Origin of the sequence: Arthrobacter sp. Leaf69, from assembly GCF_001422645.1 — a bacterium.
In the GTDB taxonomy this organism is placed as follows: domain Bacteria; phylum Actinomycetota; class Actinomycetes; order Actinomycetales; family Micrococcaceae; genus Arthrobacter.
This window is the reverse complement of the sequence record NZ_LMLR01000011.1, coordinates 1-391,616: the sequence shown is the minus strand read 5'-3', so window position 1 is coordinate 391,616 and position 391,616 is coordinate 1. Positions and strand designations below refer to the sequence as shown.

Below are 391,616 nucleotides of genomic sequence, written 5' to 3'. Positions count from 1 at the left end.
TTGCCGCGGAAGAAGTGGTTGAAGCCCACCTCGTACAGGGTCGCGGCCCCGGCGTAGGTGGAGATGTGCCCGCCGACGCCGATATCGGCCCGCTGCGCCCGGTGCACCATGACCGCGGCGTTCCACCGCAGCCACGCCCGGTACTTCCGCTCGATCTCCTCGTCCCCGGGGAACTCGGCCTCCTGGTCCACCGGGATGGTGTTGACGTAGTCCGTGGTGGTGACCATCGGAACACCCACGGACTGCGCGCCGGCCCGCTGAAGCAGGCTGCGCATTATGTACTGGGCACGCTCGGTGCCCTGATCCTGAATCAACGCATCCAGGGACTCCAGCCACTCGGCGGTCTCTTCCGGATCACGATCAGGCAGCTGGTTAGTCAACCCGCTGAGGATATGGGAGGTCTCTTCTCCTGCAGCCACGTCCAACCTCTCTTTGAGCGCATTCATCGGCGCCCTCAGCTCCGGCAGGGTATCTGCTTGGCGTGAACGCGACGTGTGCGACGTATCGGTTACAACTGCCCGGTCATGTGCGCCGGGCTAGGTCCAATCACGACCATGCCCGCCTTCGTCAGCGGGGCGTCCGCCCTCGCGGGCGTAGTCGTCATCAGCCACTCTAGCTCTGACAGCTCGGGGATGCGTAGCTGTCGCATGGGGGTCCCGTCGCATTTGACCGGCATACTGGTTGTGTGACGACGTGCCGCCTTGCGGTGCCCGGATCGCCGTGTGTGACGCAGAATATGGCGGATCGCGGGGCCAACAGCTTGAAGCGCAGGCGCAAAGGGTGTTGGCTTGGAGTAATGGAAATCACTAGAGCTATTGAAAACACCAAGCATAGGAGCAACACGTGAGCGAGGCCGACGCCGCCACTTCGGTAAATGTGGCGGAAAAACTGGGTTTCAAAACCGGGGACCTGATTCAGGAATTCGGTTATGACGACGACGTCGACTTCGATTTGCGCGACGACATCGAGGATCTCACCGGCTCGGAACTCTTCGATGAAGACGACCACGAAGTCGTCGATGCCGTCATTTTCTGGTGGCGGTCCGGAGACGGAGACCTCGTGGACACCCTCGTCGACTCGCTGACCACACTGACCGAGGGCGGCGTCGTCTGGGTGCTGACCCCGAAGTCCGGCCGGGTTGGCTATGTCTCACCGGCCGATATCCAGGATGCTGCGCCCACCGCGGGCCTGCACTACACCACGTCTGCCGGCGTCTCCAAGGACTGGAGCGCCACCCGTCTGGTCACCCGGAAGAACAAGTGACCCCAGCGGGAGCGGTTGGCATCCTGGGGGGCCAGCCGGTTGAAACACGGGCCGTGCCCGCCCTCGGCGAGGCCGCTCCCGACTTCGAACTGCTCAACCAGTTCGGCGAACCCGTGAGGCTCTCGGAGCTCCGGGGCCAGAACGTCGTCGTCGTGTTCTTCCCGTTCGCCTTCTCCGGCATCTGCACGGGGGAACTCTGCGAAATCCGGGACAACCTGACGCTGTTCGAGGACGCCGACGCCGTCGTGCTGGGGATCTCGGTGGACAGCAAGTTCGCCCAGCGTGCGTACGCGGAGAAGGAAGGCTATGCCTTCGATCTGCTGGCCGACTTCTGGCCGCATGGAGCCGTGGCCGAGCAATACGGGGTGTTCGACCCCGCCACCGGGATGGCAAAGCGTGGAACCTTCATCATCGACGCCGCCGGAATCGTGCGCTACCTGGTGGTGAACCCCCGCGGCCAGGCCCGGGACTTCACCGAGTACCGCACCGCCCTGGCGGGACTCGGCAGGAACTGAGACGGTGAGGACGCGGCGGCCTGGGACCGGCATGACTGGGTTTGCCAGCCTGCCCCCGGTGCCCGCCGGCGAACCCGCCCGTGACGAACTCGAAGTCCTGCAGGACATCCACGGCATCCTGGCGGGGGAACGCTTCGCGCTGCTGACCGGAGCCGGCCTGAGCACGGATTCCGGCATCCCGGACTACCGCGGACCGGGCGCCCCGCCGCGGGCACCCATGACCTACCAGGAATTCATCGGCGCAGCCGACAACCGGCGCCGCTACTGGGCGCGCAACCACATCGGCTGGTCCCACCTGCGCCGTGCCGACCCCAACGACGGCCACACCGCCGTCGCCCGGCTGGAACACCGCGGCCTGCTCACCGGGCTCATCACCCAGAACGTGGACCGGCTGCATGAGGACGCCGGCAGCATCAACGTCGTGGACCTGCACGGCCGGTTTGACCAGGTGGTCTGCCTCTCCTGTCACCGCCGGTACAGCCGGACGCTGCTGGCCGGCGTCCTGGAAGAACTCAACCCGGGCTTTCTGGACCGGGCGCTGGCCGCCGGCGTCGTCGAAATGGCTCCGGACGCCGACGCCACCGTGGAGGACGCCGCCCTGATCGAGAGTTTCGTCGTCGCGCACTGCCCGGCCTGCGGCGGCACGCTCAAACCCGATTTTGTCTACTTTGGCGAAAACGTCCCCAAAGACCGGGTGGAACGTTCGTACGCCATGGTGGATGAGGCCGGAGCGCTGCTGGTGGCAGGTTCCTCGCTGACAGTCATGAGCGGCCTGCGGTTTGCCCGGCACGCGGCCAAACACGGAAAACCGGTGGTGATCATCAACCGCGGCCAGACCCGCGGGGACGAACTCGCCACCATCAAGCTCGACGCCGGCGTCAGCGAGGCGCTCACCTGGCTCGCAGCCGAGCTACCGCCACTTAATAAATAGCCTGCGGTATCCGTCCTCGGGCTATTTGACACTACGCGGTGAATATCGCCAGCGACGGATTATTCCACCCGGAGGGCCTCGCTGTGCCAGCTGAATATCAGTGGCGAATTTCGGGTTTCGCGGTCCGACAAATCGCCCGGTCTGACACAATCTTGTGATGTCGTTCATGGCGATGGGAGGATCATCGGTTTCGCATTCGCTGGGCCGGCCGTCGACCCGGAAGCGCGCGAAGTGCCGCGGGAACTTCAGGTGTACAACCTGTACGTTACTGCAGCCCATCACGGAACGGGTGCAGGCCAGGCGCTCCTCGATGCCGTGATAGGTGCCCGGCCGGCCATGCTGTGGGTTGCGAAGGCCAACCCCCGCGCTGTGGCGTTCTATCGACGCAACGGATTCGAGTTTGATGGCACCGAACAGCGCGATGCGGCTGCCCCGACAATCACTGACGCCCGCATGGTCCGATAAGCCCCCTTCAGATGTGGCAGCAGGCGCAGGCGCAGGCTCAGGCGTGGAAACCGACTATGGGCCGCCGGGACGCTGGGCTCGATTGGCGCACAGCACGGTTCGTCCGGTACAGTAACTGTTCGTTGGTTGAAGCGCGGAAGCGTGGAAACAGCGGTTTGGGTCTTTAGCTCAGCTGGTAGAGCGCCACGTTTACACCGTGGATGTCATCGGTTCGATCCCGGTAGGACCCACCAAGGATAAACCCCGTCAGTGCTGGCCGCAGAGCCGCACGGCGGGGTTTTTTGTGTGCCCGGCAGGCCTTCCCGGGGCGCGGACGCGGCGCGGGTAATAACGTCAGACCCTCGCCCTACCGTGGCTGGCATGGAACACGTCATGGTGAAATCGGATCCGGATGGAAGACCCCGCGCGGTGGTGCGCGGCGGCCGCGAATGGCTTGTCGGCGCGGAGCCGGTCCGCTGGTTCGAGCGGGTGAGCTGGTGGGAGGCCGAGCGTCGGATGCCCAAGGGATTGAGCCGCGTCGACGTCGAGGTCTGGCGGATCCAGGCGAGGCTGGGCCGCAACCCGGGTTCCGCCCTCACGACGATGGAAATTATCCGTGACGGACTGGGCGGCGGCTGGCGGCTCCGGGAGGCCATCGCGGACGCGGCGTAAGGGTGGCAGCGCGGGCGGCGAGGCCCGGAGGCGCCGGAGGAATGGAAAAGCCTTCCACCGCGACTATTGGGGGATGCCGCGGTGGAAGGCTTGGTATGAATATACCGTGAATATTTGGAAATGAAAAACACGCGGCGGCGATTCTGACCAGCGAAAATGCCTATTCGATGGCGTAATTGACGGCCATGCGACGGCGTAGATTCGACCGCTCAGTCATGGCAGGCGGGGTCCACTGCGGACTGGCCCGGGTCCGACACATGCCGCATCGCCCCGGGGCCGCGACCTAGGATGTCTTCATGAACGCCACGAGTACCCGCCGGATTGCCCGGGTCCGCCCCCACGCTCCCATGTCGGAAGCCGAGCACTTCTTTGTCGCCAACAATGCCGCGGACTTCGACGGCGAAGCAGGCAGAGTGTGGACGGTGATCACCTCGCCTTTCCCGGACTCCCCGGCGAATGCCGGCAGCGTGCCCCGCGAGGGCTGGGAAAACGGCGCCACGGTGGCCGAGGGTTCCTTCACCTTCCTGGCACCCAGTACCCCTGCCAATGTCCTGGGCATGGCACATAACACCGGCCGCGCAGGCCGCGAACTGCCGCCCCAGGCCTTCCACAAGGCCGCAACCAGCGTGGTGGGTCCGGGGGACGCCATAGAACTCCGCCCGGGCGTGGGCCACGTCGACCCGGAAGCGGAACTCACGATCGTGGTCGGGCGCAAGGCCCGGGGGCTGACCCTGGACACTGCATTGACCGCTGTTCTCGGGTTCACGATCGGAAACGACGTTTCGGCCAGGGACCTGCAGAAGGCGGACGAGCTGTGGATCAGCGCCAAGAGCCAGGACACGTTCACTCCGGCGGGGCCGTGGATCGTCACGGGACTTGATGCCTCCGACCTGGCCATCCGGATTACGCACAACGGCACCGAGCTTAGGCCGGCCAGCTCCGCTGATCTCGGCTGGGGAGTCGAGGAAATCCTGGTCTACGTGACCTCCTTTATGACACTTCACCCCGGCGACCTGGTGCTCACGGGATTCCCCGCCGAGTGCGCACGCCTCGTGCCCGGCGACACCGTCACCTGCCGTGTCGAGGGGATCGGGGAGCTCACGAACCCGGTCGTGGCCGTGGCATGATGTCGGGTGCCGCGCGGGCGTTGCCGGCCTGACCGGGCCCCGCAACCGCACGCGACGACGGCCACCAGTGTGAGCGCTTTGCGGTCCCTGACATTATGATGGTTACTGTTCAGCTGAATGAACAGCATCCGAATGCTCCTGCGACTCCCGCGCGATACCTGAAGGAGAATCATGGCCGATTCCCGAGTTCCCCGAACCTCCGATGGACTGGGGAGCGCGTCGCCGGCGCCGGCCGTCACCCGCGCCGCCGCGGTGCTTGAAGCCCTGGCAGCCTCTGCGACCGGACGCCTCACACTGAGTGATCTTTCGCGGGAACTGGGAATTCCGAAATCCTCAACATCGAACCTCATGCTGGCACTCGAAGAGGCCCGGCTCATCAATCGTCAAGGTGCCGAGTTCACCCTGGGACGCAAATTGGTCGAGCTCGGCGCGGCCTACCTCAGCCGCCTCGATGAGGTCCAGGAGTTCTACCGGTTTTGCGAACAGGCTCCCACCTTGTCCGGCGAAACCGTCCGAATCGCCATGCTGGACGGTAGCAATGTCATCTACCTGGCCCGCTATGAGGGCCATCCCGCGGTGCGCCTCACGTCCAACATCGGCGACAAAATGCCTGTGTCCCTCTGCGCCGTAGGCAAGGCGCTGCTAGCGCGGCTGCACGACCACGATATTGCCGAGATGTTCCCGGACGATGCCGAACTGCCGGTCCTGACGCCAAAATCGCTGCGAACCGGCGCCGAACTCAAAGCCCAGCTCGAGGTCATCCGGGAACAGGGCTACGCGTTCGAGGATGAGGAATCCACGACCGGAGTCGTCTGTCTGGCCGTGTCTGTTCCCACGCGCGGTGCACACGGACCCAGCCTGGGGTTGTCGGTCACTGCGCTGAAGGCCACCTATTCGGAAGAGCAGGGCGCGCTGATGGTCAAGGAACTGAAGGAGCTGGCCCGGTCCCTGGGCAATCCGATGGGGTAAGGCCGGCCACCTGATCCGCCAGCGGGTCGTTGACGAAAATAAATCCGATTACACATTGGCTACGTGACCACCATGTTGTACGCTGTTCAACATGGTGATCACCCCCTCGGGGGTTGTTCCTATCCCACCAGGCCAACGGGGGTCTGGAGTGTTCTTGAGGGAGTGCTTGTGACAACTAGTACCAATACACCGCGTGCTGAAGCGGACGGCGCCGTCGTCGATCCGGATCAGCTGCGAAGGGCAACTCTTGCCAGCTCCGTGGGCTCGGCTCTGGAGTACTACGACTTCTACATTTATGGCCTGGCTTCGGCCCTGATCTTCGGCCCGCTGTTCTTCAAGCCGCTCGGCGAAGACGGCGCCCTGATCGCCTCGTTCGCCACGTATGGCGTCGGTTTCGCGGCCCGGCCCTTCGGCGGAATGATCTTCGGCTACATCGGCGACAGGTTCGGCCGCAAGATGGTCCTCATCCTCACGATCGGCCTGATGGGTACGGCCAGTTTCGCCATCGGCCTGCTGCCCACTTTTGAGCAGGCCGGAATGGTGGGCGCCGTACTCCTGGTCACCCTGCGCATCCTTCAGGGCCTGGGCGCCGGCGCGGAGCAGGCCGGGGCCACCACGCTGATTTCCGAAGTCGCACCGCGCCACCGTCGGGGCTTCTTTGCTGCGCTCCCGTTCGTCGGCATCCAGCTGGGCACCCTGCTGGGCGCCGGGACGTTTGCCCTGATTGCCATGTCGGATAAGGCAACCCTGGAGGGCTGGCTGTGGCGGCTTCCGTTCCTGTCCAGCGTGATCCTGATTGCGCTTGCCATCTTCATCCGGCTGCGGCTGAAGGAAACGCCCGTCTTCCAGGAACTCGAGAAGCACAAGAATGTGGCCAAGAACCCCCTCGGCCAGCTGTGGAAGCACTCCAAGAAAAACACCCTGATCGGGATTGGCCTGCGGATGGGCGAGAACGGCAACTCCTCGATCTACTCCGCGCTGCTGATCGCTTTCCTGGCGGCAAAGGACGGAGTCTTCCCCGGCGACAAGTTCATCGGACCGGTGGGCCTGCTCATTGCCGCTGCCTTCGCCGCCGTCATGGTGGTGACGTTCGGCGCGTTGTCGGACAGGTTCGGCCGGGTTCCGGTTTACCGTTACGGCGCGCTCTTCCAGGCCCTCATCGCGCTGCCGGCGTTCTATCTGGTGAGCCTGGGCAATGTGACGCTTGTCTGGATTGTCATGGTGGTGGGCATTGCCCTCGGCGTTCAGTCCATGCTCGGTCCGCAGTGCCCGCTGCTGCCTGAGCTGTTTGGTTCGCGGTACCGGTTCACCGGCGTGGCCATGAGCCGCGAACTCTCTGCCGTGATGGCCGGCGGGCTGGTTCCGCTGGTGGGTGCCGCCCTCCTGGCGGTCACGGATCACTCCTGGCTGGTGCTCGCCATCTATTCGCTGGTGCTTGCCCTGATCTCATTTGTCACGACGTTCTTCACCCCCGAGACGGTGGGACGCGACCTCCTCCTGACGGAGGACGCCAGCTAGCCGCAATTGGTTCGTTGCCCGCTGCGGCGGGCCCAAGGCCGTGGCCCCTCCGCAGAGGAGGGGCCACGGCCTTCCTGCGTCCCGGGGGTGCGTCATGGGGAAGTGCTGGCGACGCGCGGAATACCTGGCGACGCGCGACTACCGCGGCGTCAGGCAAGCTGCGAGTCGCGGGCCACGTAGCGCGCCGCGGGGAGCGTGCCGCGTCGCCACGCCCGGCGCGCCAGGCAAGCTGCGAGTCGCGGGCCACGTAGCGCGCCGCGGGGAGCGTGCCGCGTCGCCACGCACGCCGCGCCGGGCAAGCTGCGAGTCGCACGCTGAACCACAAAGGGCGGCCCCTCCGTTTCCGGAGGGGCCGCCCTGAAATGTGCTGAGGAATCCGCAGAGTCGGGTGCGGGACCTGATAACGGGCCTAGTAGAAGTGGACCGTGTCCACAACGTGGGGGAGCTCGCCGCCGTCGAGGAACGTCCGCAGGTTGCTGCAGAAGCGTTCGGCGATCAGCCGGTTCTCTGCGGCGCTGAGGGCTGAGGTGTGCGGGGACACCATCACCTTGGGGTGGTTCCACAGCGGGCTGTCCTGGGGGAGCGGCTCCACGGCAAACACGTCGAGGCACGCATAGGACACCTGGCCGTTACCGAGCGCCTCCAGCAGCGCGTCCTCGTCCACCACGATGCCGCGGCCCACGTTCACAAAGACCGTTCCAGGTTTCATGGCGGCGAAGACGTCGCGGCTGAAGAGTTTCTCGGTGGACGGCGTACCGGGAAGGGTGTTCACGACGGCGTCCGCCGTGGCCAGCAGGCCGGCGAGCCCCGCGTTGTCCGTGACATCCTGTATGCCGTCGAGGGGTTCGATCGTCCTCTTGGTGCCGCTGACGGTCATGCCGAGCGCGCGGGCGATCCGTGCAGTCTCAAGACCGATCTCACCCAGCCCGGTGACCACGAGGTGTGAGCCGTTGACCAGACGGGTGGGAGTCCGCAGTTCCGGCCAATTCCTGGCCGCCTGGTCCTGTGCCAGCTCCGCGCTGCGCTTGAACCCGTTGAGGATTCCGAGGGCGGCGAACTCGGCGAGCGGCAGCGCGTGCACGCCGGCCGAGGTGGTCACCTTGAACTTCTGCAGCGTCCCGGCGTCCAGCCCGGATGCCTTCACGGCACCGCCGGCCCCGGCCGCCATGGCGTGGATCCACTCCAGGCGGGCATTGCTGCCGGCGATCCTGGCGAGGCCAGCGGGGCTTTCGTTGGGGAAGCCGTACAGCACTTGGGCCTTGTTGAGCATGTCCCAGTAGCGCTCTTCCTGCTCCGGCGTCCGGCGGAACCCGGGATCGCCCGAGTGGTCGGCGGGAAAGCGCTCCGGCGGCAGGACGTCCGGTTCGTAGAGGACGGTAACGGAAGGATCTACGGCGCGGATGCGCTCCACAAGCTCAGCTTCGAGCGGGACGGCGATCGCGACGGTGGTTTGAGTCGTCATAGTGTTCATCATACTGAATGGCGGCTAGGATATTGAACAGATTACTGAAATTCACAGAAGCGTCACAACGAAGAGACCAGTCACAACGAAGTGGGGCAGCATGGATAAACACCGTAAGGAAGCGGGCTTTGTGGGCCTGGGCCTGATGGGGGCGCCAATGGCGGCAAACCTCCTGAAAGCAGGCTGGACCGTCAGCGGCTGGAACCGTTCGACGTCGGCGCTGGAGGCGTTCGAGTCCCTCGGCGGCGCACGCGTCGCCGCAGTGGAAGACCTCCGCGACGCGCCCGTCATCATTTTTATGCTCCCGGACCTTTCCTACATCGAAGACGCCGCCGCGGCCCTCCTTGCCGCCTGGTCCGTGAAACGCCCGGCCGCCGGAACCTTCGTGGTGGTCATGAGCAGCGTTTCGCCGGCCGCGGTGCAGGAGTTCGGCGCCCGGGTGGCCCGGGCGAGCGGGGGGAACGCCGTCGTCGTCGACGCTCCCGTCAGCGGCGGCACCAAAGGCGCCGTGGAAGGGACCCTGGCCATCATGGCGGGCGCGAGCGAAGAGGACTTCCAGAGTCTCCTTCCGCTGTTCAGCGCCATGGGCAGCACCGTCCGGCGGCTGGGGCCCCTGGGATCCGGATCGCTCGCCAAGGCCTGCAACCAGCTCATTGTAGGAACCACGACGGCGGCGCTCGCCGAGGCCGCGGAACTCGCCGAACGCTCCGGTATGGACGTCGATGCCCTGTACGGCGTGCTCGGGGGCGGCCTGGCCGGCAGCAGGGTCCTTGAGGTCGTGGGACCGCGGCTTGCCGCTAAGGAGTACGAGCCGACCGGCCCGGCCAAGTTCATGCACAAGGACCTGTCCTTTGTGCTCGAAAGCGCCGCTACGGTCGGTGCCGCGGTGCCGATGGCCTCCGCCGGCGTCGGACTCTACGCGGAACTGTTGCGCCAGGGGCAGGGAGACCGGGACCTGGCCGTCGTCAGGCAGACGATCTCCAATCTCAGCGACGTCGCCAGCGGCGACTGAGCAGTCAACACAGCCGCCAACACCCAGTAAGGATCAGCAAACCAATGAGTGGACTTTTTGACCTGACCGGCCGGACCGCGCTGGTCACCGGCTCCAGCCGGGGGATCGGCAACGCCCTGGCCCGGGCACTGGCGGACGCCGGGGCCACGGTGGTGCTCAACGGCATCAACGCCGAACGGCTGAAGGCCGCCGAAACCGCCATGGCCGCGGAGTACCCGCCAGGCCGGATCCACAGCTGCGCCTTCGACGTCACCAGCGACCTTGAGGCGGCCCGGGGCGTCGCCTGGGTCGAGGAGAACGTGGGTCCGCTGGAAATTCTGGTCAACAACGCCGGCATCCAGCACCGCGTGCCTATGCTGGAGCTGGACGTCGCCGACTGGGAGCGGGTGATTTCCACCGACCTGACCAGCGCCTTCCTGGTGGGGCGGGAGGCGGCGCGGCACATGATTCCGCGCGGCCGCGGCAAGATCATCAACATCTGCTCGGTCCAGACGGACCTCGCCCGGCCCACCATTGCCCCCTATATTGCGGCCAAGGGCGGACTCCGGAACCTCACCCGGGCGATGACGGCCGAGTGGGCCGGCGCGGGCCTGCAGATCAACGGCATCGCACCGGGCTACATCCACACCGAAATGACGCAGAACCTCGTGGACGACGAGCAGTTCAACGCCTGGATCCTGGGCCGGACGCCGGCGCACCGTTGGGGGACCGTGCAGGACCTGGCCGGTCCGGCGGTCTGGCTCGCGTCCGACGGCTCGAATTTCGTCAACGGCCAGACGATCTTCATCGACGGCGGCATGACGGTGGTGGTCTGATGGGCGCCGTTCTGACGGGCACCGTGACGGCACTGCCGGCCACCGCGGCCGCCGTCGTGGCCCACGCTGCCGGCGACCTCCGGATCGAGGACATCCCGGTCCCCGCACCGAAGCCTGACGAAGCGGTCATCGAGGTGGCCTTCGGCGGCATCTGCGGCTCCGACCTGCATTACTGGCTGCACGGGGCCGCGGGCGAGTCCGTCCTCAAAGCGCCGATGATCCTCGGGCACGAAATTGTCGGAACGGTCCTCCTGGCGGCCGGCGACGGGAGCGGTCCGGCGGCCGGCAGCCGGGTCGCCGTGCACCCCGCGACGCCGGGACCGGGTGCCGCGCCGTATCCGGAAGACCGTCCCAACCTTTCACCGGGCTGCACCTACCTCGGCAGCGCCGCGCGCTTCCCGCATACCGACGGCGCGTTCAGCCGCTACGCCGCCCTGCCCGCCCGGATGCTCCGCACCCTGCCGGCCGGCCTTGAGCTCAGGACAGCCGCGCTGGTGGAACCTGCCAGCGTCGCCTGGCATGCCGTCTCGCGCGCCGGGGACGTGACCGGCAAGACCGCCCTTGTGATCGGCAGCGGTCCCATCGGCGCACTGGCCGTGGCTGTCCTCAAACGCGCGGGTGCGCGGCGGATCGTGGCCGTGGACATGCACACCCGGCCGCTGGAAATAGCCAGTGCGGTGGGCGCCGACGAGGTCCTCAAGGGCGACGACGCAGCGTCCATCGAGGCCGTCGCGGCGGACATTGTCATTGAATCCTCCGGCAGCCACCACGGCCTGGCCTCCGCGATAAAGGGAGCTGTGCGCGGCGGCAAAGTGGTGATGGTGGGGCTCCTGCCCTCCGGGCCGCAGCCGGTCCTGATCTCCCTGGCCATTACCCGCGAGCTGGAGCTGCTGGGTTCCTTCCGCTTCAACGACGAAATCGATGACGTCATTGATGCGCTCGCCGACGGATCGCTGCTGGTGGATCCGGTGGTCACCCACACCTTCGCGCTGGACAACGCACTGGAAGCGTTCGACGTTGCCAGGAACGCGGCGGTTTCCGGGAAAGTGCTGCTCGATTTCGCGCCGGAAGCGAAGGGCTGAACAGTGGCTGCGGGTCCGTGCGGCGGGCGCCGCAGTACAGCTAGGGCCGTGTGACCGGGACGAAGACCCGCGGCTGGTCCTTCCATTCAGGTTCCATCTCCGCGATGGTCTGCCGCATGATCCGGTCCGAGGCCTCCCGGGCGCCGGCCGGGTTTCCGGCGGCAATCGCCTCGGCCACGTCCACGTGCCACTGCAGCGCCGTGTCGCGCGGGCGGTCCGGCATCAGGCCGTGCACGGTGCGCCCGGTCAGCGTCTCCGCCACCTGGCCCACCATGTTGGCGAACATTTCGTTCCCGGACCCGGTCAGGAGCAGGGAGTGGAAGTGGATGTCCAGCTCCAGGAACCTCGGCACGTCACCGGCCCGGCCGGCGTCGCGCATCGCGTGCGAGACCTCCACAAGCTCGCGGCGGATCTCTTCCGGGGCGTTGGTGGCGGCCAGCTCGGCAGCCACGGGTTCGACGGCGGTGCGCAGCTCGGCGAGGGAGCGCAGCTGTGCGCCGCGGCCTTCGCCGGCGAGGCGCCAGCGGATCACCTGGGAATCGAAGGGGTTCCAGCGGTTGGCCGGCAGCACGCGGATGCCCACGCGCTTGGTCGTTTCGACCAGGCCGAGCGACTGCAGGACGCGCACGGCCTCGCGCACCACCGAACGGGAAACCTGGAGTTCTTCTTCGAGGTGCTCGGCCAGCATGATGTGGCCGGCCGGGAGCTCGCCCGCGACGATGCGGGTGCCGAGGTGCTCAATGGCGCGGTGGTGGAGGCTGGTTGACATAGTCGTAAGCATAGTGCGGCGGACGCTGTTCCAGCCGACGTTTCGGCACGGACGGGCGCGGACGGCGCCGGAAATCATAGACTGTTTGTGACGCGCCATATTCCGCCACGTGGGCACTGCTTTCCCGTAGCCCGCGGAAATACATATGGTTTATTGACAGCCACTGATCCCCAAGAAGATAGTGCCGCCTCACGCGCGGGACGAACTGCACTCGTTGCACAGAATGAATTGGAGTTTTGATGTCAGCACACATCGGTGTCACCGGCCTTGCGGTGATGGGGGCCAACCTCGCCCGCAACCTGGCCCGGAACGGCTTCACCGTTGCCCTGCACAACCGGTCCGTCGAGAAGACCGACGCCCTGCTGGCCAAGCACGGCCAGGACGGCGACTTTGTCCGCACGGAAACCCTGCAGGAACTCGTTGACTCGCTGGAGAAGCCGCGCCGCGTGCTCATCATGGTCAAAGCCGGCCAGCCGGTCGACTCCGTGATTGAGCAGCTTGAGCCGCTCCTGGAACCGGGTGACATCATTATCGACGCCGGCAACTCCCACTACGAGGACACCCGCCGCCGCGAAGCAGCCCTGGCCAAGAAGGACCTGCACTTCGTCGGCATCGGCGTCTCCGGCGGCGAGGAAGGCGCGCTCAACGGCCCCTCGATCATGCCCGGCGGCTCCAAGGAGTCCTACGACGCCCTCGGCCCGCTACTGGAAAAGATCGCCGCCCACGTCGACGGCAAGCCCTGCTGCGCCTGGATCGGCACCGACGGCGCCGGTCACTTCGTCAAGATGGTCCACAACGGCATCGAATACGCCGACATGCAGGTCATCGGGGAAGCGTTCGACCTGCTGCGCTCCGGCGCGGGCATCGAACCGGCCGACCAGGCCAAGATCTTCGAAGAGTGGAACAAGGGAGACCTTGCCTCCTTCCTGATCGAAATCTCCGCCGAGGTCCTCGGCCACGTGGACGCGAAGACCGGCAAGCCGTTCGTCGACGTCGTCGTGGACGCCGCCGGCCAGAAGGGTACCGGCCGCTGGACGGTCATCTCCGCGCTGGAACTGGGCTCCCCGACGTCGGGCATCGCCGAATCGGTCTTCGCCCGCGCTCTGTCCTCCCAGACGGAGCAGCGCAAGCTGGCCCAGGAACTGCTGGCTGGCGCGGAAGCCGACGTCGAGGTTCCCGAGGGCTTCGTCGAGGACGTCCGCCAGGCGCTGTACGCCTCCAAGCTGGTCTCCTACGCTCAGGGGCTGGACATGCTCACCTCCGCGGCGAAGGAATACGGCTGGGACCTGAAGCTGGACGAGATCGCTTCGCTGTGGCGCGGCGGCTGCATCATCCGGGCCGAACTGCTCAAGGAGATCACCAAGGCGTACGCCGCGGAGGAGAAGCCGGCCAACCTGCTCTTCGCCCCGGCTTTCACCAAGGCGATCGCCGACGTCCTCCCGGCCTGGCGCCGGGTGGTCTCGACCGCCGTGCAGCTGGGCATCCCGGTGCCGGTGTTCTCCTCCTCGCTGGCCTACTACGACGGCCTGCGCCGCAAGCGCCTCCCGGCCGCCGTGATCCAGGGACAGCGCGACCTCTTCGGCGCGCACACCTACGGCCGTGTCGACGCCGAAGGAACCTTCCACACCCTGTGGGGCGAGGACAAGTCTGAAATCGAGGCAGTGGACACCCACTAGTTCCGTACCTGACGCCACGGCCGGTGCTCCCGTTACTCTGGGAGCACCGGCCGTACGCGTTTTCCCGGAAACCCGTCCCTGGCCCCGTCCCGTCACCGTCCCAGGAGTGCAGCAGATGAGCCAGCCCGTAGCGTTTGTCACCGGTGCCTCCACCGGCATCGGTTTTGAGACCGCGTGGAAACTCGCCGCCCGGGGATTCACCGTGTATGCCGGGGCGCGCCGCGTCGAGAAAATGGAGCCGCTCAAGGCCCACGGCGTAACGGTCATGGCGCTGGATGTCACCAACGAGGAATCCATGGCCGCAGCCGTCGAGCAGGTCATTGCCACTCACGGCCGGGTGGACGTCCTGGTGAACAACGCCGGCTACGGCTCCTACGGATCGCTGGAGGAAGTGGAAATCGCCGAGGGGCGCCGGCAGTTCGACGTCAACCTCTTCGGGCTCGCGCGGATGACCCAGCTGGTGCTCCCCGGCATGCGGACCGCCGGGCGGGGGAGGATCATCAATGTGTCCTCGATCGGCGGCAAGATGTACGAGCCGCTGGGCGCCTGGTACCACGCCACAAAGTTCGCCGTCGAGGGCCTGAGCGATTCACTGCGGATCGAACTCAAGCCCCATGGCATCGACGTGTGCATCATCGAGCCGTCGGGAACCGAATCGGAGTGGGGCGCCATCTCCGGCGACAGCCTGCTGGCCACGTCCGGCCACGGGCCCTACATGGACCAGGCGAAGGTGGTGGCGGCGGCGCTGGCTTCCACCGTGGGTTCCACCATGTCCACACCGCCGGAGGTCATTTCCGACGCCATCGTCCACGCCGCGACGTCGCCACGGCCCAAGACCCGCTATCCGGTGGGCAAGGGCGCGCGGGCGATCCTGCTGCTGCGGCGGTTGCTGCCGGACCGGGCGTTCGACGTCGTGATCTGGAAAATCTACCAGCGGTTTCCCGCGTAGCCTTCCCGTTTCCAGTTTCCAGCTGCTCCGGCGGGGACGCGTCAGTTAGATCCGGTACTCGATCAGGTATTCGGCGGGGTCGACGGCGGGCTTGGTCTCGCGCTGCGCGTCCCGGTGCCGCCACGTGGCCGGCACGCCGGTGAGGATCGATTCGGCCGGGGCGTCCTTGACCACCACGGCGTTGGCGCCCACGGCGCTGTCCCGGCCGATGGTGATGGGGCCCAGGATCTTGGCTCCGGCGCCGATCACGACGCGGTCCTCGATGGTGGGGTGCCGCTTGACCTTGGCCAGGGAGCGGCCGCCGAGGGTCACGCCGTGGTAGATCATGACGTCCTCGCCGATTTCGGCGGTTTCGCCGATGACGACCCCCATGCCGTGGTCGATGAAGAACCGGCGGCCGATCGTGGCGCCGGGATGGATCTCGATTCCGGTGAGGAACCTGGCCAGCTGGGAAATCAGCCGTGCCGGAAAGCGCAGCGCCGGATTCTGCCAGAGCCGGTGCGTCACGCGGTGGAACCAGATCGCGTGCAGGCCGGAGTAGGCGAAGAAGTTCTCAAAAGAACCTCGAGCCGCCGGGTCGTGGGACCGGGCGGCGTCGAGGTCTTCCTTCAGTCTTGCGAAGAAGCTCACAAAGACCTTTCTACGAAATCTTGGGACAAGGCCGGCCTTAGCCGCGGATGTCGTCGTACAGCACGGTGGAGATGTAACGCTCACCGAAGTCGCAGACAACAGCAACAATAAGCTTACCGGCGTTCTCCGGGCGCTTGGCCAGCTCCAGGGCAGCCCAGACGATCGCGCCGGAGGAGATGCCGCCGAGGATGCCTTCCTTGACGCCGAGCTCGCGGGCCACACGGACGGAGTCCTCCAGGGTGGCGTCCAGGACCTCGTCGTAGACGTTGGTGTCCAGGATTTCCGGGACAAAGTTGGCGCCGATGCCCTGGATCTTGTGCGGGCCCGGGGCGCCGCCATTGAGAATGGCGGAGTCCTTCGGCTCGACGGCGATGATCTGAACGTCGGGCTTGCGCTCCTTGAGCACCTGTCCGACGCCGGTGACGGTTCCGCCGGTGCCGACGCCGGCGACGAAGATGTCCACCTTGCCGTCCGTGTCGGACCAGATTTCCTCGGCCGTGGTCTGGCGGTGCACCTCGGGGTTGGCCTCGTTGGCGAACTGCTGGGCCCAGATGGAGTTCTCCGTGTTGGCGACGATCTCCTGGGCCTTCTCAACGGCGCCGCGCATGCCCTCGGAGCCGGGCGTGAGCACAATTTCGGCGCCGTAGGCGCGGAGCATGACCCGGCGTTCGGTGGACATGGTTTCCGGCATGGTGAGGATGACCTTGTAGCCGCGGGCAGCACCGACCATGGCCAGGGCGATGCCGGTGTTGCCGGAGGTGCCTTCGACGATGGTGCCGCCGGGCAGGAGGGCACCGGACTTCTCCGCGGCGTCGACGATCGCGACGCCGATCCGGTCCTTGACGCTGTTGGCCGGGTTGTAGAACTCCAGCTTGACCGCCACCGTGGCGTCAAGTCCTTCGGTCAGCCGGTTGAGCCGGACCAGCGGAGTGCCGCCGATCAGCTTCGTAACATCGTCATAGATCCGTGCCATGGGTGTCTGCGCCTGTCTGTTGAAGAAGGGGAATACTGAGGTCAGCCTAACGAGGGCCTGCAGGGCCTAGCTAAGCATTAAGCCATGCAGAGTAATATTTCCTGGCCTTGGCCAGCTTCGGATTGATGATCACCTGACAGTAACCTTGCTCCGGGAACTTGGCGAAGTAGTCCTGGTGGATTTCCTCCGCCCGGTGGAACACGGGCAGCCGGCTGACTTCCGTGACGATCGGATGCGCCCAGAGCTGCTGGTTCCGTTCGATGGCTTCCTCGAAAATGATCTTCTCCTCGGTTGTCTCGTAGAACATCGAGGAGCGGTACTGGGTGCCGACGTCGTAGCCCTGACGGTTGAGCGTCGTGGGGTCGTGGAGGGCGAAGAACATGTCCAGGATGACCTCCGCCGGGATGACGTCCTCATCGAACGTTACGGCCACGACTTCGGCATGGCCGGTGGTTCCGGAGCAGACGGCGTAGTAGTCGGGGTCGCGGTGATGGCCTCCGGTGTAGCCCGAAACGACCGCGCTGACACCCTTGGTTTTCTGGTAGACGGCGTCGAGGCACCAGAAGCAGCCTCCGCCGAGGACAAAAGTTCTCATGCTCTCTTCAATGGTTCAAGGGCTCCGATGATTCCCGGCGTCTGCGGGGCCGGCCGGCCGATAGGGTAAAAATGTGGGTATGGAACCTGAAAACACCGACGTTTCAGCCGGCCCTGCCGACGGAAGCACTGCTGCCGGCAACGGATCCGGGGAAACGCCCGGGGCGCCCACCCTTGGCATGATCCTGCTGGCCGTGGAAGAGCTCTGGCCGGAGTCCCTCGCGGAGGACTGGGACGAGGTGGGCCTCGTGGCCGGCCACCCCTCCGCCGCGGTCAACAGGATCCTCTTCGCCGTCGATCCGACCCTTGAGGTGATCGAGGAAGCCATTGAATTTGGCGCCGAACTTCTTATCACCCACCATCCTCTGCTGCTCAAGGGCGTCACCTCGGTCGCGGCGACCACTGCCAAGGGCCGGGCCGTGCACCGCCTGATCGAGTCGGGGACCGGGCTGTTGACGGTGCACACCAACGGTGATTCCGCCGTCGGCGGCGTCTCGGATGTCCTGGCCGATGCGCTGGGACTGCAGAACGTGGCCCCGCTGACCCCGGCGGCCAACGGCCTGCCGGAGGAAGGCATCGGGCGCGTCGGGGACCTTGAGGAAGTCCTGACCCTGGGCGACTTCGCCGCGCGCGTCTTCGGGATCCTTCCCTCGGTGGCCGGGGGAGTGCGTGTCTCCGGGGACCGGGACGGCTTGGTCCGCCGCGTGGCGGTGTGCGGCGGCGCCGGCGATTCCCTCCTCGGCGAGGTCCGGGCGAGCAACGCCGACGTGTACCTGACCGCCGATCTCCGGCACCATCCGGCGTCGGAAGCCCGTGAGGCGGCCGTCAATGACAGGCCGTACCTGATCGACGTTTCGCACTTCGCCAGCGAGTGGCTGTGGCTGCCGGCCGCGGCGGATGCGCTGGGTAACGTGCTGAGCGACCAGGGCCATGACGTCGAGATCCGGGTCAGCAGCACCAACAGCGATCCGTGGGACTTCATTCTGACTCCGGGCTAGGCCTGGCGTGCGAGGGGCCCCGGGTGAGCGTAGCGAGGCCGGGGAGTACGCTAGGCGCTAGAGTCTAGGGAGCGCCGATTAGGTGCCCGGCTCCGGCCGGCAGGGAACAAGCGGAGGTAAATAGTGGCCAAGGCAGCACCGGCGGAACAGTTGAAGTTGCTCGAATTGCAGGGACTTGATGCGAAGCTCAAATCCCTGTCCAACCGCCGCCGAAGCCTTGAAAGCGACTCCCGGATCACCGATCTTGAAGCAGCCCTCAGCGTGGCCAACGGCGAACTCGGCTCCGCGAAGGTGGCCGTCCACGACGCCGAACTCGAGCTTAAGCGGGCCGAGGCGGACGTGGAGCAGGTGGCCTCCCGGATCGAACGCGACGAGGCGAAGCTCAACAGCGGCACCGGCCTGTCCAAGGACCTCGTGGCCCTGCAGCGCGACCTCGTGTCCCTGAACAAGCGCCGCTCCGACCTTGAAGACGTGGAGCTGGAGGTCCTTGAGCGGCTCGATTCCCTGCGCCTGCGCCAGGCCGCCCAGCAGCAGATCGTCGACGACATCCAGGGTTCCTTCGGCTCCATCCGTGCCGAGCTGGACGAACAGCTCGCCGAGGTCGCCGCCGAGGCCACGGTGGTGCGCGGCAAGCGTGCCGAATTCGCCGAGGGCCTCGACGCGGGCATGCTCGCCGTCTACGAGAAGACCCTGGCCAAGCGCGGCGTCGGTGCGGCGCGGCTGTTCCACGGCACGTCCGAGGGATCCGGCATGCAGCTCAGCCCGGGCGACCTCGCCGAAATAAAGGCCGCGGCCGAGGACGACATCGTCTTCTGCCCGGACTCCGGCTGCATCCTGGTCCGCTCCTCCGAGTGGGCGTAGCCACCCGACTGACTGGCAGTTGGGGCCGTTTTGGGGGCTCAAAACGGCCCCTGATGCGAGCTAGTTGGGCAGGATGATGTTCAGGGCGTGCGGCTTCCGGGCCGTGCCCTCGACCAGCTCCGCGGTCCACTTTTCGGCCGCAGCTTGTCTCAGCTGCGCCGGTGTCCGCGGCGCCCTGCCCCGCCGGGTCAGCAGGTGCCGGGCGAGCTCGCCTCGAGTGTGCTTGGCGAAGTGACTGACCACCTTACGCACGCCGTCCACCTCGGTGAAGACGTTCACGGCCACGGTCAGCTGGGGCGGGGGAGCCCACGCCGCGGCGTAGGTGCTGGAACGGCAGTCCACCAGCAGTTCACCGTCCACGACCCCGGCGAGGGCCGCCGTGAGCTGCGGTTTCCAAAACGACGCCAGCCGTCCGACATCGGGCAGTGCGGTGGACATCGACAGCCGGTAAGCAGGCACGCTGTCCCCGAAGCGGATGGCACCCCAGAGCGCGGAAATGACCATGACTGATTCATCCGCCTTGCGCTTCTGCGCGGCCGTCAGCGAGTCATAGCCCAGCGCGTCATACAGCACGCCGGAGTAGACCTGATGGGCCGGGGCGGCCGGCTCGGCGTGCAGCCGCGTGTTGCGTTCGACGTCGGCGCGCAGCGAGGCGCCCACGCCCAGGAGCGCGAGGGCATCTTCGTGGGCGCTAACCGTTCCGAGGCCGTCCAGCACCTTGGCCCGGTACGTGTTCAGTTCGGGAAAGCTCAGGGAGGTCCAGTCGACGGCGTTGCCGGCCGTCGCGGGGGTCTTGCCTTCGGAGGGCGGCAGCAGAATCAGCACTGGCCAATCTTAGCCGTCCGATCCCGGTGGCGGCCCGCCGTCCGGCACTGCGCCTGCTCGGACTGGCCGGCCCGGAAGCCGCGGGGTCAGCCGAGGTTGCGGCCCAGGAAGGACAACACGCCGGGCAGGACGGAACGCCAGTAGGTGTCGTCGTGGCCGCCGGGCTGGAAACCACCCTCGACGGCACCCGGCAGACCGGCACGGTAGTCACGAACCGTGGCGGCAAGGTCGTCTCCCGTGCCGCAATCGATCCGTTTGGGCAGTGCCGCGAGGCCGGAGCGGAGCGCGAACACGTCGTGTGCCGCGAAGTCGGCCGGGCCGTCGAAGGCGTTGTTCAAGCGAGGATCGTACGCTTTCCAGACCGCCGGACTCATGGCCGCGACGGCCCGGACCCCGGGCAGCCTGCCCTGGGAGGCGAGCAGGAGGGACCCGAAACCTCCCATCGAGAGGCCGACGAGGCCGATCCTGCCGAGGTCGTAGCCCCGCCGTCCGAGGAACGGCGCAAATTCCTTCACCAGCATTGACTGGGTGTCGGTGCCGTTCGCGCGCGGATGCCACCAGTTGTCCCCGCCGTCCACGGCCGCGATCGCGAAGGGCGCGCCGCCGGCGTCGAGGTGCCGCCGCAGGGCCTCGTCGGCAGCCAGGCTCTCCAGCAGGACGGAGTGGTCACCGCCGAGTCCGTGCAGAAAGATCGCCACGGGCAGTTCGGGCTGAGCGTTGCCGGGCGGCATATCGGGCGCGGCCAGGGACCAGCGCGTGGCGACCCCGGGCCGGTAGGCGGAGACGAAGGAGCCGGCGCTGGTCCGGACGGTCAGCGGGGCGGCGGCCGTCGGTGCGGTAGCGGCGGGAAGGGATGTCTCGACCGGTGTGAGGCCTTCCGTGCACGCTGTGAGCGCGGACGCACCAAAGCCAATAGCTGCCAGCTCAAGCAGCCTGCGCCGGGTCAGGGCGGACTGGTCCATGCATCGATCCTAGGCCCGGCCGCGGGCTACGCGGCCCTAAATGGTGGCGCCGGTGACTCCGCCGGTGGCGTCGCCGGCGTTCCCGCAATCCCTGTCTTGGCCGCGTGGTCCTCGCGTGCCAGAAATGCTGCCAGTTCGGCGATGGTGCTCATCAAGGGCGCGGGGAAGACGACCGTTGAGTTCTTGTCGACCCCGATCTCCACGAGGGACTGAAGATTCCGCAACTGCAGGGCGACGGGGTGGGCCATCATCGTGTCTGATGCCGCGCCCAGCGCCACGGCAGCGATCGCCTCTCCTTCGGCCGCGATGATCTTGGCCCGCTTCTCCCGCTCGGCCTCCGCCTGCCGGGCCATCGCCCGCTTCATACTGTCCGGGAGCTGGATGTCCTTGAGTTCAACGAGTGTCACTTCGACGCCCCATTCCAGGGTGAGGGCGTCCAAAATTTCCCGGATGTCGCTGTTGATCCGCTCGGTCTCGGACAGCGTCTGGTCCAGGCTGTGCCGGCCCACCACCTTCCGCAGGGTGGTCTGGGCGATCTGGTTGATGGCCGCCGCGACGTCTTCGATCGCTACGACGGACTTCACGGCGTCGACCACCCGGTAATACGCCACTGCCGAGATGTCGACGCTGACGTTGTCCTGGGTGATGATCCCTTGTGACTGGATCGGCATTGTCACGATCCGCAGGCTCACCAGCTGAAGCCGGTCCACCACCGGGATGATAAACCGCAGGCCGGGCATCCGGACCGCGACCACCCGGCCCAGCCGGAACAGGACGCCTTGTTCATACTGACGGACAATTTTGATCGACATCCTGGCGAGGATGAGCACCAGGATGATGGCGAGGACCCAGATGATGATGGCTGTCCAGTTCACTTCAATCGTTTCCTTGACTAGCAGGAATACTCCTCCAATTCTCCCACCGGCGGCCCCAAAATACGCTGGTGGGAGGGCTCCGCCGGGGGAGACCGTAGAATGGACGGCGGATGGGTTGACCAGGCGGCCGCGCGCCACGGAAGTGGCTCGAGGAACGTCCGGGCTCCGCAGGGCAGGGTGGTGGGTAACGCCCACTCGGGGTAACCCGCAGGCCAGTGCCACAGAGAGCAGACCGCCTGCATGCGGCGTGTGCTTGCACGGGCCGCAGGGCAGGTAAGGGTGAAACGGTGGTGTAAGAGACCACCAGCTTCCCGGGTGACCGGGAAGGCTAGGTAAACCCCACCCGGAGCAAGGCCAGACAGGACACGTTTGAGGGCTGCCCGCCCGAGTGTCCGGGTAGGCTGCTGGAGGGCGTCGGCAACGGCGTTCGTAGATGGATGGCCGCTACTCCTGTGCTGGTAACGGCACGGGAACACAGAACCCGGCGTATCGGTCAACCCATCCACCCACATCGCCGCGGCTCTGCCTCGCGCCCCGATCCTGCCCGGTCTGGCCCCGTGTGAGTCATTTCACGCGTCACCGGGCACCGGACCCCGCCGGCCCGCCCGTAGAATGGATGGTGAACGTAGAAGTTCTGCCGCCGGGTCTGCGTTCGCAGCCGGTGGCTTTTCTTTGCTCGACAGGCGCCCGGGGTGGACCGAATCCCCGGCGCCGAGGTGCCGGAGAACCTCCGGCCGCCGACTTCCGCATACGACGTCGTATGTGGTGGATTCTAGGAAGGTATTTCTGTGAGCCAGACGTCAGATTCTTGTCTTGATACGTGGATGGGCCGGGAGGCGCTCGCCGAGGCCATGATTCCGGTGATCGGCCGGCTGTACCGGGAAAACAACGTGGTCACCTCCATCCACGGCCGCAGCCTGATCAACAAGTCCACCATGAACATCCTCAAGGCCCATCGCTTCGCGCGCCGGATGAGCAAGGAAGAACTGCGCCTCGAAGAGACCGCCCCGCTGCTGGATGCCCTGACCAAGCTGGAGCTCGGCGCCGCAGCCATCGACATTGCCCGCCTCACCGAGAAGTACCGGGCCGAGGGCAACGGCGCCACCCTGGACGAGTTCCTCCGTGCCGAACTCGCCGACGTCGTGGGCAAGCGCGGCGGCGATGACCGCACCAGCACCGACGTCGTCCTCTACGGCTTCGGCCGCATCGGCCGGCTCCTGGCCCGCCTCCTGATCGAAAAGGCCGGCGGAGGCCACGGCCTGCGCCTGCGCGCCATCGTGGTGCGCCGCGGTTCGGACAACGACCTCGCCAAGCGCGCCAGCCTCCTGCGACGCGACTCGGTCCACGGCTCCTTCGAAGGCACCATCAAGGTGGACCTCGAAAACGACACCATCACCGCCAACGGTGTCCAGATCCAGGTCATCTACTCGGACAACCCCGCCACGGTCGACTACACCGCCTACGGCATCCACGACGCCCTGGTGGTCGACAACACGGGACGCTGGCGCGACGCCGAGGGCCTGTCCCAGCACCTGCAGAGCAAGGGCGTCTCCCGGGTCCTGCTCACGGCGCCGGGCAAGGGCGAGCTGAAGAACATCGTTCACGGCATCAACCACGGCACCATCGCCGACTCGGACACAATCGTGTCAGCGGCCTCCTGCACCACCAACGCCATCACCCCCGTGCTGAAGGCCATCAACGACCGGTACGGCGTGGTGCACGGCCACGTGGAGACGGTCCACTCGTTCACGAACGACCAGAACCTGATCGACAACTTCCACAAGGGCGACCGCCGCGGACGCTCCGCCGCGCTGAACATGGTCATCACCGAGACCGGCGCCGCCAAGGCTGTCGCCAAGGCGCTGCCCGAACTGCTGGGCAAGCTCACCGGCAGCTCCATCCGCGTCCCCACCCCCGACGTGTCGCTGGCCATCCTGAACCTGAGCCTGGAAAACGGCACCACCAAGGACGAAGTCAACGATTACCTGCGGGAAATGTCGCTGCACTCGGACCTCCGCAAGCAGATCGACTACATCGATTCTCCCGAAGTGGTCTCCACCGACTTTGTCGGCTCGCGCCGCGCGGGCATCGTCGACGGCCTCGCCACGATCTCCAACGACAAGAACCTGGTTCTCTACGTCTGGTACGACAACGAATTCGGCTACAGCTGCCAGGTGGTCCGCGTGATGGAGGAAATGGCCGGCGTGAACCCGCCGTCATTCCCCGCCAAGGACGCTGCCGCCACCTTGGAAGCGGCCGGCCTGCCCGTCGAGGTCGACGCCTGAGATCCCACGCCTGAATTCTGTGCCGTTCTGCCTTTCCCGGCCGATCCTCTGGAATCGGCCGGGAAAGAGCACCACAATGGTGCAATGGAACAGAACTCGGCAGTGGAGCACGAAACCACCCTGGAACACGCATTGGACGTCGCCCGCGCGAACGCCAAGGAAGCCAAACGGCTCCTCGACGACGCCCGCGCCAAGTATGCGGCCGGTGACGTCGACGAGGCGCGGGTCCAGCAGCTCGAATCGCTGATGGCCCTCGCCAACGAAGACCTGGTACGCGTGACCAGGGAGAACTGACAGGGCACCCGTCCTCCACACTGTGGACAACCCCCGGGGCGCCGGGGGAGCGGCCTAGGCTTCGGGGGTGAAGAGACTTCACCCCGCCCGGAAGCCGGCATGACGCTCACCTGGGCGGAGTTCCGGAGGGAACGACGCCGGTCCCGCCAGGCGTGGGCCCTGCTTGCCGCTGCGGCACTCGCCGTCGTCGCGGGACTCGGCTGGTTCTTCACCGTCGGGCAGTTTGCCGCCGTCGAGCCGCCGGCGGGAGGACCCAGCGAAGCTCCCGTCCTGGCAACCGGCTGGATGGACGCGGTCCCTTCCGTGCGCCCTGTTACGCGGGGTCCCGCGGCGGCGCTGCTGGACACACTTCCCGTCAAAGGCCGGGCCGCCAAGGACAATTACGACCGCAGCGCGTACGGACAGGCCTGGCTGGACGTGGACCGCAACGGCTGCGACACCCGCAACGACATCCTCCGCCGGGACCTTTCCGGCGCCGAATTCACCGAGGAATCCCAGTGCCGGGTGGCTGGCGGGACCTTCCGGGAACCCTACACCGGCCGCCAGCTCACCTTCCGACGGGGATCCGGGAGCAGCAAAGCAGTGCAGATCGATCACGTCGTGGCGCTGGGGGATGCCTGGCAAAAGGGTGCCCAGCTGCTGACACCCGCGCAACGCGAGCACCTGGCGAACGATCCGCTGAACCTGATCGCTGTCGACGGCCCCGCGAACCAGGACAAAAGCGCGTCCGACGCCGCCACCTGGCTGCCGCCCAACAAGAACTTCCGCTGCCACTATGTCGCCCGGCAGATCTCCGTCAAAGCCGCCTACCGTCTGTGGGTCACTCCGGCGGAGAAGGACGCCATGAAAAGGGTCCTCGCCTCCTGCCCCGGGCAGCAGACGGTTGTTCCCGAGACTCAGTAAACTACCCGGCGGCGAGTCCCGCCTCCAGCCGCTCCACATCCTCCCGGTGGCAGAGTTCGGTGGCCTGCGTCGTCACCGTGGCGCTTCCGGCGGCGACGGCGGCCCGGAGCGCCGCCGCGAGGGTGCGGCCCTGCGCCAGGCGGAGGACGAAGGCGGCCAGGAAGCTGTCGCCCGCACCGACGGTGCTTCGCACCTCCACCTCCGGCACGGCCAGCCGAAGGATCCCGGACTTCGAGGCCAGCACGGCACCTTCCGCACCCAGGGTCAGGGCGACATGCTCCGCGGACCCGTCCGCGACGAGCCCCGCGGCGGCCTCAACCTGGCTCTCACCGCTCTCCAGCGTTGTGCCAAAGTGCAGCCCCAACTCCCGCCGGCTCGGCTTCACCAGGAACACCCCCTCAGCGAGGGCTTCGGCCAGCGCCGGGCCGGAGGCGTCCACAATGCAGCGGGCCTCATGCCGGCGCGCCAGCCGCGCCACCTGGGCATAGAAATCATCCGGGACCCCCGGCGGCAGGCTGCCGCTGGCCACGACGTACCCACCCACGGGAATCGAATCCGCCACGAGCGCCAGGCACAGCCGCCACTCGGGTTCACTCAGTTCGGGGCCCTGAAGCACAAAGCGGAACTGCTTGCCCGTCGTCGTCTCGTCCACCGTGAAGTCCTCGCGCGTACTGCCTTGGATGGGCACCGCCAGGGTGGGGATGCGTTCGGCCTCGATGAGGCGGCGGTAAGCCTCTCCGGTGGGTCCGCCGGCGGTGTAGACCGCCAGTGTCCGCCCGCCCAGGCGCTGCACCACCCGGGACACGTTCACGCCCCCGCCGCCCGGATCAAGGCGGCTGGCGCCGCAGCGCAGTTTGTGGCCGCTGGTAACGCGCTCCGTTGCAGTGCTTACGTCCAGCGCGGGATTGACGGTAAGCGTGAGAATGGGCTGCATCATGCTCCGTCCGGGGGCTTCCATGGCCCCAGCATAGGAGCACGGGCCCGGGGCTGTCCCGGGTCCGCCGTCCCCTTGTGGGCAGTCAACCGCTCGGCGAGAATGGGCGCGGCAGGAAAAGCGGCAGAAGGTCCGCCACGCCGCGATGAAATGGGACGGGCGCCATGGCACAGAACATAGACGGCTCCGACACAGCCGGCTCCGACACGGCCGCCTCCGGCAAGGACGGCGCTGGCAAGAAAAAGGACGGCACCGGCAAGAAAAACGCAGCCCGGAAAGGCGGGTCGGGCCGCAAGTCCTCGAGGCCCGCGCGGCTGCCCCTCGGCGTGTACGAGGAAGAGCTCTTCCGGCTCCAGGCCGAGCTCGTCGCGCTCCAGGAATGGGTCCGCAGCTCGGGCGCGCGGGTGCTGGTGATCTTCGAAGGGCGCGACGCCGCAGGCAAGGGCAGTGCCATCAAACGGGTCACCCAGTACCTGAATCCGCGCGTGGCCCGCATCGTGGCACTGCCGGCCCCGACGGAGCGGCAGCGGGGCGAATGGTATTTCCAGCGCTACGTGGCGCACCTCCCCGCCGCGGGGGAGATCGTCCTGATGGACCGTTCCTGGTACAACCGGGCCGGCGTCGAACACGTGATGGGATTCTGCACGCCCGCCGAACACAAACGCTTTATGGCGCAGTGCCCGGTCTTTGAACGCCTCCTGGTCCAGGACGGCATCCTCGTGTTCAAGTACTGGTTCTCGATCAGCCACGCGGAACAGGAACGGCGCTTCAAGTCACGGCTGGATGATCCGATGCGGCAGTGGAAACTCTCGCCGATGGACCGGGAGTCGATCCTCCGCTGGGAAGACTACTCCCGGGCCAAGGATGACATGTTCATGCAGACAGACACCGCCGAATCGCCTTGGTACGTGGTCGAGGCGGAGGACAAACGCCGGGCCAGGATCAACATGATCGCCCACCTGCTCTCCAGCATCGACTACACGGAAGTCCGGATGGAGCCGGTGACGTTGCCGGAACGGCCCAAGGCCGTCAACTACACGCGCCCACCCCGGGAGTTGTTCCGCTACGTTCCGGATCACGCCGCCATGCTGCAGAGGCCGGACGAGGGATAACCGCGCAGCGGGAAATCCGTGAGGCGGCATTTCCACGCTCCACGGCCGTTTCGTCGGACCGGGAAGGTAGGGTACCGGCATGGACATCATCCTGGTACCCGGTTTCTGGTTGGACGCCTCATCGTGGGAGGAGGTGACCCCGCCGCTGGTTGCGGCCGGACATCACGTCCACCCGCTGACGCTGCCCGGGCTGGAATCGGCAGACGCGCCGCGGGCCGGCATCGGCTTGCGGACGCATATCGACGCCGTGGTGGCGATAATCGACGCCTTCGATGACCCCGTGGTCCTGGTGGGCCACTCGGGCGGTGGCGCCATCATCCACGGCGCCGTCGACGCCCGCCCGGACAGGGTGGTCCGGGCGATCTACGTGGACAGCGGGCCGCTGGGAGACGGCGGCGTCATCAACGACGACCTGCCGGACGACGGCGACGCGGTGCCGCTTCCGCCGTGGGAGTTGTTCGAGGACGAAGACCTCACCGACCTCGACGAGGAGCTGCGGTCCATGTTCCGGGCCCGTGCCATCCCGCAGCCCAAGGGCGTGGCCCAGGACCAGCAGCGGCTGAACGACGAGCGCCGCTACGACGTCCCGGCGACCGTCATCGCCTGCGAGTTCCCGTCGTCAATGCTCATTGAAATGATCGCCGGCGGCCACCCGTACGTTGCGGAACTCGGGCGCGTTCGCGACGTCGACTACGTGGACCTGCCCACCGGGCACTGGCCGCAGTTCACCAAGCCGGCCGAGCTGGGCGCGGCGATCCTTGCCGCCGTCGACCGCAGCTAATTCCGCGGCGGAAATTCCCCACTTTTGGGACCCGCCGCCGGCGTGTCCTGCCAAACCGCCGGGGATTTCCGGCGCCTCGGCATCAAAGGCGGGGAAATTCGCCGCATGCCGGCCACGTCGACGCCGAACATGGGGGACCGCCCAGAACCTAGTGCCCGAACGGGTCTGGATCCACGCCGGGCATCCAGGTCAGCCCGGGGACACCCCAGCCGCTTTTCTTGGCCAGCTTCATGGCCTTGCGGGCGTACCGGTCAAGGAGGCGGTTGACGTAGAGTTTGCCGTCTAGGTGGTCATATTCGTGCTGGAGGACCCGGGCGAACCAGCCCGTCGCCTCAAAATCGACCGGGTTGCCGTCCCCGTCGAAGCCCTGCACCCGGGCCCACTCCGCGCGCTTGAGCGGGTACTGCCCGCCCGGGAAGGACAGGCAGCCCTCCTCTTCCTCATCCGGATCCGGCAGCGCGCCGGAGACCTTGGAAAGGGTCAGGACCGGGTTGACGACGACCCCGGACGGCGGGGTGCCGTCGTCGTTGTCGAACTTGTAGACGAAGAGCCGTTTGCCGACCCCCACCTGGGGCGCGGCGAGACCGACGCCATTGGCGGCGTCGTTGGTCTCGAACATGTCGGCGATCAGGGTCCGGAGCTCGTCGTCGAAGACTTCAACCTCGGCGGCCCGGCGGTGCAGCACGGGTTCGCCCCAGATCGTGATGGGCAGGACGGTCATGGCAGGAAAGTTCCTCTGTTGCTGTTGCTGTTGCTGTTGCTGTTGCTGTTGCTGTGTGGGTCAGTCGGCGATGGTGCGGCCGACGACGTCGCGCATGATTTCGTTGGTGCCGCCGAAGATGGTCAGCAGCCGGGCGGCCAGGAAGGCCTGCGCCACGGGGTATTCCAGGATGTAGCCGTACCCGCCGTGCAACTGGAGGCAGCGGTCGGTGACGGACTTCGCGCGTTCGGACGCCCACAGCTTCGCGCGGGCGGCGGAGGCGGCGTCGAGCTCTCCGGCGTTGAAGGCCTGGATGGCCTGGTCCACGTACGTTTCGGTGACCTCGACCTCGGTGAGGATGTCCGCCAGTTCGAACCGGGTGTTCTGGAAGTCGATGATCCGCTCACCGAAGGCGTTGCGGTCCTTGGTGTACGCCACGGTCGCCTCGTAGACGGCGCGGACGACGGCGGAGCTTGCCACCGCGATCGCGAGCCGGCCCTGGGGGAGCTGCTCGGCGGCGTACTGCAGGCCCTTGCCCTCCTCACCAACGAGGTCCGCGTGCGGTACACGGACGTTGTCGAAGAACAGTTCGGCCGTATCGGAGGCCTTGAGTCCCATCTTGTCCAGCTGCTTGCCCGTGTTGTAGCCCTCGCCCCTGCCGACCATGAACAGGGAGAAGGAGTCGTGCTTTCCGCGGCCGGTGCTGCCGTCAGTGCGCGCCAGGACCAGGGACGCGTCCCCGGAGATGCCGTTGCCGATGAAGGTCTTCTGGCCGCTGATCAGCCAGTCGTCGCCGTCGCGCACTGCCTTGGTGCGGATGCCGCGCAGGTCCGAACCCGCTCCGGGCTCGGTCCATGCGATGGAGGTGACCTTCTCGCCGGAGACCATGCCGGGGAGCCAGCGGCTCTTGAGGTCGTCGGAGCCGTAGGCCAGCAGGTGGGGGAGGACCATGTCATCGTGCAGGTGGAAGGCCAGGCCCACGGCGAGGTGGTTGCTCTTGGCGAACTCCTCATCCAGCACGGCGCGGAAGCGGTAGTCCACCATGCCCATGCCGCCGAACTCTTCCGGAACGGCCAGGCCCAGCAGTCCCTGCTCGCCGGCGGACGTCCACAGTTCCCGGGACATCATGTGGTCCTCGTCCCACCGGGCGTAATGCGGGGCGACGGCACGTGTGTTGAACTCAGCGGCCATCTCACGGAACATCTCGTGGTCTTCTTCAAAAAGCGTGCGCTTCATGGCGTCTCGTTCCCTTCACGGTTCCATGGACAGACAACAAAGGCCGCACCGGATATCCGGTACGGCCTTCGTCTAAGGTCGAACAATCACTGCCGTCCTTCATGAGGGTGAGCGACGGGGGTTGAACCCGCGACCTCCTGGACCACAACCAGGCGCTCTGCCAACTGAGCTACGCCCACCATGTGCCCCGCCATGCCTTCCGGTGAACCGGCTGACTGAAAAGGCAACGACAAATAGCTTACCTGCTCTTCGGGGCCGCTTTTGCCACTTTCCGGGTTTTCGCCAAAATTTTCTGCAAAAGGTGGCGCAGATTACATCCGGAGGCGGGCCAGAAGTCGCAGCCGCTACTGCGCCGGAGTCCCGGAGGACGCCTCGACCGGCGCCGTTTCATCCGCCGTGCCCATCACCTTCTTGGCGATGCGCTGCGCCGTGGCGCTATCCGGACCTGGGGCGGGGACGAAAACGGCCTCGCGGTAATACCGCAGCTCGTCAATGGAATCCTGGATGTCGCCGAGGGCACGGTGACCGCCGAGCTTGGCCGGGGACTGGAAGTAGGCCCGCGCGTACCAGCGCCGGGAAAGTTCCTTGATGGTGCTCACGTCGATGACCCGGTAGTGCAGGTGCTCCACCAGTTCGGGCATGTCACGGACCAGGAAGACGCGGTCGGTGCCCACGGAGTTGCCGCCCAGCGGCGCCTTCTTGGGATCCGGTACCCACTTCTTGATGTAGTCCAGAACGATTGCCTGGGCCTCGGCCATGGTCTTGCCGTGGGGGAGTTCCGCCAGCAGCCCGGAACGGGTGTGCATGTCGCGGACGAAGTCGTTCATCTGCGCCAGGGCCGCGTCGTCGGGCTTGATGACGACGTCGACGCCGTCACCGAGGATATTGAGCTCCGAGTCCGTCACCAGCGCGGCCACCTCGATCAGGGCGTCGTTAACGGTGTCGAGGCCGGTCATTTCGCAGTCGATCCAGACGATGCGTTCATTAGAAATAGGCACCCGCCCAGCCTACCGTTTCGTCGCCCCCGGGCGGTCCGATGCTAGGATTCCCGGTACGCGGGTCGCGAAGTTTTTCGCCCTCGCGGCGTGCCCCGGGCCGTATTTGCGGCTGGCTGCGGGCAGAGATGAGCCCCACAACAGATTGGACGATCCTGAGATGACGGCGCCTGTGCCTGCGGCAGGAAAAACGGCTGCCGGCACGTCCCCGGACGCGGAAGTCGCTGACGTGGACAATGCCCGTTCCCCGCTGCTCGCCGGGTTCGTCGGCTCGCTCTTTATGGCGATCGGTTCGCTGGGCGTCGGCTGGCTGGCCCCGGCCTCGGAGCTCCGCCGCGTTCCACTGTTCATCTGGATGCGTACGGAAGCCGTCGGCGTCGGCCTGTGCATCGTGCTGCTGGCCGTCGGCGGGATGCTCCTGGTGCGGGCCTGGCTGAGGCTCGGCCAGCGCGTGCGGGTCTGGGGAACGGCGGCCCGCAAGGCCACGCTGCAGGCGGTTGTCCTGTGGGGGCTGCCCCTGATGTTCTCGGTGCCGCTGTTCAGCCGTGACGTCTACGCCTATATCGGGCAGGGCAGGCTGATGGTAGAGGGGTTCAACCCCTACGAAAACGGCATTTCGGCGCTGTCGAACTACTTCCAGCTCGGGGCCGACAAGATGTGGACCGAGGCACCCGTGCCGTACGGCCAGCTGTTCCTCTGGATCGAGCAGTTCGTGGTCTGGTCCACCAACGTGCACCCGGAAGCCAGCATCATGCTGTTCCGCCTTGCCGCGCTGGTCGGGATTGTGCTGTGCATCATCTACGTTCCGAAGCTCGCCGAGTTGCATGGGGTCAACCCGCACCGCGCCTTGTGGCTCACCGCCGCTAACCCGCTGTTCCTCACCAACTTCATCGCCAGCGTCCACAACGACGCCCTGATGATCGGCCTGGCCCTGGCCGGGCTGTATTACTGCGCCACCCGGCGGGTCATCTTCGGCCTGGTCCTGGTGACCCTGTCCATCTCGGTCAAGCCCATCACCATCGTCTTCCTGCCGTTCATCGGCCTGCTGTGGGCAGGAAGGGGCGCCAGCTGGCCGCGGAAGTTTGTCTTCTGGGGACTCACTGCCGGCATCAGCCTGGCCCTGCTGTACGCCATGAGCATGGTCAACGGCTTCGGATTCGGCTGGATCAACGGGCTCTCCGCCCCGGGCAGCATCTGGATCTGGTACGCGCCGGTGGGACTGCTGGGGCTGGTGGTCGCGTCCATCTTCAACGCCTTCGGACTCGACGGGTGGGGGCTGGCCAAGTGGGTATACGACGCCGGCAAACTGCTGGCGGTCGGTATTATCGCCTGGCTGATTTTCCGCGGCGACTACGACCGGCTGATCCGCCGCCTCACACTGGCGTTCGCCGCCGTCGTGGTCCTCGCCCCGATGATCCAGTCCTGGTACGTCGTCTGGCTCATTCCGCTCTTCGCCGTCACGGGCATCCGGGACGACTGGCAGGTCAAGGCGCTGTACTTCATCGTGTCGTTCTTTATGGTCTACGCGATCTCGGACCAGCTGGAAGTCTTCCCGTACCTGCAGACCGCGGATCTGGGCCTTGCCCTGGCCCTGGCCCGCAACGCCGCGGCGGTCATTGCCCTGCTCTTCGCCCTGTACCTGATCTTCCTGGACCCAAAAACCAAGCTGCTCTTCAGCAAGTCCGAGGAACCGGTCACCACCCGCCCGGTCATCTGAGTTTCCCCGTTCAACTGATTCTGCGCCGTCACGTGATCTTGCGCAGGGCCTCCCGGCGGGACAGCGGGCTCAGCGCCCCGCCGTGCCGTGCGACGAAGTCCCGGACCCAGTCCGGATCCGTGGCGGCGAAGTCACGCAGGGCCCAGCCGATCGCCTTCCTGATGAAAAACTCCGGGTCGGCCAGGTTGGGTTCGATGACGGCCGCCAGCAGGGCAGGATCCGTCTCCGATTTTGCTCCCAGCTGCGCCGTGATGGAGGCCCGCCGGATCCATAGGTCCGCGTCCGTGCTCCAGCGGCGAAGCACGCTGGACATGTCCTCCCGGTGGGTCTGCAGCAGCCCGCAAAGCCGGTGCGAGACGCCGTCCACCAGATCCCACCACGCGCCGCTGCGGATGATTTCCTCGTAGACCGGCAGCATGCTCCACTCACCGGCGGCCAGCCGCAGCCCCGTGAGGTCGATGGCAGCATAACGTTCCTCCCGCCAGCCGGCGTCCCGCCACAGCGCCAGCACGGTGGACTGCAATTCCGGCAGGGAACCGGGTGGCAACTCCCGGGCGGCGGCCTTGACGATCCGCCGGACTTCCGGCACCCGGACGCCCAGCGAGGGCATCTCGGACTTCAGGTAGGCCTGCGCGCCCGCCGCCCGGGCCGGGTCGGCGGCACGGTGCAGCCGCGTTCGGATCGCGGACATCAGTTCAGCGTTGGCCATGGGGCAACTTTAGCCACGCACGGGCTGGCCCTAGAGTTGGACGCATGTCGATGATCAAGAGCCCCGCCGAGATTGCCCTGATGCGCGAGGCCGGCAGGGTGGTGGCCAACACGCTGGAACGCGTCCGGGAGGCCGCCGCCGTCGGCGTGTCCCTGAAAGAACTGGACCAGCTGGCCGCCGCGACCATTGCCGCCGCAGGGGCCACTCCGGCCTTCCTGAACTACAAACCGCGGTGGGCGTCAGTGCCGTTTCCCGGGGTGATCTGCACGTCGGTCAACGACGCCGTGGTGCACGGCATCCCCAACGACTACCGGCTCCAGGACGGTGACCTGCTCAGCGTGGACTGCGGTGCGTTTCTTGAGGGCTGGTGCGGGGACGCAGCGATCAGCTTCATCGTGGGTGCATCGGACCCGGTGGACCAGGCGCTGATCGAAGCCACCGAGGCGGCCCTCGCCCGCGGGATCGAGGCGGCCCGGATCGGGAACAAGATGGGGGACCTGGGCTATGCGATCGGCGGGGCATCGCGCCGCGCCGGCTACGGGCTGCTGGCGGACCACGGCGGGCACGGGATCGGCACGACCATGCACGCCGAGCCGCACGTTCCCAACGACGGCCGGCCCGGCCGCGGCATCAAGCTGACCGAGGGCTTGGTCATCGCGATCGAGCCGATGCTGATCCTGGGCGGCAAGGACGACTACTTCCACGACGACGACGAATGGACCCTTCGCTCGGCCAACGGCCGTCGTGCCGCGCACAGCGAGCACACCGTGGCCATCACGAAGGACGGGCCGGTCATTCTGACCCTGCCCTGACGGGAAGGTCGACCTGGCCGGAAACGGAAAGTCGCGTTCTCACCTTTGATTCGCGGTGAGGTGCCGGGAGTACGGAGGGACGCGTGGCTCCGGCCCTACGGCTGCGCGTGTTTCGGCAGGGTCAGGATTTCGGCTCCGTCGCTGGTGATGGCGATCGTGTGCTCGCTGTGGGCTGTTCGGCAGCCTGTTGCACTTCGGAGCGTCCACCCGTCGGCATCGGTGATCAGTTCGGCGGTGTCGGCCATGACCCACGGTTCCAGCGCGAGCAGCAGCCCGGGGCGCAGTTTGTAGCCACGGCCGGGCCGTCCGGTGTTTGCGACGTGCGGATCCTGGTGCATCGTGGATCCGATGCCATGACCTCCGAACTCGGTATTGATCGGATACCCGGCCCCGCTGAGGACCGAGCCGATGGCGTGGGAGATGTCGCCGATGCGGGCTCCGGGCACGGCGGCCGCAATCCCAGCGCTCAATGCGCGTTCGGTTGCCCTGATCATCGCGACGCTTTCCGGAGGCTGTGAGTCGCCCACGAGGAAGCTGATGGCGGCGTCGGCAGCAACTCCGCCCTTGGAGACGGCGAGGTCGAGTGTCAGCAGGTCGCCGTCGGCAAGTCTGTAGTCGTGGGGCAGTCCGTGGAGGACGGCGTCGTTGACGGCCGTGCAGATGTAGTGTCCGAACGGCCCGCGTCCGAACGATGGCTCGTAGTCGACGTAGCAGGACAGGGCTCCGGCCTCGGTGATCATGGCACGGGCCCACCGGTCGATGTCCAGGAGGTTCGTGCCTACTGCGCTGCGGCTCTTCAGCGTCTGCAGGATATGCGCGACCAGGGCACCGGCCTCTCGTGCCCGGGCCAGTTCCGTGGAGTTCAGGATCTCGATCATGTGGCGCCTTTCTCACGCAACCAATAACTATCCCGGCCATATTATCCCGGTACTAGAATCGGAGCCATGGTCAGATTGCCCCTCACACCCGAAGAGGTCGAGCGCGGACAACGCCTCGGCGCCCTGCTGCGTCGCGCCAGGGGAGAGCGCTCGATGCTTGAGACCGCGCTCGAGGCGCGTGTCTCACCGGAGACCCTCCGGAAGATCGAGACAGGCCGTGTTGCGACCCCTGCCTTCCCGACCATCGCGGCGATCGCCGATGTCCTCGGTCTCTCCCTCGACGCGGTATGGGCCGAGATCAACCCGCCGGGACGCGGTAGCGCACCGACCAACTCCGGCCACCGGCCGCGGGAGCGTTTGGCCTCGTAAGAGGCCGCGGCTAATCGGCCGCGGCTATCCGGCTGGTGGCGCCGCCCGGGCGTGACGCCGCCAGCCGGACGACGGCGCGTCCGGGCACCGCCTCGCTGGCCACCTCGAAGCCGGCCGCCAGGAAGAGGCCCACGGTGCCGTGATAGAGGTCGGCCGGGCCGGCTTTGGGCCTTTGCGCGGGATCGACGGGGTACCCCTCCACCACTTCGGCGCCGTGGGCGAAGGCGTGCCCGACCGCGGCCCTGAGCAGTGCCTGCGCCACACCGGTGCGGCGGTGGCCGGGGGAGACCACGGAGCACGTGACCGACCACACGTTGTTCCCATGGTCGCGGGCCACTTCCGGACCCGCCGCTGTCAGGACTCTCGAGCGCAGGATCCGCGGGCAGCAACCGCGGGGTTCCACCGCGCACCAGCCCACGGGGTTCCCGTCGCGGAAAGCCAGCACCCCCGGAGCCGGGGCGCCGCCGTCGAACTTGTCCCGCAACTGGTTTTTCCGCTGCTCCGGCGTGGACGCCGACCACTGCGGTCCGGTGAGGGCGAAGAAACGGCACCAGCAGCGCGACGGCTCGCCTCGGCTGCCGAAGAGACGCTCGACGTCGGGCCAGCCCGCCGGCGCGGTGGCAATAGCGGATGGCCCGCTGGTTTCTGCGTTCATGGAATGAGGCTAGCGCCTGCGGATTTCAGCGGGTCTGCGTGCCTTGGGTTGGCTGTCGGCTTGCGCGCGTGCGGTGCGCCGCGAGCCGGAGTTGGATGATGCGGGCGGCTCCGGCGATGGCAACCAGGACGCCGCCCCCGACCGCGGCAATGAACAGCGCAATTCCGAGCGGGACCGAGCCTTCGAGGCCAAAGAACTTCACCAGCACGTATTCCTGGTTCTGCAGGATGAACGCGATGAGCAGGATCAGCACCACGAGTGCGCTCGCGACGGCGGCCCAGACCATTCCAGCGCGGGTCACCTGGCGCGGTTCAGGGGCCGGGGCGGGCGTCTCTGTCCGCGGAGTTTCTTCGCGCGGCGTCTCGGCGCTTGGGGCCGGCATTGCGGCACCAGAGGCCCCGGACACCACATCGGTCCCTCCGGCCGGGCTATCGGCGAGCTGCCCCGCCCCGGCGGACCCTTGCGGGGCGTCAGCCTGCTCGGGGTACGGGGCGGTCAAGTCGTCGTTGGGATCTTGGGGATCGAATTCGCGGGGAGTCTGGGTCATAGCGGCCGTACCTTTCGGTTGCGGGCAGGGCGGGCAGGGTTCCCTGCTGTCCTGCCTGTCAACTCAATCCTAAGCGTGCTGACCGCTAACAGAGGGAGGAGGGGCGAGTGTGCGCAGGAGAGCCGTGCGGGCGCGGCTGAAATATGCGAAGACCGGCAAGGCGAGGGCTGTTGGCACCGGGCGGACGACGGTATAGCGTCGCAGCCAAGGATGCCTGGTGAAGGAGGGCCGGCCGTGAGTATCGTCGACAACGCCGTGTACGTAGACGGTTACCGGACTGCGGACCCGGAAAGCCTGGACGAGACGTACTTCATCCTGCGGCAGCGCCAGGGTATGGCCTGGATAGGGCTCTACCGGCCGGATGCCGAAGAGCTGCGGTCCGTGGCCGGGGAATTCGATCTCAACCACTTGGCTGTGGACGATGCGCTCGCCGGCCACCAGCGGGCCAAGCTGGAACACTACGGTGACACGCTCTTCCTTGTCCTGCGCCCCGCCCGGTACCTCGACGACGTGGAAAAGGTGGAGTTCGGCGAGATCCATGTCTTCCGCGGGGCGGACTTCGTGGTCACAGTGCGCCGGGCCGAATCGCCGGATTTGGCGCGGGTCCGCCACCGGATGGAGTCCCAGCCTGCGTTCCTGGCACTTGGTCCGGACGCCGTGCTCTACGCGATCCTGGACCAGGTGGTGGACGAGTATGAGCCGGTTGCTGCCGGCCTGGAGAACGACGTGGATGAAATTGAGGACGATCTCTTCGCCGCGGACCCGGGGGTGTCCCGCCGGATCTACGAACTCTCCCGCCAGGTCATCATGTTCCAGCGGGCGACGGCTCCGCTTGTGGGGATCCTGCAGTCACTGATGGCCGCCACGGAGGACCACCAGCCCGAGCCGGAGTTGCAGGACCACTACCGGGACGTCCTGGACCATGTGCTGCGGCTGAGTGAACGCATCACGGCCTTCCGTGCCCTGTTGCAAAATGCGCTCGCAGTCAATGCGGCGCTGGTGGCCCAGCGGCAGAACGACGAAATGCGGTTGCTGACGGAGTCGAGCTACGCCCAGAACGAGCAGGTCAAGCGGATCTCCTCGTGGGCGGCCATTCTGTTCGCGCCGACACTGATTGGGACCATCTATGGAATGAATTTCCGTAGCATGCCGGAACTGGACTGGGTCTTCGGCTACCCGATGGCTCTGGGGCTGATGATCGGCATGGGCGTGGCGCTGTACTGGACGTTCAAGCGCAACAAGTGGATCTAGCGTGCTCCTCACGTGGGCGAACGCCTGCGGAGATCACGGCCCTGGCCTGCGGGAAGTTCCGGCAGGCCAGAGCCGCACTCTGGTGCCCCAGGAGGGAATCGAACCCCCGACCGGCGGATTAGAAGGCCGCTGCTCTATCCCCTGAGCTACTGGGGCATGCCGACGTACTGCCCGGCTGCTGCCGGGGGACGCCTCAAAAAGCTTACCGTGCCCTGCGCCCGTCCGCTGTCAGGTCCGCCCGGAGGGCATGCCGCCCCCGTGCCGGGCCGCGCGATGTCCGGAATCTCTGCAACGTATTGCGCCGCGCTCGCCGGTTCGCCGGAAATGGCCGCTTTGGGTGGGTGTATGGCGGCCGTTTGTGGCGAATGGGTGAGGGGCGGCGGCGTGCCAGTCGTGTTTGCCGACGACGGGGCGGCTCCTGTGTTCCTAGCCAGGACTTGGTGCCTGCGGCGCTTTCGCGCACCGGCATTGTGCCGCGACTTCCGTGCCGTCCCGCTTGGGTTTTCCACATGGCGTAGGCGGGCTCTCGCGGAGTTCTGTCCCCGGCGCGAAGCTGAAGGAGCCTGCTAAGGCACGACATTTCGAGACAGGACATGAGAATGAGTGACAACATCACAGTCCGTGGCTTCGTTGCCACGGAGATCAAGAGTTCGACTACACCGGGCGGGGTAGCGACGGCGTCGTTCCGGCTGGGCTCAACCGACCGGCGCTACGATCGCGCCACGGGCGCGTGGATCGACGGGAACACCAACTGGTTCACCGTCCAGGGCTATCGGCAGTTGGCCGGCAACATCGGCTGCAGCATCAAGAAGGGACAGCGGGTCATCGTCATGGGACGGCTCAAGATGAGGAGCTGGGAGAATGACGGCCGGATTTACCACGTGGCCGAAATCGCCGCCGAGTCCGTCGGCCACGACCTCATGTGGGGCTCTGCCAACTTCATCCGCACGGCCACCAACGGTCCCCAGGACGCCGCCGGGCATTCCGGTTCGTCCCCGGCTTTCCCGGACGGCGGCCGTGAGGGGAGCGATGAGGATGACCAGGCCCGTGCGGGGCACCACGGCGACAACGACACCAACAACGACGACGACGCCGACGACAACGACGCGTCCGGATCCCACACCGTATTCATCAATGACGCCAGCGGCGAGGCGGAAGAACTCGACCAGGAGACGGGTGAACTGAAAGGGGCTGCCGCCTGAAAGGGAATCGGCTGCGTGGCGGTAGAACCGGGGCGAAGGAGGCGTGGGGCCACGGCAGGGCTGCTTTCGGGACAGGACTGCCGACGTGACAGAATTGCCGGATGAAGCAAGCCGGGACGTTCAGCCACACGGCGACGTTGGCCCCTGGCGGGAGCGGGCTTCCGGCGCTGGTCCTGGCACTGGGGCTGGTGCTGACTTCGGCGGTCGCGTGTTCGGCACCGTCGGAGGCGGTTGCCGCGGGCACTACGTCTTCAAGTGTCGACGGGACGGTTGAGGGCGGCGCTGGGGGATCCGGGGCGCGACCCAGTTCCGGCGCCGCACTCGATGCAGCTCTCGGCGCAACGCCTGGCGCCGTCCCCGGTGCCACCGAGGACGCGGCCACGTCCGACACGAAAGCCCGGGTTGAGGCCGCACTCAACAGGGTGACCGCCGCCGACCGGAGGCTGGACACGGAGCAGGTCCGCTCAGCCCTGATAGACGCCGGGTTCCCTTCAGGCAGTGTGGAGGTCACCGCCAGCCGGACCCCCACGGGCCTGGACGCGGACGCCGTCGAAGTGGCTGTCAGCGCTGGACAGGACTGCATCGTTGGGCAACTTCGCGACGGCAGCGTGACGTCCGCAGTCCTTCCGCCACTCGCCGACGGACGCTGCCTCGTGGGTGCGGCGGGCTGAGCGCGGCGCCGTCGCGGGTGGGCAGAGGGACCGCATGAATGTGAGTTATCCCGGCTGAACCACTAGATTTGTAGGCATGGCGGAATTTATCTACACAATGACCAAGGCCCGTAAGGCTGTTGGCGAAAAACTTATCCTCGATGACGTAAGCATGTCCTTCTTCCCGGGGGCCAAGATTGGCGTCGTCGGACCGAATGGTGCAGGTAAGTCCACCATTCTCAAGATCATGGCCGGACTGGACACGCCCTCGAACGGCGAGGCCAGGCTCAGCCCCGGCTACACGGTGGGTATCCTGCTGCAGGAACCGCCGCTGAACGAGGACAAAACCGTCCTGGGCAACGTCCAGGAAGGCGTCGGCGAGATCTTCGGCAAGATCCAGCGCTTCAACGAAATCTCGGAAGAGATGGCCAACCCCGACGCTGACTACGATGCCCTCCTCGAGGAGATGGGCCAGTTGCAGGAAGCGATCGACGCCGCCGATGCCTGGGACCTCGACTCCCAGCTGGAGCAGGCCATGGACGCCCTCCGCTGCCCGCCGCCGGAAGCCGACGTCACCCTGCTTTCCGGTGGTGAGCGCCGCCGCGTCGCCCTCTGCAAACTCCTGCTGCAGAAGCCGGACCTGCTGCTCCTCGACGAGCCCACTAACCACCTCGATGCCGAGAGTGTCCTCTGGCTCGAACAGCACCTCTCCAGCTACCCGGGCGCCGTCCTCGCCGTCACCCACGACCGGTACTTCCTCGACCACGTGGCCGAATGGATCGCCGAAGTGGACCGCGGCCACCTCTACCCGTACGAGGGCAACTACTCCACGTACCTCGAGAAGAAGCGCGCCCGCCTGGAAGTCCAGGGCAAGAAGGACGCCAAGCAGGCCAAGCGCCTCACCGAGGAACTCGAGTGGGTCCGCTCCAACGCCAAGGGACGCCAGACCAAGTCGAAGGCCCGCCTGGCCCGCTACGAGGAAATGGCTGCCGAAGCCGACCGCACCCGCAAGCTGGACTTCGAAGAGATCCAGATTCCGCCGGGACCGCGCCTGGGTGGCCTCGTCCTGGAGGCCAAGAACCTCCAGAAGGGCTTCGAGGACCGCACGTTGATCGACGGGCTGTCCTTCAGCCTGCCGCGCAACGGCATCGTCGGTGTCATCGGCCCCAACGGCGTCGGCAAGTCCACGCTGTTCAAGACGATCGTCGGGCTCGAACCCCTCGACGGCGGTGAGCTGAAGATCGGCGATTCGGTCAAGATCTCTTACGCGGACCAGAGCCGCGGCGGCATCGACCCGAACAAGACCCTGTGGGAGGTCGTCTCCGACGGCCTCGACTACATCCAGGTCGGCCACGTCGAAATGCCGTCCCGCGCCTACGTCGCCGCCTTCGGCTTCAAGGGCCCGGACCAGCAGAAGAAGGCCGGGGTGCTCTCCGGTGGTGAGCGCAACCGCCTGAACCTGGCACTGACCCTCAAACAGGGCGGAAACCTGCTGCTCCTCGACGAGCCGACTAACGACCTCGACGTCGAAACCCTCAGCAGCCTCGAAAACGCCCTGCTCGAATTCCCGGGCTGCGCCGTTGTCGTCTCGCACGACCGCTGGTTCCTGGACCGGGTGGCCACGCACATCCTCGCCTACGAAGGTGACGAGGAGAACCCCTCCAAGTGGTACTGGTTCGAGGGCAACTTCGAATCCTACGAGGAGAACAAGATCGAGCGCCTGGGCCCGGATGCGGCCAAGCCGCACCGCGTGACCCACCGCCGCCTCACCCGCGACTAAACCCGCGGCGCACCAAGCGAAAAACAAAAGGCTGGCCCCCCACCGGGGGAGCCAGCCTTTCGCATGCCACCGTCACCTGCCGCCGGCCGACAATGGCCACCGGCGGACCGCAGCCACCCGAATGCCGGCCACCGGCCTACGCGGGCCGCCGGTACGCGAGGCGCCGCGGTTCAGCCGCGGTCGGCCTTGCGCATCTGGTGCTGCAGGACCTTGGACTGGACTGCGCCCTTGACCTTGTTCTTGAGGTCCGTGGGAATCCGGATCATGCCTTCCTGCGCCACCGTGGCCACGTGCACGCCGTCGCGGCTGAAGATCTTGCCGGTGGCCAGGCCGCGGGCTCCCTGGGCGCTGGGGGACTCCTGCACGTAGAGCAGCCATTCGTCCACGCGGAGGGGACGGTGCCACCACATGGCGTGGTCCAGGCTGGCCACCGACATCCCCGGGGTAATCCAGCTCATCCCGTGCTTGCGGAGGATGGACTCCAGGATGGTGTAGTCGCTCGCGTAGGCCAGGGCCGCGCGGTGCAGCTCCGGATCATCCGGCATCGGCCCGAACGTCTTCATCCAGACCGCGTTGCGCGGTTCCTTGTCGCCCTTCGCCGAGACGTACAGGGCCGGGTCAACGTGCCGGATATCGAACGGCCGCTCATAGGCCCAGTGGCGGGCCACCGGGTGGTCGTACTTGCCCAGAAGGTCAGCCGTGCTGGGCAGCGACTCCGGCCCGGGGATACCGGCCGGCATCTCGGTCTGGTGCTCAATTCCCTCGTCCTCATCCTGGAACGAGGCGATCATGGACAGGATGGGCATGCCCTCCTGGTACGCGTGCACGCGCCGCGCCGAGAATGAGCGGCCGTCCCGGAGCCGCTGGACGCCGAAGGTGATGGGCTTGTTGGCGTCTCCCGGACGCAGGAAGTATCCGTGCATGGAGTGCACGCCGCGCCCCTCAGGAACGGTCCGGCTCCCGGCAATCAGCGACTGCGCCAGCACCTGGCCGCCGAACACGCGGTGCCGGGGCTGCTGCTGGGAAGGACCCATAAAGATGTCCTCGTCCGTCCGGGCACCCTCCAGTTCACCGAGGTTCAGCAATTGGAGGAGCGAGGAGGTGGGGTCCTGGGTCGGCGGACCCTGCAATCCGGCTTCGGCTTCAGTCATGGTTCGACTCTAGACGTCCCTCCGGCGCCGTCCCAAAGAGGCACAGCCGGTAGAGTCGATATTGTGTCTGATGTCCTCACCCAGCCCCTGCAGTTCACCGATCCCCGCGACCTCGCCGATCTGCGCACTTTCGCGACCCGCGCCAAATCGATTGACGACGGCGCGATCCGCCTCCAGGCGTCCGGCCCGGTGCTCGCCGCCTACGTTTGCGTGCTGCGGCCGCGGCTGCTGGGGGAGTCGACGCCGACGATCCTCGGGCTGCGGACCATGGCCCTGGCGCAGCCGGCGGACACCGATGTCACCGTCCCGATCTCGGCGGTGCTTGACCGGCTGGCACGTGCAGGGGAGGGCGACGTCGAACTGCCGCTGCCTCCGGTAACCGTTACAGAATCGTGGGCTGGTGTCGGAGCGCCCCGCAGCGGCTGGGAAGCCGTCGCCACTTTGCAGGATTCGGCGCTGCGCCAGTCTGCCGAGGCCGGCATCACCGAGATCGCCGCCATCATCCCGGACAAACCCGGCGCATTGATCGTCAACAACGCCCGGGCCACAGTCTGGGGCCGGGAATTGCCCGGTGCCGCCGGGCTCCCGCTGGGTGCCGCGTTCGCGGCCCTCACGCTCGGCTTCCTGGCCGACGGCGAGCAGCAGCTTTTCCGGGCGGGACGCTGGTTCCGGCTCAGCGGACCCCGCGGGCATGTCCTGGCCCGCACCGGTTCAGGACTCAAGCTTCCGCTTTAGGGGACGTACGGCGGTTACCGCGCAAACCACTTGCCGTCCAATACCCTGCTGGGTATCCTTAAACCCAGAAAGACCCCGGAGGCATTCCCCCAAGTGCCTCCGGGGTATTTCCATGTTGGTCCTCAGGCGCCGGACGGGCTGTTCACCATGGACAGGGCCGCCCGCTCCATGTAGTCCCAGAGCGTCCCCTCGTAGAGGGGCGGGAGGTCCAGGGAATCCACCGCGGTGCGCATGTGGTCCAGCCACCGGTCCTTCGCTTCGGGGGTGACCCGGAACGGCATGTGGCGCATCCTGAGCCGGGGGTGCCCGCGCTCCTCGCCGTACGTCGTCGGGCCGCCCCAGTACTGCTCAAGGAACATCAGGAAGCGCCGCTTCGCGGGTCCCAGGTCCTCCTCCGGATACATCGGCCGCAGCAGCGGATCAGCCGCCACACCGTCGTAAAACACGTCGATGAGCTTCACGAAGGTCTCGTGGCCGCCCACGGCGTCGTAGAAGTTGTCCGTGTAGCCGGGCTGGCTGAAGGGATCGTTTTGCAGCAGCTGCTTGGGCTGGCGGGGTTCGCCGGCGCTGGGTATCGTCATGGCCCTATTCTCCGGCTTTCTGCTGGGGGGCGTTGTCCGCCTCGCCCTCCGGCGGTGTGACGGGCGGGATGTAGTTGCCCTGGGAGCGGTTGCCCACCCGCAGGATTTCACCGTTGCGCAGGTACCAGATAGTGCCGTCCTCCGACCGGACCCGGGTGATCCTCAGGTTCATGGCCTCCACCGTGCCCACCACCTCGGAGGTCTCGATGATGTCGCCGATGCCGTACTGGTCCTCGATGGTGATGAAGACGCCGGCGAGGAAGTCACGGATGAGCTGCTGGGCGCCGAAGCCGATGGCGATACCGAGGATTCCGACGCTGGTCAGGATGGGAGCGACGTCCACGTTCAGGTTCTTGAGCACGTACACGCTGGTGAGGACCGAGATGAGGACGCCCACGACGCTCCGGAGCAACGCTCCGATGGTGTGGGCCCGCTGGACCCGGCGTTCGTGCTCCAGCGCGCGGAGCGCGGGCGCCGCCCAGCGGAAGTACGGTTTTTTGAAGAAGGTGGATCCTGCGGCGATGCGCTTGGTGATGACGGAGATCATGAAGGACGCCACCAACCACACGGTGATGCCGACCCCCAGGCTGATGAGGACACCCGCCACGTTGATTTCCGACATGGCCGACATGTCCGGCGGGGTGATGGGTTCGGTGGTCATGCTGAACATCGGCGGGGGTACTCCTAGTGGCTGTGTTTCTGCTGCCGGCCGGTAGCGCCGGGCTTCGCGTCCTGAGGGCCGGCCGGCGTTCGCCGGGCGCATAACACTCTGGTCTCATTCAACATTAGCGCCGTACCGTGGCCCCATGCGCATCCTGGTACTTGGGGGCACGGCCTTCCTCTCAGCAGAAATAGCCCGGCAGGCAGTGGCCGCCGGTCACGACGTCACCTGCCTGGCGCGCGGAACAGTGTCCGTCCCGCCCGACGGCGCCGCCTGGCTGAGGGCCGACCGCTCGGAGGGGGCCGCCGCGTATTCGGCCGCCACGGAGGCGTCCGACGGCGGGTGGGACGCCGTCGTCGACGTGTCCCGGGACCCGGACCAGGCGCGGGAGGCGCTGGAGGCGCTGGCGCGCTCCGCCGGGCACTGGACCTTCGTCTCCAGCTGCTCCGTCTACGCGGACCATTCCGTGGCCGGCGCGGCCGAAGACGCCGGTGTTTTGGCGCCGCTCCCGCCCGGCACGGAGCTCACCGCCGGGAACTACGGCGAGGCCAAGGCGGCGATCGAGCACTGGACCACGGAGCTCGCCGGGGACAGGGCCCACCTCTGCCGGGCCGGACTCATCGGCGGCCCGGGCGACGGCTCGGACCGCTACGGATACTGGCCGGCCCGCTTCGCCCGGGACGCCGGTCCCGTCCTGGTCCCGGACATCCCCGCGGACGCCACCCAGGTCATTGACGTCCGTGACCTCGCGGCCTGGATTCTCACCGCTGCCGAAAGCGGGACCACCGGGGCGCTGAACGCGGTCGGTGAGCCGGTGCAGTTCGCTGCGTACCTCGAGGAATCCCGGCAGCTCGCCGGGGGCGACGCCGGGATGGTTGCCGCTCCGTCGGACTGGCTGGCGTCCCGCGGTGCGAACTACTGGGCGGGCCCGGACTCGCTGCCCTTATGGCTGCCGCCGGGCCACGAGGGATTCGCGACCCGCAGCAACGCAGCCGCCCGTGCAGCCGGGCTGCGCACCCGGCCGTGGACGGACACGCTGCGGGACATGCTGACGGACGAGCGCCGCCGCGGGCTCGGCCGTGAACGCAAAGCCGGGATGAGCCCGGAAACGGAACGCCGGATCCTGTCCGAGTACCAAGCCGCCAACGCCCAATAGGGGCTTCCCGGTTCCGGCCGAGGGCACGGCTGGGCCCTTCAGGCCGGCTGGTCCGTTCAGCCCGCCTGGCCGGCGACCACGGCGCTCGGCTCGTGCAGCACCGGGAAGTTGACGCTCCGGGCGATGAAGCAGACCTGGTTGGCCCCGGCGTGGAGTTCCTCCAGGAGTTCCTCCGTCGCCGGAGCCGCCAGGGTCACCCGGGGCTTGAGCGTCACCGATTCAAACTGTCCGCTGCCGTCCCGGTTGGTCCGCATCAGTCCCTCGGCCCGGTCCTCGTACGCCGTCACCACCACCCCGTGCTTCACGGCGACGTGCAGGAAGGACAGCATGTGGCACTGCGACAGGGCCGCGAGCAGCAGCTGTTCCGGGTTGTAGCGGGTCCGGTCCCCGTGGAAGGTGGGGTCCGCGGAGCCGTGCAGCACGGGCAGCCCGGGGATCTCGACGTCGTGGTCGCGGGAATAGCCGCGGTACGACGCCGTCCCCTCGCCCAGGTTCCCGGTCCAGCGGACGGTCAGCGCGTAGCGGTGTTCATCGAGGCTCATGGGTCCAGCCTAGAACGAAGGAACCCCGGCGCCCTATGAGAGCGCCGGGGTTCCGGGGTTGCGGGGGCAGATGCCTACCCGGCGTCGGCCTGGCGGGCGCGCAAGGCGCGCGCCACGCCGTCGCGGTTCTCCAGCATCATCCGCCGCAGGGCGGCGCTGTCCTCCGGCAGCGCGGCAAGGAACTCATCGGTCCGGTCGACGGTGGCCTGCGTGGTCAGCTGCGCCGGGTAGAGCCCGACGACGATCTGCTGCGCCAGCGCGTGCGTGCGCTCCTTGACGATGCCCGGGACGGCGTCGAAGTACTTCCCGGCGTAGGGCTCCAGCAGGGACGTGTCGAGCACCCGGGTGAAGCCGCTGACGGCCGAGCCCTGGAGAGCGTTGGACAGCTCGCCCTTGACCACAATCGAGTCCCAGGCCGCGGCCTTGGCCTCGGGTGTCGGAATGGCCGCCGTGGCGAGGGCCGCCGCGTTCTGCCCGGTGGCGGTGTTGTCGTGCTCGAGTTCGGCATCGATCGCGTCCTGCCCGGCCCGGCCGCCGACAACGAGGGAGGTGATCAGTTCCCAGCGCAGGTCCTGGTCCATGGTGAGGCCCTCCAGTGTCAGGCTGCCCTCCAGCAGCCCGGACACGGTGTCCAGCTGGGACGCGCTGCGGGCCAGCAGGGCATAGGACTTGACGAACTGCAGCTGCGCGTCGGAGCCGGCCGGGACGCCCGAGGCGAGGTCCCAGAGCCGGTCGGCGGCCGCGATTGCGGTGGCTTCCTTGTGTTCCGCGGCCACGTAGAAGTTCAGCGCGGTGGCCAGCTGGCGCAGCTGGACCAGGATCACTGACGAATCGGATTCTTCGGCGATGTTGGCCAGGATCAGTTCCACGTAGCCGCGGGCGGGGGTTTCGCCGTCGCGGGCCGCATCCCAGGCCGAGCCCCACACGAGGGTGCGGGGGAGGCTCTGGCTGAAGTCCTTGAGGTGAGCCGTGGCGGTGGCCAGCGACTTCGGGTCGAGCCGGACCTTGGCGTAGGCGAGATCGTCGTCGTTGAGCAGGATCAGGTCCGGCTGGGCCAGTCCGGCCAGCGCCGGCACCTCGGTGCGCGCGCCATCGACGTCGAGTTCCTCGCGGTGGACGCGTTCCAGCTTCCCGGCGCCGTTGAGGTTGTAGAAGCCGACGGCGAGCCGGTGCGGGCGCAGGGTGGGCTGGGCCTCGGTGGCGGACTGCAGGATCGCGAAGGAGGAGATGGTGCCGTCCCCGCCGACGGACAGCTCGGGCTTGAGCGTGTTGACCCCGGCGGTCTCCAGCCAGAGCCGGCCCCACTGGTCCAGGTCGCGGCCGCTGGACTTTTCGAGTTCGGCCATGAGGTCGCTGAGCTCGGTGTTCTGCCAGGCATGCTTGCTGAAGTACTCGCGGACGCCGGCCATAAACTCCTCCGGACCCACCCAGGCGACCAGCTGGCGCAGCACCGAGGCGCCCTTGGCGTAAGTGATGCCGTCGAAGTTGACCTCAACGTCCTCTAGGTCGTTGATCTCGGCGAAGATCGGGTGTGTTGTGGGGAGCTGGTCCTGCCGGTAGGCCCAGGACTTCTCCACCGAGGCGAAGGTGGTCCAGGCGTGGTCGAACCGGGTGTTTTCCACGGCGGCCAGGTGGGACATGTACTCGGCGAAGGACTCATTGAGCCAGAGGTCGTTCCACCAGCGCATCGTCACGAGGTCCCCGAACCACATGTGGGCGAGTTCGTGGAGCACGGTAATGGCACGGCGTTCCACCTGGGCGTCTGTGACCTTGCTGCGGAAGACGTAGCCTTCCAGGATGGTGACGGCGCCGGCGTTCTCCATGGCCCCGGCGTTGAACTCCGGGACGAAGAGCTGGTCGTACTTCTCGAACGGGTACGGGCAGCCGAACTGTGCCTCGAAGAACTCGAAGCCCTGGCGGGTGAGCTCGAAGATGTTGTCCGCGTCCAGGTACTGCATCAGCGATTTGCGGGCGAAGACGCCCAGCGGCGTGACCTTTCCGTCGGCGGAGACCACTTCGCTGCGGACGGACTGGTACGGCCCGGCGATCAGGGCCGTGACGTAGGAGGAGAGCCGCGGCGTGGGGGTGAATTCCCAGACGGAGCGGGCGCCGCCGTCCGTGCCGGGGATGGTCTCCACCGGCGCCGGGGTGGGGGAGTTGGAGATGACATCCCAGTGTGAGGGGGCGATGACTGTGAACGTGAAGCTGGCCTTGAGGTCGGGCTGTTCAAACACAGCGAACATCCGGCGGGAATCCGGAACCTCGAACTGGGTGTAGAGGTATACCTCGTGGTCCACCGGGTCCACGAAGCGGTGCAGCCCTTCGCCCGTGTTCATGTACGGGGCTTCGGCGACGACCAGCAGCTCGTTGTCCGCCGCGAGATCCGGCAGCTGGATGCGGACGCCGTCGGAGACCTCGGCCGGGTCGAGTTCGCGGCCGTTCAGGGTCACGCTCTGCACGGCGTCGGTGACCGCGTCGATGAAGGTCGAGGACCCCGGCTTGGCCGTGAACTTCACGGCGGTGGTGGTGCCGAAGACTTTCTCCCCGCGGGTCAGGTCGAGTTCGACCTCGTAGGAGTCGACGGCGATAAGTTCGGCGCGGTCGCGTGCCTCGGCGCGCGTCAGGTTCATTCCGGGCAAAGTGGGGCCTCCAGGGATGCTTAGGGGTGGGAACTCGATACTGTGAAATCATTCTTTCACTTCTGCGGCTCTTGGCAAGTTGCCTGCGTCACACCCGGTTACCGAACGTGGAATCGCCGGGAGTAGCGTTAGGGATATGGGAAAGCTTCGAGACTCCGTCGATGCCAGGGCGCTGCGTTTCGCTGTGGGGTTCCCCCTGATGCTCGCAGCCGCGTTTGTGGTGTGCGCTTTCCTCGTCCGCCCGGATCTGCCCGAGCCGCTGGCGGTGCGCTGGGCCGGGGGAACCGCCGTGGACTTCGCGCCCTTCGGGGCCGTCGTCGGGGCCGGTGCGGCCATGATCGTGCTGATCGGCTGGGCGGTGCTGGTCCAGGCCGTCCCGCTGTCCCGCCCGGCCATTATGCGCCGGATCATGATGGGTACCGGCCTGTTCGTGAGCCTCTTCATCGTCACAGTCCTTGCCGCCGTGCTGGTCGGGCAACTGGGGCTGGAGGAGGCAGACCAGGCGCAGGTGGACGTCGCCGTGCTCGCCATGGGCAGCGGCGCCGCCGTGGGCCTGGGCTTTGTGATGGGCTTCGTCTTCAAAGCCGACGAGCGCTGGTCCACGGATGACGACCGCGCCATGGAAGCGGCGCTGGCCCGCGAACTGGATCCGGACCTGGCCCGTGATTACGTGAGCCTGTGGGTCCACGCCCGCAGCTCGGTCTTTGTGATGCTCGGAATCGCAACCGTGCTTCCTGCCGCCCTCCTCACGATCGCCGTGCCCTGGCTGGCTGCCCTGCTGGTAGCCCTTGCCCTGCTGGCTGCCGCGTGCCTGTTCGCCCGGATCAGGGTGGACCGGAGCGGCCTGCGGGTTTTCGCCGCGGGTTTCGTCAGGGTGATGGACGTGCCGGCCGCTGCCATTGAGGCGGCGACGCCGAAAGAGGTCAAAGCGGCTGACTATGGCGGCTGGGGCTACCGGAGCCGCGGCACGGCGACGGCCCTGCTGGTCAGCAGCGGGCCCGCCGTCGTCGTCGACCGCTCTGACGGGCGGACCCTGACCGTCAGCGGCGGCAGTGCCACGACGGCGGACAACGTGGCGCAGGTGCTCTCGCGGGTGGCAGCACGGGCCCGCCGGACCGGCGGCTCCGCAGATATGTGAAGTCCGCGACGCCGGCGGCCCTCCCTGCCGGCCCGGGCCCTAGTAGGCTGGAAGCAGCCCCCAACCCGCACCAGCAGCCCACGTGACCGCACGGGCCTGCCCGATTGAACGGATCCGCCGTGACCCCCTCCGACCTCCCGCGCGTGCACATCGCCACCGACCACGCCGGCATGGAACTCAGCGCCCACCTCGTCAGCCACCTCACCGCCCAGGGCTACGAGGTAGTCGACCACGGACCCAAGGCCTATGACGCGCTGGATGACTACCCCTCCTTCTGCATCAACGCCGCCCTCGCTGTTGTGGCGGACCAGGAAGCCGGCACCAGCGCCCTCGGCATCGTGCTGGGCGGCTCCGGCAACGGCGAGCAGATTGCCGCCAACAAGGTCAAGGGAGTCCGCGCCGCGCTGGCCTGGAACCTCTCCACCGCGAAGCTGGCGCGTGAGCACAACGATGCCAATGTGGTGGCCGTCGGCGGCCGCCAGCACAGCGTCGCGGAAGCCACCGACATCATCGAGGCCTTCCTGGCCGAACCCTTCAGCAACGACGAGCGCCACGTCCGCCGCATTGGCAAGATCGCCACCTACGAGCGCACCGGCGAGGTCGTCGACTAGTGCCGGAAGGGCATTCCGTCCACCGGCTGGCCCGCCAGTTCGGGGACGTTTTTGTCGGGGAGCGGCTCGCGGTCTCCAGTCCGCAGGGCCGGTTCACCCAGGGCGCGGCGCTGCTGGACGGCCACACGCTCACCGGCTCCGTGGCGCACGGGAAGCACCTCTTCCTGGAGTTCGAGCACGGGCTCATCCTGCACGTCCATCTGGGGCTCTACGGCGCTTGGGACTTCGGCGGCGACGACCACTTCCGCGGCGCGTCCAGTATCGGCGCGCCCCGCAAGGTGGGGGAGCGGGAGCTCTACGACGACGGCGGCGGGCCGGCAGCGTACGCGGGCCCGCCCGCTCCGGTCGGGGCCGTCCGCGTCCGGCTCGCCGGCACCCACGGCTGGGCCGACCTCCGGGGCGCCACCACGTGCGCGGCGATCACGGAGGCCGAGGCGGCCGCCGTGCTGGCACGGCTCGGCCCCGATCCGCTGCGGAACCTTCCCGGCGACCGGGACGCCTTTGCCGCCGCGATCCTGGCCAGGCGGACGCCGCTCGCTGCCTTGCTGATGGACCAGAAAGTGATAGCCGGGATCGGCAATGTCTACCGCGCCGAGCTGCTCTTCCGGCAGGGCCTGCACCCGTGGCTGCCCGGGGCCGGACTCCCCGCGGACACGGCGCGGCGGCTCTGGGACGACACCGTTGGCATGATGTCCGACGGCGTCCGCGACGGCCGGATCATCACCACACCCCCGCGCTACTGGAGCGGGGTAGGCGGGGATGCGTCCGGCGGCGCATCTCCGGTTGGCCTGCCCGCATCTTTGCCCGTTCCGGAGCAGTCACACTTCGTTTACCGCCGGCACGGCCTCGACTGCCGTGACTGCGGAACCCCGGTGGCCCTGACCGAACTCGGCGCCCGCAAGCTCTACTGGTGCCCGGCCTGCCAGGCGCCGTGAGCCTGCCCGTGGGGCCAGCCGCGTCGATTGCTCCATAACTGCCCTTCTGACCCGCCAGAAGGGCAGTTATGGAGCAGTCGATGGCTTGGACACGAAAAAAGCCCCTCCGCGGAGGGGCTTTTTCGTCATATTTCTGAGGGGACGACGGGAATCGAACCCGCGTAATCAGTTTGGAAGACTGAGGCTTTACCATTAAGCTACGTCCCCGGGAATTTGCAGGAACTTTCCTGCGAAACTTCCGGGCGGCTGTTGAAGCCGGATACAACTAAACCCAATTCAGGGCCCCGCTGTCAAATGTGCAAACCGGCACAATATGACCGTAGACTGTTCTGTGCACTTACGGGGTGTAGCTCAGCTTGGCTAGAGCACCTGCTTTGGGAGCAGGAAGTCGCAGGTTCAAATCCTGTCACCCCGACTCTGCAGGTACTGCCAGACCTTGGCGGTGCAGAACCCCACCCCCTAAAACCAGGAGTACTTAGACTGTGAAGAGCGCTGTCGAGAACCTCACCCCCACGCGGGTCAAGCTCAATGTTGAGGTCCCCTTTGAGGAATTGAAGCCCAGCATCGCAGAGGCATACAAGACTGTTGCTTCGCAGATCCAGGTCCCCGGTTTCCGCAAGGGCAAGGTCCCCTCCAAGCTCATTGACCAGCGCGTTGGCCGCGGCTACGTGCTGGAGACGGCCATCAACGAAGGCCTCAACGGCTGGTACCAGGCGGCCGTCCAGGAAACCGGCATCCGCCCGCTGAGCCGTCCCGAGGTCGAAATCACCGAGGTTCCGGACCCGTCCGCCACCGACGGTGAACTCAAGTTCCACGCCGAGGTTGACGTGCGCCCCGAGATCGAGCTGCCCGACTACGCCGGCATCAAGGTAGAGGTCGCCGCCGCTGAGTCCACCGACGCCGACGTCGACAAGGCCCTGGACGAACTCCGCGGCCGCTTCGGCACGCTGAAGTCCATCGACCGCCCGGCGGCCGACAAAGACTTCCTGACCATCGACATCACCGCCTCCATCGACGGCGCCGAAGTTGATTCCGCCACGGGCCTGTCCTACCAGGTCGGCGCCGGCACCATGCTCGAGGGCCTCGACGAGGCCGTCACCGGCCTCAGCGCCGACGAGGACGCCATCTTCGACACCACCCTCGTGGGCGGCGAGCACGCCGGCGAGGCCGCGCAGGTCAAGGTCGTCGTCAAGTCCGTCAAGGAGCGCGAGCTCCCCGAGGCCGACGATGACTTCGCCCAGCTGGCCTCCGAGTTCGACACGCTGGCTGAACTCCGCGAGGACCTCGCCAAGCAGGCTGCAGAATCCAAGGTTGTTGAGCAGGGCGTTGAAGCCCGCGACAAGGTCCTCGACAAGCTCGTTGAGCTCGTAGAGGTTCCCGTGCCGGAATCCGTCGTCGAAGAGCAGCTGGAGCAACACTTCAACGCCGAGAACGCCCACGGCGAAGGCGAGCACGACACCGAGGAGCACCGCGCCGAGGTCAAGGCCAACACCGAGCGTGCCTTCCAGAACGAGATCATCCTTGACGCCATCGCGGAAAAGGAAGAAGTCAATGTCAGCCAGAACGAGCTGATCGACTACATCGTCACCACCGCCAGCCAGTACGGCATGGACCCGAACCAGTTCGCCCAGATCATCGATCAGAGCGGCCAGGTTCCCATGATGGTTTCCGAGGTCCGCCGCCGCAAGGCGCTGGCCGTGGTCCTGGGCCAGGCCGAGGTCACCGACTCCGAGGGCAACACGGTTGACCTCAGCGACTTCGTCCGCCCCGGCGGCGAGGAAGCTCCCGCTGAGGCAGGTGCCGAGGCCGACGTCGAGGAAGTCGCCTCCGAGGAAGCGGCTGCCGAAGAAGCAGCCACCGCAAAGAACGATGACCCGGCAGCAGTGAAGTTCTAACACTTCCTGTTCCCGCGGTTCCTGCCCGCACCCCCGGATCCATGATCCGGGGGTGCGGCTTTTTAAGCCCGCGATGAACCCTCCCGGGCAATCGTGCGCCGTCAGCGAACAGCCCCGTGCCTGAGCACAAAGCGGGCGGGAAAACCGTTAGTGTCCATGTAGGAAAGTTCAGTGATGTCGTCCAGTGGCGTCACCGTCGCCAGCGAGAGGTAAGTACATATGTCACAGCAAGCAGGGGCACCCCGGATGGCTACTGTCGATCCGGCCGCCCAGGATAACTACATTTACAACCGCCTGCTGAAAGAGCGCATCATCTGGCTCGGCTCCGAGGTCCGCGACGAGAACGCCAACGCGATCTGCTCGCAGCTGCTGCTGCTCTCGGCCGAGAACCCCGAGAAGGATATCTACCTCTACATCAACTCACCGGGCGGCTCCGTCACCGCCGGCATGGCCATCTACGACACCATGCAGTTCATCCCGAACGACGTCGTCACCGTCGCCACCGGCCTCGCCGCCTCGATGGGACAGTTCCTGCTCTCCTCCGGCACCAAGGGCAAGCGTTACGCCACCCCGAACGCCCGCATCCTGATGCACCAGCCCTCGGGCGGCATCGGCGGCACGGCCTCGGACATCAAGATCCAGGCCGAGCTCATCCTGCACATGAAGAAGGTCATGGCCGAACTGACGGCCGACCAGACCGGGCAGACGGTGGACACCATCCTCAAGGACAACGACCGCGACAAGTGGTTCACGGCCAAGGAAGCCCTTGAGTACGGCTTCTTCGACAAGATCGCGGCCCACGCGGGATCGGTCGCCGGCGGCGGCGGAACCAACGCCAACGGCGGTAACGCGGCCGCCGACGCAGCCACCGAGAACTGACCGGCACAGCAATGAATTCAGGAGCAATGAACATGAACTACAACTTCGGTTCGACTGCCGGCAACCTGCCGAGCAGCCGCTACGTGCTGCCGCAGTTCGAGGAGCGCACCCCCTACGGCTTCAAGCGCCAGGACCCGTACACCAAGCTGTTCGAGGACCGCATCATCTTCCTCGGCGTCCAGGTGGACGACGCGTCGGCCGACGACGTCATGGCCCAGCTGCTGGTGCTCGAGTCCACCGACCCGGACCGCGACATCACGCTCTACATCAACTCCCCGGGCGGCTCCTTCACCGCCATGACGGCGATCTACGACACCATGACGTACATCCGCCCGGAGATCCAGACCGTTTGCCTCGGCCAGGCCGCCAGTGCCGCCGCCGTGCTCCTCGCGGCCGGAACGCCCGGCAAGCGCCTGGCCCTGCCGAACGCCCGCGTGCTGATCCACCAGCCCTCCCTGTCCGGAGGCCAGGGCGGGCAGGCCTCGGACCTGGAGATCCAGGCCGCCGAGGTCATGCGGATGCGTTCATGGCTCGAAGACACGCTTGCCAAGCACTCCGGCCGGACGCCGGAGCAGGTCAACAACGACATCGAACGCGACAAGATCCTCACCGCGGCCGAGGCCATGCAGTACGGCCTGATCGACCAGGTGCTGGATTCCCGCAAGATCAAGCCGCAGGCCATTGCCAAGTAGCGCAACAAGTACGTAACAAGAAGTTCCCGACGCCGGTGCGGCCCGCCTTAAGTGGCCGCACCGGTGTTGGCTTTCCACCCAACACGCCTAAAGTGACCTAGAGTGGAACATGTCACAGGCCGCAGCAAGATACTAAAGGGGTTCACATATGGCTCGGATTGGCGAGAGCACGGATCTGCTGAAGTGTTCTTTCTGCGGAAAGAGCCAGAAGCAGGTCCGGAAGCTCATTGCCGGGCCCGGCGTCTACATCTGCGACGAGTGCATTGAACTCTGCAACGAGATCATTGAAGAAGAACTCGCGGAAGTCGCTGACCTGGGCAGTTTCGAACTGCCCAAGCCCCGCGAGATTTTTGACTTCCTGCAGGAGTACGTCATCGGCCAGGAGCCGGCCAAACGCTCGCTCGCCGTCGCCGTGTACAACCACTACAAGCGCATCCAGGCCGGCCACGCCCCCAAGAGCGGCAGCCTGGCCGAGGGCGTGCACCACGACGACGTCGAGATCGCCAAGTCCAACATCCTGCTGATTGGCCCCACCGGCTGCGGCAAGACGTACCTCGCGCAGACCCTGGCCCGCCGCCTCAACGTCCCCTTCGCCGTCGCCGACGCCACCGCACTGACCGAAGCCGGCTACGTCGGCGAGGACGTCGAGAACATCCTGCTCAAGCTCATCCAGGCCGCCGACTACGACGTCAAAAAGGCCGAACAGGGCATCATCTACATCGATGAGATCGACAAGATCTCGCGCAAGAGCGAGAATCCCTCCATTACCCGGGATGTCTCGGGCGAGGGAGTTCAGCAGGCCCTGCTGAAGATCCTCGAAGGCACCGTCGCCTCGGTGCCGCCGCAGGGCGGCCGCAAGCACCCGCATCAGGAATTCATCCAGATCGACACCACCAACGTGCTCTTCATCGTGGCCGGCGCCTTCGCCGGACTCGAAGAGATCATCGGTTCGCGGTCCGGACGCAAGGGCATCGGGTTCGGCGCCCCCCTCAACGAGGTCAAAAACAACGCGGACTCCTACGGCGAGGTTATGCCCGAGGACCTGCTGAAGTTCGGGCTCATCCCCGAATTCATCGGCCGCCTCCCGGTCATCACCACCGTTTCCAACCTGGACCGGTCCGCGCTCATCCAGATCCTCTCCACGCCCAAGAACGCCCTCGTGAAGCAGTACCAGAAGATGTTCCAGCTCGACGGCGTCGAGCTGGTGTTCGAGGACGAGGCGCTGAACACCATCGCCGACCAGGCACTCGAACGCGGCACGGGCGCCCGCGGTCTCCGCGCCATCATGGAGGAAGTCCTCCTCCCCGTGATGTTCGACCTGCCCAGCCGGGACGATATCGCCACCGTGGTCATCACCGAAGACGTCGTCGCGAACAAGGCGGCGCCCACGATGATCCCCCACGACGTCAAGCGCCGCAAATCCGCCTGAACCGGAATAAATAGGCCGCACGGGCCGCTGACATCTTTGGCGTGCCCGGTCATTGAGCCAGCGGTGCACCTGTTCCCCCCGCAGACTTCCCCTAGGAGATCACCTGTGCCTGAAACCCTGAACACTCCAGCAACAACCAACAAAGCCGACTTCTGGTTTGATCCGATGTGCCCCTTTGCCTGGGTGACCTCGCGGTGGATCAACGAGGTGGAGGAAGTCCGCGACATCAGCACTGAATGGCACGTCATGAGCCTCTCGGTGCTGAATGAGGGCCGCGAGGAGCTCCCCGAGCAGTACCGGGAGTTCATGAAGAAGGCGTGGGCTCCAGTTCGCGTCATCACTGCCGCCGCTGAACAGCATGGTGCGCAGTACATCAAGCCGCTCTATGACTCCATGGGCACCAAGATTCACAACGAAGGCAACAAGGACATCGACGAGGTCATCGCCAAATCGCTCGCCGAGGCAGGACTGCCGGCCGAGCTTGCGGCGGCCGGCCAAAGCGACAAATTCGATGCGCAGCTCCGCACCAGCCACGAGGCAGGCATCTCCCTGGTCGGGCAGGACGTGGGCACGCCGGTCGTCGCTTTCAACGGAACGGCCTTTTTTGGCCCGGTCCTGACCCGCATCCCGCGTGGCGAGGAAGCCGGACAGATCTGGGACGCCACCGTGACCCTGGCGTCGTTCCCGTACTTCTTCGAGATCAAGCGCAGCCGTACCGAAAGCCCGGTCTTCAACTAGGCCCGTAGACACCGCGCCGGGCAGCTGCCCGGCCTGCAAAGAGCCCCGGAAGAATTACTCTGATGTAGTTCTTCCGGGGCTCTTGTGCATCCCAAACCCGGGGATCACAATAGAACTTACCCACTTCGAAAGAAGCGGGACGCAGAAACCAAAGATTCAGTGACACTCATCCGACGCAGCCTTCGGCAAAGTCAGATGATGGCTACCAGTGACGAGGTAGGAAGACCTGGAAATCCGAGGATTCTGCCAGATTGTCTAAGACGTCACGTGACAATCGAAAAGTCGAAGCCCCACCAACGGCAAAACGCTGATGGGGCTTCCCCTTTGCCCGAATACGGGCGGGCAGGATTGTCCCGGCTAGGCCTCCCCGGGCGGCGCCAGGACGACGTCGCTCACGGTCAGTTCGCCCTCGCCGCCCACCAGGGCCAGCTCGCGCGCGTTGGCTGCAGCCTTGAGGTCGGCCAAGCCGGCCTTCAGCTGCGTAATGAGGGACTCCGAGGCCGTGATGGTCGCGGACAGCACCTCGGTGCGCTGCTTGACCTTGGCCTCGGACTTGGCTTTGCGGATACCGCTGAGCGCGGTCCCCACGGTGGCCAGCAGGGTGGTGTCGCCGTCGATCTCGATGGCGGACGGCCAGGCCGCGCGGTGCACGGAACCGGTGCGCCACCAGCTCCAGACTTCCTCCGTGGCGAAGGGCAGGAACGGGGCGAACAGTCGCAGCAGCGTGTCCAGGCTTGTTGCCAGCGCCGCGAGGACGGACGCCTGCTCGGCCTCTCCCGCCGCACCGTAAGCGCGGTCCTTGATGAGCTCCACATAGTCATCGGTGAAGTGCCAGAAGAAGCTCTCCGTGATCTGCAGGGCCCGCGCGTAATCGTAGTTCTCGAACGCCTTCGTGGCCTGCTGGACCACATCGGCCAGCTGGGACAGCACGGCCCGGTCCAGGGGGTTGCCGAGCACGGACAGGTCCGAGGACACCACAGAGTCCTCGGTGGCGCCCAGATTCAGCACGAACTTGGAGGCGTTGAGCAGCTTGATGGCCAGCCGCCGTCCGATCTTCATCTGGGCGATCTCGTAGGCTGTATCCGCGCCGAGCTTGGCCGAGGCCGCCCAGTAGCGGACGGCGTCCGAGCCGTATTCCTCGAGCACGTCGGTCGGGACGATCACATTGCCCTTGGACTTGGACATCTTCTTGCGGTCTGGGTCCAGGATCCAGCCGGAGATGGCCGCGTGCTTCCACGGCGCGGAGCCCTGCAGGGCGTCGGCGCGCACGGCGGAGGAGAACAGCCAGGTCCGGATGATGTCGTGGCCCTGCGGGCGCACGTCGAAGGGGTAGACCTTGGCGAAGAGCGCCTCGTCGGTGCTCCAGCCGCCCACGATCTGCGGGGTCAGCGAGGAAGTTGCCCAGGTGTCCAGCACATCGGCGTCGCCGGTGAAGCCGCCCGGCACATCGCGCTGGGCTTCCTCATAGCCGGGGGCGGCGTCGGCGGCCGGGTCCACCGGCAGCTGCGCGGCGGACGGGGCGATCGGAGCGGCGAAGTCCGGGTTGCCGTCGGCGTCCAGCGGGTACCAGACGGGCACCGGCACGCCGAAGAAACGCTGGCGCGAAACGAGCCAGTCGCCGTTCAGCCCGGAGATCCAGTTCTCGTAGCGTGAGCGCATGAATGCCGGGTGGAAATCGATCTCGTGGCCGCGGGCGATGAGCCGTTCGCGGCGTTCCGCGTCCCGGCCGCCGTTGCGGATGTACCACTGGCGCGAGGTCACCACCTCGAGGGGCTTATCGCCCTTTTCGAAGAAGTTGACCGGGTGCATGATTTTCTTCGGCTCGCCGTCGAGGAGCTCCGCGGCGGTAAGGAGCTCCACCACCGTTTCCTTGGCGCTGAAGACCGTCTTGCCGGCGATGGCAGCGAAGGCCTCGCGGCCTTCGGCGGTGGTGACCCACTCCGGGGTGTCGCCGATGATGCGGCCGTCGCGGCCCACAATCGCGCGGGTGGGGAGCTGCAGTTCCCGCCACCAGGTGACGTCGGTGAGGTCACCGAAGGTGCAGACCATGGCGATGCCGGAGCCCTTGTCCGCCTTCGCGAGCGGGTGGGCCTTGACCTCCACCTCGACGCCGAACAGGGGGGAGGTGACCTTCTTGCCGAACAGCGGCTGGTACCGTTCGTCGTCGGGATTCGCCACGAGCGCGGCGCAGGCGGCCAGCAGCTCGGGGCGGGTGGTCTCGATGTAGATCTTGTCGCCGTCTTCGGTGAAGAACGGGTAGCGGTAGTAGGCGCCCGCGACTTCCCGGTCCTCGAGCTCGGCCTGGGCCACCGCGGTGCGGAAGGTGACATCCCACAGCGTGGGAGCCTCGGCCATGTACGCGTCGCCGGCGGCGAGGTTGGCCAGGAAGGCGCGCTGGGAGATGGCGCGGGACTTGTCATCGATGGTGCGGTAGGTCAGGTCCCAGTCCACGGACAGACCGAGGGTCTGGAAGAGGTTCTCGAAGACCTTTTCGTCTTCGACGGCGAGTTCCTCGCACAGTTCGATGAAGTTCCGGCGCGAGACGACGTCGAAGTCGCGCTGGTTCTTGGCGGGCTCCGCCGGGGGCCGGTAGCCGGCGTCGTACGCGGTGGTGGGGTCGCAGCGCACACCATAGTAGTTCTGCACACGGCGCTCGGTGGGCAGGCCGTTGTCGTCCCAGCCCATGGGGTAGAAGACGTTTTTGCCGGTCATGCGCTGGTAGCGGGCCAGGACGTCCGTCTGCGTATAGGAGAACATGTGCCCCACGTGCAGCGAACCCGACGCCGTGGGCGGGGGAGTGTCGATCGAGTAGACCTGCGCCCGGGTGGTGTCCGGGTTGAACTTGTAGGTCCCTTCGTCAAGCCAGCGCCGGGTGAGGGCGTCTTCCAGCCCCTCCAAGGCGGGCTTGTCCGGAACGTTGATGGGGGCGGTGGTGGGCGTGTCTGTACCCTGCGTGTCTTCAGCCATGGGTCAATTCTTTCACGGTCCGCCGCGGGCAGGCGCAGTGGCCCGCCGCAGAGCCGTTAGTGTGGTGCCATGACTGAGGGAATCCAGAACAAAGCAGCAGTTGTCACCGGCGCCAGCACCGGGATCGGCGAGGCCACCGTGCGTGCGCTCCGGACTGAGGGCTGGACCGTGTACGCGGTCGCCCGCCGCGCGGACCGGCTTGAGGCGCTCGCCGCGGAAACCGGCGCCGTCGCGCTGCCGGCCGACGTGACTGACGACGCCGACGTCGCCCGGCTGGTCGACGAGGTAACGCGGGCCGGCGGCATCGACACACTCATTAACGTCGCCGGCGGTGCCCGTGGCGCGGACAGAGTGGCCGAGGCCAAGACCGAGGACTGGGAATGGATGTTCGAGGTCAACGTCCTGGGCACCATGAAACTCACCCGGGCATTCCTGCCCATGCTGCGCGCCTGCGGTGAAGGCACCGTCCTGAACCTGACCTCGACGGCGGGACTGTCCGCCTATGAGGGCGGCGGCGGCTACAACGCGGCGAAGTTCGCCCAGCACGCGCTCACCGGGGCGCTGCGCCTTGAAGAGGCCGAGCACAACCTTCGCGTGATCGAGGTGGCCCCCGGCCTGGTCCAGACGGAGGAGTTCGCGCTGAACCGCCTCGGCGGCAACTCCGACGCCGCCGCGAAGGTGTACGCCGGCGTCGAGAAGCCCCTGACCGCCGCGGACGTCGCCGACGTCGTCCGGTATGCCGTCATGGCTCCGCACCACGTCAACCTCGACCAGATCGTGATCCGCCCGGTGGCGCAGGCCGCCAACTACAAGCTCATCCGCAAGGGCTGACGGGACCGGCGGCGATGCGGGGACGCGGTGCAGGCATTGCGTCCCCGCGACAGTTGTTAGACTTCTCGTAACAGCTTCGACCCGGCCATCACCGGTGAGCTTCCGGAAGAACGCCCCGGCGCAACGTCAGCACGTGCCAGGGCCGGTAGAACCGGACGGGTAAGCCCGTCACAGCAGTAATGAGCGGCCGACGCCGGTGCTTCCCCACGGGGAGAGGATCCGGCGACGGTAAGTGAGGTGGTACCGCGGTGCCGGTGGTGTCTAAAGACAACGCAGGAGCCGTCCTCGCATCCTGAATGAATCCATTTGTTCACTAGCTCAACCCAGGATGTCGAGATGACTTATTACCCGAAGGCCTCCGCCGCACCGTCCGGCGCCGGCGCCCGCACCTCTGATTCCAACGCTGCCTCCAACGCAGCAGGCGTATCCGCCTCCGTGAAGTTCCCGGAAATCGAAGAACGCATCCTCAAGTACTGGGAAGCGGACGGCACCTTCCAGGCCAGCATCGACCAGCGCGATGCTGGCAAAGATGGGTCCAACGAATTCGTCTTCTACGACGGCCCGCCCTTCGCCAACGGCCTGCCGCACTACGGCCACCTGCTGACCGGCTACGCCAAAGACCTTGTGGGCCGCTACCAGACCCAGCGAGGCCGCCGGGTGGAGCGCCGCTTCGGCTGGGACACCCACGGGCTGCCCGCCGAGCTGGAGGCCATGAAGCAGCTGGGCATGACGGACAAGACCCAGATCGAGGCCATGGGCATCGACAAATTCAACGACGCCTGCCGCGCGTCGGTGATGAAGTACGCCGACGAATGGAAGAGCTACGTCACCCGCCAGGCGCGCTGGGTCGACTTCGAGAACGACTACAAGACGCTCAACGTCGAGTACATGGAGTCCGTGCTGTGGGCCTTCAAGCAGCTGCACGAAAAGGGCCTGACCTACAACGGCTACCGCGTGCTGCCGTACTGCTGGAAGGACGAGACGCCGCTGTCCAACCATGAACTGCGCATGGACGACGACGTCTACAAGAACCGCCAGGACCAGACCGTCACGGTGACGTTCCCGATCACGGCAGGGGAGTCGGAGCTGTCCCGGCAGCTCGCCGGCGTGCAGGCACTCGCCTGGACCACGACGCCCTGGACGCTGCCCACCAACCTGGCGCTCGCCGTCGGGCCCGCCATCACCTACGTCGTCCTGCCGGCTGGCCCGCACGGGATCAAGGCCGCCTCGGCCGAGGCCCCGGTCACGGGCAGCTTCCTGCTCGCCGCCGAGCTGCTGGGCGCCTACGCCAAGGACCTTGGCTATGGCGACGGTGCCGAGGGCGTTGCCGCCGCCGAGGCCGCCGTCACGTCCAGCCACACCGGCGCCGAGCTCGACGGCCTGAGCTACGAGCCGCTGTGGGACTACTTCAGCGACGCCGAGAAGTTCGGCACGGAGAACGCCTGGCGTTTCCTCGTGGCCGACTACGTCACCACCACCGACGGCACCGGCATCGTTCACCAGGCGCCCGCCTACGGTGAAGATGACCAGAAGGTCTGTGAAGAGGCCGGCATCCCGGTGGTCCTCTCCGTGGACGAAGGCGCGAAGTTCCTGCCGCTGTTCGGCCACGGCGACCTCGCCGAGATCGCCGGACTCCAGGTCTTCGACGCGAACAAGCCCATCACCCAGGTGCTCCGCGCCCAGGGCCGCCTGGTCCGCCAGGCCAGCTACGAGCACAGCTACCCGCACTGCTGGCGCTGCCGGAACCCGCTCATCTACCGTGCCGTGTCCTCCTGGTACGTCGAGGTGACCAAGTTCAAGGACCGCATGTCCGAGCTCAACCAGGACATCAACTGGATCCCGGGCAACGTCAAGGACGGCCAGTTCGGCAAGTGGCTCGCCAACGCCCGGGACTGGTCCATCAGCCGCAACCGCTACTGGGGCAGCCCCATCCCGGTGTGGCAGTCCAGCGACCCGGACTACCCGCGCACGGACGTCTACGGCTCGCTCGCCGAGATCGAGGCCGACTTCGGCCGGCTGCCGCTGAACAAGGCCGGCCAGGTAGACCTGCACCGGCCGTTCATCGACGAGCTCACCCGCCCGAACCCGGACGACCCCCGCACCCCGGAGGAGGGCCAGTCCGTGATGCGCCGCGTCGAGGACGTCCTGGACGTCTGGTTCGACTCCGGCTCCATGCCCTACGGCCAGGTCCACTACCCGTTCCAGAACGAGGAATGGTTCGACACCCACAACCCGGCGGACTTCATCGTCGAGTACATCGGCCAGACCCGCGGCTGGTTCTACATGCTGCACATCCTCTCCACCGCGCTGTTCGACCGTCCGGCCTTCCGCAACGTCATCAGCCACGGAATCGTGCTGGGCTCGGACGGGCAGAAGATGTCCAAGAGCCTCCGCAACTACCCGGATGTCTCCGAGGTCCTGGACCGCGACGGTTCCGACGCGATGCGCTGGTTCCTGATGTCCAGCCCGATCCTGCGCGGCGGCAACCTCGTGGTCACCGAGCAGGGCATCCGCGACGGCGTCCGCCAGGTCATCCTGCCGCTGTGGAACGTGTACAGCTTCTTCACGCTCTACACGAACGCGGCTGACGGAGCGCGGGGGTACGACGCAAAGCTCCGCTACGACGGCTATGCCGACACCCTGGACCAGTACCTGATGGCCAACACCGGGGACCTCGTCCGGAACATGACTACGCAGCTGGACGCCTACGACATCTCCGGGGCCTGCGACGAACTGCGCAGCTACCTGGACATGCTCACCAACTGGTACGTCCGCCGCAGCCGCCAGCGGTTCTTCGACGAGAACGTCGACGCCTTCGACGCGCTCTACACCGCCCTGGAAGCGGTCTGCCGGGTCTCCGCGTCCCTGCTGCCGCTCATCTCGGAAGAGATCTGGCGCGGCCTCACCGGCGGGCGCTCCGTGCACCTGGCCGACTGGCCGGACGCGGACCTGTTCCCCGCCAACCCGGAACTTGTTGAGGCCATGGACCGGATCCAGCAGATCTGCTCCACCGGCTCCTCGCTGCGCAAAGCCGCCAACCTGCGCGTGCGCTTGCCGCTGCAGGAACTCACCGTCGTGGCGCCCGGCGCGGACGCGCTGGACGGCTTCGCCGCCGTCGTCCGCGATGAACTGAACCTGCGCTCCGTCCGCCTGCTCGACGCCGGCAACGCCTCCCCGGAGGAGTTCGGCATCGAACAGAAGCTTGTGGTGAACGCCCGGGCCGCGGGTCCGCGTCTCGGCAAGAACGTCCAGCAGGCCATCAAGGGCTCCAAGTCCGGCGACTGGTCCGTCAGCGAAGCCGGTGTGGTGACCGCAGGCGGCCTCGAGCTGGAACCGCAGGAGTACACCTTGGAAACCGTCGTGGCAGAAGCCGCGGAAGGCGAGGGAGCTGGACCTGCCACAAGGGCGGCCGCCGTGCTGCCCGGCGGCGGCTTCGTGGTCCTCAACACCGAGGTCACCCCGGAACTGGAAGCCGAAGGTGCCGCCCGCGACATGGTCCGCGCCATCCAGCAGGCCCGCAAGGACGCCGGGCTCAACGTCAGCGACCGGATCCACACCACCGTCACCGCCCGGCAGGACGTTGTGGATGCCCTGCTGGCCAACGCCGGGCTCGTCCAGACCGAAACCCTGACGGTCCGGCTGGACACGGTGGCGGCCGACGTCAAGGAACCCCAGGTCAGCGTCGTCAAGACCGCTGCAGAAAAAGTAGAGGCCTAATCCATGACCGATGAATTCTCCGTAGAAAGCGTCTACGCCGAGCTGCTGGGCCGGGCGCCGGAAAACAAGATGGAGCCCCGGCTGGCCCCGCTGCACCGGGCCATGGACATCCTGGGGGAGCCGAACAAGGCGTTCCCGATCATCCACGTCACCGGCACCAACGGCAAAACCTCCACCGCACGGATGATCGAGGCCGGGCTGCGGGCCCACGGGCTGAGCACGGGCCGGTACACCAGCCCGCACCTGTCCAAAGTCACCGAACGGATCAGCATCGACGGCGAACCGGTACCGGACGAGACTTTCGTCCGGATCTGGGACGAAATCCGCCCGTACCTGGCGATCGTGGACAGCGAACTCGAGGCCCAGGGCCAGCCCCGCTTGACCTACTTCGAGTGCCTCACCATCCTGGGCTTCGCGGTCTTCGCGGACCAGCCGGTCAACGTCGCCGTCATCGAAGTGGGCCTGGGCGGCATCACCGACGCGACCAACGTCGGCGACGGCCAGGTCTTTGTGGTCACGCCGATCTCGCTGGACCACACGGACCTCCTCGGTGACACCACCGAGGACATCGCGCACGAAAAGGCCGGCATCATCAAGCCCGGCGGCTTCCTGGTCAGTGCCGCGCAGCCCCGTGACGCGGCCCAGGTGCTGCTGGAAAAGGCCAAGGAAACGAACGTGCCGTTCCGCTTCGAGGGCGTCGAGTTCGGCGTCGAGTCCCGCACCGTCGCCGTCGGCGGGCAGATGGTCACCATCCAGGGCATCGCCGGCCGCTACGAGGACCTCCTGGTGCCGCTGCACGGCGCCCACCAGGCCGAGAACGCCGCCGTCGCGATCGCCGCGCTGGAGGCCTTCTTCGGCGCCGAAAAGGCGCTCGACGCCGAGGTGGTCCAGGAGGCCTTCGCCTCCGTCACCTCGCCCGGCCGGCTCGAGGTGGTGCGCACGGCGCCGACCATCATCGTGGACGCCGCGCACAACCCCGAAGGCATCCGAGTGTCCGCCGAGGCCATCCACGAGGCGTTCAGCTTCACCAAACTCGTGGTTGTGGTCGGTGTCCTGCGGGAGAAGGACGCCGAGGAGATCCTCCGCCAGCTCAAGGAATCCCTGGGCGACCTGGCCGCCGAGTACTGCTTCACCCAGTCCAACTCGCCGCGCGCCGTGCCGGCCGAAGACCTCGCGGAACTCGCCGTCGAGCTGGGCTTCGGCGAGGACAACATCCACGTGGCCGAGAAGCTCGACGACGCCCTCGAATGGGCGGTGGAACGCGCCGAATCCAACGACGACCTCGCCGGCGGCGTCCTCGTCACGGGCTCCATCACGCTCGTCGCGGACGCCCGGATCCTGCTCGGAAAGGCGGATGCGTAAGCCATGGCGAAACTCACCAAGGCCCAGCGCGAATGGCGTCCGGGCATGCCCAAGAAGCGCCGTTCCACCAAGGTCATGTTCGCCTCGACGGTGCTGCTGCTGGAGGCCTTTGTGGTGGTCTTTGGCACCCTCACCGTCTTCGGGCTGCGGCGGGACGAGTTCCCGCCGGTCCTGATCTTCTCGGTCGGGATCGGACTGGCGCTCGTCTACGTCTTCACGTGTGCGGTGCTCTCCAAACCGTGGGGCGTGGCTTTGGGCTGGATCCTGCAGATCGTGTTGATCCTGACCGGCCTCCTGGAACCGGCGATGTTCCTGGTGGGCGGCCTCTTCGCCGTGGCCTGGTGGTACGGGATCCGCACCGGCATCCGGATCGACCGGGAGGCCTCGCAGCGGGAACGCGAGCAGGCCGCCTGGGACGCCGCGCACCCCGAAGACCAGAGCAACTAGACTTATTTCCGAATCCCACCCCAAACACATTGGAGCAGCTGTGAGCATTGAGCGCACCCTCGTCCTGATCAAGCCCGACGGCGTCACCCGCAACCTGACCGGCAGCATCATCGCCCGCATCGAAGCCAAGGGCTACACCCTGGCCGAGCTCAAGAAGGTCGACGCGAGCCGCGAACTGCTGGAGCAGCACTACGAGGAGCACGTGGGCAAGCCGTTCTACGAGCCGTTGGTCGAGTTCATGCTCAGCGGCCCCGTTGTCGCCGCGATCTTCGAGGGCCACCGCGTCATCGAGGGCTTCCGCTCCCTCGCCGGCACCACGGACCCGACGACGGCGGCGCCCGGCACCATCCGCGGTGACTTCGGCCGCGACTGGGGCCTGAAGGTGCAGCAGAACCTGGTCCACGGCTCGGACTCCGTGGATTCCGCGGAACGCGAGATCAAGATCTGGTTCCAGAACTAAACGGTTCCCGCCGTGTGAGAGTCACCGAGGTGACAGTTAAGGCCCATGTTCAACGTGAACATGGGCCTTAACTGTCACCTCGCGGCGGTTAACCGGGGTCCATCTCCTCAGTAGCCGGACGTCCCGATGAAAACCTGGATGAAGGCGAAGAAGATGGTGGCGATGACGGCGACATAGAGCAGCGCCGTGATGATCCAGCCGGAGTCGCCCAGGACCCTCGTAGGGCCCGCGGGCAGCCGGATCACACCGTGGCTCACATTGCGGACCGTGACCCAGACGAACAGCGGAATCATCGCGGCCCAGACCACCATGCAGAACGGGCACAGGATGTGGATGGAGTACAGCGCCTGGGACCAGAGCCACACCACAAACGCGAAGCCCAGTGTCACCCCGGCCTGCAGTCCCAGCCAGTACCAGCGGGCGAACCTGGCACCCGCAAGCATCCCCATCGCAGTGGTGATGATGACGGCGAACGCCACGATGCCGATGAACATGTTGGGGAATCCGAACACCGAACTCTGCGGTGTCTGCATGACCTGGCCGCAGGAGATCCAGGGATTTACATCGCAGACCGTGACGTGGCCGGGATCCTTGAGGACCTCAAGCTTCTCCAGCACCAGAATTCCGGAGGCGAGCCAGCCGACGACGCCGGTGATAAGCAGGAGCCACGCGAACGGCCGGTCGCGGGTCATCGGAGGCAACGGCCGTTCCGCAGCGGACGGGCTGGTGTCTTGCTGCTGCGCGGCTGCCTCGCCGGTGGCGCTGGAGATGCTGGGCATGAAAGTCCTTCGGGTCGGTGCAACTGGTCCGATTCTATCGCCGGTGACTGGACGAAGCCGGGGAAGGCCCATGCCTTCCCCGGGGATTCGTTTCCACAGTGCGGTCCGGATGCCTTGGTTACGCCTGCTTTGACGGCTCCTGTGAGACAATGATCGTGGCTGGAACCCGATCCACATCCGGGTCCCGGTCCGGCGACTTTGTTCCCAAGACCGCCAATGATGAGCAGGGAGCTACGGATCCTCTGATCCAGGCTGTCCCGCAATGCCATTGGACGGCACCTGGTTGTGGCGTGTAGATCAACGGGTTTCAGAACAATTCCGCCGGCCCTCCAGGGCTGCCGCACCCCACTGCCGGTGCGAACCTGAGGGTATCCAATTGACTTCTGTCAATGCCTGCGGGTGCTGACAAATATTTGCCCCAACGGGTGCCGGATGTGGCGGCACGTCAGGGGCAGGAGCATCGCCATATATGGATAATGACCAGGTTGTCACGGGTAACGGAGATTCTCTCGTTGCCGAAGAAGCAGTAGAAACGGCAGAGGCTGCTGTAGCCACACCGCCGAAGCGGCCGGTCCGGACCCGCCGCAAGGCCCTGCCGAAGAAGGAAGCCGCAGCGGAGGCCGCGCCGGACGCTGCAGTGCCCGCGCCGGATGCAGCTGTCGCCGCAGAGGCTCCCGCTCCCGAGGCCAAAGCCAAGGCGCCTGCGCGCCGCACCCGGGCCCGCAAGGTCGCCGAGCCGGCCGAACCCCTGCCGGCCTTCGCTGAGGACACCGCGGCCGAGGCGCCGGCCGCTGAGGCGCCGGCAGTAGCCGCCGCCGAAGCGCCCGTTGAGAAGCCGGTCCGCCGCCGCGCGAGCCGCGCCAAGGCCGCCGCCCCTGTAGCGGAGACCCCTGTAGCGGAGACGGTTGTCCCTGAAGTCGCTGTCGCTGAGGCTCCGGCTGTCGAAACCCCGGACGCGACCCTGGCAGCGGAAGCCGCCGCGCAGACTCCGGAAGCAGCAGCCGCTGCCTCTGTAGCAACAGAAGCCACAGACACACCTGCCGAAGCGCCCTCCGCCGCCGCCTCGCTGTTCCTGGAGCCGGGAGCGGTCACCTCGATGATCTTCCAGGCGCCGGACCTGAACGCCGTCGTGCGCCCGGCGCCGGCCGCCGCCGTCGCAGAGGCTGAGGAAGAAGAGACCGAGGAGGGCGACGGCGAGGACGCCGGAAGCCGCCGTCGCCGGCGCAGCCGCGGACGCCGCGGACGCAGCAGCCGTGGGTCCGACAGCGAGTCCGGTGCCGATTCCGATTCGGCTGAAGGCGACAAAGACGAAGCAGAAGAGGCAGAAGAAGGCTCCGAGGGGACGCTCGAAGACGGCGTGACCTCGCGCCGCCGTCGCCGTCGCCGCCGCGGCGACCAGGACCTCGAACTGACCGGCGGGGAAGACAACGATCCGCCCAACACCGTGACCCGGGTCCGCGCGCCCCGTGCGGCCGCCGAGGCCCCGGTCAACAACCGCGTCACGTCCCTCAAGGGTTCCACCCGGCTGGAGGCGAAGAAGCAGCGCCGCCGCGAGTCCCGCGATACCGGCCGCCGCCGCACCGTCATCACCGAGGCCGAGTTCCTGGCCCGGCGCGAATCCGTGGACCGCCAGATGATCGTCCGCCAGCGCGACGACAGAATCCAGATCGGCGTCCTCGAGGACGGCGTCCTGGCCGAGCACTTCGTGTCGAAGACCCAGCAGGATTCCCTGATCGGCAACGTGTACCTGGGCAAGGTCCAGAACGTGCTGCCGTCGATGGAAGCCGCCTTCGTCGACATCGGACGCGGCCGCAACGCCGTGCTCTACGCCGGTGAAGTCAACTGGGAATCCGTGAACCTCGAGGGCAAGCAGCGCCGGATTGAAAACGCGCTGAAGTCCGGCGACTCCGTACTGGTCCAGGTCACCAAGGATCCGGTGGGCCACAAGGGCGCCCGGCTCACCAGCCAGATCTCCCTGCCCGGCCGCTACCTCGTGTATGTTCCCGGCGGTTCCATGACCGGCATCTCCCGCAAGTTGCCCGACGTCGAACGCAACCGCCTCAAGCGGATCCTCAAGGACCGCCTGCCGGAAGATGCGGGCGTCATTGTCCGCACCGCCGCCGAGGGCGCGTCCGAGGAAGAACTCACGCATGACATCAACCGCCTCCGCGCCCAGTGGGAAGGGATCGAGGGTCAGTCGACCTCGACGAAGATCCTCGCGCCCGAGCTGCTCTACGGCGAACCCGATCTGACCATCAAGGTGGTCCGTGACGTCTTCAACGAGGACTTCTCCAAGCTGATCGTCTCCGGCGAGGAAGCCTGGGACACCATCGAGGCCTACGTCACCTACGTGGCCCCCGACCTCGTGGGCCGGCTGGAGAAGTGGACCAAGGACACGGACATCTTCGCGGCCTGGCGCATCGACGAACAGATCCACAAGGCCCTGGACCGCAAGGTCTTCCTGCCCTCTGGCGGCTCCCTCGTGATCGACCGCACCGAAGCCATGACCGTGGTGGACGTCAACACCGGCAAGTTCACCGGCAGCGGCGGCAACCTTGAGGAAACCGTCACCAAGAACAACCTTGAAGCGGCCGAGGAAGTCGTCCGGCAGCTGCGCCTGCGCGACATCGGCGGCATTATCGTCATCGACTTCATCGACATGGTGCTCGAGTCCAACCGCGACCTGGTGCTGCGCCGCATGGTGGAGTGCCTCGGCCGGGACCGGACCAAACACCAGGTGGCTGAGGTGACCTCGCTGGGCCTCGTGCAGATGACGCGCAAGCGCATGGGCACCGGTCTGCTGGAAGTCTTCGGTGAACAGTGCGAAACCTGCGCTGGCCGCGGCATCGTTACCCATGACGAGCCGGTGGAACACCGCCGCGCCAACGTGGTGGCCGCCGAGCACCACATCCCGCGGACCGAGCAGCAGCCGGCCGCGCGGACCGAACGCAAGAGCCGCCGCCGCGGCCGGGGGGGCCAGGGCACGGACGTGCAGTCCGCCCCGGCAGTTGCACACGCCGAACCCACGGAAGCTGAGCGCCACGCCAAGGCCGAGGCAACCCGGGCCGCGTTGGCGAACATCGCAGCAGCGGCGCACGCCGCCCACCTGCACGACGACGAGGCGGGCACCGCTGCCGACGCCGGGGCCCGCGAGGCAGCCGTCGAAGCCGCTGTCGAGGCAGCTGTGGACCTGGCAGCATCCGAGGAAGCAGCCGGACGCCCCGCCGCCGTGCTGACGTTCGGCGGCGAGCAGGTCGCCCTGCCCTTCGTGGAGCACGCGGACGAGGCCAGTTCGCCTGCATTAACGCTGGACCTGCTGACCGAGGCCTTCGCCCACCTGGGTGAAACCGAGGAAGCGAAGGCACCGGCAACACGTGAACCGGCAACACGTGAACCGGCAGGCCGGGCCGCGCCCGCCGCTCCGGCGCGCACCGGCGGAACCGGACCGGGGCGCGCCGCCCAGGCGCCGGGTTCGCAGACCGAGGCGGAAGCCGGGGCAGGCACGTCCCGGGCCCGCCGTGGCCGCCGCAACCGGAGCGCCAGCCGCGCCCAGGGTGCAGCGAACGAGACCTCGGTGGAACAGCGCCAGGAATCCCCGCAGGCGGCAGCCGTTTCGGTGCACGAGGCGAAGGTCCCGGCAGCGACGACGCCGGCGGCCAAACCGGCCGCCAGTGAACCGATCATCCTCGGTGTCGGCGTTCCGGCCTCGGAGCTCTAGGAATCGGGCTCTAGCACCGGAACACTTCAGCAAGGCCGCGGGTGCGGTCCGGCCGGCGTAGCAATACGCCTGGTTCGGGCCGTGCCCGCGACTTCGTTAAGGCATGCGGCTAGGCTGGATCCCTGACACGGGGTGCCGCGCATCGAGCCGGCTGAGATCCAGACCCGTTGAACCTGTCCGGCTAGTACCGGCGAAGGGATGTCTCTCGTGACCACCGCCTCATCGCTTCTTCCGCCTGTCCCTGCTCTTGCGGCGCCCCGGATCCCGCGGGTGCTGGCCATCGCCGGCTCCGACCCCTCCGGCGGCGCGGGGATCCAGGCCGACCTCAAGAGCATCGCCGCACACGGCGGCTACGGCATGGCGGCCATCACCGCCCTGACCGCCCAGAACACCCGCGGCGTCAGCGCGGTCCACGTCCCGCCGGCGGCCTTCCTGACCGCCCAGCTGGAAGCCCTCAGCCAGGACATCACCATCGACGCCGTCAAAATCGGGATGCTGGGGGACGCGTCCGTGATTGACGCAGTCCGCAGCTGGCTGGAGAAGACCCGCCCCGGCGTCGTGGTCCTGGATCCCGTGATGGTGGCGACGAGCGGCGACCGGCTGCTGCAGGAGGCGGATGAGGCGGCGCTTCAGGCGCTGCTGCCGTTCGCGGACCTGATCACACCCAACCTCGCCGAACTCGCGGTCCTGCTCGGAGAATCTGCCGCCGCGGACTGGGCCGCTGCGCTGGACCAGGGCAAGCGGCTCGCCGCCAGGACCGGCACGACGGTCCTGGTGAAGGGCGGCCACCTCGACGCCGGCAACGGCGGCAGCGGCGCCGACGCCAACGCTGGTGACGGGTGCCCCGATGCTCTGGTCAACACCGTTGGGCTCCTGGCGCAGGACGTCATCGTGGTGCCGGGGGAGCGGGTACACACCCGCAACAGCCACGGCACCGGGTGTTCGCTGTCCTCGGCGATCGCCACCGTGCAAGCCAGAAATACCGTTCAAGCGAGAAGTACTGCCCAACCCGGGAGTGCAGGGCAAGCGAGTAAGACTTTGCAGGCAGGGCCGGGGGACTGGGAGGCCGCGCTCCGCGAGGTCAAGCCCTGGCTGCGGGAGGCGCTGCGCGCCTCGGAGGCTCTCGACGTCGGAACCGGGAACGGACCGGTCCATCACTTCCACCACGTCCAGCGGCACACCCAGGACCATGGCACCATCGTGAGGGAACCGGCCGAGGGTGAGTTCGCCGTCGCGCTCCGCGAAGTGGCCGCCCCCGACCTTGAGGCGATTTACGGACTGGAGTTCATCAAGGCCCTGGCCGACGGGTCCCTGCCGGAGAAGGACTTCGCCTACTACCTCGGCCAGGACGCGCTTTACCTCAACGGCTATTCCCGTGTGCTGGCGCGCGCCGCCGCGATCTCACCCACTGAGGCGGAGCAGCTCTTCTGGGCCCGCTCCGCGCAGAACTGCCTCGAAGTGGAATCGGAGCTGCACCGGACCTGGCTGAGTACCCGCCCGGCCCAGGTAACGCCCGGACCCGTCACCAAGTCGTATGTGGACCACCTGCTGGCCGCCTCGGTGTCCGGCAGCTACGGGGTCCTGGTAGCCGCCGTGCTGCCGTGCTTCTGGCTCTATGCCGAGGTCGGGGAGTCCCTGCACGCCCAGTTCCTCGCCGCGGGAGCACCGGAGGCACATCCCTACGCCGTGTGGCTGGCCACCTACGCGGACGAGGACTTTGCCTCCGCCACCCGGCAGGCCATCGCGTACACCGACGCCGCGGCGCGGTCGGCCTCGGCGGGCGAGAGGCACGCCATGGCTCTGGCTTTCCGGCAGTCCGCCCGCTACGAGGTCGAATTCTTCGACGCGCCGCGGCTGCACGCCTGACCGTGGTGACCGGGAGGAGCCTGTACGATAGGTGGGCACGGTTCCGGAAGTCGTTGCGGCAGGCTCTGTCCATACAGAGTGGCGCCTATCACGTACCTCACTCCGGAACCAGCCTCATTTGCGGCCGAAGGCAAAATTAGCGTAGTCTAGACCTTCGGTGCTTACGCCAACACTTGGGTTATGACCTTGAGGACTCTCCGCTCGATTTCGGGTGCGATTGTCCACGGGATAGCTCATGGGTTCCCTTGGGGAATCCACCGGCGTAGAGGCACAGCGTGAGCCGGACCAAACACATTGGACCCAGGTTCCGCACGCAAATCTAGTAATAAACGTCGAGAGAAGTGAGTTCCCCAGTGGTGTACGCGATTGTCCGCGCAGGCGGCCGCCAAGAGAAGGTTTCCGTTGGAGACTTCGTTACCCTGAACCGCGTCCCCGGTGGAGCCGGCAGCACCTTTGAGTTGCCCGCACTGCTCCTGGTAGACGGTGACAAGGTTACGTCTGCAGCTTCGGACCTGGCCAAGGTAAAGGTTACGGCTGAGATCCTTGAGGACCTTCGTGGTCCCAAGATCGTCATCCAGAAGTTCAAGAACAAGACCGGCTACAAGAAGCGCCAGGGTCACCGTCAGGAATTGACCAAGGTCAAGATCACCGGTATCAAGTAACTAATCGTTACTGTTCAGGTTTTCAGCAGATTCCCCAGAATTTTAAGGCAGGCATTTCCAAATGGCACATAAAAAAGGCGCGAGCTCCACTCGCAACGGTCGTGACTCGAACGCCCAGTACCTCGGCGTCAAGCGCTTCGGCGGCCAGGTAGTTTCCGCAGGCGAGATCATCGTCCGCCAGCGTGGCACCCACTTCCACCCGGGCGCCGGCGTAGGCCGTGGCGGCGACGACACCCTGTTCGCTCTGACCCCCGGCGCTGTCGAGTTCGGCACCCGCCGTGGTCGTCGCGTTGTGAACATTGTGGCTGCTGCAGCTGCAGAGTAACAACAAGTCTTAAATCGGTGGGGCGGGCCATTAGGTCCGCTCCACCGGTGTTTTAACCGCATTACAATCATCTTGGGCGTCTTCGGACCCCGAGGAACAGCACTGAGGAGATCCACGTGGCTAGCTTTGTAGACCGGGTAGTACTGCACGTATCCGGCGGTACCGGCGGCCACGGTTGTGTCTCCGTCCACCGCGAGAAGTTCAAGCCGCTGGGCGGCCCCGACGGCGGCAACGGCGGCAACGGCGGCGACGTCATCCTGCGCGTGGACCCCCAGACCACCACTCTGCTGGACTACCACCACGCCCCTCACCGGCACGCCACCAACGGCGGCCCCGGAATGGGCGACTGGCGGGCCGGCAAACACGGCGAAACCCTGATCCTTCCGGTCCCGATTGGCACCGTGGTCAAGTCCAAGTCCGGCGAAGTCCTCGCGGACCTCGTGAGCGAAGGCGCAGAATACGTTGCCGCAGCCGGCGGCATCGGCGGACTCGGCAACGCCTCGCTGTCCTCGCAGAAGCGCCGCGCCCCCGGCTTCGCGCTGCTCGGCATCGAAGGCGAATCCAGCGACGTTGTCCTGGAACTGAAATCCATCGCCGACATCGCCCTGGTGGGCTACCCGTCCGCCGGCAAATCCAGCCTGATTGCGGCCATGTCCGCCGCGCGGCCCAAGATCGCCGACTACCCCTTCACCACCCTGATCCCGAACCTGGGTGTGGTCCAGGCGGGCGAGGTGCGCTTCACCATCGCCGACGTCCCGGGCCTCATCGAAGGCGCCAGCGAAGGCAAGGGCCTCGGCCACCACTTCCTGCGCCACGTTGAGCGCTGCGCCGCGCTCGTCCACGTCCTGGACTGCGGCACCCTCGAATCTGACCGGGACCCGCTCTCCGACCTCGCGGTCATCGAAGCGGAGCTGGAAAAGTACGCGGTGGACATGAGCTACGCGGGTTCCGACGGCGAAGTGGTTCCGCTGAACCACCGCCCCCGCCTGGTCGCCCTCAACAAGGTGGACCTGCCCGACGGCAAGGACATGGCCGAATTCGTCCGCCCCGAGCTCGAATCCCGCGGCTACAAGGTCTTCGAGATCTCGGCCACCAGCCACGAAGGCCTCCGCCAGCTCGGCTTTGCCATGGCCGAAATCGTGCAGGCCGCCCGCGACGCCGTCGCCGCGGCCCCGCCGAAGGTGCAGGCCCCGGTCCTCAAGCCCCGCGCCGTCAACGAATCCGGCTTCAAGATCCGCCGCGAAGAGAAGAACCTTGAGCCGCTCTTCCGCGTCCTCGGCGACAAGCCCGTGCGCTGGGTCAAGCAGACGGACTTCACCAACGAGGAAGCCATCGGCTACCTCGCCGACCGCCTGGCCAAGCTCGGCGTCGAAAACGAGCTCTTCAAGCAGGGCGCCAAGCCCGGCGACATGGTGGTCATCGGCGAGGACGACGGCGTCGTCTTCGACTGGGAGCCCACCATGATGGCCGGCGCCGAACTGCTGGCCGCGCCCCGCGGCACCGACGTGCGCTTCGCCGACATCGGCGACCGCCCCACCCGCGGACAGAAGCGCGACGAGCAGATCGAACGCCGCGAGGCCAAGGCCGCCGCCCGCGCCGAACTCGAAGCCGAGCGCAAGGCCGGCATCTGGACCGAGTCCGTCAGCGGACGCCGGGCCGCCAAGCCGCTCAAGGAGAGTGGACTGGGCGCAACCGATGACGAGTAAAGCCGTCACTGACCGGGCCGGGGCGCTCACCCCGCGCCAGGCGTCGGACGCCGCCGCATCGGACGCATCCGCGCCCGACCGCTCCGTGCTGTCCGGGGCGCGCCGGATCGTGGTCAAGGTCGGATCCTCGTCACTGACGTCCATCAGGGGCGGCATTTCGGAAGAGGCCCTGACCGAGCTCGCCGACGCCCTGGCACACAAACGCAACGCCGGCACCGAGATCATCCTGGTGTCCTCCGGTGCGATCGCCGCCGGGCTGGCCCCGCTCGGGCTCGCGAAGCGCCCGCGCGACCTCGCCACCCAGCAGGCCGCCGCGAGTGTGGGCCAAGGCCTGCTGATGGCCCGCTACACACACGCCTTCGGCGCCCACGGGGTCACCGTCAGCCAGGTGCTGCTCACCGCCGAAGACTTCATGCGGCGCAGCCAGCACACCAACGCCTTGCGTGCCCTTGACCGGCTGCTGAACCTCGGCGTCGTGCCTGTGGTCAACGAAAACGACACCGTCGCCACCCACGAGATCAGGTTCGGCGACAACGACCGGCTCGCGGCCCTCGTGGCCCACCTGGTCCGCGCTGACGCGCTCGTGCTGCTCTCCGACGTCGACTCCCTCTACGACGGCCCTCCCGCGCACGGCGCACAACGGATCCCGCATGTGGCGGGTCCGCAGGACCTCGACGGCGTGACCATCGGGCGGACCGGCAAAGCCGGGACCGGCACCGGCGGAATGGTCACCAAGGTCGAGGCGGCCACCATCGCCGCCGGTTCGGGCATCCCCGCACTGGTCACCTCCACCGGCAACGCCGCGGCCGCGCTGGCGGGCAAGGACGTGGGAACCTGGTTCTCCGTCAACGGCTCCCGCAAACCCGTCCGCCTCCTCTGGCTGGCGCACCTCGCGTCCGTGGAAGGCACCCTCGTGCTCGACGACGGCGCCGTCAGGGCCGTGCGCGACCGCCGCACCTCGCTGCTGCCGGCCGGTATTTCCGCCGTGCACGGACACTTCGAGGCCGGCGACGCCGTCGAGATGGTCTCGCAGGACGGCACGGTGATCGCCCGTGGCCTGGTGAATTACGGCGCTGCGGAACTCCCGCAGATGCTGGGCCGCTCCACAAAGGAACTCGGCAGCAGCCTCGGCCGCGGATATGACCGGGTTGTTGTTCATGTTGACGATCTGGTGCTGGTCTAACCTCCCTGCTCGCCTAAACTGGAACCATGACTGAGGCCCTGACCCCCCGCTCTGCCCTGCTCGCCGAGAAGCTGTTCGCCGAAGGTCTGCTCCCCGCGGACGGCCCGGCGGAAGGCAGCACGGAGCCCCGCGCGGCAACCTCGCCGGATGTCCCCGGCGCCCGCGAAGAAATCGACGTCGAGGCAGCCGTCCACGCCATCGCCGACCGCTCGCGCCACGCCGGCCGCAGGATGGCCCGCGCCAACCGGGCCTGGAAGGACCGCGGACTCCGCGCCATCGCCGCCGCGCTGCTGGAGCGGAAGGCCGGAATCCTCGCCGCCAACGCCAAGGACGTTGCGGCCGGCAAAGCCAACGGCACGTCCGCGGCGATGCTGGACCGTCTCACCCTCACGGAGGCCCGCATCCAGGGCCTCGCCGCCGCGCTGGAAAACCTCGCCAACCTGCCGGATCCCGTGGGCAACGTGGTCCGTGGCCAGACCCTGCCCAACGGGCTGCGGCTGCGCCAGGTCAACGTGCCCATGGGTGTCGTTGCTGCCATTTACGAGGCCCGGCCCAACGTCACCGTGGATATCGCCGGGCTGGGACTGAAGAGCGGCAATGCCGTCATCCTGCGCGGCGGCACCGCCGCCGCCGCCACCAACGCCGCCCTGGTGACGGTGCTGCGGGACGCCCTCGATTCGGTGGGCCTTCCCGCCGACGCCGTGCAGAGCGTCGACCAGTACGGCCGCGAAGGCGCCAACGCCCTGATGCGCGCCCGCGGACGGGTCGACGTCCTGATTCCCCGCGGCGGCCGCGAACTGATCCAGTCCGTCGTGACCAACGCCAAGGTTCCCGTGATCGAGACCGGCGAAGGCAACGTGCACATCTTCCTGGACGCCTCCGCGAACGAGGAAATGGCCGTGGAGATCCTGGTGAACGCCAAGACCCAGCGGCCCAGTGTCTGCAACACCGTGGAAACCCTGCTGGTCCACTCCGGCTCAACCGTGCTGCCCGCCGTCGCGGCCGCCCTGCGCGCCAAGGGCGTCACGCTTCACACCGACGAACGGATCCGGGCCGCGCTGCCGGCGTCAGTCGACTCCGTCCCCGCCACCGATGAGGACTGGGCCACGGAATACATGGACCTGGACCTCGCCGTAGCGATGGTGGACAGCCTGGACGAGGCCGTCAAGCACATCCGCACGTGGTCCACCGGCCACACCGAAGCGATCCTCACCAATGACCTCGGCAACGCCGAGCGCTTCATCGCCGAGGTCGATTCCGCCGCCGTGATCGTGAACGCCTCCACCCGCTTCACCGACGGCGGCGAACTGGGACTCGGTGCCGAGGTGGGCATTTCCACCCAGAAGCTGCACGCCCGAGGCCCGATGGGACTGACGGAACTGACCACCACCAAGTGGATCGTCCAGGGTGAGGGCCAGATCAGGGCCTAGCAACGCTGTAACATGGAACAGAAGTCCGGAACGGCGGGGGTATCCGCCGTCGTCAAATTTTGAACTCACTAGGGGAGAACATGCTGTCGCAGCAGATCGCCACCATCATCGCCGCCGCAGGCGAATCAGGCCACGAGGAACTGGCGCCGCTGATTGCACCGCCGTTCGTCATCGGCGGCGTCATGTTTGCGGTCCTGATGATCATGCTCTTTATCACGCTGTCCTACTCCAACCTGGGTAGGCGCCACGAAGTTGTCGAGGAGCACGCGGATCCGCACCGCCAGCACCCGAACAAGCACGATCACGGCCAAGGGCACTAATATTTCCGCCACCGTGAAGCAGCGCGGCGCCAAGCGCCGCCTGCGTCTGGGTGTGATGGGTGGCACGTTTGACCCGATCCATCACGGCCACCTTGTCGCGGCCAGCGAGGTCGCGGCCAAGTTCGACTTGGACGAAGTGGTCTTCGTGCCCACGGGGCAGCCGTGGCAGAAGATGAACAAGTTGGTCAGCGAGGCCGAGCACCGCTACCTCATGACCGTGATCGCCACGGCCTCAAACCCCCGCTTCACCGTCAGCAGGGTTGACGTGGACCGGCCGGGGCCGACCTACACGATCGATACCCTCCGGGACCTGCACACGCTGCGCCCCGACGCGGACCTGTTCTTCATCACCGGAGCCGACGCCCTGGCCCAGATCCTGTCGTGGAAGGATATCGACGAACTGTGGTCTCTGGCGCACTTCGTCGGCGTCACCCGGCCCGGCCACGTCCTGGACGGGATGGGCCGCAAGGACGTCAGCCTTCTCGAGGTTCCCGCCATGGCGATCTCCTCGACCGACTGCCGCACCCGGGTGGCCGCCGGGAACCCCGTCTGGTACCTCGTGCCCGACGGCGTGGTCCAGTACATCGCCAAGTACGGACTGTACGGGGGAGATCCGGAGACCGGAGACACCTCCGCCGGCAATGGCGCCGCACGCTATGACCGAAGCACCGAGATAGCCCAACCCGCCAGCACCGAATGAGTTTGCAATGAGTCAGGAACAGCCACCAATCCGCAGCCGTCGCGAACTGCGACAGGCCAGAGATGAACGCCTGGAAGCGAACCAGGAGGCCGGCACCCCGGGTGCCGCCGCGGTTCCCCCTGCCTCAAATGTTCCAGCCTCGAAGGAGCCCGCGCCGACGGCTCCTGATTCCGGAGACCCGCGGCCAGCCGACGTTGTAGACCCCGGAGAGCCCACCGAGGCCGAGATCACCGGCCGCCGCCGCATTCCGGGCCCCGCCGACACAGTACGCAGCACCACCGGCTCCGAACGGTCCTCCCAGGTCCGCGCCCGGGACCGGGCCACGCTGCGCACCATCAAGGAACTGGCCGAAAAAGAAGGCAACCTTGCCGGGGGCGGACCGCCCACCCGGCGCCAGCTGCGGCTGATGCAACTGGCGGCGGAAACAGCCCCGGCCACTTCCGCCAACATGATTGTGCCGGCTTCTCCGCGCACGCGGTCCACGCCGGTTGTTACCCAGCCCGGGGCAGCCGGGGGAGCCCGTCCCGGTGTTGAGTCCGTTCCCGCCGGCGGTGGCCCCGACGGCGGCGCCGGACCCACCGGCGGTCAGGGTCCCGAGGGAATGACCGTGGAGCAGGCCCTGGCCGCACGCGAACTTCTGGCCCAGCAGGCCCAGAACCAGCTGGCCAAAATGGAGCACATCAACGCCACGGACCCCGACGCCGTCGATCCGGCCGTTCTGGCGGAGCAGATCGCCCTCGCCGAGCGGGCCGCCGTGCTGAACCGCCGCGCCGCCGCCAAACAGAAACTGGCCGAGCAGAACAACAAGCCGGAGCCCGTGCGGAACGATCCCACCACGGCCAACAACCTGGCCATGGTCACACCCCTGGAGTTTGTCCAGGTCCCCGGCGTGGAGCGGCCCGTCATGAAGCGCCCTGCCACGACGCATGTTCCCGTCGCCACCAACCCGGGACCCCGGGTCGAGCAGCCCCGGAAGTCCGGCAACCGCCGTCCGGCGTCGTCCCGCCAGCAGACTGCGACATCCGCAAGCAGCCGCGGCGGGGTGCTGGCCCGCGCCGAGGCGGCCGCCAAGGCCGCCTCCGCGCCCCAGGCCACGTCGACGCCGGCGGGAAATCCGGCCGCGGTCCAGCCGGAGGAGGACTTCACCGGCAGGATGCCCGTCGCCGCGAATGCCGCCAACGGGCTCGAACCCCTGGACGCCGCTACCGCCGGCCTCGGCCGGGCGCGCCGGCTCCGCCTCGTGCAACTGGTCGTGCTGATTCTCGGCGTGATGGCCCTGATCGCCGGCATCACCCTCATTGTTACCGGCCTATCCGGCTAGGCAACTACCGTTCCAGGCTCTGCTGTCCTGGCAGCCGGCCGCTCCACTCATTTTCACAACACAAGCTTTTCGCCCAACAACTTTTCACCCAACAAGGAGTCCCGTGACTGCAACAGAATCATCCATCGCCACAGCCCGCCACGCCGCCCGAGCCGCCGCGGAGAAACTGGCCGAGGACATCATCGCAATGGACGTCAGCGAACGGCTGGCCCTGGCCGACATCTTCCTGATTGCCTCGGCACCGTCCGAGCGCCAGGTCAACGCCATTGTGGACGGCATCGAAGACGAACTTTCCAAGTTCGAGCTCAAGCCGATCCGCCGTGAAGGACGTTCCGGCGGCCGCTGGGTCCTGCTGGACTACGGCGACATTGTCATTCACGTCCAGCACGAGGAAGACCGTGTGTTCTACGCCTTGGAGCGTCTCTGGAAGGACTGCCCGGTCGTGGACCTGCAGCTCGGGGACGACGCGTCCGCGAAGGCAGCAGCAGCATCCGAATCGGAGTAGCAGCAGGGCGGGAAAATCGGAATATGCCCGATTTGGAATTTTCCGAAAGGCTGTTCTAAGATATTTGAGTTGCTTCGGAGAGATCCGGACAAAGAGCCGGAGCCGAAAGCGCAAGCTGACGGAGTCGGAGCAACGAAAATTCGGGGCTGTGGCGCAGCTGGTAGCGCACCTGCATGGCATGCAGGGGGTCAGGGGTTCGAGTCCCCTCAGCTCCACCGGATAACCCGCCGGAATCGAAAGATTCCGGCGGGTTTTTTTGTGCGGATTTGCGGGCTATTGAGGTGAGCGGCCAATCTCAAACACACATTTTGCCGCCAACCTGGGTGTGCGTGCAGGTTTTGCGGGCATGTGCCGACGCGCGGGCAGATCAGGGCGGATCGGCGTCGCGCATTCGCCCTGAGCTGCCCGCGCACTGGCGACGGCGCCGGTGACTGCCGGCAGCTACCTTCGTTCCGGGCCAGCGTTGCGTCGACCCGGAAAATGCTGCCAGCAGCGTCCTCCACCCCGACCCAGCGTTGCCTCGACCCGGAAAGTGACGCTCTGCCGGAACATTTGCCACGGGAGGGCGTGCCGATTCGCGTGAACCGGAAATGTGGTTTAAGATAAACAGGTTGCTTCAGGGAAAACAGTCCTTAGTCGGAAAGTTTCCCCAGCAAGTTCGGGGCTGTGGCGCAGCTGGTAGCGCACCTGCATGGCATGCAGGGGGTCAGGGGTTCGAGTCCCCTCAGCTCCACCGAAGAGGTCCTGCTCATTGAGCAGGGCCTCCTTTGTTTTGCCGGGTTCGTGACTATCCGGTGCCCGTGTTTTGTTGGTGCCAGTTTTCGTCGGGCGGGCTGCCCGTCGACCTGGTCACTTGCCGGTTTGGCGGGCTTTCCGGGACTGCCGCCACTCCTTCCAGGCGCCCGTGGACCACAGGGCCCACACCACCAAGAGCGGCTGGAACAGCAGCCGGATTCCGCGGCTCTGGTCCGAATTGAGGCCGAACGAATCGGTGCCCGTGGCGAACTGCGAAATGTTGCCCGGGAAGACTGCCACAAAGAACGCCGCAACAACCCAGCCCAGCGCCGTCCGCCTCCGCCTGAGCAGCAACAGGGCCGCGCCCAGGGCGATCTCCACGAGTCCGGAAGCGACCACGATGAAGTCCCGGTCCAGCGGCAGCCACGGCGGCACCTGCGCGTAAAACGCCTCCCGGCTCCAGCCCAGATGGCTGACGCCGGCCAGGATGAGGAACCCGCCCAGCAGCAGCCGGCCGGCGGTACGCCAGCCCGGGACCAGCCTGGCATCACCGTTACGGGACCGGGCAGGACCGGTTGGTTGGGCCGGACCGGTTTCCTGGGCCGGACCTTCGGATTGATCTGGACTGTCGGCCATAAGGCGCCGCCTTCACGTGGGGTGAGAGCAGCTTAGCAATGCGGCCCCGCTGCCCCTCCGCCCTCCCGCTCGACTAACATTGGGGGCGTGAATGAGACGTTGCCCCCGTGCCCCGAATGCTCCAGCGAGTACACCTACGAGATGGGGGCGCTCCTGGTCTGTCCGGAGTGCGCGCATGAGTGGTCGGCCGCCGTCGAGCAGGAGCCCGGTGACCAGGAAGCGAAGCCGATCAAGGACGCCGTCGGCAATATCCTCGCCGACGGGGACACCGTCACGGTGGTCAAAGACCTCAAGATCAAGGGCAGTTCCACTGTCATCAAGGTGGGCACCAAGGTCCGCGGGATCCGGCTGGTGAACGGCGTCGGCGACCACGACATTGACTGCAAGGTGGACGGCGTCGGTCCCATGCAGCTGAAATCCAGCGTGGTCAAGAAGATCTGACCAGCATGTCCGCAGGGATGGACGGCCGGGTCCGGTCCGCCGACGTCGTGGTGATCGGCGCGGGCCAGGCCGGGCTCTCCGCCGCTTACCACCTGCACCGCCGGGGCTTTCTCCCGGCCGGAACCGCACTGGAGGCCCGGAATCCTGCCGGGCCGGTGAGGAGCTACATCGTCCTCGACGCCGAGGACGGCCCCGGCGGGGCGTGGCGCCACCGCTGGAAGAGCCTCCTCATGGCCACCGTGAACGGCATCAGCGACCTGCCCGGTATCCCGCAGCCGGCCGTCGACCCGGAAGAAGCCAGCTCGAGCTTCCTGGCCCGCTACTTCGGGGGCTACGAACAGCAACTGGGGCTGGCCATCGAACGGCCGGTCAAAGTCCGGTCCGTCGCGGCGGAGGACCACGACGCCGGCGGGCGGCTAAGGATCGCCACGTCAGGCGGCGACTGGTCGGCCCGCGCCGTCATCAACGCGACCGGCACCTGGTCCAGGCCGTTCTGGCCGATCTACCCGGGCCGGGCGTCCTTCCGCGGACGGCAGCTGCACGTTGCGGACTACGTCTCGGCGGAGGAGTTCCGCGGCCGGCATGTGGTGGTGGTGGGCGGGGGCATCTCCGCCGTCGGGCTGCTGGACGAGATTTCCCAGGTCACCACCACCAGCTGGTTCACCCGCCGGGAGCCGGTCTGGCGGGACGCCGCGTTCGACCGGCAGGCCGGGCACGACGCCGTCGCCCTCGTCGAGGAGCGCGTGCGGCAGGGTCTGCCGCCGCAAAGCGTCGTCGCCGTCACGGGCTTGATCTGGACTCCTGCCCTGCGCGCGGCTGCCGCCCGGGGTGTGTTGGAGCGCCACCCCATGTTCGCCGGCATCGAGCCCGGGGGAGTGCGGATGGCGGACGGGAGCTTCCTGGCCGCCGATGTCATCCTCTGGGCCACCGGATTCCGGGCCGAGCTTGAGCACCTCGCCCCGCTGCACCTGCGCGGCCCCGGCGGCGGGATCGCCATGGACGGCACCCGGGTGGCCGCCGAACCGCGGGTCCATCTGATCGGCTATGGGCCGTCCTCATCCACGATCGGCGCCAACCGGGCCGGGCGGGCCGCAGTGGCGGGCATCCTGCGTTTATTCGAGGAGCAGGATAAGTTTGCAGGGAACTTCAACCTCCGGGCCTGAACACCCCGACTCACACCTGACTCACAAAAGGCGGCAGCTCGCGCGTGGCGGACAACACTCTTGATTCCCTCTTCTCCCGGATGGGCAGGTTCCCGGACGTGGAGGCGCCCAACCTGCAGGCCTGGGACGCCACGGACAAACTCCTTCTGGACACCGCCGTGGACGTGCTCGCTGCCGGAGCCCTCCACCCCGGCAGCCGGCTCGCCGTTGTGGGGGACCGGTACGGGGCGCTGACCCTCGGCGCCCTCACGCTCGGCGCCTTCAACCCCGACGCCGCCAACCCCGACGCTAACTCTGACGCCGCCAACCCCGACGCCGCCGGCAGCGGGGCCCGTCCCGTCCGCGTGCATCAGGACCTCATCACCGGTGAGCGGGCCCTCCGGCACAACGCCGCGAAGCTGGGCATCACCGGCGGCTTTGAACAGCACCCGCTGGGGCCAGGGCTCCTGTCGGGGGCCAAGGTGGTGCTCCTCCAGCTGCCCAAATCCCTCGCGGAACTGGACGAGATTGCCGACGCCGTCGCCCGCCACGCCGACCCCGGCGTCGTACTCCTGGCCGGCGGCCGGGTCAAGCACATGAGCCTGGGCATGAACGCCGTGCTGGAGCGTCACTTCAGCGAGGTCCAGCCCCAGCACGCCCGGCAGAAATCCCGCATCCTGCTGGCCCGCGGACCTAAGCCCACCACGGGCGCCCCGCCGTTCCCCGTCACCGAAGTCAACACCGAGCTGGGACTGACCGTGTGTGCGCGGGGCGCCGTGTTCGCCGGCACCGGCCTGGATATCGGCACCCGGTTCCTGCTGGAGTTCCTGCCCCGGATGCCGCAGGCACGGCACGCCATCGATCTGGGCTGCGGCACCGGAATCCTCGCCGCCATGTACGCCCGCAGCAACCCCGGCTCCCGGGTCACGGCCACCGACCAGTCCGCCGCCGCCGTCGACTCGGCCAGGGCGACGGCGGAAGCCAACGGCCTCGCCGGTCAGATTGTGGCACTCCAGGACGACGCCATGGGTTCGCTGCCGGATGCCAGCGCCGATTTGATCCTGCTCAACCCGCCGTTCCACGTCGGAGCGGCGGTTCATGCCGGGGCCGGCGTCAAGCTGATCGAGGCTGCCGGGCGGGTCCTCGCACCGGGCGGGGAGCTTTGGACGGTGTTCAACAGCCATCTCCACTACCAGCCCGCGCTGCAGCGGCTGATCGGTCCCACCCGGGAAGTTGGCCGGAATCCGAAATTCACGGTGACCGCCAGCACCCGAAAATCTTCCGGTGTATGAAGCGGGCGTGTGGGCGGTCACACCCGCGTAACGTACGATTCTGAAATAAGCAGTGCGTGGCCAAAGACGTTTAGGGGTTATCAGTGACTGAGATCCGCCAGCCCTCACCGAGGCGCGGAACCAACTTGCCCCGCATGGGGGACTTTAACCTCACGGTAATCCTCGATGCCATCCGGCGTTCCCCGGCCGGTCTCAGCCGGGTGGAGCTGGCCCAGATCGTCGGGCTGTCCCCGCAGACGATTTCCAATATCTCCCGCCGGCTGCTGGACCAGGACCTGATCTACGAGGCAGGCAAGGAAGGCACCGGACCGGGCAAGCCCCGGACCATGCTCAGGCTCAAGTCGTCCGGCATGTACGCCGTGGGAGTCCACCTGGACCCGGCAGTGACCACGTTCGTGGTGCTGGACCTGGTGGGGGCCGTGGTGAAGCATTCGCGGATCAAGACCCCCGGCGGCAACCACCCCGGGGCCGTCATTGACACCATCGCCGCCGAAATCAAGCTGCTCATTGCGGATTCCGGCGTTGACCCATCCAAGATCGCCGGCCTGGGCATCGCCTCGCCCGGTCCGATCGACCTTGAGGAGGGCACGGTTGTGGACCCTCCGCTCCTGCTGGGCTGGGACCGGGTGCCGCTCCGCGACGCCCTGTCCGCGGCCACCGGGCTGTCCACCATCGTGGACAAGGACGTGACCAGTGCCGCCGTGGCCGAGACCTGGGCCGGCGGCCCCAGCGGCGCCGGCAGCTTCGTCTTTATGTATATGGGCACCGGAATCGGCTGCGGGATCGTACTGAACGACGAGGTGGTGCGCGGCACCTCGGGAAACGCCGGCGAGATCGGGCACATCATCGTCGACCCCGACGGGGCGCCCTGCGACTGCGGGATGCGCGGCTGCGTCAAGTCCACCAGCATTCCCCAGGTGCTGGTGGCCCGCGCCGTCGAAGCCGGGGTCCTGGACGGCCCCCTCGAAGCCGTGACCGGCCCCGCCATCCAGGAGAGCTTCGCCGCGCTGTGCGCCGCCGCCGCGGCCGGCGACCCCAAGGCGGAGGAGATCATCGACCACTCCGCCGTCCTGGTGGCCCGTGCCGTCTCGACCATCACCAATGCTCTGGACGTGGACCGTGTGGTGTTCGGCGGGCCCTTCTGGACCTGCCTTTCGCAGCGCTATCTGGAACGTGTCCCGGCGCTGGTCCGGGAAGGCAGCGCCACCCGGAAGATCCACGAGATCGAGGTGGTCGGCACCGGCGTCGGCGAGGATGTCGGCGCGATCGGCGCCGCCTGCCTCGTGCTGGAGCACACGCTGGCACCCCGCTCGCAGCGCCTCCTGCTGGAGGGCTAGGGCCGCCGGAGGCTAACGCCTGCCAGGGCCAGGGGCAATGGCGTCAGTCGATGTCCTCGACGACGGTGCCGAAGGGGATCGATTCGTCCACGTGTGCCTGGTGGCCGGTGGGGCCGTGGTTGTAGGACACCTTGACTCCGTGTGCCTTGTCCGCCGCCGACTGCATCAGAATGGGCCGGACCGTGTTAATGAAACTCTCGCTCTTGCCGGCGAGGTACTCCTGGTAGCTGGCTGGAAGCTGGATCATGGCAAAAGAATAGTCCTGCGCGGGCACAAAGGGGAGGGCTTCCCGTCCCCGGAATTCCGGGTTCCAAGCGGGCAGTGCCCCTACGCGGAACCGGCCTTGCGGCGAACAATATTCTGTCCGAACATGAAATATGCCGTAAAGGTGCGTCTTAATTCGGGAACCGACTTGATCCGCTTCCCGGGCGGCCCGTAGAGTCTTATCCAAGTTACCTCAGTAACGTGTCAGCGATCCTCCGCTCACGGCCAGCCCCACGGCGGCCCAGGAGGGTGTGGGTGCCCCCATGTGGGCCTGACATTTGCTCACGGACAACTTCGTATCAGGCGTAACAGTCGCGGCTGCGTCCTGCCGGAGTTTGCTCCGTGTTCCCCAAACTCAACTCACCGACAGCACCCGTATTCCGGGCCAAGCCGTCAGTGCTCACAGCCAAGGACGCAAATGTCTCCCCCTAGCCTTATTGACACCCACCCAAACCTGGCCGGCACGGCCCCCGTCGCCTTGTCCTATGAGCTCTTCCCGCCGCGGTCGCCCGCGGCGGCGGAATCGCTCTGGACCACCATCGGCGAACTGGAAAGCACGGACCCGGACTACGTCTCCGTGACCTACGGCGCCAGCGGCTCCAACCGGGACACCGCCGTCGAGCTCATCAACCGCCTCGTCCAGGAAACCACCCTGCGGCCGCTGGCACACCTGACCTGCGTGGGGAACTCGCCGCAGGAGCTCGCCGAGATCATCGGCGAACTGCTCGACGTCGGCGTGCGCGGCATCCTGGCCCTGCGCGGTGACCAGCCCAAGGACGGCGGCGTTCCGCCCGAGGGGTCCCTGCGCTACGCCCAGGACCTGATCGAGCTCATCCGCCGCGTCGAACAGCGCCGCTCCGCGCTGCTCTGCGCCGGCAAGGTGGCCGTCGGCGTCGCCGCGTACCCCACCCGGCACCCGGAGTCCCCGAGTGAGGCGCACGACGTCGAGGTGCTGCTGGCCAAGCAGCGCTCCGGCGCCGACTTCGCCATCACCCAGGTCTTCTTCCACACCGAGCAGTACGCGGACCTCCTGACCCGGGCCCGCCGTGCCGGCGTCACCATCCCGATCATCCCGGGCGTTATGCCGCTGACCAGCATCCGCCGGCTCACTCGCCTCGGCGAGCTGACCGGCGTCGAACCGGCCCCGGAACTGATCGACCGGCTGGCCGCCGCCGATACCGACGCCGAACGCACCCGGATCGGGGTCGGCGCCACCGTGGACCTGGCCAACGCGGCACTGGACGCCGGAGCCCCCGGTCTGCACCTCTACACCTTCAACGAACACTCGGCTGCGCTCGACGTGCTGGACAAACTCGCCCTGGCCCGTCCTCAACGAGGCAACCGGCACGGTGGCAACCGGCACAGTAGCCACCGCCCCACGGCCGGCCGCCGCCAGCTCGCCAGCTAACCTCACCACCAACATTTAGGACTTCCCATGACTGAAAAGAACACGCTCAACCCCACTCCGTTCCCGGCTGCCTCGATCCTGGGCTACCCGCGCATCGGCCGCCGCCGCGAACTCAAGAAGGCCGTGGAGGCCTACTGGGCCGGCAAGATCGACGCCACCGCCCTGGACGCCGCCGCCAAAGAGATCCAGCTCGGCACCGCCAAGCGCCTCCAGGGCCTGGGCCTCACCGAAGCCGCCGCCGTTCCCGGCACCTTCTCGTACTACGACCAGGTGCTCGACGCCGCCGCCCACCTCGGCGCCGTGCCGGCACGCTTCGGCAACCTCCTGGACGCCGACGGCCAGCTCGACATCGACGGCTACTTCACTCTGGCCCGTGGCAACAAGGACCAGCAGCCGCTGGAAATGACCAAGTGGTTCGACACCAACTACCACTACCTCGTCCCGGAAATCGGCCCGGAGACCACCTTCGCGCTGACTTCCAACCGGATCGTCGAGGAATTCGAATACGCCCTCGCCAACGGCGTCGAGACCCGCCCGTACATCGTTGGCCCGGTCACCTTCCTCCTGCTGAGCAAGGCCTCCGATGACGCCCCTGCCGGCTTCAGCCCGCTGTCCCGCCTCGAGGACGTCCTCCCCGTCTACACCGCACTGCTGGAGAAGCTTGCCGCCGCTGGCGCCGGCTGGGTCCAGCTCGACGAGCCCGCCCTCGTGGTGGACCAGGACACCCCGGCCGGGGAAATCCAGGCCGCCGTCGCCCGCTCCTACGAGGTCCTCGCCGCCGCCGCTAAGCGCCCGCAGCTGTTCGTCTCCACCCCGTACGGCGCGCTCAACGGCCAGCTGGGCACCCTCGCCGCCACCGGCATCGACGCCCTGCACCTGGACGTTTTCAAGGGCGAGGTTCCCTCCGCCGCCGGTCTGGCCGCACTGGGTAACACGACCCTGGTTGCCGGCGTCGTGGACGGCCACAACATCTGGCGCAATGACCTCGCCGCCTCCGCGGCCAAGATCGCCGAGCTGAAGAAATCCGTGGCCAAGCTCGCCATCAGCACCTCCACCTCCACCCAGCACGTCCCGCACGACGTCGACGAGGAGGTCCAGCTCTCCGCTCAGCTGCGCAGCTGGCTCGCGTTCGCCGACCAGAAGGCCGCCGAGGTTGTCACCCTCGCGGGCCTGCTGACCGACGAGGCAGCAGTCCAGCCCGCCATCGACGAGGCCACCCGCATCATCGCCTCCCGCGCCGCCGCCGACGGCGTCCGCCGGGCCGACGTCCGGAACCGCACCGCCGCCCTGACCGGCGCCGACTTCAGCCGCTCCGACTACGGGGTCCGCGAGGCCGCACAGACCGAGGCCCTGCACCTGCCGCCGCTGCCCACCACCACCATCGGCTCCTTCCCGCAGACCGGCGAGATCCGCACTGCCCGGGCCCGCGCCAACAAGGGCGAACTCGGCACTGAACAGTACGAGCAGCTCATGAAGGACGAGATCAAGCGCGTCGTGGAGCTGCAGGAAGAGCTCGGCTTCGACGTCCTGGTCCACGGCGAGCCGGAGCGCAATGACATGGTCCAGTACTTCGCCGAGAACCTCGAAGGCTTCGACGTCACGGTGCACGGCTGGGTCCAGTCCTACGGATCCCGCTGCACCCGCCCGTCCATCCTGTGGGGCGACGTCACCCGCAGCGCCCCGATCACGGTGGAGTGGGCCCGGTACGCGCAGTCCCTGACCACTAAGCCGATGAAGGGCATGCTCACCGGACCGGTCACGATCCTCGCTTGGTCCTTCGTCCGCGATGACCAGCCGCTGGGCGAGACCGCCAACCAGGTGGCCCTGGCCCTCCGCGACGAAATCGCCGACCTCGAAGCCGCCGGCATCCAGGTCATCCAGGTGGACGAGCCCGCCCTGCGCGAGCTCCTGCCGCTGCGCAAGGCCGACCAGGCCGCGTACCTGGACTGGTCCGTGAAGTCCTTCCGGCTCGCCACCGCCGGCGCTGCGGACGCCACCCAGGTCCACACGCACCTGTGCTACTCGGAGTTCGGCGCCATCATCGACGCGATCGACGGCCTCGACGCCGACGTCACCTCGATCGAGGCCGCCCGCTCCCGCATGGAGGTAGTCCACGACCTGGAATCCCACGGCTTCGGCCGCGGCGTGGGCCCGGGCGTCTACGACATCCACTCGCCGCGCGTCCCGGGCGAGCAGGAAGTCACCGAACTGCTCAGCACCGCCGTCAAGCACGTCCCGTCCCGCCAGCTCTGGGTCAACCCGGACTGCGGCCTGAAGACCCGCGGCTACGCCGAGACCGAAGAGTCCCTGCGCAACCTCGTCACGGCTACCAGGACGGTCCGCGCCGAATTGCTGGAAGCCGCCAAGTAGCAAGAACCGGCGGCCGGGGGGAGCGGAAATCCTCTGAGTGGTTGAGCCTGTCGAAACCCCGGTGTCGACAGGCTCAACCACTGGGGCGGGTGGGGACATGTCCTCAGACGTCCGCGCCTGCCCGCTCTTTCAATCGCCAGGCGCTGATAAGCAGCCAAACGGTCCAGACCACGGTGAGGAATATCCCGAACAGCGTCGGCACCGCGTTCGCGGTTGCGAATCCTTCGGCTCCAATGATCCATCCTTGCGCCAGATACGACACGCCGGATAGCCCCATAAGGATGCCGATTGTGCGGGAGACCCGGCGTGTGGCCACGATGACCACGCTGGAAATAATCAGGGCGCTTCCGAACAGGAAGCTGTGGTAACTGCGCATTCCCCACTCCAGCCAGCGGATTCCTTCCGCGCTGACAAAGCGCATTGCCTTCTCCGGCCCTGCAGCGGACGCCCAGGCATTCACGGCGTGCTTCAGGGCGACGCCGTCCACGGCCTGGAGCGCGCCATAGAGCGCAATGGAAACAGCCGCCGAGAGGGCGCCGAAACGGGCTGTCAGGGCCAGTGCACCGTGCGGCACATTCAGGGCGCCCAGCAGGGCAATCATTCCGCCGGCGAACAGGGCCATGCCTACGAACTGGCCCAGGTGCACCGCGGTCCAGATGTCGCTATGGGCATACTCGGTGAAGGAGGCAACGTGGTCGTTGGCGCTGGCCGCATCGGCATGAAACAAGCCGGCCAGCAGTGAAATCACGACGCCGCCAAAGATCAGCATCGCGGCAGTACGCAAATACCCTCTGTCCACCGTGCGCGATCCGGATCCCTCAAGGGGCACCGAACGCGTGGTGCCGCTGTCTCCTGTTTGGATATCGTCCATGGTGGCCGCCTTTGGTCGGCGCAGAGAAATAAGCCGGGGTCAGGATTCCCAGAGGATCTCGTCGTCCACGACGCCGTCCTCGTCCGCGGAGGCCACCAGCACCTCGTCGGTGAAGTGCGAGCCGAGGGTGAAGTCCAGGACGAAATAGCGTTCCGGCTGGCCGGGGAAGATGCCCACGTGGCCCAGCTTCAGCGCCTTGAGGAACACGGCGTCTGTGAGCTGGCTCTTATCCTCGACGCCGAACACGGTCCTCAGGTGCTCGTCCTTGATCGCGTTGCAGTGGAAGTGCCGGTACTCCTGGGGGCTGGTGCCGTCCTGCTCCAGTTCCTCGGCGATCATTTCCCGGACCTGGTCCACGAGTTCGGGCAGGAAGCGCAGCCGGTAGTCAACTTTGTGCATCGCCGCTTCGTCGAAGTGGTCATGCGCATTGACATTCAGGTCAAGCTCCACGATCTGGCCCGCCAGTTCATGCTTGGCGGTGAGGTTGTGGTCCCTCCCGTGGTTGAGCTCGACCTCTCCGAAGTGCTTGCTCGCTACCTTGTTCATATCTTCAACATAGTCCTCAAAACCGGCCCGTTCCAGCATTCGCAAGGTTTTATCCGGTACCGCACCCGGCCGGGCGCCCGCTGCCGGTACATTGGGCGGATGCAAACCGTTGCCCCCGCCGTAGCCCGCGCCCGTGAACTTTACGACAGCGGAGTGACCCGTCCCTTGGCCTGGCGGCTGGAGCAGCTCGGCAGCCTCCGCCGGATGCTGGCCGAGCGCCGCACCGAGTTCGCCGAAGCGCTGGGCGCCGACCTGGGCAAGCACGCCACCGAGTCCCTGCTGACGGAAATCGGCTTTGTCACGGCCGAAGCCGCGCACCTGGAAAAGAACCTTGAGGCCTGGCTGCGGCCGCGTCCGGTCGCAGTGCCGCTCGCCGTCCAGCCGGCCAAGGCGTGGACCGAGCTGACCCCGCTGGGAGTAGTGCTGGTGATCGGCCCATGGAACTATCCGCTGCAGTTGCTGCTCGCCCCGCTGGCCGGTGCCCTCGCAGCCGGCAACACCGTGGTGCTCAAGCCGAGCGAACACGCCCCCGCCACCTCGGCAGCCCTGGCGCGGTGGATTCCGGAGTACCTGGCCGGCGCGGCCGAGGTGGTCCAGGGCGGCATCCCGGAAACCACCGCACTGCTGGGCATGCCCGTTGACCACATCTTCTTCACCGGCGGGGAAACCGCTGCCAAGGCGGTGCTGCGCGCGGCGGCGGAGAACCTGACGCCGGTGACCCTGGAACTGGGCGGCAAATCCCCGGCCTACGTGGACGCCTCCACCGACCTGGCCAGGGCCGCCAAGCGGCTCGCATGGGGCCGGTTCATGAACGCCGGCCAGACCTGCGTGGCGCCCGACTACATCCTGGCCACCGAAGCCGTGCTGGTGCCGCTGGAGCGCGAGCTGGTCAAGGCGATCGGCGCGCTCTTCGGTCCGGACTCCGCCCGCAGCGGGTCCTACGGCAGGATCGTCAACGACCGCCACTTCGAACGGATTGCCGCCCTCGCCGACGGCAGCACTGTGGTCCACGGCGGCGAACGGGACGCCGCGAGCCGCCACTTCGCCCCGACCCTGCTCCGGCCCGCCCCCGGGGACACGGTCATGGGGGAGGAGATCTTCGGGCCGCTGCTGCCGCTGGTGCCGGTCGCCGGCCGAGATGAGGCCATCCGGATGATCAACGACGGCGCCAAGCCGCTGGCGTTGTACGTGTTCAGCAACGACGCCGGCACGCGCCGGGCCTTCTCGGAACGCACCTCCTCGGGGGCGCTGTGCTTCGACGTCCCGGCCGCGCATCTGATGGTCCCGGGCCTGCCCTTCGGCGGGGTCGGCGGCAGCGGCATGGGCGCCTACCACGGGGAGCACTCGCTGCGGACGTTCTCGCACGAACGGGCCACCCTGGCCAAGCCGCAACGGCCGGACACTCTGGAACTGATCTACCCGCCCTACAGCCCCGCCAAACACCGGATCATCAGCGCCCTCGCCGGGATGGGCACGGGACTGCGCAAGCGGCTCCGTAGGCGGTGAGCCACCGCTGCCTCAGCCCTTGCGGGCGATTGCCTGTTTAAGGGTGGAGGAGTTGAAGGTGTCGGCCAGCAGTTCGACGAACAGCTGGACCTGCGCCGTCTGTTTTTCATTGATCAGCAGGGCAAAGACGTTGCGTGCCAGCCGGATTTCGGGAACATCCAGCACCACCACGCCGGCCGGCCGGTGCAGCAGGGCCAGCTCGGGAACCAGTGCGGCGCCCAGCCCCGCCGCCGCCATCTCGAGGCTGGCATGGAAGTCATCGCTGTAGGCGACCACCCGCGGGTGGAGGTTGCAGCTGGCGAAGAGCCGCTCGATCACGGTGGCGTCACTGGTGCCGGGGTGGTGCACAATCCACGGCATGTCGGAGAGGTGGTCCGCCGCCACCTTCGACTCCGTGCCGATGCCCCAGGCCGCCGGCAGCACGACCCGGAAGTCGTCGTCGCCGATCCATTGCCGGTTGACGGTGTGCGGCCACGCGAGCCCTGACTGCCCCACCTGGTACACGAGGGCGACGTCGAGCTCGCCGCCGGTGCGCAGGCCCTGGATCGTCTGGGCGGGCTCCGCCACGGACACCCGCAGGTCAATCCCGAGTTTCTTCCAGGCCGGGTTTTCCAGGAGCCGCGGCAGCACATAGGTGGCCAGGCTGGGGAAGATGCCCAGCCGGAGTTCCTGCCGGGCGGGATCCCCGGTGCGGGAGGCCGCCGCCATCAGCGCCTCGATGTCCGTGAGGACCTTGGCCGCGTGCCGGGTCATGACCAGGGCCGCCTCGGTGGGCTGGATGCTGCGGGCCGAACGCTGGAAAAGTTCGACGCCGGTGTCCCGTTCCAGCGCCGACATCTGCTGGGAAACCGCCGACGCCGTGTAGCCGAGCCGCGTGGCGGCCGCCGCGAAAGACCCGAGCCTCGTCACTTCGACGAGGGTCCGCAGATGGACGGGGTTGATCAATGGTTTGCCCTTCGCGTGTTCCGGTGAGGCGGGACCGCAATCCCGCTTCATTCTGGCACATTGGACGGAAGCGAATTGCTGAAAAGTCGCACACATCCGTCAGCCCCCCGGCGACGAATTGCCCATAAGACGATTCACCAGGACGATTCCGGCAAAGCCAACAGGAGCAGATCAGTGTCAGATGCAGCAGGAATTCCCCCGGGCCGGCGAGTAGCCGTGATTGGCAGCGGCGTGGCGGGCCTGACCGCCGCGTACGTGCTGAACCGGCAGGACACCGTGACCCTCTTCGAAGCCGACGCACGGCTCGGCGGACACGCCCACACCCACGACGTAAGGCAGGCCGGCGGTCCCAGCCTCGGGATCGACACGGGCTTCATCGTCCACAATGAACGGACCTACCCCACACTGCTGCGGCTCTTCGCCGAACTGGGCATTGAAACCCAGGACTCGGAAATGAGCATGTCCGTCCGCTGCGACGGCTGCGGGCTGGAGTACGCCGGAGCCCGGGCCAAGGGCCGGGGAATCCTTCCGCGGCCCTCCACCGTGCTGCGCGGCCGCTACCTGCTGATGCTGCTCGAGGTGATGCGTTTCTACCGCAGGGCCCGCGCCCTGCTCGCCGCGGACACCCCAGCCGGGGAACAGGAGCTCACCCTGGGGGAGTTCCTGGCCCGGGAAAAGTTCAGCAGCTACTTCATCTCGCACTTCATGACCCCCGTGGTGAGCGCGGTCTGGTCCTGCGATCCCACCACCGCGCTGGCTTACCCGGCACGCTACCTCTTCACCTTCCTGGGCCACCACGGCCTGCTCGGGGTCTCCGGTTCACCGCAGTGGCGCACCGTCACCGGCGGCTCGCGCACCTACGTGGACAGGGTCGCCGCCACCTTGCCGGATATCCGCCTCTCCAGCCCTGTCACCGGAGTGCGCCGCCACGAGCACGGTGTGGAGCTGACCACGACGACCCGCACGGGAACAGTGACCACCGAGAACTTTGATGCCGTGGTCATCGCCACACATCCGGCCCAGGCCCTGGACATGCTCACCGACGCCTCGCCCGCCGAGCGCGAGGCCCTGGCCGGCATGCCGTACTCGGTCAACCACACGGTCTTCCACCGCGACGCCGCCGTCTTGCCGTCCAGCGACAACGCCAAGGCCTCCTGGAACTACCGGCTGCCGTCCTGCGATGCCCGGCCGGACAAGGTCCTGGTCAGCTACGACATGACCCGGCTGCAGCGGCTGGCCCCCGTGGACATGGGGCGCTACATCGTCAGCCTGGGCGAATCGGAGCTGATTGCGGACGACACCGTGATCGAGCGCATGGTCTACGCGCACCCGCAGTACACCCCGGATTCCTTGAGGGCCCAGCAGGGGATCCTGGCGTTGGGCGATGACCGGCTGGCCTTCGCCGGCGCTTACCACGGCTGGGGGTTCCACGAAGACGGCGCCCTCTCCGGCGTTAAAGCCGCGGAGCGGCTCGGCCGCACGTGGGACGACCCCGCCGTCGCGCTGAACGAGGAATACCGCGCCGTCGCCGTCGATCCTGACCTGCAGACCGTCCCCGCGGAGGGCTCATGAACGCATCGGCCGCTATCTACCGCACGTCCATCGCGCACGTGCGCCGCACCCCGCTGCATAACGCCTTCACCTACCGCAGCTACAGCTGGTACGTCGACGTCGATGCCCTCCCCAGGCTCCCGCGCTGGCTGGCCCCGCTGGCCGGCTTCTCCGTGGCGGACCACCTGGGCGACCCGGACGGGACGCTGCGAGGCAACGTCGAGCGCTACCTTGCCACCCAGGGCATCACGCTCGACGGCGGCCGGATCACCATGCTGGCCAGCGCCCGTGTCTTCGGACACGTCTTCAACCCGCTAAGCCTGTTCTGGTGCCACGACCCTGCGGGCGGGCTGCGCTGCGTGATCGCCGAGGTCCACAACACCTACGGGGAGCGGCACTGCTACCTGCTGGAGACCGACGACGCCGGCCGGGCCACCGTCCCGAAAGCGTTCTACGTCTCCCCGTTCAACGACGTCGAAGGCCGGTACCGGATGAAGCTTCCGGAACCGGGGGAGCGGCTCGCCGTCTCGATCGTCCTGGAGCGGGAAGGGCAGAAGCCCTTCGTCGCCACTGTTGACGGCGTCCGCCGCGAATCCACCGTGCCCAACATCTTGGCCGCGGCGCTCGCCGTCCCGCTGGCGCCGCTGCGGGTCGCAGCGCAGATCCGCTGGCAGGGAATCAAACTTTGGGCACGTCAGTTGCCCGTCATCAAAAGACCACACCACCCCTCACAGGAGGCAGTCCAGTGACCATGACCGAAGCGACCGGACCCCACACGGCGCAGACGAACCCGGCGCACACGAACGCTCAGACGAACCCAGGCGTGCCCTACATGGTGCCGCAGCCCCCCGCAGCCATTGACGCCGCGGTCTGGCCCAGCGTTGCCACCGTCCCCTCGAGCCTCAAGGCCCGGCTGGCGGGCCGGGCCGCGGACGCCATCTTCCGCGCCGCCGTGCGCCGCCTTCCGCTGGAGGTGCGCTACCCCGACGGCACCGTCCTGGGCAAGGCCGCGTCCGGCCAGACCGAACCGGGCCAGGTCTTCCCGGTCATGACCATGAACCGCCCGGAGGCCTTCGCAGCCCGGCTCGGCGACGGCGGCCTGATCGGCCTGGGGGAGTCCTACATGGCCGGGGACTGGGACGCCGATGACCTGACAGCGGTGATGGAAGTCTTCGCCGCACGGGTGGGGACCCTGGTGCCTGAGCCGCTGCAGAAACTGCGCGGACTCTACCTCCCGCGCACCCCGCGCACGGAACGGAACACGGAGCAGAACACCCGCTCCAACATCTCCCGTCACTACGACCTGTCCAACGAACTCTTCGCGACGTTCCTGGACAGCACCATGACGTACTCCAGCGCTCTCTTCCCGGAGAACGGTGATGCGCTGCGCAACGTTGCCTGGGACGGCCTGGCCGCCGCACAGCAGGCGAAGATCGACCGGCTGCTGGACAGGGCCGGAGTCACCAAGGGGACGCGCGTGCTGGAGATCGGCACCGGCTGGGGCGAACTGGCCCTCCGCGCCGCGGCGCGCGGCGCCACGGTCTACTCCGTGACCCTGTCCAGCGAGCAGCAGGAGCTGGCCAGGCAACGCGTCGCCGAGGCAGGCTACGCCGACGCCGTCACGATCGAGCTCAAGGACTACCGCGCGGTGGAGGGCGAGTTCGACGCCGTCGTTTCGGTGGAAATGATTGAGGCGGTCGGCTATGAGTACTGGGCCACGTACTTCCAGACGATCGAGCGGGTCCTGGCCCCCGGCGGGAAGGTGGCCATCCAGGCGATCACCATCGGACACGACCGGCTGATCGCCACCCGGACCAGCTACACCTGGGTGCACAAGTACATCTTCCCCGGCGGCGTCATCCCGTCGGTCCGGGCCATCGAGGAGATCACCGAGAAGCAGACAGGGCTCAGGGTCCGTGAGCGCCTCGCCATGGGCGAGCACTACGCCCAGACCCTGCGGCTCTGGGAGGAGCGCTTTATGGCCCGCGCGGACGACGTCCGGGCCCTCGGTTTTGACGAGGTTTTCCAGCGGATGTGGCTGTTCTACCTCTGCTACTCCCGCGCCGGCTTCGAGACCGGCTACCTCGACGTGCAGCAGATCGTGCTGGACAAGGCCGCAGGCAGGTAGCCGGCTAGGGGTAGCCGCTCAGCCGGTGAAGGATTTGCCCAGGACTCCCGCGAACATCCCGGGTTCCTGCGCCACTCCGCTGCAGCTGCTGGAAGCGTTGCTGCCCGGTTCGCGCGGGCTCGAGGAACTGCACGCAGTGTCCCTGTTAGACGACCACATGGACATTCGCCCGATGCCCCGTTCCAGGCCGAAGCTGTTCAGGCCCTCCGCGTCCGCGAGGGTGAACACCTGGCCCTTCACGTCGTTCTCGCCGATCATGGGCGTGAGCCCCATCCTGTTCCACAGGGCCGCATCGTCGAGCGGTTTACCGGCGGTCCTGTACAGCGCATCGAGTGTCTGATGCGTGGCCTCGGCGGCGCTCTTGGCCGCGTCGAGCATGGTTCGGCCCGGTGCCAGCGGCTCGAAGTTCATCACCATGATATTGATGCCGGCGAGTTCCACTCCGGCATCCAGCATGGATGTTACGGACGTCCCGCCGTCCGGGGTGAGCCCGTCCGTCGAAACCGGAAGGGTCAGCCACACCTTCAGCGGGTCACCGGCCGGACGGTTTGCCTGAATCCGCGCGACCGCCTCGGCGCGCCGCTTAGATGCGGAGTGGTCAGCCAAGCCTTCGCCTTCGACGTCGAAATCCAGGGTATCGAGGCCGTACTTTGTGATGACCGCCGTGTAAGCCTTAACCAGCGCATCGACGTCGGTGCAGGCTACAGCCAGCTCCGTGGCGAGCTGCCCCCCGAAAGCTATCGCGACGTCATTGCCGGCGGCGCGGAAGGACTTGATTTGTCCTTCGAGGTCAAGTCTGGCGCCGGCCTGATCGAGAGTGTAATAGCCGTCCCAGGATGGTTCGCACGGCTGCGTCGGATGGGCTCCGATGAACGACAGGACCGCTGTGATGGTGCCTTGCGCGGGCAGGTCCTGGAGCCGGAGGTTCGGGGTCAGTGTCACGTCAAGGTAGCCGCCGAACCACTGCGGAACCGCCGGGGCCTTGCTCATGCCGTCCTCCCGTCCGTAGTTCCCCGGATCCGCGGGAGCGCAGGTCCCCACGGCCATCACGACGACGGCGGCCGCCAGTAGCCTGCTCCAGCTGCGGGACATTGGCGACTGTCGTGATCGCATGCATGCTCTCCATTGTTCACCAGCCGGGACGGCCGCCAGGGCTCAGGCGGTTCCTTGGCCGGAAGGCCTGTGGTCATGAAGCGGCCAATCGGTCGGAGGTGGCCGGGGCGAGGGCGGCCAGCTTCCCGGGGCCGGCCGGCATCAGGACGCTGTTGGTGCGTTCGGGCCGGTACCAGCCGACTGCGGTGCCGCGCAGTGCCAGGATTGCGGATCCGAACAACACGTAGGCGCGGAGAGGTTCGTAAATGAGCCTGTAGATGGGAACCACCAGGAGGTGCGTGGGGCTCTCACCGACCATCACGATCGCCACAATCGAAATGAGCATGTGCGTTGCGACGACGAACAACGAGAACAGCGCGACGGCCTGCCATTCCCCGCGGGCGAGGCTGGTCACCGCGACTGCGACCGTCAGGGGCATAAAAACCAGCGGGACAAGTACCGAAATCAGTGCGTACGGCATGGTGAGCAGACCGAGGGCGCCGAACCGGGGATTGAACAGCATGTGCCGGTGCTTGTACAGGGTCTGGATGTTGCCATAGGTCCAGCGGAGCCGCTGCTTGAACAATCCCCGGACAGTCATGGGCGCCTCGGTCCACGCGACGGCTTTGTTCTCCTGGACGATGCTGTACCCGAGTTGCTGCAGGGAAAGGGTCAGGTCCGCGTCCTCTGCGAGCGTGTCATGGGAGTAGCCGCCTCCCTTGACGAGGGCGTCCCTCCGCCAGGCCGCGCAGGCGCCGGGAACAATGGAGATTGCTCCCATGAGGCCCTCCGCCATTCGGGTGACACAGATGCCGGAAAGGTATTCCAGGCCTTGCCAGGCCGTCAGGATATTGCGGCGGTTTCCGACTTTCACGAGCCCGGCAACCGCGCCGACTATCTTCCCGTTCCGAGGTTCCAGGAAATGGCGGGCGAACATCTTGATCGTCTGCGGTTCAAACAGCGTGTCACCGTCGAGGGTGATCACGATTTCGCCGCGCGACTGGTTTATTCCATGGTTACTCGCGGCTGATTTTCCGCCATTGGGTTGGTCGATGACACGCAGTTGTGGCCATGTCTTGGCGTATTCGGAAAGAACCGCGAGGGTGCCGTCGGTGGAGCCGTCGTTGATGGCGACGACTTCCATACGCGGGTAGTCGCTGGCTCTGAGGGCGTCGAGCGTTTTGGCGACAACGAGTTCCTCGTTGAAGACCGGCAGGACGACGCTGACGAATGGCCATTCTTCCTCTTCGACGTCCGGCCAGACGCGCCTATTCTGCCGGTGATTGTTGATCACCGCGAGGACAACGTAAAGGAATGTCAGGATAGTCAGCGAGCCGATGCCGAACCAGAACAACCATGTGAGCAGCACGTTCGGTGTGACCAAATACGTGGTCATCGCGGCCAGGGTCGCGTTGTCTTCCACGGCACCCTGGACGTCGCCCCGGGGGATGAATTCGGGTGGCAGTATGGGTGCGACCGTGGTGAAAGTGTAACCCTGCGCTTTTGCCTGGGGGATAAACGTTTTCAGCATTTCGAGGGTCGCGCTGCGGTCGCCGCCGCCATCGTGAACCAGGACAATATGCCCTTGCCCGTCAAGTTTCTGCGCCTTGATCGGAACTCCTGGCGCGTAGGACCAGTCACGCGTATCAAAGTCCATATTGATGTGGAGGAACCCCAGCTGCTGGGACTGCAGGAGGGCCAAGGAGTTGTTTCCCGGGTCGCCGGTCGGAATCCGGAACAGTCGGGTTGCGTAATTATCCGAGGCACGCATCACCCGGTCCGCCCCGATGATCTGCTGGCGGTTGAACAGGTCGTCGTGGGCCCAGAAATCGATGTGGGACATCGTGTGATTGCCCACCATATGACCTTCCTGCGTCATGCGGCGGAAGATATCCGGGTATTTGACCACGTTGTCGCCCACCGTAAAGAACGTCGCCGGCACACCTTCACGGGACAGCAGGTCCAGAATTTCCGGTGTGTTTCGGGGATCGGGCCCGTCATCAAAGGTCAACATCAAGGTGTGGTCTGCCGGTTTCCCGAAGGTCTCCATGGCGTAGGGGCTGTCGCCGATCAGCTCAATTTCCTCCGCTGTGGCCTCCCGCCAGATGGTGCTGCTGAAGGGGTCCTTCAGCAGCACTTTGCCGTTAACCCGCTCAATGAGGGCGATCCGGTCGAAAGCAAAGCCCCCTTCAGGGCCGATCCGGGGAATATTCTGCAGGTCCGCAGTGGACAAGAGCTTGCGCGGATACTCCACGGACTGGTTCTCCTGGCCCTTCCACACTGGTGCGCTGGCGGCAGGCAGAATCGAGACGACCGAGAGGACTATCAACAGCACGCTGGCCACCAGCGCTACAAGTATTTTGCGCCAACGCTTTCCACTCGGGTCAAAGAAGACCGGGGGACTTACGGGAAGGGGGGCAGGTTTAGTCATGAATTTCCTCGCCAGGGAATCGTGCTTCTAATGGCCTGACCTGAATCAGGGTGTGAGCGCCAAGGCTCGTTTTGGGGCTCGAAGCCCGAAACGGCGATCAATTCGCAGGAGGAGAATCGGCGCTCATCTGACCCCGCCCCTTACTTCGTCCGAGCCGCCGTTCTCCGGCGTACTCCATGTCTTCGAGGTTAGGAGCGCCGGATAGGGTCGCACACGCGTAAGAAACACCTGCGTTTTCCGGGCGCTTCTACTTGCTTCGCGGGCGGACTACGTCGCCCTGATGACTTGGGTGCGAGTATGGGCGGCCCGGCCCGGCCCATTTGGCGGCACCGGTTGACGGTTATGGACGTTCGGCATTCAGCTGTTTTGCGAACGTTGAAGCGCCGTGCCAAAAAGGCGCCGGGGCCCTTCGTTTGTACTTTCTTTGGCAGTGCCCGAAAGGGCGCGAATTCCCCGTTTTCGGGCCGTAATTCGGCCGGGCTTTTCGCCGCGGGGCAGCTTCGCCTGAGGGAATCTGTAAGACGTCCTACTTGCGGCTATCGCGACAGCGGCGGGCAAGGTAGCGTTCGACGTACTTGGCAGGGCTTTGTGGAGGCAGAGGCAGAATGCGCAGAGGAGTCGGAGTGGCCGCAGGCTTGGTGGCGGTTGCCTTGGCGGCTGCCGCATGCCAGGGCCCGGGCCCGTCGCCGTCACCGTCGTCCCAGCGACCGTCGCCGCCGCCGTCGTCTCAGCGACCGTCGCCGCCGCCGATACCTGCTCCGTCGCAGGCGGTCCGGACGGCAGCTCCCGACACGTTCATCACGGCTTACACGTGGTATGACAACACCCCGCCGGGCTCTCCGAACATCAGCCACCCGGTGCTGCACAAGAAGGCCGGCGGGACCGGAACCTATGCGGATCCGGTGACTATCGCCGTCGGGCATTCCTTGGAGACGGGGAAGGACGTCCTTGATGTCCCCGCCGGTACCCGGATCTATCTTCCTGACGTGCGGCGCTATTTCATCGTCGAGGACACGTGCGGGGACGGCCCGGTCCCGGAGGAAGGGCCGTGCCACGCCGGCGCGGACGAACACGGTGACACGTCGACCTGGCTCGACATCTGGATCGGCGGCGAAGGCGAAAGCGAGGCGTTTGCCGATGACTGCACGGAGCAGGTAACCGGTGTGCGTGCCGCGGTCTTCCACCCTGCCGACAATTTCGTCGTAGCCTCCGGCGAAGGCGTAATCCACGACGGCACGTGTGACAGCGGCTACGGCAATCAACTGATCACCACGACGCCGGCCCGGTAGCAGGCGCCGGGATGTGATGCGGAAACCCTGAAATCCCGCGATGGGGAGACGGCGCGCCGTCGATTAGCCAGTCTGTGCCCGTCGAGGTAACGTTTAGGTCACCGGTTGGCACACACGCCAAAATGGAGCGTCCCGAACGCTGTTGCGTGTGATAAGTCCCCAGGTCGGGGCGCCTTGCGTTCCTTATGCCGGTACCAACTCCGGGCAGGACTTCCCCCTTGGGGTCTGCCCTTTTCCGCACTCGCACGAAGAGGCTTTATTTTCCATGCGCAGAAATAGTCTGCTGGCCGCCGGCCTGCTCTCGGTCCTACTCGCCACGTCGGCGTGTGGCGCCGGAACCGGCACGCCAAACTCATCCGCACAGTCTTCAGCGTCGGCCGGTGCCTTTGAAGCTAACGCCAGCACCGGGCCCGATTCCGCATCCGGCGAAGTCGGCACCTCCCAGCGTGCCGCGGCCGAGAAGGCCAAACTTGCCGCCGCGGCTGCCAAGAAGACCAAGGCTGACGAAAAGGCCAAGGCTGCCGCCGTCCAGAAGGCCAAGGCAGCCGCTGCCGCAGCAGCCCGGAAGGATGCCGCGAAGGCGCCGGCAGCACCCCCGGTGCCGGCGGCCGACGCCGTGCCCGCCGTACCTGTCGCGGTTCCTGCCGCTCCGAAGCCCGCGCCGGCACCCGCCGTGCCGGCGTCGTCCTCCGAACGGATCGTCACCACCGCGTTCACCACGGCGTACACCTGGCACGACAACACGCCGGCGGGCTCGGCCACCATCAGCCACCCGATCCTGCACAAGACTGCGGGCGGCACGGGCACTTACAACGACCCGATCACCATCGCCGTCGGGCATTCCCTCGCCACCGGCAAGGACGTGCTGGATTTCCCGGCCGGCACGCGGATCTACCTCCCGGACGTGCGCCGCTACTTCATCGTTGAGGACACCTGCGGCGACGGCGACGAGCCCCAGGGCGGCCCGTGCCACCAGGGCGTCAACGTGCACGGCACCAACTCCACCATCTGGATCGACATGTGGATCGGCGGCCAGAGCCTCAGTGCCCAGGGCGCCGACAACTGCGCCAGCAAGGTGACGGACGTCCACACTGCCGTCTTCAACCCGGCCAGCAACTACGCAGTGGCACCGGGCGCAGGCGTCGCCCATGACGGCAAGTGTGACGCCGGGTATGGCAGCACCCTCGTAAAGAAGTAAGCACAGGGGACTGGCTTCCGGCTGCTGTCGGACGCCTTGCGGGGGCCGGCGGATCTTCGCCGGCCCCCGCCTTCGTGTGCTGGAGTTGGCCGAGGCCCAAAGACCCTGTTCAACCGGCCCGGACGCGGCAGAATTGAGCGGACTGGTCGCACCCAATAGGGGAGGGCGCCATGTTCCGGTCCGGCAGAGCAGTTTCCGCAGCGTTTTGCGTCGCCGTCCTGCTGGCCGCCTGCACGCCGTCCGGCACCCCGGCACCAAGTTCCGGGACAGCCTCGCCCACTTCCTCGCCCGGCTCCTCGGAACCGGCTCTCACTCCGGCGGCGGGGGCAGCGCCCGGGGAGTCGGACGAGCCCGAGTGGAATACCTTCACGACGCCGGACGGCAGGCTGATGTTCGACTACCCGCCCGACTGGAGCGTCGAGGACCGGGCCCGTGAGGCGGCGCCCGGCGGGATCTTTGTGGACGTCGTCGACGCGGCCGGGAAATCAATGGCAACGTTGCGGACCAACATTGCCGCCAAGGCCGAATGCACCCAGAAGTATCCGTACGCCTTGATGGACTCGGAGTCGTTGCCGGCCCTGGCTCAGAAAGGGGCGGCGCCGCGCTTTGTCTTCGAGGGCCGCGACGACCACGGATCATACCCCTCGAAGCCGGCCCCCCTGTCCTATGGGATTACCTCCGCGCCGTTGCCCTCCGGGCGCACCGCCTGCCCGATCTTCCAGTTCTTCACGTGGCCGCCCGGGGTGGCGTCGTTCAGCGGTGTCTACAACGCCGTCGCCACGGCCCGGGGTGTCACGCCCGACGTGAACACTCCGGAGGCCTACACGGCAACGGAGGAGTACGACCAAATACGGCAGACGATCACGTCGCTCCGCCCTGCGAAGTGAGGCAGCTGCGTACTGGGCGCCGGGCCGGTACCAATCCTGTGCCGTTGACCACTACATGTAGTGCCTAGTACCACCTTGGCTCCCCGTGGCAGCAGACCGCGACACGCCGTCCAGCGTGCGACACGCGGAGCGGTTAATTGTGGCTAAGTACTCCACAGGGTGTGGATTTCGTCCTTGAAAATGGCTGAAACCCGGACATTTTGAAGCCCCCGGGCTGTGGATTAAAAGTGGGCGGAATGACATACTTGTAATACATCATCTTGGGGTCCGCGCGGGACTCTTGCACTACATGTAGTATCGACATACAGTTCGAGCGAAGCGGTTGCAGACCGCCAGGCGAGGCCAGTAACGGATAAGAATTCCTGTTCCGGGCGGGCCCACCGGACACGAACCAAAGACTTCAACAAAGGGGACAGGGACATGACCGTTACGGTTTACACGAAGCCGGCTTGCGTGCAGTGCAACGCGACCTACCGCGCACTGGACAAGAAGGGCATCACCTACCAGAGCGTCGACATCTCGCAGGACGCGGATGCCCTCGAACGCCTGAAGGCCCTGGGCTACATGCAGGCCCCGGTTGTCGTCACGGACCAGGACCACTGGTCCGGCTTCCGCCCCGACAAGATCGAAGAACTGGCGCAGGCTTCCGCCGTCGCCGTAGCCTGAACCGCTTCGACAGAAAACGCACGTCAGATGAGGTGACTTCCATGGCACTGGCAACCGCCGTTACGACGCCGACCGGCGCCCGGTCGCCGGCGGGGGACGACGCCAGAACCACCGGCAGCCACCTCATCTACTTCTCCTCAACCTCCGAGAACACCGCACGCTTCATCAGGAAGCTGGGCATCGACGCCGCCCGGATTCCCCTCCACGCGAGGGAACCCGCGCTCGTGGCAACCGAACCCTATGTGCTGGTGCTTCCCACCTACGGAGGTACCGGGGGAGAGGGATCCGTTCCGAAGCAGGTCATCCGTTTCCTGAACGATCCGCGCAACCGGCAGCAGCTCCGGGGGGTGATCGGGGCGGGCAATACGAACTTTGGGGACAACTACTGCATGGCCGGCGACATCATCGCCGCGAAATGCCAGGTCCCGCACCTACATCGATTCGAACTCATGGGGACGCCGGAAGACGTCAGCCGAGTACAACAAGGATTGGAAGAATTTTGGACACGACTGTCGCAGACACAGAAGTAACCGGGTCCGGCTCCGCCGCGAAGCCCGCCGTCGAGAAGCACACCGTCCCCGGTGAGAAGCCGGCCATGCCGGCCGCCTACCAGGGCCTGGGCTACCACGAGCTCAACGCCATGCTGAACCTCTACGGTCCCAACGGCGAGATCCAGTTCGAGGCCGACCGCGAGGCCGCACACCAGTACTTCCTGCAGCATGTGAACAACAACACCGTGTTCTTCCACGACCTCGAGGAAAAGCTCGACTACCTCGTCAAGAACGAGTACTACGAGCGCGAGACCCTCGACCAGTACACGATGAACTTCATCCGCGAGCTCTACAACCGCGCCTACAAGAAGAAGTTCCGCTTCGAGACGTTCCTCGGCGCGTTCAAGTTCTACACCTCCTACACGCTGAAGACGTTCGACGGAAAGCGCTTCCTGGAGCGCTACGAGGACCGCGTCTGCATGGTGGCCCTGCACCTGGCCCGCGGCGACGAGAAGCTCGCCACGCAGATGGTGGACGAAATCATCGAGGGCCGCTTCCAGCCTGCCACCCCGACGTTCCTGAACGCCGGCAAGCGCCAGCGCGGCGAGCTGGTCTCCTGCTTCCTGCTCCGCATCGAAGACAACATGGAGTCGATCGGCCGGTCCATCAACTCGGCCCTGCAGCTGTCCAAGCGCGGCGGCGGTGTGGCGTTCGCGCTGACCAACATCCGCGAGGTCGGCGCGCCGATCAAGCAGATCGAGAACCAGTCCTCCGGCGTCATCCCCGTGATGAAGCTCCTCGAGGACAGCTTCTCCTACGCCAACCAGCTCGGTGCCCGCCAGGGTGCCGGCGCGGTGTACCTGCACGCGCACCACCCGGACATCTACCGCTTCCTGGACACCAAGCGCGAGAACGCGGACGAGAAAATCCGCATCAAGACCCTCTCGCTGGGCGTCGTCATCCCGGACATCACGTTCGAGCTGGCCAAGAAGGACGAGGACATGTACCTGTTCTCGCCGTACGACGTCGAAAAGGTCTACGGCATGCCGTTCTCCGACGTCTCGGTCACCGAGAAGTACTACGAGATGGTGGACGATTCCCGGATCAAGAAGACCAAGATCAAGGCGCGCGAGTTCTTCCAGACTCTCGCCGAGATCCAGTTCGAATCCGGCTACCCGTACATCATGTTCGAGGACACCGTGAACCGGGAAAACCCGATCGACGGCAAGATCATCATGTCCAACCTGTGCTCCGAGATCCTCCAGGTCTCCCAGCCCACCACGTACCACGATGACCTGTCCTACGACCAGACCGGCAAGGACATCTCCTGCAACCTGGGTTCGCTGAACATCGCCAAGACCATGGACTCGCCCGACTTCGGCCTGACCATCGAGACGGCCATCCGGTCCCTCTCGGCTGTCTCGGACATGTCCAACATCACCTCGGTGCCCTCGATCGCCCGCGGCAACGACCAGAGCCACGCGATCGGCCTCGGCCAGATGAACCTACACGGCTACCTGGCCCGCGAGCGGGTGCACTACGGCTCCGAAGAGGGCCTGGACTTCACCAACATCTACTTCTACTCGGTGGTGTTCCACGCGGTCCGCGCGTCCAACCTGCTGGCCATCCAGACCGGCCAGACGTTCGGCGGCTTCGAGAAGTCCAAGTACGCCTCCGGCGAGTTCTTCGACAAGTACACGGACCAGGAATGGGTCCCGCAGACCGCCAAGGTCGCGGAGCTGTTCAAGAACATCCACATCCCCACGCAGGATGACTGGCGCGAGCTGAAGGCCTCCGTCATGGAGCACGGCATCTACAACCAGAACCTGCAGGCTGTGCCGCCGACCGGCTCGATCTCCTACATCAACAACTCCACCTCCTCGATCCACCCGGTGGCGTCCAAGATCGAGATCCGCAAGGAAGGCAAGCTGGGCCGCGTGTACTACCCGGCGCCGTACCTGACGAACGACAATCTGGAGTACTACCAGGACGCGTACGAGATCGGCTACGAGAAGGTCATCGACACCTACGCTGCGGCCACGCAGCACGTGGACCAGGGCCTGTCCCTGACGCTGTTCTTCAAGGACACCGCCACCACGCGCGACATCAACAAGGCCCAGATCTACGCCTGGAAGAAGGGCATCAAGACCATCTACTACATCCGTCTCCGCCAGCTCGCGCTGGAAGGGACCGAGGTCGAGGGTTGCGTCAGCTGCATGTTGTAGCCGATATCGGTTGATTTTGCTGAAGTACGACGGCGGGCGCCCGCCCGCCGTCGTACGCTTTAACTAGAGAACTAACCCAACATTGAGGGGATGACATGACCGAAAAGGTCAAGCTGCTTAGCCACGTTGAAGCCATTAACTGGAACCGCATCCAGGACGAGAAGGACGTGGATGTCTGGAACCGCCTGGTCAACAACTTCTGGCTGCCGGAGAAGGTACCGCTGTCCAACGACGTCCAGTCGTGGGCGACGCTGACCCCGGACGAGCAGCAGCTCACCATGCGCGTGTTCACGGGCCTGACCCTGCTGGACACCATCCAGGGCACCGTCGGCGCCGTATCGCTGATTCCGGACGCGCTCACCCCGCATGAGGAGGCTGTCTACACGAACATTGCGTTCATGGAGTCCGTGCACGCCAAGAGCTACTCCTCCATCTTCTCCACGCTGGCCTCCACCAAGGAGATCGACGAGGCGTTCCGCTGGTCCACCGAGAACGAGAACCTTCAGAAGAAGGCCCAGATCGTCATGGACTACTACCAGGGCGACGATCCCCTGAAGCGCAAGGTGGCCTCCACTCTGCTGGAGAGCTTCCTGTTCTACTCGGGCTTCTACCTGCCGATGTACTGGTCCTCGCGGGCCAAGCTGACGAATACGGCCGACCTCATCCGCCTCATCATCCGCGACGAGGCCGTGCACGGCTACTACATCGGCTACAAGTTCCAGAAGGGCCTGGAAGGCCTGTCCGAGGAGCGCAAGCAGGAAATCAAGGACTACACCTTCGAGCTGCTCTTCGAGCTGTACGAAAACGAAGTCCAGTACACGCACGACCTCTACGACTCCGTCGGCCTGGCCGAGGACGTCAAGAAGTTCCTGCACTACAACGCCAACAAGGCGCTGATGAACCTGGGCTACGAGGCCATGTTCCCGGCCTCCGTCACCGACGTGAACCCGGCCATCCTCTCGGCCCTGTCGCCGAACGCGGACGAGAACCACGACTTCTTCTCGGGCTCGGGTTCGTCCTATGTGATTGGCAAGGCTGTTAATACTGAGGACGACGACTGGGACTTCTAGTCCCATTGTGACGGACTGTTGCCATCACCACGAGTCAGGTCCCGCACGTTTCTCGTGCGGGACCTTTCTCGTCTGCGGGTTTAAGGGAATGTACGCATACCAGTCCAACGGCATGCTGCGGGCTCACTCGGGAGGTCTAGGCGAACGGTCGGGCAAGCTCGGCGTCGCCACGGGCGACGGCCCCTACGGGCCCTGGGTCAGAACAGCGGGACGTCGGTAAGTCTCGATAGTTGATCCAGGAGCTGGTCCTGGAAGCCGGGGTCCAGGGATTCAGGGGAGGGTGTACGCAGTTTCCGATGGTGCCAGTACCCGCCGCTGGTGAGGGCGGCCGGATCGTGGCTGGTGGCCAGCCACGTCTGGGTAAGATGCCCCAGTTCCAGGTCGTCGGGCGCCCCGGGGCCGCCCATTCTGGTGGGAACCCAGCCGGGGTCGACGGCGTTGCTCAGCACCGAGGGCCAGCGTCGGGCAACAGCGAGAGCCAGCGCGGTGACGTACAGCTTGCTCTCGGCGTAGGCTTGCCCGGCGTCCCACCGCCGCTCGGCCCAATCGATGTCCGCCAGTGAGGCCCTGCCGCTTCGGTGGAGGCCGCTGCTGAGGAAGATCAGGCGGTCCGGCCTGTCGATCAGCGCGGTGAGGAGGTACGGGGCCAGAGTATTCACGGCCAGCGTCCGGGCGTGCCCCTCCGCCGTGGTGCGACGTGTTGGTTCCAGATAAGTGCCGGCGTTGTGGATGATGGCGTCCATCCGGCCGATGCTGTTTACCTGCTCGGCCAGCGACCGAGTTTCTGCGGCGCTGCTGAGATCGCCGACCACGACGCCGGCCGCCTGGGCTGCCATCTTGCCGAGAGCGCCGGCGCGTTCGGGTGTTCGCGCGTGCAGGACGACGTCGTGACCGTCGTCGAGAAGGGTACGTGCGGCGGCGAGTCCCAGCCCGGAGGCGGAACCGGTAATGAATATTCGTGCCACGACGTCTGCCTCACTCGGTTCGTTGGGGTCGGCTGGGCATGGCACCACGATAGCCCACGAGATGTCCGGGGATCCGGTCCAGGACCGGCGCCCCGGTCTCCAGGCATCGATCCTGATCGCCGCGGCAAGCGCGGCGCCCGTGGACGCTGCGGCACGTGGGGACGGGGAAACACACTCAGATAAAGGCCGTCCGGGCTATCATCGGTAAAATTCATCGTTCGGAAGAGTGGAGCAATAAAATGCAACTCGGCGCCTTTTCGATCAGCCTCGCCGTGAAAGACATCGCGGCGTCCGCGGCGTTCTACAAGAATCTTGGATTTACGGACCACGGCGGCGACATTACCCAGAACTGGATAATTCTGAAGAACGGCGAAGCTGTTATCGGCCTCTTCCAGGGGATGTTTGAGAAGAACATGCTTACGTTCAATCCTGGCTGGAATCAGAACGCGGAGGCGCTCGACTCATTCACTGATGTGCGCGAACTCCAGCGGGAACTGAAAGCCAAGGGCACGGATTTCCTTTCGGAGGCAGACGAGGGAACGACGGGGCCGTCGAGCTTTATCGTTCTGGACCCCGATGGCAACCCGGTTCTCGTAGATCAGCACGTCTGACATAGGACGCCACGGCGGGCCCCTATGGCTTCAAACGCCGATTTGTTTCAAACGTCTTATGCTGTGACGGCAACTGTTATGAGCGCGACGAAAACCCAGGGGGACCAATGTCTACAAGTCAGTACGGATCACAATTCGCCTATCAGCACCCGGATCAGCAACCCGTGACGATGGGGCAGTTGCGGTGGTACATGGAGGGCATGCGGCACGCCCGGCTGGCCACATTGTTCGGCATCCTGGCGATATTCGCTCTGGGGGCCTTGTTTGGGCCGTTGGCGATAGTCCAGTCGAAGAAGGCTGAGGCTTTTGGTGTGCCGGCGCCCGAGGGTCGGGTGCTTGGCTGGGTGGGGATCGCCTTGTTCATCGTGTGGGTGGTGTTTTTCATCATGTACATGGCACTGATTTTCACCATCATCGGGACCCTCCCGGAGTCGGGCAGAACAGACGCATAGCAGCCAGGACGTCATATCCTGCCGCGCCGCGCCGCGCCCCGCCTGGTCCCGTCAGCTGGCAGGGATCACCAGGCCCTTGAACTTGGTCTGCAGGAAATCCTTCATGTCCTGCGAGGTCAGGATCTTGTACAGCTTCTGCACCCGCGGATCATCCTTCATCTCGGCCTTTACGGCCAGGACGTTGTAGTACGCGCTGTCCTTGCCCTCGACCAGCAGCTGCTTGTCAGCGCTCAGCCCGGCGGGAAGGGCGAAAGCCAGCGTCACGATGGCGGCGTCCTTGTCGTTGAGGGCCTGCGGCAGGCTGGCGTTCTCGATCTCCGTGAACTCGAGGTTCTTCGGGTTCGCGGTGACGTCCTTGAGCGTTATCGGGTTCTCTTTGACTTCGATCAGGCCCTTGGACGCCAGCAGCTTCAGGGCGCGAGACTCATTGGTGGGGTCGTTCGGGATGGCCACCGATGCGCCATCGGGAAGCTCCTCCAGACTGGCCACGTCATTGGAGTAGAGGGCCATCGGCGGCAGGTAGACCTTGCCCACGCTGACCAGATCCTTGCCGGCGGCTTTGTTGTATGTCTCCATGAACGTGGTGTTCTGGAACAGGTTGGCGTCAATGTCGCCGTCGCTCACGGCCGGGTTGGGCGTGTTGTAGTCGCTGAATTCCTTGTAATCAACGGTGAGGCCTTCCTTGGCGGCGAGCTCCCGCTGGACATGCTTGAGCATGTCCCCGGCCGGCACCGCCAGGGCGCCCACCTTGATGGTCTCGGCCGGAGCGCTTGACGGGCTCGCGCCGCAGGCGGAGAGGGCGAGGATGGCGGCCAAGCCGGTGGCGGCGACCTTCAGGACATGTGAACGGAACATGGGAACTCTTTCGCGGGAGGGAATGTGTGGGGAGGAAGATTTGCCGGGCGGGGCTACCGGTGGGACAGGCGCCGCGCCGCGAAGTTGCCGAGGGACTGGAACACCTGGACCAACAGGACCAGGAGGATGACGACGCCGAACATGTACTCGGGGCTGTAGCGCTGGTAGCCGTAGCGGAAGGCCACGTCGCCCAGGCCGCCGCCGCCCACCGCGCCCACCATGGCCGAGTAACCGATGAGCCCGACAACCGTGGTGGAAAGGCCAAGGGCCAGCGCCGGGACCGCCTCGGCCACCATGACCTTGGTCAGGATGGTCCACCGGGTGGCGCCCAGCGACTGGGCGGCCTCGACGAGCCCCACCGGCACTTCGCGGATGCCGATCTCCACCAGCCGGGCGAAGAAGGGGATGCCGGCGATGGTCAGCGGAACGATGGCCGCGGTGGGCCCGATAAAGGACCCCGTCAGCAGGCGGGTGAACGGAATGAGCAGGATCATCAGGATAATGAACGGGACGGACCTTCCGATGTTCACCACCACGTCCAGAACCCGGTTGACGAAGAACCCCAGCGCCCGGCTGCCGAAGAGCTTGGACAGCAGGCCGCCGGCCTCGGTGGCCACCAGCAGGACGCCAGTGGCCAGGCCGAAAATGACGGTGAAAAGCAGGCTCAGGCCCACCGTGTAGAACGTCTCACCCGTCCCCTTGAGGATGGTGTCGAGGAGGTCGGCCCAGAAGTACGGGTCATTGCGGTCGATCACTTGATTACCTCCACGAAGAGTCCCTGGGAACGCAGATCTTCGACGGCGCCGGCCACGGTCAGCTCGTCGCCGGGCAGCTCCAGCCGGGTGCGTCCCGTCTGGCGTCCGTGGATGGTTTCCACGGCGGCGCCCAGGATGCCGACGTCGATACCGTGCTTGCGCGCCAGCTGGGCGATGACGGGCCGGTCCGTCGTGACGCCGTTGAACGTGATTTCGACGACTGCGCTTGAGGTCTCCGGGATCTCGCCCAGGGGGAACAGCGCCTGCCCCAACAGGGACTTCTCCGTGGTCAGCAGCTGATCCACGGGCCCCTGCTCCAGGATCCGCCCGCCGCTCATGACGGCGGCGGAGTCGCAAATCCGCTTGACCACGTCCATCTCGTGCGTGATGAGCAGCACCGTCAGTCCCAGGTCCTTGCTGAGCTCGCGGATGAGGTCGAGGATCTGGCGGGTCGTTTCGGGGTCCAGCGCCGACGTCGCCTCGTCACTGAGCAGGACGGACGGGCTGGACGCCAGGGCGCGGGCTATGCCGACGCGCTGTTTCTGTCCGCCGGACAGTTGTGCGGGATAGGCCTGGGCCTTCCCGTGCAGGCCCACGAGCTCGAGGATCTCCAGTGCCCGGGCCCGCCTGGCCGGGCGGCCCGCGCCGGTGATCTCCAAGGAGAGCTCAACATTTGCCTGCACGGTCCTGCTGCTGAGCAGGTTGAAGTGCTGGAAGATCATGCCGATGTTGTGACGTGCCGCGCGAAGCTCCGCGCCGGAGAGGGTGGTCATCTCCCGGCCGTCGACAAGGACGCTGCCCGAATCCGGACGTTCCAGGGAGTTGATGGTGCGGATCAGTGTGCTCTTGCCGGCGCCGCTTTGGCCAACGACTCCGAAAATCTCGCCACGGCTGACGGACAGCGAGACGTCATCAAGCGCCCGGACCGCCGCCGCCCCGGAGCCATAGGTCTTTGAGACCCGGCTTACGGAAATCATGGTGCTCCCTGTGGTGGCTGGAATCATCGCGGAAGCGCTCCCGCGAAATTGTGCACGGGCAGCGCCCGCACACAAGCCACAAATTCTGCCAACAAGAAGTTTCCGCCGCCTAATCCGAATTTCCTGCCGTGAAACATTTCTCCACATACCCAAAGTTCTGTAATGCGAGAGATTTGCGAGGGGAATAGGCCTCCGGCCCCTGCGCTTCCGCGACAACCTGCCGCCACGTCCGCATCCGTGGAACAATGAGAGCCTGGTCACGTCCGCAAGCGGCCAGCGCCGGCCCGGCGCGTCGCGGCGGTTCCCGTAGATGCCCGTGTTGAGTCTCGCGTCGCCGCGTAGTAGCGTGACAAAATCTGTCAACACGAATCACGCCAATTCGGGAGCGACCATGGCACATGTGACACGTCGACTCATTGCCGTCACTGCGGCACTGACAATCAGCTTGACGGGCGGCGCCGTCGCCAGCCCCGCGTTCGCCGATCCAAGGGAAACCGTCAAGGACGCGACGGCCACCGGGTACGGCGGTGCTGTGAGCACCGTGGACCCAGAGGCTTCCGCCGCGGCGATCGAAGTCCTCCGCAAAGGCGGCAACGCGGCGGACGCGGCTGTCGCCGCCGCCGCCACCCTTGGTGTGACCGAGCCCTACAGCGCCGGGATCGGCGGTGGCGGCTACTTCGTGTTCTACGATGCGGATACGGGGGAGGTGGGCACCATCGACGGCCGCGAGACTGCCCCGGCCGCCATCCCGAAGGACGCGTTTATCGACAAAAGGACCGGTCAGCCTTACCCCTTCACTCCCGAACTTGTCACGAGCGGCGTCGCCGTCGGCGTCCCGGGAACGCCGGCCACGTGGGAGCGGGCCCTCGACCGGTGGGGCTCGATGAGCCTCCGCGATGCCCTCAAGCCGGCGATCAGGGTGGCCACCCGCGGCTTTGTGGTGGACAAGACCTTCCGCCAGCAGACCCTCGACAACAAGCTCCGCTTCGGGGCGTTCACCTCCACAAGCAGCCTCTTCCTGCCCGGCGGCGACGCCCCCGCAGTCGGCAGTGTCTTCAAGAACCATGACCTCGCCGAGACGTACCGGCTCCTCGCGCGCAAGGGCACCGACGGTTTCTACACCGGCCCGCTCGCGGCCGAGATCGCGGCCACGGTCCAGGCTCCGCCCAAGACGGCCCGGACAAAGCTGCCCGTCCCGGCCGGGCACCTGACAACCAATGATCTCGCCGCCTACCGCGCCCTGGACCAGGAGCCCACGAAGGTGGACTACCAAGGCCTGGAGGTCTACGGCATGGCGCCGTCCAGCAGCGGCGGCACCACCACCGGCGAGGCATTGAACATCCTGGACACGTTCGACCTGTCAGGGATGTCCCGGGCCGGCGCCCTGCACCACTACCTCGAAGCGAGCGCGCTGGCTTTCGCCGACCGCGGCAAATACGTCGGCGACCCGGCCTTCGGAGACGTCCCGGCCGAAGAACTCACGGACCCGGTCTTCGGTAAGGAACGCGCCTGCCGGATTAACCCGCTGAAGGCAGCCACGAAGCCCGTCGCGCCGGGGGACGTGTCCGCGTACGACGGCGTGTGCCCGGCCACCGCCGCGGCGCCGGCCGACGAGAAGGACACCGAGAACATCTCGACGACCAACCTGACGGTCGCGGACCGGTGGGGGAACGTGGTCGACTACACGCTCACGATCGAGCAGACCGGCGGGTCCGGCATTGTGGTCCCCGGCCGCGGCTTCCTGCTCAACAACGAGCTCACCGACTTCTCCACCGTGTACAACGAGGCCGACCCCAACCGGATCGAGCCGGGGAAGCGCCCCCGCTCGTCCATGGCGCCGACCATAATCCTTAAGGACGGCGAGCCGTTCCTCGCCCTCGGCTCGCCCGGCGGATCGACCATCATCACTACCGTCCTGCAGACGATCATGAACCGGGTGGACCTGGGCATGGGCATCTCCGCGGCTATTGCGGCACCCCGTGCCTCGCAACGGAACACGGCCAGTGTCACCGCCGAGCCGGCCTTCATCGACGTCTACGGAAAACAGCTCACAGGGTACGGCCATACGCTCACGCCGGCGGGAGACGCGTTCACCTCGGCCGCGGAGATCGGCGCAGCGACCGCCATCGAATTCCTGCCGGACGGACGCATGGTCGCAGCGGCAGAGCCCGTGCGGCGCGGGGGCGGCTCGGCGATGGTGCTCAGGCCGTCACGGTAGGGCCCGCCCCGCAGCCTCAGGGTCAGGAAGCTTTGCTACTACCGGGAGGCGGGCCCGGCGTCGATCGCGGCGGCAACCAACCGATCGAAACTGTCGGTCCCGCTCTCCGGGGGGACCACAGTGATGACCGCAAGCCACTTCTCCGGGGAGACTTTCTCCGGCGTCGCGATCCGGTCCACCTGCAGGTTGAGTCCGGGCACCCCGTCGACGAGGAGCGGGCGCGGCTCGCCGCTTTTGACCATGCGCTCAAACTCCTTGCGGGACAGCCGGTCGCCCGGGGTGTTGGTCACCTCGGCGACTGTGTCGTTCACCCTCTTGGTCAGCCCTCGCATGAAGTTCCTCCGGCGCTGGACCGCAGGAGCCGTGAAGACCGTCGCAAAGAAGGCCGTGAACAGCACAAGAGCGCCGAAACTTCGGAGGCCGGGCAAAATGGTCATCAGGATCAGGCACAGGATCAAGCCGAAGACGCTGAACTTGATGAACTTGCTCGCCGGACTTTCACCTGGTTTCTTGGACCACCGCACCACGGCGACGGCGTTCTCCCGGGGCTGATCGACCAGTGACTTTCCCATGACTAGTACCCCTTCAATTCCATCAGCGCTTCGGCCAGGATGATTGCCTCGCGTGCTTCCCTGAGATCGATCAGCAGGCCAGTATCCGGCAGGGCCGAGACCGCAACGGTTGACCCGGCGAGGGATGAAAAGATGGTGCTCAGCTTTTCGCGGTCCTGGGACAGCAGCCGGGACGACTGCAGCTTCTTCCTGCTGAGCTCCAGCTCCAGCAATGACCTGTGGATGGCCTCGCGCCGGTCCTGCATCCCCGCGAGCTTGTCCTGCACGTGCCGGAGCCGGCCGCGAAGCATCGATTCCATCTTCACGGCCACGTCGTGGAGTTCACCCAGCGCGGTGTATGACTGGGGTGACCCCGCGTGCCCGGCGAGCTGTTCGCTGACGTAATGGCGCCGTTCTTCCCAAGTCCGGACACCGGATTCGTAGGGTCCCAACAGCAGCGACACGGCTGTGAACCCCTTGTCCAACGACGCCGCCCGCGCGTTCAGGCTCGTCGTTGCGGCGTCCAACCTCGACAGGAATGCATCGTAATTGTCAGATGGCTGGGCGCTCATGGCACGAGAATAGAGGTTCCGCGCCCCGTGGCATATAGCGCGGACCGGAATCCGGCCGTCAGCATCCGGCGGGGCATGGCTGTTGGGTCATCCACCCGGGCGGCTGGGTGAACGGCTGCCGGGTTACCCATCCGGGCGGCGGCGGTGATTGCTGCCTGGTCATCGACGCGGGCGGCGGTGGGAAAGGGGCGGCGGGATAGTAACCTGCGACCTGCAGCATGTAGCTCGCCCACTGCGGGCCGGCGAGCATGTAACCGTCGATTCCTTTGTAGAAATTTCCATTGATCGTGACGTTCTGGCCGGGCCGCTTCTGCCCTTCCAAGGCGTCTCCGAAGAAGGACGCGGTGGCAATCCCGGAGGTGTAGCCGACCACCCACGTGGCGCCGTTGTTGTTCGAGGTTCCGGTCTTCGCCGCCACCGGGAACGTGGTGTGGACTTTGGGTTTGATGTAGACGCCGGACCCGCGTTTCAGAACGTCCTGGAGGACGGAGTTCACGCCGCGCGCCACCTCAGGCTTGACGGCGCGGTGGCAGTTCGTGGTCTCGGCCGGAAACACCTGTCCCGTTGCGTCGGTCACTTTGGCGATGGCCATTGGGGTGCAGTACTTGCCGTCGTTGGCGAAGGTTGCAAAAGCATTGGCCAAGTGGAGCGGCGCGACCCCAATGGCACCGAGCAGATTGCCCAGCTGGTGCATGTTGATCCGGGCGTTATCCAACCCGCTGTGGAGCCCCACGGCGTCCACCATCTTCTGGATGTTGCAGAAATCCAGTTGGGCGGCCGACGCGAAGGTTGCCGTGTTGATGGAGTTGTAGAGCCCGTAGTTAATGGGCATTGGCCGGTAGTATCCCGCGTCGTTGTTCTGGAGGTCGTCCGTGGCGTCGAGTCCGGCCAGCCGCTGAGCCGTGCTATAGGCGCCGAGTACCTTTCCGCAGCTGGATTTCCAGCGGAAACCGAGCGGATACGTGCGCCGGGAAGCGTCCACCCGGGCGGTCAGGGGCTTACCGGCGTTGAGCCATTCCGCGAACGTGAACGGTTTCATGGTGGACCCGGGCTGGAACCCGCCGGCACCGTTCAAGTCATTGCCGTCCGCGTCCTTGGAATCGACGTTGAAATTGAGCTGTGTATCGAATTTTCCTGGCTGGGGGAGGAAGACGGTGTTCTGCGCCATCGCGAGGATCCTGCCCGACCCCGGAGCTATGGAGACCAGCGACGCACCCCACTTGTCGGTGTTGGCCCCGGCCGTGGCGTCCACCTGCACCTGGGCTGCCCTCTGCAGCCTGCTGTCAAGGGTGGTGGTGATGGTCAGGCCGCCGCGGTACAGCTTCTTCTGGCGGCTGGTGAGGTCAACGCCGTAGGCCGGGTTGTTGAGGATGAGGTGTGAAACGTAATCGCAGAAGTAGGGTGCAATGTTCGCCCCGGCGCAACCCTGGTTCCCCGGGGTGATCTTCAGGTCCACCCCGGTGGCGACGGCTGCGTCATATTCAGCCTGCAGGATCTTCCCTTGGCTGAGCATTCTGGCCAGGACCTCATCACGTCGCCGGAGGGAGTTTTCCGGATGGATGGCGGGGTCGTAGAAACTGGGGCTGTTCACCAGGCCGGCGAGCAGGGCAGCCTGTGGAAGGGTGAGATCCTTGGCAGTGGTGCTGAAGAAGTAGCGGGAAGCTGCTTCAATGCCGTAGGCGTCCCGGTTGAAGAACACGATGTTGAGGTAGCCCTCCAGAATCTGATCCTTGCTGTATTTCTTCTCGAGTTCGATGGCGAGCTTCATCTCCCTCAGCTTGTCCCCGACAGTTTTCTGCCCGCTGCGGATGACCTCATCCCCCCGGTCCGAGGACACGAGGGACTCAGTGACAACATTGGCGACGTACTGCTGTGTCAGCGTGGATGCGCCCTGCCTGCCGTCACCCCTCAGGTTGCTCGACAGCGCCCGAAGAATTCCCTGCGGGTCCACACCGGCGTGCTCGTAAAAGCGCCGGTCCTCGACGGCGACGATGGCGTCTTTGATATATGGGGACATCTGGTCCAGGCCGACTCTCACACGGTTTTCCGCGTAGAAAGTGGCGATCAGTTTGCCGTCCGCGGTCAGCACTTTGGTGGACTGCGACGGCGGATCAACCGTCAGGGCCGAAGGGAGCTGGTTGAAAAACGTGATCGAATTACGGCCGGCAACGCCAGCTGCAGCAATACCGGGAACCACCAGGCCGGCGACCAGGACGCCGCAGATGACGCTGACTGTGAAGTATCCGAGGAGTCCCAGGAAGGCCGCGCCGAGACGGGAAAAGGTTCGTTTGCCCAACGTTTGTTTTCCCGGCGTTGGCCTGCTCTGCGTTAGTCTTCTTAGCGCCATTTCCCCCACCAATCCCGCCAGAAAGTGTGTCCAAAATCCTGTAAATCGCTCCGGGCCAGCCCGACCGCCCCGGCTCACCGCCGTCGAAGGCTTTCCGGCCGGCCCGGCTCTTCCGAACGGTCCGGTTAACCCCGGGTCGTCATAGAGTCAATGGCGACGGTGATCGCCAGGATGAGCGGGACGTCCTCGCCCGCCGTGATGTCGACGCCGTAGGAATCACGGACGCGGAACCACTTCCGGGAAACAGTGGCGACAGTGTCGCCGTCGCGCTCGATCTTGTATTCGTGGTCGACAAGGTTGCCGTGTGCCTTCATGTCTGCGCCGCCCTTCACATCGATGGCGAAGCGGTCCCGGATCCCTATCAGCGCCTTCTGGACCGTCGCGGCGGTGTCCCCGCCCCGCTCGATGGCGACCTTGTCCCGGATCGAGAGTTTGCGTTCCTGGATGCGGGCCACCTCGGCTCCCGAAACATCCTCCAGAACGAATGTGTCCCTGAAGTGAAGTGCCTTGCCATTGACCTTGTAGGCGCGTTGGCCCTGTCCGTTTTCAATCCAAAAGTCATCCCCGATCGACATCAGTTTTTCGCGCATCACAAAACGCTCACCTGCGGGTTCTTTATCCCGGTGTCGTAGTAGTCCCATACCCCCAACCTAGGACCGCCTTCCCGGCTGGCGACTCACCCAAAACGGATGACCCCCGGGCCGTCCCGGCGCAAGAACCTGCGGGCTCTGGGATGACTCCTTGACACTGGGTTTGAAGCGCGCAGAAACTGAAAAGTCCAGGCTGCTCAGCGAAGCTAGGGAATGGATAGACAATGACCAGTACAGGCTCTTTCGTGATTGTGGTTGGTTTTGACGGTTCCGAGAATTCTCACAATGCACTGACGTGGGCCCTTGACGAGGCCAAACTGCGCGGGGGGCAGGTTCGCCTGATCACGGCCTGGAGCAAACCGCCGCTCGCGTGGTTTCCGGCGGTACTGGAAACGGCCGCCGGAGAAATCGTGGCGGAGGATTCCCCCGAACAGATCGCACAGACGCTCCAGGCTGATGCCCTGAAGACCGCTGAAGATGAAGGAGTGGCAGCCACCGGCCAGGTCGTGCACAGCGATTCGCCGGCGTCAGCACTCATGGACGCCGCCAAGGACGCCGATCTGGTGGTCGTTGGTTCGCGCGGGCACGGCGGATTTCCCGGTCTGCACGTTGGCTCAGTCGCCACCCAGATCATCACCCACGCACCTTGCCCCGTCCTCATTGTCCGGCCGAAGGACGATTAGGGCGTGAGTTGCCAGCGGGCGTCATGGCCGAGGCTCGCTGCTTGGCGAGGGGCTCTCCGGCGAGCGTTGTAAGCGCGAGAATGAGGGCCTACTATGTGCCCACAACCCCATTGCGGGGACCACCTCCGGGACTTCCCCTCCAAAGTGCCTTGCTCATTCCTGCGGGAGCCCGAGTCCTGGACATCACGGGACAGGAAGAACCATGGCCAAGTATTTGTTCGAAGCGAACTACGTGGGCGAGGGCATCAAAGGCCTCATGCGTGAAGGAGGCACGAAGCGCCGGGACGCGCTCGTCGAAGCCCTCAAATCCGTGGGAGGATCCCTCGAATGCTTCTACTACGCTTTCGGCGAGACGGACGTGCTGGGGGTCTTCGAGGTCCCGGAGCCGGCCGACGCCGCAGCCCTTTCACTCATGATCAATTCGACGGGCTCCGTGAACGTGCACCTGAAGCCGCTCATGACACCGGGAGACCTTGATGACGCAGCAAAGAAGACACCGTCCTACCGGGCGCCCGGGCAGTAGAGGGTACGCAGCCGACACCCTGACCGGCGCAGTTCTTTCTAATAATCAACGCGGTGCATAGAGCGGCACGGGCGTCCACGCTCCGCAGTGCGGCCACGCCTCACTTCCCCCGTGGGTTCAGGCTGCATGGGCTCTGCTGAGACGCGCGCGTTTGTCGGACTTCAAGCGATGCAGGAGCTCGCGGCGCTCGCGGTAGCGGAGCTTAGCCTGCTGGCGGGAAACGGCTGCGGGGGTATCCGTCCCGGGCAGTGGGGGTGCGGTGGAGTGGTAGGTGTGGCCGGTGGGGGTCCGGATCTCGAGGGTGTGTCTGGGGCCGGGCCGGGGTGTGGCGGTCCATCCGGGGTTTTCTTTGGTGTGGTTGCAGGCTTCGCAGAGTCCGGCGCCGTTGGCCTGGGTGGTGGGTCCGCCGCGGTGCCAGGGGATGATGTGGTCGAAGTGGCGGATCGGGGCGTCGCAGTGCGGGGTGCGGCAGGTATCGTCCCGGGTCTGGATGAAGCGGCGGAGTCCGGGCGGGAAGAGCCGGGCGCGGGAGTCCATGGAGGTGAGTTCACCGGTGCCCGGGGCGGTGTAGAGCCGCCGCAGCCACACGGTGAAGGCTTTGTCCCCGTCCGTGTCCCTGGCCGTATCCGTTGTCGAATTCGTGTCCTCGGTTCGAGCGCCGCCCTCGCCTGTTCCCTCAGTTCTCTCCGTGCCGCCCTCGCCTGTGCCCGGACCGCCGATGCCTGTTCGCGCGGGGCCCTGTGGTTTCTGGCGTGAGCGGGTGGCTTGTCCTTCATTTTGGAGGAGGTCGCGGGCCCAGGCTGCGGGGACGATGCCGTAGCCGGGGAGGCGGGCGGGTTCGCTGTCGCCTTGGAGGAGGGTGCGGTCGGTCATGACGAGTTGGAGTTCGATGCCGCTGATCCCGCCGGAGGTGCCGGTGGTGCGTTCGACGAGGGTATCGGTCATGAGCTGGCCGCGGGTGCGGGAGTCCCCGGCGTTGTGGAGGGTGTCGGCGTGCCGGGTCAGGGCGGCGTACATCGCGACGCCCTGGGCGGCGGGGAGCAGGGCGGTGAGGTAGCACATGGTGTCCGGGGCGGGGCGGAGACTGACGTGCCGTTCGGTGGCGGCGTGGCTGGCCCGCTGCGTGACGGTTCGCGGGTCCCGGCGGTAGGCCGCGGCCCGGGCCGCGGCGATGATGCGCCGGTCCCCGGCGCCGTCGAACGTCCCGGTGTCGGCGGCGAGCTCCTCGTCGACGGCGGCCCGGTCCTCCGCGGTCAGGCCCGCGGTCTCCCGGACCAGGAGGGTGGCGTGCCATTCGTTGAGCTGCCCGGCCTCCAACGCAGCGAGGGCGTGGGGCATTTCGGTGACGAGGGCTTTGGCCAGGCCGAGGAGCCGGCCGCCCTTTGCCGGGGATTCGCGCCGGGCCAGGGCAATCTGCGCGCCGACCCCGGCCCCGAGCTCGGCCGCCGGCATCCCGGCGTCGGCCTGTTCACGGCGCTGCAACAGATCGAACGCGACGGACAAACGTGCCTGCCGGGCAGCCAGGGCAGACTTTTGGTCTTCCAAGGCCCGGATTTCAGCAATCAATTGCGCACCGTTCAGCTCAGCCACATCGCCGCTCAGCGCCAGGGCCACCTCCGCGACCGTCACGCCTTCTGGCTTAACTGCGCCAGCCGAATCAATTTCTCCAGCCGGCTGAAATGCGCCGGGCCCCTGCTTGCCGTCCATGATCAAACTCTACTTTTGGGCTCTGACATTAGATGCTCTGACATTTGACGGCGAACCGGTGCGGACGGAGAGACAATCCGCCGGAAAGGCTCCGCGCCCCGGTTGCCCAGCCGCCGGTTCTGCAGCATCCGATTGTCGAGCCACGTCGGGCCGCTGCTTGCCGTCCATGAATACACGCTATCGGGCACCTGCGACAGTAATGATGCCCCCTTCATGCGGGAGAATGGCTGCATGAGCGAAGCCGGCGAATTCATCGACCTTGCGCTCCAGCGCGAGTCGTCGTGGAGCCGCGCGGAGGAATCCGAGGCGAGGCACGGTGGTGGCCACCGCTACTACGGCGCGTCCGTCGGAGCCGTGCGCGGCACCGTCCGCGATGCGTTGCGCCGCCATCCGGAACTGACCCACGATGACATCACCGCTCTCAGTTCCGAGTTGTGGGACGTGCCGGTCTTCGAACGCCGCCTCGCCGCCGCCGTTCTCCTGCAGTCCAGCGTCCGCCTGCTGACCAACACGGACCTGACCCGGATCGAGGGCTTCGTGCGCAGCGCACGGATGGCCGCCCTGGTGGATCCGCTCGCGGTCGACGTCGTCGGCCCCCTGGTCGCAGGACTCGACACAATCGGCAGGGTGCGCGCGGGCAGCGTCCTGGACCGCTGGGTGCGGGATCCCGACGGCTGGCTCCGCCGCGCCGCCCTGTTGTCCCCGCTGCGCGAGCTCCGCGCCGGTGCGGGCGACTGGCCCCGGTTCGTGCGCCACGCCCGCTCGGTGCTGGCGGAGCCGCGCCGGCCGGACCTGCTGGAGGACGACGACGGCGCGGTCGCCGCGGAAGCGGTGGACCTTGTGCTCACCGACATGGCCAAGCGGCGACCCGAGCTGGACGTATTACCGTGAGCATGCCGGAATGCAAGGCCCGGAGTTAGCGGAAGCGGTCCACGCGGCGGCGACCTTACCCGGACGCCGCCGCCGTGCAACTGCTACTGTTCGGCGTTCGCCCGTTCGATCAGCCGCATGACGCTTGTGAGCGTAGCGGCGTAGCTGGGATCTGTGGCATACCCGGCAGCAGCCACAGCGTTGGCAAAGGCGTACGGGTCGGCGGTGTGCTCGAAGGCCCGGCTGTAGCGGGCGTTTCGGCGCAGGAAATCGCCGTGATCGGCGAATGACTCCTCCGCCGAGGCGTACGCCCGGAACCAGTCCAAGACGATGTAGACGTACCGGCCGTTTGACGGCGTTACCGAGATGACCTTGGGAAATTTCCCGTTGGGGTGGCTGAGCACCTCACGTGTCTGCAGGAGTTGCCGCTGCGGTTCCGGGACCGAGGCCTTGGCCTTGATACCGAAGAAGTTGAACCTCGGTGCCTTCGTGCCCCAGCCCGATTCCAAGGCGGCCTGCCCCAGGGTCACGAGCCACGGCACACCGCTGGTGGCCTGCGAGCGCTGCGCGTGCGGGCCGTAGCGGCCCACGAAGTCCACAACGTGCGCGGGCACTGCCGAGACCTTCTTTGGCGGGCTCGGTGGCGGCTTGGGCTGCGGTGGTGCATCTAATCCGCTGATCCCGGGAACCGCGCCGGAAAATAGGGGACTGGGGTTGCGGGCCCCTTCCCAGCTGAGGTCAACATGGATGTGGTCGATGTGCTTGTTGGCCCCGGGGTAGGGCCGCCAGCCTTCGTTCCGACGTGCCCAGCTCCACTGGTTGTGGTTCCAGATCAGGTAGGCCACCTGGAGCTCGACGGCGTTGCTCTTCAGCCAGGCGACATAGGCGTCCGCCTGGGCCTTCTCGAGAGGGCGGTCCACCATCCCGTGCAGGTCCACGGACCGGCCCTCGCCGTGCAGCGACGGCGTGCCTGCCTCCGTTTTACGGCAGTTGTAGGTTCCGGCGTGGCGTCCTGTGAGCCGGCGCCACTGGTCCGCCATGGCCCGTGCCCCGGGCTGCTCGCCCGTGGCGCATTTCGTGAAACTGCCGCGCACTACGCGGCCGGCGGCCCGGTCAGACTTCAGCGGCGCGGGCGCGGGGGCCGGTGCCGGACCCCTATTCCGGTTCCTCCGGTATTCGTTGATCTCGGCGACGGCGGCCTTCCCCGCAGCACCCGGGAGATAGGTCCAGGAGGTCCAGGTCCCTCGCACGTCAATATGGGCGAAACCGGCGCCGATACCGACTCCAATGCCGTCACCCAGGGCGTCGACGGCGGCTTTGGCGATCGCCATGCCCGTCATTCCCGCCACCGTGATGTCCGCGGCCTGCCCGCTGCAGTGCCGGCTGAGTGTCGGCTTCTTCGGGGGATTGCTGCGCCGGTAGACGGCGACGTTGCGGTCCCAGGACCGGTAGCCGGAGGTGATGCGCACCGGCCTGCCAACCCGGTCCCGGAGCTTCTGCAAGGCCGCGACCAGGAGCGGAGAAATCCGCGCCTTGTCTGCATACTGGCCGCCGCTGTAGACCAACTCCCCGACGGTGAAGTTGGGCGAGAGCTTCAGGCCCCGGACCGCGGGGCCCGTCTCATAGAGTGGCAACCCGGTGCCGTTGGGATCCCAGTGCTCCTCGCCCTGGCCGGTCTTCCCGGAGGCGAGGCTCAGCGCCTGCCCGGACGGGAACGTCTCATGCTCTCCTATGTCCTCAGCCTCGGCTTCCGCCGCCGCCAGTTCCCACTCACCTGCCTCGGCCTCGCCGGACTCGCCGGCGAAGTCCTCGCTTTCCTCGTCCTCGAATGCCTCACCCGCTTCGGCATCTTCGCTTTCGTCGTGTTCGGATTCGGCCTTGTCCGTCTCGGAGAACGCCGAAGGATCCTCGAAACGGAACCCGCTCTCGCCGAAGTGGAGTTGGCCGGCGTCGGGCTCGCCGCGCTGGTCTTCAGCGGCACTGCCCTCAGCGGACATGACCTCCGATGCCATGTCTTCCCTTGCCGTGTCTTCCCTTGCCGTGGCGTTGGCCAGATCTGCCGCGGGGTCTGCCAGTAACCGCCAGCCGAAGCGGCGGGGGATGTCGTTGTGGGCGGTCCGGGTGGCTTCCACCCGGAATGCCGGCGAGGACCCCAGGGCCTGCAGGGCTTTAGCCACGCGCAGGCTGTTGCGGGCCGTTGGTTCACCGCCACGGTAGATGACCCGCAGCGCCCCCGAGCCGGCCTGGTGGCGCCGGCTCGCCCACTTGATCAGGGCGGCGGGGTCCGAGTAGAGGGCATCGAACGTGAAGACCTCGTCCGGGTCGGTGTGCTTGAGGATGGCCATGAGCGCCGCACCGCCGCCGGAGTGGGCCGTGAGGATCAGTTTGCCCTGGCTGACGCTGGCGCCGGTGCGGGCATTAAAGGCCTCCAGGGCGGCGGTTATCAGCTTCTTGAGCCCGTTCGGCTTGACCAGCTCCGGGAACGAGTAGCCCGCACCGCTGTTGCCGCCGAAGTAGTGACCGCGTGGCAGTACGGCCAAGGTGGGCCGGGTGCGGTCGCGTGCCGAGGGATCGGCCGGATCGGTGAAGTCCAGTCCGCTGGCTGGCTCCTTGTCCCGGACGAGGGTCATCTTCTCCCGGCGGCCGGAATAGCCGTGGAGATGGACCACAACATCCACCGGTCCGGTGCGGGGCATGCTGTTCCATTTCAGCACCAGATCCGGGGGAGTGCCGCGATGAGGGCGCAGCAAGGGCAGCCTGTCCATGGTTAGTCGGCCGGCATCGATGTCCGCGCCCCCGTCCGGAGCGGAGCCCTCGAGTTCGCCGGGGGCAGACTCCTCGGCCAGCCATTCAAGTTCGGCCAGATCCGCCTGCACCTGCCACGTGAGGTTCTCCTGTTCCTGCTCCGGGTGGTTCCACGTCAGGGCGTTGTAGGTATCCTCCGCCACGTAGTCCTCCCGCCAGGCTTCGCTGGGGTCCGGTGTTGCGGCCAACCCCTCATCCATTGCTTCCGTAGCTGCCGGACTATCGTGGAAAGAGAAGACGTCCTCCTTTACCGGCCAGGTGGGATGTTCCTGTTCGGTCTCCCCGTCACCGTTCAGCGAGAAGACCTGGGTAGCCAAGTAGTCCTCCATGACATCTTCCTTACCGTGTTAGACCCGGGCCGACTTGCCGTTGGGCGAGGGCGCGGTGAAAACCGGGGCCGCCGCCGTCGGAGTCGGTTCCGGGAGGCGTAGCGGCTGGGTGGGGCGCTTGGCGTCGGGGCTGACCGAGACAACCGTTGGATCCTTGATCCGGGTGCCGGTAGCCGACTGCCACAGGTCAATAATCCGGATCATGGCGTCCGCAACGACGGGGTTGGGGACCAGATTCGAGTGGTAGAGCATCTCGGCGTTGGTTTCCGAGCTGAAGGCCCCGTTTTCGATGAACCACATGAGCGGGGACAGCAGCCCGGCGAGTTCGAACAGTTCCCGGGTCTCCCGTGGCGGAGTTATCCCCACGCGCGCCCCGATGGCCGCCAACCGGTCCGCGGGGTTGCCGTTGGCGTCGGCTTCCGCCTTGAGGTCCTTCACCACGGAAGTGTCATATTCCACTGTGAGATGGAACCAGCTGAGCATGGTGACGTACGCGAACTCCTCCTGGGCCAGCATGCCGCCGCGGCGCCGCATAGTAAGCATCTCGGCGATCGATTGGCACAGATACGCGATGAAGCTGCGGTCAGTGGCGTTGGGTCCACCCTGGTTCCGGTCGTTGAGGATGCCTTGCCAGACCTGCCGCAGCAGCTCCTCCCAGAGATCGAAGAAGCGCGTGTTCGAGCCGGCACCGACGTCGCGCTTCCACGGCTGGCCCTCCAACGGGGCGCCAAGCGGCGGGTGGGACAGGTCCCGGCCAAACATGCGCCAATACGCGTTGCGCCGGTTGACCCGCGCATCCGGCCGCAGCTGGCTGGAGACTCCGAGGATATGGAAGGCCGGGGGATCCCGGAAGAAAAGTTCCTCGGTGTGCCTCGCCCACAGCAGCGTGGGAAGGCTGGGGGGCGCGAGAGTCTCACCCACCTTGTAACGGCGGACCACTTCGCCCAGGATCTCGACTATGCCGGTATTTTCCAGCAGGAAAGCATAGATGAGGTGGTCCCAGGGGAGCGGCGTCGTTGTCCCCAACGGAGTGGGCTCCTGGTATCCGGGCGGGATGACAGTACCGGGGCTGATGCCGGAGGGCAGCGAGGTCAGCAGCCCGGGCGGCATTTTCAGCCCGTCCACCACAGCCTGGCTTCCCGTGGTCGTGCTGGGGAGCGTGGGCGGGGCGGGAAGGAAACTGGCCAACCCGTTGACGGCGAAGGCTTCTTCCAGCCACCGGCTCAGCTGGATGGGATTGTGGGCAAACACCATTTCGGGGTTGGGAACGGCGGCGGGGGTTGTCAGCGTAGGATCAACCACCAGTCGGGCGAGGGTGCGGAACATTGTGGGGCCTCCAAAGGTTTCTGGTGGTCAGCGCCGAAACGGGATGCCCAGCGCGATCGGAGTTTCCTGGTCGTCAAGCAGTTCGACGAAGTGGACCTGGTCTGTATCGAGGCCCAGATATCCGTCGCCGACCTCGCTGGCGGGAGCCTGGGCCAGCCCGCCGTCGAGGAACTTGACCACCACGGTTTCGGTGGAGCTCGGCAAAGGTGCCACGAATTTAAGCAGGTAAGGGGGCGTGCGTTCTCCGGGGTTGTCCAGGATTTCCGGCGACGGAATCAGGGTGTCCTTCTGCTGGACGCCGGTGCGTTTCCGGCTGACCAAAACGCTGGAGAGCGCATTGAACTGCAGCGCCAGCAGCAACTGCTCCGGTTCCGCGTCGATCACGCGGGGTCCGCGGCGGTCCCTTTTCCTGGGTTCGGTCTTCCGGTCGATTTCCTGCCTCAGCACCTCGTCGGACGCCTGCCGCGAGCTGCGCTCGGCGAGCAACTCCTGCACCAGGGCAATGTCCGTCTCCTTCAACCGCAGTTGCTGGGCCAACAGCACGTTCTGTTCATTCAGGACTTCCCTGATCGATCCCGCCATTTCCTTACTGAAGTCGCGGGCGGCATCCCGGATCGCCTGGGCTGTTGCTTCCTGGGCGGTGGTGTCCCGGGCAGCGGTCTTGGCGGGGCCCCGGGCCGTAACTTTGGCGTCGGCCGGCTTCGCCTGCCCCGGTGATGCCGCCGCGCCGGTGTCCTTCTGTTCCATTTCGATGTCACTTTCCTTCCGGTGCTGCTCTCAGGGGTCTCAGGCGGCGACGGCGGCCGGGCCGCCCATGCGTCGGAGCCAAAGTTCGACGGCGTCGTCGTCGGTCGCCTTGGCGTCGCCGTTCAGCACCGACAAGGCAAGGACGCGCATGGCCTCCAGCCGCGCGAGGTAGCTGGAGGTGTATAGGGAGGCTCCGGCCCGCTCTGCCAGCCGGGCCAGTTCTGCCGGAGCCACGCTCAACGGATGGGCGAGCGCCGTAATCGGGACGCCGCCGAAGGCCCGCATCGGAGCGCGTGTGCAAACGTCCGCCAGGGCCGGCAGCTGGGCCAGGCTCGCCCGGCCGATTTCCTGGACCTCGCGGGAGGCAAATTCGAGCGGGTGGCGGTTGATCCAGGCCCGGGCCAGGTCGTCCCACGGGCCGGGGCCGAACCAGGACCGGCAAAGGCCCGCATTGAAGAGCACCCTGACCCAGCCAAACGGATGGGGGTCGCCAAACGGCATCCGGAATACCTTCCGGCTGGGGCCGTCCACCACTGTGGCCAGCGCCGGCAGCGGTGCGTAGCCGAGCAGAACAAATGCGTAGACGTCCGCGGCTACCTCGCTGGCCCAGTTCCGCCAGCTCTCGGCCGTGACGACGGAAACCGGCGCGAGGCGGCTGTAAAGTGCGGTTCCCAGTTCCTCGGTCCAGCCGGTCAGGTGGGCCACCTGGTGGCCCGTTTCGTGGACCAGCGAGGTGGGACGCCACAGGTTGTGCCGGGTGATCTTGATCGCGGCCACCGGGGATAGCGAGGCATCCCAGAGCCGGGCGCCGGACCGCAGGATGGAGGCGCCGATGCCCTTGTCCAGGTAGGTAAGGACCGGGGGAGTAGGGATCCCGAGGGGACGCAGGACCCGGTCCATGCTGTCCACCGCAATCGCATCGAGGCCCCGCAGCACTGCGCCGATCCGGGGATTGGTGCGGGTGTTGACTGCATCACCGTAAAAATCCAGCACCGTTTCCACCTGTTCGTAGCGCTGCCGCAGTTTCAGCAGGCCGGTGCGGACCGCCCGCAGCTCGGCGGCTGTGCGGGCGGCGGCCAGGGCCGCGCTCAGGTGGTCAGCCTCCGCCACCACCGACGTGGAAATGGACCGAAGGCTGGAACGGACGCTGAGGCCGAGGTAGCTTTCCAGCGACAGCCAGGCCGCGGGCGCGGCCAGCACCTCCAGGTCCGTCAGGGCGATGCTGGCCCGGCGCCAGTGGCGGACTTCCGTGCCCAGTGCCGACTGCTCTGTCACGAAATCATTGGCCACTGTACTTCCACCCCGAATGCACACTTACCTCCGGCACCTGGAGTTCGCCGCCCAGCTTTTCCCTGGTCAGTTCCGAAAACGTGATCGAGATGGTTACCCCGCCCGGCGGCTCGGCCACCGCCGCCGCGAGCTGCGCGGCGCGTTGGGTCAGAAACTTGGACAACCCCGCTGCCACCGCCTTCATCAAGCGATCCACCGGGGCTGCCGCCTCGGCAGCGTCCTTGACCAGCCCGTGCCGCACCATCCGGGCCACCAGTACCGCGGGCAGCGTCGTTGCATAGATCGCGTGCAGGGCGCCGAGCACCGAGGGCAGATCCCGCCTGGCGGACGGTGACGAGGGCTGAAGCATGGCCAGCATCTGCTGGGCCTGACGTTCCGAGATCCTCAGCTGGACCCGCAGGCGCCGCCTGGAGGGTTCGAGCAGCACCAACAGCCGCCGGGCCAGCCGCAGCTTGGCCTTGCCGCGCGCCAAGGCAACAGCCCGTATCCGGAAGTAGCGCCTGCCAACTTTTGGCCGCTGCCTGCCGATGGCCGGAACCGGCCCGGCACGTCGGCCGAGGGCAGGCTCGCCGAGGAGCATCCCGGCGATATCCGGGGTGAGCAGCTGAAACTCCGTGGCGTCCGCCGCTTCAGCCTCGTCCGTTCCTTCATCCTGGGTCAGATGGCCGAACTGGGTTCCCGGGATGGCCTCAAAGAGGTCCACCTCGGCTTCGAGCGGCCACCGGCGCACGCCACGGTCGAGAAGATGGCCTTCGAGGGTGCCGCCGTCGGACCAGAGGATGGCACGGGCGGCCTGGCGGCTGATCCGCACGGGGAAGACCCGGGTGTACTTGCGGTAACGGTACCGGGGCCGTGCTGACCGCGGCATCAGCAGCCAGACGCCGCCTTCGCCGGCGGTCTCGCGCTCCGGCAGGTCGTGGTGCAGGATCTTGTCCGGCAGGTAGGCGGCGGCTGATTCCACGAACGACTCCTGCACAGCGGCTGCGAGCTGCAGTTGGTCCTCAAAAACGCTCTCGGGGAGTTCCATCAGCTTCAGGACGGTTCCCTCCACGGTGGACGCCACGGCTTCACCGGACAGGAGCCGTTCCGACTCGGCCTGCGTCTCAAAGCCGAAGACCTTGAGGCCCAGGTCGGCGACCGGCGTCGCGATCATCCTGGCGGGTCCGGCGCCGATCAGCCCCTTGGTGAGGCCCGCGATGATGCCTGCCACGAAGTTGACCACCCGCTGCCGGCCGATGATGGATATGCCCAGTTTGATGAGAGGCTGCACGGCCATGACCGCGGGCAGGAACTGTTCGATTTCGGCTTCCGGGCTGCTGCCCTCGGGCAGTTCCGCGAGCCGCGCGGCAAACTTGGCGCGGGCCGTGTCCAAGGCGGCCACAGCATCCGCGGACTCGTATTCGCGCGGCTCGAAGAAGCTCTCACCGAGTTCTTCTTCGGCTTCGGGGGCGTAGAGCAACGAAGCGACTTCAAGTTCAAAAAGCTCCGCGAGCCCCTCGGCGGACGCCGGGTCCTCGGCTTCGGCTTCTGCGACCCCCAGTTTGGCTGCCAATTGGCGGGCGAACGGCCGGATGCTGGCCGGCAGACGGTTCATGGCGGAACTGATGACACGCTTGAGCAGCGGCCTTACCAGGCCTTTGAGCTTGTTCAGCAGGAGACCAATGGGAAGGACTTTTCCGACGGCCGCGATGCCCTTTTTGACTAGCCCGACGGCGCCGCGGGCCAGCTTCTTTCCGGCCCGGATGATGCCGCCGATGAAACCTTCGTAGCCGGAGAGCCCGTACTGCGATTCGTTGCTGGCGGCCTCGAGGAGCTGTTCAAACTCCTGGGCCGGCAAACCGTAAACATCCGCTGCCACGAGCCGTTCGGCGAATCCGTCCATTGCCCGTTCGGCCTCCGCGGCAATCGGCTCCACCCAGTCCTCCAGCGAGGCCCGGGTGTCCGCCTCCGCCGGAAGTGAAGACCAGTTCCGCTGATCCGCCAACTGGTGGGCCGCGGCTTCGTTGATGAGCCGGTCCAGGGCGTCCACAAAGTCTTCGTCTTCGAGTTCGGTGTAGAACGCTGCCGCCTCATCGACTTCCGGGGCTAAGGCCTCCGTCATGAATCGGGCCGGGAAGGGCGTGCTCAAGACCGCCTCGGGGGCTTCCGCCCGGGCAAAGGCCGGGGCCGGGGGAGGTTCGGCCAATGACAGGCCAGAGAACAGGGTCTCGCCGGTGAAACCGGACTGTGCGTCCATGACACCCTCCTTACAGGATAATGTTTTCAGCGTCTGTCACAGCTGTGTTTTTCACCGTCAATCTTCTGTCTCCATTCCCGTCGTCGGCTCATCTTCCAGCTCAGCAATAAGTGCTTCGAGCAACATAACGAGTTCAACGGTCCCGAAAACCACCCATTCCCGCTGGCTGCCGTTCGCGGTCCGTACCCGAATCATCACCCCTTGTGGGTTCCGCCAGACGCGCAGTAATATCACGGAACAATCAGCACTCATGACGGAAATGATCCGCCCGGGTTCCTTATTAGCCGTCAACGTTGCGTAGCAATGTCGACGATCGCCGCGTATGCCGCGGCCGGTCTCTGAATACTTTCTGCGTTATATGTCACGTGGGGTTTTGTCATGACGTCTGCAACAAGCCCATCTTCCGTCGCAGATTCGACATCGGAGGTTCACCCGGCCCTGTTCCTCTTGAACGGCTTTTCCCTATTCCTCGCCCATAGTCAGCTTCATCTGCCCATTCACGCCCAGCGGGTTTTGGCTTTTCTCGCAATTGCCCGGCAGGACGACGTGAAATGTTCCAGACAGGCCGTCATTGGGAAATTGTGGGAGGATTCCACCGTGGATCACGGCCACGGGAGCCTCCGCACAGCCCTGTGGAGAATCCGGGCGGTGCACGGGTCCTTGATCTCAGCAGGCCGGAATGAGCTTGCCCTGGGCCGTGACGTGACTACTGATCTCCAGCAGTGCCGGGCACAGGCCGCCCGGCTGCTGGCACCCGGCGGGGAATTGTCGGTGGAAGATACCAACAGCTCCCCGCTGACCGGCGATCTGCTGCCGGCGTGGGATGAAGACTGGCTCCTGATTGAGCGGGAACGGCTTCGTCAGGTCCAGCTGCATGCATTGGAGGCGCTGGCCGTCCGGCTGCGAAATCTGGGGCGGTATCCGGAAGCGATCGATGCGGCTCTCCGGGCCAAGGCCATTGAACCGCTCCGTGAATCCGTGCACGCCGTTCTCATCGACATCTGCCTTGATGAAGGAAACGTGGCCGCTGCCCACGGGTACCTGCGGCAGTACAGTTCCGTCCTGTGGACCGAGCTGGGATTGCGTCCCTCGCCGCGGCTGCTGGAGCGGGTCCGTGACGCGTCCAGGCTTCCGCGCTTGTGAGGGCTTCTGTCAGGTTCCCGGCCGGCGTTCCACCACTGCGTAGGCCTTCTCGTCGAAGAACTCCCAATCCGTGACCACCATAAAACCGAGGGCGTCCACCCGGTCGTTCAGGACGTGCACGTCGAAGCCGCCGTCGCGTGGCTCGGCGTCCCACGTGGACACGTGGACTTCCCCGTCCTCCAGTACCAGCAGTTCCGTATTGACGTTGAAGTCCTCCTGCGGCTCACCACTGAGCTGGCAGATGGCGACACAGTGCCTGGTGACGTCGGGGCTGTTCATTTCGGGGCCTCCGCTGTGGGGAACGGTGATGCCATCATCCTATTCCTGAAGCAGCCTCCGACGTGGGGAAAGACCGGGGGCAAGTGTGCCCGCAACCCCCTCCGCCGTTACCTCAATGTGACATGCCGTGATCATTCCGTTACCGTTGTTAGGTGCCTGTTGTTTCCGAGACGGGCTCTCCCCAGCCGATTGCCTAACTCTGCCGCGGCCCGGGGATAACTAGAAGCAACGTCCGGCAGAGACGGGGAAACCACATTTGACCCGCTGTTCTCCAGGGGTCTTGGGGTGAAGCCGCACGGCCCGTCATGATCGGGCCCGAGTGCGGCCGGGTGCCTCCCATCCGAATCCGACAGCTCACCTCGCAGGCATTGGGAGAGGCTCCTTTAATGACTTTTAGCAATACCCGTGCGCCCAAGCACGCCGATCTTCGCAGCAAACGCCGTACCGCCGGAACCTTCGGCCGCCAGGCAGCAGTCCTCGTCGCCGCATCCGGAATGGTGCTCAGCGGCGCCATGGCCGCCAATGCAGCCGATGCTCCGGCGGAGCGCGACTCCTCCCCGGCGTCGTCCGTTGACGTCAAGGGCAAAGTCGTAGCACCGGTCATGGCGGACTCCGCCGTCAAGATCACCTTTGAGCGCCCCGCCGTTGAGACGGCGCCGGCCCCCGTGGTCGAGGCACCCAAGCCCGCGGCCGCTCCGAAGGCACCGGTGGCACCCGCCCCGGCTCCCGCTCCCGCTCCGGCCGCCAAGGCGACGGTCAAGGTCCAGTCGGCACCGGCCCCCGCCGCTGCCGCCCCGGCAGCCGGCGGAGTCAACGCCACCCTGCTGTCCATGGCTTACGGCCAGATCGGTATCACGCAGGACTGCACCGCCATGGTGGAGAAGGCCCTGAACGCAGCCGGCATTCCGGTGGGAGACATCGGACCCACAGCCTTCCTGAAATACGGCAAGGTTGTCTCCACCCCGCAGCCCGGCGACATCATCGTCCAGTCCGGCCACGTTGCCATCTACGCCGGCAACGGCCAGGCCATCAGCGGCGGCATGAACGGCGTCAACGCCACCATGGCGCACCCGCTGTCCTGGCTGACCGCCACCGGTCCCGTGACGTTCGTCCGCGCCGGCTAACAGCAGCACCACAACTAGCAGCACGGAGAAAGCCGGTCGATCGGTTGCCTTGGGGGCAACGGATCACCGGCTTTCTGCGCGCCCGTTGTCCGGCTCCGGTGCGTACCGCAGCAGCACGACGCCATTGCCGAAGGTGCGGCTCCCCAGCAGCCGCAGCGGCGTCATGGCTTCTGTCGTCTGGAACAGCGGCTTGCCTTGTCCGATCACTACCGGGTGGACATAGATCCGGTACTCGTCGATCAAGCCGAGCCGCCGGAAGGCCGCCGAGAGGTTGGCGCCGCCAAGCGCGAGGTCACCGCCGTGCTGCCCCTTCAGTTTCACAACGTCCTCGACGACGACGTCGCGCACCACCTCGGTATTCCATCCGGCCTCCGCGAGGGTCCTGGAGTAGACGATCTTGGGCATGTCCCGCCAGATCCGGGCGAACTCGATCTCGGGGGCCGTGCTCGAGGGGTCCTGGTCCGCAGTCGGCCAATACCCGGCCATTAGCTCATAGGTGACGCGGCCGTCCAGGAAGGCCCCCATATTCCGGAGCTCTTCATTGAAGTGGCTGTGCAGTTCGTCATCGACCCGATGCCAGCTCAGATCCCGGTCCGGACCCTCCATGAATCCGTCCAGGGATACCTGCATCATCAAAATGACCTTGCGCATGGCGGCTCCTATACTGGGCTGAGGGGCTGCGATCCAGCGTACGCCGCTACGGGCGGCCCTGACAGGGGCCGGGAAAGCCCGACGCCGGGAGGCACCATGTCCGCTGGACCGGCGCTTCTGCGGACCGGACTCTTGCGCTCCGGCCGGGGCGGGGGCACAATGCAGGAAATTTGAAGCCGCGCCGCGGTACGTTACGAAGAAGGACGAGTATGCCTGTGAACCCGCGTGTGGCGTCAGCCGAGGTTGCGCTCCCGCCGACGTGCAGGGGTTGAGTCCGATGGATTCTTCTGAACCTAGCCGGCACTCCAGCAGCGGCCGACATGCACCGGAGCCGGCCCAGGGGACCCACGGGATCCGGCGTTTTGGCGGGATCCGCCCGCAGTTCCTCATCGTGCTGGTGACCGTCCTCGGCCTGATCCTGGCGGCGGGTGTGTATGCCACCATCCAGGCCAGCTCGCCAGTCGATGCCGGCGCTCCGCCGGCAGCGTCCGTTTCCGCCTCTGCCCGTGCCGCGGGAGCGGCGTCGGCAGTATCGCCGTCAGCCACCGCTCCGACGCCGACGCCGACGCCGACGCCGACGCCCACCGTCGTACCTCCCAGCATCGGACCTGCTCTGGACGCGCAAATCACTGCGGTCATCAAGGCCAACAGCGCCTACGGGCTCGGTGTGGCCCTCATCGATATGGCCGATGGAAAGGTGCACACCTACGGGGCGACGGACAAGTTTGTGGCTGCCAGTACCGGGAAGATCCTCGCCGCAGCGGCCTACTACCATATGGTGGAAACCGGCCAGGCGTCGCTGGCGGCCCCGATGGGGGCGTCCACCGCTGGCCAACAGATCCGGCAGATGGTCCAGCAAAGCAATAACGACTCCTGGGCATTGATTCTCGCTGCCATCGGCCACCAGGGACTGACAGACTATGCCGCGTCACTGGGCATCCCGTATGACCGGACCGTGAACGCGCTGACTCCGGCAGAGATGGCGAGGACCCTGTCAGAGCTGTACAGCGGCCGGTTGCTTAATGCCGGACACACGGCTCAGTTGCTGTCCTACATGCAGAACACCAACTACGAAGTGCTGATCCCGGCCGCCGTGCCGCCCGGGGTCGCCGTCTTCCACAAGTACGGTCTGCTGTTCGGCAATCTCCACGACGCCAGCATTCTGGTCAAGGGGAAACGGGCGTTCGTGTTTGTGGTCTACACGCTGGGCCAGGACATGTCGGACATGGCTGCACGGACCCGCGTCATCCACCAACTCACCGGCACAGTTACCGCCGGACTCTTTTAGCTGTGCTCGTTTAACTGAGCTCCGTTCCGCAACAGGACACACAATCGTAGGTTGGAAAGGGAGGTGAATGCCATGAAAGCATCACAGGGAGACCGCATCATCATCCGTGGCACCACGGTCGAGTCATCGGACCGGCACGGGGAAATACTGGAGGTCAAGGGGGCTGACGGAGCCCCGCCGTATCACGTCCGGTTCGACGACGGCCACGAGACCATCCTGTTCCCCGGCGGCGACTTCGTCGTCGAACACGGCAAGGCCGACTGACGCTACTAGAAACCGGATGAGCTGCCGGAGCCGGAGAAGCTGCCGCCGCTGCCGCCGTATCCTGTGGTGCTGCCGCCTCCGCCCCGGGCACTGCTGACACTGTGGACACCGGTGGTAAATCCCGAGTTGAAGGTAGGCACGGAGAAAAAGTAGTACGCGGGATACACGGTCCCCAGGATGCTGGGTTCGTAGGCCCGCCCGTACTTCGCTTTCCTCCCGGCCTGCGCGCTCTCCATATCCCTGCGCATCAGGGCGGCTTCCTTCTCGTTCCTGGCGAAACCATCGATGACGGTGTCGGCGTGGTTCTTGAGCAGCTCTGACAGGTGCGTGCGCGCGTCGCGCAGCCGGTCCAGTGCGGTCTCCGGCGTGATCGCGCCGTCGGCGAGTTCCGCGGTCCACCGTTCGATGTCCCGGTGGCTTTGGTCCCGGAAGGAGCGCAGGGCTGCCGCAGTGGCGGAGTCGCCCTCAGCATGGTGCTTGCTCAGCATCTGTTCGATCGCAGCCAGGTCAGCGCGGTAGGGAGCCAGTTGCCGGTCCCAGGCGGGAGCCCAGGCGGAGGCCCGGTTCAGCAGGGCGTTGGTGTCCGCGATGACGTCGTCAAGGGCGTCCAGCTCGGCAGCGGCGTCGGCGTAGCTCCGGACCAGCTTCAGGTTCGGCCGCCTGCTGAGGCCCCTGGGCGTGAGGGCATGGACCTGGTTGGCCAGGCCGGTGGCGGTGTTGTACTTCGCCATAAAGGTCCGGTGCTTCTCCAGCACGGTGCTGCCGTAGCGGGAGGCTTCCGGGATGGTGCCCGCGTTGAGCTCCGTGACCTGGAGATCCATGCTGACGTTGGAGTAGCTGGCGTCGCCGCGGGCCAGTTCCCTGCGGCAGCTGACCCTGGTCCGCCAACGCACGATCAGCCAGGTGGCGGCGCCCGCGACGGCGGCTGCCACGGCGGTCCACGCAGCGACGAGGAAGGCCGTGGACCGGTACCACGGCTGGTTGATCAGTTCGGCGCCCCGCTGGATACCGGCGATGGTGCCCTCCGTCCACTGGGCATCGCGAAGCAGTTCCTTGGAAGCGTTCTGGATGTCCTCGCGCTGTTCGAGTGAGACCTTACGGTCCTCACCCATGTAGGTCCCCACCTGCCGGCCCACCGGGTCCAGGGCGAAGATGAAGAGTCCGTCCGCCCATTTCTGCCCGTCCCCGCTGATCCACTCCGGATGCTCGGCCCGGGCAAACCGAAGGACTTCTTCATTGAGGTTGGCCGAGGCCGAGCCGTTGTACGTGTAAACGGCCACCTTGGTGGGCTGGTAGAACTCGATCGCCTGTACGGCCGGCAGGAGTGTGTTTTCGTCCAGGACCCCCGCCCGGTCCTCCACGACAATGCCGACCGGCGTGACGGCCAGCGCCGCCGGCGCCGTGCCCACCAAGCCGATCACTGCCAGCAGGAGGACACCGAGGACTTTCCGCACGATTCCCATTTCCTGAGCGTAGTGCCTGCCGCGGGCCGCGTCGACGCTGCTGCCCCTGCGGTCCCGGCGCGGTGCCCGGGCCCGAAGGGCAGCAGCGTCGCGGCCGGCTCGCTGCGCTCACGGGTGTCCGAAGGCAGCGAAACAGCAGGTCAGGGCGGAATGGGGCCAAACGGCACAGTGACGGCCGACGCTCCCTGCCCCATACTGACGGCATGAGTCCCGTGGCGAACGACCCCGAGCCCAACCAACCCCCGCAGGACGGTCCAGCGCCGAACGAGCCCGCGCCGAACGCACCCGCGCCGAACGCACCCGCGCCGAACGAACCAGCGCCGAACGAACCAGCGCCGAACGAACCAGCGCCGAACGAACCAGCGCCGAACGACTCAACGCCCGCGGCACGCCACCGGCCGGACCGGACCCTGCTCGCGATTGTCGCCGCCATCGCCGTGCTGGTAGTCGTCGCCCTGATCGTCGTGTTCACCCGGGGGGAGCCGGCGCCCGTGGACGAGTCCACGCCCGCCGGCGTAGTCCAGCGGTACTCCGCCGCCGTGATCGCCGGGGACGAAGCGGCCGCGGCCGCCTACCTCACCGACGCCGCCAAGAACCGCTGCAACAACCTGGAATCGGCGCCCGCGGACAACCTCCGCGTCACCCTCGTCTCAACCACTGAACGCCCCGCATCCGCGGACGTCAAGGTGCTGATCACGGTCTCCGAGGCCGGCGGGCCGTTCGGGAGCGCCGAGTACCAGATCGAGGACGTCTTTGACCTCGTCAAGACGGGGGACAATTGGCTCATCAACAGCGCCCCCTGGCAACTGACGGTGTGCCCGGATCCGGCGGTGAAGCGATGACCGCTGAATCCGTCGTGGGCTCGGCCCAGCGGACCGTCCGCCGCCTCATCACTTACCTGCTGCTCTTCGCCCTCGTGGTGATCGCCGCCGTCGGACTCAGCGGGCTGCTGGCCCGGCTCCTGGCTGGGGGTACCGAGTTGGCCACCGGGGATGTGGCCGGGCTGGCGCGCTCGTTGGCGTTCGCCCTGATCGGCGGACCCCTCGCGGCGCTGCTCTGGTGGGCCGTCTGGCGGCGCCTGGACGACGAAACAGAACGGGCGTCCATCGGCTGGGGCCTGTATGTGACGGGCATGTACGTGCTTGCCTTGGTGCTGGCGACGAGCAACCTGCTGAGTACGCTGACCACGCTGATCGGCGGCCAGTCGCTGCAATGGCGACTGTCCCTGGCCACCGGGCTGGTGTGGGCCGCCGTCTGGGTCTGGCACCGGTGGATGTGGCGGCATCCCCGCAGGCGGCCGCTGGATCTGCTGGACGTTCCCACCGTGCTGGGGAGCTACATCGGGCTGGTGATAGGGGTCAGCGGGGCCGTCACCGCCCTGTCCACCCTGCTGGACGCCGCCCTGCGGGGGGCGCTGGCCGCCGCGACGGTGGGTAAGCCCTGGTGGGTGTCGGCGCTGCAGTCCCTCGTTTGGGCAGTGGGCGGCGGGCTGGTCTGGTGGTGGCACTGGAAGCACGACGGCGGCCGGCGGTTGCGCGGCGATCTCGCCAGCGTCGGCCTCATCGCCGTCGGGGTCCTCGGCGCCGGCGTGCTGACCCTTGGCGGTGCGGGCGTCGCCGTGTTCGTCCTGCTGCGGCTCGCCTTCGACCGCACTGAACCGATGGACCAACTGCTTGAGCCGCTGGCGCCGGCGATCGCCGCCGCAGCGATCGGGTCACTGGTCTGGGTGTACCACCGCGGGCTGGCTCGGGAAAGTTCGGAAGCCATCCGGCAGGGGAGCCGGCTGGTGACGTCCGGCGTCGCCCTGGTGGCCGCGGCCTCCGGGATCGGCGTGATCGTGAACGCAGCCCTCGCCATGGCGGCCTCCCCGCTTGCGGGCTCCAGCGCACGCACCCTCTTGCTCGGCGGCATCAGCTCTCTCCTGGTTGGCGGGGTGGTGTGGTGGCTCAGCTGGAAGCCCCTGCAGAAGCGCACCGCGGCGACGTCCGGTCCTGCCGGCGGTTCCGGCAACTGGCAGAACGCGCGCCGGATATACCTGATTGTGGTGTTCGGTCTGAGCGCTGTGGTCGCCGTCGTCACCCTGCTGGTCATCGGCTACCGGATGTTCGGGTACTTCCTGGGCGACGTCTCGGGCGGCAGCGTGGTGGACAGGATCCGGGCCCCGCTCGGGTTGCTGGTCGCCACCGGCCTCGTCGCGGGATATCACTTCGCGGTGTGGCGCCGCGAGCGTGCCGTCACCGGGGCAGCCCAGCCCGCCCGGAAGCAGACTGTCGGTCACGTCGTCCTGGTCACCGGCACCGATCCGGCACCGCTGCACCGGGTCATCGAGGACACCACCGGAGCCAGGGTGACGGTGTGGCGGCGGGCCGACGTCGGGCCGGGTCCAAATGCCGGTCCCGACGCCGGCAGGCTGGCCGCGGAACTGGCCGGGAAGCTCCAGGGCGTGACCGGCAGGCAGGTGCTGGTGACAGTCGGGCCGGACGGCAGGATCGATGTGATTCCGTTCCGGGGTTGAGCGGGCGGAATCCTTGTCCTACTCCAGGTCGAAGGTCCTCTTGTAGCTCCTCACGGCGTTGGTGACCGTGGGGAAGAAGTGGTCCGGACCAAACCTGCTGCTGACGCCGAACTGGATCAGGCGGTCCTTGATGGGTCCTTTCATCTCGGCGAACACCAGGCTGATCCCGCGTTTCGCCAGTTCATCATCGAGGGCCACAAGGTCATCCAGTGCAGTGGTGTCCAGGCCGGTGATCGCCTCGGACGCCACGATCACCCACCGCACCGGTTGCGAAGCGTCGGCCACGAGCGAACGGATGTGTTCGGTGAAGACTGCCCCGTTGGCGAAGAAGAGCGGGGCGTCGAAGCGTGCGATCACAAGTCCGGGGACGCGCTGCCCTTCGGGGTGCCGGCCAAGGTCGTGGTAGCCGGGGATGTCGCCCACGCTGCCCAGTTCGGTGCGGTAGGGGTCCACTGCGCGGAGCACAAAGGCGATCAGCGACAGGCCGATAGCAACCACGATGCCTTCGAGCACACCCACAAACGCTACGCCCAGGAAGGTGGCCACCAGCAGGGCGGCCTCGGTCCGGCTCATCTTGAGGAGCCGGCGGAGCGTCGTCACATCGAGGATCGACGCCGCGGCAACCATCACGACGCCGGCCAGGACACTGGAGGGCAGGAAGGTGGTGACGCCGGGCGCCGCGACCATAAACAGCACCACCAGGGCGGCGGCAATAGCTCCGCTCAGCGGGCTCTTGGCGCCCGCCTCGAGGGCGATCGGGGTCCGCGAGGTGCTGCCGGAAATCGGAAAGCCGCCAAAGAAGCCGCTGGCCACGTTCGCCGCGCCGAGCGCACCCATCTCCTGGTTCCCGTCCACCTGGACACCGCTCCGGGCAGCGAAGCTCTTGGAGAGGACCGACGTGTCGGCAAAGGCAATCAGGGCGATGCCGGCCGCCGGACCCAGCAGTGAGATGACGTCGTCCACGCTGATTCCGCCGAGGGCGGGCGCGGGCAGGCCGGGGGGCAGGGCTCCGACGGTGGGGAGCGCCCCCGTCAGGTCCAGGACGGCCGTCAGCGCCGAGGCCGCCACGACGGCGATCAGCACGCCGGGGAGCCTCCACGGCAAGAAGCGGCACCCAACGATGACGGCGATGGTTCCGGCACCAAACAGCAAAGCGAGGGGATTGATGGCACCCTGGGCGACAGCCTGCGCGGTGCCGGCGGCGCTGTTGACCAGTGAGCCGGCGGGGGTTGGAATGCCGAGCAGCTTGGGCAGTTGGCTCAGCATGATGACCAGGGCGATTCCGTTGAGGTAGCCCACCCGGATGGGCTTGGACAGCAGCCCGGTGACGAAGCCCAGTCTGAAGACCCTGCCGGCCAGGAGAAGGCCGCCGATCACCAGCGCCAGCACGCCGGCGAGGGCCACAGCGCGGTCCGGATCCGTGCCGGCAAGAGGCAGGATGGCGGCAGCGATCATGGGCGCCAGGCTGGAGTCCGGGCCGATAATCAGGACACGGGAGGGGCCGAACACGGCGTAGGCGAGCAGGGGGATGACGGAGGCGTAAAGTCCCGTGACCGCCGGAAGCCCCGCGGCCTCGGCATACGCCATACCCGCCGGAATGAGGAAAGCGCTCAGGGCCGCCCCCGAGGCAAGATCGGATTTCAGCCAGGGACGCTCATAGTCCCGCACCATCCTTAGGCCCGGCGGGAGGGGTGGTGTCCAGGCTCGGCGCATGGTGGCCCGTGGCTACGCGGCTGGGGACTCGGCGTCGTCGGCCGCGGGAGCGTCCTGGCCGTACTCCGCTGAAATGAGGATGGGAAGGTGGTCCGAGGCCCCACGTGGCAGGGTCTCAACACTCTCGATGTTGAGGCCCTGCGAGGTGGCGAAGTCAAAGTGGCCCTTGAACACCTTGTACCGCGTGTAGGTCCGGCGGTCGCTGAGCGTCAGGTCGTAGCCCGCGTCCTTCATCTGGGCCGTCAGGTTCTTGGTGAAGAACGGGTAGTTGAAGTCGCCCACCATCAGCGACATCAGGCCGCCGCCCATGCTCATCAGCTCCGCGTGCGCGGCGTGGATCTGGTTCCGCCGGAGCGAGTTGGAGGCCGTCAGCGGGGCCGCGTGGAACGACGCGATGACGAGGTCGTGGTCCGTCTCGTTATCGATCACCCGGGTGCCGATGAGCCGCTCGTGCGCGGGGGAGAGGACGCGGTCATGCAGCGACTTCTTCAAGGCGAAGGTCTTTGTTTCGAACGCCCTGAAACGGTCCATCCGGTAGTAGATCGCCAGGCCCAGCCGGTTGCCCTTGGTGGCGTCTGCAAGGTGCAGATCACCAATAGTGTCCGGCAGGTCGTTGGTGTCGCACTCCTGCAGACACAAGGCATCAATCTCAAAATCGCGGGCCAGATCAACCAGCTCACCGCTGGCATGGTGCTTACGCAGGTTGTAGCTGATGACTCGAATCAGGGGAACACCTCTTCGGTGGATAGTCGCGGACAGTCTGATTCCGAGTCTACCCAGTCCGGCCGGACGCGAGGGAACAGCGGCCCCTGGTCCGGGCGGCGCCACGCGTTTGACGCTGCGGATTGTGTCTGGCGACGCGGATTGCGCTTGACGCTGCGGATTGTGTCTGGCGACGCGGATTGCGCCTGGCGCTGCGGAGCGGCCCTGCCGCTACCCGAATTCCGGTAACGACAGGGTTCCTGCGTGTCGCGTGGCGGTTCGCGTAGCGCAGCGGGACCATGGCGGGAATATGAGTCGCGGCTATCGCAAACCCGGGCCCGTCGCGGGCGCGCAGGCGATAGTGTGTTCTGGGATTACCAGCCACGCGAAAGGGCAGACAGTGACGACTGCGGAACTACCGGTGCTTGCCGACGGCGATTTCTACTACGAGGTGCTGGGCGGAGGGCGTTTCCGCTCCACGATCCACGCCCAGGGGGCCTGGAACGAGCACGAACAGCACATGGCACCTGCCTCCGGCATCATGGCGGACTGCCTGGAGCGGCACGAACCGCGGGACGACATGCGGATGGCACGCCTGAGCTATGAGATCCTCGGGCTGATCCCCGGCGGCGAGTTCGAGGTCATCACCACTACGCTCCGCCCGGGCCGGACCATCGAGCTGGTGCAGGCCGAACTGGTCGCGGAGGGGCGCGTCGCCATCCGTGCTACGGCCTGGCGGATGATCATGTCCGACACGGGCGCGATCGCGGCGTTCGAGGACCCGCGGATTCCCGCGCCGCAGGTATGCGAACCGTATGACGCCGCGAGCATCTGGCCGGGCGGCTACATCGCTTCGCTGGAAATGAGGATTGCCGACGGGCACCGCGCGGGTTCAGGGACGGTCTGGCTGCACACGGAACACCCGCTAACGGACCGGAAGGACAGCAGCGACCTGTCCCGTCTGATCGGACTGGTGGACACCGCCAACGGGATCGCCGCCCGGGTTCCGCCGGGCAAGGGCAGCTACGCGTTCCCCAATCTGGACCTTCAAGTGCACATGTACCGCCGCCCCGAAGGGGAATGGCTGGGGCTGGACAACGAGGTCTCTTTCGGCACGGACGGAATCGGCCTGACCTCGACTGTGCTGCATGACCTCCAGGGCCCCTTCGGCCGCGCCGAGCAGATCCTGACGCTTCGGAAGTCTTAGGTCATGACTCCTAAGTGAAGTGCGCATGACCCAGGAGGGTCATGCGCACTAGGGGGAGCCGGGATCCGGCTCCGTATGTCCGTCGCGGCGGTCAGCCGAGTTGGTCAGTCGCGACGGTCGCGACGGTCGTCCCGCCGGTCGCCGCGGTCGTCCCGACGGTCCTCACGGCGGTCGCCACGACGGTTAATCCCGTGGGCGACGACAATTGCTCCGCCAACGGCGGCGGCGGTCCGGCGCCTGCGTCGTGCTGCGAGTGGCATGTCAGCTTCCTTCCTTAAGTGCTTCGGGCGTCTGGGTTTCGTCTTCGGCTTGGGCGTCCGCTTCGAAAGCGGCGATGACGGCCTGGGTCGGGATCCGGCCGCTGGCCACGAGCTGGCCCCCGGCCTTGCGGATGGCCGAGCCGAAGGGGGCTGCCCACAGGTTCTCCCAGACGAGCACCGCGGCGGAGTGGCCGGGCTCAATGGTGGCGGCCAGGTCCATGACGTCCTGCTCCGAGAGCACCATGGCCAGTTCGGCCTCGGCCATGCGCACCTCGCCGAGCTGGCCCTCCTCGAGGTCGGAGATCTCTGCCGTCTCGAGCGTGCCGTCCTCGGTCTTCCTCAGGAACACCATGTCGAGCACCCTAACGAGCTCACGCTTGACCAGGTCATCCAGGAAAGGGGCGATCTGGCCGTTGCCGAAGTTCGGCCCCGGGAACTCCACGACGATCCAGTCCACGGGCCCTAGTTCATCCAATGTCTCAGCCATGCTGAAGCCTCCGTTCTTGTTGGGTACAAGGCGATCCGATGGACCGCAGCAGCTCCAGTCTGTGCCTCCGGTGAGGTGCGGCGCCTCATCCGCGCCGGGTGACCTCGCCTCCCGTTTCGGCATTGAGGACAGTAGGGGCCGAGGCAGGAGAATGGTTCCTGACTTGCGGGCTACGGCCCTGTGTGAAGGACGGTGCCGCCCAGTTTCTTCTCAAGGCGTTTCGGGTCGGCGGTTACTACGGTCCAGTTCTTGCCGACATTGATCGAACGTTGCCCAACAGGCCTCCAGAACTCCAGCTGCGACTCCAGAGTCACCTCGGTGGAGTAGACAGCCAGGGACAAGTCCTCGCTGCAGCTTCCCGAGGAGGTGGAGAATTTGGAAGGGGGCCTGTCCAAGACCAGCTCCGGGCACAGCAGGCCAGCGGATTCAACAGCTTTCTTCAGGTCGCCAATCGTGCCGTATGTTCCACCATCCGCCGGCGGCGTGACATCGGCAGAAGAACATGACCCCAGGCCGAGGGCGATGATGGCCACGGCAGCGCCGCCAGTAAATCGGTACTTCATATCTGCTCCCCCATCAGAAAGCTTTTCCATATAAGAAGCGCCCCTCAGACATGAGCCGTCTGGGGGCGGGATCCCTTGTGGCGCGGTCCCTAGTGGAAGACCAGCCAGCCGACCACTGTGGCCAGGCCCGTCAGCACGGCGCCCCAGGCGATGTCCGCGACCACGATGATGAGCGGCCAGTTCTTCAGGGTCGCCGCGTTGGTGAGGTCATAGGTGGCGTAGGCGAAGGTGCCCAGTGCGGCGCCGTAACCGAGCGCCGTGAGCCAGCTGCCGCCGTCGAGCGCGGGCTGGAGGGCGAAGAAGACGATTCCTGCGATGTACAGGACGTAGAAGGCGACGGCGTACCCTAGATTGGGCTTGTCCGCCATGAGGTGCCCCAGATGGTTCCGGTAGAACTTGCTCATCGACTTGAGCCAGACAGAATCGATGACGGCGAACGCGGCGGCTACGACGAGGAATTGCAAGATGACCATAAGGGAGCATAACAACATGCCGGAGGCCGCGGTGGCACCACGGACGCTGACGATTTTCCGGCAGGAGTCCTCCCTGGGCGCCGCCGGGGATCTGGACCTCGCGTTGGAACTCCTGCGGAAAGTCAAGACCGGCGAAGTGGGCCCGATGCTCCGGTTCTACCGGCCGGCACCCACCGTGGCCTTCGGCCAGCGGGACACGCACCTGCAGGGCTTCGACGCCGCGGCGCAGGCCTGCCGCGAACTGGGCTTCGAACCGCTGGTCCGCAAGGCCGGCGGCCGCGCTGCCGCGTACCACGAGGGGACCCTGGTGATCGATCATCTGGAGCCGGACCGGGACGCGATCGCCGGGGCCAAGGGGCGCTTTTCCTTCTTCGGCGAGCTGCTGGCCCACGCCCTCCGGAGCGCCGGAGTGGACGCCGCCGTGGGGGAGATCCCCGGCGAGTACTGCCCCGGCGAATTCAGCGTCCACGGCCAGGACCCGGCGCTTCCGCAGCACCAGCTCAAGCTGATCGGGACGGCGCAGCGGGTGGTGGCCGGCGGCTGGCTGTTCAGCTCGGTCATCGTGGTGGAGAACTCTGCCCCGATCCGCGCGGTGCTCGAGGCCAGCTACGCCGCCCTGGGCCTGGACTGGGATCCGGCCACGGCGGGCGCCGTCAACGACCTCGTCCCGCACCTGGACATGGACGCCATCGAGGCGGCGGTGACCGCCACTTACGCCCGCTACGCCGCCCTGGAGTACGGCGACTTCGGCAGCCTGCTCGGCTAAGACCGGCAACGAGGAAGGCCGGGCACCCCGAGGTGCCCGGCCTTGCTCACTGGCTCGGTTGTGACCGCTGCAGCCTAGTGGCCCCGGGCGATCCATTCCTCGAGCTGCGGGGCCTCGGCGCCGACAGTCGTCGGATCGCCGTGACCGGTGCGCACCACGGTGTCCGCCGGGAGCGTCAGCAGACGGCTCCTGATGGACTCGATGATGGTGGGGAAGTCGCTGTAGGACCGGCCCGTGGCGCCGGGGCCGCCCTGGAACAGGGTGTCGCCGCTGAAGACGGTGCCCTCGCTGGGCAGCGAGAAGCACATGGAGCCGGGGGAATGCCCCGGTGTGTGCAGCGCCTGGAGCCGGGCGCCGGCGGCGTCGAACGTGTCGCCGTCCTCGATCGCGTGGTCCGGTTCGGTTCCCGGGAACACGCGCTCCCACAGCATCCAGTCCTCGCGGTTGAGGTACACCGGAGCGTCGACGCGCTTCCGGAATTCGCCGACGGCGGCGATGTGGTCATCGTGGCCGTGGGTCAGCAGGATGGCGGTGACGGTCCGTCCGGCAACGGCCGCCTCGATCGCGTCGGCGTCGTGGGCAGGGTCGATCACGAGGCATTCCGCGTCATTGCCCACGATCCAGACGTTGTTGTCGACGTCCCAAGTGCCGCCGTCGAGCGAGAACGTGCCCGAGGTGACCAGCCGGTCGATCCGGAGCCCGTCTGCGCGGCCGCTCACAGTTCCACCACCGAGCGGAGCACCGAGCCGGAGTGCATTTTGTCGAAGGCTTCCTCGATCTGGTCGATCGTGATGCGCTCCGTGACGAACGCGTCCAGGTCCAGCTTGCCCTGCCGGTAGAGGTCGATCAGCATGGGGAAGTCGCGCGAGGGGAGGCAGTCGCCGTACCAGGAGGACTTGAGCGAACCGCCGCGGCCGAAGACGTCCAGCAGCGGCAGGTCCAGGGTCATCTCGGGGCTGGGGACACCGACCAGAACCACCGTGCCAGCGAGGTCGCGGGCGTAGAACGCCTGTTTGTACGTCTCGGGACGGCCGACGGCGTCGATCACCACGTCGGCGCCGAAGCCGCCGGTCAGTTCGCGGATCGCCTCCACGGGGTCGACGGCGGAGGAGTCCACGGTGTGGGTGGCGCCGAGGTCCTTGGCGCGGTCGAGCTTCTTCGAGTCGATGTCGACGGCGATCACGGTGGTGGCGCCGGCGAGCGCTGCGCCGGCGACGGCTGCCACGCCCACACCGCCGCAGCCGATGACCGCGACCGAATCGCCGCGTTTGACGTTTCCGGTGTTGATGGCGGCGCCGATGCCTGCCATTACGCCGCAGCCGAGCAGCCCGACGGCGGCCGGGTCAGCCTCGGCGTCGACCTTGGTGCACTGACCTGCGGCGACGAGGGTCTTCTCGGCGAAGGCGCCGATGCCGAGCGCCGCGCTGAGTTCGGTGCCGTCCTCGAGCGTCATCTTCTGGGTGGCGTTGTGCGTGTTGAAGCAGTACTGCGGCTGGCCCTTGGCACAGGCACGGCACTCGCCGCAGACGGCGCGCCAGTTCAGCACGACGCGGTCGCCGGGGGCGACTTCGGTGACGTCCGGGCCAACGGCGCTGACGACGCCGGTGGCCTCGTGGCCGAGCAGGAACGGGAAGTCGTCGTTGATGGCGCCCTGCTTGTAGTGCAGGTCGGTGTGGCAGACGCCGCAGGTGAGGATGTCCACGAGGGCCTCGCCGGGTCCGGGATCCGGGACCAGGATGGCCTCCAAGGTGACGGGTGCGTTCTTGGAACGGACTACTGCGCCTTTGACTTTATGGACCATGGAAATAGCTCCTCTGCTCTTGTCGCGGTTCTCATCGCAAGACTCTATGCCGCGAGACTTTGGTCGTGGGACTTGTGTCGCAAACTTTGTCGTGCAACGTCTGGTGGACAGTCACTGTCCGGTGCACAAATCAATTTCTGGTGCACAGTCAGTTTCTGCTGCACAACTGGAAGCGGCGCGGCCCCCTTGGGAGGCCGCGCCGTCGTCGTTATCGGTTCACAAAACGGCCTTAGGCCGCGAGGCGGCTCTTGACCTCTGCCGCAGAGGGGTTGGTGGCCGCCGTGCCGTCCGGGAACAGCACGGTGGGGACGGTGCGGTTGCCGCCGTTGAGCTTCTCCACGAGATCTGCGGTGCCGTCAACTTCTTCGATGTTGATCTCGGTGTACCCGATGCCCTGGGCGTCCAGCTGCTTCTTCAGGCGGTTGCAGTAGCCGCACCAGGTGGTCGAAAACATGGTGATGGTGCCGGATTCGGGGGTGAAGTCCACGAAGTTCTCCTCAAAGCTGGTTGACGGCGCGCGGTGGCAGCGCCGTTGCCGACAAACGCCGCCGGCACAATTAATACGTCACTCCCAATAACCGTAACCCGGGGACCGGTATTCCCGCAGAATGCGCTAGCCGCTGCGGATGACAGGGCTTGGACGCGGTGGCATGCTGGTGCCATGTGTGGACGCTACGTGATGGCCCGGGCCGTCGGAGACCTGCTGGCCGAGTTCGACGCCGGGCTTGAGGAGGAGATTGCGATCCCGCCGTCGTGGAATGTGGCCCCGACGGCGGACGTGCCGATCCTGCTGGAACGGCTGGTGGAGGGTCAACCGGTCCGGCAGCTGCACATCGCCCGCTGGGGGCTGGTGCCGTCCTGGGCCAAGGACCCGGGGATCGGCTCGAAGATGATCAACGCCCGCAGCGAGAGTGTGCTGGAAAAGCCGGCCTTCCGGAAGGCCACCCGCGCCCGCCGCTGCGCCGTCCCCGCCGACGGCTACTACGAATGGAAGGGCGAGGGGCGCGGCAAGCAGCCCTATTACGTGCACCCGCGGGACGGGCGCCCGATTGTGTTCGCGGGGCTCTACGAATGGTGGAAGGACCCGTCCCGGGCGGAGGATGACCCGGGGCGCTGGCTGCTGTCGACGTCGATCATGACCACCGACTCGCCGCCGGAGGGCTACGCCGGCGGAATGCTGGCCGAACTCACGGCCCTGCACGACCGGGTGCCGCTGCCGATGGACCGGGAGACGATGCAGGCGTGGCTGGATCCGCAGGCCGACGATGCCGCCGGACTGGTGGACCTGGTCCGGGCCGGCGCGCACGACGTCGCGGAGGGCTGGACGATCGACGCCGTCGGCACCGCCGTCGGGAACGTCAAGAATGACTCCCCAGAACTGATCGAGCCGGTGGGGAGCTTGTTCTAGCCGGCCGGTGTGGCGGTAGCTGGTGGGGCTGGGGTGCTAAGGGCAAAACTGTAGAGAGCTGCAGAGCGAATCCGTGCTTTACAGCTCTCCGCACACCGGCTCGAATAGCGTGCCGCCGTGTACTCCAAGTCACATTAGCGTCGTCGACGAACCCCTCAACAGGGCCTTTATGCCCTTGGCCCAGCGTTGCAGTCAGCCTAGTTGCGGTGTTGGATCCGGCCGGAACCAACCGGGAAGTGGAATCCTGACTTGATGACTAGCGTTTTGATCCGTGAGGCCGTCCCCGGCGACGCCACGGACTTTGCCTCCTCCCAGGTTCTGGCCTGGCGTGCGGCCTACGCGGGCATTCTTGACGCCGGCTACCTTGCCGGCATGGACGTCGAACGGCTGACGCAGGGTTGGACCAGGATTCTCGGGGCTCCCAATCACGACGTCCGTCGTCTTACGCTGACCGCCAGCGGCATCGCAGTGGGCTGGTCCGGATTCGGGATGCCGCGTGATGACGTTCCCGAGGGCACCGGGGAACTTCACGCATTGAATCTGCATCCGGACTATTGGTCCCGGGGCTTGGGGTCTGTTCTGTTCCTGGCGTCCGTGGAGGGGCTTCGCTCCATGGGGTACCGCCGCGCGTATCTCTGGGTCGCGGACGGCAACAGCCTCGCCATCCGCTTCTACGAAAGGCATGGCTGGTGCCAGGACGGCACGACCAAAGAGGATGCTCGCTTTGACCCGCCGTTGTTGGAGCGCAGGTTGTCTGTGTCCCTTGGTTAGGAACGTCAGAGCGTCACTTTCCCGCCGCCGTCGACCGTCCAGTTGGGGTTGAAGGCAACCTCCCAGCGGTAGCCGTCGGGGTCGGCAAAATAGCCGGTGTAGCCGCCCCAGGGCTGGGTCTTCGGTTCGGCGATGATGGCAGCGCCGGCCGCTTCGGCCTCCGCCATCACCCAGTCGACCTCCGCCGTGCTGCCCAGGTTGTGGCTCAGTGTGATGGTGGGAATGCCGGCCGGGGGATCGGTGGCGGCTTCGGCCTGCATCTGCCCGGCGTCCCAGAGCGAGAGGAGCAGGCCGTGATTGGCCTGGATGAACAGGACCTCGCCCCGGACTTCCCGGTGGACGGGCCAGCCCAGGCCATCTACATAGAAGCTGCGGGAGGCGTCAACACTGCGGACACCCAGTGAAATTAAATCGACTCGTGGCTGCATCATTCGATACTGTCATGCACATGTCCACAAATCACCAAGATGAAAAAGCTGCCAAGGCCGACCGGGAGCAGCTCGCCGCTGTGCGGGTGGCCGTGGACGAGGTGGATGAGCAGATCGTGTCGCTGATCGGCCGCCGCGAGCGCCTGATCCGGATCGCCGGAACCCTCAAGGCCGATAGCGCCGAGGTGCGCGCCCCCGGGCGTGTGGAGCGGGTCATCGAACACGTCCGCGCCACAGCGGAACAGAAGGACATCGACGTCGAACTCGTTGAGAAGACCTACCGGGCCATGATCGACGCTTTCATCACGCTTGAGCTGGAAGTCTACAAAGCCAGCTCCTAGGGCGCGGCGGCTTAGAGGGCTTCCTCCACCGGGACGTTCGCCTGGTACTCGCGGCCGTCACAGTCGCTGAAGGCCGTCATGAGGTGCCCTTTGGTCAGGCCCATGATGGTGCTGATGGGAAAGTAGCCGGTAATGGTGCTGCCGGAGTGCTCCACACCTTTGAGGTCGAAGTTCTCCTCCGTGCCGTCATGGCTGAAGCAGTAGAAGGACACGGCCTCCCCGTTCATGAACTCGATTCCCATTCGTCGTTGGTGGGAATGATCCGGGGTTGCTGCAACGAGTCCCACCACGTAGGCGCCCTGGCCGGGGATGTTTCCGTCTATATCGAACTTCGCCACCAAGGATGTGTCCTCAGCGGCGATGCTTACGTTCTTCAGAAGTGCGTTATGGGAGCTCATGGATCAATCCTGCTACCTGTGCCTGCGTCCGTCCACCCCTGATCTAGGTTTTGCCCCGGCACCGTCGTAGACTGGAACTATTCGAATACATGTTCGAATGGATGCTGGCTGCTATTGCCAGATTGTTCTGCCAGATTGTTCTGACAGATGGTTCTTACACATGGTGTGGTCCGGGAGGCGCGATGGGCATGTTCAGCGAGTCGGTGGACGTCGTGTGCGCGCCCTCCGGCCAGCCCCTGGAGCTTAATTGGGCGGGCCGCCACTACACCGTCTGCGCCGAACCAGTCCGCTGGTATGAGCGGCGCCAATGGTGGGCGGAAGAGCGGCGGGCGCCGCTGGGGAGCGGCCCCGGCCTCGTGGACCACGAAATCTGGCGGGTCCAGGTGCGCCGGGCAGATTCCCCCGACCAGGAAAGCCTCACCCTTGACCTGACCCGGCACGTGGGCAGCGGACGCTGGCGCCTGCTGCGGATCCATGACGCCCTGCTGCCGTCCCGGAAGCCCGAATCGGCATGAGCTTCACCCATCTCCATGTCTCCACGGCCTTCAGCGCCCACTACGGGGTCTCCTGGCCGGAGGAACTGGCCGCCGCTGCGGCCGCGGACGGGGCGACGGCGCTCGCCTGCACGGACCGCGACGGCCTCTACGGGACGGTCAAGCACCTGAAGGCCTGCATGGCGGCCGGGCTGGACCCGGTCGTCGGAGTGGACCTGGCGGTCTTTGACGACGACGGCGACCTCCGCACCCAGGTGGGCGGACGCGTCGTCGTGCTGGCCCACGGGCACAACAGCGGCGCCGGCTACCGTGCGCTGTGCCGGCTGATCTCCGATGCGCATGCCCGCACCACGGGCAAGGCCGGGGGAGCGGTGCCCGTCGCCGTCACCCGGGCCGAGCTGGCCTCCCGCACCCTGCACCCGGAAACACTCAAGCCGGTGTTGACCGTGCTGATCGGACCCGGCTCCGACGTCGGACGTGCCATGGGAGGGCGGCGCTACCTGCGCCCCCGCACCCTGTTTAAACGCTGGCTCGACGCCATGCCGCCAGGAACCGTCGCCGCCGAGGTGGTCAGCCAGCTCAGCCCGCCCGGGGAGCCGCTCAGCACCGCCCATGCGGTGCGGATGCTCAAGCTTGCCGCCGAGCACAGTGTTCCCGCCGTGCTGAGCAACGCCGTACGGTATGTGGCTGAGGACGGAGCGGCCACCGCGGATGTGCTGGATTCCGCCCGCACCCTGAAGTCGCTGCCCGAACTCTCCGCTGCCCCGCTGCTGCAGCCCAACGGGCAGGCCTGGCTCAAATCCGCGGCGCAGATGCTCCAGCTCGGCAAGGAGATCATGCACGCCGCCGGGTACGGCGCCGCTGACCTGAAAAACCTGTTGGCACAGACCGAGGCGCTCGCGGACCGCTGCCGGATGGACCCGGTGACGGACATGGGATGGAAGCAGCCCGTGGTGCCGGAAGCCTCGGTGATTGGCATCGCCGGGGACGCGCTCGCGGAGCTCACACAGCGCTGCGAGGCCGGCATCGGCAGGCGGTTCCCGGGGATCACGGGCAAACCCGCCGAGGAACTGCGCTCGCGGCTGGAACACGAACTGAGGATTATCGACAGCCTGGGCTTCGCCGCGTACTTCCTGACCGTGGCCGAGGTTTCCCGGATGATCCAGGCCATGGGAGTCCGGGCGGCGGCCCGCGGTTCGGGGGCATCCAGCCTGGTCAACTACCTGATCGACGTCAGCCAGGTGAACCCGCTGCAGCACGACCTCATCTTCGAGCGCTTCCTCTCCCGGGACCGCGCCACCCTGCCGGACATCGACATCGACGTCGAAAGCGCCGAACGGCACAACGTGTACCGGAAGATTTTTGAGCGCTTCGGCTCCGAGCGCGTCACGCTGATGAGCATGCAGAACGGCTACCGCGCTCGCGGTGCCGTGCGCGACGCCGGCCTCGCCCTGGGCATGGAGGAAGGGGAGATCGGTGACATCGCCAAACAGCTGTGGCGGTTCTCGGCCCGGAACTTCCGCGAAGCCCTCGAGGAGAAACCCGAGCTGAAGGAATTCGCCGGCCGGGTGGGGCAGCGCGACTTCAGCGGGAACCAGCAGCTGGACCTGTTGGTGGACCTCACCGAACGGCTGGACCGGCTGCCGCGCCATATCTCCATGCACCCCTGCGGGGTCATCCTGGGGGACGCCACCCTTCTGGACCGTACGCCCGTGCAGCCCAGCGGACTGGGCCTGCCCATGAGCCAGTTCGACAAACACGACATGGACCCCATGGGCATGCTGAAACTCGATGTCCTGGGCGTCCGGATGCAAAGCGCCATGGCCTTCGCCGTCCGGGAGGTCATCCGCCTGCATCCTTCCAAAGCCGAGGTGGTGGCCGCAGGCGCCCACCCGGCAGGGCCGGACGGGACAGGCCCGGACTACATCGCCGAGGACGGCAGCATCGACCTCAACGCCGTCCCGCTCGACGACGAACCCACCTATGAGCTGATCCGCAGCACCCACACCCTGGGCTGCTTCCAGATCGAATCCCCCGGGCAGCGGGAGCTCATCGGCAAACTCGCGCCCCGGGAGTTCAACGACCTCATCATTGACATCTCCCTGTTCCGCCCGGGCCCGATGAAATCGGACATGGTCCGGCCCTTCCTGGAGCACCGCCACGGCTTCGCCCCCGAGGTCTATCCGCACCCGGACCTCAAACCCGTCCTCAAGGAGACGCACGGCGTTACTGTGTTCCATGAACAGATCCTGAAGACCTTCGACGTCATGACCGGCTGCGGGCTGGCGCGGGCGGACGAATTCCGCCGCGCTCTCGGCAACGACGGGCTGGAAGGCCGGGTGGAGGAGTTTTTCCGGAAGGAGGCACGTGCCCGGGGGTACAGCCCCGAAGTGGTGGACAAGGTCTGGGGGACACTCAAGGCCTTCGGCAGCTTCGGGTTCTGCAAAGCCCACGGCGCCGCCTTTGCAGTGCCCACCTACCAGTCGGCCTGGCTCAAGACCCACCACCCGGAGGCCTTCCTCGCCGGGCTGTGGGAACACGATCCGGGCATGTATCCCAAGCGGCTCCTCGTCGCCGAGGCGCGGCGGCTGGGAATCCCCATCCTGCCCCTGGACATCAACCGGAGCCAGGCCGAGTACCGGGTGGAACGCGTGGCCGCCGGCCCGGACCGTGGCAAGCTGGGCATCCGGCTGAGCCTGAACGGCATCTACGGGCTCTCGGGAACCGAGCTGAAAAGGATCGTGGCAGGACAGCCCTACGACTCGCTCGCGGACCTGCGGGCCAGGTCCCGGCTGAGCAAACCCAGCATCCAGCGGCTGGCCCAGCTGGGGGCATTTGACTCCCTGCACCGGGCCTCCGGCGGGGCCGCCAACCGCGCGGACCTGGTCCATCACCTGCAGACCCTGCAGAGCCGGCCGCACCGGAAAGGTATCGACGTGATCGACGGGCAGCTGTCGCTGCCGCTGGGCGACGTCGAACTGAAGAACCTCAAGGCTGTGCTGCCCGCACCCACTCTGGTGGATACCGTCCGGGCCGAGCTGGACCTCATGGCCGTGGACGTCAGCGACCACCTGATGGCCAGCCACCGGCCGCTGCTGGACCGTCTTGGCGTCACCACCGCGGACAAGCTGCTGGCGTTGCGCAACGGCACTGAGGTGCTGGTGGCCGGGGTCCGCGTCGCCACCCAGACCCCGCCCATGCGGGGAGGCCGCCGCGTGGTGTTCATCAGCATCGACGACGGCACGGGCTGCGTGGACTCCGTCTTCTTCCATGAAGCGCAGGAGCTGGCCGGGCCGCTGCTGTTCGGCACCCGGCTGCTGCTGATCCGGGGGACCACCCGGCGGACCGGGCCGCGGGGGATCAGCATCAGCGCCAGCATGGCCTGGGACCTGAGCCGCACCGAGACCCTGCCGTTCCCGGTCCCGGCCTCCGGCATCCCGGATTACCCGGAACTCCAGCCGCCGGGACCCCTTGACGGCATCAGCCGTAACCTCGCCATCACCGGGCTGGGAGGCTGAGCGGGGCGTTGGTTGGCCTCTTCAGAAACAGATAGCATGGACGAGGCTGGCTGTGGTCCCCGTACGCCACAAGCTACGAAGCCTTAACTTTGAATAGGAGACACCCGTGTCAGATGCCCAGCAGATCACCCTTCTCGTCGATGGCGAAGAGACCAAGGTGACTACCGGGACCACCGGCGCGGAACTCTTTTTTGAGCGCCGCGACGTCGTTGTGGCCCGCATCAACGGCGAGCTGAGGGACCTGGACCATCCGCTGCCGGAGGACGCCACGGTCGAGGCCGTCACCATCGATTCCCCGGACGGCCTCAACGTCCTCCGCCACTCCACGGCCCACGTGATGGCCCAGGCCGTGCAGCAGCTGCGTCCGGACGCCAAGCTTGGCATCGGCCCGTACATCACCGACGGCTTCTACTTCGACTTCGACGTCGCGGAGCCGTTCACCCCGGAAGACCTGAAGACCCTGGAAAAGATGATGCAGAAGATCATCAACCAGAACCAGAAGTTCGTCCGCCGCGTGGTCACCGAGGACGAGGCCCGCGAGGCCATGAAGGACGAGCCGTACAAGCTCGAACTGCTCGGCAAAAAGAACGAGGCTGCCGACGCCGGCGAAGGCGTCAATGTCGAGGTCGGCGCCGGCGACATCACCATCTACGACAACGTGGACCGCAAGAGCGGGGACAGCATCTGGTGCGACCTCTGCCGTGGCCCGCACCTGCCCAACACGAAGCTGATCTCCAACGCCTTCGCCCTGACCCGGTCCTCGGCCGCCTACTGGCTGGGCAACCAGAACAACCAGCAGCTGCAGCGCATCTACGGCACCGCCTGGCCCACCAAGGACGCCCTCAAGGCCTACCAGGAGCGCATCGCAGAGGCCGAACGCCGCGACCACCGCAAACTCGGCGCGGAACTGGACCTGTTCTCCTTCCCGGATGAGCTGGGCTCCGGCCTGCCGGTGTTCCACCCCAAGGGCGGCATCATCCGCAAGGCCATGGAGGACTACTCCCGCCAGCGCCACGTGGATGCCGGCTACGAGTTCGTCTACACGCCGCACATCACCAAGGGCCACCTCTACGAGGTCTCCGGTCACCTCGACTGGTACAAGGAGGGCATGTTCCCGGCGATGCACATCGACGCGGAACTGAACGACGACGGCACCGTCCGCAAGCCCGGCCAGGATTACTACCTGAAGCCGATGAACTGCCCCATGCACAACCTCATCTTCCGCTCCCGCGGCCGGTCCTACCGCGAACTGCCGCTGCGATTGTTCGAATTCGGCTCCGTCTACCGCTACGAGAAGTCCGGCGTGGTGCACGGCCTCACCCGGGTGCGCGGCATGACCCAGGACGACGCCCACATCTACTGCACCCGCGAGCAGATGAAGGACGAGCTCACCGGCACGCTGAACTTCGTGCTGGGCCTGCTCAAGGACTACGGCCTGGACGACTTCTACCTGGAACTCTCCACCAAGAACCCAGACAAGTTTGTCGGCGACGACGCCGCTTGGGACGAGGCCACCCGCACCCTCGCCGAAGTGGCCGAGGCCTCCGGCCTGGAGCTCATCCCGGATCCGGGCGGAGCCGCGTTCTACGGCCCCAAGATCTCCGTCCAGGCAAAGGACGCCCTCGGCCGCACCTGGCAGATGTCCACCATCCAGCTGGACTTCAACCTGCCCGAGCGCTTCGAACTCGAGTTCCAGGCCGCGGACGGCACCCGCCAGCGCCCGGTTATGATCCACCGCGCCCTCTTCGGTTCCGTGGAACGGTTCATGGGCGTGCTCACGGAGCACTACGCCGGTGCCTTCCCGGCGTGGCTGGCTCCCGTGCAGGTGGTCGGCATCCCCGTGGCCGAGGCGTTCAACGACTACATGTTCGACGTCGTCGGCCAGCTCAAGGCCGCGGGCATCCGGGCCGAGGTGGACATTTCCTCGGACCGTTTCCCGAAGAAGATCCGCACGGCCAGCAAAGACAAGATCCCGTTCGTGCTGATCGCCGGTGGAGACGACGCCGACGCCGGCGCGGTGTCCTTCCGCTTCCGTGACGGCAGCCAGGACAACGGCGTGCCGGTGGCCGAGGCCGTGCAGCGGATCGTCGACGCCGTCCGCAACCGGACCAGCTAGCGGACAGGGAAGAACTAGGCATGCAGGACACCACAGGGGCCGCTCCGGAGCATCCGGGGGACGACGGCGTGACCGACGACTTTGGCCTGGCCGGAGTGCCGGACGCGTTCCAGCGCCTGTGGACTCCGCACCGGATGGCGTACATCAAGGGCGGGCAGCACCAGTTCAAGAACGTGGACGACTGCCCCTTCTGCGTGGCGCCGGAACGCGAGGATGACGATTCACTGATCGTCTACCGCGGACGGACCAGCTACGTCGTGCTCAACCTCTTCCCGTACAACCCGGGCCACCTGCTGGTGTGCCCTTACCGGCACATTCCCGACTACACGGACCTGACCGTGGAGGAAACGGCTGAATTCGCCGAGCTGACCCAGACGGCCATGCGCGTTCTGCGCAAGGTCGCCAACCCCACCGGTTTCAACCTGGGCATGAACCAGGGCGTCACCGGCGGCGCGGGGATAGCAGGGCACCTGCACCAACATGTGGTGCCGCGCTGGGGCGGGGACGGGAACTTCTTCCCGATCATCGCCCAGACCAAGGCCATCACGCAGACCCTGGACGAGGTCCGCCAGCAGGTCGCGGAAGCCTGGCCGCAGGCGAACGGCGCGGGTCCGGCGAACGGCGCGGGTCCGGCGAGCGGCGGGGCGACGGATGCTCAATAGGCATGCGCGCGGTTTCTTCACCGCGCTGTTCTCCCCGCTTGCCCGCTGGCTGCTGCGGATCGGTGTGTCCCCGGACGCGGTAACCATCGTCGGAACTCTCGGCGTGGTGGTGGGTGCACTGGTGTTCTATCCGCTCGGCCAGCTCTGGTGGGGCACCATCTTCATTACCGCGTTCATCTTTTCCGACGTTATCGACGGGATCATGGCCCGGATGCAAAAGAGCGGCGGACGCTGGGGCAACTTCCTGGATTCCACCCTGGACCGGGTGGCCGACGGGGCGCTGTTCGCCGGCGTCGCGGTCTGGTTCTTCACCGGGGGCGACGACGCCGCGATCGCGATTGCCGCGGTCGTCTGCCTGGTCCTGGGCATGGTGGTGTCCTACGCCCGCGCCAAGGCCGAGGCGCTGGGCTTCCAGGCCAACGTGGGCATCGCAGAACGCGCCGAGCGGCTGGTGTCCGTCCTCGTGGTCACCGGCTTGACCGGACTGGGGCTGCCCACCGTTGTCCTGTTCGTGACGCTTTGCCTGCTGGCCGCGGCGAGCCTGGTGACGGTCATTCAGCGGATTATCACGGTGCGCAGGCAGTCACTCGAGGAGACCGAAGGCACGGAGACCGGACAGGCCGCCTGAGCACCCGCGTCCGGCGCGTCCCGCGGGGTGTAACCGGAATTCAACCCGCTCGCGCAGGGGACTAGTATTAGCATTACCGGCCAATGGATCCGGTAATCCGGTGTGTGCGAAGCGGCATTTGTGTGCCGTCCGCGCTCCGGCGAGGTCATCTATCTACCCATAGGGGTTTTTGTGTCTACACCTGATGTAAGCAGCGAAGCCGGCGCGTCCGCGAAGAGCGTTACGGGCAGCAACCGCGTCAAGCGCGGCATGGCGGAGATGCTCAAGGGCGGCGTCATCATGGACGTCGTCAACGTCGAGCAGGCCCGCATCGCTGAGGATGCCGGAGCCGTCGCAGTCATGGCGCTGGAACGCGTTCCCGCCGATATCCGCGCCCAGGGCGGCGTGTCCCGCATGTCCGATCCGGACATGATCGAAGCGATCATCGGCGCAGTGTCCATCCCGGTCATGGCGAAGGTCCGGATCGGCCACTTCGTCGAAGCCCAGGTCATCCAGACCCTCGGCGTCGACTACATCGACGAGTCCGAGGTCCTGACCCCGGCTGACTACGCCAACCACATCGACAAGTGGAACTTCACGGTTCCCTTCGTCTGCGGGGCCACCAACCTCGGTGAGGCCCTGCGCCGGATCAACGAAGGCGCTGCCATGATCCGCTCCAAGGGCGAGGCCGGCACCGGCGACGTCTCCAACGCCACCACCCACATGCGCCAGATCCGCGCCGAGATCAAGAAGCTCGCCGCCCTGCCCGAGGACGAGCTCTACGTCGCCGCCAAGGAACTGCAGGCGCCGTACGAACTGGTCAAGGAAGTTGCCAACACCGGCAAGCTCCCGGTGGTGCTCTTCACCGCCGGCGGCATCGCCACCCCGGCCGACGCCGCCATGATGATGCAGCTTGGCGCCGACGGCGTCTTCGTCGGCTCCGGCATCTTCAAGTCCGGCAACCCGGCCCAGCGCGCCGCAGCCGTCGTGAAGGCCACCACCTTCTTCGACGACCCGGAAGAGATCGCCAAGGCCTCCCGCGGCCTGGGCGAGGCCATGGTCGGCATCAACGTGGACGAGATCCCGCAGCCGCACCGCCTCGCCGAGCGCGGCTGGTAGCAAAACCAGAACACTAACGACGACGCCGGCCGGTCACCTTCTTGGGTGGCCGGCCGGCGTCGTTCCGGTTTGAGGGGTCAGTCGAGGCCGCGGCGCTTGAGCAGCGGTTCGAGTTCGGCGTCGCGCCCGCGGAAGGCGCGGAAGGAGTCCAGTGGATCGCGGCTGTTCCCCCGGGAGAGGAGTTCGGCGCGGAAGAAGTCGCCGTTGGCCCGGGTGAGGCCGCCGTTGTCCTTGAACCACTCGACCGTTTCAGCGTCCAGCACCTCGCTCCAGATGTAGGAGTAATAGCCCGCGGCGTAACCGGCGCCGGCAAAGATGTGCTGGAAATATCCCGTGCGGTAGCGCGGCGGGATCAGGTGGTGCGCCACACCGGCCGCAGCGAGTGCCTTCGCCTCGAATTCGAGGGCATCATCGGGTACTTCGGTGCCGTCCAGCACATGCCAGGCGAGGTCCAGCAGCGCCGCGCCCAGGTATTCGGTGGTGCCAAACCCCTCGCCCCACAGCTGCGCGGCGTCGAGCTTGTCCACAACCTCCTGCGGCAGCGCCTCGCCGGTGGCGTGGTGGCGTGCGTAGTTGGCGAGGACTTCCGGCCACATGATCCACATTTCATTCACCTGCGAGGGGTACTCCACGAAGTCCCGAGGCACTGCGGTGCCGGAGAACCGCGGGTACGTCACGGCGGAGAACAGGCCGTGCAGGGCGTGGCCGAACTCGTGGAACGTGGTGCGGAGCTCGTCGAGGGTCAGGAGCGTGGGTTCGCCGGCCGGCGGCTTGGAGATATTGAGGTTGTTGATCACCACGGGCCGGGTGTTGAGCAGCCCGGACTGTTCCACCAGGGAGTTCATCCAGGCGCCGCCCCGCTTGGATTCGCGGGTGTAATAGTCGCCCAGGAACAGGCCCAGCTCGGTGCCGTCCGGGTTGCGGACCTCCCAGACGCGGACGTCCGGGTGATAGCCGGCGAGGTCGCCGCGCTCATGGAACGTGATGCCGTAGAGCGCGTTGGCAGCAAAGAACACCCCGTCGTTGAGGACGCGGTCCAGCTCGAAGTAGGGGCGCAGGGCCTGCTCGTCCACGGCGTACCGTTCGCGCTTGACCTTGGCGGAGTAGTACGCCCAGTCCCAGGCTTCGAGGGGCTGGCCGGCGATTTCAGCCAGCGCGTCGGCCTCGGCATCGGCGTTCCGGACGGCGGCCGGTGCCAGCCGGTTCATCATGGTCTGCACGGCAGCGAAGTCCGGGGCGGTCTGCTGGTCAACAACGAGCTCGGCGTAGTTGGCGAAGCCCAGCAGCGCCGCCTTCTCGGCACGGAGCCGGACTGTGGCTTTGACCAGGTCCAGGACATCGAGGGCGCTGCCGTCGCTGCCGCGGCCGATGGAGGCCTCGTACAGGCGGCGGCGGACATCACGGTTCTCCAGGGCGGAGAGGGCGGGCTGGTTGCTGGGCTGGATAAGGGTGAGCAAGTACTTGCCCTCGTGCCCGGCGGTGCGGGCGGCCTCCGCGGCGCTGGCGACATCGTCGGCCGGAAGCCCGGCGAGGTCGGCGGCGTCGTCGAGCAGCAGGGCGGCGGACTTCATCGCTTCCTTGACCCGCTGGCCGAACTCCGTGCCGAGCCGGGAAAGTTCAGAATTGATGGCCTTGAGCCGCTCCTGGCCGGCATCGTCGAGCTGGATGCCGGACTGGCGGAACTCCTTGAGGTACTCGTCCACCAGGCGGGAGGACTCTGCGTCGAGCTGGTCCGTGTTGACGGCGGCGAACCGCTCGAACAGCCGCCGGTTGAGGTAGACGGCGTCCTGGTGGGCCGAGAACTGCGGGGACAGCGTGGTTTCGAGTTCGCGGATGGCGTCCGAGGCGTCGGCGGAGACGAGCGTGAAGAACGACGCCGCCGCACGCTGCAGGAGCTGTCCGGACCGCTCCATGGCCAGCGCGGTGTTTTCAAAGGACGCAGGCTCCGGTGTGTCCACGATGGCCTGGATTTCAGCGAGGTGTTCGGCGAGGCCGGCCTCCACGGCTTCGGCGTAGTGCTCGGCGGTGATGTCCGCGAACGGCGGGAGGCCGAACGGCAGGGGGCTGGGGCTCAACAGGGGATTGGTCATGAAATAACTCTTTCATGTAACGGGGGTGGTTCTCAATGCTCTGCTGAGCGTGTTGTGACAGATGCCACCGTAGGATTGGCGCCATGAGTACCTACACCCCCCGGCGGCGCGGACGTCTCCTCGCCGCCGCGGCAGCGCTTTCCCTGGCCGCCTCCGTGGCCTCCTGCGGCACCGGCGCCGGCCCGGAAAACAATGCGTCGGACTCCTCGGCTGCCGCCCGCAACACCGCCGGACAGGCAGCACCACAGAGGACGGAATCGACGACGGCGGACCCGACGGCGGCGACGTCGTCGCCGTCGAGCACCCCGACGCCGACGCCGACCCCGACGCCGGGGAAGGGTCCGGCCTGCGAGGCCGACCGCTGCACTTCGGTGCTGGTTTCCGGGGACATGCTGGTCCACGACCAACTGTGGGAACAGGGCCGCGCTGACGCCCTGGCCAAGGGCACCAAGGGGCTGGACTTCGGACCGATGGTCGAGGGTCAGCGCAAATACACCGAGCAGAGCGACCTCGCGATCTGCCACCTGGAAACCCCCGTGGCCGGACCCGCCGGGCCGTTCTCCTCGTACCCCTCGTTCAACGTTCCGCCGCAGATCATCACGGCCGTCCAGCAGGTGGGCTACCAGGCCTGCACCACCGCGAGCAACCACACGGTTGACCGCGGCACCGCAGGGCTGGTCCGCACCCTGGATGCCCTGGATGCCGCCGGGCTGCAGCACACCGGCTCCTACCGGACCGAGGCCGACTCCCGGGACGTCATGATCGTGCAGACCGCCGCGGCGAAGATCGCCGTGATCGATGCGACGTACGGTCTGAATGGACTGGCCCCGGAGGCGGCCTGGCAGGTGGACATGCTTAACGCCGACGTCATGATCGCAAAGGCGAAGAAGGCCCGGGAGCTGGGCGCCGACATCGTGCTCGGCGCTATGCATGCCGGCGATGAGTACTCGAGCGTGCCCAACGCCGAGCAGAAGAGCCTCGCCCATGCCCTTGCGGACAGCGGGCAGTTCACAATGATCTACGGCCACCACACGCACTCGGTGCAGCCGATCGAGAAGTACAAGGGCACCTGGATTGTCTACAGCCTGGGCAACGCGATCACCGAACTCTCGCCGAACTATGTGGTGAACAACGAGGGCCTGCTGGTCCGCGCCCAGTTCAGCCAGGGCACCAACGGCAAGTGGACCGCCTCCGACCTGGCGTGGGCGCCGTCGGTGATGGTCCGCGGGCCCTACCGCTGGTGCTCCGTCGCCTCCGACGCCCCGCAGGGCCCCTGTGCCGGTGCCGCGGCCGACGCAGCCACCCGCCAGCGCACCAAGACCGTGGTCGAGTCCATGGGGGCTGCGGCTGCGGGCGCCCACGAACTGCTCATCACCAAGGAACGGTAGGGCTTGGAGGAACGACGGCGGCGGGCGTCCGGGCAGCCGACCGTCCACTTGCTGTGCGGTCTTCCCGGCGCCGGGAAGACCACCGTGGCGAGGCAACTGGAAGCCGGGCTGCCTGCCGTGCGGTTCAGCCTGGACGAGTGGATGCTGCGCCTGTACCCGGACCTCCACTTTGCTTCCGGGAACTACGCGGAGCTCGCTGAAGCCTGCAAGTCGCTGATGTGGGACACCGCACTGCAGATCCTGCCCGCCGGCACCGACGTGGTGCTGGATTGGAACCAGTGGAGCCGCGAGCGGCGTGCTGTTTGGGCGGGCAGGGCAGAGGCCGCCGGTGCCGCCGTCGTCGTTCACTATGTCCGGACGCCACTGCAGACGTCGATCGAACGGGTGGCCGCCCGCGCCGGACGGCGCGAGGCGGGCTCGCACCGGCTTGAGGAGGCAGACGTCCGGCACATGGCCGGGATTTTCCAGGAACCGGAACCGTCGGAGGGTCTGCGGATCTTGTCGTGATACCGGGCGGCTAATACGGTGGTGGTGACGCGGGGGACTTCAACGGTCAGCTCTTGTCGCGCCTGGACAGGAGGCCTTGTGGGCAAAATATCGACGGCGGCCCGGCAACCCCGGAACGGGGCCTTCGCCAACGGCATGGACTATCTGAGCTGGGGCAACGGCCCAAAGACACTCCTCTTCATCCAAGGCGGGCCCGGGAGCACTGTTCCCAAGGGGGTGTTGCGCAGGATGTTCCGGCGGCAGTTTGATCCGTTTCTCCACGCCGGATATGCCGTCTGGATTGTCACCCGGCGCCGGGGAATGCCGCCGGACCACACCATCGCCGACATGGCGGACGACTACGCGCGGCTGATCGCCAGGGAATTTGGCGGGCGGGTCGACGTCGTCGTGGCGGAGTCGTTCGGCGGGATGGTCGCCCAGTATCTGGCCGCCCGGCATCCTGAATCCTTCGGCCACATCGCCATGGTGGTCACCGCGGCGGAGCTGAGCGACTGGGGCAAGGACGTCGATTCCCGGATGGCCAAGGCCCTTGCCGGCGGGGACACAAACGGCGCAGGGACGGTCTTCGCCGAGTATCTGCTGCCGGGCCGGCGGGTGAAATGGCTGCGGCAGCTGATCGGACCCCTCATCAGCAACCGGCTGCTGAGCGGAACCGATTTCCCCGCCCAGGACGTCCTCACCGAGGTGCAGGGCGAAATGTCCTTCAATTCTCGGGCCGTGCTGCCGCTCATCCGGAAGCCTGTGCTGATGATCTGCGGCGGCGCCGACCAGTTCTTCCCCCGCGAGGTCGCGCAGGAAACGGCCGGACTGATCCCGGACTGCACCCTCATCTGGTATGAGGGGAAGGGCCATCTCCGGGCAGCCTCCAGCGGACGCATCGCCCGCGACGTGCTGGAGTACACCAGCCGCAGCTGAGCCGCGGACGACCCGGCGGCAGACTTGCGGCCGCAGGGGCCGGTCCCTACGGGCGGATCGGGTCCAGGGCCAGTGTCATGTAGATGCTGTTTGGGTCCTCCGCGTAGTCGCCAAAGGGCGGGCAGGTGCTGAACCCGTGCCGCTGGTACAGCCGCCGTGCCGGAACGAAGAATTCCTGGCTTCCGGTCTCAAGGTAGAGGCGGGCGTAACCGCTACGCCGGGCCTCGTCCACGATGTGGCTCAGTAGGAGGGTGGCGATGCCGCGGCCGCGGGCGTGGGCAGCGGTGCGCATCGACTTGATCTCGCCCCGGCCAGGCTCGAGCAGCTTCAGCGCCCCGCAGCCGAGTACCTCGGACTCCTCGCGCGCGGTCCAGAAGGTGATGGCCGGGCCCGAGAGGGCGGCGGAATCAAGCGCGTGCACGCTTTCCGCGGGCGACGTGGCGAACATGTCCGCGAGGTGCTCGCTCAGGAGCTCCTGAACGTCGCCCCGGCCCGGGCTGTCACGGTCAATCCGGATCATCGTGAACCGCTCCTCCACAAAATCTGTTATCGGCAGTCCAATCTACCGGTTTGCGCCACACTCCGATGCCCTTGTCGCCGAGGTCGCCGGAACCGCGCGGGGTCGCCGCAACTTCCGGCGACTCCGACGCTTTCCCGCGATCTCGCGTCCGACGACGGTTGGCCGCTGCTCTATATCGGAACCAACCCGGCTGACACGTGTCGCCAGCACCGTGGCCCTCGCTGACGACGCTATGCTGGGCCAAACGCGGCAGCCTTGGCGGCCGGTAGCCGATGGCGGGGGATCCATTGCGAACAATTGACGACAGCGGCACCAACAGCCGGAAGAACACGCCGGGGCGCTCAGGCGTCCGGACCACAGGCACAACCCACCGGGCGGGATCAGCGCGGCCGGTTGCCGTCATGTTCTGGCTGGGTGCCGCCGTCGTACTGGCATGGCTGCTGCTGGCCGGCCGGACGGACGCTGTCATGGCGGCGGCACCGTGGCTGGTCCTCGCGGCCTGGTTCGTCTACGTGATGCAGTGGCGGCCGTTCCTCCGGACGGACAGGCACGGGTTCGAGATTGTCAACGGGCTGCGCGACCACCGGATACCGTTCGATGCCGTCGACGACATCGAGATCCGCCACACCGTGGTGGTCAGGGCCGGGGGACGGCGTTACGTCAGTTGGGGAGCCCCGACGCCGCCCGGTGCCTTCGGGGCAGGATTCAACCACGTCAGTGACCTTAAGAGCCGGCCCCACAGCATCCTTCCGGGCAACGAACGCATCAGCCAAACCGAGACGAAGACCGGCCGGGATGCCATCGTTGCGGCGTGGCAGGACGCCCGCAGGGCGGGGCGGACTTCCCCGGCGGGCGCTGTCAGCTCGACCTGGAACAGGCCAGCGATCATCGCGGGCGTCCTCGCCGCCGCCTGGGCGATCCTGGCGGCGCTTGGCTAACCCGGCGGTTGGCTGGCCCGGCGCGTGGCTAACCCGGCGCCTGGCTAAGCAGCCTCAGCGGGGGCGGCGGGCGGCGTGTTCGCGGGCGAGGACGGCGTAGGAGTCGTCCGGCGTTCCGGGGGAGAAGCTGCCGTACTTGCGTTCGACGGCGGTCCGGATGAGGAAGTCTGCCAGTGCCGGGTTCTTGGGCAGCAGGGATCCGTGCAGGTAACTCGCCACGACGTTCCGGTAGCGGGCGCCTTCCTGGCCGTCGTCGCTGTTATTGCCGGTGCCCTTGGCCGTGGTCCCCAACGGTGAGACGCCCGGACCGAGGGTGGTCTGGCCGCTGTGGTTCTCGTACCCCAGGACGGTGCCGAACTCGGGGGAGGACACCGACACGTTGCCGATCAGCCGCTGGTCGGTGCCATGCGTTTCCACGTCCAGGACGCCGATTCCCGGGATGACGGAACCCGTCCGGGTCTTGAAAAACTTCCCGAACAGCTGGTACAGGCCGCAGATCACCAGCATGGGGGTGCCGTCCTCGGCCAGGCCCTTCAGCACTGACTCCCGGGACAACAGGTCATCCTGGATGACGAGCTGGCCGCTGTCCTGCCCGCCGCCGCCCACGATCAGGTCGACGTCCGCCGGGAACTCGTCGCCGACGTTGTACTCAAGCAGTTCAGGGGTGTAGCCGTGCCAGCGCAGCCGCTGGGCCAGCACCAGGGCGTTGCCCCAGTCGCCGTAGATGTTCATGTCCCGCGGGTACAGCTGCACGACCCGGATGGTTCCCTTGCCGGGCGCCGTGGACTCTTCCGGCGGAAGCTCGTGCCCGAAGGAGAGGCTGGAGTCGGGCTGCGGGGTCATGAGACCACCTCTACTGTGGTGATTTTGGACAGCTCGCGGCGGATGGCCAGCATCGCTGTGTAGGTGCAGAAGATCCGCTTCGGTTTGTCCCTGGCGCCTCTGATGAAAGCCGCCAGCGCGGGGGCAATCTCGGTGTCCACGGCCCCGATCGCAACGTCGTCGTACTGCAGGCGGAGCGCCATGTCGTAGGCGCGGGAGCCGCTCAACTGGTCCACGCCTTCCGTCCGGAGGGTGTCGAATTCGACGTCCCAGAGCCAGGACATGTCCCGCCCGTCGGCGTAGTTGTCGTTGATGGCGATCATCGTGGCGTAACCGGCGGCCGGGAACGACTTCAGCCCCAGGCGGAAGCCGCTGGGGTTTTTCACCAGGACCAGATCCAGCGGCAGGCCGTCGACGACGAGGCTCTCGCCGCGGCCGAATGCCGGCGCCACCTGGGACAGGGCCTTCATCAGCCCGTCGTTGTCCGCGAGGACCGTTTTTCCAGGGACAGAGTCCCGGACGGCGATGGCCCGGGCCAGGGTCAGCGCGGCCGCCGCATTGAAGATGTTGTAGACGCCGCGGAGCTTCATCTCGGTGGTGGCCGTAACGCCGTCGTACTCAAAGTCTGCGTCCGCCGCACCGACCCGGCGAAGGACGACGTCGGCGTGCGGCTTGGGCGGTGCCGGCGGCACAGGGCTGCCGGGGGCGGCCCGCAGCTCGTCGTCGTTCGGGAAGGTGCTCAGCAGGGAGTCATCCAGGCCGAAGTACAGGACGTCGGGACCGGTGAGCGATTCCGCGATCCGGGCGACGCGCGGGTCCTCCCGGTTCAGCACCACCGTTCCCGTGGTCTTCGACGCGATGTGCTGCAGCAACTGCGCGGTCTTGTCGATTTCGCCGAAACGGTCCAGCTGGTCCCGCAGGACGTTGAGCAGGAGGCTGTAGCGCGGCGGCACCTGGTTGACGAAGTGCACCGCGTGAGCCTCGTCGAGCTCCAGCACGGCGACGTCGGCGTCCAGGCGTCCGCGCCAGTCCACCTCGCCAAGCAGCGCCGCGGCAACGCCGCGGGTGAAGTTGCTGCCGGTGCGGTTGGTAAAGACCTTCAGGCCCTGGCTCTCGAGCAGTTCCACCACCATCTTCGTGGTGGTCGTCTTGCCGTTCGTGCCGCTGACGACGGCGACGCCGTGCGGCAGCGTCGACAGCGTCCTGCGCATGAAGCCGGGATCGATTTTTTCGACCACAAGCCCGGGAAGGGCAGAGCCTCCGCCCCTGAGCCGGGAGACCCGGCGAACGAACTTGCCGAGCGGAATGCTGAAGTAAAACATGCTTTGTAATATATCCCAGTAGCGGTATGGAAGCCCGCCGGAGAGCGGCACGGCATGCCCGGGGGAGGTGCGGCGGGCACTATGCTGTTCGGATGACCAACCCCACTTCCGTGCCTCCTTCCCGCGTGGGAACAGGGCTGCGGATCGGCGTCCTGGCTCTCCAGGGCGACTTCCGCGAACACCTGCACGCGGTGGAAGACGCCGGTGCCACGGGCATCGGCGTCCGCCGCCCGGCCGAACTCGACGGACTCGACGGCCTCATCATTCCCGGCGGCGAATCGACCACCATCGACAAACTGTCGCGGGCGTTCGGGCTCCGCGATCCGTTGCGCCGGCGCATCCACGAGGGACTGCCGGTCTATGGCTCCTGCGCCGGGATGATCCTCCTTGCGGAGAACATCACCGACCCCGCGAAGGACCTGGCCGGCAACCCGCAGCAGACGTTCGGCGGGCTGGACATCACGGTGCGCCGGAACGCCTTCGGCCGGCAGCGGGAATCCTTCGAGACGGACCTCGATTTCAAGGGCCTTGACTTCAGCGCCACCGAAAACGGCGTGGCTCCTGTCCACGCGGTCTTCATCCGCGGACCATGGGTGGAACGCGTCGGCGACGCCGTGGAGGTTCTCGCCGTCGTGGAACCCTCCAGGGCGTCCCACCCCGAGGCGCTGGCGGGGACGGCTAGAATTGTTGCTGTGCGTTCCGGCAAGCTGCTGGCCACCTCCTTCCACCCGGAAGTGACGGGGGAGAAGCGCGTGCACGAATTGTTTATTCGAATGATCAGAGGAGAAGCGTAAAGCATGTCAGGCCACTCCAAATGGGCGACGACCAAGCATAAAAAGGCCATCCTCGATAGCCGCCGGGCCAAGTCGTTCGCCAAGCTGATCAAGAACATCGAAGTCGCCGCACGCATGGGCGGACCGGACCTCGCCGGCAACCCGAGCCTGGAACTCGCCGTCACCAAGGCCAAGAAGACCTCGGTCCCCGCTGACAACATCGACCGCGCCATCAAGCGCGGCGCCGGCCTCACCGGCGAAGTGGTGGACTACACCGAGATCATGTACGAATGCCGCGGACCGCAGGGCTCGGCACTGCTCATCGAATGCCTTACGGACAACAAGAACCGGGCAGCCTCCGAAGTGCGTCTCGCCATCTCACGCAACGGCGGAACCATCGCCGATCCTGGTTCGGTCAGCTACCTCTTCTCCCGCAAGGGCGTTGTCTCGCTGCCGAAGAACGGCCTGAGCGAAGACGACGTCCTGATGGCCGTCCTGGACGCCGGGGCCGAGGAAGTCAAAGACAACGGCGAAACCTTCGAGATCCACTCTGAACCGACCGACCTGCAGGCCATCCGCGATGCGCTCAAGGAAGCCGGTATCGACTACGACACCGACGAGGCCGAGTTTGTCCCGTCCATGGAAGTGCCGCTGGATCTCGACGCCGCCAAGAAGTTCATGAAGCTTGTTGACGCCCTCGAGGAACTCGACGACGTGCAGAACGTCTACAGCAACGCCGACCTCAGCGACGAAGTGCAGGCCGCACTGGAAGCGGAGTGACACTTCGCGTCCTCGGCGTCGATCCGGGCCTCACCCGCTGCGGGATCGGCGTCGTGGACGTTGAGAAGAACCGCCGCGCCACCATGGTGGCGTTCGGCGTCGTCGGGACGTCCCCGGAGGAAAGCCTGGACCAGCGCCTGCTGGTCATCGCCACCTCCATCGACGACTGGCTGGACCGGTACGAACCCCACGTCCTCGCCGTCGAACGCGTCTTCTCGCAGCTCAACGTCAGCACCGTGATGGGCGTTGCCCAGGCGTCCGGCGTAGTGATCGCCGCCGCCGCGCGTCGCGGCATCCCCGTGGCGCTGCACACCCCTTCCGAGGTCAAGGCTGCCGTTACCGGCAGCGGAACATCCAACAAGGACGCCGTCACCAAACTGGTCACCAAGATCCTCCGGCTCGATGCCCCGCCGAGGCCGGCAGACGCCGCCGACGCCCTGGCGCTTGCCATCACCCACGCCTGGCGGGCGGGCAGCGGCACCTCCAACAAGGCTGCAGTCACCACCGGCCCCGGCAGCCACTCACTGACTCCGGCCCAGCGGGCGTGGGCCGACGCGGAGGCCAAAGCGCGCCGCACACGCTGAATATCCGGCTGTGCGGCCGCGCGGCTTGGTAGGGTATTCGTAGATATGTTCGGATAGCCGGGTCTTCCCGGCTGAAATGAGCTGTAACCCCAGGAGCCCGGCTTTGATCAGTTTTCTTCGCGGAACCGTAGCGCACGTCGGCCTGTCCAGCGCCGTGATCGACCTCAACGGCGCCGGCATGAGCGTGAACGCCACGCCGCAGACCCTCAGCAGCCTCCGCGTCGGGGAGGAGGGGAAGCTCTTCACCTCCCTGATCGTGCGGGAGGACTCCCTTACCTTGTTCGGGTTCGGCAGCGACGACGAACGCGAAGTCTTCGACGTCCTGCTGAGCGTCAGCGGTGTTGGCCCCCGCCTCGCGCTGGCGGTCCTGGCCGTGCACGAGCCCGAAGCGATCCGCGTCGCCGCGCACTCGGGCGACGGCAAGGCTTTCACCAAGGTCCCCGGCATCGGGCCCAAGGTCGCCGGCCGGATTGTGCTGGAACTGGCCGGCAAGCTGGTGCCGCACGGCACGGCTGCCGGAACAGCTGCTCCCGCCGCATCCGCTGAAGCGGTCTGGAAACCGCAGGTCGTTGCGGCCATGACCAGCCTGGGCTGGTCCGAAAAAGATGCCACGTCCAGCATTGACAAGTCCCTGTCGGACTCGCCCGAGCTGGCCGAGAAGGGCAACGTGGCTGAGATCCTGCGCGCCACCCTCCGCTGGCTGGGGCAGGACGGTGCCCGCGCCGGGAACAGGATAGGCGCCCGTGGCTGAGCCGTCCCTGGTCGGCGGGGGAGAGGAGCCGGAGGAACGGGTTATTGAAGCCGCGCTCCGGCCCAAAAACCTGCACGATTTTGTGGGCCAGCACCGGGTCCGCAAGCAGCTTTCCCTCGTCCTGGAGGCCTCCCGCATGCGCGGCCGGAGCGCCGACCACGTCCTGCTCTCCGGGCCGCCCGGGCTGGGCAAAACGACGCTGTCCATGATCATTGCCGCAGAGATGAACGCCCCGCTGCGGATCAGCAGTGGACCCGCCATCCAGCACGCGGGGGATCTGGCAGCCATCCTGTCCTCGCTCTCCGAGGGTGAGGTCCTCTTCCTCGACGAGATCCACCGGATGTCCCGGCCGGCCGAGGAAATGCTCTACATGGCGATGGAGGACTTCCGGGTCGATATCGTGGTCGGGAAGGGCGCCGGTGCGACCGCCATCCCCCTGGAACTCCCGCCGTTCACGCTGGTCGGCGCCACGACCCGTGCCGGCCTGCTGCCCGGTCCGCTGCGGGACCGGTTCGGCTTCACCGGACACCTGGAGTTCTATTCGGTCGCCGAACTGGAACTCGTATTGCGGCGCTCCGCGGGCCTCCTGGACCTCAAGGTCAACTCCGCCGGGTTCAGCGAAATCGCGGGGCGGTCCCGGGGCACACCCCGCATCGCCAACCGCCTTTTGCGCCGCGTCCGCGACTGGGCACTGGTGCACGGGATCGAGCAGATCGATGCCCGGGCAGCCTCCGCTGCGCTGGACATGTATGAGGTGGACAAGCGCGGCCTCGACCGGCTGGACCGTGCCGTCCTCGAGGCCCTCATCACCAAATTCGGCGGCGGACCCGTTGGGCTGTCCACCTTGGCAATCGCCGTCGGCGAAGAGACCGAAACCGTGGAAACCGTCGCCGAGCCGTACCTCGTCAGGGAGGGACTGCTGGGACGCACGCCGCGTGGCCGGATCGCACTCGCCCCGGCCTGGACGCACCTCGGCTTCGCGGTGCCGCCCGGAGTGTTCGCGCAGGACCCGCTGGAGCTCTTCCAGCCCGGGGAAGACGGCCTGGATGCGGACGGCGTGCTGGGCCGGGAGTCGGATCCGGAATGGATCCGTAATGGTCAATAGCACCGCTCCGTGACGTTTTCCCTTTAGACTGGTATGACGCTCGGCACGTTCGGGTCTTTGTTTCTGTGCGCGGCCGGCATCCGGCCGCCGTCGGCGCGGCCTGAGTGCCTGCCAGCCCGAAGCGAAGCGGACGTTGCTGTATAACCAGCTACGCAAGTACAGAACGGAACTATTCCTGTGTTCGGACTTATTTCTGCCCAGACCCAGCCGCAGGCCGGCGGCGGCATCGACATCATGACCATCCTGCTGTTCGCCATGCTCGGCGTCTTCGTCTTCATGATGTTCCGCCGCAACAAGAAGACCCAGCAGCAGCAGGTACAGCTCCAGTCGAAGTTTGCTCCGGGTGTCGAGGTCATGACGAGTTTTGGCCTGTTCGGCCGGATTGTCGAGATTAACGACGACGAGAACAAGGTCCTCCTTGAGCTGTCCCCGGGCAACACCGCCACGGTGCACCGCCAGGCCGTCACCAAGATCGTCGAGCCGGTCGTCGCCGCTGACGAGCCCACGGTGGTCCCCAACGACGCATCCTCGCTGACCGCCGACAAGTCCGGCACCGCCGAAAACGCTGTCACCGTCAACGATGCGCCGCGCGACGAGACGCCGGAAGAAACCCTGCGCCGCCTCAACGACGAAGGCAAGAAAGACAGCTAGTCTGCCTGTTTGAGCTATCCCGCGAAGTAATGGTTGCGGGCAACCGCCGGAGCGGCCCCTCTCTGGGCCCCACCGGCGGTTCCTCCGTAAATAATAGAAAGATCGACAATGGCACGAACTGGCCCCAAAAACTCAGCCCTCAGGGTGCTGGTCTGGCTCGGCGTTATCCTCGCCGTCATGACCGCTGTCCTGGCAGGCGGCACGATGGCCGGCCAGGCGAGCTGGGCTCCCAAGCTTGCCCTGGACCTTGAAGGCGGCACCCAGATGATCCTGGCGCCCAAGGTTGAGGGCGGTTCGGACATCAACGAAGAACAGCTCAACCAGGCCGTGGCGATCATCCGCCAGCGCGTGGACGGCTCCGGCGTCGCGGAAGCTGAGATCAGCACGCAGTCCGGACGCAACGTCGTGGTCAGCCTGCCTGGCACCCCGTCCAAGGAAACCCGCGCGCTGATCCAGGCGTCCGCGGACATGAACTTCCGGCCTGTGCTGCAGGCCGGTCCGGGCGCAGCGGTCCCGAAGGAGTCCCTGACCCCCGCAGACCAGCTCCCCAAGCCCACCGCCGAGCCCACCAACGGCAGCGACGTCAACTGGATCACCCCGGAGGTCTACAAGAAGTTCGAGACGCTCGACTGTGATAATCCGTCCCAGGATAAGCAGGAACGCTCCGACCCGGCGAAGCCGCTGGTGACCTGCGAGCCTGCTTCAGAGGGCCGGCCGGCGATCAAGTACATCCTCGGCCCGGTGGAGGTCAAGGGCTCGAACATCAAGACCTCCTCTTTCCAGCTGCAGCGCGGCGCCCAGGGGGCCGTCACCAATGAGTGGGCCGTCGACATCCAGTTCGACGACGAAGGCACCACCAAGTTCAAGACCGTCACCGAGCGGCTGAACAAGTTCTATGTCGAGGCCGGGGGCGAAACCGGTTCGGATCCGAAATCGCAGTTCGCCATTGTCCTCGACGACCAGGTCATTTCGGCCCCGAGGTCCCAGGCTGTCATTACCGATGGCCGGCCGCAGATTACCGGCGGATTCACGGAGCAGTCGGCGAAGGCCCTGTCCGACCAGCTCCGCTTCGGTGCCCTGCCGATCAGCTTCGAGATCCAGAGCGAACAGCAGATTTCCGCCACCCTCGGTGGCGAGCAGCTCCGCATGGGCCTGCTCGCCGGCCTGATCGGCCTGCTGCTGGTGGTGGTGTACTCCCTGTTCCAGTACCGGGCACTTGGCCTGGTCACCGTCGCTTCCCTCGTCGTGGCCGGTGCGCTGACGTTCCTGGCCATCGACATCCTGGGCTGGACCGAGAACTACCGGCTCTCCCTCGCCGGCGTCGCGGGCATCATCGTGGCCATCGGCCAGACCGCGGACTCGTTCATCGTCTACTTCGAACGTATCCGCGATGAGCTCCGTGAAGGCCGCGGCCTTGTCTCGGCAGTCGAGAACGGCTGGAAGCGCGCAAAGCGCACGGTCCTCGCCTCCAAGGCGGTCAACCTGCTGGCCGCCGTCGTGCTGTACTTCGTGGCGGTGGGCAACGTCCGCGGCTTCGCGTTCACCCTCGGCCTGACAGCCCTCGCCGACCTGCTTGTGGTCTTCATGTTCACGCATCCGACCCTGCAGCTGCTGGCCCGCACCAAGTTCTTCGGTGAAGGCCACCGGCTCTCCGGGCTGGACCCGAAGAGTCTCGGCGCCGTCCCCCTGTACCGGGGCGCGGGCCGGTTCCGCACTCCTGCGGACAAGCCGGCCCAGGTGGCCGCGCTCCGCGCCAAGAACACCGGCGCCACGGCTGAGGCCGAACGCCGGATGACCATTGCAGAACGGCGGCTCGCGGAACGGCAGGAACAACTTGCCGGTTCCTCCAAGAGCGCGTCCAAGGAGGGCAACTAAATGGCCACCAGCTTCGCCAATTTCGGCAACGAGCTCTACACGGGCAAGCGCTCGTACGACTTCGTCGGCTCCAAGAAAATCTGGTTCCTGATCGCGGCCGTCCTGGTTGCGCTCTCGATCCTGCTGCCGGTCGCCAAGGGCGGCTTCAACCTTGGCATCGAATTCCGTGGCGGTTCGGAATTCACCGTCTCCAACGTGAAGTCCACGGACGCCGCGCTCGGTGAGAAGGCCGTCGAGGACGTTGTCGCCGGCAGCGTGCCGCGGGTGGCCAACGTCGCCGGCAACACGATGCGGATCCAGACGGACAAGCTCACCGAAGACGAGACGCTCCAGATCAAGGAGGGCCTCACCAAGGCCTACGGCGTGACGGACAACGAGGTGACGTCCACCTTCATCGGCCCCACCTGGGGTGCCGACGTCACGAAGCAGGCCCTCCTGGGCCTGGCGATCTTCGTCGGACTCGCCGCCGTGATGATGGCCCTGTACTTCCGGACCTGGAAGATGTCGCTCTCGGCCATCGTCGGCATGCTGGTGACGATGTTCATCACCGCCGGTGTCTACGCCCTCAGCGATTTTGAAGTCACGCCGTCGGCGATCATCGGTTTCCTGACCGTGTTGAGCTACTCGCTGTATGACACCGTGGTGGTTTTCGACAAAATCCGAGAGAACACAGCGGACCTGCAGGCCTCCACGCGCAGGACCTTCGGTGAGGAAGTCAACCTGGCTGTCAACCAGACCCTGGTCCGGTCCATCAACACCATGATGGTCGCCATCCTCCCGGTCGGTGCCATTCTGTTCATCGGTGCCGGCCTGCTGGGAGCGGGAACGCTGCGTGACCTATCGCTGGCGTTGTTCGTCGGCATCCTGATCGGCACGGCGGCAACGATCTTCATCGCTGCTCCGCTTTACGCCTGGCTGCGCCAGGGCGAACCGGAACTGGTCAAGCAGGCCGAACGCGTGCACCAGCGCCGTGCCCAGGCCGCGGCCAAGACCGACTCCCCGGCGGAGCCGGCCACGGCCTAGCTTCAGGGTTCCGCCGGACCGGCGGCCGCCGGAGTCCTAGCCGGCTGTTTGAACGGGCCGGAGAACGTCTTGATGACGCTCTCCGGCCCGTCGCCGTACCGCCGCCGGTTATCGAAGTATCCTGCTGCGGGAATACACTGGAAGAATTAACGGGTTCGGAGAGGTGCTCCATTGGAAGAACGTTCGACGCCGGTGCCATCAGCACCGGTGGATAAGGCTCCAGGCCAGGGTACGCAGACTGGTGTGGTGGCTCCCGGACGCGCCGATCCGCCGGTTCCCGTGGACAGTTCTGGCGCACGCGCCACGTTCCCCGGCCGGCGTGAACGCACCCGTTCACGGCTTGCCCGACTGACCGGCCGTGGTGCCCCCGCGTATTCCCCCATCCTCGAACCGCTGCTGCGCACGGTCCGGGCCAACAACCCGAAAGAGGACTTCGACCTCATCCAGCGTGCCTTCGTTGTGGCGGAGCGCTGCCACCGTGGCCAGAAGCGCAAGAGCGGGGATCCGTACATCACCCACCCGGTGGCGGTCGCCACCATCCTGGCCGAACTGGGACTCAGTGGCACCACCCTGGCAGCGGCGCTCCTGCACGATACCGTCGAGGACACCTCCTACACCCTCGATGACCTGAAGGCCGAGTTCGGGCCGGAGGTCGCCATGCTGGTGGACGGTGTCACCAAGCTCGACAAGGTCAGTTTCGGCGAGGCCGCACAGTCTGAGACCGTCCGCAAGATGGTCGTGGCCATGGCCAAGGACATCCGCGTCCTGATGATCAAGCTTGCCGACCGGCTGCACAACGCCAGGACCTGGCGCTTTGTCTCGGCCGAGTCGTCGGCGCGCAAGGCCCGGGAGACCCTGGAAATCTTCGCCCCGCTGGCGCACCGGCTCGGCATGAACACGATCAAATGGGAACTGGAAGACCTTTCCTTCGCGGCGCTGTACCCGAAGGTGTACGAGGAAATCGTGCGGATGGTGGGGGACCGGACCCCCGAGCGCGAGAAGAGCCTCGCGGTGATCCGCAACCAGATCACCGAGGACCTTCGGGACGCCAAGATCAAGGCCACCATCACGGGCCGGCCGAAGCACTATTATTCCATCTACCAGAAGATGATCGTCCGCGATAAAGATTTTGACGACATCAACGACCTGATGGGCGTCCGGGTCCTGGTCGATTCCGTCCGGGACTGCTACGCGGCCCTGGGCGCCATGCATTCGCGCTGGAACCCCCTCCCGGGGCGGTTCAAGGACTACATCGCGATGCCCAAGTTCAATATGTACCAGTCGCTGCACACCACGGTGATCGGCCCGGGCGGCAAGCCCGTGGAGATCCAGATCCGCACCCATGAGATGCACCGCCGCGCCGAATACGGCGTCGCCGCGCACTGGAAGTACAAGGACCAGCCGAACCGCACGGCCGCCGGACCGGGAAGCCCGCGCGACGGCGACATGGGCTGGCTCCGCTCCCTCGTGGACTGGCAACAGGAAACCTCCGACCCCGGCGAGTTCCTGGACTCCCTGCGCTTTGAAATCAACGCCCGGGAAGTGTTCGTCTTCACGCCCAAGGGCGAGGTCATGGCTCTGCCGGCCGGGTCCACGCCCGTGGACTTCGCCTATGCGGTCCACACTGAAGTGGGCCACCGGACCATCGGTGCCCGCGTCAACGGCAAGCTGGTTCCCCTCAACAGCGAGCTCAACCACGGCGACTGGGTGGAGATCTTCACCTCCAAGGCCGAGGGTGCCGGGCCCAGCCAGGACTGGCAGCATTTCGTCAAGAGCGCGCGGGCCCGCAACAAGATCCGGCAGTGGTTCAGCAAGGAACGCCGCGAAGAGTCGATCGACCGCGGCAAGGATCTGCTGACCAAGGCCATGCGCAAGCAGAACCTCCCGCTGCAGCGGCTGATGACGCATGACGCCCTCGCCGCGATCGCCGAGGACTTCAAATACGTCGACATTTCCGGTCTCTATGCCGGCGTGGGCGACGGGCACACCTCCGCCCAGTCCGTGATGGAACGGCTTGTGGAGAGCCTCGGCGGCAATGACACTCCGGAGGACGACCTCACCGAGGTGTCCATTCCGACCCAGGTCACCAAGGCCCGGTATTCCGATTCCGGCGTCGTGGTCCGCGGCGTGGATGACGTCTGGGTGAAACTCGCCCGCTGCTGCACCCCGGTGCCGCCGGACCCGATCCTGGGGTTTGTCACCCGCGGCTCCGGCGTCTCCGTGCACCGGACGGACTGCACGAACGTCAGCGGACTGCTGGAGCAGCCGGACCGGATCGTCGAGGTCGAGTGGGCACCCACACAGTCGAGCGTCTTCCTGGTCGAAATCCAGGTCGAGGCGCTCGACCGTAAATCCCTGCTCTCCGATGTGACACGGATCCTGTCCGAGAACCACGTCAACATCCTGGCGGCCAGCGTGCACACGTCCACGGACCGCGTGGCGATCTCCAAGTTCGCCTTCGAGATGGGCGACCCCAAGTACTTGAGTCACGTGCTCAGCGCCGTCCGCCGCATCGACGGCGTCTTCGACGTGTACCGCACTACCGGCAACCGACGGCGCAGCTGAGCACATCCTCGGCCCCCGGGTCCGCCCGCGCCTAGGGGCCCGTGCCTGCCTGGAGGCGGTCCAGCTTCGCCACGGCCGCTCTCTTGTGCGGCATCCTGGGGGTTGACTCAACGGCGATCCGGAGCAGCCGCAACTGCAGGCCCAGCTCGGGCTTGCCCAGGAGCGCCCGCAGGGCGGGTACGGCCCGTTTCGCCTCCACGTGCACGGCGATGTCCACGGCGGTCCGCAGCGGACTGGAGACCATCAGCCCGCCCAGGCTCACGACGTCAAACGGGCCCAGCCGCACCTCATGGAACGTGCAGCCCCGGGTGGACCTGAGGCTGGAAATCCGCCGGTTGGCGTCCACCAGCAGGGCCAGGCGGTCAGGTACGGCGGCGCAGCCGAAGATCCAGGCCGCCGTCATCCTTCCTGCGACGACCCGTTGCCGGATGGCCGGACGAATGAGGACGGCGGCGGCGCGGGCCCGGAGCTGAGGGGTGGCCCGGGTGCCCGGCGGGAGGTAGCCGCGCTGGTACAGCTGGACCAGCACACCGTCGGACGCCATGGCCTGAAGCTCAGGCCAAGTGAACAGCATCCCGGGGGAGTACAGCTCACCCGGGGCCGCCCCGGACTGGCGCGGGCCTGAGAGCGGCACACCGGACGGCGGCGGGCCAGGCAGCGGCGAACCAGGATGCGGCAAAGCAGGCACGTGCGGGGCGGGCGGGGGCGGGCCGTGAACTATGACCATCCAGCCATCCTGTCCCGATCAGAAGACAGCAAACAGGCCCCGTCCCGATCATGTGGATAACCGGTGCGGGGCCTGCGAAAGGCAGCTTGGTGCGTGGTGGCTAGGAGAGCTCGCTCGCTGACTTCTCGAGCTGTTCCAGCCAGGCCTCACGGGCCTCGAGGGCTTCCTTGGCGGCCCTGATCTTACGCTCGTCGCCCGCCTTCTCGGCCTTGGCCAGGTCATCGCGGAGTCCGGCGATGGCCGATTCCAGCTGCGTCAGCGCGCTGTTGGTGCGTGCCTTCGTCTCCGGGTTGGACCGCTTCCAGTTCTCGTCCTCGGCATGGCGTACGGCGTCTTCGACCTTCCGCAGCCCGGCTTCGACGCGCCCCATGTCGGCGCGGGGAACCTTGCCGGCTTCTTCCCAGCGGTCGCGGATGGACTGGAGCGCCTTCTTGGCGGCCGCGAGGTCCTTGATGGGAAGCAGTTCGTTGGCTTCTGCCAGAAGGGCCTCCTTGACCACCAGGTTTGCGCCGTATTCCTGGTCGATCTCGTCGTTGGCGGCCTGGCGGTGGGTGAAGAAGACGTCCTGTGCCGCGCGGAAGCGGGCCCACAGGGCATCGTCGTCCTTGCGGCTGGCACGCGGTGATGCCTTCCACTGGTCCATCAGGCGGCGGTATTCGCCCGCGGCAAAGCCCCAGTCGGTCGACGTCGAGAGTGCTTCCGCCTCGGCGATCAGCTTTTCCTTGGCAGCCTTGGCTGCCGAGTTGTTGCTGTCCAGCTGGGAGAAGTACGCGCGGCGGTGCCGGTCAAAGACCGTACGGGCGGCACGGAAGCGCTTCCAGAGGGCGTCCTCGTTGCTGCGGCCCAGCCGGACGCCGCTCTTCTGTGCGGTCTTCCAGCTCTCGAACAGTTCGTTCATCCGGGCACTGGAGGTCTTCCACTGGATCTGGGCGGGGTCGTGGCCCGCGATCTCTTCAGCCTCGGAGACGATCGCTTCGCGGGCGGCCAGTTCGGCTGCCCGGACGGCGTCGTGTTCGGCTTTCTCGGCCTTTTCGAGCGCCGTGATCTGCTGGGAGAGGGTGTCCAGGCGTGCTTCGGCGGAGCGGAGATCGCCCACCATGTTGCGCTCCGCCAGCTGCTCGCGCAGGTGGGTGACCGTCTTCTGCATGTCCGCGGTGGGCGCCTTGGAGCTCACACGCTGTTCCAGCAGGACAATCTGCGCGACGACGTCGTCGTACTTCCGGGCGAAGTAGCCCAGGGCTTCATCGTCGCTGACTCCCGGGTACTGCCCGACGGGGTGCTCCTCGCCGTCCACGGTCAGGAACACGTGGCCGTCGCCTTCAACGCGGCCCCAGCGTGCGGCTTCGGCCAGCGACGCCGCGGAGGACACCGCAGCCGGTGCGGCGGCGGGGGCCGCCGGCGAGGGCTTGGCCTTCGGCCGGGCCGCGAACGCTGCCGGTGACGGCGCGGGCCGGGATGCGGCGGGGGCCGCCGGGGCTGCGTCCTTTGCGGGGGCTGTGGGAGTTGCTTCCTCGGCGGGGGCGGCGTCAGCGGCGGCCGGAGCCGCAGGAGCAGCGTCCTCGGCGGCAGCCTCCGGTGCGGCGTCCGCCTCGGAAGCTACTTCCTCGGCGGGAGCCTCGGTCGCCTCGGCGGGAGCCTCAGTCGCCTCGGGAGCCTCGGGCGTGGTCTCGGCGTCGGCCGCAGGGGCCTCCGTGGCCGGCCCGGTTACCGATTCCGGCACCGTGCTTATGGGAGTGTCGGTCGCCTGAGCCGAGCCCTGTTCTGTGCTCTGTGCTGTGCTCTGTTCTGCGAACTCGGCCCCAGCTTCGGTCTCGTTGGCAGCTGCTGCTGACACTGTTTCGTCGGATTTCTGACTGTCTGTCACCGCTAGAAGTCTTTCGCTTGGAGGGAAATACCGGGGCCGTGGCCACAAGGGCACCGGCTGGTTACTTCAGAGAGAACGAGTCTATCGTGACTGGTTCCGCCGGTGCGCCGTCTGCGGGGTTATCACCCGGTTTTAGTCCGGCGGCCGCAATCTTGGTCACCACGTCCAGGCCGGAGGTCACCTTGCCCACCACGGTGTAGCCGCCGGCGGCGTCGGCCGGAATGACGGTGTCCTTGTAGACGATGAAGAATTGTGTGCCGTTGCCGTAGGCGTTGCCGCCGCTCCTGGCCACGGCGATGGTTCCGGCGGGGTAGTTGTTGTCCTGCGGCGTGTTTTCGAGCGGGCCCCAGGTGAAGCTCGGGTCGCTGCTGCCGTCGCCGGCCTTGGAGCCGCACTGCAGCACGCCGAACGTCTCCCCCGTGGTGAGTCGGTGGCAGCTGAGCCCGGCATAGAACTTCTGGTCCGCGAGGGACTTGAAGACCGCCGCAGCCTGCGGTGCCGCGGTGCCGTCGAGCTCGACGCCGAGGGTGCCGCTGTTGAGCTTGAGCTCGCCGGTGAAGGTCTTGCCGGCCGCTGTCTCAGGCTTCGGGATGTTCTCGGCATTGCTCGTGGGTGTAGCCGACGGCGTGGCGGAGGGTGTGGTCAGCCCGGCCTGGGCGGCGGCATATTCATCCTCGGTCGGATTGGACGAGAAAACCGTTAGCTGCAGCACCAGCGCCACGACAACCGCGGCCGTACCCGCGCCAATGGCGAGGACGTTGTCGCGCTTGCGGCGCTTGTCCTGTTCCTTGCGCAGCTCACGCTTCGCCTCCATCTGCTGGACGCGCCGCTTGGCTTCGCGGGCGCTCCGTGAACTGGCCGCCAAAAGTCCTCCTGGTGTCGGGCTGAAACCGCGGCGGCGCCAAGGCGCCGTCGAGGGTTCAGCGGTAAAGCTGCCGGCAGTCCGGCCTTACCGGCCGCATTAGAAGTTGCGGGCGCGGAAAGCATAAACTGACTGCCGCACACAGTTTATGCATGACCGGCCTGTCTGCCGCCCATCTGATCGCCGTTTCGGACAGCCCGTTTCGGCCGCAGCGCGGGGCAGAAGACACCGGCCGGCTTTACCTGAGGAGAAAATCCACCATGGCACGCACCGCCTCCCTGTCCGGATTCCCCGAGTGGCTTCCCGAGGAGCGGCTGGTGGAGCTGCATGTGCTGGATACGCTGCGCCGGGTCTTCGAACTCCATGGCTTCTCCTCCATTGAGACCCGCGCCGTGGAAACGGTCGGGCAGCTGCTCCGCAAGGGCGAGATCGACAAAGAGGTGTACGGGCTCAGCCGGCTGCAGGAAGAGGACGGCAACGCCGCGGCGGACACTGGCAGCGCCGCATCGACAACAGCCAAGGGCGATCCGCACGCCCTCGCCCTGCACTTCGACCTCACCGTGCCGTTCGCCCGGTACGTCGTCGAGAACGCCGGCTACCTGGCGTTCCCGTTCCGCCGTTACCAGATCCAGAAAGTCTGGCGCGGTGAGCGCCCCCAGGAGGGCCGTGCCCGCGAGTTCACCCAGGCCGACATCGACATTGTGGGCGACGGCGACCTGCCGTTCCGGTACGACGTCGAGATTGCGCTGGTCATCGCCGAGGCCCTGAGTGCCCTGCCGATCCCCGCGTTCCTGCTCCGGATCAACAACCGGAAGCTGGCCGAGGGCTTCTACAACGGCATCGGCCTCACCGACACCGCCGGGGTGCTGCGCAGCATCGACAAGCTTGAAAAGATCGGCCCGGCCAAGGTGGCCGAACTGCTCAAGTCCGAGCTCGGCGCCACGGATGAACAGGCCCAGTCCGCCCTCAACCTGGCCTCGATCCGCACCGAGGACACCTCGTTCGTGGAGCAGGTCCGCGCACTCGGAGTCAGCAACGAACTGCTTGAGGAGGGGCTGACCGAGCTGGAGCAGGTCATCGCAGCGGCCGTCCAGCGGGCGCCCGGCAAGGTGGTTGCGGACCTCAGCATTGCCCGCGGCCTGGACTACTACACCGGCACCGTGGTGGAAACCGTCCTGGTGGGCCACGAGCAGCTTGGCTCCATCTGCTCCGGCGGACGCTACGACGCTCTCGCCAGCAAGGGCAACCGCAAGTTCCCCGGCGTCGGGCTCTCCATCGGCGTGACCCGGCTGGTCTCCCGAATCCTCAGCCAGGACCTCGCCAAGGCAACACGCTCCGTGCCCACCGTCGTGCTGGTCGCGCTCACCAACGATGACAGCTGGGGCGCCGCGCAGGACGTCGCCGCGGCGCTGCGCAGCCGCGGGATCGCCACCGAGGTGGCGGCAAAGGCCGAGAAGTTCGGCAAGCAGATCAAGTTCGCGGACCGCCGCGGCATCCCCTTTGTCTGGTTCACCGACGACGACGGCAAGCACCAGGTCAAGGACATCCGCTCCGGCGAACAGGTCGACGCCGATCCCGCCACCTGGGCTCCGGCCGCGGAGGACCTGCACGTCCGGGTCCTCCAGGCCTAGGCGGCGCGGCGCCGGCTAAGCGGCAGCTTTCCGGAGCCGCAGCCGCAGCACGAGGAAGCGACCGGCCACCCCGACCGCCAGCACCGCCGCCATCACCAGGGCCGAGGCGGGCGGCAGGGTCACGGCCAGGACCAGGCAGCCGAGGAAACCCAGCACATTGAGCCAGCGCGGCGCATGCCAGGGCCGCGCGGTCAACGTGAAGGCGGCGGCATTCGTCACCGAGTAGTAAATCAGTACCCCGAAACTGGAGAAGCCCACGACCGTCATCACATTCGTGCTCAGCAGCAGGAGAATAACGACGGCGGCGACGGCCAGTTCCGCGAGGAAGGGGACGGTGTGGGCGCCGCCCACCCGGGCCAGCGGGGACGGCAGGTCACGTTCCCGCGCCATCGCAAGGGAGGTCCGGCCCACACCCGTAATGAGGGCCAGGAGCGCGCCGAGGCACGCGGCCGCCGCCCCGGCCTGGACAAAGGGAACTCCGGCGCTGAGCTGCGAGACGGCCACCGCGTCCAGCAGCGGCGCCGTCGAGGTGGCCAGCTGCTGCGGCGGCAGGTGCCACTGCAGCAGCAGGGCCAGCCCTAGGTAGATCACGAAGGCCCCGGCCAGCGCTGCGAGGATGGCGCGCGGGATGGTGCGGGTGGGGTCCTTGACCTCTTCGCCCAGGGTGGCGATCCGGGCATAGCCGGCGAAGGCGAAAAACATCAGCCCGGCCGCCGGAAGGACGCCCCAGCCGCCGCCGGACACCGCCTGTGCCGCTGATGCCCCCGCCGCGGCGGGTGCGCCGTCCGGGTGCGGTCCCAGCAGTGACGCCACGGCGACGAACACGATCGTGGCGAGTACCGCGGCCAGCAGGATCCGGGTCAGCAGCGCCGTCCGGGTAATGCCGAGCAGGTTGACCCCGGTGAGGACCACAACGGCGGCCACCGCCAGCGGCGTGGCGTAGGCCGGTGCAATGTAGTGCCCGAACGTGAGCGCCATCGCCGCGCACGACGCCGTCTTGCCTGTCACGAAACCCCAGCCGGCAATGAACCCGGGCCATTCGCCCAGACGGTTCCGCCCGTAGACGTAGGTGCCGCCGCTGGACGGATATTTGGCGGCCAGCTGGGCGGAGGCCACGGCGTTGCAGTACGCGATCACGCCGGCCACGGCCACGGCGACGGCCAGCAGGGGCCCGGCCAGGGCCGCAGCCGGTGCGAAGACCACAAAGACGCCGGCGCCCAGCATCGAGCCCAGCCCGATCGCGGTCGAATCCAGGACGCCCAGCCGGCGCTGCAACTGCTGATGGTGGTGTTGGTCCGGGGACGGCCGGCTAGGACGGCGGCTTGCCATGGCGGGAGGTGCCTTTCCAACGGGTAAACTCGTACGGGATCGTTCCTGTAGCGATCCTATTGAACATGAGTTCTGATTTCCCTCTGTCTTCTTCAGAAAGGCGTGCTGTGCTGCGCACACATGACCTCGGATCCCTTCGCTCCGAGCACATTGGACAAACCGTAACCCTCGCCGGCTGGGTCGGCCGGCGTCGTGACCACGGTGGTGTCGCCTTCGTTGACCTGCGCGACGCGTCGGGCGTGTCCCAGGTGGTCGTCCGTGAAGAGGAAGTCTTCCACGGCCTGCGTAACGAGTACGTGCTGCAGATCGTCGGCACCGTCTCCCGCCGCCCGGAAGGCAATGAGAACCCCGCGCTGCCCAGCGGCGAGATCGAGGTCATGGCCGAGAAGGTCACCATCCTCAACACCTCCGAACCGCTGCCGTTCCAGATCGACGAACACGTGGAAGTCGGCGAGGAAGCCCGCCTCAAGCACCGCTACCTGGACCTGCGCCGCCCCGGCCCCGCCCGCAACCTGCGCCTGCGCTCCGAGGCCAACCGCGTGGCCCGCGAGCTGTTGCACCAGGACGGCTACGTCGAGATCGAAACCCCGACGCTGACCCGTTCGACGCCGGAAGGCGCCCGCGACTTCGTGGTCCCCGCGCGCCTGGCGCCGGGTTCCTGGTACGCGCTGCCGCAGTCCCCGCAGCTGTTCAAGCAGCTTCTGCAGGTGGGCGGCTTCGAGAAGTACTACCAGATCGCCCGCTGCTACCGCGATGAGGACTTCCGCGCGGACCGCCAGCCGGAATTCACCCAGCTCGACATCGAAGCCAGCTTCGTTGAGCAGGACGACATCATCCGTCTCGGCGAGAACATCGTCAAGGCACTGTGGAAGCTGATCGACGTCGAAATCCCGACGCCGATCCAGCGCATCACGTACCACGACGCCATGGCCCGTTACGGCTCGGACAAGCCGGACCTGCGCTTCGGCCAGGAGCTCACCGAGCTGACCGAATTCTTCAAGGACACGAACTTCGGCGTCTTCAAGGCCCCCTACGTCGGTGCCGTTGTTATGCCCGGCGGCGCCTCCCAGGCCCGCCGCGCCCTCGACGCCTGGCAGGAATGGGCCAAGCAGCGCGGCGCCAAGGGCCTGGCGTACGTCCTGTACAAGGAAGACGGCGAACTTGCCGGTCCCGTCGCCAAGAACCTGACCGACACCGAGCGCGCGGGTCTCGCCGACGCGGTCGGCGCCAAGCCCGGCGACTGCATCTTCTTCGCCGCCGGCGAGAAGACCCCGTCCCGCGCCCTCCTCGGCGCAGCCCGCGTGGAGATCGGCCACCGCACCGGCCTGATCAACCCCGCTGACTGGGCCTTCTGCTGGGTCGTGGACGCACCCATGTTCGAACCCGCCGCAGCTGCGGTGGCGTCCGGTGACGTGGCCGTCGGCGCCGGCAAGTGGACCGCCGTGCACCACGCGTTCACCTCACCCAAGCCCGAGTTCATGGACAGCTTCGACCAGGACCCCGAGTCGGCCCTGTCCTACGCCTACGACATCGTCTGCAACGGCAACGAAATCGGCGGCGGCTCCATCCGTATCCACGAGCGCGACGTGCAGGAACGGGTCTTCGAGCTCATGGGCCTGGACAAGGAAGACGCCCAGACCAAGTTCGGTTTCCTGCTGGAGGGCTTCAAGTTCGGCGCCCCTCCGCACGGCGGCATCGCCTTCGGCTGGGACCGTGTCGTGGCGCTGCTGGCCGGCGTCGAGTCCATCCGCGACGTCATCGCGTTCCCCAAGTCCGGCGGCGGATTCGACCCGCTGACCCAGGCGCCCGCGCCGATCACGGCGCAACAGCGCAAGGAAGCCGGGGTTGATTTCAAGCCCGAGGCCAAGAAGGCCGCGCCGCCGAAGGCTGACGACGCCAAGTAACCTGACGTGTTGATTAGCAGAGGCTCTCCGGGACACCGGGGAGCCTTTGCTGTCGGAGCAATTGCTGTCCCGGAAGCACGGGAGCGAGGGGGGCTTATGGAACCGGAACCGATCACCGGGCTTGAAGCGCTGATGGATGCCGCGTGGCCCGCAGCCGAGGCGGAAGAGTCCGGCGGTTGGGTGCTCCGCGCCGCCTCAGGGGTGACCCAGCGGGCCAACTCCGTGTGGCCGCGTGAGCCTGGCCTCGATCCCCACGGGCTTCTCGCCCGGCTCCGGGAGGCACGCCTCTGGTACCGGAACCGCCGGCTGCCGTTGATCTTCCAGGTGTTCGAGGACCCCCGCCACGCGGCGCTCAACGCCGTACTGGACGCGGAAGGCTTCACGCGGCAGTCCGAAACCCTGGTGCTGGCCCTCGACGGCGGCACGGATGCGCCGGCGGCTGACTCCGACGTCGAGATTTCGGCCGACCCCTCCGAAGAGTGGCTGCGGCTGTGGTGGAGCGTGGACGGCCGGGGCGACGATACCGCACTTGCCGTCGCCCGCGGGATCCTGGAACGCTGCCCCGCCCTGTACGCCCTCGTGCGCGACGAGGACGGCCGGCCGGCCGCCGTCGGACGCCTTGCCGTGCCGCCGGGCGTTGCCTGCGGCACGGGCGGGGGAGTGGGGGCGGGCGGGTTGTCCGGCGGGCTGTACTGCATGGCGACACGCCCGGACGCCCGGCGCCGCGGCTTTGCCTCCCGGATCCTGCAGGCGCTGCTGCATGAGGGGGATGCCAAGGGCGTTGGCAGCTACTGGCTGCTGGTCATGGCCTCCAATTCCGGAGCCCGGGAACTGTACACCCGCGCCGGGTTCCACACCGTTGGCCGGTACCTGTACCGGCAGGAGCGGCCGAAGCGGCACCTGACCGGCTGTTGACGCCGGAGCCTTCAGTCTCCTTGCGCGGCTGACTCCCGGGCTTCCTTGTACCGCAGGAGCCGGTAGGTAATGGCGGACGCCAGCAGGAATGAGACAAACGCATAGGCTGCACCGGCCGCGAGGGTCGCCACCGGGTCCGCGCCGGTCAGGAAGAGCATGGCACCGGCGAGCAGGGCGGAGGCCGATCCAGCACCCCAGGCGGCAGCCCGTGCCTGGCTCTTGAGGGACGGAAACGGCGTATTCCACGCCTGCACGAACAAGCCCACAACGGCACCGGTGGCCGGGGCCAATGCCATCCCGGCTCCGACCGGCAGGCCGATCAGGACCGGCATGATCCCGATTCCGCCTGGTCCCCAGCCCGCGGCGAGCTCGGGCTGGATGGCCCGCTGGATCGCCGAAACCGCAATTAGGACAGCGCCCGCACCCGCGCCGGCCGCTATGCCGGCAAGGACCGCCAGCAGATACAGCGGAAGCAGCAACGATCCGAGCTTCTGTCCCGCGGTCTGCCTCATGGAACCACGATATCGGCCAGTCGCTGCGGGTGTCCGCCGTTGCCGGCTGGCAGGGGGCCGCCGGGACTGGCTTATGCCCCTATGCCTGGACGGTGGGCGAGAAGAACTGCCTGCGGCGTAGTTTCGTGCGTCCGTGCCGGGCGGGTCATCTGGGCGACCACGTTGAAGCCGGCGGCGGCCAGATGTTCCGTGATGATCTCCGGTGTGAAGAGTTGGGCGTCCATCGACACGTCGTGCCCGTAGGCGCGTGAGAGATGCCGGTGGCCCTCGCCGACCTGAAAACTGAGGATTGCATGGCCCCCGGGTGCCAGAACGCGGAAGAACTCGGCAAATATCCGGGGGAGATCCTTGGGCGGTGAATGGATGATCGAGTACCAGGCGAAGAGTCCGCCCAGCTGCATATCCGCGAAAGGGAGGTCCGCCAGTTCGCCGACCTCAAAGCTGAGCCCTGGATTGGACCGCCGGGCCACGTCGATGATGCCGCCGGACACATCGATGCCTGACACGTCCACTCCCAGGGACGACAGCAGCCGGGTCATACGGCCCGACCCGCAGCCGGCATCGACTACTGAACGGGCGTTCCCCTCGGTGACGTGGGCCACGAACGCTTGGATCATGCCGCGGTCCACCGGCGCTTCGAAACTGGCGTCGGGCAGCACGCTTGCGTAGCTTTCTGCCACCAAATCGTACGTTGACCGGACGGTGGCAAGGCGATCATCAGCGCTCATCTGGACAGGCTACCGGGGGTGTTCTGACTGCGCAGCCGTGTCGGAGGCGTTTCGCCCGGTGGGCATTGTCTCGTCCGCTCCTGAGTCAGCGGTCACGAATCAGAGCTGTGGGTGATGCGGGCGGGAACCCTGGACGATTCGCTACAACAGTCGAGGCCTGACAAGGATCTGGACTTCGTCTTCGTAGAGGACGGTTCCTGGATCGTCCGAGTGCAGCACCTGGTACTCGACGTGGTGCCGCCTCAGGAGGTCCTCGTAAAAGTTCAGATCAGCGAGGAGATGCTGCGCTGTGCTTTTGAACCAGGACTGGGCTGTTGGGTTGATCTTGCGATCATAGACGGACGCATCCACGGCTGCAGGGTCCGGATACGCGGCATCGGCCCGGTCGTTTGCGCGGCGCCATTGACCCCAGTCGACTGCGCTGAGTTCGCCACTTTGGGCAAGACCGTTTGCGAGAGCGAAAATGCCTGGATAAGTGCCTCGGAGGTTTGGACATGTTGCCTGGTAGCGGACGTACTTCGACAGTTTCTTGGCTTCCACACCCGTAGCATTCCATGGTCCTCCGAAGACGGTCCGGTTGGCGTGTCGAAAGTCGACGAGCGTGGCTCGCGCAGGTCCCGGCTACTTCCGGCTGGACCTGTTCGGCTCCGTGGGCCATTGGTCGTTGGGCTGGCTCCCGGTAGCCTGCTGGGATGGTCGAGGAAGAGGAGCAACTGACGGGTGGAAATGCTTCCGAAAGTGTTGTGCGCGTTGGTCACACCGTCCGAAAACCTTGGCTGGAGAACTCGTCCGCCGTCCAGGAGTATCTTGGTGCGCTCCGATCGTCAGGGGTGGACGTTCCTCAGCCTCTGGGCCGTGACGAAGACGGTAGACATGTGGTCGAGTACGTCGAAGGCATTCTCGCGCTGGATCAGTTGCCCCTCGCTCGGGAGGATTTGCTGCGGGTTGGTCGAATGATTCGGCAAATCCACGATGCGAGCGAAAAATTCGTGGTCCCGAAGCCAGGCACCAGGGGGATGCTGCTGCCCGCAGCGAATCCGAATCTGATGTGCCATAACGACCTCGCTCCGTGGAACCTCATCGTGGGAGACCGATGGGTGTTCATTGATTGGGATGGTGCCGGGCCCAGCACCCGGTTGTGGGATCTGGCATACGCCGCGCAGTCATTCGGCATGCTCTTCGAAGGGCAGGCAGTGAAATCAGCTGCTACGAGGTTGCGCGCTCTGGTCGACGGCTACGGCGCCGACCTGGCGTTGCGCGAGGCGCTGCCGGCCGCAATGGCGAAACGGGCTGCGGCGATGTTCGAAATGCTACGTTCCTCACGTGAGAGTGGGTTCCAACCCTGGGCAGATATGTTTGCGAACGGGCATGGTGAGCATTGGCGCGCCGCTGCCAACTACGTGGCTCAAAACAAGGCGGCATGGGAACAAGCAATCGCTCAAGCTTGAAGACAGCGAAGACCTTTCTGATCGTCACCGTGTGCAGCGGTGCCGGCACCAGCGCGTGCAGGCCAATCGGCAATGTCGGAGTTATCCCAATTGTTGACGAGTTCCTGCCGCTGGGCTCTCAGGCGTGCAATACCCACTACAGGGGAGACCCGCGACGGGTTCCCATAGGGGGCGTTGTCAGGGTTCACCGGGTCGTGCATAGTGATACGCACCGAGTGTTCCCGCCCGAAGGGATGGACAACCAGTGGAATCCAAGCCAGCCTCTGAGGCGATCCGTGCAGCCCATCGAAAACTGTCGGAGGCGCTCCCGTTCAGCGACCGTGCCGACTTTGTCGATGCAGACCGGGGGTTCATCGCAGCTCTGGACCCTGGCGTGGTGGGTGCATCGGACGGCCGGGCTGTCTGGGACAGCGACAGCTACGCATTCCTCTCAGGAGAGGCCCCGCCGTCGGTCAACCCCAGCCTCTGGCGCCAATCCACGCTGGTCGCCAAACAGGGTTTGTATGAGGTGGTTGAGGGCGTTTACCAAGTGCGCGGCCTGGATCTTTCCAACGTCACGTTCGTCGAGGGCGACACGGGAGTGATCGTGATCGACCCGCTGATCTCGACGGAGACGGCGGCCGCGGCACTCGCCCTCTACCGCACGCATCGGGGCGACAGGCAGGTTATCGCCGTCATCTATACGCACAGCCACGTAGACCATTTCGGCGGTGTTTTCGGCGTCGCGTCGCAGGAGGCGGTGAACGCCGGTCACATTGAAGTGATCGCACCCGTTGGTTTCGTCGAACACGCGGTGTCCGAAAACGTCTACGCCGGGACCGCCATGGCCCGGCGGGCAGGCTACATGTACGGCGCTGCCCTGGATCGCGGGCCTCTTGGTCAGGTTGGCGCAGGTCTCGGCCAGACGACGTCGACTGGAGAAGTCGGACTCATAGTACCGACCCTCGACATCAGTGAGACTGGCCAGACGCACACTGTCGACGGCGTCGAGATCGAGTTCCAGATGGCGCCGGGGACAGAGGCGCCGGCGGAAATGCACTTCTACTTCCCCCGGTACCGGGCACTGTGTATGGCCGAAAACGCGACCCACACCCTGCACAACCTGCTGACCCTGCGCGGGGCACTCGTCCGCGACCCCCACGTCTGGGCAACCTACTTGACCGAGGCCATCGAAACCTTCGGTGCTCGGACTGACGTCGCCTTCGCGTCCCACCATTGGCCCACCTGGGGATCCGATCGCATCGCGGACTATCTGGCCACACAACGTGACCTATACGCCTACTTGCATGATCAGACCCTGCGGTACATCAACCAGGGGTACACAGGATCGGAGATCGCCGAGATCATCGAACTGCCGCCGGCACTGGAACGTGCCTGGAGCACCCGTGGCTACTACGGCTCCGTCAGCCACAACGTCAAGGCCATCTACCAGCGGTATATGGGATGGTTTGATGCCAGCCCCGGGCGACTCTGGCCGCATCCCCCCACCGAACTCGCGATCCGGTACGTCGAGGCGATGGGCGGGCTCGATCAAGTTGTCAAACTCGCCCAAACAGCCTTCGAGTCGGGAGACTTCCGTTGGGCGGCGACCCTGCTGGACCACGCCGTCTTCGCCGACCCGGACCACATTGCAGCCCGCGCCCTCTATGCCGACACCTTGGAACAGCTCGGGTATGGCAGCGAGAACGGGACCTGGCGGAACTTCTTCCTTTCGGGCGCCACCGAACTCCGCGGAGGCAACTTTGGCACCCCGGCCGTGACGGCAGCGCCAGCGATTCTCGCCCAGCTCACTGCCGAACAGATCTTCGACTCACTTGCCATCTCGGTCAACGGACCCAAGGCATGGGATCTCGACCTGACACTCAACGTGACGTTTACAGATCTCAATGCGAACTATCGGGTGATCCTGCGCAACGGCGTGCTCATGAGCACCCCACGGCCCGCCGATGCGACGGCCTCGGTGAAGCTTTCCCTCACCAAAAGCCGGATGCTCGCGCTCCTCAGCGGGGACATGGACTCTGCCGGCATAGATATCGACGGTGACGCCACCGTCCTCCAAAACCTGCTCGGCGTCCTTGATAAGGGCGATCCGTCGTTCAACATAGTGACTCCGTAGCTCGCCTGTTCCCGGGAATGCCACGCACGAAGTTCTCGATCTGGTCAAGTGCGGCTGAGAAAGTCCCGTTCCTCTCACCTCGGCGGCCGCCGTCCCAGAGCCCGTGCCGCGTCGTCCAGTGTCCATCGGACTGCCCGGACGTGCCAGCCATCGTTGGAAAGTACCCGGATGCTGGAGCTACAGTTGCGGCATGCCCAAGCTGATTGAACCTGCCAGTCGGCTGCAGGCTGCCTGGCTTGAGGCGCGTGCCGAGTGGGGTGCCGGCGTCCACGAGGATGGGTTCGGGCTGTTGACCACCGACGACGTCGATTCGCCAGCCGGGTTCGCAGCCTGGCTGGAGCGGCTGGTTGGGGAGTCGGAACGCTGTATGTACCGCTGGATCATTGAGCGCGACCAAGTGCTCGGCGGGATTGCGCTGCGTCACGAGGGAAACGATGTTGTGCCGTGGGCCGGACACATCGGCTACGGCATACGGCCGTCGGCCCGCCGGCGCGGACTGGCAACCTGGGCGCTCGGCCGCATGATCTGCGAGGCGCGGGCACTCGGCATGGAACGCTTGCTGGTTGTTTGCGAGGCAGAAAATCTTGCCTCGGCGAAGACCATCGAACGACTAGGCGGCCTCCTCGAGGATGACGCCAGGGACGGACCTGTGCTGCGCTACTGGATCAGAACCGGTGAGCCAGGGATCTGAGTCAACTGCGAACGCATCCGGCCAGATCGCGGCGTCGCCTTGCAGTGTAGGCGACCCCACTGATCGGGGCACGGCTGTCAGCGCGGGGGCTGAAACCGTTCCCATGCTGATTGCCTGGTCATTCCCAGCGACGCGCCGATGCGCGCCCAGCTGATCCTTCTTTCGCGCGCGGTTCCGACCCAAGCACCCAAACGCTCCTCGACCTGCGAGGCGACGGCGGCGATCTCCGGCAGGTGCGCCAGCAGTTCGTCGTCAGTCATTCCTGACCAGGGAGCCCTGACCGTTGATTCCTTCTTGCGGCTGAACAATTCCATGGCCGCCGCGGCACAGTCCGGGCAGATGGCAACGCCGGGACCAGCCACCAATCGACGTGACGCACTGGCCGGTCCTGCGCAGAAGCTGCACATCAGGGGCCCGGCCAAAGGCAGGTCCTGTCCCATGACACTCTCCTTCGGTTGACTCATAGACGATCTCCAGCCTACTTGACGCGTCAGGTTTTGCCTGACAGGTTGTCAGGCGTGACCTTACAACACCAGATCGACGCCGGAAGCCGGCCACCGCCCGCAGTGCCTCTGATGGGGCTGATGGCTTTCCGAAAGCTGTGGACTTCCAGCGCGTTCGAAGGGGTCGGGGACGAAGCAAGCCGCGTCGTGATCCCGATCATTGCGGTCTCAATGCTCGGGGCTGGCTCCTGGGAGGTGGGGATCATTAACGCCCTCGGTTTGAGCGCGTTCCTCGTCCTGGGTCTGCCGGTCGGCGTCTGGGTGGACCGGCGCCGTCGGCGCAGGCTGATGATCACCGCGGACGTGGTCCGCATGGTGGTGGTCCTCAGCGTTCCGGCGGCCTTCCTGGCGGGTGCCATGACAATCGGGCACTTGTTGGTGTGCGTGGCGCTGATTAGCGTCGCCGATGTTGTCTTCACTACGGCACATGGAGCGTTTGTCCCTTCGGTGGTGGGCAAGGATCGGATCAGCGACGCCCAGGCCCGGCTGCAGTCGGCCGCCAGCGCGGTCGCCGTCGGCTCCCCGTCCGTGACGGGGACGCTGCTCAGTGCCGTTGCTGCACCGTTTGTGCTGGTGACAGCTGGAATCTCCTACGCCCTGTCGGCACTGGCTCTCCGGAGCATCAAGGTCGACGAAGACATCAGGCGAGCCCGGGAACACGAGGGATTCTGGCTGACGGCCCGGCGCGGCTTGTCCTTCACCGTTCGCCACTCGGTGCTCAGGGGCCTATTCCTGTCAGGAATGATCCTCAACGCTGCGACCATGTTCGGCAGCGCGGCCCTGGCGGTTTATGCCCTCAACGTCCTGGGACTTGGCCCCGCTGTTTTTGCGCTGCTCAGTACCTTCGCCGCCATGGGAGGGCTCGTTGCCACACTCGCAGCGCCGGCCATCCTGACACAGCTAGGCATAGGAAGGACGAGGATTCTCGCAGGCGTGGCTTGCGTCCCGGTCGTTGCCCTGACGCCGCTTGCTCCGGGCCTGCCATGGTTCCCGGCCCTCTGGCTCGGCGTCTCCGCGTTCGGGTGGGCCTTCCTCGTCGTGGTCATATCGGTAGCTGGCGCCGGTATCATCCCGCGTATCGCGCCCTCCGGCAGGCTCGGAACAGTCATGGCCAGCAACAGGCTCTTTGTCCTCGGAATCATGCCTGTCGCCAGCCTTGCCGGTGGTGCGCTGGCCTCATGGATAGGTGTCCAACCCGTGCTCTGGATTTGGGCCCTGCTCGCCGGCGTCTCCGCAATCCCCATCGCACTTTCGCCGATGCGGAGCTGGACAAATTTCCCTGCAGGCTTCGACAGCTCGAGTTTGGATTGACTCGAGCCACTGCAAAAAATGGCCTGAGCGCTGGCGGGGCGAGGTCTAACCCGGCAGCAGAGTGTCGTCAATGGCTCGCAGCCAACTAAATTGCGGATGGCGGACTGCTCCGTGGTGGTTCCCACTACGGGCAGGGGGCAGTCCTGGCCTCAGTTGCAGCACCGCCGGCGTCATCACTAAATTGTCGGTGGCTCGCGGGATCATAAGAGTGTGGAAAGCAGGGCAGGGTGGAGTGCGGACTGCCGGGAGGCGGTGGACGCCGTTACCGCGTCCGTTGCTGCGCTGGCTGCCCTAATCAACGCAGCGGAGGAACGCGCTGATTTGCCTGGTGCTGATCTGTTGCGGGAGCTGGCGGATGCGTGCCTGGACGGGATGGCCGGGGTGGCGCGGCTGGATGCCCGGTCGGCGGCGGTGAAGGTCCGGCTGGCCGCGGCGTACGCGGAGGTTTCCCGGGCTCTGGCTNCTGGACGGGATGGCCGGGGTGGCGCGGCTGGATGCCCGGTCGGCGGCGGTGAAGGTCCGGCTGGCCGCGGCGTACGCGGAGGTTTCCCGGGCTCTGGCTCCGCCGGTGGCGTCGCCGCAGGAACGCACTGCGCAGGAGATGGCTGTGGTCGCGGAGGTCGCGTGTGTCCTCACGGTCAGTGAACGGTCCGCCTCCGCACTTCTGTCTGACGCTCAGGTATTNACGCACTGCGCAGGAGATGGCTGTGGTCGCGGAGGTCGCGTGTGTCCTCACGGTCAGTGAACGGTCCGCCTCCGCACTTCTGTCTGACGCTCAGGTATTAACGACGGCGCTGCCGCTGACCCTGGACGCCCTGCAGGCGGGGACGATTTCCTGGCAGCACGCCCGGATCATGGCCGACGAAACCGCCAGTCTTGATCCGGCGGGCGCGGCGGGGCTGGAGGCGCATTTCCTGGACCCCGACGCCCCGGATCCGGCCCGGGGGTGCCCGGCCGGGGCCCTTGTTCCGGGCAGGTTCCGGGTGAAGGCACGCACCTGGCGCGAACGCCACCACCCGGTGAGCATCGAGAAACGCCACGCCAGGTGTGCGGCGGACCGGCGGGTGGAGTTCGTCCCGGACCGGGACGGCATGGCCTGGCTCAACGCCTACCTCCCGGCCGACACCGCCGCGGGGATCTGGGAACGGACCACCGCCGAGGCCCGCGCCCTGCAGAGCCCGGGCGAGGCCCGGACCCTGACCCAGCTCCGCGCCGACATCGCCGCGACCTGGCTCCTCACTGCCGGACTTGAGGATGGCGGTACCGCCGGCGGGACGGCCGGGGCCTCCGGCGGCCGGACCGGGCTGGGTGGTGCGGGCGGGGGTGTGCTGTCGCCGCGGGCGCAGGTGCTGGTCACCGTCCCGGTGCTGTCGCTGCTGGGCGCCACTGACGAACCCGCCGTCCTGGACGGGTAGGGGCCGATCCCGCCGTCGATGGCGCGCCGGCTGGTCGCCGACGGCGCCGATTCCGTCTACCGTGTCCTGACCGACCCGCGGGACGGGGCGCCGCTGGAAATCGGCCGGGCCAGCTACCGTGTCACGAAGGCCCTGCGGCAATGGCTCCGGCTCCGCGACGGCAAGTGCTCCTTCCCGGGCNGACGGGGCGCCGCTGGAAATCGGCCGGGCCAGCTACCGTGTCACGAAGGCCCTGCGGCAATGGCTCCGGCTCCGCGACGGCAAGTGCTCCTTCCCGGGCTGCAGCAACCCCTCGCTGGATAACGAGGCGGACCACCTCCTGGCCTGGGCCGACGGCGGCACCACCGGCATCTCGAACCTGGGACAGCCCTGCCGCAAACACCACCGCCTCAAACACGGATCCGNGGCGGACCACCTCCTGGCCTGGGCCGACGGCGGCACCACCGGCATCTCGAACCTGGGACAGCCCTGCCGCAAACACCACCGCCTCAAACACGGATCCGTCTGGACCCCCACCAGTGCCAGCAAGGACAAACCGCCGGGATGGATCTCACCATCCGGCCGGACCTACCCCAGCGAACACCAGGACTGGGAACCACCCCACTGGCCCAACCAGGGCAGTCCCCCCGACCCCGGCTGCGACCCCGACCTGGAACTGCCCATAGACCCGTTCCCGGAGTGGCACGTGTTCGCGGCCGCACATCCAATACCCGCTGCAGATACGGACGCTCGGGGCTGGCCAGAGGACCGTGGCGAACCCGTTCCGGAATTTCCTCTGCTTCAAGGTGTCTGAGTGACTCGTCGCCGGACCGTGGACGACGTCGAAGACCTGGACAACTTCACTCGTTCCCCGGAACTGTGTCAGGATTCCGAATCCGAGCGAGGGTGGACATAACGATGACGTCGATTAGGCCAAACGGTCCGTTTGACGGCGACAGTATGCTGCAAGTCACCGGATGATTGGAGGATAAATGGACGCCCCCGTCAATGGCTCGCCGCTAGCGGGTTCGAAGCTTCGGCCCTACCGGCCATTCGTTCGGTTCTGGCTTGCCTCAACGGTGTCCGATTTCGGCACCTACATCACCACCTTGGCCCTGTCGGTTCTGATATTGGTGACGATGAACGGAACACCGTTGGACCAGGGTCTGGTCAATGCTGCCCGGTGGACCCCATATCTCCTTTTCGGGCTCGTTGCCGGAGTCTGGATTGACCGGTTCCCCCGACGTACGGTACTCATCGGCGGAGACGTCGGCCGTGGCCTGATCCTCGCGGGCGTGTGCGTGACGGCGCTGACAGGCGCTATCTCGGTTCCGGCGTTGACGATCCTGATGTTCGCTTTCGGCACCCTGGCTCTGACCAGTGACGCCGCGTATCAGAGCTTCCTCCCGCAACTGGTCCCCAGGTCCCTGCTGACTCAGGCGAACGCCCGACTCCAGCAAAGCGATACCGTGGCCCAGACCACGGGAAGCGCCGTAGCCGGTGGTCTTGTGGCACTGGTATCCGCCCCTGTGGCCCTTCTTGTGGATGCCGTGTCGTATTTTTTCTCGGCAGCCATTCTCCTGACCCTGGGACGGCCATCCGGCCCGCCGGCAGTTCGCAGCAAGCAAAAACTTCATCGAAAGATCGGGGAGGGTCTGCGCTGGGTCTATGGCCATTCCCATCTGGCGCCCTTGGCATGGAGTACCCACATCTGGTTCATCGGTTCCGCCATCCTCGGGACTGTCTTGCCGACGGTGATCCTGAATGACATGCGTTTGGGTGCCGTGGGGCTGGGTTTGGTGATGGGGTGTTCCGGAATCGGGGCCGTCGTCGGCACCACCATGTCCACTCGGCTGGGGCACCGATGGGGTACGGGCAACGCCATGGTTGCGGCGCGGCTGGCCCAGCCCCTGGCTATCGCCTTGGTGGCGCTGGCGCCCCTCGCCGCCGGTGGCGCACACACTGGAGAGACCTACGGTTCTCCGCTGGACTGGCCGGGAGAGTTGTGGGCTGCGTTTGCTCTGGCTGGCTTCGGTCAACTGCTCTTCGGCATGGCCATGGGAGTCGAAGGGCCCCTGGAAATGGGCTACCAGCAGGCTGTGACGCCGGACAGGCTCATAGCCCGCATGAGTGCCACCAGGCGTTCGGTGAACCGAGGAATGATCGTCATCGGAGCCCCTTTGGGCGGCGTCATAGCCATCGCCGTGGGCCCTGCGACGGCGCTCTGGGCAGCCGTTGCCTTCCTCCTGCTATCCGCCGCGGTGCTTCTCTTCTCCCGGTTCAGAGGCGCGCGGATTGAAGACCAGCAACTATGCGACGACGAAACACTCGTCCCCTGACCAGGCGGTCCAGGGCTCGCAGTCCTCGCGCATTGCCCCCTGATCGAGAGCTTGCCGAACAGGTCGAGGAGAAGCTTCAGTCCCGCAGCCGCCCCTACGACGGCGGATCCGTCACCAGGATCCGCACCGCGCACAGGTCCGCGGCGGCCTTCTTCAGCACGGTGGCGCGCGGGTCCGGGACGTCCAGGAACGCCAGCCGCGGGCCGGCGGCGTACTGCTTCAGCACCGGCTCGGCGAGGACCTGTTCGGCCAGCGTCCGGTCGCCGCCTGGCGCCACGTACTCGATGAGGTGATCCGCGAATATCCGGGCGGCATGCTCGGCGACGGCCTCCACCAGCGCGTCGGCCTGGTTGGCCCGGCGCCGGGCAAAGCGCTGCTGGGACCAGCCGCCCGCAGCCGTCCGGGACTGGACATGGCGCGTGCCGGTCTTGGACGCCAGCACGGCGCCGCCGCTGACCACGGCCACCGAGTAGCCGCCGCGGCGGACCAGCACCGCCCCGATGCCCCGCGGCTGGGACGCCAGGGAGGCCATGCGGGCCACCGCGTCGCCGCCGCGTCCGGGACGCCCGTCCGCCGGCCACGGCGCCTGCAGCAGGGCCACAGCCCCATCCGCGGCACGGAGCTGCAGCCCGCCGTCGAGCTCCTCCTCGCTGAGCTCGCCGTGGCTCGCCGCGAAGCGCTCCACCCACCCCGGCAGCCGGGCACCGGAGACGAACGCCACACGGGTGCTGGGGGTTGTCATGGCGCGGGTCTCCGTAATGAGGGTGTCTGGGCGGGCGGGAACTAGAAGTAGCCTATCTATGTGGATGATCTCTTTGGCGCAGGGCGGGACAGCGGCGCCGCAATCGAGGATGACGGCGACGCCGAGGAGTCGGGCGAGAGCCGCAGAGTCTCCCCGCGCAGCCCGCTCGCCGTCAGGATGCGGCCGCGGACGCTCGATGACGTGGTGGGCCAGCAGCACCTCCTCGGCCAAGGCTCGCCGCTGCGCCAACTCGCCGCCGGTACCGACGCCACCGGCCCCGCGGGCCCCAGTTCACTGATTCTCTGGGGGCCCCCCGGAACCGGCAAAACCACGCTCGCGCACGTCATCGCCAAGGGTCCGGGGCGGAAGTTCGTCGAGCTCTCCGCCATCACCGCCGGCGTCAAGGACGTCCGGCGCGTCATGGACGAGGCCCTCACCGCCCGGGACCTCTTCAAGACCACCACCGTGCTGTTCCTGGACGAGATCCACCGCTTCAACAAGGCCCAGCAGGACGCCCTGCTGCCCGGCGTCGAGAACCGCTGGGTGGTCCTGGTCGCGGCGACCACCGAAAACCCGTCCTTCTCCGTCGTCTCCCCGCTGCTCTCGCGGTCTCTCTTGCTGACCCTCAAACCGCTCACGGACGCCGACGTCGAGGGCCTGCTCCTGCGGGCCGCGACGGACGCGCGCGGGCTCGGCGGCAAGGTGGAACTCAGCGACGACGCCCTGGCGCACCTCGTCCGGCTCTCCGGCGGCGACGCCCGCCGTGCGCTGACCGCTCTCGAGGCGGCCGCCGGCGTCGCGTTCGGGGACGCGGACGACGCCGACGGGACCGGTGACAGCGGAGCCGCGGCTCCGGTGAAGATCGACCTCAAGCACACGGAACGCGCCCTCGACGTCGCATCCGTGCGCTATGACCGCGCAGGCGACCAGCACTACGACGTCGCCAGCGCCTTCATCAAATCCATCCGCGGCTCGGACGTCGACGCCGCCCTGCACTACCTCGCCCGGATGCTCGAGGCGGGGGAGGACCCGCGGTTCGTGGCCCGGCGCATTGTCATCTCCGCGGCCGAGGACGTCGGCATGGCGGATCCGACGGCGCTGCAGACCGCCGTCGCCGCCGCCCAGGCCGTCCAGCTGATCGGCATGCCCGAAGGCCGCATCATCCTGGCCGAGGCCGTGGTCCATCTCGCCACCGCACCCAAGTCCAACGCCGCCTACATGGGAATCAACCAGGCGATCGCCGATGTCCGCGCCGGCCTCGGCAACGGCATCCCCGCCCACCTGCGCGATGCCCACTACCCGGGTTCCAAGCAGCTGGGCCACGGGCAGGGCTACAAATACGCCCACGACGCACCGCACTCGGTGGCCACCCAGCAGTACCCGCCGGACGACCTCGTGGGCCGCAACTACTACGAGCCGACCGCCAACGGCGCCGAGCGGGACATCGCCACCCGGCTGGACCGGCTGCGCAGGATCATCCGGGGAAAGTGACCGGCGTCCCCGGAAACTGCCCGTTGACTTCCGGACCCAGAGGTCTAACGTTGACTTAAATCAGCAAAGACCTGCTGAACGTGCGTGCTTGGGCCGTGAACGGACTAATTAATGGACCGTGATCCGGCCAAGGAAAATGCAGCACATCTCGCCGGCACATCGCTTCCCGGACACCAGGCAGGCGGCCGGCACTTCAGTAGCCTGGCTCCCTGCGAGGCTTCGCCACCAGCTTCAAGGTCGTGTCTCACATGCCCGTAAATTTCGTCACAGCCCTGGCCGTTAAGTCCTTTGATCTGCCGGACAAGAAGCGGTGCCCGGACAACGCCGAATTCGACCTTGTCACCGTCAACGACTTCTCCGTGGCCCGCCTGATCCTCGGCCCCGGCTGGCGATGGTCCGAGTCCATCAGACCCTTGGAGGGGACCGAACTCTGCGAGCACCACCACCTCGGGTTCTGCATCGCGGGGGTCATGGAAGTGGAATCGTCCGGAGGGGTGCGCACCACGATCCGCGCCAACGATACCTACGCAATTCCGCCCGGCCATGACGAGTGGGTTGCGGGAAGTGACCCGTTCGTGGCGGTGGAATTCCTGGGTGCGGCCTCCTTCGGCCGGCGCAGCGGCCGGGGCGTGCATGCCAGGATCTGACAGGAGGCTTGCGCTGACAAGCGGCGCTGACAGGCGGGCCTGATAGACGGACCTGAGGGGCGGCCGGCGCTGGCAGCGGCCTACAACATGGTAAGGTTGTTCGTTGTCTGGCAAGGCACAGACGCACAATCCACCCGATTCCAGCATTGCACGCTGTTGCGATGTCCAGCGGATGGGTTTGCCCTGGGCCCAGTAGCAAAAGGCAGCGGTTGGCCGATGCTCTCCATCGTGGAGGCCAGTAACACTGACACACCGCAGATATTGGAAGGACACAAGTGGCTAACAACACTCGTGCTCGCCGTACCGCACGCCTTTCGCGTGCACTCGGCATCGCTCTGACCCCCAAGGCCGCCAAGTACATGGAGCGCCGCCCGTACGGCCCCGGTGAGCATGGCCGTGCCCGCAAGAAGCAGGACTCCGACTACGCCGTACGTCTGCGCGAAAAGCAGCGTCTGCGCGCCCAGTACGGCATCCGCGAAGCCCAGATGACCCGTGCCTTCGAAGAAGCACGCCGCACCAAGGGCCTGACCGGTGAAAACCTGATCGAACTGCTCGAAATGCGTCTCGACGCCCTCGTGCTGCGTGCCGGCTTCGCCCGCACCATCGCCCAGGCCCGCCAGCTGGTTGTCCACCGCCACATCCTGGTCGACGGCATCCGCGTTGACCGCCCGTCTTTCCGCGTCTCTGAGGGCCAGCTGGTCCACGTTCACAGCCGCAGCGAGTCCATGCCTCCGTTCCAGGTTGCAGCAGCCGGCGCTCACCGCGACGTCCTGCCGATGGTTCCGGCATACCTGGACGTCAAGCTTGACGCCCTGCAGGCACGCCTGGTCCGTCGCCCCAAGCGCTCCGAGGTCCCCGTGACCTGCGAAGAGCAGCTCGTCGTGGAATTCTACGCACGCTAGATCCAGCGCGACACCTTACAAAGAAGCCCGTGGCACGCGCCACGGGCTTCTTTGTATGTAAGGTACTTGGGGGAGTTCTGCGGTTGCCGGCTGAGTCAGCCGGAGACGCCCGCAGATACACGACGCAACAAGGAGATGAACGACTATGACTGGTGGCGATATTGCCGGCCTGATCGCGGCCGGAGTGTTTGCACTGCTGGTCCTGCTGCTTGCCGTACCGATTCTGAAGCTCGGGGGAGTGTTCGACGAAGTGCGGACGTCCATCCGGTCGATCAGCGACGGCGCCACCCCGCTCATGGATGAAGTCACCGCCACCGTCACCACCACCAACGAGCAGCTGAAGAAGGTCGACGGGATCGCGAACAACGTCTCCGACGCGTCCGCCAACATCTCGGCACTGTCCTCGCTCATGGCCGCCACCGTTGGTTCGCCGCTGATAAAGGTCGCGTCCTTCAGCTACGGCGTCCGCTCGGCCTTCTCCGCCCGCAAAAAGCCCGCCACCGGCCGCCGCAGCCGCTAATCCCCGCTGGAGAACCTGACATGAACAGAATCATCTGGATGGGAATCGGCGTCGCCATCGGCGTCATCGCCTTCCGCAAAATCACCGAAGCCCAGTCCAACCTGGGCCCCGAGGGCCTCAACCGGGCCGTGGGCCGGCTCGCCGATGGACTGTACGATTTCGCCGACGCCGTCCGCGACGGCATGAACGAGCGCGAGACGGAACTCCGGAGTGCGCTCGGCATCGACGCGGGCCTGGAGAAGGCCGTCAGCAAGAGCACCGCCGGCAAGGATGCAGTCCGGCGCTAGCCGGGAGAGAATGAGACAAACGGTGGCACCCGCATTCGGGGCCGCCGGCACGGCCACTGGCCGGGACCAGACCGTTCCGCGGACCGCACGCGTGAACCCCAACGCAGTGAACTAAACACAGTGAACAAAAAACACAGTGAACATAAACAGTGAATATTGAAGGGTAAGTAATCAGCTCATGAAGTCGCAGGAGATCACCAAGCGCTGGATCGACTTTTTTGTCAGTAAGGGCCACACGGCGGTTCCCTCCGCCTCCCTGGTCTCCAGCGACCCTTCCCTGCTGTTCACAGTGGCCGGCATGGTCCCGTTCATCCCTTACTTGACCGCCCGGGAGGAAGCGCCGTACAAGCGCGCCACGAGCGTGCAGAAGTGCATCCGCACCGGCGACATCGAGGAAGTCGGCAAGACGGCCCGCCACGGCACCTTCTTCCAGATGTGCGGCAACTTCTCCTTCGGAGACTACTTCAAGGAAGACGCCATCAAGTTCGCCTGGGAACTGCTCACCACAAGCGTTGACGACGGCGGCTACGGACTGCCGCCGGAGCGCCTCTGGGTGACGGTCTACGAAGAGGATGACGAGGCCGAGCAGCTCTGGCTCAAGAACACGGGCATGCCCGCCGAACGGATCCAGCGGATGGGCAAGGCGGACAACTACTGGTCCACCGGCCAGCCCGGCCCGGCCGGCCCCTGCTCCGAGATCTACTACGACCGCGGCCCGTCCTACGGCGTCGAGGGAGGTCCCATCGCGGACGAGAACCGCTACGTGGAAATCTGGAACCTCGTGTTCATGCAGTACCAGATCGACAACGTGCGCTCCAAGGTGGACTTCGACATCACCGGCGAACTGCCCAAGAAGAACATTGACACCGGCCTCGGCATGGAACGCCTCGCGATGATCCTTCAGGACGTCGAGAACATGTACGAAACGGACCAGGTCCGCCCCGTCATTGACAAGGCAGCGGCGCTCTCCGGCCGGGAATACACGTCCGCCGAGTCCGCCCAGGACCCGCACCACACCGACGACGTCCGGATGCGCGTCGTCGCCGACCACATTCGTTCCTCGCTCATGCTGATCGCCGACGGCGTCACCCCCTCCAACGAAGGCCGCGGCTACGTGCTGCGCCGCCTGATCCGCCGCGCCGTACGCTCCATGCGCCTGCTCGGCGTCGAAAAGGCCTGCCTCCCGGAACTCCTGCCCGCCTCCCGCGACGCCATGAAGGGCGTCTACCCGATCGTGGAGACGGACTTCGACCGGATCAGCCGGATCGCCTACGCCGAGGAGAAGGCGTTCCTGCGTACCATCGCTTCGGGCACCGCCCGCCTTGAGGACGCCGTCAAGGACTCCAAGGCCGCCGGCCAGCCGCTCTCCGGAGCCGACGCCTTCGCCCTGCACGACACTTACGGCTTCCCGATCGACCTCACCCTCGAAATGGCGGAGGAAGCCGGGCTCAAGGTGGACGAGCCCGAATTCCGCAAGCTCATGCTGGAACAGCGCCAGCGCGCCCAGGCCGACGCCAAGGGCAAGAAGGGCTCCCACGCCGACCTCAGCGCCTTCCAAGAGCTGCTTTCCGCCGGCGAGACCGTCTTCACCGGCTACACCGAACTCACCGGCGAATCCAAGGTCCGCGGCATCCTGACCGGCGGCCGCAAGGTCTCCCAGGCCTCCACGGGCGAGGAAATCGAGCTGGTCCTGGCCGAGACGCCGTTCTACGCCGAAGCCGGCGGCCAGGCTGCCGACACCGGACTGATCACCGGCGACGGCTTCGTCGTCGAGGTCCTGGACGTCCAGCGCCCCGTCAAGGGCCTGAGCGTGCACAAGGCAATCGTCCGGGAGGGCGAAATCGGTGCCGACTCCCTCGTGCAGGCGGCCGTCGACCGGGAACGCCGGCACGCCGCCGAGCAGGCCCACACCGGCACGCACATCGTGCACGCTGCCCTGCACCAGATCCTCGGCCCGGAAGCGCTGCAGCGCGGCTCCTTCAACAAGGCCGGCTACCTGCGCTTCGACTTCGCGTGGGGTGAGGGCCTGAGCCCGGCCACACGCTCTGAGATCGAGGAAGTCTCCAATATCGCCATCCGCAACAACCACCGGGTGGAGACCAAGGTCATGGGCCTTGCCGAGGCCAAGGCCCTGGGCGCCATGGCACTGTTCGGTGAAAACTACGGCAACGAGGTCCGCGTCGTGGAGATCGACGGCGCCTGGTCCCGTGAGCTGTGCGGCGGCACGCACGTCGAGAACACCTCGCTGATCGGCAGCCTGTCCCTGCTTGGGGAACAGTCCGTCGGATCGGGAAACCGCCGCGTCGAGGCCTTCGTCGGCATGGACGCTTTCCGGCACCTCGCCGCCGAGCGTGCCCTCGTGACCGAGCTCACCGAGATGCTCAAGGTTCCCTCCGGGCTCCTCGCGGACCGGATTGCCACCACGCTGACCAAGCTCAAGACGGCCGAAAAGGAACTGGAGCGCCTGCGCAAGGAGCAGCTCGCGGCAGCTGCAGCACAGCTCGTTGGCACTGCCAAGGACGCCGCCGGGGTCAAGGTCATCGCGCACGACGCCGGCCAGGTCAGTGGCGCCGATGACCTGCGCGGCCTGGCCCTGGACCTGCGGACCCGCCTCGGCTCCGAGCCGGCCGCCGTCGCGGTCGCCGGGGTCAGCAATGACCGCCCGGTCATCCTGATCGCCACGAACGAGGCCGCCCGCGCGGCCGGCGTCAAAGCAGGTGCACTGGTGCGCCTCGCCGCCGGAATCCTCGGCGGCGGCGGTGGCGGCAAGGACGACGTCGCCCAGGGCGGCGGCACCGACGCCACGAAGGTCGGCGCGGCCCTCGCCGCCGTCGTGGACGCCATTACCCGGCGCTAACGGACGAGCCATGAACGAAGCTGCTGTGCCCGGCGACTATCCCCGGGGCGTGAAACTCGGGGTAGACGTCGGCACCGTCAGGGTGGGCGTGGCGATCTGTGATCGCGACGGCATCCTGGCCACCCCGCTGCGCACCCTGGAGCGGAACGCGAAGAAGAACACCGACGTGCGGATCCTTGCCGCCCTGGCCGTCGAACTGGGGGTGGTGGAGATCTTCGTTGGCCTTCCGCGGACGATGAAGGGCGAGGAACACGCTTCGGCGCGGATGGCCTCGGACTACGCAGTGCTACTGGCGGGTAAACTGGGGGAGCAAGGTTCCGAGGTGCCGGTTCGGCTGGTTGATGAGCGGCTGAGCACCGTGACGGCCCACCGGAACCTGCACGAAGCTGGCATGAGCAGCCGCAATCACCGTAAGGTAGTTGATCAGGTTGCGGCCGCAGGTATCCTGCAGCATGCAATCGATATGCAAAAGGCCAGGGGGACGGAGGTCGGAAGCCGCGTATACGCGGAGTCCGCGCCGGGGCCAACCGGGGATGGCGCTCAGGCCACTCCGGCACTAGACACGCATTCTGCACAACGCATTCTGCCCAAAATGGAAGGCTACAGTGAGCCCGGTCAATAGTGACGACCCCTCCGGTGATGCTTTCGGCGGCGCCGGCCGACCGCTGACGCGCAAAGAAATCAGGGCCCAGGAGAAGTCCCAGGCGACCCAGGGTCACGATGTTATCCCGCCGCAGGCTTTCCAGACGGGCGAGGACGCCCCGCCGGCCGCGCCAGCCGCCGACGCCGGGCGCGGCACCGCCCCCGCCACTGAAGCCGCGTTCCGGCCGGAGCCGATCGAGCCCGCTGACGCACCTGATCTGCCTCCCGCAGCGCCCACCGTGCACGAAGAGCCAGTCCCCGAAGAGCCTGTGCACGAAGAGCCCGAGCATGAAGAGCCGGTGTTTCAAGAAGCTGAGCACGCGCCCGTGCACGAGGAGCCCCGCACCTACGCGCCGGTCCCCGAAGCGCCCGTGCCTGCAGAACCAGTGCATGAAGAACCCCGATTTGAAGAACCCGTCCACGAGTACGCCGGCGCAGCTGCCCGTGAGGACACCGCGCCCCACGACGGCGACATCCCGGCCGGCCACGACGCCCGGCACGACGCCGATTTCCACGCCGTCCACCCTGCCGACGAGGCCCAGTATGGCTATCAACCGGCGGACGGCCACGCTGCTGAATATCACCACGAGGACGACGGCCAGGTTGCGATGGCCGGAGGTGCCCCCATCCGCACGTCCAAAGGCCCGTCCAAAAAGGTCCGGCGTCGGCGCCGCTTTCTTGCGCTGTTGCTGACCCTGTCGGTCTTCGTGGTGGCGGTCGCCGTCGGCGCGCAGTTCCTGAAGCCCCTCCTCGGCGGTGACAAGCTGGAGGATTACCCCGGCCCCGGAACCGGCGAGGTGGTCATCACCGTGCCGGAGGGCGCCGGGCCGAGGTCCGTGGCCACCCAGCTCGAGGATAAGAATGTTGTGGCGAACGCCGACACCTTCCTCCGGGATTTCGTGGCTTCCGGAGGGGCCCTGGCCCCCGGCGAATTCAGCATGCGCAACGAAATGAAGAATTCCGACGCCGTGGACGTGCTGCTGAACAAGGGCCAGGACAAGGTCATGTACGTTGCGCTAAGCGCCGGGCTCCGGGTCGGCGAATCGCTCCAAGCCATCTCCGAGGGCACCGGCGTCCCGGTCGCCGAACTCGAGGCGCTCAATGAATCGCCTGCACAGTTCGGGGTACCGGCCAAGGCCAAGAACCTCGAAGGTTTCCTCGCCCCCGGCGAATACCGGTTCCCGCTCGGCACGCCGGCCAAGGACGTGCTGCAGAAGCTGGTGACCACCACCCTGGACGAGCTCAAGGCCCAGGGCGTCAAGGACCCCGCGAAGCAGTACGACGTGGTCACGGTGGCCAGCATCGTCCAGGCCGAGGGCGGCCAGGCCGAGTACGGCGACGTGGCGGGCGCGATCTACAACCGCCTCAAGCCGAGCAACACTGAGACGAACGGGCTGATCCAGTCCGACGCCACGGTAACCTACGGGCTTGGCATCAAGAGCTTCCACATTGACGAGGAGCAGAAGGCCGACAAGTCCAACCCGTACAACACCTACGCCAATCAGGGATTGCCGGTGGGGCCGATCGGCTCGCCGGGCAAGACGGCCATCGACGCGGCGGCCAAGCCCAAGAAGAACGCATACCTCTACTGGGTGACCATCAACCTGGACACCAAGGAGACCTTGTTCTCCAAGACCCTGGCGGAACACAACGTCTATGTCGCGAAGTACAACGCGTGGTGTGAGGCCAACCCCGGACGCTGCGTATGACGCTCCGGGCCGCCGTGCTCGGGCACCCGATCAGCCACTCGAAGTCCCCGGCGCTGCACCGGGCCGCCTACGCCCACCTGGGCGTGGAACTGGGCTACGAGGCAGTTGACGTGACCGAGGAAGCGCTGCCGGCGTTCATGGCACGGGTCCGTGAGGACCTCCGGCAGGGGCAAGGCTGGCGCGGGCTGTCGGTCACCATGCCGCTGAAATCCGGTATGGTCCGCGAAGTGGACGAGGTCCGCGGCGTAGCCCGCGACCTTGGCGTGGTGAACACCGTCGCGTTTGAGGCCCCGCAGGCGGGGGAGGATCCGGGGACCACCCGCCTGGTCGGCTACAACACCGACGTGGCAGGAATCGTCAACGCGCTGCGCCACGCCGGCGCGGCGTCAGCACCCTCCGCCGTCGTCCTGGGCGGCGGCGGGACCGCCGCGGCCGCCGTCGCCGCCCTGAAGGAACTGGGCGCGCCCTACGCCGAAATCTACGTCCGCGATGTCAGCCGCGCCGCAGAGGCCAAGACGGCCGCTGCCGCCGTCGGCCTGGCCATCCGGGTACTCCCGCTCAGCGGGGCAGCCGCCGCCCTGGCCGGGGCCGACGTCGTGATTTCCACCCTGCCGCCCCGGGCCGCGGACCCGCTCGCGGATGAGCTGGCGGGACTGCTCGCACAGCGCGCCGGCGTGTCGTCCGCTCAAACGGCCCCGGCCCGGCCCGGTGTGCTGCTGGACGTCGCCTACGATCCCTGGCCCAGCCAGATCGCCGCAGCCTGGCAGGAAGCGGGCGGCACCGTGGTCCCCGGGCTGGAGATGCTCATCTACCAGGCCGTGGAACAGGTCCGCCACTTCAGCGGCCTGGGTGAGGCAATGCCGGCCGACGTCATAGATGTGATGTGTGACGCAGTCGGGGCGCCCCGGCGGGTGTTCTAACCGCCTTACATGGCAGGATGGATTTTATGTTGCGTTGGTTGACTGCCGGAGAATCCCATGGCCCGGCCCTGGTCGGAATTATTGAAGGCGTGCCCGCCGGTGTTGAGCTCACCAGCGCCCAGATTGCCGATTCGCTGGCCCGCCGCCGGCTCGGCTACGGCCGCGGCGCGCGGATGAAGTTCGAGCAGGACGTGGTTACGATCCTCGGCGGCGTCCGCCACGGCATCACCCAGGGCGGCCCCGTCGCCATCCAGGTCGGCAACACCGAATGGCCCAAGTGGGAGCAGATCATGTCTGCCGATCCCGTGGACCCGGAAATCCTCGCCGACCAGGCCCGCAACGCCCCCCTGACCCGCCCCCGGCCCGGCCACGCGGACTTCACCGGTATGCAAAAGTACGGCTTTGACGAGGCCCGCCCCGTGCTGGAGCGTGCCAGCGCCCGCGAAACAGCCACACGCGTGGCCCTCGGCACGGTCGCCTCCGCCTTCCTCAAGCAGCTCGGCATCGAGCTCGTCTCCCACACCGTCTCGATCGCCAGCACCGCGGTCCCGGAAGGCCGCCCGCTGCCGGTCCCGTCCAACGTCCTGGCCCTCGACGCCGATCCGCTGCGCTGCTTCGACCGGGAAACCTCCGACGCCATGGTCGCCGAGGTGGACGTCGCGCACAAGGAAGGCGAAACCCTGGGCGGTGTGGTCGAGGTCCTCGCCTACGGGCTTCCGCCGGGACTCGGCAGCTACGTGCACTGGGACCGCCGCCTCGATTCACGGCTGGCGGCCGCGCTGATGGGTATCCAGGCCATCAAGGGCGTCGAAGTGGGCGACGGCTTCCTCACCGCGTCCCGCCGCGGCTCCGCCGCCCATGACGAGATCGTCAAGGACGCCGACGGCAGGATTATCCGAACGTCCAACCGCGCCGGCGGCATCGAAGGCGGCATGAGTATCGGCGACGTGCTCCGCGTCCGCGCCGCAATGAAACCGATCGCCACCGTGCCCCGCGCACTCAAGACCGTTGATGTCAGTACAGGAGAAGCCGCCAAGGCCCACCACCAGCGCTCCGATGTCTGCGCGGTCCCCGCCGCCGGAGTGGTCGCCGAGGCCATGGTGGCGCTGGTCCTGGCCGAGGCCGTGACGGAAAAGTTCGGCGGCGATTCCGTGCAGGAAACCGCCCGCAACATCAAGGGTTATCTGGACAACATTCCGGCGTCCCTGGACTCGATCGGCCAGTAGTGCCGGCCGACACTCCGGCAGTGCCGGCCAAGGACACTGCCCGGCCCATTGCGCTGACCCGGCCGATTGCGCTGATCGGGCCGATGGCGGTGGGCAAATCGGCCATCGGGCAGCAGCTGGCTCACCAGCTGGGGAGCCCTTTCGTGGACACCGACGTGGTGGTTGTTTCGAACCACGGCTCCATCGCGGAGATCTTCGCCAGCCGGGGCGAGCACGCCTTCCGCGAGCTTGAGGCCCGGGCCGTCGCGCGGGCTGTTGAAGACGCGCAGGGCTCAAATACGGTAATCTCGCTGGGCGGCGGCGCTGTTCTGGACTCCGGCACCCAGCAACTGCTCCAGCGCTGCACGGTGGTCTATCTGGAATGTGATGCGGACACGGTGGCGGAACGCATCGCCAGGAATTCGGGCCGGCCGTTGCTGGCCGGAGACGCCATGGAACGATGGAAGACACTGTTCGCCACCCGGCGGCCGGTCTACGAACGGCTCGCCGACCTCGTGCTGGACGTGCGGACCGGATCAGTACCGGATCTCGCCCACCGGCTTGTAGATGCGCTGCGCGGGTACACCGCGGGGACAACCCCGGCCGTACCCGAACCAGCGGGGACAAAGGAAGTTAAAAAGTGATCACCGAATCAACCGTCATCAAAGTCACCGGGCAGACGCCCGGTGAGAATTACGACGTCGTTGTGGGCCGCGGCCTGCTGGCCAGCCTCCCCGGGCTGCTGGGGGAGCGGGTCAAGCGTGTCCTGGTCATTCACCCCCGGGCACTGCGCCTCACCGGCGACACCGTCAGGGAGGAGCTGGCCGCTGCAGGCTACACGGCGCTTACCGCCGAGATCCCCGACGCCGAAGAAGGCAAGCACATCGAGGTGGCCTCCTTCTGCTGGCAGGTGCTGGGCCAGAATGATTTCACCCGTTCGGACGCTGTAGTCGCCGTCGGCGGCGGCGCCGTGACCGACCTCGCCGGCTTCGTCGCCGCCACCTGGCTGCGCGGCGTCAAGGTCATCCACATGCCCACGAGTCTGCTCGGGATGGTGGATGCCGCAGTCGGCGGCAAGACCGGCATCAACACCGCCGAGGGCAAGAACCTCGTCGGGGCCTTCCACCCGCCGGCCGGTGTCCTCGTGGACCTCGACACCCTGGACACCCTGCCCAAAAACGAAATGATCTCCGGCATGGCGGAGGTCATCAAGTGCGGCTTTATCGCCGATCCGGCCATCCTCGAACTGATCGAAAAGGATCCGGCCGCCGTCTCCGATCCCCGCTCGGACGCTGTCCGCGAACTCATCGAACGCGCCATCACAGTCAAGGCCAGGGTGGTGTCCGAGGACCTCAAGGAAACCGGCCAGCGGGAGATCCTCAACTACGGCCACACCCTGGGCCACGCGATCGAACTCGCCGAGCGCTACTCCTGGCGCCACGGCGCCGCCGTCGCCGTCGGCATGATGTTCGCCGCAGAACTGGCACGCAGCGTCGGCCGCCTCAGCGACGCCGACGCCGACCGGCACCGGACCATCCTGGAAAGCCTCGGGCTTCCCATCACCTACCGGCGCGACCGCTGGCAGGCCCTCCTCGACGGCATGCGCCGGGACAAGAAATCGCGAGGGGACCTGCTGCGCTTCGTTGTGCTCGACGGCGTGGGCCGCCCCGGCATCCTCGACGTCCCGGACACCTCGCTGCTGTTCGCCGCGTACCAGGAGATCGCCTCCTGATGGCCTTTGTCCCAGGCGGCACCAGCGACTGGCCGGATGCAGGCTTCCCGGGGATCAAGATCAACCCGGACAGCCTGGTACCCCAGATCGTCAACGAGGAGACCTGCGCCGCGGCGCTGGCAGACTCGACCGACCCCGGCGACCTTATCCTCGTCCGCCTCGTCGAAGGACACCCCGCCGAGGCCGCCGAACTGCTCGCAGAGGCCCGGTACAACGATCCCTCCTCGCTGCGCCTGCGCATATTCGAAGCAGACGTCCTGCGGGTTTCCAACCGCCTGGACCGGGCGGTTGAACTGTTCCGCCAACTGCTGGCGGAGACCCACGGCACACCGGACGAGGCCGCCGTCCGCCAGCACCTCGGCCGGGCCTACTTCGCCAGCGGAAACATCGCCGCCGCCGTCGAGTCCTTCGCCAAGGCACTCGACCTCAGGGTTGCCGGCTCCGCCGACGCGGCACTGATCTACGCCTCCACCGTGGCGCTGCAGCGCGCCCGGGACGTGCTGGATCTCGCCTCCTGAAGCCGGGCCGCCTGAGGGGCGTTGGTGGCTCCGGACCGGTGCGTCCGGCAGCCGGGGCGCAAACCCGGTAGAATGGTTTTTGGATTTTTGATAAATACGCGCTGGCAGCCATTCGGCCTGCTTGCCTGGCATAACCGGCTGGCAGACCTAGGCAGCTAGAAACGAAACCAAGAGGATACAGTGGCAACCACTAACGACATCAAGAACGGAACCGTCCTTAAGCTTGAGGGCCAGCTCTGGAACATCATCGAGTTCCAGCACGTCAAGCCCGGCAAGGGAGGCGCGTTCGTGCGCACCAAGATGCGCAACGTGATGTCCGGCAAGGTGGTCGACAAGACCTTCAACGCCGGACTCAAGATCGAGACCGCAACGGTTGACCGCCGCGACTACCAGTACCTGTACCAGGACGGCGCGGACTTCGTGTTCATGGACACCACCGACTTCGACCAGCTCACCGTTCCGGGTGCAACCGTCGGCGACGCCACCAACTTCATGCTCGAAAACCAGATGGTCAACATCGCCATCCACGAGGGCAACCCCCTCTACATCGAGCTCCCCCCGAGCGTTGTGCTCGAAATCACCTACACGGAGCCGGGCCTGCAGGGCGACCGCTCCTCGGCCGGCACCAAGCCCGCCACGCTTGAAACCGGCTACGAGATCCAGGTGCCGCTGTTCGTCGAGAACAACACCAAGGTCAAGGTCGACACCCGCGACGGCAGCTACCTCGGCCGGGTCAACGACTAGTGAGTGCACGCGGTAAGGCCCGTAACCGGGCCCTGGATGTTCTCTTCGAGGCGGAACAGCGTTCCGTCTCGGCGTTCGATGTACTGAAGTCCCGCCGCGAGCAGACGGACCAGATCGTCAACCCGTACACCCTCGAAATCGTGGAGGGCGTCGTCTCCCACCAGGTGGCGATCGACGAGTTCCTCGAAACCTACTCGCAGGGCTGGACGCTGGAGCGGATGCCGTCCGTGGACCGCATCATCCTGCGGATCGGCACCTGGGAACTGCTCTACAACGACGACGTCCCCGACGGTGTTGCCGTCAGCGAGGCCGTGGCGCTTGCCAAGACCCTCTCAACGGACGAGTCGCCGCAGTTCATTAACGGCCTGCTGGGCCGCCTGCAGCAGCTGAAGCCTTCGCTGCTCGCCTGACCTGCCACATTCCGAAAAACCCCGCCCGGGTCATCCTGGGCGGGGTTCTTTCGTTTCCTGTCAGCCGACGACGGCGGACCGGAGGGCGGCGATCCCGGCAAGCTGGTCCCGCTCATCGAGCTGGTGCACCAGCACGTCCCGGCCGCTGAGGATCCGCTGCCGGGTGAACGCGAGCTGGGTGGCGGCGTGGAGGAAGGCCTTCATCTGCGGACCCCGGCCAATGGAGTCGGCCCAGCGCAGGGCCGAGCGGCGGCCGGCGCTGGTGGCCAGCATGTCCACCTCGGCGGCGGTGAACCAGCCCGCCGCCGCATACTCTTTGAGCCGCTGGCGGGTGAGCCGGCGCTCCGCGACCCGCAGCAGCACGATCACCAGGACCGCCAGCAGGAAGATCGGCACCTGCACCAGGATGTACTGGGCCAGGAAGTCCGTACCCATGCTGTTCCATGCGCTGTGCAGCAGCATCGCGGGGATCAGGCCGACGAAGAACGCCAGCACGGACAGCCCGTTGTGCCAGTGGCGCGCGGCGAGGCCCATGATCAGCCCGGTGGTGCCCGTGAAGATGGCGTGCGCGAACGGTGACATCACACCGCGGAGGAAGAACACCACCACCAGCTCCGTGCCGGGGTCGCTGGACTCGGCGATCGCTCGGCCGAAGTAGAGGATGTTCTCGGTGAACGCGAAGCCGGCCGCGATGGTGAACGCGAACACCACCCCGTCCACCGGCCCGTCGAAGTGTTTCCGGGCGAAGAGCAGGAGCAACAGCAGCCCCAGCGACTTGGCGAATTCCTCCACCACCGGCGCCTGGACCGTGACGGCGAACGTTGTATAGTCCAGCCCCGAAGCAGGCCCCGCCACGAGCGAGAAGTAGGGCTGCAGGAGCATGGTCACAGCAATTGAGACCACGGCTCCCCAGACGAACGCGAACAGCAGCAGCGGCCGCGGCTCGGGTTCCCAGCGGTCAATGAAGCGCACCGTCAGCAGCACAGTCCCCAAGGGGATGAGCGAGGCGATGAAACCGATGACGAATCCGGGGATTCCGGTGCTGCCCAGGAGGAAGGGGAGGACCAGGAAGAGGCTGAGGAACGCAAGGAATCCGCCGGCCAGCACCAGCCCCGATGCCCCCGCGGAACTGCGGCCGCGGCGGACCGCAGGAGGGCCCGGCGGAAGGACCGGCGGGAACCGGCCCGTGTCGTTGGGCGGCGCCTGCCGGTAGTACTCCGGGTGGACATGCCCCAGCCACGAAGGGTTGGCCTGCTGCGGCAGCGGCCGCTGGCCGGGGGAGTAGCCGAGGTGATCCTGTCCCGGCCGCGGCTCGTTCGTCGTCATGGACTCGAGCCTATGTCCGTGTGAGCTTAAACGCATGCCGGCGCCGCCGGGACGCTCTCCCCGCTGTGGTAATTTGAGAGGGCAAACAATCCTTTTTTAATTCCGTCCCGTGAGGCGGGGAAAGGGGAGACGAGCGTTGACTTCTGTTCCAGAAGCACCGGTTCCAGCCAAGGTTGTACTCACCCGAGTGGTACTCAGCCAGGCGGACATCGACCGTGCACTCACTCGTATCGCCCATGAGATCCTCGAGTCCAACAAAGGCTCCCAGGACCTGGTCCTGCTGGGCATCCCGCGCAGGGGCTACCCCCTCGCCGTCCGGCTCGCCGCCAAAATTGCCGCCGCCGATCCCACCGTGGACCCCGCCGCGATCGTCGGCCAGCTGGATGTGACCATGTTCCGCGACGATCTCTCGCACCAGGCCATGCGCCCGCCGTACCCCACCCAGCTGCCGCGCACCGGCATCGACAACAAAGTCGTGGTGCTGATCGACGACGTCCTGTATTCGGGCCGGACCATCCGGGCCGCCTTGGACGCCATCATCGACCTGGGCCGGCCGCGCATCGTCCGCCTCGCGGTGCTGATCGACCGCGGCCACCGGGAACTGCCCATCCGCGCCGACCACGTCGGCAAGAACCTCCCCACATCCTCCGCCGAGAAAGTCCGGGTCCGGCTCGCTGAAACCGACGCGGTGGACGGCGTGCCCGTCAATGAAGTGGTCATTGAGGCCACCGCATGAGGCACTTGCTGTCCACGGAAGACCTGAGCCTGTCCAACGCCGTCCGCATCCTCGACACCGCCGAGGAAATGGCGGCCGTGGGAGAGCGTGAGGTCAAGAAACTACCCACGCTGCGCGGCCGCACGGTGGTCAACCTGTTCTTCGAGGACTCCACACGCACCCGGATCTCCTTCGAGGCCGCCGCTAAACGGCTCTCCGCCGACGTCATCAACTTCGCGGCGAAGGGCTCCTCGGTCTCCAAGGGCGAATCCCTGAAAGACACGGCCCAGACGCTCTCCGCGATGGGGGCCGACGCCGTTGTCATCCGGCACTGGGCCTCCGGCGCCCCGCACCGGCTCGCCGCCACGGACTGGATCGACGCCGCCGTCATCAACGCCGGCGACGGCACCCACGAACACCCCACCCAGGCGCTGCTGGATGCCTTCACGATGCGCCGGCACTGGTCCAGGCTGGCAGGCACCCCGTCCGCGGGCGCGGACCTCACGGGGATGCGGGTCGCGATCGCCGGGGACGTGCTGCACTCCCGGGTGGCCCGCTCCAACGTCTGGCTGCTGCGGACCCTCGGTGCCGAAGTCACCCTGGTCGCCCCGCCGACACTGCTGCCGATCGGCGTCGAAAAGTGGCCGTGTACTGTCAGCTACGACCTCGACGAGACCCTCGCCAAGGGCGTCGACGCGATGATGATGCTGCGCGTCCAGGGCGAACGGATGAATGCCTCCTTCTTCCCGACCACGCGCGAATACTCCCGCCGCTGGGGCTTCGATGACAACAGGCTCCGTGCCCTGGACGGCCTGGGCCTGAAGGACACGATCATCATGCACCCCGGGCCGATGAACCGCGGCCTGGAGATTTCTTCCGCCGCGGCCGATTCGCCGCGCTCCACGGTGCTGGCACAGGTCCGCAACGGTGTGTCCATCCGGATGGCGGCCCTCTACCTGCTGCTCTCCGGCGATACCCGCGAACCGGCGGGCCACGCCGACAACACCCGATTCCACACCGCAGAGAACACCTCCGCCCATGCCCCCAAGGAGAGCCACTAATGGCATCACAGCAACAGGACGCAGGCACCGGCGCCTACCTGATCCGCGGCGCCGCCATCCTCGGCGGGGCCCCCGAGGACCTTTTGATCCGCGACGGGATCATCGCTGAACGCGGGCAGAACCTGTCCGCCGACGGCGCAACAGTCATTGAGGCCGCCGGGCTCGTCGCCCTGCCCGGCATGGTGGACATCCACACCCACCTGCGTGAACCCGGCCGCGAAGACGCCGAAACGGTCGAGACCGGCACCCGCGCCGCGGCCCTGGGCGGCTACACGGCCGTGCACGCGATGGCCAACAGCACCCCGGTCGCGGACACCGCCGGCGTCGTCGAACAGGTCCTCACCCTGGGCCGAACCGCCGGCTGGGTGGACGTCCGCCCGGTGGGCGCCGTCACCGTCGGCCTGGCGGGGGAGCAGCTGGCCGAACTCGGTGCCATGGCGGACTCCCGCGCCCACGTGCGGGTGTTCTCCGACGACGGCATCTGCGTCCACGACCCCGTGCTCATGCGCCGCGCGCTGGAATACGTCAAGGCGTTCGACGGCGTGGTGGCCCAGCACGCGCAGGAACCCCGGCTCACCGCCGGCGCGCAGATGAACGAAGGCGAAGTCTCTGCCGTCCTCGGCCTCACCGGCTGGCCCGCCGTCGCCGAGGAAAGCATTATCGCCCGCGATGTGCTGCTCGCCCAGCACGTCGGCTCGCGGCTGCACGTCTGCCACGTCTCCACCGCAGGATCCGTGGAGATCATCCGCTGGGCCAAATCCCGCGGCGTCAACGTCACGGCCGAGGTCACGCCGCACCACCTCTGGCTCACCGACGAACTCGCCCGCAGCTACGACCCCGTCTACAAGGTCAACCCGCCGCTACGCACCGACGCCGACGTCCAGGCCCTGCGCGCCGCGCTGGCTGACGGCACCATCGACGTCGTCGGCACCGACCACGCCCCGCACCCCAGCGAGCACAAGGAATGCGAGTGGGCCCAGGCCGCCATGGGCATGACCGGCCTGGAAACCGCACTGTCCGTGGTGCAGCACACCATGATCGAAACCGGGCTGATGGGCTGGGCCGACTTTGCCCGGGTCACCTCCACCGCCCCGGCCGCGATTGGCCGGCTGGAGGACCAGGGCCGCCCGCTCGACGCCGGCGAACCCGCCAACGTCACACTCGTGGACCCGGCTGCGCGCTGGACCGTGGACCCTTCTAAGATGGCAACCATGGGACGTAACTCTCCGTTCGCCGGCCGGGAACTGCCCGGCAAGGTGGTGGCCACGTTCTTCAAGGGCCACCCCACCGTCCTCTACGGCAAACTCAACACCCCGTACCGCTGGCTCCCCGAGGCACCGGATCCCGCCAGGAACACCGGCACCGCAGCGGCGGGCCGCAACTGATGGTCAAGGAACTCTCTTTGATCTTCACGCTGGTCCTGATCGGCGTCGCACTGGCCCTGATCTGGTTCGGCTGGCGGAACCGGCTGCGCCGCCAGTCCGACGTCGACCCCCTGCCCGCGATCCCCGCGGAACTGGGCACCGCCGTGGCAGTCGCCGACGGGCAGTACGTCGCCTCCACCACTGCCGGTGACTGGCTGGACCGCATCGCCGTCCACAACCTGGGCATCCGGACCAACGCCGAGCTCAGCGTGCACCCCGAGGGCGTGCTTTTCGACCGCGCCGGCGCCGGCCCGGTCTTTATCCCGGCCGCCAGCCTCACCGGCGTGCGGCAGGAAAGCGGCATGGCCGGCAAATTCGTCGAAAAAGACGGACTGCTGGTGGTCAGCTGGATGCTCGGCAGCCGTGAACTGGATTCCGGCTTCCGCACCCGCCACGCCGACGACAAAACCACCCTCCTCAACGCCCTGCAAGATTTGATCCCCGCGGCCCCTCAGGCCAATGCCGATAGTGGAAAGTAACAACGTGACGGACCCCAACCAAATGACATCTTCCGCAGCAGCCTCCACCCCGGCGGCCCTCGTCCTCGAGGACGGCCGGATCTTCCGCGGGACCAGCTATGGCGCCACCGGAACCGCCCTCGGCGAAGCCGTGTTCGCGACCGGCATGACCGGCTACCAGGAAACCATCACGGACCCCTCCTACGCCCGGCAGCTGGTGGTCCAGACCGCCCCGCACATCGGCAACACCGGAGTCAACAAGGACGACGCCGAGTCCCGGCGGATCTGGGTGGCCGGCTACATTGTCCGCGACGCCGCCCGACGGCCCTCGAACTGGCGCTCCGAACGTCCCCTGGACGACGAGCTGCTGGAACAGGGAATCGTCGGCATCCAGGGCGTGGACACCCGCGCCATCACCCGGCACCTGCGCGAACACAAGACTATGCGCGCCGGCATCTTCTCCGGCGACGCGGTCCGCGCCACGGACAAGGAACTCGTGGACACCGTCCTGGCGAGTGCCCCGATGGAAGGCTCACGCCTGGCCGAGGAAGTCAGTGTGGACGAGGCCTACACCGTGGAACCCAAGGACTGGGGCTGGGACGGCGAGCCGCGCTTCAGCATCGCCGCCATCGACTTGGGCATCAAGCGGATGACCCCCATCCGGTTCGCCGAGCGCGGCGTCCGCGTGCACGTCCTGCCGGCCACCGCCACGCTGGCCGATGTGCAGGCGGTCAATCCCGATGGCTTCTTTATGTCCAACGGCCCGGGCGACCCCGCCACCGCCGACAACCAGGTCAAGCTGCTCCGCTCCGTCCTGGACGAGAAAATCCCGTACTTCGGGATCTGCTTCGGCAACCAGATCCTGGGCCGCGCCCTGGGCTTCGGCACCTACAAGCTGCGCTACGGCCACCGGGGCATCAACCAGCCGGTGATGGACCGCCGCACCGGCAAGGTGGAGATCACCTCCCAGAACCACGGCTTCGCCGTCGACGCCCCGCTCGACGGCGCCACGCAGGCTCCCGAGGAGCGCTTCGGCCGCGTCGAGGTCAGCCATGTGAGCCTCAACGACGACGTCGTCGAGGGCTTGTCCTGCCTCGACATCCCGGCCTTCTCGGTCCAGTACCACCCCGAGGCCGCCTCCGGGCCGCACGACGCCGCCTACCTCTTCGACCGCTTCATCGAGCTGATGGCGGACACTGCTTCTTCAAAGACAAAGACTGCCACCGAATCCAAGACTGAGGACAAGAAGTAATGCCCAAGAGAACTGACCTTAAGAGCGTCCTGGTCATCGGGTCCGGTCCGATCGTGATCGGCCAGGCCGCCGAATTCGACTACTCCGGCACCCAGGCACTGCGCGTCCTCAAGGAGGAGGGCCTCCGCGTCATCCTCGTCAACTCCAACCCGGCCACCATCATGACCGACCCGGAGTTCGCGGACGCCACCTACATCGAGCCGATCACCCCCGAGGTGGTCGAGAAGATCATCGCCAAGGAACGCCCGGACGCGGTCCTGCCCACCCTCGGCGGCCAGACCGCGCTGAACACCGCGATTGCGCTGGACAAGAACGGCGTGCTGGAGAAGTACAACGTCGAACTGATCGGCGCCAACATCGCCGCGATCGAGCTCGGCGAGGACCGCGAAAAGTTCAAGGGCGTTGTGGAGCGCTGCGGCGCGGAATCGGCCCGCAGCCACATCATCCACACCATCGATGAGGCCCTCGCCGCCGCCGAGGACCTCGGCTACCCGATGGTGGTCCGGCCCTCCTTCACCATGGGCGGCCTCGGCTCCGGCCTCGCCTACGACGAGAACGACCTCCGCCGGATCGTCGGCCAGGGACTGCAGTACAGCCCCACCAGCGAAGTGCTGCTCGAAGAGAGCATCCTCGGCTGGAAGGAATACGAGCTCGAGATGATGCGCGACAAAAACGACAACGTCGTGGTGGTCTGCTCCATCGAGAACTTCGACCCGGTGGGCGTGCACACCGGCGACTCGATCACCGTCGCCCCGGCCCTGACCCTGACGGACCGCGAATACCAGCGCCTGCGCGACATCTCCATCGCCGTCATCCGCGAAGTCGGCGTCGACACCGGCGGCTGCAACATCCAGTTCGCCGTCGAACCCGACACGGGACGCGTCGTCGTGATCGAAATGAACCCGCGCGTTTCCCGCTCCTCCGCGCTGGCGTCCAAGGCCACGGGCTTCGCGATCGCCAAGATCGCCACGAAGCTTTCCCTCGGCTACACCCTGGATGAGATCCCGAACGACATCACCCAGAAGACCCCGGCGTCCTTCGAGCCCACCCTGGACTACGTCGTGGTGAAAGTCCCGCGCTTCGCCTTCGAGAAGTTCCCGGCGGCGGACCCCACGCTCACCACTACCATGAAGTCGGTGGGCGAGGCCATGGCCATGGGCCGCAACTTCACCGAGGCGCTGCAGAAGGCCCTGCGGTCCCTCGAGCAGAAGGGCTCCCAGCTCGACTTCAGCCACGTCCCGGAATGGGAAGTCGCGGAGTTGATCGAGAAGTCCAAGCGGCCCACCACGGACCGCCTGCACCAGGTCCAGCGGGCCCTGCTGGGCGGCGCCACCGTGGAGCAGCTCTTCGAAGCGACCAAGATCGACCCCTGGTACCTGGACCAGCTCCAGCTGCTGAATGAAATCTCGGTCGAAATCCGCAAGGCCTCCGCCCTGACCCCGGAGATGTTGACCCGCGCCAAGCGCCACGGCTTCTCCGACGAGCAGATCGGCGCCCTGACGCACAACTCCGAGGACGTCGTCCGCGGCGTCCGGCAGGCCCTCGGCATCCGCCCGGTGTACAAGACCGTGGACACGTGCGCCGCCGAATTCGCCGCATACACGCCGTACCACTACTCGTCCTACGACGAGGAGGACGAGGTGGCGCTGCACGCCAAACCGTCCATCATCATCCTCGGTTCCGGCCCCAACCGGATCGGCCAGGGCATCGAGTTCGACTACTCCTGCGTGCACGCCTCGATGGCGCTGCGCAAGGCCGGCTACGAGACCGTGATGGTCAACTGCAACCCCGAGACCGTCTCCACCGACTACGACGTCTCCACCCGGCTGTACTTCGAACCGCTCACGCTGGAGGACGTGCTCGAGGTCATCGCGGCCGAGGAGCGCACCGGCGGCGTGATGGGCGTCTTCGTCCAGCTCGGCGGCCAGACCCCGCTCAAGCTGGCCCAGCAGCTCGCCGACGCCGGCGTGCCGATCCTCGGCACCTCCCCGGAAGCGATCGACCTCGCCGAGCACCGCGGTGCCTTCTCGCGGGTCCTCGACAAGGCCGGGCTCATCTCGCCGAAGAACGGCACCGCCGTGTCCTTCGACGACGCCAAGAAGATCGCCGACGAAATCGGCTACCCGGTCCTGGTCCGGCCGTCCTACGTGCTCGGCGGCCGCGGCATGGAGATCGTCTATGACGAGCCCAACCTTTCCCGCTACATCGCCAACGCCACGGAGATCACCCCGGACCACCCGGTGCTGATCGACCGCTTCCTCGAGGACGCCGTCGAAATCGACGTTGACGCCCTCTACGACGGCACCGAAATGTACCTCGGCGGCATCATGGAGCACATCGAAGAGGCCGGCATTCACTCCGGCGACTCCGCATGTGTGCTGCCGCCCATCACCCTGGGCAACAACGTGCTGGAGCGCGTCCGTACCGCCACGCTGGCGATCGCCGAGGGCGTCGGTGTCCGCGGCCTCATCAACATCCAGTTCGCCCTGGCCTCCGACGTCCTCTACGTCCTGGAAGCCAACCCGCGGGCCTCCCGCACCGTGCCGTTCGTCTCCAAGGCGACCGGTGTGCAGATGGCGAAGGCTGCCGCCCTGATCGGCACCGGCGTCACCATCAACCAGCTCCGCACGGCGTACAAGATGCTCCCGGAAACCGGCGACGGCTCCACCCTGCCGCTGGATGCCCCGGTCTCGGTCAAGGAAGCCGTGCTGCCGTTCAGCCGCTTCCGCACCCCGGAAGGCAAGGTGGTCGATTCCCTGCTCGGACCGGAAATGCGCTCCACGGGCGAGGTCATGGGCATCGACAAGCACTTCGACACCGCGTTCGCCAAGAGCCAGGCCGCCGCCAATAACGCGCTGCCCACCGAAGGCAAGATCTTTGTCTCCGTGGCCAACCGGGACAAGCGCTCGGTCATCATGGGCGTCAAGCGGCTCTCGGACCTGGGCTTCGAGATCGTCTCCACGGGCGGGACCGCCGATGTGCTGCGCCGCAACGGCATCCAGGCCACTCCGGTCCGGAAGGTCGCGGAAGGTTCCAGCGCCGAAGGGGAGGGCACCATCGCCGATCTCGTCGTCGCCGGTGAGATCGACATGGTCTTCAACACGCCCTCGGGCGGCGAAGCCCGCAGCGACGGCTACGAACTGCGCGCCGCCGCGACCTCCATCGGCATTCCGTGCATCACAACGGTGGCCGAGTTCAACGCCGCCGTCCAGGCCATCGAGGCGCTGCGCACCTACGAATGGTCGGTCACGAGCCTTCAGGAGCACGCTGCGGCACTGTTTGCCTCGCAAGCGCAGCAGAACGCAGGCCAGCAGACCGCGGCCCAGCAGAACACAGGCACGAACGCGGTTACGCAGAATGCCTGAGGCCGTAACCGCGGACACGGCCGGCCGGGAGTCTTTCGGCTCCCGGCTGGGCCGGGCCATGGCGGACCGCGGTCCGTTGTGCGTCGGAATCGACCCGCACCCGGCGCTGCTTCACAGCTGGGGGCTGAACGACGACGTCGCCGGCCTGGAACGCTTCTCACTCACCGCGCTGGAGGCGGTGGCGTCGCTCGCTGCCGCGGTCAAACCCCAGGTGGCGCTGTATGAACGGCACGGCTCGGCAGGTATGGCCGTGCTGGAACGAGTCCTCGCCGCGGCTGCGGAAGCCTCGGTCCTGACCATTGCCGACGCCAAGCGCGGCGACATCGGCTCCACCATGGCCGCTTACGCCGACGCCTGGCTGCGGGACGGTTCCGCCCTGGCGGCCGACTCGGTCACGCTGAGCCCGTACCTGGGCTTCGAATCGCTCCGGCCGGCCCTGGACCTCGCGGCGCAGACCGGGCGCGGCGTCTTCGTCCTGGCGCTGACGTCCAATCCGGAGGGAGCCTCCGTCCAGCACGTTGGCGGCGCGGATTCCGTGGCCCGCCGGATCGTCCGGGCGGCAGCTGCGGAGAACGAAAGGTATGCGGGGGCGCTGGGCTCAACCGGCCTCGTTGTTGGCGCAACCGTCGGCTCCGCGCTCACCGACCTGGACCTGGACCTCGCAGCCGTGCGCGGCCCGATCCTGGCCCCTGGCCTCGGCGCGCAGGGCGCAACGGCGGCGGACCTGCGCCACACCTTCGGCAGCGCGTACGGCCAGGTGCTCGGGACCTCCAGCCGGGACATTCTCGGCGCCGGCCCGCGGATCCAGGGCCTGAGCGACGCCGCGCAGCGGACCCTCGAGGAGCTGCGCTCGGCCTAAGGGCATCTGTCCGGGCTCGATCGTCGCGTGCCGCAGCCACCCATTGGACGCAAGTGGCCGCTAAGATCTCCGTCTTAGCGGCCAATTGTGGCCAATGGCGGCGTTGGGGCTGGGGGCCGGGCCGACGCCGGGAGTGCTCCGTATGGCCAGACCTTTGGACAAGCTGGAGCCGGGCCATTCGTCCATTGATTTCTTCGGTATCCAGACGGTAGGTTCAGGACAAGTCCGCGGTACCGGCCGGGGCGATGTCAGGCCCCGTCCGGCCGGGCCGTTTGTGCGGTCCGTCTGACAATGCAGGGAGGCATTCAATGAGTTTGCGACCCCTCACTCCGCAGGAGCGTGCCGACGCCTTGAACAAGGCCGCCGCCGCCAGAACCACCCGGGCCGACGCCAAGGACCGCTTGAAATCCGGGAAGCTGAGCATCGCGGAATTGCTCAAGGCAGGGGAGAGCGACGACGCGATCGCCCGTATGAGGATTGTCGAACTGCTGGAGGCGCTGCCTGGAATCGGTCGGGTGCGTGCCGCGGCGATCATGGACCAGCTGGGGATTGCCGCATCACGCCGGGTCCGGGGCCTGGGAATTCACCAGCGCCGCGCGCTGGTAGATTTTATAGACGACAAACAGCCCGGTCCGCCGCGCTGACTCCAAACCCGCCCAAAGGAATATGTGAGCAACAAACCGGGACTGACAGTCCTCGCCGGCCCGACGGCTGTTGGTAAAGGCACCGTGTCCACCTACATCCGGGACAACTATCCCGGCGTCTGGCTTTCCGTCTCGGCGACCACCCGCCCGGCGCGCCCGGGCGAGATCGACGGCGTCCACTACTTTTTCAAGTCGGCCGAGGAATTCGACGCCCTGGTCGAGAACGGCGAACTCCTGGAGTGGGCCGTGGTCCACGGCCGCAACCGCTACGGCACGCTCCGCAGCACCGTCGACGCCGCGATCGCCGACGGCCGGTCGGTGCTCCTGGAGATCGACCTGCAGGGTGCGCGGCAGGTCAAGAAAGCCGTCCCGGATGCACAATTCGTGTTCCTGGCGCCGCCCACCTGGGACGAAATGGTCCGCCGCCTGGTGGGCCGCGGCACGGAAACAGCGGAAGAACAGCAGCAGAGGCTGGAAACCGCTAAACTAGAACTTGCCGCTGAACCGGAGTTTGACCACACCGTCATCAATGATGACGTTCGTCGGGCAGCGGACGAGCTTGTTTCACTCATGGGGCTGACCCCGAACCCACGCTAGGCGCCGGGACGTATCGGCCCGTTAGAATTTGGAGAATTCGTGTCCACGAACCTTGAAGGCATCATCAACCCGCCGATCGACGAGCTGCTGAAGGCTGCCGACTCGAAGTACGGACTGGTGATTTTCGGCGCCAAGCGCGCACGTCAGATCAACGCCTACTACGCCCAGTTGCACGAGGGCCTGTTCGAGTACGTCGGCCCGCTGGTCGACACCAAGCTGAACGAGAAGTCGCTCTCCATCGCGTTGCGCGAAATCAACGAAGGCAAGCTCGTTTCCACGCCGATCGAACCTGCAGAGTAATTCCGCAGACGCAGACGGAGGTCACGTGCGCATAGTCCTCGGAGTCGGGGGAGGGATAGCCGCCTACAAGGTGGCGTCGCTCCTCCGGCTCTTTACTGAAGCCGGCCATGACGTCACCGTCATCCCCACGGAGGCCGCGACCCGCTTCGTCGGCGTCGCCACGTGGGAAGCGCTGTCCGGGCATCCGGTCAGCAACAGCGTCTTCGACGACGTGCACACCGTCAACCACGTCCGCCTCGGCCACGAAGCCGAGCTGATCGTGGTGGCCCCTGCCACAGCCGACCTGCTGGCGCGCGCCGCCACCGGCCAAGCCAACGACCTCCTGAGCAACACCCTGCTGATGGCCGGCGACTGCCCGGTGCTGATGGCCCCGGCCATGCACACCGAAATGTGGCAGCACCCGGCAACCCAGGCCAATGTCGAGACTCTCCGCAGCAGGGGCGTCACCGTGCTGGAGCCCGCCTCCGGCCGGCTGACCGGATCCGACTCCGGGCCGGGCCGGCTGCCCGAACCCGAGGCCATTTTCGAAGCGGCCCTCGCCCTCGCCGGTGCGCCGGCGGTGCCCAACTCACCGGACGTTCCGGCGCCCGACGCCGTACCCTCCTCGCCGGCGCCCGGCCGTCCGCTGGCCGGGCTCACCGTCACGATCAGCGCCGGCGGCACACGCGAGCCACTGGACCCCGTCCGGTTCCTCGGAAACCGCTCCTCCGGCAAGCAGGGCGTGGCGCTGGCCTCCGCCGCCCGCGACGCCGGTGCCAGGGTCCGGCTGCTGGCCGCCCACATGGACGTTCCGCCGCCGGCCGGCGTCGACGTGATCAGGGTGGAGACCGCCCTGGAACTTCGCAAGGCCGCCCTGCACGCCGCCGCCGATTCCGACGTCATCATCATGGCCGCCGCCGTCGCGGACTTTCGCCCGGCGGATGTCGCCGGCACGAAGATCAAGAAGCGCGACGACGTCGCCGATCCCGTCATCACACTGGTCCGGAACCCGGACATCCTGCGGGAACTCGTCGAGGTGCGGGATGCGGCCTCCCGCACCCAGCTGATCGTGGGCTTCGCGGCCGAGACCGGCGACGCCGACGGCGATGTCCTGGACTATGCCGATGCCAAGCTGCGCCGCAAGGCGTGCGACCTGCTGGTGGTTAACCATGTGGGTCAGGACAAAGTCTTCGGCGAGGACACGAACTCCGTAGTCATCCTTTCCCGCACCGGCTCCGAACCCCAAGAGGCGTCGGGTTCCAAATCCGACGTGGCGGCTGCCGTGATCGACCGCATCAGCGCCGAGCTGAGCCGGGTTGTCCCGCCGGCCTGAGCCTGGCGTAAGCAACGTCTCCTTAGCACGGGGACACACGCCGCCGGACGTCCGTTTTCCAACCAGTAAGGTAGTTGAGTGACTTTACCGCTGCACATCCCCGACTTCCACGGGTCCACGCCCGCCTCGCTCCGGCTGTTCACGTCCGAGTCGGTGACCGAAGGACATCCCGACAAGATCTGTGACCAGATCAGCGATGCCATCCTCGACGCCCTGCTGGCCAAGGACCCCGAGTCCAGGGTCGCCGTGGAGACGCTGGCCACCACCGGGCTGGTCCACGTCGCCGGCGAGGTCACCACGGACGCCTACGTCGAAATCCCGCAGATCGTCCGGGAGACCATCCTGGGCATCGGGTACGACTCCTCGGCCAACGGCTTCGACGGCGCCCGCTGCGGCGTGTCCGTCTCCATCGGCCAGCAGTCCAACGACATCGCCGGAGGCGTCTTCAACTCGCTCGAAGCCCGCGAAGGGCGCCAGGAGGACGACTACGACCTCCAGGGCGCCGGCGACCAAGGCCTGATGTTCGGTTACGCCAGCGACGAGACCCCCTCCTACATGCCGGTCCCGATCTGGCTTGCGCACCGGCTCTCCGAGCGGCTGACCGAAGTCCGCAAGAACGGCGAGCTCGCGTACCTGCGCCCCGACGGCAAAACCCAGGTCACCGTAGGCTACGACGGCGACAGGCCTGTCTCGGTCGAGACCGTCGTGATTTCCAGCCAGCACGCCGAGGGTGCCAGCCTGGACCAGCTCCGCGCCGACCTCGCCGCCCACGTGGTGGACCCGGTCATGGCGCTGTCCAACCTGGACATCTCTCGGACCAGGAACATCCTGAACCCGGCCGGCGCGTTTGTCATCGGCGGCCCGGTGGGCGACGCCGGCCTCACCGGCCGCAAGATCATTGTGGACACCTACGGCGGCATGGCCCGGCACGGCGGCGGCGCCTTCTCGGGCAAGGATCCGTCCAAGGTGGACCGCTCGGCGGCATATGCGATGCGCTGGGTGGCCAAGAACGTTGTGGCGGCAGGCCTCGCGAAGCGCGCGGAAATCCAGATCGCCTACGCGATCGGCCAGGCCCGCCCGGTGGGAACCTACGTCGAGACCTTCGGTACCGAGACCGTGGATCCGGCCAGGATCAGCGCCGCGATCGCCGAGATCTTCGACCTGCGCCCGCGGGCGATCATCGATGCCCTCGACCTCAAGCGTCCGATCTACGCCAAGACCGCGGCACACGGCCACTTCGGCCGCGAGGACCCCGACTTCACGTGGGAGCGCCTCGACCGCGTGGACGAGCTGAAGGCCTTCTTCAACGCCTGAGGCGTCCGCCGGCGCCAGCTCGAAACCTCGAAACAAGGTCACTGTCCTGAATTGCCGCGCTGTTGAATAGTCGCGGTGGTGACTTAGTGTCACTGCCCTGTGATGTGCTGTAGCCAGGCCGCCGGTAACGGCGGCCTGGCTCTTCTTTGTTGAGCCGGCCACCACGTGACCGGCGCTGAACTGTTGCTGAAGGGAGGACCCGGGCGATGAGCCAGTTCCATGGCGCCGCGGCGTCGGACGAGCCCCTGCAGCTTTCGCTGCTCCACGGCTTTCCCTCCACCGCGGCCGCAGCAACCGGCCCCGCCCTGGCTGCCCGGCTCCCGGTGGCCAGGGTGCGGCTGGAATCCTCCCTCCCGCACCTTGACCGGCCCTTCGACTACAGCGTGCCCGCCACGCTGGATACGGCTGCTCAGCCCGGTGTCCGGGTGAAGGTGAAGTTCAACGGCCAGGAACTTGCCGGATACCTCATGGACCGGGTGGCGGAGTCCGATGCCGGCCACCCCCTCGTGCCACTGCACAAGGTGGTCTCTCCCGTTCCCGTGCTGGTGCCTGCCGTCGCCGAACTCGCCGCACGTGTGGCAGCGCGGTATGCCGGCAGCGTCAGCGACGTGCTGCGTGTGGCCGTGCCGCCGCGGATGGCGAAACTCGAGAAGGACCTTGCGCCTGAGGGTGTCCTGGATCCGGCTCTCTTCGCTGATGACGCCGCCGGGGCCGGAGCGTCCATCCCCGCCGGCCTGGAATCCTCCGGCTGGGCCTCCTACCGCAACGGCCCGGCCTTCCTGCAGCACCTCAATGCAGGTGAGTCGCCGCGGGCCGTGCTCAGCGCGCTCCAGGGTTTCGGGGCCGGAGGCTGGCCGCGGCTGATCGCCGAGGCCGTGGCCGCCGTCCGCCTGTCCGGCCGCGGCGCCGTCGTCGTCGTGCCCGACTACCGGGACCTGGACCGGGTGGAAGCGGCCCTCCTGCAGATCCTGCCCGCCGGGGACATCGCCCGGCTCACCGCCGACGACGGCCAGACACCGCGCTACCGCAGCTTCCTGCGAATCCTCAGCGGCGCAGCCGGGGTGGCTGTCGGCACCCGGTCCGCCGCGTACGCGCCCGTCCATCATCTCGGTCTTGTGGTCTGCTGGGACGACGGCGACGATCTGCACATCGAGCAGCGCTCACCGTATGCCCACTCCCGCGAAGTCCTGCTGCTGCGCGCCGAACAGGAGGGCGCAGCGTGCCTGCTCGCCGGGCACACCCGGAGCACCGAGGCGCAGCGCCTCGTCGAGGCAGGCTGGGCGCGTCCCGTGGAGGCGGACCGCTCCGTGGTCCGCCGGAACGTTCCGCGGGTACTGAACACCGCTGACAGCTACGAACTCGAACATGATCCGCTGGCCAGGGTCGCCCGGCTGCCGGGCGCCGCCTGGCGTGCCGCGAAGGACGGTCTGGAACGCGGCCCGGTCCTGGTCCAGGTGGCGCGGGCGGGCTACGCGCCGTCGCTTGCCTGCGAGAACTGCCGTGAACCGGCGCGTTGCCCTGCCTGCAGCGGGCCACTCGCCATCGCCGGGGCCACCGGGAGCTCCGCCGTGCCGCAGTGCCGCTGGTGTTCGACGCCGGCCGCCGCTTGGCGCTGCACCACGTGCAACGGGGTCCGGCTCCGGCGCGGCGCCACGGGGGCCCTGCGCACAGCCGAGGAGCTGGGCCGCGCCTTCCCGGGCAAGCCGGTGATCACCTCGTCCGGGGACCGGGTGCTGGCCACGGTTCCTGACTCGAAGGCCTTGGTGGTGGCCACCGTCGGCGCGGAACCGGTCGCGGCCGGCGGCTACGCGGCGGCGTTGCTGCTCGACGGCGATTCGCTGTTGCGCCGCGAAAACCTGCGGGCGGGGGAGGACGCCGTCCGGCGGTGGTTCAACGCGGCCGCCCTGGTCCGCCCCGCGGGCGAAGGCGGCCTGGTGGTCATCACCGCGGACGACGCTACCGGCGTGGGCGCCCTGCTGCGCTGGGACCCTTCCGGCTACGCCCAGCGGGAACTGTCGCTGCGCCAGGAGCTGCAGCTGCCCCCATCCGTCCGGGTCGCGTCCATTACCGGCGGCCGAACCGCCGTCGGGCATTTCAGCCAGGCCGTTGAGCAGCAGCTGGCTGCGCAGGGCATCGTGTTGCGCACAGCTGGCCCGGCCCCCCTCGTGCTGGCCGCTGCCCCCGGCCAGGCAGGAACCCAAGGGAAAGCAGCGGGTACCGCCGAGGAGGACGTCCGGACGCTGCTGTTCATCCCCTACGGCCAGGCCGCGCACGTCACGAAGGTGCTGCGGGCGGTCAAGGTCGCCGCGGCCGCCAAACGCACCGACGATCCCGTGCAGCTGCGGCTCGACGGTGTGGACGTGCTCTAGGGGTCCGCAGGCCGGCTACTTCCGGCCCTGTCCCTTCGCCTTACCCGCGCGGCGTGCGCGCAGCGCCACGGCCTCTTCCGCGACGGCCAGCAGCCGGCGGGCGGACTCATCCCAGCTGAAGTCCGCGGCGCGCTCCACCGAGCGGCGGGAACGGGCCTTCCACAGGTCCGGGTCCTCCAGCGTCCGGACCGCCGCAGCGAACTCCGTTGGCGAATCCGGATGGACGTAGCTGACGGCGTCGGCGCCCACCTCGCGGAAGATCGGAATGTCGCTGGCGATCACCGGGGTGCCGTGGGACATGGCTTCCACGAGGGGCAGGCCGTAACCCTCCGCTTTGGACAGGCTGATCAGGGCCGTGGTGCGTCCCAGCATGGCCTCGTACTCGGCGTCGGTCACGCCGTTGTGGAAGACGATGTCCGCGCCCGCCGGCGCCAGGGCTTCGAGTTCCGCCCGGCGCTCCGGGGTGATCCGGCTGAGCAGGTGCAGGCTCATGTCGGGGAGTTCCGCCATGCCACGGACCATGGTCTCCACGTTTTTGTACGGCATGAACGAGCCCATGTAGAGCAGCGTCTTGTCCGCTCCCGCCCCGGGGTCCCGCGTCGTGTGGCCGTGCTGCGGGGCGTTGCCCACGATCCGGACCGGACGCCGGGTGAGCCGGTACTTCGAGATCAGGGCGGCGGTGGTGGAGCTGATGGTGGCGACGACGTCGGCCCGGTTCAGCAGGAGTCGCTGCGGCCAGAACGCCTTGTGGTACAGCCGCCAGAGGACCCGGACCGGGGCCGGCAGGAAGCCGGGAGGGGCCGGGTGCTCGTAGTAGATCAGGTCGTGCAGGGTCAGCACCAGGGCGTACTTGCGTCCCCAGCTGCCCATGGTCTGCATGGGGCACACCACCACATCGGCGCCGAGTTTGTTGACCTTCCCGGCGATGAACAGCTCGGCCGGTGACAGCGGGCTGTTGATCAGCGTGTAGGGCACGTCCGGCAGCATGGCGAGCTGGCGGACATCGCTGATCAGCATGGAGACGTCGGCGATTTTGGCCGTGGCAGCAATCAGGCTGGCGCCGTAGCGGCTGATGCCGTCATGGTGGTCCAGCCGGGTGAAACGGGCATCGATAAGGATTTTCACGCGGAGTGGTCCTTCAGGAAGCGTCGGATGAAGCCCGCGGCGGGTTCCGGGGTCTCGTAGTGGATCAGGTGGCCCACGCCCGGGATGACGTCAAGGTGCGCGTCCGGCAGCAGGGCCAGCAGCGTGTGCTGGTCCGGCAGCGTCGCGATCTCGTCCTTTTCCCCGGCGATCAGCAAAACGGGAAGGGTGAGGCTGCGGGCGACGTCGGCGACGTTTCCGCCGACGGAGGCCTTGAATGCCTCCAGCAGGCTCTCCCGGTCCGCGAACACGGAGAAGTATGCGCTGTGCTGGGCATGCACGAAACGACGCAGCTGCTTGTCTTTGGTCTTCGCCATCGTCTCGCTCATGACCCGGACGATCAGCTGGCTGCGCAGCAGGCCGTGTCCCAGCCGGCGGGGGAGACGTGCCGCGGCCTCGTAGTACAGGACGGCGAGTTTGGTCATGAAGCCCTTGGGCCCCTCGAGGGCCGGAGCAGCGATCGGGTTGACCAGGATCAGCTCCGAGACGGTTTCGGGGTGGGCTGCCACGAAGTGGCTGGCGACAATCGAGCCGAAGGAATGCCCCAACAGGACGGTGTCCGGGCCCAGGCCTAACGCCGCCATGAAGTCCGAAACGAACCGGACGTAGCTCTCGACGCTGTGTTCGGCGCCCGGGAAGGCGGCCGAACGGCCGAAGCCGGGCAGGTCCGGCATGATGAGCCGCATCTCCGGGAGCTGGTCGGCCACCCGGAGCAGGCCGTGGTGGTCGCCGCGGAAGCCGTGGATGACCAGGATGGTCCGCGTCTCCGGGGTCACGCGGAGCGGCTCATAGCTCCAATAGGCCACCCTGGCGCCGCCGAGGACCACCTCGGCGGCGCGGGTGCGGGCCTCCAGCCCGTCGCTGAACAGGGGAGTGCCGGGGGAGGGCTCGGTGGCCACGTTGTCCATTCGATGGATCCTAATTGACTGAGTCCGGGTGGGAGCCGGTGCGGAAGCCACGTTCCAAACCGGCCAGGGCCTGCATGGCGGCGTCGTCGAGGCTGAAGCCGAAGACATCCAGGTTCTCGCCGATCCGGTCGTGGGAGCTCGCTTTGGGGATGGCGACATTGCCGAGCTGGACATGCCAGCGGAGGATGATCTGCGCCGCGGTCCTGCCATGCGCGGCCGCGAGGTCCAGCACCACTGGATCCTGGAGGACCTGTCCGCGGCCGAGCGGGCTCCACGCCTCGGTGGTGATCCCGAGGTTACGGTGCAGGGTGCGCAGCTCCTCCTGCTGGAGCCACGGGTGCAGTTCGATCTGGTTGACGGCCGGGATCACCTCGGCGGTCTGGAGCAGGCGGTCCAGGTGGGCCGGCTGGAAATTCGAGACTCCGATGGCCCGGGCCTTGCCCTCCCGGTACAGCGTCTCCATCGCGCGGTAGCTATCGGAATACAGCCCGCGCTCCGCACAGGGCCAGTGGATCAGATACAGGTCCACGTATTCCAGGCCGAGGTTGGCCATGGACGTGTCGAAGGCGCGCAGGGTGGCGTCATAACCCTGGTCGTCGTTCCAGAGCTTGGTGGTGACGAAGAGGTCCTCGCGTGAGAGCGCGGGGGAAGCCTCACCGGAACCGCCGCGGGCGTCGTCGTGGGTTGAGAAGCCGGACAGCGAACCGATACCGCGGCCAACGCCCGTCTCGTTGCCGTACATGGCGGCAGTGTCGAAATGTCGGTAGCCGGCCTCCAGCGCCATGGACACGAGTCCGGCGGCGTCTCCGGGGGTCACCTTGTAGAGTCCGAACCCCAACTGGTCGATCAGGACACCATTGTTGAGGCTAAGCCGGGGCGAGGGTTTCATAACCTCGACTTTACCGACTCCGCCGCCGCGGCTCCCCACGGCAGGCCGGATCAGGCCAGCCCGGTCCACGCCAGTCGGGTTCACGCCAGGCCGTCGAAGCTGACAAGCCGCCGGGCGCTGGCCTCGTCGAGGATCAGGTCGGTGGCCAGTCCCGCGGCGAGGGCGCCGCGGAGGCCGTTGAACTTGGAGGCGCCCGACACCACGCAGATCCTCCGGCGCACCTGGCGAAGCTGCGCGAGGTCGGGGCCGGTGGAGCGTTCGTTCAGGGTGATGCCGTCCGAGGAACCATCGGCGCGGAAGAACACCGTCGCCACATCGCCCACGACGTCGGAGTTGGCCAGGATGTTCAGGTCATCCTCATCGAGGTAACCGCCGGCGTACACGTGGCTGGGGTAGTCGGCGTCGACCGATCCCACACCAAAAATCGCAATGCTCATGCGGGCCTGAAGCTCAAGGATCCGTTGCACACTGCGCTCATTCCACATGGCCTTCTTGGTCGCGGCGTGGTCGAAGAACGCCGGTACCGGGAACTGTTCCACCCGTGCGCCGTAAGCGCTGCCAAAGCGCCGCATGATGTCGGAGGCGTAGGTGATGCCAGTGGTTTGCATGTTGCCCGCGCCGTTGAGCTGGACGATCACGCTGTCATGGGTGATCTTCCGGGTCAGGTGCCGGCTGACGGCGCTGAGGGTGGAACCCCACGCGACGCCGATGATGGCGTTGGAATCCACCAGCGGGCCGATGGTGCGTGCTGCCTGCATGGCCACGCGGTCCAGTGTTTCCGCCTCATTCAGCGTGTCCACGACCGGAACAACGTGCACATCCACCTTATATTCGGCGCGGATCATGCTCGCCAGCTCGGGGCCGGTGTCCAGCGGACTCCGGATCTGGATCTGCACCAGCCCCGATTCCCGGGCCGAGGACAGCAGCCGCGAAACGGTGGACCGGGACGTCCGGAGCTCCCGCGCGATGGCGTCCATGGTCAGGTCCTGCAGGTAATACAACTGGGCCGCGCGGAGGGCGTCAGAGTGGCGTGAGGGTGTCATCCCATTTCCGTTCTGCACGTTTGTGCATAGTGCTTGACTCCATTTTCCATTACTCCAAAGAATAGTGTTGAACGGCGCCGCGCCAAGGGGCGCGCCGCACAGGACGAACCCCAAAGGAGTAGTTCTTGGGACAGAAGGATTTAGCCCGCAACCAGGCATCGGCCGGCGAGCGAGCATCGGTGCAGAAGCTGCGGACGCGGCCCCACGCCCAGGTGCTGATCATCGGCGGCGGCATCAACGGGGTGGGCACGTTCCGGGACCTGGCCCTGCAGGGTGTGGATGTCGCCCTCGTGGAGCGCGGCGACTACTGCCAGGGAGCCAGCGGAGCCTCCTCGCACATGATCCACGGTGGCATCCGGTACCTCGAGAACGGCGAGTTCCGCCTCGTCCAGGAGTCGGTCGTCGAACGCAACCGGCTGCTGCGCATCGCCCCCCACTACGTCAAGCCGCTGCAGACCACCATCCCCATCTTCAGCACGTTCTCCGGAGTCCTCGCCGCTCCGCTGCGTTTCCTGACCCACAAGCAGCAGGGCGCGCCCAAGGAACGCGGGGCGTTCCTGATCAAAGTGGGGCTGAGCCTGTACGACTTCTTCTCCCGCGACGGCGGCACCGTGCCGCGGCACCAGTTCCGCGGCCGCAAACGTGCCCTGGCCGAACTGCCGCGGCTGCACCCCGGGATCAAGTACACCGCCACGTACTTTGACGCCTCCGTCCACAACCCGGAGCGGCTGACCCTCGACGTGCTGCAGGACGGCGAGAAGGCCGGCGCTTCAGGCGCGAGTGATGCGCGGGCCAGCAACTACCTCTCCCTCGTCTCCGTCAAGAACGGTGCCGGCGAACGGGGCACCGGGAGCACCGTGAAACTCCGGGACGAGCTCACCGGTGAAGTCTTCGACTTCTCCGCGGACGTCATCGTCAACACCACCGGCGCCTGGGTAGACCTGACCAACGAGGCGATGGGCTCGGCGTCGGCCTTCATGGGCGGCACCAAAGGTTCGCACATCGTGCTGGACCACCCGGAACTGCTGGCCGCCTGCAACGGCCGCGAGATCTTCTTCGAACACACCGACGGCAGGATCGTACTGATCTACCCGATGGGGGACCGGGTCCTGGTGGGTACCACCGACGTCGACGCCGACATGGCAGAGGACGCGGTGTGCACTGAATCGGAAATCGACTACTTCTTCGACCTCATCGGCCACGTCTTCCCGGATATCACCGTGGACCGGGACCAGATCGTCTACACCTTCTCCGGGGTCCGCCCGCTGCCCAAGCACGACGCCACCCAGCCGGGCTTCGTCAGCCGTGACTACCGGATCGAGCGCCGCGCCGGTGCCGGGCAGGGTGGCGGCGCCGCCGCCGTGCTCAGCCTCGTCGGCGGGAAATGGACCACTTTCCGGGCCCTCGCCGAACACCTGAGCAACGACGTCCTCGCCGAACTCGGCATGCCGCGGAAGGTCTCGACGGCGAAACTCGCCATCGGCGGCGGCGCCGGCTTCCCGGACAGCGAGGACGGCGTGCAGCGCTGGATCAAGGCGCACATGGCCGCCGGACGTGACGCGGACCGCACCGCCGGGCTCCTGACCCGCTACGGCACCCGGGCCGGGGACGTCATCAACTTCCTCGACGCCGCCCCGGACCGGCTGCTGCACTCGACCCGGGAACTGAGCGTCCGCGAGCTGGAGTTCATGGCCCGGAACGAGCAGATCGGGCACCTCGTCGACGTCCTGATCCGCCGCACGTCCCTCGCCTTCAGGGGACTGGTGACCGGCGAACTCCTGAACGAGGTTGCCGAGATCCTCGCCGGCCCGCTGGGCTGGGACGCGGCAACGCGGACCTCCGAGATCACCCACGCTCAGGAGGTGCTCAAGCGATTCCACGGCGTCCAGGTCCACAGCCTGGTCTCCTGAAAGACCTCGGCGGCCGGACGGGGGACGTCCGGCCGCAAGGACTGTGTGGTTCCTCTGGGGGAACCGGCACAGTTGCCGGCCGGCGGCGCCAACGCGGCGCCGGCCCAACAGCCCTTCAAACTCGCGAGGGGCTGACAACAGAAAATAGAGGAGTCAAAGATGTCTCTTGGAATAGTTTTCCTGTCCGAAGTATTCGGTACCGCGATGCTGACCCTGCTGGGTTGCGGCGTTGTGGCAAACGTTGCACTCAAAGGCACCAAGGGCAACAACGGCGGGTTCCTGATGGTCACCTGGGGATGGGGCATCGCCGTCTTCTCCGGCGTCTACGTCGCCGCGATGTCCGGGGCCCACCTGAACCCCGCCGTTACCTTCGGCCTGCTGCTCAACGGCAAGACGGAGTACGCCCCCGGCGTCCCCGTCGACGCCGTCTCCACCCTCACCTACTTCGGCGGGGAACTGCTCGGTGCCTTCCTCGGTGCCGTGGTGATGTACCTGGCCTACAAGCAGCACTTCGACGCCGAGCCGGAACCCGCCAGCCAGCTGGCGGTCTTCTCGACAGGCCCGGCCATCCGCTCCACCCCGTGGAACCTGATCACGGAGATCATCGGCACCTTTGTCCTCGTCTTCGTCATCCTGACCTTCGGGGGGACACCCTCGGGACTTGGCCCGCTCGCAGTGGCACTGCTCGTTGTTGGTATCGGCGTCTCCCTCGGTGGTCCCACCGGCTACGCCATCAACCCTGCCCGTGACCTCGGCCCGCGCATCGCCCACGCCCTGCTGCCCATGAAGGGCAAGGGTTCCTCGGACTGGGGCTACTCCTGGATTCCCGTCGTCGGACCGCTGGTCGGCGGCGGCCTGGCCGGTCTCGTGGCAGCAGTCGTGCCGATCATCGCCACCGCAGCTGCCTAACCCACCTTCTACGCACTCATTCAACAGCCAGCCCAAGACAAGGACGTCAACATGAACCAGTACGTAATCGCTATCGACCAGGGCACCACCAGCACGCGGGCCATCGTGTTCGACCACAGCGGCAGCATCGTTTCGTCGGGCCAGATGGAGCACGAGCAGATCTTCCCGCAGGCAGGCTGGGTGGAACACGATCCCACCGAGATCTGGAACAACACCCGTGAGGTCATCGCCGCCGCCCTGTCGAAGGCGAACCTGACCCGGCACGACATCGCGGCGGTCGGCATCACCAACCAGCGCGAAACCGCGGTGGTCTGGGACAAGACCACCGGCAAGCCCATCTACAACGCGATCGTCTGGCAGGACACCCGCACCCAGCCGATCGTGGACGAGCTGGCCAAGGACGGGGGGCCGGAGCGCTTCAAGCAGAAGGTTGGCCTGCCGCTGGCCACCTACTTCTCCGGTACCAAGATCAAGTGGATCCTGGACAACGTCGAGGGCGCCCGCGCCAAGGCCGAGGCCGGGGACCTGGTGTTCGGCAACACCGACTGCTGGGTGCTGTGGAACCTGACCGGCGGGACCGACGGCGGCGTCCACGTCACGGACGTCACCAACGCCTCGCGGACCATGTTCATGGACCTCGACACGCTGTCCTGGGACCAGGAGATCATGGACGCGTTCGGTGTTCCGGCCTCCATGATGCCGGCCATCAAGTCCTCCTCCGAGGTGTACGGCACGGTCCACACGTCCCAGCTGCTGCGTGAGGTTCCGGTCGCCGGCATCCTGGGCGACCAGCAGGCGGCGACGTTCGGCCAGGCCGCGTTCGAGGCGGGCGAAGCCAAGAACACCTACGGCACGGGCTGCTTCCTCATCTTCAACACCGGCGAGGAAATCGTCCACTCCAAGAACGGGCTGCTGACGACTGTTGGCTACAAGCTCGGCGACGCCGCTCCGCACTATGCCCTGGAAGGCGCCATCGCCGTCACTGGTTCGCTCGTGCAGTGGCTGCGTGACAACCTCGGCATGATCAGCAGCGCCCCCGAAGTGGAGACGCTGGCGGCCTCGGTCGAGGACAACGGCGGCGTGTACATTGTGCCCGCGTTCTCCGGCCTGTTCGCTCCCTACTGGCGTTCCGACGCCCGCGGTGCGATCGTCGGCCTGACCCGCTTCGTGAACAAGAACCACATCGCCCGCGCGGCGCTGGAGGCTACCGCCTTCCAGACCCGTGAGGTGCTCGACGCCGTCAACGCGGACTCAGGGGTGCCCCTGACCGAACTCAAGGTCGACGGCGGCATGGTGGCCAACGATGCGCTGATGCAGTTCCAGGCGGACATCCTCGGCGTTCCGGTGATCCGGCCCAAGGTGGTGGAGACCACCGCGCTGGGTGCCGCCTACGCCGCCGGGCTGGCCGTCGGCTTCTGGAAGGACCTGGGCGAGTGTTCAGCCAACTGGGCCGAGGACAAGCGCTGGGAACCGACCATGGAACAGGCCGAGCGCGAGCGCCAGATGCGCCTGTGGAAGAAGGCCGTCACCAAGTCCATGGACTGGGTCGACGAGGACGTGAAGTAGCCCGACGAGACGATGCCTTCACTGTTAAGGGGGCCCCGCCCGCTTCGCGGACGCCCGAAGCCGCTCCCGGGCCCCCTTAACAGCTCGGCATATCCCCGCCGCCCGATTCAGCCGCTCGTGTCGACTTACCTGTCGTCAGTGGGCGGTGCGCTAAAGTAGTCCTATGCGTGCGATCCTCCTGCTTAGCTAGCCGCCCGGCATCCCGACGAGAACTCGGATTGCCGTGCGGCAGCCCCTCCGTGTCGAGGGGCTTTTGTGTGTCTGGACCCGTTGGGCGGACGGCAGGGGAGCGGGCAGGGCGGGACAGCAGCCTTGGCCCGGGAGATTTATTGGCACAAGACTTGACGGTACATAAGGCTTGACAGAACAGAAGAGGCCAGCAGTGAGCGTTCAGCCGGAGACAGAGACCGGAACAGCAGCAGCCGCAGCGGAAGCACCCGAGGAAGGTGCCTACAGCTTTGCGGCGATGGAAGCCAAGTGGCCGCAGGTCTGGGAAGACCTCAAGGTCTTCACGCCCGTCGATGACGGGTCGAAGGAGCGGCGGTACGTGCTGGACATGTTCCCGTACCCCTCCGGTGATCTCCACATGGGCCACGCCGAAGCGTTCGCGATGGGCGACGTCGTCGCGCGCTACCTGCGCCAACAGGGCTACGACGTGCTGCACCCGATCGGCTGGGATTCCTTCGGGCTGCCCGCCGAGAACGCGGCCATCAAGCGCAATGCGCACCCCAGCGAGTGGACCTACGCCAACATCGACACCCAGGCGGCCTCGTTCAAGCGCTACGCCATCTCTGCCGACTGGTCCCGCCGGATCCACACCTCCGATCCGGAGTATTACCGCTGGACACAGTGGCTCTTCAAGCGCTTCTACGAGCGCGGACTGGCGTACCGCAAGAACTCCCCGGTCAACTGGTGCCCCAACGACCAGACCGTGCTGGCCAACGAACAGGTGGTCAACGGCGCCTGTGAGCGCTGCGGCACCCCCGTCACCAAGAAGTCGCTGAACCAGTGGTACTTCAAAATCACCGACTACGCCGACCGGCTGCTCGATGACATGGACGAGCTGCGCGGCCACTGGCCCGAGCGCGTCCTGGCGATGCAGAAGAACTGGATCGGACGCTCCGAAGGCGCGCACGTCAACTTCGTGATCGAGGCCGACAGCGGCAAGCCCGCCAAGGACGTCACGGTGTTCACCACCCGCCCGGACACCCTGTACGGCGCGACGTTCTTCGTCGTCGCCGCGGACGCGCCGCTCGCCGTCGAACTGGTCACCGAAGAGCACGCCGCCGCCCTGGACGCGTACCGCGAACAGGTCAAGGCGCTCACCGAAATCGAACGCCAGTCCACGGAGCGGGAGAAGACCGGCGTCTTCACGGGCCGGTACGCCACCAATCCGCTCAACGGGGAGAAGCTGCCCGTCTGGGCCGCCGACTACGTGCTGGCCGACTACGGCACCGGCGCCATCATGGCCGTCCCGGCACACGACCAGCGCGACCTCGACTTCGCCCGCACCTTCGACCTGCCGGTCCGCGCCGTGCTGGACACCGGCGAGGAAGACCCCGCGGTCAGCGGCACCGCAACCTCGGGCGAGGGCACCCTGATCAACTCCGGCGCCCTGGACGGACTGCCCAAGGCCGACGCCATCCCGGCCGCCATCGAGATCCTGCAGCAGCAGGGCACGGGCGAGAAATTCGTGAACTTCCGCCTGCGCGACTGGCTGCTCAGCCGGCAGCGCTTCTGGGGCACCCCCATCCCGATCATCCACTGCCCCTCCTGCGGCGAAGTCCCGGTCCCGGACGAGCAGCTGCCCGTCACCCTGCCGGCGGATCTCCGCGGCGAGGACCTGTCCCCGAAAGGCACCTCACCGCTGGCCGCCGTCGAAAGCTGGGTCAACGTCGAGTGCCCCAACTGCCACGGCCCGGCTAAGCGGGACACGGATACCATGGACACGTTTGTGGATTCCTCCTGGTACTTCCTGCGCTTCGTCTCACCGCAGTTCACCGACGGCCCGTTTGATCCGGAGAAGATCAACGACTGGATGCCGGTGGGGCAGTACGTCGGCGGCGTGGAGCACGCCATCCTGCACCTGCTCTACGCCCGGTTCTTCACCAAGGTCATCCACGACCTCGGCATGATTGACGCCGACGAGCCCTTCAGCGCGCTGCTGAACCAGGGGCAGGTGCTCAACGGCGGCAAGGCCATGAGCAAGTCCCTGGGCAACGGCGTGGACCTCGGCGAGCAGCTGGACAAGTTCGGCGTCGACGCCGTGCGGCTCACCATGATCTTCGCCTCCCCGCCGGAGGACGACGTCGACTGGGCCGACGTGTCGCCGTCGGGCTCCGCGAAATTCCTGGCCCGCGCCTGGCGCCTCGGCCAGGACGTCACCAGCGAACCCGGCGTCGACTTTGCCACCGGCGACCGGGCCCTGCGCACCGTCACCCACCGCACGATCGCCGACGCGGAAGCGCTGCTGGACCACAACAAGTTCAACGTGGTGGTGGCCAAGCTCATGGAACTGGTCAACGCTACGCGCAAGACGATCGACCGAGCCGACGCAGCCAGCGGCGCCGGCGGCGCCGACCCGGCCGTCCGCGAGGCCGTCGAAACTGTCGCGGTCATCCTGAGCCTCTTCGCGCCGTACACGGCGGAGGACCTCTGGAACGTGCTGGGACACCCTGCCTCCGTGGCCAACGCCGGCTGGCCGACGCACGACGAGGCCCTCCTGGTGCAGGACACGGTCACCGCCGTCGTTCAGGTCCAGGGCAAGGTGCGGGACCGCCTGGACGTCTCGCCGGAGATCGGCGAGGACGAGCTGCGCGAACTCGCTCTGGCCTCGGACAACGTCCAGCGCGCCCTCGACGGCCGGGGGATCCGCACGGTGATCGTGCGGGCGCCTAAACTGGTCAACATCGTCCCGGCCTAGCCGGGACCCGGCCGCCGGTTTCGGCCGGCGGCCGGCCACCATCGCGTGCCTGACAGCAAGCGCAGACAGCAGGAGGTGCTTCGTGCCCCACCGCGACCCCGCAGGGTGGCCGTGGCTGAAGGAGCGCCTCAGCGGGTTCCGTCAGGCCACACGGCCATTCGCCGTCCGCGGAGCGGCCCCCGAAGCGGTGCCCGCCGCCGTCGTCGTGCGGACGGCCGTGGTCACGGACTCTGCTGCGGCACTCCCGTCTGACTGGGTCCGGGGCTTGGCTGTCGACGGGCGCCTGACGGTTATTCCGATGCCCGTCATGGTCGGAACTGACATCTATGGCGAGGGTGAGGACGACATCGCCGATACGATCGCCGTGGCCCTGGCGAGTGGCAAACCCGTCAAAACGTCGCGCCCGTCGCCCGGGCAGTTCGAACAGGCCTACCGTGCGGCCCAGCGGCACGGGTACGAGTCCGTCGTATCGGTCCACATATCCGGGGAATTATCCGGAACGGCGGATTCGGCCCGCCTCGCCGCGGCCCGGGTGGATTTCCCGGTGGAAGTTGTGGACTCGCGCACCGTGGGCATGGCGCAGGGGATGGGTGTGCAGGCCGCCGTCGCCGCCGCGGCGGACGGCAGGACAGCGGCGGACGTGCGGGACTTCACTGAGCAACGGCTGGCCCGCACCAAGGTCTACTTTTATGTGCCGAGCCTCGAGCAGCTGCGGCGGGGCGGACGGATCGGCGCCGCGGCCTCGCTCTGGGGGACCATGCTCTCCATCAAACCCATCCTCGCGGTGGAAGACGGCAAGGTGGTTCCGCTCGAGAAGGTGAGGTCGGCGGCGAAGGCCATCGCCCGGCTCAAGGAGATCGTGGTGGCCGACGCCGCCGCCCGTCCCGAGGGACAGGCCCGGCTCGCCGTCCACCATTTCGGCAACCCGGCCGAGGCCGAACAGCTCGCAGCGCAGCTGGCCGACGCCGTCCCCGGCTGCGCTCCCGTGCAGATCAGCGCCCTTCCGGCCGTGCTGGCTGCCCACGCCGGCCTCGGCGTTCTGGCCGTGATCGTGGGGGAGGACAGCGCCCCGCTTCCCGGAGATGCCGGAGTTGGCAACGCTCCCGCCGTTCCGGAAACCCCCGCCTGCCCCTAGCCCGCCGGTCCCATGCCCGGCGGTCCCTTGCCCGGCGCCTCGCCCCCCGGCCCCTGGCGCCTCCCGAGGTATCCACATAGGCGCCGGTACCCCTGATCTGTGCGCCCCATGCTTCGTACGATGGGCACATGCCGCGCCACCATCCGGGAGTTCCGCCCAGTGCTGATCGGGCCAGTGCTGATCGGGCCAGTGCTGTTCGGCCCAGTGCTGATCGGGCCAGTGTTGATCGGGGCAGCGCCGGCAGCAGGTTGTCTGCGGCCGTTGGCTCCGGGTCCGGGCTGCTCGACGCGACGCCGTTTGTTTCCCCTGCCACGAGCCGCGGCGACCCGTCTCCGCACGATCCGCCGCCACCCAGCCGAATCAGGTGGCGCACCGGCCGGCGCGCCGCTGCCCTGCTGTGCCTGTTGGCCTTGGCGCTCCTGGGCTGGTTCTGGTGGCAGACGGCCAACGGCGCAGCGGAAGTAGCCCCGCTAAGCTCCATGAGCGCCGAGGCCACCGACGTGCAGGCGCCGGAACCTGAAAGCGAATCCATGGCCGGCACGGACGAATCTCCCGGCAAAGCCGAGGGGGAGACTCCCGGAAACGTCATCGTGCACGTGGCCGGTGCGGTTCGGCGTGCCGGAATTGTGGAGTTGCCGCGGGGGAGCCGCCTGCACGAGGCCATCGAAGCGGCGGGCGGCAGTGCCCCGGATGCGGACTCCGACCAGCTCAACCTCGCGGCTGTCCTCGAAGACGGGCAGAAGGTCCTGGTACCGCGGAAAGGCGAAACCCTGCCGTCCGGGGCTGCCCCCGCGGGTGGCACGGGCGGCGGGGGCGGTCCGTTGGGCCCTGACGGATCTTCTGCCGCGGCGGGAAAGATCAACATCAACACTGCCGGCGTGGAGCAACTGGCAACCCTGCCGCGCGTGGGTCCGGTGCTCGCGCAGCGGATCGTCGAGTGGCGGGGCCAGCACGGGAAGTTCCAGCGGGTCGAGGAGCTGGATGCCGTGGACGGGGTCGGACCCAAGATGCTCGCGGCGCTGCTGCCCCTGGTCCGGGTCTGAGGAGAAGGACAGATGAAACGGCACAGCCGCTGGCAACGGTACATCGACGCCGCCGTCAGCCGGACCCCCGGGACCGTCGCGCCACCGGGCGGAGGCCAGCCCCGGCGCAGGCCACGGCACGACGCCGGCCGGTACGGCCGCTGGTTATGGCTTCGTCACTGGCTTGCGTCCTTCGCACTCCTGGAGCGGGCAACCCCGGCCCGGGAGGAAAAGCTCCGCAGGATGGATGTGCGCCTGGTCCCCTCGGCATTGCTGGTGTGGGCCGCGGCGGCTGCGGGGCATTACCTGCACCCCGCGCCACTGGCGACGCTGTGCCTGGCCCTGGTGGTAGCCGCCTCGGGACTGTTGCTGCTCCGGGGGCCTCCCGGCGGCGGCCCCGGCGGAGGGCCGGACGGCGTGGGTGGCAGGGCTGACGGCAGGGCTGGCGGCGCGTACATCCCCTTTACGGGCACTGTCCGGCGCAATTTCCCGGCGACCATGGCTGTGGCCCTGCTCCTCGGCGCGGCGGCGGGCGGCCACGCCGCGGTGGACACGTCCCGCCGGCACGACGGTGCCGTGGCCGGATACGTCGCTGCGCAGGCCGACGTCGCCGTGGAAGTGGAGATAGCCGGTGCGCCCCGGCGGCTCAGAACGGTGGGCCGTTCCGGGCTCGCGGACCGCTGGGCAGTGCCGGCGAACCTGATCGAAATGCACGTTGACGGGCGCCGCGTCCGCGCGCAGGCCACCCTGCTCGTTATGGGCGGCGCCGGCTGGGACCAGGCTGCCCCCGGGCAGCGGCTCCGCACCACCGGAAAGCTCTCGACTCCCGAGCCGGGCCAGGCTGAAGCGGCCATCCTCTCGGCAAGTTCCGCGCCGCTGATGCTCTCGGTGGCAGGGCCCTCGCAAACGGGCCCGGCCGCCCTCCGTCAGGATTTCACGGCAGCCGCCGGACACTTCGACGGGGACGCCCGCGGCCTCCTGCCTGGCATGGTCACCGGCGACACCAGCTCCCTCGATGCCGAGTTGGACGCTGCCATGAAGACGGTCGGAATGACCCACCTGACCGCCGTCAGCGGCGCCAACTGCAGCCTCATCCTGGGCGTCCTCCTTGTCGCCGCGCGCAGTCTGCGGTTCAGCCGGGCGCTTACGGAGGTCCTCTGCCTGGCGGGGCTGGGCCTTTTCGTTCTGATGGTCGGCCCGGACGCCAGTGTTCTCCGGGCAGCCGTGATGGGCGCCATCGGTCTGGTGGCACTGGCCGGCGGCCGTCCCGGACGGGGTTTGAGCTTCCTGTGCCTCGCCGTGATCGGGCTGGTGCTGGCACAACCGGAGCTGTCCACCAGCTTCGGATTCCTGCTGTCCGTCCTCGCTACCCTCGGCATCGTGGTGACGGGCCGGCCGATCATGACCTGGTTCCCGGAAGCCGTGCCGCGCTGGATCGCCGCAGGGATAGCGGTGCCGCTGTCCGCGCAGGCTTTCTGCGGCCCCGCGATTGTCCTGCTGCAGCCTCAGTTCTCCGCGTACGCGCTGCCCGCCAACATGGCCGCGGCCGTCCTCGTTGCCCCGGTCACCCTGCTGGGGACCGCGGCCGTGCCGTTGGTGCCGCTGGTCCCGGCCCTCGCCGCCGCACCGTTGGGCATCGCGGCGGCCTTCGCCACCGGCGTAGGAGCAATCGCGCGTTTCTTCGCCGGACTGCCCGGCGCCGTCCTGCCGTGGCCGGAAGGTGCATTCGGCGCCGCCACGATGTCCCTCTTCTCCGCCTGCACACTAGCCGCCTGGTGGTTGCTCTTCCACCCGGCCCGCACGGCCGCTCTGGCCCTGGCGGCGCATGGATGGGTGGTGGTGTGGCTCGACGGCAGATTGCACCGCCGCGCCGGCCCCTCGGCGGCGCCGGCCGGGGCCGCGTCCGGCTTGGTGCACCGCCCGGGCCGTGGCAGGCTTAGAGTCTGCAAACAATCTTCCGGGAGGAAACCTCAGTGGCTGCTGCCCAGACCCCACGCGCCCGGTCCGCCGCGTCGAACACCGCCACCTGGCGCGACGTGACCCCGGCCGCCGTTGTGCTGGTCGGCGGACCGGAAGACTATCTGGGTTCCCGGGCCATGGACCGCGTCCGTTCGCAGGTCCGCGCCGCAGCTCCCGACGTCGAAGTCACGCGGCTCAACGCCGGCAACTATGAGCCAGGCTCCCTGGCCATGAACGTCAGCCCCTCCCTCTTCGGCGAGCAGAAGCTCATTGAGGTGGAAGGTCTGGAGGCTATGAACGACGCCTTCCTGGCCGACGGACTCAAGTACCTCAAGCAACCCGAACCTGACGCTGTGCTGGTCCTCCGCCACAGCGGCGGCGTGCGCGGCAAGAAACTGCTCGACGCCGTCAAGGCCGGCGGGTGGCCGGTGGTGGACTGCCAGCCCCTGAAGAAGGACGCGGACAAGATCGCCTTCGTGACCTCCGAGTTCAAGGCCGCATCCCGGCGCATCGATCCCGACGCCGTGCACGCCCTGGTCAACGCCGTCGGCGCCCACCTGGCCGAGCTGGCTGCCGCCTGCAGCCAGCTGATCGCCGACGCCTCCACCGGGGTGGATTCCGCCATGGTGGACAGGTACTACGGAGGCCGGGTGGAAGCCACCGCCTTCAAGGTGGCCGATGCCGCGATGGCCGGCAACGCCCCGCTGGCGCTCTCCACCCTCCGCCATGCCCTCGACACCGGGGCGGATCCGGTGCCGCTGGTGGCCGCCCTGGCTTCGAAGCTGCGCACGCTCGCGAAAGTTGCCGGGGCCCAGGGTTCCTCGGCACAGATTGCCAAGCAGCTGGGCATGCAGCCCTGGCTTGTCGAGCAGGCGCAACGTGAAGTGCGGCGCTGGACTCCGGAAGGCCTCGTCCGCTCCATCCAGGTGACCGCCGAGGCTGATGCCCAGGTCAAGGGCCTGTCCCGGGACCCGGTCTACGCCGTCGAACACGCCGTGACGGTGATTGCGACGTCCGTGCGCCGCTGACGCGGTGCGTGCAGCCCGGGTCCGCGATTGGTGGGGGGACGGGTTCCGCAAATGAATCTGCAAGCGTTCCGCGCGTAGCGGATGCTGCGCCACACAACGTGGGCTTTAACTGGAAGTGGCCGGCACCCCAGGGGTGCCGGCCACAATCATCAGTTCGAGTGAACTGGAAGCCTTAGAGCGCGTTGACCTTCTTGGAGATGGCCGACTTGCGGTTTGCAGCGTTGTTCTTGTGGAGAACGCCCTTGCTGACAGCCTTGTCCAGCTTGCGGCTGGCGGAAAGCAGTGCGGCAGCCGCAGCATCCTTGTCGGTGGACTCAACGGCGGTGTTGACGGCGCGGATGGCCGTCTTCAGCTCGGACTTGACTGCGTTGTTGCGCAGGCGTGCCTTCTCGTTGGTGAGGATGCGCTTCTTCTGGGACTTGATATTAGCCACGTGTGAACTCTCTTTTTCAATGCGGAAAATGGTCTAGAGGGCTTTCAGATTGGCCATTGACTGAGCGGCGTGGGGATACCTATGGCGACCAACCATCTGTGGCCGTCGACCTGCACGGACACACAGCTGTCAATAGTAGCAGAGACGGCGGCAGCGTGACGATTGTGCGGGCCGGTCAGCGCCAGCCGTGGCGGGACTTCAGGACGGCGGCGATGGCGCTGAAGCGGCCGGCGTCGAGGATGGCGCCCTCGCGCCGGACGTCCCGCGGGTCGATCTGAAGGATGCGGTCCAGTTTGGCCTCGCTGGGGCGCCACTGCCGGTCCCAGGGACCAGTCCCGATGTCCACGTAGTCGTCCGCCCGGCGCGCGTCGCCGTCGTGGTCCTTGCTGGTGAGCATCAGGCCAAGCAGATAGCGGCCGCTGGTGCCCACCAGCAGCACCGGACGGTCCTTGCCCCGAGAGTGGTCCTCCTCATACGGGACCCAGGTCCAGACCACCTCGCCCGGTTCGGGGCGGCCGTTGGGGGAGGGGGCGTAGCTGATCTTCGCCGTTCCGCGGAAGTCTCCAGGGTACGTGCCGGTCAAGCCGACGACGGCGCCGCGCCCGGCGCCCGGGCGCCCGCCGGTCTTCGTGCCCGACCGTCCGGGCTGGGCTTTCGTGCGCGACGGTCCGGCCTTGCCGGAGCCGCCGGGGGCGGTGCCGCTGCGCCCTTCCAGAAAGCGCAACGTGCTGCGGACTGCATTGCCGATCGAGCGTAAGTTCCATGCCATGGGAAAACCCTACCGCCAGCCGCCGTCCGGCAGCTGGCGGTAGGGCCAGCCCCGCGGGGGCGAACACAGCGCGCGGTCACAGCGGCGGACGCAGGCGCGAAAACAGGGCGCGAAAACAGGGCGCAAACATAGGGAGGCAGCATGCGGCACCAACCCAGGACAGGAACCCGGGGCTCGAGGAGGGTCCGCAACGAATCGGGGGATGCACTCCCTCGGGTCCGGACGTGGGAGACTATAGGAACGATAATTGCGGCACGTCGCAGGATGGGAAAGCAGCATCCCCGCGATCCGTGCAACGCCACCAGTAATGCCAACAGTAAGGACCCTGCGTGTCTCCCATGGCCCGCACCGCCCCGGTGCCCGCCGCAACAGATCCGGCCATCATCCGGAACTTCTGCATCATTGCGCACATTGACCACGGCAAATCCACACTGGCCGACCGGATGCTCCAGTACACCGGCGTCGTCCAGTCCCGTGACATGAAGGCCCAGTACCTGGACCGCATGGACATTGAGCGCGAACGCGGCATCACCATTAAGTCCCAGGCAGTCCGTATGCCTTGGGAGCTCGACGGCACCAGCTACGCGCTGAACATGATCGACACGCCCGGCCACGTTGACTTCACGTACGAGGTCTCCCGCTCGCTCGCGGCCTGCGAAGGCGCGGTGCTGCTGGTGGACGCGGCCCAGGGCATTGAGGCGCAGACCCTCGCCAACCTCTACCTGGCGATGGAAAACAACCTCACGATCATCCCGGTCCTGAACAAAATTGACCTCCCGGCAGCCCAGCCCGAGAAGTACGCGGCGGAACTCGCCAGCCTGATCGGCGGCGACCCCGAGGACGTGCTCCGCGTCTCCGGCAAGACCGGCATGGGCGTCGAGGCCCTGCTGGACAAGATCGTCCGCGATCTGCCCGCCCCCGTGGGCGACCCGAACGCGCCCGCCCGCGCCATGATCTTCGACTCCGTGTACGACACGTACCGCGGCGTGGTCACCTACGTCCGCGTGGTGGACGGCATGCTGCACCCCCGCGAACGCATCCAGATGATGTCTACCCGCGCCACGCATGAACTCCTCGAGATTGGTGTCAGCTCCCCGGAGCCCACCCCCTCCAAGGGCCTCGGCGTCGGCGAAGTGGGCTACCTCATCACCGGGGTGAAGGACGTCCGGCTGTCCAAGGTGGGCGACACCGTCACCAACCTGGCCAAGCCGGCCACCGCATCCCTCCCCGGCTACGCCGATGCCAAACCGATGGTCTTCTCCGGCCTGTATCCACTGGACGGCACGGACTATCCGGTGCTCCGCGACGCGTTGGAGAAGCTGATGCTCAACGACGCCGCGCTTGTCTACGAGCCTGAGACGTCCGCCGCGCTGGGCTTCGGCTTCCGCGTGGGTTTCCTGGGCCTCCTCCACCTGGAGATCACCCGTGAGCGGCTGGAACGCGAATACAAGCTGGACCTGATCTCCACCGCCCCCAACGTGGAATACGAGGTGACGCTGGAGGACAAGAAGGTCGTCCACGTCACCAACCCCAGCGAGTACCCCACCGGCAAGATCGCCGAAGTCCGCGAGCCGATGGTCTCCGCCACCATCCTGGCGCCGAACGAGTTTGTCGGCGCCATCATGGAGCTGTGCCAGAGCCGGCGCGGCGTGATGGGCGGCATGGACTACCTCTCCGAGGACCGGGTGGAGATCCGGTACCGCCTTCCGCTGGCCGAAATCGTCTTCGACTTCTTCGACATCCTCAAGTCCAAGACCCGTGGCTACGGCTCGCTGGACTGGAAAGCCGACGGCGAGCAGGTGGCCGACCTCGTGAAGGTGGACATCATGCTCCAGGGCGAGCAGGTGGATGCGTTCTCCGCTATCACGCACCGCGACAAGGCGTACGCCTACGGCGTGATGATGACGGGCAAGCTGCGCGAGCTCATCCCGCGGCAGCAGTTCGAGGTGCCCATCCAGGCCGCCATCGGCTCAAGGATCATCGCCCGTGAAAGCATCCGCGCCATCCGCAAGGACGTCCTCGCCAAGTGCTACGGCGGTGACATCACCCGAAAGCGCAAACTGCTGGAAAAGCAGAAGGAAGGCAAGAAGCGCATGAAGATGGTGGGCCGCGTGGAGGTCCCGCAGGAAGCCTTCATCGCTGCCCTCACCACGGACGAGTCCAAGGACAAGGCCAAGAAGTAGCGGTGCTCCTGATGACTGTCCCCACCCAGACAGGACCGGACCATGCCTAGCGCCCTTCCGCTGGGCGACCCGGCGCCGTCGGACGGGCTGCTGCCCGGGCAGGCGCTGGAAGGCGCCGCGGCCCGGGCCTTCGGGCTGTACGTGCACATCCCGTTCTGCGCCGTGCGCTGCGGCTACTGCGACTTCAACACCTACACCGCCACGGAGCTCGGCGGCGGGGCGTCCCAGGACGCCTACGCCGGCACCGCCGTCGCGGAGGTCGACTTCGCGGCCACCGTCCTGAAGAACAGCGGCCTGCCGGCACGCCCGCTCAGCACCGTCTTCTTCGGCGGCGGCACCCCCACGCTGCTCCCGGCCGGCGACCTGGCACGCATCCTCACCGCCGCCATCGCGGCCTGGGGCCTTGCACCCGGCGCCGAGGTCACCACCGAAGCGAACCCGGACTCGGTTACGCCCGAATCCCTGCAGCTGCTGGCCGACGCCGGCTTCACCCGGGTGTCCTTTGGCATGCAGTCCGCGGTGCCGCACGTCCTGAAGGTCCTCGACCGCACCCACACCCCCAGCCGGGTGCCCCAGGCGGTCCGGTGGGCCCGGGAGGCCGGCCTCGCCGTCAGCCTGGACCTCATCTACGGAACGCCGGGGGAGTCACTGGCCGACTGGCGCTACTCCCTGGAGACGGCCCTGTCCTACGCGCCTGACCACATCAGCGCCTACGCGCTGATCGTCGAGGACGGCACCAAGCTGGCCGCGCAGATCCGCCGCGGCGAGGTCCCGGAAATCGACGACGACGACCATGCGGCCAAGTACGAACTGGCCGACGAACTCATCTCGGACGCCGGGCTGTCCTGGTATGAGGTCAGCAACTGGTCCCGCACCCCGGAGCAGGCCTGCCGGCACAATCTCGCGTATTGGCGCGGCGACGACTGGTGGGGGATCGGCCCTGGCGCGCACTCCCACGTGGGTGGCGTGCGCTGGTGGAACGTCAAGCACCCCACTGCCTATGCCAACCGCCTGGGGTCCGGACTCTCGCCTGCCGCCGGCCGGGAGACCCTCGATTCGCAGACCCGCAGCGTGGAGCGCGTCATGCTGGAGGCCCGCCTGAACTCCGGGCTGGAGATCACCAGCCTGGGCGGACTGGGTGACACAGGGCGGCACGCCGTCGCCGGTCTCATTGCCGACGGCCTGATAGACCCCGCAGCGGCCTTCCGCGGAAGCCTCGTGCTGACGCTCAAGGGCCGGCTCCTCGCCGACGCTGTGGTCCGCAGGATCCTGCCGGACTAGTAGTCCGCAGGGCCCTGCCCGATGACACCAAAAAGCCGGCCGCTGCCCGTTGGGGACAGCGGCCGGTTTTTCGGTTTCGGACCGGGTGCCGGGTTCCGCGTGCGTGGGAACTCGAAGGTACGAAAGTGCAGTCTGCTATTTGATCCAGCGGAGGTTGAACTCGTACCGGTGCGGCTGGCCGCGGTTGACATGGATACCGGCCGCAACCGAGAAGCACGTCACGGCGATCCAGATGACCGTGGCCAGGACGGCGAAGATGTTGCCCACCACCGGCACAAACACCAGCAGGTTGCACAGCACGGCCGCGATGGTGGGCGGCAGCGTGAAGTTCAGGGCTTCCTTGGACTCCTGCGCCGTGAACGGGCCCCGGTCCTTGAAGATCAGGTAGATCAGGAGCGAGGGGACGCAGCCCAGGATGCCGCCGAAGTGCGCCAAGGTTGCCCACTGGCGGTCCTCGTTTGCCGTCAGCGGCAGTGCATTTGCGGGAACGCCATGGTACGGGGGCTGGCCATGGCCGGCCTGGTTGCCACTGTGTTCACGTGTGTCATCTGCCACGGTGTTGTCCTTCGGATTGCGGTGGAGCGTTGGTGCCTGGAGGTGCCAGGGCTGCGCCGGGAGCGAAGCCGCCGTTCCAAGAATACTTGCTCCGGCGCCGAATGAGGATCGCCAGGCAGCCAAAGCGTCCGGTCAGCCCCCTCAGGGCACGGTGAGGAAGTCGATGACCTCCTCCACCCTGCCCAGCAGGGACGGTTCCAGATCGGCGTAGCTGCGGACCGCGCCCAGGAGTTTTTGCCAGCCCAGCCCGACGTCCTCCTTGGTGCTGTGCGGCCAGCCAAAAGCCATGAGGATGCCGGTCTTCCAATCCACACCCCGGGGAATCACCGGCCACTTCTCGATCCCCAGGACGGCCGGCCGGATTGCCTGCCAGACGTCCACATAGGGGTGGCCGACAATCAGCACGTTTCCGGCCGCACCGGGGGACGCCATCACGGCGTCGGCGATCCGGGATTCCTTGGAATCGGGAACCAGATGGTCCACCAGGACACCGAGCCGGCGCCCGGGGCCGGGCCGGAAAGCAGCCACGGCTCCGGCGAGGTCGTCAATGCCGTGCAGGGGCTCTACGACGATGCCTTCCACCCGGAGATCGTCACCCCAGACCTTTTCGACGAGTTCGGCGTCGTGCTTGCCTTCCACCCAGATCCGGCTGGCCTTAGCCACCTGGGCGCGCTGGCCCGCCACGCGGACGGAGCCGGAGGCTGTTCTCGTGCCCGCGGCGCCCGCGGCGGCCCGGGGCGCCGGCGGCATCAGCCGGATCGGCTGTCCCTCCAGCAGGAAGCCGAACCCGAGGCGGAAGGACCGTGACTTGCCGCGGCGGTCCTCCAAGGCGACGACGTGCATCCCGCCGGACTTCTCGACGCGGGTAACGGCGCCCACCCAGCCGGACTGCACATCTTCGAGGACCATGCCGCGCTCCACGGGCACCTCGGGAAGCTGGATCTTGGCGGGGGCGGACAGGTCCTGGGGCCCCCAGTTCTGGTACGACATCGGTTCCACACTGCTTTGCGCTCGGTTTGCTACGGCGGGCTGTGCCCGAAAACACCAGCCCCAGGATGAACGCCTGGAGCGAATCCAATGCTAACAACGCGGCGACTCATATTAGACTGGTTAGCACTTAGGCATGTCGAGTGCTAACCAACATGTCGCGAACCAGCACAGCATGCGGTGCGGCCAGGGAACGGCGGCACCGGATGCGGGACAGTCGATTGGAGGTGGAGCGTGAGCGAACCACGCAAACTCGAAGTGCTGCGCGCCATCGTGGAGGACTACGTCCATTCACGGGAACCCGTCGGCTCCAAAGCCCTCGTGGAACGGCATCACCTGGGCGTGTCCAGTGCCACGATCCGCAACGACATGGCGGCACTGGAGGATGAGGGCCTCATCACGGCGCCGCACACGAGCGCCGGACGGATCCCCACCGACAAGGGCTACCGGCTCTTCGTGGACCAGATTTCGGCGGTCAAGCCGCTCTCGCCGGCCGAACGACGAGCCATCCAGGCCCTGCTGGAAGGATCCGATGACCTCGACGACGTTCTGGACCGGACCGTCCGGCTGCTCGCCCAGCTGACCAACCAGGTCGCCGTGGTGCAGTACCCGCATCTCAGCCGGGCCAAAGTGCGCCACATCGAATTCGTCCTGCTGGCACCGCGCAAGGTGCTCGCGGTGCTGATCGCGGACACCGGCAAGGTGGAACAGCGGGTCATTGACGTGGGACAGGATCTTCCGGAGGACGCCCTGGCCGAACTCCGCACGCGCTTCCTCGGCTCGCTCTCCGGGACACCGCTGAACGTCCTGCCGCAGTCGCTGCTGTCCGTGGTTGCCAGCTGCCCGCCCGCCCGGCGCAGCGCGGCCCAGGCATTGGCCCGCGGCTTGGAGGCGCTGGCGACGAGCAGCCGCGAGGAACGTATGGTCATGGCCGGGACCGCGAACCTGGCCCGCTCCAATGTGGACTTCCCGCTGAGCATCGGCCCGGTGCTGGAAGCCCTGGAGGAGCAGGTGGTGATGCTCAGGCTCCTCAGTGACATGGCCGCGGACCCGCGCGGGGTGACGGTCAGCATCGGCCGGGAAAACCCGTACGTGGGGCTCGCTGAGGCCTCGGTGGTGGCCACCGGCTACGGGCCGGACGCCACGGCGAAGGTCGGAGTGCTGGGCCCCACCCGGATGGACTACCCCACCACCATGGCCGCCGTCCGGGCGGTGGCCCGCTACCTTTCACGGATCCTCGGCCCCTGACGGGCCGCATTCCATGGCCCGTTCCGACGGGCCGGCACCAGACTTCTTGCCCAAACCGGCAGTACCCCACCGGCAGTACAAAAAGGAAGAGATACAAACTTTGAGCAGCCATTACGACGTTCTTGGAGTCTCCCGCGAAGCTACGGGCGAAGAGATCAAGAAGGCCTACCGCAAGCTGGCGCGGACCCTCCACCCCGATGTCAATCCCGGGGACGACGCCTCGGACCGGTTCAAAGCCGTCACACACGCCTACGAGGTTCTGTCCGATCCGCAGAAGCGCCGGATCTACGACACCACCGGCAACGAGAACGGCACCGACAACGGCTTCGGCGGCGGCAGCTACTCGGGCCAGGGCTTCGCGTTCCAGGACATCTTCGAGACGTTCTTCGGCGCCGGCGGCCAGGCCGGACCCGCCTCACGGGTCCGCCGCGGCCAGGACGCCCTGATCAGCGTGCGGATCGAGCTCCGCGACGCTGTCTTCGGGGTCAACAAGAAACTCGAAGTCGACACCGCCGTCACGTGCCCCACCTGTGAGGGCTCATGCTGCCGTGAAGGCAGCCACCCCGAGCGGTGCGACATCTGCGGCGGCAGCGGCCAGGTCCAGCGCGCCGTCCGCTCCATCCTGGGTCAGGTCATGACCGCGGCTCCCTGCGGCTCCTGCGAGGGTTTCGGCACCGTCATCAAGGATCCGTGCAACGAATGCGCCGGCCAGGGCCGCATCCGCAGCCGGCGTTCCCTGACGGTCAAGGTTCCCGCCGGCGTCGCCACGGGCACCCGCATCCAGCTCTCCGGCCAGGGCGAGGCCGGCCCCGCCGGCGGCCCCGCCGGCGACCTCTACGTGGAGATCCGGGTCAACAACGACGCCACGTACGTGCGCGACGGTGACGACCTGCACGCCAGCCTCAACATCCCCATGACGGCGGCGGCGCTGGGCACTGAACTTACGCTCGACACGTTCGACGGCCAGCAGGAGATCGACGTCAAGGCCGGAACCCAGTCCGGTGAGGTCATCACCCTCCGCGGACTCGGCGTCACGCACCTCCGCGGCTACGGCCGCGGCGACCTCAAAGTCCACCTGCAGGTGGACACCCCCGCCAAGCTCGACGCCGCCCAGGAAGACCTGCTCCGCCAGCTCGCGAAGCTGCGCGGTGAGCAGTTCACCGAGGGAAAGCTCGCGGCCAGCGGCGGGGTCTTCGCCAAGCTTCGGGACCGCCTCGGTAACCTGTAGCGGTGAGCAACCCCGTATTTTTCACTGCCCCCGGCAGCTTGGACGGGCTGGTCCCCGGTTCCGTCTTCGTACTCGACGGCCCTGAGGCCCGCCACGCGGTCACAGTGAAGCGCCTAGGCGTGGGGGAAGCCGTGGACATCGCCGACGGCGCCGGCAAGCGCCTGACCGGCGCCGTCGCCGCCGTCGCCCCGAACCAGCTGACGGTCACGTGCTCCGAACTCTCCGACGAGCCGCAGCCAGCGGTGCGGCTGGTCCTGGTCCAGGCCCTCGCGAAGGGCGACCGGGACGAGCTCGCGGCCGAGACGGCCACCGAACTGGGAATCGATGCGGTTGTGCCGTGGCAGGCGGAACGGTCGATTGTCCGCTGGAAGGCCGAGCGCGCGGCGAAGGCCCACGCCAAGTGGCAGTCCGTCGTCACGGCGGCGGCGAAACAGGCCCGCCGTGCATGGATCCCGGAAGTCCGCTCCGCCGTCGACGGCGCCGGGCTGCAGGCGGCGGTGGCAGCCGCGGACCTCGCCGTCATTCTTCACGAGGACGCCGTGCGTCCGCTGCGGCAGGTCCTGGAGACCTGGCAGGCCGGCTTCGCCGTTGCGGTCACAGCCGGGGAGGACTCAGCCGGGGAGGGCCGCGAGGTGCTGCTGATCGTGGGTCCCGAGGGCGGCATCAGTCCGCGGGAGGTGACTCGGCTGTGCGATGCCGGCGCCGTGACAGCCCTGCTGGGGCACCATGTCCTGCGTTCGTCCACTGCCGGTCCCGCGGCCACGGTACTGGCCAGCGACATCCTGGGCCGCTGGTAGCCCTGGTTTAGCGGGCTGTCCTGCATAACACGTGATCGACTGCTCCCCACCGGTACCCTCGCCCCGCAAGCCCGGCCAGGGAACCCTGCAGGCGTGGGCCCAAACCGCCGTTCTGAGCCGCCAAACCGCCGTTCCGGAGCAGTGGATGGTGAGGTGGGCGGGGGTGCGCTATTGGACCGTGAAACCGCGGGTGTCGACGTTCAGGTCCTTGGCGGGATTGCCCTCCTCAACCTGTGACACCCGGACCTCGTAGTTGCCCGGTCCCAGGTTCACCGACAGGTTGAAGGCCCCCGATTTCCCGGCTTCGGCCGAGGCCGTGACGGTCCCGTTCACGTAGCTGGTCTTAATGCTTCCGTCGATCCGCAGAACCTCCCACCGGAGCACGCCGCCCGGAGAGGTGCTGCGGCCGTTGACCTTGACCGCGCCGTCCTCCACCGAGGTCCCTTCCTGGGGATCAATGATCCACACCGGGGCGACCATCCCGACGCTGCGTGAGGTCGGCGCGCCGAGGCGGACGTGGTTGAAGGCAACATAGTCGGTATGGCCGTCCACCAGCACCACTACCTGGATCTGCTGGCCGGTGTCGATCAGCCCGGCGCTGGCAGCGGCTGCCGTCGCCGTGTAGACGAGCTGCTGCACAGCGCGCTCGGCCATGGCGGGATCCACATTGCTGTTGAACGCATCGGCTGACATGTCCACCGTGATGACATTCTTGCCCGAGATGGAGCTCGCCAGCATTTTGGGGTTCTGCCAGGGGGTGAAGAAATCCGGGTCGAGCGGCTTCTCCGACATCATGACCCGGAGCGCGCCGGTGACCGGGTTGTCTTCCTCCGGGACGTCGCGGAATTCGCGGTAGAGGAACGTGTCGTCGTTGCTCCTGCCGATCCAGTACACGGGCGCCTTGTTCGATGCCTGCGTGGTTTCCAGCGGCGCACTGGTGGTCGCCGCCGACGCCTCGGCCGACATGACCTGCGGGGGAGTGTTCGCGTCCGTTACACCGGGCTGGGGAGTGGCCACGCAGCCGGAGAGTGCCAGCGCCGCGGGCAACACGAGGAGCAGCATGCACTGGCCTATCCGCCTGCCTGCTGCTCCCTGTCCCGTCCCGTACTGCCTGATTTCCGCTGCCCTTGTCTGCTCGGCGTTTGCTTTAGTTTCTGACCGGTGTCCCGGCCGCCAGTTTGTCCGGCGTGCCGGGTTGTCCGGTGGTCCGCCAAAAATGCCGTGGCGGTGGCCGATTTCCAGCATGGCATACGGCGATGCCGCGAAACCGGGGATCGCGGCGTCGGGCCGGAACTGCAACGGGAACGATATGAGGCCGATACGAAGTTGATACCTAAATCCGGGAACGGCACAGATATCCCGGCCAGGTCGACGCCCGACAGGCCGTCAGCCCGGAGGCATCCGCAGCCGGTCACTGGCGTAAGATAAGAGAATCCGCTGACACCCGGAACCAGGCGGCGAGCACCGTCGGGCCGGATCAGGCGACAGACCATTTCCTACTGGAGGGGACCAGAGGCCCGCGGGCCAGCACCATGACTGAAGCAGCGAACGGCAAGGCCCGGATCAGCGCCGGAGAGCGCGCCGCAGGTGAATTTCCCCACTCCCTACCAGGGCTGCGGACGGAGGTAGTCCTGTTCGACAGCTCCGATCAGATGGTCCAGTCCCTCGGCAGTCATGACGAAGCCCTCCGCTTCATCGAGATCCAGTTCCCGGCCGTCGACTTCCACGTCCGGGGCAACGAGCTCGCCATCAGCGGGCCGGCCGCCGACGTGCCGCGCATCATGCGACTGTTCAACGAGGTCCGCGGGCTGGTCGCCCGGGGCACGGTCATCACGCCCGCCGTCCTGCAGCAGCTCGTATCGATGCTCCGGACCCAGTCCCTGCAGAACCCGGTCGAGGTGCTCACGCACAACATCCTCTCGAGCCGCGGCAAGACGATCCGGCCGAAGACACTGAACCAGAAGAATTACGTCGACGCGATCGACGCCAACACGGTGATCTTCGGCATCGGCCCGGCCGGTACCGGAAAAACGTACCTGGCGATGGCCAAGGCCGTCCAAGCCCTGCAGCAAAAGGAAGTCACGCGCATCATCCTGACCCGTCCCGCCGTCGAAGCGGGGGAGCGGCTGGGGTTCCTGCCGGGCACGCTCAGCGACAAAATCGACCCGTACCTGCGGCCGCTGTACGACGCCCTGCACGAAATGATGGACCCCGAGTCCATCCCACGGCTGATCGCGGCCGGCACCATCGAAGTCGCCCCGCTGGCCTACATGCGCGGACGCACGCTCAATGACGCCTTCATCATCCTGGACGAGGCACAGAACACCACGCCGGAACAGATGAAGATGTTCCTGACCCGGCTTGGCTTCGGCTCCAAGATGGTGGTCACCGGTGACGTCACGCAGGTGGACCTGCCCTTCGGGACCCGGTCCGGCCTCCGGATCGTGGAAGAAATCCTGGAAGGCATCGAGGACGTCAACTTCACCGTCCTGGACGCTTCCGACGTCGTCCGGCACCGCCTGGTGGGCGACATCGTCAACGCCTACGGCGTCTGGGACGAGATTCAGAGGAACCGGGTTAAGCATTCCGTGGCCCGGGAGAAGCGGGGAGAGCACGCATGAGCATCGAGGTCAACAACGAGTCTGGCGTCACGGTCGACGAGGCCGAGCTGGTGCACTTGTCCCGGTTCATTTTCGAACGCCTCTTCATCCACCCGCAGGCCGAGCTGTCCATCCTCCTCGTGGATGAGCCGGCCATGGAGAAGCTGCACATCGAACTGATGGACGAGCCGGGCTCCACCGATGTGCTTTCGGTGCCCATGGATGAGCTGACGCCGGGCACCCCGGACAAGCCCACCCCCCAGGGCATGCTCGGTGACATCGCCATCTGCCCGCAGGTGGCGGAGGTCCAGGCGATGAACGCCGGTCACTCCACCCAGGACGAAATGCTGCTCCTCACGACCCACGGCATCCTGCACCTGCTCGGCTTCGACCACGCAGAGCCCGAGGAAAAAGAAGAGATGTTTGGCCTCCAGCGTGAACTGCTCTCTGCCTTCACCGGCAAGGACGCCCCGTCAGAGACGATTCAGTGACGCCACTGATCCTCGCTGGCATGGCGCTGGTTTTCCTGAGTTTTGCCGCGTTCCTGACCGCGGCTGAGTCTGCTTTCAACTACCTTTCCCGGCACGACGCCGAAGCGGCGATCCTGAACAGCCGCGGTACCGCGCTGAAGCGCATCATGGCCCAACCCGTGGCGCACATGCGTGCCCTGCGCTTCTGGCGGATCTGGTTCGACATGGCCTCCGCCGTCGCCGTCACGGTGCTGCTGACCAGCGTGTTCGACAACATCTGGCTCTCCGGTCTCATCGCCACCGGTGTCATGGCGCTGCTGGGGTTCGTGATCGTGGGCGTGTCCCCCCGGCAGCTCGGCCGGGTCCACTCGGCCGGCCTGGTCCGCTTCAGCGCACCCCTGATCCGCTGGCTGTGCTGGGTGCTGGGCCCGATCCCCGGCTGGCTTGTCACGCTGGGCAGCGCCGTGGCCCCCGGGGCGCCCGCGGACAATGAGGCCTTCTTCAGCGAAGAGGAATTCCGCGAACTCGTGGACCGCGCCACGGAGTCCGACGTGATCGAGGACAACGAGGCCGAGCTGATCCAGTCCGTCTTCGACTTCGGCGACACCCTGGTCCGTTCCGTGATGGTGCCGCGCACCGACATCCTCAGCATCGACTCCGGCTCCAGCCTGCACCGGGCCATGTCGCTCTTCCTGCGTTCAGGCTATTCCCGGATCCCGGTCATCGGCGAGAACACGGACCAGGTCCTCGGCATCGTCTACCTCAAGGACGTGGCCGCGGTCATCCATAACCTCGGCCCCGGCGAGGAGCCCCCAGTCGTTGACGAACTGGCCCGCGAGGTCCGCTACGTACCGGACTCCAAACCTGTGAGTGAGCTGCTGCGCGAACTGCAGAAGGAATCGACGCACGTCGCGATCGTCATCGACGAGTACGGCGGCACCGCCGGACTGGTCACCCTCGAGGACCTCATCGAGGAAATCGTCGGTGAGATCGTGGACGAGTACGACACCGAAAGCGCGGAAGCGGTGGAGCTCGGCGACGGAAGCTACCGTGTGAGCGCGCGGATGAGCATTGATGACCTCGGCGAACTCTTCGACCTAGAGCTCGACGACGACGAGGTGGACACCGTGGGCGGCCTGCTCGCCAAGGCCCTCGGGCGGGTGCCGATCGTCGGCAGCACCGTTGTGGTCCACGGGGTGTCCCTCCGGGCCGACCGGCTTGAGGGCCGGCGGAACCGCGTCAGCCACATCATTGCGGCCGCCGTACCAAAAGAAGAAACTGACCTTGAAGACCTTCTCGACGAGGCCGCACCAATCCAACAGGGAGTCTCACGTGAGCAAGCAGAATAAGTCCGACGGCGCCGCGGCCCATGGCGGCTACCGCGCCGGTTTCGCCGTGCTGGTGGGCCGTCCCAACGCGGGCAAGTCGACCCTCACCAACGCCCTGGTGGGGCAGAAGGTCGCCATCACCTCGGCCAAGCCGCAGACCACGCGCCACACCATCCGCGGCATTGTGCACCGGGACGACGCCCAGCTGATCCTGGTGGACACCCCGGGCCTGCACCGCCCGCGCACCCTGCTGGGGAAGCGGCTCAACGAGCTCGTCGCCGACACCCTCGCGGAGGTCGACGCGATCGGGTTCTGCCTCCCGGCCAACGAGAAGATCGGCCCCGGCGACAAGTTCATCGCCGCCCAGCTCGCAGCCCTCGGCAACAAACCCGTCGTCGCGATCGTGACGAAGACCGACACGGTGGACCGGCAGGCCCTCACCGAGCAGCTGCTCGCCGTGGCGGCCCTTGGCCGCGAAGTCCTCGGCGAGGACGGCTGGAAGGACATCGTCCCGGTTTCCGCGACCGACGGCTTCCAGGTGGGCACCCTCACCGATGTCCTGATCGGCCACATGCCGCCGTCGCCGCCGCTGTATCCGGACGGACACCTGACGGACGAACCGGAAGCCGTGATGATCGCCGAACTCATCCGCGAGGCCGCCCTCGAGGGCGTCCGCGATGAACTGCCGCACTCCCTGGCCGTCGTCGTCGATGAAATCGTTCCGCGTGAAGGCCGCCCGGAAGACCGGCCGTTCCTGGATGTCCGGGTCAACCTGTACGTGGAGCGCCCTTCGCAGAAGGCCATCATCATCGGCAAGGGCGGCGCCCGGCTCCGCGAGGTCGGCACCAACGCGCGTAAAGGGATCGAGGCGCTGCTGGGCGCCCGGATCTACCTCGACCTCCACGTGAAAGTCGCCAAGGACTGGCAGCGCGACCCGAAGCAGCTCGTGAAGCTCGGCTTCTAAGCGCCCGTACCCGTCATCTGCGGCGTCCACGCCGCTCCCATGGAGCCCGCCACCGGGGATTTCCCAGAATCGGACTCTAAAATAGGCGAACCCCGTTCGTGAAGGAAGGCTCAACCGTGTCTCGACCCCGTGATGACCGTGCAGACGGAACCGGAAACCCGGTTCGGTCAGGCTCTGCCGCCCGGCACACGGATGATCCCGCCGTCGGACCGGCACGGCACCTGGGTTCGACCCGCGGCATGCCCGGCTGGCTGAAAATCGGGACGGGTATCATCTCCATTCTTCTGGTCGGCGTCCTGGCCTTCGGCGCCTACTGGGCGGTCCGGCTGCAGGGCAACATCAGCAAGGCTGCGCTGGGCGCCGGCAGCGACAAGACCGAGGCCGCGGTGAACGATTCGAACGACCGGATGCAGATCCTGATTCTCGGTTCGGACTCCCGCGACGGCAAGAACTCGCAGTACGGCACCTCCGACGACGCCACGGGCTACGGGCATTCGGACGTGATGATGCTGATGGACATCTCCGCCGACAACAAGCGTGTCAGCGTGGTCAGCTTCCCCCGCGACCTGCTGGTGGACACCCCCAAATGCACCGACCAGAAAACCAAGAAGCAATTCCCGGCGCAGCAGGACGTGATGATCAACGCGGCCATGACCGAGGCGGGCATCGGCTGTGCCGTCGACACGGTCAACAAACTCACGGGCCTCGAAATCGACCACTTCATGATGGCCGACTTCAACGCCGTCAAGGAACTCTCGAAAACCGTGGGCGGTGTGGAGGTCTGCATCAGCGACGCCGTCTATGACCCTGACTCCAGGCTGCGGCTCCCCAAGGGGACCTCCAAGGTCCAGGGCGAGCAGGCGCTGGCGTTCCTGCGCGCGCGGCATGCGTTTGCCGACGGCGGGGACCTCGGCCGGATCAAGGCGCAGCAGGGGTTCCTGTCCTCCCTGACCCGGAAGATGAAGAGTGACGGCACGTTGTCCAACCCCGTCAAGATGCTGGAGATCGCCGACGTCGTCACCAAGAACCTCACGATTGACGAGGGCCTGGCATCCATCCCCACCCTGCTGACGGTCGGGAACCGGCTGAAGAACATCGACGTCGGCAAGGTCGCGTTCGTCGCGGTACCGACGGTGCCGGCGGTCAGCGACCCGAACCGCCTGCAGGTGGCCGAGCCCGCGGCCTCCCAGCTCTTCGCCGCGATGCGCAAGGACATTGACCTCACGGACCCGACGGCGCCACCAAGCCCCTCTGCGTCCGCGAGCCCGGCGGCGAGTGCCAGCGCCGCGCCGACGCCCAGCGAGACGGCCCCCGCGTACGACAAGTCGCTGCAGCCTGTCACGGTGGCGAACGGCTCCGGCACGCCGGCGCGGGCCCAGGAAATTATGAAGGTTCTCACCGGCAGCGGCTTCACCCAGATCAGCCAGTTCGCCGCCGCGCCCGTAGCGGCCACCGCGGTCTACTACGGCGAAGGGTTCGCCGAGGTGGCCGCCGACGTCGCCTCCGAGCTGGGGATCCCGGCGAAGCAGGTGCTGCCGGCCGGCGTCGTCGGCGTCCAGGTCTACGTGGGCAGCGACCCGGCGGGCGGCACCAAGGGCGGCACCCCGGGCGCCGAAGCCCCGGTGGAACTGCCCGATGACATCGTCAACCAGACCGCCGGCGATGTTGTATGCCAGCAGGCCAACCCGACGCTCATCACCCGCTGACAGGTCGTTCCGGACATAGCTCCAAAAACAGCAAGCAGCAACGGGCCGTCCCCGGGGTATTCCCCGGGGACGGCCCGTTTTGTTGGATTATTTGTTGCCCTGCATATTGCCTGGCCAGTTGCCTGGCAGGCTCCCTACCAGATGCTGACGCGCTCAGTCACGGGCATCCACATGCCGTCCTGCTCCGCCGTCCCGAAGGACTCATGGAAGGCATCAAGGTTCTTGGCGATCTGGTTGGTGCGGAACTCGTTGGGCGAGTGCGGATCGGTGGCCAGCCGGCGGATGGCCTCCTCGGTCCGCATGACTTGCCGCCAGCCGGCGGCCCATGATGCGAAGAACCGCTGCACCCCGGTCAGGCCGTCCAGGACGGCCGGCTCCTGACCGTCGAGGCTGATCAGGTAGGCCTTGTACGCGATCGTCAGGCCGCCGAGGTCGCCGATATTCTCGCCCAGGGTCAGTTTGCCGTTGACGTTGTGCCCCGGCGCTGCGGTGGGGGAGAGCGCCTCGAACTGGGCCACCAGCTTGGAGGTCAGCGCCTCGAAGGCGGTGCGGTCATCCTCCGTCCACCAGTTGCGCAGCAGGCCGCTGCCGTCGTACTGCGAGCCCTGGTCGTCGAACCCGTGGCCGATCTCGTGGCCGATGACCGCGCCGATGCCGCCGTAGTTGACGGCGTCGTCGGCGTCGGCGGTGAAGAACGGCGGCTGCAGGATGGCGGCCGGGAACACGATCTCGTTGAGCAGCGGGTGGTAGTAAGCATTCACCGTCTGCGGGGTCATCAGCCACTTGTCCCGGTCCACGGGTTTGCCCACTTCATCAAGGTGCCGGTCGACGTCGGCGCTGTGCGCGCGCTCCACATTGCCCAGGAGATCGGACGGGTCGATCTCCACCGCTGAGTAGTCGATCCACTTGTCGGGGTAGCCGATCTTGGCCCGGAACGAATCAAGCTTCTTGAGCGCCTCGTGCTTGGTTTCCTCGCCCATCCAGGCAAGACCGGTGATGGATTCGCGGTAGGCCTCGATCAGGTTCGCCACCAGCGACTCCATACGTGCCTTGTGGGTTTCCGGGAAGTGCCGGGCAACAAAGATCTGGCCGACCGCCTCGCCGAGCGCGGCCTCGACGACGGCGACCCCGCGCTTCCAGCGGTCCTTGTTGCGCGGTGTGCCGCTGAGCGTGGTGCCGTAGAAGGCGAAGTTGGCCTCCACGAACGCGGCGGACAGGTACGGTGCGGCGGCGCTGATGACGCGCATGGCCAGCCATTCCTGCCAGACGGACAGCGGCTCCGACTCCAGCAGCGACGCCGCCCCGGCGAAGAAGTCCGGGGTGCTCACGATCAGTTCCGCACGCTTCTCCGGCGCGATTCCGGCGGCGTCGAACCAGGTGGTCAGGAGCGGGAAGAGCTCAGTGGCCTCGTCCGCGGTCCGCAGGTTGTAGGTCTTCTGGGGGTCGCGCAGCGTGACTTTGTCCCAGTGGTGGCCGGCCAGCGCGGTCTCCAGCGCCACTACCCGTTCGGCTGCGTCCTCCGGACCGGTGACCCCGGCGAGCCCGAAGACGGTCTTCACATGGTCCTGGTAGGCCTGGACCGTCGGCGCGAACTTCTCGTCGCGGTAGTACGACTCATCCGGCAGGCCCAGGCCTCCCTGGCCGGTGTACAGCAGGATCCGGTCCGGGTTCCCGGCGTCGGGCGCAGGGTAGATGTAAAAGAGGCCGCCCACATCGGCGCGGAACAGCCGCCCGGCCAGGGCCACCAGATCGGCGGCCGATTCCGTGGCGAAGACCTCGGCGAGCCGGGACCGGATCGGGTCCAGCCCCTTGGCCTCCACACAGGCCTCGTCCAGGAAGCTGTTGTACAGGTCCCCAATCTTCCGCTCGATCCCGGTGGACTCCGCTCCGCGGGCCGCCGCGTCCTCAATGATCTCTTTCACGGCGAGTTCCGAGCCGTCCCGCAGCGCCGTGAACGTCCCCTCCAGGGGGCGGTCGTCAGGAATCTCGGTGCTCTTGAGCCAGGTGCCGTTGACATGCTGGTACAGGTCATCCTGCGGCCGGACACTGGAGTCGATGTTGGACAGGGCAATCCCCGAAAGTGGCACAGATGCTCCTTTGAGAGGCAGTCCGGCACCGCCTTGGCAGGGGAGACCGGTCTGCATGGTGGACGTTACGGAGGTATGGCTCCTTCATCTTACGCACCCGTGTTACTGTGAAAACGTGCGCGCAGAACTGCTTCTCCTTAGCTGCCGCGGCGAGGCCTCAGACGCGATCTAGCGCAAGGCCCACCCTCGCTGCGGAGTTTGTGTTGCCCGGCCACCCTTTCACCAAGAACCACAGAAAAGGCCCCGATTGTAATGCGAAACGCACAGAAGCCCTCAGGAATGCCCGTCCACCGCTACGTTCCGTTCCAGGACATCATCACGGTGGAACTGCCGGACCGCACCTGGCCGGACAAAGTCATCGCCAAGGCCCCGCGCTGGTGCGCCGTGGACCTCCGTGACGGCAACCAGGCCCTGATCGACCCCATGAGCCCCGCCCGCAAGCTGAAGATGTTCCAGCTGCTGGTCCGGATGGGCTACAAGGAAATCGAAGTCGGGTTCCCCTCGGCCTCGCAGACGGACTTCGACTTCGTCCGGCAGCTGATCGAGGGCAACCACATCCCGGACGACGTCACCATCCAGGTCCTGACCCAGGCCCGCGAACACCTGATCGAGCGGACCTACGAGTCCCTCGTCGGCGCCAAGCAGGCAATCGTCCACCTGTACAACTCGACGTCGGTCCTGCAGCGCAGGGTCGTCTTCAACCAGGACGAGGACGGAATCCTGGACATCGCCCTGCAGGGCGCGCGGCTGTGCAAGAAGTACGAGGAGACCCTGCAGGACACCCACATCACCTACGAGTACTCCCCGGAATCCTTCACCGGGACCGAGCTGGAGTACGCCGTCCGGGTCTGCAACGCCATCGCCGACGTGTTCGAGGCCTCCGCCGACAGCCAGGTCATCATCAACCTGCCGGCCACCGTGGAAATGGCCACCCCCAACGTCTATGCCGACTCCATCGAGTGGATGAGCCGGAACCTGCACCCGCGGGAGGGCATCATCCTGTCCCTCCACCCGCACAATGACCGCGGCACCGGCGTCGCCGCCGCCGAACTGGGCTACCTCGCCGGCGCGGACCGGATCGAGGGCTGCCTCTTCGGCAATGGCGAACGGACCGGCAACGTGGACCTGGTGACCCTGGGCCTGAACATGTTCGTCCAGGGCATCGACCCGATGATCGACTTCTCCGACATCGACGAGGTCCGCCGCACCGTGGAGTACTGCAACCAGCTGCCGGTGGCCGAGCGCGCACCCTACGGCGGGGACCTTGTCTTCACCGCTTTCTCCGGCTCGCACCAGGACGCCATCAAGAAGGGCCTGGAAGCCCTGGAGAAAGACGCGGCAGCCGCCGGCAAGGACGTCGCCGACTACCCCTGGCAGGTCCCGTACCTGCCGGTCGACCCGAAGGACCTCGGCCGCAGCTACGAGGCGGTCATCCGGGTCAACTCCCAGTCGGGCAAGGGCGGCGTCGCGTACCTGCTGAAGAACGAGCACAACCTGGACCTGCCGCGCCGGGCCCAGATCGAGTTCTCCGGCGTCATCCAGAAGCAGACCGACACCGTGGGCGGCGAAGTCAGCGGAGCCCAGCTCTGGCAGGTCTTCCAGGATGAATACCTGCCCTCCGGTTCGGCCGACGAACAGTGGGGACGCTACGCCCTGGGCCCGTTCGGCACCGAAACGGACGAGGACGGGTCCATGACGCTGCACGCCACGCTCAAGATCGACGGCAGCCAGGTCCAGCGCACCGGCACCGGCAACGGCCCGATCGCCGCCCTGCTGAGCATCCTGCGCGAGGACGGCGTCGACGTCCGCGTACTGGACTACAGCGAGCACGCCCTGTCCGAAGGCGGCAGCGCCCTCGCCGCGGCCTATGTCGAGTGCGCGGTGGGGGAACGTGTCCTGTGGGGCGTCGGGATTGACGCCAACACCAGCACGTCCTCGCTCAAGGCCGTCATTTCGGCCGTCAACCGGGCCATCCGGGACGCCCGGGCCTAGGCTGCCGGCCGCCGCGCCGCCGGTCCGTCCGGCGGCGCGGCGCGCCTGAAAAGCGGCGGGTCCCCAGAATGCAGTGTTTCCTTCAAGGCGGTGCGAAGATTAACCGTGGCCCAACCCTCCTCCTTTGCCTCCCGCGCCTACCGTGACGACGGTGTGGTGCTGCGTACCCACAAACTGGGCGAAGCGGACCGCATCATCACCATCCTGACCAAGCACCACGGCCAGGTCCGCGCGGTGGCCAAGGGCGTGCGCCGCACCAGCAGCCGCTTCGGCGCCCGGCTCGAACCTTTTATGGTCGTGGACCTCCAGCTGATATCCGGCCGCACCCTGGACATTGTCACGCAGGCCGACGCGAAGGGCGCCTACGGCAGCAATATCGCCGCGGATTACGGCAGCTACACGGTCGCTGCGGCGATGACCGAAACGGCGGAGAAGCTGACCGACGTCGACGGCGAAGCGGGCACCGCCCAATACAACCTCCTCGTCGGCGCCCTCGCCTCGCTGAGCCGGGGCGACCACACCCCCGAACTCATCCTCGACTCCTACTTGCTGCGTGCCCTCGCCACCGGCGGCTGGGCACCGAGTTTCACCGACTGTGCCCGCTGCGGGGCCGGCGGGCCCCACACTGCGTTTTCGGCGCCGCTCGGCGGCATGGTGTGCGCGGACTGCCGCCCGCCCGGATCGCCCGCACCCGCCGCGGAAACGGTCCTGCTGCTTGGCGCGCTGCTGACGGGGGACTGGGCGACGGCGGACGCGTCAGTTCCTGCGCACCGGCGCGAGGCGGCCGGCCTGGTGGCCAGCTATCTGCAGTGGCACCTCGAACGAGTGCTCAAGTCCCTCAAACATGTGGAGCGAACCTAACTGTGGCACCGGGAAAGAACTAGGGAAAAACTGTGGCATTGGGTAAAAAGAAGAATCCGGTCCGGCAGCGGAGCACCCCCGTGGTGAGCCCGTACCCGCACCCCTCCGGAGCCGTCCCTCCGGCCATCCCGGCGGAGTTCATTCCGCGGCACGTCGCGATCGTCATGGACGGCAACGGCCGCTGGGCAAACCAGCGCGGCCTGCCCCGGATCGAGGGCCACAAAGCGGGGGAGCCCGCCCTGCTGGACGTGATGGCCGGTGCGATTGAACTCGGCATCGAGCATGTGAGTGTCTACGCCTTCTCCACGGAAAACTGGCGCCGTTCGCCCGAGGAGGTCCGCTTCCTGATGGGATTTAACAAGGACGTGCTGCGTCGGCAGCGCAACCAGCTGGATGAGTGGGGTGTGCGGATCCGCTGGTCCGGCCGGCGGCCCCGGCTCTGGGGCTCCGTGATCCGGGAACTGGAGGAGGCCGAGGACTTCACCCGCGGCAACAGCACCTGCACGTTGAACATGTGTGTTAACTACGGAGGGCGCGCCGAGATCGCCGATGCCGTCTCCGCGATCGCGGAGGAAGTTGCCGCCGGCCGGCTGAAACCGGGCGCCATCACGGAGAAGACCATCCAGAAGTACCTGGACGAGCCGGACCTGCCCGACGTCGACTTGTTCCTGCGCAGCTCCGGCGAGCAGCGGCTCTCCAATTTCATGCTGTGGCAGTCCGCCTACGCCGAATTCGTCTTTATGGACACACTGTGGCCCGACGTGGACCGGCGCACGCTGTGGGACGCGGTTGAGGTGTACGCGCAGCGGGACCGCCGCTACGGCGGGGCAGTGGACGCGGCCCCCGCAGGCCCGGCCTGACACCAGGGTGCTGACCCTGTAGGCCGCCGGGGGAGCGCGCCCCGCGGATCAGGCGGTGCCGCCGTCGTCCAGGACGTAGGCGCGGAGCCAGCGGGCCAGCCGGGCGTAGGCGTCGGCGCGGACGCGCGGGGCGGACAAAAACACGTCGTGCAGAGCGCCGTCGATCCGCTCCAGGGTGACGGTCCGGCCCAGGCTGAGGGCACGCAGGGCGATTGTGTTGACGTCCAGGACGGCATCGGTGCGCCGCATGGATTCCTTCCAGAACATCCCGTTGGCACTGGCCCCGGAAATCAGAACCAGGATGGGAACATCGATGTCCAATCCGCGCGCCACCCGCGACTGCCCGGTGAGGACCGCACTCAGCCAGCCTGCCCGGACGGGAAACGCGCGGGGCGGGCGGTAGTTGTCATCCAGGGTCCACTCGCCCTCCGCGGCGCTGCTGATGCTGCGCCAGTAGAACCCTCGTTCGGGGAGCCGGATGACGGCTTCCGGCCAGAACCGCGCCAGTGGTTCCACCATGGTCCGCGCCGCACGGCGCACGGCCGGACTGCCGTGCATCTCCAGCCACGGGCTGTCGAGGATCAGCTGCGAGATAACGCCGGGATGCCGGCTGGCCCACAGCGCGGCAATCAGCCCGCCGGTCGAATGTCCCATCAGCGCGACCCTCGGCGGTGCTTCGGCCTCGGGGTGCAGCGCGGCGATGATGCCGATCGCCGCGGTGATCTCGGCGTCGTAGTCGTCCAGGTCAGCCACATAGCCGCCGTGCGTGCCGGCGTGCAGGCTCCGCCCGTGGTTGTGCATGTCGAGGGCGAAGAACGCGAAGCCCTGGCGGGTCCAGAAGTCGGCGAGCTCCTCGTTGAAGAAGTAGTCGCTCCAGCCGTGCAGGAACAGCACGGCGCGGGGCCGGCGCCCGGCAGGGCCAGCTTCCGCGCGGACAACGGCGGCGGTGCCCCCCTCGGCACCGGGAACCCTGCGGACCAGCGTGGCGGTGCGTTCGACGCCGTCGGGCCCGGTTGCCGGGAAGGTGCAGGCTTCGAAGTCGTCGCCCAGGATATCGGGTACCCATTCCATTGCTTCATGCTAGCGCCCGGCAGCGGGCGGGTTTGGTCTGGGCCGCCGGAACGGGAAAACTAGAGCCATGCGCGTATATCCGACCTTCTTCCGGCTGGCCTTCTCATGGATGGACGCCGAACGCGCCCATAAGATCGGGTTCAGGGCTATCCGGCTCGTCCACTCCTGCGGGGCCGGGCGGGTGCTGCAACGGTTCACCGCCCCAGCGGCGTCGCTCCAGACCCGGGCGTTCGGCCTCACGTTCCCGTCACCGTTCGGTCTGGCGGCCGGATTCGATAAGGAGGGCCACGGAATCGAGGCGCTCACCGAGCTGGGCTTCGGCCATGTGGAGGTCGGCACGATCACCGGACAAGCCCAGCCCGGCAACCCGGCCCCGCGGCTCTTCCGCCTGGTCCAGGACCGGGCGGTGATCAACCGGATGGGGTTCAACAATGACGGGGCCGCCGCCGTGGCGCCCCGCCTGAAGTCCGCCCGCGCCGCCCTGCAGCGCCGCCACCCCGGTGTCCGCCCGGTGATCGGCGTCAACATCGGCAAGAGCAAGGTGGTGGAGCTGGACGATGCGGTGGCGGACTACCTCATCAGCGCCCGCAGCCTGGCGCCCGCCGCGGACTACCTGGTGGTCAACGTCAGTTCCCCGAACACCCCCGGCCTGCGCCTGCTCCAGGACGTTGATTCGCTCCGCCCGCTGCTGACGGCCGTGGGGGAGGCGGCGGACAAGGCCTCCGGACGCCACATTCCGCTGCTGGTCAAGATCGCCCCGGACCTCAGCGATGAGGACATCGACGACGTCGCGCGCCTGGCACTGGACCTGAACCTGGACGGAATCATCGCCACCAACACCACCGTCGCCCGCACCGGCCTGTCGTCCGCCCCGGACAAGGTGGCGGACTGCGGCGCCGGCGGGCTCTCCGGTGCCCCGCTGAAGCAGCGGTCGCTGGAGGTGCTCGCCCGGTTGAAGGCGGCGACGGGCGGCAAGCTGACCCTGGTCTCGGTGGGCGGCGTCGAAACCGCGCAGGACGTCCAGCAACGGCTCGACGCCGGCGCCACCCTCGTGCAGGGGTACACGGCGTTCCTCTACGAAGGTCCGTTCTGGGCTGCCCACATTAACCGGCAGCTCGCGAAGCACCCATCCCGGCGCTGAAGCAGGCGCCGGGAGAGCGCTGAACCCGGCGGCGCCCCGCGTGCCCGCGGACAGGTGCCGCAATCACATCGGGACGACAAAGCCCCCGGCAGTCCTACTGCCGGGGGCTCTTTGTTGATCGGGGATCAGGCGGGGTATTCGCCGCGCTTGACGAGGGGCTTGGGAAGGCGCAGGCGGCGGAACTGCAGCGAGCGCATGGAACCGTACCAGACGGTGCCGCGCTCCACGTCGCCGAACTTCTCCGTCAGGCGCTTCCGGAGTTTGCGGGAGAGGATGAAGACGTCGACGAAGACGGCCAGGAACATCACCCAGAACCCGCCCAGGACGTAGATCATCTGCTCGCTGGAGGCCGGGACGAGCAGGGAGACCACCACGAAGATCAGGGCGCCGAACATCAGGTATTCACCGAGGCTGAAGCGGGCGTCCACATAGTCACGGGCGAAGCGCTTCTGCGGACCCTTGTCCCGGAGCGGCAGGAACTTCTCGTCTCCGGTGTCCAGGGCGGCCCGCATCTTCAACCGCTGCTCCTGGACCGCTGCACGCTCTGCGGCCTTGGAGGCCTTGCGGTCCTCCGGCACGAGCGGCCGCTTGCGGGCCGCCACCTGCGCGCTGCGCTTGGGCGTGGGCGCGCCCTTGCCGAGGGCGGCGTCCCGGGCTGCTGCCCCGGCCGCCTGCTGGTCAACTATGTCCTGCGCCGATGGCGCTTCTTTTTTACGTCCAAACACCCCTACAGAATACCCCGCGGACACCGGCGCGAGACCCAGCCCACACAGGGTATGACGCGCCGCGGCAGTGTTGAGGGTTTAGGGTGATCCACGGCACGGGTAGTGTTCTGGCCATGACCTCATCACCCGCGGGGAACCCGCAAACCGCAACCGCCCTGGCCGGAAACGTCGACACCGAGGCGCTCCGTCAGGCCGTCACCGAATCCTTCGACACCACCATCGCCCAGTTGAAGGAGCTCGTCGCCATCCCGGGCATCGCCTGGCCCAGCTTCGACCCCGCCCCGCTCAATGCCAGCGCCGACGCCGTCGCCGGGCTGGTGCGCGCCAGCGGGTTCGACGACGTCCGGATCCTGCGCTGCGACAAGGAGGACGGGACTCCCGGCGGCCCCGCCGTCGTCGCCCGCCGTCCCGCCGCCGACGGCAAGCCGACGATCCTGCTCTACGCGCACCACGATGTACAGCCCACCGGCGACCTGACGCTGTGGGAGACGGAGCCGTTCACCGCCGTCGAACGCGACGGGCGGCTTTACGGCCGCGGTGCCGCCGACGACAAGGCCGGGATCCTGGCCCACATCGCCGCCTACGCGGCAGTGACCCGCGTCCTCGGCGACGATCTTGGCCTGGGCGTGACGTTCTTCTTCGAGGGTGAGGAGGAAGCCGGCTCCCCGACCTTCCGCACCTTCCTGGAAACCCACCGGGAGCTGCTGCGCGCCGATGTGATCGTCGTTGCCGACTCCAGCAACTGGAAAGTGGGCATCCCCGCGCTCACCACCAGCCTCCGCGGACTGGTCGACGGCACCATCGAGGTTAAGGTCCTGGACCACGCCGTCCACTCCGGAATGTTCGGCGGCCCCGTGCTGGACGCGCCCACCCTCCTGTCCCGTCTCATCGCCACCCTGCACGACGACGAGGGCAACGTCGCGATCGCCGGGCTGGTCAGCCGGGACGACGCCACCGTGGACCTCTCGGAGGAGGAATACCGCGCGGATGCCTCCGTGCTCGACGGCGTCCGGCTTGCGGGCACCGGCACGATCGCCTCGCGGATGTGGACCAAGCCGGCCCTGTCGATCATCGGCTTCGATGCCCCCGCCGTCGACGTCGCCTCCAACACCCTCCTGCCCCGGGCGCGGGCCAAGTTCAGCATGCGGCTCGCCCCCGGGCAGGATCCGGCCGAGGCCATGGAGGCGGTCCGCCGGCATGTGGAAGCCAACGCTCCGTTCGGCGCCCACGTGGTCTTCACTCCGGGGGAGAGCGGCAACGCCTTCCTCACGGACACGTCCTCCCGGGCTGCCGGCGTCGCGATGTGGGCGCTCGGCGAGGCATGGGGCGTCCCAGCGGTGGAAACCGGTATTGGCGGCTCCATCCCGTTCATCGCGGACCTGACCGAGCTCTATCCGGATGTTCAGATCCTGGTCACCGGCGTCGAGGATCCCGATTCCCGGGCGCACAGCGCGAACGAATCCCTCCACCTCGGGGATTTCCGGAACGCCATCGTCGCTGAAGCTCTGATGCTCGCCCGGCTGAATGAGGACGGACCGGCCTGACCGGGCGGGCCGGCCGCGTTCCCGGGGAACATCCAGCCCGCAGGGACGGTTACGTCAGAAGTTAGAGCTACACGGCTGATCGACGTAGCATGTAGCTATAGCCCGTACCGAATAAGTAGGGGCGGGTGCCGCCTTGGCGGTGCCGCCACCACCGTCGTTAGAAGGTAGGCCATGAGCACTACAACCAATGAAAACAGCGCCGACACCACCGCCACGGCGGGCGAGGAACTGGCCACGCACGAAGTCCAGCTGACCGACGTCGCGGCAGGCAAGGTCCGCAGCCTGCTGGAGCAGGAAGGCCGTACCGACCTGCGCCTCCGCGTGGCTGTGCAGCCCGGCGGTTGCTCCGGCCTGATTTACCAGCTCTACTTCGACGAAAGGCTCCTCGACGGAGACGCCGTGCGGGACTACGACGGTGTTGAAGTTGTCGTCGACAAAATGAGCGTCCCCTACCTCAGCGGTGCCAGCATCGACTTCGAGGACACCATCTCCAAGCAGGGCTTTACGATCGACAATCCCAACGCCGGCGGCTCCTGCGCGTGCGGTGATTCCTTCCACTAAGGCCGGGCAAACTGCCCGGCCTTAGTGCCGCAGGATCCATAACGAGCGGACCCGGCAAAAAGGTCCCGACGCACGGCGCGGACATGTGGGCGAAAACTCGCGGGGAGCGGTAAGCTCTACACCGAGTAGTAAAACTTTTCGTGTGCCCTGACCGCCATTTTGCGGGCCGGGGCGACAGCAACAAGTAGGAAGGGCCGTCTGTGAGTTCGCAGAACCGAACCGGCAGCCGACGCAAACAGATCACTACGATCACTGGCTTGGCACTCGCCGGCGCGTTGGCTTTGACTGGATGTTCACCAGAGGTACAGAAAGGGTGGCTGCCCACGGAACGTGGCACCACCAACCACACTGACCGCATCATGGACCTCTGGGTCAACTCATGGATTGCCGCGCTGATTGTCGGTGTCATTACCTGGGGCCTGTTGATCTGGTGCATGGTCGCCTACCGGCGCCGCAAGGGCACCGTCGGATTCCCCCGGCAGAACAGCTTCAACCTGCCCCTCGAGGTCTTCTACCTGACGATCCCGCTGTTCATGGTCTTGGTGTTCTTCTACTTCACCGACCGCGACCAGCAGGCGATCGACAACCGCGCCGAGCCTGCCGACGTCGTCGTTGACGTCCGCGGCAAGCAGTGGGCCTGGGACTTCAACTACAAAAAGGGCGACGTGATCCGCGAGGACGTCCACGAAGCCGGCGTCCAGGCGCACCTCACCGGTGAGGCAGTGGATAAGGAAAAGCTCCCCACCCTGTACCTCCCGGTCAACAAATCGGTGGACGTCGAGCTGAACGCCCGCGACGTCATCCACTCCTTCTGGGTCCCCGCCTTCCTGCAGAAGCGCGACATGATCCCCGGAAAGACCAACTACATCAGGTTCACCCCCACCAAGGAGGGAACCTACGACGGCAAGTGCGCCGAACTCTGTGGCGAATACCACTCCGAAATGCTGTTCCGCGTAAAGGTCGTTTCCGACGCCGAATTCCAGGCGCACCTGGAAAAGCTGCGCCAGGACGGCAACACCGGTCTCCTCGGCGAAGAGTACGACCGCAACCCGGCCCCGACCGAATCCAAGTAAGGGGAGCGACGTGGCAACTACCTATTCACAGCCCACCGGGACCCTCGAGGCTCCCGTAGTACCGAAGTCCAAGGGACGCATTGTCGTCAACTGGATCACCTCCACCGACCACAAGACCATCGGGTACATGTACCTGATCGCGTCCTTCGTGTTCTTCTGCTTCGGCGGCGTCATGGCGCTGCTGATCCGCGCCGAGCTGTTTGAGCCCGGCATGCAGATCCTGCAGACCAAAGAGCAGTACAACCAGCTCTTCACCATGCACGGCACCGTCATGCTGCTGATGTTCGCGACGCCGCTCTTTGCCGGGTTCGCCAACGTCATCATGCCGCTCCAGATCGGTGCACCCGACGTCGCCTTCCCGCGACTGAACGCACTGGCGTTCTGGTTCTTCCTCTTCGGCTCCACCATCGCCGTGTCCGGCTTCGTCACCCCGCAGGGTGCGGCATCGTTCGGCTGGTTCGCCTACGCGCCGCTGTCCAATACGACCTTCAGCCCGGGCGTGGGCGGTGACCTCTGGGTCTTCGGTCTGGCGCTCTCCGGCTTCGGCACCATCCTCGGTGCGGTCAACTTCATCACCACGATCATCTGCATGCGTGCCCCGGGCATGACCATGTGGCGCATGCCGATCTTCACCTGGAACATCCTGGTGACGGCAATCCTGGTCCTGATGGCGTTCCCGCCGCTGGCCGCGGCCCTCTTCGCCCTCGGCGCGGACCGGCGCTTCGGTGCCCACATCTTCGACCCTGAGAACGGCGGCGCCGTCCTCTGGCAGCACCTCTTCTGGTTCTTCGGGCACCCCGAGGTCTACATCATCGCCCTGCCGTTCTTCGGCATCGTCTCGGAGATCTTCCCGGTCTTCAGCCGCAAGCCGATCTTCGGTTACAAGGGCCTCGTCTACGCAACCATCTCCATCGCCGCCCTGTCCGTGACCGTGTGGGCGCACCACATGTACGTCACCGGCTCGGTACTGCTGCCGTTCTTCTCCTTCATGACGATGCTGATCGCCGTCCCGACCGGTGTGAAGTTCTTCAACTGGATCGGCACCATGTGGCGGGGTTCCATCACGTTCGAAACCCCCATGCTGTGGAGCATCGGCTTCCTGGCGACGTTCCTCTTCGGCGGCCTGACCGGCATCATCCTGGCCTCCCCGCCGCTGGACTTCCACGTCTCGGACTCCTACTTCGTGGTGGCGCACTTCCACTACGTCGTCTTCGGCACCGTGGTGTTCGCGATGTTCGCCGGCTTCTACTTCTGGTGGCCGAAGTGGACCGGCAAGATGCTCAACGAACGCCTCGGCAAGATCCACTTCTGGATGCTCTTCCTCGGCTTCCACGGCACGTTCCTCATCCAGCACTGGCTGGGCGTCGAGGGCATGCCCCGCCGGTACGCGGATTACATGCCCCAGGACAACTTCACCTGGATGAACCAGTTCTCCACCTACGCCTCGTTTCTGCTGGGCGCCTCGCTGATCCCGTTCTTCTGGAACGTCTACGTCACCTGGCGCAGCAACGAGAAGGTTGAAGTGGATGACCCGTGGGGCTTCGGCGCCTCGCTCGAATGGGCCACCTCCTGCCCGCCGCCGCGTCACAACTTCACCTCGCTGCCGCGGATCCGTTCGGAGCGTCCTGCCCTGGACCTGCACCACCCCGAACTCTCCCAGACATACACCGTGGATTCTCCTGCCCCGGCCGCAGAAGCCCTCGGTAACGCCGACCAGAAGGACAACCCCTAGTGAAGATCGAATCAAGGATTTTTGGACTCGGAGTTTTCTTCTTCGTGCCGGTCGCTCTCATCTACGGCTTCCTGACCAACTGGTCCGAGTGGGTCGGCATCCTCGGCGTGCTGCTGGTCGGCGGCCTCGCCGGCATGATCGGCGCCTACCTCGCCTTCACCGGCAAGCGCGTCGGGATGCGTCCCGAGGACCGCAGTGACGCCGAGATCCACGAGGGCGCCGGCGAGCAGGGCCACTTCAGCCCCTGGAGCTGGTGGCCGCTCGTCCTGGGCCTGGCCAGCGCCACTGGATTCCTCGGACTGGCCATTGGCTTCTGGATTGTCTACATCGCCGCCGGCCTCGCGCTGGTCGCCCTGGTCGGCTGGGTCTACGAGTACAGCCGCGGGGACCACGCGCACTAAACGTCCCTTAGGACACAAACCGAGTCAACTACGTCGGCGGGCCCCACCTTTCCGGTGGGGCCGTCAGCTCGTCGCCGGGCAGCTCCAGCCGGGTGCGTCCCGTCTGGCGTCCGTGGATGGTTTCCACGGCCGGCGTCGGGGGAGACGGCCAGCTCCACGGTGCAGCCGCAGTGGAAGTCCTCGGTCATGACTTCCAGCAGGGAGCGGGCATCCACGCCGGGCCTGCCGTCCTTGCTGATCGTGACGGGCAGGCCGGTCTCATGGACAGCGCGGACAAACAGCGCTGCGGGCCGTGCATGCAGTCCGATGGACGCCTTGACGATTGCGTTCCGAACGGGCAACGGGACTCCCTTATCTCTTACGGTGTCATTGGTGCCGGGGGGATACCGGCGCATTCAAGCCTAGCTGCGGGCATGCTTCCGGGCGAACGGCGACGCGGGTGGTCTAGACCTGTGCGCCGCGTGGCTTAACCTTGAAGCATGAAGATTTCCGGAAGGCCGCACAGTGGCGGCCTCTGACGCAGCGCGCATGGCCGGCGAAATAGACCGGCAAAACGGGACGCCCATTTACATCCAGTTGAGGGAAATCATCAGGGCCCATATTGTGAGCGCCTGCCCGCCGGGTTCGGCGCTTCCCTCGGAGCGGGACCTCGCCGAACGGTTCGGGCTGGCCCGGATGACTGTACGTCAGGCCATTGACGCCCTGGTCGGGGAGGAGGTCATCGAGCGTGTGGTGGGACTCGGCACCTTCGTGCGGAAGCCCAAACTGGATCTCCAGGTCAAGCTGACCTCGTACAGCGAGGAAATGCAGCGCCGCGGCATGGTTCCCGCCGCGAAAGTCCTCAGTTTCGAGCAGATCGGTGCCAGCGCATTCCTGGCCCGGGAACTGCAGTTGGAGGAGGGGACGCCCCTGGTGCGGTTCCGCCGCCTCCTGCTCGCGGACAACGAACCCATGAGCGTCGACGAGAACTTTATCCCCGCCCACCGGGTACCCGGACTGCTCGACGGCGAACCGCCAACCTCGCTGTACAACGTCCTGAGCGAACGCTTCGGCCTGGTGATGGAGTGGGGCGAGGACATGATCGAGGCAACGGCTGCTTCCCCGTCGACCGCCCGACTGCTCAATGTTGAAGTCGGGTCGCCTCTCCTGAAGATCCAGCGCCACGCCTTCGTGGCGCGGGCCATGGTGGACTACTCGGTGTCCTACTACCGGGCGGACCGGTACAAACTCTGGGTGCCCCTGCAGCGGCCAGGCGTCCGCCCCACGCGGAACTACGCTTCGGGGTACCGCTCGTAGCCCGAACGCTGGGCCAGCCGATCAACCCACGGATGCACCACCTTCGGAGCCCGCTGCTAGGCACGTGATTTGCAGGGGCCACTCGGCGACGCCGCGTGAAATGTGCGATGGTGAACCCCAAACACTGCATTCCGGGGGGCGAATGACACGGAAAACGTTCATGTTTCTGACCTGCGTGATGCTTTCCGTTGCGTGGTACTTAGCGGTAGGCGCGTTTGATCGGCTCATCCTCTCGCGATCATCAGACGATTTCGCAATACTGCTATACCGAGCATCTGCCTGCCGGCACGGTGCATAACCCCGAGGGATTCATTTTCCCGCCCACAGGCACTTACGAATTTGCTCCCCTCGGGGTGGGGTGCATTTTCGCTACGGCCGACGGAACGACGACTGACTCCTTTTACGTCAGGTACTACCCGATGGTTCTTGCGTGCATCCCTGGGATCGCAACCTTGATGTGTGGCGCACGAATCGCCTGGAGCCACCTGCACCCAGGGGACAAAATCCCACAGAACGGCAGTCGGACATAGCTCTTCGGCCAGTGTGTGTGGTCATCCGTGTCGTTAGACTCGGCTCGCCTGAAGGGTACGCCGCTACCTCTCATGCCCATAGTGTGCCGCGAGAATGCGTGCACTAGGTCTGCCACGGGGTGCCGCCGCCCTGGGGTCTCACCAGACGGGCATTCCCATCGGGGACGAAGGAAGGCCCGGTCTTGGTGGACCGGGCCTTCCTGGTGTTCACTGCGGCCTGTTAGTGGCTGAGCGTTTTCTGCGACTCACCAGACTCGATGGCCTCGTGCTCGCCGTGGTGGCCGTGGGCCGCCGCGAGCTCTGCGGGAGTAGCCGGGGCAACCCGGTCCTCGAAGAACCACATGGAGAAGAGCGCGCGGCGCTTCTCCTTCTTGTCGACGACGCCGTGCGCGTTCGGCTCCGCGGGAAGCGGAGACGGCGACTCGAAGCCAACAAGCTTGTAGCGCTTGTACTCGTCCAGCGGTGCGTGGACCTCGATGAACTCGCCATGCGGCAGGCGCACGATGCGGCCGGTTTCGCGGCCGTGCAGGGCAATCTCGCGGTCCTTGCGCTGCAGTGCCAGGGCGACGCGCTTCGTGACAATGAAGGCGATGACCGGGCCGACGAAGAACAGTGCCCGCAGCCAGTAGGTCACATCGTTCAGCGACACGTGGAAGTGCGTGGCGATGAGGTCCGAGCCGGCGGCCGCCCACATCACGCAGTACCAGACAAAGCCAGCCATGCCGATGGCGGTACGCGTGGGAGCGTTGCGGGGGCGGTCCAGGACGTGGTGTTCGCGGTTGTCTTTGGTGATCCAGCGTTCGATCCACGGGTAGGTGAACAGCACGGTGAAGATGATCCCTGCAGGCACCAGGGCCGGGAGCAGCACATTGAAGGTGAAGACCTGGCCGAACCAGACCTGCTCGACACTCCAGTTGCCGATCGTGCCCGGCATGAGGCGCAGGGCGCCATCGACGAAGCCGATGTACCAGTCAGGCTGCGTACCCGCCGAAACGGGGGAGGGGTCGTACGGGCCGTAGTTCCAGATCGGGTTGATGGTGAAGAACCCGGCCATGAGGGCAACGACACCGAACACGATGAAGAAGAAGCCGCCGGCCTTGGCCGCGTACACCGGGCCGAGGGGGTAGCCGACGACGTTGCCGTCGTTGCGGCCCGGGCCGGGGTACTGGGTGTGCTTGTGCACCACCACCATAAAGAGGTGCAGGACGATCATCAGGAGGATGAGTGCCGGAACCAGCAGGATGTGGAGCATGTACAGGCGGCCGATGATGACCGTTCCGGGGAATTCTCCGCCGAAGAGGAAGAACGAGATGTACGTTCCGACCACCGGAATGGACTTGATCACGCCGTCGATGATGCGCAGGCCGTTGCCGGAGAGCAGGTCATCGGGGAGGGAGTAACCGGTGAAGCCGGCTGCCATCGAGAGGATGAGCAGCACGCCGCCCACCACCCAGTTCATTTCGCGGGGCTTGCGGAACGCGCCGGTGAAGAACACGCGCAGCATGTGCACGGACACGGATGCTACAAAAAGCAGCGCGGACCAGTGGTGGACCTGGCGCATGAACAGGCCGCCGCGGACGTCGAAGGAGATGTCCAGGGAAGAGCTGTAAGCCACTGACATTTCGACGTTCTTCAGCGGTGTGTAGGAACCCTGGTAATGGGTCTCCGCCATGGACGGATCAAAGAAGAAGGTCAGGAAGGTGCCCGACAGCAGCAGAATGACGAAGGAGTACAGGGCGACTTCGCCGAACATGAAGGACCAGTGGTCCGGGAAAACCTTGCGGCCGAATTCACGCAGGATGCCTGATCCGCCGACGCGCTCGTCAACAAAGTTCGTGATGCGGCCGCCCTTGGTCTTGGCGACGAAGGTGGGGGCACTAGGCGTTGATGTTGCGCTCATGCTGCTCACGCTCCCAATAGCTAGGTCCAACAGGTTCATGGAAGTCGCTGGTGGCGACCAGGTAGCCCTCGGCGTCAACCGCGATTGGCAGCTGGGGGAGAGGACGGCTGGCCGGTCCAAAGATAACCTTGCATTCCTGCGTGAGGTCGAAGGTTGACTGGTGGCACGGGCACAGCAGGTGGTGGGTCTGCTGCTCGTAGAGGGCAACAGGGCAACCAACATGGGTGCAGATCTTGGAGTAGGCAACAATGCCGTTGTAGGCCCAGTCCGCACGACCGGGGGAGGGGTGGAGTTCCTCCGGGTTCAGGCGCATGAGCAGGACAACAGACTTGGCCTTTTCATTCAGCTTGCCTTCGTTCAGTTCGTTCAGGCCTTCCGGGATGACGTGGAACGCTGAACCGATGGTCACGTCGGCGGCCTTGATGGGCGTGCCGTCAGGATCACGGGTGAGCCGCTTGAGCTTGCCATCCTGGGGTGCCCACATGGTGTGCGCCAGGGCGTCGTCGGGACGCGGACCCAGGTCACCGAAGACGGCGAGGGCCGGCAGGGGAGCCAGCGCCACGGCGCCCAGGAGGGTGTTGCGGATCAGCGGGCGGCGCTTGATGCCGGTTTCCTCGACGATGTCGTCGACGATCCGGACAGCGGCTTGGCGGTCATCCTCCGTGCGGATGGCATGACGCTCTTCCGAGACTTCGTGGTCCGGCATCAGGGCCTTCGCCCAGTGCACAATTCCGGTGCCGATACCCAGCATTGCAAACGCGGTGCCAATACCCAGCAGCGCGTTCTGCAGCCGGATGGTGGCGATCGTGCTGTCATCTCCCAGATCAATGGCGAAGTACGCCACCAAGAAGATCAGGGTGCCAACGACCGAGGTCCCGAAAAGAAGGGCTACCTGCCGTTCTGCTCGCTTTGCGGCCTTCGGGTCCGTGTCAGCCAGGCGCAAACGATGCGGGGGAATTCCAGGATCCTGGAACTTCTCCACCTCATTCTGACCAGCCGTAGCTACGGTGCCCGAGTGGTTCGGACTGCCGTCACTATGGTTGCCCATAATTCGCCTCATCCCTCTCTCGTCTCGGCGAGTGCCGAGTTAGCTTTCAATTCAAACTGCTGACGGGTCAGCAGAAAATTCTTACAGGTGCAACAGGTGGGCTAGGACGTCCGGGACGTCAGCCAGATGGTGAAGGCGATGATGACGCCGAGGCCGGCGATCCAGACAAACAGGCCTTCAGAAACCGGACCCAGAGAGCCCAGATCCGCGCCGCCGGGTGAACCGTTGGCCTCGATCTGCTTCAGGAAGGTAATGATGTCGCGCTTGCCCTCGGGGGAGAGGTTGGCGTCATTGAACACCGGCATGTTCTGCGGGCCGGTGACCATCGCTTCGTAGATGTGCTTGCTGGACACACCGCTCAGCGCCGGAGCGAATTTGCCCCGGGTCAGCGCACCGCCGGCGGCGGCGGCGTTGTGGCACATGGCGCAGTTCACGCGGAACAGCTCGCCGCCCTTGGCGGCGTCCCCCTGACCATCGAGGACATTTGCCTCGGGAATCGACGGGCCGGGGCCGAGCGAAGCTACGTAGGCGGCCAGCTGGTGGGTCTGCTCATCGTTGAACTGAACAGGCTTCTTGGGGGCCTGCGGGCCGTTCATCTGCATGGGCATGCGGCCGGTGCCGACCTGGAAGTCGACGGCGGCAGCGCCGACGCCTACCAGGGAGGGGCCGTCCTGCGTACCGCTGGCGCCCATGCCGTGGCAGGTGGCGCAGTTGGACTCAAAGAGCTTGCCGCCTTCCTCTGCGTCGTTGGCGCTGAAGGTAGTGGTGGCTTTGGCCTGGTTGACGGTGGTGGCAACGGCGTACAGCCCACCAGTGACCAGGAGGCCCATCAGCAGCAGTGCAATTGCTGCCAGTGGGTGACGTCGCTTCTGCGAGAGTGCCTTCACGTGGTGGTTCCTTTATTCGATCCTGCGTGGGCTCCGAGAGCCGCTTCTTGAAATTCTGCCTCTTGTAGAAAAAGAGTCAAGTCTTGCTACTTGAGGACGTAGATGACCAGGAAGAGGCCGATCCAGACGACGTCGACGAAGTGCCAGTAGTACGAGGTGACGATCGCGGAGGTTGCTTCGAAGTGGCCGAACTTCTTCGCCGCGAAGGACCGGCCCATGATGAGGAGGAAGGCAACCAAGCCGCCGATGACGTGCAGGCCGTGGAAGCCCGTGGTGATGTAGAACGCCGAACCGTAGGCGTTGGAGGAGAGCGAGACATGCTCGGAAACGAGCATGGCGTACTCAGTCGCCTGGCCGGCCACGAAGAAGGCACCCATGATGAAAGTCAGGGTGAACCATTCGTTCATTCCCCAGCGGGTGAAGCTGAGGGGCCCGCCGCTTCGACGCGGCTGAAGCCGCTCAGCGGCGAAGACGCCCATCTGGCAAGTAAAGGAACTTGCCACGAGGACGATCGTGTTGACGAGCGCAAAGGGGAAGTTGAGCTTGGCTGTCTCTTCGGCCCACATCAGTCCGGAAGTCGAACGGAGTGTGAAGTACATGGCGAAGAGACCGGCGAAGAACATCAACTCACTGGACAGCCAGACTACGGTTCCAACAGAAACCATGTTCGGGCGATTCAGCGTCGGGTGCGCCGGGGTACTGGGGGCATGGGTCGCAGATGTCACATAGACATTATGTCTATAAAACTCCGTCCTGCCCAACGCAAACCGCCTTTTGGGGGGACTTTTTCTACAAAGACGCGAATTCGCGCGGAAAAGTTCCCGGACCCGTTCACATTGGTCTTTGCAGTACGCACCTCGATAGCATCGGAACGTGACTTCTCAGGCATCTGCACAGGCGGCAGGCAACACCTGGCCGCGGCTCATCAACGCCCTCATCAACGGCACGGATCTCACCGCCGGAAACACCGAGTGGGCGATGAACTCGATCATGTCCGGAGAGGCCACGCCCGCGCAGGTCGCCGGATTCCTCGTGGCACTGCGGTCCAAAGGCGAGACCGTCGACGAGCTGGTCGGGCTGGTTGAGGCGATGATCGCCAACGCCAGCCCCATAGAGATCGCCGGGCAGAAGCTGGACATCGTCGGCACCGGCGGGGACCAGCAGAACACCGTCAACATTTCGACCATGGCAGCGCTGATCGCGGCGGGCGCGGGCGCCAAGGTGGTAAAGCACGGCAACCGTGCAGCGTCCTCCACCTCCGGTTCCGCGGATGTCCTGGAGGCCCTGGGCGTCCGGCTGGACCTGCCGATCCCTCGGGTCGCCCTCAATGCGGAGGAAGCGGGCATCACGTTCTGCTTCGCCCAGGTGTTCCACCCCTCGATGCGGCATGCCGCCGTCGCCCGCCGTGAACTCGGCGTGCCCACGGCCTTCAACTTCCTGGGACCCATGATCAACCCGGCCCACGTTCAGGCCTCGGCGGTGGGCGTCGCCAACGAGCGGATGGCCCCGCTGGTGGCGGGAGTGCTGGCCAAGCGCGGCAGCCGCGGACTCGTGTTCCGCGGGGATGACGGACTGGATGAACTGACCACTACCGGCCCGTCCCGGGTGTGGGAAATCCGGAACGGCGCGGTAAGTGAAGAGACGTTCGATCCGGGTGATCTGGGAATTCGACGGGCAACCCTTGAGGAACTGCGCGGCGGGGACGCCGCAGCCAATGCCGCCGTAGTGCGTTCCGTTCTTGCCGGCGGCCGCGGTCCTGCCCGGGATGCCGCCCTGCTGAACGCCGCGGCCGGGCTCGTGGCCTTCGATCTGGACGCCGTCGGGCCGTTCGGCGAGCGGATGGCCGCGGCGTTGAAGCGTGCGGATGAGTCCATCGAATCTGGTGCGGCCGCAGCCGTCCTGGACCGCTGGGTCGCGCTGTCGCGCAGTTGACCTGCGCACCAGCTGACCTGCACACCAGTTGACAAGCACTCCGCCTGAACCGTCCGCGGGGACTTAGCCGGGCGGGGCGCTCCCGGCGTGGGCCCCGCCTGCGTGGCCCTACTCTTCGAAGCCGAGGGCGAACGCCGCGTCCAGGTCGTGCTGGGAATAGGCGCGGAACGCGATCTGCGTGGTGGTGTGGACAACGCCGGGGACCTTGGAGAGCTTGTCCGCGATCGCGTCCGCCAGATCCTCGTGCTTCGGGACCCGGGCGATCGCAATGAGATCCCACTCGCCGGTGACGGAGTACACCTCGCTGATGCCCTGGATGGCGGAGATCTCTTCCGCGGTCTCCGGGATGCGGGAAGCGTCTGTCTTAATCAGGACGAAAGCGGTGACCACGTGTGAACCTTTCCGGATCTGTTGCGCCGTTGCCGGCCGGTGACGGGCCCCTGACGGTAGTCCCCGGGGCCGGCCATGTCCTTGCAAGCCTAGTCCATCAGGCCCTGCCGCGGCGTGTGTTTCGCCGCCGGATGGCCGAGGCCAGGAGGCGGTATCCCAGCAGGAACAGCCCCAGGCTGAGCAGCGCCACGATCACGAACGGCAGCACCACCGTCTGCCCGGTGACGGCCCGCAGGAGCATACCGACAGTGACCGCGCCGAGCCAGACGCCGACGCCGGCCGGCCAGAGGGCCAGCGGCGACCGCCAGATCCGCAAGGCCAGCCAGGACACCGCCGCACCGGCCAGGAACGGCCAGGCGGTGGCCAGCACGCCGGTGACGACGTCCCCGCGCTGATGGGCGTCACGGCCGATGGCCGCGAAAAGGAGGATCAGTGCCGCGTCCGCGCATGCGGCCAGTACGGCTGTCCGCGTCGCTCTCGATGCCGGGGCCGGTCCGGTATCGGCGGGGCGGGGGAGCGGTGGCGTTGAAGAAGGCATGTTCCAAGCCTATCCGGGTGCGGCGCTGGGAGCCGTTGTGTCCGATAGTCCCCGCGACTAGGCTCGGCCCACAACCCCGCACTGCCCGGGACGCACCGTAAGGGTCCGGGCCAAACGAAAGAGGATGCGCTGTGGCCGAAAAGATCACCACCTGCCTGTGGTTCGACAACCAGGCGGAGGAAGCTGCCGGGTTCTACGTCTCCATCTTCGACGGCGGGAAGGTGACCGACGTGTCCCGCTACGGCGAGGGCGGTCCCGGACCGGCTGGCCAGGCGATCACCGTGCGCTTCGAAATCGAGGGGCGGACCTTCACGGCCTTGAACGGGGGACCGGCCTTCACCTTCAACGAGTCAATCTCGTTCGTCATCGACTGTTCGTCCCAGGCGGAAGTGGATCGCTACTGGACTGCGCTGGGCGAGGGCGGCACCGAAAGCCAGTGCGGTTGGCTCAAAGACAGGTACGGGGTTTCGTGGCAGGTGGTCCCCTCTGTGCTGGGCGAGCTGATCGGCGGTCCGGATCCGGCGGGTGCACACCGCGCCATGCAGGCCATGCTGGGCATGCAGAAGCTGGACATCGCGGTCTTGCAGAAGGCCTACGACGGAAGCTGACCCGGGGCCGGGCGCGGAATGCCGTGACGTTGCAGGGGAGTTGGCTTTTGCATCTTGCCGACAGATCGCCGCAGGGTGTCCAATCCATATAGGCGGCCCCGCGCCGCGCCATGGCCTGCGGGCGGCGGGCCGACAGATGCATCAGGAGGTTCCCATGCCTGCCAAAGACGCAAAGGCTCCGGCGAAGGCCGCCGCCCGGGGCACTTCTGAACTGCGGCGCGCCGACGCCACCGATGCCCAGCCGCCCGAAGAGCCGGAGCAGATCCGGAACGTGGCGCTGGTGGGCCACTCCGGAGCAGGCAAGACGATGCTGGCAGAGGCGCTGCTGGCCGCAACCGGTGCCATCTCGCGGAAGGGGTCGATCACCGAAGGCACCACGGTCGGCGACTCGGAGCCGGCCGCGGTCCACCAGCAACGCTCCGTCGCCCTCTCCGTGGTGCCCGTGACGGCCGGCGGCATCAAAGTGAACCTCCTCGACACCCCGGGCTACCCGGACTTTGTCGGGGAACTGCGGGCCGGGTTGCGGGCGGCGGACGCGGCGTTGTTCGTTGTCTCGGCCGTGGACGGCATTGACGCTGCCACAACGGCCCTCTGGGGAGAGTGCCAGCGCCTCGCGGTGCCGCGGGCTGTGGTGATCAGCCGGCTGGATCATCCCCGGGCCGACTTCGACGCCGCGCTCGAAAGATGCCAGCGGGCCTTCGGGGACACGGTGGTGCCGCTCTACCTTCCGGTCAGCAAAGGGACGGACATTACCGGCCTGTTGGGCCTGCTTTCGGGCACCGTTTCGGAGCAGTCGCCGGATGATGCGCCGCCCGCGTTCCGGAACACGGACGACGTCGAGCGCGTCGCCTCGGAAGCGGCCCGGGGAGCCCTGATTGAAGGGATCATCGCCGAAAGCGAGGACGAGTCGTTGATGGAACGGTACCTTGACGGCGAGGAAATCCCGCCCGAGGTCCTGGTCAGCGACTTGGAGACGGCTGTTGCCCGGGGTTCCTTCCATCCCGTGATCGCCACGTCCGCCGAGACCGGCGTCGGCCTGGCCGAACTGCTGGAGGTGGTGACGCGGGCCTTCCCCGCGCCCACCGAACGGCCCCGTCCCGCGGTGTCCCACCTTGACGGGACGCCGGCCGCGACACCGGACTGCGACCCCGCAGCTCCGCTGCTCGGCGAAGTGGTGCGCACCACCACCGATCCTTTCCTGGGCCGCGTCTGCCTGGTCCGGCTCTTTGCCGGCACGCTGCGGGAGGACTCGGCGGTCCATGTGGCCGGGCGCGGCCTGGCGGACCGGGGCCACGTCGATCACGACAGCGATGAGCGGGTCTCCCACCTGTATTCGCCGCTGGGATCCAGCCTGCGGCCTGTGCCGTTCAGCGTCGCCGGGGATATCTGCGCCCTGACGAAGCTGGGGCCGGCCGAGACAGGGGACACGGTTTCGGCCAAGGAATTTCCGCTGCTGATCCAACCGTGGGAGATGCCGGAGCCGCTGCTGCCCGTTGCCGTTGAAGCGGCCTCCCACGGTGATGAGGATGCCCTGGCGCGCAGCCTGGGCAAGGTGGCTGCGGGGGACCCGGCGCTCCGGGTGGAACGGAACGCCGAGACGCACCAGCTGGTCCTCTGGTGCATGGGGGAGGCGCACGCGGACGTGGTCCTGGGAAGGTTGCGCGAGCAGGGCGTCAACCTGCGGACCGTCGACATTGTGACCCCGCTGCGGGAGACCTTTGCCGCTCCGGCCGCAGGCCACGGACGGCACGTGAAGCAGTCGGGCGGCCACGGCCAGTACGCCGTCTGCGACATCGAGGTGGAGCCGCTGGAACGGGGGGCCGGCTTTGAATTCGTGGACAAAACCGTGGGCGGGGTGATTCCGGGCCCCTTTGTCACTTCGGTGGAGAAGGGCGTGCGGGCGCAGATGCAGAAGGGCGTGTCCGCGGGTTTCCCGGTGGTGGATATCCGGGTGACCCTGCTCGGCGGCAAGGCGCACAGTGTGGATTCGTCTGACGCGGCCTTTCAGGCTGCCGGTGCGCTGGCCTTGCGGGAGGCCGCCGCGGCCGGACGGATTCAACTGCTGGAACCCGTCTCGGCGGCGACGATCGCCGTTGCCGATGAGCACGTCGGCGCGGTGATGAGCGATCTGTCCTCGCGCCGGGCGCGGCTGACCGGAACGACGTCGACCGCGGGAGAGCTGACCGAAATCAGCGCCGAAGTGCCGGACCAGGAACTGGTGCGGTACGCCGTCGAGCTGCGCGCACTGACGTCGGGAAGCGGCCGGTTCCGCCGGAGCTACCTGCGCCACGAACCCGTACCGCCGGCTGCCGCACGAGCGGCTGCGAAGGACTGAGCAGGTCAGCGGCCACGGAGGGACGCCGCTGCGGGGACTCCGGCCGGGAAGTCGGGCAGGGCACCGGCGGGAGTGTGGAAGATCCACATCGACAGCACCCGGTAGACGTCCCAGTCCCCGTCGGCCGCGCGCAGCGACGCCACCTGGGAACCGTCCGCCTCGTCCGTGACCCTGATGACCTCCAGTCGGACCGTCGGTGCGCCCGGCAGGCGGAGCGGGACAAAGCCCGACGGCGGCAGCGTGCCCTGCGGGAAGCGTACGGCAGCTCCACCTACGGAAACGTCGAGAAGGTCGCCCCGGACGCCGTCGCTCTCCACGGGAGCATCCACCTCAAAGCGGTAGGCGTTGCGGCGCGACGTAGCGAATTCCGCTGCGCGGATTCGCCGGGTGCCAAGGACCAGCACAACGCCGGCGAGAACCAGCCACGCACCGGAAGCCACCGTGGAGCCCGGCGAGGTGCGCCAGGGCACCAGGCCGGCAAGCCCGGCCGCAGCATAGAGGATCACGAGGCTGATCAGCACCACCATCACGAGCAGGATGCGCGGTGTCCGGCCGCGGAGGCGGACGTCCGCGGCGCCCTTGGGCGTGACTTCAAAGTGAAGAATGTTTCGGGTGATCAGCCACCACAGGCACGCCAGGCCCACCGGAACGCGGAAGATGCGCAGTGCGAAGGCGGTTGGCCAGTGAATCTCACGGCGCATCAGCCGTTTGGAACCCCACAGCCGGATGGTGAACATGGCAATGAAGACGCCGGTAAACAGGAGGGGGCCCGCCGTGGACGTCTGGGCACCGGAGAGCATTACCAACACTGGAATGAGGAAGGCGACCAGGGTGGCGATGCCTTCCAGCCACCAGAGTGTTCCGTTGAGGTACTCGTGGTAGTTCCGCCAGGACATCCAGCTCTTCGCCGCCCACAGCTTTTCGTGGACCAGGATCTGCATGGCCCCCATTCCCCAGCGCCGCCGCTGCAGGAGGTACTGGTCCGGGGTGGCCGGGGCCAGCCCCACAGCGAGGGTCTGGTGGTGGTAGACGGTTTTCCAGCCGCGCCGGATGAGTTTGAGCGTGGTGTGCATGTCCTCGGTGATGGTCTCGGTTGCCACTCCGCCGACCTCCCGGAGGGCGCTGATCCGCAACAGCGACGTCGATCCGCACCAGAACGGGCCCGCGCCCGGCACGTTGCGCGAGGGCATCATGACGTTGAAGAACATGCCCTGTTCGCCCGTGATGCCGTCGTCGTCGAACGCGCCTCCGTTGTAAAAGGACTGCGGACCCTGGATCAGGGCCACCTCGTCGTCAGCGAACCAGCCCAGCGTGGCGGTCAGGAACGTCGGCAGCGGCACATGGTCGCAGTCCAGAACGGCAATGATGTCAATCCCCGGGGCGCCGGCGGCCTCTTCCGCCGCCATCAGGTCGAGGGCATGGTTCATGTTGCCGGCCTTGGCGTGATCGTGGACGTCGCGCCGGACATAGCGGGCACCGTAGGCGGCGCACATCTCCTCCACCCACGGCCGGTCGCCGTCGTCGAGAACCCACGTCTCGTGCTCCGGGGCGAGTTCGCAGGCAGCGGCGACCGTGGGTGTCAGCACCTCGATCGGTTCGTTGTACGTCGGGATCAGGACCGCGACACGCATCCCGTGCGGCGCCTCGTCCACCGGCGCCGGCGGGCGGCTGTCGATATTCCAGACTGCCCATGCCTTCAGAACCAAGCCAGTCAGCGGCAGCGCTTCGAAGGTCAGCAGGATCCACGCGATGGTGAGGTTCCATTCGCCGGAGGGCAGGGTGAAGAGCACGCGCCAGACGAGGTAGAGAATCAGGGCCGCGATGGCGGCGAGGGCGCCCACGTGTGCCCAGCGGCGGGAGCGTGGGGCCTCAAGTCCGGGAGTCCCCAGCCTGGCCGCCCAGCCGGCAATACCGGCTTTGGACAGGGCTTTGGCCTCCAGCGGGGCGGCTGGCGAAGCGGCGGACAGTTCATGTGGGCGTAGCCGCACGTCGTCGCGAGACACGTACTCTCCTGAGATAGATTGTTGCCCCCAACGGGCCCAGCGTATCAACGCGTGGGGCGGAAGTAATCTCGTGGGGCAGAAGCTGCGCTAAAGCTTCGCCTTTCTGTTCGCTCAAGGGGGCCAGGGTCTCTCGGGGCCACGGCTCAGGCGTCGGAAAGGCCCGTCCCGGCTGGGGGGTGGTACGCCGTCGGCTCACCGGCAATGATGATTGCAGTGCCCGGCAGTTCAGCGCTTGTCTGGGGGATGTGGCAGGTTCAACAGTGAGGCGAAGCCCCCTCGCGGGCAGCCTTGGGTGCACATGCGCGGACGGCCGGAAGAAGGAGTAGCCAGTGTGGAGCGAGGTTCAGGAGGGCGGGCCCTCAGCATCCTGGGTGGAGCTGCCCGAAAACGGCTGGGGAGCGCTCATGGGGTGGGCAGCCGGCCGGGACAACCTGCGCCGCTCTCCGTCCTCGGACCTGGGCAGAACGGTCACGGGCTACATCGAGGACGCTCACGGGCGGACACCTTTCGTGGAGCCGTTTACGGCTGCCGACCGGGAAAGCATCGATGATGACATCGACATGTACCTGAGGGACGCGGGCGTCCCTCCGCGTCCGAGGGGGTTTGTTTGGATGATCCGCGTTCCGCACGGACCCCTGTCGCCCGAGGCCTTTCTGGCAGACGTTGACGGCGCAATCCTTCGTGCCTCAGATGACTCTGTCACGCATCCAATGCAGCTGTTGCCGGTTTTCGCCGACGTTCTCCGCGACATCTACGCCCGGGGCTAGCTGCCCCCTGCACGATCAGCTTCGGAGGTACTGGCGCAGGCCGGGAATGGCGAAGTCAACCTTTCCGTAACCGGCTGATTCGATCAGGCCCGCGGCGATGAGCCTGTTGCGGTACTTCGAGACCACATTGGGTTTGGACCCAATGGCCTGCCCGATCTGGGCGGCGGTCGATGCGCCGTCCTGCTCGGCCATGGCGTCCAGGAATGCACGGTCCTTCTCAGAGATGTCCGACAACGCGGACTCCACGACAACCAGCGTGTTGCGTCGTTGAGAGGCGGTGATTGCCATCTGGACATTGTCCTCGTTAAGGGTCCAACCCGCCTTGTCGGCTTCCATCCACAGGTAGTAGCCGACAAGCTGAATGAGGAAGGGGTAGCCCTCAGTAGCTTCCGCAGCCTCGGTGATGTGGGCGGGGGAGACGTCGATGCCGCTCCGACTGAAAAGCTCCCGGTATGACGCAGTGACTTCTGTGATGGCCGCCTCGTGAAGGTTTATCCTGTCGGCCCGGCGGAGGAAAGTCGCGACGCCTTCGTTGAGCAGATCAGACACGGCGGAGGGGAGTCCGGCGAAGATCAGGCCGATGGGCAGCCCTTGACGGATGAAGTGTTGCACGTCGGAGGCCAGCTGGGAGATTTCCGCGCGGTCGACGGCGTGGATCTCGTCAATGGTGATGACCAGGCCTGTACCTTTTGCCTGCAGCAGGCCCAGCAGCTCCTCTCCGGTCCGACGCCAGTCGGGAACGCGCTCCTGGGGGAGTTGGGTGGTCAGCCCGAACCCTGCGGCGGAGAAGGCGGTGACCTTCCGGGCAGGCGGGCCGTCACCGAGCTCGTCGAGAAGGCGGAGCATGTCGTCGCCGATCTTGGCAAGGAACCCGGGGTTGGCCGTCCGGGAGATGACTGCCCAGCCATGAGTCCTGGCGATTTCTTCCGCGGCGCTCAACATGACGGTCTTGCCGATGCCTCTGGCCCCGGTGATGATGGTGAGAAGTCCCGGAGCGCCAGAGCCCTGGCGGAGGCCGTACTCGAATTCGTCCAACAGGCCGGCGCGCCCGATCAGGTCCGGCGGTGTGGCACCGGCCGTCGGTTTGAAGGGGTTTTGCACGGGGCCTCCTGGGTGAATCCGGGTGAAACCGGTGAAACTGGTGAAACTCCAGTCAGCCTACATCAAACAGTGGTGGGCCCTGGCACCCAGCGGAGGGCTGACGGGCGGGGCGAGCTCAGGTAGTTGGCCTTCCTGTAGGTTGCTACGACGTGGACGAACCGGTCCCGGTCGTAGCGGGTGAGCCGGTAGCTCGGGCCCGTGGCGCCGGCGATCGGCCTCCCGTCCCGGAACCACTGCCAGGTCACGGAGGTCGCTGCGGGGGTCGACAGGGTCACCGAGGCTCGAAGGAGCTGGCCGGCGGTGTATGTGCCCCGTACGACAGGAGCGGGAAGTTTGGTGAACACCGCCAGGGGCTTGATGGCCCGCGAGACCACGCTGAGGTCAACGGTGTTTGCCCGCTTGAACGTGACCTTGAAGGTGATCTGGCGCCACTGGTCGGCCGCCGTCAGCCGGTACGACGTGCCCCGGGCGCCGATGATCGGTTTCCCGTCCCGGTACCACTGGTAAAGCGCTGTCGACGGCGAGGGCGAGGTGTAGCTGGTCCGGGCGCTCACGACGTACCCGACGACGGTGGAGCCCACGATCCAGGCGGGGCCGCTGGTGAAGTAGCCCGGTGGGAGGACCGCGGCGGAGGCGGGGCTGGAAGCCTGGACGTACCCGTTCCTGCCGTAGAAGACCCGGACCGTGATTTTGTGTCCGCCGTCGTCCCGGGTGAGCCGGTACGTCGGGTCCGTCGAATGCTCAGTGAGGCGCTGTCCGTCGCGGTACCAGACGTACTGCACGCTCTCCGCGGCGGGGGTCGGGGCGGTGCCGGGCACCGCTGTCAGCAGTTGGCCCGCCATCGCCGTGCCCTTGATGGTGGGTGTCGGCGCTGCCGTAAACCGTCCTTAGACCCGCACGGCGTGGTTGAAGGAGCTTGCCTTAAATTGTCCGACGTAGCCGGCAGCGACCGGTGTGACGGTGACCCTGATGTCCCGGCCGATGTCTTCGGGGCGCACGGTATAGGTGGGGGCTGTTGCCCCGGTGATGGCGTAGGCCCAGGTGGAGGAGGTCCCGGAGGAGTAACCCCACTGGTAGGTGTAGGTCATGCCGGCCGGGGCCGGCTCCTGTGTGGCAGGGGCGGACGCCTTCAGCACAGTCCCGGGAAACGCGGGGGCCGCGCCGGTGGCGTAGGTAATGACGGGCTCGGCAGGGAGGTTCAGGTAGCCGTGGATGGCGGCGCGAAGGCGACTGTGTCACTGACGGGCCGGTATCCCGGTGCCGTGAACTCTGCGGCGGCGGTGAGGCTCCTGCCGAAATCCTCGTCCGTGACCGTGTACTGCCCGGCTGTGGCTCCGGGGATCGGCTCTCCGTCCCGATACCAGGCGTAGGTCCTTGCGACCGGCACCTGCAGGGTAGGCAACCCGCTGAGGAAGACGGAGTAACTGATGGATTTACCCACGATCGGCTCGCCACTTGCCGCTGCGCTGACCTCGAGGCGGCCAATGACAGGGGCGGTTTTGGCTGACGTTATGACGACCGGGTCGTGGCCGTCGACTGTGGCGGTGACGCGGACAGAGATTCTGGCGCCGAAGTCCTCCGGCTGGGGGCGGAAGCTGGAGTACGGCCCCAGATAGGGGTAAGGGATGGGGTCGCCGTCGCGCAGGTATTCGTACCGCAGCCCGCCAGCCGGTGCCGCCGGGGAAAACCGTGCGGTCAAGGACCCGAAGACCACGGGGTCGCCCTCGAGTGTCACCGACGCCGCGGCGGCCGCCGGTTCCGACTGGGCAACCGGTTCATTGGCGATGGCTGCAGGCGCCGGAGCGACAAATACAGAGAGGACTGCGACGGCGCACAGCGCAGCCAGGGCACGGCGCAGGAGCCCGGGCAGGGCAGAAGATGGACTCACGAAAGATTCCCCCAAATCAGCGTCGGCTGGGAAGCAGCCACACGAATTACCGCTGACAATATCCGAGAGAAATGTGCGGCACCAGCATTTCCGGTCGGGCCGTTGGGGGACTGCCTCAATCTCGCTTCCGGGGGAGTCAGGGGGAGTCGGGGGGGTGCCTCTATGGTTTTCGTCAAGCGGCTGAGGGTAGCCGTGGTTCGTAGAAGGTGCCGTCTCTGAGCATGGCGTAGAGGGTGTCGCATCGGCGGCGGGCGAGAGCGATGAGGGCCTGGTTGTGGCGTTTGCCTTCGGCTCGTTTCCGGTCGTAGTAGGCCCTCGACAGAGGATCCTTCAGTGCGGCGAACGCGGAGAGGAACGGGGCTCGCTTGAGGATCTTGTTTCCTTTCCGCGATGGGTGGTCACCGCGGATGGAAGACCCGGATCGCCAGGTCACCGGTGCCAGGCCTGCGTAGGAGGCCAGGTGCCCTGCGGATGCGAAGTCTTTGCCGACGACCTCGGTGAGGATCCGTGCTGCGGTCCTGACGCCGACCGCCGGGAGTGACGTCAGGACCGGGTGAAGAGGGTGGGCCTCCACGAGGGCTTCGACCCGGGTGAATACGGCGTCCCGGGACTCGCGTATGTCGGCGAGCATCCGGGCCAGTTGGGGCAGCACGATCGTGGCAGCGTTTGTCCCGATGACGGCGACCGTTTGTTGGCCCAGTGCGTCAATGATCTCGCCGGCGAGGCGTTCGCCCATCCGGGGCGCAAGCTTTGTGAGCCGGTTCCCGATCCGGCGCCGGCCGGCATGGCGCAAAGCTTCGGGGGTCGGCCAGGTCCGCAGCAGATCCAATACTGCCGGGTGGTCCAGACGCGGGCCAAGGACACGCTCCAGTGCGGGGTGGATCTGGGTCAGCAGGCCGCGGATCCGGTTCGATGTCGCCGTGGCCTGTTTGGCCAGGTCGTCGTCGAAGCCGCAGAGCATGGTCAGCTCGGCGAGTTGTTCGTCGGCAATCTGGATGGAGCGCAGTGTGTGTGGCATGGTCCGGGCAGCTTCGGCGATGATGAACGCGTCCCGGGCGTCGGTTTTCGCTTCGCCAGGGTGCAGGTCCGCGATCCGTCGCATCGCCAGCCCCGGCAGGTATCCGACAGTGACACCGGTGGCCTGAGCAACCGCGACGGGGAGTGCACCGATCGTCGCGGGCTGGTCAACGACCAGCAGAATGCGGCCATGTCTGCTCAGAGAAGCCAGTATTTCGCGCAGCCGGGCCTCGTCGTTGGGTAAAGCCTTGTCGAAGAGTTTCTTACCGGCCCTGTCCACTGCAACGGCGTGGTGCTCGCCCTTGCCGACGTCCAGGCCGATGAAGACATCAATGCTTTCGTGGTTTCCGATCACCTGTACCTCCCAGTCACAGCGGCTGATACCTGTGCTGGACTGTCCGCGGTGTCAGAGCCCGGCATCCACGTTACGCACGACGATCCCAACCTGTCCTGCCTCTATTAGCGGTCTCTCCGGCACCTACCGGACCCCGGTGACAACACCCCCCGGATCATTGATGACTGGGGGCGGCAATCATGCCGGGGCCGGCAGGCCAGCACACCCTCATCCTGCAACAGGAACGGGCTACGAAAAAGGTAACGGGGCTGACAGCGGCGCCTCGGGACTGGTCCGGGGAGTTGCCTACTCGGCGGCGGCGGCTCCGCGGTAATGCCCCCTGCAGTCTTTCGCCGCGAGGGTGAGGGTCGCGGCCATGCCGAGCACTGCTATGGCGATCGGGACGTAATCGTCGTTATGGATGATGGCGAACGCTCCCTCTGGAATAGCGGGTGCGATCGTCATGACGGCCAGCAGCCAGCGCAGTGTGACTCCGCGGCGCCGCATTTCACCTGGGCGCAGGGCTGCGGCGACGGACGCCCGGAGAGCGGCGTCTGCCGGGGCGCCTCCGCCGATGATGATGGCCGCCCCGGTAACGGCGAAGACCGAGCCCAGGAGGTACTGGCCGAGCGGGATTGATGCCACCATCCCGATCAGGCCGACGAGCGCCCCGGAGGCCACGAGGAGTTGGGCGCGTTTGACGGCGACGGGCGTTCGCCTGGCGGCGGCGGTCATGTGGTTCCGTTCCGTGGGGGTGTGATGACGGATGGTTCGCGGCCCGGGCCAGGTGTGGCGGGGCAGGAAATTATTGTGACAGTACGCGTGGAGCTAGGCTTTGTCACTGCGCCGCAACGGCCCACTTCAGAGTCGCCCGCGACGTGATCTCTCTCCCGCCTTAGCGCCTCGTGTCCCATATTCTGTTGCCCGGGGGGAACAAATCAGGCAGGGCAATCGTCCTGGCCGGGTCGATCCCGAAATTATACCGGTCGTACGACGACAGCAGTCGGGAGGAGGGGTGATCGTGTATCGGATGCAGCAGAATCAGCTCTACTTTACATAATGTTGATTATCGGCGTTCTGATCCGAACCCCGAGAGGGCTTCCAGATCGGTATCTAACAACAAGGCCTGCCGGGCATTTGCGTGGCCGGATCCATTGTCTTCTGCGCCGACCTCACTGAGAATGAACCATGACGGTCTACCTGAGGTCCCTGGAAACTGCTGTCCCGCCAACTGTCCTGGTCCAAACCGAAGCCCGGGATGTTTTTGCGGCCCAGCCGGGCCTCACCAGGCTGGGCACACGATTGGTCGGCACGTGCTTTGACTCCGCCGCCATTGACACCCGCTACACGGCCGTGGCCGAACTGACCAAGGATCACCGGGCGGAGAATCCGCGGTTCTTCGACGCCGACACGGGGCTGCTGCTCAGTCCCAGCACCAAGGTGCGCAATGACATCTTCGCCACCGAAGCCACCAAGCTCTTCATTGAGGCCGCCCAGAAGGCCCTGGATGCCAGCCCCGGAATCACTTTACTTGACATAACTCACCTCGTTACGGTCTCCTGTACCGGGTTTTTCAACCCCGGACCGGACTACAAAATCGTCCGGGCCCTCGGCCTGAACCCCGCGGTGCAGCGCTACCACCTGGGTTTTATGGGCTGCTATGCGGCGTTCCCTGCGCTGCGGGCAGCCAAATCGTTCTGCGAGGCGGATCCTAACGCCGTCGTGCTGGTGGTCTGCGCCGAACTCTGCTCCCTGCACGTCCGGACCTCGAACGATCCGGACACCATCATGGGCTCAGCACTTTTTGCCGACGGCGCGGCAGCGGCCATCGTGACTGCCCGTGAGGACCCGGACCAGCCTGCGCTGCTGCGACTGGACCACTTCGAGACGGTCCTGACACCGGTCGGTGAGGAATCCATGGCGTGGAACATCGGCGACGAAGGCTTCGAGATGGTCCTGGGCAACTACGTCCCACACATCATCGACGACCACATCATCGGCGCCCTCGAACCGCTCCTGTCCCGGGAAAGCACCCTGCTGGGACTCCCCTACCATGACATCCGGCACTGGGCCATCCACCCCGGCGGGCGCAGCATCCTGGACAAGGTGCAGTCCAGGCTGGACCTGACCGACGAGCAGCTGGTCCCGGCCCGGGAAACCCTGCGCAACTACGGAAACATGAGCAGCGCCACCGTGCTGTTCGTGCTCCGCCACATCCTCGACCAGCCGCCGGTTGACACTGCCGACGGCGACGGCGGGGAACGGATCTGCTCCATGGCGTTCGGCCCCGGACTCACTGTGGAAACCGCGCTGTTCACCAAACTCACCAGCCCTGCCCGCGACGAGGCGACACAATCGGCCCGGGACGCGGCCGCCCCCTCCCCCTCGGCCCAGCCGGAATCGGCCCTGGCCTGAGAGCCGGTGGCACTGCTGCGGGAACGTGCGTCCCACGCCGTCGAGGAAATGGACCTGCCCGGCTGCGACCCGGACAAGCTGGACCGCACCTATGCCCAGTTTGCCCTGGTCAACCGGGCCGTCTCCGGCTGGCGCGGCATCTACGTCAGCCAGCTCAGGCCCCGCCTCCGCCAGGGCGCGCCGGCCACCCTGCTGGACATCGGCTGCGGAGGCGGCGACGTGCCGGTAATGCTCTCCCGCTGGGCGGCCCGGGACCGGCTCCGGCTGGAGGTCACAGCGATCGATCCCGATCCGCGCGCCAGCCGCTTCGCCGCGGAACGGCACCAGGGCTCTGGCGTGAGCTTCCGGCAGGCGACGGCGGCCGACCTGGCCGGCGAGGGCCAGAGCTTTGACCTGGTGGTGTCCAACCATGTGCTCCACCACCTGGCGGAGGACGAGCTTCCGGTGTTCCTGGCCGAATCGGCGGGGCTCTGCCACGGTAGGGTCATCCACAACGACCTCCGGCGCAGCCCGGCCGCCTACGCCCTCTTCTTCGCCGGCGCCCTGCCCTTCAGGGGCTCCTACATCAGGCAGGACGGTCTCACCTCCATCCGCCGCAGTTACACCGACGCCGAGCTCCAGGCCGCCGCTCCCCCGGGCTGGAAGGTCTTCCGGCGCGCCCCGTTCCGCAACCTGCTGACCCTCGACAAGGCCGCCCGTGGTTGATGTCCTGGTGATCGGCGGCGGGCCGGTGGGGCTGTTCATGGCAGCGCTGCTGCTCCAACAGGGTGTGAGTGTCCGGATCCTGGAACAGCGGACCGACGCCGAACCGCACTCCCGGGCGATCGGCATCCACCCCCCGTCGCTGGACGCGCTCCAAGGGATCGGCGTGTCGCCGGACCTCGTGGGCGAGGGGGTCCCTATCAGGCGCGGCCTCGCCGTCGGCGGTGGCAGGATGCTCGCGGAGATGTCCTTTGCGGGCGTCTCCGACAGTTTTCCGTTTGTCCTGTCCCTGCCGCAGGCCCGGACGGCGGCCATCCTGGAAGACCGTGTCCGGCAGCTTGACCCCGCGGCCCTGCACCGTGGTGTCCGCGTCACGAAACTGAACGACGACGGCTGCCAGGTCACCGTGGACGCCGCGGCGGGAGGCGGGGAGGTCCGGTATACGGCGGCCTTCGCCGTTGCCGCCGACGGAGTCCGCTCCACCATCCGCCCGCAACTCGGCGTTCCGGTCCGCGCGAAGGACTATCCGGACCGTTACCTGATGGGCGACTTCGCCGACACCACCGGGTACGGTCCCGACGCCGCCCTCTTCCTCGAATCCGAGGGGATCGTGGAGTCCTTTCCGCTGCCGGGGAACTTACGCCGCTGGGTGCTCCGCCTCGCCGCGTCAGGCACTGGCGGAGACGCCCGTTGGCTCGGACAACAGATCCGGGAACGGACCGGGATCGACGTCGACCCCGCGAGCAACAGCATGCTGAGCAGCTTCGGCGTCCGCTCGCGGCTGGCCGGCCGGATGATCACCGGGCGCACGGTCCTGATCGGGGACGCTGCCCACGAGATCAGCCCCATCGGAGGCCAGGGCATGAACCTGGGCTGGCTCGACGCCGCCGCCCTGGCCCCGGTGGTGCTCGCGTCGCTGCACGGGGCGCACGTCGGGACGGCACTCCGGACCTTCGAACGCGGCCGCATGGCTGCGGCCGCCCGGGCTGCCCGGCAATCCGAAATCAACATGGCGCTGGGGCGGCCCCTCCCGGCCGGACCATGGTCGGTACGGAACCGGGCGCTAGCGGCGGCGGCTTCGGTACACGCCGTCAACGGATTTGTGGCCCGCCGCTTCACCATGCGATAAACAGCCCTGCGATAACGCCCCACGCAGTGACAGACCCACGCAGTGACTGACCCACTCACTGACGGGCCCGGGCCCGTCGGCTCAGGCCGGCGTGAAGTAGCAGTCGTAGCTGTCCTGGCTGACGACCCGCCCGTCCACGACCTCAAAGACGGACGCGATCCGGGCGCGGATGATCTCTCCGGCGTCCCAGTGCGGCAGGTCCATCAGCACGGTGGCCGTCCACTCGGCTTCCACCACCACACGTGTGCCTTCACACGTCGTGCGCCGCACGGCGAAGCGCTGCCCCGAGATCACGTCATGTGCCGCAGCCGCGCCCGCGAGGGCCTCGTCGCGGTTCCGCGTCGCTCCGGCCGGGGCCAGCGGGTGGGGCGCCTCGCGCAGGGTGTAGTCCGCGGCCAGGAAGGGGGCGATGTCCTTCGCCCCGCCGCCGTTTTCAAGAGCGTGCAACAGGCCGAGGACGCATTCCAAGGGGGTTGGTGGCGTCATGGCTCGAGACTAACCGAAAACGCCCGCCCGGTGCCGGACACGCGGCCCCGCGCCGGGAATACACTGACCCCATGGGCTGTGTCCCCCAACGCCGAGTCCCCCCGCTCCGACGTCCGGCTGGCGGAACCGGATTCTTCAGGTCGTTCAGCGCTGCGGCTGCCGCGGTGGCCATCGCCGCGACGGTGTCCTGCAGCGCGGGCATGTCCGTTCCCGGCGAACCTTCCACGGCGCCCACGGCAGCGGCCGGTTCGCCGGGAACAGACGTGCCGGTCACCGCCGAGATCAACCAGCTGCGCGACAACTACAGCCGCCGGATCATCGCCATCCAGCTGACAAACACCACCGCCCGCCCCGTGACCGTGCTCGGCGCACTTGCATCCAGCCCGCTGTTCTCCGGCACCATCGAATGGCCGGCGACACCCGGCGGGATCGAACTTCCCCCCGGCCAGACGAAGATCCTGCCTGCACCATTGAGCTCCCCCGACTGCGGACCTCCCCGGACCGGATCGAACGAGGGAGCCACAGTGGCGCTGCAGCTGGCCGAAGCCAAGGCAACCGGGCCCGCAGCGACGGTGCCCGCCACCGATCCCTATGGCGTGCTGAGCCGGAACAACGCGGAAATATGCCTCGCCCTGGCGGTCTCCGCCGTCGCCGGGATCCGGCTGGAACCGGAACTGGAAGTCTCGGCCGACGGACAACGTGCCGTGCTGGGACTCGCCATCACTCCGCGGAGCACCCCTGGTTCCCCACTTCCCGGCCCGTCGGGAGCCCTGATCCTCCACCGGATCGACGGGACCACCCTGATTGACGAAGATCCGGTTGCGCCCTGGCCGCGCTCCGTCGCGGTCCACGCCGGCGGGGCCATCCAGCACTTCCGGCTGGGGATCCGGCCCGCACGCTGCGATCCCCACGCCATAGCGGACGACAAGGTGGGCACCCTGCTGCCGCTCAGGGTGTCCGCCGGCGGACGCGACGGTGTGGTGAAGATCGACGCCGGTGGGATGCTGCGCGGACGCATCCACGACTTTGTTTCAACGGCTTGCGGACGCCAGTAGTCTGTTGGCATGTCTCCTGACGCCAAGCCGACTGACTACAGCGCCGCCCAAATCCATGAAACCGTCCAGCAGGTCCTGACCGCCGGGGTGCTCCCCACCATTGTCCAGGCGGGACATCCGGTGCTCCGGCAGCTCGCAGCGCCCTTCACCGGCCAGCTGAACGACGCCGAACTCGGCCAGCTGCTCGACCTCATGCGCAGCGTCATGCACAAGGCGCCCGGCGTCGGGCTGGCGGCACCACAGCTCGGCATTCCGTTGCAGATCGCGGTCCTGGAGGACCAGTTCGAGGTCGATCCCGAGGTCGCCGCCGTCCGCGGACGGGAGCCGCTGCCGTTCTTCGCTATGCTCAACCCGTCCTTCGCGCCGCTGGTCGGTTCCGCGGTGGCGTTCTACGAAGGATGCCTGTCCCTGAACGGACTGCAGGCCGCCGTAGTCCGGCCCGAAGCGGTGCGGCTCGACTTCACCGCCCCGGACGGAAGTGCCCAGCAGCGGGAGTTCAGCGGCTGGCAGGCGCGGATTGTCCAGCACGAAACAGACCACCTGCACGGCATCCTGTACCTGGACCGTGCCGAGCTGCGGTCCATCAGCAGCAATGCCGAGTACTCCGCACGCTGGTCCCAGCCCGATATCAGCCTCGCCCGGCAGGAACTGGGGTTCCTGCCGGGCGCCTGATCCGCCGGATGGTCCCGGGCATGTGCCGCCCGCCGCGCCGTCTGCGCTGCGTGTCGGCTCAGGGCCGGGCCGCAGGCGCCGGGTTTTCCGCCGTCGGAAGGTAACGGGCCCACCACTGCAGGATGTGGTCGAAGCGCTGCTTGCGGTGGTGCGGCGTCCCGGAGCGGGAGAGTTCGTGGTTCTCCCCCGGGAAGACCAGGAACGCGGCCTCCACGCCCAGCTGTTTGAGCGCGGTGAAATACCGCTGGCCCTGCTCCACCGGGCACCGGAGGTCCTCTTCGCTGTGGATGACCAGGGCCGGTGTGCGGACCTGTTCCACCCGGGCCATCGGGCTTTGCGCGGCCATCTGCTCGGCGGTTCGGCCGGTGTATTCCGCGCCGAAGAACCAGCCAATGTCGGAGGAACCGGTGAAGCTCACGGGATCCAGGAAGCCGCGTTCCACGATGGCGGCCTTGAAGCGGTGGTCGTGGCTGATGGTCCAGGCGGTGAGGTAGCCGCCGTAGGAGCCTCCCATAATGCCGAGCGAACCCTCGTCGAGGTCCTCGAATTTGCCGAGCGCACCGTCGAGGAAGGCCAGGACGTCCTGCATGTCCAGGGTGCCCATTTTCTCCTTGATGGCCCGCCCGTGCGCCTGGCCGTAGCCGGCCGAGCCCCGCGGGTTGCACATCAGGACGGCGTAGCCAGCCGCGGCATAGACCTGGGCTTCGTCGAACAGGGCCCCGGTGAACTGGGCAAACGGGCCGCCGTGGATGTTCAGCAGGACCGGGTGTGGTCCCTGGCCCGACGGCCTCACCAGCCAGCCGTGGACGGGGTAGCCGTCGGAGGAGGGGAATGTCAGCTCGAGCGGCTCAACGATTCCGGCGTCCGAGCGGAGCTGTGCGGAGAAATCCGTCAGGACGCGGAGCTGCCCGCCGTCGAACACCGCCACGTCCCCGGCAGTCGCCGCGTCGGCGAAACTGACCACGAGCGATCCGTCGCGGGCTGCGACGCCGGTGACGGCACGATCGCCTTGGATCAGCGCCTGGTGGTTCCCCGAGGCCCGGAACTCGTGCAGCTCGACCGTGCCACGGGCGTTGTTCAACAGCAGCGCGGAATCGGGCCCGCGCAGTTCGATCCTGCCGTTGCAGCCGAGGTCCATGGTCTCGACGTCGCTGAGGCGTGTGGCGTCCCCGCCGCCGGACGGCATCACGTAGAGCGCCGTGTTGCGCGCCACGAAGTCCTGGCCCGATTCGCCGATGTCCTGGGCGAGGAAGAAGATCCACTGCCCGTCCTCCGACTGGCGGACGGCGTGGACGGACTGCCGGCCCGTGTTGGCCGGGGCGACGGCCTCCGGCTCCGCTCCCCCGACGCCCTCGCCTACCGTGATGCGGTAGATGCCGGTGGCGAGATCGGCATCGCTGCCTTCATGCAGGGCGGCCGTGAAGTAGATGGTTTGTCCGTCGGCGCCGAAGGATGCGCCGTTGTGGTCGGTGGCGGAGGTGGTCAGCTGCTGCGCGACCGGTAGCAGCCCGGCGGTTCCGACGGCGTTGCCGCGGCCGGGTGTTCCTGCGGCGGCGGCCTTCAACGCGCGGCCCTTGGGTGCCACCTTGGGTTCGGCCCCGGGATCCGGAACCTCCACGAGGAACTGCTGAACCGGTTTGTCCGCGGTGTACCCCACGCCGTTCATCCGGTACTGGTAATCAGTGACCAGCCGGGCGTCCTCGCCGCCGGCGGAGATCCCGTCGGTGCTGCCGTAGCGGCCTTCGTCCGGCACCCGGGCGCCGTAGACGATGCGCCGGGAATCGGGGGACCATGCGAAGGCCGACACGCCCAGTGGCGCGTCGGTGACGGGCTGCGGCTCGCCGCCGTCGGCCTCCACGATGTGGAGCTGGGGTTTGCCGCCGTCGGCGGCCCGCAGGAACGCCAGCACGCGGCCGTCCGGCGAGAAGTCCGGGGCGGTGTCGCGGAATCCGCGGGTCAGGCGGCGCGGGGCGCGGCCGGGGTTCGGTGGGGAGTCCAGCGGCACCGTCCACAACTGGCCGACGTAAGCGTCGGCGTCGAAGTCGGGCCGCAGCACCGACACAACGGCGCGGCCGCCGTCCGGATGCACGGCGGGGGCGGAGACGGACTTGAGCAGCGGCAGATGTTCGGATTTCACGTGAGCGAGCCTAGCCGCAGTTTTCCCGGTAGTGAAATAGCTCACGTCGGCGGGTCCGTACCCGTGGCGGCGCGGCCGCGGGAAGCCGCTGGTCAGGTCCGCTGTGACGGCCCGGCCCGGACGCCACCGCCCTAGGATGGACAGTATGCCCGCCGAATCCGCCACGTCCTTGCTGTGCCCGGTCTGCCGTGACCCCTTGGGATTCAGCGACGCCGCCGGCCGTTCCCTTGCGTGCCCGGCCGGGCACAGTTTCGACGCGGCCAAGCAGGGATACTTCAACTTCCTCGTCGGCAAGGGCACCGTTTTCGAGGCGGACACCGCCGACATGGTGGCGGCACGCTTCGACTTCCTCTCCGCCGGCCACTACCGCCCCCTCGCCGATGCTGTGGCGGAACGGGCGGCGGGGGCCCTCGCCGGCAACGCTGCGCGAAGCCCGGGGACGGTCCTGGACGCCGGAACCGGGACCGGTCACTACCTCCGGGCCCTGCTGGACCGGCTGGCGCACGACGGGATACGCGCCGGGGCCATCGGCCTGGATATTTCAAAGTTCGCGCTCCGCCGGGCCGCCCGGCTGAACCCGGACGCTGTCAACGTCGTCGGAGATGTGTGGCAGCCGCTCCCGCTGGCCGATCACGCTGTCGATGTCATCACTGTCGTGTTTGCTCCGCGCAACGCCTCGGAGTTCGCCCGCGTGCTGCGCCCGGGCGGCAGGCTCGTCGTCGTGACGCCGCGGCAGGGCCACCTCGCGGAGGTGGCCGGACAGACCGGCATGCTCGGCATCGACCCGGCGAAGGATGAACGGCTGGCCGCCTCGCTCGAGGGACACTTCGCGGCGCTCTCCGCCGACCATCTGGACGTCCCCCTCTCGCTGTCCCCGGACGACGTCGCCCGGCTGGCCCTGATGGGTCCGGCCGGGCATCACCTGGACCGCGGAGCCCTGGCGTCCCTTGCGGCCGGGCTCCCCCCGCTCACGGCAGTGTCCGCCCGGTTCCGGATCAACGTTTTCGAGCCCCGCCACTGACGCCCGGCATACCCGGAGGTAACGACTTGGCCACGTTCTCCACCTGATTTCCGCTGCCCTCCGCTAGCGTTGCCGTTCGGCTTAGTATGGAAACACAGTTACCGAGGGTCTGCGCCTGCAGCCCCCGGGGCGAAGGGGGAAAACGATGTTTGAATGGCTACCCGAAAACTGGTGGGCACTGTGGCTCACGGTCTTCCTCGTGTTTGCCGTGGTGGAAATGATCACCTTGGACCTGTTCTTCATCATGCTTGGCGGCGGAGCCCTCGCCGGGCTGGTCGCCTCCTTGGCCGGGGCCGACCTTGGCCTGCAGATCGTGGCTTTCTGCGTGGTTTCCCTGCTGATGATCGGGTTCGTGCGGCCCGTCGCCCTCAAACACCTCCACAAGGGTCCGGCCGACCGCCGGAGTAATGTCGAACGCCTGATCGGCGAATCGGCCCTGGTGATGGAGCCGGTCAGTGCCAGCGGAGGCCTGGTCAAGATCGGCGGCGACGTCTGGAGCGCCCGCTCGGAGACCGGAGTCCTGACACCCGGACAGCATGCGATTGTCAGCGCGATCGACGGCGCCACAGCGGTGGTCGCGCCGCAGCCGGAAACCGCGACTCCATAGCGCCCACAATTATTCCGGCGGCCGACACCGGCGCCGGGCATGCGGCGGCACACCGCCGCAGACCATAGCAAGACCAAATCTGGGGAATAGGTGATGTATGGATATCGCAGTCGCAATCGTGCTGCTGGTTCTCGTTGCGTTCGTAATAATCGTGCTGGTGCGGTCGGTGCGGATTGTTCCGCAGGCCCGGGCCGGCGTCGTCGAACGGCTGGGCAAGTACCAGCGCACGCTGAACCCCGGCCTCACGATCCTGATCCCGTTCGTGGACCGGCTGCTGCCGCTGCTTGACCTGCGTGAACAGGTGGTCTCCTTCCCCCCGCAGCCCGTGATCACCGAGGACAACCTCGTCGTCTCGATCGACACGGTGGTCTACTTCCAGGTGACCGACGCGCGTGCGGCCACGTACGAAATCGCCAACTACATCCAGGCCGTGGAGCAGCTGACCACCACGACGCTGCGCAACGTCGTCGGCGGCCTGAACCTCGAAGAGGCCCTGACCTCGCGTGACCAGATCAATGGGCAGCTCCGCGGCGTGCTGGACGAAGCAACCGGCCGCTGGGGCATCCGTGTCTCCAGGGTGGAGCTCAAGGCGATCGATCCGCCCCACTCCATCCAGGACTCCATGGAGAAGCAGATGCGCGCCGAACGGGACCGCCGCGCCGCCATCCTGACCGCGGAAGGCACCAAGCAGTCCGCCATCCTCACCGCTGAGGGCCAGCGCCAGTCATCGATCCTGAAGGCCGAGGGCGACGCGAAGGCGGCAATCCTCCGCGCCGACGGCGAGGCGCAAGCCATCCAGAAGGTGTTCGACGCCATCCATAAGGGCAACCCGGACCAGAAGCTCCTGGCCTACCAGTACCTGCAGACCCTCCCGAAAATCGCCGAGGGCTCCGCAAACAAGCTGTGGATCATTCCCAGCGAAGTCGGCGAAGCCCTCAAGGGCATCGGCAGTGCGCTGGGCGGCAGCAAGGACGGCCAGCCCAACGACAGCCTGTTCGGCCCGGACTTCGACGCCGCAGCGGAACCTGCACCTGCCCGGGCGGCTTCACCGGCGCCGGCAGCAGGATCCGCCACCGGCGCCGCAGGCATCCCGGCCACACCGGAGGCCTAGGAGCCTGCAGGAACGGGGAGGCATCCGCATGGCGGGTGCCTCCCCGTTCTGCTGCCAGGAACGGCCGGCACCGGGGCCCAGGCTTTACCGGGGGTGTCCGTTACCCGTATAGTTGAGTATTTGTCCGGCTGGTTCACTCCGGCGGAACAATTTAGCTTTTCTAAGCGTTGAATCCTGTGACGACTTTTCACGTGCGGGTTCTGTGAAATCCGGTGATATCCGGTGATTCAGCGCAATGCAAACAGCAGTCCGGTGCCGCCTCGCGGCCCCCGGCGAACGCAGGGCATGACCCTGCGAACCGAATAGAGGGAGAAAAGATGAGCGATCGCAGCCTGCGGGGTATGCGCCTTGGCGCACAGAGCATGGAAACCGAATCCGGTGTCGAGCCGGCTCCGCGCCAGCGTGTTGAGTACCGTTGCGAGGACGGCGAACAGGTGTTCGTGACCTTCTCTTCCGAAGCGGAAATTCCCCCGGTCTGGGTATCGAAGACAGGCAAGGAAGCCCTGCTCGTCGACGGCGAACGCCCCGTAAACCTCAACGAGAAGGCAGTCCGCACGCACTGGGACATGCTCTTGGAACGCCGCTCGTTGCCTGAACTCGAGCAGATCCTCGAGGACCGCCTCACGATCCTGCGCGAACGGCGCGGCGAACGCCGCTCAGCCTAGGCAGACCGCGCACCAGCCAAAAGGGCCGGGCCCGCACCGTCTTGACAGACGGCGCGGGCCCGGCCCTTGGTTTACGCCGGCAGCGCCTAGGCTTTGTTGCTGGTGGACTTGCCCGTGAGCCTGTCGGTGACCTTTCGGGGAAGTTTCCCCGTGAGCGTGTTCCAGCGGGCCGTCAGGCCCCACTTGGTCACATTGATCATGGCCTCGACCACAATATTCCCGCTCATCTTCGAGGCGCCCAGCTCACGCTCGACGAAGGTGATGGGGCGTTCGACGATTGTCAGCCCGAGCCTGGCGACGCGCCAGGCCAAGTCCACCTGGAAGCCGTACCCGACCGAGTCGACAGTGTCCAGGTTCAGCTTCTCCAGCGTGCTCCGGCGGAACGCACGGAAACCGCCGGTGACGTCCTTGATCTTCACGCCCAGCATGATCCGCGCGTAGGTGCTGCCCACCCGCGAAATCGCCTGCCGGTACAGCGGCCAGTTGACGACGCTGCCGCCCGGGACCCAGCGGGAGCCCATCGCGAGGTCGGCGCCCTGCTCCACGGCTTCGAGCAGCTGGGGAAGCTGCTCCGGCTGGTGCGAGCCGTCGGCGTCCATTTCGACAAGGACGTCGTATCCGGCGTCCAGGCCCCATTTGAACCCGGCGATGTAGGCTGCCCCGAGGCCGGCCTTGCCGGCGCGGTGCAGGACATGGACCTGGCTGTCCTCAGCGGCGAAGCGGTCCGCCAGCTGCCCGGTACCGTCAGGGCTGTTGTCGTCGACAACCAGGACGTCGGAGCCTGGCACGGCCGTGCGGAGGCGCCCGAGCGTCTTGGGCAACGATTCCAGCTCGTTGTAGGTCGGGATGATGGTGAGGACACGCACAGCGGGCCTTTCCTTGAAGGGAGCGGTCAAGCGCCGGGCGGTCTGCGGAGAGCGGACACACGGCGCAACTTTCCATTATAGGGAGTCGCCGGGCCCGCGCAGGCCGAAGCCGGTTTCCGGGGCAGGTCCACCCGCTTCGGGCCAGTACCGGCGGGACGCGAAACACGCCGCCGAACCGTTTTCTGCTGCGAAGTGGACCCGCCCCCTGGGAATACCCATGGCCACGACCAAGGAAGCTACCGCGCGGGCGGCAACCTGGAACTGACCGGGGGACGTCCGGAGGCTGCGGCCTGCACAACCCTCCGTTGCCCCTCAATGCTACGGGCACGTCCAGATCTGTCAACCGCTCTGTGACCTGCCGCTTCATCCATCGCCGCAGGTCAGGGGCGCATTGTGGCGGCTCAAGTTTCGGTGCCGGCCTATTGGTCCAGGGCCGGGCGTCAGCTCCGGAGCGAGCCGGCGGAGTACAATTCCAGGCCGTCCCTTACGGTCTGCAGGCAGACCGGTTCGGAGCCGGTGTCCAGCGCCGGCAGCAGCGGCGTCCGCGCGCGGGGATCCGTGCTCCAGGACTGGACCCTGCCGTCCGCCACCTGGACCATCAGTTCCTCGACCTCCCACACTGCGAAACTGGCCGGAGCGCCGGGTACCAGCTGGCCGGCCATCGGGTTCCGGTACCGGGCTGCCCGCCAGCCGGCCCGGGTGTGTCCGAGGAAGGCGGCGCGGGCGGAGATCTGTTCGGCAGGGTTGTTGTGCTGCAGGCAGGCTCGCACGCTGGCCCAGGGCCGCAACGGAGTAACCGGGCTGTCACTGCCGAAGCAGACCGGCACGCCGGCGGCGTAGAAGGAGGCAAAGGGGTTCATCCCGTGCCGCCGGGGTCCGAGACGCTGCCCGTAGAGACCGTCGTCTCCGCCCCAGGCTGCATCGAAGCCGGGCTGTGCGCTGACCGTCACGGAGTATTTGGCCAGCCGGCTGATGGATTCCGCATCGGCGAGTTCGACGTGTTCGAGGCGGTGGCCCGCGGCCCGGACTTTTTGTTCGCCGACTTCCGCGGCGGCCAGATCCAGTGCCTCCAGGGCGGCGTCGAGTCCTGCGTCCCCGATAACGTGGAACCCGGCCTGGACCCCCAGCAGCGAGCACGCCGCGAGGTGGGCCGCCGCCTCGCCGGCGGAGAGGTACAGGTTGCCGCGCTCCCCCGGTGCATCGCTGTAGTCCGCGCGCAGCGCCGCGGTCCGCGACCCGATGGAGCCGTCAATGTTCAGGTCCCCGGCCAGCCCGAGCACTGGCACGCCCAGTCCGTCGAGGATGGACCGGGCATGCTCGGCCGAGTCGGCCAGCTGGCCCCAGTAGGGCAGGACCTCCGGAACGGCGTCCGGCCCGGCGTTCCATCCGGCGGCAAGCTGCAAGTCCTCGATGCTGCCGATGTGCGGGGCCGCCATTTCCGCCAGGGCCACGTAGCCGTTCGCGGCCGCCTCGGCGAGGGCCTGCTGCTGGTAGCCGCGGAGCGCCGCGGCGGGCAGCCTGCGTGCCTCCAGCCGGGCGGCAGTGTGCGCGGCGCGCTTGACCTGGCCGCCGGAGCCGGAGCCGTCCAGCCCGTCGAGGCCGGCGGCCGCCGCCAGCGTGGACGACACAAGCGCGGAGTGTACGTCAACGCGGGAGAGGTAGACGGTCCGCCCGCCGGCGGCGGATTCGAGTTCTTCGCGGGAGGGCAGGGCGGGGTCCGCCCACTGCGTCTCATCCCAGCCATGGCCCAGTACAGCACTGTCCGCGCTGGACGCGGAGCCGGAGAAATCGGCGACGGCGTCGAGCAGTTCCCGGGCGGAGCGGACACCACCGAGCTGCAGCGAGTCCAGGGCGATGCCCGTTTCCGTGAGATGGACGTGGGAATCGACGAAACCGGGTGCCAGCAGGGCGCCGTGGAGGTCAATGACCTCCATGGCCGAATCTGCGATCGAGGTTGCTGCCTGCTCGGAGCCGACCCAGGCTACCGTGTCGCCGTCGACCAGCATCGCCGTCGCAAAGGGATCGGCGGCGGTGTAGACGGAACCGTTGCGGTACATCGTCAGCTTGCGCGGTGCGGGGGTGGCCGGTGACTCGGTCATGGGTCGGGGACTCCTTGATAACTGGCGGCCCGTGCGGGCCGGGCGTGTTCGACGACGTGGGGACGGCCGGAGGAACGGCCGCGGTGGTCAGGCCACAGAGGAATACGCGACGACGCCGCGTTTGATGAGTTTGATCGCTTCCCCGCAGAGCCGCGCGACCCGCGGGTCCAGGGACGGGATTTTCGCCAACTGGTCCAGCAGGTCGATGACCTGCTTCACCCAACGGACGAAGTCGCCTGCGGCCAGATCCGTCCCGCTGAGGACGTCCTGCAGGTGCCTGCCCTTGGCCCACTTGAAAATCGGCCAGACCAGGCCCAGTTCGGGTTCACCGGTCAAGGGGAGCTTGTTCGCGTCCTCTATGTCCTCCAGAGCGGACCATTCATGCACCACAACGTCGACGGCGGACTCCAGGGAGACGCTCGGCATCTTGGGCCGGAGCCCGCGCTCCTCGCGCTTGGCCTGGTAGACCAGGACGCTGGCCAGCGCGGCGACCTCGGCGGCGTCGAGGTCGTTGAAGGCGCCCAGCCGCAGGGACTGGGATATCAGCAGGTCCTTCTCGCCGTAGATCCGGCGCAGCCGCTGCCCGTCGGGACTGATGGTGAGCACACCGGCGTCGGAGGTTTCCAGGTAGCCGTAGCTGGACAACACGCCGCACACCCGGTCGAAGGTTTTGGCGATGGTGTTGGTGCGCCCCTGGATCTGGCGGACCAGGCCGTCGGTTTCCTGGCGGAGCTTCCAGTACCGCTCCGACCAGCGCGCGTGGTCCTCACGTTCGCTGCAGCCATGGCACGGGTGCGCGCGGAGCTCCCGGCGCAGTTCCGTGATTTTCCGCTCCTGGTCCGGGAGCGCCGCGGCGCGGCCGAAGTCGTCGTTCCGGCTCGGCGGGGCGGGCGGCCGGTTCTCCCGGAGGGCGTTGCGGACCGAGGACGCCAGGTCCCGCCGCGACTTGGGCACCTTGGCGTTGAAGGATTTCGGGATCCGGACCCTGGTGATCGGGGCCAGAGGGCCCTCGACGTCCTGCGTGCCAATCCGCCGCAGCTGGTTGTCCATGGTCATGACCGCGGGCCGCGGTTCGCGGGAGTGGTGGTCCGAGCTGAGGACCACGGCGAGCCCGGGCGCCCGCCCGGTGGGGACATCCACCACGTCGCCGGGGAGCAGCCGGCTCAGGGAGTCCTCGGTGACGGACTTCCGGGCCCGGGAACTGGTCTTGGAGGCGTTCTTCTCGGTGTCCGAAAGCGCCCGCCGGATCCGGGAGTACTCGGTGAAGTCGCCGAGGTGGCACGTCATGGCCTTGCTGAAGCCGGCCAGGGACTCCTCGCGGCTGCGCACCTGCTTCGCCAGCCCGACGACGGAGCGGTCGGCCTGGAACTGGGCGAAGGAGGATTCGAGGATCTCCCGGGCCCGGGGCCGGCCGAACTGTGCCAGCAGGTTGATGGACATGTTGTACGTGGGCCGGAAACTGGAATTGAGCGGGTAGGTGCGCCGCGAGGCGAGGCCGGCAACCGAGGCCGGATCCGTGCCGGGCTGCCACAGGACCACCGCGTGGCCCTCGACGTCGATCCCCCGCCGTCCGGCGCGGCCGGTCAGCTGGGTGTACTCCCCCGCAGTGATGTTGACGTGGGCCTCGCCGTTGAACTTGTCGAGCTTCTCCAGCACGACGGAGCGCGCGGGCATGTTGACGCCGAGCGCCAGGGTCTCGGTCGCGAACACGGCCTTGACCAGCCCGTCCACGAAGAGTTTCTCGACGACTTCCTTGAAGGTGGGCAGCATGCCGGCGTGGTGGGCGGCCAGTCCGCGGAGCAGCCCGTCGCGCCAGCTCCAGAAGCCCAGGACGTCCAGGTCGTCGGAGGGAATGTCCTGCGCGGCCTCGTCGACGCGCCGGGCAATGATGAGCTGTTCCTGCTCGGTGGTCAGCCACAGCCCGGCGGCGACGCACTGCGCCACAGCGGCGTCGCAGCCCGCGCGGGAGAAGATGAAGGTGATGGCCGGCAGCAGGTCCTGCCGGTCGAGGCTGGAAATGACCTGCGGGCGGCTGGCCTTCCGGACCGGGCTGCGCTGGCCGGCCGGCTGGGCGTCGTCGCGCTGGTTCCGCTGCCGCCGCTGGTTGCGGCCGCCGTGCCCGAACCGCCCGCGGAAGTTCATCTGGCTCTCGGCGCGCGCCATCGACAGCAGTTCAGGATTGACCTCGAAGCCGGGCCGGTCGTTGAGGTCCGCCGTCTCCACGGTGGCGGACACGGCCGCGGACGTGGTGGCGGCCGCCCCGATCCCGGCGGCTGGTGCGATTTCGTCGAAGGTGGTGTCGCCGGCGAAGAGGTCCACGATCTTCCGGCCCACCATCACGTGCTGCCAGAGCGGCACCGGCCGGTGCTCGGACACGATGACGTCGGTCTGGCCGCGCACCGTGTCCAGCCAGGCACCGAATTCCTCGGCGTTGGAGACGGTGGCGCTGAGCGAGGCCACTTGGACCTCGCTCGGCAGATGGATGATGACCTCTTCCCAGACGGCGCCGCGGAACCGGTCCGCCAGGTAGTGGACCTCATCCATGACCACAAAGCCGAGGTCGGCCAGCGTGCTGGAATCGGCGTAGAGCATGTTGCGGAGCACCTCGGTGGTCATCACCACCACCGGGGCGTCCCCGTTGATGCTGGTATCGCCGGTCAGGAGCCCCACCCGGTCGGCACCGTACTTGTCCGCCAGTTCGGAGTACTTCTGGTTGCTCAGGGCCTTGATGGGGGTGGTGTAGAACGCCTTGAGGCCGCGCTGCAGCGCGAGGTAGATGGCGAACTCCCCCACGATCGTCTTGCCGGCACCCGTGGGGGCGGCCACCAGGACACCCCGGCCGGCCTGCAACGACAGGCAGGCCTCGCGCTGGAAGTCGTCGAGTTCGAAGGCGAGCGAACGGATGAAGCCGCCCAGATAGGTTTTGGCTTCTGCGGCCCGCTCGGCACTGGCTCGGTAGCGTTCAGACGGCGACTCCGGCCCGGGTATTGAGGACATGGTTCCAGCCTAGTGCGCCGCGGGCTACAGATTCTCCAGCTCGGAGCTGGGAGTCGCCTGGCCCGCGGTCGCTTCGGTCTCAGCGGCGCGTTTGACGGCGCGCCGTTCGCGGCGGCGGTCGTTGAGCAAACACAGGCCGATGGCGGCGAAGAAGAGAAGCAGCATGGGGCCGGCGAGGTAGAACATGCTCATCGCGTCGGCTCCGGGGGCGGCCATGGCCGCGAAGAGGCAGACCAGGAAAACAGTGATGCGCCAGCTCTTGACGAGCTGCTTGCCTTTGACGATGCCGGCGAGGTTGAGCCCCACCAGGACCACCGGCAGCAGGAAAGCGATGCCGAAGGCCAGCAGGAGCCGCAGCACAAAGGACAGGTACACCTGGGCGCTGATGAAGTTGGAGCCGCCGGAGGGGGTGAAGTCGGTCAGCACCCGGACGGCGTTCGGAAGCACCAGCCAGGCCAGCAGGACTCCGCCCACAAACAACGGGACGGCGGCAGCCACGAAGGACAGCGCGAGCCGCCGTTCTTTTTTGTGCAGGCCGGGGACGATGAAGGCCCACAGCTGATACAGCCAGACCGGGCTGGCGATGATCAGGCCCAGGAAGACGGAGACCTGGATCATCAGGTCGAAGGAGCTCGCCACACCGTCGAAGTTCAGCGTCGCCTGCCGGCCCTCGTGTTCGTTGAGGTCGCTGATGGGCTTGATCAGCGCCTCAAGCATCGGCTGGTAGACGAGGAATCCGACGACGGTACCGAGGACGACGGCGATCGCGGACTTGAAGAGGCGGTTCCGCAGTTCCTTCAGGTGGTCGAGGAGCGCCATCCTCCCCTCGGGGTTCGACCGGCGGCTCATGGTTACTGCCACGCGGTGTTAGGCGCGGTTCGGCGGCGGAACGTCGGTTCCGTCGCCTGCGCGGTTTTCCGTGCCGGCGGACTTCGGGTGGTTCACGACCCTGCCTTCGACCGGCTCGGAACCGTCAGTGGCGTCCGCGGCGCCGTCCTTCTTCATTTCCCGGACCTCAGACTTGAAAATGCGCATCGACTGGCCAAGGCTCCGGGCCATGCCGGGCAGCTTCGGTGCAGCGAAAAGCACCAATGCCAGAACGATGATGATGATGAGATGCCAGCCTTCAAGCCTCATGACAAGAGGTCCTTTCGTTGAAATACATCCTACGTCTATGTCTATCTGAATTCGATGTCGCGCAGCCGCTGTGGCTGGCCGCGGTCCGCCTTGCGCTGGATGCGCCGCTGGCGGCGGGCGTCCTGACGGGCGTGCTTGGATGCGCGATAATCATGCCCCATCTGGACCGGCGAGGCGAAAACGGCGGAACCGGGTTCCGGCAGTGAACCGCTGCCCTCTGCAGTTTCGTCAGTGCCGGTTCCCGGGGTGTCGGCGTGACCGGGTGCAGACGGGAAGGAAGAGAACCGCTCCCCCGCTGCCTCGAGTTCCTTGACCGTAGCCATGAACTGCCGGAACAGCCGGGCTCCGAGCACAACGAAGAACAACAGTGACAGCGCGACGAGCGCTATCCAGATCACGATCCAGGACCACCAAGGCATGCTGAGTAGTCTAGCCGCCGTCCCGGCTAGTCTTCATATTGGGCGAGGGCGGCGGACAGCCCCTCGCGGGAGGCCTCCGCCAGTTCTTCGGGGTGCAGGATCCGCGCCGCCCCGCCGTGCTGGGCGACGAACATGGGCAGCCAGTCGGTGTTGCCAAAGCGGATTTCGGCCAGCAGACCGCCGTCCGGCAGCGCGACCGTCCGCTCCGCGTAGTAGTCATCGGCGAGGCCCGCTCCGCGCCGGGTGAGTTCAACCACCACCACCGCGTCGTCGTCGTTGGGGGTGAAGAGTTTGACGGGGAAACTGTCACCGGGCTTGGCCGAGTCCGAGACGGGCAGTCCCGTGGATTCCAGGGCCTCGATCCGGTCCAGCCGGAAGTTGCGCAGGCCCTGCGCGGAATGGCAGTAGGCCTCGAGGTACCACGTGTTGTCCAGCGAATAGAGCCGCAGCGGGTCAATGTCCCGTTCGGAGACGGAATCCCGGAGGGGCGAGAAGTAGCGCAGCCGCAGCCGGGTGCCGGTCCGGATGGCTTCCCGCGCGGTTTCCAGGGCCGCGGAGTTGCCGGGCCCCACCTCCGGGGCAGAAAGGGCCGCAGCCTTGAGCCCCTCCTCCCCCGCCGCCGCCATGAGCTTGAGCGTGACGGATTCCAGCGCGCCTCCTTCTGCCAGTTCCGGGAGGCCGTTGAGGGTTTCCAGCCCGGTCAGCAGGGCGCAGGCCTCCTCGACCGTGAAGCGGACCGGCCGCTTCAGGTCGAGATCCTCGGTGATGGTGACATGGTCGTCGTCCCACTGGATGTCCAGCAGGTCGTCCGGGTAGCCCTCGGGCAGGCCGGAACAGATCAGGATCCGCAGGTCCGCTTCCAGCTCCTGGCGGGTGATTCCGAATTTTGCCGCCACTTCGCTGATGTGGAGGCCCTGGTTGTGGACCAGGAACGGTACCAGCTGCAGCATCCGGGCCAGCTGGTCCTCTGAGGTGCGTTTGCGGCCGCGCCGGGGCGCTGCCCCGGCAGGGAATACCGGCTGCGAGGAGCCCGCAGGGAAGGCGACCGGCGGGACGGGTGCGGAGGCGAAGGCAGCGGCGGCCGCCAGGCGGCGGCGCACGGAGGTGAGGAGCTCAGGCGGGGACACCACGCGGACCCGGGGACCGTAGGAGGCGAGTTCCTCGGCGAGGGTCTCGGCGTCGCGGTACGGCACGCTGAGGCGGTCGCGGCCGGCTTCGGGCAGCCCGGCGCCCGCTTCCGGGACGGGGTCGGGAAGGGCGCGTGTGCGGAGCCCGTGCAGCCTGCCGGACTGGACGTCGACGACGGCGGTCCGGATGGGCAGCTCCGCCAGCCCGGCCAGCTCGGCACGCATGTTGAAGTCCGCCAGCGGGGTGAAGCTCTCCTTCTCCAGGACGGTCACGGCGGACGTGAGGCGGGAGAGGCGGAAGAAGCGCTTGTCCCCGCGGTTCCTGTCCCGGGCCACGAGGTACCACTGGCCGAAGCGGCTGCCGAGGCCCCACGGTTCCACCAGCCGCTCCTCTTCCTTGCCGGTGCTCCCGGCGAGGTAGGAGAAAGTGACGGGGTGCTGCGCATGCATGGCCGCCACAAGGTCCTCGAAGGCCTGGCCGGCGGGACGGATCCGCGGCTGGACCCCGGCGGGGAGTTCGGCGTCGACGAGCCCCCCGGAGGCTTGCAGTTTGCGGACCGCATTGACGGCCGCGGACCCGAGCGCCGCGTGCTCCCACAGTTGGGCCGCGAGGATCAGCACGGTGCATTCGGCCGGAGTGAGGCTCACGTCCGGAAGCCGGTTGGATTCCTTGCCGATGCGGTAGCGGGTGGTTGCGGGGTCATCGGACCCCCAGCCCTTGTCCGTGACGGTCTCCACGTCGAAGCCGAAGTGCCGCAACTCGCCCTTGTCGCGTTCGAACATCCGGCCGAAAGCGACATCCGTGCTGGTGGTGTCGTGGTAGACCTTGTCCCGCAACTCGCTGCGGCGCAGGCCGTAGGTGGTGTTGAGCAGGGCGATAAGCAGGTTCAGGAGGCGTTCTGTACGTGAGGCTGACACCCCGCAAGGGTACTAAAGTCCCTGCCCGAAACTGACAAAAGCGCGGCAACAGCCGGAAGAACTTTTCCGATTGTTACCGCGCTTGCGCATGTCAGCAGCTTGTTCAGCCTGCTGGGTGGGCCCACGCCCGCCGGGTTCCCTGTCCCAGCCTGCGAGGATAGGGGGCGGGTGGGTGGGCCCACGCCCGCCGGGTTCCCTGTCCGAGCCTGCGAGGATAGGGGGCGGGTGGGGACTAGCGGACGGCGACGAGGTCGACCACGAAGATCAGGGCCTCGTTGGGGCCAATTGCCCCGCCCGCGCCACGGGAGCCGTAGGCCAGCTCGGACGGGATTTCCAGCCGGCGGCGGCCGCCGACCTTCATGCCCAGCAGGCCCTGGTCCCAGCCCTGGATGACCTGGCCGACGCCGACCCGGAAGTCGAGCGGTGCGCCGCGGCCCCAGGAGGCGTCGAACTCTTCGCCGGTGGACCAGGCCACGCCGACGTAGTGGGTGGAGACGGTGTCGCCGGCCTTGGCTTCGGCGCCGTCGCCCTCGATGAGGTCGGTGATGACTAGCTCGGTGGGCACGTCGCCTTCGGGGAAATCAATTTCCGGCTTCTGGCGGTCGAGGTTGCGCTGTCCAAATGACATGGTTACTCCTTCTAGCGTGGCTTGAGTGGTGAGGTGTGGTGGCTACTTGACGCCGAGGATGTCGACGACGAAGACGAGGTCGCCCTTTGCCTCGCCCTGGCCCTTCGCGCCGTAGGCAAGGTCCTGGGGAATGACCAGGAGGACCCGGGAGCCGACCGTCTTGCCGGTCAGGCCCTGGGTCCAGCCCTTGATGACGCCGGTGAGCGGGAAGGAGGTCTTCTCGCCGCGGTCAAAGCTGGAGTCGAAGACCTTGCCGCTTGACAGTGCCACACCGACGTAGTTCACGGTGAGGGTGTCGGTGGCCTTGACCTCCGGGCCGGTGCCCTTGATGAGGTCCTGGGAGACGAGGGCCTTCGGGGCGGCTACGCCCTTGACGGAGATCTCCGGGACGCCCTTGTCGTTTTCCTTGACGGTCGGCAGGCCTGCCGGCGGCGTCACGGTCTCGCCCTCGGGCTTGTCGAGTACCTTGGGTGCGTCCTTGGCGGAGATGACCTTGACGACGAGGAGCTGCGTGGGCTGCGCCTGGGCGCCCTCTGCCGCTGCCTGGCCGGGAACCGCGAGGGCCAGGTGGGAGCCGATCTTCGAGCCGACGAAGGCGTTGTAGATGACGGGGCTCTCGGTCTTGAGCGCCTCGTTGAGTTCGAGATCCTGCGGGGCGTCCGGGAACGTGTCTTCCAGGGTGGAGCCGTCCTTGCCGCTCAGGGCGACGATGGAAATTCCGGCGATCTGGTTGGCCTTGACCCGGTCACCGTCACCCTCGGTGACCACCTTGACGGTGGGTTCCTTGACGTCGAGGGGCTTGGTGAATTCAACACCGGGAGCCTTCTTGTCGCCGTTCTCCGTCAGCTTGAGGGAGTCCAGCTTGGCGGTCTCGCCGGCGGACTGGCTGGTGGGTTCCGGGGCGGCTGGTTCGCCGCCGCCGCAAGCGGTCAGCAGCAGCAGTCCGGGAAGAAGAATTGCTAATAGTCGGCGCACTTAAGAACTTTCGTCGGGGCAGGATGGACGCCTCGCCGGGCATGTGCCAGCGGCAAAGCAAGCGTGGCCGCGAACGGCACCCCTCCAGAATAACGCGGAAAGCTGGGTATCAGCCCATAGAGTTCAGCAGGGCATCCACCCGTTCGTCGACGCTGCGGAACGGGTCCTTGCACAGCAGGGTCTGGTGGGCGCGGTCGTTGAGCTTCAAATGCACCCAGTCCACGGTGTAGTCGCGCCCGAGTTCCTGCGCCCGGCGGACAAAGTCGCCGCGGAGCTTGGCCCGGGTGGTCTGCGGCGGGGCGTCCACCGCGTCCTTGACCGCGGTGTCGTCCACCACGCGGCGCACGGCCCCGCGGGACTGCAGCAGGTAGTAGAGTCCGCGGGTGCGCGAGATGTCGTGGTAGGTCAGGTCCAGCTGGGCGATCCGGGGCGCGTCGAGGCCGAGGTTATGCCGGGCGCGGTAGTTGTCCATGAGCTTCTTCTTGATGGCCCAGTCCACTTCAGTGTCGATCTTGCTCGTGTCGCCGCTTTCGATCGCGTCAAGCGTGCGCTCCCAAAGGTCCAGGATCAGCGGGACGTGGGCGTTGTGGGCGCCCTGCTCCGCGACGAAGGCCGTGACCTTGCCCAGGTATTCGCGCTGGATTTCCAGGGCGGTGAGCTGCCGGCCGTTGGCGAGCCGCACCAAGGCGCGTCCGCTGAGGTCATGGGAGATTTCCCGGATGCTGCGGATGGGGTTCTCCATCCGCATGTCGCGCATGATGACCCCTGCCTCGATCATCCGCAGGATCAGGTCAACGGTCCCCACCTTGAGCAGCGCCGTGGTCTCGGACATGTTGGAGTCGCCAACGATCACGTGCAGCCGCCGGTAGAACTCGGCGTCGGCATGCGGCTCGTCGCGCGTGTTGATGATCGGGCGGGACCGCGTAGTGGCGGAGGAGACGCCTTCCCAGATGTGGTCGGCCCGCTGGGAGAACGCGAAGGTGGCTCCGTGGGGGGTCTTGAGAATCTTGCCCGCGCCCGCAATGAGCTGCCGGGTCACGAGGAACGGGATCAGGATCTCGGCGAGCCGGGAGAATTCCCCGCGCCGCGGGATGAGGTAGTTCTCATGGCTGCCGTAGGAGTTCCCGGCGGAGTCAGTGTTGTTCTTGAACAGGTAGACGGTGCCGTTGAAGCCCTCCGCCGCGAGCCGTTCCTGCGCTTCGTCGACGAGGTCGTCCAGGATCAGCTCCCCGGCCCGGTCGTGCGCGATCAGCTGGGCGAGGTCGTCACACTCCGCGGTGGCATACTCCGGGTGGGACCCGACGTCGAGGTACAGCCTGGACCCGTTGGTCAGGAACACGTTGGAGGACCTCCCCCAGCTGACCACCTTGCGGAAGAGGTACCGGGCCACCTCCTCGGGGGCCAGCGGACGGGACTCCGGGCTCGAATAGGAAATCCCGAACTCGGTCTCGATGCCGAAAATGCGCTTGTCCATCTCAGTTCTCCTCAGCCAGCAATGCCGTGATGTCTGCGTCCTCAAGCCTGCGGAAGGCGCGGCGGGTGCCGCGGCTGCTTTCCGAGCCGCGGTCCAGGACGGCCACCTCCACGGCCGACGCCGGCAACGTGGTGGTTTCCTTGTCCGCGACGAGACCGGCCAGGGCCAGTTTGATGGCGCCGGCAAAGTCGAGTTCGCCCTGCCAGCCCGCTGCGACGGCCTCGGAGACCTTGTCCGCCTGGCCGCCCATCACGATGAAGCCGTTCTCGTCGGCAATCGACCCGTCGAAGGTCAGCCGGTAGAGGTGGTCCTCTGCCGGGGAGGACCCCACCTCGGCCACGGCCAGTTCCACTTCGAAGGGCTTCTGTTCCGCCGTGAACACAGCCCCCAGGCTTTGCGCGTAGACGCTGGCGAGGCCCCTGGCCGTCACGTCTTCCCGGTCGTACGAGTAGCCGCGCACGTCGGCGTAGCGCACTCCGGCCTGGCGGAGGCTCTCGAATTCGTTGTACTTGCCCACGGCGGCGAACGCGATTTTGTCGTAGATCTCGCCGATCTTATGCAGCGAGGGTGACGGGTTCTCGGCTACGAGGGCGATCCCGTCGCGGCAGCTGATGACCACCACGGAGCGCCCGCGCGCGATGCCCTTCCGCGCGAAATCCGCGCGGTCCTTCATCAGTTGTTCGGGCGATACGTAGAACTGCTGGGTCATCTCAGGCCTCCCGCTGGGCCACGGCCCTGGATTCAATGATGGTGCCGGCCACTGCCGCGAGCTCACGCTCCGGCACCCGGAAGGCACCTGATCGGTTGACGAGGTAAACCACCGGCCACAGCTGCCGGACCGGGTCCGGTCCGCCCGTGGCGGAATCGTCGTCGGCGGCGTCGTACAGCGCCTCGACGGCGACGGCGACGGCGTCCTGCTCGGAGAGGTTGGGCCGCCAGAGCTTCTTGAGCGCGCCGCGGGCGAACACGGAGCCCGACCCGACGGTGTGGTGCTCCTGCTCCTCATACCGGCCGCCGGTCACGTCGTAGGAGAAAAGCCGTCCGACGCCGGCGGGACGGTCGAAGCCTGCGAAGAGTGGGACTACCGCGAGGCCCTGCATCGCCATCGGCAGGTTGCTGCGGATCATGGCACCGAGCCGGTTGGCTTTGCCGTCAAGGCTCAGGATCGTGCCTTCGATCTTCTCGTAGTGTTCGAGTTCGACCTGGAACAGCCGGGTGATGTCCAGCGCGATGCCCGCGGTCCCGGCGATGCCGAGCACCGAGTACTGATCGGCCGGGAAGACTTTCTCGATATGCCGGCTGGCGATGACGTTGCCCATGGTGGCGCGCCGGTCCCCCGCCATCAGGACCCCGCCAGCGTAGCTCAGCGCGACAATGGTGGTCCCGTGCGGTGCCTGCAGCGGCTGGGCGGTGCCCGCTGCCGTGGCTCCCGCCGGAAGGTGCTGGCCGAACGGCAACAAGTCGGGGCGTTGGCGCTGCAGATGTTCAGTGAAGGAGGACGTGGCGTTGGCTGCTACCTGGTTGGCTGTGGTTTCCTGCACTGGTGCACTCCCTCAACGTAGTGAATCAACGACTTCCGGCCCTCAGCCCTGTCCCGGCGCAACCCGTGGGCCGCCGTGCCCTGGCCGTTCTACTGGCCGCCCTTTTGGACGAACGCGCGGACGAATTCCTCGGCGTTGGACTCCAGCACTCCGTCGATCTCATCGAGGAGATCGTCGACGCCCTGGGTGGCGGCCGACGCCTGTCCCTCAGCGGGAGCCGGCGGGGCGGCGGGGACGTCCTCGTCGACCTCGGTGTCCCGCGACTTCGGCTGTTGCTGCTCCTGGCCTGCCATTGTTTTCTCCTTCTGTCCGTCCCCCGTGGCGAGGGACTTCCTGTAAGCCATATTGCCACGCCAGGGGGCTCTGCGGGGCGCTTTGTTCCTAGGAACCGGGTGGGAGTCCCAGCAGCTCGGAGAGGAACGGTCCGGCCTCCCGGTGGCGGGCGAAGAGCCCGCCGGTGAGTGCCTCGGTTCCGCGCAGCGGCTCCCGGGTGGGGACCCGTTGCAGCCTGCCGCGGCCGGGCACATCGAAGATCACGGAGTCCCAGCTGGCGCCGACCACGTCTGCTCCGAAGCGGCTGATGCAGCGGCCGCGGAAGAACGCCCGGGTGTCCGACGGCGGTTCGGTGACCGCCCGCTGGATCCTGGTGTCGTCGACGAGCCGCTGCATGCGGTCCCGTGCCAGCATGCGGTAGTAAAGCCCCTTTTCGGGCCTGATATCCGCCCACTGCAGGTCCACGAGGCCCAGCCGTGCGTGGCCCCAGTCCAGCCCGTCGCGGTCCCGGTAGCCCTCCAGCAGGGAGAGCTTTGCGAGCCACTCCACGGAGGACGCGGCGGCCGCGCGGTCGCTGCCCAGTTCCGTCAGCGTCGCCGACCAGCGTTCCAGGACTTGATGCGTGTGCCCGTCCCCGTCCACGGCGTCGGCGACACCGGTGTCCTGGGCGTGCTTCGCGGCCGCTTCGTAATAGATCCACTGCAGGTCCAGGGCGGTGATCCGCCGTCCGTCGAGCAGCCGCAGCGTGGCCGTCAGCGAGGTGTCATGGCTGACGGCCTGCAGCGCGGCCACCGGCTCGTGGACTTCAAGCTTGGGGGCCAGGCCGGCCTCGATCAGGCTCAGCACCATCGCGGTGGCCCCGAATTTGAGGTAGTTGGAGGCCTGGCTGAGATTGGCGTCGCCGATGATGACGTGCAGCCGCCGGTACTTGTCCGCCGTCGCATGGGGTTCGTCGCGGGTGTTGATGATGGGGCGGCGGATGGTGGTCTCGAGGCCGACTTCGGTCTCAAAAAAATCCGCCCGCTGGCTGATCTGGTACCCGGGGCGTGACCCGTCCTGTTTCATGCCGACCCGGCCCGCCCCGCAGATAATCTGCCGGGTGACGAAGAACGGTGTCAGCCCGCGGACAATGTCCCCGAACGGGACGTTCCGCGGCATCAGGTAGTTCTCGTGGGACCCGTAGGAGACGGACTTGTTGTCGGTGTTGTTCTTGTAAAGATTGATGGGGGGCAGTTCAGGGTCGGCCGCCAGCCGGCGCACCGCGGCCAGGGCCACGAGGTCGCCTGCGGCATCCCAGGCGACGGCGTCGAGCGGGCTGGTCACTTCCGGGCTGGAGTACTCGGGGTGGGCATGGTCGACGTACAGCCGGGCGCCGTTGCCGAGGACCATGTTCATCAGCAGGGTCCCGGATTCGTCCTCGCCGTCGGCCTCAAGTTCTTGCCGCCCGTACGCGAGGGCGACGGCCTCGGCGTCGAGGACGGGAGGCTGGTCGGTCAGCTGGTCTGGGTCGGCCTGGCTGCGCTCCAGCGTCCACCCGCGGGCATCGTGCAGCGGTTCCTCGTCGGTGTAGTCCCAGCGGGTTTCGGCTCCTCCGGCTGCGCGCTGCCTGGTCACCTGGGCGTAGGCCTGGATCACCCGGGCGGACATCATCGTGGCGTTGGCGCCGGGTGCGGAGGGTGCATGAATGCCGTACTCCGTCTCCGAGCCCATCACCCGCATGGCACCGCCGACCGGCAGCCCGCCGGACACGCCGGCCGGCTTGCCGGGCACACCAGCCGTCACAGGTACTGGCCCGTGTTCGGCATTGTCTCGATGGACTTGCCGGGCTCCTGCCCGGCCTTGCCCTGGACGATGGTGCGGATGTAGGTGATGCGTTCGCCCTTCTTGCCCGAGATCCGTGCCCAGTCGTCGGGGTTGGTGGTGTTGGGCATGTCCTCGTGCTCGCGGAATTCGTCGACGACGGCGCGCAGCAGGTGGTCGATCCGGATGCCCTTCTGGCCCACGGTCAGCAGGTCCTTGATGGCGTATTTCTTGGCCCGGTCCACAACGTTCTGCACCACGGCGCCGGAGTTGAAGTCCTTGAAGTAGAGCATTTCGGTGTCGCCGTTGGCGTAGGTGACCTCGAGGTATTCGTTGGACTTGTCGGTGGAGTACATGGCCTCGACGGTGCGCTGGACCATCGCATCCACAGTGGCCTGGACATCGCCCTGGTGCTCGGCGAGGTCGGACTCGTGGAAGGGCAGGTCAGCGGTGATGTACTTGTTGAAGATGTCCGCGGCGGCTTCCGCGTCGGGGCGGTGGATCTTGACCTTGACGTCCAGCCGGCCCGGCCTGAGGATCGCAGGGTCGATCATGTCTTCGCGGTTGGACGCACCGATGACGATCACGTTGTCGAGCCGCTCCACGCCGTCGATCTCGCTGAGGAGCTGCGGGACGATGGTCGTTTCGACGTCGGAGGAGATGCCGGTGCCGCGGGTGCGGAACAGCGAGTCCATTTCGTCGAAGAACACCACCACGGGGCTGCCCTCGGAGGCCTTCTCCCGGGCACGGGCGAAGATCAGCCGGATGTGGCGTTCGGTCTCGCCGACGTACTTGTCCAGCAGTTCCGGGCCCTTGATGTTCAGGAAGTAGCTCTTCATGTCCGTTTTGCCGGTGCGTTCGGCGGCCCGGGCCGCGAGGGAGTTGGCAACGGCCTTGGCGATGAGCGTTTTGCCGCAGCCCGGCGGGCCGTAGAGCAGGATGCCCTTGGGCGCCTTGAGGCCGTGTTCGCGGTACAGGTCCGGGTGCAGGAACGGAAGTTCCACGGCGTCGCGGATCTGTTCGATCTGCGGTCCCAGCCCGCCGATGTCCTGGTAGGTGATGTCCGGCACTTCTTCGAGGACGAGGTTTTCCACCTCGGAGCGCGGGATCTTCTCGAGGGCGTAGCCGGTGCGGGAATCGATCGAGAGGGCGTCGCCGACCCGGAGCTTCTGCGCGAGCAGGGCGCCGGAGAGCCGGACGACCCGTTCCTCGTCCGCGCGGCCCACCACCAGTGCACGGTCCGCGCCCAGCATTTCCTTCAGCGTCACCAGGTCCCCGGCCCGCTCGTAGCCCAGCCCGGCCACCACCAGCAGCGCCTCGTTGAGGAGGACTTCCTGGCCGACGGCCAGCTGGTTCATGTTGACCAGCGGGCTGATTCCGACGCGCATCTTGCGGCCGGCGTTGAAGATGTCCACCGATTCCTCGGTGGCGGCCTGCCCGCCGTTGCCGACGGAGGGATGGCGTTTCGGGTTCAGCTGCAGTACCGTGCCGAAACTGTACGGCGGCTGGCCCTCCTGGTCGAGGGCGTTCTTCAGCCGGAGGATTTCCTGCTTGGCGGCCTCCAGCATGGTGACCAGCTTGGAGTTGTTCTGCGTGGCGGCGGCGAGCTGGCGGTCAATATGCCGCAGTTTGTCCCGAAGGATATTGACCTGCCGCTCGGCCACAGACAGTTCACCGGCGCCCTGGCGGTCGCCTTCGGCCCGTGCCTGCCCTGCCGCGTCCTCTGCCGGTGTCCGGCCCGGATCGGTATTCGGAGTCTCCATCGTGCATCAGCCCCTTCCTACGCTTCTATTAAGACATTAGCCCCAAGAAGCCGGGTGCCGCTGAAGACTTCCGAAATGCGGACTACTTCGTAATATCCGGATCGTCCTTCACGTTGGTCCCGGCAATGGCGTCCCGGGCGGCCCGGCGCAGCTTCTTGTCCGACACCGCGCGCTCCCCCACGGCCCCCGGCGTCCAGGCATTGACGTCCTCTTCGTTGAAGTCCGTCTTGGACGGGCGGCGCTTGACCGAGATGCCGGTGACACCGTCGGCCAGCCGCCGGGTGACCAGCAGGAAGCCGGTGTGCGCGACCATCCGGTGGTCCGGGCGGACCGCCAGGCCTTCGAGGTGCCAGCCGCGGACCATGGATTCCCAGGCGTCGGGTTCGGTGAAGCGGCCGTCGGCGCGGATGGCCTCCGCGGTCCGGGACAGCTGGGTCACGGTGGCGACGTAGTTGATCCACACGCCGCCCGGGGCCAGCACGGTGGCGACAGCGTCGAGGCATTCCCATGGTGCCAGCATGTCCAGGACCACACGGTCCACGGAGCCGGGCTCCTCGGTGCGGACCACTTCCTCCTGGAAGTCGCCGAGCGAGATCTGCCAGGCCGGGTGCGGGCCGCCGAAGATCGTTTCGACGTTGCCGCGGGCGATGTCGGCGAATTCCTCACGCCGCTCGAACGAGTGCAGGTAACCGTTGTCCCCGACCGCGCGGAGCAGCGAGATGGACAGTGCCCCGGAGCCGACGCCGGCTTCGACGACGCGTGCGCCCGGGAAGATGTCCGCCATGGTGACGATCTGGCCGGCATCCTTGGGGTAGACGACGGCTGCGCCGCGTGGCATCGAGAGGACGAAGTCCGACAGCAGGGGCCGCAGGGTCTGGTACTGCTGACCGACGTTGTTGACCACCACGGAGCCGTCCGGCTTGCCGATGATCTCGTCGTGGTTGAGGAAGCCGCGGTGCGTGTGGAACGCCCCGCCGGCCTCGAGGCTGATCGTGTTCATGCGGCCGCGCTCGTCGGTGAGCTGCACTCGCTCGCCTTCCCGGAACGGCCCGCGGCGGCGCGCAGCGCCTACCGGGGCGGCGGCATTTGCGGTACCGGACGCCTGGGCGGTGGTGGTTGCTGCGCTGCCGGCTGTACCGGCGTCGTCCGGGCTGATGCCGGCGGCGGTGTCGCTGCTCATGAAAATGTTCCTCAATCCTGTGAAGCTGTGTGGCCGCGGATGGTGCCGGCGGTCCGGCGGCTCGTGCCCGGCGGTTCGTGTCCGGGGCTCGGGCCCGGAAATACACGACCGGCAGGTAACTCTACCGGCTTTGGCCGTCCGTCCGCTTGCCGGCGCCGGGACCCTTGCCCGTGAGGGCGCCCAGGACAGCGGCTTGCCGGAGCAGCCCGGTGACGGTTCCGTCGCGGTCGACGACGGCGTACTCCAGGCCCTCGAGTTGGGCCAGGTACTGGATCAGCTCCTGCCCCCGGGACCACTCAGGCACGTAAGCGCCCGCGCCGAGGGCGTAGGACACGGCGGTCAGGGGCGTGGCGGCGGTGGCTGCCGCGGGAACCGTGGCGACCGCGCCGGCGTCGACCACGGCGGCCGGCCGCCCGTCGGGGCGGTACAGCACGACGGCGGGGGCCGCCCCGGTGGAAGGGACATGCGCAAGGGCCAGCATGTCGGCCACGGTGGCCGACTCCGGCAGGCCCACCGCCGGTTCGGCGAGGGCACCGGCCTCCACGAGCGGCAGCCGGCCCCGCAGCCGGGCCTGCCGGATCGAGGCGCTGGCCCCCATCCACAAAAAGCCGCAGACCAGGATCGTGATGAGCACGAGTGACGTGTCCGGCTCACGGCCGCTGAGCAGGGGCAGGACAACAAACCAGCCCACGAGGCCGATCACGATGATCCGGCCGCCCCAGCCGGCAGCCACGGTGCCCTTCTCCTGGCTGCCGGTGAGTTTCCAGACCGCGGATTCGACGAGGCGTCCGCCGTCGAGCGGCAACCCGGGAAGCACGTTGAAGAGGCCGATCAGCAGGTTGGCCCAGACAAAGATATTGGCCAGGATGGCCGCGACCCCCTTGAGGTCGCCGCCGGTCAGCACCAGCCAGCCCCCGGCGGCCAGGACGAAGTTCGCTGCCGGGCCGGCCATCGCGACGAGGACGGAACGGCCGGGTGAGGCGGTGAAGCTCTCGAACTGGGTGTGCCCGCCCCAGAGGTTGAGGACGATCTTTTCGCTGGGCCAGCGGTAGATTTTGGCGGTCAGCGCGTGCGCGAGCTCATGCGCGAGGACCGAAACCAGCAGCAGGAGGGCGTAGGCGAACGCCACGACGTAGGCGCCGAGGCCCAGCTCAGGGTTGTTGGCCCGCAGCACCGGGCCGTAGACGATCACCGTGAACGCCGCGATGATGAACCACGAGTAGGCCAGGATCACCGGGATGCCGGCGATGCGGCCCAGCGGGATTCCCTCTTTCCGGCTTTGCTTCTGGGGGTCCTGCCCGCTGCGGCCGCGGGTGTCGGTGTCAGTCATGGACGGGATCCTGCCCGGCGCGGGCCAGGCCGAAGGTGGCGTCCGGGAACTCGTGGCGCAGGGCGACGAGCTCTTCGAGGTCGGCCACGGTCCGTCCTTCCAGGGTGTCCCACATGGCGCGGCGCGGGTCGTGCGGGAGGGGCACGATGTGCGGAATGGCGACGGTCAGCACGCCGGAGGCGACGGCGGCGGCCACGCCCGGTGCGGAGTCCTCCAGTGCGATGCAGTGGTGGAGCCCGAGGTCCGGGTCCTGCTCCTGTAGCAGTTCCACCGCCGTCAGATAGGCCTCGGGATGTGGCTTGCCTTGGGTGACGGTGTCGCCGGTGACGAGGAAATCGAAGTAGGGCTTGGGCAGGCTGGCGACGATTTCCCGCGCCAGCGGCGCCTCGGACATGGTCACGAGGACACACCGGATACCCGCTGTGTGGAGTTCCTCCAGCAGTTCACGGGCGCCGGGCCGCCATGGCACGGACGTGCGGACCTGGCTGACGACGTGGGCGGTCAGGATGTCGATGATCTCGCGGCGGTCGAGCCGGACGCCGGCGTCCTGCAGGATGCCCGCGGAGAAGACAAGGGACTGGCCCACCAGCTGCATGGCCTTCTCATGGGACCACTGCCCGCCGTGCGCGGTGACCAGGGCGTGCTCGGCCTCAATCCAGTACGGCTCCGTGTCGACGATGGTGCCGTCCATGTCCCAGAGAGCGGCTTTGAGGAGGGGCTGGGCAGCTGAGGATCGCATGCTTTCCAGTCTACGGTGCGGCCCTGCGAGGGGCCTGTGACTACGCCTACGGCGAATATCACCTGCGCGTCTGCGATTCCCGGCGCTTCATTCCATGCGTGGCCCGGGTCCTTGGACGTAGGGTGAAGGGATGAATAGCTTCGAGGTAGACCCCGCGGAAACGGGCGACGTGCCCGAGCCGGAACGGCTGCTGCAGCCTGTACCCGAGGGCCAGCGCGTCACGGTGCTGCTCGCGGCCTTCGAAGGATGGAACGACGCCGGGGAAGCGGCCAGTGATGCCTTGCGCTACCTGAACAAGCTCTGGGGCGGCAAGAAGGTCGGGTCCATCGACGCCGACGAATACTACGATTTCCAGTTCACCCGGCCCACGATCCGCCGCACGGCAACCGGTGAGAGGAAGATCAAGTGGCCCTCCACCCGGATCTTCAAAGCCAGTGTTCCCGACTCCAACGTGGACGTCATCTTCGTTCAGGGCACCGAACCGTCTTATAAGTGGCGGGCGTACACCGCCGAACTGCTGGTCCATGCCGAGGCGCTCCATGTGGACTACGTGATCCTGGTCGGTGCACTTCTGGCTGACGTGCCGCACAGCCGGCCGATTCCGGTGAGTTCCTCCACCGATGACCCTGCGCTGCGCGAGCGGATGGACCTTGAGGCGTCGCAGTACGAGGGTCCGGTGGGGATCGTCGGGGTACTCGCCGAGGTCGCGCTGCTGGCCGGCCTGCCCACGGTCTCGCTCTGGGCCGCCGTGCCGCACTATGTCGCCCAGGCGCCCTCCCCCAAGGCCCAGCTGGCGCTCCTGCACCGGATCGAGGAGCTGCTGCAGGTTCCGCTCGACACGCAGGACCTTGTCGAGGAGTCGGACGCGTGGGAGCGCGGCGTGGATGAGCTGGCCACCGAAGACCCCGAGATCGCGGCCTACGTACGCCAGTTGGAGGAAGCGAAGGACACCGCCGACCTCCCGGAGGCCAGCGGCGAGTCGATCGCCCGGGAATTCGAGCGCTACCTCAAGCGCCGCGGCAAGGACAAACCCTAGGGTTCAACCCTCGGGTCCGACGCCCTGGTGTTCAACGCCTAGGGAACGACACCCGTAGGGAACGACCCCCCGTAGGGTTCGACGCCCTAGAGTTCAACGCCGAGCAGCGCGTTGACGGCGTCGCTGACCAGCGCGGCGTCTGTGGCATCGGGTGCCGCGGCGCGGCCGTCCGCGAGGGCCGCCCGGGCCCACTCATCGACGGCGGCGACGGCCCCGGGGGCGTTCAGGTCGTTGGACAGCTCCGCCCGCATCCGGGACACCAGCCCGGCTGCTGAGCCGCCGGGGGCCGCGGCGAGGGCTGCCCGCCATACGCGGAGCCGCTCCTTGGCCTCGGCGAACCCGGCCTCGGTCCAGGACCAGTCGCTGCGGTAGTGGTGGGCCAGGATGGCCAGCCGGATTGCTGCCGGTTCCTCGCCGGCGGCGCGGAGCCTGGAGACGAGGACCAGGTTTCCCTTGGACTTGCTCATCTTTTCCCCGTCGAGTCCCACCATGCCGGCGTGCGCGAAGTGTTGGGCCAGCGGCACGCCGGACAGCGAATAGGCGTGCCCGGCGCCCATCTCGTGGTGCGGGAAAATGAGGTCCGAGCCGCCGCCCTGCACCGTGAACGGGGCGGGCAGGTACTGCTGGGCTATGACGGTGCATTCGATGTGCCAGCCGGGCCGGCCCTCCCCCAGTTCGCCGCCGGGCCAGCTGGGTTCGCCCTCGCGGGCCACCCGCCAGAGCAGGGGATCCAGCGCCTGGCGTTTGCCGGCGCGGCCGGGATCGCCGCCGCGTTCGGCGAAGAGCTCCAGCATCTCGGCGTCGGACAATCCGGAGATGGCGCCGAGGGTCCAGGCGTCGGTGGCCTCGGCGGAGTGTTTGCCGGCGGCCTCGACGTCGTAATAGACGTCGCCGTCGGGCTCGCCGTCGGAGCCGGCCACCCGGTACGCGAGGCCGCGTTCCACGAGCTGTTCGATCGCGGGAACAATCAGGGGTACGGCTTCGACAGCGCCCACATAGTGGTCCGGGGCGAGGACGTTGAGGGCTTCCATGTCCGTCTGGAAGAGCTCGATCTGGCTGGCGGCGAGGTCGCGCCAGTCCACGCCTGTCGCCGTCGCTCGTTCCAGCAGGGGGTCGTCGACGTCGGTGACGTTCTGCACGTAGGAGACCTGCTGCCTGCCGTCCCGCCAGGCTCGGTTGAGCAGGTCGAAGGCGACGTAGCTGGCCGCGTGGCCCATATGGGTGGCGTCATACGGGGTGATGCCGCAGACGTACATGGACTGTTCGCCCGCTGCGCCGAGGGTGACCATACTGCCCTTGGCAGTGTCGAAGAGGCGGAGGGCAGGCATGCTGCCGGGGAGCTGGGGAACGGGGCGGGAGATCCAAGACTTCACAGCCCAAGCCTAGTGCTACGCGCTGATGACGTTGAAACCGAGGAGCAGGTACAGGGCCAGGCCGAGGAGAATCCGGTACCAGACGAAAAGCCGGTAGCTGTGCGTCGAGACGTACTTCAGGAACCAGCCGATGATGATGTACCCCACCACGAAGGCAACGGCCGTGGCGAGGGCCGTTTCCGGGAGGCTGTAGGGTCCGGTGACGCCATCCTGGGAGACCACCTTGTAAAGCTGGTACAGGCCGCTGCCGAACACGGCCGGGATCGCGAGCAGGAAGGAATAGCGGGCGGCCGCTTCGCGGGTGTAGCCCATCAGCAGCCCCGCGGTGATGGTGCCGCCGGAGCGGGAGACCCCGGGGATCAGGGCCAGGGCCTGCGCCAGGCCGTAGAGGATGCCGTGCTTGTAGGTCAGCTGGGTCAGGTCGCGGTCCTGGCGTCCGACGGCGTCGGCGACGGCAAGGATCATGCCGAAGACGATCAGCATGGTGGCGACGATCCAAAGGCTGCGGAGCACGGATTCGATCTGGTCCTGGAACAGCAGCCCCAGGACGATGATCGGCAGGCTGCCCAGTATCACCAGCCAGCCCATCCGGGCGTCCGGGTCCTGCCGGGAGACTTTGCCGGTCAGTGATCCGGCCCAGGCTTTGACAATCCGCACAATGTCGCGCCAGAAGTACACCACCACGGCGGTTTCCGTGCCGAGCTGCGTGATGGCGGTAAACGCGGCCCCGGGATCCGCCGCGTTCGGGAGGAAGGAGCCAACAATCCGCAGATGGGCACTCGAGGAAATTGGGAGGAATTCAGTCAGTCCCTGCACAAGGCCTAGAAAGGCCGCTTCAAACCAGTTCACGTAGATAGACCCTACGTCATGAAGCATTCCGAATCCCCGTAAGCTAGCTGACATGCAGCAGCGTTATGTCGGCAACAGTGGGTTGCGTGTGTCCTCCGTTTCCCTCGGCACCCTGTCCTGGGCCCGGGAAACCGATGAGCAGGATGCCTCGGCCCTGCTCCGTACCTTTGTGGACGGCGGCGGAACCCTGATCGACACGGCCGCGTCCTACGGCGACGGCCAGGCGGAGGCAATGCTGGGCGGAATGCTGGGCGACGTCGTCGCCCGTTCCGAGGTGGTCATCTCCACCAAAGCGGGACTTGCGACGTCGGATGGCCGGCGCAGCGTCGACACCTCCCGGAACGGGATGCTCTCCGGCCTGGACGCCAGCCTTGCCCGGCTCGGCACCGACTACGTGGACCTCTGGTTCGCGCATGCCTGGGACCCCAACGTCCCGCTGGAGGAGACCTTGTCCGCGCTCGAATTCGCCGTGCGCACGGGCCGCGCCCGCTACGCGGGTGTGTCCAACTTCAACAGCTGGCAGACGGCGAAGGCCGCCGCCGTCGCGGGTTTTCCGCTGGTCGCGAACCAGTCGGAATACTCCCTCCTGCACCGCTCCCCCGAAACTGAACTGGTCCCCGCCATCGAGGACGCAGGCCTGGGCCTGATGGCGTGGGGGCCGCTAGGGCGCGGGGTGTTGAGCGGCAAGTACCGCGGCCATATCCCTGCGGATTCGCGGGCGGCGCAAGCGCGGCTGGCCGGCTATGTGGAACCGTACCTTGAGGGTGCTGCGTCCAGCGTGGTGGAGGCCGTGGCGATGGCGGCGAAAGGCTTGGGGCGGACGTCCCTGGACGTTTCGCTGAGCTGGCTGCTGTCACAGCCCGGCGTCGCGACGGCGATTGTGGGGGCGCGTACGCCGGTGCAGCTCAAGGAGATTATGGATTCAACGCTGGCGCCGCTCCCGCCGCAGATCGCCCAGGCCCTGGAGGACGTGTCAAACCCCGCCTGACCGGACTATTTGGCTGGCCTCACGGCCGGACTTAGTCCTGGAGGATCTCGAGGTCTTCCTCGTCGTCGACGTCCTCGTCCTCATCCTCGTCGCTGTCGTCATCGATCACTTCAAGCGGCGTCACTTCGCCGTACGCTTCGTAGAGCGAGTCGTCGTAGACTTCAAAGGCATCAGCAACGGCGAAGAACGCTGCCTCGACCGCCGGATCCCCGGCCCCCCGGCGCGCCGACGCGGCGGCGAGGTGTTCTTCCAGGGCAGACGTCAGGGACTGAAGCGCGACACGCGGATCGATGCTCATGACTTCACGTTAGCCGGAAAAGGAAGAAAATGGAGAGCAATGAAGGAACATTTTCTCAGCAGTTCAGTCCGGCGGGAACGGGACTATGTGAGGCAGTACGAGTACCTCGTACTGACGGTAAGTCCTGAGGATTCCCTGCCCGAGGCGCGCCGCCGCCTGGTGGAGCACTCCGAGTACGGCAAGTGGGAACTGGAGCGCAGTGTGCTGTATCTGGGCGGCGGACGCCGCTTCTGGCTGCGCCGACGGGTTACCCAGGTCCAGAGGACCGTTTAGGGGTTCTGGACTCCAGCGTTTACGCCGTTTCGAGGGGTCCCAACCACGCGTTGGCCACTGTGTTGTGCGCCGACTCGTCGTCTGAGGGGTGGAACATTCCTGCCAGCACGTCGCGGTACAGCCGCTCCAGCTCCGAGCCGCGGAAGTAGCTGGAGCCCCCGGAGACCCGGATGGCCAGGTCCACGACGGTGCGGGCCGTCTCCGTCGCTCTGACTTTCAGCCCCACCAGCTTCGGGAACCACTGGCCGCCATGTTCGGCGAGGGCGTCGACGTCGGCGGCGACGCCCGACAGTTGCGGATACAGGGCGTCCATCGCCATCGCCGCGTCGGCCACCTTCCAGCGGATGTCCGGATCCTGGGCATAGCTGCGCCCGCCGTTCTTGAACGAAGTCCGGCCCTTCACGGCCTCAACGCCGAGGGTCAGGGCCCGTTCGCCGATGCCCGTGTACACGGCGGCCAGCAGCGTCTCGAAGCAGGCGAAGATGGCGAAGATCAGCGGATCCGCGTTCGGGCCGACCGGCAGCTTCCGGAAAATCCGCTCGGCGGGCACCACCGCCCCGTCCAGGACCGTAGTGTTCGACTGGCTGGCGCGCATGCCCAGGGTGTCCCAGTCGGCCAGGATCTCGTAGCCGGGGGTGTCCCTGGTGATGAAGCCGTGGACCAGCTGCCCCTCGCCGTCGCCGGCCGAGGTGTCCTTGCCGAATATCCCCAGCCGGGTCCACGCCGGTGAGAGGCTCGTGAAGATCTTGCGGCCGGTGAACGCGTAGCCGCCGCCTGAGTCCGGCGCGGCCGTGGTGCGGGAGTCGAAGAGCACCGAGTCGTTCCCCGCCTCCGAGTTGCCGAACGCGAAGATTTCGCCCTGCGCGGCTTCCTTGAGGACAAAATCCAGTGAGGCGTCGCCGCGGGCGGCCAGGACATGCGCGACGCCGGTCCACACCAGGTGCATGTTGATGGCCAGTGCGGTGGCCGGGGCCGCCGTCGCCAGCCGGCGCTGCAGCTGCGCTGCCGCCGCGAGCCCGAGTCCCAGCCCGCCGTCGGCCGCCGGGACGAAGATCTTCAGATAGCCGGCCGCGGCCAGCTCCTCAAGATCCTCGTGGAAGAAGGCGTTGTCCCGGTCATAACCCGCCGCGCGCCCCCGGATCCGTTCGAGCAGGTCATCGGGCAGGACTTCGGACAGGGCGTCGGGCAAGGCTGCGGGCAAGGCCGCAGGCAGGGAATCGTCAGGGCGCATGTGTGGTGTCTACCGGGCCTTAGTAGTTGGTGAGTAGGGTGTCCAGCACGCGTGCACCGAACTTCAGGGATTCGGTGGGGACGCGTTCGTCCACTCCGTGGAACATCCCCGTGAAGTCCAGTTCGTCCGGGAGCTGGAGCGGGGCGAAGCCGTAGCCGGTGATGCCCAGACGGCTGAGGGACTTGTTGTCCGTGCCGCCGGAGAGTGTGTAGGGCAGGACCTTGGCTCCCGGGTCCTCGGCGTGCAGGGCGTCGATCATGGAGTCCACGAGATTCCCGGCGAACGGAACCTCGAGGGAGACGTCGTTGTGGACGTAGCTGACGTCCACGCCGGTGCCGGCGAGTTCGCGGACGATCTCGAGGACGTGCTCCTCCTGGCCGGGCAGGGTCCGGCAGTCGATGAGGGCCTCCGCCGATTCGGGGATCACATTGTGCTTGTAGCCGCCCTTGAGCAGCGTGGGGTTGGTGGTGTTCTGCAAGGTGGCGCCGACAAACCGGGCCACCGTGCCGAGCTCCTTGAGGATCTTGTCGGGATCGTCAGGATCGAATTCCACACCCGTGAGTTCCGTCACGCCGTCGAGGAACTGCCGGGTGGTGGGGGTCAGCTCCACCGGCCAGCGGTATTCCCCGATGCGGGAGACCGCACTGGCCAGCCGCGTAACGGCGTTGTCGGTGTTGATCTGGGAGCCGTGCCCGGCGCGGCCGTGGGCGACGAGCCGGAGCCAGGACAGGCCCTTCTCGGCGGTCTGCAGCAGGTAGGTGCGCTGGCCGCCGATGGTCGCGGAGAAGCCGCCGACCTCGGAAATGGCCTCGGTGGCGCCGTCGAAGAGCTCGGGGCGCTTCTCGATCGCGTAGCGGGCGCCGTAGGTGCCGCCGGCTTCCTCGTCGGCGAAGAACGCGAAGATCAGGTCCCGTTTGGGTTTGCGGCCGGTGCGGGCAAAGTTCCTGAGGACGGCGAGAATCATGGCGTCCATGTCCTTCATGTCCACGGCGCCGCGGCCCCAGATCATGCCGTCCTTGAGTTCGGCGCCGAAGGGATCCACCGACCACTGGTCGCGGAGTGCAGGGACGACATCCAGGTGTCCGTGGACCACCAGGGCGCTGGCGGACGGGTCCTCGCCGGCCAGCCTGGTCACCACGCTGGCCCGGCCCGGGGCGGACTCGAAGATTTCGGCGTCCAGTCCCACTTCCGTCATCAGCCCCGCGGTGTATTCGGCAGCCGCCCGCTCCCCCGGGCCGGACCCGTCTCCATAGTTGGAGGTGTCGATCCGGATCAGTTCCTGGCAGATTCTGACGACTTCGTCCTCGGGCCTGATGTCAGTCATGTGTAACTCCTCGTGGCGTCGGCTCTGTTGCTGGCTTCAGCCTACCCACACCACCCCGCCGGACCCCGATTATTTGTTTCCGGAAAAGTCGTGCTAGAGTCTTTCTCGCTGCTTCGGAGAAATCCAAAACGCTGAAAGGCGAAATGGTTCACCGAATACCACCTGCGCGGGTGGCGGAATGGCAGACGCGCTAGCTTGAGGTGCTAGTCCTCGAAAGGGGGTGGGGGTTCAAGTCCCCCTCCGCGCACAACAGGAAAAGGCCCTGGAATCCCATGGATTCCGGGGCCTTTTTCGCGTGCCCGATAACCCGGTGCAGCCAGGTCATTCGCTGCTGGAACTCGGTTCCGGCCACTTCCACCGGCCGTCCGGCATGATCTTGTACACCACGGCGCCGAAGAGCAGATCGCTGGTTCCGGCAGGATTGCCGCCGTGCCGGACGTATTCTTCCTTGACCCTTCGTCCGCGGCGCTGCATGGCAGTCACACACCACCACAGGCCCGCAAGGCCGCCCAGTGCGATGAGGCCCATGAGCGCGTAGCCGTCCTCGACGCCGGCGCAGGCACCCACGACGAAGGTGAGGCCTCCGCCGACGGCGGCGCACACCGCAGCCTGGAGCACCACAGTGAGCCACAGTGACGCATTAGGGGGTCGGTTCTCGATCCCGTAGAGGTATTCCTCGAGTTGTTGGGTGAGGCGCTGGTTGAGGTCGTCGAGGGGGTTCACAGGGTGTTTCCTATCGGCTCGGGGAATACTTCATCCGGCGGCACGCACCACGAGACGTATACATCTTCTGTTGGGTGGGCCATCCCGCGGGGCCGGCTCTGGCTGCGGCAGCAGTTGTCGAAGTCTAGCCAGTCGTCAGGGCCCGGTGCGATTCGGCAAAAGCAGAAGGCCCCGCAGACTGATTTGGGCAGACGGCAGGGCCTTCAACTTTTGGTGCTTCCTGCGGGATCAGCTTGCTGTCCCTGTAGCCGAGCTACCAGCCATGCTGGTCGAAACGCTGCCCGGCCGGCTTGGCTTCCATCACCATAAAGACGAGCAGGATGATGCCGCCCACGAACGGCACGAAACCGAGGAGCAGCATCCAGCCGCTGAAGTTCGCATCGTGGAGCCGCCGGACCGAGAGGGCCAAGGACGGAACGATGACCGCAATGAACCAGATGGCGGCGAGGATGAGTCCGATCACCATCCCGGGACCGGGGACGCTGGTACCGTCGGCTCCCACTTCGGCGCCGGCGGCCCCGCCCACGAGCATTATGACGTTCAGTACGGCGGAGACGATGAAGGAGACCAGCGCCCACCACCAGTATTCGCTCCGGCTGGCCCGCCCGGAGAATGTGGCGTACTTCTTGAAGAACCGGCGGACGGCTGCCGGGAACGGTGCCCCGTAGTACGGCGCCCAGAGTGGCGGTTCGCCGCCCTGCCAGACCGGTTGCCCGGATTGCTGCTGAGTCTGTTGCGGATATTGCGGATAGCTCACGGTGATTCCCCCATGGTGTCAGTGTGATGAAACGAGGTCATCGTATACGGACACCCGCGGGCGGGTCATTGATTTGGCGAAAACTCTTTGCCTTGAGCTAACGCGTCCGGGTGCAGCGCTGACCGGATCGTGCCGACAAGTGAACGGAATCCCGGATCGGACTGCAGCCCGTCCAGCAGGACGGGTCCCCCGGGGCCGGCGAGCGGTATGCGCCAGTTGGGGTATTCCGTGCTGGTGCCGGGCTGGTTCTGCGTCCGGGTTTCGCCCACCGCATCCACCAGCGCGACACCCAGCAGCGACGACGGCGTCAGGGTGGTGAAGGCGTAGAGCGCCTCCACCGTGCGCTGGACATCCCGGTGCCCCGGCTCCGGCAGGAGGCCGCGATCGTGCAGGAGGCGGAGCACGGCTTCCTGCTCCGCGGCAGCTTCGGCGCGCTCCTCGTGCACCGGACGCTGCAGCAGCCCCAGGGATTCGCGGAGGGTGACGTGCTCGCCGGCCAGATACCCTGCCGTCGGGGGCAGGTCGTGGGTGTTGACGCTGGTCAGGCACTGCTGCCGGTATCGCTCCGGCGGGATCGGACCGTCGGCGTCGTGCTCGAACCAAAGAATCGAGGTGCCGAAGATCCCGCGCTCGGCAAGATAGTCCCGGACCCACGGCTCGAACACGCCAAGGTCCTCGCCGATCACGATCGCGCCTGCCCGCTGCGCTTCCAGCGCCAGGATGCCGATGAGCGCCTCGTGGTCGTAGTAGACGTAGGTGCCCTCCCCCGGCCCGGCACCCTCAGGAATCCACCACAGCCGGAACAGCCCCAGAATATGGTCCACCCGGATCCCGCCGGCATGGCGCAGCACCGTGCGGAGCATGTCCCGGTAGGCGGCATAACCCGATTCGGCGAGCCGGCCGGGGTGCCAGGGCGGTTGGGTCCAGTTCTGGCCCTGCTGGTTGAACATGTCCGGCGGCGCACCCACCGAGACGTTCCGGGCCAGGACCCGCGCCAGCGACCAGTCGTCGGCGCCGCCCGGCTTCACGCCCACGGCAAGGTCGTGGATGACGCCGATTTCCATGCCCGCCCTGCGGGCCGAGCGCTGGGCGGCCTCGAGCTGCTGGTCGCAGAGCCACTGCAGCCAGCGGTGGAACTCGATGCGGCCTGCCAGCAGCGCGCGCTGCTCCCGGCAATAGGCGGTCTCCGGCGAGGAGGCTTCCACCGCCCACTGGGGAGCGTCGGGGGCCAGCTTCTCGGCCAGGGCGCACCACAGGGCGAAGTCGTCGAGCCCCCTCCCCTCCCGGGCGCAGAAGTCAGCGAACGCGAGCGAGCGGGCGGGGTCGCGCGGAACGCCGAACAGCAACTCCAGGGCAGCCAGTTTGGCATTGTAGCTGGAGTTCCGGTCCAGCAGCCCGGTGGAGTGGTTGGCGGAGTGCTGTTGGGCGGCCAGCCGTTCCACCTCGGCGCGGTCGGCCGGGCCGAGGTAGCCGTATTCGGGGATCTCCTCCACGCGCAGGTAGAGCGGATTGACGTACCGCCTGGTGGTGGGCAGGTAGGGCGAGTCCTCGACGGGAGGCCGGGGCTCGGCGGCGTGCAGCGGGTTGACCAGCAGGAAGCCGGCGCCCTCCTGCCCGGTCATGGCGGCGAGATCGGCCAGGTCGGTGAAGTCACCGATGCCCCACGACCGGGAGGACCGCACGGAATAGAGCTGCGCGGTCAGGCCCCAGTTCCGCCGTCCGGCGAGCGCCTCGGTGGTGTGGAGCCTCCGCGGCGTGACAATGAGCGGGCATTGGGCCACCGTGCCCTCGTTGTCCGCCACCAGGGTGTGCCACCCCAGGGGCACCCGGTCCGGAACCGCGAAGGTCGCCTGGCCGGTGAGGACGCCGTCGACGTCGACCGGCGCGTCCCAGTTGTCCCGCTGCGTTGCCTCGTACCTGGTGCCGTCCTCGGCGACGATCCAGACGCGGACGGCGCTTCCGTGCTGCACATGGACATTGACGTGGAGTTCCTGCCCCTCCCGCGCGACGGCGACCGGCGGCAGCAGGCGCCGCCACGGCGCCAGCCGGGCCTCGGTCAGGGACCGTTCCGTCGCGTCCGCGTCCCCGGCCGGGACACCCAGCGCGGCGAGCACCGCGCGCAAGGTCCTCTCCGGGACGGACCGTTCGACGCCGTCCCACCCCCAGTAGGTGGTCCCTACGCCGTGGGCGGCCGCAAGCTCCTTGAGCAGTGCGGCTGCGCGAGGAGCAGTGTCAGGGTGCATGCCATCAGCCATGGGGCAACTCTAAACGCTGCCCCCGGGCCCCGTCCCGTGTCGGTGGACGTGGGTTTCGCCCACCAGTTCCTGCAGGCCCTCAACGGCGCGCGCCAGCGAGAGCTCCGGGGAGGCGACGATGAACGGCAGCAGGAGCCGGTTCTCTTTCTCCAGGTGCAGGGCGAAGATGTCCCGGAGCGAGCCGGCGGCCACGGCGGCGTCCACCCCGGTGGATCCCCGCAGGTCCTCGACCAGTCCGACGACTACCTGGTGCTCGGCGAGCATCCCCTCCACGAGCAGCCGGCCTTGCGGCAGGTTCCCTGCCCCTGTGTACAGCGGACCCTCCTCGGCGAGCGCATGGGGGACGAGTTCGGTCTCGCACCACTCCACCAGCACCTCGTGGGCGTCGTGTTCCGCCACAGTGTCGGCGGTCCTGACGGCGCGGACCAGTGTCGCCGTCAGCGCGCTGAGGCGCTTGAGCATACTCGCATGGTGCTGTTCCACCGCCGCGAAGGCCGCGGCGTCGTCATCGGCGTTCTTGTTGACGGTGCCGGCCGCTGGCTGGTCCATGACGTCTCCTGGGACTGTCGAATTGGGGCTTCCGCGCTCTCTTCCCCACTGTACGGCGGAGATTCCCCGGGCACCGGGGCCTTTCGGCCCAACCAGATGGTGCCGGCCCGCCGCGGATTCCGCCGCCGCTTTCAGGCTCGGGGTTTCGACGCCGGCTGGCGCGTCGCGCTAGCCTTGCAGCCTATGGTCGACGTCGAACGGTTCCGGACTCTCCTTCAGGAGGAGCGCCGCCGCAAACTTGAACTCCTGCCCGCGCTGCGCCGGGACATCACGGCGGTGAACGCCGCCCGGCAGGATTCCAATGTCGATGACGAACACGATCCCGAGGGCTCCACGATCGCTTTTGAGCTCTCCCAGGCTTCCGCCCTGATGGACCAGAGCCGGCAGGGCCTGGCACAAATTGAGGCAGCCCTGGCACGGATCGACGCCGGCACCTACGGAATCTGCTCCGTGTGCGGGGAAGGGATCGCGGAGGGACGGCTGGAAGCCAGGCCCTGGACACCGTATTGCATCCGGCACAGTGCCGGCCCGGCAGGACCTACTCCTCGGGGCAGGGCATGACCGACGCAGCCGGGGCCTGGTGGGACCGGATTGCCGCCGGATTCACCCAGTCCCCCGTCCCCCACGTCACCGGCACCGAACTCGCCCTGGTGGTGCTCCTCGCCGTCGTTCTCTCCCTGCCGCGGGTGACCTGGCGGTACTTCGGGTTGCTGGCCACGGTGACGCACGAGCTCGGCCACGCCTTCGCGGCGCTGATGACCGGGCAGCGCGTGGGCGGGATCCGTCTGGGCCTGGACCATTCGGGCACCACCACCACCTACAGCCGGCGACCCCTGGCAGCCGTCTGGTCCACCTTCTGGGGCTACCCGGTGCCAGCCGTGGTCGGGGCCGCCATGGTCTGGAGCGGCTTCAACGGCTGGGGTCCGGCAGCCATGTCGCTGGGCACCCTCATCCTGCTGGCCTCGTTCCTCTTCATCCGCAACGGCATCGGGCTGCTGATCACCGCCGGTGCGGTCCTGGCAGCGGCCCTGCTTGTGCTGTTTGTCCCGCCCGAATTCACCGGCCACGTCATGATCGTGCTTGGCCTGGCACTCCTCGTCGCGGCCGTCCGGGACCTCGGCAAGCTCGCCACCGTGCACCTGAAGCGGCGGGACCGGCTGGCGACGTCGGACGCGTACCTGCTGCACCGGTCCACCCGCATCCCCGCGGCCGTGTGGATCGTGCTGTTCGCCGTGGTGGTCGGCGCGGCCTGGTGGGTCGCCTGGCAGCCCCTGTCCCAGGTCCTCGCGGCAGGACTGCCGCCGCAGTGGCAGGGCGTACCATTGCACGCCACCGGCGGCACCCCGGCATAGGCTGGGACCATGAGTACAACACACACGGACGATCCGGGATTCAGCACCAAGGGCGCCTATGTCACCGGCGGCGAGGAGTTCACCCGCGACACTAACTACATCGAGGACCGGATCACCCGCGACGGCGCCCCCGGCCGGAACGGTGAGCCCGGCTGGCCGGTTGAGCCGGGGCGGTACCGGCTGATCGCGGCCCGCGCCTGCCCGTGGGCCAACAGGACCGTGATCGTACGGCGGCTGCTTGGCCTCGAGGACGCCATCTCCCTCGGCCAGCCCGGCCCCACCCACGATGCGCGCTCGTGGACCTTTGACCTGGACCCGGGTGGCAAGGATCCGGTGCTCGGCATCGAGCGGATCCAAGAGGCATACTTCCGCCGGTTCCCGGACTATCCCCGCGGCATCACCGTCCCGGCCCTTGTCGACGTCGCCAGCGGACAGGTAGTGACCAACAACTTCCCGCAAATCACCCTGGACTTCTCCACCGAGTGGGCCGAGCACCACCGGCCGGGCGCGCCGGACCTGTACCCGGAAGCGCTGCGCGGGGAGATCGACACCGTCAACAAGAAGGTCTTCACCGAAGTGAACAACGGGGTGTACCGCTGCGGCTTCGCCGGCTCGCAGGAAGCGTACGACGCCGCCTACCACCGGCTCTGGACCGCCCTGGACTGGCTGGAAGAGCGGCTCACGGGCCAGCGCTACCTCGTGGGCGACACAATCACCGAAGCCGACGTCCGCCTCTTCACGACGCTGGCCCGGTTCGATGCCGTCTACCACGGTCACTTCAAGTGCAACAGGCAGAAGCTCAGTGAGATGCCTGCTCTGTGGGCCTACGCCCGCGATCTCTTCCAGACCCCCGGATTCGGTGACACCACCGACTTCGTGCAGATCAAGCAGCACTACTACATCGTCCACGAGGACATTAACCCCACCGGGATCGTTCCCGCGGGACCAGCGCTCGACGGTTGGCTGACTGACCACGGCCGCGAAGCCCTCGGCGGCCGTCCCTTCGGCGACGGAACACCTCCGGGCCCGGTACGTGCCGGCGAAGAAGTGGCCCCCGGACACGGCGCAGACTAACGGATGGGGTCGTCGACAACATCGCTCTCCAGCGGGTTTGCCACCGCGGAATTCACGGACGTCCGCACCCTGTTCGACGCCTTCCTGGCCGAGGATCCGGACTATAGCTCCCAGCTGACGGTCTACCGCCACGGGGTGAAGGTGCTCGATCTCATCGGCGGTCCGCAGCTGACCCATGGTGACATCACCGGCACTTACTCGTGTTCAAAAGGTGCGGCAGCTTTCGTGATCGCCCTGCTGCTGCAGGACGGGACGTTGGACCTTGACCGGACAATGTCCTCTTACTGGCCGGAGTTCGGCGCCCACGGTAAGAACAGGATCAGTGTCAGGCAGGCGTTGTCGCATCAGGCGGGCGTGCCCGGCGTCGCGGGCGGGTTTGCCCTGGATGAGTTCACCACTCCGGAGGCGGCCGACAGGCTGGCCGCGGCCGTGCCCCTGTGGCGCCCGGGAACATCGTTCGGCTACCACGCCCTGACAATGGGAATCCTCATGGAGGAGCTCTGCCGACGGGTGACCGATTCCTCCCTGCAGGAGTTGTACGATGCGCGCATCCGCCGGCCATTCGGCGTCGACTTCTTCCTCGGGCTGCCCGAGGACCAGGAGCCGCGCTACCGGCAGGTTCTCTATGCGGATGACCCTGACCTCCCGTGGACTGACCCGTTCGGACTGGATGGCCTGAACAGCAACGCACCGGTCAGCACCATTATGGAGCTGCCCAACCACCGCGTCATCCGTGCCGGCGGGATGAGCAGTGCTGGCGGAGTGGGTTCCGCTGACGGTCTTGCCAGGCTCTATGCCGCCGCAACCACGGGAGTCGACGGCTCCGCACCCTTCCTGACGTCGCAAACAGTGGACGCCATGGCCGAAGAACAGGTCTGGGGCCTGGACCGGGCTTCGGGCCAGGACAACGCGTTCGCCGTCGTATTCATGAAACCGCAGCCCGGCCGGAATTTCGGCAGCCATTGCGCTTTCGGGCATGAGGGAGCCAACGGAGCGCTCGGCTTCGCGGACCCTGCCTACGGTCTCGGATTCGGATATGTTCCCCGCCGGAGTGAAGAAGGCCGCACCCGCGGGCGCGCCCAGCGTCTTTCCGCGGCCGTCCGGCAGGCCGCCGGCGACGCCAGCTAAGGGTTCGTCCAGTTGTCGCAGCAACATCCCCACCCTAGGGTGAACCGGGTGACAACTACAGATGAGGCTACCCACGCCGGACACCCCTCACTCGTCCGGCGGCTCTGGCGGATCGCGGCCAGCAACGTCCGCTCGGCGCTGCTGTGGCCCCGGCTGCAGCTGGCCCTCAAAGCAGGACTGGCCGCGGGCATCGCGTTCGCCATCGCCCCGTTTATGCCGGGGTCCGCAGCCGACTACCCCTACTACGCTCCGCTGGGCGCCCTGGTGGCGATGTACGAGAACGTCGCCGGTTCCATGAAGCAGGGCGTCCAGACGCTCGCGGGGCTGGCAATCGGCGTCGGCCTGGCCTTTGTGCTGTTCATCCTCGGCAGTCCCACGCCGTTGACGGTCGGTGTGGTGATGGCTTTCGGCGTCATCCTCGCCGGACTCCCGAAGATCGGCGCGGGCCGGGACTGGATCCCGACGGCGGCGCTCCTGGTCCTGCTGGTCGGCGGCCACAATCCGGACCAGTTCTCCTTCGGCTACCTCCTCCAGATGGGCGCCGGGGTCACGGTGGGCGTACTGGTGAACCTGCTGGTGTTCCCGCCGCTGCACTTCCGCGCCGCGGAGCTCAGCATCGCCGAACTGCGCCTGGCGCTCGCCCAGCAGCTCTGGGACATGGCCAAGGCGCTGAAGGAGAGCTGGCCGCCGGAGCACGAAGACTGGTCAAAACGCTCCGACGGGCTTGAATCGTCCGCACGGTCCGTCCGCCTCGCGGTGGAGAAGGCGGACGCCAGCCGGCGGGCAAACCCCCGGCGCCGGCTCCATCCCCGCGACATCGACGAGGACTACCGCAACCTGCGGGACCTGGAACGGGTGACCTTCCACGTCCAGGACGTGACGCAGGTGCTTTCGGACGTCATCTGGGCCAAGGACACCCCCTTTGTGGTGCCGGATGAATACGCCGCGCCACTCGCCGACGCCATGGTTTCCGTGGGCGACGTCCTGCGTTCGGTCGAGGAGGAAAGCCCGGAGCGGCAGGCCGAGCTGAGCGCTGAGGCTGACGCTGCCGTCAAGGCCCTGACGGCACGGGTCGGCAGCGAGGAAGCTGCCACCGGTGCGCCCAGCGCCGTTGAATCGATTCTGTTGAGCCTCCACCGGATGCTGCGTGTGGTGAAGGAGTCAGCAGACCGGCAGTAGCGGTTCCGGCAACAAAAAACGAGTGGGCGAACAGCCGAGAAAACGACGGCGGCGCCTTCCCCTCCCGGGGCGGGCGCCGCCGTCGTCATTCTTTCGGCCGTCATGTTGTCGGCCGGCGCGGCTAGAGCGCGGCAACCGTTCCGCTGAAATGCCTGCGCCCGGAACGCGAATTCCAGGCGACATAGTCGGAGCGCTGCCACGCCCCCACGGAGTCCTGTACGGAACTGATATCCAGCGCCACCCGTGCCGGCAGGAATACCGGGGCCTCGAAGGCCACGTCCCAGCTGAAGGCTTCACCCTTCACGGCGCCCACGTCCGCCAGTGCCCTCGACGCGAGATACATCCCGTGCGCGATGGACCGCCGCATGCCCAGGGCCTTGGCCGAGAGGACGCTCAGGTGGATCGGGTTGAAGTCGCCGGACACGGCAGCGTAGGCCCGGCCCGTGTCGACGCCGAGTTGCCACAGCGCGGTGGGATCCGGCGCCGAAAAGTCCGCCGCCGCCGGCGCGGCCGTCGGCTTGTCGATGCCGGGCAGGAAAACACCCTTCGCCAGATAGGTCGACACACCTCGCCAGCTCACGGCGTCCTTCCCCGCGCAGCCGACTTCGGTGACGACGTCCAGCTGGGTGCCGGACCGGTGCCCGCGCAGGTTCTCCGTCCATGCCCGGACGTCGAGGGCCTCCGTAAAGCGCAGGGGCGCGGACTGCACCACGCGGTTTTCCAGATGGATCATGCCCAGCAGAGGCAGCGGGAAGTCATCCCGGTTCATCACACTCATGGCCAGCGGGAACGCCAGCGCATGGATGAAGCCGGCGGGCAGCACATCGCTGGCGGTCTCGCCGATCAGGTGCTGGTAGGCCGTGAGGTTCTCCACCGCCGCCTTCACCCCGCGGACCTCGTGCCGTGCCTCCGGGAGACCGTTCCCCGCATGGGTTCCCAAGACCCGGCGGCGGGCGGCGGTGGCGGCCGCGTTGACGTACAGCTTCGACAGCGACGGCATCTCCCCCAGGATGACGGGCCCGGATGGGGTCATGCTCCCACCAGGTTCTGGCCGCACACACGCAGTACCTCGCCGGAGATGCCCCCTGCCGCGTCACTGGCCAGGAACGCGATGGCTTCGGCCACATCGCCGGGACGGCCGCCCTGCTGCAGGCTGTTGAGCCTGCGGGCGATCTCGCGGGTGGCGAAGGGGATCTTCGCTGTCATCTCGGTCTCGATGAAGCCCGGGGCGACGGCGTTGATGGAACCGCCATGCACACTGAGCAGAGGAGCCGTGGCCCGGACCATGCCCATGACACCGCCCTTCGAGGCGGCATAGTTGGTCTGGCCGCGGTTTCCGGCGATGCCGCTGGTGGAGGCCACGGAGACGATCCGCGGTGACTCCCGGAAGTGCTGCGAGCCCAGCAGCGCCTCGTTGATCCGCAACTGCGCGGCGATGTTGACCGCGATCACGGAGTCCCAGCGGCTCTGGTCCATATTGGCCAGCAGTTTGTCCCGGGTGATGCCGGCGTTGTGGATCACAATGTCCAGGCGTCCGTGGCGTTCCACGGCGTGGTCGATGATCCGCTGTCCGGCGTCCTCCCGGGTGATGTCCAGCTGCAGGGCGGTGCCGTGCACCTCGTTGGCCACCGCGGCAAGGTGGTCCCCTGCCGCCGGGATATCGACGACGACCACTGTGGCGCCGTCCCGGCGCAGGGTGCGGGCAATCGCGGCGCCGATTCCCCGCGCGGCCCCGGTCACGACGGCGACCTTACCCGCCAGGGGCTTCTCGGCGTCGGCCGGCAGCTGTCCTTCCGCGGAGCTCACGGTGAGGAACTGACCGTCGACGAACGCGGAACGGCCGGAAAGGAAGAACCGGAGGGCACCGAGCGTACTGGGGCTGGTGGTTCCGGCGCCGCCCGCGAGCAGGATGCCGTTGGCGGTGGCGCCGGCGCGGAGCTCCTTGGCGAGCGAGCGGAGCAGCCCGTCCACTCCCTGCCGGGCCGCGGCGGAGGCAGGGTCTGCAGCGGCTGGGTCTGCACTGTCGGATGCAGCACGGGAGACGGTGATGACACGGGCATTGGGTGCCAGGTCCCGGAGGGACGTGGCGGCGGTGAGCACGGGCCGCGCGAGGTCCTCGGGGCGGGCCAGTTCGTCAAGCACCACGATGATGGCGCCGAGCTTCTCTTTGGGCACGGCATGCCGGCGCACGTCGAGATCCCAGGCCAGCAGGGTCGAGGCCAGCTCGTCGGCTCCCGTGCCGGTCCCCTGGACCAGTACGGGTCCGGTGATGAGCGGCTGGCCCGGCTTGTGGCGCCTCAACACCACCGGCTGGGGCAGCCCAAGTTTCCGGGCGATGTCCCTGCCCGGGCTGCGGCTCACGAATTGGGTGTATTTGTCGGTCATCGGGTCCCCCTAGTGTGCTTCAAGAATGGCGACGACGCCCTGGCCGCCGGCGGCGCAGATGGAGATGAGTCCGCGGGCCGGACGGCCGTCCACGCGGCCCTTGGCGTGGAGCATCTTCGCAAGCGAAGCGACAATCCGTCCGCCGGTGGCCGCGAAGGGATGGCCCGCCGCGAGCGAGGACCCGTTGACGTTGAGCCTGGAGCGGTCGATGGTGCCGAAGGCCCCGTCCAGCCCCAGCCGGGTGCGGCCGAACTCCTCGTCTTCCCACGCTGCCAGGGTGCTCAGCACGGTGCCGGCGAATGCCTCGTGGATTTCGAAGAAGTCGATGTCGTCGAGGCTGAGCCCGTTGCGGGCCAGCAGGCGCGGCACGGCGAAAGCGGGTGCCATCAGGAGGCCGTCCTTGCCGTGGACAAAGTCGACGGCCGCCGCCTCGCCGTCGAGCACCGTGGCCAGCTTGGGCAGGTCGTGGGCGTCGGCCCACTCCTCCGAGGCGAGCAGCACGGTGGAGGCGCCGTCAGTCAGCGGAGTGGAGTTGCCCGCCGTCATGGTCGCCGCGGAACCCAGGCTCTTGCCAAAAACGGGCTTCAGGGTGGCCAGCTTTTCGAGGCTGGTGTCGGCGCGCAGGTTGGAATCCCGGGTGAGGCCGCGGTACGGGGTGAGCAGGTCATCGAAGAAGCCGCCGTCGTAGGCGGCGGCGAGGTTGCGGTGGCTGTTGAAGGCCAGCTCATCCTGGGCCTCCCGGGTGATCTTCCACTGCGCAGTGGTGAGCGCCTGGTGCTCTCCCATGGACAGGCCGGTGCGCGGTTCGCCGGTGTTGGGGGCATCCGGGGAGAGGTCCTTGGGCCGGAGCCGGCTGAGGACCTGGAGCCGCTGCGGCAGCGTCTTGGCGCGGTTGAGGTCAAGGAGCACCTCGCGCAGGCCCTCGCTCACGGCGATGGGGGCGTCCGAGGCGGAGTCCACGCCGCCGGCGATGGCTGAATCGATCTGGCCGAGCTTGATTTTGTTGGCGAGGCCCAGGACCGTTTCCAGCCCGGTGGCGCACGCCTGCTGCAGATCGTACGCCGGCGTCTCTGCGGAGAGCGCGGAGCCGAGCACGGCTTCGCGTGTCAGGTTGAAGTCACGGGAGTGTTTGAGCACGGCGCCGGCAGCAACTTCCCCAATGCGCTCGTCCTGCAGCCCGAAACGGGCGATGAGCCCGTCCAGGGCCGCTGTCAGCATGTCCTGGTTGGAGGACTTGGTGTAGGCGCCCCCGGTCCGGGCAAAGGGAATGCGGTTGCCGCCCACGATGACCGCCCTGCGAACCTGCGGAAGGTGGGAAGCGGCCGGTCCGGTTGCTGTGCCTGCGGCCGGTTCTGCCGTTGGCACGCCGGCGCCTTTGCCTGCCGGGGGCGTCGCTGCGCGGGTCGATTCCTTTGGTCCGGGTGCGGACTGTCCGTTGACGGACATGGGCTGTCTCCTTCGATCAAAGCGGGTTACCGATACCCAGCGTACCTGATACGCTGGGTATCGTGAACATCCCCCAGCCCGGCCTTCCCGGCGGAAGCGCCGCCGACTCCCCCAGTGCCCGCGCCGGCAGTGTGGACGGCCGCGCCTCGCGCTGGCAGTCGCATCGCGAAGAGCGCCGCCGGGAGCTCATCAAGTCGGCCCGGAAGGCCGTGCACGCGCTCGGCAGTGACGCGTCCATGGAGGACATTGCCGCCGCCGCGGGTACCTCGAAATCCGTGTTCTACCGGTACTTCGGGGACAAAGCCGGGCTGCAGCAGGCCGTGGGCGAAGTGGTGCTGAGCCAGATGCAGCGCCGGATCCAGGAAGCCGCGCAGAGCGCACAAACTCCCCGCGAGGGACTGTTCGCCATGGTCTCCGCCTACCTTCAGATGGCTGAGACCAGCCCGAACGTGTACGCCTTCGTGACGCGCTACACCCCCGGCGATACGGGAGCCACCAACGGCACCATCGCCACCGACGGCGCCCTGGGCCACTTCTTCGCGTCGATCAGCGACATGATCGCCCGCCCCATGCGCAGCCACTTGGGCGACTCGGCGGGGCGCGAGGCCGTGATTGGCTACTGGCCGAACGCGGCGATCGGCCTGGTCCGGAACGCCGGCGAACAATGGCTCGCCAGCCCGGAGTCCCCGTCCAAGCCCGGGCAGGAAGCGATGGCACGCCAGATTACCGACTGGCTGTGCCTCGGCCTCGCCCCCGAGCTGCGCACGGCAGCCCCGAGCCGAGCAACACCGACTTCAGCACCGCCTTTGTCAGAACCAAAGAAGGAATCGACATGACCGAACTTGCAGACCGCCAGTGGGGCGAAGCCCCCGAGAACACCGTCCGTAACACGACAGCCCGCACCGCCGCTTCCCGCCCCGCATCGGCCCCGGCGCCGGCCGCCGCGGGGAGCTCGTCCGGGACGCCGGCCCCCGTGGTCGACGTCGCTGCCCTCGGCGAACTGCTCCTGGGCAAGTGGGCCGAGACCCGCCGTGCCTCCCGGGCGCTCGCCGGCCGGCCGGAGCTGCACAAGACAGAGGGCCTGACCCACACCGAGCACCGCCAGCGTGCATTCGGCCAGCTCAAGATCCTGGTGGAAAACGGCGCGGTGCACCGCGCCTTCCCCGTGTCCGTCGGGGGCGCTGACGAACACGGCGGCAACGTGGCCGGTTTCCAGGAACTCGTCATCGCCGACCCCTCACTGCAGATCAAAGCCGGCGTCCAGTGGGGCCTGTTCGGCTCCGCCGTGAACCACCTCGGCACGGAGGAGCACCACGGGAAATGGCTCCCCGGCATCATGAGCCTGGACATTCCCGGCTGCTTTGCCATGACCGAGACCGGGCACGGCTCGGACGTCGCCAGCATCGCCACCACCGCCACGTATGACCCCGCCACGGAGGAGTTCGTGGTGCACACACCGTTCCGTGCCGCGTGGAAGGACTACATCGGGAACGCCGCCGTGGACGGCCTCGCCGCGGTGGTCTTCGCCCAGCTGGTGACGCAGGGCGTGAACCACGGCGTCCACGCCTTCTACATGGACCTCCGCGATCCCGAAACCAAGGAATTCCTGCCCGGAATCGGCGGCGAGGACGACGGCGTCAAGGGTGGCCTCAACGGCATCGACAACGGCCGGCTGCACTTCACGCACGTCCGGATCCCGCGCACCAACCTGCTGAACCGCTACGGCAACGTCGACGCCGACGGCAGCTACAGGTCCCCCATCGCCAGCCCGGGCCGCCGCTTCTTCACTATGCTCGGCACCCTGGTCCAGGGCCGCGTCTCCCTCGACGGCGCCGCTGTCACCGCGTCGAAGCTGGCTTTGAAGACAGCCATCCAGTACGCCACGGAGCGCCGCCAGTTCAACGCCTCCTCCCAGACCGACGAGGAAGTGCTGCTGGACTACCAGCGGCACCAGCGCCGGCTGTTCACGCGCCTCGCGACGACCTACGCCGCGGGCTTCGCCAGCGAACAGTTGCTGCAGAAGTTCGACGACGTCTTCTCCGGCCGCACGGATACGGATGAGGACCGCCAGGACCTGGAAACCCTCGCGGCGGCGCTCAAGCCGCTCAGCACCTGGCACGCCCTCGACACCCTGCAGGAATGCCGCGAGGCCTGCGGCGGCGCCGGCTTCCTGATCGAGAACCGCTTCGCCTCGCTGCGCGCGGACCTGGACGTCTATGCCACGTTCGAAGGCGACAACACCGTCCTGCTGCAGCTTGTTGCCAAGCGGCTGCTCGCCGACTACGCCAAGGAATTCCGCAGCGTGAACTTCGGTGTGCTGGCCCGCTACGTCGTCGGCCAGGCCACCGACGCCGCCATCCACCGGACCGGCCTTCGCGGAGTGGCGCAGTTCATGGCGGACACCGGTTCGGTGCAGAAAGCTGCCATCGCGATCAAGGACGAAGCGAGCCAGCGCGCGCTGCTGACCGACCGTGTCCAGACCATGGTCGCCGAAGTCGGCTCGGCCCTGAAAGGCGCCGGCAAGCTGCCGCAGCAGCAGGGCGCCGCGCTGTTCAACAGCCACCAGAACGAACTCATCGAAGCCGCCCAGGCGCACGCCGAACTGCTGCAGTGGGAAGCCTTCACGGAAGCGCTGGGGAAGGTCACGGACCCGGGCACCAAAAAAGTCCTGACTTGGCTTCGCGACCTCTTCGGCCTGTCCCTGATCGAGGAGAACCTGTCCTGGTACCTGATGAACGGCCGCCTCTCGATGCAGCGCGCCCGGACCGTGGGCGACTACATCAACCGGCTGCTGGTGAAAATCCGCCCGCACGCCCTGGACCTGGTGGACGCTTTCGGCTTCGGCCCTGAACATCTCCGTGCCGAGATCGCCACGGGCGCCGAAAAGGTCCGCCAGGACGAGGCCCGCGAGTACTTCCGCCGGCAGCGTGCCAGCGGCGACGCACCGGTGGACGAGAAAATCCTGCTCGCCCGAAAGACCCGCGCTACAAAGGCACAGTGAATCGAAAGCGCCGCGCCTGACCCGGCCGGACAACGACGACGGCGCCGCCCCCAAAGCCGGGGCGGCGCCGTCGTCGTTTGTTGTCTGGAAGCGGCGGGTCAGGAACCCTCGGGGAGCACCGAGCGGTAGACCTCCAGGGTGGTCTCCGTGATCGATTCCCAGGAGAAGTGCTCCTCCGCCCGGCGGCGTCCGGCCTGTCCCATGGCGCGGGCCCTTTCCGGATCGGACACCACCTCGGTCAGGGCAGCGGCGAATTCGGTGACAAACTTCTCCGGGTCCAGCGGAGTGCCGGTCCCGTCCGTGACCTGCTCGATGCCCACCAGCAGGCCGGTCTCACCGTGCTGGACCACCTCGGGGATTCCGCCGGTGGCGCTGGCCACAACGGCGGCGCCGCAGGCCATGGCCTCCAGGTTGACGATTCCGAGCGGTTCGTAGATCGACGGGCAGGCGAACGCTGTGGCGTGGCTGAGGACCTGGATGAGTTCGTTCCGCGGCAGCATCCGCTCCACCAGGATCACACCGCCGCGCTGGGTCTGCAGCTCCTCGATCAGGCGGGCGGTTTCGGCCGCGAGCTCTGGGGTGTCAGCGGCGCCGAGGCACAGCACCAGCTGGACGTCGGCCGGCAGCTTGGCGGCCGCTCGGAGCAGGTAGGGCACACCCTTTTGGCGCGTGTTGCGGCCTACGAAGACCACGCTCGGCCGGTCCGGGTCGATCCCCAGGGCGCGCACGACGTCGTCGCCCTCGTCCCGGTTCCAGAGGCTCACGTCGATCCCGTTGTGGACCACCTTGACCTTGGCGGGGTCAACCTCGGGGTAGCTGCGGAGAATGTCCTGGCGCATGCCCTCGGAGACGGCGATGATCGCGGCCGCGGCCTCGTAGGCGGTTTTTTCCACCCAGGAGGACAGCGCGTAGCCGCCGCCGAGCTGCTCGGCCTTCCACGGACGCAGCGGCTCGAGGCTGTGCGCGCTGAGCACGTGCGGAATGCCGTGCAGCAGCGAGGCGATGTGCCCGGCCATGTTGGCATACCACGTGTGCGAGTGCACCAGGTCCGCGCCGGCGATGTCCGGAACGATCCGCAGGTCCACCCCCAGGGTCTGCACTGCGGCGTTCGCCCCGGAAAGGTCCTCGGGCACGGCGTAGGACGTGACCGTCGCGCCGTGGTACCCCGGTTCACGGGGCGCGCCGAAGGCGCGCACCTGCAGATCCACGTGCTGGGCGAGCACCCGGCTGAGTTCGGCCACGTGGACCCCGGCGCCGCCATAGATTTCGGGCGGGAATTCTTTGGTCACAATGTCTATACGCACAAACCCCAAGGTAGTCGTTACGGTGGAACTGATCTAGTGTGAAGACGTTCGGGCGTGCCGGACTGTTTGGGGAAGTACAAAGGCGTTCAGGAGCGATCACCATGCCGAATAAGAAAGTTCTGGCTATTGTCCTTGCAGGCGGCGAGGGAAACCGGCTCATGCCACTGACGGCGGACCGGGCCAAGCCCGGCGTCCCGTTCGCAGGAAGCTACCGGCTCATTGACTTTGCGTTGTCCAACCTGGTCAATTCCCGCTACTTGCAGATCGTTGTGCTGACGCAATACAAGTCGCACAGCCTGGACCGCCATATTTCCGAGACCTGGCGGATGTCCACCCAGCTGGGCAATTACATCGCCTCCGTCCCTGCGCAGCAGCGTGTGGGCAAGAGCTGGTTCCTCGGCAGCGCCAACGCCATCTACCAGTCCCTGAACCTGATCCATGATGCCAACCCGGACATCGTGGTGGTTGTGGGCGCAGACCACGTCTACCGGATGGACTTTGCCCAGATGGTGGACCAGCACGTCGCCAGCGGCGCCAAGGCCACCGTCGCCGCCGTCCGCCAGCCGCTGCACATGGCCGACCAGTTCGGTGTCATCGAAGTGGACCAGGAAAACCCGGAGAAGATCGCGGCCTTCGTCGAGAAGCCATCCTCCACGCCGGGCCTGGCCGCTGATCCCAGCCAGTTCCTCGCCTCCATGGGCAACTACGTCTTCGACGCCGACGCCCTCGTCGAGGCCCTGCACGTCGACGCCGAGCGCCTGGACACCAAGCACGACATGGGCGGTGACATCATTCCCTACTTCGTGGACAAGGGAGAGGCCGGTGTCTACGACTTCACCCTGAACGAGATCCCCGGCTCCACCGAACGCGACCGCACCTACTGGCGCGACGTCGGCACCATCGACTCGTTCTACGACGCGCACATGGACCTCATCTCGCCCGTGCCGGTGTTCAACCTGTACAACTCCGAATGGCCCATCTACACGCGGCAGAGCATCTCCCCGCCGGCCAAGTTCGTGCGCGGCCAGAAGAACACCGTGGGCACGGCCTTGGATTCGATCGTCGCCAGCGGGGTCGTGATCTCCGGCGGCATCGTGGAAGGCTCCGTGCTGTCCAACGACGTCTACGTCGGTACGTCCAGCCGGGTGCTGGACTCCGTCCTCATGGACAAGGTCAACATCGGTGCGGGGGCCGTCGTCAAGCGCGCCATCATCGACAAGAACGTCAAGGTCCCGGCGGGCGCAGCGATCGGCCTCGACGCCGATCTGGACCGGTCCCGCGGCTTCAAGGTCACCGAATCGGGCATCACTGTCCTGTCGAAGGGGCAGTTCGTGCCCGAACCCGGCGAGCAGGAACGCGCCTTGTCGGCCGCCAACCTGATCCTGGTGCCCGACGCCGTCCGTGCCGCCACGGAGAACTGGCCCGCCATGCGGGAATCGGTGGACAAGGTCGCCGAGGTCCAGGCCGCCGCAGTAGGCGTCCCGGGCGCAGCGTCCCCGAAGGACCGCTGAGCCCGCCGGCCAGCGAGGATTCATAAAGGGCGGGGAGCCCGGTGCCGGCGTCGGACCGGGCTCCCCGCAGGCTGTAAAATTGGGGGAATGAGCTCCCCCGATCTGCAGTCCGATCTGACGCCCGAAGAAATCCAGGCCTGCCTCAAGGTCCTGAACAGCATCCACGTCTATGACGAGGAGCACCCGGACTACGTTTCGGTGCGCAGGGCCACCGGCAAGATGTTCAAGGCCGTCAAGCGTCACCGGCGGGTCAGCAAGCGGGATCTCATCGCCGAAGCGGACCGTGCCGTGATCGCCCAGACGGCGACGGCCGCACCGGACCGGATCGACGACGAAACCCGCGGCAATAAGCTCGCCCCGTCCACGACCGGGAGCATCGCGGGGCACCTGATCAGGTCCCGGCCCTGCTACATCTGCAAACAGCACTACACCCAGGTGGACGCGTTCTACCACCAGCTGTGCCCGGAATGCGCCCTCTTCAGCCACAGCAAGCGGGACGCCCGGACGGACCTGTCCGGACGCCGCGCGCTCCTCACCGGCGGCCGGGCGAAAATCGGCATGTACATCGCGCTGCGTCTGCTCCGCGACGGCGCCCACACCACCATCACCACCCGCTTCCCCAAGGACGCCGCGAGGCGCTTCGCAGCCATGGAGGACAGCGGCGAGTGGCTGCACCGGCTGCGGATCGTGGGCATCGACCTGCGCGACCCCGCCCAGGTCATGGCGCTGACAGATTCCCTGGACGCGGCGGGTCCTCTCGACATCATCATCAATAACGCGGCCCAGACCGTGCGCCGCTCCGGCAACGCGTACAAGCCGCTGGTCGACGCCGAGGACGAACCGCTGCCCGCGGCCCTGCAGGCCGCCAACGGCGGGCCGGAACTCGTGACCTTCGGGCACGCCCACGACAAGCACCCGCTGGCCCTGGCCAGCACCGTCCTCGAGCACCCGGTGCTGGCCGGCGACGCCATCACCTCGCTGGCGCTCTCCACCGGCTCCGCTTCGCTGGAGCGGATCGCCGCCGGCACCGCCATCGACGCGGGCGGCCTGGTCCCGGACCTGGCCGCCATCAACAGCTGGACCCAGGTGGTGGACGAGGTGGATCCCCTCGAGATGCTCGAAGTCCAGCTGTGCAACGTCACCGCGCCTTTCCTCCTCGTCAGCCGGCTCCGCGGCGCGATGAAACGCTCCACCGCCAAGCGGAAGTACATCGTGAACGTCAGCGCCATGGAGGGCCAGTTCTCCCGCGCCTACAAAGGCCCGGGCCACCCGCACACCAACATGGCCAAGGCCGCGCTGAACATGATGACCCGGACCAGCGCCCAGGAGATGCTGGACGCCGACGGCATCCTCATGACCGCCGTCGATACCGGCTGGATCACTGATGAGCGCCCGCACTACACCAAGGTGCGCCTGATGGAGGAAGGGTTCCACGCCCCCCTCGACCTCGTCGACGGGGCTGCCCGGGTCTACGATCCGATCGTGATGGGCGAGTCGGGCGAGGACCAGTACGGCGTTTTCCTGAAGGACTACAAGCCGAGCCCCTGGTAGGCGGCGGCGTCCGGTGCGGGCCTTATGGCCCTGATGGGGTGCCGGGACAGACCGTAACGTGGGTCCACATGAACACAGAGAGCACGCCCGCGCCCGATTTTGGCCTGTCCCTTGACCAGTGCTGGACACTTCTGGAAACGGAAGTTGTGGGGCGGATCGCCCTGATCGTGGACGGCCATCCGGAGATCTTTCCCGTGAACTTCGCGCTGGAGCGCCGCTCCATTGTGTTCCGCACCGCCGGCGGGTCCAAACTGTGGGCCGCGATGACGGCCAAGCCGGTCGCCTTCGAGATCGACGGCTATGACGCCCACGAACAGCAGGCCTGGAGCGTTGTGGCCCGCGGCGAAGCACAGCTGATCGAAAGCCAGCAGGAAAAGGACGCAGTCGATCAACAACTGCTCGAACCGTGGCAACCTGGCGACAAGGACTACTACGTGCGTCTTGCCCCCAAGGCCATGACCGGGCGCCGGTTCAAGGTCAACCGGCCTGACATGTGGGCCACCCGGCTCTCCGATCCCCGCCGGGCTTCGTTCGAATAGGCGGCATCAGACCGGCAGGACCGCACTACTACCCCCTGGAAATTTCCACCGGCGCCTACTTGGCGGCTTTGGCCGCCTTCGTTTCCGGAGAATGGACCACCAGTACGGGGCAATGGGCATGGGCCACCAGCGCAGAGCTCACGGACCCGATCAGCATTCCGCCAAAGCCTCCGTGCCCGCGGCGGCCCACCACCAGCAGGTCGGCGTCCCGGCTGGCCTCAATCAGGGTGTACCTCGGGTGCCCCTGCACGAGCCGCGTTTCGACGTTGGCGGGCCTTGCCGCCCCGAATGCCTTGTCCACTGTCTCTTGGAGGATTTCGCCGGCACGGACGTCGAAGTCGTCGATGCCCATGGCGACGTAACCGTCGTACACGGGAGGGACATCCCAGCTGGCCATGGCGACCAGCGTGGCCGAGAGCGGCCCGGCGAGGCTTTGTGCCTGGCGCAGCGCCTCCACCGAAGCATCGGAGCCGTCAACCCCCACCACGATGGTCCGGATGTCCCTGGCTTCGGTCATTGCTGATCCCTTCGTCGTACAGCTGGCGCGTCCAGCCTACAATGACCGGCCAGCCACGACGACGGCTAGGGCCATATGTCCTAGGCGCGGTTTGCACGAGATGTCCCGGCGGGACCAAGGACCCTTGCCGGGGTCCCCGGCAGGGGCAAGAATTGCAGTCGTCGGTGGTAAACCACTCGCAGGGGGCAACCCGCAGGGACCGTCAGTTCCCGGGCGACCAGGGCGAACAGCGACAGCGGCGCCCAAGTCGGCGACAATGGAGTCAGCGGACGCGCAGGTATGATCTGCGGACAGGCTGGGGACCACCGCACCATACGTGGCGGCGCAAGCCGCCGGAGGGAGAATCATGATTGCCTGGGCAGACGCAGGTCTCACTGCACCCGACGGGGCGCGGGCCGTCATACGAGTCTTCATCCTGGATGACCACGAACTCGTCCGGCGCGGCCTTCAGGAGCTTCTTGAGGGTGAAGGCTTCCAGGTGGTGGGAAGTTCGGGTTCAGCCGTGGAGGCGACCCGCCGGATTCCCGCTCTTCATCCTGACGTCTGTGTCCTGGATGCCAGGCTTCCGGACGGGACCGGAATTGAGGTCTGCCGTGACGTGCGCTCGGTAGACCCATCGCTGAACTGCATTATTCTGACCAGTTTCGACGACGAACAAGCGCTGCGCGGGGCCGTCCTGGCTGGCGCGAGGGGCTATGTCCTGAAAGAAATTGGCGGCACGGACCTGATCGGTGCATTGCGCCGGGCGGCGGCAGGCGAGTCGCTCTTCGAGGAGGGCGTAGCCGCCGGCGTCGTGGAGAGCCTGGTGGAGGCTGAAGAAGTGGACCCCCGGACGTCTTCCCTCACACCCCAGGAGCGCCGGGTGCTGGAGCTGGTGGGCGGCGGACTCACCAACCGCCAGATCGCGGCGGAAATGTTCCTTGCGGAGAAGACGGTCAAGAACTATGTCTCCTCACTGCTGGCCAAGCTGGGCTTCGAACGGAGGACCCAAGCCGCCGTGTTCATCGCCGGCCCGGCGTCGCCTGTGCAACCCGCAGGCCAGGCCGAGAGTCACCGCACCCACAGCGTCCGCTAGCCGGCAGCCGCCGCTCGCGGCTGTAGCTGACCGCGCATCCTGACAGCGCATCCTGACAGCGCACCTGAGGATGTCCGCTCCTAGAGCGGCACCGACCACTCAAGGCTCGTGCCGGTATCCGGGGCGCTGACGATCGAACATTCGCCGTCAAGCATCCTGGCGCGGTCTTCCAGGTTGGCCAGTCCCCTGCGCTTTTCCGGTTCGGCGAAGCCCGCACCGTTGTCCGTGATGACAACCGTGACCCGCCCCTTGACGACGCCGACCGACACGGAGATGGCATCCGCCCCGGAATGCCTGATGGCGTTGCTGAGGCCCTCCGAGACCACGGCCACAACATTGTCCGCCTTGTCCGGCGTGACCGCGTCCACCGGGCCCGTCAGGGTCAGCCGCGGTGTGAACGGCATGGACTTCGCCGAGCTGCGGGTCACCCGCCGGATCCGGCCGCTGAGCAGTTCCGTTTCACCGCTGCTGCTCTTGAGCGAGTAGATGGTGTCCCGCAGGCTCCGGATCGCCTCGTCAAGCTCACCGGTGATGGTTCGGATCCTTTCGGTGGCGAGCTCGTCCTTGGTGAAGCGGGTCAGGCTCTGGACGCTCAGTCCCGCCGCGAACAGCCGCTGGATGACAAGATCGTGAAGGTCACGGGCGATGCGGTCACGGTCAGTGAACACCAGCAGCTCCTCCCGGAGCCGGTGGACGCGGGCAAGCTCAAGGGCGAGGGCCACATGGGAACCGAAGACGGCCCCCATTTCGATGTCCGTGCGGGCGAAATGGAGCGCGTCCGGATCCCGGACCAGCACCAGGAGCCCGTGATGCGCTCCCTGCGTGCTCAGCGCCACCGCCAGCAGCGGCCCGGTGATCCCGCCGTCGATCTCTCCGAACAGAGCGGAGGCGTCTTCAAGGACAACAGGCTCTCCGCCTTCGAGGACACTTTCCAGCAGCGGCGAATCCAGTGGCAGAGAGCGGCCGGAGAACTGTGAACCACGCTTGCCGGCGACGCCGGCCACAATATGGCCCGAGGCGTCCCCGGCGGCCGCCACCAGCAGCGCGAGCTGGGAGCCGGATTCCTGCAGTGCCCTGCTGGCGATGGGATCCAGTCCCCCGGAGGTGTAGTCGCGGTCGCTGCTGAGCATGAGCCCGGAAACGTCCATACAGGCTTCCAGCCAGCGGGCCCGGCGCCGGGCGTCGTCATAGAGGCGGGCATTCTCGATGGCCACGCCCGCGGCGGCGGCCAGCGCGACGGCCAGGCCCTCGTCCTCGGCCGTGAAGTCGCTGCCGTCTTCCTTTTCCGTCAGGTAGAGGTTGCCGAAGACCACGTCCCGGACCCGCACCGGGACACCGAGGAAGGACTTCATGGGGGGATGGTTCGCCGGGAAGCCGTAGGATTCCAGATGCTGGCGCAGGTCATGGAGCCTGAGGGGCCGGGGCTCGGAAATCAGCAGACCCAGGACGCCGTGGCCGGTTGGCAGCGGCCCGATCCGGTGGGCGAGTTCCTCGTCAATGCCGACAGTGATGAAGTGGCTGAGTGCGCGGTCATCGCCGATGACGCCCAAGGCGCCATAGCGGGCATGAAGAAGCCGGCAGGCGGACTCCACCACGCGCTCCAGCACGGCGTCCAGGCTGAGGTCCTCGGCGACAGCCACGACTGCTTCCAGCAGCCCGGCCATGCGTTCCTGGGACTGGAGGAGTTCCTCGGCCCTGGACACGAAACCCCGGAGGACACCGTCAACCATGGGTTGTGGCTCCGTGGCGGTCTGGTCCGGGCGGTCCCCCATTGAATGCATGCTCATGGCCCCAATTCGATACAAACGAACGCGACGATCGTCAACGCTGACGATGGTGATGCCAGAATACCCCGTGGCGGGCACAAAGACCCGGGTAGCCGGACGATCTGCCCGGGATTGTGACCTTATCCCCTACCCCGCTGCCGCCGGGCGGGCGTAGGCTCGGCGGCATGAGTACTGATCCCAACCCGGGCAAACACCAGCAGGCACACGAAGTTGAGAACCTTGACCACCATGAATGCTGGCGTCTGTTACGCGGCGTCAGCGTGGGTCGGCTCGCGGTGTGGGTGGATGACCATCCTGATATCTTCCCGATCAATTACAAGGTGGACCACGGCACTCTGGTGTTCCGCACGGCGGACGGCACCAAGCTGCAGGCGGCCACGGCAGACACACCCGTGGCACTGGAGGCCGACGGTATCGACGCTGACTCCGGCGTCGCCTGGAGTGTGGTGATCAAGGGACAGGCAGCACCGGTGCAGAACCAGCAGGAGGTCCTGGACACCGTGGGGCTCCTCCTGTTCCCGTGGCAGGCGGGCAAGAAGGAACACTTCGTCCGGATCACTCCGGACACCGTTACGGGACGCCGATTCAAGGTGGTCCCCCCGCTGACCTGGTGGACGCCGCTGGATGACGCCACCCGCTCCGGCCTGGAATAACCCTTAAACCCGTTGCGCTATCACTTGTTGCTGTTCTGGGGCCTCAGAACAGCCTTAGGTGATAGCGCATAAGCGAGATGAGGTCGGGAATCAGGCCAGGCGGGTGATCTCCACCGTGACGCTGAGGGCGGAGCCGCCCCCGCCGGACAGGATTCCCTTAAGCGGGGGCACGTCGCGGTAATCCCGGCCGCGTGCCACAGTCACGTGGAAATCGCCGGCCGGTTTGTGGTTGGTGGGGTCCCAGCTGCGCCATTCGCCGTCCCACCATTCCAGCCAGGCGTGGGACTGTCCCGCGACCGTCTCGCCGAGGTCCGCCGTCGACCGCGGGTGCAGGTAACCGGACACATACCGGGCAGGGATGCCCCGGCTCCGCAGCGCGCCGATGGCGAGGTGCGCCAGGTCCTGGCAGACGCCCTGGCGCTGGTTCCAGGCCTGTTCGGCGTTCGTGGTGACGCCGGTGGATCCCTTCATGTAGGTCATTTCGCCGCGCATCCATTCGAAGACCGCCATGGCGGCCTCGTGCGGGTTGCGGTCCCCGACGACGCCGGGAATGATTCCGAGCACTTCGGTGCCCGTCCCGGTGAGCTGCGACTGCGGAATCCAGTCGCTGAACTTGTTGAGGGTGTCCGGGGAGTCGAGGACGTCCCAGCCGACGATGTCCGCCTCGGCCGGGATCCGCTCCACCCGGTGCACCTCGACTGTGGTGGTCGACAGGACTTCCAGGTGCTCGTGCGGCATCTGCATGTCGAAGGCGGTGACCCGGGTGCCCCAGTAGTCGCGGTAGCTGCTCAACGACGCCTGGGACGGCGAGACCTTCAGCGAGGATTCCAGCACCACCTGCTGGGGGTCCGTTAGCGGGGTCATCCGGGCCTCGTTGTAGGACAGTGTGACCCGCTTGTTGTATTTGTACGCCGTCTTGTGGATGATACTCAGCCGGGTCATGAAACTTCTCCCACCCAGGCCAGTTCGTCTGCCTGATTGAAGTACTTACGGGAAATGGCGTCCGAAGCCTGCGAGACGGCCTTCTGGACACGTTCCATGTGCTCGGGCAGCTCCGACATCAGGTCGTCGGTGCGGTGGAACTCGAGGAAGGTGCGGGCCTGGCCCACGATCCGGCGGGCGTCATTGATAAAGCCGACGCGCTGGGCCGAGGGGTCCAGCTTCGCGAGGCATTCATCGGCGTCACGCAGCGCATACACGATGGAGCGCGGGAACAGACGGTCCAGGAGCAGGAACTCGGCGGCGTGCTGGTCGCCGAAGGCTGCCCGGCGGGTGCGCAGGAACGATTCGTAGGCGCCGGCGCAGCGGAGCATGTTCACCCACGACATCCCGGCGGAGAGCACGTCCCGGGTGGAGAGCATCCGGGCGGTCATGTCGGCGCGTTCCAGGGAGCGGCCCAGGACCAGGAACTGCCAGCTTTCGTCGTGGCTGACCGTGGTGTCCGCGAGGCCGCTGACCATGGCCGTGCGTTCCAGCACCCAGTTGCAGAATCGGTAGGTCCCCACGACGTCCTTGCGGTGCTGGTTCAGCCCGTAATACGTGGTGTTCAGGCTCTCCCAGAGCCCGGACGACACGGTTTCCCGGGCGCGGCGGGCGTTCTCCCGCGCCGCGCCGAGGGAACCGGCGATGGACGTGGCGCTCTGCTTGTCATAGGCGAGGGCGTTGAGCAGTTCCGGCAGGCCGAAGTCCTCGCTCTGCGCCCGGGCGCCCATCACGGCCAGGAGTTCCTGCGCCACGCTGCGCTGTTCCTCCATGGGCAGGTGGTTGAGCCGCTCAAGGTGGACGTCGAGGATCCGGGCGGTGCCGTCGGCCCGTTCGACGTAGCGGCCGATCCAAAACAGTGACTCGGCGATACGGCTAAGCATTCGCGGTTACCTCCAGCGCATCGGAAATCTGAAAAGGGCAGGTCAGCGGAACAGTGTGTGGCAGGGTGCCGGGGGTCATTGCTGCTGCTCCTTCTGGCTATCGCGCCAGTTGCTTTCGACGGGCCAGACCGAAACCCGTTCGCGGACCGTGATGGCCTGGCGGGGCAGGGTCTCCACGGGCACCTCGGGGGAATCCGCCAGCACCCATGTGTCCTTGGAACCGCCGCCCTGGCTGGAGTTCACGATCAGGGAGCCTTCCTTGAGCGCCACTCGGGTCAGCCCGCCGGGGAGGACCCAGACGTCGTCGCCGTCGTTGACCGCGAAGGGGCGCAGGTCCACGTGCCGCGGGCCAAACTTGTCGCCGCTGAGGGTGGGCACGGTGGACAACTGCAGGACCGGCTGCGCGATCCAGCCGCGGGGGTCCGCGATGACGCGCTTGCGCAGCGCATCGAGTTCGTCTTTGGAGGCATCCGGGCCGATCACGAGGCCCTTGCCGCCGGAACCGTCCACGGGCTTGACCACCAGTTCGTCCAGGCGGTCCAGGACCTCTTCCCGGGCTTCCTTCTCCTCCAGCCGGAACGTGTCCACGTTGGCGATCACGGGCTCTTCGCTGAGGTAGTAGCGGATCAGGTCAGGGACGTAGCTGTAGACCAGTTTGTCGTCGGCGACGCCGTTGCCCACGGCATTGGCGATGGTGACGCCGCCGGCGCGGGCTGCATTGACCAGGCCCGGGCAGCCGAGCATCGAGTCGGCCCGGAACTGCAGCGGATCCAGGAACTCGTCGTCGATGCGCTTGTAGATCACGTCGACGCGCTGCTCACCGGCGGTGGTGCGCATGTAGACGCGGTTGCCGCGGCAGATCAGGTCGCGCCCCTCGACGAGTTCCACGCCCATGAGGCCGGCGAGCAGGGTGTGCTCGAAATAGGCGCTGTTGAAGACGCCGGGGGTCAGGACCACCACGGTGGGGTCGTCGACGCCTGACGGTGCCGTCTTGCGCAGGGCGGAGAGGAGCCGGCGCGGGTATTCCTCGACCGGCCGGATCAGCTGCTGGCCGAATGCCTCGGGCAGGCCCTTGGCCATGGCGCGGCGGTTCTCCAGGACGTAGCTGACGCCGGAGGGCACGCGGACGTTGTCCTCGAGGACACGGAAGGTCCCGGCGGCGTCGCGGACGACGTCGATGCCGGAAATGTGGACGCGGACGCCGCCGGCCGGCTCGAAGCCGTGCACCTGGCGGTGGAAATGGGCGCTGGTGGTGACGAGCTGGCGCGGGATGACGCCGTCGGTCACCACGGCCATCTTGTCGTAGACGTCGTTGAGGAACGCCTCCAGCGCCCGCACGCGCTGCGCGACGCCCTGCTCCAGCACGGTCCACTCATCGGCCGGGATGACGCGCGGCACGATGTCCAGCGGGAAGGGCCGCTCCTCCCCCGCGAAGTCGAACGTGACGCCGCGGTCCAGGAAGGTCCGTGCCATGGAATCGGCGCGGGCGGTGACATCAGCGAGCGAGAGTTCACGCAAAGCCCCGGCAACCTGCCCGTAGGACTTCCTGGGCTCCTGCCCGGGGGTAAACATCTCGTCGTAGGCGCCGGTACGTTCGGCGGCCACGGAGTAATCCTGGAATAGGTCAGACATGGTCACTAGACAATCACCTTTTTGTTGCGAAATCATTTCCATGCCCGCCGGAGCGTGGCGCCGGGCAGCGGGAATCCGCCGGGCGTGGCGCTGTCCGCTGGCCGGAAACCGGAGCTGACCGCGGGGCGGCCGCCGTGGCGCGTGCGGGCTTTTCCGCGCAGTTGGGGCAAGGTTGGTGCGTGCCACCGAAAATTCCCCACCCGCTGCCCAGGGCAAAGCCGCTGCCGGGCCTGGTCCCCGGGCTGCTGGCCGCGGCAGCCGCCGTCGTGCTGTCGCTGGCCGTCCACGCCCTGGTTCCCGTGCTCCCGGCGATGACGCTGGCCGTGGCGTTCGGACTCCTCGCCGCCAACGTCCCGGGGCTGTCAGGCTGGACGGCGGGCCCGGGCCGGCCAGGTCTGGACTTCGCCGGCAGGCACCTGATGCGCGCCGGAATCGTGGTCCTCGGCCTGAAAGTCAGCCTCGTGGACGTCCTGGGCCTGGGCTGGAGCGCGCTGCTGCTGATCACGGGCGTGGTGCTGGCCGCCTTCGCCGGAACCTACGGCATCAGCAGGCTGTTCCGGCTGCCGCCGCACGTGTCGCTGCTGATCGCCACCGGCTTCTCCATCTGCGGGGCCTCGGCCATCGGGGCGATGGCCGCGGTGCGCCGGATCCGGCAGCACGACACAGTGCTCCCGGTGGCCCTGGTGACACTGTGCGGCACCCTTGCCATCGGTGTGCTCCCGCTGCTCATCCAGCCGCTGGGCCTGACTCCGGAGGTTTTCGGGGCCTGGGCCGGGGCGTCCGTGCACGACGTCGGACAGGTGGTGGCCACCGCGCAGACCGCCGGGGCCTCGGCACTGGCGGTCGCCGTCGTCGTGAAACTCACCCGGGTGATCCTCCTGGCCCCCATGGTCGCCGCCGCGGGCCTGCACCACCGCAGCACCGCCGACGCCGGCACCGGCCTGAAGCGGCCGCCCATCGTCCCGCTGTTCGTCCTCGGCTTCGTCGCCCTGGCGGCGCTGCGCACCACGGGCTGGCTCTCCCCCGCCGTGCTCGACGCCGCCGCGGTGCTTCAGGACATCCTGCTGGGGATGGCGCTGTTCGGCCTCGGATCGGCGGTGCGGGTGGGCCAGCTGATCCACACCGGGGCGCGGGCGTTGCTGGCCGCTCTGGCGTCCTGGCTGCTGATTGCCGCGCTGGGGCTGGGCGCCGCGTTCCTCATGATTAGATAGCTGAGTGTCGAACCAGAACCTGCGCCGCGATGAAGCCGCAACCCGCTCAGCCCTGATTACCACCCACAGCTACGACGTCTCCCTGGACGTCCGCCAGGCTGCGGATCCGGACGTCGCCGGGTACACGAGCCGCAGCGTCATCAACTTCTCCGCCGGCGAACCCGGGTCCTCCACGTTCCTGGACTTCATCAGCAGCCAGGTGCACAGCGTCTTCCTCAACGGCAAGGGACTCCCGGTCGCCGACGTCGTGGACGGCTCCCGGATCCGGCTGGACAACCTCCAGGCGGAGAACCAGGTCACCGTCACGGGCACCGCGCTGTACAGCACTTCCGGGGAGGGCATGCACCGCTTCTTCGACCCCGCCGACGGCCAGTGCTACCTCTACACCCAGTACGAGCCCGCCGACGCCCGCCGGGTCTTCGCCAACTTTGAGCAGCCCGACCTGAAGGCGGAATTCACCTTCCACGTCATGGCGCCCTCGGCCTGGCAGGTGTCCTCCAACGGCGTCGAAACCCGGCGCGCGCAGCTCACCAGCGATCCCGACACCAGCCGCTGGGACTTCGCCCCCACGAAGGCGATGTCCACCTACATCACCACGGTGCTGGCCGGCCCGTACTTCAAGGCCGAGGACTCCTGGCGCGGGACGCTCACTGACGGATCCGTCTTGGACGTGCCCCTGGCCCTTTACTGCCGTGCCTCGATGGCGCCGTCCTTCGACCCCGAGGCACTCTTCACCCTCACCAAGAACGGCCTGGACTTCTTCAACGAACTCTTCGACTTCCCGTACCCGTGGGGCAAGTACGACCAGGCCTTCGTGCCCGAGTACAACCTCGGCGCCATGGAGAACCCGGGCCTTGTGACGTTCACGGAAAACTACGTCTTCACTTCACGGGCCGCGGATTCGCAGTACCAGGCCCGCGCCAACACCCTGCTGCACGAGATGGCCCACATGTGGTTCGGCGACCTCGTCACGATGCAGTGGTGGGACGACCTGTGGCTCAAGGAGTCCTTCGCGGACTACATGGGCACCCTCGGCGTGGACCGCACTACGGACTGGGACACAGCCTGGGTGAACTTCGCCAACAACCGCAAGGCGTGGGCCTACGTGCAGGACCAGCTGCCGACGACGCACCCGATCGTCGCCGACATCCCCGATCTCGAGGCAGCCAAACAGAACTTCGACGGCATCACGTACGCCAAGGGCGCCTCGGTGCTCAAGCAGCTGGTCGCGTACGTGGGTTTCGAGGCCTTCGTCGCCGGTTCGCGCCGGTACTTCAAGGACCATGCCTACGGGAACACCACCCTGGCCGACCTGCTCGCCGCGCTCAGCGCCGCCTCCGGCCGGGACCTCGCGGACTGGGCCCGCCAGTGGCTGCAGACCTCGGGCATCTCCACCCTCACCACCGGGATTGAAGAGCACGACGGCGTCCTCGGTGCCGTCACCCTTTTCCAGGACGCCGAGGACCCGACGACGGGCCGGCAGGAGCCGCGGCCGCACCGGCTGCGTATCGGCCTGTACGAGATGGACGACGCCGGCGCCCTGGTCCGCACGGACAGCGTCGAGACCGACGTCACCGGCGCCCGGACCGACGTGCCGGCCCTCGCCGGCAGGCCGCGGCCGGCCCTGATGCTGGTCAACGACGATGACCTGAGCTACGCCAAAGTGCGGCTGGACCCGCGCTCCGAGGCCACGGTCCGGAACTCGCTTAGTTCACTCACGGATCCGATGGCCCGGGCCCTGTGCTGGACCGCGCTCTGGGATTCCGCGCGTGACGCCGTCACGCCGTCCGCCCTGTACGTGGACGCCGTGCAGCGCTTCGGTCCCGCGGAGGCCGGCATCGGTGTGCTGCTGAACGTCCTGGGCAATGCCTCCACGGCCATTGAACGCTACGTCCCCGAGGCGAAGCGGGCCGGTGTCCGCCGCGGGTTCTTGTCCATGGCGGCCGACGAGCTCCAGCGTGCCGCACCGGGGTCCGACCAGCAGCTGGCGTGGGCGCGCACGGTTGCCGCGACCAGCCGGTTCGATGACAGCCGGCTCGACCTGCTCCGCGGGATCCTGGACGGCAGCACGGTCATTGAGGGCCTGTCCGTGGATGCGGAGCTCCGGTGGAACCTCTGGCACGCCTTGGCCGCCCACGGGCAAGCCACCGCCGAGCAGCTCGACGGGGAGCTGGGCAGGGACAACACTGCCGCCGGCAAATCCGGGCATGCCACCGCCCTCGCAGCCCGCCCGGATGCGGCGGTCAAGGAGGCAGCCTGGAATGAGGCCGTGCATGGCACGTCGCTGTCCAACCAGTTGCTCAGCGCGACCATCGCCGGTTTCAACACCGGCCCGGCGGCGCTGCTGCAGGGCTTCACTGATCGGTATTTCGACTGCCTGGAGGACGTATGGGCCGGGCGCAGCATCGAGATTGCCAGCCGGATCGTCCGCGGGCTCTACCCGGCAGGGCAGGACCTCGGCGGCGGCACCCCGGACTCACACCCCGTCATCATCCGGACGGATGAGTGGCTTGCCGGACACCAGGACGCCCCGCGGGCACTGCGCCGCATCATCATCGAACAGCGCAGCCACCTGCACCGCGCCCTCGAGGCGCAGGCGCTGCCCGCGAACACCCCGTCCGCTGCTCCGTAACCGCTGTATGCGAGGCGCCCGGCCACCCATCTGACACGTACGGCCGCTAAGCGGGTCGGTGTAGCGGCCACTTGTGGTGAATCGGTGACGAGCGCCTCCCCGCGGTGCGCACTTCTGACACGAGTGGCCGCTATGCGAGTGGTCCGGCCACCGATCTGACACGAATGGCCGTTACCCGAGTCGCACTGAGGGCAGCGGCGGCTCAGTCGGGGGCCCGGTGGGGCGCACGGGGCCTACGGGACCCGGTGCAGCCACTCCGCGGTACCGAATTTGGCCTCGACCCGCTGATGGGCCGCTGCGATTTCGCCGTCGGTGAGCTCCGACGGCGTCGCCGCGTAGCGTTCCGCGAAGACGTCCATCATGGCCGCGACGATCTCGGACCGCGCCAGGCCCGTCTGCCGGCGGAGGGGATCCACCCGCTTCTTCGCGCTCCGCGCGCCCTTGTCTGAGAGCTTCTCCTTGCCGATCCGCAGGACCTCCACCATCTTGTCCGCGTCGATGTCGTAGCTCATGGTGACGTGGTGCAGCATGCCGCCGTTCGCGAGCCGCTTCTGCGCGGCGCCGCCGATTTTTCCCTGCTCGGTCGCGATGTCGTTCAGGGGCACATAAAAGGCGCTGATGCCCATCTTCTCAAGGGCAGCCATCACCCACGCGTCCAGGAAGCCGTAGGAGTCAGCGAAGCTGATGCCGTCCACGAGGGTCTGCGGCACGTACAGGGAGTACGTGATGCAGTTGCCGGCCTCCATGAACATCGCTCCCCCGCCGCTGATCCGGCGGACCACGCTGATGCCGTGGCGTTCGACGCCGGCGGGGTCCAGTTCGTTGCGGACGGACTGGAAGCTGCCGATCACCACGGACGGCTCTTCCCAATCCCAGAACCGCAGCGTCGGGTTGCGGCGGCCCGCGCCGACCTCTTCGGTCAGGACCTCGTCAAGGGCCACGTTCACGTGGGTGGGCAGCACGGAGGGCCCGATGATGTTCCAGTGATGGTCCGCCCAGCCGGTGGCCTTGGCCAGGGCGCGGCGGACGGTGACCGCCACGGCGTCGGCGGAAAAGCCGAACAGGACGGCGTCGGCGGGCAGGGCCGCGGCCACGGCGGCGGAGATGTCCGCCGCAGCGGAGTCCGCCGGGAGGCCGGTGAGTGCCCGGTTGATCTCCAGCAGCGCCTCGTCCGGCTCCAGGAAGAAGTCGCCGCTGAGCGAGACGTTCGTCAGGACGCGGTCGACGACGTCGAAGTCGGCGACTACCAGTTTGCCGCCGGGGACCTTGTACTCCCCGTGGCGGCGGGTACCGCCGTCGTCAGCGTTGCTGGGACCGGGAACGGGGCGAAGGGTCGTCATGACCTTAATCCTGCCACGCCGTGGCGTTCTGGAGGCACCGTGGCGGCAGACGCAAAAAGCCCGCACCGTCACCGGTGCGGGCTTTTCCTTAAGACCTTGGGGAAGAAGTTACTTCTTGCCGCCGAAGCCCTTGAAGCGAGCGTTGAAGCGCTCGACGCGGCCTGCAGAGTCCATGATGCGCTGCTTGCCCGTGTAGAACGGGTGGGACTCGGAGGAGATTTCGACGTCGATGACCGGGTAGGTGTTTCCGTCTTCCCACTCGATGGTCTTCTTGGAAGACACGGTGGACTTGGTCAGGAACTTGACGCCGGAAGCCAGGTCGTTGAAAACAACAGCTTCGTACTTCGGGTGAGTATTGGACTTCATAATTGGACCTTTGTTCGCACAACTGGATTTTGCCAGTTGCCAGGTATGAATGGGATGGCCGGCGGAATGTACCGGACGGCCAGCTATCCATCATAGCGGAAAACCGGCGCCTTCGCCGCCTGACCAGCGGCGCGGTGCAGGGCCGTGCGGAGCCTTGCCTGCGGGAGGTGCGGCTGCGTGCTTCAGTTGCGCGGCCGAAGTTCCCAGAACGCGACGGCGGACGCCGCGGCGACGTTGAGCGAGTCAACGCCCGCGCGCATGGGGATCTTCACGGCGAGGTCGACGGCGGCGAGCGTGCCCGCGCTCATCCCGGCACCCTCGGTGCCAAGGACCAGTGCGAGCCGCTCCGGCTGGCGGGCGGCCAGCTCATCGAGGTCCACGGCGTCGCCTGTGAGCTCCAAGGCGGCCACAGTGAAGCCCTGGTCGCGGAGAACCTGCAGGTCCCCCGGCCAGTTGTCCAGCCGCGCCCACGGCACCTGGAACACCGTTCCCATGCTGACCCGGACGCTGCGGCGGTACAGCGGATCCCCGCAGCGCGGCGAGACCAGGACGGCGTCGACGCCCAGGGCCGCGGCGGAACGGAAGATCGCGCCGACGTTAGTGTGGTCCACAATGTCCTCCAGCACGGCGACCCTCCGCGCCCCGGCGAGGAGTTCGGGCAGCGGCACCGGGTCGGGGCGCTGCATGGCCGCCATCGCGCCGCGGTGGAGGTGGAAGCCGGTGATGTCCTCGAGGAGCGCGGCGGAACCGATATAGACAGGGACGTCAGGGTGCTGCTCGAAGACGTCCGCGAGATCCTCGAGCCATTTCTCGGCGAGGAAGAACGACCGCGGCCGGTGCCCCGCGGCGAGGGCGCGGCGGAGCACCCGGGAGGACTCGGCGATGTACATGCCCTCGGCGGGTTCACGGAGCTTGCGCAGGTGCACATCGGTGAGCCGGGTGTAGTCGGAGACCCGCGGGTCGTCGGCGGAGTCAAGGTGGTGGAAAGTCACTGGCGGGCCATTTCAGCGGGAGGTATCAGTGGATTATGTGGGGGGATTACTAGGAGCCGTGGGACCGGGTCACTTGAACAGGTTGGCGATCATGAACCCCAGGGCGACGAGGCCCAGGACGAAGATGACCCCGCGCAGGACCACCGGGGACAGCCGGCGGCCGACTTTGGAGCCGATCACACCGCCGATCAGCGAGCTCACGGCGATCAGCCCGACGACGGTCCAGTCGATCCGGCCGAACGCGAAGAGCAGGTAGGAGACTGCGGCGACGACGTTCACGCCGAGGACCAGGATGTTCTTCATGGCGTTGGCGTTCTGCATGGTCCCGGTCATAAAGACGCCCAGGATCCCGACCAGCAGGATGCCCTGCGCTGCGACGAAGTATCCGCCGTACACGCCGGCAAGATACACCAGGACCACCAGGATGACGCTGTGGCCGCGGTCCCGGATGGCGTGCTCGGGGTTCTGTTCCCGGTTACGGACCCACTGCTGCAGCTTGGGCTGGAAGGCCACCATCAGCAGGGCGACCACGATCAGGACGGGGGCGGCGTAGTGGAAGACTTCCTCGGGCAGGTGCAGCAGCAGGTAGGCCCCGGTAACGCCGCCCAGGAGCGAGGCTGGCAGTAGCTTAAGCAGTTGCTTCCCGCGTCCGGTGAGCTCCTTGCGGTAGCCCCACGCGCCGGTGGCGTTCCCGGCCACGAGGCCCATCGCGTTGCTGATGGACGCAGTGACGGGCGCGTAGCCGAGGGCGATCAGCACCGGGAAGGTCACCAGGGTGCCGGAACCGACGACGCTGTTGATAGTGCCGGCCCACAGCCCGGCAAAGAAGATGAAGACGCTACTGAGGAACTCCACGCGCTGTCAGCGGCCCGCTCAGCGGCGGGCGGTGGCCGTGTACCGGCCGGCGGTGACACTGACGTCCAGGGGCAGCCCGAAGGTCTCGCTCAGGTTCTCCGCGGTGAGGACGCCTTCGATCGGACCCTGGGCCACCACGCCGCCGTCGCGCAGCAGCATGGCGTGCGTGAAACCGGGCGGAACCTCTTCGAGGTGGTGGGTGACCAGGACGATCGCCGGGGCGGTCTCGTCGCGGGCCAGTTCACTGAGTCGGTAGACGAGGTCCTCGCGGCCGGCCAGGTCCAGTCCGGCGGCGGGTTCGTCGAGGAGCAGCAGTTCAGGGTCGGTCATCAGGGCGCGGGCGATCTGCACGCGTTTGCGCTCACCCTCGGAGAGCGACGCGAAAGGCCGGTTGAGCAGCGGACCCATACCCCACTCGTTCAGCAGGGAGAAGGCGCGGCGTTCGTCGTCCTTTTCGTAACCCTCGCGCCAGCGTCCGGTGACCCCGTAGGCGGCGGTCACGACGACGTTGAGGACCTTCTCGTGTTCCGGGATCTGGTTGGCCAGGGCTGCCGAGGACAGGCCGATCCGGGGCCGGAGTTCGAACACGTCGACGGCGCCGAGAATCTCCTCAAGGATGCCGGCCATCCCGGTGGTGGGGTGGAGCCGCGCAGCGGCGATCTGCAGGAGAGTGGTCTTGCCGGCACCGTTGGGACCCAGGATCACCCAACGCTCGCCTTCCCGGACCTGCCAGTCGACCTTGTCCAGGAGGGTTTTTGCCCCACGCACAACGCTGACGGCGGCCAATTCAAGAACATCACTCATAGGAGTAGACACTAGGACATAAAAGCGGGCGACTGATAACCGGAACGCCGTGCCCGCGCCGGGGGCTGGTCCGGCGCCCGCGGCCGGGCCGCGGAGGCGTCACCGGAGCGCAACGAATTCGGATCCCGATCCGCCTGATCGCTAGGATTGCAGACATGACCCTCAAGGTGACCGCAGTGAGCTATGCCCCGAAACTGACCCTTCCCGAGGTGCAGCGGCTCCGGTCGCTGCTCACCGCTGCGGGTCTGACGCTCGACGCCGAGACGCGCACCGGCGACTCCCGCTACGAGGTCTACACAGTGGACGGCAGCGTTGACCCGGCCGCCGGCGCGGACGACAGAGCAACCGCACTGGCAGCACTCGCCGGACTCCGCGGCGCGGCGACGGAAAACCTGCCCGCCGGAGTGGACACGGCCATTGTCCCCGCCTCTCTGCGGAATGCGCAGCGGAAGTTCCTCATCCTGGACGTGGATTCCACCCTGATCCAGCAGGAAGTGATCGAACTCCTGGCCGCCTACGCCGGCAAGCGTGAAGAAGTGACCGCCGTGACGGAGGCCGCCATGCGCGGCGAGCTGGATTTCGCCGAGAGCCTGCACGCACGGGTGGCGGTACTCGCCGGGCTGCCCGCCGACGTCGTCGATTCCGTGCGTGCCGAAGTGACGCTGAGTCTCGGCGCGGCGGAACTCGTGGCCGCTTTCCAGGCCGCGGGCCACGTGGTGGCCGTCATCTCCGGTGGATTCAACCAGATCCTGCAGCCGATTGCCGAGGGACTGGGACTCGACTACTGGATCGCCAATGAACTTGAAATCGCCGACGGCGCCCTGACCGGGAAAGTGACCGGCGAGGTGATTGACCGGGCGGCGAAGGAGAAATACCTGCGCGAATGGGCCGCCAGGGAAGGCATCCCGATGGCCCACACGATTGCCGTGGGCGACGGCGCCAACGACCTGGACATGCTCGGTGCCGCGGGGATCGGCGTGGCGTTCAACGCGAAGCCGGCGGTCCGCGCGGTGGCGGACGCCGCCGTGAACCTGCCGTACCTCGACGTCGTACGGCACATCGCCGGCGTGTGAGGGGCACTGACACTAAGGAAGGCCGGGGCAGTTGCCCCGGCCTTCCTTAGTGTCGCGTGATAGTCGCGTGTTCGGCGTATACGGCCGGTCCTTAGTTCCTGCTCTTGTCGAAGTAGTCGGACCCGCCGACGTACTCGGTGTGGCCGGACTCGACGTCGGCGGTGACCATTTTGGCGACCTCGGCGGCGAATTCCGTGACCGAGTACAGCTTCCCGGCCTCGGCGCGGCGGGCTTCGATGGCGCCCGGGTTGGAGCGGTCCAGCAGGGTGGCCGTGACGGTGCCCTCGATCATGTCGCCGGAGACGACCACCAGGGAGATGCCCTTCTCGGCCAGGTTCGGAACGAGGCCGCGGAGTGCATCCTCGCCTGCGCGCTTGCTGCGTGCCACCGGCTCGTAGTCAGGCATGGTGGGCACGGTGTTGATGAAGTGGGCCTGGTGGCTGGTCACGAAGACCACCCGGGATCCCTCGGGCATCAGCGGCACGGCGGCGTTGAGCATGTTCACCTGGGCGTCGCGGTTGAGCTTGAGGGCGTAGCCCTCCTCCATGCCCGATTCCATGCCCCCGGAGGCGTTGAGGACCAGGACGTCGAGCGATCCGAAGTTCTCCATCGCGGCGCTGGCCAGGGCCTGAACGCCCTCCTGGGTGGTGAGGTCGGCGCCCACGGCTGCGGCACGGCCGCCGGCGGCCTCGATCTCGGCAACCACCTTGTTGGCACGCGGGGCCTTCTGGCGGTAATTCACGACGACGGCGGCGCCCTCGCCGGCGAGGATCTTGGCGACTTCAGCGCCGATGCCGCGCGATGAACCGGTCACGATTGCGGTCTTGTTCTCCAGCAGTCCCATACGAGCTCCTTTGTTCCAAACGTCCAAAAACGGTGGGTCTGCAGTCCATCATGCCAGCGGCGCAGGCCATTTCGGTTGTTCGGGTCCCACAAAGAAGCTGCTTCAGGCTAGTTGCGGCACCGCCGGCGGGCGTAGGCTCGCGGGCATGACATCGCCGAGTACGCGGCACCGGGAGGCCCCGTGCCCCGGGGCCTGAGCGAGGAATCGACGCCGGAAGAGGTGTTCAACGGCTCGCCGCGCGGCCTTTTGCTGTTCCGGGCCGTGGAGCAACTGCTGGCCACGCCCACTCCGGCCGCGGTCCGGGCCACAAAAAGCCAGGTGACGTTTCGGGCGCAACGAGGCTTCGCCTATCTGTGGCGGCCCGGCCGGTATGTGCGCTCCAGTGTCCCGGCCGTTCTGTCCATCGCGCTCCCGCGGCTGGTGGAATCCCCGCGGTTCAAAGAAGTAGCCCACCCGTCCCCCGGGGTGTGGATGCATCACTTGGAGCTTAATACCGTGGACGAACTCGACGGGGAGGTCCTGGACTGGCTGCGGGAGGCGCGGGCCAACGCCGGCTAGGTGTGGTCGATCCTGATTTTCTTGGCCGTGGTGTCCGGCGGCGTGGCCGGGGCGGGTGCACGGACTTCGAGGACACCGTCCTTGTACGTGGCGGTGATGTCTTCCTCCTTGGCCCCCGGAGGCAGGGCGACACTGCGCATGAACGAGCCGTAGCGGAACTCGGAGCGGTACCCGTCCTTGCTCTTGTGCTCGGTCTTCTCCTCGCGCTCGGCCCGGATGTGCAGCATGCCCTCGCTCACGGAGACGTCAACGTCCCTGTCCGGATCGATCCCGGGCACCTCCGCCCGCACCACCAGGGTTTCGCCGTCCTGGAACTGCTCCACCTTGATGGACGGGGACATGGTGAGGTCGCCGTCGAGGAATCGCTTGATCGGCTCAAGCACGTCCGACGGCACCCACTTGTTAAGTTCAGCCATGATTGTCCTCCCGGATCCATGCCCCTGCCCGGTGCGGTGAGGGGCTGTAGCCCCATTACACACCCCGGAGCACACCGGGCTAAAGGGCAAAAGGTCCTGACGTGGCTGCCCCGGCGGGCGCCGCCCGCGCCGGTTTGCCGGCTAGTGCCCCATCCCCAGGCCGCCGTCGACCGGGATGACCGCGCCGGAGATGTAGGCGGCCTCGTCGCTGGCGATCCAGCGGACCACGTTGGCAACCTCGGAGGCTTCGGCGAAGCGGCCGGCGGGCACCTTGGACAGGTAGTCCTTCTGGGTCGACTCGGGCAGTTCCGCCGTCATGTCCGTGTTGATGAAGCCCGGTGCCACCACGTTCGCGGTGATCCCGCGGGCGCCCAGCTCGCGGGTGAGGGAGCGGGCGACGCCGACCAGGCCGGCCTTGGACGCCGAGTAGTTGATCTGGCCGGGCGCGCCGTAGAGACCCGAGACGGAGGAAATCAGGACCACTCGGCCCTTGCGCGCCCGGATCATGCCCTTGGACGCGCGCTTGATCACGCGGAAGGCGCCGGTGAGGTTGGTGTCGATGACCGAGGTGAAGTCGTCTTCACTCATCCGCATCAGGAGGGTGTCCTTGGTGATGCCGGCGTTCGCCACGAGCACTTCGACGGGGCCATGGGCAGCCTCTACTTCGGTGAACGCGGCGTCCACCGAGGCTTCGTCCGTGACGTCGGCCTTGACACCCAGGATGCCGACGGGGAGTGCGGATTCACTGCGGTAGGTGACGGCCACCTTGTCTCCGTTGGCGAGGAAGGCTTCGGCGATGGCGAGGCCGATTCCGCGGTTTCCGCCGGTGATAAGGACACTGCGGCGGGCGGTTGCTGTTTCAGACATGCTGGGGCTCCGGAATTCTGCGGCGGGGGGCGCCGCGGTGGGGTCGGGATTTTCCTGCCTCCGATCTTAGCGCCCGGCAGGGCCGCGTTTGGGCGGCCCTGCCGTTGGTGAGAGAATTGGAGTAAGCCTTGGGAGCGTGATCTGACAGCCTTGACACTCAAAAACCAGCACGGTGTGCCTGTGCCCGGAAACCCGGACGTCCCATCCGGTGATTCCGAGGTTCACAGCATCACGGACGCCTCCGCGGCGCACTCTGAAGAGATGCGCCAGCGGATGATCAAGTACGCCGTGGCGATGGGCATCCGCATGGTGTGCCTGATCCTGATTTTTGTGGTGGACGGCTGGCTCAAGATCCTCCCGGTCATCGGGGCCGTCTTCCTGCCCTGGTTTGCCGTCATCATTGCCAACGGCAGTGACAAGGCGGAGGTCCACGCCGACTCGCTGCTGGACTACGCGCCACTGGCCCAACTCGACGCGCCGGCCCCCTCGGTACCGGGCGCCCCGGAGACGGACGACCCCTCGATGACGCTGCTGCAGGGCGAACTCGTCGATGACGAGGACTCCCCCATCGAGGACGTCCCGGAGCGCGGCCCCGGCTTCGGCGCGGGAGATACCGCAGGAGACGCCGGGGACGACGGCGGCCGGGGGCGGGCGGCGTCGTGAGTCTTTTTGACCTGGCCGGGAACGGCGGGGCGGCCGGGCCGGCCGACGCCGTCTGCTCCCGCAAAGCGTGCCGGAGCGGCGCCGAATGGCAGTTGCTCTGGAACAACCCGAAGATCCACACCCCGGAACGGCGCAAGATCTGGCTCGCCTGCGGAGAGCATCGGGCCTGGCTCGAGGACTACCTGCAGACCCGCGGGCTCTGGAAGGAAACTGTGGCACTGAACCCGGCAGGCAGGGCAAGCTGAATGTACCGTTTTCTTTTCTCCAGCAAGTGGCTGGGATACCTGTTGCTTGCCGCGATTTTTGCCGCTGCCTGCGTCGGCCTGGGCCGCTGGCAGATGGACCGCCGCGCCGAGACCCTCGCCGAGATCAGCCGCGTCACGTCCAACTATTCCGCCACGCCGGTACCCTTCGCCGAGGTCAAGGAGCAGTTCCGCTCCCTCGCGCCGGAACGCGAGTGGACCCAGGTGGAGCTGAAGGGCAGGTACGACGTCGCCGGACAGCGCATAGTCCGCAACCGGCCGCTCAACGGCCAGCCCGGCTACGAGGTGGTGGTCCCCTTCCGGCTGGAATCCGGCGAGACCGTCATCATCGACCGCGGGTGGCTGCCGATCGGCAACAACAACCCGGGACGGCCCGACACGGTTCCCGCACCCCCGCAGGGCACCGTGACCGTCGTCGCCCGCCTCAAACCGGCCGAGCCGGATCTTCAGCGCGGCGCCCCGGACGGGCAGCTGGCCTCCATTGACCTCGCCGCCTACTCGACCGAGCTGGGCTACCCCCTGCTGACGGGGGCGTACGGGCAGTTGGCGTCCGAGAGCCCGGCCGTGGCGGAGATGCCCCTCCCGTTCCCGAAACCGTCCACCGAGGAGGGCACACACCTGTCGTACTCGCTGCAGTGGTTTGCGTTCGGGGTGCTGATGTTCGTCGGCTTCGGGTACGCCGCCCGTCAGCAGGCCCGAAACGCCGCCATCGACGCCGAAGACGCCGAAGCGCAGGCCGGCGACGGGGCCTCTGCCGGCGGCCATATGTACTCCAGCGGCCCGGTGGCCCGCCGCCGTCCGCTCCCCCGCAAGCGGAAGAACGCGACCGCGGAGGAAGAGGAAGACGCCATCCTGGACGCCCAGGGGTTCTGAGGAATGGACCTCGTGGTGCCGGAGCCGGTGGCCCGGGTGAAGCGCGCGTTGACGGTGCTGGGCGCCGAGGACACCGTGACGGTGTTCGATTCGACAGTCCCGACGGCGGCGGCCGCGGCCACTGCGCTGGGTTGCGACGTCGCGGCCATCACCAACAGCCTAGTGTTCGACCTCGAGGGCGCTCCGCTGTTGATCTTGGCCAGCGGGGCCGCCAGGGTCGATGTCCGGAAGGTCGCCGTGCAGTTGGGCACTGGCAGCATCCGCCGCGCCTCCCCCGGGTTCGTCCTGGAACACACCGGCCAGGAAGTCGGCGGCGTGGCCCCCGTGGGGCATCCGGAAAAGATCCAGACCCTGCTGGACGAGTCCCTCTCGGCCCACCCCGTGCTCTGGGCCGGAGCGGGCGACCACCACTCGATGTTCTCCATCAGCTACAGAGAACTCCAGCGCATCACCGAAGCCCAGGAAATGCCGGTCCGGTAACGAAGGTGACGACGCCCGCCAGCGCAGCGGTGCGGTCGATTTGCGTAGCGTGCGTCTAAGCGAATGCCCCTTCGTCCGGGTTCCCTGGCCGAGCTTGCGAGGTTAGGGAGACGGTGGGGTGTACGAGCGAGCACGCGGCAAATCGGGCGAGCCGCGAAGCGGAACGCGAGGCGCGCGCCCGCCCACCCGGCCTACGCCAGCGTAATCAAGTCGAGGTAGTCCGCGTTCCACAAGTCCTCGACGCCGTCGGGCAGCAGCACCACACGCTCCGGATTCAGCGCCTCAACGGCACCTTCATCGTGGCTCACCAGCACCACGGCGCCGGTGTAGTTGCTCAAGGCTCCGAGGATTTCGGCGCGGCTGGCCGGGTCAAGGTTGTTGGTGGGCTCGTCGAGGAGCAGCACGTTCGCGCTCGAGGCGACAATGGTCGCCAGCGCCAGGCGGGTCTTCTCGCCGCCCGACAGCACACCGGCGGGCTTGTCGACGTCGTCACCCGAAAACAGGAACGACCCGAGGATGTTGCGCACTTCCGCGTCGTTCATGTCCGGGGCGGAGGACCGCATGTTCTGCAGCACCGTCCGGTCGACGTCGAGCGTCTCGTGCTCCTGGGCGTAGTAGCCCACCTTCAGGCCGTGACCGGCGACGACTTCGCCGGTGTCCGGCTTGTCGACGCCGGCGAGCATCCGCAGCAGGGTGGTCTTGCCCGCACCGTTGAGGCCCAGGATGACCACCTTGGAGCCGCGGTCGATCGCGAGGTCCACATCCGTGAAGATTTCCAGCGAACCGAAGGACTTGCTGAGGCCGTCCGCGGTGAGCGGGGTCTTGCCGCAGGGCGACGGATCCGGAAAGCGCAGGGCGGCCACGCGGTCGGTCGCGCGCACGGCTTCAAGGCCACCCAGCAGACGCTCGGCGCGCTTGGCCATGTTCTGCGCGGCCACGGCCTTGGTGGCCTTGGCGCGCATCTTGTTGGCCTGGTCGAAGAGGACCTGGGCCTTCTTCTCCGCGTTGGCGCGCTCCCTCTTGCGGGCACGCTCATCCGTTTCGCGCTGCTGCAGGTAGCGCTTCCAGTCCATGTTGTAGAAGTCGATCTGCGCGCGGTTCGGATCCAGCAGGAAGACCTTGTTCACGGTGGCTTCGAGCAGTTCCGTGTCGTGGCTGATCACGATCAGACCGCCCTGGTGGTTCTTCAGGAACTCACGGAGCCAGGCGATGGAGTCGGCGTCGAGGTGGTTGGTGGGCTCATCGAGGAGCATCGTTTCGGCGTCCGAATACAAGATGCGGGCCAGCTCCACGCGGCGGCGCTGGCCACCGGACAGGGTCTTCAGGGGCTGGTTCAGCAGCCGGTCCGGGAGAGCCAGGTTGGAGCAGATCGCAGCGGCCTCGGCCTCGGCCGCGTAGCCGCCGGCGGCCAGGAACTCCGATTCCAGCCGGTCGTAGCGGTTCATGGCCTTGCGCTGGACGTCGGCGTCGTCGCTCGCCATTTCCTCGTGGGCCACGCGGAGCTTCCCGACGGCGATGTCCAGGCCGCGGGCGGACAGGATCCGGTCACGGGCCAGCTGTTCCATGTCCGGCGTGCGCGGGTCCTGCGGCAGGTAGCCAATCTCGCCGGTGCGGGTCACCTTGCCCCCGGCCGGCAGGCCTTCGCCCGCGAGCACCCGGGTCAGTGTGGTCTTGCCTGCACCGTTACGGCCCACAAGGCCGATCTTGTCTCCCTTGTCGATCCGGAAGCTCACCTGGTCCATAAGGAGGCGGGCGCCGGCGCGCAGTTCGAGATCCTGGACGGTAATCAATGCAGCTAAGGCCTTTCACAACAGGGAACGCCGCGGCACAACGGTGGAATCTGGAAGGGGCCGGGGCAGTGTGGCCGAGAGGACGGCCTCTCCCAGTCTACCGGCCCGGCCTCCGCCCCATGACAAGGGCCGCTCCGGGAGCATCCGGGACGCTTTGGTGCCGCCCTCCAGCAACAGGGCCGCCGGTTAGTGGGTCACCTACAAAAAACCCCGCCCGCCATGCTCGTAGAGTCAAAATGAGAAGCAGGTCCCCGATTCACCCGCGATAGGAACTCCCATGACAAAGACCGACGGCACCGCTGCCGCCACTCCCGCCCGGCGCCGTAACCCCTGGAACGCCACCGACCTGGGACTGATCGCCGTTTTCGCCGCGCTGGTGGCAGGATCCGCCCTGATCGCCGCCATTCCGGTAGGCGGCCTCGGCGTCCCCATCACCCTGCAGACGCTCGCCGTCATGCTCACGGGCCTGGCCCTGGGCCCCGCCAGGGCGTTCGCCGCCGTCGGGCTCTACGTCCTCCTCGGGCTTGCCGGGTTGCCGATCTTCAGCGGCGGGCGCAGCGGCCTCGGGGTCCTTGCCGGCCCCTCCGCGGGCTACATCATCGGCTTTGTGTACGCGGCCACGGCGGTGGGCTGGCTGACTGTCGTCGTGCTCCGCCGCACGGCAGGCCGTCCCGGCAAGTTCCGTGCCGTCCTGCTGTTCGCCGCCGCAATGGTGAGCAGCATCATCTTTATCCACGGCCTTGGCATCCTCGGGATGATGGTCAACGCGAAGCTGGACTTCTCCAAGGCGTTCCTCGCCGACCTGGTCTTCTACCCCGGAGATGTAATCAAGAACGCACTGGCCGTGACCGTTGCGCTTGCCCTGCACAAAGCATTCCCGGACCTGCTGATCCGCCGGATCCGGACCTCCGGGACTCCCGGCGGCGCATCCGCGGCCCCCGCTGTCGGCGCCCAGGCGGACAGCCGGCCGTGAGCACCATCGTGCTGGACCGGGCTGCGGTGCGGGTGGCCGTCGACGGCCGCCCCGCGCCCAAAACCTTGCTTGGGGAGCTGAGCCTGCGGCTCACGGAGCAGCGGATCGGCGTGATCGGCGCCAACGGTTCCGGCAAGTCCACCCTGCTGCGGCTCCTGAACGGACTCGTGGCGCCGAGCAGTGGCACCGTCACGGTGGACGGCTCGGACACGGTCCGCGCGGTGCGGGAGGTACGCCGGCGCGTCGGCTTCGTGTTCACCGATCCGCTGTCCCAGCTGGTGATGCCGACGGGCCGGGAGGATGTTGAGCTCTCCCTCCGGCGTTCGGTCCGGAACGCGCGGGAACGCAGCAGCCAGGCGGAGGCGACCCTGGACCGTTTCGGGCTGCTGCCGCTGGCCGACCAGAGCATCTACGAGCTGTCCGGCGGGGAACGGCAGCTCCTGGCCCTCGCGGCCGTCCTCGCCGTGGACCCGGAGGTGCTGGTCCTGGACGAGCCCTCCACGCTGCTGGACCTGCGCAACAGGGAACTGCTGCGGCGGACCCTGGCCGGACTCAGCCAGCAGGTTATCCTCTCCACCCACGACCTCGACCTCGCCCTGGACCTTGACCGGGTCCTCGTCGTCGACGCCGGGTCGGTGGTGTTCGACGGCGGCCCGGCCGCCGCTGTTGCCCACTACCGGGCCATCTGCGCGGAGACTCTCCCTGCTCCAGGCCCGGGGCCGGACCGGCCGCGCCTCAATCAGCCGCACGTCAGTCAGCCGCGACTGGAGCAGTTGTGAGCGGGCACGGATTCCTGTTCGCCAACTACGTGCCGGGGAACTCCCTGCTGCACCGCGCGCCACTGTGGCTGAAGTTTCTCCTGGTGCTTGCCTGCGGCATGGCATCGTTCCTGATCGTGGACTGGGTGGTGGCGGCCGCAGCCCTGGTGCTGATGTGTGCCCTGTTCCTGCTCAGCGGGGCAGGCTTCCGGCGGCTGTTCCGGGCTGTCCGTCCCGTGCTGCCGGTCCTCGCGGCCATCGGCCTGTTCCAGTGGTGGCAGCTCGGCGGCCCCACGGCGGCGCGGATTGTGCTCAATGTGCTGGTCTGTATTGTGGCGGCATCGATCCTGACCGCCACCACTCCGGTGCAGCGGCTGCTGGACGGGGTAGCCTCCCTGGCGCAGCCGTTCCGGCGGTTCGGCGCGGATCCGGAACGCTTTGCCCTAACCATCGCCATCATGCTGCGGAGTATCCCGTTCATCGCGGGCGCTTACAGTGACGTCCGCGATTCCGCCCGGGCCCGCGGCCTGGAGCGCAACCCCCGGGCCCTGATCCTCCCGGTCTTTATCACCACGGTGGCCTTCGCCCGGCAGACCGGCGAGGCCCTCGCGGCCCGGGGACTGGGTGAGCACGAGACCGGGGAACATGCCCCGCCAGCCACCCCCGCCGCTGGACATTCCCTCCCCTAATAGGGGTGGCTTGTGAAAAAGTGATATATCCGACGCTAAGGTCTTGCCGGGCGTCGTGGTGGCCTATATTCTCCGGGTTTGATGTGGGCGCGTGGCCAGGTGTAGTCGCCGGTGAGGTTGATGTGTTCCCAGCCCAGCGGTGAAAGGAACCGCAGGACGTCCGGGTCGATGTCACAGCCGTTGCTGGTCAGGGTGGCGACGGTGCGGTCAAGGTAGACCGTGTTCCAGAGAACGACGGCTGCGGTGAGAAGGTTCAGCCCGCTGGCGCGGTAGCGCTGCTGCTCGAAGGAACGGTCGCGGATTTCGCCGAGCCGGTTGAATAAGCGGCTCGGGAGAGGGTGGTCCGGGCCTCGCCCGTGTTCAGGCCTGCGGTGACTTTACGGCACAGGCCGGGGCCCTGGAGCCAGTCCAGGAGGAAGAGGGTCCGTTCCATTCTGCCCAGCGCCCGCAGGGCGAGTGCAGGTCTGGCGGCTGGTCACCCGGATCACCGAGCGGCTCTCGCTGCGGGTCCTAGCCGCGCTCTGCGACATTCTGGGAGTGACCCCGCGTAGCTGATCGCCACTCAGGCAGAGGCCGTGACACCGCGCCGCACGGCCGCCGCGGGCGCCGAGGTCGTGGACTTTGCCGCCACCATCCGGCCCAAGCGGGCCAGGATCACCCCCGGAGCGGTGAACCCCGCCTACGACACCCGCGAGAAGGTTGAGCGCTGGCATATACGCAGCTGTGCCTGCTGCAGCCGACAGGCCGCGAAAGCGGCCAACTGGTCGGACGGCCCGATCTGCCGGACCTGTTTCGACAAGGCCACAGCACACATGGATCCTGCCCCAGCTGCCGGACCGAACGGCTGCTGCCGGGCCGCAACGCCACAGGGATGCCGGTCTGCCGCGACTGTGCGGGGATCACCCGCGACTTCTCCAGCGACCGCTGCCGCGTTGAAGGACCCCTGCTCGCCGGACGGCTCTGCCCCAGATGCACCCTCGCCGACAGGCTCGCCGCGCTGCTGGATGACGGCACGGGCCGCATCCACCCGCCCCTGGCCCCGCTGTTCGACCGAATGCTGACGATGCAACGGACCAAAAGCGGGCTTGCTTGTCTGACCAAACCTCAGCCACCCGAACACACCCGGGTGCTGCACCGCTTCGCCACCTGGCACCAACTCCGCAAACTTCGGGCCAAAGCCGGCAAAGGAAGGACCGCTGGGCAACTCTCCGGCATACCCGGCCCGGCAGCAGCTTTTCCAAGCCGGTTCGTTCGTGACCTGGCTCACCGTCCGTGGCGCTCTCACCCTAAGCGGATACGCTCCCGGCGACCACAGCCGACAAAAACTCCCGCACCACCCGAGCCATTCCCAAAAGCGACAAAGTCAGCCTCTCCCATCGACAGACTCCTTAGAAAATCCGAAGAATACCGAGTACTCAATCAACGGTCATAACCAGTCCGGACCCCCGTATCAGTTTGCAGTTGCCCCAGTCATTACCCGGTATCCGAGCTCGTGGTTGTATCCGTGGATCTCACGGGTGTCCAGTGCGGACATGAATGCCAGGATCCCGGCGGTGATGACCTGGCCCGGTACCAGGATGGGAAATCCCGGCGGGTAAGGAGTAACGAATCCGGCGGAAACCACCTCGTGGCCCGCCGCTACCCGCCGGTTCAGCTCGGCCGGGGAAAGGTATTCGCATGATCCCGGCTTGTAGCTTTCGAAGTAGGCCGCTCGGATGTTTCCGTCCGGGGTGTGCGGGTCGCGTCGGTAGCGGTCCGCGAAATGGCTGAAGTCCGGCAGCGGCGGGGGTGCGCTCGTGAGCGCTGCGACGCGGGCCGCGTGGGCTCGTTGGCCGAGCGGGCTCAGTGCGGCCTGCTCGTCTTCGAAGCTTTCGGCCAGTTTGACGAGAACCTCGATGAGGTAGGCGACGGAGCTGCGGCTGGTGCCGATGTTGGTCATGAACAGGACACTGTTTCTGGAAGTCTTGTTGACCTGGATCCCAAACTTGTCCATGAGGTATTCGTGTTTGAAGGTGTCGCCGTCGACGCCGGTCAGGCCGATATATAGGGTCAGGCGGCTAGGGTCAACGACGAATTCGTCCCGCCGCCAGGCCTCGTCCATGGCCGCGAGCCCGTCCCGAAGCGGCATCGGCCTGTCGCTTTCGCGATACTCCTCCGGGATCAGGTCCTTGGTGGTGAGGGTGCGGAAATACTTCTTCAGGAGGGGATGGCGTGCCACTGCCTGGGCGATGCTGACGGCGAGATCGGCCTGCTTTTGCACCAGTTCGAACCCCTCGAATTCGACCTGTCGGCGTCCGATGTCCAGTGAGGCCAGGATCTGATAGTTCGGTGAGGTCGAGGTGTGCGTCATATAGGCTTCGCGGAATGCTTCCTCGTTGAGGTGGCTGAAGTCTTGGTCGAAGACGTGGATCATGGAGCCCTGGCGCAGCGAGGTGAGGGTCTTGTGCGTTGATTGGGTGGCGTAGACCCGCAGACGGGCCGTTGCCGGATCCGGCACGAGTCGGGTCTTCATCCACACTTCGTCGGCGAGGGGCTCGTTCGTGTCGGGGTCGTAGAGTTCCTTCACCTGCGCCGCATGGCGAAGCGTGTAGGCGGGGTCCTTGAAGGCCGCCTCCAGTTTTCGTGCCGCGGCCATCGCGGTCCGGCGGCGATAGACATGGTGGAAGCCGGCGAACGCGAACCAGGCCTCGTCCCACAGGAACACCAGGTCCGGTTTGATCGACAGGCACTCTTCCATGACCCGCTCGACGTCGTAGACGATGCCGTCGAAGGTGCAATTGGTCAGCGCGATCATCTTGACGTCGGCCAGCCGTCCGGCCCGGCGGTAGTCCAGCAGCATCTTCTTGATGCTGGCCAGCGGGACGGCGCCGTAGAAGGAGTATTCGTGCAGAGGGTAGGCATCCAGGTAGGCGACCTGGGCGCCGGCAAGCATGAGCGCGTAGTGGTGTGACTTATGGCAGTTGCGGTCGACCAGGACCACATCGCCGGGGGCCACGATCGACTGGTGGACGATCTTGTTCGCCGTTGACGTGCCGTTGGTGACAAAGAACGACTTCTGCGCCCCGAACGCGCGGGCCGCCAGCATCTGGGCCTCCTTGATGGACCCGTGCGGGTCAAGCAGCGAGTCCAGACCTCCGGAGGTTGCCGAGGTCTCCGCCAGGAGCAGGTTGAGGCCGTAGAACTCGCCCATGTCCTTGATCCATTTGGAGTTCACCACAGACCCGCCCCGGGAGACTGGCAGCGCGTGGAAGACACCCGCGGGTTTTCTGCTGTAGTACTGAAGGGCGGTAAAGAACGGAGTGTCGTAACGGTCCGCCACTCCGCGCAACAGCGACAGGTGCAGCTCCAGGCTGTCCTCCCGGCGGAAGATTCGGCTGAACCTTTTGGTCAGTGACCCGGCGAGCTGCTCGATAGAGACGCCCGCGACCAGGTAGAGATCGAGTTCGGGCCGCAGCTGCGCGATCTTGTCCGCCAGGCCAAGGATCCGCTCGATGGGCCGCAACGGGGCAAGGTCCTCTCCGGCGAATCCGGCAAGGAAGTCGCGCAGGTCATGGCCCAGCCGCTGTCGCGTGGTGGATCCGAACCCCGGCCGAAGAACACAGGCCTGAATATCGGGATTCAACAGCACCGCCACGAGCGCGTCCTCAAAGCTCGAGACTACGGTGAGCTCGTAGATGAACGCATCAGCAGGCCTGCGATGGCGGAGCATCTCGGCTTGGAGGGCGTCCCGATCCGTAGCGGACATGTCATCGACGATGAGGACCTCGAATCTCGGCCTAACCTCCGCCGGGGCCTGCGCGACGGGCAGCTCGGCACCGGGGGTATCCCTCTCGAGAGAGGATTCCCGCTCCTCAGCACCGGGGCTCAATCTCGCGAAACCGCGGGTGACGGGTTCAATGAGTTCAAGCGCCTTGCGGTAGTCCCCGGCGTCGATGCGCTGGCGCAGCTGGGTGATATGCCGGTGCCCAGGGAACGCCCAATACATCTCTATCGCCTCCAGCAGTTGGAGCAGCCGCCTGATCTCGCGCGGGAGGCCGTTCACCGAAGCCTCCGGCGCGTCGGCAGCAGCCAACTGCTTGGTGGCGTAGCCCAGGAACTCCCACGCATCGCTGCGCAGCCGCCACACGCTGCTGGGTATCCCGATGAATGGCTGAGTTGCCGCGACCGTCTCCGTCACAACTTCGTTCAAGCCTTCATCCACGACGACGGGAAGGTCCGCGGTGCGGTCGTGGAATACGTCGCTAGGTCCATGCACCGGCCGGTCTGCGGGGTTGCATGATTGTTCCCTGATCTGGCTCCCCTGTTCGAGGTGGTTGTCTTGGAAATCAGGGGTTGGGCCCTGAGGCATGGTTCTCCATCCTTGTCTGCCCATGTGCGCCATGCGCACTAGTGCGTGTTGTTGCTGAGCGGGGATTATGAAACACCTCGAAGCACCACAGCCCGAGACTTGGAAATTCGCTGGCTGGGCCGTGGGGAGGTCCCAAGGCCGCGGGGGCTGCCTGTCCTCGAAGAGGAATCGGTCCACTGTCGGCTGCTCGCGGACGTTCGTACCACGCCGCCCACACATTCATGAAAGATCGAGACTGGAGAGCCGGCTAGACCTTCGAAGAGTCGTCATCGTTGCTGCGAGGACGTTGGCTATAGGGTTTCTCGTCGAGGAGCTCCAGCCGGAACGGCCACGGAACGGCCGTCAGCGGAACCCGCCCTGGCCGATGAGTGCCAGGACCGCTCGGGCCGTCACCACGCCGCCGGCTTCGGCGAGGAGGCCGATTACAGTTCCGTCGCGGTGGGCGGCGACCTGGGTTTCCATTTTCATCGCTTCGAGCACGACGACGGGATCCCCTGCCGAAACTGCGGCGCCCGGTGCGACGAGCCATTTCACCACGGTCCCGGCCATGCCGGCGCGCAGTTCGCGAGGGTCGGCGTCTCCGCCGGCGTGCGTGGCGCCGTCGGACTCTGAAGCTGCTGTCCCTGCGGCGGGAAGGGCCTGACCGGAGCGGGCCCAGCCGTCCAGGAGATCCGCGGGCAGCCCGATGGCCATCCGGCGGCCGTCCACCTCGACGGTGATGGTGCGCCGTTCGCCGTCGGGCGCGGTGGTGCTGAAGCCCGGATCGGCGGAGATGGTGTCCGCGA

The 391,616-nt window shown here is 67.0% G+C and carries 356 protein-coding genes, 8 tRNA genes, 1 other RNA gene, 6 pseudogenes and 2 riboswitches; of the genes and pseudogenes, 218 read left to right on the top strand and 153 right to left on the bottom strand.

What is annotated here, in order from left to right:
• Positions 1-446, bottom strand: a pseudogene (locus ASE96_RS11300) (pyruvate dehydrogenase (acetyl-transferring), homodimeric type); the annotation flags it as partial.
• A gap of 397 nt (positions 447-843) precedes the next feature.
• Between ASE96_RS11300 and ASE96_RS11295 the strand changes: the two are divergent.
• From ASE96_RS11295 to ASE96_RS11255, 9 genes are all read left to right on the top strand, one after another.
• Positions 844-1,263, top strand: a complete 420-nt coding sequence (locus tag ASE96_RS11295) for a DUF3052 domain-containing protein (RefSeq protein ID WP_056429961.1) — start codon at positions 844-846, stop codon at positions 1,261-1,263.
• A gap of 53 nt (positions 1,264-1,316) precedes the next feature.
• A complete protein-coding gene (locus tag ASE96_RS11290; RefSeq protein WP_235500215.1) occupies positions 1,317-1,778 on the top strand; it encodes a peroxiredoxin in 462 nt (153 codons plus the stop codon).
• A gap of 31 nt (positions 1,779-1,809) precedes the next feature.
• A complete protein-coding gene (locus ASE96_RS11285) occupies positions 1,810-2,709 on the top strand; it encodes an NAD-dependent protein deacetylase (protein ID WP_056429957.1) in 900 nt (299 codons plus the stop codon).
• A 42-nt stretch (positions 2,710-2,751) separates the two neighbouring features.
• Positions 2,752-3,174 (top strand): GNAT family N-acetyltransferase, encoded by a 423-nt coding sequence (locus ASE96_RS18840; protein WP_082492692.1) that lies wholly within the window; start codon positions 2,752-2,754, stop codon positions 3,172-3,174.
• Positions 3,175-3,331: 157 nt separating this feature from the next.
• A tRNA-Val gene (locus ASE96_RS11275) sits at positions 3,332-3,407 on the top strand.
• Positions 3,408-3,534: 127 nt separating this feature from the next.
• The gene (locus tag ASE96_RS11270) at positions 3,535-3,825 is read left to right on the top strand and encodes a hypothetical protein (protein WP_056429951.1); all 291 of its coding nucleotides are present in this window, start codon (positions 3,535-3,537) and stop codon (positions 3,823-3,825) included.
• Positions 3,826-4,121: 296 nt separating this feature from the next.
• Positions 4,122-4,952, top strand: a complete 831-nt coding sequence (locus ASE96_RS11265) for a fumarylacetoacetate hydrolase family protein (RefSeq protein ID WP_056429948.1) — start codon at positions 4,122-4,124, stop codon at positions 4,950-4,952.
• 171 nt (positions 4,953-5,123) lie between these two features.
• Entirely contained in the window at positions 5,124-5,921 is a 798-nt protein-coding gene (locus ASE96_RS11260) for an IclR family transcriptional regulator (protein WP_056429945.1), read from the top strand.
• A gap of 168 nt (positions 5,922-6,089) precedes the next feature.
• Positions 6,090-7,439, top strand: coding sequence for an MFS transporter (locus tag ASE96_RS11255; RefSeq protein WP_156367570.1), 1,350 nt, complete (start codon positions 6,090-6,092; stop codon positions 7,437-7,439).
• 409 nt (positions 7,440-7,848) lie between these two features.
• On the opposite strand, the gene ASE96_RS11250 is transcribed toward ASE96_RS11255, so the two are convergent.
• A complete protein-coding gene (locus ASE96_RS11250) occupies positions 7,849-8,913 on the bottom strand; it encodes a D-2-hydroxyacid dehydrogenase (RefSeq protein WP_056429938.1) in 1,065 nt (354 codons plus the stop codon).
• An 88-nt stretch (positions 8,914-9,001) separates the two neighbouring features.
• Here ASE96_RS11250 and ASE96_RS11245 point away from each other — a divergent pair, with 88 nt between their 5' ends.
• Genes ASE96_RS11245 through ASE96_RS11235 form a run of 3 tightly spaced genes read left to right on the top strand, consistent with a single transcriptional unit; the run spans position 9,002 to position 11,810 of the window.
• On the top strand, positions 9,002-9,913 hold the full coding sequence (locus ASE96_RS11245) for an NAD(P)-dependent oxidoreductase (RefSeq protein WP_056429934.1): 912 nt from the start codon (positions 9,002-9,004) through the stop codon (positions 9,911-9,913).
• Positions 9,914-9,957: 44 nt separating this feature from the next.
• Complete coding sequence (locus tag ASE96_RS11240) at positions 9,958-10,728, top strand: SDR family oxidoreductase (RefSeq protein ID WP_056429932.1); 771 nt, start codon at positions 9,958-9,960, stop codon at positions 10,726-10,728.
• A complete protein-coding gene (locus ASE96_RS11235) occupies positions 10,728-11,810 on the top strand; it encodes an L-idonate 5-dehydrogenase (protein ID WP_056429929.1) in 1,083 nt (360 codons plus the stop codon). The genes ASE96_RS11240 and ASE96_RS11235 overlap by 1 nt, the downstream gene beginning before the upstream one ends.
• A gap of 40 nt (positions 11,811-11,850) precedes the next feature.
• On the opposite strand, the gene ASE96_RS11230 is transcribed toward ASE96_RS11235, so the two are convergent.
• The gene (locus ASE96_RS11230) at positions 11,851-12,579 is read right to left on the bottom strand and encodes a FadR/GntR family transcriptional regulator (RefSeq protein WP_056429927.1); all 729 of its coding nucleotides are present in this window, start codon (positions 12,577-12,579) and stop codon (positions 11,851-11,853) included.
• A 239-nt stretch (positions 12,580-12,818) separates the two neighbouring features.
• On the opposite strand from ASE96_RS11230, the gene gndA reads away from it, so the two are divergent.
• Positions 12,819-14,255: an NADP-dependent phosphogluconate dehydrogenase gene (gene gndA, locus ASE96_RS11225; RefSeq protein ID WP_056429924.1), complete on the top strand. Its 1,437-nt coding sequence runs from the start codon at positions 12,819-12,821 to the stop codon at positions 14,253-14,255.
• A gap of 115 nt (positions 14,256-14,370) precedes the next feature.
• Positions 14,371-15,204: an oxidoreductase gene (locus ASE96_RS11220; protein ID WP_056429921.1), complete on the top strand. Its 834-nt coding sequence runs from the start codon at positions 14,371-14,373 to the stop codon at positions 15,202-15,204.
• A gap of 45 nt (positions 15,205-15,249) precedes the next feature.
• Here the strand turns inward: ASE96_RS11220 and epsC are convergent, their stop codons facing one another.
• The 3 genes from epsC to msrA all read right to left on the bottom strand — a co-directional run bounded on the left by epsC (position 15,250) and on the right by msrA (position 17,402).
• Positions 15,250-15,834, bottom strand: a complete 585-nt coding sequence (epsC, locus tag ASE96_RS11215) for a serine O-acetyltransferase EpsC (RefSeq protein WP_056429917.1) — start codon at positions 15,832-15,834, stop codon at positions 15,250-15,252.
• Positions 15,835-15,871: 37 nt separating this feature from the next.
• Entirely contained in the window at positions 15,872-16,807 is a 936-nt protein-coding gene (gene cysK / locus ASE96_RS11210; protein ID WP_056429914.1) for a cysteine synthase A, read from the bottom strand.
• A gap of 70 nt (positions 16,808-16,877) precedes the next feature.
• Positions 16,878-17,402 carry a peptide-methionine (S)-S-oxide reductase MsrA gene (gene msrA, locus ASE96_RS11205; protein ID WP_056429911.1) on the bottom strand — a complete coding sequence of 175 codons (525 nt, stop codon included), beginning with the start codon at positions 17,400-17,402 and terminating at the stop codon, positions 16,878-16,880.
• A 79-nt stretch (positions 17,403-17,481) separates the two neighbouring features.
• On the opposite strand from msrA, the gene ASE96_RS11200 reads away from it, so the two are divergent.
• Together ASE96_RS11200 and ASE96_RS11195 are read left to right on the top strand one after the other, a co-directional pair.
• Positions 17,482-18,399 carry a Nif3-like dinuclear metal center hexameric protein gene (locus tag ASE96_RS11200; protein WP_056429909.1) on the top strand — a complete coding sequence of 306 codons (918 nt, stop codon included), beginning with the start codon at positions 17,482-17,484 and terminating at the stop codon, positions 18,397-18,399.
• 123 nt (positions 18,400-18,522) lie between these two features.
• On the top strand, positions 18,523-19,260 hold the full coding sequence (locus ASE96_RS11195) for a zinc ribbon domain-containing protein (RefSeq protein ID WP_056429905.1): 738 nt from the start codon (positions 18,523-18,525) through the stop codon (positions 19,258-19,260).
• A 60-nt stretch (positions 19,261-19,320) separates the two neighbouring features.
• Here ASE96_RS11195 and ASE96_RS11190 read toward each other — a convergent pair whose 3' ends face one another.
• From ASE96_RS11190 to ASE96_RS11180, 3 genes are all read right to left on the bottom strand, one after another.
• A complete protein-coding gene (locus tag ASE96_RS11190) occupies positions 19,321-20,085 on the bottom strand; it encodes a YaaA family protein (RefSeq protein ID WP_056429902.1) in 765 nt (254 codons plus the stop codon).
• A gap of 86 nt (positions 20,086-20,171) precedes the next feature.
• Positions 20,172-21,047: an alpha/beta hydrolase gene (locus ASE96_RS11185; RefSeq protein ID WP_156367569.1), complete on the bottom strand. Its 876-nt coding sequence runs from the start codon at positions 21,045-21,047 to the stop codon at positions 20,172-20,174.
• A gap of 26 nt (positions 21,048-21,073) precedes the next feature.
• A complete protein-coding gene (locus ASE96_RS11180; RefSeq protein ID WP_082492690.1) occupies positions 21,074-21,922 on the bottom strand; it encodes an SPFH domain-containing protein in 849 nt (282 codons plus the stop codon).
• 111 nt (positions 21,923-22,033) lie between these two features.
• Between ASE96_RS11180 and rnpB the strand changes: the two genes are divergently transcribed.
• The 4 genes from rnpB to ASE96_RS11165 all read left to right on the top strand — a co-directional run bounded on the left by rnpB (position 22,034) and on the right by ASE96_RS11165 (position 25,404).
• An RNA gene (gene rnpB / locus ASE96_RS11305) (RNase P RNA component class A) lies at positions 22,034-22,427 on the top strand.
• Between the two features lie 283 nt (positions 22,428-22,710).
• Positions 22,711-24,207 (top strand): glyceraldehyde-3-phosphate dehydrogenase, encoded by a 1,497-nt coding sequence (locus ASE96_RS11175; RefSeq protein ID WP_082492689.1) that lies wholly within the window; start codon positions 22,711-22,713, stop codon positions 24,205-24,207.
• A gap of 84 nt (positions 24,208-24,291) precedes the next feature.
• Positions 24,292-24,501 (top strand): hypothetical protein, encoded by a 210-nt coding sequence (locus tag ASE96_RS11170; protein ID WP_056429896.1) that lies wholly within the window; start codon positions 24,292-24,294, stop codon positions 24,499-24,501.
• A 99-nt stretch (positions 24,502-24,600) separates the two neighbouring features.
• Positions 24,601-25,404: an HNH endonuclease family protein gene (locus ASE96_RS11165; protein ID WP_056429893.1), complete on the top strand. Its 804-nt coding sequence runs from the start codon at positions 24,601-24,603 to the stop codon at positions 25,402-25,404.
• Between the two features lies 1 nt (position 25,405).
• Here the strand turns inward: ASE96_RS11165 and ASE96_RS11160 are convergent, their stop codons facing one another.
• A complete protein-coding gene (locus ASE96_RS11160; RefSeq protein WP_200913040.1) occupies positions 25,406-26,362 on the bottom strand; it encodes a 1-phosphofructokinase family hexose kinase in 957 nt (318 codons plus the stop codon).
• A gap of 290 nt (positions 26,363-26,652) precedes the next feature.
• Here ASE96_RS11160 and ppk2 point away from each other — a divergent pair, with 290 nt between their 5' ends.
• Positions 26,653-27,450, top strand: coding sequence for a polyphosphate kinase 2 (gene ppk2 / locus ASE96_RS11155; protein ID WP_056430081.1), 798 nt, complete (start codon positions 26,653-26,655; stop codon positions 27,448-27,450).
• 79 nt (positions 27,451-27,529) lie between these two features.
• Positions 27,530-28,231: an alpha/beta fold hydrolase gene (locus ASE96_RS11150; protein ID WP_056429890.1), complete on the top strand. Its 702-nt coding sequence runs from the start codon at positions 27,530-27,532 to the stop codon at positions 28,229-28,231.
• Between the two features lie 148 nt (positions 28,232-28,379).
• Here ASE96_RS11150 and def read toward each other — a convergent pair whose 3' ends face one another.
• The 4 genes from def to orn all read right to left on the bottom strand — a co-directional run bounded on the left by def (position 28,380) and on the right by orn (position 31,165).
• Positions 28,380-28,952 (bottom strand): peptide deformylase, encoded by a 573-nt coding sequence (gene def, locus ASE96_RS11145; RefSeq protein ID WP_056429887.1) that lies wholly within the window; start codon positions 28,950-28,952, stop codon positions 28,380-28,382.
• Positions 28,953-29,012: 60 nt separating this feature from the next.
• A complete protein-coding gene (locus ASE96_RS11140; RefSeq protein WP_056429885.1) occupies positions 29,013-30,167 on the bottom strand; it encodes an acyl-CoA dehydrogenase family protein in 1,155 nt (384 codons plus the stop codon).
• A gap of 106 nt (positions 30,168-30,273) precedes the next feature.
• Positions 30,274-30,346, bottom strand: a tRNA-His gene (locus ASE96_RS11135).
• Between the two features lie 165 nt (positions 30,347-30,511).
• Positions 30,512-31,165: an oligoribonuclease gene (gene orn / locus ASE96_RS11130; protein WP_082492688.1), complete on the bottom strand. Its 654-nt coding sequence runs from the start codon at positions 31,163-31,165 to the stop codon at positions 30,512-30,514.
• Positions 31,166-31,322: 157 nt separating this feature from the next.
• Between orn and mptB the strand changes: the two genes are divergently transcribed.
• A complete protein-coding gene (mptB, locus tag ASE96_RS11125; RefSeq protein ID WP_200913039.1) occupies positions 31,323-32,879 on the top strand; it encodes a polyprenol phosphomannose-dependent alpha 1,6 mannosyltransferase MptB in 1,557 nt (518 codons plus the stop codon).
• Positions 32,880-32,907: 28 nt separating this feature from the next.
• Here the strand turns inward: mptB and ASE96_RS11120 are convergent, their stop codons facing one another.
• Entirely contained in the window at positions 32,908-33,588 is a 681-nt protein-coding gene (locus tag ASE96_RS11120) for a DNA alkylation repair protein (protein WP_056429878.1), read from the bottom strand.
• Between the two features lie 44 nt (positions 33,589-33,632).
• Between ASE96_RS11120 and map (ASE96_RS11115) the strand changes: the two genes are divergently transcribed.
• On the top strand, positions 33,633-34,400 hold the full coding sequence (gene map, locus ASE96_RS11115; protein WP_056429877.1) for a type I methionyl aminopeptidase: 768 nt from the start codon (positions 33,633-33,635) through the stop codon (positions 34,398-34,400).
• Between the two features lie 95 nt (positions 34,401-34,495).
• On the opposite strand, the gene map (ASE96_RS11110) is transcribed toward map (ASE96_RS11115), so the two are convergent.
• On the bottom strand, positions 34,496-35,278 hold the full coding sequence (map, locus tag ASE96_RS11110) for a type I methionyl aminopeptidase (RefSeq protein WP_056429874.1): 783 nt from the start codon (positions 35,276-35,278) through the stop codon (positions 34,496-34,498).
• A gap of 66 nt (positions 35,279-35,344) precedes the next feature.
• Here map (ASE96_RS11110) and ASE96_RS11105 point away from each other — a divergent pair, with 66 nt between their 5' ends.
• Positions 35,345-35,647, top strand: coding sequence for a helix-turn-helix domain-containing protein (locus ASE96_RS11105; protein ID WP_056429872.1), 303 nt, complete (start codon positions 35,345-35,347; stop codon positions 35,645-35,647).
• Positions 35,648-35,657: 10 nt separating this feature from the next.
• Here ASE96_RS11105 and ASE96_RS11100 read toward each other — a convergent pair whose 3' ends face one another.
• On the bottom strand, positions 35,658-36,302 hold the full coding sequence (locus ASE96_RS11100) for a GNAT family N-acetyltransferase (protein ID WP_056429870.1): 645 nt from the start codon (positions 36,300-36,302) through the stop codon (positions 35,658-35,660).
• Between the two features lie 25 nt (positions 36,303-36,327).
• Complete coding sequence (locus tag ASE96_RS11095; RefSeq protein ID WP_056429866.1) at positions 36,328-36,849, bottom strand: LapA family protein; 522 nt, start codon at positions 36,847-36,849, stop codon at positions 36,328-36,330.
• Between the two features lie 234 nt (positions 36,850-37,083).
• Here ASE96_RS11095 and ASE96_RS11090 point away from each other — a divergent pair, with 234 nt between their 5' ends.
• On the top strand, positions 37,084-38,100 hold the full coding sequence (locus tag ASE96_RS11090; protein ID WP_056429862.1) for a magnesium and cobalt transport protein CorA: 1,017 nt from the start codon (positions 37,084-37,086) through the stop codon (positions 38,098-38,100).
• An 80-nt stretch (positions 38,101-38,180) separates the two neighbouring features.
• On the opposite strand, the gene ASE96_RS11085 is transcribed toward ASE96_RS11090, so the two are convergent.
• Positions 38,181-38,256, bottom strand: a tRNA-Arg gene (locus tag ASE96_RS11085).
• 443 nt (positions 38,257-38,699) lie between these two features.
• On the opposite strand from ASE96_RS11085, the gene ASE96_RS11080 reads away from it, so the two are divergent.
• From ASE96_RS11080 to ettA, 3 genes are all read left to right on the top strand, one after another.
• Positions 38,700-39,302: a single-stranded DNA-binding protein gene (locus tag ASE96_RS11080; RefSeq protein WP_056429859.1), complete on the top strand. Its 603-nt coding sequence runs from the start codon at positions 38,700-38,702 to the stop codon at positions 39,300-39,302.
• A 101-nt stretch (positions 39,303-39,403) separates the two neighbouring features.
• Positions 39,404-39,973: a DUF6993 domain-containing protein gene (locus ASE96_RS19580; protein WP_235500213.1), complete on the top strand. Its 570-nt coding sequence runs from the start codon at positions 39,404-39,406 to the stop codon at positions 39,971-39,973.
• A 76-nt stretch (positions 39,974-40,049) separates the two neighbouring features.
• The gene (ettA, locus tag ASE96_RS11070; RefSeq protein WP_056429858.1) at positions 40,050-41,732 is read left to right on the top strand and encodes an energy-dependent translational throttle protein EttA; all 1,683 of its coding nucleotides are present in this window, start codon (positions 40,050-40,052) and stop codon (positions 41,730-41,732) included.
• A gap of 170 nt (positions 41,733-41,902) precedes the next feature.
• Here ettA and ASE96_RS11065 read toward each other — a convergent pair whose 3' ends face one another.
• Positions 41,903-42,883, bottom strand: coding sequence for an acyl-CoA thioesterase (locus ASE96_RS11065; RefSeq protein ID WP_056429855.1), 981 nt, complete (start codon positions 42,881-42,883; stop codon positions 41,903-41,905).
• Between the two features lie 63 nt (positions 42,884-42,946).
• Here ASE96_RS11065 and ASE96_RS11060 point away from each other — a divergent pair, with 63 nt between their 5' ends.
• The gene (locus ASE96_RS11060) at positions 42,947-43,618 is read left to right on the top strand and encodes a hypothetical protein (RefSeq protein WP_056429852.1); all 672 of its coding nucleotides are present in this window, start codon (positions 42,947-42,949) and stop codon (positions 43,616-43,618) included.
• Positions 43,619-43,740: 122 nt separating this feature from the next.
• Here the strand turns inward: ASE96_RS11060 and ASE96_RS11055 are convergent, their stop codons facing one another.
• Positions 43,741-44,199: a globin gene (locus ASE96_RS11055; RefSeq protein WP_056429846.1), complete on the bottom strand. Its 459-nt coding sequence runs from the start codon at positions 44,197-44,199 to the stop codon at positions 43,741-43,743.
• Between the two features lie 4 nt (positions 44,200-44,203).
• Complete coding sequence (locus ASE96_RS11050) at positions 44,204-44,869, bottom strand: mechanosensitive ion channel family protein (protein WP_056429845.1); 666 nt, start codon at positions 44,867-44,869, stop codon at positions 44,204-44,206.
• 136 nt (positions 44,870-45,005) lie between these two features.
• Here ASE96_RS11050 and ASE96_RS11045 point away from each other — a divergent pair, with 136 nt between their 5' ends.
• Entirely contained in the window at positions 45,006-46,016 is a 1,011-nt protein-coding gene (locus ASE96_RS11045; RefSeq protein WP_056429844.1) for an NAD-dependent epimerase/dehydratase family protein, read from the top strand.
• Positions 46,017-46,072: 56 nt separating this feature from the next.
• Here ASE96_RS11045 and ASE96_RS11040 read toward each other — a convergent pair whose 3' ends face one another.
• Entirely contained in the window at positions 46,073-46,558 is a 486-nt protein-coding gene (locus ASE96_RS11040; RefSeq protein WP_056429843.1) for an OsmC family protein, read from the bottom strand.
• Between the two features lie 74 nt (positions 46,559-46,632).
• Positions 46,633-49,188: an aminopeptidase N gene (gene pepN, locus ASE96_RS11035; RefSeq protein WP_056429841.1), complete on the bottom strand. Its 2,556-nt coding sequence runs from the start codon at positions 49,186-49,188 to the stop codon at positions 46,633-46,635.
• Positions 49,189-49,333: 145 nt separating this feature from the next.
• On the opposite strand from pepN (ASE96_RS11035), the gene ASE96_RS11030 reads away from it, so the two are divergent.
• The 3 genes from ASE96_RS11030 (at position 49,334) to ASE96_RS11020 (ending at position 51,881) form a co-directional block, all read left to right on the top strand.
• Complete coding sequence (locus ASE96_RS11030; protein ID WP_056429838.1) at positions 49,334-50,335, top strand: hypothetical protein; 1,002 nt, start codon at positions 49,334-49,336, stop codon at positions 50,333-50,335.
• Positions 50,336-50,454: 119 nt separating this feature from the next.
• The gene (locus tag ASE96_RS11025) at positions 50,455-50,946 is read left to right on the top strand and encodes a ribose-5-phosphate isomerase (RefSeq protein ID WP_082492687.1); all 492 of its coding nucleotides are present in this window, start codon (positions 50,455-50,457) and stop codon (positions 50,944-50,946) included.
• Positions 50,946-51,881, top strand: coding sequence for an Fpg/Nei family DNA glycosylase (locus ASE96_RS11020; protein WP_056429835.1), 936 nt, complete (start codon positions 50,946-50,948; stop codon positions 51,879-51,881). The genes ASE96_RS11025 and ASE96_RS11020 overlap by 1 nt, the downstream gene beginning before the upstream one ends.
• A gap of 136 nt (positions 51,882-52,017) precedes the next feature.
• Here ASE96_RS11020 and ASE96_RS11015 read toward each other — a convergent pair.
• Positions 52,018-52,088: transfer RNA gene (locus ASE96_RS11015), tRNA-Gly, on the bottom strand.
• A gap of 133 nt (positions 52,089-52,221) precedes the next feature.
• Between ASE96_RS11015 and ASE96_RS11010 the strand changes: the two genes are divergently transcribed.
• The 6 genes from ASE96_RS11010 to ASE96_RS10985 all read left to right on the top strand — a co-directional run bounded on the left by ASE96_RS11010 (position 52,222) and on the right by ASE96_RS10985 (position 57,514).
• A tRNA-Pro gene (locus ASE96_RS11010) sits at positions 52,222-52,296 on the top strand.
• 67 nt (positions 52,297-52,363) lie between these two features.
• Complete coding sequence (gene tig, locus ASE96_RS11005) at positions 52,364-53,776, top strand: trigger factor (RefSeq protein WP_056429832.1); 1,413 nt, start codon at positions 52,364-52,366, stop codon at positions 53,774-53,776.
• Positions 53,777-54,022: 246 nt separating this feature from the next.
• Complete coding sequence (locus ASE96_RS11000; protein ID WP_056429831.1) at positions 54,023-54,655, top strand: ATP-dependent Clp protease proteolytic subunit; 633 nt, start codon at positions 54,023-54,025, stop codon at positions 54,653-54,655.
• 32 nt (positions 54,656-54,687) lie between these two features.
• Positions 54,688-55,347, top strand: coding sequence for an ATP-dependent Clp protease proteolytic subunit (locus ASE96_RS10995; protein WP_056430069.1), 660 nt, complete (start codon positions 54,688-54,690; stop codon positions 55,345-55,347).
• A gap of 148 nt (positions 55,348-55,495) precedes the next feature.
• Entirely contained in the window at positions 55,496-56,776 is a 1,281-nt protein-coding gene (clpX, locus tag ASE96_RS10990; protein ID WP_056429830.1) for an ATP-dependent Clp protease ATP-binding subunit ClpX, read from the top strand.
• 105 nt (positions 56,777-56,881) lie between these two features.
• Positions 56,882-57,514 (top strand): mycothiol-dependent nitroreductase Rv2466c family protein, encoded by a 633-nt coding sequence (locus tag ASE96_RS10985; protein WP_056429828.1) that lies wholly within the window; start codon positions 56,882-56,884, stop codon positions 57,512-57,514.
• A 357-nt stretch (positions 57,515-57,871) separates the two neighbouring features.
• Here ASE96_RS10985 and valS read toward each other — a convergent pair whose 3' ends face one another.
• Positions 57,872-60,481 carry a valine--tRNA ligase gene (valS, locus tag ASE96_RS10980; RefSeq protein ID WP_056429824.1) on the bottom strand — a complete coding sequence of 870 codons (2,610 nt, stop codon included), beginning with the start codon at positions 60,479-60,481 and terminating at the stop codon, positions 57,872-57,874.
• 69 nt (positions 60,482-60,550) lie between these two features.
• On the opposite strand from valS, the gene ASE96_RS10975 reads away from it, so the two are divergent.
• From ASE96_RS10975 to ndk, 5 genes are all read left to right on the top strand, one after another.
• Positions 60,551-61,312: an SDR family oxidoreductase gene (locus ASE96_RS10975; protein WP_056429822.1), complete on the top strand. Its 762-nt coding sequence runs from the start codon at positions 60,551-60,553 to the stop codon at positions 61,310-61,312.
• A gap of 336 nt (positions 61,313-61,648) precedes the next feature.
• Positions 61,649-65,029 carry an isoleucine--tRNA ligase gene (ileS, locus tag ASE96_RS10970; protein ID WP_056429821.1) on the top strand — a complete coding sequence of 1,127 codons (3,381 nt, stop codon included), beginning with the start codon at positions 61,649-61,651 and terminating at the stop codon, positions 65,027-65,029.
• A 3-nt stretch (positions 65,030-65,032) separates the two neighbouring features.
• Entirely contained in the window at positions 65,033-66,391 is a 1,359-nt protein-coding gene (locus ASE96_RS10965; RefSeq protein ID WP_056429820.1) for a bifunctional folylpolyglutamate synthase/dihydrofolate synthase, read from the top strand.
• 3 nt (positions 66,392-66,394) lie between these two features.
• Positions 66,395-66,838, top strand: coding sequence for a DUF4233 domain-containing protein (locus tag ASE96_RS10960; RefSeq protein ID WP_056429815.1), 444 nt, complete (start codon positions 66,395-66,397; stop codon positions 66,836-66,838).
• Positions 66,839-66,878: 40 nt separating this feature from the next.
• Complete coding sequence (ndk, locus tag ASE96_RS10955) at positions 66,879-67,298, top strand: nucleoside-diphosphate kinase (protein WP_056429812.1); 420 nt, start codon at positions 66,879-66,881, stop codon at positions 67,296-67,298.
• Between the two features lie 107 nt (positions 67,299-67,405).
• On the opposite strand, the gene ASE96_RS10950 is transcribed toward ndk, so the two are convergent.
• Positions 67,406-68,077 carry a vitamin K epoxide reductase family protein gene (locus ASE96_RS10950; protein WP_056429809.1) on the bottom strand — a complete coding sequence of 224 codons (672 nt, stop codon included), beginning with the start codon at positions 68,075-68,077 and terminating at the stop codon, positions 67,406-67,408.
• 469 nt (positions 68,078-68,546) lie between these two features.
• Between ASE96_RS10950 and ASE96_RS10945 the strand changes: the two genes are divergently transcribed.
• The 13 genes from ASE96_RS10945 (at position 68,547) to ASE96_RS10885 (ending at position 82,546) form a co-directional block, all read left to right on the top strand.
• Positions 68,547-71,795, top strand: a complete 3,249-nt coding sequence (locus tag ASE96_RS10945) for an Rne/Rng family ribonuclease (RefSeq protein ID WP_056429806.1) — start codon at positions 68,547-68,549, stop codon at positions 71,793-71,795.
• Positions 71,796-71,913: 118 nt separating this feature from the next.
• Positions 71,914-72,011, top strand: a riboswitch (TPP riboswitch).
• Positions 71,994-73,661 (top strand): bifunctional hydroxymethylpyrimidine kinase/phosphomethylpyrimidine kinase, encoded by a 1,668-nt coding sequence (locus ASE96_RS10940; protein ID WP_056429804.1) that lies wholly within the window; start codon positions 71,994-71,996, stop codon positions 73,659-73,661. It overlaps the preceding riboswitch by 18 nt.
• A 353-nt stretch (positions 73,662-74,014) precedes the next feature.
• On the top strand, positions 74,015-74,323 hold the full coding sequence (gene rplU, locus ASE96_RS10935; RefSeq protein ID WP_024368343.1) for a 50S ribosomal protein L21: 309 nt from the start codon (positions 74,015-74,017) through the stop codon (positions 74,321-74,323).
• A 61-nt stretch (positions 74,324-74,384) separates the two neighbouring features.
• On the top strand, positions 74,385-74,648 hold the full coding sequence (gene rpmA, locus ASE96_RS18835; protein WP_009372867.1) for a 50S ribosomal protein L27: 264 nt from the start codon (positions 74,385-74,387) through the stop codon (positions 74,646-74,648).
• 116 nt (positions 74,649-74,764) lie between these two features.
• Entirely contained in the window at positions 74,765-76,354 is a 1,590-nt protein-coding gene (obgE, locus tag ASE96_RS10925; protein WP_056429798.1) for a GTPase ObgE, read from the top strand.
• A complete protein-coding gene (proB, locus tag ASE96_RS10920) occupies positions 76,344-77,537 on the top strand; it encodes a glutamate 5-kinase (RefSeq protein WP_082492685.1) in 1,194 nt (397 codons plus the stop codon). Before obgE ends, proB begins: the two co-directional genes overlap by 11 nt.
• A gap of 26 nt (positions 77,538-77,563) precedes the next feature.
• Positions 77,564-78,967: a glutamate-5-semialdehyde dehydrogenase gene (locus ASE96_RS10915; RefSeq protein ID WP_056429797.1), complete on the top strand. Its 1,404-nt coding sequence runs from the start codon at positions 77,564-77,566 to the stop codon at positions 78,965-78,967.
• A gap of 80 nt (positions 78,968-79,047) precedes the next feature.
• Positions 79,048-79,287, top strand: coding sequence for a hypothetical protein (locus tag ASE96_RS10910; RefSeq protein ID WP_056429796.1), 240 nt, complete (start codon positions 79,048-79,050; stop codon positions 79,285-79,287).
• A gap of 55 nt (positions 79,288-79,342) precedes the next feature.
• Positions 79,343-79,987, top strand: coding sequence for a nicotinate-nucleotide adenylyltransferase (gene nadD, locus ASE96_RS10905; protein WP_056430062.1), 645 nt, complete (start codon positions 79,343-79,345; stop codon positions 79,985-79,987).
• A 7-nt stretch (positions 79,988-79,994) separates the two neighbouring features.
• Positions 79,995-81,308 (top strand): hypothetical protein, encoded by a 1,314-nt coding sequence (locus ASE96_RS10900; protein ID WP_056429795.1) that lies wholly within the window; start codon positions 79,995-79,997, stop codon positions 81,306-81,308.
• 103 nt (positions 81,309-81,411) lie between these two features.
• Positions 81,412-81,813, top strand: a complete 402-nt coding sequence (rsfS, locus tag ASE96_RS10895; RefSeq protein ID WP_056429794.1) for a ribosome silencing factor — start codon at positions 81,412-81,414, stop codon at positions 81,811-81,813.
• Between the two features lie 142 nt (positions 81,814-81,955).
• Positions 81,956-82,028, top strand: a tRNA-Ala gene (locus tag ASE96_RS10890).
• Positions 82,029-82,473: 445 nt separating this feature from the next.
• A tRNA-Ala gene (locus ASE96_RS10885) sits at positions 82,474-82,546 on the top strand.
• A 116-nt stretch (positions 82,547-82,662) separates the two neighbouring features.
• Here the strand turns inward: ASE96_RS10885 and ASE96_RS10880 are convergent.
• The gene (locus tag ASE96_RS10880) at positions 82,663-83,184 is read right to left on the bottom strand and encodes a DoxX family protein (protein ID WP_156367568.1); all 522 of its coding nucleotides are present in this window, start codon (positions 83,182-83,184) and stop codon (positions 82,663-82,665) included.
• A gap of 87 nt (positions 83,185-83,271) precedes the next feature.
• Here ASE96_RS10880 and ASE96_RS10875 point away from each other — a divergent pair, with 87 nt between their 5' ends.
• The 4 genes from ASE96_RS10875 (at position 83,272) to ASE96_RS10860 (ending at position 87,396) form a co-directional block, all read left to right on the top strand.
• A complete protein-coding gene (locus ASE96_RS10875) occupies positions 83,272-83,625 on the top strand; it encodes a zinc ribbon domain-containing protein YjdM (protein ID WP_056429792.1) in 354 nt (117 codons plus the stop codon).
• Between the two features lie 5 nt (positions 83,626-83,630).
• The gene (locus tag ASE96_RS10870) at positions 83,631-84,788 is read left to right on the top strand and encodes an NAD(P)-binding domain-containing protein (RefSeq protein ID WP_056429789.1); all 1,158 of its coding nucleotides are present in this window, start codon (positions 83,631-83,633) and stop codon (positions 84,786-84,788) included.
• Between the two features lie 44 nt (positions 84,789-84,832).
• Positions 84,833-86,059 carry a class I SAM-dependent methyltransferase gene (locus ASE96_RS10865; RefSeq protein ID WP_056429787.1) on the top strand — a complete coding sequence of 409 codons (1,227 nt, stop codon included), beginning with the start codon at positions 84,833-84,835 and terminating at the stop codon, positions 86,057-86,059.
• Positions 86,060-86,193: 134 nt separating this feature from the next.
• Positions 86,194-87,396, top strand: a complete 1,203-nt coding sequence (locus tag ASE96_RS10860) for an ROK family transcriptional regulator (protein WP_056429785.1) — start codon at positions 86,194-86,196, stop codon at positions 87,394-87,396.
• A 43-nt stretch (positions 87,397-87,439) separates the two neighbouring features.
• Here the strand turns inward: ASE96_RS10860 and ASE96_RS10855 are convergent, their stop codons facing one another.
• Positions 87,440-87,643: a hypothetical protein gene (locus ASE96_RS10855; protein ID WP_056430054.1), complete on the bottom strand. Its 204-nt coding sequence runs from the start codon at positions 87,641-87,643 to the stop codon at positions 87,440-87,442.
• Positions 87,644-88,078: 435 nt separating this feature from the next.
• On the opposite strand from ASE96_RS10855, the gene ASE96_RS10850 reads away from it, so the two are divergent.
• The gene (locus ASE96_RS10850; RefSeq protein ID WP_056429784.1) at positions 88,079-89,068 is read left to right on the top strand and encodes a methylenetetrahydrofolate reductase; all 990 of its coding nucleotides are present in this window, start codon (positions 88,079-88,081) and stop codon (positions 89,066-89,068) included.
• 27 nt (positions 89,069-89,095) lie between these two features.
• Positions 89,096-91,438, top strand: coding sequence for a 5-methyltetrahydropteroyltriglutamate--homocysteine S-methyltransferase (metE, locus tag ASE96_RS10845; RefSeq protein ID WP_056429782.1), 2,343 nt, complete (start codon positions 89,096-89,098; stop codon positions 91,436-91,438).
• 103 nt (positions 91,439-91,541) lie between these two features.
• Here metE and ASE96_RS10840 read toward each other — a convergent pair whose 3' ends face one another.
• Positions 91,542-92,309 carry a hypothetical protein gene (locus ASE96_RS10840; RefSeq protein WP_235500212.1) on the bottom strand — a complete coding sequence of 256 codons (768 nt, stop codon included), beginning with the start codon at positions 92,307-92,309 and terminating at the stop codon, positions 91,542-91,544.
• A gap of 39 nt (positions 92,310-92,348) precedes the next feature.
• Positions 92,349-92,855, bottom strand: coding sequence for a DUF2004 domain-containing protein (locus ASE96_RS10835; RefSeq protein ID WP_056430052.1), 507 nt, complete (start codon positions 92,853-92,855; stop codon positions 92,349-92,351).
• A gap of 99 nt (positions 92,856-92,954) precedes the next feature.
• Between ASE96_RS10835 and ASE96_RS10830 the strand changes: the two genes are divergently transcribed.
• Positions 92,955-94,361, top strand: coding sequence for an aldehyde dehydrogenase family protein (locus tag ASE96_RS10830; protein ID WP_056429777.1), 1,407 nt, complete (start codon positions 92,955-92,957; stop codon positions 94,359-94,361).
• 12 nt (positions 94,362-94,373) lie between these two features.
• Here the strand turns inward: ASE96_RS10830 and ASE96_RS10825 are convergent, their stop codons facing one another.
• Entirely contained in the window at positions 94,374-95,306 is a 933-nt protein-coding gene (locus ASE96_RS10825; protein WP_056429775.1) for a LysR family transcriptional regulator, read from the bottom strand.
• Between the two features lie 174 nt (positions 95,307-95,480).
• On the opposite strand from ASE96_RS10825, the gene ASE96_RS10820 reads away from it, so the two are divergent.
• Genes ASE96_RS10820 through ASE96_RS10810 form a run of 3 tightly spaced genes read left to right on the top strand, consistent with a single transcriptional unit; the run spans position 95,481 to position 98,985 of the window.
• Positions 95,481-96,878: an NAD(P)/FAD-dependent oxidoreductase gene (locus ASE96_RS10820; RefSeq protein WP_056429773.1), complete on the top strand. Its 1,398-nt coding sequence runs from the start codon at positions 95,481-95,483 to the stop codon at positions 96,876-96,878.
• Complete coding sequence (locus tag ASE96_RS10815) at positions 96,875-97,606, top strand: DUF1365 domain-containing protein (protein WP_056429771.1); 732 nt, start codon at positions 96,875-96,877, stop codon at positions 97,604-97,606. Before ASE96_RS10820 ends, ASE96_RS10815 begins: the two co-directional genes overlap by 4 nt.
• Positions 97,603-98,985, top strand: a complete 1,383-nt coding sequence (locus tag ASE96_RS10810) for a class I SAM-dependent methyltransferase (RefSeq protein WP_442853894.1) — start codon at positions 97,603-97,605, stop codon at positions 98,983-98,985. The genes ASE96_RS10815 and ASE96_RS10810 overlap by 4 nt, the downstream gene beginning before the upstream one ends.
• An 18-nt stretch (positions 98,986-99,003) precedes the next feature.
• Here ASE96_RS10810 and ASE96_RS10805 read toward each other — a convergent pair whose 3' ends face one another.
• Both ASE96_RS10805 and ASE96_RS10800 read right to left on the bottom strand, forming a co-directional pair.
• Positions 99,004-100,098, bottom strand: a complete 1,095-nt coding sequence (locus ASE96_RS10805; protein ID WP_156367567.1) for a chitinase — start codon at positions 100,096-100,098, stop codon at positions 99,004-99,006.
• A gap of 73 nt (positions 100,099-100,171) precedes the next feature.
• The gene (locus ASE96_RS10800) at positions 100,172-102,508 is read right to left on the bottom strand and encodes a bifunctional polysaccharide deacetylase/glycosyltransferase family 2 protein (protein ID WP_056429767.1); all 2,337 of its coding nucleotides are present in this window, start codon (positions 102,506-102,508) and stop codon (positions 100,172-100,174) included.
• An 857-nt stretch (positions 102,509-103,365) separates the two neighbouring features.
• Between ASE96_RS10800 and ASE96_RS10795 the strand changes: the two genes are divergently transcribed.
• From ASE96_RS10795 to nrdF, 7 genes are all read left to right on the top strand, one after another.
• A complete protein-coding gene (locus tag ASE96_RS10795; protein WP_056429765.1) occupies positions 103,366-103,797 on the top strand; it encodes a hypothetical protein in 432 nt (143 codons plus the stop codon).
• 265 nt (positions 103,798-104,062) lie between these two features.
• Positions 104,063-104,995, top strand: a complete 933-nt coding sequence (locus ASE96_RS10790) for a hypothetical protein (protein ID WP_056429763.1) — start codon at positions 104,063-104,065, stop codon at positions 104,993-104,995.
• A gap of 170 nt (positions 104,996-105,165) precedes the next feature.
• On the top strand, positions 105,166-105,882 hold the full coding sequence (locus ASE96_RS10785) for a hypothetical protein (protein WP_156367566.1): 717 nt from the start codon (positions 105,166-105,168) through the stop codon (positions 105,880-105,882).
• Between the two features lie 420 nt (positions 105,883-106,302).
• Positions 106,303-106,548, top strand: coding sequence for a glutaredoxin-like protein NrdH (gene nrdH, locus ASE96_RS10780; RefSeq protein ID WP_056429759.1), 246 nt, complete (start codon positions 106,303-106,305; stop codon positions 106,546-106,548).
• Positions 106,549-106,589: 41 nt separating this feature from the next.
• The gene (nrdI, locus tag ASE96_RS10775; RefSeq protein ID WP_056429757.1) at positions 106,590-107,078 is read left to right on the top strand and encodes a class Ib ribonucleoside-diphosphate reductase assembly flavoprotein NrdI; all 489 of its coding nucleotides are present in this window, start codon (positions 106,590-106,592) and stop codon (positions 107,076-107,078) included.
• A gap of 65 nt (positions 107,079-107,143) precedes the next feature.
• On the top strand, positions 107,144-109,264 hold the full coding sequence (gene nrdE / locus ASE96_RS10770; RefSeq protein ID WP_056430045.1) for a class 1b ribonucleoside-diphosphate reductase subunit alpha: 2,121 nt from the start codon (positions 107,144-107,146) through the stop codon (positions 109,262-109,264).
• A 95-nt stretch (positions 109,265-109,359) separates the two neighbouring features.
• Positions 109,360-110,334: a class 1b ribonucleoside-diphosphate reductase subunit beta gene (nrdF, locus tag ASE96_RS10765; RefSeq protein ID WP_056429756.1), complete on the top strand. Its 975-nt coding sequence runs from the start codon at positions 109,360-109,362 to the stop codon at positions 110,332-110,334.
• Positions 110,335-110,531: 197 nt separating this feature from the next.
• On the opposite strand, the gene ASE96_RS10760 is transcribed toward nrdF, so the two are convergent.
• On the bottom strand, positions 110,532-111,299 hold the full coding sequence (locus ASE96_RS10760) for an SDR family NAD(P)-dependent oxidoreductase (RefSeq protein ID WP_056429755.1): 768 nt from the start codon (positions 111,297-111,299) through the stop codon (positions 110,532-110,534).
• Positions 111,300-111,538: 239 nt separating this feature from the next.
• On the opposite strand from ASE96_RS10760, the gene ASE96_RS10755 reads away from it, so the two are divergent.
• Both ASE96_RS10755 and ASE96_RS10750 read left to right on the top strand, forming a co-directional pair.
• Positions 111,539-111,910 carry a VOC family protein gene (locus ASE96_RS10755; protein ID WP_056429752.1) on the top strand — a complete coding sequence of 124 codons (372 nt, stop codon included), beginning with the start codon at positions 111,539-111,541 and terminating at the stop codon, positions 111,908-111,910.
• Between the two features lie 107 nt (positions 111,911-112,017).
• Positions 112,018-112,362, top strand: a complete 345-nt coding sequence (locus tag ASE96_RS10750; RefSeq protein ID WP_056429750.1) for a hypothetical protein — start codon at positions 112,018-112,020, stop codon at positions 112,360-112,362.
• 51 nt (positions 112,363-112,413) lie between these two features.
• Here ASE96_RS10750 and ASE96_RS10745 read toward each other — a convergent pair whose 3' ends face one another.
• From ASE96_RS10745 to ASE96_RS10735, 3 genes are read right to left on the bottom strand one after another with little or no spacing between them, the layout of a single operon-like run.
• Positions 112,414-113,217: a MetQ/NlpA family ABC transporter substrate-binding protein gene (locus ASE96_RS10745; RefSeq protein ID WP_056429749.1), complete on the bottom strand. Its 804-nt coding sequence runs from the start codon at positions 113,215-113,217 to the stop codon at positions 112,414-112,416.
• 53 nt (positions 113,218-113,270) lie between these two features.
• Entirely contained in the window at positions 113,271-113,972 is a 702-nt protein-coding gene (locus ASE96_RS10740; protein ID WP_056429748.1) for a methionine ABC transporter permease, read from the bottom strand.
• A complete protein-coding gene (locus ASE96_RS10735; RefSeq protein WP_056430042.1) occupies positions 113,969-114,949 on the bottom strand; it encodes a methionine ABC transporter ATP-binding protein in 981 nt (326 codons plus the stop codon). The genes ASE96_RS10740 and ASE96_RS10735 overlap by 4 nt, the downstream gene beginning before the upstream one ends.
• Before the next feature lie 391 nt (positions 114,950-115,340).
• Between ASE96_RS10735 and ggt the strand changes: the two genes are divergently transcribed.
• Positions 115,341-117,167: a gamma-glutamyltransferase gene (gene ggt, locus ASE96_RS10730; protein WP_056429746.1), complete on the top strand. Its 1,827-nt coding sequence runs from the start codon at positions 115,341-115,343 to the stop codon at positions 117,165-117,167.
• A gap of 38 nt (positions 117,168-117,205) precedes the next feature.
• Here ggt and ASE96_RS10725 read toward each other — a convergent pair whose 3' ends face one another.
• From ASE96_RS10725 to ASE96_RS10710, 4 genes are all read right to left on the bottom strand, one after another.
• Positions 117,206-117,739 carry a hypothetical protein gene (locus ASE96_RS10725; protein ID WP_056429744.1) on the bottom strand — a complete coding sequence of 178 codons (534 nt, stop codon included), beginning with the start codon at positions 117,737-117,739 and terminating at the stop codon, positions 117,206-117,208.
• Between the two features lie 2 nt (positions 117,740-117,741).
• On the bottom strand, positions 117,742-118,290 hold the full coding sequence (locus ASE96_RS10720; protein WP_056429742.1) for a hypothetical protein: 549 nt from the start codon (positions 118,288-118,290) through the stop codon (positions 117,742-117,744).
• A gap of 58 nt (positions 118,291-118,348) precedes the next feature.
• The gene (locus tag ASE96_RS10715) at positions 118,349-120,637 is read right to left on the bottom strand and encodes a transglycosylase domain-containing protein (RefSeq protein ID WP_082492684.1); all 2,289 of its coding nucleotides are present in this window, start codon (positions 120,635-120,637) and stop codon (positions 118,349-118,351) included.
• Between the two features lie 125 nt (positions 120,638-120,762).
• Entirely contained in the window at positions 120,763-121,278 is a 516-nt protein-coding gene (locus ASE96_RS10710; protein WP_056429739.1) for an LURP-one-related/scramblase family protein, read from the bottom strand.
• Positions 121,279-121,451: 173 nt separating this feature from the next.
• On the opposite strand from ASE96_RS10710, the gene ASE96_RS10705 reads away from it, so the two are divergent.
• Positions 121,452-121,910, top strand: coding sequence for a universal stress protein (locus tag ASE96_RS10705; RefSeq protein WP_056429737.1), 459 nt, complete (start codon positions 121,452-121,454; stop codon positions 121,908-121,910).
• Positions 121,911-122,112: 202 nt separating this feature from the next.
• Positions 122,113-122,433 carry a GYD domain-containing protein gene (locus ASE96_RS10700; protein WP_056429735.1) on the top strand — a complete coding sequence of 107 codons (321 nt, stop codon included), beginning with the start codon at positions 122,113-122,115 and terminating at the stop codon, positions 122,431-122,433.
• A gap of 117 nt (positions 122,434-122,550) precedes the next feature.
• Here the strand turns inward: ASE96_RS10700 and ASE96_RS10695 are convergent, their stop codons facing one another.
• Positions 122,551-124,140: an HNH endonuclease gene (locus ASE96_RS10695; RefSeq protein ID WP_056429733.1), complete on the bottom strand. Its 1,590-nt coding sequence runs from the start codon at positions 124,138-124,140 to the stop codon at positions 122,551-122,553.
• Between the two features lie 231 nt (positions 124,141-124,371).
• Here ASE96_RS10695 and ASE96_RS10690 point away from each other — a divergent pair, with 231 nt between their 5' ends.
• Entirely contained in the window at positions 124,372-125,031 is a 660-nt protein-coding gene (locus ASE96_RS10690; RefSeq protein WP_056429732.1) for a DNA alkylation repair protein, read from the top strand.
• A gap of 83 nt (positions 125,032-125,114) precedes the next feature.
• On the opposite strand, the gene ASE96_RS19365 is transcribed toward ASE96_RS10690, so the two are convergent.
• From ASE96_RS19365 to ASE96_RS19320, 6 genes are all read right to left on the bottom strand, one after another.
• A complete protein-coding gene (locus ASE96_RS19365; protein ID WP_200913038.1) occupies positions 125,115-128,144 on the bottom strand; it encodes a glucosaminidase domain-containing protein in 3,030 nt (1,009 codons plus the stop codon).
• An 18-nt stretch (positions 128,145-128,162) separates the two neighbouring features.
• Complete coding sequence (locus ASE96_RS10680; protein WP_056429730.1) at positions 128,163-129,470, bottom strand: hypothetical protein; 1,308 nt, start codon at positions 129,468-129,470, stop codon at positions 128,163-128,165.
• 27 nt (positions 129,471-129,497) lie between these two features.
• Positions 129,498-130,217: a hypothetical protein gene (locus ASE96_RS10675; RefSeq protein ID WP_056429728.1), complete on the bottom strand. Its 720-nt coding sequence runs from the start codon at positions 130,215-130,217 to the stop codon at positions 129,498-129,500.
• A 39-nt stretch (positions 130,218-130,256) separates the two neighbouring features.
• Entirely contained in the window at positions 130,257-131,492 is a 1,236-nt protein-coding gene (locus ASE96_RS10670) for a hypothetical protein (protein WP_235500208.1), read from the bottom strand.
• A gap of 4 nt (positions 131,493-131,496) precedes the next feature.
• Positions 131,497-133,743 (bottom strand): hypothetical protein, encoded by a 2,247-nt coding sequence (locus ASE96_RS10665; protein ID WP_056429723.1) that lies wholly within the window; start codon positions 133,741-133,743, stop codon positions 131,497-131,499.
• A 462-nt stretch (positions 133,744-134,205) separates the two neighbouring features.
• Positions 134,206-134,355, bottom strand: coding sequence for a hypothetical protein (locus ASE96_RS19320; protein WP_162238822.1), 150 nt, complete (start codon positions 134,353-134,355; stop codon positions 134,206-134,208).
• A gap of 90 nt (positions 134,356-134,445) precedes the next feature.
• On the opposite strand from ASE96_RS19320, the gene ASE96_RS19315 reads away from it, so the two are divergent.
• Complete coding sequence (locus ASE96_RS19315) at positions 134,446-134,886, top strand: AfsR/SARP family transcriptional regulator (RefSeq protein WP_162238821.1); 441 nt, start codon at positions 134,446-134,448, stop codon at positions 134,884-134,886.
• Between the two features lie 9 nt (positions 134,887-134,895).
• On the opposite strand, the gene ASE96_RS10655 is transcribed toward ASE96_RS19315, so the two are convergent.
• On the bottom strand, positions 134,896-135,165 hold the full coding sequence (locus ASE96_RS10655) for a hypothetical protein (protein ID WP_056429719.1): 270 nt from the start codon (positions 135,163-135,165) through the stop codon (positions 134,896-134,898).
• A gap of 190 nt (positions 135,166-135,355) precedes the next feature.
• A riboswitch (cyclic di-AMP (ydaO/yuaA leader) is annotated at positions 135,356-135,543 on the top strand.
• An 8-nt stretch (positions 135,544-135,551) separates the two neighbouring features.
• Here ASE96_RS10655 and ASE96_RS10650 point away from each other — a divergent pair.
• The gene (locus ASE96_RS10650) at positions 135,552-136,289 is read left to right on the top strand and encodes an NlpC/P60 family protein (RefSeq protein WP_156367564.1); all 738 of its coding nucleotides are present in this window, start codon (positions 135,552-135,554) and stop codon (positions 136,287-136,289) included.
• Positions 136,290-136,352: 63 nt separating this feature from the next.
• Here ASE96_RS10650 and ASE96_RS10645 read toward each other — a convergent pair whose 3' ends face one another.
• Complete coding sequence (locus tag ASE96_RS10645; RefSeq protein ID WP_056429716.1) at positions 136,353-136,940, bottom strand: dihydrofolate reductase family protein; 588 nt, start codon at positions 136,938-136,940, stop codon at positions 136,353-136,355.
• 277 nt (positions 136,941-137,217) lie between these two features.
• Here ASE96_RS10645 and ASE96_RS10640 point away from each other — a divergent pair, with 277 nt between their 5' ends.
• Positions 137,218-138,228, top strand: a complete 1,011-nt coding sequence (locus ASE96_RS10640) for a serine hydrolase (RefSeq protein ID WP_082492682.1) — start codon at positions 137,218-137,220, stop codon at positions 138,226-138,228.
• A 72-nt stretch (positions 138,229-138,300) separates the two neighbouring features.
• Positions 138,301-138,492, top strand: a complete 192-nt coding sequence (locus tag ASE96_RS10635; protein WP_056430034.1) for a DUF1918 domain-containing protein — start codon at positions 138,301-138,303, stop codon at positions 138,490-138,492.
• 5 nt (positions 138,493-138,497) lie between these two features.
• Here the strand turns inward: ASE96_RS10635 and ASE96_RS10630 are convergent, their stop codons facing one another.
• Positions 138,498-139,955, bottom strand: coding sequence for a DUF5129 domain-containing protein (locus tag ASE96_RS10630; protein ID WP_056429714.1), 1,458 nt, complete (start codon positions 139,953-139,955; stop codon positions 138,498-138,500).
• Between the two features lie 203 nt (positions 139,956-140,158).
• On the opposite strand from ASE96_RS10630, the gene ASE96_RS10625 reads away from it, so the two are divergent.
• Positions 140,159-140,797 (top strand): hypothetical protein, encoded by a 639-nt coding sequence (locus ASE96_RS10625; protein ID WP_326952107.1) that lies wholly within the window; start codon positions 140,159-140,161, stop codon positions 140,795-140,797.
• Positions 140,794-142,470: a DUF5671 domain-containing protein gene (locus ASE96_RS10620; RefSeq protein WP_056430028.1), complete on the top strand. Its 1,677-nt coding sequence runs from the start codon at positions 140,794-140,796 to the stop codon at positions 142,468-142,470. The genes ASE96_RS10625 and ASE96_RS10620 overlap by 4 nt, the downstream gene beginning before the upstream one ends.
• Positions 142,471-142,488: 18 nt before the next feature.
• Here ASE96_RS10620 and ASE96_RS10615 read toward each other — a convergent pair whose 3' ends face one another.
• Both ASE96_RS10615 and ASE96_RS10610 read right to left on the bottom strand, forming a co-directional pair.
• Complete coding sequence (locus tag ASE96_RS10615; protein ID WP_235500207.1) at positions 142,489-144,141, bottom strand: SulP family inorganic anion transporter; 1,653 nt, start codon at positions 144,139-144,141, stop codon at positions 142,489-142,491.
• A 54-nt stretch (positions 144,142-144,195) separates the two neighbouring features.
• Positions 144,196-144,906, bottom strand: coding sequence for an endonuclease/exonuclease/phosphatase family protein (locus ASE96_RS10610; RefSeq protein WP_056430025.1), 711 nt, complete (start codon positions 144,904-144,906; stop codon positions 144,196-144,198).
• 379 nt (positions 144,907-145,285) lie between these two features.
• Here ASE96_RS10610 and ASE96_RS10605 point away from each other — a divergent pair, with 379 nt between their 5' ends.
• Positions 145,286-146,092, top strand: coding sequence for a thioesterase family protein (locus tag ASE96_RS10605; protein ID WP_056429710.1), 807 nt, complete (start codon positions 145,286-145,288; stop codon positions 146,090-146,092).
• Positions 146,093-146,196: 104 nt separating this feature from the next.
• Here ASE96_RS10605 and ASE96_RS19165 read toward each other — a convergent pair whose 3' ends face one another.
• The 4 genes from ASE96_RS19165 to ASE96_RS10590 form a co-directional block, all read right to left on the bottom strand.
• Positions 146,197-146,352, bottom strand: coding sequence for a hypothetical protein (locus ASE96_RS19165; protein ID WP_156367563.1), 156 nt, complete (start codon positions 146,350-146,352; stop codon positions 146,197-146,199).
• Position 146,353: 1 nt separating this feature from the next.
• On the bottom strand, positions 146,354-146,839 hold the full coding sequence (locus tag ASE96_RS10600) for a DUF6325 family protein (protein WP_056429705.1): 486 nt from the start codon (positions 146,837-146,839) through the stop codon (positions 146,354-146,356).
• Positions 146,840-147,009: 170 nt separating this feature from the next.
• Positions 147,010-147,432, bottom strand: coding sequence for a hypothetical protein (locus ASE96_RS10595; RefSeq protein WP_156367562.1), 423 nt, complete (start codon positions 147,430-147,432; stop codon positions 147,010-147,012).
• 59 nt (positions 147,433-147,491) lie between these two features.
• The gene (locus ASE96_RS10590; protein WP_056429701.1) at positions 147,492-147,875 is read right to left on the bottom strand and encodes a DUF2177 family protein; all 384 of its coding nucleotides are present in this window, start codon (positions 147,873-147,875) and stop codon (positions 147,492-147,494) included.
• 16 nt (positions 147,876-147,891) lie between these two features.
• Here ASE96_RS10590 and ASE96_RS10585 point away from each other — a divergent pair, with 16 nt between their 5' ends.
• Positions 147,892-148,641 carry a lipoate--protein ligase family protein gene (locus tag ASE96_RS10585; RefSeq protein WP_056429699.1) on the top strand — a complete coding sequence of 250 codons (750 nt, stop codon included), beginning with the start codon at positions 147,892-147,894 and terminating at the stop codon, positions 148,639-148,641.
• 74 nt (positions 148,642-148,715) lie between these two features.
• Here the strand turns inward: ASE96_RS10585 and ASE96_RS10580 are convergent, their stop codons facing one another.
• From ASE96_RS10580 to ASE96_RS10570, 3 genes are all read right to left on the bottom strand, one after another.
• Entirely contained in the window at positions 148,716-149,360 is a 645-nt protein-coding gene (locus ASE96_RS10580) for an MBL fold metallo-hydrolase (RefSeq protein WP_056429697.1), read from the bottom strand.
• Complete coding sequence (locus tag ASE96_RS10575; protein WP_056429695.1) at positions 149,357-150,442, bottom strand: S-(hydroxymethyl)mycothiol dehydrogenase; 1,086 nt, start codon at positions 150,440-150,442, stop codon at positions 149,357-149,359. Before ASE96_RS10575 ends, ASE96_RS10580 begins: the two co-directional genes overlap by 4 nt.
• 229 nt (positions 150,443-150,671) lie before the next feature.
• Positions 150,672-151,004 (bottom strand): mycoredoxin, encoded by a 333-nt coding sequence (locus tag ASE96_RS10570; protein WP_162238823.1) that lies wholly within the window; start codon positions 151,002-151,004, stop codon positions 150,672-150,674.
• Between the two features lie 99 nt (positions 151,005-151,103).
• Between ASE96_RS10570 and ASE96_RS10565 the strand changes: the two genes are divergently transcribed.
• Positions 151,104-151,850, top strand: coding sequence for an SOS response-associated peptidase (locus ASE96_RS10565; protein ID WP_082492680.1), 747 nt, complete (start codon positions 151,104-151,106; stop codon positions 151,848-151,850).
• 252 nt (positions 151,851-152,102) lie between these two features.
• A complete protein-coding gene (locus ASE96_RS10560; RefSeq protein WP_056429689.1) occupies positions 152,103-152,621 on the top strand; it encodes a GNAT family N-acetyltransferase in 519 nt (172 codons plus the stop codon).
• Positions 152,622-152,626: 5 nt separating this feature from the next.
• Here the strand turns inward: ASE96_RS10560 and ASE96_RS10555 are convergent, their stop codons facing one another.
• Positions 152,627-153,049 carry a VOC family protein gene (locus ASE96_RS10555; RefSeq protein WP_056430022.1) on the bottom strand — a complete coding sequence of 141 codons (423 nt, stop codon included), beginning with the start codon at positions 153,047-153,049 and terminating at the stop codon, positions 152,627-152,629.
• 14 nt (positions 153,050-153,063) lie between these two features.
• Here ASE96_RS10555 and ASE96_RS10550 point away from each other — a divergent pair, with 14 nt between their 5' ends.
• On the top strand, positions 153,064-153,390 hold the full coding sequence (locus ASE96_RS10550; RefSeq protein ID WP_056429687.1) for a chorismate mutase: 327 nt from the start codon (positions 153,064-153,066) through the stop codon (positions 153,388-153,390).
• An 11-nt stretch (positions 153,391-153,401) separates the two neighbouring features.
• On the opposite strand, the gene ASE96_RS10545 is transcribed toward ASE96_RS10550, so the two are convergent.
• Positions 153,402-153,788 carry a hypothetical protein gene (locus ASE96_RS10545; protein ID WP_056429686.1) on the bottom strand — a complete coding sequence of 129 codons (387 nt, stop codon included), beginning with the start codon at positions 153,786-153,788 and terminating at the stop codon, positions 153,402-153,404.
• 182 nt (positions 153,789-153,970) lie between these two features.
• Between ASE96_RS10545 and ASE96_RS10540 the strand changes: the two genes are divergently transcribed.
• The 6 genes from ASE96_RS10540 to pdxS all read left to right on the top strand — a co-directional run bounded on the left by ASE96_RS10540 (position 153,971) and on the right by pdxS (position 162,304).
• Positions 153,971-154,303 (top strand): DUF6504 family protein, encoded by a 333-nt coding sequence (locus ASE96_RS10540; RefSeq protein ID WP_056429684.1) that lies wholly within the window; start codon positions 153,971-153,973, stop codon positions 154,301-154,303.
• Complete coding sequence (locus ASE96_RS10535; RefSeq protein ID WP_056429683.1) at positions 154,300-157,800, top strand: DNA polymerase III subunit alpha; 3,501 nt, start codon at positions 154,300-154,302, stop codon at positions 157,798-157,800. The genes ASE96_RS10540 and ASE96_RS10535 overlap by 4 nt, the downstream gene beginning before the upstream one ends.
• Positions 157,801-157,906: 106 nt before the next feature.
• Positions 157,907-159,916 (top strand): threonine--tRNA ligase, encoded by a 2,010-nt coding sequence (gene thrS, locus ASE96_RS10530; RefSeq protein WP_056429681.1) that lies wholly within the window; start codon positions 157,907-157,909, stop codon positions 159,914-159,916.
• Between the two features lie 20 nt (positions 159,917-159,936).
• Positions 159,937-160,578 (top strand): HIT family protein, encoded by a 642-nt coding sequence (locus tag ASE96_RS10525; protein ID WP_056429679.1) that lies wholly within the window; start codon positions 159,937-159,939, stop codon positions 160,576-160,578.
• A complete protein-coding gene (pgsA, locus tag ASE96_RS10520; protein ID WP_056429678.1) occupies positions 160,568-161,206 on the top strand; it encodes a phosphatidylinositol phosphate synthase in 639 nt (212 codons plus the stop codon). The genes ASE96_RS10525 and pgsA overlap by 11 nt, the downstream gene beginning before the upstream one ends.
• A 171-nt stretch (positions 161,207-161,377) precedes the next feature.
• Positions 161,378-162,304: a pyridoxal 5'-phosphate synthase lyase subunit PdxS gene (gene pdxS / locus ASE96_RS10515; protein WP_056429675.1), complete on the top strand. Its 927-nt coding sequence runs from the start codon at positions 161,378-161,380 to the stop codon at positions 162,302-162,304.
• A gap of 77 nt (positions 162,305-162,381) precedes the next feature.
• Here pdxS and ASE96_RS10510 read toward each other — a convergent pair whose 3' ends face one another.
• Positions 162,382-164,394, bottom strand: a complete 2,013-nt coding sequence (locus ASE96_RS10510; protein WP_056429673.1) for a M3 family metallopeptidase — start codon at positions 164,392-164,394, stop codon at positions 162,382-162,384.
• 83 nt (positions 164,395-164,477) lie between these two features.
• Here ASE96_RS10510 and ASE96_RS10505 point away from each other — a divergent pair, with 83 nt between their 5' ends.
• From ASE96_RS10505 to ASE96_RS10495, 3 genes are all read left to right on the top strand, one after another.
• Entirely contained in the window at positions 164,478-165,782 is a 1,305-nt protein-coding gene (locus ASE96_RS10505) for a CapA family protein (protein WP_082492679.1), read from the top strand.
• 3 nt (positions 165,783-165,785) lie between these two features.
• Positions 165,786-166,289: an AAA family ATPase gene (locus tag ASE96_RS10500; protein ID WP_056429670.1), complete on the top strand. Its 504-nt coding sequence runs from the start codon at positions 165,786-165,788 to the stop codon at positions 166,287-166,289.
• 78 nt (positions 166,290-166,367) lie between these two features.
• Complete coding sequence (locus ASE96_RS10495) at positions 166,368-167,204, top strand: alpha/beta fold hydrolase (protein WP_056429668.1); 837 nt, start codon at positions 166,368-166,370, stop codon at positions 167,202-167,204.
• A gap of 46 nt (positions 167,205-167,250) precedes the next feature.
• Here the strand turns inward: ASE96_RS10495 and ASE96_RS10490 are convergent, their stop codons facing one another.
• Positions 167,251-167,724: a GNAT family N-acetyltransferase gene (locus ASE96_RS10490; RefSeq protein WP_056429666.1), complete on the bottom strand. Its 474-nt coding sequence runs from the start codon at positions 167,722-167,724 to the stop codon at positions 167,251-167,253.
• A 287-nt stretch (positions 167,725-168,011) separates the two neighbouring features.
• Between ASE96_RS10490 and ASE96_RS10485 the strand changes: the two genes are divergently transcribed.
• The gene (locus ASE96_RS10485; protein WP_156367561.1) at positions 168,012-168,662 is read left to right on the top strand and encodes a hypothetical protein; all 651 of its coding nucleotides are present in this window, start codon (positions 168,012-168,014) and stop codon (positions 168,660-168,662) included.
• Between the two features lie 54 nt (positions 168,663-168,716).
• Here ASE96_RS10485 and ASE96_RS10480 read toward each other — a convergent pair whose 3' ends face one another.
• Both ASE96_RS10480 and ASE96_RS10475 read right to left on the bottom strand, forming a co-directional pair.
• The gene (locus tag ASE96_RS10480; RefSeq protein WP_056429662.1) at positions 168,717-169,505 is read right to left on the bottom strand and encodes a type 1 glutamine amidotransferase; all 789 of its coding nucleotides are present in this window, start codon (positions 169,503-169,505) and stop codon (positions 168,717-168,719) included.
• On the bottom strand, positions 169,502-170,806 hold the full coding sequence (locus ASE96_RS10475) for a Mur ligase family protein (RefSeq protein WP_056429660.1): 1,305 nt from the start codon (positions 170,804-170,806) through the stop codon (positions 169,502-169,504). The genes ASE96_RS10480 and ASE96_RS10475 overlap by 4 nt, the downstream gene beginning before the upstream one ends.
• A 92-nt stretch (positions 170,807-170,898) precedes the next feature.
• Here ASE96_RS10475 and pdxT point away from each other — a divergent pair, with 92 nt between their 5' ends.
• The 9 genes from pdxT to ASE96_RS10430 all read left to right on the top strand — a co-directional run bounded on the left by pdxT (position 170,899) and on the right by ASE96_RS10430 (position 180,913).
• Positions 170,899-171,600, top strand: coding sequence for a pyridoxal 5'-phosphate synthase glutaminase subunit PdxT (pdxT, locus tag ASE96_RS10470; protein ID WP_056429658.1), 702 nt, complete (start codon positions 170,899-170,901; stop codon positions 171,598-171,600).
• A gap of 3 nt (positions 171,601-171,603) precedes the next feature.
• Positions 171,604-172,359, top strand: a complete 756-nt coding sequence (locus tag ASE96_RS10465) for a YebC/PmpR family DNA-binding transcriptional regulator (RefSeq protein ID WP_056429657.1) — start codon at positions 171,604-171,606, stop codon at positions 172,357-172,359.
• Entirely contained in the window at positions 172,356-172,943 is a 588-nt protein-coding gene (gene ruvC / locus ASE96_RS10460) for a crossover junction endodeoxyribonuclease RuvC (protein ID WP_056429655.1), read from the top strand. Before ASE96_RS10465 ends, ruvC begins: the two co-directional genes overlap by 4 nt.
• Positions 172,944-173,046: 103 nt before the next feature.
• Positions 173,047-173,694: a Holliday junction branch migration protein RuvA gene (gene ruvA, locus ASE96_RS10455; RefSeq protein WP_056429653.1), complete on the top strand. Its 648-nt coding sequence runs from the start codon at positions 173,047-173,049 to the stop codon at positions 173,692-173,694.
• Positions 173,687-174,799 (top strand): Holliday junction branch migration DNA helicase RuvB, encoded by a 1,113-nt coding sequence (gene ruvB / locus ASE96_RS10450; protein ID WP_056429650.1) that lies wholly within the window; start codon positions 173,687-173,689, stop codon positions 174,797-174,799. The genes ruvA and ruvB overlap by 8 nt, the downstream gene beginning before the upstream one ends.
• 234 nt (positions 174,800-175,033) lie before the next feature.
• Entirely contained in the window at positions 175,034-175,450 is a 417-nt protein-coding gene (gene yajC / locus ASE96_RS10445) for a preprotein translocase subunit YajC (protein WP_056430020.1), read from the top strand.
• A gap of 108 nt (positions 175,451-175,558) precedes the next feature.
• Positions 175,559-177,325 carry a protein translocase subunit SecD gene (gene secD, locus ASE96_RS10440; RefSeq protein ID WP_056429648.1) on the top strand — a complete coding sequence of 589 codons (1,767 nt, stop codon included), beginning with the start codon at positions 175,559-175,561 and terminating at the stop codon, positions 177,323-177,325.
• On the top strand, positions 177,326-178,348 hold the full coding sequence (gene secF, locus ASE96_RS10435; protein WP_056429646.1) for a protein translocase subunit SecF: 1,023 nt from the start codon (positions 177,326-177,328) through the stop codon (positions 178,346-178,348). It begins immediately after the preceding gene.
• A gap of 171 nt (positions 178,349-178,519) precedes the next feature.
• Positions 178,520-180,913, top strand: a complete 2,394-nt coding sequence (locus tag ASE96_RS10430) for a RelA/SpoT family protein (RefSeq protein WP_056429644.1) — start codon at positions 178,520-178,522, stop codon at positions 180,911-180,913.
• A 31-nt stretch (positions 180,914-180,944) separates the two neighbouring features.
• Here the strand turns inward: ASE96_RS10430 and ASE96_RS10425 are convergent, their stop codons facing one another.
• The 3 genes from ASE96_RS10425 to ASE96_RS10415 form a co-directional block, all read right to left on the bottom strand.
• Positions 180,945-181,457: a hypothetical protein gene (locus ASE96_RS10425; protein ID WP_235500206.1), complete on the bottom strand. Its 513-nt coding sequence runs from the start codon at positions 181,455-181,457 to the stop codon at positions 180,945-180,947.
• Positions 181,458-181,740: 283 nt separating this feature from the next.
• Positions 181,741-183,504, bottom strand: a complete 1,764-nt coding sequence (locus ASE96_RS10420) for a DUF349 domain-containing protein (RefSeq protein ID WP_056429640.1) — start codon at positions 183,502-183,504, stop codon at positions 181,741-181,743.
• A 61-nt stretch (positions 183,505-183,565) separates the two neighbouring features.
• Positions 183,566-184,369, bottom strand: coding sequence for a peptidylprolyl isomerase (locus ASE96_RS10415; protein WP_056429638.1), 804 nt, complete (start codon positions 184,367-184,369; stop codon positions 183,566-183,568).
• A 257-nt stretch (positions 184,370-184,626) separates the two neighbouring features.
• On the opposite strand from ASE96_RS10415, the gene hisS reads away from it, so the two are divergent.
• The gene (gene hisS, locus ASE96_RS10410; protein WP_056430017.1) at positions 184,627-185,997 is read left to right on the top strand and encodes a histidine--tRNA ligase; all 1,371 of its coding nucleotides are present in this window, start codon (positions 184,627-184,629) and stop codon (positions 185,995-185,997) included.
• Positions 185,998-186,012: 15 nt separating this feature from the next.
• Here hisS and ASE96_RS10405 read toward each other — a convergent pair whose 3' ends face one another.
• Positions 186,013-187,326: an APC family permease gene (locus ASE96_RS10405; protein ID WP_056429637.1), complete on the bottom strand. Its 1,314-nt coding sequence runs from the start codon at positions 187,324-187,326 to the stop codon at positions 186,013-186,015.
• 107 nt (positions 187,327-187,433) lie between these two features.
• On the opposite strand from ASE96_RS10405, the gene aspS reads away from it, so the two are divergent.
• A complete protein-coding gene (aspS, locus tag ASE96_RS10400) occupies positions 187,434-189,230 on the top strand; it encodes an aspartate--tRNA ligase (RefSeq protein WP_056429635.1) in 1,797 nt (598 codons plus the stop codon).
• Between the two features lie 96 nt (positions 189,231-189,326).
• Positions 189,327-190,145 carry a GNAT family N-acetyltransferase gene (locus ASE96_RS10395; RefSeq protein WP_056429633.1) on the top strand — a complete coding sequence of 273 codons (819 nt, stop codon included), beginning with the start codon at positions 189,327-189,329 and terminating at the stop codon, positions 190,143-190,145.
• An 11-nt stretch (positions 190,146-190,156) separates the two neighbouring features.
• Here the strand turns inward: ASE96_RS10395 and ASE96_RS10390 are convergent, their stop codons facing one another.
• From ASE96_RS10390 to ASE96_RS10380, 3 genes are all read right to left on the bottom strand, one after another.
• Positions 190,157-190,657 carry a hypothetical protein gene (locus ASE96_RS10390; RefSeq protein ID WP_056429631.1) on the bottom strand — a complete coding sequence of 167 codons (501 nt, stop codon included), beginning with the start codon at positions 190,655-190,657 and terminating at the stop codon, positions 190,157-190,159.
• A 71-nt stretch (positions 190,658-190,728) separates the two neighbouring features.
• Complete coding sequence (locus tag ASE96_RS10385; protein ID WP_056429630.1) at positions 190,729-191,385, bottom strand: class I SAM-dependent DNA methyltransferase; 657 nt, start codon at positions 191,383-191,385, stop codon at positions 190,729-190,731.
• Positions 191,386-191,526: 141 nt separating this feature from the next.
• Entirely contained in the window at positions 191,527-191,925 is a 399-nt protein-coding gene (locus tag ASE96_RS10380) for a hypothetical protein (protein WP_235500205.1), read from the bottom strand.
• Positions 191,926-192,077: 152 nt separating this feature from the next.
• Here ASE96_RS10380 and ASE96_RS10375 point away from each other — a divergent pair, with 152 nt between their 5' ends.
• The 3 genes from ASE96_RS10375 (at position 192,078) to ASE96_RS10365 (ending at position 195,640) form a co-directional block, all read left to right on the top strand.
• Positions 192,078-192,833: a phosphotransferase gene (locus tag ASE96_RS10375; protein ID WP_056429628.1), complete on the top strand. Its 756-nt coding sequence runs from the start codon at positions 192,078-192,080 to the stop codon at positions 192,831-192,833.
• A 244-nt stretch (positions 192,834-193,077) separates the two neighbouring features.
• Positions 193,078-194,949, top strand: a complete 1,872-nt coding sequence (locus ASE96_RS10370) for an alkyl/aryl-sulfatase (RefSeq protein WP_056429626.1) — start codon at positions 193,078-193,080, stop codon at positions 194,947-194,949.
• A 190-nt stretch (positions 194,950-195,139) separates the two neighbouring features.
• Positions 195,140-195,640 (top strand): GNAT family N-acetyltransferase, encoded by a 501-nt coding sequence (locus ASE96_RS10365; protein ID WP_056429625.1) that lies wholly within the window; start codon positions 195,140-195,142, stop codon positions 195,638-195,640.
• A gap of 77 nt (positions 195,641-195,717) precedes the next feature.
• Here ASE96_RS10365 and ASE96_RS10360 read toward each other — a convergent pair whose 3' ends face one another.
• Entirely contained in the window at positions 195,718-196,080 is a 363-nt protein-coding gene (locus tag ASE96_RS10360; RefSeq protein ID WP_082492678.1) for a ClpX C4-type zinc finger protein, read from the bottom strand.
• A 144-nt stretch (positions 196,081-196,224) separates the two neighbouring features.
• Between ASE96_RS10360 and ASE96_RS10355 the strand changes: the two genes are divergently transcribed.
• The 5 genes and pseudogenes from ASE96_RS10355 to ASE96_RS10335 all read left to right on the top strand — a co-directional run bounded on the left by ASE96_RS10355 (position 196,225) and on the right by ASE96_RS10335 (position 201,187).
• Complete coding sequence (locus ASE96_RS10355) at positions 196,225-197,454, top strand: MFS transporter (protein WP_162238820.1); 1,230 nt, start codon at positions 196,225-196,227, stop codon at positions 197,452-197,454.
• Between the two features lie 685 nt (positions 197,455-198,139).
• Positions 198,140-199,049 (top strand): annotated as a pseudogene (locus ASE96_RS19565) (DUF222 domain-containing protein); the annotation flags it as partial.
• Between the two features lies 1 nt (position 199,050).
• A pseudogene (locus ASE96_RS19560) lies at positions 199,051-199,273 on the top strand (HNH endonuclease signature motif containing protein); the annotation flags it as partial.
• Position 199,274: 1 nt separating this feature from the next.
• Positions 199,275-199,662: HNH endonuclease signature motif containing protein (locus tag ASE96_RS19555; RefSeq protein ID WP_235500202.1), on the top strand; the 388-nt coding region annotated here is incomplete at its 5' end.
• Positions 199,663-199,840: 178 nt separating this feature from the next.
• Positions 199,841-201,187, top strand: a complete 1,347-nt coding sequence (locus ASE96_RS10335) for an MFS transporter (RefSeq protein ID WP_056429616.1) — start codon at positions 199,841-199,843, stop codon at positions 201,185-201,187.
• Between the two features lie 94 nt (positions 201,188-201,281).
• On the opposite strand, the gene ASE96_RS10330 is transcribed toward ASE96_RS10335, so the two are convergent.
• Positions 201,282-201,929, bottom strand: coding sequence for an acVLRF1 family peptidyl-tRNA hydrolase (locus ASE96_RS10330; RefSeq protein ID WP_056429614.1), 648 nt, complete (start codon positions 201,927-201,929; stop codon positions 201,282-201,284).
• A gap of 60 nt (positions 201,930-201,989) precedes the next feature.
• Here ASE96_RS10330 and ASE96_RS10325 point away from each other — a divergent pair, with 60 nt between their 5' ends.
• The 15 genes from ASE96_RS10325 to nusB all read left to right on the top strand — a co-directional run bounded on the left by ASE96_RS10325 (position 201,990) and on the right by nusB (position 216,513).
• Positions 201,990-203,420 carry a replication-associated recombination protein A gene (locus ASE96_RS10325; protein ID WP_056429613.1) on the top strand — a complete coding sequence of 477 codons (1,431 nt, stop codon included), beginning with the start codon at positions 201,990-201,992 and terminating at the stop codon, positions 203,418-203,420.
• 248 nt (positions 203,421-203,668) lie between these two features.
• Positions 203,669-204,067: a hypothetical protein gene (locus ASE96_RS10320; RefSeq protein WP_056429611.1), complete on the top strand. Its 399-nt coding sequence runs from the start codon at positions 203,669-203,671 to the stop codon at positions 204,065-204,067.
• Between the two features lie 275 nt (positions 204,068-204,342).
• Positions 204,343-204,969, top strand: coding sequence for a 30S ribosomal protein S4 (gene rpsD / locus ASE96_RS10315; protein WP_024364981.1), 627 nt, complete (start codon positions 204,343-204,345; stop codon positions 204,967-204,969).
• Positions 204,970-205,114: 145 nt separating this feature from the next.
• Positions 205,115-205,489 (top strand): DUF948 domain-containing protein, encoded by a 375-nt coding sequence (locus ASE96_RS10310; RefSeq protein WP_056429609.1) that lies wholly within the window; start codon positions 205,115-205,117, stop codon positions 205,487-205,489.
• 20 nt (positions 205,490-205,509) lie between these two features.
• Positions 205,510-205,776 carry a DUF6167 family protein gene (locus ASE96_RS10305; protein WP_235500200.1) on the top strand — a complete coding sequence of 89 codons (267 nt, stop codon included), beginning with the start codon at positions 205,510-205,512 and terminating at the stop codon, positions 205,774-205,776.
• 178 nt (positions 205,777-205,954) lie between these two features.
• Positions 205,955-208,633, top strand: coding sequence for an alanine--tRNA ligase (gene alaS, locus ASE96_RS10300; RefSeq protein ID WP_056429607.1), 2,679 nt, complete (start codon positions 205,955-205,957; stop codon positions 208,631-208,633).
• Positions 208,634-208,643: 10 nt separating this feature from the next.
• Positions 208,644-209,255 (top strand): Holliday junction resolvase RuvX, encoded by a 612-nt coding sequence (ruvX, locus tag ASE96_RS10295; RefSeq protein WP_056429605.1) that lies wholly within the window; start codon positions 208,644-208,646, stop codon positions 209,253-209,255.
• Positions 209,239-210,984 carry an endolytic transglycosylase MltG gene (gene mltG, locus ASE96_RS10290; RefSeq protein WP_056429603.1) on the top strand — a complete coding sequence of 582 codons (1,746 nt, stop codon included), beginning with the start codon at positions 209,239-209,241 and terminating at the stop codon, positions 210,982-210,984. Before ruvX ends, mltG begins: the two co-directional genes overlap by 17 nt.
• Positions 210,981-211,904 carry a shikimate dehydrogenase gene (locus ASE96_RS10285; protein WP_056429601.1) on the top strand — a complete coding sequence of 308 codons (924 nt, stop codon included), beginning with the start codon at positions 210,981-210,983 and terminating at the stop codon, positions 211,902-211,904. The genes mltG and ASE96_RS10285 overlap by 4 nt, the downstream gene beginning before the upstream one ends.
• Before the next feature lie 26 nt (positions 211,905-211,930).
• On the top strand, positions 211,931-213,130 hold the full coding sequence (gene aroC, locus ASE96_RS10280) for a chorismate synthase (RefSeq protein ID WP_056429599.1): 1,200 nt from the start codon (positions 211,931-211,933) through the stop codon (positions 213,128-213,130).
• Between the two features lie 20 nt (positions 213,131-213,150).
• The gene (locus ASE96_RS10275) at positions 213,151-213,753 is read left to right on the top strand and encodes a shikimate kinase (protein ID WP_268753754.1); all 603 of its coding nucleotides are present in this window, start codon (positions 213,151-213,153) and stop codon (positions 213,751-213,753) included.
• Positions 213,750-214,841, top strand: a complete 1,092-nt coding sequence (gene aroB, locus ASE96_RS10270; protein ID WP_056429597.1) for a 3-dehydroquinate synthase — start codon at positions 213,750-213,752, stop codon at positions 214,839-214,841. Before ASE96_RS10275 ends, aroB begins: the two co-directional genes overlap by 4 nt.
• A complete protein-coding gene (locus tag ASE96_RS10265; protein WP_056429595.1) occupies positions 214,841-215,359 on the top strand; it encodes a tetratricopeptide repeat protein in 519 nt (172 codons plus the stop codon). Before aroB ends, ASE96_RS10265 begins: the two co-directional genes overlap by 1 nt.
• A 180-nt stretch (positions 215,360-215,539) precedes the next feature.
• A complete protein-coding gene (gene efp / locus ASE96_RS10260) occupies positions 215,540-216,103 on the top strand; it encodes an elongation factor P (protein ID WP_056429593.1) in 564 nt (187 codons plus the stop codon).
• On the top strand, positions 216,103-216,513 hold the full coding sequence (nusB, locus tag ASE96_RS10255) for a transcription antitermination factor NusB (RefSeq protein ID WP_056429591.1): 411 nt from the start codon (positions 216,103-216,105) through the stop codon (positions 216,511-216,513). The genes efp and nusB overlap by 1 nt, the downstream gene beginning before the upstream one ends.
• Positions 216,514-216,573: 60 nt before the next feature.
• Here nusB and ASE96_RS10250 read toward each other — a convergent pair whose 3' ends face one another.
• On the bottom strand, positions 216,574-217,839 hold the full coding sequence (locus ASE96_RS10250) for a PrsW family intramembrane metalloprotease (RefSeq protein WP_156367558.1): 1,266 nt from the start codon (positions 217,837-217,839) through the stop codon (positions 216,574-216,576).
• A gap of 136 nt (positions 217,840-217,975) precedes the next feature.
• Here ASE96_RS10250 and pyrR point away from each other — a divergent pair, with 136 nt between their 5' ends.
• From pyrR to ASE96_RS10185, 13 genes are all read left to right on the top strand, one after another.
• Positions 217,976-218,575 carry a bifunctional pyr operon transcriptional regulator/uracil phosphoribosyltransferase PyrR gene (gene pyrR / locus ASE96_RS10245; protein ID WP_056429587.1) on the top strand — a complete coding sequence of 200 codons (600 nt, stop codon included), beginning with the start codon at positions 217,976-217,978 and terminating at the stop codon, positions 218,573-218,575.
• On the top strand, positions 218,572-219,615 hold the full coding sequence (locus ASE96_RS10240; protein WP_235500199.1) for an aspartate carbamoyltransferase catalytic subunit: 1,044 nt from the start codon (positions 218,572-218,574) through the stop codon (positions 219,613-219,615). Before pyrR ends, ASE96_RS10240 begins: the two co-directional genes overlap by 4 nt.
• Positions 219,615-221,000, top strand: a complete 1,386-nt coding sequence (locus ASE96_RS10235; RefSeq protein WP_056429585.1) for a dihydroorotase — start codon at positions 219,615-219,617, stop codon at positions 220,998-221,000. The genes ASE96_RS10240 and ASE96_RS10235 overlap by 1 nt, the downstream gene beginning before the upstream one ends.
• Positions 221,000-221,518, top strand: a complete 519-nt coding sequence (locus tag ASE96_RS10230) for a PH-like domain-containing protein (RefSeq protein WP_056429583.1) — start codon at positions 221,000-221,002, stop codon at positions 221,516-221,518. Before ASE96_RS10235 ends, ASE96_RS10230 begins: the two co-directional genes overlap by 1 nt.
• A complete protein-coding gene (gene carA, locus ASE96_RS10225; RefSeq protein ID WP_056429580.1) occupies positions 221,499-222,749 on the top strand; it encodes a glutamine-hydrolyzing carbamoyl-phosphate synthase small subunit in 1,251 nt (416 codons plus the stop codon). Before ASE96_RS10230 ends, carA begins: the two co-directional genes overlap by 20 nt.
• A complete protein-coding gene (carB, locus tag ASE96_RS10220; protein ID WP_056429579.1) occupies positions 222,749-226,114 on the top strand; it encodes a carbamoyl-phosphate synthase large subunit in 3,366 nt (1,121 codons plus the stop codon). Before carA ends, carB begins: the two co-directional genes overlap by 1 nt.
• Positions 226,107-226,973, top strand: a complete 867-nt coding sequence (pyrF, locus tag ASE96_RS10215; protein WP_056429577.1) for an orotidine-5'-phosphate decarboxylase — start codon at positions 226,107-226,109, stop codon at positions 226,971-226,973. Before carB ends, pyrF begins: the two co-directional genes overlap by 8 nt.
• Positions 226,974-227,281: 308 nt before the next feature.
• On the top strand, positions 227,282-227,617 hold the full coding sequence (gene mihF, locus ASE96_RS10210; protein ID WP_056429575.1) for an integration host factor, actinobacterial type: 336 nt from the start codon (positions 227,282-227,284) through the stop codon (positions 227,615-227,617).
• Positions 227,618-227,641: 24 nt separating this feature from the next.
• Positions 227,642-228,214 (top strand): guanylate kinase, encoded by a 573-nt coding sequence (gmk, locus tag ASE96_RS10205; protein WP_056429573.1) that lies wholly within the window; start codon positions 227,642-227,644, stop codon positions 228,212-228,214.
• 39 nt (positions 228,215-228,253) lie between these two features.
• Entirely contained in the window at positions 228,254-228,514 is a 261-nt protein-coding gene (gene rpoZ / locus ASE96_RS10200) for a DNA-directed RNA polymerase subunit omega (protein ID WP_011692102.1), read from the top strand.
• Positions 228,515-228,539: 25 nt separating this feature from the next.
• Entirely contained in the window at positions 228,540-229,826 is a 1,287-nt protein-coding gene (locus tag ASE96_RS10195) for a bifunctional phosphopantothenoylcysteine decarboxylase/phosphopantothenate synthase (protein WP_056429571.1), read from the top strand.
• Between the two features lie 78 nt (positions 229,827-229,904).
• Positions 229,905-231,140 (top strand): methionine adenosyltransferase, encoded by a 1,236-nt coding sequence (metK, locus tag ASE96_RS10190; protein WP_056429569.1) that lies wholly within the window; start codon positions 229,905-229,907, stop codon positions 231,138-231,140.
• Positions 231,141-231,346: 206 nt separating this feature from the next.
• Positions 231,347-233,509, top strand: coding sequence for a primosomal protein N' (locus ASE96_RS10185; protein ID WP_056429567.1), 2,163 nt, complete (start codon positions 231,347-231,349; stop codon positions 233,507-233,509).
• A gap of 15 nt (positions 233,510-233,524) precedes the next feature.
• Here ASE96_RS10185 and ASE96_RS10180 read toward each other — a convergent pair whose 3' ends face one another.
• From ASE96_RS10180 to ASE96_RS10165, 4 genes are all read right to left on the bottom strand, one after another.
• Complete coding sequence (locus ASE96_RS10180) at positions 233,525-234,634, bottom strand: glycosyltransferase family 4 protein (RefSeq protein ID WP_056429565.1); 1,110 nt, start codon at positions 234,632-234,634, stop codon at positions 233,525-233,527.
• A complete protein-coding gene (locus ASE96_RS10175; RefSeq protein WP_056429563.1) occupies positions 234,631-235,560 on the bottom strand; it encodes an alpha/beta fold hydrolase in 930 nt (309 codons plus the stop codon). Before ASE96_RS10175 ends, ASE96_RS10180 begins: the two co-directional genes overlap by 4 nt.
• Before the next feature lie 10 nt (positions 235,561-235,570).
• On the bottom strand, positions 235,571-236,449 hold the full coding sequence (locus ASE96_RS10170; protein WP_056429562.1) for an aldo/keto reductase: 879 nt from the start codon (positions 236,447-236,449) through the stop codon (positions 235,571-235,573).
• An 80-nt stretch (positions 236,450-236,529) separates the two neighbouring features.
• Entirely contained in the window at positions 236,530-237,492 is a 963-nt protein-coding gene (locus ASE96_RS10165; protein WP_056429560.1) for a sugar-binding transcriptional regulator, read from the bottom strand.
• A 125-nt stretch (positions 237,493-237,617) separates the two neighbouring features.
• On the opposite strand from ASE96_RS10165, the gene ASE96_RS10160 reads away from it, so the two are divergent.
• From ASE96_RS10160 to holA, 8 genes are all read left to right on the top strand, one after another.
• Positions 237,618-239,402, top strand: coding sequence for a glycerol-3-phosphate dehydrogenase/oxidase (locus tag ASE96_RS10160; protein WP_056429559.1), 1,785 nt, complete (start codon positions 237,618-237,620; stop codon positions 239,400-239,402).
• Positions 239,403-239,561: 159 nt separating this feature from the next.
• Positions 239,562-240,311, top strand: a complete 750-nt coding sequence (locus tag ASE96_RS10155) for an MIP/aquaporin family protein (protein ID WP_056429557.1) — start codon at positions 239,562-239,564, stop codon at positions 240,309-240,311.
• A gap of 51 nt (positions 240,312-240,362) precedes the next feature.
• On the top strand, positions 240,363-241,877 hold the full coding sequence (gene glpK, locus ASE96_RS10150) for a glycerol kinase GlpK (RefSeq protein WP_056429555.1): 1,515 nt from the start codon (positions 240,363-240,365) through the stop codon (positions 241,875-241,877).
• 382 nt (positions 241,878-242,259) lie between these two features.
• Positions 242,260-244,800 (top strand): leucine--tRNA ligase, encoded by a 2,541-nt coding sequence (gene leuS, locus ASE96_RS10145; protein ID WP_056429553.1) that lies wholly within the window; start codon positions 242,260-242,262, stop codon positions 244,798-244,800.
• 82 nt (positions 244,801-244,882) lie between these two features.
• Complete coding sequence (locus tag ASE96_RS10140; RefSeq protein ID WP_200913036.1) at positions 244,883-245,935, top strand: DegV family protein; 1,053 nt, start codon at positions 244,883-244,885, stop codon at positions 245,933-245,935.
• Between the two features lie 248 nt (positions 245,936-246,183).
• Complete coding sequence (locus ASE96_RS10135) at positions 246,184-246,978, top strand: helix-hairpin-helix domain-containing protein (protein ID WP_235500198.1); 795 nt, start codon at positions 246,184-246,186, stop codon at positions 246,976-246,978.
• A gap of 12 nt (positions 246,979-246,990) precedes the next feature.
• Positions 246,991-248,997, top strand: coding sequence for a ComEC/Rec2 family competence protein (locus ASE96_RS10130; RefSeq protein ID WP_056429548.1), 2,007 nt, complete (start codon positions 246,991-246,993; stop codon positions 248,995-248,997).
• Positions 248,931-249,944 carry a DNA polymerase III subunit delta gene (gene holA / locus ASE96_RS10125; protein ID WP_056429546.1) on the top strand — a complete coding sequence of 338 codons (1,014 nt, stop codon included), beginning with the start codon at positions 248,931-248,933 and terminating at the stop codon, positions 249,942-249,944. The genes ASE96_RS10130 and holA overlap by 67 nt, the downstream gene beginning before the upstream one ends.
• 172 nt (positions 249,945-250,116) lie before the next feature.
• Here holA and rpsT read toward each other — a convergent pair whose 3' ends face one another.
• Both rpsT and ASE96_RS10115 read right to left on the bottom strand, forming a co-directional pair.
• Positions 250,117-250,377, bottom strand: coding sequence for a 30S ribosomal protein S20 (gene rpsT / locus ASE96_RS10120; protein ID WP_024365662.1), 261 nt, complete (start codon positions 250,375-250,377; stop codon positions 250,117-250,119).
• 175 nt (positions 250,378-250,552) lie between these two features.
• The gene (locus ASE96_RS10115) at positions 250,553-251,146 is read right to left on the bottom strand and encodes a type II toxin-antitoxin system PemK/MazF family toxin (protein WP_056429544.1); all 594 of its coding nucleotides are present in this window, start codon (positions 251,144-251,146) and stop codon (positions 250,553-250,555) included.
• A 329-nt stretch (positions 251,147-251,475) separates the two neighbouring features.
• On the opposite strand from ASE96_RS10115, the gene lepA reads away from it, so the two are divergent.
• Positions 251,476-253,329 (top strand): translation elongation factor 4, encoded by a 1,854-nt coding sequence (lepA, locus tag ASE96_RS10110; RefSeq protein ID WP_082492676.1) that lies wholly within the window; start codon positions 251,476-251,478, stop codon positions 253,327-253,329.
• A gap of 42 nt (positions 253,330-253,371) precedes the next feature.
• Positions 253,372-254,610 (top strand): radical SAM family heme chaperone HemW, encoded by a 1,239-nt coding sequence (gene hemW, locus ASE96_RS10105; protein ID WP_056429540.1) that lies wholly within the window; start codon positions 253,372-253,374, stop codon positions 254,608-254,610.
• Between the two features lie 135 nt (positions 254,611-254,745).
• Here the strand turns inward: hemW and ASE96_RS10100 are convergent, their stop codons facing one another.
• Positions 254,746-255,165, bottom strand: a complete 420-nt coding sequence (locus ASE96_RS10100) for a DUF4870 domain-containing protein (protein ID WP_056429538.1) — start codon at positions 255,163-255,165, stop codon at positions 254,746-254,748.
• 141 nt (positions 255,166-255,306) lie between these two features.
• On the bottom strand, positions 255,307-256,155 hold the full coding sequence (locus tag ASE96_RS10095) for a DUF3097 domain-containing protein (protein WP_056429537.1): 849 nt from the start codon (positions 256,153-256,155) through the stop codon (positions 255,307-255,309).
• Positions 256,156-256,386: 231 nt separating this feature from the next.
• Here ASE96_RS10095 and hrcA point away from each other — a divergent pair, with 231 nt between their 5' ends.
• The 3 genes from hrcA to ASE96_RS10080 all read left to right on the top strand — a co-directional run bounded on the left by hrcA (position 256,387) and on the right by ASE96_RS10080 (position 259,425).
• Positions 256,387-257,400, top strand: coding sequence for a heat-inducible transcriptional repressor HrcA (hrcA, locus tag ASE96_RS10090; protein ID WP_056429535.1), 1,014 nt, complete (start codon positions 256,387-256,389; stop codon positions 257,398-257,400).
• A 100-nt stretch (positions 257,401-257,500) separates the two neighbouring features.
• Positions 257,501-258,628, top strand: a complete 1,128-nt coding sequence (gene dnaJ, locus ASE96_RS10085; RefSeq protein WP_056429533.1) for a molecular chaperone DnaJ — start codon at positions 257,501-257,503, stop codon at positions 258,626-258,628.
• Positions 258,629-258,630: 2 nt separating this feature from the next.
• Complete coding sequence (locus ASE96_RS10080) at positions 258,631-259,425, top strand: 16S rRNA (uracil(1498)-N(3))-methyltransferase (RefSeq protein WP_056429531.1); 795 nt, start codon at positions 258,631-258,633, stop codon at positions 259,423-259,425.
• 168 nt (positions 259,426-259,593) lie between these two features.
• Here the strand turns inward: ASE96_RS10080 and ASE96_RS10075 are convergent, their stop codons facing one another.
• Positions 259,594-260,487, bottom strand: a complete 894-nt coding sequence (locus tag ASE96_RS10075) for a GerMN domain-containing protein (RefSeq protein ID WP_056429529.1) — start codon at positions 260,485-260,487, stop codon at positions 259,594-259,596.
• A 470-nt stretch (positions 260,488-260,957) separates the two neighbouring features.
• Here ASE96_RS10075 and ASE96_RS10070 point away from each other — a divergent pair, with 470 nt between their 5' ends.
• From ASE96_RS10070 to ASE96_RS10050, 5 genes are all read left to right on the top strand, one after another.
• The gene (locus tag ASE96_RS10070; protein WP_056429527.1) at positions 260,958-262,046 is read left to right on the top strand and encodes a PhoH family protein; all 1,089 of its coding nucleotides are present in this window, start codon (positions 260,958-260,960) and stop codon (positions 262,044-262,046) included.
• Positions 262,043-262,516, top strand: a complete 474-nt coding sequence (ybeY, locus tag ASE96_RS10065) for an rRNA maturation RNase YbeY (protein WP_056429525.1) — start codon at positions 262,043-262,045, stop codon at positions 262,514-262,516. Before ASE96_RS10070 ends, ybeY begins: the two co-directional genes overlap by 4 nt.
• Positions 262,513-263,844, top strand: coding sequence for a hemolysin family protein (locus ASE96_RS10060; RefSeq protein WP_056429523.1), 1,332 nt, complete (start codon positions 262,513-262,515; stop codon positions 263,842-263,844). Before ybeY ends, ASE96_RS10060 begins: the two co-directional genes overlap by 4 nt.
• Positions 263,828-264,787: a GTPase Era gene (era, locus tag ASE96_RS10055; RefSeq protein WP_056429521.1), complete on the top strand. Its 960-nt coding sequence runs from the start codon at positions 263,828-263,830 to the stop codon at positions 264,785-264,787. Before ASE96_RS10060 ends, era begins: the two co-directional genes overlap by 17 nt.
• 116 nt (positions 264,788-264,903) lie before the next feature.
• Entirely contained in the window at positions 264,904-266,493 is a 1,590-nt protein-coding gene (locus tag ASE96_RS10050; RefSeq protein ID WP_056429519.1) for an LCP family protein, read from the top strand.
• 134 nt (positions 266,494-266,627) lie between these two features.
• On the opposite strand, the gene ASE96_RS10045 is transcribed toward ASE96_RS10050, so the two are convergent.
• Positions 266,628-268,580: a M13 family metallopeptidase gene (locus tag ASE96_RS10045; RefSeq protein ID WP_056429517.1), complete on the bottom strand. Its 1,953-nt coding sequence runs from the start codon at positions 268,578-268,580 to the stop codon at positions 266,628-266,630.
• Between the two features lie 252 nt (positions 268,581-268,832).
• Between ASE96_RS10045 and leuA the strand changes: the two genes are divergently transcribed.
• The 3 genes from leuA (at position 268,833) to ASE96_RS10030 (ending at position 272,293) form a co-directional block, all read left to right on the top strand.
• On the top strand, positions 268,833-270,572 hold the full coding sequence (leuA, locus tag ASE96_RS10040; RefSeq protein WP_056429515.1) for a 2-isopropylmalate synthase: 1,740 nt from the start codon (positions 268,833-268,835) through the stop codon (positions 270,570-270,572).
• A gap of 105 nt (positions 270,573-270,677) precedes the next feature.
• Positions 270,678-271,433: a DNA repair protein RecO gene (gene recO, locus ASE96_RS10035; protein ID WP_056429513.1), complete on the top strand. Its 756-nt coding sequence runs from the start codon at positions 270,678-270,680 to the stop codon at positions 271,431-271,433.
• A gap of 32 nt (positions 271,434-271,465) precedes the next feature.
• On the top strand, positions 271,466-272,293 hold the full coding sequence (locus tag ASE96_RS10030; RefSeq protein WP_056429511.1) for an isoprenyl transferase: 828 nt from the start codon (positions 271,466-271,468) through the stop codon (positions 272,291-272,293).
• A gap of 48 nt (positions 272,294-272,341) precedes the next feature.
• Here ASE96_RS10030 and ASE96_RS10025 read toward each other — a convergent pair whose 3' ends face one another.
• Complete coding sequence (locus ASE96_RS10025; protein ID WP_056429509.1) at positions 272,342-273,364, bottom strand: alpha/beta hydrolase; 1,023 nt, start codon at positions 273,362-273,364, stop codon at positions 272,342-272,344.
• A 67-nt stretch (positions 273,365-273,431) separates the two neighbouring features.
• On the opposite strand from ASE96_RS10025, the gene ASE96_RS10020 reads away from it, so the two are divergent.
• Positions 273,432-274,505: a quinone-dependent dihydroorotate dehydrogenase gene (locus tag ASE96_RS10020; RefSeq protein WP_056429507.1), complete on the top strand. Its 1,074-nt coding sequence runs from the start codon at positions 273,432-273,434 to the stop codon at positions 274,503-274,505.
• 125 nt (positions 274,506-274,630) lie between these two features.
• Here the strand turns inward: ASE96_RS10020 and ASE96_RS10015 are convergent, their stop codons facing one another.
• Positions 274,631-275,230 (bottom strand): DUF3043 domain-containing protein, encoded by a 600-nt coding sequence (locus tag ASE96_RS10015; RefSeq protein ID WP_056429505.1) that lies wholly within the window; start codon positions 275,228-275,230, stop codon positions 274,631-274,633.
• A 113-nt stretch (positions 275,231-275,343) separates the two neighbouring features.
• On the opposite strand from ASE96_RS10015, the gene ASE96_RS10010 reads away from it, so the two are divergent.
• From ASE96_RS10010 to ASE96_RS09990, 5 genes are all read left to right on the top strand, one after another.
• Entirely contained in the window at positions 275,344-276,774 is a 1,431-nt protein-coding gene (locus ASE96_RS10010) for a dipeptidase (protein WP_056429999.1), read from the top strand.
• A gap of 171 nt (positions 276,775-276,945) precedes the next feature.
• On the top strand, positions 276,946-277,335 hold the full coding sequence (locus ASE96_RS10005) for a HesB/IscA family protein (protein WP_056429503.1): 390 nt from the start codon (positions 276,946-276,948) through the stop codon (positions 277,333-277,335).
• 200 nt (positions 277,336-277,535) lie between these two features.
• Positions 277,536-278,408 (top strand): aa3-type cytochrome oxidase subunit II, encoded by an 873-nt coding sequence (gene ctaC, locus ASE96_RS10000; protein ID WP_056429502.1) that lies wholly within the window; start codon positions 277,536-277,538, stop codon positions 278,406-278,408.
• A 10-nt stretch (positions 278,409-278,418) separates the two neighbouring features.
• Positions 278,419-280,140, top strand: coding sequence for an aa3-type cytochrome oxidase subunit I (gene ctaD / locus ASE96_RS09995; RefSeq protein ID WP_056429500.1), 1,722 nt, complete (start codon positions 278,419-278,421; stop codon positions 280,138-280,140).
• Positions 280,140-280,541: a cytochrome c oxidase subunit 4 gene (locus ASE96_RS09990; protein WP_056429499.1), complete on the top strand. Its 402-nt coding sequence runs from the start codon at positions 280,140-280,142 to the stop codon at positions 280,539-280,541. The genes ctaD and ASE96_RS09990 overlap by 1 nt, the downstream gene beginning before the upstream one ends.
• On the opposite strand, the gene ASE96_RS18825 is transcribed toward ASE96_RS09990, so the two are convergent.
• Positions 280,538-280,882, bottom strand: coding sequence for an HPr family phosphocarrier protein (locus ASE96_RS18825; RefSeq protein ID WP_200913034.1), 345 nt, complete (start codon positions 280,880-280,882; stop codon positions 280,538-280,540). The genes ASE96_RS09990 and ASE96_RS18825 overlap by 4 nt on opposite strands.
• 187 nt (positions 280,883-281,069) lie before the next feature.
• On the opposite strand from ASE96_RS18825, the gene ASE96_RS09980 reads away from it, so the two are divergent.
• Positions 281,070-281,837 carry a GntR family transcriptional regulator gene (locus ASE96_RS09980; protein ID WP_056429497.1) on the top strand — a complete coding sequence of 256 codons (768 nt, stop codon included), beginning with the start codon at positions 281,070-281,072 and terminating at the stop codon, positions 281,835-281,837.
• Positions 281,838-282,587: 750 nt separating this feature from the next.
• On the opposite strand, the gene qcrB is transcribed toward ASE96_RS09980, so the two are convergent.
• From qcrB to ctaE, 4 genes are all read right to left on the bottom strand, one after another.
• Positions 282,588-284,267, bottom strand: coding sequence for a cytochrome bc1 complex cytochrome b subunit (qcrB, locus tag ASE96_RS09975; protein WP_056429494.1), 1,680 nt, complete (start codon positions 284,265-284,267; stop codon positions 282,588-282,590).
• On the bottom strand, positions 284,245-285,315 hold the full coding sequence (gene qcrA / locus ASE96_RS09970; RefSeq protein WP_056429493.1) for a cytochrome bc1 complex Rieske iron-sulfur subunit: 1,071 nt from the start codon (positions 285,313-285,315) through the stop codon (positions 284,245-284,247). The genes qcrB and qcrA overlap by 23 nt, the downstream gene beginning before the upstream one ends.
• Positions 285,316-285,416: 101 nt before the next feature.
• Positions 285,417-286,202 carry a cytochrome bc1 complex diheme cytochrome c subunit gene (gene qcrC / locus ASE96_RS09965; protein ID WP_056429491.1) on the bottom strand — a complete coding sequence of 262 codons (786 nt, stop codon included), beginning with the start codon at positions 286,200-286,202 and terminating at the stop codon, positions 285,417-285,419.
• 86 nt (positions 286,203-286,288) lie between these two features.
• Positions 286,289-286,963: an aa3-type cytochrome oxidase subunit III gene (ctaE, locus tag ASE96_RS09960; protein ID WP_442853893.1), complete on the bottom strand. Its 675-nt coding sequence runs from the start codon at positions 286,961-286,963 to the stop codon at positions 286,289-286,291.
• 112 nt (positions 286,964-287,075) lie between these two features.
• On the opposite strand from ctaE, the gene trpD reads away from it, so the two are divergent.
• Positions 287,076-288,134: an anthranilate phosphoribosyltransferase gene (gene trpD / locus ASE96_RS09955; RefSeq protein WP_056429487.1), complete on the top strand. Its 1,059-nt coding sequence runs from the start codon at positions 287,076-287,078 to the stop codon at positions 288,132-288,134.
• Positions 288,135-288,242: 108 nt separating this feature from the next.
• On the opposite strand, the gene ASE96_RS09950 is transcribed toward trpD, so the two are convergent.
• A complete protein-coding gene (locus ASE96_RS09950; RefSeq protein WP_056429486.1) occupies positions 288,243-288,524 on the bottom strand; it encodes an Lrp/AsnC family transcriptional regulator in 282 nt (93 codons plus the stop codon).
• A 97-nt stretch (positions 288,525-288,621) separates the two neighbouring features.
• Positions 288,622-289,062, bottom strand: a complete 441-nt coding sequence (locus ASE96_RS09945) for a DUF3054 domain-containing protein (protein ID WP_056429484.1) — start codon at positions 289,060-289,062, stop codon at positions 288,622-288,624.
• A gap of 131 nt (positions 289,063-289,193) precedes the next feature.
• On the opposite strand from ASE96_RS09945, the gene ASE96_RS09940 reads away from it, so the two are divergent.
• Complete coding sequence (locus tag ASE96_RS09940; RefSeq protein ID WP_056429482.1) at positions 289,194-289,670, top strand: VOC family protein; 477 nt, start codon at positions 289,194-289,196, stop codon at positions 289,668-289,670.
• 154 nt (positions 289,671-289,824) lie between these two features.
• Positions 289,825-292,005, top strand: a complete 2,181-nt coding sequence (locus tag ASE96_RS09935; RefSeq protein WP_056429480.1) for an elongation factor G-like protein EF-G2 — start codon at positions 289,825-289,827, stop codon at positions 292,003-292,005.
• A 5-nt stretch (positions 292,006-292,010) separates the two neighbouring features.
• Here ASE96_RS09935 and ASE96_RS09930 read toward each other — a convergent pair whose 3' ends face one another.
• Positions 292,011-294,008: a glycosyltransferase family 2 protein gene (locus ASE96_RS09930; protein ID WP_156367557.1), complete on the bottom strand. Its 1,998-nt coding sequence runs from the start codon at positions 294,006-294,008 to the stop codon at positions 292,011-292,013.
• Positions 294,009-294,337: 329 nt separating this feature from the next.
• On the opposite strand from ASE96_RS09930, the gene ASE96_RS09925 reads away from it, so the two are divergent.
• Entirely contained in the window at positions 294,338-294,775 is a 438-nt protein-coding gene (locus ASE96_RS09925; RefSeq protein WP_056429475.1) for a DUF5956 family protein, read from the top strand.
• Positions 294,776-294,790: 15 nt separating this feature from the next.
• Here the strand turns inward: ASE96_RS09925 and ASE96_RS09920 are convergent, their stop codons facing one another.
• The 6 genes and pseudogenes from ASE96_RS09920 to ASE96_RS09895 form a co-directional block, all read right to left on the bottom strand.
• The gene (locus ASE96_RS09920) at positions 294,791-295,876 is read right to left on the bottom strand and encodes an AAA family ATPase (RefSeq protein WP_056429473.1); all 1,086 of its coding nucleotides are present in this window, start codon (positions 295,874-295,876) and stop codon (positions 294,791-294,793) included.
• Positions 295,877-295,938: 62 nt separating this feature from the next.
• A complete protein-coding gene (locus ASE96_RS09915) occupies positions 295,939-296,718 on the bottom strand; it encodes a hypothetical protein (protein WP_056429471.1) in 780 nt (259 codons plus the stop codon).
• Between the two features lie 45 nt (positions 296,719-296,763).
• Positions 296,764-296,964 (bottom strand): hypothetical protein, encoded by a 201-nt coding sequence (locus tag ASE96_RS09910; protein WP_056429469.1) that lies wholly within the window; start codon positions 296,962-296,964, stop codon positions 296,764-296,766.
• 110 nt (positions 296,965-297,074) lie between these two features.
• Entirely contained in the window at positions 297,075-297,764 is a 690-nt protein-coding gene (locus ASE96_RS09905) for a hypothetical protein (RefSeq protein ID WP_056429468.1), read from the bottom strand.
• A gap of 172 nt (positions 297,765-297,936) precedes the next feature.
• Positions 297,937-299,201 (bottom strand): annotated as a pseudogene (locus tag ASE96_RS09900) (IS110 family transposase).
• A 220-nt stretch (positions 299,202-299,421) separates the two neighbouring features.
• Complete coding sequence (locus ASE96_RS09895) at positions 299,422-299,850, bottom strand: hypothetical protein (RefSeq protein WP_056429464.1); 429 nt, start codon at positions 299,848-299,850, stop codon at positions 299,422-299,424.
• A 453-nt stretch (positions 299,851-300,303) separates the two neighbouring features.
• Between ASE96_RS09895 and ASE96_RS09890 the strand changes: the two genes are divergently transcribed.
• Genes ASE96_RS09890 through ASE96_RS09880 form a run of 3 tightly spaced genes read left to right on the top strand, consistent with a single transcriptional unit; the run spans position 300,304 to position 303,361 of the window.
• Positions 300,304-301,530 (top strand): type III polyketide synthase, encoded by a 1,227-nt coding sequence (locus ASE96_RS09890; protein WP_056429462.1) that lies wholly within the window; start codon positions 300,304-300,306, stop codon positions 301,528-301,530.
• 6 nt (positions 301,531-301,536) lie between these two features.
• On the top strand, positions 301,537-302,235 hold the full coding sequence (locus tag ASE96_RS09885) for a class I SAM-dependent methyltransferase (RefSeq protein ID WP_156367556.1): 699 nt from the start codon (positions 301,537-301,539) through the stop codon (positions 302,233-302,235).
• A complete protein-coding gene (locus ASE96_RS09880; RefSeq protein WP_056429460.1) occupies positions 302,228-303,361 on the top strand; it encodes an FAD-dependent oxidoreductase in 1,134 nt (377 codons plus the stop codon). Before ASE96_RS09885 ends, ASE96_RS09880 begins: the two co-directional genes overlap by 8 nt.
• Before the next feature lie 81 nt (positions 303,362-303,442).
• On the opposite strand, the gene ASE96_RS09875 is transcribed toward ASE96_RS09880, so the two are convergent.
• The gene (locus ASE96_RS09875; protein WP_056429458.1) at positions 303,443-303,847 is read right to left on the bottom strand and encodes a nuclear transport factor 2 family protein; all 405 of its coding nucleotides are present in this window, start codon (positions 303,845-303,847) and stop codon (positions 303,443-303,445) included.
• A gap of 164 nt (positions 303,848-304,011) precedes the next feature.
• Between ASE96_RS09875 and ASE96_RS09870 the strand changes: the two genes are divergently transcribed.
• Together ASE96_RS09870 and ASE96_RS09865 are read left to right on the top strand one after the other, a co-directional pair.
• On the top strand, positions 304,012-304,902 hold the full coding sequence (locus ASE96_RS09870) for a hypothetical protein (RefSeq protein ID WP_056429456.1): 891 nt from the start codon (positions 304,012-304,014) through the stop codon (positions 304,900-304,902).
• A 9-nt stretch (positions 304,903-304,911) separates the two neighbouring features.
• Entirely contained in the window at positions 304,912-305,574 is a 663-nt protein-coding gene (locus ASE96_RS09865) for a peptide deformylase (RefSeq protein ID WP_056429454.1), read from the top strand.
• A 58-nt stretch (positions 305,575-305,632) separates the two neighbouring features.
• Here the strand turns inward: ASE96_RS09865 and ASE96_RS09860 are convergent, their stop codons facing one another.
• Positions 305,633-307,711: a S9 family peptidase gene (locus tag ASE96_RS09860; RefSeq protein ID WP_056429452.1), complete on the bottom strand. Its 2,079-nt coding sequence runs from the start codon at positions 307,709-307,711 to the stop codon at positions 305,633-305,635.
• A 145-nt stretch (positions 307,712-307,856) separates the two neighbouring features.
• Between ASE96_RS09860 and ASE96_RS09855 the strand changes: the two genes are divergently transcribed.
• The 4 genes from ASE96_RS09855 (at position 307,857) to ASE96_RS09840 (ending at position 311,115) form a co-directional block, all read left to right on the top strand.
• Positions 307,857-308,732, top strand: coding sequence for a methyltransferase domain-containing protein (locus ASE96_RS09855; RefSeq protein ID WP_056429450.1), 876 nt, complete (start codon positions 307,857-307,859; stop codon positions 308,730-308,732).
• A 145-nt stretch (positions 308,733-308,877) separates the two neighbouring features.
• The gene (locus ASE96_RS09850) at positions 308,878-309,339 is read left to right on the top strand and encodes an NfeD family protein (protein ID WP_056429448.1); all 462 of its coding nucleotides are present in this window, start codon (positions 308,878-308,880) and stop codon (positions 309,337-309,339) included.
• 97 nt (positions 309,340-309,436) lie between these two features.
• Positions 309,437-310,450: an SPFH domain-containing protein gene (locus tag ASE96_RS09845; protein ID WP_056429446.1), complete on the top strand. Its 1,014-nt coding sequence runs from the start codon at positions 309,437-309,439 to the stop codon at positions 310,448-310,450.
• A 317-nt stretch (positions 310,451-310,767) separates the two neighbouring features.
• Positions 310,768-311,115, top strand: a complete 348-nt coding sequence (locus ASE96_RS09840; RefSeq protein ID WP_056429445.1) for an RNA polymerase-binding protein RbpA — start codon at positions 310,768-310,770, stop codon at positions 311,113-311,115.
• Between the two features lie 86 nt (positions 311,116-311,201).
• Here ASE96_RS09840 and ASE96_RS09835 read toward each other — a convergent pair whose 3' ends face one another.
• The 18 genes from ASE96_RS09835 to ASE96_RS09750 form a co-directional block, all read right to left on the bottom strand.
• The gene (locus tag ASE96_RS09835; RefSeq protein WP_056429443.1) at positions 311,202-311,981 is read right to left on the bottom strand and encodes a polyprenol monophosphomannose synthase; all 780 of its coding nucleotides are present in this window, start codon (positions 311,979-311,981) and stop codon (positions 311,202-311,204) included.
• A gap of 440 nt (positions 311,982-312,421) precedes the next feature.
• The gene (locus ASE96_RS09830; protein ID WP_056429441.1) at positions 312,422-314,080 is read right to left on the bottom strand and encodes an amidohydrolase; all 1,659 of its coding nucleotides are present in this window, start codon (positions 314,078-314,080) and stop codon (positions 312,422-312,424) included.
• Positions 314,081-314,167: 87 nt separating this feature from the next.
• Positions 314,168-317,077, bottom strand: coding sequence for a DEAD/DEAH box helicase (locus ASE96_RS09825; RefSeq protein ID WP_056429439.1), 2,910 nt, complete (start codon positions 317,075-317,077; stop codon positions 314,168-314,170).
• Between the two features lie 24 nt (positions 317,078-317,101).
• Positions 317,102-317,896 carry a twin-arginine translocase subunit TatC gene (gene tatC, locus ASE96_RS09820; RefSeq protein ID WP_056429437.1) on the bottom strand — a complete coding sequence of 265 codons (795 nt, stop codon included), beginning with the start codon at positions 317,894-317,896 and terminating at the stop codon, positions 317,102-317,104.
• A 48-nt stretch (positions 317,897-317,944) separates the two neighbouring features.
• The gene (tatA, locus tag ASE96_RS09815; protein ID WP_056429436.1) at positions 317,945-318,214 is read right to left on the bottom strand and encodes a Sec-independent protein translocase subunit TatA; all 270 of its coding nucleotides are present in this window, start codon (positions 318,212-318,214) and stop codon (positions 317,945-317,947) included.
• 41 nt (positions 318,215-318,255) lie between these two features.
• Positions 318,256-318,633 carry a hypothetical protein gene (locus tag ASE96_RS09810; RefSeq protein WP_056429434.1) on the bottom strand — a complete coding sequence of 126 codons (378 nt, stop codon included), beginning with the start codon at positions 318,631-318,633 and terminating at the stop codon, positions 318,256-318,258.
• A 26-nt stretch (positions 318,634-318,659) separates the two neighbouring features.
• Positions 318,660-320,678 (bottom strand): helix-turn-helix transcriptional regulator, encoded by a 2,019-nt coding sequence (locus ASE96_RS09805; protein WP_056429431.1) that lies wholly within the window; start codon positions 320,676-320,678, stop codon positions 318,660-318,662.
• A 232-nt stretch (positions 320,679-320,910) separates the two neighbouring features.
• The gene (locus ASE96_RS09800; protein WP_056429429.1) at positions 320,911-321,306 is read right to left on the bottom strand and encodes an FKBP-type peptidyl-prolyl cis-trans isomerase; all 396 of its coding nucleotides are present in this window, start codon (positions 321,304-321,306) and stop codon (positions 320,911-320,913) included.
• 42 nt (positions 321,307-321,348) lie between these two features.
• Positions 321,349-322,281: an FKBP-type peptidyl-prolyl cis-trans isomerase gene (locus tag ASE96_RS09795; RefSeq protein WP_056429427.1), complete on the bottom strand. Its 933-nt coding sequence runs from the start codon at positions 322,279-322,281 to the stop codon at positions 321,349-321,351.
• Between the two features lie 109 nt (positions 322,282-322,390).
• The gene (gene pafA / locus ASE96_RS09790) at positions 322,391-323,755 is read right to left on the bottom strand and encodes a Pup--protein ligase (RefSeq protein WP_056429425.1); all 1,365 of its coding nucleotides are present in this window, start codon (positions 323,753-323,755) and stop codon (positions 322,391-322,393) included.
• 1 nt (position 323,756) lies between these two features.
• Complete coding sequence (gene prcA / locus ASE96_RS09785; protein ID WP_056429423.1) at positions 323,757-324,464, bottom strand: proteasome subunit alpha; 708 nt, start codon at positions 324,462-324,464, stop codon at positions 323,757-323,759.
• 1 nt (position 324,465) lies between these two features.
• Positions 324,466-325,296, bottom strand: a complete 831-nt coding sequence (gene prcB, locus ASE96_RS09780; protein ID WP_056429422.1) for a proteasome subunit beta — start codon at positions 325,294-325,296, stop codon at positions 324,466-324,468.
• 89 nt (positions 325,297-325,385) lie between these two features.
• Complete coding sequence (locus ASE96_RS09775) at positions 325,386-325,589, bottom strand: ubiquitin-like protein Pup (protein WP_056429993.1); 204 nt, start codon at positions 325,587-325,589, stop codon at positions 325,386-325,388.
• Positions 325,590-325,677: 88 nt separating this feature from the next.
• Complete coding sequence (gene dop / locus ASE96_RS09770; RefSeq protein WP_156367573.1) at positions 325,678-327,288, bottom strand: depupylase/deamidase Dop; 1,611 nt, start codon at positions 327,286-327,288, stop codon at positions 325,678-325,680.
• Between the two features lie 59 nt (positions 327,289-327,347).
• Positions 327,348-329,132 carry a proteasome ATPase gene (gene arc, locus ASE96_RS09765; protein WP_056429418.1) on the bottom strand — a complete coding sequence of 595 codons (1,785 nt, stop codon included), beginning with the start codon at positions 329,130-329,132 and terminating at the stop codon, positions 327,348-327,350.
• Between the two features lie 82 nt (positions 329,133-329,214).
• Positions 329,215-330,312, bottom strand: coding sequence for a tRNA (adenine-N1)-methyltransferase (locus ASE96_RS09760; RefSeq protein WP_056429416.1), 1,098 nt, complete (start codon positions 330,310-330,312; stop codon positions 329,215-329,217).
• Between the two features lie 121 nt (positions 330,313-330,433).
• The gene (locus ASE96_RS09755; RefSeq protein WP_056429414.1) at positions 330,434-331,642 is read right to left on the bottom strand and encodes a site-2 protease family protein; all 1,209 of its coding nucleotides are present in this window, start codon (positions 331,640-331,642) and stop codon (positions 330,434-330,436) included.
• On the bottom strand, positions 331,635-332,381 hold the full coding sequence (locus ASE96_RS09750; RefSeq protein WP_056429412.1) for an HAD family hydrolase: 747 nt from the start codon (positions 332,379-332,381) through the stop codon (positions 331,635-331,637). Before ASE96_RS09750 ends, ASE96_RS09755 begins: the two co-directional genes overlap by 8 nt.
• A 130-nt stretch (positions 332,382-332,511) precedes the next feature.
• On the opposite strand from ASE96_RS09750, the gene ASE96_RS09745 reads away from it, so the two are divergent.
• Positions 332,512-333,417, top strand: a complete 906-nt coding sequence (locus ASE96_RS09745) for a PAC2 family protein (protein ID WP_056429410.1) — start codon at positions 332,512-332,514, stop codon at positions 333,415-333,417.
• 86 nt (positions 333,418-333,503) lie between these two features.
• On the opposite strand, the gene mshC is transcribed toward ASE96_RS09745, so the two are convergent.
• Both mshC and ASE96_RS09735 read right to left on the bottom strand, forming a co-directional pair.
• Complete coding sequence (gene mshC, locus ASE96_RS09740) at positions 333,504-334,790, bottom strand: cysteine--1-D-myo-inosityl 2-amino-2-deoxy-alpha-D-glucopyranoside ligase (RefSeq protein ID WP_056429409.1); 1,287 nt, start codon at positions 334,788-334,790, stop codon at positions 333,504-333,506.
• A gap of 15 nt (positions 334,791-334,805) precedes the next feature.
• The gene (locus tag ASE96_RS09735; protein WP_056429407.1) at positions 334,806-335,639 is read right to left on the bottom strand and encodes an undecaprenyl-diphosphate phosphatase; all 834 of its coding nucleotides are present in this window, start codon (positions 335,637-335,639) and stop codon (positions 334,806-334,808) included.
• A 52-nt stretch (positions 335,640-335,691) separates the two neighbouring features.
• Between ASE96_RS09735 and ASE96_RS09730 the strand changes: the two genes are divergently transcribed.
• Positions 335,692-336,627 carry an aldo/keto reductase gene (locus ASE96_RS09730; protein ID WP_056429405.1) on the top strand — a complete coding sequence of 312 codons (936 nt, stop codon included), beginning with the start codon at positions 335,692-335,694 and terminating at the stop codon, positions 336,625-336,627.
• A 31-nt stretch (positions 336,628-336,658) separates the two neighbouring features.
• Here ASE96_RS09730 and ASE96_RS09725 read toward each other — a convergent pair whose 3' ends face one another.
• Positions 336,659-336,925, bottom strand: a complete 267-nt coding sequence (locus ASE96_RS09725; RefSeq protein ID WP_056429402.1) for a hypothetical protein — start codon at positions 336,923-336,925, stop codon at positions 336,659-336,661.
• A 39-nt stretch (positions 336,926-336,964) separates the two neighbouring features.
• On the opposite strand from ASE96_RS09725, the gene ASE96_RS09720 reads away from it, so the two are divergent.
• The gene (locus tag ASE96_RS09720; RefSeq protein ID WP_024366712.1) at positions 336,965-337,198 is read left to right on the top strand and encodes a DUF5703 family protein; all 234 of its coding nucleotides are present in this window, start codon (positions 336,965-336,967) and stop codon (positions 337,196-337,198) included.
• A gap of 19 nt (positions 337,199-337,217) precedes the next feature.
• Here the strand turns inward: ASE96_RS09720 and ASE96_RS09715 are convergent, their stop codons facing one another.
• Entirely contained in the window at positions 337,218-338,429 is a 1,212-nt protein-coding gene (locus ASE96_RS09715) for an acyl-CoA dehydrogenase family protein (RefSeq protein WP_056429400.1), read from the bottom strand.
• A gap of 19 nt (positions 338,430-338,448) precedes the next feature.
• The gene (locus ASE96_RS09710; protein ID WP_056429397.1) at positions 338,449-339,753 is read right to left on the bottom strand and encodes a M20/M25/M40 family metallo-hydrolase; all 1,305 of its coding nucleotides are present in this window, start codon (positions 339,751-339,753) and stop codon (positions 338,449-338,451) included.
• Positions 339,754-339,917: 164 nt separating this feature from the next.
• Between ASE96_RS09710 and ASE96_RS09705 the strand changes: the two genes are divergently transcribed.
• Positions 339,918-340,000, top strand: a tRNA-Leu gene (locus ASE96_RS09705).
• A gap of 74 nt (positions 340,001-340,074) precedes the next feature.
• Here the strand turns inward: ASE96_RS09705 and ASE96_RS09700 are convergent.
• The 4 genes from ASE96_RS09700 to ASE96_RS09685 form a co-directional block, all read right to left on the bottom strand.
• Positions 340,075-340,476, bottom strand: coding sequence for a hypothetical protein (locus ASE96_RS09700; protein WP_056429396.1), 402 nt, complete (start codon positions 340,474-340,476; stop codon positions 340,075-340,077).
• Between the two features lie 253 nt (positions 340,477-340,729).
• Positions 340,730-341,233: a DUF805 domain-containing protein gene (locus ASE96_RS09695; RefSeq protein WP_056429394.1), complete on the bottom strand. Its 504-nt coding sequence runs from the start codon at positions 341,231-341,233 to the stop codon at positions 340,730-340,732.
• Between the two features lie 65 nt (positions 341,234-341,298).
• Complete coding sequence (gene malQ, locus ASE96_RS09690) at positions 341,299-343,488, bottom strand: 4-alpha-glucanotransferase (RefSeq protein ID WP_056429393.1); 2,190 nt, start codon at positions 343,486-343,488, stop codon at positions 341,299-341,301.
• Positions 343,489-343,497: 9 nt separating this feature from the next.
• Positions 343,498-344,037 (bottom strand): hemerythrin domain-containing protein, encoded by a 540-nt coding sequence (locus ASE96_RS09685; protein ID WP_056429391.1) that lies wholly within the window; start codon positions 344,035-344,037, stop codon positions 343,498-343,500.
• Between the two features lie 183 nt (positions 344,038-344,220).
• Here ASE96_RS09685 and ASE96_RS09680 point away from each other — a divergent pair, with 183 nt between their 5' ends.
• The 5 genes from ASE96_RS09680 (at position 344,221) to ASE96_RS09660 (ending at position 348,770) form a co-directional block, all read left to right on the top strand.
• On the top strand, positions 344,221-344,598 hold the full coding sequence (locus tag ASE96_RS09680; RefSeq protein ID WP_056429991.1) for a TraR/DksA family transcriptional regulator: 378 nt from the start codon (positions 344,221-344,223) through the stop codon (positions 344,596-344,598).
• Positions 344,595-345,389: a M50 family metallopeptidase gene (locus ASE96_RS09675; protein WP_056429390.1), complete on the top strand. Its 795-nt coding sequence runs from the start codon at positions 344,595-344,597 to the stop codon at positions 345,387-345,389. The genes ASE96_RS09680 and ASE96_RS09675 overlap by 4 nt, the downstream gene beginning before the upstream one ends.
• Positions 345,390-345,398: 9 nt before the next feature.
• Positions 345,399-346,463, top strand: a complete 1,065-nt coding sequence (locus tag ASE96_RS09670) for a glutathione S-transferase family protein (protein WP_056429387.1) — start codon at positions 345,399-345,401, stop codon at positions 346,461-346,463.
• Positions 346,464-346,466: 3 nt separating this feature from the next.
• Complete coding sequence (locus tag ASE96_RS09665; RefSeq protein WP_082492673.1) at positions 346,467-347,591, top strand: serine hydrolase domain-containing protein; 1,125 nt, start codon at positions 346,467-346,469, stop codon at positions 347,589-347,591.
• Positions 347,592-347,732: 141 nt separating this feature from the next.
• Positions 347,733-348,770, top strand: a complete 1,038-nt coding sequence (locus ASE96_RS09660; RefSeq protein WP_082492695.1) for an FUSC family protein — start codon at positions 347,733-347,735, stop codon at positions 348,768-348,770.
• A 121-nt stretch (positions 348,771-348,891) separates the two neighbouring features.
• Here the strand turns inward: ASE96_RS09660 and ASE96_RS09655 are convergent, their stop codons facing one another.
• The 3 genes from ASE96_RS09655 to ASE96_RS09645 are packed head-to-tail and all read right to left on the bottom strand — an operon-like array spanning position 348,892 to position 352,601.
• Positions 348,892-349,803, bottom strand: coding sequence for a MaoC family dehydratase (locus tag ASE96_RS09655; protein ID WP_056429384.1), 912 nt, complete (start codon positions 349,801-349,803; stop codon positions 348,892-348,894).
• Positions 349,800-351,155, bottom strand: a complete 1,356-nt coding sequence (locus ASE96_RS09650) for a 3-oxoacyl-ACP reductase (protein WP_056429382.1) — start codon at positions 351,153-351,155, stop codon at positions 349,800-349,802. The genes ASE96_RS09655 and ASE96_RS09650 overlap by 4 nt, the downstream gene beginning before the upstream one ends.
• 9 nt (positions 351,156-351,164) lie before the next feature.
• Positions 351,165-352,601 carry an acetyl-CoA C-acetyltransferase gene (locus ASE96_RS09645; protein ID WP_156367555.1) on the bottom strand — a complete coding sequence of 479 codons (1,437 nt, stop codon included), beginning with the start codon at positions 352,599-352,601 and terminating at the stop codon, positions 351,165-351,167.
• 131 nt (positions 352,602-352,732) lie between these two features.
• On the opposite strand from ASE96_RS09645, the gene ASE96_RS09640 reads away from it, so the two are divergent.
• Entirely contained in the window at positions 352,733-353,437 is a 705-nt protein-coding gene (locus tag ASE96_RS09640) for a TetR/AcrR family transcriptional regulator (RefSeq protein ID WP_235500216.1), read from the top strand.
• Positions 353,434-355,602 carry an acyl-CoA dehydrogenase family protein gene (locus ASE96_RS09635; protein ID WP_056429380.1) on the top strand — a complete coding sequence of 723 codons (2,169 nt, stop codon included), beginning with the start codon at positions 353,434-353,436 and terminating at the stop codon, positions 355,600-355,602. Before ASE96_RS09640 ends, ASE96_RS09635 begins: the two co-directional genes overlap by 4 nt.
• Positions 355,603-355,700: 98 nt before the next feature.
• Here the strand turns inward: ASE96_RS09635 and glgA are convergent, their stop codons facing one another.
• A complete protein-coding gene (gene glgA / locus ASE96_RS09630) occupies positions 355,701-356,906 on the bottom strand; it encodes a glycogen synthase (protein ID WP_056429378.1) in 1,206 nt (401 codons plus the stop codon).
• A gap of 95 nt (positions 356,907-357,001) precedes the next feature.
• Here glgA and glgC point away from each other — a divergent pair, with 95 nt between their 5' ends.
• The 3 genes from glgC to ASE96_RS09615 all read left to right on the top strand — a co-directional run bounded on the left by glgC (position 357,002) and on the right by ASE96_RS09615 (position 360,507).
• Entirely contained in the window at positions 357,002-358,417 is a 1,416-nt protein-coding gene (gene glgC / locus ASE96_RS09625) for a glucose-1-phosphate adenylyltransferase (RefSeq protein WP_200913041.1), read from the top strand.
• Positions 358,418-358,504: 87 nt separating this feature from the next.
• Positions 358,505-359,968, top strand: coding sequence for an SDR family NAD(P)-dependent oxidoreductase (locus ASE96_RS09620; protein ID WP_056429374.1), 1,464 nt, complete (start codon positions 358,505-358,507; stop codon positions 359,966-359,968).
• Between the two features lie 68 nt (positions 359,969-360,036).
• Positions 360,037-360,507 (top strand): pyridoxamine 5'-phosphate oxidase family protein, encoded by a 471-nt coding sequence (locus tag ASE96_RS09615; RefSeq protein WP_056429373.1) that lies wholly within the window; start codon positions 360,037-360,039, stop codon positions 360,505-360,507.
• A gap of 55 nt (positions 360,508-360,562) precedes the next feature.
• On the opposite strand, the gene ASE96_RS09610 is transcribed toward ASE96_RS09615, so the two are convergent.
• On the bottom strand, positions 360,563-361,024 hold the full coding sequence (locus tag ASE96_RS09610; protein WP_056429371.1) for a universal stress protein: 462 nt from the start codon (positions 361,022-361,024) through the stop codon (positions 360,563-360,565).
• A 346-nt stretch (positions 361,025-361,370) separates the two neighbouring features.
• Between ASE96_RS09610 and ASE96_RS09605 the strand changes: the two genes are divergently transcribed.
• Positions 361,371-362,099 carry a response regulator gene (locus ASE96_RS09605; RefSeq protein WP_056429369.1) on the top strand — a complete coding sequence of 243 codons (729 nt, stop codon included), beginning with the start codon at positions 361,371-361,373 and terminating at the stop codon, positions 362,097-362,099.
• A gap of 80 nt (positions 362,100-362,179) precedes the next feature.
• Here ASE96_RS09605 and ASE96_RS09600 read toward each other — a convergent pair whose 3' ends face one another.
• On the bottom strand, positions 362,180-363,880 hold the full coding sequence (locus ASE96_RS09600; protein ID WP_082492694.1) for a sensor histidine kinase: 1,701 nt from the start codon (positions 363,878-363,880) through the stop codon (positions 362,180-362,182).
• A gap of 170 nt (positions 363,881-364,050) precedes the next feature.
• Here ASE96_RS09600 and ASE96_RS09595 point away from each other — a divergent pair, with 170 nt between their 5' ends.
• Positions 364,051-364,539: a pyridoxamine 5'-phosphate oxidase family protein gene (locus tag ASE96_RS09595; protein WP_056429367.1), complete on the top strand. Its 489-nt coding sequence runs from the start codon at positions 364,051-364,053 to the stop codon at positions 364,537-364,539.
• Between the two features lie 90 nt (positions 364,540-364,629).
• Here the strand turns inward: ASE96_RS09595 and ASE96_RS09590 are convergent, their stop codons facing one another.
• The 3 genes from ASE96_RS09590 to ASE96_RS09580 all read right to left on the bottom strand — a co-directional run bounded on the left by ASE96_RS09590 (position 364,630) and on the right by ASE96_RS09580 (position 368,036).
• Positions 364,630-365,481, bottom strand: a complete 852-nt coding sequence (locus ASE96_RS09590; protein WP_056429365.1) for a transglutaminase family protein — start codon at positions 365,479-365,481, stop codon at positions 364,630-364,632.
• Positions 365,478-366,404, bottom strand: a complete 927-nt coding sequence (locus tag ASE96_RS09585; RefSeq protein ID WP_024366688.1) for an alpha-E domain-containing protein — start codon at positions 366,402-366,404, stop codon at positions 365,478-365,480. The genes ASE96_RS09590 and ASE96_RS09585 overlap by 4 nt, the downstream gene beginning before the upstream one ends.
• Before the next feature lie 75 nt (positions 366,405-366,479).
• The gene (locus tag ASE96_RS09580) at positions 366,480-368,036 is read right to left on the bottom strand and encodes a circularly permuted type 2 ATP-grasp protein (RefSeq protein ID WP_056429975.1); all 1,557 of its coding nucleotides are present in this window, start codon (positions 368,034-368,036) and stop codon (positions 366,480-366,482) included.
• Positions 368,037-368,215: 179 nt separating this feature from the next.
• Between ASE96_RS09580 and ASE96_RS09575 the strand changes: the two genes are divergently transcribed.
• Positions 368,216-369,247, top strand: a complete 1,032-nt coding sequence (locus ASE96_RS09575) for a YeiH family protein (protein ID WP_235500197.1) — start codon at positions 368,216-368,218, stop codon at positions 369,245-369,247.
• Between the two features lie 4 nt (positions 369,248-369,251).
• Positions 369,252-371,879 (top strand): aminopeptidase N, encoded by a 2,628-nt coding sequence (pepN, locus tag ASE96_RS09570; RefSeq protein ID WP_056429364.1) that lies wholly within the window; start codon positions 369,252-369,254, stop codon positions 371,877-371,879.
• 233 nt (positions 371,880-372,112) lie between these two features.
• On the opposite strand, the gene ASE96_RS09565 is transcribed toward pepN (ASE96_RS09570), so the two are convergent.
• The 5 genes from ASE96_RS09565 to ASE96_RS09545 form a co-directional block, all read right to left on the bottom strand.
• Complete coding sequence (locus tag ASE96_RS09565) at positions 372,113-373,219, bottom strand: lipoate--protein ligase family protein (protein WP_056429362.1); 1,107 nt, start codon at positions 373,217-373,219, stop codon at positions 372,113-372,115.
• 108 nt (positions 373,220-373,327) lie between these two features.
• Complete coding sequence (locus tag ASE96_RS09560) at positions 373,328-373,585, bottom strand: type B 50S ribosomal protein L31 (protein ID WP_011691973.1); 258 nt, start codon at positions 373,583-373,585, stop codon at positions 373,328-373,330.
• A 182-nt stretch (positions 373,586-373,767) separates the two neighbouring features.
• Positions 373,768-374,577 carry a TrmH family RNA methyltransferase gene (locus tag ASE96_RS09555; RefSeq protein ID WP_056429360.1) on the bottom strand — a complete coding sequence of 270 codons (810 nt, stop codon included), beginning with the start codon at positions 374,575-374,577 and terminating at the stop codon, positions 373,768-373,770.
• Between the two features lie 69 nt (positions 374,578-374,646).
• Positions 374,647-375,432, bottom strand: coding sequence for a sulfite exporter TauE/SafE family protein (locus ASE96_RS09550; protein WP_056429358.1), 786 nt, complete (start codon positions 375,430-375,432; stop codon positions 374,647-374,649).
• Positions 375,433-375,450: 18 nt separating this feature from the next.
• Positions 375,451-376,236, bottom strand: a complete 786-nt coding sequence (locus ASE96_RS09545) for an ABC transporter ATP-binding protein (RefSeq protein ID WP_056429356.1) — start codon at positions 376,234-376,236, stop codon at positions 375,451-375,453.
• Between the two features lie 155 nt (positions 376,237-376,391).
• Between ASE96_RS09545 and serB the strand changes: the two genes are divergently transcribed.
• Entirely contained in the window at positions 376,392-377,309 is a 918-nt protein-coding gene (serB, locus tag ASE96_RS09540; RefSeq protein WP_056429354.1) for a phosphoserine phosphatase SerB, read from the top strand.
• Between the two features lie 91 nt (positions 377,310-377,400).
• On the opposite strand, the gene ASE96_RS09535 is transcribed toward serB, so the two are convergent.
• Complete coding sequence (locus ASE96_RS09535; protein ID WP_056429353.1) at positions 377,401-378,153, bottom strand: SDR family oxidoreductase; 753 nt, start codon at positions 378,151-378,153, stop codon at positions 377,401-377,403.
• Between the two features lie 180 nt (positions 378,154-378,333).
• Between ASE96_RS09535 and ASE96_RS09530 the strand changes: the two genes are divergently transcribed.
• Complete coding sequence (locus ASE96_RS09530; RefSeq protein WP_235500196.1) at positions 378,334-378,711, top strand: DUF5655 domain-containing protein; 378 nt, start codon at positions 378,334-378,336, stop codon at positions 378,709-378,711.
• On the opposite strand, the gene ASE96_RS09525 is transcribed toward ASE96_RS09530, so the two are convergent.
• Both ASE96_RS09525 and ASE96_RS09520 read right to left on the bottom strand, forming a co-directional pair.
• Positions 378,708-379,127 (bottom strand): Hsp20/alpha crystallin family protein, encoded by a 420-nt coding sequence (locus tag ASE96_RS09525; RefSeq protein WP_056429352.1) that lies wholly within the window; start codon positions 379,125-379,127, stop codon positions 378,708-378,710. The genes ASE96_RS09530 and ASE96_RS09525 overlap by 4 nt on opposite strands.
• Positions 379,128-379,268: 141 nt before the next feature.
• A complete protein-coding gene (locus ASE96_RS09520) occupies positions 379,269-379,994 on the bottom strand; it encodes a beta-ketoacyl-ACP reductase (protein ID WP_056429349.1) in 726 nt (241 codons plus the stop codon).
• Between the two features lie 150 nt (positions 379,995-380,144).
• Between ASE96_RS09520 and ASE96_RS09515 the strand changes: the two genes are divergently transcribed.
• The 4 genes from ASE96_RS09515 to ASE96_RS09500 are packed head-to-tail and all read left to right on the top strand — an operon-like array spanning position 380,145 to position 382,273.
• Positions 380,145-380,657 carry a DUF3099 domain-containing protein gene (locus tag ASE96_RS09515; RefSeq protein ID WP_056429348.1) on the top strand — a complete coding sequence of 171 codons (513 nt, stop codon included), beginning with the start codon at positions 380,145-380,147 and terminating at the stop codon, positions 380,655-380,657.
• Positions 380,654-380,902 (top strand): hypothetical protein, encoded by a 249-nt coding sequence (locus ASE96_RS09510; protein ID WP_056429346.1) that lies wholly within the window; start codon positions 380,654-380,656, stop codon positions 380,900-380,902. Before ASE96_RS09515 ends, ASE96_RS09510 begins: the two co-directional genes overlap by 4 nt.
• Entirely contained in the window at positions 380,903-381,793 is an 891-nt protein-coding gene (locus ASE96_RS09505) for an SURF1 family cytochrome oxidase biogenesis protein (RefSeq protein ID WP_056429344.1), read from the top strand. It begins immediately after the preceding gene.
• A 3-nt stretch (positions 381,794-381,796) separates the two neighbouring features.
• Positions 381,797-382,273: a YbaK/EbsC family protein gene (locus tag ASE96_RS09500; RefSeq protein ID WP_056429343.1), complete on the top strand. Its 477-nt coding sequence runs from the start codon at positions 381,797-381,799 to the stop codon at positions 382,271-382,273.
• Positions 382,274-382,464: 191 nt separating this feature from the next.
• On the opposite strand, the gene ASE96_RS09495 is transcribed toward ASE96_RS09500, so the two are convergent.
• Positions 382,465-384,063, bottom strand: a complete 1,599-nt coding sequence (locus ASE96_RS09495; protein ID WP_056429341.1) for an ABC-F family ATP-binding cassette domain-containing protein — start codon at positions 384,061-384,063, stop codon at positions 382,465-382,467.
• 277 nt (positions 384,064-384,340) lie between these two features.
• Here ASE96_RS09495 and ASE96_RS09490 point away from each other — a divergent pair, with 277 nt between their 5' ends.
• The 3 genes and pseudogenes from ASE96_RS09490 to ASE96_RS09480 all read left to right on the top strand — a co-directional run bounded on the left by ASE96_RS09490 (position 384,341) and on the right by ASE96_RS09480 (position 386,483).
• Positions 384,341-385,036 carry a biotin transporter BioY gene (locus ASE96_RS09490; RefSeq protein WP_056429339.1) on the top strand — a complete coding sequence of 232 codons (696 nt, stop codon included), beginning with the start codon at positions 384,341-384,343 and terminating at the stop codon, positions 385,034-385,036.
• Between the two features lie 98 nt (positions 385,037-385,134).
• Positions 385,135-385,815 (top strand): annotated as a pseudogene (locus ASE96_RS09485) (energy-coupling factor ABC transporter ATP-binding protein); the annotation flags it as partial.
• On the top strand, positions 385,812-386,483 hold the full coding sequence (locus tag ASE96_RS09480) for an energy-coupling factor transporter transmembrane component T family protein (RefSeq protein WP_056429334.1): 672 nt from the start codon (positions 385,812-385,814) through the stop codon (positions 386,481-386,483). The pseudogene ASE96_RS09485 and the gene ASE96_RS09480, both read left to right, overlap by 4 nt.
• A gap of 35 nt (positions 386,484-386,518) precedes the next feature.
• On the opposite strand, the pseudogene ASE96_RS18820 reads toward ASE96_RS09480, so the two are convergent.
• The 3 genes and pseudogenes from ASE96_RS18820 to ASE96_RS09470 all read right to left on the bottom strand — a co-directional run.
• Positions 386,519-386,943 (bottom strand): annotated as a pseudogene (locus ASE96_RS18820) (Tn3 family transposase); the annotation flags it as partial.
• Positions 386,944-387,933: 990 nt separating this feature from the next.
• Positions 387,934-390,831, bottom strand: coding sequence for an aminotransferase class I/II-fold pyridoxal phosphate-dependent enzyme (locus tag ASE96_RS09475; protein ID WP_082492671.1), 2,898 nt, complete (start codon positions 390,829-390,831; stop codon positions 387,934-387,936).
• Between the two features lie 342 nt (positions 390,832-391,173).
• Positions 391,174-391,616, bottom strand: a 443-nt coding sequence (locus tag ASE96_RS09470; RefSeq protein WP_162238818.1) for an acetyl-CoA carboxylase biotin carboxyl carrier protein subunit, incomplete at its 5' end; no start/stop codon positions are given.

Bases quoted from the DNA above. Each gene is read 5' to 3' on its own strand.
- ASE96_RS09890 (WP_056429462.1), top strand. From the start codon at position 300,304: ATGACGGTCTACCTGAGGTCCCTGGAAACTGCTGTCCCGCCAACTGTC.
- ASE96_RS10650 (WP_156367564.1), top strand. From the start codon at position 135,552: ATGACTTTTAGCAATACCCGTGCGCCCAAGCACGCCGATCTTCGCAGC.
- ASE96_RS10510 (WP_056429673.1), bottom strand. From the start codon at position 164,394: ATGACCAATCCCCTGTTGAGCCCCAGCCCCCTGCCGTTCGGCCTCCCG.
- ASE96_RS10535 (WP_056429683.1), top strand. From the start codon at position 154,300: ATGAGCTTCACCCATCTCCATGTCTCCACGGCCTTCAGCGCCCACTAC.
- nrdF (WP_056429756.1), top strand. From the start codon at position 109,360: ATGACCGAAAAGGTCAAGCTGCTTAGCCACGTTGAAGCCATTAACTGG.
- ASE96_RS10700 (WP_056429735.1), top strand. From the start codon at position 122,113: ATGGCCAAGTATTTGTTCGAAGCGAACTACGTGGGCGAGGGCATCAAA.
- ASE96_RS10165 (WP_056429560.1), bottom strand. From the start codon at position 237,492: ATGACACCCTCACGCCACTCTGACGCCCTCCGCGCGGCCCAGTTGTAT.
- qcrB (WP_056429494.1), bottom strand. From the start codon at position 284,267: ATGAGCGCAACATCAACGCCTAGTGCCCCCACCTTCGTCGCCAAGACC.
- ASE96_RS09675 (WP_056429390.1), top strand. From the start codon at position 344,595: ATGACCGACGCAGCCGGGGCCTGGTGGGACCGGATTGCCGCCGGATTC.
- ASE96_RS09500 (WP_056429343.1), top strand. From the start codon at position 381,797: ATGGACCTCGTGGTGCCGGAGCCGGTGGCCCGGGTGAAGCGCGCGTTG.
- ASE96_RS10405 (WP_056429637.1), bottom strand. From the start codon at position 187,326: ATGGCAAGCCGCCGTCCTAGCCGGCCGTCCCCGGACCAACACCACCAT.
- ASE96_RS10490 (WP_056429666.1), bottom strand. From the start codon at position 167,724: ATGATCCGGATTGACCGTGACAGCCCGGGCCGGGGCGACGTTCAGGAG.
- ASE96_RS09475 (WP_082492671.1), bottom strand. From the start codon at position 390,831: ATGCCTCAGGGCCCAACCCCTGATTTCCAAGACAACCACCTCGAACAG.
- ASE96_RS11235 (WP_056429929.1), top strand. From the start codon at position 10,728: ATGGGCGCCGTTCTGACGGGCACCGTGACGGCACTGCCGGCCACCGCG.
- ASE96_RS09830 (WP_056429441.1), bottom strand. From the start codon at position 314,080: ATGACCGAGTCACCGGCCACCCCCGCACCGCGCAAGCTGACGATGTAC.
- ettA (WP_056429858.1), top strand. From the start codon at position 40,050: ATGGCGGAATTTATCTACACAATGACCAAGGCCCGTAAGGCTGTTGGC.
- metE (WP_056429782.1), top strand. From the start codon at position 89,096: ATGACTGAAAAGAACACGCTCAACCCCACTCCGTTCCCGGCTGCCTCG.
- ASE96_RS09590 (WP_056429365.1), bottom strand. From the start codon at position 365,481: ATGACCCGGCTGAGTATCATCCACAAGACGGCGTACAAATACAACAAG.
- ASE96_RS10585 (WP_056429699.1), top strand. From the start codon at position 147,892: ATGCCGGAGGCCGCGGTGGCACCACGGACGCTGACGATTTTCCGGCAG.
- ASE96_RS09600 (WP_082492694.1), bottom strand. From the start codon at position 363,880: ATGCATTCAATGGGGGACCGCCCGGACCAGACCGCCACGGAGCCACAA.
- ASE96_RS10360 (WP_082492678.1), bottom strand. From the start codon at position 196,080: ATGGGACAGGACCTGCCTTTGGCCGGGCCCCTGATGTGCAGCTTCTGC.
- ASE96_RS10625 (WP_326952107.1), top strand. From the start codon at position 140,159: ATGAGTCCCGTGGCGAACGACCCCGAGCCCAACCAACCCCCGCAGGAC.
- ASE96_RS10965 (WP_056429820.1), top strand. From the start codon at position 65,033: ATGACCGATGAATTCTCCGTAGAAAGCGTCTACGCCGAGCTGCTGGGC.
- ASE96_RS10525 (WP_056429679.1), top strand. From the start codon at position 159,937: ATGCAGGACACCACAGGGGCCGCTCCGGAGCATCCGGGGGACGACGGC.
- ASE96_RS11230 (WP_056429927.1), bottom strand. From the start codon at position 12,579: ATGTCAACCAGCCTCCACCACCGCGCCATTGAGCACCTCGGCACCCGC.
- alaS (WP_056429607.1), top strand. From the start codon at position 205,955: ATGAAGTCGCAGGAGATCACCAAGCGCTGGATCGACTTTTTTGTCAGT.
- ASE96_RS10480 (WP_056429662.1), bottom strand. From the start codon at position 169,505: ATGACCCCGCAGCCCGACTCCAGCCTCTCCTTCGGGCACGAGCTTCCG.
- ASE96_RS10550 (WP_056429687.1), top strand. From the start codon at position 153,064: ATGCACATGTCCACAAATCACCAAGATGAAAAAGCTGCCAAGGCCGAC.
- ASE96_RS09945 (WP_056429484.1), bottom strand. From the start codon at position 289,062: ATGCCTTCTTCAACGCCACCGCTCCCCCGCCCCGCCGATACCGGACCG.
- ASE96_RS11250 (WP_056429938.1), bottom strand. From the start codon at position 8,913: ATGATGAACACTATGACGACTCAAACCACCGTCGCGATCGCCGTCCCG.
- ASE96_RS09545 (WP_056429356.1), bottom strand. From the start codon at position 376,236: ATGAGTGATGTTCTTGAATTGGCCGCCGTCAGCGTTGTGCGTGGGGCA.
- ASE96_RS10960 (WP_056429815.1), top strand. From the start codon at position 66,395: ATGGCGAAACTCACCAAGGCCCAGCGCGAATGGCGTCCGGGCATGCCC.
- mihF (WP_056429575.1), top strand. From the start codon at position 227,282: ATGAGTTTGCGACCCCTCACTCCGCAGGAGCGTGCCGACGCCTTGAAC.
- ASE96_RS09560 (WP_011691973.1), bottom strand. From the start codon at position 373,585: ATGAAGTCCAATACTCACCCGAAGTACGAAGCTGTTGTTTTCAACGAC.
- ASE96_RS10840 (WP_235500212.1), bottom strand. From the start codon at position 92,309: ATGGACGATATCCAAACAGGAGACAGCGGCACCACGCGTTCGGTGCCC.
- ASE96_RS09810 (WP_056429434.1), bottom strand. From the start codon at position 318,633: ATGCCTTGGTGGTCCTGGATCGTGATCTGGATAGCGCTCGTCGCGCTG.
- pgsA (WP_056429678.1), top strand. From the start codon at position 160,568: ATGCTCAATAGGCATGCGCGCGGTTTCTTCACCGCGCTGTTCTCCCCG.
- malQ (WP_056429393.1), bottom strand. From the start codon at position 343,488: ATGGCTGATGGCATGCACCCTGACACTGCTCCTCGCGCAGCCGCACTG.
- ASE96_RS09840 (WP_056429445.1), top strand. From the start codon at position 310,768: ATGAGCGATCGCAGCCTGCGGGGTATGCGCCTTGGCGCACAGAGCATG.
- ASE96_RS09680 (WP_056429991.1), top strand. From the start codon at position 344,221: ATGGTCGACGTCGAACGGTTCCGGACTCTCCTTCAGGAGGAGCGCCGC.
- ASE96_RS10995 (WP_056430069.1), top strand. From the start codon at position 54,688: ATGAACTACAACTTCGGTTCGACTGCCGGCAACCTGCCGAGCAGCCGC.
- ASE96_RS10075 (WP_056429529.1), bottom strand. From the start codon at position 260,487: ATGCTGCTCCTCGTGTTGCCCGCGGCGCTGGCACTCTCCGGCTGCGTG.
- ASE96_RS10675 (WP_056429728.1), bottom strand. From the start codon at position 130,217: ATGGAACAGAAGGACACCGGCGCGGCGGCATCACCGGGGCAGGCGAAG.
- ASE96_RS09595 (WP_056429367.1), top strand. From the start codon at position 364,051: ATGAGTACTGATCCCAACCCGGGCAAACACCAGCAGGCACACGAAGTT.
- ASE96_RS09635 (WP_056429380.1), top strand. From the start codon at position 353,434: ATGACCGAACTTGCAGACCGCCAGTGGGGCGAAGCCCCCGAGAACACC.
- ASE96_RS10785 (WP_156367566.1), top strand. From the start codon at position 105,166: ATGTTCCGGTCCGGCAGAGCAGTTTCCGCAGCGTTTTGCGTCGCCGTC.
- ASE96_RS09610 (WP_056429371.1), bottom strand. From the start codon at position 361,024: ATGACCGAAGCCAGGGACATCCGGACCATCGTGGTGGGGGTTGACGGC.
- ASE96_RS10595 (WP_156367562.1), bottom strand. From the start codon at position 147,432: ATGGAAAAGCTTTCTGATGGGGGAGCAGATATGAAGTACCGATTTACT.
- ASE96_RS11100 (WP_056429870.1), bottom strand. From the start codon at position 36,302: ATGAACGCAGAAACCAGCGGGCCATCCGCTATTGCCACCGCGCCGGCG.
- rpmA (WP_009372867.1), top strand. From the start codon at position 74,385: ATGGCACATAAAAAAGGCGCGAGCTCCACTCGCAACGGTCGTGACTCG.
- ASE96_RS10830 (WP_056429777.1), top strand. From the start codon at position 92,955: ATGCAAACCGTTGCCCCCGCCGTAGCCCGCGCCCGTGAACTTTACGAC.
- ASE96_RS11050 (WP_056429845.1), bottom strand. From the start codon at position 44,869: ATGTTCAGCATGACCACCGAACCCATCACCCCGCCGGACATGTCGGCC.
- ASE96_RS09775 (WP_056429993.1), bottom strand. From the start codon at position 325,589: ATGGCAGGCCAGGAGCAGCAACAGCCGAAGTCGCGGGACACCGAGGTC.
- ASE96_RS09910 (WP_056429469.1), bottom strand. From the start codon at position 296,964: ATGACCTACACCTACCAGTGGGGTTACTCCTCCGGGACCTCCTCCACC.
- ASE96_RS10680 (WP_056429730.1), bottom strand. From the start codon at position 129,470: ATGTTCCGCACCCTCGCCCGACTGGTGGTTGATCCTACGCTGACAACC.
- pepN (WP_056429841.1), bottom strand. From the start codon at position 49,188: ATGAACCTGACGCGCGCCGAGGCACGCGACCGCGCCGAACTTATCGCC.
- ASE96_RS09580 (WP_056429975.1), bottom strand. From the start codon at position 368,036: ATGTCTGACCTATTCCAGGATTACTCCGTGGCCGCCGAACGTACCGGC.
- prcA (WP_056429423.1), bottom strand. From the start codon at position 324,464: ATGACCCAGCAGTTCTACGTATCGCCCGAACAACTGATGAAGGACCGC.
- ASE96_RS10475 (WP_056429660.1), bottom strand. From the start codon at position 170,806: ATGTTTTACTTCAGCATTCCGCTCGGCAAGTTCGTTCGCCGGGTCTCC.
- pafA (WP_056429425.1), bottom strand. From the start codon at position 323,755: ATGGACAAGCGCATTTTCGGCATCGAGACCGAGTTCGGGATTTCCTAT.
- ASE96_RS09715 (WP_056429400.1), bottom strand. From the start codon at position 338,429: ATGCGCCCTGACGATTCCCTGCCTGCGGCCTTGCCCGCAGCCTTGCCC.
- ASE96_RS10095 (WP_056429537.1), bottom strand. From the start codon at position 256,155: ATGTCGTACCAGAACTGGGGGCCCCAGGACCTGTCCGCCCCCGCCAAG.
- ASE96_RS10640 (WP_082492682.1), top strand. From the start codon at position 137,218: ATGGATTCTTCTGAACCTAGCCGGCACTCCAGCAGCGGCCGACATGCA.
- nrdI (WP_056429757.1), top strand. From the start codon at position 106,590: ATGGCACTGGCAACCGCCGTTACGACGCCGACCGGCGCCCGGTCGCCG.
- ASE96_RS10335 (WP_056429616.1), top strand. From the start codon at position 199,841: ATGGACGCCCCCGTCAATGGCTCGCCGCTAGCGGGTTCGAAGCTTCGG.
- ASE96_RS10855 (WP_056430054.1), bottom strand. From the start codon at position 87,643: ATGATCCAGCTTCCAGCCAGCTACCAGGAGTACCTCGCCGGCAAGAGC.
- ASE96_RS10720 (WP_056429742.1), bottom strand. From the start codon at position 118,290: ATGAGCGCCCAGCCATCTGACAATTACGATGCATTCCTGTCGAGGTTG.
- gndA (WP_056429924.1), top strand. From the start codon at position 12,819: ATGTCAGCACACATCGGTGTCACCGGCCTTGCGGTGATGGGGGCCAAC.
- ASE96_RS10805 (WP_156367567.1), bottom strand. From the start codon at position 100,098: ATGCGATCACGACAGTCGCCAATGTCCCGCAGCTGGAGCAGGCTACTG.
- ASE96_RS09520 (WP_056429349.1), bottom strand. From the start codon at position 379,994: ATGTCTGAAACAGCAACCGCCCGCCGCAGTGTCCTTATCACCGGCGGA.
- ASE96_RS10835 (WP_056430052.1), bottom strand. From the start codon at position 92,855: ATGAACAAGGTAGCGAGCAAGCACTTCGGAGAGGTCGAGCTCAACCAC.
- ggt (WP_056429746.1), top strand. From the start codon at position 115,341: ATGGCACATGTGACACGTCGACTCATTGCCGTCACTGCGGCACTGACA.
- ASE96_RS11285 (WP_056429957.1), top strand. From the start codon at position 1,810: ATGACTGGGTTTGCCAGCCTGCCCCCGGTGCCCGCCGGCGAACCCGCC.
- ASE96_RS09895 (WP_056429464.1), bottom strand. From the start codon at position 299,850: ATGACCGCCGCCGCCAGGCGAACGCCCGTCGCCGTCAAACGCGCCCAA.
- ASE96_RS10555 (WP_056430022.1), bottom strand. From the start codon at position 153,049: ATGCAGCCACGAGTCGATTTAATTTCACTGGGTGTCCGCAGTGTTGAC.
- ASE96_RS09825 (WP_056429439.1), bottom strand. From the start codon at position 317,077: ATGTCCTCAATACCCGGGCCGGAGTCGCCGTCTGAACGCTACCGAGCC.
- carB (WP_056429579.1), top strand. From the start codon at position 222,749: ATGCCCAAGAGAACTGACCTTAAGAGCGTCCTGGTCATCGGGTCCGGT.
- ASE96_RS09720 (WP_024366712.1), top strand. From the start codon at position 336,965: ATGAAGGAACATTTTCTCAGCAGTTCAGTCCGGCGGGAACGGGACTAT.
- ASE96_RS10630 (WP_056429714.1), bottom strand. From the start codon at position 139,955: ATGGGAATCGTGCGGAAAGTCCTCGGTGTCCTCCTGCTGGCAGTGATC.
- ASE96_RS09525 (WP_056429352.1), bottom strand. From the start codon at position 379,127: ATGGCTGAACTTAACAAGTGGGTGCCGTCGGACGTGCTTGAGCCGATC.
- ASE96_RS10250 (WP_156367558.1), bottom strand. From the start codon at position 217,839: ATGACGACGAACGAGCCGCGGCCGGGACAGGATCACCTCGGCTACTCC.
- ASE96_RS10425 (WP_235500206.1), bottom strand. From the start codon at position 181,457: ATGGCGTCCGACGGTGTGCTGGTCCAGCTGTACCAGCGCGGCTACCTC.
- ASE96_RS09800 (WP_056429429.1), bottom strand. From the start codon at position 321,306: ATGTCATTTGGACAGCGCAACCTCGACCGCCAGAAGCCGGAAATTGAT.
- ASE96_RS09585 (WP_024366688.1), bottom strand. From the start codon at position 366,404: ATGCTTAGCCGTATCGCCGAGTCACTGTTTTGGATCGGCCGCTACGTC.
- ASE96_RS10705 (WP_056429737.1), top strand. From the start codon at position 121,452: ATGACCAGTACAGGCTCTTTCGTGATTGTGGTTGGTTTTGACGGTTCC.
- ASE96_RS09645 (WP_156367555.1), bottom strand. From the start codon at position 352,601: ATGTCCGTCAACGGACAGTCCGCACCCGGACCAAAGGAATCGACCCGC.
- ASE96_RS10390 (WP_056429631.1), bottom strand. From the start codon at position 190,657: ATGAGGCAGACCGCGGGACAGAAGCTCGGATCGTTGCTGCTTCCGCTG.
- ASE96_RS09760 (WP_056429416.1), bottom strand. From the start codon at position 330,312: ATGAGCAGCGACACCGCCGCCGGCATCAGCCCGGACGACGCCGGTACA.
- ASE96_RS10545 (WP_056429686.1), bottom strand. From the start codon at position 153,788: ATGAGCTCCCATAACGCACTTCTGAAGAACGTAAGCATCGCCGCTGAG.
- ASE96_RS10175 (WP_056429563.1), bottom strand. From the start codon at position 235,560: ATGGACAACGTGGCCACCGAGCCCTCCCCCGGCACTCCCCTGTTCAGC.
- ASE96_RS11045 (WP_056429844.1), top strand. From the start codon at position 45,006: ATGCGCATCCTGGTACTTGGGGGCACGGCCTTCCTCTCAGCAGAAATA.
- ASE96_RS11160 (WP_200913040.1), bottom strand. From the start codon at position 26,362: ATGGAAGCCCCCGGACGGAGCATGATGCAGCCCATTCTCACGCTTACC.
- ASE96_RS09670 (WP_056429387.1), top strand. From the start codon at position 345,399: ATGAGTACAACACACACGGACGATCCGGGATTCAGCACCAAGGGCGCC.
- ASE96_RS09845 (WP_056429446.1), top strand. From the start codon at position 309,437: ATGGATATCGCAGTCGCAATCGTGCTGCTGGTTCTCGTTGCGTTCGTA.
- leuA (WP_056429515.1), top strand. From the start codon at position 268,833: ATGCGAAACGCACAGAAGCCCTCAGGAATGCCCGTCCACCGCTACGTT.
- ASE96_RS09755 (WP_056429414.1), bottom strand. From the start codon at position 331,642: ATGACTGACACCGACACCCGCGGCCGCAGCGGGCAGGACCCCCAGAAG.
- ASE96_RS11170 (WP_056429896.1), top strand. From the start codon at position 24,292: ATGGAACAGAACTCGGCAGTGGAGCACGAAACCACCCTGGAACACGCA.
- ASE96_RS09935 (WP_056429480.1), top strand. From the start codon at position 289,825: ATGCCTGCCAAAGACGCAAAGGCTCCGGCGAAGGCCGCCGCCCGGGGC.
- ASE96_RS10745 (WP_056429749.1), bottom strand. From the start codon at position 113,217: ATGTTCCGTTCACATGTCCTGAAGGTCGCCGCCACCGGCTTGGCCGCC.
- secD (WP_056429648.1), top strand. From the start codon at position 175,559: ATGGCACGAACTGGCCCCAAAAACTCAGCCCTCAGGGTGCTGGTCTGG.
- ASE96_RS10355 (WP_162238820.1), top strand. From the start codon at position 196,225: ATGGCTTTCCGAAAGCTGTGGACTTCCAGCGCGTTCGAAGGGGTCGGG.
- msrA (WP_056429911.1), bottom strand. From the start codon at position 17,402: ATGAGAACTTTTGTCCTCGGCGGAGGCTGCTTCTGGTGCCTCGACGCC.
- ASE96_RS10860 (WP_056429785.1), top strand. From the start codon at position 86,194: ATGGGGGACTTTAACCTCACGGTAATCCTCGATGCCATCCGGCGTTCC.
- proB (WP_082492685.1), top strand. From the start codon at position 76,344: ATGACGAGTAAAGCCGTCACTGACCGGGCCGGGGCGCTCACCCCGCGC.
- arc (WP_056429418.1), bottom strand. From the start codon at position 329,132: ATGGAGACTCCGAATACCGATCCGGGCCGGACACCGGCAGAGGACGCG.
- ASE96_RS10010 (WP_056429999.1), top strand. From the start codon at position 275,344: ATGACCTCATCACCCGCGGGGAACCCGCAAACCGCAACCGCCCTGGCC.
- nrdH (WP_056429759.1), top strand. From the start codon at position 106,303: ATGACCGTTACGGTTTACACGAAGCCGGCTTGCGTGCAGTGCAACGCG.
- hisS (WP_056430017.1), top strand. From the start codon at position 184,627: ATGGCACGCACCGCCTCCCTGTCCGGATTCCCCGAGTGGCTTCCCGAG.
- ASE96_RS10915 (WP_056429797.1), top strand. From the start codon at position 77,564: ATGACTGAGGCCCTGACCCCCCGCTCTGCCCTGCTCGCCGAGAAGCTG.
- ASE96_RS09565 (WP_056429362.1), bottom strand. From the start codon at position 373,219: ATGACGACCCTTCGCCCCGTTCCCGGTCCCAGCAACGCTGACGACGGC.
- ASE96_RS09605 (WP_056429369.1), top strand. From the start codon at position 361,371: ATGATTGCCTGGGCAGACGCAGGTCTCACTGCACCCGACGGGGCGCGG.
- ASE96_RS10750 (WP_056429750.1), top strand. From the start codon at position 112,018: ATGTCTACAAGTCAGTACGGATCACAATTCGCCTATCAGCACCCGGAT.
- ASE96_RS10715 (WP_082492684.1), bottom strand. From the start codon at position 120,637: ATGGCGCTAAGAAGACTAACGCAGAGCAGGCCAACGCCGGGAAAACAA.
- ASE96_RS10910 (WP_056429796.1), top strand. From the start codon at position 79,048: ATGCTGTCGCAGCAGATCGCCACCATCATCGCCGCCGCAGGCGAATCA.
- ASE96_RS09875 (WP_056429458.1), bottom strand. From the start codon at position 303,847: ATGACGCCACCAACCCCCTTGGAATGCGTCCTCGGCCTGTTGCACGCT.
- ASE96_RS09915 (WP_056429471.1), bottom strand. From the start codon at position 296,718: ATGGCGGGCCAACTGCTGACAGCGGTGCCCGGCACCGCCCCGACCCCC.
- ASE96_RS10230 (WP_056429583.1), top strand. From the start codon at position 221,000: ATGGTCAAGGAACTCTCTTTGATCTTCACGCTGGTCCTGATCGGCGTC.
- ASE96_RS10695 (WP_056429733.1), bottom strand. From the start codon at position 124,140: ATGGACGGCAAGCAGGGGCCCGGCGCATTTCAGCCGGCTGGAGAAATT.
- nrdE (WP_056430045.1), top strand. From the start codon at position 107,144: ATGCCGGCCGCCTACCAGGGCCTGGGCTACCACGAGCTCAACGCCATG.
- ASE96_RS09850 (WP_056429448.1), top strand. From the start codon at position 308,878: ATGTTTGAATGGCTACCCGAAAACTGGTGGGCACTGTGGCTCACGGTC.
- hemW (WP_056429540.1), top strand. From the start codon at position 253,372: ATGCCTAGCGCCCTTCCGCTGGGCGACCCGGCGCCGTCGGACGGGCTG.
- secF (WP_056429646.1), top strand. From the start codon at position 177,326: ATGGCCACCAGCTTCGCCAATTTCGGCAACGAGCTCTACACGGGCAAG.
- ASE96_RS10310 (WP_056429609.1), top strand. From the start codon at position 205,115: ATGACTGGTGGCGATATTGCCGGCCTGATCGCGGCCGGAGTGTTTGCA.
- ASE96_RS10365 (WP_056429625.1), top strand. From the start codon at position 195,140: ATGCCCAAGCTGATTGAACCTGCCAGTCGGCTGCAGGCTGCCTGGCTT.
- tatA (WP_056429436.1), bottom strand. From the start codon at position 318,214: ATGAGGCTTGAAGGCTGGCATCTCATCATCATCATCGTTCTGGCATTG.
- valS (WP_056429824.1), bottom strand. From the start codon at position 60,481: ATGGCTGAAGACACGCAGGGTACAGACACGCCCACCACCGCCCCCATC.
- ASE96_RS10655 (WP_056429719.1), bottom strand. From the start codon at position 135,165: ATGAACAGCCCCGACGTCACCAGGCACTGTGTCGCCATCTGCCAGCTC.
- ASE96_RS11105 (WP_056429872.1), top strand. From the start codon at position 35,345: ATGGTCAGATTGCCCCTCACACCCGAAGAGGTCGAGCGCGGACAACGC.
- ASE96_RS11245 (WP_056429934.1), top strand. From the start codon at position 9,002: ATGGATAAACACCGTAAGGAAGCGGGCTTTGTGGGCCTGGGCCTGATG.
- ybeY (WP_056429525.1), top strand. From the start codon at position 262,043: ATGAGCATCGAGGTCAACAACGAGTCTGGCGTCACGGTCGACGAGGCC.
- ASE96_RS10635 (WP_056430034.1), top strand. From the start codon at position 138,301: ATGAAAGCATCACAGGGAGACCGCATCATCATCCGTGGCACCACGGTC.
- ASE96_RS10130 (WP_056429548.1), top strand. From the start codon at position 246,991: ATGAAACGGCACAGCCGCTGGCAACGGTACATCGACGCCGCCGTCAGC.
- ileS (WP_056429821.1), top strand. From the start codon at position 61,649: ATGACTTATTACCCGAAGGCCTCCGCCGCACCGTCCGGCGCCGGCGCC.
- ASE96_RS11055 (WP_056429846.1), bottom strand. From the start codon at position 44,199: ATGACGATACCCAGCGCCGGCGAACCCCGCCAGCCCAAGCAGCTGCTG.
- ASE96_RS09750 (WP_056429412.1), bottom strand. From the start codon at position 332,381: ATGCGATCCTCAGCTGCCCAGCCCCTCCTCAAAGCCGCTCTCTGGGAC.
- ASE96_RS10395 (WP_056429633.1), top strand. From the start codon at position 189,327: ATGGAACCGGAACCGATCACCGGGCTTGAAGCGCTGATGGATGCCGCG.
- ASE96_RS09865 (WP_056429454.1), top strand. From the start codon at position 304,912: ATGTCTCCTGACGCCAAGCCGACTGACTACAGCGCCGCCCAAATCCAT.
- ASE96_RS10900 (WP_056429795.1), top strand. From the start codon at position 79,995: ATGAGTCAGGAACAGCCACCAATCCGCAGCCGTCGCGAACTGCGACAG.
- ASE96_RS10560 (WP_056429689.1), top strand. From the start codon at position 152,103: ATGACTAGCGTTTTGATCCGTGAGGCCGTCCCCGGCGACGCCACGGAC.
- ASE96_RS10235 (WP_056429585.1), top strand. From the start codon at position 219,615: ATGGCATCACAGCAACAGGACGCAGGCACCGGCGCCTACCTGATCCGC.
- ASE96_RS10755 (WP_056429752.1), top strand. From the start codon at position 111,539: ATGCAACTCGGCGCCTTTTCGATCAGCCTCGCCGTGAAAGACATCGCG.
- ASE96_RS10870 (WP_056429789.1), top strand. From the start codon at position 83,631: ATGTCCGCAGGGATGGACGGCCGGGTCCGGTCCGCCGACGTCGTGGTG.
- ASE96_RS10590 (WP_056429701.1), bottom strand. From the start codon at position 147,875: ATGGTCATCTTGCAATTCCTCGTCGTAGCCGCCGCGTTCGCCGTCATC.
- ASE96_RS10690 (WP_056429732.1), top strand. From the start codon at position 124,372: ATGAGCGAAGCCGGCGAATTCATCGACCTTGCGCTCCAGCGCGAGTCG.
- ASE96_RS10070 (WP_056429527.1), top strand. From the start codon at position 260,958: ATGACTGAAGCAGCGAACGGCAAGGCCCGGATCAGCGCCGGAGAGCGC.
- ASE96_RS10800 (WP_056429767.1), bottom strand. From the start codon at position 102,508: ATGACTAAACCTGCCCCCCTTCCCGTAAGTCCCCCGGTCTTCTTTGAC.
- ASE96_RS09745 (WP_056429410.1), top strand. From the start codon at position 332,512: ATGAATAGCTTCGAGGTAGACCCCGCGGAAACGGGCGACGTGCCCGAG.
- aroC (WP_056429599.1), top strand. From the start codon at position 211,931: ATGTTGCGTTGGTTGACTGCCGGAGAATCCCATGGCCCGGCCCTGGTC.
- ASE96_RS09685 (WP_056429391.1), bottom strand. From the start codon at position 344,037: ATGGACCAGCCAGCGGCCGGCACCGTCAACAAGAACGCCGATGACGAC.
- ASE96_RS10185 (WP_056429567.1), top strand. From the start codon at position 231,347: ATGAGCCAGTTCCATGGCGCCGCGGCGTCGGACGAGCCCCTGCAGCTT.
- ASE96_RS10540 (WP_056429684.1), top strand. From the start codon at position 153,971: ATGGGCATGTTCAGCGAGTCGGTGGACGTCGTGTGCGCGCCCTCCGGC.
- ASE96_RS10645 (WP_056429716.1), bottom strand. From the start codon at position 136,940: ATGCGCAAGGTCATTTTGATGATGCAGGTATCCCTGGACGGATTCATG.
- ASE96_RS10880 (WP_156367568.1), bottom strand. From the start codon at position 83,184: ATGGCCGACAGTCCAGATCAATCCGAAGGTCCGGCCCAGGAAACCGGT.
- ASE96_RS10975 (WP_056429822.1), top strand. From the start codon at position 60,551: ATGACTGAGGGAATCCAGAACAAAGCAGCAGTTGTCACCGGCGCCAGC.
- cysK (WP_056429914.1), bottom strand. From the start codon at position 16,807: ATGGCACGGATCTATGACGATGTTACGAAGCTGATCGGCGGCACTCCG.
- ASE96_RS09655 (WP_056429384.1), bottom strand. From the start codon at position 349,803: ATGACCCCATCCGGGCCCGTCATCCTGGGGGAGATGCCGTCGCTGTCG.
- ASE96_RS10505 (WP_082492679.1), top strand. From the start codon at position 164,478: ATGAGTACCTACACCCCCCGGCGGCGCGGACGTCTCCTCGCCGCCGCG.
- ASE96_RS10950 (WP_056429809.1), bottom strand. From the start codon at position 68,077: ATGCCCAGCATCTCCAGCGCCACCGGCGAGGCAGCCGCGCAGCAGCAA.
- ASE96_RS11240 (WP_056429932.1), top strand. From the start codon at position 9,958: ATGAGTGGACTTTTTGACCTGACCGGCCGGACCGCGCTGGTCACCGGC.
- ASE96_RS10665 (WP_056429723.1), bottom strand. From the start codon at position 133,743: ATGGACGCACAGTCCGGTTTCACCGGCGAGACCCTGTTCTCTGGCCTG.
- map (WP_056429877.1), top strand. From the start codon at position 33,633: ATGTCGATGATCAAGAGCCCCGCCGAGATTGCCCTGATGCGCGAGGCC.
- carA (WP_056429580.1), top strand. From the start codon at position 221,499: ATGCCGATAGTGGAAAGTAACAACGTGACGGACCCCAACCAAATGACA.
- tatC (WP_056429437.1), bottom strand. From the start codon at position 317,896: ATGGCGCTCCTCGACCACCTGAAGGAACTGCGGAACCGCCTCTTCAAG.
- ASE96_RS10815 (WP_056429771.1), top strand. From the start codon at position 96,875: ATGAACGCATCGGCCGCTATCTACCGCACGTCCATCGCGCACGTGCGC.
- pdxT (WP_056429658.1), top strand. From the start codon at position 170,899: ATGACCAACCCCACTTCCGTGCCTCCTTCCCGCGTGGGAACAGGGCTG.
- ASE96_RS10285 (WP_056429601.1), top strand. From the start codon at position 210,981: ATGACGCTCCGGGCCGCCGTGCTCGGGCACCCGATCAGCCACTCGAAG.
- ASE96_RS09710 (WP_056429397.1), bottom strand. From the start codon at position 339,753: ATGACTGACATCAGGCCCGAGGACGAAGTCGTCAGAATCTGCCAGGAA.
- ASE96_RS11095 (WP_056429866.1), bottom strand. From the start codon at position 36,849: ATGACCCAGACTCCCCGCGAATTCGATCCCCAAGATCCCAACGACGAC.
- ASE96_RS10305 (WP_235500200.1), top strand. From the start codon at position 205,510: ATGAACAGAATCATCTGGATGGGAATCGGCGTCGCCATCGGCGTCATC.
- ASE96_RS10735 (WP_056430042.1), bottom strand. From the start codon at position 114,949: ATGATTTCCGTAAGCCGGGTCTCAAAGACCTATGGCTCCGGGGCGGCG.
- ASE96_RS09855 (WP_056429450.1), top strand. From the start codon at position 307,857: ATGCCCGCCGAATCCGCCACGTCCTTGCTGTGCCCGGTCTGCCGTGAC.
- ASE96_RS09615 (WP_056429373.1), top strand. From the start codon at position 360,037: ATGAACACAGAGAGCACGCCCGCGCCCGATTTTGGCCTGTCCCTTGAC.
- ASE96_RS10385 (WP_056429630.1), bottom strand. From the start codon at position 191,385: ATGAGCGCTGATGATCGCCTTGCCACCGTCCGGTCAACGTACGATTTG.
- ASE96_RS10725 (WP_056429744.1), bottom strand. From the start codon at position 117,739: ATGGGAAAGTCACTGGTCGATCAGCCCCGGGAGAACGCCGTCGCCGTG.
- ASE96_RS10945 (WP_056429806.1), top strand. From the start codon at position 68,547: ATGGATAATGACCAGGTTGTCACGGGTAACGGAGATTCTCTCGTTGCC.
- ASE96_RS10620 (WP_056430028.1), top strand. From the start codon at position 140,794: ATGACCGCTGAATCCGTCGTGGGCTCGGCCCAGCGGACCGTCCGCCGC.
- ASE96_RS10265 (WP_056429595.1), top strand. From the start codon at position 214,841: ATGGCCTTTGTCCCAGGCGGCACCAGCGACTGGCCGGATGCAGGCTTC.
- ASE96_RS10940 (WP_056429804.1), top strand. From the start codon at position 71,994: ATGTCTCTCGTGACCACCGCCTCATCGCTTCTTCCGCCTGTCCCTGCT.
- mptB (WP_200913039.1), top strand. From the start codon at position 31,323: ATGACGGCGCCTGTGCCTGCGGCAGGAAAAACGGCTGCCGGCACGTCC.
- ASE96_RS11000 (WP_056429831.1), top strand. From the start codon at position 54,023: ATGGCTACTGTCGATCCGGCCGCCCAGGATAACTACATTTACAACCGC.
- ASE96_RS10025 (WP_056429509.1), bottom strand. From the start codon at position 273,364: ATGGAATGGGTACCCGATATCCTGGGCGACGACTTCGAAGCCTGCACC.
- ASE96_RS09730 (WP_056429405.1), top strand. From the start codon at position 335,692: ATGCAGCAGCGTTATGTCGGCAACAGTGGGTTGCGTGTGTCCTCCGTT.
- qcrA (WP_056429493.1), bottom strand. From the start codon at position 285,315: ATGGGCAACCATAGTGACGGCAGTCCGAACCACTCGGGCACCGTAGCT.
- ASE96_RS10615 (WP_235500207.1), bottom strand. From the start codon at position 144,141: ATGGTGCGGGACTATGAGCGTCCCTGGCTGAAATCCGATCTTGCCTCG.
- ASE96_RS10020 (WP_056429507.1), top strand. From the start codon at position 273,432: ATGCGCGTATATCCGACCTTCTTCCGGCTGGCCTTCTCATGGATGGAC.
- ASE96_RS11220 (WP_056429921.1), top strand. From the start codon at position 14,371: ATGAGCCAGCCCGTAGCGTTTGTCACCGGTGCCTCCACCGGCATCGGT.
- ASE96_RS10170 (WP_056429562.1), bottom strand. From the start codon at position 236,449: ATGAAACCCTCGCCCCGGCTTAGCCTCAACAATGGTGTCCTGATCGAC.
- ASE96_RS09535 (WP_056429353.1), bottom strand. From the start codon at position 378,153: ATGGGACTGCTGGAGAACAAGACCGCAATCGTGACCGGTTCATCGCGC.
- ASE96_RS11040 (WP_056429843.1), bottom strand. From the start codon at position 46,558: ATGAGCCTCGATGAACACCGCTACGCGCTGACCGTCCGCTGGACCGGG.
- ASE96_RS11270 (WP_056429951.1), top strand. From the start codon at position 3,535: ATGGAACACGTCATGGTGAAATCGGATCCGGATGGAAGACCCCGCGCG.
- ASE96_RS11080 (WP_056429859.1), top strand. From the start codon at position 38,700: ATGAGTGACAACATCACAGTCCGTGGCTTCGTTGCCACGGAGATCAAG.
- ASE96_RS19365 (WP_200913038.1), bottom strand. From the start codon at position 128,144: ATGGAGGACTACTTGGCTACCCAGGTCTTCTCGCTGAACGGTGACGGG.
- ASE96_RS09725 (WP_056429402.1), bottom strand. From the start codon at position 336,925: ATGAGCATCGATCCGCGTGTCGCGCTTCAGTCCCTGACGTCTGCCCTG.
- ASE96_RS10850 (WP_056429784.1), top strand. From the start codon at position 88,079: ATGTCTCCCCCTAGCCTTATTGACACCCACCCAAACCTGGCCGGCACG.
- yajC (WP_056430020.1), top strand. From the start codon at position 175,034: ATGACCATCCTGCTGTTCGCCATGCTCGGCGTCTTCGTCTTCATGATG.
- ASE96_RS10155 (WP_056429557.1), top strand. From the start codon at position 239,562: ATGTCTCTTGGAATAGTTTTCCTGTCCGAAGTATTCGGTACCGCGATG.
- ASE96_RS10320 (WP_056429611.1), top strand. From the start codon at position 203,669: ATGCCCGTAAATTTCGTCACAGCCCTGGCCGTTAAGTCCTTTGATCTG.
- pyrF (WP_056429577.1), top strand. From the start codon at position 226,107: ATGCCTGAGGCCGTAACCGCGGACACGGCCGGCCGGGAGTCTTTCGGC.
- ASE96_RS10710 (WP_056429739.1), bottom strand. From the start codon at position 121,278: ATGGGACTACTACGACACCGGGATAAAGAACCCGCAGGTGAGCGTTTT.
- def (WP_056429887.1), bottom strand. From the start codon at position 28,952: ATGACCGTCCTGCCCATCACGATCTGGGGCGAACCCGTGCTGCACCGC.
- ASE96_RS10375 (WP_056429628.1), top strand. From the start codon at position 192,078: ATGGTCGAGGAAGAGGAGCAACTGACGGGTGGAAATGCTTCCGAAAGT.
- ASE96_RS11165 (WP_056429893.1), top strand. From the start codon at position 24,601: ATGACGCTCACCTGGGCGGAGTTCCGGAGGGAACGACGCCGGTCCCGC.
- ASE96_RS11200 (WP_056429909.1), top strand. From the start codon at position 17,482: ATGGAACCTGAAAACACCGACGTTTCAGCCGGCCCTGCCGACGGAAGC.
- glpK (WP_056429555.1), top strand. From the start codon at position 240,363: ATGAACCAGTACGTAATCGCTATCGACCAGGGCACCACCAGCACGCGG.
- nadD (WP_056430062.1), top strand. From the start codon at position 79,343: ATGGGTGGCACGTTTGACCCGATCCATCACGGCCACCTTGTCGCGGCC.
- ASE96_RS11065 (WP_056429855.1), bottom strand. From the start codon at position 42,883: ATGACTGAAGCCGAAGCCGGATTGCAGGGTCCGCCGACCCAGGACCCC.
- ASE96_RS19580 (WP_235500213.1), top strand. From the start codon at position 39,404: ATGAAGCAAGCCGGGACGTTCAGCCACACGGCGACGTTGGCCCCTGGC.
- ASE96_RS11260 (WP_056429945.1), top strand. From the start codon at position 5,124: ATGGCCGATTCCCGAGTTCCCCGAACCTCCGATGGACTGGGGAGCGCG.
- ASE96_RS10575 (WP_056429695.1), bottom strand. From the start codon at position 150,442: ATGGTCCATAAAGTCAAAGGCGCAGTAGTCCGTTCCAAGAACGCACCC.
- ASE96_RS10790 (WP_056429763.1), top strand. From the start codon at position 104,063: ATGCGCAGAAATAGTCTGCTGGCCGCCGGCCTGCTCTCGGTCCTACTC.
- ASE96_RS10115 (WP_056429544.1), bottom strand. From the start codon at position 251,146: ATGGCATGGAACTTACGCTCGATCGGCAATGCAGTCCGCAGCACGTTG.
- ASE96_RS10565 (WP_082492680.1), top strand. From the start codon at position 151,104: ATGTGTGGACGCTACGTGATGGCCCGGGCCGTCGGAGACCTGCTGGCC.
- ASE96_RS11030 (WP_056429838.1), top strand. From the start codon at position 49,334: ATGGGAAAGCTTCGAGACTCCGTCGATGCCAGGGCGCTGCGTTTCGCT.
- ASE96_RS09650 (WP_056429382.1), bottom strand. From the start codon at position 351,155: ATGACCGACAAATACACCCAATTCGTGAGCCGCAGCCCGGGCAGGGAC.
- ASE96_RS10600 (WP_056429705.1), bottom strand. From the start codon at position 146,839: ATGGCTGAGACATTGGATGAACTAGGGCCCGTGGACTGGATCGTCGTG.
- ruvX (WP_056429605.1), top strand. From the start codon at position 208,644: ATGAACGAAGCTGCTGTGCCCGGCGACTATCCCCGGGGCGTGAAACTC.
- map (WP_056429874.1), bottom strand. From the start codon at position 35,278: ATGATCGAGATCCTGAACTCCACGGAACTGGCCCGGGCACGAGAGGCC.
- clpX (WP_056429830.1), top strand. From the start codon at position 55,496: ATGGCTCGGATTGGCGAGAGCACGGATCTGCTGAAGTGTTCTTTCTGC.
- ASE96_RS09665 (WP_082492673.1), top strand. From the start codon at position 346,467: ATGGGGTCGTCGACAACATCGCTCTCCAGCGGGTTTGCCACCGCGGAA.
- ASE96_RS10465 (WP_056429657.1), top strand. From the start codon at position 171,604: ATGTCAGGCCACTCCAAATGGGCGACGACCAAGCATAAAAAGGCCATC.
- ASE96_RS19165 (WP_156367563.1), bottom strand. From the start codon at position 146,352: ATGCCACTCGCAGCACGACGCAGGCGCCGGACCGCCGCCGCCGTTGGC.
- dop (WP_156367573.1), bottom strand. From the start codon at position 327,288: ATGCGGGTGATGGGCTCGGAGACGGAGTACGGCATTCATGCACCCTCC.
- ASE96_RS11150 (WP_056429890.1), top strand. From the start codon at position 27,530: ATGGACATCATCCTGGTACCCGGTTTCTGGTTGGACGCCTCATCGTGG.
- ASE96_RS10330 (WP_056429614.1), bottom strand. From the start codon at position 201,929: ATGACAACCCCCAGCACCCGTGTGGCGTTCGTCTCCGGTGCCCGGCTG.
- ASE96_RS11265 (WP_056429948.1), top strand. From the start codon at position 4,122: ATGAACGCCACGAGTACCCGCCGGATTGCCCGGGTCCGCCCCCACGCT.
- ASE96_RS09980 (WP_056429497.1), top strand. From the start codon at position 281,070: ATGGCCGGCGAAATAGACCGGCAAAACGGGACGCCCATTTACATCCAG.
- ASE96_RS11185 (WP_156367569.1), bottom strand. From the start codon at position 21,047: ATGGACCAGTCCGCCCTGACCCGGCGCAGGCTGCTTGAGCTGGCAGCT.
- ASE96_RS09620 (WP_056429374.1), top strand. From the start codon at position 358,505: ATGAGCTCCCCCGATCTGCAGTCCGATCTGACGCCCGAAGAAATCCAG.
- ASE96_RS11120 (WP_056429878.1), bottom strand. From the start codon at position 33,588: ATGGCCAACGCTGAACTGATGTCCGCGATCCGAACGCGGCTGCACCGT.
- ASE96_RS10005 (WP_056429503.1), top strand. From the start codon at position 276,946: ATGAGCACTACAACCAATGAAAACAGCGCCGACACCACCGCCACGGCG.
- ASE96_RS09490 (WP_056429339.1), top strand. From the start codon at position 384,341: ATGACAAAGACCGACGGCACCGCTGCCGCCACTCCCGCCCGGCGCCGT.
- serB (WP_056429354.1), top strand. From the start codon at position 376,392: ATGACCCTCAAGGTGACCGCAGTGAGCTATGCCCCGAAACTGACCCTT.
- ASE96_RS09505 (WP_056429344.1), top strand. From the start codon at position 380,903: ATGTACCGTTTTCTTTTCTCCAGCAAGTGGCTGGGATACCTGTTGCTT.
- ASE96_RS11140 (WP_056429885.1), bottom strand. From the start codon at position 30,167: ATGAAGCGCACGCTTTTTGAAGAAGACCACGAGATGTTCCGTGAGATG.
- ASE96_RS10240 (WP_235500199.1), top strand. From the start codon at position 218,572: ATGAGGCACTTGCTGTCCACGGAAGACCTGAGCCTGTCCAACGCCGTC.